This window comes from Streptoalloteichus hindustanus, assembly GCF_900129375.1.
Taxonomy (GTDB): domain Bacteria; phylum Actinomycetota; class Actinomycetes; order Mycobacteriales; family Pseudonocardiaceae; genus Streptoalloteichus; species Streptoalloteichus hindustanus.
In genome coordinates, this window is record NZ_FQVN01000001.1 from 854,300 (window position 1) to 1,187,168 (window position 332,869).

A 332,869-nucleotide genomic window follows, 5' to 3' on the forward strand; every position below is an offset into this window, starting at 1 on the left:
TGGGCGCGACGCTGGTGCTCTTCGACGGCAGCCCCGGCCACCCCGACCTGCGGGCCCTGTGGCGGATGGCGGAGGAGCAGCGGGTCACGTTCTTCGGCACGTCCGCCCCCTACATCCAGTCCTGCCTCAAGCAGGACGTCCACCCGGCCAAGGAGTTCGACCTCTCCGCGCTGCGCGCCGTCGGCTCCACGGGGGCGCCGCTGACCCCGGAGGGGTTCCGCTGGCTGGTCGGCTCGGTCGGCGCCCGCGTGCAGATCTGCTCGGTGTCCGGGGGCACGGACCTGTGTACGGCCTTCGTCGGCTCGTCCCCGGACGTGCCCGTCTGGCTGGGGGAGATCTCCTGCCGGATGCTCGGCGCGGCGGTGGCGGCCTACGACGAGTCCGGCCGGGAGGTGCTGGACGAGGTGGGCGAACTGGTGATCACTAAGCCGATGCCGTCCATGCCGGTGTTCTTCTGGGACGACCGGGACGGCGCGCGGCTGCGGGAGGCCTACTTCGAGACCTACCCGGGCGTGTGGCGGCACGGTGACTGGATCCGGGTGACACCGCGCGGCTCCTGCGTGATCTACGGGCGGAGCGACTCGACCCTGAACCGGGGCGGCGTGCGGATGGGCACGAGCGAGTTCTACCGCGTGGTGGAGGGGTTCGACGCGGTGCTCGACTCGTTGGTGATCGACACCTCGGGAGCCGGGCGGACCGAGGGCGAGCTGCTCTGCTTCCTCGTGCTCGCGCCGGGCTCCTCGTTGGCCGACGTGGAGCCGGAGCTGCGCGCGGCGCTGCGGGCCCAGCTGTCGCCCCGGCACGTGCCCGACCGGTTCGTCGTGGTGGCTGACGTGCCGCGCACGCTCAACGGCAAGAAGTGCGAGGTGCCGGTGAAGAAGATCCTCGCCGGCACGCCCCCGGAGCGGGCGGTCAGCCGGGACGCGCTCGCCAACCCGGACGCGCTGCGCCCGTTCCTGGCCTACGCCGCCGGGGCGTCGGCCGAGGACGGGGACTGACCCGGGAACACTGTGCTTTTGGTCACCGCTTCGTCGGTCCGGGGCGGTCGGCACACCTGTGGGCTGCCGGCCGCCCCGACCGTCGTTGGCCTCCTCCGGGGGCCCCAGAGCGGGCTGCAGCCGGTCTGACCAGCCGTTTTGCCCTTCTGGGCGAGTTGTGTGTAGTCTTTGCGTCCGGTGGCCACGGCGGCCCCGGGAGGCTTCGCCTAGTCTGGTCTATGGCGCCGCACTGCTAATGCGGTTGGGGGCTCAAACCCCCTCCCGGGTTCAAATCCCGGAGCCTCCGCAAGCCCGGTCCCGGCCGGGACAACTGAAGATGCGCTCGTAGCTCAACGGATAGAGCACTTGACTACGGATCAAGAGGTTGCAGGTTCGAGTCCTGCCGAGCGCGCAACGGCCGAAGGCCCCGTCGATATTCGTCGACGGGGCCTTCGGCTTGTGTCGTCCCGGGTGGTCGGTGGAGGCACCCGTCACGATGTGATCGGTTCGCCGGGTCCGGCTGTTCGGCCGCCGGATGATCTTTGTTCGCCTGGCGTCGGCGCAATGGGGCGGGGTGTCCGGCTTCTTGATCGTTTATGTGGCCGGCGCTCCGGAGCGGGCATTCCGCTCCTCGGTGCTCCCGGTGAAAGATTCTGGCGAGATCCTCCTGGAGCGCTTTGTCCGCATCGCACCGTTGGTCGGGTCCTCGCGTCGTTCGCCCGTCTCTCCGATCCCACTATCTGATCTGGTGGGAAACCGGCCCCTCCGGGGTGCCGCATCCCGTTGACGGGGTGTGACGAGCGGGCGGGACGTAGGCTGGGAAATGTTTGTCAGCCCTGTTGACCTGCGGTTTTAGGGTGGTGTCGCACAGCCCTGCCAGGATGGAAGGAGACGGCTGCCAGATCTCTTGGTGGCCGTTTGGCGTATCCGCAGGTTGTGGCACCCGCACAACCTGTGCGCAGCCGTGATCCAGAAGCAGCGGCGCGACTGGCGTTCTCTCTGACTGCCTGAAGGTCTCCTCGTGCGACCGCCAACCGTGCTGACCACCGTGGTCTGCGAGCGGCGAACCGCCTATCGGATGGGACCTCGCGGCGGCAGGATGTCGGAGGTCCGCGCGCCGTGGGACCCGAACTCCTCGGCTCGCTCCCCGCCCTCAGGGTGGTCGTGGGAGTGCCGCAACTCGTGGTAGATCGCCAGGACCGCGTCCGCGGTGGCGGCCTGGAGCAGGTACGACCGCACGTTCTCCTTGCGCTCGTTGTCCGCCGCGCGTCGCGCGTCCTCCGCCCACGCGGCGTACTGCTCGGCGAGCTGGCGGTGGTTCCGGTGGTCGGGCTCGATGGTCACCCCGCAAGCGTGGCCGACGACACCGCGGCGCCGCCTCGCCCGATCCGGTTGTTCCCGCCCCGGCGTGCCACGTGCACCGACCGTTACACAAACGCGGAAAGTCACCCGATAGTGGGTTCTCGTGGCTCCGCTGACATCTCTTCGTTACCGATCCGCCATGGCAAAACCGCAACAAACCGCCATCCCGGGGCGATAGGCATCACCTGTGGACGTTCTTGGCCACCCTCCGGTTGTCCGCGAATGCGAAACGGGACGGCCACGGCGGGGGAAAAGGGACGAAGTCCACCCCCTGGCGACAAGGTATTGCTCGATCGAGTAGTGTTTCGCCGCACTCGCTCGCACCGGGTATGACGGACAACCGGCGTTAGACCGTACGGGCTAACGCGTGGCCCCGGGTCCTGTCCCCGGAGCGGTGAAAGCGTTCAGAGAAGTGCCTTCGTATCCGCTGTTCCTGAACCCGCTGTTCCCCCAGGTGGGAAGGAGAGAAATGGCATCCAGGCTGCACCCCGCGCGTCTCGGCGCCGCGTTCCTCGGCGCCGCCGTCGCCCTGCTCGCGAGCGCGCTGCCGGCCTCCGCGGAGGCGACCGGCGAGGTGGCGCTCGGCAACGGCGTCGCCGGTGACCGGGTCACGATCAACGGTAAGCACGAGGTGACCTCGCTGATCGGTCTGAGACTCAGCGACGGCAAGGTCCTCAAGACGTACTGCGTCGAGCTCGACGTGCCCGCGCGTGACGGCTACCCGATGAAGGAAGCGCGCTGGGAGGACTACCCCGACGGCGGCAAGGGCTTCAAGTCCCAGCGCGACAAGGTGCTGTGGATCCTCAACCACTCCTACCCCACCGTGGACACCGAAGCGCTGGGCAAGGTCGTTGAGGCCAAGGACCTCACCCGCGGGGAGGCGATCGCGGGCACCCAGGCCGCGATCTGGCACTTCAGCAACGGCGCGAAGCTCGACGATCACGGCAACAACGACGACGTCAAGAAGCTCTACTCGTACCTGACCGGCGACAAGAACGTCGGTCAGAAGGAGCAGCCGCCGGTCTCGCTGAAGCTGGACCCGGAGAAGCTCGAGGGCGTCGCCGGCGAGAAGATCGGCCCGTTCACGGTCGACTCCAAGGCCAACGAGGTCAAGCTGTCGCTCAAGGACGGCGCTCCGGAGGGCGTCCAGATCCTCGGCGCCGACGAGAAGCCGGTGAAGACGGTCAAGGGCGGCGACAAGGTGTCGGTCAAGGTGCCGGCCGACGTCAAGGGCGAGGCCGGTGACGTCACGCTGCACGCCGAGGCCGAGGCCACCGTCGAGAAGGGCCGCCTGTTCGTCGGTTCGGACCACGGCAAGCGCACCCAGACGCTGATCGCCGCGGCCAGCTCGCAGACCAAGACCAAGGCCGAGGCCGTGGCGAAGTGGAAGAAGAAGACGACGCCGACGACCTCGTCGTCCTCGGTCGCGCCGTCCACCACTCCGGGGCCGTCGACCACCCCGTCCGCCTCGCAGCAGCCGTCGAGCTCGGTGCCGGTGACCCCGGGCCCGACCTCCAGCACCACGCCGGCCCAGCCGGTTCCGGTCGCCAAGAACGACGACCTCGCCAACACCGGCGCCTCCGTGCTCGGCGCCATCGGCGTGGGCATCGTCCTGGTGGGCGGCGGCGCGACCGCGCTCATCCTGCAGCGGCGCCGCAAGAAGGCGTGACCGGCTGAGACAACAGCCCTAGAACGGTGATCCGAGGAGCCCTTCCCGCGCGCGGGAAGGGCTCCTCGTCGTCGTGACCGTGGGGGAAAGGTGGACGGCCTTGTCGCGCGGCTTTCCCGCCCGCCGGCGGTGCCGGCGGCATGACCCGAACCACGGTCACCGCAACGGCTGAACAGTCAGATGGCGGGCGGGGCGCACAACCCCGTCGGCACCCCCGCCGATGCCTTCTCCGTTCGGGGATGGGGCTTCCGCCGGCCGCTCCGGCCCAGGTCAGCGGTGATTACGGTCTGCTGTGTCGGTTCACGACGACGGGTTAAGTCATCCGGCGGCTGTTGGTGGTTCCGGTACCCTGCGTATTGGCTCGGGGTCGGACGTCGCGGCCTCACCGCGCGCCCCGTCGCCGCCGTGCCGGCCGGCTTGGACGTGGAGGAGCGCCATGAACTTCGACGAGCTGAAGAAGGCCGCCGAGGGTCTGCTGCAGCAGCACGGCGACAAGGTTGAGATGGCGGTGGAGAAGGTCGGCGAGCTGGCCAAGGAGCGCTTCGGCCACGAGGAGCAGATCGACCAGGGCGTCCAGAAGATCAAGGATCTCATCCCCGACGGGAACGACGGTGCCGGGCGCGGCTGAGCGGGTCGCCCACGCCGGAGCCGAGCGGTGAGCGCGGACCGGCGCGCCGTGCTGGCGACCTGGCAGGGGGCGGAGACGCCCCGGCTCGAGTCGGCCCGGCTGGTGCTCAACGGCACCGGCCGGCTGCGGGCCGCCGGCCGCGCGGTGGCGGCCGCCGGCGAGACCGCGGCGTACAGCGCGTATTACGAGCTCCTGGTCGACGAGACGGGAGCGACCCGCCGCCTGTTGGTCGGGACCACCACCGAGGACGACGAGCGGCACCTCTCGTTGAGCCGGGGTGACGACGGTTTCTGGCTCGTCGACCGGAGGAACGGTGATGTCGAGCGCGCCGCGTTCGCCGGGGCTTCCGACGTCGACGTCCGGGACAGCGTCCTGTTCAACACCCTTCCGGTGCGTCGCCTCGACCTGCACCGGGAACCGGGCGAGTTCTCGTTTCCCGTGGTGTGGGTGTCGTTGCCCGACCTGTCCGTCAGCCTGGTGCGCCAGACCTACCGGACTGTCTCGGTGGTCGGGCAGGGCACGACGGGGGCCGTGGTCCACTTCGCGTCGGGTTCGTTCACCTCGGAGATCGTGTTCGACGCCGATGGCGTCGTCGTCGACTATCCCGGCGTCGCCCGTCGCGTCTGATCACCTGGTCACGGGACTTCTTCCCCTGATCCGGCGGTTCCCGGCACGCGGAGCCCCACGATCGGGGTGAGGTCGTTGTCCGTGTCGCGCGTCTCGCCTAGCTTGGTGATGTCCGCCACCAATGATCGCCGGTGTTCCGGTGATCGATCCTCGGCAACCGCGTGATCGCGGTCTCCTGCCGGCCTTGTCGGGATTCTCCTGACGCGAGCCGGTCGGTCGGGTGCCGGTGAGGTCGTCTGGTCAGACCCGAACTGCGATCGCGACGCCCTGTCCGACGCCCACGCAGGCCGTGGCGATGCCCAGGCCACCGCCACGGGCCCGCAGGTGCCGGCACAGGTCGACCACGACGCGCGGAACCGAGGCGCCCAACGGGTGGCCGTAGGCGATGGCTCCCCCGTGCACGTTCACCTTGGCGCTGTCCACCTCCGGCAGGTGACGCAGCACGGACAGCACCATCGCCGCGAACGCCTCGTTGACCTCCCAGAGGTCGACGTCCTCGGCGGACACCCCGAGCCGGGTGAGCAGCTTGCGCACGGCGGGGACCGGGGCGAGCGTGAACCGCTGCGGGTCGTCGGCGGCCACGGCGCTGCCCAGCACCTCGCCGAGAGGCTCGACGCCCAGGTCGGCCGCCACGCGTTCGGTGCCGATGAGCACGGCGACGGCCCCGTCGTTGAGCGGCGAGGAGTTGCCGGCCGTGACCGGTCCCTCGGGCGAGAACGCGGGTTTGAGCTGGGCGAGCTTGTCCGGCGTGGTGTCGGCGCGGACGGACTCGTCGCGACGGACCGTGTTCCCGTCCGGTGTCCGCACGGCGAAGGCGAAGCCGTCGTGAACGCCGGCGTCCCAGGCCGCGGTCGCGCGGCGGTGCGAGCGCAGCGCGTAGGCGTCCATCTCCTCGCGGGAGATGCCGAGTTGGACGGCCACCTGCTCGGCCGCACGTCCGAGCGGCACCGTCCACTCGTCCGGCATGCGGGGGTTGACCATGCGCCAGCCCAACGTGGTGGGCACCAGGTCCACCCGGTCAGGCAGGGCGCGGTCGGGACGGGGCAGCACGAACGGCGCGCGGCTCATGCCTTCCACGCCGCCGGCCAGCACGAGGTCGGCGTCGCCGGCCACGAGCGCGCGGGCGGCCTGCACGACGGCCTCGCCCCCCGAGGCGCAGAGCCGGTTGAGCGTCACACCGGGCACGCTGGTCGGCAGTCCGGCGAGCAGCGCGGCCATCCGCGCCACGTTCCGGTTCTCCTCGCCGGCGCCGTTGGTGTTGCCGTAGAGGACGTCGTCGATCCGGGCGGGGTCGAGCCGGCCGGAGCCGGCCGGCCCGTGTCGGCGGAGCAGCTCGGTGATCGGCAGGGCGGCCAGGTCGTCGACGCGGATGCCGGACAACCCGCCGCGGTAGCGGCCGAACGGCGTTCGGGCGGCGTCCAGGAGCAGTGCGCGCGGCATGACACTCATCTTGCCGATTCGCGCCGACCTGTAACACCTGTCGGCGGGATTCCTTCGGAACGGGAGAGATCCGCCCCGGCGTCAGCCGGGAAGCTCGACGACCGCCTCGTCGTGGTTGAGACCGATCACCCGACCTCCGCGTCGCCCCAGCTCCACCAGGCGCGGCAGATCGGCCGGATCCACGCGCACCCGTGCCCCCGGCCGGCCGGCGAGGAGGTGTTCGAAGGACAGTCGGGCCTCGTGCCCCGTGGTCACGGTGGCCGCCAGCGACCCGGTCGAGGCGAGCGCCCCGCGGGCCGCGCCGAGGCGACCCAACGCGTCGTCCACGGCGTCGAGCAGAGCCGGGCGGTTCCCCTCGCACATGGCCCTGACCAGCTCCGGTCGGGTGCCCATGACCCTGGTCCCGTCCCGGAACGAGCCGGCGCCCAGCGCCAGCGCCAGCGGGCCGCCGTCCGCTCCCACCGCCGCCAGCACGGCGGCCAGGACGTGCGGCAGGTGCGACACCCGCGCGACCGCCGCGTCGTGCTCGGCGGGAGTCGCCGGCACCACGTGCGCGCCGCAGGCGAGCGCGAGCCGGGCGACCTCGGCCCAGAGGTCGGCGTCGGTGCTCGACGTCGCTCCGTCCTCCTCGTCCTCGGTGACCTCTGCCGTGACGACCCACGCCGCGTCGCGGAACAGATCGCCGTCGCTCGCCGCCCACCCCGAGGCCGCCGAGCCGGCCATCGGATGGCCGCCCACGTAGCGAGCTGACGGCAACAGCCGGCGTACCGCGTCCGCGACCGGCTCCTTGACGCTCACCACGTCGGTCAGCCGGCACCGCGGAGCCACCGCGGCGATCTCGCGCAGCACCGGTTCGACGGCGGGCAGCGGCACCGCGAGGACGACCAGGGCGTCCTCCTCCGCCGCCCGGGCGACCGCCTCCGCCGTGGACGTCGTCACGTCGTAGCCGGCGTCCCGCGCGGACCGCGCGTCCGCCGTCGAGGAGGTCGCTCCCCACACCGGTCTGTCGGCCGCGGACACCGCCCGCGCCAACGATCCGCCGATCAAACCCCATCCGAGGACACACACCGGCCGCCGCACGCCGCCCAGTTTGGCAGCGCGCGGCGGCCGGCCGTCGGAAGATGTCGGCCCCGTGGCCTCAGCGCAGCGCGTCCAGGGCGAACGCCGCGTAGAGCGCCACCCCGTGCGCCATGGCGCTCTCGTCGAAGACGACCCGGTTCGAGTGGTTGGCCGCGGCGGTCTGCGGCGTCGAGTCCGGCGGGCACGCGCCCAGGAACGCCATCGCCCCCGGGACCTCCCGCAGCACGTAGGAGAAGTCCTCCGCGCCCATCAACGGGTCGAGCATCGGCTCGGCGTACTGCGGGCCGAGCACGGCGGCGGCGAGGTCGACCACGCCCGGGCCGACCACGTCGTCGTTCACCGTCACCGGGTAGCCGTACTCGAAGGAGACCTCGGCGGTGCACCCGTGCGCGGCGGCGACGTGCTGGCAGACCCGCTGGATCTCCTCGTGCACCTGCGAGCGCGTCGCCTCGGACAGCGTCCGGATCGTGCCCTCCAGGAACGCGGTCTCCGGGATCACGTTGTTGGTGGTCCCGGCCTTGATGTGCGCGATGGTCACGACGGCCGGCGCGAACACGCTGACGCTGCGGGTGACCATGGTCTGGAGCGCCCCGACCATCGCCGCGGCGGCGGGCACCGGGTCGAGGGCGTTGTGGGGGGCGGAGGCGTGACCGCCCCGACCGCTCACCGTCACCCGCAGCACGTCCGCCGAGGCCATGGCGGCTCCCGGCCGGCACTGGACGACGCCGGACCGCAGGGTGGAGGTGATGTGCAGGGCGAACGCCCTGGTCGGGCGCTCGCCGGTCACGTCCAGCAGCCCCTCTTCGAGCATGTACCGGGCGCCGTGGTGCCCCTCCTCGCCGGGCTGGAACATGAACACGACCTTGCCGGCGAGCTGGTCCCGCCGCTCGGCGAGCAGTCTGGCCGACGAGGCGAGCATGGCCACGTGGGTGTCGTGGCCGCACGCGTGCATCGACCCCGGCACCTCGGAGGAGTACTCCAGGCCGGTGTCCTCGTCGAGCGGCAGGGCGTCCATGTCGCCCCGCAACAGCACTGTCGGGCCCGGTCGCGCGCCCTCCAGCACCGCGACCACCGAGCTGACCGACTCGCCGGTGCGCACCTCCAGCGGGAGCCCCTCCAGCGCCTGGAGCACCGCGGCCTGGCTGGCCGGCAGGTGCAGGCCCTGCTCCGGCCGCCGGTGCAGCGCCCGGCGGAGGGCGACGGTCCGGGGCTGCAGCGCGCGGGCCCCGGCGAGCAGCCCGGCGAGGCGGGCGTCGGCGGGGTCCGGGGCGGCGGACGCGGCGGGGGAGGGCGCGGGCGGCGACACGGGGGACGTGGTCATGCGTTGATCCTCGCACTGGGTGACCCCCGACCGGCGATAGTGCTTTCGTGTTACGGCGCGCGGGCCTACGGTTGTCCCATGGCGCTGGAGGACCCCGTCCGGGGCTTCGCCGTGGCGGTGGTGCGCGAGGACGGGCACTGGCGGTGCGACCCGATGGACACAGCCGTCCTCACGAACCTCGACGCCGCGATCACGGACCTGCGACGCATCCGCTCGACCGGCGCCGTGTTCGCCCTGCTCAACGTGGACGACGAGTTCTTCGTCGTCGTGCGTCCGGTGCCGGGCGGGGTGGACCTGATGCTCTCCGACGCGGCCGCCGCGCTGGACTACGACATCGCGGCCGACGTGCTCGACCTGCTGCGGGTGGACCCGCCGGACGAGGACGACGAGGAGGTGTGGCCGGAGGGCGACCTCGCCGTCCTGGCCGACCTGGGGCTGCCCGAGGGCGAGCTGGACGTCATCGTGGCCGAGCCCGACCTGTACCCGGACGAGCAGCTCCGGATGATCGCCCAGCGCTGCGGGTTCGCCGACCAGTTCGGGGAGCTCATGGCGAAGATGGGGGCGTGACCGCGCACCACACCCCCGCCGACGCCGCCCTGGTCCGGGCCGCACTCGCCGCCGCCCGACCCGCCTTCGGGACCGGCGACGTCCCGATCGGCGCGGTGGTCGTCGCGCCGGACGGCCGGGTCCTGGCCGGCGCGTGCAACGCGAGGGAGGCGTTGGCCGACCCGACCGCACACGCGGAGATCCTGGCGCTCCGGGCCGCGGCGGCCGCGTACGGCGACGGGTGGCGACTCGAGGGCTGCACGCTGGCGGTCACCGTCGAGCCCTGCACCATGTGCGCCGGCGCGCTGGTCCTGGCGCGGGTGGCCAGGGTGGTCTTCGGGGCGTGGGAGCCGAAGACCGGCGCGGTCGGGTCCCTGTGGGACGTGGTCCGGGACCGCCGGCTGAACCACCGCCCGGAGGTGGTGGGGGGAGTCCTGGCCGAGGAGTGCGCCGCCCTCCTGGACGAGTTCTTCGCGAATCACCGGTTCGGGTGAAGCGGAACACGGGGGAATGACTGCGGCCGGCTCTGGGCATCCCTCTGGTGACGACGCCACCGGCGCCCGGCCGGTCGCGGCTCGACGGAGGGACCGCCACATGAGCAGCATGTTCGACAAGGCCAAGGACAAGCTGGAGCAGGTCGTCGGTCAGGCCAAGGAGAAGATCGGCGAGATGACCGGCAACGAGGACCTGCGGAACTCCGGCAAGGGGGACCAGCTCTCGGGCGAGGCCAAGGAGACCGGCCACGACCTCAGGGACAAGGCCGCCGGCGCCGCGAAGGACGCCAAGGACAGGCTGACCGGCGACAACCGCTGAGGGCGCGCGGTCACCTCTTGGTGGCGCCCGCCTGTCGTTCCCCGGGAGACGACGACAGGTCTGCCACGATGGGTCCGCCTCCGCGTGAGCGGGGCGGACCCTTTCGTGCGTGGGCGTGTCCGGAGGCCCCTTGTCCGCGCTACGCGAACCGCTGCTCGAACGGCCGGGCCAACCAGGTCGTCCTCTGACGTCGGAGGCGGTCGGGTCGGCTGGCGTGGAGCGCGGGCTGGCGCCCACCGTCGTCGATGACGCCACTCTCGCCACCCGGGCCGCCCACGGTGACATCGTCGCCTTCGAGACGCTCCTGCGCCGGCACTCCGACCGCGTGCTGGGGCTGGCCCTGCGCACGCTGGGCGACCGGGCCGAGAGCGAGGATGTCACCCAGGAGGTCTTCGTCATCGCCTGGCGGCGGCTGGGCGAGCTGGCGGAGCCCGCGGCGGTCCGCACCTGGTTGTTCCGCATCGCGCACCGGCGCTGCCTCGCGGTGCTGCGGCAGCGCCGGGACCGCCGGACGGATCCCGTGGGAACGCTTCCGGAACCCGGAGGAGAGGCCGTGAGTGGCGGCGCGGCCGCCGATCCCGCACGGGTCGCGGAGGCCAGCGCCGGCGTCGCCGCCCTGCGCCGCGCGCTCGCGGGACTGCCTCCGCCGCAACGCGCGGTGTGGTTGCTCGCCGAGGTGGACGGCCTGTCCTACGCCGAGATCGCCAGGGTGGTCGGCGTGAGCGACCAGGCGGTGCGGGGTCGGCTGTCCCGGGCGAGGGCGAGCCTGGCGGAGGCGATGCGGGCGTGGCGTTGAGCTTCCGGGCGGGCCGGCGACGAGCTGGAATGCCGGGTGGACCCGCCCGTCGAGCAGGAGCCGGCGTTCCACCTCTGCCCACGTGCGGTCCTCACGACCACGTGTGAGCTGTGTTCTTCGCCCCACTTGGGCCCCGGGAGGGGGGTGGTGGCACGAGTGCGCTCCGGGGTCCGCTATTCTGGCTCGCGGTAGCGTGTCCGAGCGGCCTAAGGAGCACGCCTCGAAAGCGTGTGAGGGTTCACGCCCTCCGTGGGTTCAAATCCCACCGCTACCGCTCTCGTCAGGAGGGCCGGTCCCATCGGGACCGGCCCTCCTGCTTTCTCCTTCACCGCAGGGGAATCGCCGGGTCGGCGGGGCAGAGTTCGTCACGGCGCGTTGCTCGATCTTCTTCCCTCGTTCACTCGATCAGTGCAGGATGCCCCCACTCATCCACGCACTGGGAGGACGAGGTGCCCTCACCCCGCCATCGCCCCGTCGCCGGCCTCACCCTGGCCGCGGCCACCGTGTTGTCGGCGTTGTCCGTTCCCGTCCTGGCCGCGCCGACCGCGGTCGCGGCGCCGAGCGGCGACGCCGTGATCTCCGAGGTCTACGGGGGCGGCGGCAACAGCGGCGCTCCCCTGGCCGCCGACTTCGTCGAGCTGGCCACGCGCGGCGCCGCCGTCGACCTCGCCGGCTGGAGCGTGCAGTACCTCCCCGCCAGCCCGAAGCCCACCAGCCGGTGGCAGGTCACACCGCTCTCCGGCGGTCTCGCGCCCGGCAAGCGGTACCTGGTCTCCCAGGCGAAGGGCGGTGCGGGCGGCGCCGAGCTCCCCACCCCGGACGCCAGCGGGACCACGAACCTCTCCGCCACCGGCGGCACGGTCGCCCTCGTCGCCGGCATGGAGCCGTTGGGCTGCCTGACGGCCGCGGACTGCGCGGCCGACCAGCGCGTTCGCGACCTCGTCGGCTACGGCGAGGCGGTGGTCAGGGAGGGCAAGCCGGCGCCGGCGACCACCAACGGCACGTCGGTGAGCCGCTCGGCCCAGCTCGCCGACACCGACGACAACTCCGTCGACTTCGTCGCCGGACCGCCCACCCCGACGAACAGCAGGGGCGAGGGCCCTGGTGGGGGCGACCCCGACCCGGGCCAGGGCGGCAAGCGAATCCACGACATCCAGGGCGTCACCCGCCTGTCCCCGTTGCGGGGGCAGAAGGTCAAAGACGTGCCGGGGGTGGTGACGGCGGTGCGCTCCTTCGGGGCGTCCCGCGGGTTCTGGTTCCAGGACCCCGAACCCGACGACGACCCGCGCACCAGCGAGGGCCTGTTCGTCTTCACCGGCAACCAGACGCCGCAGGTCAGGCCGGGCGACTCGGTGCTCGTCAGCGGCACGGTCGCCGAGTTCCGACCGCTGGGCAACGGCGAGAAGCCGGACTCCTCCCCGAACCAGTCGATCACGCAGCTCACCGACGCGCGCTGGACCACGACGGGGTCGGGTCTGCCGTTGCCGGAGGCTGAGCGACTGGGGCCGGACACCGTTCCCACCGCCATGGCACCGGACGCCAAGGGCGGCAGCATCGAGGCGTCGCCCCTGGAGCCGCGGCGCTTCGCGTTGGACTTCCTCGAATCCCGCGAGGGCATGCGGGTGCGCGTCGACGACGCCCGCGTGGTGGGCCCGACGGACTCCCACAACGGCCTGTGGGTGACCACGAAGCCGAAGCAGAACCGCACCCCGCGCGGCGGTTCGGTCTACCTCTCCTACGAGAACGCGAACTCCGGCCGGCTGAAGGTCGAGTCGCTGATCCCGTTCGCGCAGCGCCCGTTCCCGCGGGCCGACGTGGGCGACGTGCTGCGCGGCGCGACCGAGGGGCCGCTGGACTACACCCGGTTCGGCGGCTACGTGCTCCAGGCCAGCGCGCTCGGCGAGCACGTGTCCGGCGGGCTGACCAGGGAGACGACCCGGCCGCAGCACCCGTCCGAGCTGGCGGTGGCCACCTACAACGTCGAGAACCTGTCGGCGGCGGACGAGCAGGCCAAGTTCGACCGGCTGGCCGTCGGCGTCGTCCGGCACCTGGCGTCGCCGGACGTCGTGGCGCTGGAGGAGATCCAGGACAACAGCGGCCCGACCGACGACGGTGTGGTGGCCGCGGACGCCACCCTGCGCCGGTTCGTCGACGCGGTCGTCGCGGCCGGCGGCCCCCGGTACGAGTCGCGGCAGATCGACCCGGTCAACCGGCAGGACGGGGGCCAGCCGGGCGGCAACATCCGCCAGGTCTTCCTGTTCAACCCGAAGCGGGTGTCCTTTGTGGACCGTGCGGGCGGCGACGCGGCGACGCCGGTGCGGGTGCGGTCGGAGCGCGGGCGGGCCGCGCTGAGCGTCTCGCCCGGGCGGATCGACCCGGCCAACCCGGCGTGGCAGGACAGCCGCAAGCCGCTGGTCGGCGAGTTCGTGTTCCACGGCCGCACGGTGTTCGTGATCGCCAACCACTTCAACTCCAAGGGCGGCGACCAGCCGATCCACGGCCGGTTCCAGCCGCCGAACCGGGTCTCCGAGGTCCAGCGGCAGCAGCAGGCCGCGGTCGTCCGCGGTTTCGTCGACCAGATCCAGCGCGTCGACCAGCGCTCGGCCGTGCTGGTGGTCGGCGACCTCAACGACTACGTGTTCTCGCCGGCCGTGCGGACGCTGCTGCGGGACGGTGCGCTGCGGTCTCCGCTGGAGCGCCTGCCCGCCGGTGAGCGCTACAGCTACGTCTACGAGGGCAACTCGCAGGTGCTGGACCACATCCTGGTGAGCGGGAACGTGTGCCGGTACGAGCTCGACGTGGTGCACCTGAACGCGGAGTTCCACGACCAGGCGAGCGACCACGACCCCCAGGTGCTGCGCTTCCGCCCGCCGGCCGGGCCGTGGTGGGAGCTCGGGCGCTCGACCGGGACCACGGGCTGACGCGGACGATGCGGGTCCGGGCGCAGCTCCTGACGGCCGCGGTGGCGGCCCTGACCGGGGTGGGGCTGGTGCTCTCCCCGGTCGGGGACGACACCCGGCTGCTGGAGCTCGCACCCGGACACGGGCCGTCGGCCGGCGACCTGCTGGGCCTGGCCCTGGTCGTGGTCGGGGTGGTCTGGCTGGAGGCGCTGGTCCTGCGGTACCTGCCCGCCGTCCGGCGGCGGCTCGGCGACCGGCCCCTGTTCGCGATCGCCCTGCTCGGGGGGTTCGGGTTCGGGATCGCGGTGGTCTCGGCGGTCCAGGGCGGACCGTGGTGGACGACCGGCCTGTTGCTGGCCTCGCTCTCGTCGGTGGTCCTCGGTGGCGTGCTGGCGAGCGTCACTCCGGGGTAGCGCCGGTCCGTTCCGGGTTGGGACGTGCGGCGCGGTCTGTCCATCGTGGACGCGGGCGGAGCTGGCGCTCTCGGCGGAGGCGCGGCCGGCGTCCCGCTCCTGGCCAGAGCCCTTGTCCGGCCGGCTCGAACGGCTCGCACCGCCCGGATTCGCGTTGTGACGTACGCCATCCCGCGAGTCGAGCGCACGACCGGAAACGGCAGATGCCCCGGACGTGATCACACGTCCGGGGCATCTGTCCTGCGGAGGATGCGGGATTTGAACCCGCGAGGGGCTATCAACCCCAACACGATTTCCAATCGTGCGCCCTAGGCCACTAGGCGAATCCTCCGTCGGCGAGTGTACCGACTGTCCGAGAGCCGGCCAAAATCGGCCCCGGCGCGGTCGGCATCGTGATCAGTAGCCACGGTAGGCGCCGCCGGCGCGCATGGCCTTGACGCCGGGCACCTTGGCCAGCGAGCCGTACCGGGAGATCGAGTAGCGGACGCCGGCGATGATGTTGTGCACCGGGTTCCAGATGTTGCCGTAGCCCGGCAGCGCGTGCGTGCGGAACGTCGGGTCGATCACCTGGAGGACGCCCTTGGACGGGGTGCCCTTGACGGCGTTGGAGTCCCAGTTGTTGATCGCGTTCGGGTTGCCGCTGGACTCGTGCAGCGCCATCGTCCTGACCGCGACCGGGTCGAGGGAGCCGCGCTGGTAGCCGTGGGCGACCAGGACGTCGAACGCCTGGGCGATCCAGCCGTCGAGGGTGTTCGGGTACTGCGGCGGGGCGGGCGGGGGCGGGGGAGCGACCGGGGCCGGGGGAGGCGGGGGAGCGGGCGCCGGCGGCGGGGGGACTACCGGAGCGGGCTGCGGCACGACGGGGGGCTGCGCCGCGGCCTGGGCCAGGGCCGCCGCGGCCTCTGCCGCGTGCGGTCCGTAGTTGGGTCGGGGGTGGGGGAGGCCGGGGGAGGCTTCGGCGGCGAGGGCACTGCCGGCGCTGAGTGACGCCCAGAGGCCGACCGCCGAAATGATCGAGACGATTTTCATGACCCGACAACCGTGCGGGTCCCTGGATGATCGTTCAACAGTGAGTGCCCCATGCCACAATGCGATCACGCAGGTCAGACGGGGTGCTGTGATCCAAATGTGATTAATTTACGAGGCTGGGCAACATCATTAACGGTTTCGGCCCCCGGGTCGAAAGTCCTTGTCTGTCCAGGGAAAACGGGCCCGGGCTGCTGCACTGCCGAGTCTCGTTTTGACGGAGAGTGACCGAGTGGTGCTCACGTCCGCCGGTTGCGCTGAGTCACCCGGAGAAAACATCCCACCATCCCCCCGGGCGGGGGTGGTCCCGGCCACGCTCCCGGCCCGCTACACTGGTCCACGGACCCCGCGCGGCGTCCATCCCGTGAACCTCCCCAGGGCCGGAAGGCAGCAAGGATAAGCGGGCTCTGGCGGGTGCGCGGGGTCCCCTTTCGTTCGAGATGTCCTCCCCACCGCGTAGGGTCGTCCCGTGGCGCTCGCCCTCTACCGCAAGTACCGACCGGCGTCGTTCGCCGAGGTGGTCGGGCAGGAGCACGTCACCGAGCCGTTGCGCACCGCGCTCGCGGCCGGCCGGATCAACCACGCCTACCTCTTCTCCGGGCCCCGTGGCTGCGGCAAGACCTCCAGCGCGCGCATCCTCGCCCGCTCGCTGAACTGCGAGCGCGGGCCGACGCCCGACCCGTGCGGCGAGTGCTCCTCGTGCCACGCGCTGGCCCCGGAGGGGTCGGGCACCGTGGACGTGGTGGAGCTGGACGCGGCCAGCCACGGCGGCGTCGACGACGCCCGCGAGCTGCGCGACCGCGCCTTCTACGCGCCCGCGGAGTCGCGCTACCGGGTGTTCATCATCGACGAGGCCCACATGGTCACCACGCAGGGCTTCAACGCCCTGCTGAAGATCGTGGAGGAGCCCCCGGAGCACCTGATCTTCATCTTCGCCACCACCGAGCCGGACAAGGTGCTGCCGACCATCCGGTCCCGCACGCACCACTACCCCTTCCGGCTGATCCCGCCGGTGGCGATGCGCGCGCTGCTGGAGCGGAACTGCGCCGCCGAGGGCGTCCCGGTCGAACCCGCGGTCTTCCCGTTGGTGATCAGGGCTGGCGGCGGCTCGGCCAGGGACACCCAGTCGGTGATGGACCAGCTCCTGGCCGGCGCCGGCCCCTCCGGGGTCACCTACGACCGGGCGATCGCCCTGCTCGGCGTCACCGACGTCGCGCTGATCGACGACATGGTCGACGCGCTCGCGGCCGGCGACGGCGCCACCGTGTTCGGCACGGTGAACAGCCTGGTCGACGCCGGGCACGACCCGCGGCGGTTCGCCTCGGACCTGCTGGACCGCCTGCGCGATCTGGTGCTGCTCAGGGCGGTGCCCGACGCCGCCCAGCGGGGCCTGGTCGAGGTGCCGGACGACCAGCTCGCCCGGATGACCGCGCAGGCCGAGCGGCTCGGCCCGGCGACCCTGTCCCGCTTCGCCGAGATCCTGCACACTGGCCTCACCGAGATGCGGGGCGCCACGGCTCCTCGGCTGCTGCTCGAACTGCTGTGCGCGCGCATGCTGCTCCCCGGCGCCTCCGACGCCGAGTCGGCCCTGCTCCAGCGCCTCGAACGGCTCGAACGGGACGGCGTCTCCCCGAGCGCCGCCGGCCCTGCTGTCGTGACCGCCCCCGCCGTCTCCGGCGTGGGCGTCCCGGCGGTCGCGCCCGTCGCGTCGCCGGCGGAGGACCGCCCGGGGCGGCGGTTCGAACGGCCCTCCGCGCGGTCCGCGACGCCCCCGCCGGCTCCGGCTCCGGCACCGGTCGAACAGCCGGTTGAGCCGCCGCCAGCGGAGTCGCGTCGTCCCGAGCCGGCCCGGCAGGAGCCCGTGCGGCAGGAGACCCCGGTCGCGCCCGCTCCGCCGCCCGCGCCCGTGGCGCCGCCTGAGCCCCAGGAGCCGGCGACTCCCGCCGCGAGCGAGGGCGGGATGGACGCGGCGGCGGTGCGCCGCGTCTGGCCCGAGGTGCTCAAGGTCGTCGCCACCCGCAACCGGCCGACCCAGGCCCTGCTGCTCAACGCCACGGTGCAGGCGATCGAGGGCAACACGCTCATCCTCGCCATGCCGACCGCCGGGCTGGCCCGTCAGCTCGCCCAGGAACGGCGGCTGGAGGTGTTGCGCGCCGCCCTGCGCGACGTCCTGAACGGCACGTGGGACGTGCAGTGCGTCCACGGTGATCCGGCCCCTGCCGGAGGGGCGACGGGAGGCAACGGCGGTCGTCCCGCCGCGCCGGCGCGTCCCGCGCAGCCGCGCCCGGCGCCCCAGCGGCGCAGCGCCGCCCCGCCACCGCCCGAGCGCCGCCCCGAGCCGCCGCGCGCGGCCGACGAGGACGTCCCCCCGCCCCCGGAGCCGCCGGCGGACGACATCCCGCCGCCTCCGGAGCCGGAGCCCGAGCCGCCGATGGACGAGGAGGCGATGCTCGCCGAGGCGGACCGGTTCGCCAACGACCCCACCGCGGAACGGCAGGACCCGGAGGAAGCGGCCATCGCGCTGCTCCAGCAGCACCTCGGCGCGCAGAAGATCGAGCGCGGCTGACGGCTCACGCGAGGGTGGCTCGGCGCACGCGTCGAACCACCCTCGGGCCGGTCACGGCCGGGTGGAGAGGTACCGGGCCAGGAAGTCGAGGGCCCGGGGGTAGGCGTCGAGCCGGTTCGCCCGCTTCGCCAGTCCGTGTCCCTCGTCGGCGTAGACGCGGAGCTCGCACTCCACGCCCTTGTCCCGGAGCGCGGAGGTGATCTGCTCCGCCTCCGACAACGGCACCCTGGGGTCGTTCGCGCCGTGGATGACGAACAGCGGCGCGCGCATCCGGTCGACGTGCGTGATGGGCGAGGCGTCCACCAGGAAGTCGTGGTCGTGCTGGAGCGAGCCGTACTCGCGCTCGCGGTGCGCCCTGCGGTAGTCGGCGGTGTTGCGCAGGAACGTCACCAGCGACGAGATGCCGACGATGTCCACGCCGGCGGCCCAGCGCTCCGGCTGGAACGCCAGACCGGCGAGGACCATGTAGCCGCCGTACGACCCGCCCCACAACGCGGCCCGCGCGGGGTCGACGCCGATGCTCGGCAGCCAGTCGTGGACGGCCGCGAGGTCGGCCACCGAGTCCAGCCGCTTCCGGACGTCGTCGGCGGAGTACCACCGCTTGCCGTACCCCACCGAGCCGCGGACGTTCGGAACGACGACGGTGTGCCCCCTGGCGACCAGACCCTGGATGACCGGGTTGAAGACCCGGACCGACTGCCCCTCCGGGCCGCCGTGGACGAGCACCACCGCGGAGCCGGCGAGAGCGCCGTCGCCCGTGCCGACGGGCGCGTAGACGGCGCAGGGAACGGACTCGCCGTCCGGCGTGGGGACGCGGTGCGCGGTGGGCTCGACCAGGGGTTCGCCGCCGAGCTGCGCCGCGGAGTCGGTCAACGTCCTGACCTGCCCGGTGTGGGCGTCGAGGAGCAGGACGTCGCCCGGCGTGACCGGGGACGAGTAGGTGAGCGCGACGTAACGCGAGTCCGGCGACCAGATGGGCTCGGGCAGCGGGAAGCTTACCCAGCCGGCTCCGGGGAGGCGCACGTCGTGCCGCTTCGCGCCGGTGTCGGCGTCGTGCAACGACAGCCGGGCCACGCCGTCGTCGTTGGTCTCCACCAGGAGGAGACGCCCGTCCGGCGAGAGCCACCCGGTCAGCTCGTGCTGGTCCGAGGTGACCAGCCAGGACCAGGACTCGTCGGCCAGCTCGTACCGGGCGACGCCGAGCAGGTCGCGCCCGCGGTCGGTGGTCACGACGAGGCCGCGGTCGCCCGGGAGCCAGAAGAGGTGGTCGTGCCGGGCGTGCTCGTCGGCCTCGGTCACCGGGAGGACCTGCTCGTCCTCAATCTCCGGGATGGTGTCCACGAGGAGGAGCCGGTCGGACAGCGCGGGCGCGCCGGGCACGGTGACCGCGAGGTAGTGGCTGTCCGGGGCGATGGCGACCTCGTCGACGTACCCGCCGCGGTCGTAGACCGGCTCCTCCTCGCCGCTGAAGAGGTTGCGGATCAGCACGTCGAAGTCGGTGCCGTTGCGGCGGTTCGTCGCGTAGGCGACCCGGCCGGGCAGCACGTCGAGCAGTCGGTGCACGTGCCTCGGGTCCCGCACCAGGGGCTCCAGGTCGGCCAGCCCGGCGGGCAGCGGCGGCGCCGGGTCGAGCCGGAGCAGGGAGAGCTGGCCCCGTTCGTTGCCGCCGTCGTCGTGCTGGACGACCACGACGCGTTCGCCGGGGAGGTAGCGGCCCCGGCAGGCGCCCGGCAGGGCGGTCAGGGGGGTGACCTCGCCCTCCGGGGACAGCTCCACGAGCTGGGTCGACCCGGTCTCGTCCCACCCGGCGAGCACCCGTCCGTGCTCGTCCACGTCGAACGCGCGCCAGGTCCGCAGTTCCACCAGGTGTTCGATCCCGAGCCCCATGATCACACCCTCGCATACCCGTCCGAGGGATGCGGAAGGCGCTTTCCCTCGGCCACCATGGCGGGTGTCCTCGTGCCCTACCAGGCACTGGGGTCTCCTCCGCCACCACGCATGTCATCCGCGCGCTTCCGTCGCCGCACTCCACGCCGGGGAGGCGCGAGGTTCGGGCGCACGCGCCGGCACTGGCCGTCGGCCACTTCCGTCATCGCGCTGTCTTCCTGCCCTGCGGCAGTGTGCCGCTCGCGCGGAACCGGGACGGGTTCTCCCCGTCGTCTGGTGAGGTGATCAGGCCGGGGCCTGTCGTCCGCTGTTCCAGGCCGGGTCACGACCAGGTCCGACGAGGGGCGCGCGTGGTGGGCGCCGCCGGTGACCGGCTGGTTCGGCTGTCACCGTCCGGCCGCGACTACGCTGGTCAGTGCGCCCACGAACGGCAGCGGAGCCAGGGCGTGTCGATGACGAGAGGAGCCGCGGTGCGACCTGGTGGGCAGCCGAACATGCAGCAGATCGTGCAGCAGGCGCAGAAGATGCAGCAGCAGCTCATGGCCGCGCAGCAGGAGCTGGCCGAGGCCGAGGTGCGGGGCACCGCCGGCGGCGGTCTGGTGACGGCGGTCGTGTCCGGCACCGGCGAGCTGAAGGGGCTGAGCATCGACCCGAAGGCGGTCGACCCCGAGGACACCGAGACCCTGGCCGACCTGGTGGTGGCCGCGGTGCGGGACGCCAACCACAGCGCCCAGGAGCTGGCGGCCAAGAAGATGGGCCCGCTGGCCGGTGGCCTCGGCGGCGGCATGGGCGACCTCGGCGGTCTCGGCCTGCCGGGCTTCTGACGGGACGGCAGACGGGGTGTACGAGGGACCTGTCCAGGACCTGATCGACGAGCTGGGCCGGCTGCCCGGCGTCGGGCCGAAGAGCGCCCAGCGGATCGCGTTCCACCTGCTGGCGGCGGATCCGGCCGACGTCACGCGCCTGCAGGAGGTCCTGCAGCGGGTCAAGGAGGGCGTCCGGTTCTGCGACGTCTGCGGCAACGTCTCCGAGGAGGAGCGGTGCCGGATCTGTCGGGACGCCCGGCGCGACCCGACGGTGGTGTGCGTGGTGGAGGAGCCGAAGGACGTCCTGGCCGTGGAGCGCACGCGGGAGTTCAAGGGTCGCTACCACGTGCTGGGCGGTGCGCTGGACCCGTTGTCCGGCGTCGGCCCCGACCAGCTCCGCATCCGGGAGCTGCTCGCCAGGATCGGGACGGAGGACGTCAGGGAGGTCATCCTGGCCACCGACCCGAACACCGAGGGCGAGGCGACCGCGACCTACCTGGGGCGGATGCTGCGCGACTTCCCCGGGCTGAGCGTGACCCGGCTGGCCTCCGGTCTGCCGATGGGCGGTGACCTGGAGTTCGCCGACGAGCTCACGTTGGGGCGCGCGTTGTCCGGCCGTCGCGCCGTATGACCGGTCCGCGACGTCCCGGGCCCGGCGCCGCCGACGGGCGGCCCCCGGCCCGGGACGTCGCCGACGCGGTGCTGGCCGCGCCGGCCCGGCTGGGCGCCGTGCGCCTGGTGGCGATCGACGGCCCGTCCGGATCGGGCAAGTCCCGCCTGGCCGACGCGCTCGTGGCCGAGCTGGCCGGCCGGGGGAGGTCGGTCGAGCTCGTGCGCACCGACTACTTCGCCACCTGGGACGACCCGGTCGACTGGTGGCCCCACCTGGTGGACGGCGTGCTGACGCCGCTGCGCCGCGGCGAGCGCGGGCGCTACCAGCGGGTCGTGTGGCACGGCGGAGAGCCGGCTCCGGGCCCGTTCGTCGAGGTCGAGGTGCCGGACGTGCTCGTCGTGGAGGGCGTCTCGGCCGCGCGGGCGGCGATCGTCCCGCTGTTGTCCTGCTCGGTCTGGGTGGAGCACCCGGACCCGGCCGAGCGACTCGAACGCGCGGTGCGTCGCGACGGTGAGCTCTCCCGTGCGCACCTGCTCGCCTGGCAGCGCTTCGAACAGGGTTGGTTCGCCACGGACGGGGCGCGGAGCCGGGCGGATCACCGAGTTTTCGTCACGGAGTGAAGTGACAGTGTCACCGAAACGAGTGACGACGTAGTGGGATCGTGACCTCGATCAGTACCCGCGCCTGCCTCGTATCCGACTAGTGTCGTCGACCACATGTGAGACAGACGACACGAGGTGCGTGATGGTCAACACCCGAACTGCCGCTTGGGGGCTGCGCAGGCTGGCGACGGTCGGTCTGGCCGGAGCGGTGGCGCTGAGCATGGCCGCCTGCGCCCAGTCCCAACGCGGTAACACCGACGGAGGCGCCGGCGGGAAGGTCGGCGGCACGCTCACCTTCGGCTCGGAGGGCGCGCCCAAGCTGTTCGACCCGTTCTACGCCACGGACGGACCCACGTTCCGGATCGCGCACCAGATGTTCGAGGGGCTGACCGGGTTCAAGCCCGGCACCGCCGAGATCGCGCCCGCCTTGGCCGAGAAGTGGGAGCACACCCCGGACGGCAGGACGTGGACGTTCCAGCTCCGCAAGGGCGTGCGGTTCCACGACGGCACCGAGTTCGACGCCGACGCGGTGTGCCGGAACTTCAAGCGGATGTCCGGCCAGACCGGCGCCGGCCAGAGCTCGGCGGTCTCGCAGTACTGGGTGGACAACTTCGGCGGTTTCGCCGACGGCGCGAAGCCGTCGCTGTTCAGGTCCTGCACGCCGAAGGACAAGAACACCGCCGTCATCGAGCTGACGCGCTCGACGTCCAAGTTCCCCGGTCTGCTCGGCCTGAAGCCGTTCGTGATGCAGAGCCCGACCGCGTTGGAGAAGTACGACGCGAACAACGTGCGGGCCCAGGGCGACAGCTTCAGCTTCCCGGAGTACGCGCTGCAGCACCCGACGGGCACCGGCGCCTTCAAGTTCGGCAAGTACGACAAGGCGAACAACACGATCGAGCTCGTCCGGTTCGACGACTACTGGGGCGGCAAGACCAAGCTGGACAAGCTCGTCTACAAGATCATCCCGGACGAGACGGCGCGCAAGCAGGAGCTCCAGTCCGGCGCGATCGACGGCTACGACTACCCGGCGCCCGCCGACTGGGCGCAGCTGGAGAAGGACGGCTTCCAGGTCCTGAAGCGGCCGGCCTTCAACATCATGTACCTCGGCTTCACGCAGAAGAACAACGACAAGCTGCGCGACCTGAAGGTGCGGCAGGCCATCGCGCACGCCGTGAACCGCGAGCAGCTGGTGAAGACCCAGCTCCCGGACCGCGCGCAGGTCGCGTCCCAGTTCTTCCCCGACGCCGTCGACGGCTACAACAAGGACCTCAAGGCGATCCCGCACGACCCGGAGAAGGCCAGGCAGCTGCTGGCCGAGGCCGGGGCGACCGGCCTGGCGGTCAACTTCTACTGGCCCAGCGAGGTCACCCGGCCGTACATGCCCAACCCGAAGGACATCTTCGGCGCGATCAAGGCGGACCTGGAGAAGGTCGGCCTGAAGGTCAACGCGGTGACCAAGCCGTGGAACGGCGGCTACCTGGAGGACGTCGACCAGGCCAAGGCCGACCTGTTCCTGCTGGGGTGGACCGGCGACCAGAACACGCCGGACAACTTCATCGGCACCTTCTTCGGCGACCCCACCAACCGGTTCCACACCGGGTCGGCGAGCTGGGGCCAGCAGCTGTCCGGCGAGCTGAAGGCCGCCGACGAGGAGCCGGACGCCGCCAAGCGGACCAGGATGTACCAGGACCTGAACAAGAAGCTGATCAACGAGTACCTGCCGGCGGTCCCGCTGTCGCACTCGCCGCCGGCCGTGGTCTTCCGCAAGGACGTCAAGGGCTTCACGGCGAGCCCGCTGACGTCGACCGGTGAGTCCTTCGCCCCGGTCAGCAAGGGCTGACGGCGGGGACGGCGAGGGGGGACCGCGGTGCTCCGCTACACCCTGCGACGGTTGCTCCAGCTCGTGGGCGTGGTGCTCGTGCTCTCGATGCTGATCTTCGGTTGGCTGCGCGCGCTCCCGGGAGGGCCGGTCTCGGCCCTCCTGGGGGAGCGGGGCACCGAGGAGGCGCGGCGCGAGCTCACCGCCCAGCTCGGGCTCGACCAACCGATCTTCGTGCAGTACGGGAAGTTCCTGGGCCGCGCCCTGTCCGGAGACTTCGGCGCGTCCACCGGCGTGCAGCCGGGCGACAGCGCGATCGAGATCTTCCTCCAGCGGTTCCCGGCCACCGTCGAGCTGAGCGTGGTCGCGATCGTGCTGGCGGTGCTGTTCGGCATCCCGCTCGGCTACCTGGCCGCGCGGCGCCGGGGCGGCTGGCTGGACAACCTCGGCGTCGTCGGCTCGCTGGTCGGCGTCGCCGTGCCGGTGTTCTTCCTGGCGTTCCTGCTCAAGTACCTGTTCGCGGTCCAGCTCGGGTGGCTGCCCGCCTCCGGTCGGCAGACCGGCGGGCTGGACGCCACCCGGGTGACCGGGTTCTTCGTGCTCGACGGGCTGCTCACCAGGGAGTGGGACGCCGCGGCCGACGCGTTGGCGCACCTGGTCCTGCCGGCGATGGCGCTGGCCACGATCCCGTTCGCGGTGATCTTCCGGATCACCAGGGCCGCGGTGTTGGACGTGCTCGACGAGGACTACGTGCGCACCGCCGAGTCGAAGGGGCTGACCACCTCGGTCATCCGGCGGCGGCACGTGCTGCGCAACGCGATGCTCCCGGTGGTCACCACCATCGGCCTGCAGACCGGAGCGCTGCTGGCCGGGGCGGTGCTCACCGAGAAGGTGTTCGCCTTCCCCGGCCTCGGCGAGGCGCTGGCGCTCGGCTTCGAACGCAGGGACTACCCGGTGCTGCAACTGATGATCATCATGGCGGCGATGGTGTACGTGCTGGTCAACCTGGTCGTCGACCTGTCCTACGCGGTGATCGACCCGCGTGTGCGAACGCGGTGAAGGGGGGCGACGTGTCTGGTTCCGTCTCACGCTCCGGGTCCCGCCCGCCCACGCTGGGCGGGCGGAAGGAACGCCTCGACGCGCTCGCCGCGACCGCGGCCGACGGGCCGGGCGACGCCGGCGTCAGCCTGGCCGCGTCCGCGTGGCGGCGGCTGCGGCGCAACCCGGTGTTCCTCCTGGGCGCGGCGATCATCGTCCTGTTCGTCGTGGTCGCGTTGCTGTCGCCGTGGCTGGCGGCGCACGACCCGACCGCGCGGCTGCTGGAAGGCCAGGTGTCGCGGGCGCGCAACGAGATCCCCGCGGCGCAGGAGGGCTTCCCGCTGGGCGGCGACCAGGTCGGAAGGGACCTGCTGTCGCGGTTGCTGGTGGGTTCGCAGCAGACCCTCATGGTCGGCGTGTTCGCCACCGTGATCGGGCTGGCCGGCGGTCTGCTCCTGGGCACCGTGGCCGGCGCGCTCGGCGGGTGGGTCGACTCGCTGGTGATGCGGGTCGTGGACGTCATGCTGTCCATCCCCAGCCTGCTGCTGGCCTTCTCGATCGGCGCGCTGTTCCCGAGCCCGTCGCAGTTCACCGTGATCCTGGCGGTGGCGACCGTGCAGATCCCGATCTTCGCGCGGCTGTTGCGCGGCTCGATGCTCGCCCAGCGCGGCAGCGACCACGTCCTGGCCGCCAGGGCGTTGGGGGTGCGTCCGCGTGCCATCGTGTTCCGGCACATGCTGCCCAACTCGTTGGGGCCGGTGATCGTGCAGGCCACGCTGGTGCTCGCGGTGGCGATCATCGACGCGGCCGCGCTGTCGTTCCTCGGCCTCGGCAACCCGGACGACTCGATCCCGGAGTGGGGCCAGATGCTCGGCGGCGCCCAGAACGTGATCGACAGCCACCCGAACCTCGCGTTCTGGCCGGCCGGCTGCATCATCATCGTCGCGTTGGGGTTCACGCTCGTCGGCGAGTCCCTGCGGGACGCCCTCGACCCGAAGAACCGGCGCTGACCGGCGTCGGCGGGAGAAGACATGGCGCTGCTCGACGTTTCCGACCTCTCCGTCGTCTTCCAACGCAGGGGCGAGCCGCCCTTCACGGCGGTGGACGGGGTGAGTTTCTCGGTGGAGCCCGGCCAGACGGTCGGGCTGGTGGGGGAGTCCGGGTGTGGCAAGTCGGTCACCTCCCTCGCGATCATGGGCCTGCTGCCCCGGCGGGGGGCGGTGGTCACGGGCTCGGTGCGGTTCGAGGGCGCCGAGCTGCTGTCGCTGTCGGCGCGGCAGATGCGGGACCGCCGGGGGCGCGACCTCGGCATGGTGTTCCAGGACCCGCTGTCCTCGCTCAACCCGGTGATCGCCATCGGGCTGCAGGTCACGGAGGTGCTGGAGCGCCACCGCGGGATGCCGCGCAGGCAGGCCATGGTGGAGGCCGCGGACCTGCTGGACAAGGTGGGCATCCCCGACCCGCGACGGCGGTTGGACGAGTACCCGCACCAGCTCTCCGGCGGGATGCGGCAACGCGCGCTCATCGCGATGGCGTTGGCCTGCCGGCCGCGGCTGCTCATCGCCGACGAGCCCACGACCGCGCTGGACGTGACCATCCAGGCCCAGATCCTGGCCCTGCTCGCCGAGCTGGTCCGGGACACCGGAACCGCGCTCATCATGATCACCCACGACCTGGGTGTGGTCGCCGGGCTGTGCGACGAGGTGAACGTGCTCTACGGGGGGCGCGTGGTGGAGCGGGCGCGGCGGCACGAGCTGTTCCGCCGGCCGCGGCACCCGTACACCCACGGGCTGCTGGCCTCGATCCCCCGGCTCGACGCCCCGCGAGGTGAGCGGCTCGTCCCGATCCGCGGCTCGGTTGCCGACAACATCCCGTGGGACCACGGCTGCGCGTTCGCGCCCCGCTGCCCGAACGCGCTGGGGACCTGCGTCGAGGTCACGCCCCAGATGGACGAAGAGGACGGACGGCTGTTGCGGTGCCACAACCCGGTCCAGGAGAATCAGGAGGTACCGGCGTGACCTCCGTATCGCCCGCCACCCAGAAGTCCGCCGCGGACACCGGCGTCCTGGTCGCCGTCGACGATCTCAAAGTTCATTTCCCGATCCGGCGCGGCCTCATCCTGGACCGCACGGTCGGCTACGTCTACGCGGTCGACGGGGTCGATCTCGACATTCGTCGAGGGGAGACCTACGGCCTCGTGGGCGAGTCCGGGTGCGGCAAGTCCACCCTCGGGCGGGCCATGCTCCGGCTGGTCGAGCCGACGGGCGGCCGGGTGGTGTTCGACGGGGTCGACCTGTCCGCGACGCACGGCGAGGCGCTGCGGCGGATGCGCCGCCGGATGCAGATGGTCTTCCAGGACCCGCTGTCCTCGTTGGACCCCCGGCAGTCCGTGGAGTCCATCCTGGTCGAGGGGCTGCGGGCGCACGGTCTCGACCGGGGGCGGGAGGCCACCGGCCGCCGGTTGCGCGAGCTGCTGTCCGCGGTGGGCCTGCCGTCGACCGCGCTGCGGAAGTACCCGCACGAGTTCTCCGGCGGGCAGCGGCAGCGGATCGGCATCGCCCGCGCCCTCACCGTCGACCCGGACCTGGTCGTCGCCGACGAGCCGGTGTCCGCGCTCGACGTGTCGGTGCAGGCGCAGGTGATCAACCTGTTGGCCGACCTGCAGCAGGAGTTCGGGCTGACCTACCTGGTCATCGCGCACGACCTCGCCGTGGTCCGGCACATCTCGGACCGGGTCGGCGTGATGTACCTGGGCGGGATCGTGGAGGAGGCGGGGTCGGACGAGCTGTACGTGCAGCCGCTGCACCCCTACACGCGGGCGTTGCTCTCGGCGGTGCCCGTGCCCGACCCGGTGCTGGAGGACCGGCGGGAACGCATCCTGCTGACCGGCGACCTGCCGTCCCCGGCGGCGCCGCCCGCCGGCTGCCGCTTCCACACTCGGTGTCCGTGGCGGCAGCCGAAGCGGTGCGACACCGAGCGGCCCCGCCTGCGGGAGGTGGCGCCGGGACACCGCGTGGCCTGTCACTGGGCGGAGGACATCAGGGACGGCCGGATCAGCCCGCACGAGGTGCGGCCCGAGCTGGTCGAGGAGGAGAGCGCGCTCGTGCCGGACACCGCGTTGACCGGACCCGCCTCGGTCACCGAGGTCCTCGGGCCCTGACCGTCGCCCGTCGGCGGGTGGCAGCGACGCCCCACGCCGAGGCATGACCGGTGCCGCGTGGTTGCCGGGGCAGGGCCGGACCGGCGTGGTGGGGCTGTGGCCTGCGACGGTTCCACTGGGCGGGTTCGGCGTCGAGGAGGTAGAGAGGGGGAGTGCAGCTCTTCACCGAACGGGAAGCGATCGTGGTGGCCTGCCGCCGTCTGGTGCGGGATCGGCTGGTGGTGGGCACCGCGGGCAACCTCAGCGTCCGGTCGGACGACCTGGTGGCGGTCACGCCGAGCGGGGTCGACTACGACCGGCTCACGCCGGAGCTGATCGGGGTCCACCGGCTCGACGGCGCCCCGGTCGACGCGCCGCTGGAGGCCACCAGCGAGTTGCCGCTGCACCTCGCGCTCTACGGGCGGACCGACGCCACGGCGGTCGTGCACACGCACTCGCCCGCCGCGACCGCGCTGTCCTGCCTGGTCGACGAGGTGCCACCGGTGCACTACTACCTCGCGTTGTTCGGTGGCAGGGTCCGAGTGGCCGAGTACGCGACGTACGGCACCCGGGAACTCGCCGAGTCGGTGCTCGCCGCGCTCGACGGCGCGTCGGCGTGCCTGCTGGCCAACCACGGCGCGCTGGCCGTCGGCGCGACCCTCACCCAGGCCTACGAGCGCGCCTGCTACCTGGAATGGGTGTGCGACGTGGCGTTGCGCGTGCTCTCGGCGGGCGGAGCGCCCCGGTTGCTCAGCGAGGAGCAGTTGGCGGACGCCAGCAAGATCACGCGGTACGGGCAAGAACCGCCCCGCTGACCCCGCGGCGACCGGCCCGTCGCTGGTCGATCAGCTCTGGTCGCGGAGCAGCCGGAGGACCGCCCGCTCCAGTCGGTCCCTGACCTCGGGCCTGGTCAGCTCCGCCGAGCCGAGGCGCGCCACCGTGGGGCGGATCGTCCGCCCCTCCTCGTAGGCCTCCAGCACCCGGGGGTCCACATAGGACTTCCGGCAGACGGCGGGGGTGTTCCCCAGCTCCTCGGCGACGTCGGCGAGGGCGTTGGCCACCGCGCGCCTGCGGCCCCGCTTGGTCTCCGGCCGGTCCTCGACTGCGAGGGCCACGGCGGCCAGCACGGTGGCGTTCCAGGTGCGGACGTCCTTGGCGGTGAACCCGTCGCCGGCCAGCTCGCGCAGGAACTCGTTGATGTCCTCCGCCCGGACGTTGTGCCAGCCCCGGTCCCAGTAGCCCAGCAACTCCGGGTTGGGGTCCGCGCGCCGGAGCAGGGCGCGGACCACGACCCGGAGGTCGGGGTCGTCCAGGACGGTGCGCCGCTCGATCCCGCCCTTGGCGGTGTAGGCGACGTGGATCCGACCCCGGTTCAGCTCCACGTGCTTCCGCAGGAGGGTGGACAGGCCGTAGCTGCCGTGCTCCTGGGCGTACTCGTGCCCGCCGACCCGGAAGACACCCAGCTCCAGCATGCGGACCGCCGCCGCGAGCACCCGCTCCCTGCCCAGTCCCCGGACCCCGACCAGCTCGGCCACCCTCGCCCTGACCCGGGGCATCCGGGCGCCGAGCGCGAGCACCCGCTCGAACTTCTCGGCGTCCCGCTTCGCGACCCAGTCCTCGTGGTAGAGGTACTGCCGCCGCCCGGCGTCGTCCGTCCCGGTCGCCTGGATGTGCCCCCGGGAGTCCGGGCAGATCCAGACGTCCCGCCACGCCGGCGGGATCGCGAGGTGCCCCACGCGCTCCAACTCGTCGGCTTCGGTCACCGGTCGGCCGTCCGCGTGGAGGTAGCTGAAGCCGCGCCCGCGGCGCCGCCGCGTCAGGCCCGGTTCGCTGGGATCACTGCGACGGAGCCGACCCATGGCACGGGAGTACCCACAACGCGTGGTGAGCCCTCCCACCAGCGCGTTGTGGGCACCGGTCCGCCCGACCCGGCAGCGGGTCAGCGGTGCGCGCGGTTGACCGCGGAGACCACGGCCCGCAGCGAGGCGGTGACCGTGGAGCCGCTCACCCCCACCCCCCACAGCACCCGGTCGCTGATGGCGCACTCGACGTACGCCGCGGCCTGGGCGTCGTCGCCCGCGCTCATGGCGTGCTCCACGTAGTCCAGCACCCGCACGTCGTAGCCGACGGTCGCCAGGGCGTCGACGAACGCGGCGATCGGGCCGTTGCCGTTCCCGGTGATCTCGTGCTCCTCGCCGTCCACCCGGACGGTCGCGACGATCTCGTGCCGGCCGTCGCCGAAGTCGGACACGTGGTGCCGCAGCAGCGCCAGCGGCGTGGCGGGCGTGAGGTACTCGGTCGCGAAGACGTCCCACATCTCCTTGGGCGTGACCTCGCCGCCCTCGGAGTCGGTGACCTCCTGCACCACCCGGGAGAAGTCGATCTGCAGCCGCCGCGGCAGGTCCATGTGGTGCTCGGCCTTCATCAGGTAGGCGACGCCGCCCTTGCCGGACTGCGAGTTGACCCGGATGACCGCCTCGTAGCTGCGGCCGACGTCCTTCGGGTCGATCGGCAGGTAGGGGACCTCCCACGGGAAGTCGTCGACGTGCTCGCCGGCCTCCTTGGCCTCCTCCTCCAGCGCCTCCAGGCCCTTCTTGATCGCGTCCTGGTGGCTGCCGGAGAACGCCGTGAACACCAGGTCGCCGCCGTAGGGGTGGCGCTCGGGCACCGGGAGCTGGTTGCAGTACTCGACCGTCCGGCGCACCTCGTCGATGTCGGAGAGGTCCAGCTGCGGGTCCACGCCCTGGCTGAACATGTTCATGGCCAGCGTGACGAGGCAGACGTTGCCGGTGCGCTCGCCGTTGCCGAACAGGCAGCCCTCGATCCGGTCGGCGCCGGCCTGGTACCCCAGCTCCGCGGCGGCGACGCCGGTGCCGCGGTCGTTGTGCGGGTGCAGGCTGAGGATCACCGAGTCCCGCCGCGCCAGGTTGCGGTGCATCCACTCGATCGAGTCGGCGTACACGTTGGGCGTGGCCATCTCGACGGTCGCGGGCAGGTTCAGGATCACCGGCTCGCTCGGCGTGGGCTGCCAGATCTCGGTGACGGCGTCGCACACCTCCAGCGCGTAGGCCAGCTCGGTGCCCGTGTAGGACTCCGGCGAGTACTGCCAGCGGAAGCGCGTCTCCGAATACCGCTCGGCCAGGTCGAGCACCATGCGCGCGGCGTCCGTGGCGATCTTCCTGATCCCGGCCCGGTCCTGGCGGAACACGACCCGCCGCTGCAGGACCGAGGTCGAGTTGTAGATGTGCACGATGGCCCGGGGCGCGCCCTCCAGCGCCGCGAAGGTGCGTTCGATCAGCTCCTCGCGGCACTGGGTGAGCACCTGGATCGTGACGTCCTCCGGGACGGCCCCGTCCTCGATGATCTCGCGCACGAAGTCGAAGTCGGTCTGGCTGGCCGCGGGGAAGCCGACCTCGATCTCCTTGAAGCCCATCCGCACCAGCAGGTCGAACATCTTGCGCTTGCGGGCGGGCGACATCGGCTCGATCAGGGCCTGGTTGCCGTCGCGGAGGTCCACCGCGCACCACAGGGGCGCGCGGCTGATCCGCTGGTCCGGCCAGGTGCGGTCGGGCAGTGCGACCGGCTCGACCAGCTCGGCGAACGGCCGGTACCGGTGGTGGGGCATCGAGCTGCCCCGTTGCGGGTTCCAGGCCGGCTGGTCGGCGGGGGCGGGGCGGGAGGGCGTGCGGATGCGGCTCTTCGCCGGGACGAAGGCGTCGGGGTGGGTGCTCATGCGGAGGGTGCTCCTGGTGGCTGGGGGGAGACCGGCCGCGCCCGCGCTCGAACCCCGCGACGAGGAGCCGGTCTGGTCAGACCCCGTCGCGGCGGCGAAGCAGGAGGCGCCCACGAGCCACGGGCCGAGGGTAACCGGCCGGCTCGACGACGGGGAACCGCTTCCCGTATCGCGAGAAGAGCGACCCGTTGACCAGGAGTTATCACACGCCGTGGTTGCTGGCGCGAGCGGTGGGGGTCGCCACCGGCGGACTGTGACTCGTGCCGTTCCGAGCGTGCTCGGCACCCGTGAGCGGTGTGCGGTGCGGTGGAGACTGACCCGTCCCGGGCAGCTCCACGGCACCGTCCAAGGTGTCGTCCTGCCCCACGGGGTGGGGCCGGAGCGGGGTCAGAAGGCGGACTGGCCCCACTCGCCGGTGAACACCAGCTCGTTCAGCGGATGACGGCTCCGGGGCCGGGTGTCGCGTTCGGCCAGGTCGGCCGGCGCGGTGCCCGGGGCGGCCAGTCGGCCCACCGCGATCACGATGACGGGCTCCACGGTGGCGGGCAGGTCGAGCACGCTCCGGGCGGCCTCCTTGTCGAACCCGCTCATCTGGTGGGCCGCCAGTCCCTCGGCCACGGCCTGGAGGGCGAGGTTCTGCGCGGCCAGGGCCACCCCGTACTCGGCGTACGGCACGAGCTCGCCCTTGTCGTCGCGGGCCACCGCGGCGCCCAGCACCAGCGCCCCGGCCGCGCCCGCCCACCCCTGGTTGCCCCGGGACAGGACGCCCAGCAGGCGCCCGAAGGTGTCGTCGCCCCGCCGGCCGACGAGGAACCGCGCCGGCTGGGAGTTGCCCCACGACGGCGCCCACCGGGCCGCCTCGAACAGCGCGCGCAGCGCGTCGTCGCTGATCGTCGCCGCGGGGTCCAACGCGCGGGGACTCCACCGCTGGGCGATCAGCGGGTGCAGCGGCGCGCTCGACGTGGCCAGGCGGTCGGACTGGGGGACGGCGTCGACGATCACGTCACCGCACGTTACCCGCGACCTAGATCGCGTAGCCCCACGAGGTGATGGAGTACGCGCCGAACCACGCGCTGAACACCGCCACCGCGGTGCACACCGCGACGACCGTGCTCGTGCGCCGCCGAGCCAGACCGATCGCGATCGGCAGCATCAGGGTGAACGCCGGGACCAGCAGCCGGGCCTTGGAGTTCATCAGGCCGTTCGAGCCGATGACCATCAACAGCGCGCAGATCGAGAAGACGAGCACCGGCCACGGCAGCCGCATCCGGAACCCGACCAGCACCAGCACCACGGCGGCCACGAGGAACCCGACGGTGGCCACCTCCAGCACGGAGCGGGCCGAGGCCAGCGCGTCGAGACCGAACTTCCAGGTCGCCGCGCCCCCGTCGAACCGCGACGCCCAGCCCCGCTCCTGCAACCCGAAGTAGCCGTTCCAGTGACCGGTGCGCCAACCGACCCACGCGAGGTAGCCCACCAGGCCGGCCGGCGCGAGCAGCCCGGCCACCCACGGTCGCCAGCCGTCCCGCCGCCGGATCACGGCCACCAGGGCGGCCAGGCCGACGGCGACGACCAGCGCGCCCGCGGTCGGTCGGACCAACCCGGCGAACGCGCAGCACACCCCCGCGAGCAGCCACCGCCGCTCCAGCGTCGCGACCAGCCCCCAGACGGCGAACGCGCAGAACAGGGCCTCCGAGTACGCCATCGACAGCACGATGGCCATCGGGGAGGCGGCGAACAGCACGACCAGGACCAGCCCGGCCCGCCGGCCGCCGCCCGCGAGCTCGCCCAGCCGGGTCAGGCCGTAGGCGGCCGCCACCCCCGCCACCACGCTCACCGCGAAGGCCCCGGACACCAGCCCGAGCCCCGGCAGCGCGGACGCCATGCGGACCAGGGCCGGGTACCCGGGGAAGAAGGCCAGCGGCGTCTCGGCGCTGCGGTGCCCGAAGGCGTCCACCAGCCGGGGCGACACCCCGTCGTAGCCGCCGGCCGCGATGCCGAGGTACCAGAGGCCGTCCCACGACGTGAGCGTCGAGCTGACCGCCACCCGGTTGCGGGCGGCCATCCACTCCAGCACCAGCAGGCCCAGCTCCCGGACCGCGAGGTAGAGCACCGCGGGGGCGACCAGGGTCAGCACCCGGCGCCGGGTCCAGTAGGCGTGCGTCCACCACGCCGGTCGGCGCCGGCCCGCCTCCTCCGCCGGCCCGCCCGCGTCGTCGCCCGGGGTGACCGGCTCGTTGTCCACCTGGGTCGCCGACACACGATCCTCCACACCAGCCGGCCGTTTCTTCCGGTCAGGCTAGTGTCCGCTGACCACGGTGAGCTTGCACACAACGCCACCGATCGGCCTGCGGGTACGCTCCCGGGTCAGCGGGACGACGCTGTCCTCGACGTTTCCAGCCGCCCGCGTGCCCGCGGGAGGTCCGCCCTGCCCGAGGGAGGTTTGATCACGTGGCGCTCGTCGTCCAGAAGTACGGCGGCTCATCGTTGGAGAGCGCGGAACGGATCAAACGAGTCGCCGAGCGCATCGTCGAGACCCGCAAGGCCGGCCACGACGTGGTCGTGGTGTGCTCCGCGATGGGCGACACGACCGACGAGCTGACCGACCTGGCCAAGCGGGTGTGCCCGGTGCCGCCCGAGCGCGAGCTGGACATGCTGCTGACCGCCGGCGAGCGGATCTCCAACGCGCTGGTCGCGATGGCCATCTCCTCGCTCGGCGCCAGGGCGCGGTCCTTCTCCGGCTCCCAGGCCGGCGTGATCACCGACTCGACGCACGGCAAGGCGCGGATCATCGACGTCACGCCCGGCCGCGTCCGGCAGGCCCTCGACGAGGGCAACATCGTGCTGGTCGCCGGCTTCCAGGGCGTCAGCCAGGACACCAAGGACATCACCACGCTCGGTCGCGGCGGGTCGGACACCACCGCCGTCGCGCTCGCCGCAGCGCTCAACGCCGACGTCTGCGAGATCTACACCGACGTGGACGGCGTCTTCACCGCCGACCCGCGCATCGTGCCCAACGCCCAGCGCCTCGACGCCATCACCTACGAGGAGATGCTGGAGATGGCGTCGGCCGGCGCGAAGGTGCTCATGCTGCGGTGCGTGGAGTACGCCCGGCGCTACGAGGTGCCGATCCACGTCCGCTCGTCGTACAGCAACAAGCCCGGAACGACCGTCTCCGGCTCGATGGAGGCCCTCCCCGTGGAACAGGCGATGATCACCGGCGTCGCGCACGACCGGTCCGAGGCCAAGATCACAGTCACCAACGTGCCGGACCACCCTGGCGAGGCGGCGCAGATCTTCCGGGTCGTGGCCGACGCCGAGATCGACATCGACATGGTGGTGCAGAACGTCTCGCACGCCGCCACCGGTCGCACGGACATCACCTTCACGCTGCCCAAGGCCGACGGCCCGCGCGGGGTGGCCGCGCTGGAGCGGCAGCGCGAGAAGATCGGCTTTGACCAGGTGCTCTACGACGACCACGTCGGCAAGGTGTCGCTGATCGGCGCCGGGATGCGCTCGCACCCCGGCGTGACCGCCACCTTCTGCGAGGCACTGGCCAGGGCGGGCGTGAACATCGAGATCATCTCCACCTCGGAGATCCGCATCTCGGTGATCTGCCGGGACACCCAGCTCGACGACGCGGTACGGGCACTGCACGACGCGTTCGACCTCGGCAGCGAGGAGCAGGCCGTGGTCTACGCCGGGACGGGAAGGTGAAGCACGATGTCGCGTAAGCCGGTGTTGGCGCTGGTCGGGGCGACCGGCGCGGTGGGTGGCGTCATGATCGACATCATGAACGCCCGCCAGGACTGGCCCTGGGGGGAGGTGCGACTGGTCGCCTCGCCGCGTTCCGCTGGCAAGAAGATGACAGTGCGCGGCGAGGAGCTGACAGTCCTCGCGTTGGCGCCCGAGGTGTTCGACGGCGTCGACATCGCGATGTTCGACGTGCCCGACGAGGTCTCCGCCCGGTGGGCCCCGATCGCGGCCGAGCGCGGCGCGGTCGCGGTGGACAACTCCGGGGCGTTCCGCATGGACCCGGACGTGCCGCTGGTCGTGCCGGAGGTGAACGCCGACCAGATCGCGAGCCGTCCCCGGGGCATCATCGCGAACCCGAACTGCACGACGCTGTCCATGATGGCCGCGCTCGGCGCGCTGCACCACGAGTACGGGCTGCGCGAGCTGGTCGTGGCCTCCTACCAGGCGGTCTCCGGCGCCGGGCAGGTCGGCATCGACCGGCTGCACGCCGAGCTGGCCGCGGTGGCCGGCAAGCAGGTGGGCGCGCGGGCCGGCGACGTCCGGGAGGCGCTCGCCGCCGCCGGGCTGTCGCAGGAGGACTCGCCGTTCTCCGGGCCCGTGGTGCTGAACGTGGTGCCGTGGGCCGGCTCGCTCAAGGACGACGGCTGGTCCAGCGAGGAGCTGAAGGTCCGCAACGAGTCGCGGAAGATCCTCGGCATCCCGGACCTGAAGGTCTCGGCGACCTGCGTCCGGGTCCCCGTGGTCACCACCCACGCGCTCGCGGTGCACGCGACCTTCGAGCGGCCGGTCACCGTGGCGGAGGCCCACAAGATCTTCGACGCGCAGCCGACCGTCGTGCTCGTCGACGACGCGTCCGACGGCCGGTACCCGATGCCGGCGGACGTGGTCGGCGAGGACCCGACCTACGTCGGCCGCGTCCGCCAGGCGCTGGACTTCCCGAACACGCTGGACTTCTTCGTGTGCGGGGACAACCTGCGCAAGGGCGCGGCCCTGAACACCTACGAGATCGCGGAGAAGCTGGCCGACGAGCTGGCCGGCTGACCGGGCTCGACGACGGGACGGGCGGGGCGGTCCGCGCGGCGAGACGCCGTGCCGGGCCGCCCCGCCCCCCTGTCGGCGGCCCTCTACCGGCCGCCCAGCTCGTCGGCCCGGAGCTCCACGGAGGTCTCCCGCTCGGTCGCCCGCAGGATCTGCGGCGTGGCGCCGCGGAAGCTCGGTGGCACGACCGCGACGACGGTCGCGAGGCCGCTGTCGGGGTCCTCGGGGCCGACGCGCACGACGTTCCCGTCCACCGAGGTCACGAGGCGCCACCGACGCCCGCCGTGCTCCACCGTGTCGTGCGCCTGCCCCGCGTCGGTCCTCGGCTCCCGCAGGTCGCTCCCCATGGGCGCGAGTCTGATGACGAGCAGCGCGGACCTGGCGTGCCCGGAGGACACGTCGAACTCGCTCAGAACCAGGTGACCGGGCCGGCCGTCGCTGGTGGTGACGGAGGTGTCGGCCTGGGTGACCACTCCGTCGAGGGCAGTGAGCAGGAGCGGGAAGCCCCGCACGGTGACCGGGGAGACGCTGGCGGCGGGCAGCAGGGCGCGCACCTGCCGGGACGCCTCCGCCCGGAGCTGGGACGTGCGGGCGGCCTCCCCGCCGACCACACCGACCAGGAGGACCCCGACCAGCCCGACCACGAACGACGATCCCCGCACTTCGTCCACTCCCCTCCGTGTCGCCGCCGCCGACACCGCGCCTGGGAGCGCGTCCACCCGAGAATGGTCCGCCGCAGCGGCCCTGGCCTCGGTCATTGGGGCGGAACCCGGTCAACCGCTCGGCTGGTCTTCCCTCCGGCCGGCCCGGTTCTCGGTAGCGTGCGGCCATGGCCGGTGCGCCCAACGGCGGGGAAGCGGTCGTGCTCGGCGTCGATCTCGGGACGACGGCGGCGAGGGTGGTCGCCACCACGCGAGACGCCCGGGTGCTCGCCAGAGCGGAGCGCGGGTACGCGCTGCGTGCCGAGCGGGTCGGCGAGGTGGTGCACGACCCCGAGCAGGTGCTGATCGCCGGGCTGTCCGCGCTGCGGGACTGCGTCCGGCTGTGCGCGGACCTCGACCGTTCGGTCGTCGGGCTCGCGGTGACCGGCTCCCTGCACACGGTGGTTGGCCTGGACGACGCGCTGCGGCCGCTCACACCGTCGCTGAGCTGGGCTGACAGCCGGGCGTTCGAGCAGGCCGAGCGACTGCGCGGCGGGTCCCGGGGCCGGGCCCTGCACCAGGAGACCGGTACGCCGGTCCATCCGATGGCGCCCAGGGCGAAGCTCGCCTGGTACGCCGAGCGGGAGCCCGAGTTGGCTGGACAGGTGCGGGTCTGGTGCGGCCTCAAGGACCTCGCGGTGCTCCGGCTGACCGGACGGTTGGTCACCGACCACTCGACCGCCTCCTCCACCGGGCTGCTCGACATCCGGAACCTGTCGTGGCACCCCGACGCGCTCGACGTGGCGGGGGTTCGCACCGACCAGCTGCCCGACCTGGTGGAGCCGACCGCTGTGCTGTCGCTGAGCACGCCCGCGGGGCGGGCTGCGGGACTGCCACCGGGACTGCCCGTGGTGGTTGGCGGCGGCAACGGCCCGATGACCAACGTCGGCGTGGGCGCGGTGTCGCCGGGGATGGCGTCACTCAGCCTTGGCGTGGGCGGCGCCTTCCGGGTGTTGTGTGACCGGCCGTGGGTGGGAGAGCGCTGCGAGGTGTTCTGCTACGCGGTCGTCGACGGGTTGTGGGTGGTCGGTGGTGCGACCAGCAACGGCGGCGTGGTCGGCGACTGGGCGGCCGAGATCTTCGGCGAGGAGGAGTTCGCGGACCTGCTCGACGAGGCCGCGCTGGTGCCGGGTGGGGCGAACGGGCTGCTGGCCCTGCCCTACCTCTTCGGTGAGCGCGCGCCCTGGTGGGACCCGGTGCCGCGGGGCACGGTGCTCGGGCTCCGCAGAGAGCACGGACGGGCCGAGCTGACCAGGGCGCTCGTGGAGGGCGCCGCGCAGCAGCTCGCGCTCGTGCGCGATGCCGTGCTCGCCAGCGGGCTGACCGTGGGCGTGGTGCGGGCCTCGGGGGAGCCGTTCCGCGGCCGGCTGTGGGTCGACGTGGTCTCCGCGGCGTTGGGCACGGCACTGGAGATCAGCGAGGAACGCGACCCGGCGGCGCTGGGGGTGGCGCTCGTGGGGTGGCGGGCACTGGGGGAGATCGAATCCCTGAGGGCGGTGGCCGACGAGCTCCGGCCGGATCGGACGGCGGAGCCCGACCCCGCCCTCGCCGGACGACTCGCGGCGGCCCGCCCGCTCGTGCGGCGTGCCTACGACGCTCTCCGGGAACTGTCGGTGGAGCTCGGCCGGCTGGCGGTCGAACAGCAGGCGTGACCTGACCGACTACGACCTGAGAAAGTTCGGCGACAGCGGGTGTCGAGAGGCTGTCCTTTCCGTTCGGCGTGGGCATTGACCTCCTCGGCGGTCCCGGCGCACGATCGGCCGTGCGAGGGGGGCGACGTCAGGGAGGCAGCCATGGCCTTCGTGCAACTCGTCGACTGCCACACCGACCGGCTCGACGAGATGAACGACCTGATGGACAAGTGGTTGGAGCGGACGCAGGGCAAGCGCACCGCCACCCACTCCGTCGTAGGGCAGGACCGCGCCGACCCCCACCACTTCGTGGAGATCGTGGAGTTTCCGTCCTACGACGACGCGTTGCGGAACTCGAACCTGCCGGAGACCCACGAGATCTACCAGCAGATGGCCGCGCTCTGCGACGAACCGCCGCGGTTCGTGGACCTCGACGTGGTCCGGGACGAGCGGTGGTGATCGGGAGGCTTTGACCCCCACCGCTCGACTGTCCTCAGTAGACGGTTTGCTGGGCGGTGGTGGCTACTTCGCGCGGCACAGCGGGTGCGCCGCGGTCTCGGCCGAAGAACCACACCAGTAGTCCGACGAGGCCGATCACCAGTCCGCCGACGCCTGCGGCGACGAATCCCCAACCGGGGTGCGGAGCCCGGTCAACGACGAACCCGACCAGCGGCGCGCCCATGGCGGAACCGATCGTGAGCGCGGAGCCGTGCAACCCCATGGCCTCACCCCGCGCCGACGGGGGCGCCAGGCGGCTCACGTGGTCACTGCTCGCGGCGAGGGTCGGCGCACAGGCCAGGCCCGCGGGAAGGAGCGCGAGCGCCAGCAGCCACCAGTGCTCGGCCATCCCGACCGGGACGGTCGCGACGCAGAGCACAGCGAGAAGCGCGGCCAACGGCAGCGGCCGGCGCACCGCGCCGTGCACGAAGCCGCCAAGCAGTGACCACAGGCACCACATCGCGATGACGAGGCCCGCCCAACTGACCTCGCCCCGGGGTTGCAGCAGGGCGACGATCGCCACGTCCGTTCCGGAGAGGACGACGGTCGCCCCGGTGCTCGCGCACAGAACCACGATGAGCCGCGGAGTGAGCCAGCTTCGCCGGGAGACCACCTCGGGGGCGCCCGCGAGCTCCGCCGCGCTCCGCACCGGAGGGTTCAGCAGGTACAGCAGCAGGCCGGCGAGCAGCATCGCGCCCGCGATGGCGAGCATGGACAGGCGGCTGGAGATCTGCGTGCTCAGGAGCACGCCGAGGGCGGGGCCGACCGCGAACGACAGCTCCACCGACATGGAGTCGAGCGAGTACGCGGCTCGGCGCTGCTCCTCCGGGACCATGGCCGCCAGCGACTGCCGCACGACCCCGAAGACCGGGAGGGCCAGGAGCCCGGCGAAGAGCCCCAGGACCAGGAGCGCGCCGTAGGGCAGCCACGGGGCGACCAGCCAGGTCACGCACTGGGCGGTCGTCGTGAGCGCCAGCACCGGGCGGACGCCGTAGCGGTCGGTGAGCCGGCCCATGAGCGGGTTGCCCAGGGCCGCCCCCACCGTGCTGGCCGCCGCCACCGCACCCGCCGCGCCGTAGCCGCGGTCGAGGGTCAGCGCGACGTGCATGGTCAGCGTGACGCCGACCGCGCTCACCGGGAGCCGGGCGAGGATCGCGACGAGCAGCAACGCCCGCAGGCCGGGCAGGGACAGTACCTCGCGGTAGCGCGCGACGATCACCGGTTCATCCTCGGTCACACCACCAGCGGGTTTCGACCGAGTTCTCTGGTTACCCTCGGCCGACGGCAGTGACAGAAACTTACACGATCGTTTTCTTGACTTACTCCAGATTAGGTGGTGAGCTGGTCTCGTCATGGCCCCCACGACCTCCACACGCGACAACGCCGACCGCAGGCCCGACGCACGGCGTCAGCTGCGGGCGGCCGGACTGCGCGTGACCGCACCCCGGCTGGCCGTCCTGGACTGGCTGGCCGGGCATCCGCACGCCACCGCAGACGAGGTGGCCACCGCCGTCCGGGAACGGCTCGGCACGGTGTCCACCCAGGCCGTCTACGACGTCCTGAATGCCTGCACCCGCGTCGGGCTGCTGCGGCGCATCGAGCCGGCCGGTCACCCGGCCCGGTTCGAGACCCGTGCCGGTGACAACCACCACCACCTGGTGTGCCGGCAGTGCGGACGAACCGAGGACGTCGACTGCGTGGTCGGCGCCCGACCCTGCCTCGACCCGTCGGACACGGCGGGGTTCGAGGTGGAAGAGGCGGAGGTCCTGTTCTGGGGGCTGTGCCCCGACTGCCGGAGCACCGGTGCCGCACCGAGCTCCCACGCCCACCACGAGGAGGAGGGACGAGCGTGACCCCAGCGCCGTACACCACGACCAACGCGGGCATCCCGGTCGCCAGCGACGAGCACTCGCTCACCGTCGGCCCGAACGGGCCGATCCTGCTGCAGGACCACTACCTCATCGAGAAGATGGCGCAGTTCAACCGCGAGCGCGTGCCCGAGCGCGTGGTGCACGCCAAGGGCGGCGGTGCGTTCGGCTTCTTCGAGACGACCGAGGACGTCAGCCAGTACACCAAGGCCGCGCTGTTCCAGCCCGGCGTGCGGTCCGACGTCCTGCTGCGGTTCTCCACCGTGGCCGGTGAGCTGGGCTCGCCGGACACCTGGCGCGACCCGCGCGGGTTCGCGGTGAAGTTCTACACCTCCGAGGGCAACTACGACCTCGTCGGCAACAACACGCCGGTCTTCTTCCTCCGCGACCCGATCAAGTTCCAGGACTTCATCCGGTCCCAGAAGCGTCGTGCCGACAACGGCCGCCGCGACCACAACATGCAGTGGGACTTCTGGACCCTGTCGCCGGAGACGGCGCACCAGGTGACGTGGCTCATGGGTGACCGGGGCATCCCCGCCACCTGGCGGCACATGGACGGCTTCGGCTCGCACACCTACCTGTGGGTCAACGCCTCCGGCGAGCGGTTCTGGGTCAAGTACCACTTCAAGACCGACCAGGGCATCAGGACGCTCACCGCGGACGAGGCCGCCCGGATCGCCGGGGAGGACGCCGACCACCACATCGCCGACCTCTGGAACGCGATCGAGCGCGGCGAGCACCCGAGCTGGACGCTGCACGTGCAGGTGATGCCGTTCGAGGACGCCGCCACCTACCGGTTCAACCCGTTCGACCTGACCAAGGTGTGGCCGCACGCCGACTACCCCCTGATCAAGGTCGGCCGGCTGGTGCTCGACCGCAACCCCGCGAACTACTTCGCGGAGATCGAGCAGGCCGCGTTCGAGCCCTCGAACCTGGTTCCGGGCATCGGGCCCTCCCCGGACAAGATGCTGCTCGGCCGGCTGTTCTCCTATGCGGACGCCCACCGCTACCGCATCGGCACGAACTACGCCCAGCTCCCGGTCAACCGACCGAAGTCCCCGGTGTACACGTACTCCAAGGACGGCGCGATGCGGTACGAGAACGTCGCCGACCCGGTGTACGCGCCGAACTCCTACGGTGGTCCGCACGCCGACACCCAGCGCTACGGCGACGTGGCGGGCTGGCACGCGAGCGGCGAGATGGTGCGCGCCGCCTACGAGAAGCACGCCGAGGACGACGACTTCGTCCAGGCCCGCGCCCTCGTCCGTGAGGTGATGGACGAGACCCAGCGCGAGCAGCTGGTCAAGAACGTCGTCGGGCACCTGTCCAACGGCGTCTCGCAGCCGGTCCTGGAGCGGGCGTTCGAGTACTGGCGGAACATCGACAAGGAGGTCGGCGACCGGATCGCCGAGGCCTTCCAGCGCTGACCGCCCCGGTCGCTCGTCGCTCGCGGCGGCCGACGCGCTCCCACCACACCGCGCCCTCGGGGCTCGGGTCGTGAGGACACCGACGTCCTCGCGCCCCGGCCCCGGGGGCGTTCCCCGTTCCCGGGTTCAGGAAACGCCCCCGGACTCGCCCGCCACCACGGGCGACCGGTTGAGCCGTGGTCGTCGGTTGCTGTCGATCTACCCACCTCCTTTCCGCTGGGCGGCGACGGATGCCGCCTCGTCGCCGAGGGTGTCCCGACCGGTCGGGCAGGGGTTTCCGGGGGCGGCGACCGACGTGTCCACTGTGGACAGCAGGGGAAGAACGTCCAACTCCGCGGCGCTGGAAAGGAAGTGCCTGCCCGGGCAGGGTGCGAATCCCTCGGCATGCGGTGGTCGGCTTCTGCGATGTCCGATACCGTCGACCGATCCGACTGGTGATTCCCCTGACTCCGGGCGCCTGACTCCATCCCCGGCGAACCCTGTGCCCGATGTTGCCAGAGAGTCGAACCCACGTTCGACCTCTCGCCACCGAGTTCATACGGTCAGGCGATCTAGTCGAACGTATGTTCGAACACTGCCCGGAGTGGGGTGCTGTTTCCGTGCGGCAGCCGAGGGCTGGGAAGGATCACGAACTGGCTCTGCGGACAGGCCCGGAACCGCGCGGGGGGTGGCGCCTGTCGCACGGGCTTGACCTCTAGCCAGCTTGAACTCTTAGCGTGCGCTGGTGCTCAACCGCACTCAGCAGCGCCTCGCTGACACCAGGGGGTCGTGCCAGGAAACCGGAAACGGTTGTTGGCGACCCAGCGGTACGCGGCCTCCTGGAGCCGACGCATGCCGGGAAGGCGGTAGACGCGCAGCGGCAGCGATGTCCCCAACGCGGCCGACAACGCGTAGTTCACCGCTTCTGCCGCAGAGGCACGAGGCATCCCGTTCTCGTCGATCCACCACACAGAGGACGCCAGTTGCTCAGTGGTCAGCCCGTAGCGCTCCGCCGTCCCGGGTAGCTGGTACGCGACCGTCTCCACACGCCCGTGGCGGTCCAGGCGCTCCAACCAGTTCCGGCACCGTGTGCAGAACCCGCAGTGGCCGTCGAACAGCAGCTTTCCGTGCATCTTCCCAGCTTCCTCGGTGATGGAAGGATCCTCCATATGAGCTTGACCGTAGTGGGCATCGGCGGCTCGATCCGCTCCGACTCGACGTCCGAGCGGGCCCTGCGGATCGCGCTGGCCGGGGCCGAGGAGGCCGGAGCGCGGACCTCTCTGATCACCGGCGGCGAGCTCGTGTTGCCGTTCTACGACCCCGCGGTGCCCGACCGGACCGAGGCGGCCAGGCACCTGGTGGAGACGCTGCGGGGCGCGGACGGCGTCGTGCTCGTCTCGCCCGGCTACCACGGAACGGTGTCCGGCCTGGTCAAGAACGCGCTCGACTACGTGGAGGACCTGCGGTCGGAGGACCGCCCGTACCTGGACGGCCGGGCGGTGGGCTGCGTCGCGACCGCGCAGGGCTGGCAGGCGGCGGTCACCACGCTCACCGCCTTGCGGTCGATCGTGCACGCCCTGCGCGGTTGGCCCACTCCGTTGGGGGTGGCCCTCAACTCCAACGAGGTGAAGATCGGGCCAGAGGGTGACGCCTCCGACGAGCAGGTAGTGCGCAACCTGCGCACTATTGGCCGTCAGGTGGTGGAGTTCGCGTTGGCCCAACGGGGTGAGAAGGCGCACAACGACGCATAACCGGAGGTAGCGGCCCCTCGACGCGGGTGGAAGGGCCGGCTCGGGCTGCGGGAACGCCGGGAGCGAGCCACGCTCGAACTGGACCTGTCGTGAGTCGCTACCGCCGAGGAGTGACACCGCATGACCACTATGAGTCACCCGATCACCAGCACCCTGGGGCAGTCCGAGCGGGAGGCCACCGGCGCCCTGCTCCAGGCGGCCCTTCTCGACCTCATCGATCTCTCGCTCGTGGCCAAGCAGGCGCACTGGAACGTCGTCGGCCGCCACTTCCGCGACGTCCACTTCCACCTGGACGAACTGGTCGCGCTCGCCAGGAAGTACACCGACGAGGTGGCCGAGCGGTCCTCCGCGATCGGCGTCTCGCCGGACGGGCGGGTGCGCACCGTCGCCGCAGGCTCGCGCGTCCCGGAGTTCCCGGACGGCTGGCAGACGGACAAGAACGTGGTGCGGGCGATCGTCGAGGCGCTCGACGTCGTCGCGCTGCGGATGCGCACCCGGGTCGAGGAGTCGGAGCAGCCCGACCCGGTGACCCAGGACCTGTTCATCGAGATCACGCAGGCGTTGGAGAAGACCCGCTGGATGTGGCAGGCCAAGCTCGTCGAGAGCTGAAGCCCCGTCGGCCCGCGAGTTCCTCCCGGAGGCGGCGGATCGAGACGGAAGAGGGGTTCCGGAGAGCGTGTGGTGCTCTCCGGAACCCCTCTTCGAGTTAATCGCTGGTTGTCTCCCAGCCGACGTCGGGGAGGTCAGGCAGACTCGAGCGCACGGCGGGCGAAGGCCACCTCGGCCACGGTCTGCCGGATCGTCTCCGCCACCACCAGTGAGCCGTGACCCGCGTCGTACCGGTACACCTCGTACCGCGCACCTCGTTCGGCGAGCCTGCCCAGGTAGTTCTCGATCTGCCGGATCGGGCACCGGGGGTCGTTCTCACCAGCCAGCACGAGGACCGGTGCGCGCACCGCGTCGACGTAGGTGATCGGCGAGGACGCCCGGTAGCTCTCCGGAAGGTCGTCGGGCGAACCGCCGAACAACGCGCGGTCGTAGGCCCGCAGGGGCTCCATCTCGTCGGCGTAGGCGGACACGTAGTCGGCCACGGGCACACCGGCCACTCCGGCTGCCCACCGTTCCGGCTGGGTGCCCAAGGCCAGCAGGGTGAGGTAGCCGCCCCAGGAGGCACCGGAGACCACACAGCGCGCGGGGTCGGCCAGGCCCGTGCGCACCGCCCACTCGTGCACGGCGGCGACGTCCTCCAGCTCGGTCAGCCCGGGGCGTCCCTCGATCGCGTCCCGCCACGCCGAGCCGTACCCGGTCGAGCCGCGGTAGTTCACGTGCACGACGGCGAAGCCGGCGTCGAGCCACACGGCGCGGTAGGCGGAGAAGCGGTCCTCGTCGGCGGCGTGCGGCCCACCGTGCAGGCTGAACACCGTCGGCAGCGGGCCGTCGCCGGCGTTGGCCGGCCGGGCCACCAGAGCGTGCACGTCACCGCCGTGCGAGGGCACGAACGCGTCAACGAGCGGCTGCGAGGAGGCGGCTCGGGCCCCCGCGGGTTCCAACAGCACCCGGTCGCTGCCGTCCGTGTGCCGAGCCCGCACGACCGGCGGGTGTTCCCCAGAGGACCACGAGTACTCGATCACGCCGTCCGGCCGGACACTCGCCGAGCCGATCGTGCCCGCGGGGATGTCGAGCGCGGTGAGCTCCCCGCTCGCCAGGTCGTAGTGGTGCAGGGTGGAGCGCGCCCGGTGGGTGTGCACCACCAGCAGGGCGCTGCCGTCCGGGTACCAGTCGGCGGCCACCTCGCCGGGCAGGTCGAGCTCGATCTCGACCTCGGAGTCCCCGGCGACGTCCCAGATCAGGAGCTCCTCGCGGCCACGCCGCTCGTGGAGCGCGAGCAAACGCTGGTCACCCGGGACGGGGCTGAAGGCGAGCGCCTCCAGGCCCTTGCCCGGCCCGTCCCACTTCTCCGCCACAACACCACCGTCGGCCGTACGGAGAACGCGCAGCGCGGGGTGGCGGCTGTCGCCGTGCTCCGAGTGCGAGATCGCCAACAACGACTCGTCGCGGGACAACGCCGACACCCCGGCGTCCTGTTCGTGCTGGTAGACGACTCGGGTGTCGCCACCGTCGCCCGAGACCCAGATCGTGGTGCCGTCGTCGGTCGACGTGCCGACCGCGACGAGGGAGCGGCCGACCTCGACGCCGGCCGGATAGCCCGCGTGGACTCCGGGGACCGAACGCGGCGCGACGCCCTCGGCCGTGACGTCGAAGCTCTCGATCCGCCAGGTGCCGAACTCGTCGCCGTCGGTGTCGTCGAACCACCAGATCGACCTGCCGTCCGGGCTGAGGAGGCCGTGGTAGGTCCCGTTGGGTCGGTTGGTGACCCGGCGGTGGGTGTCGCTGGCCCGGTCCCACGCGTAGATCTCCCACACGCCACTGACGTTGGAGAGGTACAGGGAGTGGTCCGGCTCGTCACGAGCCCAGTCGGGCAGGGACGTTCGGGGTGCGGTGAAGCGGGTCCGCCAGCGGGCCTCGGCCTCGGGGTCGTCGAACAGGCGCTCGGGGACCTCGGCAACGGGGTGGTCGGTCACGGCCCCGATCCTGCCACCGGCGCGCGCGGGTGGGAGGAGTCGCCCAGCCGGCCGCGCGCTCAGGCGGTTCGCTGGGCCACCAGGACGTAGTAGTCGAGCAACCCGAGGCGGTAGGCGGTGAGCCAGTTCCGCGTCCAGTTGGTGGCCGCCTCGGTCTGCGCCAGCCACCGGTCCCAACCCGGCCAGACGTGCTCGCCGATGCTGCGGGAGCTGACCTCGGAGAACCCGGCCGCCGCCAGTTCGCGGGCGACGAGCCCGACGCTCCGGGCGTGGTCGACCCCCGTGTCCATGGTGTGGATCAGGCTCGCGAGTTCCGTCGCGTGGGCCTCTCCGGTGGCGAAGAACGTCGTGACGAGCAGCCGCCCGCCGGGAACGAGCACCCGGTATACCTCACGGGCGAATCCGGGAATGTCGTCGAAGTGTTGGGCCGCCTCCACGGACAGCACGCGTTCGAAGGAGGCGTCCGGGAACGGGAGCGCGTTGGCCGCCCCCTGGTGGTAGGCGAGCCGGCCACCGGACGAGGCGATGGCGGCGGCGTTCGTCCGACGGGCCCTGGCCACCTGGTCGGGGTGGATGTCGACACCGTCGGCAGAGCGGGCGCGGTAGGCGCTGGCGGCCAGCGCGGTGCCCAGCCCCCGCCCGCACCCGACCTCCAGCAACCTGGTGGTCGGGGAGATCCCGAGCGCGTCCAGCGCCACCTCGTAGAGCCGGCGCTGACTGGTGATCCGCTGGCCGACGCTGATCGGACCGTCCAGCGGAATGCTGGCCCAGTAACCGAAGTTGATGAAACCGCCCGCGAACAGGTCCCGGGTGGCGAGGTCCTCCGGCCCGTACATCCGGTCCCGGAGCTCCGTGGGGTCCACGGTGATCTTCCTACCGCAGGCTGACCGCGCCGAACGGGTGAAAAGCAGCAGGGCCGCGGTGCCTTTCGGCTCCGCGGCCCTGCGTCCTGTCGGGGTGGCGGGATTTGAACCCACGACCTCTTCGACCCGAACGAAGCGCGCTCCCAAGCTGCGCCACACCCCGTTGGACGGGACTTAGCTTACAGGTAGTCCGCCCCAGCACCGAATCGGGCCCCCGTAGCCTCCGTCACACCGGCCTGACCAGGATCTTCGGCGCGCGGGGTCAGCGTGAGGAGAGTGGCCTCGGGCGGGCAGGCGAACCGGACGGGGGCGTAGGGCGAGGTGCCCAGCCCCGCCGAGACGTGCAGCCACGTGTGGGCTCCCCAGCGGGACGCCCCGCGGGCCCGGGTCCGGTCGAGCTCGCAGTTGGTCACGATCGCCCCGTAACCCGGCAGTCGGAGCTGACCGCCGTGCGTGTGCCCGGCCAGGACGAGGTCGTAGCCGTCCCCGGCGAACCCGTCCAGCACGCGGGGCTCGGGCGAGTGCGTCACTCCCAGTCGCAGCGCGGCCTTCGGGTCGGGTCGGCCGGCGATCTGCTCGTAGCGGTCCCGCTTGAGGTGCGGGTCGTCGAGTCCTGCGGCGACCACGGCCTGGCCGGCGATGGTGAGCCGCCGCCGCACGTGGGTGAGGTCCAGCCATCCCCGCTCGGCCATGGCCGCGCGGAGGTCCTTCCAGGGCAGCGGGGTGCCGTGCACGCGCTTGGTCTTGCTCGACGGCAGCAGGTAGCGCGCCGGGTTCTTCGGCTTGGGCGCGTAGTAGTCGTTGCTGCCCCAGACGAACACCCCCGGGAACTCCAGCAGGGGGCCCAACGCGCGCAGCACGGCCGGCACGGCCTGCGGGTGCGCCAGGTTGTCGCCGGTGTTCACGACGAGGTCGGGCCGCAGGTCGGCGAGCGCGGCCACCCACCGCTGCTTCGACTCCTGCCCGGGAGTCATGTGCAGGTCGGAGACGTGCAGGACGCGCATGGGCCGCGCGTCGGGCGCGAGCACCGGCAGCGTGGCCTGGCGAAGTGTCCACCGTCGGCGCTCGTAGCCGGCGGAGTAGGCGAGCGTCCCGACGCCGAGTGCGGCGGTGCCGAGCAGGATCCGACCGAAGGTGTTCACGGCTTCGAGACTACGGCGACCGCTGTGACCGCCCGACGTAGGCTGCCGGCCCGGCGTGCTCGGGTGAACTCGGGGGCAGGTCGGTGCCCATGTTCCGTTGCTGCCACACGGATCTGACGCACCTGTGTCACCTGAAAGTGGGCTCTGTGGTGTCACTCGGAGGTGAAGTGATATTGCCTTCGATGTCGGAATTCTTCGTGTGGCCGACGCATGGTGTTCCCGTGATAGGTGATAAGCGTGTTGAGGTGAGATGGAGGAAATTGGGATCGCCATAACTATGGTCAATGGCCATGAGCTGGCGCTGGGTATGTGCGGCGTGGCGTGGTGAGCTGGCGTGGTGAGGTGCTGTCTCGCGCGGAGAGTGGAGATGCCCAGCTCTTCGGGGTGGTGGTTTGCCCTCTGTCCCGTCGTGGCTTTCATGTTCGGTCGCGCAAGGGTGTCGGATTTCGCCAGTCGGTGCGAGAGGGGTCATGTTACCTCTCGCGCGCAATGTGGATTCCACTTCCGTGGCGTCAAAAGAGCGAGCGGACGAGGGGCGGAATCGAGTAGGGTCCGATCATGGCGGAGTTGAAGGCGCGGTTGCAGGCCGATCTGGCCGCGGCGATCAAGGAGCGGAACACCACCGTGGTGGACACGCTGCGGATGGCGCTGGCCGCGATCACGACGGAGGAGGTGGCCGGCTCGGTCGCCCGTGAGCTCTCCGACGACGAGGTGCTCAAGGTGCTCGCCAGGGAGGCCAAGAAGCGGCGGGAGGCCGCTGAGGCGTTCGCCGGAGCGGGTCGGGACGAGCTGGCGGCAAAGGAGCGCGCGGAGGGCGAGGTGCTGGCCCGCTACCTGCCGGCGCAGCTCGACGACGCTGCCCTGGACGAGCTCGTGCGGGAGGCCGTGGACGAGATCGCCCGGATCATCGGCGAACGTCCGGGCCAGCGTCAGATGGGGCAGGTCATGAAGGCTGCCAACGCCAGGGTCGCTGGCCGGGCCGAGGGCTCCCGGGTCGCGGCGGCGGTGCGCTCCCACCTGCAGGGCTGACCGCACGCTCGCATCAATTCGAGACGGAAAGGCGCCACCCCTTGTCTGTCCAACATGGACAGACAAGGGGTGGCGTCGTCCTGGCCGCGCCCGTTTCTCGCCCTGGGGGACGTGCGGGAATCAACCCCTGCGCGGTGACAGCGTGGGGATGCGGTGCGGGGGCGGGTCACCCGGAAGGGGATCGCTGAAACGTGGATTGCTCGGCTGCCCGCCGTCGTTCTGCGTCGTCGGCGCGGGCGCCTGGCTGGAAGGCGGGACGGAACCCTGGTCGGAGGGGGTGCGGCCCGGGTTGTCCGGGCGGCTCGGCGCCGACGAACTCTGGCTGGGCGCCGGCTGCGGGACGAACCCGCTGCTCACCCAGATCGTCACCGTCTCGCCGGGCAGCGCGACACCCCGAGGGCTCTGACTGGCGACCACGCCCTTCGGGAAGGAGCTGTTGATCGAGCGGCGTTCGACCTTGTAGCCGGCCTGTTCCAGGAGCGTGCGGGCGTCGTTCTCCGCCCTGCCCACGACGTCGGGCACCCGGACCTCGTCGCCGCCGTGCAGGTACCGGGGATCGACCGGGGGCAACGGCTCGGCGGGGAGGCCGGCGTGGATCTCCTTCATGGCGGCGAACCAGGTGCGCGCCGGCACCATGCCGCCGAACATGTGCCCCCCGTTCCCGCACAGCTTCGGCGGCCTGCCGTCGCAGATGCCCTGCGGGCGGACGCCGTCGGTGAAGATCAGCGCGGCGCCGGCGAACTGCGGGGTCGAACCGGTGAAGCCGGCCGAGTGGTAGTTCTCCGTCGTGCCGGTCTTGCCGATCATCGGCCGGTTCCAGTCGACCTCCTTGGCCGCCGTGAAGGCGGTGCCGCCCTGCTGGTCGTCCTTGCTCAACCCCACGGCCAGGGTGTTCGCCAGCCCGCCGGCCACGACCTGCTCGCAGGGCGCCTCGGTGAGCGACACCGGGCGGCCGTTGCGGTCGAGCACCTCCTCGATCGGGCTCGGTGGGCACCACATGCCGCCGCTCATCAGCGTCGCGCTGACGTTGGCCAGCTCCAGAACGCTGGTCGGACCGAAGCCGAGGGTGAACGGGCCGATCTTGTTGTCCTTGATGAACTGGGCCTGGGACGGCCCGTTCGACCCGTCCCTGGCCAGCGGGTCGCCGCTCCGGTTGACGCCCTGCATGCCCTCGCGCAGCCCCAACCGGACCGCCATGTCCACCGCGGCGTCCAGCCCCACGCGTTCCTGCAGCTTCACGAACGTGGTGTTCGGCGACTGCGCGAGAGCGTCCTGGAGGGTCAGTGAGCTGCGGTACGTGGCGGTCGGCGCGTTGTGCACCGTGTAGGGGCCGAGGTTGTTCAGGTAGACGCGCGACGTGTAGCTCGACGGCACGTCCACGACGTTGTGGATGCCCATGCCCTTCTCCAGGGCGGCGGCGGCCACGAAGATCTTGTAAATAGAGCCCGCGCCGAACTTGGTGACCCCGCTGGGCAGGTCGTACTGCGTCTGGCCCTTCTCGACGTCCAGCCCGTAGTCGCGGTTGGCGACCAGCGCGCGGACCCGGTGCCGGTCCCTGCCGGGTTGGACGACGGCCACCGTGTTCGCGATGCCCGTGGTCTGCTTGGGGACCTGGGCCTCCGCCGCCTGCTTCGCGGCCTTGGTGACCAGCGGGTCGAGCGTGGTCTTGATGGTGTAGCCACCACGCCTGATCTGGTCGAGGGAGAACCCGGCGCGTTCGAGGTACTGCAGGACGTACGAGCAGAAGAAGCCGTCGGACGGGCCGGCGCCGATGCACCCGTTCTGCAGCATGTTCAGCGGCTGCACCAGACCCAGCGGCTGCTGCTTGGCGTCCTCGCCCATCTCCCGGGTGATGCTGCCGTAGTCGACCATCTTGTCGATCACGGTGTTGCGCCGCCGGATCGCGCCGTCCGGGTTCGTCACCGGGTTGAGGTAGCCCGGCTGGTTCACCAGGCCGGCGAGCGTCGCGGCCTGCGGGATCGTCAACTGGTCCGGGGTGGTGTCGAAGTAGGTCCTGGCGGCGGCGGCCACGCCGTAGGTCTGGTTCCCGAACGGCACGACGTTCAGGTAGCGGCTGAGGATCTCGTCCTTGCCGAGCCGCTTCTCCAGCTGCAGCGCCACCCGGATCTCCCTGAGCTTGCGGGCCGGTGTCTGCTCGGTGGCGCGGGCCCGCTCGGTCGGCGTCTTCGCGACCACGTGGACCAGGTAGTTCTTGATGTACTGCTGGGTCAGCGAGGAGCCGCCCTGGGCGATCTCGCCGTGCAGCTGGTTGGTGACGAAGGCGCGCATCGTGCCGCGCCAGTCGACCCCGTCGTGCTCGTAGAACCGCTTGTCCTCCATGGCGACGATCGCCGCCTTCATCGTGTCGGCGATCCTGTCGGGCGGGGTGAGCACGCGGTACTGGTCGTAGAGGTACGCGATCGCGTTGCCGGTGACGTCGGTGATCGTCGTGACCAGGGGCGGGTCGACGCTGACCAGGTCGGCCGAGATGTTGTCGACGGTGTCGCTGGCGCGGTTCGAGACGACGCCGATCGAGCCCACGACCGGGAACAGCATCCCCGCGACGAGGACGCCGGCCAGGACGCAGAGCCCGAGGAGCTGGAGCAGGCCGTCCCTGACTCGCACGGGAGCCAGGGTAACTGTCACCTCTGTCGGTGACCTCTCGTCTTGCCCAAAGCGGTGACTTCACGTAACGGGTGAGCAACCCGGTGTTGGACGGGGAACCAGATGCCTCTACAGTCCGTCAACGTCTTCACGACCACACGCGTCAGCGCACTCCCCGAAAGTGTGCTGTCGACCCGGTGCCGGGGGGTGCCGGGTTCGTCGCGACGACGACAGGAGCTGGGGGACATGGTGTTCGACCAGGGGGACTGGCGCACCCGCGCCGCTTGCCGAGACGAGGACCCCGACAAGTTGTTCGTCCGCGGCGCCGAGCAGCGCAAGGCGAAGCTCGTCTGCCTCGCGTGCCCGGTGCGGACGGAGTGCCTGGCCGAAGCCCTGGACAACCGGATCGAGTTCGGTGTCTGGGGCGGTATGACCGAGCGTGAACGGCGGGCGTTGTTGCGCCGCCGGCCCGACGTCGCGTCGTGGCACGAGCTGCTCGACGAGGCCCGGCGCAACCACGACGACACGGAGGCCAAGGTCAGCTAGCTGGCGCCCGGCTGTCTCGCGGCTGGCCGGCGCCCCGTCGGGCGCTGGCCGGCCGCGGGTCCAGGCGTGTTCCGCACACGCCACGCTGTCGAGTGATTCGCTCTCTTTCGAGTGCAATCACGCGCCTCGGCTGGCCCGGCGGGTCGGGACACGCCGAACCGTGCTGCCGCTCGGCCGTTCTCCGCTGTCGTCGCGGCGGAGTTGTCCACAGGTGCCCGAGTTGTCCACAGGCTCGGGTTTCGCCGTTGGCGCGGTGGTCGCCGCTGGATAGGCTGGAGCAGGGCTCGCCCCCCAGGGCGGGTGGGGGCTGACCAGGGGTGAGGGCGGTGTGGCGCCCGACGGCCCGGGGTCCGCGGCGAACGTGGCGGTGCGGCTGGCAGCGCCGGGAAGTGGTTGCCCCGCCTCAGGTTCCGGCCAGGCGATGGCCGATCTCGCGCAGACCCTCCATGTCGTGCACGTCGGTCGGCAGCGCGGGAACGCCGATCAACGCCACCTCGGGATGGGCCGCGGCGAACCGCCCGAGGAGCCTCTTCTCCCGTTCCGCCATGGCGACCCGGTCCGCGTGCAGCCGGAGGACGGCCTCGACCACCGGGTCGGTTCCGGCCCGATCGATCTCGTCCGCGGCCGCCGCCGCCCTCGCCGCGTCCAGGTCCGCCAGGACCGGGTGCGTGCGGTTCAGCACCAGGCCGGCCAACGGCATGGTCTCCGCCGCCAGCCGCTCCACGAAGTAGGCGGCCTCCCGCAGGGCGTCCGGCTCGGGCGCGGCGACCACGAGGAACGCCGTGCCGGGTGAGCGCAGGAGCCGGTAGGTGGCCTTGGCCCGTTCCCGGAACCCGCCGAACATGCTGTCGAACGCCTGGACGAACGCGGACGCGTCCGCGAGCAGCTGGCCGCCGACGACGGTCGACACGGCCTTGGCGAACAACCCGAACCCCGCGCCGACCAGCCGGGCGATGCCCCGGCCACCCGCCCTGGCCGGTGCCGACAGCAACCGGATGACCCTGCCGTCGAGCACCGAGGACAGCCGCTGGGGCGCGTCCAGGAAGTCCAGCGCCGACCGGCTGGGCGGGGTGTCCACCACGATCAGGTCCCAGTCGCCGGTCGCGGCGAGCTGCCCCAGCTTCTCCATCGCCATGTACTCCTGCGTGCCGGAGAACGACGTGGAAATGGTCTGGTAGAAGGGATTCGCCAGGATCTGCTCGGCGCGCTCCCGACCGGCGTGCGTCATCACCATCTCGTCGAAGGTGCGCCGCATGTCGAGCATCATCGCGCTGAGCTCGCCGGGTACGTCGCCGTCGAGCGTGACCCGTCGGGGGTGGTTCCCGAGCTGGCGCAGCCCGAGCGACTGGGCGAGCCGCCGCGCCGGGTCGATGGTCAGCACCACGACCCGCCGCCCCCGCTCGGCCGCGCGGAGCGCGAGCGCCGCCGCCGTGGTCGTCTTGCCGACCCCGCCGGAGCCGCAGCAGACGAGGACGCGGGTGCCGGGGTCGTCCAACAACCCGTCGACGTCCAGCATCGGCGGACGTCCCGGTCCGGGCGAGCTCATCTGACCCCCTGCTCGATCAGCAGCTCGGCCAACTCGTGCAGCACGCCGACGTCGACGCCGTCGGGCCGGTCGGGCAGCTCCAGCACCGGCAGGGCGGCCTCGGCGAGCTGCGCCATCGCCGCGCGCTCGGCCCGGACCCGCAACGCGTGTTCGACGGTCTGGTCGACCAGCCCGGTGATGACTGCCCGCGCGGGGTCCAGTCCCGCGGCCCGCAGCCCGGCGGCGACCCGCTCGGCGTCCACCGCCCCGTGGGCGGCCGTCTCCACCGCCGACGCCGGCAACCGCACCGGCCGCACCCGGTTGACCAGCACCGCACCCGGCCGCAGGTCCACGCTGTCCAGCTCCTCCACGGCCTCCAGCGTCTCCTGCACCGGAAGCTCCTCCAGCAGGGCGACGAGGTGCACCGCGGTCTCACCGGAGTGCAGCAACCGCACGACGCCGTCGCTCTGCTCCCGGATCGGGCCGACCTTGGCGAGGTCGGCCATCGCCCGGGTGACGTCCAGGAACTTCGCCACCCGTCCCGTGGGCGGGGCGTCCAGCACCACGGCGTCGTAGGCGTGCCGCCCGCGCGAGTCCGTGCGGGTGACGCACTCCTTGACCTTGCCGGTGAGCAGCACGTCGCGGAGGCCGGGGGCCAGGGTGGTGGCGAACTCGATCGCGCCCATCTTGCGCAGTGTCCGCCCGGCGAAGCCGAGGTTGTAGAACATCGACAGGTATTCGAGCAGCGCGGCCTCGGCGTCCACGGCCAGCGCGCGCACCTCGCCGCCGCCGCGCACCCAGGTGAGGTGCTCCTCGGCGTAGGGCAGCGGAGACCGCCCGAAGAGCTGGGCGATGCCCTGCCGCCCCTCCACCTCGACCAGGAGCACGCGACGACCGCCGTGGGCCAGGGCCAGCGCGAGCGCCGCCGCGCCCGTGGTCTTGCCTGTTCCGCCCTTGCCGGTCACCACGTGCAGCCGGACGCGGGCCAGCTCGTCGGTCCAGCCGGGGGGCGGGGTGGTCACGCGATCAGCGTAGGCGTCCCGTCTCCCGCATGCCTGACGCGGGCGACACCTCGCGGGCGGGGAGCGACCGGATCCTCAGTCGGCGAGGGTGACCACCGCGATGAGGATCCACTCCGCGGCCACGATTCCCCACGCGACGGTGGACGGCAGGACCGTGGCGACCAACGCGTCGGCCACCGCGAGCACGCCGAGCGAGATCAGCGCGGACCGGGCGACGTCGCCCCGCGTGCGGCCCCTGCGGTCGCGGGCCTGGGCCATCGCGACCAGCACCAGCACCAGCCCACCCAGTGTGAGCAGGCAGGTCGCGACGATCCGCCAGGTCTCCACGCCGATCACCGTAGCGTCGTGTCGCGGCGTCCGGGAGACCGCGAACGGGCCGCCGTTCGGCCGGTGGTCCCCCGGACGGTCGCGCGGGCGGCTACGCTCCGCGCCATGAGCAAGTGGGAGTACGCCACCGTCCCGCTGTTGATCCACGCCACCAAGCAGATCCTCGACCAGTGGGGCGAGGACGGCTGGGAGCTGGTCACGGTGTTGCCGAACCCGACCGGCGAGCAGCACGTGGCCTACCTGAAGCGGCCGAAGGGGAACTGACGTGGCCGGCTGGAAGCAGCGCCTGGCCGAGCTGGGCGTCGAACTGCCGAAGGTCGCCGCGCCGGTCGCCGCCTACGTGCCCGCGACGCGCAGCGGTTCACTCGTGTTCACCTCGGGCCAGCTGCCGTTCGTGGACGGGACGCTGGCCGCGACCGGCAAGGTCGGAGCGGAGGTGAGCCCGGAGGAGGCCAAGGAGCACGCGCGGCTGTGCGCGCTCAACGCGCTGGCCGCCGTCGACGCGCTGGTCGGCCTGGACTCGGTGACCAGGGTCGTCAAGGTCGTCGGGTTCGTGGCCTCCGCCGAGGGCTTCACCGGGCAGCCGGCCGTCGTCAACGGCGCCTCCGAGCTGTTCGGCGAGGTGTTCGGGGACGCCGGGCAGCACGCCCGGTCCGCGGTCGGGGTCGCCGAGCTGCCGTTGGGCGCGCCGGTCGAGGTCGAACTCGTGGTCGAGGTCGGCTGAGTCCGTGCGGGCCGCACGGGACTGTCACGAGCTGCTGCTCCGGCTCGCCGGCCGCCTGCCGGACGAGTTGTTGTGGCGGTACCGGGACTGGTTGGCCGGCGGGGCGCTGGACGTGCTCGTCCGCGCCCTGCCGCGCACCCTGTTGCACGACCGGGTCGGTCTGACCGCGCACGAACACCGGTTGCTGACGGCTCTCTCTGGGGAGGGCGCGGACCCGGCGATGCTGGCCGCGGTGCCGGTGGTCGCCGAGGCTCCTGCGCCCGACTGCGTCTTCGGCGCCGAGCCTCCGGACGGGGCCGGGCAGGCCGACCAGACGCTCGTCGTGCTCGCCGCGGCCCTGCGCGGCCGGCCCGCTGTCCGCGAGCTGCGGTGCGGCTGGCGCACCGGGCGGGACGGCGCCGTCCGCAGGGTTCTGCTCGTCACCGCGACCGCGGCCCACGCGGAGCTCGCCGCCGAACTGCAGCGGGTGCTGCGCGCGCTCGGCGAGCACGACCCGTGCGTGGAGGTCCTCCCGACCGACCTGCTCGACCTCCCCGACTACCACCGCGCCGCGTTGGCGACGTCCGAGTTGGTGGGTGTGGGCGCCGCGGTCGTCCACGCCTAGCCGTCGTATTCCCGCCGCCCCTCGATTCCGAGATCGGCTCGTGCGCACGGGCCGGAAGGAGGCCCGCCGTGGACGGACAGGCGTTGACGGACCGGCTGCACCACCTGCTGCTCGCCCTGGCCGGAAGGATCGACGACGACGCGTCGGCCGCGGCGCGCGAGCTGGTCGCGGTGGCCGAACCGGAGCGCGCGGTCGAGCTGCTGGTCGGTTGTCTGCTCGCCGGCCGGATTCCGGTGACGTCCGGTGAGAAGTACCAGCTTCGCCAGCTCCTCGACGCCACGCGGTCCGCCGCGGCGCTCGCCGACCGGCTCACCGTGATCGACGAGCTGCCCGCCGATCCGCACCGGTTCCACGACCGGGACGAGCCGGCGAACGGGCTCCACGAGGCCCTGGCACTCGTCGTCGACCGACTCGCCGGAGTGCGGTCCGTCCGCGCCACCTGGAGGGTGACGCCCGCCGGCGCGACGCCGGGTGCGGTGCCCCGTCGGGTCGTCCTCGTGGAACTGGACCGGAACGCCCACCCGGCGGCGGTGGGTTACCAGGTGGCCAGCGCGTTGCGCGCGGGGGAAACGCGGGCGGCGGTGGAGGTTTACCGCACCGGGGACGAACTGCCCGACTACCACCGCAAGGCGCTCGCCGCCGCGATGCCTGTCCGTCTGGAGACGGCTCCGGCCGAGGAAGCGCCCAAGCCGACGCGGTTCCGTTCGCTGGTTCCGGTGGGGGAGGCTCCGAAGTCCGTCGTCGAGGAGGCCGCCGCGATTGAGGTCTCGCCGGAGCCAGCGGACGACCAGCGGGCTGAGGCGCCGGACGGGCCCCAGGACGAGGCGGTGGAGCCACCGACCGACGACGAAGCCGCCGTCGACGTTTCTCCGGTGGTGGCCGAAGGGGGCTCGGCGACCACCGGGGACAACCCGGTGCGCCTACCCGCGGCGGTCGACGCGAAGCTCACTGACCGGGAACGGAACCTGTTGGCCCGTCTGCACGAGGAGTTGGCCCAGCGGGAGCGGGGCGGCCGGCGGGAGAGCGGGAAGTGGCAGCTGGCGAGACCGGCGGGGGAGGCGCTGACGGCCGCCGACCCAGCGCCGGGGGTGACCACCTGGAGCGCCGGTCCTCCCGTCCCGGCACCCAACGGCTACCCGCACCTGTCCGGTGGGACCTCGGCGTTTCCGCCCAACGGGTGAGGCAGGGCTCGCCGTCCGGCCACGGGGGCCGGGACCACGTCCCGCTCAGGCCGGCAGGGCGCGCAGCGCCTCGGTGAGCGTCACCCGCTGCTCCACGTCGAGCGGGCGGAACAACCGGGAGGCGATGCGTCCGGTCGCCGCGTCGATCCGGCGCCGCACCGGGTCGTCCGGCAGCAACGCTCTGAGCTGGGCCGTCGTGAGACCCTCCGCGACGAGCACGTGCGAGCGCGCGTCGGAGCGGTGGACAGCCAGGGCGCACAACCGGTCGAAGAGCCGACCGGCCACTCCGGTCGCGGGGCTCGCGGCGGTCCAGGCGTCGAAGGCGGGGCCGGGCGAGGTGCCGGTCGCGCAGCACACCAGTTCGTCCAATGTGGACGCCAGATCGACGGGCTCGCCCCAGACGGCTCGCGCCGTGCCGTCCACCAGGTCCAACAGGGCGCGGGACACGACGCGGGCGGCGTCGCTCGCCTCCAGGTGATCACCGCTGGTGCGCAGGAACCCGTCGGCGGCCAACTCGGCGAGCGCGATGTCGAGGCCGTCGTGCTCCTGGAGGAGCGCGGCGACCAGGTCCGTGTGCACCGGTCCCACGAGTAACAACGTCCGCAGGCCGAACAGGACGGCGCTGTGCCGGCGGACTCCGTGTTCCCGGTACAGCGCGTCGCGCTCCGCGTCGAGGCGCGCGTCGATTCCCCGCACCAGTCGGTGGACCTCCCGGTCGACGTCGGCCGCCGTGCCGCAGGAGTCCGCGCTGTCCAGCGCCACCCGGGCCGTCTCGACCTGGTCGTCGGCCGGTTCCCCTGTCGGGTCCGGCGTTCCCCTGTCCGCGAGGTCGAGCCGCATGCGCAGCGCCACGGCCAGCAGCTCGCGCGAGTGGTCCCAGTTCCCCGCCTCGAAGTGGGCCCTGCCGGCCTGGTCGAAGACGAGGGGGAAGTGGTCGGCCAGCTCCGGCAGCCGCCGGACGTCCTCGACGCACCGGTCGAACTCGGTGATCGCCTCGTCCAGCCGGCCCCGCCACTGCAGGGCGCGGGCCAGCCGGCACCGGGCCAGGACTGTGGACGGCTCGGGGCCGTGCCGCTCCGCCAGGCGCATCGCGATGCGCAGGTGCTCCTCGGCGACGTCCAGTCGCCGAAGCACCCGGGCGGCCTCGCCGATTCTCGTGTGGTGGGCTCTGGCCGCGGCCGGCTCGACGGGTTCCGGGCTGCGCAGGGCCTCCTCCAGCCACGCCGCCACGCGGTCCGGGCGCTGCAGTCGCTCCTGGAGGGTCTCCGGATCGAGGGTGTGGGCGAGGAGGTCGGTTTGCTGTGGGGTCACCAGGTGTCCTCGGGCGGTCACGGGCGGATACCCTAGTGATCGACCGAGAAGCGTTCGCGTTAACGCGAATACCTCGGATGTCCTAACCGGCGGCTCGTCGCGCGGCGGCCAGGACGCGCTGGAGGTGCAGCCCGCGGCGGACGTCGCAGGGGTGCTCGGCGGTGCCGCTGTGCACCATGGCGACGAAGTCGTCGAGCAGGTTCGTGTAGCACTCCTGGGGAGGCGTGGACCGCCCGCTGAGCGTCCGGTCGCCCTGGTCCCCGTAGACCGAGAAGTCCACGATGGTGGGTTGCACCGGTAGGTGCAGCGACATGGTCAGGGTGCTCGTCGCGCCACCGTCGTGGCCGAGCATGAGTTGCCAGAGGTCGCCACGGGAACGGTGCGCGGCGAGGACGTCGGTCACCTCGCCGAGCGCGGCGTCCATGAGATCGATCGCGTGCGGGCCGATGTCCGCCAGCGCCCCCTCGGCGTGCCGCCACTCCGAGGTGGCGTGCGTCTCGGACAGCAGGGCGCCCGACAGCCAGCGCGCCGTTCCGCCCACCCAGCCGCCGACCCGGCCGAGCTCGGCCAGCCAGGACTGGGTCTCGGGCGCGAACCGGCGGGTGAGCATGACCAGGGAGGCCACCCCGGTGTCGGCCACCGCGTCCGCCAGCCGCCCCACACTGTCCACTGTGGACCCTACAGGCTTTTCCAGGATCACGTGCTTGCCCTGCTGTGCCGCCGTGAGCGCGAGCTCGGCCTGTACGGACGGCGGAACGGCGAAGGCCACTGCGTCCACAGTGGACAGTAGTTCCGCCGGGTCGTCGCAGACCTGGGCGCCGTAGCCGCCGGCCAACTCCTCGGCGGCGGCCCGCCGACGTGCCCACACGGCCGCCAGCCTGGTTCCCGGGTGGTCCGCGATGCCCGGCGCGTGCACCCGCCTGGCCCACGGCCCGGCTCCCACCAGCCCAACCCGAAGCTGCTCGTCCACGCGCCCATCCTGCCCCGGCGTCGGGAGCCCGTCCCGACGGCCACCACCCTGACCGCGCGAACCGCGACCGCGAACCACGTGTCCGGACGCCGTTCAGGTCAGGCTTTCCGTTCTGTCGCCAACAGGTGGGTGACCTGTCTAGGGTCGGGGCGTGCCCCAGTTGCCCGAGGACCTGACCCTGCCGGAAGGCCTGATCCCGGACGAGCCGCCCGTGCGTCCCGCCCAGCCGAGGGACGCGGCCACGGTGGCGCTGGTCCGCGAGGGTGGCGCCGGCATGGAGGTGTTCCTCCTGCGCCGCGTGGTCGGCATGGCCTTCGCCGGTGGCATGAGCGTGTTCCCCGGCGGTGGCGTCGACCGGCGGGACGCCGACACCTCGGTGGCGTGGGCCGGCCCGGAACCCGCCTGGTGGGCCCGGCGGTTCGGGTGCGCGCCCGAGCTGGCCACGGCGCTGGTGTGCGCCGCGGTCCGGGAGACCTTCGAGGAGGCCGGTGTGTTGCTGGCCGGCCCCGACGCGACGTCGGTGGTGGCCGACACCACCGGGTACGCCGACGCCCGCCAGGCCCTGGTGTCCCGGGACGTGTCGCTGGCCCAGTTCCTGGCCGAGGCCGGCCTCGTGCTGCGCTCGGACCTGCTGCGCCCGTGGGCGAACTGGGTGACGCCAGCGGAGGAGATCCGTCGCTACGACACCCGGTTCTTCCTCGCGGCCCTGCCCGCTGGCCAGCACGCCGACGGGGCGACGACCGAGGCGGTGGACGCCGCGTGGCAACGACCTGTCGAGGCGCTGGAGGACTGGCGTGCGGGTCGCCGGGCACTGCTGCCGCCCACCTGGATGACCCTGGCGGAGCTGGCCGAGTGCGGCTCGGTGGCGGTGGCGTTGTCCACGGCTCTGACGGGCGAGCGGACGATCGAGAAAATCGTGCCACGGGTGGTGCGCCGGGGCGACTCCCTGCGCGTCGTGCTTCCGGGTGATCCGGCGTACGACACGGCCGCCGGCCACCTGGACGCGCGGCCCGGCGACCGGCTGGAGCACCGGTGAGCGGGTTCGTCGAGGGGGTGCGGGCCGAGCACCCGGCGTACGGCGTCCTGCGGCCGGTCACCTCGTGCGCCTCGGTGCTGCTCGCCGAGAACCCGTCCCCCATGACCCTGGACGGGACCAACACCTGGGTGCTGCGGGCCCCCGACGCCGCCGCGTGCGTCGTCGTGGACCCGGGCCCGGACGACGAGGTCCACCTGCGCCGGCTCGCCGAGCACGGCCCGGTGGCGCAGGTGCTGCTCACCCACGGGCACGCCGACCACTCGGCCGGCGCACGTCGGTTCGCCGAGCTGGTCGGCGCTCCGGTCCGGGCGCTCGACCCCGCTCTGCGCCTGGGCTCCGAAGGACTGGCCGACGGGGACGTCGTCGAGGCCGCGGGCGTGGTCGTCCGTGTCCTCGGCACGCCGGGGCACACCTCCGACTCGTTGTGCTTCCTCCTCGAGGGCGAGGGCGACCCGGGCTCCGTCCTGACCGGCGACACGGTGCTGGGCAGGGGAAGCACGATGGTCGCGCACCCGGACGGTCGGCTCGCCGACTACCTGGAGTCCCTGCGCCGGTTGGCCGACCTCCCGCCGGGGACCGCGGTCCTGCCCGGGCACGGCCCGGAGCTGGCCGACGCCGGTCAGGCCGCCCTGGCCTACCTCGCGCACCGGGAACAGCGGCTGGGACAGGTGCGCCAGGCCCTGGCCACCCTCGGCCCGGAAGCCACCGCCCGCCAGGTGGTCGAGCTGGTCTACGCCGAGGTCGACGTCGCGTTGTGGCCGGCGGCGGAGCTGTCCGTCCGAGCCCAGCTGGAGTACCTCCGCGAGCACCGGTGAGCACGCCGGCGAGACGCCGCCCGTCCGCTCAGTCGTGCGCCTTCCGGGCCCGGTAGGCCCTCACCTTGGTGATGCTGCCGCACGCCCTGCCCCCGGGGCCGACTCCGCGTACATCGAGCACCAGGTCCGGCTGGCGTTGCGGGAGTGGTCGTAGAACACCCACTGGCGGTCCTGGGCTGCGCGGGGTTGGCCCTGGTGGTCACCGTGCTGGCCGCGGGCTGGGAGTTGCGCCGGCCCTCGGCGAAGGCGGTCACCGTGGGCGGATCGGCATGACCACGTAGCGCAGGTCCACGCCGTCGGGCGCGGGCTCCACCGCCGTCAGCCGCGTCGACTGGTGGGCGCCGCGGATGCCGAGGCGCACGGTGGTGCCCGCGAACGCTTTGAGCGCCTCGCCCAGGTACTGGGCCCGGTAGACGCGGGTCAGCGGCTCGCCGTCCACCCTGGCCACCAGGGTCTCCTCGGCCTCGCCCGAGGCGGGGTCCGAACCCTGGACGCGCAGCTCGTCCCCGCCGACCGCCAGCCGCACGGAGGAGAACGGGCCCGCGTAGGGCGCGACCCGTCGGACCGCGGCCGCGAGCGCGTCGGCCGCCACCAGGACCTCGCAGTCCACTGTGGACGTCAGATACCTGGCCTCGTCCGGGAACGGGCTGGCGAGGACGCCGCACCCGACCGCGGCGCCGGGCCAGGACAGGGCGGCGCGGTGCGGGTTGGCCGGATCGCAGCGCAGTTCGACCTCGGCGGCCCCGGCGGCCTGGCGCGCCACCTCCGCGAGCAGCGCGGCGGGGAGCAGCACGTCGAGTCCCGCGCACCGGGGTTCCCAGGGCAGCGAGGCGACCGCCATGCGGTAGCGGTCGGTCGCGACGAGGACGAGGCGCTCTCCCTCGGAACGAACGCGCACTCCGGTGAACAGCGGGATGGTGTCGTCCCGGGACGCTGCGCCGGCGACGGGGACCAGGGCCGCGGCGAGGGCGGAGCCCACCAGGCGCCCCGCGACCGTTGGTGGCTCGGGCACACCGGGGTGCGTGTCGACATCGAGCAGGGGCAGGGCGAAACGCGCCGACGGCGTGCGGATCGCGAGCCGGGAACCCTCCACGACGAGCCGCACGTCCGGGGAGTCCAGCGCGCGCAGGGTCTCCGCGAGTGGGCGCGCGGGGACGAGCACCTGGCCCGCCACCCGGGTGGTGGCACCGCGCCGGAGGCGAACCGCGCGGTCCCGGTCCGTCCCCGCCAACTCGACGCCGTCCGGGTCGGCGCGCACCAACAGCCCCGAGAGGACGGGGTCGAGGAGTCGCGCGGGCAGGAGCCGAACCAGGTTTCCCGCCGCTTCCGCCAGGTCAGCGGTTCGCGCGGTGACGTCCATGGCGGCGCCCGTGACGGCGTTCATGGCCCGGACGGTAGGCGTCGGCCCCGACATTCCCCGTTCACCGAATGGAGGTTTCCCCGGTGGGGAGGGGGCCGTAGCTTCGCGGTGAGGGGGCGAGGAGGCGGTCATGTGCGAACGGCACGGCGGCCAACTGAGCCGACGGACGTTCATCGCCGCGGGCGGCGCGGCTCTGGTCGGGACGGCGTTCCCGGCGGCGGCGGACGCCGCGGCCGAGGAGACCCGAACGATCACCGGCAGGTTCGAGCCGGGGGCCGCCGACTGGTACTACCTTCCGGTGAAGGTGCCGGCCGGAGTGCGGGAGATCGAGGTCCGGTACCGCTACGATCGGCCGGACCCGCCACCCGGAGTTCCCGGCAACGCCCTCGACATCGGCTGTTTCGACCCGTCCGGCCACGATCTGGGCGACCGCTACGGTTTTCGCGGTTGGTCCGGCGGTTTCCGCGACGGGTTCGTGATCAGTCCGACCGACGCGACGCCGGGGTACCTGCCGGGGCCGATCGAACCCGGCACCTGGCACGTGATCCTCGGCCCGTACACGGTCGCGCCGCAGGGGCTGAACTACGCGGTCGACATCACGCTCCGGTACGGCACACCGGGTCCGCCGCACATCCCGGTCCCGGCGCCGGAACGGGCGCGGGGCCGTGGGCGGACGTGGTACCGCGGCGACTGCCACCTGCACACCGTGCACTCCGACGGGCACCGAACGCCGGCCGAGCTGGCCGCGGCGGCCAGGGCCGCCCGGTTGGACTTCGTCGTCTCGACGGAGCACAACACCTCGTCGGCCGGGTCGCGGTGGGGCGAGCACGCCGGCGAGGACCTGTTGATCATCAACGGGGAGGAGGTCACGACGCGGTCCGGCCACTGGCTCGCGCTCGGGCTGCCCGCCGGCCACTGGATCGACTGGCGGTACCGGGCCGAGGAGTCCGACCGGTTCCGGCGGTTCCGGGACGAGGTCCACGCCGTCGGCGGACTGGCGGTCGCGGCGCACCCCTACTGCCCGTACGTCGGCTGCTCCTGGGGTTTCGGGTACCGCGAGGTGGACCTGGTCGAGGTGTGGAACGGCCCGTGGACGGCCGACGACGAGCACGCGGTGCGGACCTGGGACGGCCTGCTGCGGGCCGGCGAGTGGGTGCCCGCGATGGGCAACAGCGACGCGCACAGCCACTCCGACGTGGTGGGTCTGCCCCAGACGGTGGTGCTGGCCGACTGCCTGTCCACCCGCGCGGTGCTCGCCGGGCTCCGACGTGGGCAGGCGTGGCTGGCGGAGTCGGCCCAGGTCGAGCTGGCGATGCGGGCCACGAGCCCGCTCGGCCGCGCGGTGGGCATCGGCCGCCGGCTGCGGGTCGCGCCCGGCGTCCCGGTCGAGGTGGCGCTGGACCTGGGCGGGGTCCCGGGCTGTGAGGTCCGGCTGGTCACTCCGGACGGCGTGACGCACGCCGACGTGGTGCCCGCGTCCGGATCGACCTCGGTGCGCTGGACCACGAGGGCGCGGGACACGGCGTGGGTGCGGGCCGAGGTGCGGCGGCCGACCCCGACCGACACGACCCCGGACACGATGGTCGCCCTGACCAACCCGATCTTCCTCGGGGTCTGAGGGGCGCCGAAGAGCTGACGACCGGGGCCGTCTCCGGCCCGAAGACGCTCCAGCGCCGGAGCGCCTCCGCTCGGGAGGGCGGCTCCGGCGCCGGAAACCGGACGCGTTGGGGCTAGTGGGCGGCCAGGGACAGCTCGTCCCGGGACGCGGACGACTCCTCGGTCGCCTGCGCGCTGCGCCGGATGGTGTGGCGGAACAGCCAGACGACCAGCGCCAGCACCAGGCCGGAGCCGGCGGCCGCCAGGAACGCCTCCGCCGGGCCGTAGGCCTCGACGAGCTGCCCGCTCAACGACTGGCCCACCGCCAGGCCCAGGGTCACCGAGGTGACCACCCAGCCGAACGCCTCGGCCGCCATCGACGGCGGCGCCACCTGCTCGATGGTGGCGGAGTGGGCGGTCGACTGCGGCGTGATCAGCACGCCCACGGCCAGCAGCGCCAGGGCGAGGCCGAACAGCGTGGACGGCACCGCGGGCAGCAACAGCAGCAGCGAGAACCCGGCGAGCAGCGCCGGCAGGCGCAGGTGCATCGGTCGCGGCCAGGGGCGCATGCCGTACAGCACCCCGAAGAGCACCGAACTCAGCGACCACAGGCTGAGCAGCAGGCCACCCGCGGTCGGGTGACCGGCGTTGCGGGCGGCCGCCGGCACGGCGACCTCGACGAAGCCGATCGTGACGCCGAACCCGAGGGCCGCCACGGCGAGCGTGCGCATGCCGGGGTTGGTCAGCGGACCCAGCAACCTGCCCTGGGGCCGCTCGTGGCGCTCCGGCCGCCAGGCGCGGACCGTGGCCGTCCTGGCGAACCCGAGACCGCCGAGGGCCATCAGCGAGGCGGCGACGACCAGGCTGGTGCCCGGCCAGGGCGCGGCCATGAGCACACCGGCCAGGCCGGGGCCGAGGATGAAGAACACCTCCATGCTGATCGCCTCGTAGGCGTAGGCCGCGTGCCGCGCCCGCCCCGGCGGGAGCAGCCGGGACCACATCGCCCGGGAGGCCGGGCTGACCATCGGCTCGGTCAGGCCGGTCAGCGCGGCGAGCACCACCAGCAGGGGCACCGGCGCGCGCAGCTCGATGGCGGTCACCTCGACGGCCACCACCAGCGCGAACACCGCGATGGTGAGGGTGAGGGGGCGGGTGGGCCCGAACCGGTCGTACAACCGGCCCTGCGCCACGGAGCCGACCGCGACGCCGACCAGCGCCCCGGCGGCGACCACGCCGGCGGCGGCGAACGACCCGGTGACCTTCTCGACGTAGAGCAGCAGGGAGAGCCCCACCATCGCCACCGGGAGGCGGGCCAGCAGGGACGCGAGGACGGGGCCGCGCGCGCCCGGCGTGGTCAGCGCGGCGCGGTAGTCCGCGAGGGAGGCAGAGTGGGACATGCGTACCAGTCTGCCAAAGAGTGGTACGACCGTACCAGTCTATGGCGGTGGGTTTCGTCACCCCCCTCCACCCGACGACGCCGCAGGTCGCCGAGCTGGGCGGGGTGACTGGTCGGCAGGGGCTGCCCCTGGAGAACGGCAGCCGTCCGCCGCGCTCCGTAGGGCAGAACGGGTGGTTCCGAGCGGACGTTCCGCTGGCCGGCAGATGCTGCGGCGCCCCGCCGCGGTTGGTCCGTCAGGGTGCGAACGTCCTTCGGGTCATCGCGGTACCCCGCTCACAGGACGTGACATTTGTTGCGGCCAGGTCACGCGGTGCGAGTTTCTGGGTGAATCCGGGCAACGAACGTTGGCTTTTTGCCGTCCTGGAGGGTGACAACGCTTGAGTGGGCGGGTCCGGCGCCGCCATGGTGGCGGTGTCGGTCGTGTCTTCAGCGGGTACCCGCACCACAGCGAGCTCGCGGAAACCCAGCCATCGCTTCCTCCGGCGCAACGGGTCGGGGCCGAGAGCGCCGGAGGCGGGGGAGCGTGGTCGGTCGGGGGACGGACCACGCCACACACGGGGGGTCGGTGCGCCGCGTCGGGGGCGGCGCCCGGCCCCCCGTGTCTTCGCCCACCCACCGGTTCCGTACGGACGTGATCCGGCCGGTCCGACAGAGAGATCAGGTCGACGCGTGATCCGAACGGCGAGGGAGGCCCGCCTCCCGGGAACGGCGGCGCCGCCCCTGACGTCCTGTGCCGTCCACCGGTGTCACCCACCCGAGCGAGTGAACGGACTCTCCTGTGCCCGCCACCGAGCCCACAACGCTCGCGGCGGTGGCGAGCCGACACACGTGAAGGCCCCGCGCCAGAAGCACGGGGCCTTCACGTGGCTGGTGATGTGGAGCCGTGGGGCGGCGACGAAGCCGACCCGCACGGCCCGCGCGGGCATCCCCGGCGTGGACCGCCGACGGAACCCGCGTGACGCGCTCGGTGCCTCCCGGTCAGCGGGCCCGGCGGGCCAGCCGCTCCGGATCGAGGATGAGCACGCTCTTGCCCTCCAGCCGGAGCCAACCGCGATGCGCGAAGTCGGCGAGCGCCTTATTCACGGTCTCCCGCGAGGCGCCGACGAACTGCGCGATCTCCTCCTGCGTCAGGTCGTGGGTGACCCGCAGCAGGCCGGCCTCCTGGCTGCCGAACCGCTGCGCGAGCTGGAGCAGCGCCTTCGCTACCCGGCCCGGCACGTCCGTGAAGATCAGGTCAGCCAGCATGTTGTTGGTCCGCCGCAGCCGACGGGCCAGCACCCGCAGCAGCTGCTCGGCGATCTCCGGCCGCTTGCCGATCCACTCCCGCAGGGCGGGACGGTCCATCGTGTAGGCCCGCACCTCGGTGACCGCGGTCGCGGTCGAGGTGCGCGGGCCCGGATCGAAGATCGACAGCTCGCCGAACATGTCGGCCGGCCCGAAGATGCCCAGCAGGTTCTCCCTGCCGTCCGGCGACTTCCGCCCGACCTTCACCTTGCCCGACTGGATGATGTAGAGCCGGTCGCCGGGCTCGCCCTCCGAGAAGATCACGTGGCCCCGCGGGAACTCCACGGGCTCCAGCGACTGCCCGAGAGCCTCCGCGGCTGCCGGCTCCACACCCTGGAAAATGCCCGCCCGGGCCAGGGTCTCGTCCACCTCGTCCCTCCTATGAGACGCGGCGGCCGTCTGTACAGTGCCGGCCCTCTCCTGCGCAGGAGCCGGCGAGGTGCCGCCGATCACTCAGAGCAGTCTATGCCCTGTCCGCGCGATCCACGCCACGGCACCGTCCGGGTCCCGCCCTGGGGCGGGGTCGCCCGGACGGGTGAGCGCTAGCCGCGCGGTCCCCGCGGCTTGCGAGCCGCCCGGCCACCGACGCGGCGCAGGCGGAACAGTTCGAGGGCTCGGCCGATGCCGAACCGGAACAACGCGCGGACCTCGTCCGGGCGGGCGTTGTCCAACAGCTCTCCGACCTCGTCCTCGCGAACCGCGACGTGTCGGAGGCGGGCCTCGACGCGCTCCATGAAGAGCGCGAAGAACATCACCACGAGGGGAACGACGACGACGAGCCAAGCAGTCATGGTGCCGCCGATCCTTGCGCATCCCCGGCGCGGGCGCACCCCCGGGTCGGGTGGGACCCGCGTCACACCTTCGATCACGGGTCCGGGCCCGCGGACCCCTCGTCCGCCGGGTCGTCGCGCTCCGACCGCCCCGTCGTCCCCGACCCGTAGGCTGGTCGTCGTGCCCCCCACGACCCGCGGAGCAGGACAGCGCGGCGGAGACCGCCCGGTCGCGGAGAGCCGCGTGGCGCTCGTCCGCAGGGTGCGCCGGATGGTGCGGGCGCTGGCCGGCGGATATCCGGACGCGCACTGCGAGCTGGACTTCACCAACCCGCTCGAGCTGACCGTCGCCGTGATCCTGTCGGCGCAGTGCACCGACAAGCGGGTGAACGAGGTCACGCCCGCCCTGTTCGCCAGGTACCGCAGCGCCGCCGACTACGCCGGAGCCGACCGGACCGAGCTGGAGGAGATGATCCGGCCGACGGGCTTCTTCCGGAACAAGGCCGCCTCCCTCATGGGGCTCGGCGCGTCGCTCCTGGAGAAGCACGGTGGCGAGGTTCCCCGGCGCCTGGAGGACCTGGTGGCCCTGCCCGGCGTGGGCCGCAAGACCGCCAACGTGGTCCTGGGCAACGCCTTCGACGTGCCCGGGATCACCGTGGACACGCACTTCGGCCGTCTGGTGCGCCGGTGGGGGTGGACCGGGGAGACCGACCCGGTCAAGGTCGAGCACGCCGTCGCGGAGCTGGTCCCCCGCAAGGAGTGGACCCTGCTGTCGCACCGGGTGATCTTCCACGGCCGGCGGGTCTGCCACGCGCGCAAACCGGCCTGCGGCGCCTGCTTCCTCGCCAGGGACTGCCCGTCGTTCGGCACCGGTCCGACCGACCCGGCTGAGGCGGCGAAACTGGTCAGGGGCGCGGAGGCGGAACACCTGCTCGGGCTGGCCGCGACCGTCAACGGCGGGGCGGCCCGGTGAGCGAGCCCTCGGCGCCATCCGGTCGCACCACCCTGCGCTGGGCCCTGGTCGCGTTGGTGCTCGTCGTCGCGGCGGCGGTGGCACTGTGGCCCAGGGACGGCGACACCGCGGCGGCGCCGCGCGACGCCACCGCGAGTGAGCGGCCCGAGCCCGACCTGGCGCCGCTCCGGCAGCGGGCCGCGTTGCCGCCCTGCCCGTCGGGGCAGCCGGGCGCGCCCGCTCCCGCCGAGCTGGCGGGGAAACGGGTCCGGTGCCTCGGCGACGGCGGCTCGGTCGACCTGGGCGCGGCGCTGGCCGGACGGGCCACCCTGGTCAACGTGTGGGCGTCGTGGTGCCAGCCGTGCCGGGCCGAGTTGCCCGCGCTCGCCGCGTACGCCGCCCAGCCGAACGCGGTGCCGGTGCTGGGCCTGCAGGTGCAGAGCCCGGCGGCCGACGGGTTGTCGCTGCTCGCCGACCTCGGTGTGCGCCTGCCCTCGGTCCACGACGCCGACGACGTGGTCAAGGCCGCCCTGAAGTTCACCACCCTGCCCTCGTCGTACCTGGTCACGGTGAAGGGCGAGGTGAAGCGCCTCAGGCCGACGGTGTTCAGGAGCCCTGACGAGGTGCGTCAGGAGGTCGACCGGGTGCTGGGGGAGGGCGGCTGATGCGAGCGGGACCCCTGGTGGACCCCGACGACGTGCCGGAGTGGATGCGGAGGCTGGTCGCGGCGACCGACGGCCTCGACGCGCGGGCGCTGACCAAGGTGACGCCGCCGTCCGGCGGCGGTCGGCTGGCCGCGGTGCTCGTGTTGTTCGGCGAGGACGGGATGGGCCCGGGCACCGGCCCGGACGTGCTGCTGCTGCGGAGAGCCGACCACCTCAACTCGCACCCCGGCCAGGTGGCCTTCCCCGGGGGCGCGCTCGACCCGACCGACGACGGCCCGATCGCCGGCGCGTTGCGCGAGGCCGAGGAGGAGGTCGGCGTGCTGCCGGTCGGTGTGCGGCCGGTGGCGGTGCTGCCCGAGCTCTACGTCACCCCGTCCCGGTTCCTGGTCACCCCGGTGCTCGGCCACTGGCGGGAGCCGTGCCCGGTGCGCCCGGTCGACCCCGCCGAGACCGCGGCGGTCGCCAGGGTGCCGGTCTCGCACCTGGCCGACCCGGCCAACCGGTTCCGCGTCCGGCACTCCTCGGGCTACGTCGGGCCGGCCTTCCACGTGCCGGGGATGCTGGTGTGGGGGTTCACCGGCGGGGTTCTGTCCAGCCTGCTCGCTCTCGGCGGCTGGGAGCGGGAGTGGGACACCGGTGACGTGCGCGACCTGGACGCCGCGTGGCGGGCGGCGCGCAGTCCCGAGGAGGTCCGGTGAACTGGATCGACCTGGTCGTGGTGCTGCTCGCCCTGCTCGCCGCGATCTCCGGGGCCCGGCAGGGCGTGCTCATCGCGTTGCCCGCGTTCGTGGGCGTGATCGGTGGCGTCGTGCTGGGCCTGTGGCTCGCGCCGCAGATCGTGTCGCACTTCGAGAACGTGGTCACCCGGGTCGCCCTCGGCGTCGCGGTGCTGGTGCTGCTGATCGCCCTCGGCGAGACGCTCGGCGTGTGGCTCGGCCGCACGCTGCGGGACCGGATCACGTCCAGGAAGTTGGCCGGCGTCGACAACGTGCTCGGCGCGGTCGTGCAGGGCATGGTCGTGTTCGTGGTGGCGTGGCTGGTCGCGCTGCCGCTCACCAACGCCCCCGGCCTGCCCGGGCTGACCTCGGCGCTGAAGGGCTCGCGGGTGCTGGGCACCGTGGACTCGGCGATGCCCTCCGCCGCCCGCCAGCTCCCCGACGACCTCCGCAAGCTGCTCGACGTCTCCGGCTTCCCCGCCGCGCTCGCGCCGTTCGCGAACACACCGGTGCAGGAGGTCCAGCCGCCCAACCCCGAGCTGCAGCGGAGCCCGACGGTGCAGCGGGTCCGGGCCAGCGTGGTGAAGGTGCGCGGTAAGGCGCCGTCCTGCTCCCGGGCGTTGGAGGGCACCGGGTTCGTGGTCTCGCCGGAGCGCGTGATGACCAACGCGCACGTGGTGGCCGGCACCGACGAGGTCTCGGTCGAGATCGGCCGGGGCAAGCTGCCGGCCAAGGTCGTGCACTACGACGCCGGCAAGGACGTCGCCGTGCTGGCCGTGCCGGACCTGACGGCCCGGCCGATGGAGTGGGCGCCCGGCGAGGCCCGGTCGGGGCAGGACGGCATCGTCCTCGGCTACCCGCTCGACGGCCCCTACACGGCGAGCGAGGCGCGGGTCCGCGAGAAGATCAACCTCAAGGGCCCGGACATCTACGAGGCGCGCACCGTCCAGCGCGAGGTCTACACGGTGCGGGCGACCGTCCGCAGCGGCAACTCCGGCGGGCCGCTGGTGGACGCCGAGGGCCGGGTCCTCGGTGTGGTCTTCGGCGCGGCCGTGGACAACCGGGAGACCGGCTTCGTCCTCACCGCCGCCGAGGTGGCGCAGGAGGTGCGGATGGCGCCGCAGCTCGCCACCCGCCAGTCGACCGGGTCCTGCGCGGCCTGAGCCCGGCCGGGGCGCTCCCCGGTCAGGACGTGGAGGCCGTGAGGAACTCCGCGAGGATGCGGCTCGTGGTGTGCGGCGCCTCCTGGTGCGGGAAGTGCCCGACCTCGGGCAGCACGCGGTAGTCCGAGCGCGGCCCGGTCCAGATCGCCGAGGCGCGCGTCGTGGGTTCGAGCATGGTCGGGTCCAGGGCGCCGTGCAGCCGGAGCACCGGCACGCCCAGGCGGCGGTCCACGACCTCCGCGAACCGGCGACCCTCACCGCGCAGCTGGGCCCGCACCGCCCAGCGGAAGTACTCCAGCGAGCAGTGCGCGACCCCGGGGACGAGCATGGCCTCGCGGTTGCGCCGCACCGCCTCGTCGAACTCGGGCGCGACCGTCCACTTGGGCCCCGACCAGGCGCGCATCATGCGTTCCACCGCCGCGGCCCCGTTCCGGGTGAGCCGGCGTTCGGGCACGATCGGGAACTGGGCGGTGAACACGTGCCGCGCCGCGCGCCCCTGGCTCCGGGGGCCGCGCCAGATCGCGCGACGCAGCGCCAGCGGGTGCGGCGCGGCGAGGACGGCCACGTCGCGCACCAGCCGCGAGTGCATCGCGGCCACCGTCCACGCCAGCAGACCGCCCCAGCCGTGTCCGACCAGCGAGGCGCGTCGTTCGCCGAGCGCGCGGACCAGCCCGGCGACGTCGCCGGCCAGCGTCCAGCCGTCGTAGCCGCGCGGGGGCTTGTCCGAGTCGCCGTAGCCCCGCAGGTCCACGGCCACCGCCCGGAACCCCGCGTCGGCCAGGCCGATCAACTGGTGCCGCCACGACCACCAGAACTCGGGAAAGCCGTGCAGGAGCAGCACCAGCGGGCCGTCACCGGCCTCGGCGACGTGCAGCCGGATGCCGTTGGCGGAGACGTCGCGGTGCGTCCACGGCCCGCTGATCCGAACCGTGGCCGGGTCCGGTGGCGTCGGCACGGCGGGTCGGGCGGGTCAGGCGGTCGGCGCCGACGGGCGTCGCTCCGCCTCGGCGGCGTGCTGGTCGCCGAGGCTGGACAGCCGTTCCGCGGTCTCCCGCACCGTGCTGATCGTGCGCTCCGGCTTGCGGATGCTGCGGACCCGGCGGTAGCCGAGGAAGCCGAGGAAGCCGGCGGTCGCCAGCATGACGGCGAACACGATGCCGAACGACGCCGAGCGGTAGAGGCCGAGGTCGGCCAGCAGCTCGGCGACCGCGAAGAACAGGAAGAACGACGCGAAGACGAGCACCGCGAGCGCGAGGATGAAGTAGACGCTGCCGCGGACACCCTTCTTGACCTCGGCGGCGATCTCCATCTTGGCCAGCTCGACCTCGGACCTGACCAGGGTGGACAGGTGCGCTGTCGCGTCGCGGACCAGGCTGCCGAGGGACTGGTCTCCGGGCGCGTCGCCCACCCGTTCCTCGGTCAGCGGGATGGACGGGACGGGCGGCAGCCCGCCGTCGGCCCGGCTGCCGTTGTGTGGGTACTGGCCGCTGGTCACGTCGGTCATCGTGCCATGTGTCCTCACGTCGCCCCGCCTGACCGCGCCGCACGGTGGCGGGAAAGCGTTTCCCTAGTCGTCCGTGTCGTCGCTGTCGTCGGCGTCAGCACCGTTGTCGCCGTTGTTGCGGTGCACCCGGCTGCGTCGGACCAGCATCGCGGCGGCGAGCAGCGAGGCCACCGCGGAGGCCAGCAGCACGGCGGCCTTGGCGCGTTCCGCCGCGGCGCTGTCCAACGACAGCTCGGCGATGAGCAGGCTCACCGTGAAGCCGACCCCGCCGAGCATCGCGACCGCGGCCATGTCCCGCCAGCCCAGGTCGTCCGGTTTGCTCGCCACCCCGAGCCGGACCGCGACCAGCGACGACCCGAAGATCCCGACCAGCTTGCCGACGACGAGCCCGACGATGACCGCGATCGCGACCCGGTCCGCGGTGAGCTCCCGCAACGCGGCGCCGTTGACCGGCACGCCCGCGGCGAAGAACGCGAACACCGGCACCGCCACCCCGGCGGACCAGGGCTGGAGGCGGTGCTCCAGCCGGACCGCCGGCGCCTCCTTCTCGTACGGGTCGCGCCGGACCCTGGTGAGCAGGCCGAGCGCCACCCCGGCGATCGTGGCGTGGATGCCGGAGAACTCGACGGCCAGCCAGGTGCCCAGCGCGATCGGGACGTACAGCCACGGTGTGGTGACGCGGCGGCGCTGGAGGTAGGCGTACAGCGCGCAGAGGACGATCGCGGCGGCGAAGGCGAGCAGGTTGAACGAGCTGGTGAACAGGATCGCGATCAGCAGGATGGCGCCCAGGTCGTCCACCACGGCGAGGCTCAGCAGGAAGACCCGCGCGCTGCTCGGCATCCCGGACGCGGTGATGGCGAGGACGCCCAGCGCGAACGCGATGTCGGTGGCCACCGGGATGGCCCACGCCTCCGCGCCGCCGGGCGCGCCCCAGGCGATGCTGAGCGCGAGCGCGGCAGGTACCGCCATTCCGCCGACGGCGGCGATCACGGGGAGTAGCGCGGAGCGCAGGTCGGAGAGCTCCCCGACGACCAGCTCGCGCTTGAGCTCCAGCCCGGCGACGAAGAAGAACAGGGCGAGCAGACCGTTCTTGGCCCACTCGGCGAGGCTGAGGTCCATGTGGAGCGCCGCCGGGCCGACGCGCAGGTCCCTGATCGCGTCGTACTCGCCGCCCCACGGGGAGTTCGCCCAGATCAGCGCCAGGGCCGTCGCGGCGAGCAGGACCATGCCGCCGACCGTCTCGGTGCGCAGGTAGCGGGCGAACTCGGCCATGGCCTGGGTGGTGCGGGGCGTGCGCGTCAAGATCCACTCCGGGGGGTCTGCTAGCAGTTGTCCATCACTGCCGACCAGGCTTCCCGGCGCACCTTCACGCAATCCTAACGACTCCATCGAGTGATCAGAAGATGCTTAGACGAGCTAATCATCACGGTTCTGACCACGGCCGGGAGGGAATAGGCTGCTCTCCGTGATCGCACCGCGATGGAAGCTCGCACTGATCGGGTTGGTCGCCGGCGCGATGTCGGGGCTTTTTGGCATCGGCGGCGGCGTGGTGATCGTTCCGGCGCTGGTGGCGTGGTGTCGTCGCGACCAGAGACAGGCGGTGGCGACCTCGTTCCTCGCGCTCGGCCCGCTGGCGCTGTTCGGCGTCGTCGGTTACGCGCTGCACGGACAGGTCGACGTCCTCATCGCCGTTCCGCTCGCCGTGGGCTCGATGGTGGGCGCCTGGATCGGCGCCGCGCTGCTCACCAGGGCGCCGCTGGCGTTCCTGCGCTGGCTGTTCGCGATCGTCGCGCTGGCCACGGCCGGCAAGCTCGCGCTGGACCCCGGCATGCCCCTCGGCGAGATCAGCCACGAGTGGTGGCGGCTGGCCCTCCTGCTGCCGATCGGCACGCTGATCGGCGTGCTCGCGGCGCTGACCGGGATCGGCGGCGGCGCGGTCATGGTCCCGGTGATGCAGCTCGGGTTCCACGTGCCGGCCGCGTTGGCCAAGGGCACGTCACTGCTGGTCATCCTGCCCACGTCGGTGCTGGGCGGCTGGCGGAACCTGCGCAACGGCAACGGGTCGCTGCGGGACGCGGTCTGGATCGGCGGCTCCGGCATCGTGGCCACCGTCGCCACCAGCCAGTGGGCGGTGGTCATGGACCAGTCGCTGTCCGACGTGCTGTTCGGCTGCCTGCTCGTCTTCGTCGCGGTCCGCACCGTGTGGGGCGACCTGCGTCGTCTCCTGGGCCGCCGCAAGGCCGAGGCCGAGGTCGAGGTCGACGAGTCCTGACGTCCGCGGAGCGGAGCGGGGGGCTGGCCGGATCGCTCCGGCCAGCCCCCCGCGTCGTCCGGTCGGTCAGTCCTCGGACGAGGAGGGCCCGCGCAGACCGGCGCTGATCAGGTCCATCACGGCGGAGTCCTGCAACGTGGTCACGTCGCCCAGCGCCCGGTTCTCGGCGACGTCCCGCAGCAGCCGTCGCATGATCTTCCCGGAGCGCGTCTTCGGCAGCTCGGGCACGACCATGATCTGCCGGGGCTTGGCGATCGGGCCGATCTCGTGCGCGACGTGCTCCCGCAGCTCGGCCAGCACGTCGTCGCCGCCCTCGCTGCCGCCGCGCAGGATCACGAAGGCCACGATGCCCTGGCCGGTCGTCGGGTCGGACGCGCCCACGACCGCCGCCTCGGCCACCTTCGGGTGGGAGACCAGCGCGGACTCCACCTCGGTGGTCGAGATGCGGTGGCCGGACACGTTCATCACGTCGTCCACCCGGCCGAGCAGCCAGATGGCGCCGTCGGGGTCGTACTTGGCGCCGTCCCCCGCGAAGTACCGGCCCTCGAACCGGGACCAGTAGGTGTCGCGGTAGCGCTGCTCGTCGCCCCAGACGCCCCGCAGCATCGACGGCCACGGCTGGTCGAGCACGAGGTACCCGCCGCCGCCCCTGCCCACCTCGGCGCCGGTGTCGTCCACGACCCTGGCCGAGATGCCGGGCAGCGGCGCCATCGCCGAGCCCGGCTTGGTCGCGGTGACCCCGGGCAGCGGGGAGATCATGATCGCCCCGGTCTCGGTCTGCCACCAGGTGTCCACGATCGGGCAGCGCTCGCCGCCGACGTGCTCCCGGTACCACATCCACGCCTCGGGGTTGATCGGCTCGCCGACGCTGCCCAGCACCCGCAGCGAGGACAGGTCGTACTTCGCCGGGATCTCCGCGCCCCACTTCATGAAGGTGCGGATGAGCGTGGGGGCCGTGTAGTAGATCGAGACGCCGTACTTCTGGACGATCTCCCAGTGCCGGCCCTCGTGCGGAGTGTTCGGCGTGCCCTCGTAGACGACCTGCGTCGCCCGGTTCGCCAGCGGCCCGTAGACGATGTAGGAGTGGCCGGTCACCCAGCCGATGTCGGCGGTGCACCAGTAGACGTCGCTGTCCGGCTTGAGGTCGAACACCGCGTGGTGCGTGTAGGCGGCCTGGGTGAGGTAGCCGCCCGAGGTGTGCAGGATGCCCTTGGGGTTCCCGGTCGTGCCCGACGTGTAGAGGATGAACAGCGGGTGCTCGCTGTCGAACGCCTCGGGCGTGTGCTCCTCGGACTGGCCGTCCACCAGCTCGTGCCACCACAGGTCGCGGCCCTCGGTCCAGGCCACCTCGCCGCCGGTGCGCCGCACCACGAGCACGTGCTCCACGCTCGGGGTGTGCTGGACGGCCTCGTCCACGGCGGACTTGAGCGGGGCGGCCTTGCCCCGGCGGTACTGCCCGTCGGTGGTGACCACCAGCCGGGCCTCGGCGTCGTCGATCCGGGAGCGCAGCGCCTCGGCGGAGAACCCGCCGAAGACCACGCTGTGCGTCACGCCGAGCCGGGCGCAGGCCAGCATGGTGAAGATCGCCTCGGGGACCATCGGCATGTAGACGGCCACCCGGTCGCCGGCGCGCAGCCCGAGCGAGGCCAGGGCGTTGGCCGCCTTGCTGACCTCGCGCCGCAGGTCGGCGTAGGTGATGGTGCGGGTGTCGCCCGGCTCGCCCTCCCAGTGGATGGCCACCTGTTCGCCGTGGCCGGACTCCACGTGCCGGTCGACGCAGTTGTAGGCGACGTTGAGTCGGCCGCCCACGAACCAGCGGGCGAACGGGGCGTCCGACCAGTCCAGGACCTGGCTCCAGCGGGTGTCCCAGTGCAGCCGGTCGGCCTGCCCCGCCCAGAACGCCTCCCGGTCCTCGGCCGCCTCGTCGTAGAGCGCCGCGCCGGCGTTGGCCTGCGCGGCGAACTCCTCGCTCGGCGGGAACGCGCGGTCCTCGGTGAGCAGGTTGTCCAAGGCTGCGCTCTGCCCGGACCCGTCGGGGCCGGTCGCTCGGGTCATCGCGGAAGACCTCCCTGGGTTCTCGGCCTACAAGCCGGTCGTGCCACGTGCGGCGCGCCGGTGGCGGCCATGTGACCTGCGCCCAACCTAGTGCGATCCACGCCACTCGAACAGGGCAATACCGGAAAAGGTCCAGACCATTTCCGGGCCGTCGGAGCCGGGCGTCACTCGTTCGAGGGGGATCCGGCGAACGCGGGGGTGAGCCGGCCCGTCAGCCGCTCCCGCGCGGCGGGCCACTCGTCGTCGGTCATCGAGTACTGCACGGTGTCCCGGATCGTGCCGTCCGGCCGGACCCGGTGCTTCCGCAGGACTCCCTCGCGGCGCGCGCCCAGCCGTTCGATCGCGCGCTGGGACCGCTCGTTGCGGATGTCGGTCTGCCACCCGACCCGGAGGGCTCCCAGCTCCTCGAAGGCGCGCGTCAGGAGCAGGAGCTTCGCCTCGGTGTTGATCGGCGTGCGCTGCCACCGCCGGCCCAGCCAGGTGTAGCCGATCGAGAGCGACCGGTGCTGGGGGTCGACGCCGTAGTACGAGGTGGTGCCGGCCACGGCCCCGGTCGCCAGGTCGACCTGGACCCACGGCAGGTGGTCGCGCCGCTCGGCGGCGACGAGCTTGTCGGCCACCATGCGCCGGGTCGCGTCGAGGTCCGCCGGCTGGCGCTGGTTCAGCCAGGTCCAGACCTCCGGGTCCGCTCCCGCCGCGTGCAGTCCCTCGGCGTGCTCCGCCGTCAGCGGCTCCAGTCGCACGTGCGGGCCGACGAGCACCGGCCGCTCCCACCACGCGTCGTGGTCAACACCCATGGTCGGAGCCTAGGAGCGTGACCGTCGCCCGGGGAATGTCCACTCCGGACCGATATCGGCGGTCCACCCCGCACCGGGTACTGTCCGCCCCCGTGAGCGCGGTGGCGGAAGACCCGCTGGGACAGCTCCTCGACCTGCCCGGCGTGCGGGAGGCGGTGCGGTCCGCCAGGGACGCCGTGGCCGAGGTGCACCGGCACCCGACGAACCGGCGGGGGTGGCCGACGACGGCCGCCGAGGCGTCGGTGCGCGCGGCTCGGGCCTCGGCCGCGCTGGACGGCGGGAGCGTCGAGATCCCCGCCGACGGCGCCGTGTCCGACCCGGTCCTCGCCGGCGCGCTGCGGGTCGCCGAGGCGATCGGCCCGCTGCTCACCACCTGGGAGCGGGCCCCGCTCCAGGCGCTCGCCCGGATGCACGTGCTGGCCGCGGCGGACCTGGTGCCCGAGGGGCGATCCGAGGAGTCGACCGCGCTGGGCCGGCCGCGCCCGGGCGAGGAGATCGCGGCGCGGCTGAACCTGCTGGCCAGGGTGGTGACCGGCAGCGCCGGCGCGCCCGGCCCGGTGGTCGCGGCGGTCGTGCACGGCGAGCTGCTGACGCTGGCCCCGTTCGGCTCCGGCGACGGGGTCGTGGCCAGGTCCGCCGCCCGCGTGGTGGGCATCGCCTCCGGCCTGGACCCCAAGGGGCTGGCCGTGCCGGAGGTGGCGTACCTGCGGCGGGTCGAGGAGTACCGCGCCGCGGCCGCGGCGTTCGCAACCGGCACCGCCGAGGGCGTCGGCGAGTGGATCCGGTACTGCTGCCGGGCGATGGAGGCGGGAGCGCGCGAGGCGCGGTCCATCGCGGACGCCGCCGCGCAGGGCTGAGCCGCCCCGCCCGCTTCATCCGCTTCATCCGTTTCGTCCGTTCCGGGGCGCGGGCGGAGGGGGCCGGCGCCCGCCGGGACCGGCCGGTCGGGATGCTCGGACGGGTGACGGTGGCGGCGTCGTCCCGGGTGACCGCGACGGTCACCTAGCCGGGTAATTGCTGCTCACTCCGCCCGGGCGGGACGGTTCAGGCATGAGCATCGCGACCAAGGCCGTCCTCGAAGGCGGTCCCGAGGACCTGACCGACCGGGTCGTCCCGATCACCCCGCCCGGTTTCGAGCTGAAGCTGCCCTTCCGCGGCGGCTACGAGCACTTCAAGGTGACACCGCGCTACCAGGAGACGCCCGAGGGTCGGCTCCCGGTCTACGAGTGGATCTCCCGCACGGAGGTCGCCGAGTAGGCCGGGCCCCCGACCGCGGTGACGACCGAGGCGAGCAGGCCGGGGAAGCGGGTGTCCAGGTCCGCGGACCGCAGGGACACGTAGCGGATCCGGCCGTCCTGTCGGGTGCTGGTCACCCCCGCCTCGCGGAGCACCCGGAAGTGGTGTGAGGCCGTCGACGCGGTGATGCCGATGCCCTCGACCACTGCGGTGCAGCTCAGCGGGGCGTCCGTGGCCAGTCGGCGCACCAGCTCCAGTCGGACCGGGTCGGCCAGGGCGTGGAGCACGGACACCAGGTCGATGTGCTCCCGGTCCGGCTGGGGCAGCGTCCTCGCCATGCGTCCCAGGGTGCCACAACACTTCGATTGTTTGACAAGCGTCGAAGTGCCACTCATGATCCTCCCGTGACGCTTCGACAGTCATCAAACCTTTCGTGGGTGCTCGCCGTGCTGGCCCTGGGCACCTTCGCCGTGGGCACCGACGGGTTCGTGCTCGCGGGGCTGCTCCCGGCGATCGCCGCCGACCTGGACGTCCCGGTGGCGGTCGCCGGGCAGTTCGTCACCCTCTTCGCCGTCACCTACGCGATCTCCGCGCCGGTCGTCGCGCTCGTCACCGCGCGCTGGGACCGGCGCGCCGTGCTGTTCGGCGCGCAGGTCCTCTTCACGGTCGGCATGCTGCTGCAGGCCCTCAGCGACACGGTCGCGGTCATGGCGGTCGGCCGGGTGGTCGCCGCGGTCGGCGCCTCGGCCTACACGCCGACGGCGGCGGCGGTGGCGGGCGCGTTGGCCCCACCGGAACGCCGGGGCCGGGCGCTGTCCACCGTCGTCGGCGGCATGACCGTGGCCACCGTCCTCGGCGTGCCGGTGGGGGTCCTGCTCAGCCAGTGGGGGAGCTGGCGGACCGCGTTGCTGATGGTCACCGCGCTGGGGGTCCTCGCCACGGTGGGCACGGCCGTCGTGCCCCCGGTCCGACTGCCCGCCGTCGACCTGCGGACGCGCCTGCTGGTCCTGCGCCGTCCCGGTGTGCCGTCCACGTTGCTGGTCACGATGGCGACGATGGCGGCCGCTTTCTCCGTCTACACCTACATCGCCGAGCTGCTCTCGCCCGTCGCCGCGGGCGGCGTGCTCAGCCTGCTGCTGTTCGTCTACGGCGCGGCCGGCGTCGTGGGCAACGCCGTCGCCGGCCGGCTGACCGACCGGCACGGCTCCCGCCCGGTCCTGCTGGTCGCCCTGGTCAGCCTCACCGTGATGATGGCCCTGTGGCCGGTGGGGCGGGAGCACATCGCCCTCGCCCCGGTGCTGCTCGCGCTGTGGGGCGTCTTCGGCTGGATGTTCACCATCCCCCAGCAGCACCGCCTGATCGAGTCCGCGCCGGAGGCCGCGCCCGTCGCCCTGGGCTGGAACTCCTCGGCGCTCTACGCCGGCACCGCTGCGGGCTCCCTGCTCGGCGGCAGCGTCCTCGACCTGGCCGGGCCGGCCTGGCTCGGACCCTGCGCCGCGCTCGGGAGCGCCCTCGCGCTGGCGGTGGTCCTGCTGGTCCGGCCGCGGCCCGGGCGCGCCGGTCAGCCGGCGCCGGTGGCGAGCGTGGCCAGCGCCTCGCGCACGTGACCACCGGCCTCGGCCAGGGCGGCGGCGGCGCGCTGCACGTCCACCCCGGACAGCAGCCGGACCAGGGCGGTCTTGACGTCGCCGTTCGCCTCGGCCAGGACCGTGGCGCACTCCCGCTCGCCCAGACCGGTGGCCTCCCGCAGGATGCGGACCATCCGGCCGCGCAGCTTGGCGTTGGTCGCGACCAGGCTGACCATCAGGTTCGAGTAGGTGCGGCCCATCCGCACCATCACCGCGGTGGAGAACGCGGTCAGCGCCATCTTCTGCGCGGTGCCGGCCTTCATCCTGGTGGACCCGGCGATCGCCTCGGGCCCGGTGTCGAGCACCACCATCACGTCGACGTCGACCCGCTGGGAGACCGCGGGGTTGCCGGCGATCAGCGCCGACCGGGCGCCCAGCCGGCGGGCCGCGGCGAGCGCGCCGAGCACGAACGGGGTCCGGCCGGAGGCCGCGACGCCCACGACGAAGTCGCCGTCGGTCGCGTGCCGCTCGATCACCGCCGCGCCCGCCGTGTCGTCGTCCTCGACGTTCTCCACCGCCCGCAGCAACGCCGCGGAACCGCCGGCGGGGTGGGCGAGGAACCAGTTCGGCGGCACGTTGTAGGTCGGCACCAGCTCGGCGGCGTCCAGCACCGCCAGCCGGCCGGACGTGCCGGCCCCGGCGTAGTGCACCCGCCCGCCGGCCCGCAGGACCTCGACCGCGATGTCCACGGCGCGGGCCAGGTCCGGCAGGGCCGCCCCGACCGCGTCCGCCACGGTGCGGTCCTCGTCGTTGATCAGGCGCAGCACGTCGAGCGTGGGCAGGCGGTCGATCTCCCGCGTGCGGGGGTTGCGTTGTTCGGTCGGCGAGTTCACCTCGACCGCGGTCCGGCGCCCGGCGGGGATCATTTGCCGACCTCCCGCGGCCGTCGGCGGCCGTCCGGCCGCGGGCCGAGCCGGTGCCCGCTCACCGCCTCGTAGGTCGCGGACAGCGCCGCCCTGGCGGCGTCGAGGTGGTGCCTGGCCACCCCGATGAACAGGCAGTCGATGACGGTGAGCTGGGCGATCCGGCTGGCCATCGCGCCGGAGCGGAAGGTCGTCTCCCTGGCCGCCGTGGTCAGCACGTGGTCGGCCACCTCCGAGATCGGCGAGCGCGGGAAGTTCGTCAACGCGACCGTCGTCGCGCCGCGCTCCCGCGCGACCCGCAGCGCTTCCACCGTCTCGGTGGTGGAGCCGGTGTGCGAGATGCCGACCGCGACGTCCCCGTCCCGCAGCACCGCCGCCGAGGTCAGCGCCACGTGCGTGTCGCTCCACGCGAAGCTGGTCAGCCCGATGCGGTGCAGCTTCTGCTGGAGGTCGAGGGCGACGAACGCGCTGGCGCCGACGCCGTAGACGTCCACCCGGCGGGCGGTCGCGACCAGGTGCACGACCTCCTCCAGCGCCGCGACGTCGAGCTGCTCCGCGGTCTCCTCGACCGCCCTGGCGTCGGCGTAGGCGACCTTCGCCACCACCCGGTTGAGATCGTCCTCGGGCTCGATGTCGCCGCCGAGGTCGCGGTCGGCGCGGGCCGCCGAGCGCGCCGTGTCGGCGGCCAGCGCGATGCGGAGTTCGGGATAGCCGCCGACGCCGATCGCCTTGCAGAACCGGGTCACGGTGGTCTCGCTCGTGCCCGCCGCCTCGGCGACCTCGGTGATGCTGCGGTGCGCGACGGCGGCGGGGTCGTCCAGCACCACCTTCGCGACGCGCTGCTCCGCCCTGGCCAGGCCGGGCAGCAGCGATCGGATCCGGACCAGGGGGCTGGTTTCCGCGGTGTCGGTGTGGGGACCGCTCTGCGTGCTCACGTGGGAAACTTACTAACAAGTAGCTTTGGGGTCAACGCATTGTGGACGATCGGCGCGACGGGCGCACCTGCGGTTGCTGCTGTCAACTAACCTTCCTCTGAAGAGGTAACAAGCAGTGCTGCTTTCCTGTCGGAAGTTTTCCAACGAAACCTGACTCCCGCGTCGTTCCTCCACGCCATCGCGCCGTACCCCTGCATCGGAACCGCGGAGGTTGACATGCAGTGCGTTCGCTGTGGCACATGTCACTCTCTCGGGGGAACCGGGCCGGGGGGCGGGGCGTCACAAGTTGGCCAGAACGGTCGTTGCATCTGCGACTGGTGCGGCATGATGTGCCGGCCGTATGGGTGAACCTCGCCAGGGGGACGGTTATGAGCGGTGGAATGGGCGGCGGCGGGCACTTCCGGATCGACCTCGCGCGCGCGCCGCAGGTCGTGAAGGACCTGGAGGAGGCGCGGAACCAGCTCCAGGTCCTGCGCGGGAAGATCAACAACCTGGCCTACGCCGGCGACCCGGGCAAAGACGAGGTCAGCGTCAACGCCAAGAACCAGCTGCGGCGGCTCGCCACGGACTCCGCCCAGGGCTCCCTGGCCACCGCCACCGCCGCGTACCTGAAGGCGATCGACGACGCGGTCAACGCGATGAACGAGACCATCAGGACCCACATGACCGCCGAGGAGCTCAACACCTACCACGCGCGGCCGTACGAGGGTCCCAAGCCCTGGGTCGACCCCTACACGTGATCCGGCCCCACGGCCACCGGGATCCGAGACGTGAGCTGAAGGCATGAGGCAGAGGACGAGGATCAGCGTCGCCGTCGCCGGGGTGGCCCTCCTGGCCGCGTTGACCGGGTGCGGCGGCGGCCAGGAGGGGCAGGCGCGTCCCGCGGACGGGACCACCAGCGCCACCTCGGCGCCCGGAACGTCGACGCCGTCCGGGGAGCGGTTGGCGCCCCCGGTGGGCGACCCGAGGGACGCGAGCGGCGTCGCGCCGTGTGACCTGCTCAAACCGGACGCGGCCACCCGGCTCGGCTTCACGCCGCCCGGACAGCCGCTGTCCGACCCCTCGTTCAAGCCCTGCCGGTGGCGGGGGCCGAACGGCGCGGGTGTGTCGGTCTTCGCGGACACCGGGCGGCAGGGGCTGTCCGAGGTCTACAAGCAGAAGTCCCGGTTCCGGGACTTCCGGCCGGTCACCCTGGCGGGTGGGCACCCGGCCGTGTTCGCCAACGACGTCGAGTCCGACGTCGAGTGCGCCGTCTACGCCGGGGTGGCGGACACGCAGGCGGTGGTGGTCAGCAACCTGCGCCCGACCAGCGACCGCGCCAACCCGTGTGAGAAGGCCAGGCTCGTGGCGGAAGCAGTGATCGCCGGCCTGCCGGCTGGGAAGTGAGCTGGGAAGTGATTGGGGGCACCGATGGGTGACTTGGGGCTCGACCGGACGAACGTCAACTGGCAGGCCAAGCAGCTCGACGACCTCTACCAGGTCAAGGACGGCGAGACCAGCTTCGGGGACAAGGTCCAGGACTGGAAGGACGTCGCCGCCGAGTTCGAGGCGATCGGCCAGTACATCGACGCGTCGCTGAAGCAGGCGCGGGTCGTGCAGGACGGCGCGGCGGCCGACGCCCAGCAGCAGGCGATGCAGCCGCTGGCCCAGTACGCCGAGGCGTGCAAGGGCTACGCCGACATGACCGCGAACGCGGTGCAGGAGCAGGGCGGCCACCGGGTCACGGCGATGACCAGCCTCCCGGAGAAGATGGACAAGCCCTCGCTCAAGTGGTACGAGGCGGTCACCCTGCCCGGGCTGGTCAACCACGAGCTGGAGAAGGCCCAGTACGACGAGCGGACCGAGCAGGCCCGCAAGGTCATGGAGACCTACGAGAACAGCACCAACGCCAACCTCTCGTCGATGCCGACGTTCGAGCCGCCGCCCCCGATGGCCTTCGCGGTCGACGTCCCGTCGGGCGGCCAGAACCCGACGTGGAACGGCGACTACGAGAGCGGCTCGTCGGTGGGGAGCAGCGGCTCGACCACGTCCCAGCCGCCCGCCACCGTCAACCCGACCTTCACCGCGCCGTCGCAGGTGCCGCCGGGCAACGGCGGGCACTTGCCCCAGCCGCCCTACAACGGCGGGGGTGGTGGGGGCGGCGGAAACCCGCTGCCCACGCCGAAGCCCCCGATGCCGCTGCCGATGCCCCCCACGGGCGGCGGCGGCCCGTACCCGAAGCCGACGCCCGCTCCGCGGCCCAACCCGATGCGCCCCCTGCCGCTGCCGACGGGTCCGACCGGCCCCGGCGCCGGCCGCAACACCCCCGGCCCGGCTGCCGGCCGCGGTCCGGTGCCCAACGGCGGGCGCGGCGGTTTCGGGCCGGGCGGCCCCGGTGGTCGCGCGGGCTTCGGCCCCGGTGGCGTCGGCGGCCGCGGTCCCGGTGGCTTCGGCCCGATGGGCGGCGGCGCCGGTGACCTCGGGGCGCGGGGCGGCATGGGGCCGGGCGGCGCGTCGGGCGTCGGCGGTTTCGGCCCGGAGGACAACGCCCGCAACGGCGCGGCCGGCGGCGGCCGTCCCGGCGCGTCGGGCCCGGCCGGCGGCGCGGGAGGCCACGGCTCCCGCGGCCAGGGCGGGGAGGACAAGGAGCACAAGCGGCCCGACTACCTCGTCGAGATGGAGGACATCTACGACGACGGCACGAAGGTCGCGCCGCCCGTGATCGGTGGCTGAGGGGTCAGGGGTGAACGGGAGGATCACGCTGTCCCTGCTGGCCGCGGACGCGCTCCGCGAGCACCTGCGGATCAGGCTGCCGGCGTTGCTGGAGGTGCCCTCGCACGGCGCGACCCTGGACGAGCGGGCGGAACTGCTCCGGCGCGGCTGGGCGGAGATCCAGGAACGGGGCCTGGGGCGGCCGGGTGCGCTGGACGCGTTCGTCGAGGACGCGCTCCACCTGCTCTCCCGGCCCCCGGTCGGCCTGCACGTGGTCTTCGGGGAGCGCCCGGACGAGGAGCGGGCCGCCGTCGTGGGCATGCACGGCGACCAGGCCGTCCTCGGCGCCGTCCTGGGCGACGAGTTCGTGCTGGAGCGGCTCTACGCGCCGTCGGCCGCGCGGACCCTCGTCGGCCTCGTGCCGGAGGCCCCGGCCGGACGGGGCGTGTCGGTCACGGCGGCCACCGACGCGCTGGAGGACGTCGTTCGACGGTCCGCGGGGTCGGCCAACGCGATGGCGGCCGGTTTCACCTCCGTGGGGCTGCGCCAGGAGGACGCCCAGCACCTCGCGCAGGTGCTGTCGGCCCAGCGGCTGCGCGGGGGTCAGTTCGGGGCGAAGAGCTTCGACTACGTCACCGGCCGCACCACGAGGGTGCCCTTCACCGTCGACTTCATCGACACCACCGAGGGGCGCTACCTCGTCCAGCACAAGCCGGCGGGTGACGGGCGGCGGTGGTTCACTCTCGCGCCCGGCGACCGCAACCGGCTGACCGAGCGGGTCAACGAGCTGATCCGCGCCGCGAGCTCCGGACGCTAACGCCCGGCCGGCCGCCACCCGCCCGCGGTGAGCCGGCCGGGCTCCCGCTCGTCGTCGAACAGGACGCCCCGCTCGTCCTCGACCCGCAGGTCGTCGAGGTAGACGCCGCGGCCGGAGTACCTCTGGTCGGTGGTGTAGCGCCAGCGCAGCAGGAGTTCCCGGCCGGTGGGGTGGAGTTCGGCGCGGACGGTCCACCACCGCCGGTGTCCGGCTCCGGCCAGGCCGGGCCGCTCGTCGGCCGGGGCGCCGGGGCCGCGGGCGCTGACCGGCACCGCCGTCCAGCTCGAACCACCGTCCACACTGGACTCAAGCGTCAGCGTGTCGGTGGGCTCGGTGTCGACGAAGGCGTTGAAGCACACGGAAACGGGGCCGGACCGCACCGGCATGGGCGGCGTGCGCAGCGTCGCGGTCCGCTGGTCGCCCACCCCGGAGAACCACGCCTCGTCGCCCGCGACGGGACGGACGGCCATCGCCTGTGCCAGCCCCCTGGCCACCGCCTGGCGCGCCGGGTTGACGCTCCCCCAGTTCCGGCTCGGGTGGACGCGGTTGGTCAGCAGCACGGCGACCGACCGGGACACCGGGTCGATCACGAGCGACGTGCCGGTGAACCCGGTGTGCCCCGCGGTGCGCGGGCCGGACAGGCCGTCCATGTACCAGCGCTGGTCCAGCTCGAAGCCGAGCCCGTGGGCGTTGTCCGGGAACGGGGAGTTGTAGTTGGCCAGCATGCGGCGGACCGTGTCCGGGCGCAGGACGCGCCGACCCCGGTAGCTGCCGCCGTTGAGGATCGTCTGCCCGAGGACCGCGAGGTCGTCGGCCGTGGCGAAGATCCCCGCGTGCCCGGCGACGCCGCCCAACGACCACGCGTTCTCGTCGTGCACCTCGCCCCGCACGACGCCCCGCGGCGGGGTGGTCGTGAACTCCGTGGCCGCGACGCGGTGCCGCACCGAGGCGGGCGGGTTGTACCCGGTGTCCCGCATCCCCAGCGGCTCGGTGATCCCCCGGCGCACCAGAGAGTCCAGGTCGGAGCCGGAGACGCGCTCCGCGAGCACGCCCAGCGTGATCAGGTTCAGGTCGGAGTAGACGTACTTCTTCCCCGGCTCCGCCTGGGGTTTCGCCTCCAGCACCGCGCGGACGCGGGAGGGCTTGTCCGGCCAGTCGCGCCAGAGCGGCAGGAACGGCTCCAGCCCGGAGGTGTGGGTGAGCAGCTGCCGGACGGTCACCGCGCCCTTGCCGTTGGCGGCGAACTCGGGCAGGTACCGGCTCACCGGGGCCTCGACCCGGATCCGGCCCGCCTCGACCTGCTGCATCACGACGATCGAGGTGAACAGCTTGGAGATCGAGGCCAGGTCGTAGATGGTGTCGACGCCGGTCGGAACCCACTGTTCCCTCGGGAGCTCCTGCCCGCTCCCGTCGGCGCGGAGCCCGGCGTAGCGCACCGCGTACCCCGCCGAGTCGCGACGCACGACCACTCCGTCGTGGGCGAGCAGGGTCACCGCGCCGGAGAACAGCGGGCGCCCCGGCCCCTCCGTCCACGCCCGCACGTCGGCGAGCGCGGCGTCCAGCGGCCCCGCGTCCAGCCCGACCTGCTCCGGCGTCCCGTCCCGCAGGACCGTGCGCGGGGACGCGAAGCCGTGGCGGGGCCGGTCGAACCGGCCGGCGGGACCGCCGGTCTCGGGCGTGGGCTCGGCGGCGGCCGAGCCGGACGCCAGGGCCAGGAGAGCGACCAGGACGGAGACAAGACGACGCATCGCACTCCTCACCGGTAGAGCAGGTGGCGTTCCCGCTGACGGCGGAAGGCCGACAGCTCCGCGTCCCAGGAGCCCACCACCTCGTCGACGTCGGCGCCGGCGTCCACCTGGTGGCGGAGCCGGTCGGAGCCCGACAGCCGGTCGATCCAGTTGTCCGCGCGCCAGGAGAAGAGCTCCGGGTAGCGCCGGCGGGCCGTCACGATCATGGCCACCCCGGTGCGGACGGCGTCGAACGCGCGCCGGTCGGTGAGGTGGAGCTGCACGCCCCCGCAGGTCTGCTTCTCGTGCTTGCCGAAGGTCGGCACGAAGTACGTCTCGCGGAACAGCACACCGGGCAGGCGGAGCGCGTTGAGGTCCTCCGCCCACCGCCAGTCGACCTTCGGCGCGCCCACCGTCTCGAACGGGCGGGTCGTGCCCCGGCCCTCGGAGAACGACGTGCCCTCGAACAGGCAGGTGCCGGGGTAGACGAGCGCCGTGTCGGCCGTGGGCATGTTGGGGCTGGGGGGCACCCAGCTCAACCCGGTCTCGCCGAACCGGGTGTTCCTGCGCCAGCCGCGGACGCGGACGATGTCCAAAGAGGACAGTCGTCCGCCGGCGTCACCGGGGAGGAACTCCGCGTCGAACAGCCGGGCCAGCTCGCCGGTCGTCATCCCGTGTTGTTGCGTGATCGGCTTGCGCCCCACACCGGAAGCGAACTTCGGGTCGAGTTGCGGACCGTGCGCCTCGCCGCCCAACGGGTTCGGCCGGTCCAGCACGACGAAGCGGACCCCGGTCGCCACGGCCGCCCGCATCGCGGCGTACATCGTCCAGACGTAGGTGTAGAACCGCGCGCCGACGTCCGCGATGTCGAAGACGACCACCTCGACGTCGGCCTTCCGGAACATGGCGGCCAACTTGTCCGGGCTGACGCCGTAGGCGTCGTAGACGGGAATCCGCGTGCGCGGGTCCTGGTAGTCGCCCTCGGAGCCGCCGGCCTGGGCGGTGCCCCGGAAGCCGTGCTCGGGGCCGAACACCGCCGTCACCCGCACGTCGCCGCTGTCGTGCATGGCGTCGACGACGTGGCGCAGGTCGCGGAGAACACCGGTCGGGTTGGTCACCACGCCGACCCGCTGGCCGGCCAGGCGCCGCCACCCCTCGGCGGCCAGCACGTCCGCCCCCGTGGAGACCGGCCACGGCCAGCGCGGTTCCGCCGAGGCGCTGGCGGCGCCGCCGGCGAGAACCGGCCCCGCGGCGAGGGACGTGGCGAGGAAGCCCCGTCTGGTCAGGCCGCCCGTCACGGGGTCACCAGCTCAGGCCGTGCCCGAACGGGAACCGGGCGGTGTCCGGCTTCCCGGGGACGGGAACGGTCACCGGCAACTTGCCCCGCGGCGACGTCTCGCCGAACAGCACCTTCGTCAGCGACTCCATCGCGGCCTGGCTGTGGGAGTAGGTCGTCAGCCAGGTGCGCGCCTGCTCGACGTAGGCGGCGTCGTACGGGTCGCGGACCGCGACCGCGACCACGGGCCGGCCCGACTCGGCGAGCCGGCGGACGAGCTCCTGCTGCGGGGCGTCGTCCCAGGCCCGGCTGGTGAGCACGACGGTGAGGTCGTGGTTCCCGGCCGCGGCGACCGCCTCGTCGATCGCCTTCGGGTTCGGCTTCGCGCCCGTCGCCAGGCGGGTGGTCGCCGGGCCGCGCGCGGAGATCTTCTCGGCCAGGGCGGTCGTCGTGGCCTCACCCCACCCGGTCACCAGGACGCGACCGGGCTTGTCGCGCAGGGGCAGCAGGTTGTCGTCGTTGCGCAGGGCGGTCGTCGTCCGGTCCGCGATCTCCTGGGCGGCCGCCAGGTGCTCCCGGGTGCCGACCTTCCGGTCCACCGCGGTCTCGTCGACGAACGGGTGACGCGTGATACCCCGGTTGTACTTCATCGTGAGGACCCGACGCACGCTCTCGTCGATCCGGCGCTCGCTGAGACGGCCGTCGCGCACCGCGGCGAGGACCCCGTCGTAGGCGGCGCGCAGGTTCTGCGGCATCAGCAGCTGGTCAGCGCCGGCCTCCAGGGCGCGCACCGCGAGTTCGGCGTCGGGGTACCGCTTGCGGACCGCGTCCATCTGCAGCGAGTCCGTGATGACGACACCGCGGAAACCCAACTCCTCGCGGAGGATCCCGGTGAGGACCTTCCGCGAGACCGTGGCGGGCTCCTGCGAGTCGTCGAGCTTCGGGACCACGATGTGCGCGCTCATGATCATGTCCGCGCCCTGGTCGATGGCGGCGCGGAACGGCGGCGCGTCCAGCCGGCGCCACTGCTCGCGGTCGTGGTGGATCACCGGCAGCCCGCTGTGGCTGTCGACGTTGGTGTCGCCGTGGCCGGGGAAGTGCTTGACGGTGGCGGAGACGCCGCGCTCCGGGCGCCCCTCGCCCTCGTACCCCCGCACCTGCGCGGCCACCATCCGCGCCGCGAGCTCGGGGTCGGACGAGAACGAGCGCACGCCGATCACCGGGTTGGCGGGGTTCGTGTTGACGTCCGCGACCGGCGCGTAGTTCTGGTTGACGCCGACCGCGCGCAGCTCGGCGCCGGCGATCCTGGCCGCCTTCCGCGCGACGTCGGGGCTCCGGGTCGCGCCCAACGCCATGTTGCCGGGAAACTGGGTCGCCGGCGGACCGAACCGGGCGACGACGCCGTGCTCCTGGTCCGTCGAGATCAGCAGGGGGACGCCGGCGCCCGAGGTGAGCGCGGCGCGCTGGAGGCCGTTGGACAGCCCCGCCACCTGCTTCGGGTCGGCGAGGCTGTCGGTCCACGAGAAGTAGATGACCCCGCCGAGGTGGTAGCGCCGCACCACCTCCGCCGGGGTGTCGACGCCGAACTCCGCCTGGTTCTTGGGGTGCCGGCTGTCGGCCCCGCTGCCGTAGGCGTAGGTGACGAAGAGCTGGCCGACCTTCTCCTCCAGGGACATGCGCCGCAGGACCGCGTTGGCCCACCACGACGCGCCCTGAACTCCCGACGTGGGCGGCTGGGCCTCGGAGGAGGCGGTGAGGCTTCCGGCGAGGGCCATGGCGACCACCGTGGTCAGGACGCGGCGTCTGGTCGGGCTGACCACGGTTGCCTCCCGGGAACTCTTCACCAACTGCCAGGTAACCCCTGGAAGTTACTCACATCGCGGAAGTGGGTCAACGACCGATCAGCGGAGCGTCGCCACTGGCGCGGGAAGTTCCAGGACCACCTTGGCGAGGCCATCGGCATCCGGGCAACCGCCAGTAAGAGGACACGGGGCGAACGGCCCGATGCGGTGGGCGGGAACCGGGAGGAGAAGCGGGGCGCGCACCGGATTCGGCGGCCGGCCCCGGACGCGACGACGGCGCCCACCGGATGGTCCGGGGGCGCCGCCAGTCAGCGCGAGCGTGCGGGTTACCAGGCGTGCACTCGTGTCGTACTTCCAGGGCTCGGCGTCCGGCGTCCCGATACGCAGCCCCTTGTCGACAAGCCTCCCGCGGCGTGCTCGGCGTGGGTGCCCGGCACTCGCGCGCGGAGCCCTTCGGGGGTGGGCGGTGCTTCTCCTCGCATCGCCCCTGGCCTTCAGGTTGTCCGCACCTCCTTTGTAATCCGTGTCGGCCGTCACATCAAGGGCTCGGACGTGTGCACCGGTACAGGAACGCAGGGTGAGCGGTGCGCCGCTCCGTCGACCTCCTGACGTCGACCGTCGGCGGAGTAGCCGAGGCCAGCGGAGGCGGGATGCGCGACGCCGGGTGGCGTGCGGTCAGTCGTCGCCGCGGCGCCGGCGGCGCAGGCCGAACCAGGCCACGCCCGCGGCGGCCACCGCGCCCAGTCCCACCGCGGCGGCGGCCGCGACGGCAGCGCCCGAGGGAGTGGGGATCCGCGCCCGCAACGACACGGGGTGGGAGAAGGCCAGCACGGGCCACCCGCGCTGCACGGCCACCTTGCGGAGCCCCCGGTCGGGGTTGACGGCGGTCGGGTGGCCCACCGCCTCCAGCAGGGGCAGGTCGACGGCGGAGTCGGAGTAGGCGTGACACCCGGCCAGGTCGTACCCCCGCTCGGCGGCCAGCTCGCGGATCGCGTCGGCCTTGCCCTCGCCGTGGCAGTAGAAGTCGACGCCACCGGTGTACCGGCCGTTCTCCACCACCATGCGGGTGCCGACGCTGTGCGTCGCGCCGACCATCTGCGCGATGGGGGCGACGATCTCCTCGCCCGAGGAGGACACGACAACCACGTCGTGACCCTGCTCCCGGTGCTCGGCGACGAGCTGCGCCGCCTCCTTGTAGACCAGCGGGTCGACGATGTCGTGCAGGGTCTCCTCGACGACGGACCGCACCTGCTCGACGTCCCAGCCCGCGCACAGGGAGGTGAGGTGGGCGCGCATCCGGTCCGTCTGGTCGGCGTCGGCGCCGGCGAGCATGAACACGAACTGCGCGTACGCGCTCTTGAGCACGGCCCGCCGGTTGATGAGGCCTTCCTGGAGGAAGGGGCGGCTGAAGGCGAGCGTGCTGGACTTGGCGATGACCGTCTTGTCCAGGTCGAAGAACGCCGCGACCCGACCGCCGGTCGCCGGCGCGGGATCGCTGCTGACGTCGGTCACGCCGCCCAGCATAGGTGTGGGTGACCACCTTTCCGCGCGTCCCTCGAACGGACGGGAGGCGTCACCCGGCAGCGGAGGGATACAGTAGAAGCGTCCGGTGTTCCACCGGACGGGTTCAGCTCGACCCCCCGGGGCTGAACTCCGGCGACCCCCGTCCCTCCCCCCTGGCGGGGGTCGTCCCATGTCCGGGGTGGTTCTCCCGCCCCCTTCCGGGCGAGGACCTGGCCTTTCGGCCACTCGCCGCGAGGCTCCTTCGCCCGGCTCGGCGAGGTCTCCACTCGGCTGGGCGACTCCTGTGCGGGCTGTCGGGTCTGCTTCCTGTTCGCCGCCCTCCCCTCGGATCGGAGCGTCGCGCCGACGAAGGCGAGACCTCCCCGCTCGATCTTGCCGGACCGCACTGACAGAAAGCGGCAAGGCCACTCCAACGGGCGCGGAGTTGTCCACAGGTGCTCCAGTTGTCCACAAGTTGATCTTGTGTGGTTGGCGGCGCGGGACCGGCGGTCCACCGTGATTTCGGCGCACGTGCGGTCCGGCGCGGACGAGGGTTCGCGGCCGTGGTGCGCGGGGACCGATCCGGGGGGATCACATGGACGCGACCAGGCCGCTCGTCCTGACCGACGACGGCGACCTGCTGGACGACCTGCTGCGGCTGGCCGCGGCGGCGGGGTGCGAACTGGAGCGGGCTCCCGACGCCGAGGCGGCCCGACGGCGGTGGGCGGCGGCGCCGCTCGTGGTGTTGGACGAGAACGCCGCCGCGTGCTGCGCGTCCGCCGCGATGCCGCGGCGGGGCGGCGTCCTGGTGGTCTGCCTCGGCGAGCCACCACCCCAGGTGTGGCGGGCCGCGGTCGCGGTGGGCGCGGAGAAGGTGCTCGCCCTGCCCGCGGCGGAGCAGTGGCTGGTCAGCGCCTTCGCCGACGCCCAGGAGTCACCGGGGCCGGTGGCCGGGCGGGTGCTCACCGTGCTCGGCGGACGAGGCGGCGGCGGCGCGTCGGTGCTCGCCTCCGCCGTCGCGCTCGCCTCGGCCCGTCGGGCCCAGCGGACCCTGCTGGTCGACTGCGACCCCCTGGGCGGTGGTCTGGACCTCGTCCTCGGCGTCGAGGACACGGACGGGATGCGGTGGCCCGAGTTGGCGCTCACCGGTGGTCGCGTCGCGGCGTCCTCACTGCACGCGGCACTGCCGACGACCGTCGTCGACGGCACCCCGCTCACCGTCCTGTCCTGCGACCGCGAGGGGGCGGGGCCGGAACCCGACGCCGTCGCCACGGTCGTCGAGGCGGGCCGACGGGCCGGTGAGACCGTCGTCTGCGACCTGCCCCGGCACCTGCCGGAGACCGCGTTGGCGGCCCTCGACCGCGCTGACCTGACGATCCTCGTCGTGCCCGCCGAGGTGCGCGCCTGCGCGGCGGCGGGACCCGTCGCCAGGATGGCGACCGAGCGGGGTGCCCACCTCCGCCTCGTCGTCCGGGGCCCGGCGCCCGGCGGACTCGCGGTGCGGGACGTCGCGAACACGCTCGACGTCCCGCTCCTGAGCGCCATGCGCCCCGAGCCGGGACTCGCCACCGCCCTCGATCGCGGCCGCCTCCCGCACCGACCGCGCGGCCCGTTGGCGCGCACCGCGCACAAGATCCTCTCCGCCCTCGACACGGCGGGCACGGGAGGTGCGCGATGAGCAGTGACCTGGTCGACCGGGTGCGGCACCGCCTCGCGGGGTCAGGAGTCGAGGTCACGCCGGCCACCGTCGCGGACGCCGTGCGCGCCGAAGCAGGTGGCGTGGTCGGCGACACCGACGTGCTCGACGCGCTCCGTCTGCTGCAACAGGAGTTCGTCGGAGCCGGGCCACTCGAACCCCTCCTGCGCGACCCCGCCACGACCGACGTGCTCGTCTGCGGGCCCAACGAGGTCTGGGTGGACCGGGGCGGCGGCCTGTCCCGGGTCCCCGGCGTCCGGTTCGCCGACGAGGACGCCGTCCGCCGGCTGGCCCAACGACTCGCCCTGGCCGCCGGACGACGTCTCGACGACGCCCAGCCCTTCGTCGACGGGTGGTTGCCGGCCACGGCGGGCGCGGGCGCGGCGACGGTCGGCTCGGTCCGGCTCCACGCGGTCCTCCCGCCGATCGCCGCCGACGGAACCTGCCTGTCGCTGCGCGTCCTCCGGCCCACGACCCACGATCTCGACTCACTTCTCCGCCTGGGCACGTTCGAGCCCGCCACGGCCTTCCTGCTGCGCTCGGTGGTTCGAGCTCGGCTGGCCTTCCTCGTGGTCGGGGGCACCGGGTCAGGAAAAACCACGCTGTTGGGAACGCTTCTGGGCTGCGTGTCGCACCAGGAACGTGTGGTGTGCGTCGAGGACGCCGGTGAGCTCAACCCGGACCACCCGCACGTGGTGCGGCTGGTCGCCCGACCACCGAACGTCGAGGGCGTCGGCGAGGTCACGTTGCGCGCACTGGTGCGCCAAGCGCTGCGGATGCGCCCCGACCGCCTGGTGGTGGGCGAGGTGCGCGGCGCGGAAGTGATCGATCTCCTGTCCTGCCTGAACACCGGCCACGACGGGGGTGCCGGCACGTTGCACGCGAACTCGCCCGAGGAGGTGCCAGCCCGGCTCGAAGCCCTGGCCGCTCTCGGCGGTCTGCCGCGTGCCGCTCTGCACAGCCAACTCGCCGCGGCTCTCCAACTCGTCATGCACATGCGCCGCGAACCCGACGGCCGCCGCGTGCTCGGGGCGATCGGGGTGCTGGAACGGGACGGTGACTGGGTTCGCGTGACCCCCGCCTGGACCCGCTCCGCGGGGTGGGGACCTGGCCGAGACCGCCTCGGCGCCCTCCTGGAGGCACGAGGGGTGAGCCCAGGATGCTGACCGCCGCGCTCGTGCTCGTCATGGCCGTTCTCGTGTGGCCCGCCACCCCGGCGCGTCGACGGCTGCGGGTCCTCCGATCAACCCTGCACGGAGGTGTGGAGCAACTCCTTCGCCGCTGTGCGGCGGCTGTCCCTCTTTCCACCCCGTCGCTGACCGTGCTCGGTGGGCTCGCGGGACTGCTCCTCGCCGGTCCGGGCGGCGCGGTCGCCGGTGCGGTGACGGTCGGCACCGTGTGGGCACGATGGCGAGCACGCCGCGCCGAAGCACAACGCGTGTCCGCTGTCGCGAACCTCGCCCGGGCGCTCCGGCTCCTCGTCGCCGAACTGCGCGCCGGAGCCCATCCCGCGACGGCGGCCGAAGGAGCCACGGCGGACGCCGACCCGCAGGTCGCCACCGTGCTGACCACCCTCGCAGCTGCCTCCCGTCTGGGCGGTGACATGAACCTCGCCCTGCGCGCAGCCTCGGGCGAGCACCCTGTCTTCGGCGACGCGTTGGAGGGACTCGCCAACGCCTGGGCGCTGTCCGAACGCTTCGGAGTTCCCCTGGCGGACCTGGTCGACGCGCTCTGCGCGGACCTCGACCACAGGGTCCGGTTCACCCGGCAGGTGCATGCCGGGATGGCGGGCCCTCGGGCCACCGCCGCCGTCCTGGCCGCCCTCCCGTTGCTGGGAGTCCTGCTCGGAGAAGCCGTCGGCGCGAGCCCGTGGAGCGTGCTGACCACGAGCACGGCGGGTCAGGCGCTGCTCGCGATCGGCGCCTGCCTGATCTGCGCCGGCCTGACCTGGAGCGCCCGACTCACCGGAAAGGCGGCACAGCGATGACAGCCCAGTCCGCCGCGGTCGCCACCCTGGCGGCAGCGCTGCTCGCCGCGCCGGGCCCTGCTGTCGCCCGCACCCGGCTCGTGGCCCTCAGACCGGATCATCCTTCCACCGCGCCTCGCCAGCTGAACTGGCTGCCGATGTCGCTCGTCGGAACCTTCGGGCTCCTGGTGGCCGGCCTGGTTCCCGGTGTGCTCGGTACGTTGCTCGGGCTCACCATCCCGGTCGCCGTGCTGCTCGGCTGGCGACACCGCGCCCAGCGCCGCGCCGTCGCCGCCGTCGCCGATCCAGCTCGTCTCGCCGCCGGCTGGGACCTCCTCGCGGCGTCCCTCACCGCCGGTCTTCCCGTGCCCGCCGCGGTTCGGGCCTGCCTCACCGGTCTGCCCGCAGCGCCAGCCGCAGTCCTCCGCAGGGTGGCCGAACTGCTCGCCCTGGGTGCGGACCCCGTGGCGGCATGGGCACCCGCCCTCGACCACCCCGACACCGCCCAACTCGCCAGAGCGGCCCGCCGCACCGCGCGTTCGGGCTCCGCCCTGGCCGACGTCGCCCGGCTCCTGGCCGCCGAACTCCGAGCAGAAGCCAAGGACTCGGCGGAGTCCCACGCCCAACGCGCCGGCGTCCTCATCACCGGCCCGCTCGGACTCTGCTTCCTCCCGGCGTTCCTCTGCCTCGGCGTCGTGCCGGTCGTGCTCGGCCTCGCCCGCCGCCTCGCGGAGTCCTGGTGAGGGGAGAGCCGCTCGACCCCCGCACATCGCGGAGACAACAGCACAGAACACGGCACCACCGGTGCCAGGAAAGGAGTTCCTCATGTTGCAACGAATTCTCGGTCGCGTGCTGGCGACGACCAGGGGTGACGACGGAATGAGCACCGCCGAGTACGCGATCGGCACCATCGCCGCGGCCGCGTTCGCCGCGGTCCTCTACGCGATCGTCAAAGGAGACGGGATCATGTCCGCGCTGACGTCACTCATCAACCGCGCGTTGTCGGTGAACTTCTGATGGGACGGGCTCAGCAGTACCGCGGAACTCCGTCTCATCCTCGGCGCGCGAACGTCGACGATACGGCAGCCTTCGACTGCGAACGTGTGGCAACGCTCGGCTTATGGCATCAGCGCCAGCGCTGGTTCATGAGGCGTGCGAGGCGATGTGGTCGTGGCGATCGCGGAGCTGTCACGGTCGAAGCCGCGATCGGGATCTGCACCGTGGTCGTCGTTCTTGCCCTTGCCCTCGCCGGAATCACCGCCGTGATCACGCAACTGCGATGTACCGACGCGGCCCGCGAAGCAGCCAGGCTCGTCGCGCGCGGGGAAGCCACTCGGGCGACGGAAGCCGCTCGGCACATCGTTCCGCGGGACGCCGACGTCGAGGTCCACGTCGAGGGCGAGACGGTACGGGTCGAGGTCAGTCACCAGCCAACGCATCTGCTTCCAGGAGTACGAGTCCGCGCCGAGGCCTATGCGGTCCTGGAGCCCGGAGCCACCAACGAACGGGAGGCACCCAAATGACTTCTCTTTCCTCTCCGGCGATTCCAGGCCGGAGCGTCCGACGAGTAGTGCGGCGACAACGCCAGTCGAATGATCAAGGCTCGGTGACCTTGCTGGCAGTCGCGGCCATGCTCGCCTTTCTGCTCATCACAGCGGTAGCCGCCCAATTCGGCGCGGCGACGATCACGCGACGACGAGCGGAAAGCGCGGCCGACCTGGCAGCGCTGGCCGCAGCGGCCCACGCGCTGTCCGGTGTCGACGCGGCATGCGACCGTGCGCGGTGGATCGCCGAGAACATGCGTGTCCACGTCACGAACTGCCGTCTGGAGCAGTGGGACGCCCTGGTCGAGATCCGAGCTGCCCCGTCAGGGCCTCTCGGCGGTTTCCCCGCCGCCAACGCGAGAGCACGAGCCGGACCTCGTGCCCCCGCATGAACCGAGCAGGCGCGTGCCGACGGGAACACCCCGTAGGCACAGCGGCTGACCGAGCGCTCCACGTCGGGCGGCGTGCCCCCAACAGCACCGTCGTCCGAGTCCCGGCAGCGACATCACCAACCAACGGTGCCACCCCGTCACAGGACGACGGGAGCTGCCGGGGCAGCGGGGTGAACCCAGGGGACGCGGGGACCGGAACGGCCTCAGGTCGGAGGGGGCTTCGGGGCACGGGGACGCCGTTCCACACCACCCACCAACGCCCGGCCCTTCCGGGCAAGAAAGGAGGCGATGCCCACCACCATGAACAACCAACGAGGGTGCCCCGTGGCCGGCAGGCCCAGCAGAACCCAGCCACCAGCCACGGGGCCACCCCAGCGCGCCCTCATCCCAGTCCGCCGACCACAGCAGAAACGATCAGTCAGCGGGGCTGACGCGCGCACGAACGCGCATCTGTGGCAGGCCAACGTCATGCCGGCCGCCCCCGGTGGATCTTTCGCGAGGCGAGCGGTAGGCGGGCTTGGGTGGGGCTGGGGAGAGGGGAGTGAGGCATGTGGGTGGAGAACGCGATGAGCGGTTGCTTGGTGGCGATGAGCGGTGAGGGTCGGCGCTGGGTGAGGGATGGGGACGGCGGGGGGTGGTGCGGGCTCCTGTCAGTCGACTGGCTGGTGGGGCGGCGTTCGCCGTGCCGGAGCGACCGGTTGCCGACGCGGAGTTATTGATCGGACTCCTGGTGCCGTTGTGTGGGGTGAGGGCGCCGGACGGCACCCCGGAGCAGAGGAGGCGACTGGCAATGGAGTGGTCGGATAGTTGGCGCGGGGCGTTCCGGATCGAGCTGCGCGCCGAGGCCATCGGGATGGCGTGGCGTGGTTGGCCGGTGCTGCCCGGCACCTATCCGGCAGGACTTCGGTGGGAGGGCCGCGACGGCGCGCGGAACGAGGGTCCGGTGCCGGTGCACCAGGACTGGGCCCAGCGCGTCGGCACCGACCCCGAGCAGGTCGCCTCGTGGTGGAGTGGGCGGCCGTACACCCTCCTGGTCGCGACCGGGTTCGTCGTGGATGCGGTGGAAGTGGGCGGCGAACTGGGCAGGGCGACCGCGGCCGCTCTGCGCGCGGCAGGGGTGCCGGTGCCCATCGCCGCCACCCCGACCGGGCGGTGGTTGTTCCTGATCGCGTCGGAACCGGGCTCGGGGCGCGACTCCGGGGCTCTGCGGTCCGGGTTGGGCGAGCACCAGGACATCACCCTGCACGCCAGGGGGAGTTGGATTCCGCTGCCGCCCTCGCCGTTCCAGCACGGCGTGGTGCACTGGCGGGTCAGGCCGCAGGTGTGCGGCTGGCAGTTGCCGGACATCGACGTGGTGCGGGACGCCCTGCTGTCCGCGTTGCACAGCACCGGCGCGGACCGGTCGCTGACGGCCAGCAGGACCTGATGACGATGTTGGAGGTGCGTGTCGACCGGACGCCGGATTCCGTGACCGGCGGGCGGGTCGACCCACCTCAGGCGCTGGTCGCCGCCCCGTCGGCCCGGATGGTCCGGAGCACGACGTCCAGGACGGCCACCGCGCCCGCCTTGTCCAGTGGCTCGTTGCCGTTGCCGCACTTCGGCGACTGAACACAGGACGGGCACCCCGCCGGGCACTCGCAGGACGCGATCGCCTCCCGCGTCGCGGACAACCAGGGGACCAGCGCGGCGAAGCCGCGGTCGGCGAAGCCGGCTCCCCCGGGATGACCGTCGTGCACGAACACCGTCGCCTCCCCGGTGTCAGCGTGCAGGGCAGTGGACACCCCGCCGATGTCCCACCGGTCACAGGTCGCGAACAGCGGTAGCAGGCCGATCGCGGCGTGCTCGGCGGCGTGCAGCGCGCCGGGGACGCGCGCCGGAACCAGACCGGCGCCCCCCGGCGCGCTGCCGCGCAGCAGGTCGGCGTGCACCGTGTACCAGACCGCGCGGGTGCGCAGCGTCCGCGGCGGGAGGTCGAGCGGCACCTGGTCGAGGACCTGCCCCGAGGGCAGGCGTCGGAGGTAGCTGGTGACCTGGGTCGTCACCTCGACCTCGCCGAGGCAGACGGTCACGCCGCGGTGCTTTCGCTCCTGGGCCGTGCGGACGACGGCGATGTCGATGACGTCGCGGGGGACCGTTGTCCATTCCGGATCCTCGGCGTGCACCAGGGCCAGGCCGCCGTCGAGGTCCAGGTCGTCGACCACGTAGGACGAGCCCTGGTGCAGGTACAGCGCGCCGGGGTGCACGGTCGCGCAGGCGGAGGCGGGGTCGACGGTGCCCAGGAGGCGCCCCGTGTCGGCCTCCACCACGGCCACCTGTTCGCCGCCGGAGCCCCGGATGTCCACCTCGGAGTGCGGGCGGTCGCGCGCGACCCAGTACCAACCCGCCGGCCGTCGCCGCACCACCCCGTCGGCGACCAGCGCCTCCAGGGCCTCGAGCGCGGCGTCGCCGCCCAGGGCCGGCAGCTCCTCCGGCGGGATGGGCAGCTCCGCCGCCGCGCAGGCGAGTTGCGGGGCGAGCACGTAGGGGTTGCCCGGGTCGAGCACCGTGGCCTCGACCGGGCGGTCCAGCATCGCGTGGGGGTGGTGCACCAGGTACGTGTCGAGCGGGTCGTCCCTGGCCACGAACACCACCAGCGCGCCGTCCCCCGCCCGGCCGGCGCGGCCGGCCTGTTGCCAGAACGAGGCGAGCGTGCCGGGGTACCCGGCGACCACGACGGCGTCGAGTCCGGCGATGTCGACCCCGAGTTCGAGCGCGTTGGTGGTGGCGACGCCGAGCAGTTCCCCGTCGGCGAGCGCCCGTTCGAGGGCCCGTCGTTCCTCCGGCAGGTACCCGCCCCGGTAGGCGGCGACCCGGTCGGCCAGTGAACTGTCCACTTCGGACAGTTGGCGGCGGGCGCCCAGCGCGGTGAGCTCGGCGCCGTGCCGCGACCGGACGAACGTCAGCGTCCGCGCGCCCTCCACCACGAGGTCGGTCAGGATGCGGGCCGCCTCCGCCCCGGCCGAGCGCCGCACCGGCGCCCCGTTCTCGCCAGCCAGCTCCTCCAGCAGGGGCGGCTCCCACAGGGCGATCGTGCGCGCCCCGCGGGGCGAGTCGTCCTCGGCCACCGCCACGCAGTCCACCCCGGACAGCGCCGAGGCGGAGCGGGCGGGATCGGCGACGGTCGCCGACGCCAACACGAACACCGGTGTGGCCCCGTAGCGCCGAGCGACCCGGTGCAGGCGGCGCAACAGCAGGGCGACGTGCGAGCCGAACACGCCGCGGTAGGCGTGGCATTCGTCGACCACGACGAAGGCGAGGCGGCGGAAGAACGTCGCCCAGCGCCCGTGGGCGGGCAGCACCCCGCGGTGCAGCATGTCGGGATTGGTGAACACCCAGCGGGCATGGGCCCGGACCCAGTCGCGGTCCGCCATCGGGGTGTCCCCGTCGTAGGCCGCCGCGCGCACCCCCGGGAGGTCGAGTTCGGACACCGCGCGGAGCTGGTCGGCGCCGAGGGCCTTGGTGGGCGCGAGGTAGAGCGCGGTGGCCCTGGTGTCGGCGAGGAGCCGCGAGAGCACGGGGAGCTGGTAGGCGAGGGACTTGCCGGAGGCCGTTCCGGTCGCGACCACCACGTGCTGGCCGCTGTGCGCGAACTCGGCGGCCGTCGCCTGGTGCGTCCACGGGAGCGCCACTCCTCGGTCGCGAAACGCCTCGCGCACCTCGGGTGGTGTCCACTTCGGCCACTCGACGGCGCGCGCGTGCCGCTCGGGCACGTGGGCGACGTGGGTCAGCGGGTCCTCGCCGGCGGGAACGCCGGCCAGCACCCGGTTCAGCAGCGCGTGTCCGCGGTCCTGTCCACCCACGACGTCGAGCGTGTCACACGGGACTGACAGGACAGCCCGCGAGTGGCCGAACGCGGAGGAAGGAAAACTTCGCACTGTAAACAACCATATGGGTGATCGAGAAACCACGAGCCCGAGCTCGGGTCTACCGTGGACGGTCCTTTGCTGCTCTCCGCGTCTGCCTCCTTCCGTTCCGTGCAACTTGATCGATACAAAAGCGCGATACTGCGCCGTTCGAGAGCGGTGAGGGTCACACAGTGAACTGAGCCACTAGACGGCGGAATAGACTCCGCGCTCGTGACGCCGCCCACACGGGCGGCGCGCTTCTTCCCCGGCGTCGGAGCCGACGCAACCGCCGGCTCCTGGCGCCCACATAGCAGTCGTCACCAGGAGGACGGATGTCCCGGCTGATCCTCGCGGAGGGCCTGCAGCTCTCCGGTGGTGACCGCGGTGTTGTCGCCGTGGTCGCCGTGGTCGCCCTGGCCGCCCTCGCCGTCGGGTACGTCCTGCTCCGGGAGGTGCTGGCCGCCGGCCAGGGCACCCCGAAGATGCAGGACATCGCCAGGGCGGTGCAGGAGGGCGCGGCGGCCTACCTCAACCGCCAGTTCCGAACGCTCGCCGCGTTCGTCGTGATCGTGTTCCTGCTGCTGTTCCTGTTGCCGGCCGACGACGTCGGCGAGCGGGTCGGGCGGTCGTTGTTCTTCGTCGTCGGCGCCGGTTTCTCCGCGGCCATCGGCTATCTCGGCATGTGGCTGTCCACCCGCGCCAACGTGCGGGTGGCGGCGGCGGCGCGCGAGGACAGCGGCCGGGAGCGGGCGATGCGGGTGGCCTTCCGCACCGGCGGCGTCGTGGGGATGACGACCGTCGGCCTGGGCCTGCTCGGCGCGGCCGTCGTCGTGCTCGTCTACGCCGGACAGGCGCCCAAGGTGTTGGAGGGCTTCGGGTTCGGCGCGGCGTTGCTGGCGATGTTCATGCGGGTCGGCGGCGGCATCTTCACCAAGGCCGCCGACGTCGGCGCGGACCTGGTCGGCAAGGTCGAGCAGAACATCCCCGAGGACGACCCCCGCAACGCCGCCACCATCGCCGACAACGTGGGCGACAACGTGGGCGACTGCGCGGGCATGGCGGCCGACCTGTTCGAGTCCTACGCGGTCACGCTGGTCGCGTCGCTCATCCTCGGCACGGCCGCCTTCGGCGTGCAGGGGCTGTTGTTCCCGCTCATCGTGCCGGCGATCGGTGTGCTCACCGCGGTCATCGGGGTGTACGTCACCAACGCCAAGCCGGGGGAGAGCGGGCTGGCGGCGATCAACCGCTCGTTCTACATCTCGGCGATCATCTCCGCGGTGCTGTGCACGGTCGCCGCGTTCGCCTACCTGCCGGCGAGCTTCTCCGCGCTCAGCGGTGGTGAGCGGACCGAGGGCAACCCGGCGCTGGTCGCGGCCGTCGCCGTGATCATCGGCATCGTGCTCGCGGGGGTCATCCTGTGGCTCACCGGGTACTTCACCGGCACCGAGCACCGTCCGGTGCGCGACGTCGGCAAGACCTCGCTGACCGGTGCGGCCACGGTGATCCTGTCCGGGATCTCGGTGGGCTTCGAGTCGGCGGTCTACACGGCGATCGTCATCGGGGGCGCGGTCTACGGCGCGTTCCTGCTCTCGGGGTCGGTCACGGTCGCCCTGTTCGCCATCGCGCTGGCCGGCTGCGGCCTGCTCACCACGGTCGGCGTGATCGTCGCGATGGACACCTTCGGCCCGGTGAGCGACAACGCCCAGGGCATCGCGGAGATGTCCGGCGACGTGCACGGTCAGGGCGCGCAGATCCTCACCGAGCTGGACGCGGTGGGCAACACCACCAAGGCGATCACCAAGGGCATCGCGATCGCCACCGCGGTGCTCGCCGCGAGCGCGTTGTTCGGCTCGTACAACAACGCGATCAAGGAGGCGCTCGGCAAGGTGAACGGGGTGTTCGACCTGGCCGACTTCGCGGTCTTCAGCCCGAGCACCCTGGTCGGCCTGGCCGTCGGCGCCGCGGTCGTCTTCCTGTTCTCCGGGCTCGCGGTCAACGCGGTCTCCCGGGCCGCGGGGGCCGTGGTGTTCGAGGTGCGGCGCCAGTTCCGGGACAACCCCGGGATCATGGACGGCACCACGCGACCGGAGTACGGCCGGGTGGTGGACATCTGCACGAAGGACTCGTTGCGGGAGCTGGCGACCCCTGGCCTGCTGGCGGTGCTGGCGCCGATCGCGGTGGGCTTCGGGCTCGGTGTCGGGCCGTTGGCCGGCTACCTGGCCGGGGCCATCGCCACCGGCACCCTGATGGCGATCTTCCTCGCCAACTCCGGTGGCGCGTGGGACAACGCCAAGAAGCTGGTGGAGGACGGCTACCACGGCGGCAAGGGCTCCGAGGCGCACGCCGCCACCGTCATCGGGGACACCGTGGGCGACCCGTTCAAGGACACCGCGGGTCCCTCGATCAACCCGTTGATCAAGGTGATGAACCTGGTCTCGGTGCTGATCGCGCCGGCGGTCGTCACCTTCTCGGTGGGGTCGGGCGCGTCCCCGGTCCTGCGGGCCGTCATCGCGCTGCTCGCCCTCGCCGTCATCGTCGGCGCGATCACCGTGTCGAAGCGCAGGAGCACCGCGATCGCGGAGTCATCGCCCGCGCCCGAACCCAACAGCGCGGTGGTGTGAGGCGCTGTTCCACCTGGTGCGCGCGGTCGCCAGGAGGGGTGACCGAGGGGGACGCGTTCGACCGGCACGGGGCCGGCCCGCCCGTCGGGCCGGCCCCGTCCGCGTGCGGGGCGGAACGGGTGGGTGAACCGCTCCGGTCGCCCGGCGACGGCCCCTGACCGGCGGTACGTTCGCGGTGGTCGTCGCGTGTCCCGGCGCCACGTCCCGGGGCCCCGCCCCGGGCGCGCCGACAACCCGAACCAAGCCCACGTGGCCGAGGCTGGCGCGAAGGGGGATCCCGTGCGACGTGAGCTGGTCCCGCTCCTGGCCCTGATGTCGCTCCCGTTCCTGGCGTGCACCGCGCACCAGGGGCCGAGCGACCTGACCACCGCCCCGACCGGACCCAGCACGGCTCCCACCGGGGACGCCCGCGCGCGCTGGGTGAACGCGTTCTGCGGGGTCGACGTCGACCTGCGGGCCGCGCTGGCCAGGACGCTGGGCACGCAGCCGACGGGCGCGGACACCGTGCAGCTCAGGGCCTCCTACAGCCAGTCGCTGGGCGAGGCCGCCACCGCGTTGGAGCGGGCGGTGACCACCGTGGGCGAGTTGCGGCAGTCGCCGCCGGAGCCCGCGGCGGGCGAGGTGGCCCGGCGGACCGGGGAGGCGCTGACCGGTGTGAAGCAGAGCGTCGACGCGGCGAAGCTGCGGGTCGACCAGGCCAACCCGGCGAACCCCCAGCAGTTCCAGCAGGTCGTGCAGGGTGTCAGCCAGGACCTCAAGCAGCGGCTCGACCAGTTCCGGGACCCCACGGACGAGCTGAGGGTCAGCCGGGACCTGGAACGGGCCAGGGAGCACGCGCCGAACTGCCGGCAACTGGATGTGGCCCGTTCGACGGCGCCCACGGCGCCGACCGCCCCGGTGCCACCGGTGCCACCGGCGCCCACCACTCCCGCCACGCCGCCGACCGTGAAGTCCGTTCCGCCCACCTCCTAGACCGGACGGCTCGCGGGCGTCCCGGGGCTGACGCCTCGGAGTGGGTGGAAATGCCCCGGAAGGGGCGGGGGAGTCGGGGGACATGGCCTTCCTGCTATCGAACAAGCGTTCTAAGCTCGCGGGCGTGGGGCAGCTGTCCTTCTTCTCCGCCGACGCCAGGCCACCGCGCCTGGCGGACCTGGCCGGTCCGCTGTGCGGGCCGGGCCAGGCCGTGAGCGTCGGACGGGGCACGGCCGCGCGCGTCTCGGCCGTGGTGCCGGAGACGTGGCGGGCCGACGCGCTGCTCGCCGCGTGCGCCGAGCGCGGGGTGGCGGCGGAGGTCGCCACGTCCGAGGAGGGCTCCCCGCTGGTGCGGACGGCCTTCCACGCCGATCTCGTCCCGCTGGCGGCCGGTTGGCTGAGGGGCGCCGTGAAGGCGGTGCCCGCCGGCTTCGAGGTGGACGGGACGGTGCTCCGGTTGTGGGCTGTGGTGGCCGGACGCGCCGTGCCCGGGGGATACCTGATGGGGTTGGACGCCCACGCCCCCGACACCCACCGGCCGTTGGCCGAGGTGTTGGCCAGGGCTGGCCTGCCGGCCACGCTGGTGGGGGCGCGTGGCGGCGGCCCCGGACTGCGCGTCTCCGGCCGGCGCCGGCTGGCCCGCCTCGCCGAGTTCGTCGGCGGTCCGCCGAGCGGGTGCGGGACCGGGGAGTGGCCGGTGATCTGACGGGACCCGGACAGCGACTTTCGCCCGAACGGAGGAATTTCGGTCCGATCAGGTGAGTGTCCCTCTCACCCGTTCGGCTGGGACGGTCGGTCAGGGGGCGGCCCGGTGGCCGTGGCACTGGGGAGGATGCCGGGAGAGGAGCGGGCGTGAGCGCGGGAGGGCGCCCGCGGCGGCCCGGGCCGGACTCGGAGAGGGGGGCGACAGAGCGGGCGGAGACAGGCAGGTCGAGCGACGGGAGGGGGTGCGGGCGAGCCCCGCGTCTCCCGGCGCGAAAGCGTTGAGAGCTGACCGGTGCGCCGGTCGAAGGACAGGAACGAGGACGGGGAACGAGGACGACACTGGGACGTCCGTGAGGTGGGCGCCTCTTCCGGGGCCCTGGCGACGAGCAAGTGACCGGCGACACCGCGGTGTCGCCCACCGGGCCGCTCGCGCGGCGGACAGCCCGGGGCGTCGCCGCGTCGTCCCGGCACTGACCGCGAGGTGACGAGGCCCACCCCGGACGGGTGGACGGGGCGGGTGGAGGCTGCTCTCCGGGCGTGTCTGTGCGAGCCTCTTCCGTCACCCGGCGCAGCGTGCGGGGCTGCAGTCGGTGCACACTGGCGGGCCGGGACATAGGTAGAGCAGAGAGCAGGGCAGCGTGGCTGGGTCGACACGGACGAGGAGAAGCGGCGGGAGCGGAGCCTCCAGCGGTCGCCGGTTGGTGATCGTGGAGTCGCCCGCGAAGGCCCGCAAGATCGCCTCCTACCTGGGCAAGGACTTCCTCGTGGAGTCCTCGCGCGGCCACATCCGCGACCTGCCCCGGGGCGCGGCCGACGTGCCGACCAAGTTCAAGGGCCAGCCGTGGGCCCGGCTCGGCGTCGACGTCGACCACGACTTCGAGCCGCTCTACGTCGTCACCCCGGACAAGAAGGCCACCGTCAGCGAGCTCAAGGAGGCGCTGAAGGAGGTCGACGAGCTCTACCTCGCGACGGACGGCGACCGCGAGGGCGAGGCGATCGCCTGGCACCTGATGGAGACGCTCAAGCCCAAGGTGCCGGTGCACCGGATGGTCTTCTACGAGATCACCGAGCCGGCGATCCGCGAGGCGGCGGCCAACCCCAGGGAGCTGGACCAGCACCTGGTCGACGCGCAGGAGACCCGGCGCATCCTGGACCGGCTCTACGGCTACGAGGTCAGCCCGGTCCTGTGGAAGAAGGTCATGCCGAAGCTCTCGGCGGGCCGGGTGCAGTCGGTGGCGACCCGCATCGTGGTGGAGCGGGAGCGCGAGCGCATGCGGTTCGTGCCCGCCGCCTACTGGGACATCGCCGCGGTGCTGCGGACCGAGGCCGAGGCCGGAGCCGAGGACCAGCCGCACACCTTCGGCGCGCGGCTGGTCGCCGTGGACGGCGCGCGGGTGGCCACCGGCCGGGACTTCGGCCCGGACGGCCGGCTGCGCTCCGCCGAGGTCCGCCGCCTCGACGAGGCCGACGCGCGGCGACTGGCGGCGGGTCTGGCCGACGCCGAGCTGGCCGTCAGCAGCGTGGAGGAGAAGCCCTACACGCGGAAGCCCTACGCGCCGTTCATGACCTCCACGCTCCAGCAGGAGGCCAGCCGCAAGCTGCGGTTCTCGGCGGAGCGCACGATGCGCACCGCGCAGCGGCTGTACGAGAACGGCTACATCACCTACATGCGTACGGACTCCACGACGCTGTCCGACACGGCGATCACGGCGGCCCGCTCGCAGGCCCGCGAGCTGTACGGCGCGCAGTACGTCGCCGACAAGCCGCGCCAGTACACCCGCAAGGTCAAGAACGCCCAGGAGGCGCACGAGGCGATCCGCCCGGCCGGCGAGGTGTTCCGCACCCCCGGCGAGGTGGCGCGTGAGCTGGAGTCCGACGAGTTCAAGCTCTACGAGCTGATCTGGCAGCGGACCATCGCCTCGCAGATGGCCGACGCGAAGGGCACCACGCTCAGCGTCCGGATCACCGGCACGGCGGCCTCGGGTGAGGAGTGCGCCTTCGCGGCGTCCGGCCGCACGATCACCTTCGCCGGCTTCCTCAAGGCCTACGTGGAGGCGGTCGACGCCGAGGCCGGCGGCGAGGCCGACGACGCCGAGACCCGGCTGCCGAGGCTGCGCCAGGACCAGCCGCTGCACGCAGCCGAGCTGACCCCGGACGGGCACTCGACCAACCCGCCGCCGCGGTACACGGAGGCGAGCCTGGTCAAGGCCCTGGAGGAGCTGGGCATCGGCCGGCCCTCCACGTACGCCTCGATCATCAGCACCATCCAGGACCGCGGCTACGTGTGGCGGAAGGGCTCCGCGCTGGTGCCCTCCTGGGTGGCCTTCGCCGTGGTCGGTCTGCTGGAGCGGCACTTCGGCCGGCTGGTGGACTACGACTTCACCGCCGCGCTGGAGGACGAGCTGGACGCGATCGCGGCCGGCCGCCAGGAGCGCACCACCTGGCTGTCCGGGTTCTACTTCGGCGGCGCCGTCGGCCCGGAGGGATCGGTGGGCCGCTCCGGCGGGCTGAAGAAGCTGGTCGGCTCCAGCGTCGAGCAGATCGACGCGCGGGAGGTCAACTCCATCCCGCTGTTCACCGACGACGCCGGGCACACCGTGGTGGTCCGGGTCGGCCGGTACGGGCCGTACCTGGAGCGCGAGGTCGACGGGGAGTCGCAGCGGGCGAACCTGCCCGACGACCTGCCGCCGGACGAGCTGACCTCGGAGATCGCCGAGAAGCTGTTCGCCACCCCGCAGGAGGGGCGGTCGCTGGGCGCCGACCCGGCCACCGGGCACGAGATCGTGGCGAAGGAGGGCCGGTTCGGCCCGTACGTGACCGAGGTGCTGCCCGAGGGCGCCAAGGAGAAGCCGCGCACCGGCAGCCTGTTCAAGTCCATGGCGCTGGACACGCTGACCCTGGAGGACGCGCTCCGGCTGCTGTCGCTGCCCAGGGTGGTCGGGGTCGACCCGGAGAGCGGTGAGGAGATCACCGCGCAGAACGGGCGGTACGGGCCGTACCTGAAGAAGGGGTCCGACTCCCGCTCGCTGGCCAGCGAGGACGAGATCTTCACCGTCACCGTCGAGGAGGCGCTGAAGATCTACGCCGAGCCGAAGAAGCGGGGCCGGCGGACGGCGGCGGCCGCGCCGCCGTTGAAGGAGCTCGGCGACGACCCGACCTCCGGCAAGCCGGTCGTGGTCAAGGAGGGCCGCTACGGCCCCTACGTCACCGACGGCGAGACCAACGCCTCGCTGCGCAAGGGCGACGACGTCGAGACGCTGACCATGGACCGGGCCGCCGAGCTGCTGGCCGAGAAGCGCGCCAAGGGGCCGGCCCAGAAGAAGACGACGAGCCGGCGGAAGGCCGCCGCCAAGTCCTCCTGAGGCGGGCGGGGGCGTCGTCGGCGCCCCTTCTGGACGGACGACGTGCCCGGTGCACTGCCCCGCGGGGGCGGCGCACCGGGCACGTTCCGTCAGCTCCTCGATTCTTCGAAGCGTTGTTCGGGTGGAGTGGAGGCCACGGGTGTTCCGCTCCCGCTGGGGGTTGGGTATTCACCGCGTTCCGCGGTTGTTGGTCGTTGATCGCGGCAGTACTCCTCCCCGGCGCGTTCTTGTCGTATTCGGCATCGCGGTTGGTTCCTTCCGCTCGCCCGCCGGATGGGGGAAACGGCGGCCTCATTTTGCGATCTTGCATTCGTGCGGGAATCGTGACCGGGCGGTGCGCGCCGCGTGACGTTTCTCGATCTCCGCTCCCGGGAGGCCGGCAGCGGGGCGAGTTCGTCGGTTCGGCCGGTGCCCGGCGGTGCCCACCCGGCTCCGCGACGGCGCCCGGCCGTCAGCCGGCCCCGGCTACGCTGAGCACAGGCGGACGTGGAGTTCGCTGGTCGGATCGGGGGTGAGGACCATCCGGACAGGTCAGGACGTGACTGAGCGGGCCCGTTCCACGCGGCGGGCGGGCTCCGGCGCGTCCACCGCCCACCGAATGCGCAGTGTTCTCGCCATTCCCGCTTTTCGCCGGCTGTGGATGGTCTGCGCGCTGTGCAGCATTGGTGACTGGTTGTCGCTGCTCGCGTTGTCGGCGCTCGTCACCAAGATGACCGACGTCTACCTGGTGAAGAGTTTCGCGCTCAGCGCCGTGGTGGCCACCCAGTTGCTGCCCGCGATGTTGCTCGGCCCGTTGGGCGGGGTGCTCGCGGACCGGTTCGACCGCCGCAAGGTGATGGTGGTCGGCGATCTCCTGCGCTGCGCCCTGTTCCTGTCGATCGCGTTCGTCGGTGAGCTCTGGTGGCTGCTCATCGCGAACTTCCTGATCGGCGTCTGCGCGTTGTTCTGGATTCCGGCGAAGGACTCGTCGATTCCGAACCTGTTGCGCCGGCCGGACCAGGTGGAGACGGCGAACCAGCTCGGCCTGATGATGACCTACGGCATCTCGGTGATCACGGCGGCCGGGCTGTTCTCGGCGATCTCCGCGGTCGGGCCGACCCTGAACCTGCGCAGCGAGCTCGGACTGGCCTACATCATCGTCATCGTCAACGGCCTGCTCTACCTGACCTCGGCCGTGATGGTGGCGACCCGCGTCAAGGAGATCTCCGGGCGGCGCGGCCCGAGGGTCGCCGGGCACGCCCCGGTGGGCACGCCGCGCGAGGGCATCGAGCAGCCCGGCCTCTTCGCGATGCTGCGCGAGGGTGTGCGGTTCATCGGCACCACGCCGCTGATCCGCGGCCTGCTGGTCGGGATCGCCGGCGCCTTCGCCGCCGGCGGGGCGGTGATCGCCTGTGCCAAGCTGTACGCGGCCAGCCTGTCCGGCGGGGACACCGCCTACGGCATGCTCTTCTTCGCGGTGTTCCTCGGGCTCGGGCTGGGGATGGCCGCCGCGCCCCGGCTGGCCCAGCGACTGCCGCACAACCGGTTGTTCGGCATCGCCATCGTGCTCGCCGCGCTCGCGTTGGTCGTGGTCGCGCTGGCGCCGCACCTGTGGGTCGCGCTGGTGGCGGTGGCGCTGGTCGGGTTCTGCGCCGGCGCCGCCTTCCTGACCGGGCAGACGATCATCGGCTCGCAGGTCGAGGACGCGGTGCGCGGGCGGACCAACGCCATGGTCCAGCTCGTCATGAAGATCATTCTGTTCGGGGCGACCGCGGTGGTCCCGCTGCTGGTCGGCCTGGTGCGGCCGCGCACCGTCACGGTCTTCGGCGAGGAGATGCAGATCGACGGCACCCGACCGGTGCTGCTCGGCGCCGGCGTCGTCGCCGCGGTCGTCGGCGTGGTCGCCTACCGGCAGATGGACGACCGCCGCTCCGAGCCGATCCTGTCCGACCTGCTGCACGCCCTCCGGGGCGGCGACGACCGGCGTCGGAGCGGGGGCGGCCTGCTGATCGCCGTCGAGGGCGACACGATCGCCGACACGGCCACCCAGGCCCAGCGGCTGGCCGAGTGGCTGCGCTCCGGCGGCCGCGACGTGGTCCTCGCGGGCGACCCGGCGCTGGACGAGACCCGGCTGCGCGGCGTGCTGGACGGCGCGTCGCTCTCCGGGGCGCGGGCGCACGCGCTGGTCGCGGCGGCCGTGCGCGCGGACGTGGTCGAACGGCGGATCCGGCCGGCGCTGGCCTCCGGCGCGTTGGTGGTCATGGAGCGGTTCGTCGACAGCCCCCTGGCGCACCTGGGCGCGGCCAGCGGCCTCGGCCAGACCGAGCTGGAGGGGCTCGCCGACTGGGCGACCGGCCGGCTGCGGCCCGACGTCACCGTGCTGCTCGACCGCGACCCGGCGGGGTTGCGGGAACCGGAGCGCCCCGCGGAGGACCGTCCCCACGCGAGCGGCCTCGACAGCATGGAGCACCATTGGCGGGTGCAGCGCATCCTCACGGAGATGGCCGCCGCCGACCCGGACCGGTACGTCGTGGTGGACGGCGACGGGCCCGCGGACGAGGTGGCGCGGCGCGTGCGGGACGCCGTGCGGCCGGTCCTGGCCGAGCGCCGGGTGGCGGTGGCGGACGGCCCGTCCTCGCTGGCCCCGGGCGTGGAGACGCGGTGACCGCGGACGTGACCCCGAGCGGAGTGTGGGCCGACGTCGTCGGGCAGCCGGAGGCGGTCGGCGTGCTGGGCGCGGCGGCCAGGGCCGCGCACGACCTGGTGGCGGGCAACCCGGTCGCCCCGGGCGCGATGACCCACGCGTGGCTGTTCACCGGCCCACCCGGCTCCGGTCGGTCGGTGGCCGCGCGGGCCTTCGCCGCCGCCCTCCAGTGCGCGCGACCGCACGGGGCCGAGCCGGGCTGCGGGGAGTGCGGCGCGTGCCGCACCACGATGGCCGGCACGCACGCGGACGTGCGGGTCGTGGTGCCCGAGGGGTTGTCGATCTCGGTCTCGGAGATGCGCTCGCTGGTGCAGCTCGCCGCGCGGCGGCCGACCACCGGTCGGTGGCAGGTGGTGCTGGTCGAGGACGCCGACCGGCTCACCGAGGGCGCGGCCAACGCGTTGCTCAAGGCGGTCGAGGAGCCGCCGGACCGGACCGTGTTCCTGCTCTGCGCGCCCTCGGACCACCCCGAGGACGTGTCGGTGACGATCCGCTCGCGGTGTCGGGTGATCGCGCTGCGCACGCCCTCCGCCGAGGCGATCGCCGACGTCCTGCACCGCAGGGACGGGCTGGACGAGGAGACCGCCCGGTGGGCGGCCAGCGTCTGCGGCGGCCACGTCGGCCGGGCCCGGCGGCTGGCCACCGACCCGTCGGCCCGCAGCCGGCGGGAGGCCGTGCTCGCGGCCCCGCTCGGCCTGCGGCGGCTCTCCGACGTCTTCGACCGCGCCGACGACCTCGTCAAGGCCGCCGAGGCCGAGGCGGCGGCGGTCAGCGGGGCGCTGGACGAGGCCGAGCGCCAGGCGTTGGAGACCGCGATGGGCGCCGGCGGCACCGGCAAGGGCACCGCCTCGGCCACCAGGGGCGCCAAGGGCGCGCTCAAGGACCTGGAGAAGCGGCAGAAGTCCCGGGCCACCCGTACCCAGCGGGACGCGCTCGACCGCGCGCTGGTCGACCTGGCCGGCTTCTACCGGGACGTCCTGGTGACGGCCACGGGTGCCCAGGCCGCGCTGACCCATCCGGACCGCGCCGACGACGTGGTCCGGGCCGCCCGCCACTGGCGACCCGAGACTGTGCTCCGGCGGTTGGAGGCCGTGCTGGCCTGCCGTGAGGCGTTGGAGCGCAACGTCAAGCCGCGGATCGCCATCGAAGCGCTGCTCACAGCCCTTCACACGGGTGGTTAGGGCGTCGCACGCCTTTGCCCGGCGGGCGGGCCTGTCCGCCGGCAGTCGGAGATCAAAAGAGTTGTCCGCGCGCCGCGGGCGTTGTTAGCGTGCCGCTGGCGCGAGGGACGCGTGAACGCCCTGGTCAGGGGAGGTTGATGAATATGGCTGCCAGCAGCCGTGTTCAGCATGCCCTTGTCCGGTCCGCGCGGGGCTAGCGCGGACCGGGTCGTTCGAACGACCAGGAGTGTCGCGTGTTCTCCTTCTTCTCCCTGTCCGGCGCCGATCTCGTCACGAGCCGCCTCGTCCTGCGGACGTGGCCGACCGCCGAGCTCTCCGCCGTGCTGTCCGGCGTCCGCCTTCCGCACTGGGCGTCGGACTTCCCCGCCGAGGGCGACCAGGTGATCGCCGGTTTCGCGAGCGAGCACCCGGAGGCCCTGGGGGAGTACGGCCAACGCCAGATCACCGAGCGCGACAGCGGTCTGGTGGTCGGCTCGATCGGGCTGTTCTGGCCGCCGAGCGACGGTTGCCTGGAGATCGGCTACGGCGTCGTGGCCTCTCGGCGGGGCCGGGGGTACGCCACGGAGGCCACCAGGGCCCTCGTGGAGTTCGCCCTCACCGCGCCGGGCGTCCACACCGTGTGCGCCGACGTGGAGCTGGCTAACCCCGCCTCGGTCCGCGTGCTGGAAAAGGCAGGCCTGCGGCGGCGGAGCACCGGTGAGACGACAGCCAGTTTCCGAACCGTGTCGCCGGGGCTGACCCGACAGTGATCCAGGGCGGGATCGGCGGTGGCCACGCCGTCGCCGATCCCGCTTTGCCCGGGTCCGGGTGCCGGTCACGGCATGTCGGACTGGCGTACGTTCGAACGGCTTCGTTGTCCTGGCCGCAAGGAGCCTGTGGCCACCGAACTCCGCCGCTGGCCCCTTACCTCTCCTGCGACAGCCCCCACCCGCCCTGGGGGGCGAGCCCTGCTCCAGCCTATCGAGACCCAACCACCGAGCCCAGGCTGCGCCGCCGAGCTGTGGACAACCTCGACACCTGGGGATAAGTGCCTTCACCAACGGGTGGACATCACCAAGCCGGTGTCGACATCTGGTACACGCGTTGCCCGTCGTGTCAGCGGGCCAGCCAGCCACCGTCGACGGCCAGGATGTGCCCGTTGACGTAGTCGGACGCCGCCGAGGCCAGGAAGATGGCCGCGCCCACCAGGTCGGCTGGGCGGCCCCAGCGGCCGGCGGGGATCCGGGTCCGGATGGCCGCCTCGCGGTCGCCGTCCGCGCGGATCGGCGCCGTGCTCCTGGTCGCGATGTGCCCCGGGGCGATCGCGTTCACCTGCACGCCGTGCGGCCCCCACTCGTTGGCCAGCGCCTTGGTCAGCCCGGAGACCGCGCTCTTGCTGGCCGTGCAGGCGGGCAGCTGGATGCCGCCCTGGAAGCTGAGCAACGAGGCGATGTTGATGATCTTCCCGTTGCTCGGGCGGTGCGGGTGGTTGTCGGCCGAGTGGCAGCGGGCCAGCATCTGTCGCCCGACCGCCTGGCACAGCAGGAAGACCGAGTCCAGGTTCACCGTCAACACCCGGCGCCAGTCCCGCAGCTCGACCTCGGTGGCCTGTTCCCGGTGCACGATGCCCGCGTTGTTGACCAGAATGTCGATCTGCTGCCGGGCGAGGAGCCGGGACACGGCGGGCTCGACCCTGGCCAGGTCCGCCAGGTCCACGGCGAGCCGCTCGACCCGCCGGCCGGTGGCCGCGACCTCGGCCGCCACCCCGTCGAGGTCCTTGGTGCGGCTGAGCAGGACGATGTCCGCGCCCGCTCGGGCGAGGCCCACCGCGATGGCCCTGCCGATGCCGGTGCGTGCCCCGGTCACCAGCGCGGTGCGGCCCACGAGGGAGAACAGCTCGGTGCTCATTGGCGCTGCCCCGCTTCCGCGGCCGAGAGAGCGCCCGGCGCCGGTCGGCCGCGCCCCAGGTCGGCGGTCCGGGCGGCGCCCGCCCCCGCGAGCGCTCGTTTCCAGGGGATCACATCGCGGTGACGGTGTGTGACGGCTGATCCGGTGATCGTCGTAACGACTCAGCCACCCGTCCGCCCACTTCCGCACCGGGGCCGCCTCGAACCCGGCCCAACCGGCTTCGACCAGAGCGTTGTCGTGACGTCGGAACAATCGGGCGCCGGCCGTTCGGCGGTACCCACCTGCTTCGATCGGTCGTGGACGCCCGTCTTCTGGCTCCGTTCCGACAGCACCGCATGGACTAGACCGAATGGCTGTGGCGCTGGTGCGTTCGGCGGGCGAAACCGACACCGGAGTGAGACTCCCATCACCTCTGGCCCGCTGGAGGGGATACCCGTCGGTGACCCCTCTCCTCGCCCGCTACACTGGGTCCCGCCTCGCCGCCTTAGCTCAGTCGGCCAGAGCGACGCACTCGTAATGCGTAGGTCGTGGGTTCGATTCCCACAGGCGGCTCCAGCACCTGACGAGGGCCTTTCCGGATCACGGAAAGGCCCTCGTCGCGTTCGGGGTCGCAGTTTGGGTTGCGGTTCACTCCTGGCCGTCGCTGTGGTGTCACTCGGTGGCGGACCAGCCGAGCCAGTGGTGGACGTGGATGCGCACGACCGGTCCGGGTGGCGGGTTGTCCTGGTACTGCGGGTACTTCGCGCACAGCAGGAGTAGGGCGTCCTCTGCCTCCGGCCAGCCGCTGACGATCTCGGCTTCGCCGTCGGCGCGCACCCACCACAGCTGGCTCCAGTCCTCCTCGTAGTGGTCCACGAGCAGGCTCACCATGTTGTTCTGTGCGATGTTGCGCAGGCGGCGCGGGTGGGGGGAGTCCTTGGGTTTGGCGTCGATGGCCGTCCAGACGTCGTCCCCGGTGTCGCCGGCGTTGTCGGTGTCGTTCTCGGCGACGGCGAAGACGACCGGCACGAGGTGGGGCGCGCCGTCCGCGCCGACGGTCGCGAGCCGGGCGACGCGGGCGGTGGCGAACCGGGCGCGCGCCAGGGCCGGGTCCATCCGCACGGGTCCAGGGTAGTCGTGATCACACCCGGTCGGCCGCTTCCCCGAGGGGCGGGGGCGGGCGATCCTGACGCGGTGGCCGACGTCATCGCCCCGCTTCTCGACACTCTCCCGGTGCCCCGGCGGCCGGAGGACCGCGCGCGGGTGCGGCAGCTCGCCGGACTGCTCGTCCCCGGCGAGCCGGTTCGCGCCGTGACCACCGGGCGGTCCGGCGACCAGGGCGAGGTGCTGCTCGCGGTGACCGACCGCCGCGTCGTCGGCCTGACCGACGACGAGCGGGTGCTGACGATCCCGCTGTCCGAGGTGGCGTACGTGGCGACCTCGGGTGACTCCCGGGCCGGCGGGGCGGTGGCCGTGCACGGCCCCACGGGCACGCTGCGGGTGGCTGACATGCCGTTCCGGTTGGCCCAGGAGTTCGCCGCCGCGGTGCGGGCGGGTGTGCTGGCTGTCGCCTGAGCGACCCCACCCTCCTCACTGAGGGTCATCGTTGACCGGGGCCGCTGGTCCACTCGGGTGAGCCGTTGGTCGCTGTGCCTCCATTTGGGTGATGGTGATCACGTTCCGGCGGGGGACAGGCTGCCGCCATGCGTCCCGACCTCGAACAACGCCTGGCCGTGATTCCCCGGCGCCTGCGGGCGCGGCACGGCGACGACGCGCGTCGGCTCGACCTGATGCTCGCCCCCGACGAGCGGGTCCGCGCCGTCACCGCCGGTCCGCTGCTGGGGCAGGGGAACGCGCTGGTCGTGGTGACCGACCGGCGCATCCTCGGCGCCGGCCCCGGGTGGACGACCTCCGTGCCGTACGGCCAGCTCAGCGGTGTCGTCGCCGATCGCCGGCTCGTGCTCCTCAGCACCGTCACCATCCACGCCGCGGGGCGCGTGTGGGCGCTGCGCTCGCCCCGGCAGGCGGCCGACGAGTTCGTGGCCGCCGTGCGGCAAGCCGCCGGCCTGGCCAGTCCGGTGTAGCGGACGCGACCGTCGACGCCCCGGGCGGGGATCGGGCACGCTCCGACCGTGCCGGAAACTCCTTCGCCCCGAACGGGCCACGTCTACGTCAGTCGCGCGCTCACCGACGCCGCGATGCGCAGGTTGTCCGAGCTCGACGTGCCGGTCGTGGTCCACCCGGACCCGGACCGCCCGCCCACCCGCGCGGAACTGCTGGCCGGAGTGTCCGGCGCCGCCGGGGTGATCGCCCTGCTGACCGAGCGGGTCGACGAGGAGCTGCTCGTCGCGGCCGGCGACCAGCTCCGCGTGGTGGCCAACGTCGCGGTCGGGTTCGACAACGTGGACGTGGCCGCGGCCGGACGGCGCGGTGTCGTCGTCACCAACACCCCCGACGTGCTCGACGAGGCCACTGCCGACCTGGCGTTCGGCCTCCTGCTGGCGGTCTCCCGGCGGGTCGTCGAGGCGGACCGCTTCCTGCGCTCGGGCGCGCCGTGGAGCTGGGCGCCCACGTTGTTCACCGGCCTGGACGTCTCGGCCGGGGCGACGCTCGGGATCGTCGGGCTGGGGCGGATCGGGATGGCGGTCGCCCGTCGGGCGCGCGCGTTCCGGATGCGGGTTCTCGCGACGGGTCGGCGCGCGCACGGCGCGGAAGCCGCGGCCCTGGGCGTTCAACCGTCCACATTGGATGAACTGTTGGAGCGCGGCGACGTGGTGAGCCTGCACTGCCCGCTCACGCCGCAGACCCGGCACCTGATCGACGAGCGGGCGTTGGCTCGCATGAAGCCGACGGCGATCCTCGTGAACACCGCGCGCGGTCCCGTCGTCGACGAGGCCGCGCTCGTCGCGGCCCTGCGGGACGGGGTGATCGCGGGCGCCGGACTGGACGTGTTCGAGAACGAGCCCGAGGTGCACCCGGGCCTGCTGGGGCTGGACAACGTCGTGCTGGTGCCGCACATCGGCAGCGCCGGACTGGCGACCAGGGACGCCATGGGGCTGCTGGCGATCGACAACGTCGCCGCCGTCCTCGCCGGGCGGCCCCCGCTGACGCCGGTGACCGGCTGAGCTGCCGAGGTCCTCGGGGCGGCGGCGGTGCCCCCACTTGTCCACTGTGGACATATGTCTGGTGGTGGCACCGCCGTCCCCGGGAAAGTCCGTTCAGGTCACGGGAACCTGGAGGCGAGCGACGCCTCCGTGGGGGCGGGGTCAGCGGTGGGGCTTGAGGGTCCAGACGACGGTCAGCTCACCGGTGGTCTCGCCGTCGGCGTTGGTGAGCGTGACGTGGACGGGGAACTCGGGTCGCTGCCCGGCGTCGAGCTCCGCGACGACCTCCTCGACGGTGCGGCCGAGCACCGCGTCGGCGCGCAGCGGGCCGAGCGCGAGCTTGCGGTACCGGATCTCCGCGTGGGCGACCAGCGGGGTCGCCCGGCCGAGCTGCTCGGCGAAGGACGCCATCACCACGGCGCCGGAGGCGGTCTCGCCCGCGCCGAACATCATCGCGGCGTGCGGGCCGCCGACGTGGTTGCGGGTGTTCTCGTGGTCGGGCAACGCCACCACGACCCGGCCCGGCTCGGTGGCCAGGAACTCGATGCCGGCCGTGCGCACCCACGGCACCGCCTGGGCCATCAGGTCGCCGAGCTGCTTGTTGTCGATGTCCACGGCCCGGATGTTACTGGCCGGTAGCTTAATGGGGAAGGCGGGGATTTCCTGGCGGCGGTGGCGCCCGCCCGCGGGGCGCGGGCGCCACCGCCCGTTCGGTCAGTGGACGTGGCTGAGCGCGCGGTCCGCCGGTCCGCCCGTCAGGAGGTGGGTCAGCTCCTTCAGGCGCCGGACGCGCCCGTCGTGGCCGATCTCGCAGAACGTGTAGACCTCCAGCACGACGGCCGCGCCGTCGGTCTTCCGGCCGCGGACCGTGTGGGTCTCGGCGAGGGTGACCCCGTCGAAGAGCACCTCGCGGACCTCGATCTCGCCGCCGCGCAGGGTGTCGCGGACGGTCCGGACGTGTCGCGCGAACTCGGCCCGGTCGAGCCTGTTCCCGTCGACGTACTGCTCGTAGTGTGGTGCGAAGTAGGTGCTGACCGCCTCTTCGACGTCCTCGATGCCGCCGAGCAGCACGTCGCGCAACATCGCCTCGACGAATCTCCGGGGGCTCATCCCCTGGATGGTCCGACTCATCACGCCTCCCCAGTAAAATGCGTGCAGCATGCACGATACGCCCCTGACGGATGCGTGCAAGGCGCACGTATCATGCGGGCATGGTCGAAGACGACGTCGTGGCGCGGGAGCGGGCGCTGAACGCGCTCGACTGCGCCGCCGGGGCGATGGTGCAGCGGGCGAACCGGGTGCACCTGTACGGCGAGATGCTGCGCGCGGCCGGTCTGGCGGTCGAGGACGCGCTCTACCCGGTGATCAACGCGGTCGCCGCGCTCGGCCCGGCCAGGGTGGCCGACGTGTCCGCGACGGCGGGGATCGGGCCGACGACCGGCAGCCGCCACCTCAGCCAGCTCGAACGACTCGGCGTCGTGCGGCGCACCGCCGACCCGGCCGACGCCCGGGTCGCCCTGGTCGAGCTCACCCCGCACGGCCGGCGGATCGCCGAGCGGCTGCGCGACTCCCGGCGGCGGATCTTCGCGGAGCTGGTCTCGGACTGGTCCGACGCCGAGGTGGAGCGGTTCTCCCGGCAGCTCCAGCGGTTCGTGGACCGCATCGCGGAGCGGCGCGCCCGCTGACCGCGTCCGCAGGCGGGCGTCGGGCGTCGGGCGCTGGGCGGAGGTCCACCGGCGCGTGGCCTCCCGGGGGAGCGGGCCACCCCGCCCGCACCTGGTCACCGGCCACCTCCCCTACCATCGACGCGTCGCGACTGGCGTGATCGGGTGGAAACAACCACCGGGGAGCGAGCGGCGGGACCAGGGGCCGGGCGACCGCGCTCCCGCGCCCGCCGACGACAGGACCGGGAGCGGGGCGACCCGCGGAACGGGGCACCGTACGCCTGGGTGCTCCGCCCGGACGACGACGCGTCCCAGGAGACAGCCGTGCACCAGCCGCCCATCCCGCACCTCGCCAGCGCTGACCCCGAGCTCGGTCGGCTCGTGGAGGCCGAGGCCGAGCGCCAGCACCAGAAGATCCGGCTGATCCCGTCGGAGAACTACGTCTCCGCCGCGGTGCTGGAGGCGACCGGCACCGTCCTCACCAACAAGTACTCCGAGGGCTACCCCGGCCGGCGGTACTACGAGGGCCAGCAGGTCATCGACCCCGTCGAGCGGCTGGCCGTGCGGCGCGCGAAGGAGCTGTTCGGCGTCGACCACGCCAACGTGCAGCCCTACTCCGGCTCGCCGGCGAACCTGGCCGTCTACCTCGCCTTCTGCCAGCCGGGCGACACCGTGATGGGCATGGCGCTGCCGATGGGCGGCCACCTGACCCACGGTTGGAGCGTCTCGGCCACCGGCAGGTGGTTCCGGTCGGTGCAGTACGGCGTGCGCCAGGACACCGGCCGCGTCGACATGGACGAGGTGCGCGACCTGGCGCTGGCCGAGCGGCCGAAGGTCATCTTCTGCGGCGGCACCGCGATCCCGCGCACCATCGACTTCCCCGCCTACGCGGAGATCGCGCGCGAGGTCGGCGCCGTGCTGGTGGCCGACATCGCGCACATCGCCGGCCTGATCGCGGGTGGCGCGCACCCGTCGCCGGTCGGGCACGCCCAGGTCATCTCGACCACCACGCACAAGACGCTGCGCGGTCCGCGCGGCGCCATGCTGATGTCGGACGCGGAGCACGCGTCGGCGCTGGACAAGGCGGTGTTCCCCGGCCTGCAGGGCGGTCCGCACAACCACACCACCGCCGCCATCGCGGTGGCGCTCAGGGAGGCCGCCACCGAGGAATTCCGGGCCTACGCCCATGCCGTGGTGGCCAACGCGAGGGCTCTCGCCGAGGCGCTGGTCGAGCGGGGCTACGACCTGGTGTCCGGCGGCACGGACAACCACCTGATCCTGGTCGACCTGACCAACCGGGGCATCGGTGGCAAGCCGGCCGCCCGGGCGCTGGACCGGGCGGGTATCGAGCTGAACTACAACACCGTCCCGTTCGACACGCGGAAGCCGTTCGACCCCTCCGGCATCCGGCTGGGCACGCCGGCGATCACCACGCGTGGCCTGGGCGTCGAGCAGATGCCGCGCCTCGCGGGGTGGATCGACGAGGCGATCCGGGCCGCCGACCGGGGCGAGGACGCCGTCCTCGACCGGATCGCCGGGGAGGTCCGCGAACTGCTCGCCGGGTACCCGATGCCCGGCTGGGCCTGACCGCTCCTTCGGTTCGGGCTCCGGTCCACCCCCGGTCTGACCACGTCGTTCGCTCCGTCCAGGCGCCGCGCACGCCCGTGCGCGGCGCCTGGACGTTCTTCGGGCTCGAACGGGAAGAAGATCGAGGGCGCGGTGGTTACCCCTCCCCGGGAAGAGTCACCTGCCCGGGGGTCGTGAGCTCGGGGGAAAACCAGTTGGACTGCCCCTCGAACGGGGCAACAATGCTCACTTGCGGTGATCACTGCTGCGCAGCGTTAGTTCCTTCGGGGACATAGCTCACAAAGAAAGAACTTGCGGAGGTCAACCATCAACTCGCATGCTTGTATCGACCAAGTACTTGGATGATGCAAGCAACGAGGTGTGACGTGGGCCACGCGGAACCGGCGGAGACAGGGGACCCGTCGGGCCCCGAGGAGGCGGCCCCGAAGGCGTGCGGCGAGGTGGCGGAGGCGGAGCTCCAGGTGGGCGACGAGATCGGCCGCCACCTCATCCGGCTCATGCGGGTCATGGGCAACGCGCACGCCCAGGTGGTCAAGGCGAACCCGGAGGGGATGGAGAAGGCGGCGTTCATCCTGCTGTGCGCCGTCGTGGAGCACGGGCCGCTCCGCTCCGGGGAACTCGCGGAGAAGGTGCACGCCGACCCGTCGACGATCAGTCGACAGGTCGCCCAGCTCGTCAAGGCCGGCCTGGTCGAGCGGCAGGCCGACCCGGCGGACGGGCGGGCCAGCGTGCTGGTGGTCACCGACGCCGGCCTGCGGCTGCTGGAACGCAACCGGCGGCTGCGCGGCCGGCACATCGCACTGATCGTCTCGGACTGGCCGGAACCCGACCGGCGGCGGTTCGCCGAGCTGCTCGGCCGGTACGCCACCTCCTACGAGAACTACCTACCGACTTTGATCGCCGAGCTGGTGGCGGAAGCCCGCTCGGGAGGGGAGAACTGATGTCGGACACCGACGCGCGCGCCGTACCGGCGCCCGCGGGGGGCTCCGGTGCGCTCTCGCACCGGCAGATCGTGACGATCCTGTCCGGGCTGATGCTCGGCATGCTGCTCGCCGCGCTCGACCAGACCATCGTCAGCGCGGCCATGCGCACCATCGCCGACCAGCTCCACGGGCAGAGCGCGCAGGCGTGGGCCACCACCGCCTACCTGATCACGTCCACGATCTCGACGCCGCTGTACGGCAAGCTGTCCGACATCTACGGTCGCCGGCCGTTCTACCTCGCGTCGATCTCGATCTTCCTGATCGGCTCGGCGCTGTGCGGCGTCGCGGGCTCGATGTACGAGCTGGCCGCGTTCCGCGCCGTGCAGGGCCTGGGCGCCGGTGGCCTGTTCTCGCTGGCCATCGCGATCATGGGTGACATCATCCCGCCGCGGGAGCGGGGTCGCTACCAGGGCTACTTCATGGCCGTCTTCGGCTCGGCCTCGGTGCTCGGCCCGGTGGTCGGCGGCTTCTTCGCCGGCCTGGACACCTTCGTCGGCGTCACCGGGTGGCGCTGGGTGTTCCTGATCAACCTGCCGATCGGCGTCGTCGCGCTGATCGTGGTGAGCAAGGTGCTGAAGCTGCCGCACAACCGGGTGAACCACCGGGTGGACTACCTGGGCGCGATCGCCCTCACCGTGGGGCTGGTGCCGCTGCTGCTCGTCGCCGAGCAGGGCAGGGAGTGGGGCTGGACCTCCGGCAACTCGATCGCGATGTACGCGATCGGCGTGGTCGGCCTGGTGCTGTTCGTGCTCGCCGAGCGGCGGATGGGCGACGAGGCGGTGCTGCCGCTGCGGCTGTTCCGCAGCCCGGTGTTCAGCCTCGGCAACATCCTCAACTTCATCGTCGGCATCGGCATGTTCGGCGGCCTGCTCTCGCTGCCGCTGTACCTGCAGATCGTCAAGGGCACCAGCCCGACCGCGTCCGGCCTGCTGATGGTGCCGCTGACCCTGGGCATCATCCTCGCCACCGGCGTCAGCGGTTCGATGATCTCCCGCACCGGCCGCTACCGGATCTTCCCGATCATCGGCTCCGGGGCGATGGCCGTCTCGCTGCTGCTGTTCTCCCGGATCGGCGTCGACACGCCGCTGTGGGAGCCCTGCCTGACCATGGTGCTGATGGGCGCCGGCCTGGGCCTGTGCATGCAGACCCTGGTCATGGCGGTGCAGAACGACGTCGAGCCGAAGGACATGGGCGTGGCCACCGCCTCGGCCACGTTCTTCCGGCAGACCGGCGGCACCGTCGGCGCGGCGGTGTTCATGTCGATCCTGTTCGGCGTGGTCGGCGACCGGATCGCCAACGCGTTCCGCGACGCCGCCCAGACCGCGTCGTTCCAGTCCGCGCTGTCCGACCCGGCCGTGCTGGCCAACCCGGGCAACCAGCCGGTGCTCCAGATGCTCAAGGGCGGGCAGCAGGGCGGCGCGGCGCCGTCCCTGGACGACACGTCGTTCCTCGCCAACCTCGACCCGCGGCTGGCGCGGCCGTTCCTGGAGGGCTTCTCCAGCTCGATGGACACGGTGTTCCTGGCCGGCGCGGCCGTGATGGTGGTGGCCTTCGTGCTCAACTTCTTCCTGAAGGAGGTCCCGCTGCCCACCAAGTCCAACCTGGAGCGGGTCGAGGACGAGCGCGAGGCGCTGCCCACGATCGGGCACTGAACGTCGGGCACTGAGCTCCTGGGAGCGCTGACCCCGTACACGAGTCCGCCCCGTCACCTGACCAGGTGACGGGGCGGACTCGTCTGTTCGGGTGGAACCGGCCGCTCCGCCCCCGCGCCGCGGGGGCGGAGCGGCCGGGCGGCTCAGTGGCCGCCGTGCTCCTTCAGCCGCTCGTACGAGCGACGGATCTCGGCCTCGGCCTCGGAGCGGCCGACCCAGGTCGCGCCCTCCACGCTCTTGCCCGGCTCGAGGTCCTTGTAGACCTCGAAGAAGTGCTGGATCTCCAGCTTGTGGAACTCGGGCAGGTGGTGGATGTCCCGCAGGTGCTCGGTGCGCGGGTCCTCGGCCGGGACGCACAGCACCTTGTCGTCGCCGCCCTTCTCGTCCGTCATCCGGAACATGCCGATCGCGCGGCAGCGGATGAGGCAGCCGGGAAAGGTGGGCTCCTGGACCAGCACGAGCGCGTCCAGCGGGTCGCCGTCCTCGCCGAGGGTGTCCTCCACGAAGCCGTAGTCGGCCGGGTACTGGGTCGCGGTGAACAGCGTCCGGTCGAGACGGATGCGGCCCGTCTCGTGGTCCATCTCGTACTTGTTCCGCTCCCCCTTGGGGATCTCGATCGTGACGTCGAACTCCACCGGATTTCCTCGCTTCAGGTCCTCGACGCGCGGCGACACCCGCCCGCCACGTTGTCACTAGTGTGGACTAAGCGTCCGGATCCGCCCGCACCCGCGCGGCATCCCCCCGTCCGGACCGTGCCGTACGTCACTTCGGGGGCGTGAGCTCCGAACGTCGTCGGGGGCCCCGACGTCCGTGAGGACGGGGTGGCTCCCCCGCCGGGGGCCGCCGGCGCGGCGGCCGGAGAGCGCCCGACAGCCGAGCGAGGAGGACCGCGTGCCCGGACCGGAGCAGCCGCGCGAGCACGACGCGCCGCAGGGCGGGTGGCCGCCCGCCGGCGGCGGCCCGCAGGGGAGTCCCGGCCCGGCGGGCGCGGAACCCCCGACCGTGCGCGTCCCGGTCGCCCAGCCAGCCGAGACCGAACGGGTGGAGTGGCCGCCAGCCCCGCCGCCACCGGGCGGGGAACCGACCGTCCAGGTCAGCCGGGCCAGCCAGGCGGACCCGGTCGAGTCCGAGCGCCCTACCGACCAGCACACCGTGCGGGACCGGCAGTGGCCGGACCCGATCGACAACGCCACGGCGCGCCTGGACCCCGAGACGTTGCGCATGCGGCGGTCGGAGCCGACGTGGCCGCCGGCGGAACCGCCCAGGGCCACGCCGACGCGGGTGGGGCCGGCAGCCGCCGACCAACCCCCCGCCCAGCCCGCCGCGCCGCCGGCAGCGGTGCCGGTGTGGCCCCAGGCGGGAGACCAGCCGCAGCAGCCGCCCCGACCGGGGGACACCGGCCCCCAGCCGCCGGTGCCGGCGCAGCCGACAGCGCCCGTTCAATCGACAGCGCCCGTTCAACCATCGGCGCCGGCGCAACAGACAGGGCCAGCTCAACAGACAGCGCCGAGCCAGCCGAACGACCAGCCGCCGACGCCGCCCGGAGCGGGCGGGCCGGTCGCGGACACCCCGCCGGAGGGGCAACGCCCGCCGCGCCGCCGGCGGCGGCGCGTGTGGGCGGCTGTGGCCCTCGTGGTGGTCGCCGGGCTCGGCGTGGGCGCCGCCGTGTGGGGCGCGCCCGTCGCGCGCCGGTTCGGCCTGCTCGGCGCGGACGCCACCACCGCGGCCCCGCCGGCTCCGGTCGAGGCGCGGCCCGCCCTCCGGGCCGTCGCCGGGGACGCTCCCGCGCCCACCAGAGCCGGGGTGGCCAAGGCGCTCCAGCAGCCGCTGGCGAACCCGGACCTGGCCCGGCTCACCGGCGTCGTCGTCGACCCCGCCACCGGGGAGACGCTGTGGGAGCAGGGTCCGACCGAGCAGATCGTGCCCGCCTCCACCAACAAGGTCCTCACCGCGGCCGCGGCGCTGCTCACGCTGGACGCCCAGTCGCGGTTCAGCACGAAGGTCGTGGCCGGGCCGGACCCGGAGACCGTCGTGCTGGTCGGCGGCGGCGACCCCACGCTCTCCCTCGGCAAGGGCTCCCTCTACCCGGGGTCCGCGCGGCTCGCCGACCTCGCCGCGCAGGTGAGGGGCCAGCTCGGCGGTCCCGTGCGCCGGGTCCTCGTCGACACCAGCCGGTACGGGGAGACCTGGCCCGGCGGCGCCATCTGGGACGCCAGGGACATCGCGGGCGGCTCGATCACCTACATCACGCCGGTCATGCTCGACGGGGGCCGGGTGTCCCCGCTGGTCTGGAGCGGCACCCGGCACCAGGACCCGGCGGGGCAGGCCGGGACCGAGCTGGCGAAGGCGATCGGAGCGACCGGCGCCGCCGTCTCGGTCGGGAGCGCCCCGGCGAACGCCAGGGTGCTGGGCGAGGTCGCCTCGCCCACCGTGCAGCAGCTCGTCGAGACCACCCTGCTGATCTCGGACAACGTGGTCGCCGAGACGCTGGCCAAGGAGGTCGCCAGGGCCAGGGGCAAGGAGCCGACCTTCGCCAACTCCGCGGCCGCGGTGCGCGAGACGTTGACGCAGAACGGCTTCGACCTCAGCGGCGTGACGACCGTCGACGGCAGCGGTCTGGCGCTGACCAACCACCTGTCCGCCCGGGTGCTGGCCGACGTGCTGGCCGTGGCGGCGGCCCCGGACGGCTCGCCGAAGGCCGACGCGCGGACGGCGAAGCTGCGCCCGCTCCTGCGCGGCCTGCCGGTGGCCGGCTCGCCCAGCGGCACGCTGGACGACCGCTACGACGCCGAGGACGGCACGGCCGGGGGCCGGGGGTGGGTGCGCGCCAAGACCGGCAGCCTCAGCGAGGGCAAGCTGGTGAACGGCCTGTCGGGCGTCGTGCTCGACCGGGACAACCGGCTGCTCGTCTTCGCCCTGGTCTCGAACGGCTCCCAGCAGGACCCGGGACGCCGGGCCCTGGACTCCGTCGCCAGCGCGCTGCGCGGATGCGGGTGCCGGGGCTGACGCGCCGGCATCGACGCCTGTGTTGACAGGGCGTGACAACCGCCGGCGCGGATCATCCCTCGAACGGGGGCGCGGTGGCTGGGACGAGTGGGGATGTCCGGTTCGTCGCGCTGTGCGCCGTTGCCGGGTAGCGTCGCCGGTGTGAACGCGGGGTCCACTGCCCGAGCGCTTCCCGTGGCCGACGGTCCGGCCTCGGTGGACTGGAACGTCGCCGCCCTGACCGCGAGCCGGCTCGTCCGGCCGGGTCCGGCCGTGCCGCTGGCGGAGGCCGAGACCACCGTCAACCAGCTCCGCGCGCTGGCCGGCCGGGCCGAGGGGCACGTCAGGGAGCTGACCGGCATGGGGGACGGCCTGCCCCTGCTGCCCGCCGAGGTGGTGGACCGCCCCGGCTGGGTCCGGGGCGCCGCCGAGGGCCTGGCCGTCCTGACCGGCGGCGGGTTCCCCCCGCTCGGGCCCGGTCGGCTGCCGGCCCTGCTCTCCGGCACCGCGGGCGTCCAGGCCGGCGTGGTGCTCGCCTACCTCGCCAGCCGCGTCCTGGGCCAGTACGACCCGTTCGGCGGGCCGGACGGGGGCGGTCGGCTGCTGCTCGTCGCGCCGAACGTCGTCTCGGCCCAACGCGCCCTCGACGTGCCGCCGGAGGACTTCCGCATGTGGGTGTGCCTGCACGAGGCCACCCACCGGCTCCAGTTCACCGCCGTGCCCTGGCTGCGCGCCCACTTCGCCGCCGAGGTCGGCCGGCTGCTGGAGCACCTCGACGACACCGCCGCGGGCGTCGTGTCCCGGCTCCCGGACGCGCTGCGCGAGATGCTGCGCCGCGACCGCGCCGGCGGGCCGCCGGTGGCCCTGGTGGAGCTCCTCCAGGGGCCGGACCAGCGCGCCGTGCTCGACCGGCTCATCGCGCTGTCGACGCTCCTCGAAGGGCACGCCGACCACGTCATGGACGCGGTCGGCCCGACCGTCGTGCCCACCGTCGCGACGATCCGCGCCCGGTTCACCGCGCGCCGCCGGGGTGGCGGCCTCGCCGACCGGGTGCTGCGCGCCCTGCTCGGCGTGGACGCCAAGGTGCGCCAGTACGCCCAGGGCGCGGAGTTCACCCGCCAGGTCGTCGACGCGGTGGGCATGACCGGCTTCAACGCGGTGTGGCACAGCCGGGAGACGCTGCCGACCAGGGCGGAGATCGCCGAGCCCCGGGCGTGGGTGCGGCGGGTGCACGGATAGGCCGTGGGACCCCACCCCGCCGTCGCCGCGACCAGGACGGCGGTGCGCCACCTGCTCGACGGCGCGGGCGAGCACCTGGGCTCCGGTGCGCTCGCGGTCGCGTGCTCCGGGGGCGCGGACTCGCTCGCCCTGGCCGCCGCGGCGACGCACGTCGCGTCGCACCGGGGGCTTCGGGTCCACGGGCTGGTCGTGGACCACGGCCTGCAGGCCGGGTCGGACCGGGTCGCGCGCACCGCCGTCGAGCAGCTCAGCGCGCTCGGCTGCGCCGAGGCGAGGGTGCTGACCGTGCGGGTGGACGGCCCCGGCGGGCCGGAGGCCGCCGCGCGTCGCGCCCGGTACGCCGCGCTGGACGGCGCCCGACCGCCGGGCGCGCTCGTGCTCCTCGGGCACACCCGGGACGACCAGGCGGAGACCGTCCTGCTCGGCCTCGGCCGGGGGTCCGGGCCGCGATCCATCGCCGGGATGCGCCCGCTGGACCCGCCGTGGGCCCGCCCGCTGCTCGACGTGTCGAGGGCCACGACGGCCGCGGCGTGCGCGGCGCTCGGCCTGCGTCCGTGGGTCGACCCGCACAACGCCGACCCGCGCTACACGAGGGTGCGGTTGCGTGCCGAGGTCCTGCCCCTGCTGGAGGACGTGCTCCGGGGAGGCGTCGCCGAGGCGTTGGCGCGGACCGCGGCGCAGCTCCGGGAGGACGGGGACGCGTTGGACGAGCTCGCGGCGGAGCTGCTCGCCAGGGCCCGGACCAGGGTCGACGACGGCCCCGACGAAGGCCCGGCCGACGGAGCCGGAACGGACCCGGGGATCGCCGCGCCGGCGCTGGCCGCCGCGCCCGTCGCGCTGCGCCGCCGCGCGCTCCGTGCTTGGCTGCTCTCGGGCGGGGTGAGCGGGCTCACCGACCAGCACCTGCGCCGGGTGGACGCGCTGGTCGGCGCGTGGCGGGGGCAGGGCGGGGTGGCGTTGCCCGGCGGCTTGGTGGTGCGGCGGGCGCATGGCAGGCTGCACCTCGACCGTCCGCGGCAGGGGGGCTGAGCCAGGCGGAACCGTGGTCAGCCCCGGCCCGGGTGCCCCGCACGATCCGGATGCGGGCCCGAAGCAGTTTCGGCGGCGAGGGAGAGGGGAAGCCGGCCGTGTACGAGGGCGACATCGCCTCCGTGCTGATCTCCGAGCAGCAGATCCGCGACAAGATCGACGAACTGGCCAAGCAGGTGGCGGCCGACTACCCGGCCGAGGGCCGGCCGTCGGACCTGCTGCTGGTCGGCGTGCTCAAGGGCGCCGTGATGTTCATGACCGACTTCGCCAGGGCCCTGCCGGTGCCCGCGCAGCTGGAGTTCATGGCGGTCAGCTCCTACGGCTCGGCCACGTCCTCGTCGGGCGTGGTGCGGATCCTGAAGGACCTCGACCGGGACATCGCCGGCCGGGACGTGCTGATCGTCGAGGACATCATCGACTCCGGTCTGACGCTGTCCTGGCTGTTGAAGAACCTGGCCTCGCGGCGGCCCGCCTCGCTGGAGGTGTGCACCCTCCTGCGCAAGCCGGACGCGGTGAAGGTCGACGTGCCGGTGCGGTACGTGGGCTTCGACATCCCCAACGAGTTCGTCGTCGGCTACGGGCTGGACTACGCCGAGCGGTACCGCGACCTGCCCTACATCGGCACGCTGGACCCCAGGGTCTACAGCTGAGGCGCGGGGGCGCCGGCCCGCCCGGCGCCCCACCAGGCCGGCGTCGCCTGCCCCGGTCGGGCGACGGCGCCGGCCCTCCCGTGAGCTGAGTCACCTCCTTGGGGGGTGTGAGGGTCGCGGAGCGTCACGTTTCCCGGTTCGGGGCGTCGACACCCGAGTGCGTCTGCTCACTGCGGGAACACCAGCCGTGTCGCGCCCGTTGCGTGGGGGGACGGACGCCAGCCGTACAGCCCAGTGCCCTCGGCGCCCCTTGTCGGGGAGAGCTCCCGGTGAGCAGAGCGGTACGCTGGTCAGATCGGAGGTCCCGTCCAGCCCGTGGGCGGTGGGGCCCCGTCGCCCGACATGCAAGTCAGGGAGGGTCGAGGCCGCACCGCGGCCGCAGTTGGATGGACCGCAAGCGCCTGCTCCGCAACCCACTGCTCTGGATCCTGGCGGTGGTGCTGCTCTACATGTCCTTCAGTTACCTGCTCGACGACACTCGTGCGTACAAGCAGGTGGTCACCTCGAAGGCCATCGAGCAGCTTGCGAACAACAACGTCCAGGAAGCCACGCTGGAGGACAAGGAGCAGCGGCTCAGGCTCACCCTGAAGTCACCTGTCGACGGCACCGACCGGCTGATCACTCAGTACCCGGCCGGCGCCGTCAACCACGTCGTCCAGTCGCTGGCCAACGCCAAGAACATGGACAAGGGCTGGAACACCAAGGTGACCCAGGAGTCGCTGCTGTTCCAGATCCTCATCTACGTCATCCCGCTCGGCCTGCTGTTGCTGCTGCTGATGTGGATGATGAACAACGTCCAGGGCGGCGGGAACCGCGTCCTGAACTTCGGCAAGTCCCGGGCCAAGCAGCTCTCCAAGGACATGCCGAAGACCACCTTCGCCGACGTCGCCGGGGCCGACGAGGCCGTCGAGGAGCTGCAGGAGATCAAGGACTTCCTGCAGAACCCCGGCCGGTACCAGGCGCTCGGCGCCAAGATCCCCAAGGGCGTGCTGCTCTACGGCCCGCCGGGCACCGGCAAGACGCTGCTGGCCCGCGCCGTGGCCGGCGAGGCCGGGGTGCCGTTCTACTCGATCTCCGGCTCCGACTTCGTCGAGATGTTCGTCGGCGTCGGCGCCTCCCGGGTCCGCGACCTGTTCGAGCAGGCCAAGCAGAACGCGCCCTGCATCATCTTCGTCGACGAGATCGACGCGGTCGGCCGGCACCGCGGCGCCGGCCTGGGCGGCGGCCACGACGAGCGTGAGCAGACGCTGAACCAGCTCCTCGTCGAGATGGACGGCTTCGACTCGCGGGGCGGCATCATCCTGATCGCCGCGACCAACCGGCCGGACATCCTGGACCCGGCGCTGCTGCGCCCCGGCCGGTTCGACCGGCAGATCCCGGTGTCCTCGCCCGACCTGCGCGGCCGCCAGGCGATCCTGCGCGTGCACGCCAAGGGCAAGCCGTTGGCCCAGGACGTGGACCTGGACGGGCTGGCCAAGCGCACCGTCGGCATGTCCGGCGCCGACCTGGCCAACGTGATCAACGAGGCGGCCCTGCTCACCGCCCGGCAGCACGGCACCGTCATCACCGGCCCCGCGCTGGAGGAGGCGGTCGACCGGGTGATCGGCGGCCCCGCCCGCAAGAGCCGGGTGATCTCCGAGCACGAGAAGAAGATCACCGCCTACCACGAGGCCGGGCACACGCTGGCCGCGTGGGCCATGCCGGACCTGGAGCCGGTCTACAAGGTCACGATCCTGCCGCGCGGCCGCACCGGCGGCCACGCCCTGGTCGTCCCCGAGGACGACAAGCAGGTCATGACCCGCTCGGAGATGATCGGCCGGCTGGTGTTCGCGCTCGGCGGCCGCGCCGCCGAGGAGCTGGTCTTCCACGAGCCCACCACCGGCGCGTCCTCCGACATCGAGCAGGCGACCAAGATCGCCCGCGCGATGGTCATGGAGTACGGCATGAGCGGTCGGCTGGGCGCGGTGAAGTACGGCGAGCAGGAGGGCGAGCCCTTCCTCGGCCGGGCCATGGCGCACGCGCCGAACTACTCGCTCGAGGTCGCCCACGAGATCGACGAGGAGGTGCGCAAGCTGATCGAGGCGGCGCACACCGAGGCGTGGGAGATCCTCAACACCTACCGGCCGCAGCTCGACGCGCTCACCCTGGAGCTGATCGAGAAGGAGACGCTCCAGCGCAAGGATCTGGAGCGGATCTTCTCCGACGTCGTGAAGCGGCCGCGGATCACCCTGTTCAACGACTTCGGCGGGCGCACGCCCTCCGACCAGCCGCCGATCAAGACCCCGGCCGAGCTGGCCAAGGAGCGCGGCGAGCCGTGGCCTCCGGTGGAGGAGCGGACGCCGACCCCGGTCGGCACCGCGCCGGGCGCCGGCGAGCTGCCGACGCCGCAGCCGACGTCCCCCGGCCCGAACGGGGTCGGCGCGTTCCCGCCGGCGCAGCAGCAGCCGCCGCAGGGCGGACCGGCTCCGGTGCCGCCGGGGCAGGGTGCTCCCACCCCGTACCCGCCGACCTCGCAGCTCCCCGCGCAGCCGGTGGCCCAGGGCAACCAGCAGCAGCCCAACCCGCAGGGCCCGCCGTACTACGGCGCGCCCCCCGGGTGGACCCCGGCGACGACCCCGGCCGGCCGCGACTGGCCGCCGGCCTCGTGGGGCACCGGCGAGTGGCAGCCCGGCGCCGGTCAGCAACCGGTCCAGGGCCAGCCGCCCCAGGGACAGTCGATGCAGGGTCAGTCGATGCAGGGTCAGTCGGTGCAGGGCCAGCCGGCGCCCGGGCAGGGGCAGCCCGAGCAGGGCCGTCCCCCCGCGCGGCCGGAGGGCGACCAGACGAGGCGGATCGACACCGACTCGTGGGAGGGTGGCCGCTGACCAGCGGTCCTACCTGCGGAGGACATGTGACCAGCACGGTCGACGACGTGACCGACGCCGCCGGCGGGGTTCTGCCCCGCCGGCGGGCGTTCGACCAGGCCCGGGCCGAGGCCGCGGTGCGGGAACTGCTGCTCGCCTGCGGCGAGGACCCGGACCGGGAGGGCCTGCGGGACACCCCGGCCCGGGTGGCCAGGGCCTACCGGGAGCTGTTCGCCGGCCTGCACACCGACCCGGACGCGGTGCTGAACCGGACCTTCGACGAGAGTCACGAGGAACTGGTCCTGGTCACCGACATCCCGATGTACAGCACCTGCGAGCACCACCTGCTGCCGTTCCACGGCGTCGCCCACGTCGGCTACATCCCGAACGAGCACGGCCGGGTGACCGGGCTGTCCAAGCTCGCCCGCCTGGTCGACCTCTACGCGAAGCGACCGCAGGTGCAGGAGCGGCTGACCTCGCAGGTCGCCGACGCGCTCGTGCGCAAGCTGGACCCGCGCGGCGTGATCGTCGTGGTCGAGGCCGAGCACCTGTGCATGGGCATGCGGGGCATCCGCAAGGCGGGGTCGAAGACGACGACGTCGGCGGTGCGCGGGCTGCTGCGCACTTCGGCGTCCTCCAGGGCCGAGGCCCTCGCGTTGATCAACCAGCGGCGGTGAGCGTGCACCGCCTGTTGCCCCGGCCGGGGCGGTGCGCGGTGGTCGGCGTGCTCAACGTCACCCCCGACTCGTTCTCCGACGGCGGCCGGTACCTCGACCGGGACGACGCCGTGCGGCACGGCGTCGAGATGTTCCGCCGTGGAGCGGACATGGTGGACGTGGGCGGCGAGTCGACGCGGCCCGGCGCCGACCGGGTGGCCCCCGCGATCGAGGCGGCCAGGGTGGTGCCGGTGATCCGCGAGCTGGTCGCCGAGGGCGTGCCGGTCAGCGTGGACACCATGCGGGCCGAGGTGGCCGAGGCCGCGTTGGCGGCCGGCGCCACGGTCGTCAACGACGTCTCCGGCGGGCTGGCCGACGAGCGGATGGCGTCCCTGGTCGCCGAGGCCGGGGTGCCGTGGATCCTTATGCACTGGCGGGGGCACAGCCGGCGGATGAACGACCTGGCCCGGTACGCCGACGTCGTCACCGAGGTGCGGGACGAGCTGCGGGCCAGGGCGGACGCGGCGCTGGCCGCCGGGGTGGACGCGGCGGCGCTGGTGCTGGACCCCGGGCTCGGCTTCGCCAAGAACGCCGAGCACAACTGGGCGTTGCTGAACCGGCTGGACGTGCTCCTCGACCTGGGCCTGCCGGTGCTGGTCGGCGCCTCCCGCAAGCGCTTCCTGGGCGCGTTGCTCGCCGACGCCGACGGCCGCCCCCGCCCGCCGGACGGTCGGGAGCTGGCGACGGCGGTGGTGTCGGCGCTGTCGGCGGCGGCGGGCGCGTGGGGCGTGCGGGTGCACGACGTGGACTCGTCGCTGGACGCGGTGGCCGTGGCGCACGCGTGGGGCGGACGACTGGTCGCGTCATGATCGGTGGCCGGGCGGGTGTCCCACCGGAGCGCCCCGACGCCGTGGGCGATCATGGGTGTCGGGTGGCCCTCGGCGCGCGCGAGTCGCGGGCGACCCGCGTGGTGGTGGCCCGGCCGACGGCCGAGGCGCGCGGACTGGGCGTGGAGGCGATGGCATGACCGACCGGATCACCCTGACCGGGCTGCGCGTGCGCGGCCACCACGGGGTCTTCGAGCACGAGAAGCGGGACGGCCAGGACTTCCTGGTCGACATCGTGGTGTGGATCGACCTGGACCGGGCCGCGGCCACCGACGACCTCGCGCACACCCTGCACTACGGCGAGCTGGCCGAGCGGGCCGCCGCGATCGTGGGCGGCGAGCCGTGCGACCTGATCGAGACCGTGGCGGGCCGGGTGGCCGACGAGGTGATGGGCGACGAGCGCGCGCACGCCGTGGAGGTGACCATCCACAAGCCCGCCGCGCCGATCCCGCTGGACTTCGCCGACGTGGCGGTCACCATCCGCCGGTCCCGCAAGGGCGGGCGGGGACGGGCGGTGCCGGCGTGAGCCGCGCGGTGCTGTCGATCGGCTCCAACCTGGGGGACCGGATGGCCCACCTCGGGTTGGTGCTGGACTCGTTGGGGCCGGCCGTGGTGGCGGTCTCGCCGGTGTACGAGACGGCTCCGTGGGGTCCGGTGCCGCAGGGCGACTACCTCAACGCGGTCGTCGTCGTGGACGATCCCGGGGTGGACGCGCGCGGCTGGCTGGAGCGGGCGTGGGCCTGCGAGCGGGCGGCCGGGCGGACCAGGGACGTGCGGTGGGGACCCCGCACGCTGGACGTCGACGTCGTGCACGTGGAGGGTGTCGTCTCGGACGACCCCGAGCTGGTGCTGCCGCACCCGAGAGCACACGAACGGGCGTTCGTGCTGCGGCCGTGGCTGGACGTGGAGCCGGCGGCGGAGCTGCCCGGCCGGGGCCCGATGGCCGCGGCGCTGGCCGCGCTGCCGGAGGAGGAGCGCGCGGGCGTGCGCCGGCGTGACGACCTCGTGCTGGCGGTCGGACACTGATCCGGTCGGGCACTGTTCCGGTCGGACACTGATCCGGACGGACACTGGGACCAACTGACCCGGTCGGGCACTGACCAGGGGCGGGCGGGACCGACCCGCCGGAGCGGGACGGACGTCGGCCGAGGCGGGAGGGAGCTGCCGTGAGGTTCACCAGAGTGCGTGATCTTGTCTGGGTGGTCCTCGTCGCCGGTGTGGTGGCGCACCTGGCGGTGCGGCAGTCCTACGGCGTCCTGCCCGCGTTCCCGACGTTCGCGGGCGTCACGCTGTTCCTGCTGGCAGTCGTGGAGGCGGTGCTCGGTTTCGCGCTGCGCGCCCGCATCCACCGCCGGCCGGGAACCCGCCCGGTGCAGCCGCTGACGGCGGCGAGGTCGGTCGCGCTGGCCAAGGCGTCCTCCCTCGTGGGGGCGCTGATGGTGGGTGTGTGGGCCGGCGTGCTGGGCTATGTTCTGCCGCGCCGGGGTGACCTGGCATCCGCCGCCGGGGACAGCACGACCGCGATCATCGGTGTGGTCTGCGCGTTGTTGCTGGTGGGTGCGGCGTTGTGGTTGGAGTACTGCTGCAAGACGCCCGAAGGGCCGGAGGACCGTGATGCGCCGAACGGACGCGAGTAGGTCTCGGACTGATAACCCCCGGGTACCGTAATGGGCATGAGCGGCCCCGGTGGTGCGAACCGTGAGCGCGCGAGTGGCCGTGGTTCCCCGTGGATCTGGCTCGTCGTGCTGGTCCTGGCCGCGGGCGCCACGGCGGTTCTCGTCCTCAGCAACGACGCCCGGTGGTTGCGGCTGGGCATGGTCGCCGCGCTGTGGGCGGCCCTGGTCGGCGCGTTCGTCGCGGCCAGGTACCGGCGCGAGGCGCTCGAGCGGGACGACGACGCGGCCGAGCTGCGCACCGTCTACGAGCTCGAGCTGGAGCGCGAGGTGGCGGCCCGCCGCGAGTACGAGCTGGAGGTCGAGGCCGAGACCCGGCGCCGGCTGGAGGAGGAGGCCAGGGAGGACCTGACGGCGCTGCGCTCGGAGCTGCGCACGCTGCGGGAGAACCTGGAGGCCCTGCTCGGCGGCGAGGTCCTGGTCGAGCGGGTCGCGTTGCGCGCCGAGTCGACCAGGATGCGCTCGCTGTCCGACCAGGCGCGGCTGCTCGCGGTGGGTGAGGACCGGATCGTCGAGGGCGGGGAGCGGCGGGGCCTGCCGGTCGGGAAGTCCGTCGACACCGTCGACGTGGACCCCGAGGAGGTCACGCAGCTCCTCGGGCCGATCCGGGTGGAGTCGGCCGGGCGCAAGGAGCCGCGCCAGCCGGTGCGGGCCGAGGCGAAGCGCCCCCAACCGAAGCAGCCCGAACCGAAGCAGCCCCAGCCGAAGCAGCCGGTGGGCAAGCAGCCGGGGCCGAAGCGCCCGGAGCCGGAGCGGCTCGACCGGCAGCGCCAGCCCGTCCGGCGGGAGCCGGTGCGCCCCGGCCCCACCGTGCGCCGGGAGCCGGCGCAGCCTCCGAAGGGCCAGCCCGGCAAGCCCCAGCCGGTGAAGCCGCCGACGCCCAAGGCGCAGCCGGTCAAGGCGCAGGCGGCGAAGCCGCAGATGCCGAAGCCGAAGCCGGCGGTCAAGGCCACCGAGCCGCGGACCCAGATGCTCAAGGCGGAGGCGGCGCGCACCGAGGTCATCCGGCACGACGCGATCCCGCCCGTGGGCCGCCCCGAGCCCCGGCGCGAGGCCGCGCGGCCGGCCGCCGAGCCGCCCCGCCGGCCGGAGCCGCCGACGCCGGAGGTCGCCAGGGCGGTGGAGCCGGAGGTTCCCGCCCGTCAGGAGGCGCCAGCGGCGCGGCGGCACCGCGAGAGCGCGCCGGTGGAGCAGCGCACCGAGCTGGTGAGCCCGCCGATGCCGCCCAGGGCGGAGCCGGCCCGGCCGGTCGTCGAGCCGCACCCGCCGCAGCCGCCGCGTCCGGCCGCTGCCGCCGCCGACGAGCGCACCCGCGTGGTGCCCACGCCGCCGCCCTCCGGCGGGCGGCGGCACCGCGACGACGACTCCGACGCCGCCGCGCCCACCTGGGGCGTGGTCGGCGGGTGGTCGGAGGAGGACGGCGGCGGCCGCTCCGACGCGTCGGCCGGAGCGCACGGCGCGCGGTCCGAGGAGCCCGAGCAGGCGGGCGCGCACGCGTCGGGTCGTTCGGTCACCGAGTTGCTCGCCGCGCACGGCGGGGCGGGGGAGACCCCGCGCCGGCGGCGTCGGCGGGGCGACGACTGAACCCGACGACGGCCGACGCCCAGCCGTCGGGGCCGGGGAACTGACGAAAGGGGCCGCTGTCACCTGCGGGTGGCAGCGGCCCCTTCTCGTCGGATCTGCTCGTCGGGTCTACTTGGCGGGTCTACTTGTCGATGTCGCCGACGACGAGGGCGAACGACCCGAGCACGGCCGGCAGGTCGGCCACCGGCGTTCCTGGCAGCAGCCGGGCCAGCGCCTGGACGTTGTTGAACGACGGGGTCCGCAGCTTCAGCCGCCACGGCGTCTTCTCGCCCCGCGAGGACAGGTGCACGCCGGAGATGCCCAGCGGAGCCTCGACCCACGTGTAGACCGAGCCCTCGGGTGCCTTGACCGCCTTGGGCAGCCGGACGTTGACCGGGCCGGCCGGCAGGCGGTCGAGGCACTCCCGCGCCAGCCGGACCGACTGCTCGACCTCGCCGATCAGGCAGCGGACCCTGGCCAGGGCGTCGCCGGCGGTGTCGAGAACCGGGCGCACGGGCAGTTCGCCGTAGGCCAGGCCGGGGTCGTCGCGCCGCAGGTCCAGGTCGAGCCCGCTCGCCCTGGCGGCCGGGCCGGTCACCCCGAGGTCGAGCGCGTCCTCCCGGCTCAGCACGCCCACCCCCGCGTGCCGGGCCCGGAAGGACTCGTCGGCCACGGTCGCCGCCACGACCGCGGCCAGCGCATCCTCCACAGTGGACAGCGCGCGGCGCGTGTCGTCCGTCCAGCCGGCGGGCACGTCCTCGCGGAGCCCGCCGATCCGGCTGGCCATGAAGTGGATCCGCCCACCGGAGGCCGCCTCCAGCACGCCCTGCACGGCCTCGCGGCCGCGCTGGGCGGCCACCGTGCCGGCGGTCGGCTCGCCCACCAGCGCCCTGGTGAGCGGGGCCAGGAAGACCAGGTGCGCCAACACCCGGTTCAGCTCGCAGAGCAGGGTGCGCAGCCACACGGCGCGGGGCGGCACGTCCATGCCGGTCATCCGCTCGACGGCGGTCGCCACGGCCACCTCGTTGCAGAACGCGGCCAGCCAGTCGTGCCGGTTGGCCAGCGTGAGGACCTGGCGGTAGTCCCGCACCTCGAACAGCTTCTCCGCGCCCCGGTGCAGGTGGCCGACGAGGGGTTCGGCGGTGGCCACCAGCGGCCGCTCGTCCGGTCCGTCCAGGGTCAGCCGCAGCCGGTAGGCGCCGTGGGCCGAGGGGTGCAGCGGCCCGAGGTCGATCACCCGGTCCACCCCGAGGTACGCGGCTCCCGCGCCGACGCCGACGGTCTCCTGCCTGGTCACGGTGGCCATGCTCGCACGCGTCGCGCGCGGGCCGCCGACCACGGGGGCGCCTGTCGGGGTCCTACCGTGCCGGCCGCTTCGCCCGGTCGCCGTCTCGTCCGGTCGCCGTCTCGTCCGGCGACGTGGATCAGGGATGCCAGGGTGGGAGGCCGGGCAGCAGCTCCTCGGCCCCGGCTCCGGCCGTGGTCTGGAGCAGCCAGCCGAACCGGCCCAGTCCGGTGGCGTCCCGCAGCTCCGCGACGCGGCCGGCGCGCGCGGTCGCGGAGAGCCACGCGGTGGGGTTCGACACCGCCAGCGCCGCCGGCGGCGGTGTCTCGTCGAGCCCCAGGGCGGCGAGCGCGTCGCGTTGGCCGACCAGCGCGCTGCTCGTCGCGCCGGCCGCCGCGCCCGCGGCGGCGCAGGCGTCCATGGCGACGTGGGCGGTGATGTCGCAGGTTCCGTCGGGAACGGGGCGGACGAGCTGGCCGCCGCGGTAGGCCGCGAGCGTTCCGGCGCGGTGTCGGCCGGCCAGGCGGTCCGCCTTCCGGTGTCCGTAGTCGACGGCCAGGGCCGCCCCTGCCCGGACCCGGCGGACCGTGTCCGCCCACGCGAGGTCGCGCTCGACCCCGGCCTCGGCGCGCTCGCCCTCGGCGCGCGTCGGCCACCAGCGCTCCAGCCACGCGCGGTGCCGCTCGGACACCGGTTCGCCGATTCCTTCCCCGCCAAGGGAATCCACGGCGACGTGCACAATTTGTCCACAGTGGACGGTGGTGACCGGGCACGGCACGGCGTCCAGCCACTCGTGGCCAACCAGGAGGCCAGTCACCTCTTCAGGTGGTTCCCCGCGCCACGTGACCGCCGGGTTCCCCTTGTCGGGCGGGCGGATTTCCACGGCGACGACCCGCAACCGCCGGCGGAGGGCGGCCGGCGCGCGTTCGGCGACCGCGGTCGCGAGCTCCCCACCGCCGGCGCCGACGTCCACGAAATCCAGCCGGGACGGGCGGTCCAGACCGGCGTCGACCCGGTCGAGCAGGGCTAGCACGGCCTCGGCGAACTCGGGCCCGACCAGCGGCGCGGTGCGGAAGTGCGCCGCCGGGCGCTCCCCGCGACCGAAGAACCCGTCCGGGCCGTAGAGCGCGTCCTGCCACGCGTCCCGCCAGTTCCGTCTCACCCGACGACGGTACGGAACCGCGCCCCCGCGCGGCGCCCGCCCGCGCCCGTCGCGCCGGTTCCGGGTGGTGGCCAGGGAATCCGGGCCGCCCACCGGGCCACGTAGGGTGCTTGTCCGTGATCAACGCAGCCCCGTCGAACCCGCCCGACAGGTTGGTCCGCCGATCCCGGCGGCGGACAGTCGTGCTGCTCCCCGTCGCCGGCCTGATCGCCCTGGGCGTGTGCGGACTGGTGCTGCTCGGCGTAGCCACCGACCGGGTCGGACTGGCGGCGGTGCTCGTGGGCGCCGCGGCGGCGGCGCTGCCGGTGGGGCCGGTGGTGGGCACGTTCCTGTGGATCGACCGGTGGGAGCCGGAGCCGCCCAGGCTGATGCTCCTGGCCTTCCTGTGGGGCGCCTGCGTCGCCACGATCACCTCGTTGCTGCTCAACGACAGCGCCCAGGTGCTCGCCGACGCCGTGCTCGGCGCGGACGGGGGCGACACGGTCAAGGCGGTGATCGCCGCGCCGTTCGTCGAGGAGGCCACGAAGGGCGTCTTCGTGGTCGCGTTGCTGTGGAAGTGGCGCCAGGAGTTCGACGGCCTGGTGGACGGCGTCGTCTACGCGGGGCTGACCGCGGCCGGGTTCGCCTTCACCGAGAACATCTTCTACTTCGGGCGCGCCTTCTCCGAGGGCGGGTTCGGCGGCATGAGCCAGGGCGTGGTCGCGGTGTTCGTCCTGCGCGGCGTGCTCGCCCCGTTCGCCCACCCGTTGTTCACGGTGATGACCGGCCTGGGGGTCGGGGTGGCCGCCGCCGCGCGGAGCCGGAGCGCGCGCTGGCTCGCGCCGCTGGTCGGCTACCTCGTCGCCGTGGTGCTGCACGCGTTGTGGAACGGCTCGGCCACGCTCGGCAGCGGCGCGGTGTTCATCAACTTCTACTTCCTGGTCATGGTGCCGATCTTCGGCGGCACCGCCGCGCTGGTGGTCTGGCAGCGCCGGCGCGAGCAGCGGATCCTGGCCGCGCAGTTGCCGGGCTTCGCGGAACTGGGCTGGATTCCCGGCAGCGAGGTCGAGCTGCTCGGCAGCCTGCCCGGCCGTCGGGCCTGGCGTCGCGCGGTGCGGCGACGCGGCGGGGACGTCGCGGCCAAGGCGGTCGCCACTTACCAGGCCACGGCGACGGAACTCGCGTTTTTGCGACATCGCGTCTCCCGGGGCACCACCGGAGTGGAGGCCGACCAGCGGCAGGAGGAGCTGCTCGCCGCGCTGCGCGAGGCGAGGGCGGTCGTGGTCGCCAGCACACCGGCCAGCCGTGGCCGGGCGACCGCCTAGCGCGTCGCGCCCGGCCAGTCCGGTCGCCCGTCGCGCACCGCTCCGCACCGCACCGCACCGCACCGCACCGCTCCGCACCGCTCCGCTCCGCACCGCTCCGCTCCGCACCGCTCGGCGGCGATCGACCGCCCGACCGTGTGCCCTGGTCGGCGGCCCGTTCGCACCCGGTCGGACGGTGGGGCGCCGAGTGGTCGCACCGGGCCGCCCCACCGGGTGAAGCTCATCACCAGAAGACGTGTGCGCCCACCCGCGCCGGTTACTCTCGCGCCGCCGTCCGGTACCCGCGGCAGGCGCGGGACTGGAACTGCACGGAGGAGCGAACGCATGACCAGGCCGGCCCGCCTCGCGGTGGGCGTCGTCTCGGCGGGCCGCGTCGGCGCGGTGCTGGGCGCCGCTCTCGCCCGCGTCGGGCACGTCGTGGTCGCCGCCTCCGGGGTCTCCCGGGACTCCGTGCGCCGCGCCGAGGACCTGCTGCCGGACGTGCCGCTGCTGCCGCCGGACGAGGTCGTCGCGCGTTCCGACCTGGTGCTGCTCGCCATCCCCGACGACGTGCTGCCCGGCACGGTGCGCGGCCTGGCCGCCGCCGGCGCCTTCAGGGCCGGCCAGATCGTCGTGCACACCTCCGGCTCCCACGGCGTCGACGTGCTCGCGCCCGCCGCCGAGCAGGGCGCGCTCGCGTTGGCCCTGCACCCCGTGATGACCTTCACCGGGCGCTCCGAGGACCTCGACCGGCTGGCCGCCTGCTGCTTCGGGGTCACCGCGTCGCCGGACGACGACGTCGCGTGGAACGTCGGCGAGGCGCTGGTCGTGGAGATGGGCGCGGAGCCGGTGCGCGTGCCGGAGGCGGCCCGCCCGCTCTACCACGCGGCCCTGGCGCACGGCGCCAACCACCTGATCACGCTGGTGGCCGACGCCGCCGACCTGCTCCGCCGCGCCGGGGTGGACAATGCCGAACGGCTGCTCGGCCCGCTGCTGTCCGCGGCGCTCGACAACGTGTTGCGGCACGCGGACCGCGCGTTGACCGGGCCCGTCGCCCGTGGCGACGTCGGCACCCTGCGCAGGCACCTGGCCGTCCTGGGCTCCGCCGCGCCCGACTCCGTGCCCGCCTACCGGGCGCTGGCCCGGCGCACCGCGGAGCGCGCCGAGGCCGCCGGGGTGCTCCGCGCCGACGCCGCCCCCGAGGTCAGGGCGGCGTTGCGAGACGAACACGGCGAACAGGGATAGGACAGCGAGATGACGCCGAACAGGCCCGGCACCGGTTACACCCCGGGTGAGCTGACGGTGCACCACGACCCGGCCGAGCTGGGTCGGGTCACCCGGGCGCTGCGCACGGTCGGCCGGCGGATCGTGCTGGTGCCGACCATGGGCGCGCTGCACGAGGGGCACCGCGAGCTGGTCCGGCGGGCGCGGCGCATCCCGAACGCCGTCGTCGTGGTCTCGGTCTTCGTCAACCCGCTGCAGTTCGGCCCGAGCGAGGACTTCGACCGGTACCCGCGCACGCTGGACGCCGACGTCGAGGCCTGCCGGGCCGAGGGCGCCGAGCTGGTGTTCGCGCCGTCCGCCGCCGCCATGTACCCGGAGGGCATGCGGACCACCGTGCGGCCCGGCCCGGTGGGTGAGGAGCTGGAGGGCGCGTCCCGGCCCGGGTTCTTCACCGGGGTGCTCACCGTGGTGGCCAAGCTGTTCAACGTCGTCCGACCGGACATGGCGTTCTTCGGCGAGAAGGACTACCAGCAGCTCGTGGTGGTCCGCCAGATGGTCCGCGACCTGGACATGGACGTGCGGGTCGTCGGCATCCCGACCGTGCGGGACGCGGACGGCCTCGCGCTGTCCTCCCGCAACGCCTACCTCTCGGACCGGGAGCGGGCCAGCGCGCTGGCGCTGTCCGCCGCGCTGTCGGCCGGCGCCCACGCCGGCGCCGGTGGCGGCGAGGCCGTGCTCGCGGCCGCGCGCGCGGTGCTCGCGGCCGACCCGGCCGTGGCGGTCGACTACCTGGAGCTGCGCGACCTCGACCTCGGCCCCGCGCCGGCGTCGGGAGAGGCGCGGCTGCTCGTCGCCGCCAGGGTGGGCGCCACCCGGCTGATCGACAACTGCTCGGTGCTGCTCGGCGCCGACGTCGCCGGGACGCCGGGTGCGACCGACCCGACCGAAACCACGTCGCCGACGGGACTGGCGGGGGACCCCGCGGCGTCGCGCCAGGCGCCGGGCGCCGGCTGCTGAGACAGGGGGCTGCGATGTTCCGCACCATGTTGAAGTCCAAGATCCACCGGGCCACGGTGACCCAGGCCGACCTGCACTACGTCGGCTCGCTCACCGTGGACGAGGACCTGATGGACGCCGCCGACCTGCTGCCGGGCGAGCAGGTCGCCATCGTCGACGTGACCAACGGCGCCCGCCTGGAGACCTACGTCATCCCCGGCGAGCGGGGCAGCGGCGTGCTGGGCATCAACGGCGCCGCCGCGCACCTGGTGCACCCCGGCGACCTGGTGATCGTCATCAGCTACGGCGTCATGGACGAGCTGGAGGCCCGCGCCTACCGGCCGAAGGTCGTCTTCGTCGACGCCGACAACCGCGTGGTCGAGCGGGGCAGCGACCCGGGGCACGCCCCGGAGGGCTCGGGGCTGACCAGCGGCGCCGTCGTGGCCGCCGAGCCGGAGGCGCCGCCGGCCGAGACGGTCGACGCCGCCCGGCTGGACGCCCTGCTGCAGCCGGAGAGCTGACCGCGGGCCGCCGCCCGCCAGCGGGCGGTGGCCCCGCGCTGTCCTCCGCCGGCCGACCGGTCGGTGTGAACCGTTGACGAGTAAGGGGTTTCGGGGTGCTGCTCGCCATCGACGTCGGCAACACCAACATCGTCCTCGGCCTGTACTCCGGGCGGGGCGCGGACGCCATCCTGATCAGGGACTGGCGGATGCGCACCGACCCCAGGATGACCGCGGACGAGCTGGCGTTGACCGTGCGCGGCCTGCTCGGGGCGCACGCCGACGAGATCACCGGCATCGCCGCGCTGTCCACCGTGCCCGCCGTGCTGCGCGAGCTGCGGGTGATGCTCGGCCGGTACTACGCGACCGTGCCCAGGGTGATCGTCGAGCCCGGGGTGCGCACCGGTGTCCCCCTGCTGGTGGACAACCCCAAGGAGGTGGGCGGCGACCGCGTGATCAACACGCTGGCCGCGCACCACCTGCACAGCACCAACTGCGTCGTGGTGGACTTCGGCACCTCGACCAACATCGACGTGATCTCGCAGAAGGGCGAGTTCCTCGGCGGGGTGTTCGCCCCCGGCATCGAGATCTCGGTCGACGCGCTCGCCTCGCGGGCGGCCCAGCTCCGCAAGGTCGAGCTGGTCCGACCCCGCTCGGTGATCGGCAAGAACACGGTGGAGTGCCTGCAGTCGGGCATCGTCTACGGCTTCGCCGGGCAGGTCGACGGGCTGGTGCGGCGGATCGTGGCCGAGCTGGAGACGCAGTACGACGGGCCGACGACGGTGATCGCCACCGGTGGTCTGGCGCCGCTCGTGGTGGCGGAGTCGACGATGATCCAGCACCACGTGCCGGACCTGACCCTGCTCGGGCTGCGCCTGGTGTTCGAGCGCAACGTCCGCTGAGTCACGGGGACGCTGAGTCACGGGGACACCGAGTCACGGAGACCCTGGCTGGGTGACTGGTGGGCCACCCGTGCGTGGCCTACCAGACCGGCGGGGCCGGGGTCCGTCGTTCACTCTCCCGGGGACGGAGTTGTCCACAGGCGCCGAGTTCGTCCACAGGTTGATCTCGTGTGCTGGGGCGGCGGGTGCTGGGCCGATAGGCTGGAGCAGGGCTCGCCCCCCAGGGCGGGTGGGGGCTGTCCCCGGGGGAAAGAAAGACGCGAAAAGTTTTCTATTTCTGTGTGACTTCCTGCGAAGGGGCGGGTAGGCCGGAATTGTTCCGGCGCATTGCCGCGTGATCGGCTTCACCGCCGCTGCCGGCGCGCCGCGCGCACCGCGATCGTCACCAGGGGGAGCGCGAACTCGCCCTCCCCGCCGTCCGGTCGTGCCCGCAGGTACGCGAGCACGCGGTCCAGCAACGCCGCCCGGTCCGCCGGGGTCCGGACCAGGGCCAGCGAGTGGGTGCCGATCATCGCGGTCACCGACTCCGCCGTCCGCCGCCACACGTGGCCGAACTCCGCCCGGTCCGGCGGCGTGAAGCACTCGTGGATCGGCAGGCCCCGCCCCGCGAACCGGCTGCGGCACACGCCGGTCTCGGCCACGTCCACCAGCCCGGCCACCCAGCCCACCCGGTCGTCCAGGACGTCCCACAACACCGCCAGCACGCCGCCGGCGGAGAGCACCCGCGCCGCCTCCCGCAGCGCCGGCTGCGGGTCGAACCAGTGGAACGCCTGGCCCACCAGGACCGCGTCCACCGCCGCGTCCGGCAGGGGAAGGTCCTCGGCCGTCCCGGCCAGCACCGGCACGCCCGGCGCCCGCCGCGCGAACTCGGCCCGCATCGCGGGGTCCGGCTCGACGGCGACGACCTCCCGCCCCGGCCCGACCAGCGCCGAGGTCAGCTTCCCGGTGCCGGCGGCCAGGTCCAGGAGCCGGGGCTGCCGGCGGTCGCGCACCGGCTCCAGGCACCAGCGCACCGCGCCGGCGGGGTAGTCGGGGCGGTGGACGGCGTACTCGGCCGCCCGTTCCCCGAACGACCTCGCCCGCCGCGCGCGCAGCTCCGGCTCGGGGAGCTCGGCGAGCGGGTCCACCACCCCACGGTAGCCAACGGGCGCGGTTCCGTACCCTTGTGCACCGTGACTGAGCAGCCCCAGCAGCAGCCCGTGACCAGCGGCGACGACGTCCCGGAGCAGATGCGGGTGCGCCGGCAGAAGCGGGAGCGACTGCTGGCTGCCGGCGTCGACCCGTACCCCGTCGAGCTGCCCCGCACCCACACCCTGCGCGAGGTGCGGGAGACCCACACCGACCTGCCCCCGGACACCGCCACCGGCGACCTGGTCGGCGTGACCGGCCGGGTGATGTTCGTGCGCAACACCGGCAAGCTCTGCTTCGCCACCCTCCGCGAGGGCGACGGTACCGAGCTCCAGGCGATGCTCAGCCTGGACAAGGTCGGCCAGGAGCGGCTGGCGGACTGGAAGTCCGACGTCGACCTGGGCGACCACGTGTTCGTGCACGGCGAGGTCATCACCTCCCGCCGCGGCGAGCTGTCGGTGCTGGTCGACGACTGGCGGATGGCGGCGAAGGCGGTCCGCCCGCTGCCCGTCGCGCACAAGGACCTCGCCGAGGAGACCCGGGTCCGGCAGCGGTACGTCGACCTCATCCTCCGCGAGCAGGCCCGCGACACGGTGCGCGCCCGCGCGGGCGTGCTGCGCTCGCTGCGCGACTCGTTCCACCGCAGGGGCTTCCTGGAGGTGGAGACGCCGATGCTGCAGACGCTGCACGGCGGCGCCGCCGCCCGGCCCTTCGTCACGCGCTCCAACGCGTTCGACATCGACCTCTTCCTGCGGATCGCGCCGGAGCTGTACCTGAAGCGCTGCGTGGTCGGCGGCATCGAGAAGGTCTTCGAGATCAACCGGAACTTCCGCAACGAGGGCAGCGACTCCTCGCACTCGCCGGAGTTCGCGATGCTGGAGTTCTACGCGGCGTACGAGACGTACGACTCGATGGCGGTGATCACCCGGCAGCTCGTCCAGGAGGCCGCCGACGCGGTCTTCGGCACGCAGGTCGTGACCCTGGCCGACGGCACCGAGTACGACCTGTCCGGCGACTGGACGAGCCTGACGATGTACGGCTCGCTGTCCGAGGCGCTGGGCGAGGAGGTCACCCCGGGCACGTCGGTCGAGCTGCTGCGCAAGTTCGCCGAGCGGCACGAGCTGGACGTCGACCCGAAGCTGGGCCACGGCAAGCTCGTCGAGGAGCTGTGGGAGCACCTGGTCGGCCGGCACCTGGTCGCCCCGACCTTCGTGCGCGACTTCCCGCTGGAGACCTCCCCGCTGACCCGGCAGCACCGCAGCGAGCCGGGCGTCGCGGAGAAGTGGGACCTCTACGTCCGGGGCTTCGAGCTGGCCACCGGCTACTCCGAGCTGGTCGACCCGGTCGTCGAGCGGGAGCGGCTGGAGGCGCAGTCCCGGCTGGCCGCCGCCGGCGACGAGGAGGCCATGCGGCTGGACGAGGACTTCCTGCGCGCACTTGAGTACGGAATGCCGCCGAGCGGTGGCGTGGGAATGGGTATCGACCGGCTGCTGATGGCGCTGACCGGGCTCGGGATCCGCGAGACGATCCTGTTCCCCCTCGTCCGCCCGGAATGACGCGTGGGGAGTGTTGCATTATTCTTCCCGAGGCGCTAGAACTGCCGCAGGTTTGGCTGCCGTAGTCTTTGTGGCGCCACCGGCGGTCGGGGCTTTCCGCGCCGCCATTCCATTGCAGGGAGGATGACGCGTATGGCGCAGAAGGTCACCGTTCAGCTCGTGGACGACCTGGACGGGTCCGAGGCCAACGAGACGGTTGAGTTCGCGCTGGACGGCGTGACCTACCAGATCGATCTTTCTGAGGCGAACGCGGAGAAGCTGCGCAAGAGCCTCGCCGACTTCGTGGGCGCGGCCCGGCGCGCCGCCGGTGGTCGTCGCCGGAGCGCCGGACGGGGTCCGGCCCGGCCGGCGCCGGCCCGCCCGGCCGCCGCCGACCGGGAGCAGAACCAGGCGATTCGCGAGTGGGCGCGCAAGCGGGGCATGAAGGTGTCCGACCGCGGCCGCATCCCGGCCGACGTGCTCGAGGCGTACCACAACGAGAACTGAGTTCACGGCTTCGGCCGCGAGGAGGGGGCTTTCGCTCGACGAGCGAAAGCCCCCTCCTCGTCTTGTCGTCAGCCCCGCCGTATTCCCGGACTTAACATGGTCCACACCTAACGGTGTATGACGCGGCGGAAACTGTCAGTCACAAGCGTTTGGCCCCGCCCGCGAGCGTCGCGGACGGGGCCAAACGCGGATGATCGCATGGCGGGAACAGCCGGTCGAGGGAAATGACTGACGCTTCTCGCCGCTCTTGACGGGAACGGCGTCGGTCGTCCTGGCCGGAGCGCTGTTCCTCCCTTCGGCTCCGCCGTGCCCGCCGCTGTCAGCCGGGGCCGGACCCCGGGATGACGGCGCCGCGCATTCCTGCCAGCGTCTCTGCCTGTCAGGGCCCGCCAGGGCCCCGGCTCGGCTTGTCCGTGCGGCGCGGTGCCGAGGCCGCGGAATTCCTGTCAGCCTTCTCGGGTGGGAAGGAAGGCTCCGGCCGCCCCCGTGTTCTCCGCGCTCACTCGGCTGTGTGGCGAACCCCACTGCGGCGGGGGCGCTGCCCGGAGCGGTGCTGGAACCCGCTTTCGGGTGATCACCCGGTGGGTGGCTGACCGGCCGGCTCCGCGGTGCCGTCGGACCCCCCGGATGGGGCCACCGGGAGGACCGAGTGTGGTGAAGCGGGGGTCCGGGCTGACCACTGTGCGCCGATCCCACCGGGGAGATCGGGCTCTCATTCGGGCGACCACGCTGTTCCGTTAGGCTGAGCGCGCCAGAGATTAGGTGCGCCTAACCTAATAAGGTGGTCTGATCGCGGGGAGGAGCGCGGCGTGAGCCAGAGCGTGACCAAACCGGCCCCGCCCCCTGCTGACCGGGTGAGCGTGGCGCGGAACGGCGGCCCCGGCGGCGAGGTCATCGCCGCCCGGCGCCGGCGGCGCGTGCTGGGGCTGCTGGCGGTGCTGGTCGGCCTGGTGGTCGCCTGCCTGCTGAGCGTCGCCTTCGGCGCGAAGGAGATGTCCCTCGACACCGTGTGGCACGCGCTGGTCAGCCCGACCGGCGGTGAGAACGACATCGTGGTCCGGTCCCAGCGGCTGCCCAGGACCTTCCTCGGCCTGGTCGTGGGCATCGCGCTCGGCATCGGCGGCGCCCTCATGCAGGGCCACACCCGCAACCCGCTGGCCGACCCGGGCCTGCTCGGCGTCACCCAGGGCGCGGCCTTCACCGTCGTGCTCGGCATCTACACGCTGGGCGTCACCAACATCTACGGCTACGTCTGGTTCGGCTTCGGCGGCGCGCTGCTGGCCAGCGCGGGCGTGTTCCTGCTCGGCTCGGTCGGCAGGGGCGGCCCCACGCCGATCACGCTGGCCCTCGCCGGCGCGGCCATGAGCGCCCTGCTGCACTCGCTGACCTCGGCGGTGGTCCTGCTCGACGCGCAGGCGCTGGACGTCTACCGGTTCTGGAAGGTCGGCGCGATCGCCGGCCGCGACGTCAACCTGGCCCTCCAGGTGCTGCCGTTCGTGGTGCTCGGCCTGCTGCTGGCGTTCGCCAACGCGCCCGGCATGAACGCGCTCGCGCTGGGCGAGGACGTCGCCCGCTCCCTGGGGCAGCGGGTCCGGCTCACCCGCACGCTCGGCATCGTCGCGATCACCCTGCTCACCGGGTCGGCGGTGGCGGTGTGCGGGCCGATCTCGTTCGTGGGGCTGGTCGTGCCGCACATCGCGCGCGCCGTGGTGGGCTCCGACTACCGGTGGATCCTGCCGTACTCGGGGCTGCTCGGCGCGATGATGCTGCTGCTCGCCGACGTCGCGGGCCGGGTCGTGGCGCGGCCCGGCGAACTCCAGGTCGGGATCATGCTCGCCGTCGTGGGCGCGCCCTTCTTCATCGCACTGGTCCGGCGCAGGAAGTTGGTGCGGCTGTGACGCGCGGAGCACCGGGAACGCTCGGACTGGGGACCGGCGCGGCCGAGGGCCGGGAGCGGGTGCCCGGCCGCCCGCCGCTGCGCGTGGGACCCGCCTCCTGGGTGCTGCGGGCGCGGGCGCTGGCCGTCCCGCTGGTCGGGCTGGCCGCCGTGGTCCTGCTGATGGCGGTGAGCATCGGCCGGGGCGAGTTCCCGCTCAGCGTCGGCGACGTGCTGGAGGTGCTCGCCGGCGGCGGCGACCGCCCGCAGCGGTACATCGTGCTCGACCTGCGGCTGCCGCGCTCGCTGACCGGCGCGCTGGTCGGCGCGGCGCTGGGCCTGTCCGGCGCGCTCACCCAGACCATCACCCGCAACCCGCTGGCCACCCCGGACATCACCGGCATCACCGCCGGCGCCGGCGCGGCCGCGGTCGGCGTGATCGTGGTCGGCGGCAGCTACGGCGCGATCACCGGCCCGCTCGCCGAGATCGGCGTGCCGCTCGCCGGCCTGCTGGGCGGCCTGCTCAGCGCGCTCGCGGTCTACCTGCTGGCGTGGCAGCGCGGCGTCGAGGGGTACCGGCTGGTGCTGGTCGGCCTGGGCGCGCACGCGCTGCTCATCAGCGTCACCTACTGGCTGCTGACCCTGGGCGACGTCACCGACGCCGGGCGCGCGGTGGTGTGGCTGACCGGCAGCCTCAACGGGCGCGGCTGGGAGCACGTGCAGCCGGTCGGCTGGGCGCTGGCGGTCCTGGTGCCGCTGACGCTGCTCGGGGCGCACGCGCTCGGCGCGCTCCAGATGGGCGACGACACGGCGCGGGGCCTCGGCGTCCGGGTGAACCTCACCAGGGCGGCGCTGCTGCTCGCGGCGGTCGCGCTGGCCGCGGTGGCCACCGCCTCCGCCGGGCCGGTCGCCTTCGTCGCCCTGGCCACCCCGCAGATCGCCATGCGGCTGTCCCGCACGGCCCAGCCGCCGCTCATCGCCTCGGCGGTGGTCGGCGCGGTGCTGACCGTGGGCTCCGACCTCGTGGCCCGCACCGCCTTCGGCGGCGTCGAACTGCCGGTGGGGATCATCACCGCCGTCCTCGGCGCCCCGTACCTGATGTACCTGCTCGTCCGGCGTTACCGGGAGGTCCGCGCATGACCGCGCTACCCGCAGCCGAGCCCGTCGGGCCGGAGACGACCGCGCGGCGGGGCGGCCCGCCGGGCGCCCGCCTGCACGCGGAGGGCCTGCGGCTGGGCTACGGCGAGAACGTCATCGTCGACGGGCTCGACATCGAGGTGCTCGACAACACCGTCACCGCGGTGATCGGCCCGAACGGGTGCGGCAAGTCCACCCTGCTGCGCGCGCTCGGCCGCCTGCTCAACCCGCAGCGGGGGCACGTGCTCCTGGACGGCAGGCGCGTCGACCGCATGCCCACCAAGGAGGTGGCCAGGGTCATCGGCGTGCTGCCGCAGACCCCGCAGGCGCCCGAGGGGCTGACCGTGGCCGACCTGGTCGCCAGGGGCCGTCACCCGCACCAGACCTGGTACCGGCAGTGGTCCTCGGACGACGAGTCGGCGGTGTCCGAGGCGCTGCGGCTCACCGGCATGCTGGAGTTCGCCGAGCGGACGCTGGACCAGCTCTCCGGCGGCCAGCGGCAGCGCGCGTGGATCTCGATGGCGCTGGCGCAGGGCACCGACCTGCTGCTGCTCGACGAGCCGACCACCTACCTCGACCTGGCGCACCAGGTCGACGTGCTGGACCTGGTGCACCGGCTGCACACCGAGGCGGGCCGGACCGTGGTGATGGTGCTGCACGACCTGAACCTCGCCGCGCGGTACGCCGACCGGTTGGTCGCCATGCGCGCCGGGCGGATCATCGCCCAGGGCGAGCCCGGCGAGGTCCTCACCGAGGAGCTGCTGCGCGAGGTGTTCGAGCTGGAGGCCAGGGTCATCCCCGACCCGGTCTCCGGCACGCCGCTGGTCGTGCCGATCGGCTCCCGGCACCGCGACCGCTGACCGGGCGCGGAACACGGCTGGACGAGCGCGCCCCGTCGGGCCCGCCGTGCCGCTCCAGGGCGGCCGGCGCCGACGGGGCGCGCGGCCGTGGGCCGGGCACGGGCGGGAGACGGTGGCGCGCTCCGGGGTGGCCGGGGACGGCAGAAGAGGGCGGCAGAAGAGAACGCCGCGGACAGGCCGCAGACCGGCCACGGACAGGGCCGGGCGGAGGATCGTCGAGCGGGCGATCGCAGCGGGCGATAGCCGAGCGGAAGAGCTCAGACCTCGAGCGCGCGTCGCGCGCGCTCCTCGTCGCTGACCCGAGGGCAGGTCACGCACGCCTCGGCGTTGGGCAGGACGTAGTGGAAGCAGCAGCTCTCCCGCCGCCGCGTCCACGCGGTGCGGCCGGTGGCGTCGGTGACGGCGCACAGGGTCGAGCCCGAGGTCAGCGGGTCCCCGCTGGTGACGTCGCGGGCGTCGGGGAGCAGCAGCGCGGCGTTGGCGACTCCGCCGCCCTCGTCGTGCAGGGCCCTGCCGGCCAGCCACGCGGCGCCGTCCAACGCGTCCGTCGCCGCCGCCCACAACATGCGCCGGCCGAAGCGCGCGGTCGGCCCGAAGGCGGCGACGAAGCGGGCGGCGTGGCCCACGTACCGCGCCCGCAGCAGCGCCGCGAGCGCCTGCTCGTCGGCCACGACGGTGCTGTCGGGAAGGCCGGCGGCGGGGTCGTCGGGCAGGCAGGCGAAGCCGCCGGCCAGCAGCGCGACGCCGTCGGGGTGGGCCCGGCCGTCGGCGACCCGGAACGCCAGGTCCTCGGGCCGCAGCGAGGGGACGCGCCGCGCGGTGTGGAAGAGCGTCGCGCCGAGCACGGCGGGGACGTGGAGGTACCAGGACAGGACGTAGCCCGCGGTGGTGCGCTCCGGGACCTCGGTCAGGTCGTAGGTGGCGGCGAGCCAGGAGCCGAGCCGCTCCCGCCAGGTCAGGAAGCCGGCCGGGTTGGCGAGCAGGTCCGCGCAGCGCACCCACTGGTCGCTCCCGGCGCCGTCCCCCGCGGACGCGGGCAGGCCCAGGCGCAGCTCCATGCTCGCCGCCAGCGGCGCGAGCCGGGCGAACGTGCCGACCAGGGGGTGTTCGTCCGTGGGCGCCGGCGACCGGAGATCGGGGGCGAGGGTCATCGGTCGACCTCCCCGTGTGGGGCTTCACGACGGGATACCCGCAGGGGGCCGCGGTCCTCGGGGAGAACGGGCCGAAAACGCGTGGAGGGGGGAAGAAGGACGTGGGCGTGCGCCAACCCCGCGGGGGTGGTGGCCCTGGTGCCTGGCACGGCGGTCCTCGCCTCCGGGAACGGGAAACCTGTCCGGGAACGAGCTCGCTCGAACCCGGTCGAGCCCGGCCGAGTTTGGTCAGGCTTGCCTAACCTTACAACTCGACGTCCGCTCCGCGCGCGGTGACCGCCGTCACCCGTATGGCGCAACCGTTCCCCTATCGAGTGACGTGTTCGCGCTGAGCGGACAACACCCCCCGACGCGGAATCACGCAGGCTGGTGGTGCGTTGGGCAGGACGTCCGAGAAGACCCGCGTGGAGTGAGCAGCGAGCGGGAACTGAGCGCGACGGTCCCGGCGACTACAGTGGTCGTACGGTGCCGACCCCGACCGATTGATTGCACCTGAGCCCTGCGGGATACCCGCACCCGAGGTGCATCGGCCGGGGCGGGGCGAGGACCGCCGGCGCAGCTGTCAGGGAGTGCGAATGTTCGAGAGGTTCACCGACCGCGCGAGGCGGGTGGTCGTCCTGGCCCAGGAGGAGGCCAGGATGCTCAACCACAACTACATTGGCACCGAGCACATCCTCCTGGGTCTGATCCACGAGGGTGAGGGTGTCGCCGCCAAGGCGCTGGAGTCGCTGGGAATCGCGCTGGAGGGCGTGCGCCAGCAGGTCGAGGAGATCATCGGCCAGGGTCAGCAGGCCCCCAGCGGTCACATCCCGTTCACCCCGCGGGCGAAGAAGGTGCTGGAGCTGTCGCTGCGCGAGGCGCTGCAGCTCGGCCACAACTACATCGGCACCGAGCACATCCTGCTCGGGCTGATCCGCGAGGGTGAGGGCGTCGCGGCCCAGGTGCTGGTCAAGCTGGGCGCCGACCTGAACCGGGTGCGGCAGCAGGTGCTGCAGCTGCTGTCCGGCTACCAGGGCAAGGAGCCGGCCGAGACCGGTGGCCGCGGCGAGGGCACGCCGTCCTCCTCGCTGGTGCTGGACCAGTTCGGCCGCAACCTCACCGCGTCCGCCCGCGAGGGCAAGCTGGACCCGGTCATCGGCCGGGAGAAGGAAATCGAGCGGGTCATGCAGGTGCTGTCCCGCCGCACCAAGAACAACCCGGTCCTCATCGGCGAGCCCGGCGTCGGCAAGACCGCCGTGGTCGAGGGCCTGGCGCAGAAGATCGTCAAGGGCGAGGTCCCGGAGACGCTGAAGGACAAGCAGCTCTACACCCTGGACCTGGGCTCGCTGGTCGCCGGCTCGCGGTACCGCGGTGACTTCGAGGAGCGCCTGAAGAAGGTGCTCAAGGAGATCCGCACCCGCGGCGACATCATCCTGTTCATCGACGAGATCCACACCCTCGTCGGGGCGGGCGCCGCCGAGGGCGCGATCGACGCCGCCAGCATCCTCAAGCCGATGCTGGCCCGCGGCGAGCTGCAGACCATCGGCGCCACCACGCTGGACGAGTACCGCAAGCACGTGGAGAAGGACCCGGCCCTGGAGCGCCGGTTCCAGCCGATCCAGGTGGGCGAGCCGTCGCTGGAGCACACCATCGAGATCCTCAAGGGGCTGCGCGACCGGTACGAGGCGCACCACCGGGTCTCGATCACCGACGGGGCGCTGGTGGCCGCGGCCACGCTGGCCGACCGCTACATCAACGACCGGTTCCTGCCGGACAAGGCCATCGACCTGATCGACGAGGCCGGCGCCCGGATGCGGATCCGCCGGATGACCGCGCCGCCGGACCTGCGCGAGTTCGACGAGAAGATCGCCGAGGTGCGCAGGGACAAGGAGTCCGCGATCGACGCGCAGGACTTCGAGCGCGCCGCGAAGCTGCGGGACCAGGAGAAGCAGCTGCTGGCCCAGAAGGCCGAGCGCGAGAAGCAGTGGAAGTCCGGCGACCTCGACGTCGTGGCCGAGGTCGACGACGAGCAGATCGCCGAGGTCCTGGCGAACTGGACGGGCATCCCGGTCTTCAAGCTCACCGAGGAGGAGACCACCCGTCTGCTCCGCATGGAGGACGAGCTGCACAAGCGGATCATCGGCCAGGAGCAGGCGGTCAAGGCCGTCTCCCAGGCGATCCGCCGCACCCGCGCCGGCCTGAAGGACCCCAAGCGGCCGTCCGGCTCGTTCATCTTCGCCGGCCCGTCGGGCGTCGGTAAGACCGAGCTGTCCAAGGCGCTGGCGGAGTTCCTGTTCGGCGACGACGACGCGCTGATCCAGATCGACATGGGCGAGTTCCACGACCGGTACACCGCCTCGCGGCTGTTCGGCGCTCCCCCCGGCTACGTCGGGTACGAGGAGGGCGGGCAGCTCACGGAGAAGGTGCGCCGCAAGCCGTTCTCGGTGGTGCTGTTCGACGAGATCGAGAAGGCGCACCAGGAGGTGTACAACACGCTGCTCCAGGTGCTGGAGGACGGCCGGCTGACCGACGGTCAGGGCCGGACGGTGGACTTCAAGAACACCGTCATCATCTTCACCTCCAACCTGGGCACGCAGGACATCTCCAAGGCGGTGGGCTTCGGCTTCTCCGGCGGTGGCGACACCGGCTCGAACTACGAGCGGATGAAGACCAAGGTCAACGACGAGCTGAAGAAGCACTTCCGGCCGGAGTTCCTGAACCGGATCGACGACGTGATCGTGTTCCACCAGCTCACCGAGGACCAGATCATTCAGATGGTGGATCTGATGATCTCCCGGGTGGAGACCCAGCTCCGGAACAAGGACATGGCGCTGGAGCTGACCCCGCTGGCCAAGCGGCTGCTGGCCAAGCGCGGCTTCGACCCGGTGCTGGGCGCCCGGCCGCTGCGCAGGACGATCCAGCGGGAGATCGAGGACCAGCTGTCGGAGAAGATCCTGTTCGGCGAGATCCAGCCGGGCCAGATCATCATCGGCGACGTCGAGGGCTGGGACGGCGAGGGCGCCGACGACCAGGCCCGGTTCACCTTCCGCGGTGAGCCGAAGCCGGCCGTGCGGGTGCCGGACGCCCCTCCGGTCAACCTCTCCGCTGGCGGCGCGACCGACGCCGAGTGACCCTCGGCCGGGGCGTGGTGAACACCGGTCCCCGGTGAGACGACGAGAAGTGGCCCCCGCGTTCGCGGGGGCCACTTCTCGCATTCCGGCCCTGATCGGCCGCTCCGCTTGATAGTTTCCCGCCGCTCGTGTCGACGTGGTGGGAAGGGCGTGCCGGTGAAGATCCAGACCTCGACGAGGGGCGGGAAGATCGTCTTCGGCGTCCTCTGCTCCATCGTGGGGACGTTCCTGCTCATCGGCGCCGTCTCGACGTTGTCGGACGACGAGGTCACCTGCGGTGGCCGGGTGATGCAGCCCGGGGACGTCTGCAAGACGACCAGGAAGGGGCGCACCACCTCCCGCGGCTACGAGGAGCAGAAGGAGAGCGACCAGACGGGCGGGTACGTCATGCTCGGCTTCGTCGTGGTCGGGTACGGCGTCGCCGCGTACCAGTTCGTCAGCGCCGCCCGCATGGGGAGGAAGGCCGCCCCGGCGGCCGACCCCGGGATGGCGGGCAGCTTCCCGCCGCCCGGGCAGCAGCCGGCGCCCCAGGGCTGGGGACAGCCCGCGCCCGTCGGCGCTCCCGCCCCGTGGGGCGCTCAGCCGGGCGTTCCGGCCCCTGGCGCGCCCGCTCCGGGCCAGCCGGTCGCCGGCGTCCCACCCATGGCGGCCCCCGCGCCCGGAGCCGGCGTCGGCCCGATGGGCGCTCCGGCGCCCGCCGGGTACCCGCCGGCCGCTCCGGCGCCGGGCGCTCCGCTGCCCGGTGGTTTCCCGCCGCCTCCGCCCGGCAACTACCCGCCGCAGCAGGGGCAGTGGGGGAACCAGCCGCCGCAGTGGGGCGCCGGCCCGCGCTGACCGAGCCCGGCCCCGGCGCGCAGCCCAGGCGCACGCGGTCTGACCGGCCACGGGCGTCGTCACGTGCGGGACAGCTTGTGGTCCGTGACACTCGGGGGTGAGGCGCGCAGGGGCGCCAGCGGTGACGACACCGCCCTACCGGGCCCCGCCCGTGGTCGTTCGGGCATTGTGGTGGGGTGACCGACGGGGTGGGGGCGGCCGCGGCGGAGCGGCGGGACGAGCACCGGGACGAGGACGGCGTGCGGGCGCGGCGGCGACCGGGGGGCCGGGTCGCGGGACTGCTGTTGGCGATCGTGGTCGCCGGCTTCCTGGCGGCGGCCGTGGTCCGCCTGCTCGACCTGGACCTGAGCGGCCCGGCGGTCGCGCTCATCGCGCTCACGCCCTACGTGCTGGCGTTGGGCATGCTGCTCCTCGTCGTCGCGGCCCTGCTGCGCCGGTGGATCACGGCGGCGCTGGTCTTCGCGGTGTGCGCCGCGCTGGCCACCGGCGTCATCGGTCGGGTGCTGCCGGACGACCGGCCGTTCGGGCGCGGGCAGCAGCTCCGGGTGCTGACCTCCAACACGCACGTCGGCAAGGCGGACGCGGTCGCCCTGGTCGACCTCGTCCGGAGGCACCGCGTGGACGTGCTCAGCCTGCAGGAGCTGACGCCCGAGATGGTCGCCGACCTCGACGCGGCCGGGTTGGGCGCCGAACTGCCGCACCGCCGGTTCGTCGCGGCCCCCGGGGCCAGCGGGTCCGGGGTGGCGGCGCGCTACCCCGTCGAGGAGCGGGGCGACGTTGGGCGCACCACGTTCGCCGAGCCCACGGCCCTGGTCGACCTGCCGGGCGCGCACGACATCGAGATCACGGCGGTCCACTCGGTGCCCCCGGTGGGCACGATGGGGATCGAGGGCGCGGATCTCTGGCGGCGTGAGCTGGCCAGCCTGCCCGAGCCCACCACCAGCGGGCCGCTGCGGGTGCTCGCCGGGGACTTCAACGCCACCCTCGACCACGGGCCCATGCGGAGGCTGGTCAACCGCGGCTACCGGGACGCCGCGGAGCAGGTGGGCCAGGGGCTCGTCCCCACGTGGCCGGCCAGGGACACGCTGGCGCCCCCGGTGACCCTGGACCACGTGCTCGTCGACCGGCGGTGCCCGATCGACGACGTTCTCGTGCTCGACGTGCCCGGGAGCGACCACCGGGCCGTCCTCGCGACGTTCACGCTGCCGGAGTGAGCGGACGCGCCTGGGAACCGGGCCGGAGCGGACGGGAACGGCGGGAACGGGCGCGGTAGGCGGCGCCGGGCCCGGAAGACGCCATGTCCGAGCCGCGGTCGGCTCGGACATGGTCATCGGACCGCCGGTCGGGCGGGGTTACCCCTCGACGGCGGGGGACACGGACTGCACGACCTCGAACTCCAGCAGGTTCGCGCCGGTGGCGACGGGCTTGGCGCGCTCACCGGCGTGGGCCTGCCGGCCCGAGCCGTCCCGCCACGCCTGGTACGCCTCCTCGTTCTCCCACCGGGTGTAGACGAAGTAGCGGTTCTCCCCGGCGACCGGGCGCAGCAGCTCGAAGCCCAGGAAGCCGGGGGCGTTCTCCACCGCGCCCGCGCGCGCGGCGAAGCGCTTCTCCAGCTCGGGGCCGGCGCCCTCGGGAACGTCGATCGCGTTGATCTTCACAACGGCCATGCCCCCAGCGTATTCGCCGGGGGCATGGCCGCGGGGTGTGCCGTCCGCCGCGTCAGGGACGCAGCGTCCTCGGCCACAGGTACTGGTCGGTGGGGATGGACGTGCCCCGGAACCAGGCCTGGAAGAAGCCGTCCAGCCGCTGCCCGGAGATCCGCTCGACGTACCGCTCGAACTCCGGCCAGGTCGCGTTGCCGTAGCGGTGCTGGTTGGTCCAGCCCTTCAGCACCGCGTCGAACGCCCAGTCGCCGATCTGCCGGCGCAGGGCGTGCAGCGCGAGCTTGCCCTTGCTGTAGACAGCGGTGAACTCGTTGCCGCGGCCCATGTCGTACAGGGCGCGGCCCCACCACTCGGGCTTGTCGCGGTACTTCGCGACGGTGTCCCGGTAGAGCTGGTCGAGGTTGACGCCCTCCTTGGCCTCCGACCACAGCCACGTCGCGTAGCTGGCGAAGCACTCGTTCAGGCAGATGTCACGCCACCGGTCCAGCGAGACCGAGTCGCCGAACCACTGGTGGGCGTTCTCGTGCACCACCGTGGCCAGGTCGGTCCACTGCGCGTAGACCGGACGGGACTGGGTCTCCAGCGAGAAGCCGATGGGGTCGGCCAGGAAGATCCCGCCCGCGGCGCGGAACGGGTACGGGCCGAACTTCGACGACAGGAAGTCGAGGACCTCGGGCAGGCGCGACTCGGCGGCCTTCTTGCCCTCGGCGCCCGGCGCGTAGGCGTCGACGACCGGGGTGCCGTCGGCCAGCCGCGAGCGCACGATCGTCCACTTGTCGATGGCCACCGTGGTCAGGTACGGGACGGTCGGCGTCTCCTCGGCCCACCGGTAGGTGGTCCAGCCGCCGGAGCTCTGCGTGCCCCGCTCGACGCCGTTGGAGACCACGCTCCAGCCGTCGGGCACCCGCGCGGACAGGTGGAAGGTGGCCTTGTCGCGCGGCGTGTCGTTGGCCGGGTACCAGCTGGTCGCCCCGTGCGGCTGCCCGGCGGCGAAGGCGCCGCCGGAGGCGGAGATCTGCCAGCCGCCGTCGCCCAGGGCGCCGTCCTTGATCACCTCGGGGACGCCGTCGTAGCGGACCCGGACGGTGAAGCGCTTGCCGGTGGGCAGCACGCCGCGCGGCCGGACCACCAGCTCGTGGTCACCGGACCGGCTGAACTCCGCCGGCCTGCCGTTGACCTCGACCGACCGCACGTCGAGCCGGTACAGGTCCAGGTTGAACCCGCGCAGGTGCTGGGTCGCCTTCGCGGTGATCGTCGTGTCGCCCTCAAGCCGGTGGCTCACCGGGTCGTAGCTGATGGCGACGTTGTAGTCGGCGACGTCGTAGCCGCCGTTGCCGTCGGTCGGGTAGTAGCTGTCGCCCGCGCCGTCACTGCCGAACACCGGTGGGTTCGCCACGGCGGTCCCGGCGCTGAGAACGGCGGTCGCGAGCGCGGTGGCGGCCAACACGGCAGGCCGCCACCCGGTGGTTCTGGTAGCCATCGAGCTCCCCTCGTCTTGCGGTGACGCGTTGGTACTCGGGGGCTCCGTTCGGCGGCAACGGGCTGCTCCGCATAGGTCCGTTCTGCCGGAAAGATCCCGACGAACGGCGGGGAACGCGTTCCGCGCGCGTCCCACGACGCGGGACGTGCGGACCGCGCCTACCTGGTCAGAAGGAGATCAACATCACCCGTGCGGGTGTCGGTGACCCCGACCCCGGTGATCGCCGCGCGGACCGGGCGCACGGGCAGCAGCGCCGCGAACCCGGCGGCCACCTGCGCCACCGCGAGGTCCTGGGCGAGGGTGCAGTGCGGCACCCAGGCCCCGGGCAGGTACTGCCCCGCGGGTCCGCGGACCCGGCCGGCCAGCACGTCGTGGACCGCGGAGTGGACGGCCAGCAACTCGGTGTCGGCGACCGCGCCGAGGAACAGGGTGTGCTGGCCGTCGGGGAAGGTGCCCAGCGTGTACAGCCACAGGTCCGGCAGGGACAGCAGGGTCAGGTCCCGCCGCAGGTCCGCCCTGGCCCTGGCCGGGATCGCCAGGCCGAGGGCGAGGGAGAGGTGCGGCCGGTGCCGGCGGTGGGTGCGGGTGGCCAGGCTGGGCACCCCGGCGTCGTCCAGCAGCTCCCACCGGGCGCGCACCTCGGCATCGGCCCGGTCGTCGAAGAAGAGCTGGAGCGCGTCGGCCACGCCGCGCATCCTGCCGGACAGGGGTCCCCGGGTGATCGACGCCGGGGGTCGCGTCCGGTCGGGGTCGAGCGTCCGGTCGGGGGCTGAGCGGTCGGAGGGCTGAGCGGACTCGTGGCCGGGTCAGTGGTCGCCGGGCAGGGCGAACCGGCCGTCGTCGGTCTGCTCCACCAACCCGTCCACCAACAACGAGTCCAGGCACCGGTCCCGCTGACCGGCATCGGCCCAGACGGCGTCCAGCCGCGCGCGCACGACCGGACCCGAGGAGTCCCGCAGCACGTCGAGCAGCAGACCCCGGACCTGCCGGTCGGTGCCGGCGAACTTCTGGACCGGCTTCGCGGGGCCGTTGTAGGCCGGGCGGCCGTTGCGGTGCCAGGCGCAGCCGTCGAGCACAGGGCAGTCGACGCAGCGCGGCGACCGGGCCGTGCACACGACCTGACCGAGTTCCATCACGGCGGCCGAGTAGCGGGCGGCGTCGGCCTCGTCGGCGGGCAACAGGGCCTCGACGTCGGCCAGGTCGCGGGTGGTCGACGGCGGTCCCGCGTCGCCGGCCCCGTGCACGGCGCGCGCGACGACGCGACGGACGTTCGTGTCCACCACGGGGCAACGGCGGCCGTAGGCGAAGGCGGCGACAGCCCGCGCGGTGTAGGCGCCGATGCCCGGCAGCGCGAGCAGGGTGTCGACGTCCGAGGGCACCGCGTCGCCGTGGTGCTCCGCGATCGCGGTCGCCGCCGCGTGCAGCCGCAGGGCGCGGCGCGGGTAGCCGAGCTTGCCCCACGCCCGCAGCACCTCGGCCTGGCTGGCGGCGGCGAGCGCCGAGGGGGTCGGCCACCGCCGCAGCCACTCGTGCCACACCGGTTCCACCCTGGCCACCGGGGTCTGCTGGAGCATGATCTCGCTGACCAGCACGCCCCAGGGTGTGCACTCGGGGCGGCGCCAGGGCAGGTCGCGCGCGGTCGCGTCGAACCAGGAGATCAGGACGTCGGGGTCGAGGGCTGCGCTCGTCATGACGTCGTCGATCCTGCCACCCCACCGGGTGGCCGCGCGTCCTCGCCCCCACGCGCCGGCACGCGCCCGGACGGGGCGATGACGTCGGGAGCCGTCAGAGCACCTCGGTCAGGGAGCCCGTGGTGACGTCCAGGACGAAGCCGCGCACGTTGTCGGTGTGCGGCAGGAACGGGCTGCGGCGGGATGGTGTGGAAATCTGGCCGGGTCGGAGCCGGTGGCTTCTGCCGGTTGGTTCTGACACTGAGTAGTCGTTGGACGTCAGCGTTCAGCTCGACAGAACCCAATTCGTGGGGCGTCATGGCAAGGGGAGCACGGGCAATGCACCACTCGGGCGGAAAACCCTCGGGAGGATGACCCAACCCGCACCCCTGAAAGGGTTAACGGGAGGACCTCCGACCGTCGGGGGGCGTGTTGACCGCAGTCGGTGGCCGAGCCACCGTCACCCCGGGTGTCCGGCCCTGGATGACCCGCGCTGACGAGCCCGCCGGAGGCCCCGCAGGGGAGAGAGCCGGGCACTGCCGACCCGCGTCCCGCTCAGATGATGGATGAAGGGCCAGCAACGACGTTCCCACGCCTGCGGCGTCCGCCTCGACACCCCTCCACCGGGGACAGCCCCCACCCGCCCTGGGGGGGCGAGCCCTGCTCCAGCCTATCCGCCCCAGGCAGCGCGCCCCAGGCGACAACGCTCTCCTGTGGACAACTCGCGATCTGTGGACAACTCGCGGCTCCAGCCAGGACACCCGGGAGGATCAGTCCCAGCGGCACGGGGAGCACGGTGGATCTCGGATGAAGTCGCGGGAGAACCGACCGGCGCGAGCCCCGGGCCGGTCACCCGTACCGGTCGACGATCGACGTCTCGGCCATCCGGGACAGACCCTCGCGGACGATCCGCGCCCGAGTGTCGCCCACACCCTCCACCGTCCGGAGGTCGTCCGCGGTCGCCGCCAGCAACGCCTGCAGCGAGCCGAAGTGCTCCACCAACCGGTGCTGGACCGGCCCCGGCAGTCGGGGAACCCTGGCCAGCAGCCGGTAGCCGCGCGGGCTGACCTGCTCGTCCAGCGACTCCGGCGTCCCGGGGAACCCGAACGCCTTCGCCACCGAGGCCACGTCGAGCAGCTGCGTGCTGTCCAGCTCGTCCAACGCCACCACCACGTCGCCGACCGAGCCGCCGTCCGGGAGGTAGTCCTGGACCAGCAGCTCGCGGTCCAGCTCCACCCCGCCCACCAGCTCGTCGAGCTGCAGCTCGATCAACCGGCCGTCGGTGCCCAGCTCCACCACGTGCCCGTCGATCTCGTCGGCGATCCGCCGCACCATCTCCAGCCGCTGGCTGACCGTCACCGCGTCCTTGAGCGTGACGAAGTCCTCGATCTCCAGGGCGGACAGCGCCTGGGTGACCTCGTCCAGGCGCGCCTTGTACCGCTCCAGCGTCGCCAGCGCCTGGTTCGCCCTGGACAGGATCGTGGCCGAGTCGGTGAGCACGTGCCGGCGGCCGTCCACGTACACGCTGATGATGCTCATCGACTGGCTCACCGAGATCACCGGGTGACCGGTCTGGATGGCGGTGCGCTCCGCCGTGCGGTGTCGCGTGCCCGACTCCTCGGTCGGGATCGTGGGGTCCGGCACGAGCTGCACGTTCGCCCGCAGGATGCGGGTGGCGTCCGTGGACAGCACCACGGCTCCGTCCATCTTGGACAGCTCCCGCAGCCGGGTGGCGCTGAACTCCACGTCGAGCCGGAACCCGCCGTCGCAGATGGACTCCACCGCGTTGTCGTGGCCGAGCACGATGAGCCCGCCGGTCCGTCCCCGCAGGATCCGCTCCAACCCGTCCCGCAACGTCGTGCCCGGCGCCAACCGGGCCAACGTGGTCCGCAGCAGCTCGGACTGCGCGCGCTCAGTCAACCTGGGCCCTCCCCGTCGTGCGCCTCCCGAGGGGGAGTCTACGAAGCGCTCCCGGCACGGCGGTGGTTCGGCGCGGTGGCGGGCGCGTGAACGCGACGCGCCGGTGCGGGCAAGAGAGAGCGTGACGACGATGACCGACCACGCCGGCGGGGCCCGGTCGAGTGACGAGGACACCGCGGGCGAGGACCGCCCCGCCCTGTCCGGCCACGACCCCGCCGAGACGTTCGGCCGGCTCTTCGACCAGCACGCCAAGCCGCTGCACCGGTACCTGGCGCGGCGGGCCGGCGAGGACGTCGCCGACGACCTGGTCGCCGAGACGTTCCTGGCCGCGTTGCAGCGGCGCGACGACTACGACCCCGCCCGCGCTCCGGTGCGGGCCTGGTTGTTCGGCATCGCCACGAACCTGTTGCGGCGGCACGTCCGCCAGGAGGTGCGGGGCTACCAGGCCACGGCCAGGGCGTACGGCAGGGCGGAGGCGGAGCGGCCGGAGCCGCCCGAGGCGCGGGTGGTCGACCAGGTCGACGCCGAGGCCAGGACCAGGCAGCTAGCGGGGGCGCTGGGGCAGATGGCCCAGGGCGACCGGGACGTGCTGCTGCTGACCTCCTGGGCGGAGATGGACTCCACCGAGGTGGCCGCCGCGCTCGGCATCCCGGTGGGAACGGTGCGCTCCCGCCTGCACCGGGTGCGGCGCTGGCTGCGGGCGGGTGCCCGGGGCAGGGGAGGACGGACGGAGGACGGCGATGAGTGAGGACGAGCCGCGTCGGTTGTGGAGCGACGAGGAGCTGGACCAGGCCCTCGCCGCGCTGCACGCCGACGTCCCGACGAACGACGCGGCGCTGGCCGGCGCCCGCGCACGGTTGATGGCGGCCGCGGTCGCCGAGGGGGATCACGAGGTGAGGGCGTTGACTGAGGAGAGGACGCGGCCGGTGGAGCCGCGGCCGTCGTTGTGGCGCCGGTCCCGGAGCGTGCGGTGGCTCTCGGGCGTCGCCGCGGTGTCGGCGCTGGTGGTGGGTGGGCTGGTCGCGCAGACGGCGTTCATGGGGGAGAACTCGCCGGGTTCGGTGGCGAACGCCGCCGAACTGCTCAACCGGGCCGCGGACGCCGCGATCAGGACCAAGGACCAGGAGGTGAAGCCAGGGCAGTTCCGCTACCTGCGCACCACGGCGTGGCACTCCACGGAGATCCCGCTCACGAAGAAGGACGCGCCGAGCGGCGAGCGGCAGTCCGTCGAGGGCCTGGAGACGTTGACCTACCTGGTGAAGGGTGTCACCGAGTACTGGATCCCCGCCAACTTCCAGGACGAGTGGATGCAGCGGCGGACCTGGAACGCCGAGCGGAAGTACCCTGAGGGGGTCGAGGCCAAGCTCCGGGAGCGGTACGGGAACCCGTCGCCGCCCAAGACCGAGGTGCGTCGCGCCAAGGCCGGCGTCTTCTACCGGGGCGAGCCCGCCTTCGAGGAGAAGCCGGACGGCTCGCTCGTGCCGGTGAACCAGTCGACGGAGTCGAAGGAGGAGGGCCGCCTGGGGGACGGCGGCTGGGCGGACCCGACGCCGGAGTTCTTCGCGAAGCTCCCGCGTGACCCGCAGCAGCTGCTGGACCGGATCTACCAGGACTCCAGGGGGCAGGGGCCGGGGCCGGACGAGGAGGCCTTCGTCTTCGTCCGGGACGTGATGCGCACCGGTCGGGTCCCTGCCGACGTGCGGGCCGCGCTGTTCCGCGCCGCCGCCAAGATCCCCGGCATGCGGATCACCGACGACGCGGCGAACCTGGACGGCAGGAAGGGTGTCGCGATCAGCCGCAGCGACGCGAACGACCGAACGGACCTGATCTTCGCCCCGGACACGGGCGAGGTGATCGGTGAGCGCGTGGTCACCACGAAGGGCCGCGAGGGCGTGCCGGCCGGAACGGTGATGAGCTGGACCGCCATCAGCTCGGCCGTCGTGAGCAAGGCGGGGGAGAGGACCGGCTCCTGACGAGCTGGTCCACCGGGAGTGGCCCGCACGCTTTCGGGGGGCGTGCGGGCCACTCCTGTGCCCGGGGGCGCGTCGAGACGGTCGTGCGTTCGGGTGTCGTCGACGGGATGGGCGGCGGCCCACCTCCTGACGAGGGCGGAGCTCGGTCGGTTCGGCCCGGTGGCAAGGCTGCCCGGCCCGTTGACCAAGTCTCGATGGTGTCGCGTCAATTGCCCGAAGGGGTATTTGTTTCGGGGAATTGATGACGATGGGGTGATGGGGAATCCGACCGACGGATGATTTGGTTGCGCCCACACTCATGATCACCCGATTGGGGGTTCCGCGTCATATTCGTCCATCCAGGGGACGCGCGAAACCCCGGAAATGTCAGACCGACATGCGATGTTTGAAGTGGGGGTTCCCCCCTACTTCAGGCCAGTAGGCGGTGGCGAACAGTGCGCGAACCGGGCTCGGGACGTCGTGCGTCAGCCGTCGGCTCGGAACGACGAGGGGGACGCCGGCGCTCTCCGCTGGGGAGCCGCCCCAAGTCTGGGCAGCGCCGTGACCAGGTGAAATCGGGCGCCTGCCCGGTGCGAATCCCGAGCCACCGCCGACCCCTCCCACCGCCGGTTCACTGGTCCGGCGACTCCCCGGCGTTGTCCCGCAGGAACCGGAGCGCGGCGCCGATGTTGGGCACGACGACGGCTCGCAGGTCCGGCGGCAGCGGCCCCGAGTCCGGGGGGACGAGCGCGCGCGTGTAGCCCAGCCGGACCGCCTCGGCGAGGCGCCGGCCGGCGCCGCCGACCCGCCGGACCTCGCCGGCGAGGCCCACCTCGCCGATGGCCACGACGTCGGGCGGGAGCGGCAGGTCGCGGGCGGCGGAGGCGACCGCCAGGGCCACCGCCAGGTCCGCAGCCGGCTCCGCGACGCGCATGCCGCCGACGGTCGCCGTGAAGACGTCGGCGTCGCCGAGGCGCACCCGCCCGCGGCGCTCCAGGACCGCGAGCACCATGGCCATCCGCGCCGAGTCCAGGCCGCTGACCGCGCGGCGCGGGGTGGCCAGGCCGGAGCCGGCGACCAGCGCCTGCACCTCGGCCAGCAGCGGGCGCTTCCCCTCGACGACGACGGTCACGGCGGTGCCGGGCACGCCCGTGTCCCGCCGGGTGAGGAAGAGCCCGGACGGGTCGGGGACCCCGACGATGCCGTCGTCCCGCAGCTCGAAGCAGCCCACCTCGTCGGCCGGCCCGAACCGGTTTTTCACCCCCCGCACCAGCCGCAACGTGGAGTGCCGGTCGCCCTCGAAGTGCAGCACCACGTCCACCAGGTGCTCCAGGACGCGGGGGCCGGCCACGGAGCCGTCCTTGGTGACGTGTCCCACGAGCACCACGGGCAGGCCGCGCTCCTTCGCCAACGCCACCAGCGCGGTCGTGACCGCCCTGACCTGGGTGACGCCGCCGGGCGCGCCGTCGGCGTACGGGGACTGCATCGTCTGCACCGAGTCGACCACGAGCAGCCCGGGGCGGACTGCGTCGACGTGCCCGAGCAGCGCGCCGAGGTCGCTCTCCGCCGCGATGTAGAGCTCGTCGTGCAGCGCGTCGGTGCGTTCCGCCCGGAGCCGGACCTGTCCCGCCGACTCCTCGCCGGTCACGTACAGGGCGGGGGAGCCGCCGAGCGCCCACCGGTGGGTGACCTCCAGCAGGAGGGTGGACTTGCCCACGCCCGGCTCGCCGGCGAGCAGCACCACCGCGCCCGGGACCAGCCCGCCGCCCAGCACCCGGTCCAGCTCGGGGACACCGGTGGTGCGGGCGCGCGCCGACTCGACGTCCACCTGCGCGATGGGGCGGGCCGGGGTGGCCGGGGCGCCGGCGGCGACCAGGGCGCGCTCGGTCCGGCTCGGCGCGGCGAGCTCCTCGACGCTGCCCCACGCCTGGCACTCCGGGCAGCGGCCGACCCACTTGGCCACCTCGTGGCCGCACTCGGCGCAGCGGTAGGCGGGGCGGGCGGCGCGGGTGTTCTTCGGCGGCACGGGGGTGACGTTAGGCGGTGCCGCCGACACGGCCCTGTCGGGTGCGCGTCAGCGGCGGGATCGGCCGGGGAACGTCCGGAGGGACCGCCGGCCTGCGCGTTCTCCCCAGGAACACCACCTCCCGCCGGCGCGGCGCGCGACTTCTGAGGCAGAGACGGAAAGGCGCCCCTCACCAGACGGCGAGGGGCGCCTCTCGACGCATTCGGGCGATCAGTGGCCGCCGCCGTGGCCAGAGCCCTTGCCCGGGGCGGGCTGGCCGGAGTGGCCGACGTCACCGGTGCGCGGCGCGGCCGGCGCGCCGATCGGCAGGTCGAGGGTGACCTCGCCGGCCTTCTCGAACACGAAGGTCACCTTGACCGTCTGGCCGGGGCCCACCTCGCGCTTGAGGCCGGTCAGGGTGATCTTCACCTTGCCGGGCTCGGTCCGGCCGACACCGGTGGCGCCGGTCGCACCGGTCGGGGCGCCGGCGGTCGGCGTGCCGGTGGTCGGGGCACCGGTTCCGCCGGTCTGCTGGCCGGGGACGCCGGTGGCGGTCGCCTTCGGCGGGGTGCTCTGGGCCTGCCCGCCCTGGCCGTCGCTGTCGCGCAGCTCGGTGGCCAGCGCGAAGTGGCCGGGCAGGTCCGTGCTGCCCTCGACCTTGCCGGCGGCTGCGTCCGGGCTGCTCACCGACAGGAGCTTGTCGGGGTTGTCGCCGGTGTTGACGATGTTGATGATCAGCGGGGCGTCCGAGCCCTCGGCGTAGAGGCCCTTGCCGGTCGGGTAGGCGAGCTGCGCGCCGCGGACGGTGATCGAGCCGCGCACTGCCTCGGCGCCGTTCACCGCGGCGACCTGGGTGTCGGTCTGGGTGATCTGACCGGAACTGCACCCGGCCAGGGCGAGGGCGGCGCCCAACCCCAACGCGACGGGGACGAGGCGCAGGCGGTTGGCCTTGGGCCGCTGCTGCGCCGCGTCAACCTGAAGCTCGCCTCCGGCGACGTTGCGGCTCACGATGCAGGTCCTTCCTGGAGCACGGGTGACCTCGGCCGTCCCGCACGGCCAGCGGGAAGCCTAGCCCGGCGTCGGGCGGGCGGCGCACCCGACCATGGTCGCCGATCGCGCGATCACTGTCCATTGTGGAGGAATTACTGATCTCGGAGTCGGGCCATGGCATGCGAACGGGTTGTTTGTCAACCCCCCGCTCCCCCGTTGACCTGCGGTTACGCATCGTTAGACAGGCGAACGGGGATTGCCGGACGTGTTAGGATGGCATCAGCGAAAGGGGCAGAGGACACATGGTTTTCAAGGTCGGAGAGACCGTCGTCTACCCGCACCACGGTGCCGCTCTCATCGAAGCAATCGAGACCCGCGTGATCAAGGGCGAGGAGAAGAAGTACCTCGTCCTGAAGGTTGCCCAGGGCGACCTCACGGTCCGAGTCCCCGCCGACAACGCCGAGATCGTCGGTGTGCGGGACGTGGTGGGCCAGGAGGGGCTGAACCGGGTCTTCGAGGTGTTGCGCGCTCCGCACACCGAGGAGCCGACGAACTGGTCCCGGCGGTACAAGGCCAACCTGGAGAAGCTCGCCTCCGGCGACGTGAACAAGGTGGCCGAGGTGGTGCGCGACCTGTGGCGGCGCGAGAAGGACCGCGGCCTGTCGGCGGGTGAGAAGCGCATGCTCGCCAAGGCCCGGCAGATCCTCGTGAGCGAGCTCGCGCTGGCGGAGGGCACCGACGAGGACAAGGCCGAGACGCTGCTCGACGAGGTGCTGGCCACCGCCTCCTGACGTTGCGCCGAGCGCGCCGGGGTGACCGGCGCCCGGCGGCTGACACGGGCGTGTCCGGGGTGATGCATGATTCACCCCGGACACGCCCGTGTTCGTCTTCCACCCGCCGGTCGAGCGGGTTCTCCTGCCCGGGGGTTCTGCTGTGGTGACCGTCGTCGCACTCGTCCCCGCCGCCGGTCGGGGCGAGCGGCTCGGCGCGGGGCGGCCCAAGGCGCTGGTCCCGGTGCGGGGCGAGCCCCTGTTGACGCACGCGGTGCGCGGCCTGCTCGCGTCGGGCCGGGTCGACCACGTGGTCGTGGCCGCGCCCCCCGCCGAGGTGGACCAGGTGGCCGACCTGCTCCGCCCCCTAGGCCCGGCCGTGCACGTGGTCGCCGGCGGCGGCGAGCGCACCGACTCGGTGCGGCTCGCGTTGGACGCCGCGCTGACCTTCGCGCCGGCCGCGGACGTCGTCCTGGTGCACGACGCCGCGCGGGCCTTCACCCCACCCGAGGTCGTGCGCGCGGTCGTGGACGCCGTGGTGGGCGGAGCGCCCGCCGTCGTCCCGGTCCTGCCGGTCGCCGACACCGTGAAGCAGGTCGACGCGGACGGCCGTGTCGTGGGCACTCCCGACCGCTCCGCGCTGCGGGCGGTGCAGACCCCCCAGGGCTTCGCCGTCGACCTGTTGCGGCGCGCGCACGCCGCGGCGGAGGGGGCGGCCACCGACGACGCGGGACTGGTCGAACGGCTGGGCGAGCCGGTGGCCACCGTGCCGGGGCACCCGTGGGCGATGAAGGTCACGACCCCGTTCGATCTGGCCGTGGCCGAGGCCGTGCTGGCCGGGGAGGAAGGACGATGAGCGAGATGCTGGTCCCCAGGGTCGGGGTGGGCACCGACGTGCACCCGGTCGAGCCGGGCCGGGAGTGCTGGATGGCCGGTCTGCGCTGGGAGGGCGTGGACGGCTGCGCCGGGCACTCCGACGGCGACGTGGTCGCCCACGCGCTGTGCGACGCGATGCTGTCCGCGGCCGGGCTCGGCGACCTCGGCGCGGTCTTCGGCACGGGCGACCCGCGCTGGTCCGGCGCGCACGGCGCGGAGCTGCTCGCCGAGGTGCGGCGGCGGGTCGAGGCGGCGGGGTTCCGCCTCGGCAACGCAGCGGTGCAGCTCGTCGGCAACGCGCCCAGGGTCGGGCGACGGCGCGACGAGGCGCAGGCGGCGCTCTCCGCGGCCGCTGGCGGGCCGGTCGCGGTCTCCGGGACCACGACGGACGGGCTGGGGCTCACCGGCAGGGGCGAGGGCGTGGCCGCCGTGGCCACCGCGTTGCTGCTCCCGGTCGGCTGATTCGCCGCCCGCCCGCTGTCGTCGGCCCCGGCCCGGTCCCTACCCTGCCCGCATGTCGATCGCGCTCGTGGACGCCGCCGGCCGTGCCGCCACCGCGGGGGAGGCCGGCGGGCTGGGGAGCGCGGTGGTCGGGACGCCCTTCCGGTTCGGGCGGGATCGGGCGCGTGCCCTCGTCCGGGCGACTGGTCCCTGACGGGAGTGAAGTGCCTGTGGCCTGCGTGTTCTGCGGGATCGTCGACGGACTGGAGCCCGCATGGGTGGTGTGGCGGGATGAGGAGCACGTCGCCTTCCTGGACCGCAGCCCGTTGGACGAGGGCCACGTGTTGGTGGTGCCGCGTCGGCACGCCGTGACGCTGCTCGACCTGGCGCGGGAGGAGGCGGCCGCCCTGGGCGCGGCCAGCCACCGCGTCGCCCGGCTGCTGCACGAGCGGCTGCACCCGCACGGGCTGAAGGTCCAGCAGTGCAACGGCCGGGCCGCGGGCCAGGTGGTGATGCACCTGCACGTCCACGTCATCCCGCGCTGGGCGGCCCGGCGGTCCCCGATGGGACGGCGGTGGACGGGGCGCCGGGCGCCGGAGGGCGTGCTCGCGGAGGTGCACGCCCGGCTCACCGGGCCGTGACGACCCCGGCTCTGTGGTCTGGACCACGCGTGGCGGACTGCCCGCCGTTCGGCGGATAGCGTGGCCGGCGTGACGATCCGCGGGGTGCTCTTCGACTTCTCCGGCACGCTGTACCGGCTGGAGAACGACGGTCCGTGGCTCGCCGGCCTCGTCGACGAGTCGGCGGGGCTGACCGGGGAGCGGGAGGCCGAGCTCCTCCGGCGGCTCTCCGCGCCGACCGGCCCGCTCGACGGCCTGCCCGACCACCTCCAGGAGGCGTGGGCCCGCCGCGACCTGGACCCCGCAGTGCACCGCGACGTCCACGTCGCGCTGTTCCACCGCCTCGGCCTGGCCGAGGCGCTCGCCACGCGGTTCTACGAGCGGCTGATCAACCCGGTCCAGTGGCGCCCCTACCCGGACACCGCCGAGGTCCTGCACCGCCTGCGGGACTCCGGCGTGCGCGTGGCCGTGGTCAGCAACATCGCGTGGGACATCCGGGAGGTGCTGCGCCGGCACGGGGTGCTCGACCTGGTCGACGCGGTCGTCATGTCCTACGTGGAGGGGCGGATCAAGCCCGACCCCGAGCTGTTCCGGGTCGCGTGCGCGCGCATCGGGGTGGACCCCGCCGAGGCGCTGATGGTGGGGGACAGCGAGGAGGCCGACGGCGGCGCCGCCGCGGTCGGGTGCCGGGTCTCGATCGTCGAGCCGCTGCCCACCGCCGAGCGGCCCTCCGCCCTGCTCGACGCGCTGGCCGCGCACCGTCTGGGCTGAGAGCGGCTCCGCCGGGGGCAGGAGCCCCGGTTGCCCGGACCCGTACCATCGCGGGGGTGAGCCTGCGCCTTTACGACACCGCCACGAGGAGCGTGCGGGACTTCGTCCCGCTGCGGAGCGGAACGGTGTCGATCTACCTGTGTGGCGCCACGGTGCAGGGCGTGCCTCACATCGGGCACGTGCGCAGCGCGCTCAGCTTCGACGTGATGCGTCGGTGGCTGCGGCACCGGGGCGCCGAGGTCGTCTTCGTCCGGAACGTGACCGACGTCGACGACAAGATCCTGAACAAGGCCAACGCCGCCGGCCGCCCCTGGTGGGAGTGGGCGGCCACGCACGAGCGGGCCTTCCTGTCCGCCTACGAGACCCTCGGCTGCCTGCCGGCGTCGATCGAGCCCAGGGCGACCGGCCACGTCACGCAGATGGTCGACCTCATGGCGCGCCTGATCGACCGGGGCCACGCGTACGCGGCCGGGGGCGACGTCTACTTCTCGGTCGCGAGCTTCCCGGAGTACGGCGCGCTGTCCGGGCAGCGGATGGACGAGGTCCAGCAGGGTGAGACCGCGGCCACCGGCAAGCGGGACCCGCGCGACTTCACGCTGTGGAAGGCGGCCAAGCCGGGCGAGCCGGCCTGGCCGACCCCGTGGGGGCCCGGCCGGCCCGGCTGGCACCTGGAGTGCTCGGCGATGGCCACCGCCTACCTCGGCCCCGAGTTCGACATCCACGGCGGCGGCCTGGACCTGGTCTTCCCGCACCACGAGAACGAGCAGGCGCAGTCCAGGGCCGCCGGCGACGGGTTCGCCCGCTACTGGGTGCACAACGCCTGGGTGACCATGGGCGGCGAGAAGATGTCCAAGTCGCTGGGCAACGTGGTGTCGATCCCGGCGATGCTGGAGCTGGCCCGCGCCCAGGAGCTGCGGTACTACCTGGTCTCGGCGCACCACCGCTCGACGATCGAGTACTCCGAGGCCGCGCTGCGGGAGGCGGTGGCCGCCTACCGGCGGATCGAGTCGTTCGTGCGCCGGGTGGTGGAGCGGGTCGGCGTGCCGCGGCCCGGCGAGCTGGCCGCCGACTTCGCCGCGGCGCTGGACGACGACCTCGGCACGGCCGGCGCGCTGGCCGCCGTGCACAACACGGTCCGCGAGGGCAACACGGCGCTGGACGAGTGCGACCGGGAGACGGCCCTGAACCTGGCCGGTTCCGTGCGGGCGATGATGGACGTGCTCGGACTGGACCCGCTGTCGGCGACGTGGGCCGAATCGTCCACTGTGGACGACTCCTCGCACCGCGCGCTCGGCGCGCTGGTCGAGGAGATGCTGGAGGAGCGGCAGCGCGCCCGGAAGAACCGGGACTACGCGGCGGCCGACGCCATCCGCAACCGCCTGCTGGTAGCGGGCATTGCCGTCGAGGACACCCCCGACGGTCCGATGTGGACAATCAAGGAAGCCTGATGCCCGGTAACTCCAAGCGCAGGGGCGCGATGCGCAAGCCCGGCACCAAGAAGGGCGCTGTCGTCGGCTCCGGCGGGCAGCGACGGCGCGGGCTGCGCGGCAAGGGACCGACCCCGCCGGCCGAGATGCGGCCGGGCCACCCCGCACAGCGCAGGGCGGCCGCCGCCGAGAAGAAGGCGCAGATCCAGGACAAGCGGCGCAGGGCGGAGGCCGACACCCCCGACTACGTCGCCGGGCGCAACCCGGTGGTGGAGTGCCTGCGGGCCGACGTGCCGGCCACCGCGCTCTACGTGGCGTCGGGGATCGACATCGACGACCGCGTCAACGACGCGGTGCGCAACGCGGCGGACCGGGGTATCTCGGTCCTGGAGGTCTCCCGGCACGAGCTGGACCGGCTCACCGGTGGCGCGATGCACCAGGGCGTCGCGCTCCAGGTGCCGCCGTTCGAGTACGCCCACCCGGACGACCTGCTGGAGGGCGCGATCGGCTCCGGCGAGCCGCCGCTGCTCGTCGCGCTCGACGGGGTCACCGACCCGCGCAACCTGGGCGCCGTGGTGCGGTCCGCCGCGGCGTTCGGCGCGCACGGGGTCGCGGTGCCGCAGCGCCGCAGCGCCGGGATGACCGCCGTCGCGTGGCGCACCAGCGCCGGCACGGCGGCCAAGCTGCCGGTCGCCAGGGCCACCAACCTCACCCGCACCCTCAAGGACTGGGCGGCCAGGGGCGTGATGGTCGTCGGCCTGGACGCCGACTCCACCGCCACCGTGGACGACCTGGACCTGGCCACCGGCCCGCTGGCGGTCGTCGTGGGCTCGGAGGGGCGCGGGCTGTCCCGGCTCGTCCGCGAGACCTGTGACCTGGTCATCTCGATCCCGATGGCCTCCGGCGTGGAGTCGCTCAACGCCTCGGTGGCCGCCGGCGTCGTGCTGGCCGAGGTCGCCCGCCGCCGCCGGCAGTCCGGACGCGTCTGAGACCGGTTCCGGAGCGAACGCGCCGTCCCCGCCGATCACGCGGGGGCGGCGCGTTCGCCCGAAGCGGGGACGGCGCCGTCACCCGCTCGGTTAGGCTCCCCCGGGGTTCCTGATCGTGAGGCCGTAGCCGATGTCGTTCGCCAGTCCGCTGTTCCTGTGGTTCTTCATGCCGGCGGTGCTCGTCGCGGTGCTCGCCGCGCCGCGCGGCTGGCGGAACGGCGTCGTCGCCGTCGCGAGCCTGCTCTTCTACGCCACGGGCGCCGGCGGCACCACCCTGTTGCTGCTGGCCTGCATGGTGGTCAACTACCTGGCGGGACCCGCGCTCGAACCCGACGAGTGGGACGTCGGCGGCCGGAGCCGGAAGCGGAAGCTGCTGATCGGCGTGGTGGCGTTCGACCTCGCCGTGCTCGCGGTCTGGAAGTACGCGGGGTTCGCCACCGAACAACTCGACACCATCGCCGGGTGGCTGGGTGGGGACTTCCCCGTCGTGCACCTGGCCCTGCCGATCGGCATCTCGTTCTACACCTTCCACCACATCTCGTACGTGGTGGACATCTACCGGGGCGAGCGCCCCGCGCTGCGCAACCCGGTCTCGTTCATCACCTACATCGCGATGTTCCCGCAGCTCGTGGCCGGGCCGATCGTGCGGTGGCGGGAGATCGCCGACCAGTTGCCGCAGGACCGCACGCACCGGCTGGACGACGTCGCCTCCGGCTTCCCCCGGTTCGCCTTCGGCCTGACCAAGAAGGTCGTGGTCGCCGACTCGCTGGCCCCGGTGGTGCAGGCGTGCTACGCCACCCCGGCCGACCAGATGACCGCCGCCGTGGCCTGGCTCGGGGCGCTCGCCTTCACGCTCCAGCTCTACTTCGACTTCTCCGGCTACTCGGACATGGCCATCGGCCTCGGCCGGATGCTCGGGTTCCGCCTGCCGGAGAACTTCGCCCGCCCCTACTCGTCGGTGACCGTGACCGAGTTCTGGCGGCGCTGGCACATGTCCCTGTCGCGGTGGTTCCGCGACTACGTGTACATCCCGTTGGGTGGCAACCGCGGCGGGGTCGGGAAGACCTACCGCAACCTCGCGGTCGTCTTCGTGCTGACCGGCTTCTGGCACGGCGCCAACTGGACCTTCCTCGTCTGGGGCGTCTTCCACGGCGCGTTGCTCGTGGTGGAGCGGGCCTTCGGCTGGTCGGCGGCCCCGGAGGGGAAGGTTGCCCGGGTGGCGAGGCGAGCCCTGACGATGCTGCTGGTCGTCGTCGGCTGGGTGTTCTTCCGCGCGCCCGACATGGGCACGGCGTTCACCGTGCTGGCGCACATGTTCGTGCCCGACCTCGGCGGGCTGACCGACGTGGTGGACTCCGCGCTGACCAACCAGCGCGCGTTGATCCTGCTGGCCGCGGTGGTCGCCCTGCTCCTGCCCGCGCAGCCGGTCCTCGGCCCCTACCTGGAGTCGATGCGCACCCGCACCGCGACGGCGCTCCGCGTCGGCTTCATGACCGTCGGCGTGACCTACTCGTCGATCCTCCTCGCCGCCGGCACCTTCAGCCCGTTCCTCTATTACCAGTTCTGACAGCTCCGGTCGGCAACGGAGGTATGACCAGGCGGAGGACCGACTGTCGGTACCCCTGGGTTTATGCGAATGCCTGACTGACGCCTCCCCTCGGCCGCCGCCGGTGGTAGGAAGAGTGACCATGAAGGCACGGAAAGTAGCCGGTTGTCACAAGGACGAATGTCCCGCCGTGTACATCACCGATCAGGGGACAGCTCTCGCGCAGGGCACTCCGGTTCAGGGAGTGGAGGGGGTCTCCTCGGGACCCGGAGAACTCGTCGTCGAGTTGCCGCTCGACGTTCTCCGCGAGGCCGTTCGGGCCCTGGAGGAAGAGGGGGCGACCGCGTGACGGCCCCTCCTGGACGGGAACACCTGAAGCACTGGATGCGGGCGTACGAGCGAACCGCGTGGCGTTACGAGGCGAAGCCCCTGTACACCGTCGACGGGGACATGTTGGCCCAGTACCTCGCGGGCGAGCCGGAGCCCGAGGACCACAACCGGGACTGGCATGACAAGATCCGCGCCGATCGCGTCGCCGGCAAGTCCATGCAACGCGTCAAGGTGGTTCGTCGGCCGTTCAACGACTACACGCGATACCTGATGGACTGGGCGATACCCGGAAACGTGGCGGCCGGCGAGGACTACCGAATTCTCGATGTGACTGAGGGCGGGCCCGACCTGCCGGACCAGGACTTCTGGCTTTTCGACGACGAGGTGGTCGTTCATCTCGACTACCACTTCGACGGCACGGTCAGCGGAATCGAGCTGGTCCAGGACCCGGACCTCAGCTGGTATCGAGGACTGAGGGAGACAGTGGTGAAGCTCGCGGTACCGTTCCGCGAGTATGTGGGAGCCTGACGGAAAACCGCCCAGGGAACTCGCCGACGCGCTGAGGGACATTCGCAGGCCAGCCGGGCTCTCCGGCGATCGGCTCGCCGCCCGGTGCGCGATGTCGCAATGCAAGATCAGTCGTATCGAGACTGGTCGGGTCCTGCCCAGCGTCGACGAGGTGGAACGCATTCTCGCGGCACTCGAGGTTCCGGGAGAGGTGGCGCGCGAGATCACCGCTCTCGCGCGCCGTGCGAACGTCCAGTACCAGTCGTGGCGCACGTACGCCCAGAAGGGATTGTGGCGGCGGCAGGCCGAACTGAAGATGCTCGCGGACTCGTCCAGGGTCGTGCGCCAGTTTCTTCCCGCCATTCCGTCGGGCCTTCTCCAGACCGAGCGATACGCCAGAGCCGCACTCCAGCCCTCGGTCCCGAGCGACTCCGTCTGGGACGTCGAGAAGGCCGTCCGGGCCCGCACGGAGCGCCAGGAGACGTTGTGGGATGAGGAGCGCAGCTTCTCGTTCGTCCTCACCGAGCAAGCCGTGCGGTGGCGATACGCCAGTGCCGAGATCATGGCGGAGCAGTGCCGCCACATGGCCGAACTCGCCCAGCGCCCCAACGTCGACCTCGCGGTGATCCCGCTGTCGGCCGAGGTCGTCGCTGCGCCCCTGCACGTGTTCGTCATCTACGACGAAAGGTTGGTCACGGTCGAGATGCTGTCCGGCGGGGTCGCTCTCCGGGAGCCGCAGGACATCTCGTACTACCTTGACCTGTTCGCCAAGTTCCGGCAGTCCGCCCTGGCCGGCTCCGATGCGGTGCACCTCCTGGAGCTCGTCGCGCACGGGTTTATGCGAGAACGCGACTAGAGCTTGCCTGGTGCCCGGAGGGCCGGTAGATCACGAGAGGGCGCTCGTCCGACGACCGGGAGGCGTGCAGTGCTCTTGGACCCCGTGCAGTTCCGACGGCACCTGACCGGGTTCGACCGGTCCGCGTGGCGGTTCGAGACACAGCCGACGTACACCATGCCCAACGAGCAGGAGAGCCTCGCCGGATTCCTGGCAGGACGCCCCAAGCCGGAGGGGCACAACTCGGGATGGCACACGACCGTTCGTGCGCTGGTCGCCGACGGCAAGTCGATCGGTCGCGTCATGACTGTGCGCGAACCCTTGACGGATTACCAGCGGTACCAACTCGCCTGGGGCATCCCCGGAAACGTGGCGGCCGGAGAGGACATCCGCATCCTGGATCTGACCGATCTGGACCTCGACCTGCCGCCCCAGGACTTCTGGCTGTTCGACGAGTCGGTCGTGGTCGACCTGAACTTCCGGCAGGACGGCACTCTGGTCAACATCGAACGGCGGCAGGATCCGGACCTCGCCCGGTACCTGGAGTGGCGGGACGTCGCACTGGCGCACGCGGTGCCGGTGGGCGAGTGGAGGCCCCGCCTCTGACGCGAGGGACAGCGTGCGTCGGAGGTCGATGCCCGAGGGGCCGTGGTCGGCCGACCTGGCGGTGTGGAGCGGTCAGGCGGCGGCTTCGGGGCGCTGTTCGTAGCGGTCGACGTAGTCCTGGCCGGACAGCTCCAGGATCGAGTACATGATCTGGTCGGTGACCGCGCGCAGCATGGGCATGTTGTTGCCGACGCCCTCGTAGCGGGAGAAGTCCAGCGGCTTGCCGAACCGGATGGTGACCGGGCGGACGCGGGGCACCTTCTTGCCGACCGGCTGGAGCTGGTCGGTGCCGATCAGGCCGACCGGCACCACCGGGGCGCCGGAGGTCACCGCGAGCCGGGCGACGCCCACGCGCCCCCGGTGCAGGTTCCCGTCCTGCGAGCGGGTGCCCTCGGGGTAGATGCCGAAGGCCCTGCCCTCCGCCAGGATCTCCAGCGCGGCGTCCAGCGAGTCCCTGGCGGCCCGGCCGTTGCCGCGCTCGACCGGGACCATGCCGACGCTGGTGAAGAACCACCGGGTCAGCCAGCCCCTCGGGCCGCGGCCGGTGAAGTACTCGGCCTTGGCCAGGAAGGCCACCTGCCGGGGCACGACGAGCGGGATGACGAGGCTGTCGGCGAACGACAGGTGGTTCGGGGCGAGGATCACCGGCCCCTCGGCGGGCACGTTCTCCAGTCCCTCGATGGTGGGCCGGTACACCCAACGCACGATGGCCCCGAGCAGCCGCCTGAGAACCCAGTAGAACACCCAGCCTCCTCGACTCGTCCCCACGAGCCTAACCGCTGGCCGTCACCGGTCCGGGTGGCCTGCGTTACAGCTGTGCCCGCACCGCCATGAGCGCGAACCCGAGCAGGTTGGGCCCGCGCCACGCCTCCGGCCGGTTCGCCCGCTCGTCGTCGGCCGCCAGCCCGATGCCCCACACCCGGTCCAGCGGGCTGGCCTCGACGAGCACGCGGTCGCCGGTGCCGAGCAGGTACGCACGGAGCTCGGGGTTCTGCCCGAACTTGGCGAGGTTGCCGTCGACGACGATCCCGAACCGGTGCGCCGCCCACAGCTCCTCGTCGAACCCGCGCACCAGCCGGCCGATCTCCTTCGCCTGGGCGGGGTGCTCGGCGGCCACGATCCGCTCGGCGGCCCGCTCGTCGCCGAACAGGGCGGCCTTGCGGGCCATCATGTAGTGCTCGGCCGTCCGGTACCGCACGCCGTCCACCTCGAACGGGGCCGGCCACCACTGGCTCAGGCAACTCGGCCCCACACCGCCGGAGCGCGGCGGCTGGTGCCCCCAGAAGAAGAGGTACCTGACCCGGCCGCCGCCGCGCAGGACCTCGCCCAGCTCCTCGACGCTGCGCACGTCGACCGCTTCCACTTCCGTTCCCCCTGTCGTCAGGTCCGCTCGTCCAGCAACCAGCGGGTGTACTCGGCGGCCAGGGCCTGCGCCTTCGGTCGTCCCCGCCCCGTGGCCAGGCACCATCCGACCACGACCAACGCCCTGGCCCGCACCATGAGGTCCAGCAGCGGGTCGTCCGGGTCGGCCCCGTAGCTCCGGATCACCAGCGCCGTCTCGTCGCGGGTGAGCCCCCGTTCCCCGACACCGCTGACCCGGGCGATCGTGACCGCGCAGGCGAGGTCCCACTCCACCGGCCCCCGGAAGGAGTCCTCGAAGTCCGTCCACAGCGGACCCCGCGCCGTGACCAGCACGTTGCCGGAGTGGGCGTCGCCGTGGAGCGCCCGGGTCGGGGGAGCCAGCTCGCCGAGCCGGTCCACGACGTCCGCGTGCACCGCCCGCAGCCCGGCGAGGTCCCGGGCCGGCGCCGCCACGTCCGGCCGGTCCAACCACGCGCGCGCCTCGTCGATCAGCCCCCGCTCGGGCAGCGCGCCCCGGTAGTCCGCCAGCGCCTCGTGCAGCCGGCGCAGGGACCGCCCCAGCCCTTCCGGGTCCACTGTGGACCCGGTGTCGTGCTCCACATAGGACACGAAAACCAACTGCCGCCCGTCGCGTTCGTGGGGGCCAGCCGGCAGGAGGTCGGTCGGGGGCACCGCGTGCCGGCCGGCGAGGTGCGCGAGGAGCTCCGCCTCCCTGCGCAGCCACGCCCTGCCCCCGTCGGGGCGCACCGAGGCCGTGCGGGCCGCCACCCGCGCGACGACCGGATGCGGGCGGAGGTGGACGAGCACGTTCGCCCCGTCACGGAGCACGACCGGGTCGGTGACCCGCAGACCGTGCTCCGCCGCCACCTCGACGGCCGCCAGGACCTCCCCGCGCATCCGCCCATCCTGAAGGCGCGCCCCCGGCCCCCGCACCTCGTTTCCCCGGAGACGGACCCGGGCCGGCAGCTGGCGGGATACCGTTTCCGACGTGGTTGTGCAGGACCGGGAGTCGTCGTTCTCCCCACTCCCCTGGATGCACGAGTCCAGGCTTCCGCAGGAGCACCCGCTGCACCGCCCCCGGCACGGCGGGCGACAGCTCACCGCGTTGGTGTGCGCCCTCGTGTTCTTCGCCGCGCCCACCCTGGGGTGGGTCTTCGGCGCGCGACCCGCCGAGATCGAGAACCGCCCGCTGGCCCCGTTCCCCAGCCTCGGCGACGGCTGGGGCTTCTTCACGAACATGAGCCAGTGGGCGACGGACCACCTGACGTTCCGGGAGGGCGCGGTGAGCGCCGCCGACGGCGTCAGCCGGGGGCTCTTCGGGGAGCCGGCTCCCCTGGGGCAGGGGAAGAACCCGCAGGGGCCTGTCGGGCCGGCCGCTCCCGACCAGGAACCCGCCACCGACCAGAGCAGCGGGTTCCGGAAGGTGTTGGAGGGCCGCGGCGGCTGGCTGTACTTCGGCTACGACATCGAGGGCAAGTGCGTGCCGGCACGGCCGCTCGACGCCACCATCGCGCAGCTGAACAAGCTCCGCTCGGTCGTGGAGGCGACGGGCCGCCGGTTCGTGCTGGTCGTGGAGCCGGACAAGTCGACCATGGTGCCCGAGCACCTGCCGTCCCACTACGCGGGCAAGGACTGCTCAACGCAGGCCCGGGAGGAGTTCTGGCGGCGGATGCCGGCGGAGGCGGGCGCCGTCGACCTGCGGCCCGCCCTGCGGAAGGCGGCCGAGGCGGCCGGCCGGCCGATCTACCCGAAGCTCGACACCCACTGGGACGGCGAGGGCGGCGTCGTGATGGCCAGGGCGGTGGCCGAGGCGGCCCGGCCGGGCGTCACCGAGCGCTGGACGACCGAGCGGCGCGGCGAGGCCCGCTCGGACGCGGACCTGCCACCCCTGATGGGCCGTGGCAAGGCGGAGAAGACCACCCAGCTCTACGCGCTCCGGCCGGACGGCGAGCACGACCGGGCCCGGCCGGTGGACACCGACTTCCGCAAGCCGGTGCGCGTGACCTCCGAGCAGGGGCCGGGGGTGGTGCCGGAGCGGACGATCCTGCTCGGCGACTCGTTCAGCATCATCACCTCCCGCTACCTCGCCGCCGGGTTCGCCGACCTCACCCTGATGAACTACGTCGACTTCGCCCAGAAGATAGACGCGCACGCCTCCCTGCTGGCGGACCGGCAGGTCGTCGTCTTCTCGATGGTCGAGCGGAACCTGGTGGCGGGGCGGTCCCCGTTGACCGAGGACCGGGTGGTCGAGCGGATCGGGCAGGTGTTGCGGGCCAACCCGATCCGCTGACCCCGATCCGCTGACTCAGGTGCGGGGGCGACGCGCGCGGGCGGCGGCGATGCCGCGGCAGACCAGGTAGATCAGGAACGAGATGCCGGTGACGAAGGCGCTCACCGGCACGCCGGGCGCCAGGGAGAGCAGGATGCCGCCGACCGCCGCGACCTCCGCGAACACCACGGCGAGCACGGTGGCCAGCGCGGGGTTCGCGGTCACCCGCACGGCCGCCGCTCCCGGCGTGACCATCAGCGCGAGGACCAGCAGCGCGCCCACGGTCTGCACGCCGAGGGCGGTCGCCACGCCGACGAGCACGGCGAACAGCGGCGAGAGGAACCGCGTCGGCACACCCCTGGCCACGGCCACGGCCGGGTCGACGCTGGAGAACAGCAGCGGCCGGTAGATGACCGCCAGCACCACCAGCACCACGAGCGCGGAGCCGGCGAGCAGCGCCAGGTCGGTGCTGTCCACGCCGACGATCTGGCCCACGAGCAGGCTGAACTTGTTCGCCGCCCGGCCGGGGTAGAGCCACAGCAGCAGCACGCCGAGGCCGAGGCCGGAGGACAGGACGACGCCGATCACCGAGTCGCGCTCGCCGTCCCGCTGGCCGAGCAGCCCGAGCAGCAACGCCGCGACCACCGCGCCGGCGAGGGCGCCGGCGCCCACGCTCCAGCCGAGCAGCAGGGCGGCGGCGCCGCCGGTGAAGGCCAGCTCCGCGGTGCCGTGCACGGCGAAGGACATCTGCCGCGCCACGACCAGGGGCGCCAGCGCGCCGGAGACCAGGCCGAGCACGGCCGCGGCGAGCAGCGCGTGCTGGACGAAGTCGTAGCCGAGCAGGTCGAGCGTGGTGGAGAGGTCGAGGAACCGGCTCACGGGGTCTCCTCCACGTGGTGCTGGCCGCCGCCGTTCTCCGCGCCGGCCACGACGACCCGGTCGCCGACCCGGACCACCTGGACGGGCGTGCCGTACAGCTCGGACAGCGTCGCCGAGGTCATCACCTCGTCCGGCGGGCCGATCCGGAACCGCCCGTTGACCAGGTACAGCACCCGGTCCACCAGCGGCAGCACCGGGTTGATCTCGTGGGTCACGAACAGCACGGCGGTGCCGTGCTCCCGCGCCCGGCGGGCCACCAGCTCGCTGACCATCCGCTGGTGGGCGAGGTCGAGCGAGAGCAGCGGCTCGTCGCACAGGAGCACGTCGGGGTCGGCGACCAGCGCCTGGGCCACCCGGAGCCGCTGCTGCTCGCCGCCGGAGAGCAGGCCGACGGGCCGGTCGGCGTAGCGCGTGGCGCCCACGGCCGCCAGGGCCGCGTCGACCCGCCGCCGCCGCTCGGCGCGGCCCCGCAGGCCGAGCCCCCAGTGGTGGCCGTCCCAGCCGAGGCCGACCAGGTCCCGGCCGCGCACGGCGAGGGTGGGGTCCACGGCGCGCTGCTGGGGCACGTAGCCGATCCGCCGGCTGCCCCGGTGCGCGGCCTCGCCACCGATCTCCACCGTGCCCGAGCTGAGCGGTCGGAGCCCGAGCAGCACCCGCATCAGGCTGGTCTTGCCGGAGCCGTTCGGGCCGAGCACGGCCAGGAACTCACCGGGGGCGACGTCGAGGTCCAGCCCGTCCCACAGCACCCGGGGGCCGTAGGCGAGGCGGGCCGAGCGCAGCCGCACGAGCGGGCGCCCGTCCCGGGTCTCCGTGCTCACCGCCGCAGCGCCTTGGCCAGGTTCGCCACCTGCTCGTCCATCCACGCAAGATAGTCCTTGCCCTGCGGCAGGGTCTCGGTCATCTCCACGACCGGGAGCTTGGCGGCCTGGGCCTTCTCCCGCACCTGCCTGGTCACCGGCGACTCGGTCTGCGGGTTGTGCACCAGCGCCCGGAGCTGGCCGCCGGCCAGGAGCTGCTCCACCTCGGCGACGGCCGCGGCCGGCGGGTCGTTGCCCTCCTCGACGGCCCGGACGAAGGCGCTCGGGGAGACGTCGGTGAGCTTGGCCTGCGCCAGCAGGTAGTGGGCGATGGGCTCGGTGGCCAGCACCTTGGCGCCCTGGTTCGCCGCGGCGATCTCGTCGACCTTGCCGTCGAGCGCCTTCAGCCGGTCCTTGAACTGCTGGGCGTTGCGGGCGAACTGGTCCTTCCGGTCCGCCTTGAGCTCGCCGAGCTGCTTGGCGACCTCGTCGGCCACGTGGCCCACCGCGTGCAGGTCGTACCAGACGTGCTCGTTCACGCCGTGGTCGTGGCTGTGGCCCTCGTGGCCGTGCCCGTGGTCGTGGTCGCCGGCCTTCTCGGCTGTCGCGGGGGCGCCGCTGGACGTGGGTGTCGCGGGGGCGCCGTGCCCGTGGTCGGCGGCCTTGACCGCCTCGACCCGGCGCCGGTCGCCACCGGCCGAGGACAGGATCTTCTCGACGAACCGGTCGTAGCCGCCGCCGTTGAACACCACCAGCCGCGCCTTGCTGACCTCGGCGGCGTCGGCCGGCGTGCTCTCGTAGGAGTGCGGGTCGGTCGCCGGGTCGCTGACGATCGGCTTCACCTCGACCGCGTCCCCGCCGACGGCCTGCACGACGCTGCCCCACACGTTGGTGGAGGCGACCACCCGGACCCGGTCCCCGTCGGAGGCCGCCGAGCCGGCGCCACCGCACGCGGAGAGCGCGAGCGCGGTGGCGGCGAGGCCGGCCACCAGGCCAGCGGCACGCGGAAAGCGCACAGTCATCGGCATTACTCCTCGTGGGGGACGGGCACCAGCCCGTAATGGAAACCGTTGTCGAGTTCAGCTTAGCAAGCCGGGCGGGTCGACCGCTGTGGTTCAGACAACAGCGGCCCCCGTCACCAGGACGGGGGCCGCTGCGGGTCGGGGCGGGACCGGGTCAGGCGGTGAGCCGGAGGCCGGTGCCCGGGTGGAACAGGTGCACCTCGTCGGCGTCGCGCACGGTGACCTCCACCTGCTGGCCGAGCGCGGGCGGAGTACGGCCGTCCACCCGGACGATGAACCGCTCGGACTGCTCGCCGATCCGCACGCTGCCGTAGACGTACGCGTCCGCGCCGAGCTCCTCGACCAGCTCGACGGTCATCGTCATGCCGGCCTCGTCGGCGGCGGCCAGCCGCAGCGACTCCGGCCGGATGCCGAAGGTGACCTCGGACAGGCCCTCGGCGGCCGCGCCGTCCAGCGCGCTGCGGGACAGCGGCACCACCAGGCCGTCGAGCCGGGCGCCCTCGGGGGTCAGCGGCACCGTCTTGAGGTTCATCGCCGGCGAGCCGATGAACGAGGCCACGAACGCGTTCGCCGGCCGGTCGTAGAGCTCGCGCGGCGAGGCGCACTGCTGCAGGATGCCGTCCTTGAGCACCGCGACCCGGTGCCCCATCGTCATGGCCTCGACCTGGTCGTGGGTGACGTAGATCGTGGTGGTGCCCAGCCGCTGCTGCAGCGCGGCGATGTTGGCCCTGGTCTCGACCCGCAGCTTCGCGTCCAGGTTGGACAGCGGCTCGTCCATCAGGAAGACGCTGGGCTCGCGCACGATCGCCCGGCCCATGGCCACCCGCTGCCGCTGGCCGCCGGACAGCGCCTTGGGCTTGCGGTCCAGGTACCGGGTCAGGTCGAGCATCCTGGCGGCCTCGGCCACCTTCTCCCGGATCTCGGCCTTGGGCACGCCGCGCAGCTTCAGCGCGAAGCCCATGTTCTCCGCCACGGTCATGTGCGGGTACAGCGCGTAGGACTGGAACACCATCGCGATGTCCCTGCCCTTGGGCGGCGTGTTGGTGACGTCCTTGCCGCCGATGGTGATCGCGCCCTCGTCCACGTCCTCCAGCCCCGCGAGCATCCGCAGCGCCGTGGACTTGCCGGAGCCGGACGGGCCGACCAGGACCAGGAACTCCCCGTCGGCGACGGACAGCTCCAGGTTGTCCACGGCCCGCACGGGCGGCGTGCCGGGGAACACCCGGGAGGCGTTGACGTAGGCGACCTCGGCCATGTGACGTCCCTTTCACTGTGATCCTGGTCTAGACAACCTAGCCGGTGCGGGCGGCGGAGGTAAGTCCGCGCGGGTCACGGTGTGGACATCGCCAACCACGCGCCACCGCCTGGTGACCCCGTGTCGTCAGCCTTTCACCGCACCGCCGGTCAGCCCGCCGACCAGGAACCGCTGCACCAGGTAGAACACGACCACGGCGGGCAGCGCGACCAGGACCGAGGCCGCCGCGAGGTGGCCCCACTCCGCGCGGTTCTGCTGCACGAAGACCTGGAGGCCGACCGAGAGCGTCTTGGAGTCGTCGGCGACGGAGAGGAAGGCCGACGCGAACGCGACCTCGCCCCAGGCCGTGAGGAACGAGTAGAACGCGGTCACCGCGAGGCCGGGCCTGGCCAGCGGGAGCACCAGCCGCCAGAACACGCCGAACGGCGACAGGCCGTCGACCCGGCCGGCCTCGTCGATGTCCGTGGGCACGGCGTCGAAGTGCTCCCTGAGCATCAGGGTGCAGAAGGGCACGGTCGTGGTGCAGTAGACCAGCACCAGGCCCAGCGGCTGGCCGAGGAGTCCCAGCGCCAGCAGGATGTTGTGGAGGGGCACGATCAGCACCGCGAACGGGAACATCTGCGTCACGAGGAAGGTGAGCATCAGGCCGCGTCGACCGGGGAACCGGAACCGGCTGACCGCGTAGCCGGTCGTCGCCGAGACGAAGACGCCGACCAGCGTGCTCAACCCGGCGATGGTGACGGAGTTCCCGAACCAGGCGAGGAAGTCGCCCCTGGCTCCGGAGAGCACGTCGACGTAGTTGTCCACAGTGGATTCATCGAGCAGTCTCGGGGTCGGGCTCACCGCCCTGGTGTCCGGCTTGAACGACGTGACGAGCACCCAGAGGATCGGGAACACCGCGACGGCCGACGCGGTCACGAGCGCGCCGTGCAGGCCGATGCTGGCCAGGCGGGACCGTTGCCCTCGGCGCGCGGCCGTCGGCGCGGCGCGGGTCTCCCCGCGTGCGGACCGGAGCGCGGCGGCGTCGACGCTCATCGTCACCAGACCTCCCCCTGCCGGCGCGTCGCGCGGCGGTAGATCGTCACGAACACCAGCAACAGCGAGAGGATCAGGGCCCCGTAGGTCGACGCGACGGCGTAGTCCCTCGTGCCGCCGGAGAAGAACCGCTCGAACGCGTAGGTCACCAGGATGCGCGTGTGCGGGTTCTGGCCCGTGGTCAGGAAGATGACGTGGAACAGGTTGAACGTCCAGATGACGCCGAGCAGGACCAGCGTGCTGGACACCGACCGCAGACCGGGCAGCGTGACGTCGCGGAACCGCTGCCACGCCGTGGCCCCGTCCATCTCGGCGGCCTCGTAGAGCTCGCCAGGAATGGACTGCAGCCCGCCCAACAGGGTCACCATCATGAACGGCACGCCCAGCCAGATGTTGATGACCATGACGGAGAGCAGCGCCAGGTCGGACTGGCCCAGCCAGACCGGCGTGGGCAGGCCGAGCCCGTCCAGCGCCTGGTTGACGACCCCGAACTGCGAGTTGAACAGGTACCGCCAGGCGAAGACGCTGATGAACGGCGGCACCGCCCACGGCAGGATGAGCAGCACCCGGTACAGCCCCCGGAACCGCATCGGGCGGTTGAGCAGCAGCGCCAGCCCCAAACCGAGGCAGTAGTGGGCGAGGACGCAGCCGGAGGTCCAGATCAACGTGCGGGCGAGGGTGGACCAGAACGCCCCGTAGGACTCGCCCCGGGTGAGCACCTTGACGTAGTTGTCCAGGCCGACGAACTCGTAGCTGGCCCGGCGTTCCAGCGCCGGGTTGGCGATGTTCGCCTCGTTGATGTCGGTGAAGGTGAAGTAGAGGCCCTGCGCCAGCGGCAGCAGCACGAGGACGCCGACCACGACCACGACCGGCAGCGCCATCGCGTAGGCGTACCAGTGTCTCGCCAAGAACGTTCGCATGTCGTTCCTCCCCCTCGGGCGACGCGCCGGCTCGGGAGCCGACGCCGGTCCCTCGTCCGGCCCGTCGGTCAGCCCTGGTCGTAGTTCGGGACGATCTGCTCCTTGTAGGCCCTGGCGACGTTGTCGGCTGCGGCCCTGGCGTCCTTCTTGCCGGCCAGCAGGTCGGCGTAGGAGACGCTCAGCGGGTCGAAGAGCTGGCCGCCCTCCGGGATCCACGGTCGCGCGTGCGCCTGGCGCAGCACGGGGACGAAGGCGGAGACCGTCGGTTGGGCGTGCACGTCGGCGTTGTCGTAGGCCGACCTCCGGGTCGGCAGCAGCCCGAGCTCCCTGGCCACGGTCACCTGCGACTCAGTGCCGCTCATGCACTGGACGAACCGCACGGCCGCGTCCCTGGCCTTCGAGCCCTGCCGGACGACGTAGTTGTGGCCCCCCACCGGGGAACTGCCCGCCCCCGCGGTCGGGCCGGGCACGGGCGCGATGCCGAGGTTGCCGGGGTCGGCCCGGAAGGCGTCGCCCCGGAGGTAGTCCGGGACCGCCCACGAGCCGTTGATCACCATGGCGGTCTCGCCGGAGGTGAAGGCGGCCTGCATGTTGGCGTAGGAGTTGGTGCGGTCCAACGCGGTCGTGGCGGCGCCGGCTTCGATCAGCTCCTTGGCGGTGCGCAGGCCCCGCACCGCCTTCTCGCCGTTCACCGTGATCTTCCTGGCCCGGGTGTCCAGCAGGTCGCCGCCCTCGCCGTAGACGAACGGCAGCGAGTAGTAGCCGTCGTTGTTGAGGAACAGCGCCTTGGCGCCGCCCAGCTTCGGGGCGATCGCCCTGACCTCGTCCCAGGTCCTGGGCGGCTCCACGCCGGCGTCGGCGAGCTTCTTCCTGTTGTAGAACAACGCGAGCGCGTCGGAGACCTGGGGGACCGCGTACGTCCTGCCGTCGTGCCTGGTCGACTCCGCCGCGACCTGGAGGTGCTCGCCGGCGTCACCGGCCAGGTCGGTGCCGGAGAGGTCGGCGATGAGCCCGTTCCTGGCCAGCTCGGCCACCCACGCCACCTCGGCGCGGAACACGTCCGGGCCCCGGCCGGCCTGGGCGGCGTTCTTGTAGTTGTTCCTGGCCTGGTCGAACGCGACCTGCTCGACGGCCACCTGGTACCCGCCGGCGCTCGCGCACCGCTCCGCCAACCTCCGGAACACCGGGTGCTCGTTGGGGCCGCTGGTGTCCCAGTAGACGACCCGGCCGGGGTTCCCGTCGGCGGAGGAGCCGCACGAGGTGAGCACCAGGGCGCCGGCGATACCGGCCGCTATGGCAGCGGTGAGGGCTGTCCGTCGCATCGTCGCAGTCGTTCCCTCCCGGGCGACGGGCGCCCCACTGTGTTGCAAGGTTTTGCAAATCAGTTGGCGGGGATTTCATACCTGTCCGCCGTGGTGGGTCAAGACCCACACTGGTAACCAACCGATAACATCGCGGACATGATGGGTGATGGTCATCGCCACACCGGTCATGACTTTGCAAACTCTTGCGGCCGACTGGCACGCTGCGCGGGAAGATGGCGGGGCGAGGAGGAGGTCCCGCCTCGGGAGGGAGGAACGGCGTGGCCGGACTGGCCGAGATCGCCAGGGCCGCGGGGGTCAGCGTGTCGACGGTGAGCCGCGTGCTCAACCGCCGGGCCGGTGTGAACGACGAGACCCGGCAGCGGGTCCTCACCGTGCTCGCCGAGATGCCCTACACCCCCCGCGGGCTCGGCGCCCTGCAGCGCACCGGGGTGATCGGGCTGCTGGTGCCCGAGCTGTCCAACCCGGTCTTCCCCGCCTTCGCCGAGGCGCTGGAGACCAGGGCCTCCCGACTCGGGTACGCCTCGCTGCTGTGCAACACCCGGTCGGCGAGCATGCGCGAGGAGGAGTACGTGCGCATGCTCCTGGCCAGGGGGGTCGAGGGGATGGTCTTCGTCTCTCCGGAGATCGCCAACACCGGCGGCGAGGACGTGCACGGCTACTACGCCAAACTGCTCTCCGACGGTGTGCGGATGGTCTTCGTCAACGGCGGAGCGCCGGCGTTGGACGTCCCGGACATCGCGGTGGACGAGCAGCTCGCGGGCTACCTGGCCACCCGCCACCTCATCGAGCTGGGGCACACGCGCGTCGGCTTCGTCTCCGGTCCCGCGCGCTCGCTGCCCTCGCGGCTCAAGCGGGCCGGCTGGGCCGCCGCCCTGGAGGAGGCGGGGGTGCGGGTCGACCCGGCGTGGGTCGCGCACGCGCCGTTCGGGGCGGAGGGCGGCGCCGAGGCGGCGGCCCGCCTGCTCGACGCGCCGCGGGCCCGGCCCACCGCCGTGATCTGCTCCTCCGACCACATGGCGCTCGGCGTGCTCAGGGAGGCGCACCGGCGGGGCGTCTCGGTGCCGCGCGACCTGTCCGTGGTGGGGTTCGACGACATCCCCGTGGCGTCGTACTGCGCGCCGGCGTTGACGACGCTCGCCCAGCCGATCGACGAGATGGCGCGGGCGGCCCTGGACGAGTTGTCGCTGCGGCTCGACCCGGACGGCCGGGACGCGCCGACCGGCAACTACAGCCGGGTCTTCCGGCCCCGGCTGGTCGTCAGGGAGTCCACCGCGCCGCCGTCCTGACCCGGGGTCGCCGTCGGCCCGCTCCCGGCGCGCGGCTCGTCGCACACTCCGCGCGCGTGGGTGAGCGCGCGTACGTGATGCCGGTGAGCAACTCGGATGCGCAAATTGGACTGGACCACAGTTCTGTCAGAGGCGACGCGCTGACCAGCGAGAACGACTGTTCTGGGGGACGAAAATCACCTGGGCTTCACGTATTGGTTCTGAAACGTTACGGTCCATCCATGGCGCGGTCTACGAACGCGAGGCGCCCGGCCACCCTGGCTTCGCTGGCCGCGGAGCTCGGCGTCTCCCGGACAACGGTGTCCAACGCGTACAACCGCCCCGACCAGCTCTCCCCTGAGCTGAGGCGTCGGGTGCTGGAGACGGCACGCCGGCTCGGCTATCCCGGGCCGGACCCCGTCGCGCGCTCGTTGCGCACGCGGAAGGCGGGCGCGGTGGGGCTGCTGCTCACCGAGAACCTGTCCTACGCCTTCCGGGACCCGGCCGCCGTCGGCTTCCTGGAGGGACTGGCCCTGGCCTGCGAGGACGCCGGCCAGGGGCTGCTGCTCGTGCCGGCGAGCCCGGAGCGGGAGGACGTCGCCGCGGTGCACCGCGCCGGCGTGGACGGGTTCGTCGTCTACTCGGTGCCCGACGACGACCCGCACCTGGCCGCCGTGCTGGAGCGCCCGGTGCCGACGGTCGTGTGCGACCAGCCCGAGATCGAGAACGTGGACGGCGTCGGGATCGACGACCGGGCGGCCACCACCGCGCTGGCCCGGCACCTGATCGAGCTGGGCCACCGCCGGATCGGGGTGGTCTGCATGCGGCTGGGTCGGGACCGCAACGACGACTTCGTCCCGCTGGACCGGCAGCGCAGCGCGCACTTCCACGTCCAGCGCACGCGGCTGACCGCGCTCGCCGACGCGTTCGCGACCGTCGGCGTGGACTGGGCGACGGTGCCCGTGGTGGAGCGGTTCGACCACACCACCGCCTCCGGCGAGTCCGCGGCGGCGCAGGTGCTCGACCGCGACCCGGAGATCACCGCGCTGATCTGCACCTCGGACATCCTGGCCCTCGGGGCGATGGCGGAGGCCGGCCGGCGGGGGCTGCGCGTGCCGCAGGACCTCACGGTCACCGGGTTCGACGGCATCCCGGAGGCCGAGCGCGTCGGCCTCACGACGGTCCGGCAGCCGGTGCTGGAGAAGGGGCGGGCGGCCGGTCGGCTGCTGCTGGACAGCGCCGAGCACGGCCGGCCCCGCCGGGTCACCCTCGACACCGAGCTGATCGTCGGCCGGACCTCGGGACAGCCGCGCGCGGCGGCGCAGATCTGGTACGGCCCCTGACCTCACTCCCACCGCGTCCCGTGGGCGCACACCTCCGCGCCTGGCGGAAGGCGTGCGCCCACGGTCCTATCCGGGCTCGGTCGTGTCCTGGCGCGGCCGGCCTTGCGGTTCACCCGGGATTTCGCACGCCGTGCGCAGAAAACGTCACCGGTGGTGTGCGAAAACGCAGGGTGTGGTGTCGGATTCGCTGGACACGCGCGCAGAAGTCCTTGCTTGGCGGACGGGAGCCGGCCTGCTCCCTACCGTCCCTCCCATGGCGACGAACATCGAGTACTCCGACGAAACGCACTTCAACGGCGGTCTCTGCACCGTGCAGGTCCGCGGCCGTGGCGACTCGGCCGAACCCCGGCTGGACATCGAGGTGTTCACGGCGGACACGGAGGGCGAGCTGACCGGGGAGGGGCACCTGCTCCTGCCGGTCGGCGCGCTCGCCGCCGCGGGTCAGCTCATCCAACGCGTGTTGGCCGGCCTCGCCCAGCTGCACGGCGCGGGTGCCGGACGCGGCCGGTTCCGCGCGTCCCGTCCCGGCAACTCCTTCCAACCCTGGACAGCGGAACTCGACGAGGAACTGCGTGCCGCGTGGCTGTCCGAACCGACCGCCAGCCCGGCGGCCGAGGTGACCGGCCGGCTGGCCGAGCGGATGGGGCGCTCGCGGAACGCGATCCGGTCCCGACTGGCGCGCGTCGGGTGCGACCCGGACCTGCCGGGGCGGGAGCTGGCGGCGGACGCCGCCCCTGACGGCCCACCGGAACACCCGGAGGACCGACGCCCGCGGCGGGAACGCCCACGGCACGGCACGTCGCTGCCCCCGTGACCCGCTGACGAGGTGGGCGGAGAAGTCCGGTGAGCCCCGGAACGAGCGGAGGGGCTCGTCGCGCGGTCGGCACGACGAGCCCCTCCGGAACCCAGCCCGTGCGGAGGCCCGAGATCAGGCGGTGGCCTCCAGCAGTTGGGCACACCGGATCAGACCCAGGTGGGAGTACGCCTGCGGGTGGTTGCCCAGCGACCGCTCGGCGATCGGGTCGTACTCCTCCGGCAACAGGCCGGTGGGGCCGGCCGCGTCGACGAGCTGCTGGAACAGCTCCTCGGCCTCGGTCCGCCGGCCGGTGAGGAGGTACGCCTCGATCATCCACGCCGCGCACAGGTGGAAGCCGCCCTCGTCACCGGGCAGGCCGTCGTCCCGCCGGTAGCGGTAGACGGTCGAACCGCTGCGCAGCTCGGCCTCGATCGCGGTCACGGTCGCCTGGAACCGCTCGTCGGTCGGGTCGATCAGCCGGGTCAGGCCGACGTGCAGCGAGGCGGCGTCCAGGTCGGTGCCGTCGTAGGCGGTGGTGAACGACTGCACCTCGTCGTTCCAGCCGTTCTTCAGCACGTCGGCGGCGATCGCGTCGCGCAGCTCCGGCCAGCTCGGGTCGAGCGGCCGGCCGTAGGTCTCGGCGAGCCGCACCGCGCGGTCCAGGGTCACCCAGCACATGACCTTGGAGTAGACGTGGTGCCGGGGGGCGTGCCGCTCCTCCCAGATGCCGTGGTCCGGCTCGTGCCAGCGCCGGGCCACCGCCTCGGCCATGGCGCGCACCAGGCCCCAGTCGTCGTCGGTGAGCTTGCCCCTGGCCTCGGTCAGCCGGACGACCAGCTCGACCACCGGGCCGAACACGTCCAGCTGCACCTGCTGGTTGGCCAGGTTGCCCACGCGCACCGGCCGCGAGCCGGCGTAGCCGGGCAGCGTGTCGATCACGGCCTCCGGGCCGAGGTTGGTGCCGTGGATCGTGTACAGCGGGTGCAGCCGCTCCGGGCCGGGCAGGGTGGCCAGCACCCGGTGCACCCAGTCCAGGAACGCCTCGGCCTCGCCCAGCGAGCCCAGCGACACCAGGGTCTGCGCGGTGAGCGCGGCGTCGCGCAGCCAGCAGTACCGGTAGTCCCAGTTCCGGACGCCGCCGATCTCCTCGGGCAACGAGGTGGTGGCGGCGGCCAGGATCGCGCCGGTGTCGACGTGGCACAGGCCGCGCAGGGTCAGCGCGGAGCGGGCGACCAGGTCCCGCTCGACGTCGGGCAGGCGCAGCCCGGCCAGCCACTCCGACCAGTAGGCGCCACTGCGCCGGCGACGCTCCTCCTCCGTCACGTGGGACGGGCTGAGGTCGTCGCTGCCGCACCGCAGTTCCAGGACCACGGGAGCGTCCGGGGTGGGCCGGACGACGGCTCTGGCGCTCTCGTGCATGCCATCGGAGGTGATCTGCCATTCGACCCCCGGCGCGCGCAGCACCATCGGCTCCGAGGTCCCCACCACGCGCAGCCCGTCCGCCTCGGCGAGCAGCCGCACGGGCACCTGGCCGAACTCCGGCCGGGGCGCGAACTCGACCACGGCCGAGGTGCTGCCCGAGACCACCCGCACCAGGTCGGTGCGGTGCGGCGCGGCGTAGTGGTCCAGGTAGTCGGTGACCAGCAGCCGCGACCACCGCGTCTCCACGGTCATCGTGCCCGGCAGGTACCGCTGGCCCAACGGCAGGCCGTTGCGCTCCGGCTTCACCCAGAAGTGGCCGGCGCCGGCGCCGCCGAGCAGGTCGGCGAACACCGCGGCCGAGTCCGGCTCCGGGTGGCACATCCAGGTGACCTTGGCGTCCGGCGTGAGCAGCGCGACCGAGCGCTCGTTGGCCAGCATGGTCAGCCGCTCGATCGGCGGCGCCTGCTCGCCGTACAGCCAGGTGCGGCGCTCCTCCAGCAGGAAGGCGAGCACGCAGGCGACGTCGACGGTGTCGTCGATGCGGTAGCCGGCCAGCGTCTCACCGGGGCCGACCTTCAGACCCAGGTCCGGGCCGTGCAGCCGGGCGAACGCCTTCTCGTCGGTGACGTCGTCGCCGAGGAAGATCGCGGCGGTGGCGCCGACCTGGTGCCGCAGCACGTCGAGCGCGTGGCCCTTGTCGGTCTGGACCACGGCCAGCTCGACCACGGCCTTGCCCTCGGTGACCTGGACACCGTCCCAGGTGCACGGGCCGCGGCGCACCTCGGCGAGCACGCGCTCGGCCACCTCGGCCGGGGCGCGTCGCACGTGCACGGCCAGGCTCGCGGGCTTGACCTCCAGCGACACGCCCTCGGCGTCGGCGATGACCTGCTCCAGCTCGGTCTGCAGCCGGCGGTGCAGGTCGCGCGCGGCGTGGTCGAGCGCGTGCACGAAGCCCACGTCGAACTCCGAGCCGTGGCTGCCGACGAGGTGGACCTCCGCCGGCAGTCGGGACAGGGTCGCCAGGTCGCGCAGCGCTCGGCCGGAGATCACGGCGGCGGTCGTGGCCGGCAGCCCGGCCAGCGAGCGCAGCGCGTTCACTGACTCCGGCAGCGGCCGGGCGCGTTCCGGGTCTTCCACGATCGGCGCGAGCGTTCCGTCGTAGTCGCAGGCGACGAGCAGCCGCGGCGTTCGCGCCAGTTGCACGATCGCCCGGCGCAGCTCGGCGGGGAGGGCCTCGGCGGTCAACGCCTCTCTCCTCACGGCGTCGGGGTGTGGTGGGCGGTACCTACTCAGTGTGCGGCTGCGAGCCCAGAGCTTCGAGGAACGACCGTGCCCAGCGGTCGACGTCGTGGGTCAGAACCTGGCGGCGCAGCGCGCGCATCCTACGGCGACCCTCGGCCGGGTCGACGGTGAGGGCGGCGTGCAGCGCGTTCTTGACCCCGTCCAGGTCGTGCGGGTTCACCAGGAAAGCGCTGGTCAGTTCGGCGGCCGCGCCGGCGAACTCGCTGAGCACGAGCGCTCCGCCGAGGTCGTACCGGCAGGCGACGTACTCCTTGCAGACCAGGTTCATACCATCCCGGACCGGGGTCACCACCATCACGTCCGCCGCTGTGTAGAAGGCGACGAGCTCCTCGCGGTTCACCGACGTGTGCAGGTAGTGCACCGGAGGGCGGCCGACGCGGCTGAACTCGCCGTTGATCCGGCCGACCTCGCGCTCGATGTCCTCCCGCATCTGCCGGTAGTGCTCGACCCGCTCCCGGCTGGGCGTGGCGAGCTGCACCATCACCACGTCGTCCGGGTCGACCCGGCCGTCCTCCAGCAGCTCCCGCAGGGCGAACAGCCGGACGTCGATGCCCTTGGTGTAGTCCAGCCGGTCGACCCCGAGCAGGATCTTCCTCGGGTTGCCCAGCTCGGCCCGGATCTCCCTGGCCCGCTGCTGGATGTCCCTGCGCCGGGCCAGCGCGTCCAGCCCGGCCGAGTCGATCGAGATGGGGAAGGCGCCCACCCGCACCACCCGGTCGCCGAAGGGCACCACGCCCGGCTTGGTGCGCACCCCGACCGCGGCCCGGCTGGGCTCCAACCCCGCCAGGCGTCGGGACAGCCAGAGGAAGTTCTGCGCCCCGCCGGGCCGGTGGAACCCGACCAGGTCGGCGCCGAGCAGGCCGCGGATGATCTCGGTGCGCCACGGCAGCTGCATGAACAGCTCGATCGGGGGAAACGGGATGTGCAGGAAGAACCCGATCCGCAGGTCCGGCCGCCGCTCGCGCAACATCGCCGGCACGAGCTGGAGCTGGTAGTCCTGCACCCACACGGTCGCGCCGGGCGCGGCCACCTCGGCGGCGGCCTCGGCGAACCGCTGGTTGACCCGGACGTAGGCGTTCCACCAGCTCCGGTGGAACGCCGGGGGCACCACGACGTCGTGGTAGAGCGGCCACAGGGTCCCGTTGGAGAAACCCTCGTAGTAGTCCCGCATCTCGGTCGCGCTCAGCCGCACGGGGTGGAGCCGCAACCCCTCCTCGGTGAACGGCGACACGTCGGCGTCGGCGACTCCCGGCCAGCCCACCCACGCTCCGCTGCGGGCGCGCAGGAACGGTTCGAGCGCGCTGACCAGTCCGCCGGGACTGCGTCGCCAGCGCTCGGTGCCGTCATCCAGGCGTTCGAGGTCGACGGGAAGGCGGTTGGCCACGACGACGAAGTCCGCGCGTTGTACCCCTTCACCGTTGGTCACGTAGTGCGCCTCCTCGGGAACGCGGTCGGTCGCGGCGGCGACCCTGCTCCTGGCGGGTCCCACCGGGCGCGAGCGCCCGCCGAGCGCGTCGCCGGTCGTGGCGCGGAGGGGCCGCGCCAGGCCGGAACGCGCCCCGGGCGACCACCCGGGCACGCGGTGCGGACCGCGTCGTCGCAAGATCCGCGGGACCCGGCACAGAGGTTATCCGGGTTGCCCCCCGGTCGCGTGTTGGCGTCGGACCGATCACACTCGAACGGCCGCGTCGGTACCCACCGGCTGTGCCGAACGGCCGGGTGCCGCCGTCACTCCAGGGGACGCCTCGCCGGGCGCAACGGGCCGGACAGCCGCGGCCCGGCCAGGCGGCGCTCCAGCCGGCCGAGCCCGGTGCGCACCGGCTGGGCCAGGTACTCGCCGAGCACGACGCCCGCGGCCAGCGCCAGCGCGATGCCCAGCGCGACCAGCAGGGTGGACAGGCCGGCGCCGGCGTCGTTGCCCACCACGAGCTGGGACAGGCCGCGGTAGGTGGTCAGACCGGGCAGCAGCGGCGTGATCCCGGAGACGGCGACCACCAGCGGCGGCACCCGCAGCCGGCGGGCGACCAGCCCGCCGCAGAAGCCGACCAGGGTGGCGGCGGCAGCGGAGGCGATCACCACGTCCGCGCCGAGCACCGTCAGCGCGCCGTAGGTGGCCAGACCGGCCGCCCCCGCCGCGCCCGCGACGAGCAGGGCGCGCGGCGTGGCGTAGCTGGCCAGCGCGAAGCACGCCGAGGTCGCCGCGCCGGCCGCCACCATCAGCGGCAGGTCGGAGGGCATGGCCGGCAGCGGGTCGGTGATGGAGACCCGCGCGCCCAGCGCCACCCCGGCGCGCAGGGCCAGCACCACGCCGGTGACCAGGCCGGCGGACATCAGGGTCAGCTCCATGGCCCGGCCGGCGGCGGTCACGTTGAAGCCGGTGATCGCGTCCTGGACCGCGCCGACCAGCGACAGCCCGGACAGCAGCACCACGATGCCGGCCGCGACCACCAGCGACGGCCGCACGTGGGCGGGCAGCAGCCCGGTGGCGTGCAGCCCGAGCGCGATGCCCGTCGCGAGCGCGCCGCCGACGGCCTGCTGGAAGAAGAACGGCAGGGCGCGGCGGTTGAGGATCCGGCCGACCCGGTCGATGAGGGCGGTGACCGCGGCGGCGATCAGGGCCAGCACCGGGCCCCCGCCCAGCAGGGCCGCGACGCCGGCGGCCATCCCGGCCCACGCGGTGGTGGCGACCCACCTCGGGTAGGGGTGGGCCGCGGTGGTGAGCCGGTCGAGCTCGACGTGTGCCTCGGCCGCGGTCACGTGCCCGGCGGTGATCTGCCGGACCAGCCGTTCGACGCTGGCGAGGCGGGTGTAGTCGTGGCTGCGCGACCGGACCACGCGGACGCTGGTGACCGGCGCGGCCTCGGTGCCGCGGTGGCAGCAGACGGTGATGGACGTGAAGATCACGTCGACCTCGCAGCGCGGCAGCCCGTAGGCGTTGGTGACGGCGAGCATCGTGGCCGTCACGTCGGCCGCGCCCGCGCCGCTGGCGAGCTGGACCTCCCCGATGCGCAGGGCGAGGTCGAGCACGGAGTGCACGGTGGTGTCGTCGGGGAGCCGGGGGCCGTACACGGCCTGCCCGGTCGGCGCGGCGGCGACCCTCGCGTGGTGCGCGGCGGCTCGCCACCACAACGCGTTGCGGGCCCGCTGTGCCAGCCGCACGGCGGTCACCTCCCAGGTCGAAGCACGGTTGCGTCCCGGGAGGGATCGGCCGGTCCGGCCCGGCCGTTGCAGTACCAGGCCGTGGCCTGCGCCACGTCGCTCATCCGGACGAACCGAGTACGCGAAGTAGTCGAATCGGTTCCGATGTGTGATTGGCGTCGGCAGGCGTGCGCGACGCTTACGATGTGCGCGGCGAGGCGCCGCGCGCGTCCAGCCGGCGTAGCTCAACTGGCAGAGCACCCGCCTTGTAAGCGGGCGGTTACGGGTTCGAGTCCCGTCGCCGGCTCCACGGTACTGACCAGCCGGAACGGGTGGGGTTCGGTGCGAACCGGGCCCCGCCCGCCGGGGTCGGGCTCCGAGTGGCGGAGCGCGGAGCGGAGCGCGGCGCGGGTGTCGCGGCGGCCGCCGCTCCGCCGGTCGGCCCAGCGGCGCTGACGCGTTCCTGTCCGAACCCCTTCGCCGAGCGAACGGTCGGCGAAGCCCGTACCACTTCCCGCACCAAGATCGACAAAAATCACCCGTTCGTGGAGCCAGTTGTCCACAGGCGTCGGAGTTGTCCCCAGCCCCGCTGTGACCCCTGGGATCGTGGGCGGTGCCTGGATAGGCTGGAGCAGGGCTCGCCCCCCAGGGCGGGTGGGGGCTGTCCTCGTGGGGTGGGAGGGCGGCGCCGAGTGGGCCGTGAGGTCGCGCGGCCCCGGCTCCCTGGCCGCCGAAGCGCCATCTGCCCCGCAGGGGCCAGGAATGTGGCCCGAAGTGCGGCGGTCGTCCGGTTGATGTCCCGCGACGTCGCCGTCACCAAGGCGGTCCTGTCGTCGAGCCGGGTCCTGGGTCGTCCCGATGTCGTTGAACGTGAACAAAGCTAGAGTCTCACATCGATGTGAAGGTCGACGTCGTGTGCTGGAGGGCACCATGCGCATCGGTGAGCTCGCTCGGCGGACGGGCGTGAGCGAACGCCTCCTGCGGTACTACGAGGAGCAGGGCCTGCTGCGGCCCGAGCGGAGGAGCAGCGGGTACCGGCAGTACCGGGAGAGCGACGTCGTTGTCGTGCGGCGCATCCGCACCCTGTTGGCGGCGGGGCTGTCGACGGCGACCATCGCACGCGTGCTGCCCTGCATGTGCGACGTGAACGACCGGCTCATCCCCTGTTCGGACCTGGTGCAGGAGCTGCGTGCCGAGCGGGCTCGGATGGACCGGCAGATCGACGACCTCGTCCGGTCGCGCGGCCTGCTGGACGAGGTGATCGGGGCGGCTCCGCTGTCCGAGGGCGCCGCGGGGACCAAGGTGTCGGCCGCCGGGTAGTTGTCCGCTTTACCCCGGATGGTGCTGCGCCGAACGGGTGAAAACGAAACGAAACCACGCCGTAATGTTGTGACCATGGCCTCATTGGGTGAAGCTCGTCACCCCGATCGGCGGTCGCCGCCCCCGGCGAAGGGGTGAGTGACGGGCCACGCCGCCGCGGACGCAGAAGGCAGCGGAGGCAAGGAGGAACGGCATGGTGGAGTCGGGCGCCCGGGGCAGGACCCGGTGGGGTCGGTTCGCGATGGCGCTGGCCGCCGGTGGTCTCGGTGTCGGCGTGCTGATGTTCGGCATGTCCAGCGGCGCGCTGGCCGCCTCGTTCACCGTCGCTGGCACCAGTTTCAAGGCGTCGGCCGACGGGCTGGAGGGCACCGGTTTCGTCCAGTACGGCAGCGTGGACCGCAGCGCCGACAAGGCGCACCCGGTGGCGGTCAACGGGATGCGCACCGCGAAGCTCGACAACTTCTGCCAGTCGATGGTCGTCCCCGGCCTGCCCGGGGTCGGCGAGGTCACGGTGAAGATCACGGCTGGCGGCGAGGGCGGCATGACCGCGGAGAACCTCGTGATCAACCTGGAGGAGCTCAACGCCGACCTCACCCTGGGCAACGCGCAGATCGGCGTGGACGCCGGCCAGCTCAGCAAGGGCCCGGAGGGCGCGGTGGGCACCGCCGGCACCCTGGGCCTGCAGGCCGACACCATCCGGCTCGGCGCCCTGCGGCAGACGGCGTGGAGCACGACCGCGTCCACCCTGCGGTTCAAGGGCATGAAGCTCGACGTGTTCTCCGGCCGCAACGAGTGCTTCTGATGGTCGGGCGCGACCGGAAACGGCGGGGGGCGGCCGGCTGGGCCGCCTTCCGCCGGTGGCGGCGGGGGCGCCCGTTCGGGGCGGGCCTGCTCGTGGGCCTGGGCGGGGTGGTGGTGCTGGCGCCGCCCTACGCGACCTTCCGGTTCGGCGACGTGATGATCGCGATCAACACCATCGGGGGCGTGTCCTCGCTGCTGATCGGGGTCCTGCTGCTCGTCGCCGCGGGCTCGCTCTGGCTGCGGCCCCAGTTCCGGCTCGCCGCCGGCCTGGCCGCGATGGTGTTGTCGCTGGTCGCGGTGGTCGCCGCGAACCTCGGCGGCTTCCTGGTCGGCACCCTGCTCGGCGTGCTCGGCGCGGCCCTGGCGCTCGCGTGGACGGACGCGCCGAGAGGGGCGAGGTCGGCTCGGTCGACGCCGTCGGCCGAGCCCCGAACGACCCCGGTGGCCGCGCTGGAGGCCGGCGGCTCCACTCCGGGCGCGCCGTCGGCGTCCGTCACGCCGACGGTCGAGGAAGCACTCGCCGCGACGGTGGTCAGGACCGCCGAGCAGTCGGCCTCGCCTCCCGCGCGACCCACGCCCTACCCCCGGCACGCCCGTCGGGACCAGCGCGTTCCGCCGGCGCTCCTGCTGGTCGGCGTGGTGTCCGCCGCCACCGCGCTCCTGCTCGCCGGCGGCGCCCCGGCCACCCCCGCGACCGCGGAGGCGCTGCCCTGGCCGCCCTGGCCGACGAAGACGCGCAGCACCGCTCCCACCCCCGCGCCGACCGCCAGCGTCTCGCCCACGGCGACGAGCGGCGGCCGAGGCACGTCCACGGCGTCCACGGCGACCGCGGTGCCGCCCCCGCCGGGATCGCCGACGACTCCGCCGGCTCCGACGCCCCCGGGAAGCGCGACCGGCACGAGCGCGCCGACGCCGTCCTCGACTCCGAGCCAGCCACCGGCCGACCAGCCGCCGCTGGAGCCCAGGGGCCGGGCGTGGACCCTGCGCTCCGCGAAGCTGGTCCTGCGCTCCCTGCGGTACGAGGGCGTGACGGAGGTGCCGGTCAACGGGGCCAACACCAAGGTCATGAAGTTCACCACGAGCGGCATCGAGATCGCCGACCTCGTGCAGACCGGCGACTTCGGCTCCGGCCGCCGGGTCGTGGTCTCCGCCGCGCCGGGCAGCGTGTCCACGATCCGCCCCGGCCCGATCACGCTCTACACCGAGCGCCTGGTCGGCACCGCCCACCTGCCGTTGCTCGGCCCGACCCCGATGGACGTCAGCGGCGAGAACCCGGGCGCGACGCAGCTCCTCGGGGTCGTGCCGCTCGACATGACGTTCACCGACGTCACGGCGCTCAACGCGCTGCTCGCCGGAGGCACCCTGCACATCCCCGGCGCCAGGGTCGCCGTGCGCTAGCCGGGCGGGGAACCCGTACGGGAGCCCGCACGGAAGCCGCACCGTCTGTCCTCTGTGGACGATTCGTGCCGACGGGCGGCTCCCGCGCGCGAACCCGCCTACTTCCCTTCCAGCGACAGGCGCATGCCGCTGAGGATCAGGTTCAGGCCGTGCTCGAACCGGTCGTCGGCGGTGTCCGTCCCGAAGGCGTCCTCGACGGACTGGAAGAGCAGGGGATGGCGCTGGCGGTCGAACTGCGTCCGCAGCAGGTCGGGTGAGTACTGCTCGTTGTGCTCGCCCGGAGCCGGTGTCACCGCCTGTTCCTCGATCGTGAAGCCGACCACGTAGGCGTAGACGGTGGCGGCGTCGCGCGTGGCGTCCCTGAGCGAGAAGCCGGCCTCGGTCAGGGCGCGCAACATCATCTCGGTGGAGGTGAAGAGGGTCTCCTCCCGCAGGTAGGTGCCCGCGCACATCCGGGCCCCGTCCCGGTGGGAGAGCAGGACCCGGCGCAGGTTCCTGGCGAACTCGGCCATCCACTCCCACCAGGGCTGGCCCGGGCGGGGGGGTTGGACGTCGCCGAAGGCCCCGGCCAGCAGGAGCGAGGCCATGTGGTCCAGCAGCTCCTGCTTGTTCCGGACGTGCCAGTAGAGGGCGGGTGGCCGCACGCCCAGCTCGTCGGCGATCAGGCGGAGGGTCAGTCCCTCCAGCCCGACCTCGTTGACGAGCTTGAGCGCCGCCCGCACCACCGTCTCCCGCCGCAGTCCCATGCCGGCTCCGTCCGTTCTCCCCGCTCGGAAAGGTCTTGACAGCTTAATGATGTTCAGGAGTACCTTAACGGCGTTAAATTTAACGACGTTAAGGAGGTCTCGTGGCGACCACGCAGGTCATCGTGGCGGGCGCGGGTCCGGTCGGGCTCACGCTCGCCGCGGAGCTCCGGCTGGCCGGGGCTGAGGTCGTCGTGCTGGAGCGGCTGGCCGAGCCCACCGGGCAGTCGCGGGCGCTGGGCATGCACACCAGGACGCTGGAGGTGCTGGACCAGCGCGGCGTGTTCGACCGCCTCGGCGGTCAGCTCGGCACCTGGGGGCACTTCGGGGCGATCTCGCTGGACTTCGGGGTGCTGGACAGCCACGTCGCGGGCCAGATGTTGATCCCACAGGTCAGGACCGAGCGGGTGCTCGGCGAGTGGGCCGAGGAGCTGGGCGTGCCGGTCCGGCGCGGGCACGAGGTCGTCGGCATGACCCAGGACGCCGACGGGGTCGAGGTGGAGGTGGCGGGACCGGAGGGGAGCTACCGCCTGCGCGCGGCCTACCTCGTGGGCTGCGACGGCGGCCGGAGCACCGTCCGCAAGCTGGCCGGGTTCGACTTCCCCGGCACGGACGCCACGACCGAGTACCTCATGGCCGACGTCGAGGGGATCGACCTCCCCGCGCGGTTCAGCCAGCCGCTGGAGCGGGGCGGGATCAGCTCGTTCCCGCTCGGGGACGGCGTCGTCCGGGTGCTGCTCGCGGAGTGGGGGGCGCCGCCCCGCCGGCGGACGGAGCCGCCGGCCTTCGCCGAGGTGGTCGAGCGGGCCGCCCGGATCAGCGGGGAGGACATCAGCGCCGGCACGCCGCGCTGGGTCACCGCCTTCGGTGACGCCTGCCGCCAGGCCAGCGAGTACCGCAGGGGGCGGGTGCTGCTGGCCGGCGACGCGGCGCACATCCACCTGCCGGCCGGGGGTCAGGGGCTCAACCTCGGCGTCCAGGACGCCGTGAACCTCGGGTGGAAGCTCGGCGCGGTCGTGACCGGGCGCGCGCCCGAGGAGCTGTTGGACACCTACCACTCGGAGCGGCACCCGGTGGGCGCGGAGGTGCTGTTCAACACCAGGGCCCAGTCGTTGCTGCTGAACACCGGCCCCGAGGCGGACCCGCTCCGGTCGATGCTGGCGCGGATCTTCCAGATGGCGGAGGTCAACCGGTACCTCACCGGCCTGATCAGCGCCGTGGACATCCGGTACGAGGTGGGTGCGGGGGAACACTCGTTGCTGGGGCGGCGGATGCCGCACCGCGTTCTGTCCACAGAGGACGGAGAGACGACCACGACCCGGTTGCTGCGCACCGCCAGGGGCGTGCTGCTGGACCTGGCCGACGACGCCGGGCTGCGCGCGGCGGCGGCCGGCTGGTCCGACCGGGTCGACGTCGTCCGCGCGTCCTCGGCCGAGCTGGCCGGCGTCGACGCCGTGCTGCTGCGGCCCGACGGCTACGTCGCCTGGGTCGCGCCGGACACCGGCGAGGCGCTCGACGCCGCCCTCCGGCGGTGGTTCGGGGCGCCGCGCGCCCACTGACGCCCCACCCCCGGGCGATCCACGCGGCGCGCCGCGCGAATGGCGGTCGTGCCGCGTGGCGCCCGGGGTAGGGAGAGGTGTGGACACTCAGGTCGTCGTGGTGGGCGCGGGGCCCGTCGGCCTCATGCTCGCCGCCGAGCTGCGCCTCGGCGGGGCCGACGTGGTGGTGCTGGAGCGCCTTCCCCGCCCCTGCGGGGAGTCCCGGGCCATCGGGGTCACCGCCCGCACGCTGGAGGTGCTGGAACAGCGCGGCGTGCTCGGCCGCTTCGGCGAGCTCTCGCGCCGCCGGCTCGGGCACTTCGGCGCCCTCCCGGTGCCGCTGGACTTCGGGCTCGTGGACGGGGCCCACCCGGTGATGGCGCTGCACCCGCAGGCCCGGACCGAGCGGGTTCTGGAGGAGTGGGCCGTCGAGCTGGGCGCCCGGATCCTGCGGGACCACGAGGTCGTCGGCCTCATGCGGGACCAGGACGGGGTGGACCTGGTGGCGCGCGGCTCCGGCGGCGAGCGCCACCTCCGCGCCGAGTACGTGGTGGGGTGCGACGGCGGGCACAGCACGGTGCGCGCGGCCGCCGGGTTCGCCTTCCCCGGAACGGGCGGGGACCGGCACTTCGTCATGGCCGACGTCGTCGGAGTCCGGCTCCGCCCCCGGCTGTTCCAGCGCAACGCGCGGGGCGCGTTCGCCGTGATCCCGCTGGACGGCGGGGTGACCAGGATCTGGGCGCACGCGCACGGGCGGGGGAAGGCCGCGCCGACCTACGACGACCTGTGCTCGATGCTGCTGCACGTCGCCGGGGAGGACATCGGTGGGGCCACCGCGCGGTGGGTCACCACCTTCGGCGACGCGGCCCGGCAGGCGACCGAGTACCGCAGGGGTCGGGTGCTGCTGGCCGGCGACGCCGCGCACGTCCACTTCCCGGCCGGCGGGCAGGGGCTGAACCTGGGCGTGCAGGACGCGGTCAACCTGGGCTGGAAACTGGCGGCCGAGGTCGGCGGGCGGGCGCCGGCCGGATTGTTGGACAGTTACCACGACGAGCGGCACCCGGTGGGCGAACGCGTTGTCTGGAACACGCGCGCGCAGACGCTGCTCATGGTCGGCGGCCCCGAGGTCGATCCGCTCCGCGAGCTGTTCGCCGAACTCCTGGAGTTCGACGTCGTCAATCGGCGGCTGGCCCGGATGGTGGCCGGGGTCGACGCCCGTTATCCGGTTCCGGGCGGGGACCACCCATTGCTCGGAATGCGGCTCCCGCGCGTCGAATTGTCCACGGGGGGCGGTGTCACGACCACGAGTCGGTTGTTGTGCCCGGCCAGGGGAGTGCTGCTGGACCTGGCCGACGACGCCGGGCTGCGGGCGGCGGCGGCCGGCTGGGCCGATCGGGTCGACGTGGTGACGGCGTCCTGCTCGGCGGCGGAGTTGGCCGGTGTGACCGCGTTGTTGCTGCGGCCGGACGGGCATGTCGCCTGGTTGGCGCCGTCGGGCGGGGGTGGTGTCGCGCCGGAGCTGCGCCGCTGGTTCGGGGTGCCGGCCGCGCGGTCGGATATCATCATCGTCCCGAATCACGGAACTGTTACGTGAGCCTTGTCACGTAGCATTCCGTGAATGCGCAGGTCGTCGCCGTGTCGCTGATACGGCGGACTGACGCCGCCGGAAAACCCTGTTACGTTCCCTGGCCAGGACCAAAAGCGACAGGGGACGCGCGGAGAACGACGGAGGACCTGGCCGGCCACGCTCGGGGCGCCGGCCGGCGCCATTGTCGGGAAAAGGGAATCCCGACCCGTATTTCTTTCGCGCGCCCCCGGTTCGCGGCGAGCGGCGGCGGATATGACGTTTTCCGCCGGCGTCGCCTGGTCGCGACGTTGGCCGCGCGGGCTCGGGTCGGTGTGTAGGGAAGCTCGGGGTGACGGCCCCGGCCCGCGCGGTCGACCACCGCGGAACCGTCGTCCGCCGCTCCCCTCCCCCCGGAGCGGGGGGCGGCGGTTCCGCTCCCGGTGGCCGCGCTCCTCGCTGATCGGACGCGACCAGGCGCGGTCGAGCGCGGCCAGACGTGGCCAGACATGGCCAAGCTCGGTCAGGCCGTCAGGCGGTACCGCTCCGGCTCGAAGTCCAGGCCGGCGCAGGCCGCGCCGAGGTCCCTGCCGAGCTGGGCGATCACCTCGGCCAGCTCCAGCCGGTGGAGCCAGGACCGGGGCAGGACCTCGGCCCCGTGGGTCGCCCCGAGCAGGTTCCCGGTGATCGCCGCCGTGGTGTCGCTGTCCCCGGAGTGGTTGGCCGCCAACAGGAGCGCGTCCCGGAAGCCGGTCGGCTTGTAGCGGACCAGCGCGGCGTAGACCGCGATCGCCAGGGCCTCGGCGGCCAGCCAGCCCGCGCCGAGCCGCTCCACCGACGTCGCCGAGGGGCCGCCCTCGCCCCTGGACTCCGCCCGCAGGTCGAGCACGGCCTGTCGCCGCGCCTCGGCCAGCGCCAGGCCGGTCTCCTCGTCGTCGGCGAGCACCCGTCCGGTGGCCTGGTCGACGGCCTCCCACAGCGGGCGTTCCTGCACCGCGACCAGGTGCACGATGAGCGCGAGCGCGCCGCCCGGCGCCCACCCGCCCGGGTGGCCGTGCGTCAGGGCCGCGGCCTCGCACCCGTGGCGGTAGGCCAGTTCCGCGTGCGCCGCGAAGCCGAGCGGAGCGCTGCGCGCGAGCCCGCCACAGCCCCGGGAGTCGTTGCACGGCTGCTCGATCGAGCCCATCTCGTCGTGCTGCAACGCCCGCAGGCAGGTCAGCCCGGGGGCGCGGGAGGCGTAGACGCGGGGATCGGCGAGCAGTCCCCGAGCGTCCTGGTCGGGCTCCTGCTGTTGCTGGGTCCGCAGCCAGCGGCGGCACCCGTCCCACACCGCCGTCGTGGGCCAGGAGAACCCGTGCTGGTCGACCCGGTTGTGCAGCAACCCCTCGACGGTGAACAGGATGAGCTGGGTGTCGTCGGTGAGCAGGGCGGGGGAGGGCGGCTCGGTGATCCCGTCCGGCCCGTGCTGGCGGTGGATCTCGGCGAGCCGGAGGAACTCCACCGGGGCGCCGAGGGCGTCCCCGAGCGCCCCGCCGAGGAGGCAGCCGGCCGCGCGGTCCATCAGCGCCGTGGGATCAACGTGCACGGCGCACCAGGCTACGGGCGTGATCATCCGAATGCCGAGCGCGGTGCTGGTCACACCACGCGACCAGCGGGAACGCCGGAACGCGCGACCGCGCCGGCGCTCCCGGGCGCCGGCGCGGTCGTGGTCGCGGTTGTGATGGGGACGTGGTCGCGATGTCAGGCGACCGGCGTGAGCTTCGGGCGCTTGGCCCGCACCCCGTCGCCCGAGGACTCGCCGCGCAGCCGGCGGCCGATCCACGGCACGAAGTGCTCCTTCGCCCAGCGCAGGTCCTCCCGGCGCAGCGACACCCAGTCGACGGGCGGGGCGGGCGGCCACGGGTCGTCCCACCGGCTCTCGACCTCGACGCCCAGGGCGTCGCAGGCCCGCAGCGCCACCCGCTCGTGCCCCTCGGGGGACAGGTGCAGCCGGTCGTCGCCCCACGCGCGCGGGTCGTGGAGCACGGTCATCGACCACAGGTCCACCACGCGGCAGCCGTGGCGGTCGGCGGTGGCCCACAGGTGCGTGTTGTAGGTGGCGACCTTGCCCCGCAGGTGCTTCATCACCGGGATCTGCTTGGTGTCGAACCCGGTGCAGATCACCACGTCCGAGCCGGCCGCGCGCATGCGGGCGACCGCGTCGTCGAACAGCGCGGCCAACGCGTCCGGGTCGCTGCCCGGCCGCAGGATGTCGTTGCCGCCGGCGCAGAACGTGACCAGGTCCGGCCGCAGCGCGATCGCCTCCGGCACCTGCTCGTCGACGATCTGCTGGAGCAGCTTGCCGCGCACGGCGAGGTTGGCGTAGCGGAACTCCGGGCGGCCCACGGCCAGCCGCTCGGCGAGGCGGTCCGCCCAGCCGCGGAAACCGTCGCCGTCGAGCGCGGGGTCGTCCAGGCCCTCAGTGAAGCTGTCCCCGATCGCGACCAGGGCGTTCCACCGGTGCACGGCTTTTCTCCCTCCAGAGGTGTCCCGACCGGACAGCATGACCCGTGGGTCTCGACCTACGCGACCGTAACTGACGGTCGCGTCAGTTACGGCGCCGTAGGTTTCGGGTGGCGATGCCGGTGTCAACAGGACAAAAAGGACAGCTCGGCGCCGGGATTCCCCTTTCTGGTGAGCAAAGTCATGCCCGGCGTCGGATGACTGGTCCGACGCCGAACTGTCTGTCCACTGTGGACTATTCGGAGGTGGTCACCGCGCTGGCGCCGCCGGCGCGCCCACCCCGACGAGCCCCGCTCCAGTCGCCCGGAGCCGGCGCTCCGCCTCCTCGTCCGCGCCGACGGCGTCCAGACCGAGCAGCGCCGCGCCCACGACGGGCGGCACCTCCACCACCCGCACCTCGCTGCGCGGGGCCAGCACCGCACAGCTCCGCGCGATGCGGTCGATCAACGCGGGCCCGGCGCCCACCGCGACCCCGCCGCCCAGCACCACCCGGACCGGCTCCGCGAGCAGGTCCAGCCGGCGCAGGGTGACCGTGACCATCAGGGTCACCTCCTCGACCAGCCGGTCCACCAGCCGGCCGGCCACCGGGTCGCCGGCGGCGGCGACCCGGAACAGCAGCGGGCACAGGGCGTGCAGCTCGGTCGGCGGGATCTCGCCGAAGTGCAGGCGCTCGACGAGGACGTCGACCGAGGAGAGCGCGAAGTGCTCCAGCACCGCGGGCAGCAACGCGCTCTCCGGGCCCCGGCCGTCCGCGGCGCGGACCGCCCACCACAACGCCTCGGACGCCAGGAACGAACCGCCGCCCCAGTCACCGGAAATCCGCCCCACGGAAGGGAACCGGGACGTCCGGCCGTCCGGGGCGACGCCGGCGCAGTTGATCCCGGCCCCCAGCACGACCGCCACCCCGACCCCGTCCGGCGTTCCCGCGCGGAGCACGGCGAACGTGTCGTTGCCGACCACCGTCGACCGCGACCAGCCCAGGTCGGTCAGCGCCCGCGACAGCTCGGCCTCCTCCCGGGGGAAGTCGGCTCCCGCCAGGTAGGCCGCGGTGTGCTGGGCCAGGGGCCGCGCGTCGTCGAGGCCAGCGCGGCGCGCCGCGTCCCGGACCAGCTCGTCCAGGGTGGCCATGCTCCTGGCCAGCCCGACGTTCTGCGCCGACGCGCCCGGCCCGCGCACGCTGGCCAGCACGTCACCGTGCGCGTCGACCAGCAGCACGTCGGTCTTGCTGTTCCCACCGTCCAGGGCGAGCACGGCCGCCTTCGGCATGGTGCTCAGCCCTTCGCCCACGGCAGGAACGCGGCGTTGGCCGCCAGCAGCTCGTCGGTCAGCCGGTCCGCGGTCTCGTGCTGGCCGACCAGCGGGTGCGCCAGCAGGGCGTCCGCCACCCGGTCCCGTCCACCGTGGACGGCCGCCTCCAACGCCAGCGCCTCGTAGGCGTAGACGTGCGCGATGAGCCCGGCCATCACCGGAGGCACCGGCCGGACCGGGGCGGGAACCGCGCCGCCGGTGTCGATGGTGCACGGGATCTCCACGACGGCGTCCTCGGGCAGGAAGGGCAAAGCCCTGCCGTTGCGGACGTTCACGACGTGTGCCGCGCCACCCCCGTTCACCAGTGCCTCCACGAGCTGGACCGCGGCCTCGGAGTAGTAGGCGCCGCCCCGTTTGCCCAGCAGCTCGGGCTTGGTCGAGACCGCGGGGTCGGCGTAGATCCGCAGCAGCTCGCGCTCCACGTCGGCCACCACCTCGGCGCGGGGCCGCTCCGCGCGCTGCTCGGCGACGACCCTGTCGTGCTCGTAGAAGTACCGCAGGTAGTAGGAGGGCACGGCGCCCAGGCGGTGCAGCAGCGACACGGGCAGGCCCACCCGCTCGGCGATCTCCCCGGCGCGCTCCTGGAGCAACGCCGGCAGCACGTCCATGCTCGCGTTGGGCCCCTTGATGAGCACGCCCCGTTCCCACGTCAGGTGGTTGAGCCCGACGTGTTCGAGGTAGACGTTCTCCGGCGCCACGCCGAGGATCTCGGCGAACCACCGCTCGAAGCCGATCGCCACGTTGCACAGCCCCAGCGCGCGGTGCCCGGCCTCCAGCAGGGCTCGGGTCACGATGCCGACCGGGTTGGTGAAGTTGACCAGCCAGGTGTTCTCGCCGGCCACCGCCCGCACCCGCTCGGCGATGTCCAGCACCACCGGCACCGTGCGCAGCGCCTTGGCCAGTCCGCCGGCTCCGGTCGTCTCCTGCCCCACGCAGTCGCACGTCAGCGGGAAGGTCTCGTCGGACCGCCGGGCGGCCTGGCCGCCGACCCTGAGCTGGAGCAGCACCGCCGAGGCGCCGTCCGCGCCCCGCTCCAGGTCGCTGGTCGTGCTCACGACCGCCGGGTGCCCCGCCGCGGCCAGGAGGCGTTGGCAGAACGCGCCGACCACGGCCAGCCGCTGCTCGTCCGGGTCGACCAGCGCGATCTCGTCGACGTCCAGGCCGCCCCGCCGGTGGGCGATCCCGTCCACCAGCTCCGGCGTGTAGGTGGAACCGCCTCCGACGACGGTGAGTTTCATCCGAACTCCTATCGGGGGAGACCCCCGGCTGGCGCCGGGGGGACAGAACCGATCACCAACTGTGCTGGCACGGCGGTGGACGGCTTCGTCCGGGCCGGTGGCCGCGCGGGGAGCCCGCCAGCCGGGGAGCGGGGCGTCGAACCGCGAACCTCACCCCGTGCCTCCCCTGCTGGCGGTCGGGTGCGGGCGGGAGTCCCGCGCCCCCGGTCGCGGGGAGGACCTCACCCCTTGACCCCGGTGAACGTGATGCCCTTGACGAAGGACTTCTGGGCGAACAGGAACAGCACGATGGCGGGCAGCATCACGAGCAACGTCGCCGCCATCGTGAGGTTCCACTCGACATTGTGGAGGCCCCGGAAGGACGCCAGGGCCAACGACAGGGTCCAACTCTCCGGGCGTTCCCCCGCGTAGAGCAGTGGGCCGAAGTAGTCGTTCCACGTGTAGAGGAAGCAGAACAGCGCGGCGGCGGCGATGCCGGGGCGGGCCATCGGCAGGATCACCCGCAGCAGCACCCGGAACTCGGAGCAGCCGTCGACGCGGGCGGCGTCGGCGTAGTCCTGCGGGATGGTCAGGAAGAACTGCCGCAGCAGGAAGATGCTGAAGAAGTCGCCGAGCAGGTAGGGGATGACCAGCGGCCACAACGTGCCGGTCAGGCCGAGGCGGGCCCACAGGATGTACAGGGGCACCGCGACGACCTGCGGCGGCAGCAACATGGCCGCCACGACGGCGAAGAAGGCGAGGTTCCTGCCGCGCCACCGCAGGCGGGACAGCGCGTAGGCGGCCGGGATGCTCGTCAGCAGCATGCCCGCGGTGGCCAGTCCCGAGTACAGCAGGGAGTTCCCGAGGTAGGACAGCATCGGGGCCTTGGCGAAGACCTCGGCGAAGTTCTCCCAGCGCCACTCTCCCGGCCAGAGCTGGGTGGTCAGCGTCTGCTGGTCGGACATGACCGCGGTCAGGGCCATGAACAGCAACGGCAGCAGGAACATCAGGCCGAGGGCGATGGCGATGCTGTGCACCGCGATCCAGTGCAGCACCGACCCGCCGCCGGGCCGTGCCGTCCGTCGGGCGGCTGGTGCGCCCAGCGCCGTCGTCATCGCGCCTCCCCCGTTCCCGCGGCGGACCGCATGCGCCGGATCAGCACCACCGTGCAGGCGAAGGAGACGAGGAACAGCAGGGTGCACATCGCGGCGGCGTAACCCATGTTGAAGTAGCGGAACCCCTGTTGGTAGAGCCATGCGGGGAAGGTGAGCGTCGAGTTGCCCGGCCACCCCACGTTCTTGCTGTGGCCGGCGACCTCCGCCGCCCCGGAGGCGACCGACCCGCCGACCACGGCCTGGGTGAAGAACTGCAGCGACAGGATCACCGAGTTCACCACGCCGAACAGCAGCACCGGCGCGATCGAGGGCAGCGTGACGTGCCGGAACCGGCTCCACGGGCCGGCGCCGTCGAGCGCGGCGGCCTCGTACAGCTCGGTCGGCACGTCCAGCAGCGCCGCCAGGATGATGATCATCAGTTCGCCGGAGCACCAGAGCATCAACAACGTCAGCGAGGGCTTGGCCCACGCCGGGTCGGTGAACCAGCCGGGCGGCGAGTCGATCCCGATCGCCCGCAGCCCGGCGTTGACCGGTCCGGTCCCCGGGTTGAACAGGAAGACGAACGCGAGGGTCGCGGCCACCGGCGGGGCCAGCGCCGGGAGGTAGAACACCGTGCGGAAGAACCCGACGCCGCTGCGCAGCCTGGCCAGCACCGAGGCCGTGCCCAACGCGAACACCACCCGCAGGGTCGTCAGGACCACGACCATCCACAGGGTGTTGTACGCGGCCGTCCGCGCGACAGGGTCGCCGGTGAGCAGGTGGACGTAGTTCCGCAGGCCCACCCACTCCGGCGGGTTCAGCCCGTCGGAGCGCGTGAACGAGAAGAACACCGTCGCGACGAGCGGGTAGCAGAAGAACAGCCCGAAGCCGAGGAGTGCCGGGGCGAGGAAGCCCAGGACCACCAGGCGGTGGCGGCCCCGCCGGCGGCGGCGGGGGAGCGGGGGCGGGGCGGCGGACGCGGCGGGCGCCCGTTCGACTGTCGCGGTCATGGCGGGCCTACTTGCCGCCGAGCGCGGCGTTGTCGTCGATCTGCTTGGCCAGCGCGGCCAGCCCCTCGTCCAGGTTGGCCACCTCGCCGTTGAGCCACCGGGTGGCGAAGTCCTCGGTGAACTTCACCGCCGAGGCCAGGGTGGGGCTGCTCGGCGAGCTGGCCAGGTTCGGGCTCTCGGAGATCTTCGTGAAGGTCTGGAAGTTCTCGTCGGCCTGGAGCTTCGGGCTGCGCAGCGCGTCCCTGGTGGTGGGCACGTTCTTCAGGCCGTTGGACAGCTCCACCAGCGCGTCGGTGTCGGTCGTGAGGTGCTTGACCAGTTCCCACGCCGCGCCGGCGTTCTTGGCGCCGCGCGGGATGCCGATGATGGTGCCGGTGGCGTAGCCGGTGCCGTGCAGGTTCTGCCGCGAGTCGGCGACGGGGAACGGCGCGGTGCCGTAGGCGAGGTTCGGCGAGTACTGGGAGACGAACGCGGTGCGGTACTCACCGTCGATCATCATCGCCACCCTGCCCTGCTGGAAGGCGTTGTCGGCGGAGTACTGCTGGCCGGCCGAGGCGGTGAACTTGGCGAGCCGGTCCCTGCCGTAGAAGTCCACGAGCTCCTTGAGCCAGGTGAACATCTCCTTCCACCCGGGGTCGCTGGCCAGGGCGGAGGAGCCGTCCGGCTTCTGCCACCGCGCGTTCCAGTGCGGCGCGAGCATCTGCGGCCGGTGGTTGTAGAAGTTGATGGTGGGCACGAACCCGGCGACCTGGATGGAGCCGTCCGGGTTGAACACCGTCAGCCTCTTGGCGATGTCGGTCAGCTCGGACAGCGTCCTGGGCGGGCTGGTGATCCCGGCCTTCGCGAAGAGCTCCTTGTTGTAGTACAGGCCGTAGACGTCGGCGAGCAGGGGCATCGCGCACCGCGTTCCCCGGTACTCGGTGTAGTCGCGGACCGCCTTGGGGATCTGGTCGAGGTCGACCTTGTCGCGCTCCAGGTAGGGGCCCAGGTTCTGCCACGCGCCCGTGGAGCAGTACTGGCCGAGTTGGTCGGTGGAGAACGAGATCGCCACGTCCGGCGCGGTGCCGCCCCTGATCGACTGGAGGATCTTGTCGTCGTCCTGGCTGCCCTCGCTGCGGACGGTGATGTTGGGGTGCTTGGCGTGGAAGCCGTCGAGCACCCGGTTGAGGGCGGCCAGCTCCCGGTCGGCGAAGTTGCTCCAGACCGAGACGGTCACCTGCTCGTCCGACCTCGGCGCGGGGGCGGCGCCACCGCCGCCGGCGCCGCCGGTCGTGCAGGCCGCGACGAGCAGGCCGGCGGCCACGGCGAGTAACGCGGGGCGTCGTGAGGTGCCCATGTGCCCTCCAGAGGTGGTCAGCGGGGGGTGGACGGGGGGACGGCCGGGAGCCCGAAGACCTGCTCGCGGGCCACGGCCAGCGCCGAGCGCAGCGCGCCCGAGCGGACCGCGCCGGGGCCGGCGAGCGCGGGCTCCACGGGGGTTCGGGGGACGACCAGCCGGTGCAACTCGGCGGCCACCAGGTCGCACAGCTCCCGGACGCCGGGCTCACCGACGCCCACGGACAGCAGCACGAGCTCGGGGTCGACCACGCTGACCACGCCGGCGACGCCGGTGGCGACGCGGCGCGCGACGTCGGCGAGGAACGGCCGGCCGGCGGGGCCCGCGGCCAGCGCCCGGCGCAGCGCGCCCCACCCGCCGCGGGCCGGCAGGCCGTGCGCCTGCCCGAGCCGGGTGATCGCGGCGGAGCTGAGCAGGGAGCCGAACCGGGCGCCGTGCCGGTCGACGCCGGTGTCGTGCTCGGCCCGGTCGGGCACCCGCATCCAGTCGATCTCGCCGGCGCCCCCGGTGGCGCCGCGCAGCAGCGTCCGGTTGATCACGACGGCGGAGCCCACGCCGGGGTTGATGGCCAGCAGCACGAAGTCCCGCACGTCGCGGGCCCGGCCGCTGGCCATCTCCTCGACGGCCACCAGGTTCACGTCGTTCTCCACGACGACCTCGGCGCCGGTCAGCTCGCCCAGCCGGCCGGGCACGTCGAAGCCCTCCCAGCCGGGCAGGTGCGGCGCGAAGCCGAGCCGCCCGGTGCGCGGGTCGACCGCGCCCGGCGAGCCGACGACGACCTGGCTCAGGTCGGCGAGGGTCAGCGCGGCCTGGGCCGCGGCCTTGTCCAGCGCCTCGACGAACGCGGTGAGCACGTCCGCGTCGCGGCCGCTGGGCATCGGGGCGTGGTGCTTGGCCAGCACGGCCCCGGTGATGTCGGCGACCGTGATGTCCACCGCTCTCGGGGTGAGGTCGACCGCGGCCACGTGGGCCAGCGACCCGTTGACCTGCCAGAGCTGGGCGCGCGGACCGCGCCCGCCGCCCCGCAGGCCGCAGCGGCGCACCGTGCCCGCGCTCTCCAGCCGGGCGAGGAGCTGGGCGGTGGCGGGCTTGGACAGCCCGATCAGGGTCTCCAGCTCGGCGCGGGTGAGCGGGCCGCCGCCCACCAGGGCCTCGATCGCGGCGCGGTCGTTGATCTCCCGCAGCAACCGGGGGCTTCCCGCGCGCACCGGGCCTCCCTTGGTCCGGACCACTTCTGGGAACTTCCCAGACGGTAGGGACCGTAGTGACGCGCGCCACGTCGGGTCAATGGGCCGTTCGGCCGCGTCGCGGTGCGAGCGAACTAACGCCGGGGGCCCATGCCGTCAGCGGAGGCGTTCGGGCAGGCTGAGTGCGTGGACCGGGAAGCGACCGAGCGCAGGGACGAGCAGCGACCGACGTCGGCGGCCGGTTCGGGGGAGTCGCTGGCCCGGCTCCTCGGCGGTCGCAGCGCGGCGGTGGACGCCACCCTGCCGCCGGTGGCCTTCGTGGCGGGCTGGCTGCTCGCCAACCAGTCGGTGCCGGTGGGCGCGGCGGCGGCGCTCGTGGTGGGCGCCCTGGTCGCGGTGTGGCGGCTGGCGCGGGGAGACCGGCCGCGCGCGGTCGTGCTCGGGATGCTGGGTGTCGCGGTGGCGGCGCTGATCGCGTTGCGCACCGGGCGGGCGGTGGACTTCTTCCTGGTCCAGGTCGCCTCGAACGCGGCCAGCGCGCTGGCCTGGACGGTCAGCATCGTCATCCGCTGGCCGTTGCTGGGCGTCGTCGTGGGCACGGCGCTGCGGCAGCGCACGCAGTGGCGGAGGGACCCGGCGTTGCTGCGCGCCTACTCGCTGGCGAGCTGGGTGTGGGTGGGGCAGTACGTCCTGCGCCTCGCGGTCTTCGTGCCGCTGTGGTGGGCGGGCGCGGCGGTCGCGCTCGCCGTGGCCAGGGTCGCCCTCACCTGGCCGCTGATCGCGGCGTGTCTCGCGGTGAGCTGGTGGGTCCTGCGGCGGGTCCTGCCCGCGGACCACCCCGGGCTGCGGCACCCGCGCGTCTGAGGAGGGCCGGTCAGGGGCCGACGAGCGCGTGGTGCAGCGCGCGGGCCTCGACGGGGTCCTCGACGAGGTCCAGTGCCGCGAGCCAGGCCGCGCCGGCCGCGCCGTCGGTGGCGGTGCGGACGTCGAGGCGGTCGGCGGCCAGCTGGACGCGGAGCGCGTCGCCGACGGGGTTGCCGGGCTCGGTGAGGCCGCCGATCAGGACGACGGGGCCGGTGTCGTCCGGCGCGCGGGTGGCGGAGACGAGGTCTGCGAGGTGCCGGGCCGCGCTGGCGACGATCTCGCGGGCCGTCGGGTCGCCCCCGGTCGCCGCCGCCGTCACCAGCGGCGCGAACCGCGCCAGCTCCACCGGCCGGGCCCGGTTCGCGGCGGTGATCAGGAGGTCGCGAGGGTTGCCGGGCACGGACCCGACGGCCTCGGCGAGCACCGCCGTGGCCAGTGCGGTTTCGGGGAGGTGGCCGTCCACCACGCGGAGGGTGGCGCGCACCGCCTCCCTGCCGATCCAGAACGCGGAACCCTCGTCGCCGAGCAGCCAGCCGTGACCGCCGACCACGCGCTCGACGCGGTGGTCCCGGACGCGGCAGGCGACCGATCCGGTTCCGGCGACCAGCGCCGTGCCGTCGGGTTCGGCGGCGCCGGCGGCGAACCCGGCCTCCACGTCGGGGACGACCCGCGGGGCGCGGCGCAGACCGGCGGACCGCCACTCCCGCTCGAACAACGCCGCGATCGCCGGGTCGCTCAGCTTGCTGGCGCCGGCCATCGCGAGCACCGCGGCGCGGACGTCGCCCGGGGCCACGTCGGCGAGCGCGTCCCGCACGGCCGCGCCGATCCGCGCGGCCGCCTCCTCCGGCGGGTGTGCGTTGGGGTTGCCCCCCGGGCAGCGCGCCGTGCCCAGCCGGCGGCCGGCGAGGTCGCCGACCACCGCCCTGGTCGTGGTGCCGCCCACGTCGAGTCCGAGAACCACCGCGCCGCCCATCGGGGCAGTATCCCGGCGCGCGCAAGGCGAACCGGCCACCGGGAAACGGACCTGGAAGGAACTGGCCGGGGAGCACGGAGTCAGGCGGAACGGAGTCAGGCGGAACGGGTTCCGGGGGGAAAGAGAAGACGGGGCCGGTGCGCCCCTCTCGCCGCACCGGCCCCGTCGACCCCCACGCCAGTTGGTCAGTGGGGCTGCCTGGCGCCCCGCCCGCCGGCGGTCGCGCCCTTGGCCTGGACCACCTGGGCCCGGTCACCCGAGGCGTTGTGGTGGTTCAGGACCAGCAGCTTGTCCGTCCCGTCCTTGGCGAGCGCGTCGGCGTCGCGGTTGACGACGAGCGCGGTGCCCGGCTTGGCCACGTAGGACAGCGCGGCGTCGCCGCCGCCCTGCGCCCACAGGCCCGGCTTGAGCGGGTCGAACGACATCGGCTTGGCGATCTGGTCGATCAGCCCGTCCTTGTCGCCAGGGCCGACGTACACGCCCGAGACGCCGACGGTGTAGCTGATCCGCCTGCTCGCGGCGTTCGGGTCGATGCCCAGCGCCTTGAGCGACACCGGCAGCACGATCACGTTGCTGTCGAAGACGTTCGTGTCGACGTCGCCGAAGAACCCGTTGACCGGCTGGAGTTCCACCGTGGCGAAGCCGCCGTCGGGCTGCGGCTTGTTCAGGTCGACCGTCTTCACCAGCAGGACGTCGGTGCCCGACGGGCGGGTCACGAACGACTCGAAGTCCGCCTTGCCGTCGCCGTTCACGTCGATGTCCACGTACGGGATCGTGTTGGCGCCGACGTTGTACCAGTTGCCCCACGTGGCGATGCCGAAGGCGACCTGCGCCTGGTCGGCCTTGCCCTGGGCCCTGGCCAGCGGCGCGGTCGAGGTGGCGCCGACGTAGCGCAGGTCGCCGCCCTTGGCCGTCTCGTTGGGCGTGCAGTCGCTGGTGACCTTCTTGCCGCACTGCGGGAGCTGCGGGGAGGTGGCCTGCAGCTCGAAGACGCTCACCAGCGAGCGGTACGCCGAGGCGCCCTCGCCCTGGTCGAGGCCGCGGCCCTTGAGGTTGAGCACGGCCTGGGCGTCGCCCCGGCCGAACCGCACGTCACCGGCGCTGATCTTGGCCACCGGCTTGGGGGCCGCGTAGACGGAGACGCGCAGCGGCGTGCTGGAGCCGTTCTTCGGCGTCAGCACCAGCCGGCCCGAGGCGTCGGCCAGGAACTGCCGGGCCACGTTGAGCTGCGTGGTCTGCATCGTGGGGTCGATCGTCTTGCGCAGCGCCGCCGGGTCGTCGATCTTCAGCGACACCTTGAGCTTGGCGACACCACGTGGGCCCACCTTGACCGAGTTGCCCGACACCTCGTAGCGGACACCGGGAATCTCGGTGGCGGCCTGGTAACCCACGCCGTACTCGACGCTCTGGACGCCCTTGTTGACGACCTTGAGGGTCTTGCTGATCTGGGTCTTCCCCGAGACCTCGACGGTGCCGAACGAGACGCTCACCGCGCCCGGGTCGTCCTCGACCATCGCCAGCACCTGGTTGTCCAGCGCGGACTTCGCGTCGATCCGGCCGGTGCCGACCCGGTTCGGGCCGTACACCTTGCCGTTCGGGCCGGTGCGGATGTCGGCGCCGGCCGTGTTCATCACCGCGGCCTTGACCTCCTCCGGCGTCCAGTCCGGGTGGGTCTGGCGCACCAGGGCGGCGATGCCGGAGGTGTGCGGGGCGGCCATCGAGGTGCCGCTGATCACCAGCGTCCCGTTGCCGCTGCCGGACAACGCGGAGGCGATGGTGTCGCCGGGCGCGGACACGTCCGGCTTCACGATCTTGTGGTGCACGCCGCGCGAGGTGAAGCCGCTCGGCGTGTCGGTGATCGACGGGTCCGAGGTCTTCACGCTGGTGCGGAGGTCGCCGGCCATGCGGACGCGGAGCGAGCCGGCGGTCAGCGCCGGGCGCAGCGCCTTGGTGGCGGAGGCGGTGAACTGGAACACCGGGATGCCCTGGTTGCCGCCGATGCTGGAGCCGAACTGCTCGACCGACGACGAGAAGATCGCGGCGGCCGCGCCGGCGGCCTGCGCGTTGTCCGCGCGCACAGCGGAACCGCAGCGGCGGCTGGCGTCGTTGTCGTCCCACTCCAGCCACACGGCCTTGCCGGCGACGGCAGCCTTGTCGGCGGCGGAGAACGGACGGCAACCGTCCTTGTTGGACTCCTCGCTCACGGCGACGACCGGCAGCGTGGTGTTCAGCGTGTCGTAGCCGCCGAACGCGCTGCTGTACTGGCCGGGCTTCACGCCGGTGACGTCACCGGGCGCGACGACCTCGGCGCCGTCCCGCAGGACGGAGGCGTCCCGCGAGCTGGCCACCGTCAGCGCCTCCGGCGTGCTGCCGGGAGCGCCACCGGTGTCGTGCCGGTCGCCGTCGTTGCCCGCGGAGATGACCGGGAGCACGCCGTTCTTGACCAGCTTGCGCACGAAGAGGCTCTGCGGGTCGTCAGGAGCGCCGTAGTTGCTCCCCAGCGACAGGTTCACGACGTCCAGGCGGTCGCTGAAGTCGCCGTCGCCGTCCGGGTCGAGCGCCCAGTCCAGCGCCTGCGTGGTCAGGTTGGTCGAGCCCTCGCAGCCGAAGACCTTGATCGAGTAGAGCAGCGCCTTGGGCGCGGTGCCCGGGCCGATCCGCATCTCCTCGAGCTGCTTGTCGTCGAGCTTGCCGTAGTCGCCCCGGAAGGTGCTGCCGTCGGCGTTGACGCCGAAACCGGCGGTGGTGCCGGCCACGTGCGTGCCGTGGTGGCCGCAGGAGATCGGGTTGGGGTCCGGCGAGGGGGTCGTGGAGCCGTTCTTGCCGCGCGCGTCGTAGTTGTCGCCGGCGAGGTCGGTGCCGCCGACCACCTTCGCGGTGGGGAAGAACGACGGGTCGACCTTGGTGTGGTCGATCGCGTCGTAGGCGGCCTTGGTGCCCGGGCCGCCGAACGTGGCGTGCGTGTAGTCGATGCCGTCGTCGATGATGCCGACCCGGACGCCGTCGCCGAGCTTGCCCGCGTCCTGCCACGCCTTGACGGCGCGGGTCAGCCGCGCCGCGCTGGAGTTCGTGCGCTCCACCGGGGAGATCGGCTGGACCGCCTTCACCTCGGGGAGGGCGGCCAGCTCCTTGACCTTGTCGGCGTCGGCGGTGACGACGACACCGGGCACCGCGTTGCTGGTGCGGTGCGAGACCTTGGTGTCGGAGTCCTTGGCGCGCAACGCGTCGACCACCTTGTCGGCGGCGCGCTGGGTGTCCTGCCTCGCCTGCTGGGCGGCCTGCTTGGCCTGGTCCTTGCCGGCGCCCTGGCCCTGCTTCTCGGCGAACGCGTCGACCGCCGGCTTCTTCTCCAGCTCGACGAACGCGGTCACCTCGCCGTGGGCGTCGGCCAGCCGGGGCGCGATCTTGCCCTCGACCGGGTCCGGCGGCAGCGGACGCGCGCCGGGGGCGGACGGGGCGAGCCGCGAGCCGTCCGGCGCGGTGGGCGCGGCGCTCGCGGTGGCGGCGCCGACGACGCTGGTCGCGAGCAGGGCGCTCAGCACGGCGGCGGCCGAGCGCGCTGCCACGCGGCCGGCGGCGCCGGACACGCGGGTTCTTCTCATGGTTTCCTCGCTGACGGGCCGTGCTTCGACCCCGCGGCCGCCAGGAGGCGGGCCGCCGGGACGCCATGCCCTCACCGGCGTCCGGGTCCGACCTCGTCGCGCGGACCGTAGGCAGCGGAGGGGAACACCCACATCCGACGAAGGTCGGCTGCGCGCCCCACCAACGAGGGGTGGCGCATTGCTCCGATCTGTGCAGCTCGGGCGGGCCGTTGGTCGGAGTCGTGGCGCGGGGTCACCGCTGTGCGTTGGGGGCGGACAGGAGCCCATCCGATGATTGCGAGATCAACAGGGGGTGATTTCTGGTATCCGCGCGGTGACGGTCCGAAGCATCCGACGTCTGATCACTGTCGGTGCGGAGGGGCGGTGGAGGATTTCGCGTTTCCGAGCGCGGTCCGGCGAACCGCCGGTTGTCGGTCTCTCGGGCGGGACGTTCTGGTGCCGGGCGGTGTCCCGCAGTGCTCGCCCGCGTCTGGAGGTGTTTGTCTCGCGTTCGTCGGAGCAGGTGCGCGTTTGTCGGTGCCAGCCGCTGTTGGTCGTGCTCCGCGCTACTTGTCAACCCTCCATCCACAGTCACCCGAATTCCTCCACAGGCTGGCGCTCGGGCCTTGGGCGCGTGGTCGGGGGCGGATAGGCTGGAGCAGGGCTCGCCCCCCAGGGCGGGTGGGGGCTGTCCTGAGTGGACAGTGCGGGCGGGACGCCCTGGCCGGCGGGCCGGAGCGCTCAGGAGACCGGTTCGGAGCCCCTGGCCAGCCACCGCTGCACGGACGCCAGGTGCACGGTCGCCCAGGAGCGGGCCAGGTCGGGCTGGCGGGCGGCGAGCGCGTCGACGATCGCCCGGTGTTCGGCGACCACGTCGGCGACCCCGCCGCAGCGCACGGTCTCGCCCCACATCTCGGCGCGGAGCGCGGCGCTGGTCAACGTCTCCAGCAGTCGGGTCATCGCGGCGTTGCCGGCCGCGGCGACGACCCGGCGGTGGAACTCGGCGTCGAGCTCCACGAGCCGGTCGACGGAGGTCGTGTCCTCCGCCTCCGCGCACAACGCGCGGAGCGCCGTGATCTCCTGGGCGTCGACGCGCGTGGCGGCCCGCATGGTCGCCACCGGCTCCAGCACCCGGCGCACCTCGTGCACCTCCAGCGCGGACCGCTCGTCCCGGTGCAGGTCCAGGACCAGGGACAACGCGCCGAGCAGGTCGTGGGCCTCAAGGCTGGCCACGTAGGTCCCGTCGCCCTGCCGCACGTCAAGGACCCGGACCAGGGACAACGCGCGGACCGCCTCCCGCAGCGAGCTGCGGGACAGCCCCAGCCGCTCGGCGAGGTCGGCCTCCCGGGGGAGGCGGTCGCCCGGGCGGAGCTCTCCGGCGAGGATCATCCTCTTGACCCGCAGGATCGCGTCGTCCGTGACCGCCACGGCACCCCCCAGACTCGAACCAGGCGCACCAGTATGCGCGGTGGTCCTCGGCCGTCCGGCTCCGGCCGGCGGCGAGCGGGGGGCGGCCGGGGGACGGCGGGGGAAGGTGCCCGCGATCGGGTGCCACCCGCTCGGGCGCACCGCGTGGCACGCGTTGCTCCGTTCGGCGTAACCTAGCGAGTGCCCGCCTCATCCCGCCCCCTCGGTGAGGCGGGCCTTCTTCTGTCCGGGCTTCTCCCGCCCGACCTCTGCCCGCCGCGGCGGCCGGCTGGGCTCGCGCCCTCTCACTCGTTCGGGGAAGCCGGGGTCGGCCGTGGGCCGCGCCGCCTCCGCCGCCGGCCTGTTCGGGCTGGTCCCGGGGGTGGAACTCCGGTGGGGTGAGACGGCCAGGCGCGTGGTCGTCTCACCCCACCGGATGATGGGCGGCGCGGATGACGGGTCAGCCAACCCGACCGACGTTGGCGGCGGGTTGGCTCCCGCACCGGTCAGCGGGTGCGGGTGACCTTGGCCAGGCCGCGCGGCCGGTCGGGGTCGCCGCCCCGGGCGAGCGCGAGCCCGAGGGCCAGCCGCTGGACGGGCAGCACCTCCAGCACCGGGGCGAGCTCCTCGGCGCAGGCCGGCACCTCCACCCGCAGCGCGGCCGGGACCTGGGCGGCGGCGGAGCCGACCGCGCACACGTCGGCGCCGCGCCCGCGCACGACGTCGAGCACCTCGCGCATGGCGGCGCCACCGCGGCCCTCGCTGCAGATCGCCAGGACGCCGGTCTGCTCGTCGACCGCGGCCACCGGGCCGTGCAGCAGGTCGGCGCCGCTGTAGGCGCGGGCGGCGAGGTAGCTGGTCTCGGCCAGCTTCAGCGCGGCCTCGGCGGCGGTGGCCGACGAGTAGCCGCGCCCGGTGGTCACCATGCGGGCGACGAACCGGTAGCGCCGCACCGCCTCCTCGACGGCCTCGGCGCTGCCGTCGAGGGTCGCCCGCGCCAGCTCCGGCAGCCCGGCCGCCGCCTCGCCGGTGCCGCCGCGCACGGCGTCGACCAGCAGGTAGAGCGCGAGCAGCGAGGCGCTGTAGGTCTTGGTCGCGGCCACCGCCAGCTCCTTGCCGGCGGTGATGTCGACGTCCAGCTCGGCGGCCCGGTTGAGCGGGGAGTCCGCGGTGTTGGTGACCGCGACGGTCAGCGCGCCGCGGCGGCGGGCGGCCTCGGTGACCTCCAGCAGGTCCGGGGACCCGCCGCTCTGGCTCACCGAGACCAGCAGCACGTCGGTGAGGTCGGGCTCGGCCCCGTACAGGGTGGTGGTGGACGGCGAGACCAGGCCGCACGGCAGCTGGAGCAGCACCTCGATGAGGTACTTGGCGTACAGCGCGGCGTGGTCGGAGGAGCCGCGGGCGGCCAGCAGCGCGAAGCGCGGGCGCCGCTCGGCCACCTGCCGCGCCACCTCGGCGATCTCGGTGCGCCGGTCGAGCAGCCGGGCGAACACCTCGGGCTGCTCGGCGATCTCGGCGCTCATGTGCCGGCCGGGCTCGCCGGTCGGCTCGTTCTGCGTCATCCCTGGCCTCCTGGAGCCGCGATCGACGCGGCGAGCAGTTCGGCGGCGGCCCGCAGCGACACCAGCGATCCGCCGTGCGTGTCGACTCGGGTTGGCCGGTGGTCGGCCGTGCCCTGGTCCGGCCCCGGCACGCCCGTCTCGACATGCACGAGGTCTAGACCAATCTTAGCCAGTCGGGTCAGCAGGTCCCTGGTTCCAGGGTGCCGGTGAGCCTCCCGGGTGACAACCACCACAGGCCGGCCGGCGGCCGTCGCGCGGATCTCGTCCGGGTGAACCTCGGGGCCGACCCGCAGCTCGGCCGTGCCCGGCGCGAGCTCGGCCAGGTGCGGGCCGACGCCCCACGGCACGTCGCCGACGGCGATCGAGCCGGGCACGACGACGTCGACGACCAGCGGCGCGGCCCGCAGGGCCAGCTCGCCCCTGACCACCACGGCCCGGCGCGCCGCCCGCAACCCCAGCTCGGTCAGCGCGTCGAGGTCCGCCGGCCCGGTCCGGGGCGTCCCGCCCAGCTCCGCGACCCGCGCCGCGGCCTCGGCCAGCCGCTCCTCCGGCAGCAGGCCGGCGCGCACCGCCGCCACCAGGGCGTCCACCACCCCGGCGACGACGGCCTCGTCCGCCAGCTCCCCGCCCAGGCACAGCCCGTCGGCGCCGGCGAGCAACGCCCGCACGGCGGCCGAGGTCAGCCCGTCGAGGTCGCCGAGCCGGCCGGCCACCGCGCCCATCTCCAGCGCGTCGGTGACGACCGCGCCGGTGAAGCCCAGCTCGGTCCGCAGCAGCTCGCCGATCGCCCTGCGGTTCAGCGTCGCCGGCGCGTCGCCCCAGGCGGGCACCACGAGGTGCCCGGTCATCACCGACCGGGCGCCCGCGGCGACCGCCGTCTGGAACGGCACCAGCTCCGCGGCCCGCAGTTCGGCCTCGGTCCGGTTCAGGGTGGGCAGCTCGTGGTGCGAGTCGGCGGCCGCCGCCCCGTGGCCGGGGAAGTGCTTGACGCAGGCCGCGACGCCGGCCGACTGGAGGCCGGTGACGAACGCGGCCACCTGGCGGGCCACGGCGTGCGGGTCGGAGCCGAACGCCCGGACACCGATCACCGGGTCGTCCGGGGTGAGCGTCAGGTCGGCGCACGGCGCGAGGTCGAGCGTGACCCCGCAGGCCGCCAGGCGCGCGCCGAGCGCGCCGGCGACCTCCTCGGTCAGCGCGACGTCGTTGACCGCGCCGAGCGCGTGGTTGCCGGGCACCAGCGAGCCGCGGAGGGCGTCGAGCCGGGTGACGTCGCCGCCCTCCTCGTCGATGCCCACCACGAGGTCCGGCCGCTCCGCGCGCAGCGCGGCGGTGAGCGCGGCGACCTGGTCGTCGTCGACCACGTTGCGGCCGAACAGCACCACGCCGCCCAGCCCGGCCCCGATCCGGCGGCGCACCCAGTCGGGCGCGCCGGTGCCGACGAAGCCGGGCAGCAGGACGGCGTGCGCCAGCCGGGACAGGTCGCCAGCGGACGAGGCCGGGGCAGGGGACGAAGCCGGGGACGTGGACGGGGCGGTGCCCGGCGCGGGCCGGGAGCTGGGGTCGGACACGTTCATCCCTTCACCGCGCCGGCGGTCACGCCGGCGACCATGTTCCGCTGCACGATCAGGAAGAAGACGACCACCGGCAACGTGAAGAGCGTGGACGCGGCCATCGTTCCGCCCCAGTCCGTGCCGAAGGCGGTCTGGAAGGTGGACAGCCACACCGGCAGCGTCCGCTTGGACTGGTCCTGGAACAGCACCAGCGCGAACAGGAACTCGTTCCACGCCGTGATGAAGCCGAACACCGAGGTGGCGACCAGGCCGGGGCCGAGCAGCGGCAGCGTGACCCGGCGGAACGCGCCCCACCGGTTGCAGCCGTCGACCATGGCGGCCTCCTCCAGCTCCGCCGGGATGCCCTGCACGAACCCGCGCAGGGTCCACGCGGTGAACGGCAGCGTGGCGGCGAAGTAGACCAGCACCAGGGCGGGCATCTTGTCGAGCAGGTCGGCGTCCCGCATCATCAGGTACATCGGGATCAGCAGCGCCTCGAACGGCGCCATCTGCGCCACCAGCACCAGCAGCAGGAACCCCTTGCGACCGCGGAACCGCAGCCGCGCCAGCGGGATCGCCGCCAGCAGCCCGGCGACCAGGGAGAACAGCACCGCCACCAGCGTCACGACCAGGCTGTTGACCAGCGCGTCGCCGAAGCCGGGCTTGTCGACCGCGGAGAGGAAGTGCTGCCCGGTGAGGCTGGTCGGCACCAGGTCGAACCCGGTGGACTGCATCTGGTTCGTCGGCTTCAGCGCGGAGCTGACCATCCAGTAGACGGGGAAGGCGAAGAACGCCGCCGCCACCAGCCCGACGGCCGACAGCACCACCCGGCGGGGGGTCATGGCCCGATCGGCCCTCACAGGTCCACCTCCTGGGAGCGCACCAGCATCCGCAGGTACTGCACGGTCAGGACGAGCAGGACGACCACCATCAGCACGCTGACCGCCGCCGCGACGCCGAAGTGGCTGCCGGCGATGCCCTTGAGGTACTGCAGCACCGGCAACGTGGTGCTCTCCCCGTTGGGGCCGCCCTGCCGGAACGCCCAGACCTGCGCGAAGATCTTGAAGTCCCACAGGAGCTGGAGGAAGGTCATCATCATCACGATCGGCCGCAGCGTGGGCCAGGTGACCGACCGGAAGGTCTGCCAGGGGTTGGCGCCGTCCATGCCCGCCGCCTCGTACAGCTCGCGCGGGATGCCGATCAGGCCGGCGTAGAGCGAGAACGCCACGAACGGGATCGCCTGCCAGCAGACGAGAACCCCGATGACGAACAGGGTGGACGCGCCCGAGGCGAACCAGTTGTGGCCCTCGAAGGTGCTCAGGCCCACCAGCACGAGGGTCTTGTTGAGGATGCCGTAGTGCTGGTCGAACACCCACTGGAAGACGGTCGTCGCCGACAGGATCGGCATCGCCCACGCCAGGACCATGCAGATCTGCAGCGCGGTGCGCACGACGCGGCCGAGCTGGCGCATCAGCAACGAGATCAGCAGCCCGCCCAGCAGCGTGGTCAGCACGCACGCCGCGGTGAACAGCACGGTCCGCAGCGTGATCTTCCAGAACTCGGGGTCGCCGAGCACGGTGGCGTAGTTGTCGAAGCCGGTCCACACGACCTGCCCGCGGACCAGCTCGCCGAGGTCCATCTTGCGGAGGCTGGTGAGCACCACCAGCACCGCCGGCCACCCGACCAGGGCCAGCACCGCGACCACGGCCGGCGCCAGCAGCAGGTACGGCGTCAGGACCTGGCCCAGCGGCCGCCGCCGCCCGCCCGTCCGACGCCCGTCAGCACGCGGCGGTGCCGGCGGGGGGTTCCCCGCCGGCACCGCGGTGTCGATCGTCGAAGTCATGTCGGGGTCAGCCGCCCAGCGCCTGGCCGATCTTGGCATTGGCGTCGCGCACCGCGTCGGCCGGCGTCTTCTGCCCGGTCAGCGCCGCGGTCAACATGTCCTTCAGCGGGTTCTGCCCGGCCTCGACCGGCCCCCACTTCGGGGTGGTGGGGGTGACCCGGCCGTGCTGCGCGGCCAGCGCCATCGGGCCGGCCACCGGGTCCGAGGCCAGGGCGCTGACGTCCTTGGACGTGCCCGGCACGGCCCCGCCGTCCTTGGCGATCTTGTTCTGGTACTTCACGCTGGACAGCAGCTTCAGGTAGTCCTTCGCCAGGTCCTGCCGCTTGCTGCCGGCCGGGATGGCCACGTTCGAGCCGCCCAGGAACACCGGCGCGGTCCTGCCGGCCTCCTTGCTCGGGATCGGGAAGGCCGCGGTGACCTCCTTGAGCTGGGGGTTGGCCTTCACGGCGTTGGCGTGCTCCCAGGGCAGCGCGACCATCATCGCCGTCTTGCCCTTGGCGAAGACCTCGTACTGCTGCGGGGTGGCCTCGTCCTGGTCCTTGGCGGCCTTGGTGCCCGCGGTGTCGACGAGCTGCTTGTAGTACTCGACGGCGGCCTTGGCCTCGGGGCTGTCCACCGCGGCCTTGAAGTTCTTGCCGTCCTGCCTGGTGACCTCGCCGCCCTCGTCCCACAGGAACGACAGCCAGACGTACCAGGACTGGCCGGGCAGGTAGAGCGCCTCGAACTCGGGGTCGCCGGCGTTGGCCGCCTTCACCTTGCGGATGGCGTCCAGCCACTCCTCGCGGCTGGTCGGGGTCTTGGTGACGCCGGCCTTCTCGAACAGGTCCTTGCGGTAGATCACCGTGCGGTTGGCCGCGTAGAACGGCATCGCGTACTGCTTGCCGTCCCAGGTGGCCGACTCCTTGAGGCCGGACAGCCACTGGTCACCGGCGAGGTCCTTGGCCGACCCGGTCAGGTCGGTCAGGGTGTTCTCGGCGGAGAACCGCGCGGTCTGGGTGTTGCCCAGCTCGATGACGTCCGGCGGGTTGTTGCTGGCCAGCGCGGTGACGAGCTTGTCCTGGATGCCCTTCCACAGCTGGACCTCGTACTTGACCTTGACGCCGGGGTGCTGGCCCTCGAACTCCTTGTGGAGCTCGTCGGTGAAGCCCTTGGGCGCCGAGCCGTCCATCAGCCAGACGGTGAGCGTCTTGTCGCCGCCCTGGTCGCCGCCGGAGCCGCTGCTCCCGCCCATCCCGCAGCCGCTCGTCGCGACCGCCAGCGCCGCGGCGCCGACGGCCAGTCTCTTCCAGCGCTTCACTCTGCCGCCCTCCCGGCCTGGCCCCACTGCCAGGCGTCGAAGTGGTGTAGACCAATGTGAGCAGAGTGTGTGCCGTCACAGAGGCTGTCAAGGGGGTTGCGAAGCTGTGACAAAGAGGTCGGATGACTGTCGTGTGTGATCTGATCACACGCCGCCGGGGTTTCGCGGCATGCTGAACGGCACCGGTGGGGCGAGCCCGGGGACCGGGTGAAAGGAGACGGCCATGCTGGAGACCACGCCGTCCGCGGGTGACGGAGCCCGGACGCGCGCGCAGCGCGAGCCCAAGTACTGGGGGCTCAAGCGGCACCTGCTCGACCTGCTCCGGTCGCTGCCCCCCGGCTCACCGATCCCCACCGAGCGGTCGCTCGCCGCGGAGTTCGACGTCTCCCGCACGACCGTCCGGCAGGCGTTGGCGGAGCTGACGGTGGAGGGCCGGCTGCTCCGCGTGCAGGGCAAGGGCACCTTCGCCGCCGAGCCCAAGGTGGCGCAGCGGCTCCAGCTCTCCTCCTACACCGAGGACATGCGCGCGGTCGGCCGGCAGCCCACCTCCCGGCTGCTGGAGGCCATCGAGCAGGTCGCCGACCCGGACCTGGCCCAGCTGCTCGGCGTGCGCCCCGGCTCCAAGGTGCTGCGGCTGCGGCGGCTCCGGCTGGCCGACGGCGAGCCGATGGCCATCGAGACCACCCACCTCGCCCTCGGCCGGTTCCGGGGCCTGCGGCGCTACATCGGCGCGGGCGGGTCGCTGTACCAGGTGCTGCGCGAGCGGTTCGGGGTCGAGCTCGGCCACGCCGAGGAGACCATCGAGACCGCGCTGGCCAGCCCGGAGGAGGCCGAGCTGCTCGGCGCCGAGGTCGGCCTGCCCATGCTGCTGCTGTCCCGGCACTCCTTCGACACCGAGGGCAACCCGGTGGAGTGGGTGCGCTCGCTCTACCGCGGCGACCGCTACAAGTTCGTCGCCACCCTCAACCCGCCCACCCGGTAGCCGCTCAGGCGTCGTCGCTGACGCACAGCAGCCACAGGTTGCGGGCCGCGCGGTCCAGGACCACGAACGTCGCGTCGCCGATGGTGCCGAAGAACCAGTCGCTCCACGGCCGGTCGCTGTAGGCCACGACCAGGTCGGTCAGCCGCATGCCGAACAGCGCGGCGCAGACGGAGGTCGCCAGCTCCAGGGACGCGATCGCGTCCTCGGTGCGCCGGTCGGGGTCGGTCGGCGGGTAGTGGTAGGCGCCCCCGTGGTGCACGTACGAGGCGATCCGGCCGGGTAGCGTGAACGGGTCGACGGGGCTGAACGCCACGTCGCGGATGGACGGCCGGAAGCCCGGCGAGGACAGCGCCTCGACCACGGCCGGGTGGTGCAGGAGACGGGCGGGGAAGCCGATCTCGGGCAGCCGGTTCCGGGACGCGTGCCACGCCAGCACCGGGTGGTCGCCCAACGCGAACCCGGTGAACGCGGTGTCGCCGCTGGGGTAGCGGTCGTGCAGCAGGTCGAGCAGCTCGTCGACCACCAGCGGGTGGGCTGGCAGGGGGCGCACGACGAGGTCGCGCCACATCCGCTCGACGTCGGCCTCGGTCGGTCGAGGTTGTCTCCAGTCCGGTTCCCGCACGGCTACCGATGATCGCCGAAAACCGCGCCGCGCGGGTTCCATCCCGACAAGGGCGTGTTCGGTCGGTTGGCACCGGCCAGCGGCGGAGAGCAGCCTGGCGGGCATGACCGAAGAACCCCGGGTGAGCTGGGGCACGTCCCGGGCGAGGGGAGTGCTGGCGGCCACGATCCTCGGCTCCGGCATGGCCATGCTCGACGGCACCGTCGTCAACGTCGCCCTGCCCGCGATCGGCGCCGAGCTGGGCGCCTCGATGGCGGGGTTGCAGTGGATCCTCGACGGCTACCTGCTGACCCTGGCGGCGTTGATCCTGGTCGGCGGGGCGCTGGGCGACCGCTACGGCCGGCGGCGGGTCTTCCTGGTCGGCGTCGCCTGGTTCGGGGTGGCCTCCGCGCTGTGCGGGGCGGCCCCGACCACCGAGGTGCTCGTCGTGGCCAGGGCGGCGCAGGGCGTGGGCGGGGCGTTGCTCACGCCCGGCTCGCTGGCCATCCTCCAGTCGGTCTTCGCCAGGGGCGAGCGGGCCACCGCGATCGGCGCGTGGTCCGGGCTGTCCGGCGTCGCGACCGCGGTCGGCCCGCTGGTGGGCGGTCTGCTGGTGCAGGCGTGGTCCTGGCGGCTGGCGTTCCTGGTCAACCTGCCGGTGGCGGCGGTGACCTGGTGGTTGACCGCGCGGCACGTCCCGGAGACCAGGGACGAGTCGGCCGCGGGCCGGCCGGACGTGCTGGCGGCGGCGCTGGGGGCGCTGGGCCTGGCCGGGCTGACCGGGGCGCTGGTGGAGGCGCCGGTCCGCGGCGCCGGCGACCCGCTCGTCCTGGCCGCCGGCGTGGTCGGCGTGCTCGCGCTGCTGTGGTTCGGCGCGCGGCAGGCGCGGTCCGCCAACCCGACCGTGCCGCCGGCCCTGTTCGCCGACCGCACGTTCCTGCTGTCGAACCTGACGACCTTCCTCGTCTACGCCGCGCTCGGCTCGATCATGGTCCTGCTCGTGGTGCAGCTCCAGATCTCGCTGGGGTACGCGCCCACCGCCGCCGGCCTGGCCGGGCTGCCGATCACGGTGCTCATGCTGCTGCTCTCGGCGCGCTCCGGGCGGCTGGCCGAACGGGTCGGCCCCCGGTGGCAGCTCGTCGTCGGCCCGCTCGTCATCGCGGCCGGCCTGCTGCTCCTGCGGTTCGTCGAGCCGGGCGCCAGTTACCTGACCGGTGTGCTGCCCGGGGTGCTCGTCTTCGGCCTCGGGCTGGCGACGGTGGTCGCCCCGGTGACCGCGACGGTGCTGGCGGCCGCCCCTGACCGCTACGCGGGCGTGGCGTCCGGGGTGAACAACGCGGTCGCCAGGACGGGGACCCTGCTGGCGGTGGCCGTCCTGCCCGCGGTCGCGGGGCTCTCCGGCGCGGCCTACACGGATCCGGCCGCGCTGACCGCGGGCTGGCGGACGGCGCTGCTGGTGTGCGCCGGGATGTGCGCCCTCGCCGGGCTGGTGGCGTGGGGCGTGGACAACCGCGTGCTGGCGGAGGCGGCGGTCAGACCGGAGCCCGCCGAGCACGAGGCGGCGCATCCCGGCGAGTGCCTGTGCTGCGGTGTGGAGGGACCGCCGACCCACCTGAGCCCCAGGGGCGTCGGCCCTGGCAACGCCTGACCAGCCCTGACGAACCGGTCAACACCGACGGGCGACGCCCGGTTCGGCGACACGGGGAACCGGATCGGCCCCGCGTGCGTCTATGGGGCCACCCGCCCGCCGTCGACGTGCCCTGGTGCGTGCCGCCATGCGCGCCGAACCCGCGCGCGGGCTCGTCGACGCCCGTGGGAGGAGCCATGGACATTCGCGACCAGCTCGCCAGCGCCGCCAGGGATCTGGCCCGTGAGGTGGCGCAGTCCCCCACCGCGCGGGCGGTCGGCAGGAAGGCCGGCGCCGCGATCGACACGGCGATCGACAAGGCGGTCGACACCGCGCGTGACGCGGGGATTCCGGCGTTCCTGCACGTCGCCGCCGGGTCCAGGGTGGTCGACGGGGTCGCCCCGGCCGCCGTGGGCAGCTTCCGCGTCAGCCCCGACCAGGCCCCCGCCCTGCTGGAGCGGCTGCGCGCTGCGCTGGACGTGCTCGACGAGGTGGCGGCGGACGCCCAGCGGCTGGCCGAGGTCGACCCGCCGGGGCACGACCCGGTGAGCCAGCAGGCGATCAGGGACATCACCCGCCGCGTGACCAGCGGGGACGGCGCGCTGGTCCGGGCGGTGGAGGAGTACCGCAGGGCGTTGACGGACACGGCGCACAACCTGGAGGCCGCGCTGCGGGAGTACTCCGAGGTCGAGTCCGCCAGCACGGAGACCTTCCGGGGCGGCGCGCGATGAGCTACGACAGCACCTTCAACGGGGTCGACCACCGCACCATCCACGCCTGGCTGCACAGCGGCCCGGGCTCGGCCCCGACGACCACCGCGATGGCCGACCAGTGGCGGGCGGTGGGCGTGAAGTTCATGGCGGTCGCCGGCCTGGTCGACCAGGCGGTGCGGGCCGCCGGCGGCGAGTGGTCCGGCGCGGCGGCCGAGGCCGCGGTGGACGGGATGAGCCCGCTGGCCGGCTACGGGCGGTCGGCGGCCGACGTCACCGAGCAGATCGCCGACCGGGTGGCCCAGCAGTCGGCCTACTTCGACGAGGCCAAGTACGGCGTGCCCGACGCGGTGGCGACGCCGGGCGAGCCGCTGCACCGCACGGCCACGCCGTGGAGCGTCGACGTCGCGGCGGCCGAGGCGGCGGAACGGGCCGCCGACGAGGAGGCCCGGCGGCGGATGCGCGTCTACCAGGCCAACACCGCGAGCAACGTCGCCGACCTGCCCGTGTACCAGCCCCCGCCGGGGCGCTCGGTGGCGGTGGGCGGCGGTGGCTACGACGGGACGGCGATCGGCGAGGTCGGGAGCGACGTGCCGACGGGTGGCGCGGCGACGCCTGGCGGGTGGGACCAGGGAGGACAGGGCCGAGCGCCCTCGGAGGCCGTCGGCCCGGTGCCCGAGGTCCGCGAGCCCGGACGGAGCGGTGGCGGGGACGCGGGTACCGGCGCGGGCGGTGGCGGCGGCGCTGTCGACCCCGTGCGGCCGGCGCCGGGCGGGCACGTGCCGACCAGCCCGTCCGGGCAGCCACCAGCCCCGCCGGCGCCCACCAGTCCGAGCCAGCTCCCGTCGTCCGGGGCCGACCCGGCGGAGCCCGCTGGTCGCCAGGGCGGCGGCGATCCGGGTCGGGGGTCGCTCCCCGATCCGGCCGGGGGTGGGCGGTCCGGGGGACCTGTTCCGGTCAGCGGCGGGCCGCTGCCCGGGCCGGCGGGGCGTGGCACCACGGGTGCCGGTGAGCGCGGCGCCGGGCCGCTGGCCGGTGGCGCGGGCCGGGAGGGTGCGCCCCGCGTGCGGAGCGGGTTCGGCGGCGTGCCGGGGGGCCAGGGCTTCCTGTCCGAGAACGCGGCGCTCCGCCGGGGCGCTGGTTCCCCCGGGGCGCGGGGGATGGGAATGATGCCGATGACGCCCGTGGGCGGCCGGCGCGAGGAGGACCGGGAGCACCGGTCGCCCGACTACCTGGTGGAGACCAACAACATCTACGGCGAGCCGGACATGATCGCGCCGCCGGTGGTGGGCGCGCCGCGCGAGGAACGGGCGCGATGAGCTACTGGGCGCTCTCGCACGCCGCGTACGACGTCTGCTGGTCGGACCTGGGGCTCGGGCAACGCCCGCTCGTGATCGACGTGCCCGCGGTCGGCGCGACCGAGGCGGAGCGCGCGGACCTCGCCGAGGACGTGCGAGCCGACCTGGTCGCCCGCCGCCTGCACGACGGCCGCGAGCTGGACGAGGGGCTGGAGTGGGCGTTGTGCCTGCTCGCCCGCCCGGTCGCCGCCGTGGCCGTCCGGGTCGTCTCCGACGCCGGCGAGCTGCGGGCCATGACGGCGACCGGACGCGGCGAGACCGGTGTGTGCGCGGTGCTCGACGCCGACGCCCTCCACCTGCGGCGGGTGCCCGCGGCCGAGCTCGCCGCGTCCGCCCTGGCGCTGCTGCCCGACGTGCCGCCGGCCGTCGGGACCTCGGTGGCCATGCCGGCGGAGTTGCTCGACGACGTCGTGCGGCGGGAGTCCACGCTGGGCGGGGTGACGGCGGCGCTGATGGACACCGGCCTGCGCGCTGACCTGGCCCGACTGGTCGGGGAGGCGGTCACGGCGCCGCGCTCGGGCGCGGCCCGGTTCGAGGCGGCCGGGGACGTCGAGCCGGGGCGGCCGCACCGCGCCGCCGCGGGGCTGGGCGCGCCGACTGCGCCGACTGCGCCAACGGCGCTGACCACGCCGACAGCGCTGACCACGCTGACCGTGCTGGACACCGAGCGCGGGCGGTTCCTCTGCCAGCGCGCGCCCGGCTCGGACGGGCGCCCGTGGCTGACGATCTCGCCGGGCCCGCTGCCGCTGCTGCTGGAGCGGGTCGCCGAGCTGGGGGCGTCCGCCGGCTGACCCCCGCCCGAGCATGATCGTCCACTGTGGACTAGCTCTGAAGTGGGACGGGGTTGCGTCGCAGTGGTTGTTGTCACGGCAACCCAACCGTGGGGCACTCCCCACACGTCCATTCCGTTGGGGAGGACGGGAGAACCGGGCGGCGCCGGCGCGATCCGCGCGCCGGGGGAACCGCCCGGGGAGTCGCGACACAAACGGAACTGATGGCGGAACCGGAGAAGCGGGAAGAAACCGACGAGGTGGACGGGAAGCGCAAGCCCCGTCTGGAGATCAAGCCGACCCAGGTGGCCGGCGGCGCGTTGGCCGCCGTCACCGCCGCCGTGCTGGGCGCCCGGCTCGGCATGGCGGGAACGGTGCTCGGCGCGGGCGTCGCCAGCGTCGTGACCACCGTGGGCGGCGCGCTCTACCAGCACTCGCTGGAGCGCACGCGGGACACGGTGAAGGTGGTCGCCACGAAGCTCCCGCTCGGATCGCACGGCGCGGAGCGGACGGCGGTCGACACCACTCTCGCGACGAGGACCTGGGAGGGGGACCGCGGTGACCAGAACACGATGTGGGCGGGGCGGCCAATGGGCGAGGACGCGGCGACGGAGATCGTCCACCCGGTGGGGTCGGGTGGGCCGGCGCGGGGGTTGCCGGACCAGACCACGATGATCATCCGTCGACCGGCGTCCGTGTCGACGGCGGTGACGGCGGTGTCGGCGGCGGAGGAGCCGGACCGGGCCGAGCCCGCGCCGGCCGCCCGGCAGACCTGGCGGGAGTGGCTGGGTCAGCGCTGGGCCAGGGTCGCCGCGGTCAGCACGCTGGGCTTCGTGCTCGGCATGCTGGTCGTGACCGGCGTGGAGTGGGTGCGCGGCGAGCCGCTGTCCGGCGCCGGCCAGGGCAGCACGGTGGGGACGATCCTGCGGGGCGGCCCCTCGCCGCAGATGCGGCCGGAGCCGGAGCGGGACGCCTCGGTCCCGGTCGGCGACGACCGGCCGACCGGGGACGGCAGGGGTTCCCGGACGTCCGAGACGCAGCGGTCGGAGGCCCCGGTCCCGAGCGGACCGTCGCGCCAGCCCGACCCGAGCGCCTCGGAGCGGCCGCCCACGTCCTCGGCGCCCAAGCCCACCACGAGCCAGCAGCCGCAGCCGACGCAGCAGCCGTCGAAGACGCAGCAGCCCACCGGGACGCCCGCGCCGGGGCCCGGCCCCGGGACCGGGACCGGACAGGGGCCGGGGACGGGCGCCGACGCGGGGGCGGGGCAGCCGAAGCAGACGCCGGTCCCGGGCCAGGACCGGCAGGGCTGACACCCGGCCTGACCGCCGGTCGCACGCTTCGGGGGAGGCGGTGCGACCGGCGGTCCTCCTCTCCGCGGCCCCACCGCCGCGGGTTGTCGTTTCCGCGGCGACGGCGGGCACGTGTCGTTTCTCGCCGAAAATGCCGACGGTCCTCCGGTTCCGGTGCCGGTTGATCACGGGATGATCTCCCGTCCGCCGCTCGTCGAATTTCGTGTACGACCGCCCGCTTGCCGCCCTGGCACCCCACGGGGCTCGCAAACCTTTCTGGTTTCTTTCGGGGGCGAGGGCCGCGGGAAAGACGGCGAACAGTTTTCGCCGGGATTCCCGGTTCGCGGGTTCACTGGTCAGCGAGGAGCGACCTGGGAGATCCCGATCGTCCTACGTCTCGGAGTGCTCCGCGTTGGCAGTTCCTGTGTCACCGGATGTGGCCCGCTTGACCAGGCGATACCCCCGGGCGGGGGTACGTGTCGGGTCAGCCCCGGCGCCCTTCCACGGTGACGCCGTGGTGACGCGGCCGGTCGGCGGGCGGGGCTGCCTCGGTCGGGTTCGTCCCCTTGGTGCCGGCCGATGGCGGTGGGGGTTCCCGCCATTCGGGTGAGCTGTCACCGACGAGTGGCCGTCTACTCATTACATGACGTCATAACATTGCCACATAGGTGACATTCTGCAACCAACTCGCGGTGATCTGTGACACGCTTTGCCCCGATTGGCGGCTTTCCGTAATAGTCACGCCTCCATAACGTCGCCCAGCAGGAGGACCCGTCACCGAACGGGTGAGTCGGTCCCACACGAGGGGAGGGGTGCCATGTCGAGCCACCACCAGTCGGCCGCCGGCGCTCCGCTCCGGCGCCGCTCGACCTCCTCCCGCGGGTTGTCCCCTGTGCACCTCACCTCCCTGCCCGCGGGCCACCCTGCAGCACGAAGCGAGGGAGACAAGTCATGAAGCCGATGAACGCGGCTCGGATCGTCGGGGCGGCCCTGCTCGTGGCCGGCGCGACCGCCTCGTTCACCCTGCCCGCCGGCGCCGCGCCGGACGCGGGTGACACGGCATCGCCCGAGATGTTCGCCGCGATGCAGCGGGACCTCGGCCTGTCCGCGGACCAGGCGAAGGACCTGCTGGCCAAGGAGAACGCGGCCACCGACACGGAGGAGTCCCTGCGGGGCTCGCTCGGCGCGGCGTTCGGCGGCGCGCACTACGACGCGGCCCGGGGGAAGTTGGTCGTCGGGGTGACCGACCTGTTGGCCGTGGAGCGGGTTCGCTCCGCTGGCGCCGAGCCGACGCTGGTCAGCCGGAGTGAGGCCCGGCTGAACGAGGTCAAGGCGGCGCTGGACGCGCGGGGCGACAACGCCCCGCAGTCGGTGACGAGCTGGTACGTCGACCCGACCAGCAACAGCGTTGTGGTGACGGTCAGCCCCGGCGCGGTCGAGCAGGCCAAGGGCTTCGTGGCCGGTGTCGACGCGGACGCCGTCCGCGTCGTGGAGTCCACCGAGTCCCCGCGCCCGCTCTACGACCTGATCGGCGGGGACGCCTACTACATCGGCAGCGGCTCGCGCTGTTCGATCGGCTTCTCGGTGCGGGGCGGGTTCGTGACCGCCGGGCACTGCGGGCGGACCGGCGCCTCCACCACCGGGTCCAACCGCCAGGCCCAGGGCACCTTCCAGGGGTCGGTCTTCCCGGGCAGCGACTACGCCTGGGTCAAGACCAACTCGAACTGGACGCCCCGCGGGCTCGTGAAGAGCGGTGGCAGCACCATCAAGGTCCGCGGCTCGCGCGAGGCGGCGGTCGGCGCCTCGATCTGCCGCTCCGGCTCCACCACGGGTTGGCACTGCGGCAAGGTCCAGGCCAAGAACCAGACCGTCCGCTACTCGCAGGGCGCGGTCCGGGGCCTGACCAAGACCAGCGCCTGCGCCGAGCCGGGTGACTCCGGCGGCTCGTTCATCAGCGGCGACCAGGCCCAGGGCGTGACCTCCGGCGGCTCCGGCAACTGCCGGTCCGGCGGCACGACCTACTTCCAGCCGGTGAACCCGATCCTCAGCCGGTACAGCCTGCAGCTCGTCACCGGCTGATCGGTCCACACCCAGCCGGTGCGCGGCCGCCCCCTGCCTGCCGCGCACCCGGCCACCAGGCGCCCCCCGGACCCGTCCGGGGGGCGCCTTCCGCCGTCCGTCCGTCGGGCGCGGAGCTCCAGCTCGGCTCGGCTCAGGTGTCGGGGTCAGGCGTCGGGGGCCGGCGGAGCCGACGCCCGCTCGTCCCGCCGGCCAAGGTCGGCCAGGCCGCCCGAGGCCAGCAACGCGAAGTGCGTGTCGAACAGTCGGACCTGGTCGGCCCGGACCTCCGCGACGGGATCACCGGCGGCGAGTCGGCGCAGGGCCTCGGTCTGGGCGGTCCAGGACACGGCGCAGACGGCCGCCGCCGCCAGCCGCGCCGTCGGGTCGTGCGCCGGCCGGCCGGTCTCCCGGGCGATGGCCTCGGCGAGGACGGTCTCCATCTCCTCCCGTCGCTCCCGGACCCGGGCGCGCAGCGCCTCGCTCTCCGTCACCACCGCCCAGAACTCGTGCACGCCCTCGAAGACCGCCGACAGCGGATCACCGCGCTCGGTCAGGTCGACCAGCATCCGGTGGACCGCGTCGAACACCGACTCGCCCTGGCCCCTGCGCCTGATCGCGTCCAGGTACCGGTCCCAGATCTCCTCGTACCGGTCCAGGTAGAGGTCCTCCTTGCGCGGGAAGTAGTTGAAGACCGTCATCCGCGACACGTTCGCCGCCTCCGCGACCTCGGCGACGGTGACCTGGTCGAACCCGCGCTCGTGGAACAACCTCGTCGCCACGCCCGAGATGTGCTCCCGGGTGCGCCGCTTCTTCCGCTCTCGCAGGCCCTCCGACATGAGAAAAAAGATACCAAGCACAAACTTGGACCGGGTATAAGTTAGGGTCGGACGGGCAGGAGCGAACACGGAGGAGACGCAGTGGACGTCGACGTGGTGGTGGTCGGGGCCGGGCCGACCGGGCTGTTGCTGGCCAGCGAGCTGGTGCTGGGCGGGGTCTCGGTCCTCGTGCTGGAACGACGTGCCGAACCGGACCAGACGATCAGGGCGGGGGCCTTCGGCCCGCTCGGGGCCGAGGCGTTGCGCCGCCGGGGCCTGGGCGACGAGCTCGCCGAGGTGGAACGGGAGGCGGCGCGGCGGTTCGTCGCGATGCGCCGGGAGACCGATCCGGACCTCGACGCGAAGCTCCGCGCCGCCGAGGAGGCGGGGCGCGGGGACGCGGCGCTGACCGGGCAGATCCCGTTCCGCCGGGTGGGCGGGCACTTCGGCGGGCTGTTCCTGATCGACCAGGAGCGGCAGGAGGACCCGGAGCGCCGGTACGTGGCGGTGGGGCAGCAGGACCTGGAGCGCATCCTCGCCGGGCATCTCGACCGGCTCGGGGGGGAGGTGCGGCGGGAGCACGTCGTCACCGGGTTCGCCGAGGAGGGCGACGGGGTCACCGTGCACGTGACGACGCCGGCCGGGGAGCAGAAGCTCCGCGCCCGGTACCTCGTCGGCTGCGACGGGGGCCGCAGCACGGTGCGCAAGCTCGCCGGGTTCGACTTCCCCGGGACGCCGCCCTCGATCACCGGTCACCAGGCGATGGTCGAGCTGGACGAGCCGGACAAGCTGCTGCCCCTGGGCTGGCGGCGCACCCCGACCGGGGTGATGTCCTACGGTCCGGTGCCCGGGCGGGTGCTCGTCGTGGAGTTCGACGGGCCACCGGAGGACAGGAACGCCCCCGTGACCAGGGAGGAGATCCAGGCCAGCCTGCGCAGGGTCAGCGGAACCGACGTCACCGTCACGGCGGTGCGCACGGCGACCCGGTACACCGACAACGCTCGCCAGGTCACCACCTACCGGCTCGGTCGCGTCCTGCTCGCCGGCGACGCCGCGCACGTGCACTCGCCGTTCGGCGGTCAGGGCATCAACCTCGGCCTGATGGACGCGGTCAACCTGGGCTGGAAGCTCGCCGCGGTGGTGCGCGGCGACGCGGCGGAGGACCTGCTCGACAGCTACACGACCGAGCGGCACCCCGTCGGCGCCCGGGTGCTCCAGAACACCCGCGCGCAGGTCGCGATCATGCGGCCGGACGACCAGTCCGGCGCGATGCGGGAGCTCCTGGCCGAGATGTTGGGCCTCGACGAGGTCAACCGGTTCATCGGGGCGATGATGCGGGGAGTCGAGGTCCGCTACGAGTTCCCGTACCCGACCGACGGGCATCCGCTGATCGGCCGGAGCTGTCCGGAGTTGTCCTTCGAGACCAACGCTTCCGACGGCGCTCCGGGTCAGGTCGGTCTGGCCGACCTGATGCTCGACGGCCGGCCGCTGCTGCTCGACCTCGGGGCGGGGGTGGCCGACGCGGCGGCGGGCTGGGGCGATCGCGTGCGGGTGGTCACCGCGAGGTGCGTCGACCGCGACGACCTGTCGGCGCTGCTGCTCCGCCCGGACGGGCACGTCGCCTGGGCGGCGGCGCCGGGGGAGGATCCGGACCGGAAGGTCCTCGACGTCGCGTTGCGCACCTGGTTCGGCGAGCCCTCCGACCGCGCGGGGTCCCGCTCCCCTGATGCCCCCTGATCTCCTCTGATGTCCACCCGCACGCGTGATCCGAACCCGCCCGTTTTTGTCAGTCCTCCATGAGACGTTGGAAATGGGGGGTTCCCCAATACTCAAGTCTGTAGTGGACAAAAGACTGTGCCGGCCCGCGCGGTCAGACCACAGTGGACGGTGATGGTCACTCCGAGGCCGGCTGCTCTTGGGCTGGCTGTTCCTGGGCTGGCCGGCCCTGGACGACCACCTCGGCGATCAGCCGCTTCTCCCTGCCCGACAGGCTCCACGCCCTGGCGACGACCCGGTCCTTGGCCGAGATCCCGTACAGGGAGCCGTATTCCTCGCGCCAGTAGACGGTGAGTGCCACCAGGTACTCCAGCGCCGTGGTCCCGGCCTGGCGGTACTCGGTCCGGCCGACGTAGAAGCCCTGGTCGTCGATCTCCTCGTGGAAGGCCAGAACCCGTTGCCCGCGAACGACCTTGTAGTACTGGACGAGGTGCGGGTAGCTCCACATCACGGCCACCTGGTGTCTGTGCTCGGCACGCGCGACGTGTTGGCCCGCCTGGTACGCGCCTCGCTCACCGAGAGGGGCCGTGCCGGGCGGGCCATGACGCCGATGAGGCCGCTGAGAAGAACGAGCAGAACGCCGCTGCCGGCGATGTGGATCATGCGGATGATCTCCGATCCATCAGTGCTGGTTCGGGGGATGCGTTCGGTGGGAGCGCTGCTTCCACTGCTGCATCTGCTGCGGAAAAACGGAAGCAGGTGCGGCAGGATGTGCACAATTAACCGATCAGGTGATCGTGTCATTGCCGTGTGATCTGCATAGGGTGTGCTGCGTGGGTGGAAGCAACGGGCGTACGCCCAAAGCGAGGGCGCTCGGCCGAGCGCTGGCCGAGGCGCGCAACGAGCGTGGACTGACACAACGACAGCTCGCCGAAAGGATTGGCGCCAGCCACGGAACGCTCGCGAGGTGGGAAACAGGCGACCGCACACCTGATCCCACAAATGTGGCGCAGATACTGACGGCACTGGAAGTCAACGGGCGGCGCTACGAGGAACTTCTCTCGATGGCGCGTGGTGCCGGTGACCGCCGTTGGTTGGCGGTGTCGATGCCGGAGCTACGTACGCAGCTTTCCGCGCTGGTGGACGCTGAGGCGAGCGCGGTGGCGATCACTGACGTGGCACCACTGTTGATCCCAGGTCTTCTCCAGTCTTCTTCCTACACTCGCGAGATCATGGTTGCCGCATCCGTACCAGCGGACGAGGTCAACACTCGGGTCGCGCTTCGGATGGGACGGAAAGACGTCATCATGCGCCGGGATGAACCAGTGCGCTACCTGGCACTGATCGGAGAGGCGGCCCTGCGAAACGTGCTGGGCGTGCCTGCGCTCATGGTGGACCAACTTCGCCTCGTGCTCGAACTTTCAAACCGACCGAACATCGATGTGAGGGTGGTGCCGCTTCGGAGCGGGTGGAACCCGGCGTTGGAAGGTCCCTTCCTGCTCATCGAATCTGAGGGTGAGCAGTGCATCGTGCACTTGGAGAACCGGCGCTCGGCTCTCGTCTTCCACGAGGAGGAGGACGTTGAAGCGTACCGACAGGCGGTTGGCTACGTGGCTGCGGTGGCGATGGCTCGGGAAGAGACTCGCGAGTTCATATCTGGGGTGATCGAAGAATTGGGGAGGATGGCATGACCGCGTCGCTGGTCACCGGCCGATGGCGGAAGTCGAGTCACAGCTCCCAGACGAACGCCTGTGTCGAGGTGGCCGGGAATCTTCCGGGTGTGACCGCTGTGCGGGACTCCAAGAACCCGGGTGGTCCCGTGCTGCTGTTCGGGAACCCTACATTCGGGGCGTTCGCCAAGGCTGTTGCGTGTGGCCGCCTTGACTTGCCTTGATCGGGGATCGGCGACCAGCCGGGCTGGCTTTCGGATTTCTCAATGCGTGAGTCCGGCTGATCGCGAGGATTTCGGAAGAGGCGACCGCGCTGATCCTCTCGGGGATCGATCGATTGGAGGCAGCGTGACGGCCGTGGCGAAGTGGCGTAAGTCCAGTTACAGCGGCACCGAGACGGACTGCGTCGAGGTGGCTGCTGTTCCTCAGAGCATCGCTGTGCGGGACAGCAAGAATCCGGGCGGACCGGTGCTCGTGTTCGGGCGCGAGGGGTTCGCGGCTTTCGTGGGTCGGGTGAAGGCCGGTCGGGTCACTTCGGCCTGACCGGATGGGGTGCCCGGCCGTGGGCGCGGCCGGGCACCGTTCGGTGGTCAGAAGTGTTCAGTTGCTTCCGGCGCGGAGGCGGCGGCTGAGGTGTTCGGCCGCCGCGCGCGGGTCGTCGGCCTCGGTGATCGCCCGCACGACGACCACGCGGTCCGCGCCGGCCGCGATCACCTCGTCCAGGCGCGCGGCGTCGATCCCGCCGATCGCGAACCACGGGCGGTCGTGACCGGTGCGGTCGGCGTGCGCGCTCGTGTGCCGCACCAGGTCGAGGCCGGGGGCGGGGCGGCCGGGCTTGGTCGGGGTCGGCCAGCACGGGCCGGTGCAGAAGTAGTCGACGCCGGGTTCGGCGGCGGCGGCCTCGGCCTGGGCCGCGTCGTGGGTGGACCGGCCGATCACCACGTCCTCGCCCAGCACCTTCCTGGCCCACGGCACCGGGAGGTCGTCCTGGCCCAGGTGCAGCACGTCGGCTCCGGCGGCGAGCGCGACGTCGGCGCGGTCGTTCACCGCCAGCAGCGCGCCGTGCCGGGCGCACGCCTCGGCGAGCACCTCCAGCGCCGCGAGCTCTTCCGCCGCCTCCAGCGGACCGTCGGCCTTGTCGCGGAGCTGCACGATGTCGACCCCGCCCGCCAACGCCGCGTCCGCGAACGCGGCCAGGTCACCCCGGTCCCGGCGGGCGTCGGTGCACAGGTACAACCGCGCGTCGGCCAACCGCTTCCGGATCTGCTCACCGCTCAACCCAGGCACGACTCGACCCTAGGCCCTCCGGCCGGCTACGGTGGGGGCGGTCCGCACGGGAGCCCGGAGGGACCGGGCTGAGAGGGGGGCTGGACGCCCCCGACCGTCGAACCTGATCCGGGTCATGCCGGCGCAGGGAGCGTGATGGGGTGTCTTCTGACGTGGTCGTGGGTTCGCGCGTCGCCGTCGTCGGCGGGGGTGTGGTCGGCCTGTCGGTGGCCTGGCTGGCCGCCGCGTCGGGTCTCGCCGTGGTCGTGGTCGACCCGTCGCCCGCGCGGGGCGGCGCGTCCTGGGTGGCCGGCGGGATGCTGGCCCCGGTGACCGAGGCGTGGCCGGGGGAGGAGGCGGTCCTCGGCCTGGGGCTGGACTCGCTGGCCCGCTGGCCGGACTTCGCCGCGCGCCTGCGCGCCGACTCCGGGGTCGATCCCGGGCTGGACCTGGCCGGCACGCTGGTGGTCGCGGCCGACGGGGCCGACGCCGAGGTGTTGCGGGTGCTCGCCGACTACCTCGCCGGGCTGGGACGGGAGGTCCGGGCGCTCACCGGCCGGGAACTCCGTCGGTTGGAGCCGGGGATCGGGCCGTCTGTCCGAAGTGGACTGGAGGTTCCCGGCGACCTCGCCGTCGACAACCGGGCGCTGCTGACCGCGTTGCTCGCCGCGTGCGAGCGGCGGGGCGTCCGGTTCGACCGCCGCTCGGCCGCCGAGGTCGGCCCCGGTCGCGTCTCCACGACCGACGGGTCCACAGTGGACTGTGACGCCGTGGTGGTGAGCGCGGGCGCGTGGAGCGGGAGCCTGCATCCCGCGCTGGCCGACGCGATCCGCCCGGTGAAGGGTGAGATCCTGCGTTTGCGGGCCCGGCGCGGCGCGTTGCCGCCGCCCACGCGCACTGTCCGGGCGCTGGTGGAGAGCCGCCCGGTCTACCTCGTGCCCCGGCCCGGGGGACTGGTGCTCGGCGCGACCCAGTACGAGGCCGGCTTCGACGGGGACGTCACCGTGGGCGGGGTGCGTGACCTGCTGCGGGACGCCGAGCGGGTGTTGCCCGGCGTCGCCGAGTACGCCCTGGACGAGGTCGTGGCCGGCTTCCGCGCCGGGAGCCCGGACAACCTGCCGTTGGTCGGGGAGGTGGAGCCGGGCGTGCTCGTCGCGGCCGGACACCACCGCAACGGTCTGCTGCTCGCGCCGGTCACCGCCGAGGCGGTGCTGGCGGCGCTGCGCGGTGACGCGCCGCCGGAGTCGGCCCGGGTCGCCGACCCCGCGCGGTTGTCCGCCGTGGCGCGCTGAACCGCTCGCCACGACGAGGGTCGAGGTGTCCGCTCGGGACCGAACTGTCCACTGTGGAGGATGAAGATGAGGGTGCGGGTCAACGGGGAGGACCGGGAGTTCGCCGAGGCGGCCACCGTGGCGGACGTGCTCGTCGCGTTCGGCACGCCGGCGGCGGGTGTCGCCGTCGCGATGGACGGCGACGTGGTGCCGCGCGGCGTGTGGCAGAGCACGCCACTGCGGGACGGCGCGACCGTCGAGGTGCTCACCGCGGTTCAGGGGGGTTGAGGTGAGCGAGACCGTCGTGCGGGAGTCGACCGCGACCGAGGTCGACCCCCTGGTGATCGCCGGCCGGTCGTTCGGCTCACGGCTGATCACGGGCACCGGCGGCGCGGCCAACCTGGCCGTGCTGGAGCGCGCCCTCGTCGCGTCCGGCACCGAGCTGACCACGGTGGCGATGCGGCGGATGGACGCCGAGGGCGGCACCGGGGTGCTGGACCTGTTGCGGCGACTGGGAATCGAGGCGCTGCCCAACACCGCCGGCTGTCGCACCGCCGCGGAGGCGGTGCTCACCGCCCGGTTGGCCAGGGAGGCGCTGGAGACCGACTGGGTCAAGCTGGAGGTCGTCGCCGACGAGCGCACCCTGCTGCCCGACCCGGTCGAGCTGCTCGACGCCGCCGAGCGGCTGGTCGCCGACGGCTTCACCGTCCTGCCCTACACGAACGACGATCCGGTGCTCGCCCGGCGGTTGGAGGACGTGGGCTGTGCGGCGGTGATGCCGCTCGGCTCGCCCATCGGCACCGGGCTGGGCATCCGCAACCCGCACAACATCGAGATGATCGTCGCGGCGGCTGGGGTGCCGGTGGTGCTGGACGCGGGCATCGGCACCGCCTCCGACGCCGCGCAGGCCATGGAGCTGGGGTGCGCGGCCGTGCTGCTGGCCACCGCCGTGACCAGGGCCCAGGACCCGGAGCGGATGGCGGCGGCGATGCGGGCGGCGGTGTCCGCCGGCCGGCTGGCCCGGCTGGCCGGCCGCATCCCGCGCCGGTACTGGGCACAGGCGTCCAGCCCCACGCCCTGACCACCCCGGACGCGAGCCTTTCCGGTGCGGCGCAAGGAGAACAAGCCTTGCGCCGCACCGGAGAACACGAGGTCGGGTCAGGCCGCTGGTGGTGCTGTCGCGAGTTGGGCGAGGTGGTGGGAGGTGCTCATCGCGATCCACCGCCACGCCGAGCCCACGTTGTCGATGCGGCGGCGGGCGCAGGCGTCGAGTTGCTCGTCCCCCCAGGAGAAACCGGGGCCGGCGAACTCGCTGCGCTCGGCGAGCTCGATGGCCAGGTCCAGGAAGTGGCGGGCGGCGGCGCCCTTGGGGACGCGGCGGTCGGCGTTCCTGGGCAGCTCGCGGCGCAGGAACACCGCGCCGTCGGCCACCGTGTAGTACAGGTACGGGTAGACGGTGACCGGCCTGTTGGGCTCCCGGGGCGCGATCGGGTGGACCACGCCGTAGTCGCCGTAGCCGGTGCGGCGGCCCGAGTACTCGCCGCGCACCGCCTGCCAGACGTCCAGCTCGGCGCGGGCCATCCGCAGCGTGTCGAAACCGGCGCGGTTCGGCGGGACCGAACCGGACACCAACGTGGTGGAGCGCAGCCCGTGGTGGGAGCCGATCTGGTCCAACGCCGTCATCGCGAGGTCGAGGTACCTGGTCCGGCCGCCCGCGAGGTAGCCGAGGTCCAGCACCAGGTCGACGGTGTCGGCGGGCAGCCGCATGAGGTCCAGCGCGCGGTCGACCCAGCGGCGGGCCGCGCCGGCCCTGGCCGGGTCGGAGATGGTGACCCGCAACGCCGCGCCGCAGCCCAGGTCCTCGTCCAGCAGCTTGACCGCGCGCAACGCCGCGACCGGGTCGTCGGCCCGCAGCACCGGGACGAACGGGACCACGTCGGCGGCGGCCTCGCCGTGCTCCCGGGTCACCCGCTGTCGGATCTGGTGCGCCAGCAGGTCGAGCGGCCCGCGCGGCCACTGCGCCAACGGGTTCGTCGGGGGCAGCAGGGAACAGTCGACCATCATCGGCCGACCCCTCGGGGCAAGCGCCGCGGCCGCCGCCACGAGCTTGGGCAGCAGCCGCCCGGTGAGTGTGACCGTCGGCAGCACCTCCACCAGCGGCTGGACCACCGCGGCGTCGGCCGACGACATGCGCGCGGCGGCGTCCAGCTCACCCATCTTGCTCTTCATGACGACCATCGCCCGGAATCTCGGTCGCCCGCCGGATAAGTGGTTCATCCCCGCCTCCTGTCGGTCACACGGCCGTTCTCCCGCGGGACGCCGGTGGCGGGGCGGTGGTCGTGGGCGGGGAGGGAACCCGAGCGCCCGTTGCCACCTCCCGTCCACGGCTCCGCGGGGCATGCCCAGTGGTGCGAGGGGGTGCGGGCGGTCCGCCGGGTCGGGCCGCGCGACTCGGGCCGGGCCCCCGCGCGCGGCGGCCGGTTCTCCCGGCGCACCAGGAGAACGCGCTGTCGACGCGCGGGAGCCCGGCCCGTCGCACGAGGTCGACGACCAGGTGGTGGATCGCCTGGACGAACTCCTCGCTCGTGGGGCGGCATCGTCCGGACCGGTCGGGAGGACGGGCGGGCCGGCCCACGCCGTTCCGCGGCGGCGGACAGGGGCGAGCGGGACGGAGGGCGTGCTTTTGTCCGAAGTGGACAGACGGCCGGGTGGTCAGCCGGGGGTCGAGTCGGCCGGCCCGCGTCAGCGGGGCCAGCGCCGCCGCGCCCGGTCCGACGAGCGCGGTGAGCTCATCCCGCCGCACCTTCGGCGGCGCGATCGGCGCCCGGTCGGCCCCCGCCCCCAACGCGCGTCACCCCCGGATGCACAGCGTCAGTGGTACGCCCAGCGTCCGTGGCGCGCACGGCGTCGCCCACCCGCGCGCCCTGCCTCAGAAGGTAAGGATCGCCGCAGGTCAGCGCGTCTGCCGCGTGGGTGATCAGTCGTGCTCCAGGCGGAGGGCGGCGTGATGGACGGTCAGCGCCTCCGCCACCACGACCTGCGCCGCCAGCACGGCGGGCCACGGGCCGGCCTCCGGAAGGTGGAACTCCGTCCGCACCGGACGCCCGTCCGGCGGGGCGAGCAACGTGCGCGCGTACCGCAGGGCGGGCAGCACGCCCGCGCGGTCGTCCGAGCGCAGCTCGGCCAGCTCCCGCAACGCGATCCGCACCGCGTCCAACGCGGCCGCCGCCTCCTTCGCGACCTTGCGCTGCTCCTCGGCCTCGTCCTCCACGCGGTCGATGAACGCCGCCAGGTCGCGGGTGCGGCGGATGGCCATCGCGTGCGCGGCCCGCACCGCGTCCGGCGCGCCGCCCTCGATCAGCACGCCGGCCAGCCCGCGCACCACCTCCATGGTGCCCCGAACCCGGTCCACCAGGTTGCTCCTCGGGCGCGGCAGGGTCAGGTAGCCCATGGCCAGCGCCAGGGTCGCGCCGATCGCCGCGCTGGTCAGGAAACCGATCACCAGGTCGGGGACGGCGGCGGTGCGCGTCACGTCCCGCAGCACGACCACCAACGCGGTCAGCAGACCGGTGAGCGCGGTGTGACTCCGTTGCAGCAGCGGGAAACCCACCACGCCGAGCACCACGAACGCCGCCACCAGCAGCGGGGCTGGGGTGAACGAGCCGATCACCGCCGCGACGCCGACCACGAGCATCATCCCCGCCGCCCGCTGCAACGCCACCGACGCGCTGTCGCGGTGCATCGGCCGCAGCACGGCGAAGATCGACATCACCAGGATCGACGCGTACGGGCTGTGCCACCAGGTCGAGATCAACGCGCCGACCAGGACGGCGAGCGTGCAGCGCGCCGCGTGGCGGGACAACGCCGACCTCGGCGTGACCAGCGCGCGCAGCTCCTCCCCGAGCAACTGCGCGGCCCTCGGCCGCGGCACCGGCTCCGCCGTGCCGCGCTCCCGGTCCGCAAGCCCCCGTCGCACCTGGCCCAACCCGGCCGCGAGGCCGTCGATCAGCCGCAGCACGTCGGAGGAGACGCCCACCGCGCGCAGCGCGTCCACGTGCTGCGTGAACAGGTCCACCATCGGCAACGCGCGCGACGACCGGGCGCGCACCGCGACGGCGAGCTGCGCGGCCACCCGGTCCGCCTCCGCCAGCACCACCCGCATCCGCTCGGCCAGCGGCAACGCCAGCCCGCCCAGCCGGTCCTCCAGCTCGCTCCTGGCCACCCGCATCGCCGCCGCGCCGGCCAGCGCCTCGCCGAGCCACGCCGGCGCCCCGTCCGACCGCCACACCACGACCGCGTCGGCCAGCACCCTGGGCTCCCGGTCGGTCAGCGCCGCCGCCACCGCCCGCCGCGTCGTCGCCGACGGGTCCCGCCCCCCGAAGACGACCCGCAGCACGACGGCGAACGCCACCCCGAGCGCCGCGACCGCCAACCGCAGCGCGACGCTCAGCCCGGCGCCGATCCCGGTCGCGCTGGACAACACCACCGCGGCGAGCACCGCCCCGCCGGCCAGCTCCAGCCGCCACCCCAGCAACGGCACCACGGTGGCGGTGAGCACGGCCAGGGTCGGGACCGCCACCGCCAGCGCCGGCACCTGGTTGACCACCGGGCCGGCCGCCAGCGCGACCACGAGCAGCGGCCCGCACCAGCTCATCAGCCGCAGGTCGGACCGCAGCGGCCCGCCCACGCCGGCCGTCAGGCCGAACAGGGCGCCGAGGCCGGCGATCGCGGTCGCCTCCGCCAGGCCGAACGCCGCCGCGGTCGCCGTGGCGGCGGCCGTCACGGCCAGCACGACGAGCAGCAGCCGACCCGGCGGTGTCGGTGGCACGCCCGAGGCCGGTTCCGGCCCCGGGCGCGCTCCGGACAGACCGCCGGAACGGGACGAAGGACGCATCATGGTTCCTGGTAGCGCACGCAGACTCCCCACCTCTCCACGCATACCAACACCGGGCCGCGAAGACCGGGTCGCCCTGTCGCACGGAGGGGTGTGCTCGCCGTGACCTTCGCCGGATCGAGCTACACGGGAGCGTCGCCGAGGCGCCAGAAACCGGACACCGGGCCGATTCCGGACCCGAGGGGGTACGACTCGCGCACGGCCCGCACCACGTACCGCTTGCCGAAGCGCACCGCGTCGACGACGTCGGCGCCGCGCGCCAGCGCGGAGGTGATCGCGGAGGCGAGCGTGTCGCCGCCGCCGTGCGTGTGCGGGGTGGCGAACCGCGGACCGGGCAGCTCGACCAGCCGGGGCTCGCCGTCCGCGTCCACGCCGCGCAGCACGTCGACGCAGTCGGGGTCGTCCACCAGGTGGCCCGCCTTGATCAGCACCCACTCCGGGCCGAGCGCGTGCACCGCCTTGGCCGCGTCCACGAGCCCCGCCCGGTCGCGCGCCACGATCCCGGTCAGCAACCGCACCTCGTCGAGGTTCGGCGTCACCAGCGTGGCCCGCGCGAACAGCTCGCGGAGCGCGTCCAGGGCGTTGTCCCGCAGCAGCGGGTCGCCGTGCATGGACGCCGCGACCGGGTCGACCACCAGCGGAACCCGCCCGCCCCGGCCCACCCCCAGCCGCCGGCAGGTGTCGTCCACCGCGCGGATGATCTCCGCCGAGGCCAGCATGCCGGTCTTGGCCGCGTCCACCCCGATGTCGGTGACCACGGCCTCGATCTGCCCGACCACCGTGTCCACCGGGATCTCGTGGAACCCGCTGACCCCGACCGAGTTCTGCACGGTCACCGCGGTGAGCGCGGACATCCCGTGCACCCCGCAGGACTGGAAGGTCCGCAGGTCGGCCTGGACGCCCGCGCCGCCCCCGGAGTCCGAGCCGGCGATGGTGAGGGCCCGCGCCGGGGTGGTCCCCGGCGCGGGCCGCAACGAACCGGTGAGCAAGCCGCTCACCCCTCCACCACGGGCAGGTAGACCTTGCCGCCCTGGTCGGCGAACTCCGAGGACTTCTCCCGCATGCCAGCCTCGATCGCCTCGACCGAGTCCAGCCCGCGCTCCTCGGCGTACCGCCGCACGTCCTGCGTGATCTTCATGGAGCAGAACTTCGGGCCGCACATGGAACAGAAGTGCGCCGTCTTGGCCGGCTCCGCCGGCAGCGTCTCGTCGTGGAAGGACCGCGCGGTGTCCGGGTCCAGCGACAGGTTGAACTGGTCGACCCAGCGGAACTCGAACCGCGCCTTCGACAGCGCGTCGTCCCGCTCCTGCGCCCTCGGGTGCCCCTTGGCCAGGTCCGCCGAGTGCGCCGCGATCTTGTACGTGATCACGCCGGTCTTGACGTCGTCCCGGTTCGGCAGGCCCAGGTGCTCCTTGGGCGTGACGTAGCAGAGCATCGCCGTGCCGGCCGCCGCGATCTGCGCCGCGCCGATGGCCGAGGTGATGTGGTCGTAGGCCGGCGCGATGTCGGTCGCCAGCGGGCCGAGGGTGTAGAACGGCGCCTCGCCGCACCACTCCTCCTCCAGCCGCACGTTCTCGGCGATCTTGTGCATCGGCACGTGGCCGGGGCCCTCGATCATCACCTGCACGTCGTGCGCGCGGGCGACGTGCGTCAGCTCGCCCAGCGTGCGCAGCTCGGCGAACTGCGCCTCGTCGTTGGCGTCGGCGATGGAGCCCGGCCGCAGGCCGTCGCCGAGCGAGAACGTCACGTCGTAGGTCCGCAGGATCTCGCAGAGCTCCTCGAAGTGCGTGTAGAGGAAGCTCTCCCTGTGGTGCGCCAGGCACCACGCGGCCATGATCGAGCCGCCGCGCGAGACGATGCCGGTGACGCGGCGCGCCGTGAGCGGGACGTACCGGAGCAGCACGCCGGCGTGCACGGTCATGTAGTCCACGCCCTGCTCGCACTGCTCGATCACGGTGTCCCGGTAGACCTCCCACGACAGCTTCGCCGGGTCGCCGTCGACCTTCTCCAGCGCCTGGTAGATCGGCACCGTGCCGATCGGCACCGGCGAGTTGCGGATGATCCACTCGCGGGTCTCGTGGATGCGCTTGCCCGTGGACAGGTCCATGACGGTGTCGGCGCCCCAGCGGGTCGCCCACACCATCTTGTCCACCTCCTCCTCGATGGAGGACCACACGGCGGAGTTGCCGATGTTGGCGTTGATCTTCACGAGGAACTTCTTGCCGATGACCATCGGCTCGCTCTCGGGGTGCCGCCGGTTGGCCGGGATCACTGCCCTGCCGGCGGCCACCTCGGCCCGCACCAGCTCGGGGTCCACGCCCTCCCTGGCGGCGATGTAGGCCATCTCCCTGGTGACGGTCCCCGCCTTGGCATAGGCGAGCTGGGTGACCGCGCCGTTGACCGGCTCCCGGTCGGCGATCCAGCCCTCCCGCAGCCTGGGCAGTCCACTGTGGACGTCGATGCTGGCTTCGGTGTCGGTGTACGGACCAGAGGTGTCGTAGAGGTCGACGTGCTCCCCGTTGGTCAGCTCCACCCGCCGGAACGGCACCCGCAGGCCGTCGGGGGTCTCCCGGTAGGCCTTGCGGGAACCGGTGATCGGTCCCGTGGTGACGGTGGGGCTGACGGAACGGTCTTCCAGAGCCGTCATCTCTTCCTCCCTACGCCGGCATTACCCGGTCAGGTTCGAGCGGTCGGCGGCACCGGGTCGCGATCGACACCAGCCGCCCTCTCAGCCCGCTACGGCGCGAGCTCCCGCGTGTGCAGTTGTCAGTTCGGGGCGAACCCCGCAGGGGAGGCTAGTGAGCGACTCACCGGGAGTCCAGCGCGAGCCGGACGCCCAGCCCGACCAGCACCGCCCCGGACACCTGCTCCAGGCGACGGCGCACGGCCGCCCGCCGCAGCCACCCGCCCAGCCGGCCGAGCGCCGCGCCGATCCCGAGGTACCAGCTCAGGTCCACCGCCACCCACAGCGCCGCGCACAGCAGGAGCCCGGCCGTCGGCGGCAGCTCCCTCGGCGCGAACTGGGGCAGGAACGAGATCGCGAACACGCCGGCCTTCGGGTTGGTCACGTTGGTCAGCAACGCCATGTGGAAGGCCCGCCACGGGCGGTCCGGCGTCGGCGCGGGCTCAACGACCTCGTCCCCCGCGCGCTGCCGGCGGGCGGCGCGCAGGGCCTGGACGCCGAACCAGACCAACACGAAGGCGCCCACGACGCGCAGCACGTCGTAGGCGACCTGGGAAGCCACCAGCACCGCGGACAGGCCGAAGACGGCGGCCAGGGACCAGAACAGCACACCGGCCTCGATCCCGGCGATCGTGGCCAGCACCGTGCGCCAGTTCCCGCGCGCGGACTGCCGGATCAACAACAGGGTCGCGGGGCCGGGGCTGATCGCCACGACGAACGCGGCGGCGACGAAGGCGAGGAGTCCGGAAACCATCGACCAAGGCTGCCGGCCAGAAGCGCGTCGCCGCAGCGACTTCTCCCAACTCGTGGCCGACAGCTCCGGCGCTCACACGGTCCTCGGCCGGCGGTCACTCGCCGTCGAACGGGTCACTCCCCGTCGAACGGGTCGCCCTCCGACGCGGGGTCCCAGGACAGCCCCGGCACACCCCAGCCGTTGCGCTTGAGCATCCGCTTGGACTCCTTGCGGTACCGGCCCACCAGCCGGTCCAGGAAGATGTAGCCGTCCAGGTGGTCGGTCTCGTGCTGCAGGCAACGGGCGAAGTAGCCGGTGCCCTCGACCTCGATCGGCGCGCCGTCCAGGTCGAACCCGGTGACCTTGGCCCAGTCGGCCCTGCCGGTCGGGAACGGCTCGCCGGGCGCCGACAGGCAGCCCTCCCAGTCCTGCTCCGGGTCCGGCATCGTCTCCGGGATCGCCGACGTCTCCAGGACCGGGTTCACCACGACGCCCCGGTGCTGGACGCCCTCGTCGTCCGGGCAGTCGTAGACGAACACCCGCAGGTCCACGCCGATCTGGTTGGCGGCCAGCCCGACGCCCTCGGCCGCGGCCATGGTCTCGAACATGTCCTCGACGAGCTGGCGCAGCTCGTCGTCGAACCGCTCGACGGGGCGCGTCGGCTGGTGCAGCACGGGCTCGCCCGCGATCACGATAGGGTGCACGGCCATGGGGCGAACTCTATCGTTCGCCGCTGGTCGAAGCTTTCTCGCGTGTCGCGCGGACGCGCCGGTCGCAGCGCCGGCGGGCCGAACGCGCGCGTGGTGTAATGGGCGCTCGGGAATGACAGTCCTGTAGTTCCCCACAGGCACACGGATCCCGGACCGCAAGGCGAGGAGCCAGATGGACGCCGCAGAGGCCCTGGTCCCGGCGCACGAGCCGGAGGACGGCCTGACCCGCAGGGAACACGAGATCCTGGCCTTCGAGCGCCAGTGGTGGAAGTACGCGGGTGCCAAGGAACAGGCCATCCGCGAGCTGTTCGACATGTCCGCCACGCGGTACTACCAGCTGCTCAACCACCTCATCGACAAGCCGGAAGCCGTGCGCGCGGACCCGATGCTGGTCAAGCGGCTGCGGCGGATGCGAACGGCCAGGCAACGCGCCCGCGTCGCCCGTCGCCTCGGCGTGGACCTCCACTGATCGCCATGAGCTCCCTCGAACCCCCCACCCCGTCCCGGCCGCTGCGCCTCGCCGCGTTCGTCCTGCTCGGCATCTCGGCGGTCGCGATGACCTTCGGCATCGTGTCGCTCACGACAGGCGACAACACCACCGGCGGGCAGGCCGTCTCCAGCGGCTCCGCGACCCCGGGCCCCTCCGGCGGCGCCTCGCCGGCGCCCCCGTCCCGGACCGGCGGCGGCACGTCGGGCACGCCCGGCGTCCCCGGCGGCACCGGTGGCACCGACCCCGGTGGCGGTGGCACCGGCTCCGGCTCCGGTCAGCCCAGCGGCACCACCCAGGGCGGTGGCAACGGCCAGACCCCGGGCGGCGACTCCGGTCAGCAGCCGGGCAACGGCGGCCAGACGTCCTCCGGCGGGAATCCCGGGCAACAGCAGGGCCAGCAGCCGGGCGGCGGGGAGAACGTGCACCAGGGCGGCGCCAACCGCAGCACGTCCCGCCCCACGCTGCGCGTCTACAACAACAGCACCATCGAGAAGCTGGCGGCGCGGGCCGCCGCGGACTTCCGCGCGGCGGGCTGGCAGGTCGACGAGGTGGGGAACTACCCGGGCGGCCTCATCCCGACCACCACGGTCTACTACCGGCCGGGCACGGACGAGCAGGCCGCGGCCGAGGAGTTCGCCCGGCAGTTCGGGGTCCGCGTGGAGCCGCGCTTCGACGGGATCTCGGACGCCAGCCCGGGTCTGATCGTGATCGTCACCAACGACTACCGCGGCGGAAACGCCCACGGCGTCAAGTAGTTCGCGGCCGGGGCGCACAGCGTCCCGGCCGGTGCACGTCGATTGGTGATCGCTCCCGGCGTGGTCTCCGGGCGCGCGATCGCCGCCGCTTCGGCCAGTGTCCCGCTGTCGGCCGGTAATCCGCTGTCGGTTGGTGCCTCCACGTGCCCGAGGGACGCGTTCACCCGCCCGGTGCCTTCTGCGGATTACCGCCCACCCGGGCGATCCCGGACCCCGCGTTTCTGTCAGTCCCCTGTGGAATGTTGGAAACCGGGGGTCCCCCATACGTAAGTCTGTTGATATCAAAAGAGATGGCGTGCGAGCGCCAGCGCCACGCGGTGGTCACGCGACCAGACCGTGCGGCGGCGTATATCGCCCGCGGCTCACGATCTCGTTGCCGCGCAACGAAATCCGGAGCCCGGTGTCATACCAGGACGGTTCAGGACTGCCGGGTCTCGGCATAGGCCGCCAGGGCCGCGAGTTGCGCCGGATCGAGTGAGGGGCGGACGCGTTCCCGCGCCGTCGCCAGGTGGGCCGAGGTGACCTCGGTCGCCGCCAGTGACTCCCGCATTGCGGTGAGCGCCGCCTCCCGCACCAGCGCGGCGCAGTCGGCCGCCGAGTAGCCGTCCAGCTCCGCCGCGAGGGCGTCCAGGTCGACGTCCTCGGCCAGCGGGGTGTTCCTGGCCGACGACCGCAGGATCGCGGCGCGCGCGTCGGCGTCGGGCGGCGGGACGTAGACGAGGCGTTCCAGCCGGCCCGGTCGGAGCAGTGCGGGGTCGACCAGCTCCGGCCGGTTGGTCGCGCCGAGCACGACCACGTCCCGCATCGGCTGCACGCCGTCCAACTCGGTGAGCAGCGCGGCCACCACCCGGTCGGCGACCCCGGAGTCCGAGGACTGGCCCCTGCGCGGCGCGAGGGCGTCCACCTCGTCCAGAAAGACCAGGGTCGGCGCGGCCTGCGCCGCCCGGCGGAACAGCTCCCGCACGGCGCGCTCGGACTCGCCGACCCACTTGTCCAGCAGCTCCGCGCCCTTCACGGAGAGCACGTTGAGCCGGCCGCTGCCCGCCAGCGCGCGGACCAGGAACGTCTTGCCGCAGCCGGGCGGGCCGTAGAGGAGCACGCCGCGCGGCGGCTGGACGCCCAGCCGGGCGAAGGAGTCGGGGTACTGCAAGGGCCACAGGACGGCCTCGGTGAGCGACTGCTTCACCTCGCCCAGGTCGCCGACGTCGTCCAGGGTGAGTCCGCCGACCCGCAGAGTGTCCGAAGTGGACATCGAGATGGGGCGGACGGTGTCCAGCGCACCGAGCAGGTCCTCCTGCGCGATCCGGGGCTCGTCCTCGCGGTTACCGCCGTGGTGCCGCAGCGCGGCGCGCACCGCCGCCTCCCTGCGGAGCGCGACGAGGTCGGCAGCGACGAACCCGGGCGTCCGCTCCGCGACCGCCGTCAAGTCCACAGTGGACTTAACGGGGACGTCCCGCAGCAGGACGCGGAGGAGGTCGGCCCGCGTCGCGGTGTCCGGCAGCGCCAGCGTCAGCTCCCGGTCGACGAGGTCGGGGTCCCGCAGGCGGGAGTCGACCGCCTCGGGGTGCGCCGAGGTCGCGACCAGCGCCAACCCCGGCGTCGGCACCGCGGCCCGCAACGCGTCCAACGCGACGGTGGCCAGGGGAGGCGGCGACGACGCGGGCAGGAGGGCGTCCACATCGGACACCAGCAGCACGCAGGGCGTTCCCCGCCGGGCCGTGCCCACGGCCAGCTCGACGGCCTCGTGAACGCGTCGCGCCGCCGCGCCCGCCTCCAACGCCGCCACGCTGGGCGCGACCAGCTCCACGACCTCCGCGGCCACGCTGTGCGCCACCGACCGCGTCAGCGTGGCCTTGCCGACGCCGGACGGGCCGGTCACCAGCACGCCGAGCCGGGAGGCCGCGCCGAGCCGGGACAGCAGGTCGGGGTGGCGGAAGGCCAGGTCCAGCCACTCGCCCAGCCGCCGGGCCGCGTCCCGCGCGCCGACCAGGTCGGCGACCGCGGGCGGCTCCCCGGCCGGCGGGGGAGCTGGGGCCTCGGCCGGCGCGGGGACGGCGCCGCCCGGAGCGGTCGGCCCCGACGCCAACGCCGCCGTCGGCTCGCCGGTGCGGGCGCCGCCACGCCACTGCACCACCGTTGACGGCTGCACGGCCACCGGCCCCGCCGGGTCGGTCCCGGTCACCGTGATCAGCTCGTTGGTCCAGGTCAGGCCGATCGCGGCGGAGAGCCCGCGCCGGGCGGCCGACACGTCCGCGCCGGGTGGCGGCGCGAGGTCCTGGGGCAGCAGCGACACGGCGTCGCCGAGCGTGAGCACCTTGCCCGTCAGGGCCAGGCGCAGGGTCTCCGGCGGGACCGCCGTCATCGCCAGCCGGGAGCCGGAGACGGTGACCGTCCTGGCCGGCGCGACCGGCACGGGCGCGACGACGACCTCGGCGCCCTCCCGCAGCCCGAGGTTCGACAGCGTGACGTCGTCCAGGAGCACCACCCCGGGCTGGGCCGCCCGGTCGGCCGCCGCGGCCAGCGCCGCCGTCACCCGGCCGCCGGTCAGCCGGACCGCGTCCCACGCCCGCAGGCCGAGCGCGTCCAGCACCTCCGGGTGCAGCCGGACCACCCCGCGCCGGGTGTCCACTGCGGACGGTGAGAGCCGAGCGGTGAGCGTGATCTCCGGTTCCGCCACGCCGTGCAGCCTACGGAAGCCGACGGGGCGGGTCGCGCCGTGCGGTCCACGGCGCGACCCGCCCCGGGTCGGTGTCGAACGTCGGTGCCGAGCGGTGCCGAGCGGTGCTACTTCGAGGAGTCGTCCTTGCGCGCACCGCGGCCGCCGCCACGCGACAGGCGCACCCTGCGGAACGCCCCGGCCGCGACCCGGCCGCGCAACGCCGGCCGCACCGCGAGCCGCCGGCCGTGCTGCCGCCGGATGGCGCGCCGCTCCTTCGGCGGCACGTCCCACGCCTCCGGGTGCCGGGCCAACCAGCGGTGCCGGTAGATCGCGTAGGGCACGTGCCCCAGGTAGACCGCCATGGCGAGGATCAACGCGCCGAGCGGGTAGACGATCACCGCGGCGGCCAGCACGCCCACCAGCACGAGCAGCGGGGCCACCGCGCGCGGCGACACCTTGATCGTCTTGAGCGACAGCGTGGGCACCCGGCTGATCGCGAGCCCGGCGCAGGCGAGCATCCAGGCGGCCACCGCCGGCTCGGAGCTCCACCAGCCGTCACCGAACTGCAGCGCCGCCATCAACGGCATCAACGCCAGCAGGGCGGCGGCCGGCGCCGGCACCCCGACGAAGAACTCCTTGGCGAACGGCGGCTGGTCGGGGTCCACCAGCAGCGTGTTGAACCGCGCCAGGCGCAGGGTCATGCACACCGCGAAGACCAGGGCGACGACCCACCCGTAGTTGGGGGTGTCGTGCAGCCCCCACACGTAGAGCGTCAGCGCCGGCGCGACGCCGAAGGAGACGTTGTCCGACAGCGAGTCCAGCTCCGCGCCGATCTTGCTGGTGGCGTCCAGCAGCCGGGCGAGCCGGCCGTCGAGGCCGTCCAGCAGCGCGGCCACCGCCGTGGCGGCGATGGCCGCGTTGGGCTGCCCGCGCAGCGCGAACATGACGGCGGACAGGCCGGAGCACAACGCCAGGACGGTGATGGCGTTGGGCAGCAGCCGCACCCCGGGCGCGGTCCGCGCCATGGCTCAGCCCTCCGCCCGCGCCACGCCGTTCGACGGAAGCGCTGACGGGAGCTCGGCGAGCACGGTCTCGCCGCCGATCGTGCGCTGGCCGGCCTCGACCAGGACCCGGCTGCCGCGCGGGACGTAGAGGTCGACGCGCGAGCCGAACCGGATGAGGCCGTAGGTCGTGCCGGCCGTCACCTTGTCGCCGTCCTGGATGTGGCACACGATGCGGCGCGCCACCAGACCGGCGATCTGGACCACGGCGAGCTGGTGCGCGCCGTCGGCGGTGCGTAGCGCCACGGCGTTGCGCTCGTTGTCGTCGCTGGCCTTGTCCAGGTCGGCGGACAGGAACTTGCCGGGGCGGTAGGCGACGCGCTCGACGACCCCGTCCACCGGCACCCGCTGCACGTGCACGTCGAAGATCGACAGGAACACGCTGACCCTGGTCATCGGCTCGTCGCCCATGCCCAGCTCGGCGGGCGGCACGGCTTCGGCGACGTGCGACACGGTGCCGTCGGCGGGCGCCACCGCCACCCCGGGACGGGTGGGGGTCACCCGGCGCGGCTCGCGGAAGAACCACGCGCACCACGCGGTGACGAGGGCGCCGAGCACGCCCGCGGGGCGGGAGAACCGGCGCAGCAGCAGCGTGAGCACCGCCCCGGCGAGCACGAACGGCCGACCGGCCGGGTTCATCGGCGGGATCGTGGTGCGGGCGAGGTCGACCAGGTGGGCGAACGTGCCGGTCTTGCCGGCGCCGTGCTGGTGATCGGAGGTCATCGTCGTCGGCGTTCCTGGGGTCGGCGGAGCCCGGTCACGTAGCGGCCGGGCACGGCCACCCACGGTACGCCAATCGTGGAACGGGCCGGGAGTGGTGCCCCGAACACCGCTCCCGGCCCGTCGGCGGACCGTGCGCCCCCCGACGGCGGACGGTCCTTTTCCCCGACTGGTCCGTGTGTCCCCCGACGACGCACGGACCCGAACGCCCCTCCCGGTGCCCGGGTCACCCCGATCGGCCCTTGACACTGGACGAGGCGGACCTGCGTGAACCAGTTTCCGGCATTCGCGCCGACATGGGAAGAGATGACGGAACCGGGTTCGCCCGCTCGCGGGAATCAGTGTAATCCACGTCACACTCGGCTGGCGGCGGTTCCGGGCGGGGCGTCCGCGCCCGTCAACGGGTGGGGTGCCGACGCCCCGTCAGCAGCCGGAGCAGGGCCAACAGCACCACGGACCCGAGCACGGCGACCCCGAAGCTGGACAGGCTCCAGTCGAAGGACATCTCCCTGCCGGTGACCAGGGCGTACAGCAGACCGCCCAGCGCGGCCCCGACCACTCCCACCAGCACGCTGACCAGGCAGCCCTGGGGTCGGCGGTCCCGCCCGCCGACCACCACGTTGGCCGCCCAGCCCGCGAGCGCCCCGAACACGATCCACGAGAACAGCCCCATGCGACCCACGCTACGGGCCGGCGGCGACGGCGGTCGGCGCGCGCCGGGCGTCGCCGCCCCGCCCCGACCGGTCCCTCAGCGGTGCACCGGCTCCCGGCGGCGTTGCCGCACGTCCTCGACCTCCAGCCGGTCGCCCAGCAGCCGGGCCATGCCCTCCTGCGGGTCGCCGTCGTGCGCGGTGTCGGAGGCGCTGGTCAGCTCCAGCTCGTCGCCGCCGCGGAGCTGGAGCCAGACGTCCCACCCGGACTGGCGGTGGACCAGCCGGGCCCACTCGACGTCGTGCCCGCACACCCACCGCGCCCCCGGCCGGCGCCGCAGCTCCGGCAGCGGCTTCCTGGCGGGGGAGCCGGCCGGCAGGACCAGTAGTCCGCTGTCGTACACGCGCACGTCGTGCGGGTCGCCGTCGCACCGCACGCCGTTGGCGCTGGCCACCAGCTCCGGCTCGGGGGGCTCGGCCGGCCGGGCGGCGAAGTCCAGCGGGACGCCGATCCGCACCAGGTGCCGGTGCAGCTGCGGCACCAGTCCCGGGGTGCGCACCGCGGGACCGACCAGGCGCTCCACGTCCACCACCTGCCCGCTGGCCAGGCGCAGCCAGCACGGCCCGTCCCAGTTCAGCTCCGGCCGCGCCCGCCCCGTGCGGCACAGCGCGGCGGTCACCGCGCCGCCGAGCAGCTCGACGAGCAGCGCGTCGGAGGCCGCCGACACCTCGCCGGGGGCGAGGCCGGGGTCCAGCGCCGGCTTCACCAGCTCGCAGCCCAGACCGCGGTGCACGGCCAGCAGGACACCGGCGACCGTGGTCTGCGCCGCCCGGCCGTCCACCCGCACACCGCTGTCCAGCACCGCGCGGCTCAGCCGCCGCGCGGCGTCCTCCGCCTTCCGCACGACCGCCGCGCGCACGAGCTCCGGCCACGGCGCGCGGGGGCCCAGGTCGACCAGCAGTGCGTCCTCCAGCTCGGGAACGCTGCGGCCGGGCGAGGTGAGCAGCGACCACGCGGGCCGGTCGTCGGCCTCGGGCTCCTCGCCGCCGGCCGCCCGCATCGCCTCGATCCGCTCCCGCAGCGGGGCGTGCCGGTCGTGCGGGCCGGACGGCCCGGCGTCGAGCGCCTCGTCCTCCAGCTCGGCCCACTCCCGCTGCCGGCGGGGAGCCGACAGGTAGGACCGGAAACCGAGCAGCACGTCCGGGGTCCGCCGCGCGATCGGGGCCATGGCCAGGTACTGCTGGCCGTAGTCCGACCAGGCCCGCTCCAGCGCGGCCATCCGCCGGAAGGCGGCGCAGGCCGCCTCCACGCCGGCGGCCGCCACCGCGGCCTCGTCCGCCACCTGCTCCTGCCGCTGGTTCACCGGCGCGGCGACGGACAGGACGAGGTTGCCCCACGCCCGGAGCACCGGGCGCCGCCAGTCGCCCTCGCTGTCCGCGACGACCTGCTCCACGAGCGCGGTCGCCCGGTAGGCGACGGCGTGCGGCCGGCCCTCCCGGTCGCCGAGGTGGGCCAGCTCGTGGGCGAGCACGGCCCGCAGCTCGGCCACGGTCAGCCCGCCGAGCAGGGGCAGCCCCACCTCCAGGCACCGGTGCCCGGGGACCAGGCCCAGCACGGGGGCGTCCTCCCAGAACGCGATCCGCACCCCCGGCACCACCCGGAGCTCGTCCGGCGGACGCGAGCGCGCGATCCCGGCCAGCTCGTCGATCACCTCCCACAGCTCCGGCTGGGCGGCGCGGTCGACCACGTGCCCCCGCGCGCGGTGCCGCACGCGCAGCACCGGTGGGAGGAACAGGCCCACCGCCGTGCCCAGCAGCGCGGAGCACAGGAGCAGTTCGATCGCGGTCATGCCGATGTCGCCATCGGCCATCGCGTAGAGCGCCGCGCCGGCCAACCCGGCCGCGAGCACCGCCGCGCACGCGAAGAACCCGACGAGCACTGTGAGCGCGAGGACGGCGCGCCAGGGGGAGCGCAACGCCGCAGACCTCCGGTCCGGACTGTGACGAGGGGGAGTCGAGCACGGTCAGTCGATCAGACCGCCTGCCGAGTGTGCTTCCTGGGTGTTACCGACAGCAAGTCCCCAGATCAGCACAGTGAGCGCCGGCGGTCGGCCGCCGGCCGAACGGCCCCGGAGCGGCGTCGGACGCCCCGGGAGCACCGGATGTCGGCGCCGCGGCGGGCCGTGCCGGTTGTCAGAGGAGCAGGACGGTCACCTCGGAGCCGGCCGGCAGCTCGCTGACCTCCTCCGGGATCTCCAGCAGGCAGTTCGCCGTCGCCAGGGCGGACAGCAGGTGCGAGCCGGGGCCGCCGACCGGCGCGACCGTGACGGCGCCCGCGTCGTACCGGCCGCGGCGGTACTGCCGGCGCGCCGACGGCGACCGCAGCGACTCCACGAGTGTCGCCGTGCGGCGCGGCCGGTCCGGCTCCGCGAAGCCCATCGCCGCGCGCAGGGCGGGGCGCACGAAGACCTCGAACGACACCAGCGCGCTGACCGGGTTGCCCGGCAGCGCCACGACCGGCACGCCGGCGTAGCGGCCCAGGCCCTGCGGGCCGCCCGGCTGCACCGCCACCTTGTAGAACTCCACGCCGCGCCCGGACAGCGCGTCCTTGACCACCTCGTAGGCCCCGGCGCTCACCCCGCCCGAGGTCAGCACCAGGTCGACGGCGCCCAGCCGGGGGGCCAGCGCGGCGTGCAGCGCGGCGACGTCGTCGGGCACGAACCGGAGCAGCTCGGCCTCGCCGCCGGCGGCCCGCACCGCGCTGGCCAGCATCACGCCGTTGGACTCGTAGATCTGCCCGCCGAGCAGGGGGCGGCCCGGCTCGACCAGCTCCGACCCGGTGGACAGCACCAGCACCCTGGGCGGGCGGCGCACGGGCAGCTCCGCCGCGCCCACCGCCGAGGCCAGCCCGAGCTGGGCCGGCCCCAGCTCGACCCCGGCGGGCAGGACCACCGCGCCGGCCACGACGTCCTCCCCGGCCCGCCGGACGTGCGCGCCGGGCGACGGCGCGACGTCGACGCGGACGGTCGCGGTGCCCCGGTCGGTGTCCTCCACGGGCACGACCGCGTCCGCGCCCGGCGGCACCGGCGCGCCGGTCATGATCCGGTGCGCCGTGCCGGGACGCAGCGGCGGCGAGTCCGTGCGGCCCGCCGGCACGTCCTCGGCGACCGGCAGCGACACCGGGGTGTCCGGTGTGGCCGACGCCACGTCGGCCGCCCGGACCGCGTAGCCGTCCATCGCCGAGTTGTCGAAGGGCGGCAACGGGATCGGGGAGACCAGGTCCTCGGCCAGGGCCAGGCCCAGGCAGTCCGCGACCGGTCGACGCTCGACAGGGGGAGCGCCCAGCACCCCCGCCACCCGCGCCCGGTGTTCCGCCACGCTCACCGCTGGTCCGTGTGTCCGCTGCACGGGTGCATCCTGCCGCGCCCTGGGAACCGGCGGGCGGCCGTGCCAGACTGCGGACCCGGCGAGACCCGACACCCGTGAGAGGGAGGACGACGTGCAGGTCCGCACCCGCCACACCCCGTCGTTCGGCGTGGCCAGGCTGATGCTGGCGCCCGGCGAGCCGGTCCGTGTGGAGTCCGGCGCGATGATGGCCACCAGTTACGGGGTCGCGGTCGAGGCCCGCGCCCAGGGCGGTCTGTTCAAGTCGTTGGCGCGCGCCGCGCTCGGCGGCGAGTCGCTGTTCGTGTCCACCTACACCGCGCCGCCGCAGGGCGGCTGGGTCGACGTGGCCGCCAACCTGCCCGGCGACCTGCACGTGCTGGAGCTGGACGGGCGGGTCGGCTGGTGCCTCACCAGGGGATCGTGGCTGGCCTCCTCGGCGACGATCCAGCTCGAGACCCAGTGGGGTGGTTTCCGCAACCTCTTCGGGGGCGAGGGCGGGTTCCTCATGCACGCCGGGGGGCAGGGCACCGTCGTGGTCTCCTGCTACGGCGCGCTGGACGTCGTGGACCTGCAACCGGGCGAGTTCGTGACCATCGACACCGGGCACGTGGTGGCCTACGCGGAGACCGTCCAGTCGCGGCTGCGCACCATCAGCCAGGGCCTCACGCAGTCGCTGAAGAGCGGCGAGGGGCTGGTGTTCGACTTCGCCGGACCGGGGCAGGTGCTGACCCAGACGCGCAACCCGCGGGGGCTCGTCACCTGGTTGCAGGCCAACGGACTCGGCGCCCGCGGCTGACAGAAACCCGGCCCTTTCGGGCGCGCCCCGCGGAGTGGATCTCCGGTAGCGTGATCTCCGCTTGATGCGGCGCCCGGCGAGCGCCGTTGCACGATACCCAAGGAGGACGCCGTGGCTCAGGGCACGGTCAAGTGGTTCAACTCGGAGAAGGGCTACGGCTTCATCGCCCAGGACGATGGGCCGGACGTCTTCGTCCACTACTCGGCCATCGACATGCAGGGCTTCCGCACTCTCGCCGAGGGTGACCGGGTGGAGTACGAGGTGCAGTCCGGCCGCGACGGCCGTAGCCAGGCCTCCGCGGTCAAGCGGGTCTGAGCTCGCGCGGCGCCGCCTCCCGGCGGTCGTGCTCCGCGTGGTCCACGTTGTTCCCTGGTGGCCCGGTTCCCGGTGGCGGGACCGGGCCACCGGCGTGTCCGGGGCCCGACATGGCGTTTGCGGCGAACCGGCGACGGCGGCACCGGTCCGGACGTTAGGCTGCCGTCCGTGTCGGAGGACCTCACCGGGCGTCGTCTCGGCCACTACCGCATCGACGGCGTGCTCGGCCGCGGCGGCATGAGCGTGATGTACAAGGCCACCGACGTCCGACTGGGGCGCAAGGTCGCGCTGAAGGTCATCGGGGAGCACCTGACCGAGGACCCGGAGTTCCGCGAGCGGTTCGTGGACGAGGCCCGCAACACCTCGGCGATCGACCACTCGCACGTCGTCCCGCTGTACGACTTCGGCGAGATCGACGGGCTGCTCTACATCGCGATGCGGCTGGTCGACGGCTCCGACCTGGCCAGCCTGATCAAGGACGGCCCGCTGGTGCCGTCGCGCTCGCTGATCCTGCTCGGCCAGGTCGCCGACGCCCTGGACATGCTGCACGGGCGCGGCCTCGTGCACCTGGACGTCAAGCCGGCCAACGTGCTGGTGACCAGCCAGGAGGCCTCGGGCGAGCACGTCTACCTCGCCGACTTCGGCCTGACCCGGCGCGGCGCGACCGGCCACCGCACCCGCACCGGCGACTTCCTCGGCTCGCCGACCTACGCCGCGCCCGAGCACCTGCGGGGCGACCCCGTCGACGGCCGCACCGACCTGTACGCCCTGGCGTGCATGCTGTTCGCCTGCCTGACCGGGCGCCCGCCGTACCAGGGGCAGGTCCCCGAGGTGATCCAGGGACACCTGGGCAAGGACGTCCCCGTCGTCACCGGGCTGGTCGAGCTGCCCTCGGCCATCGACGACGTGCTGCGCCGCGGCATGGCCAAGGACCCGAACCAGCGCTACTCCACGTGCAGCGAGCTGGTCGCGGCGGCGAGGACCGCGCTGGCCCCGGTCGCGCGGTCCACCGCGCCGCCCGCGCGGCGCCAGCCGGGTGTCGCGGCGCAGCAGCACCCCTCGCAGCCCGTGCCGCGTCCCGCCCAGCCCACCGCGTACCCGGCGGCGCCGCCGGTGCCGTCCTACGGACCGCCCACGCCGCCCCCCGCCCCGGTCATGGCCCCGCAGCTCGGGCCGGCGCCGTCGGCAGAGCCGATGCGCCTGCGCCCGCCGATGCCGGTGCAGTCCGACGCGTTCCGGTCCAGGAACAGCGGGGGGAACCGCTGGCTGCTGCCGGTGCTGCTGGGTGTCGCCGCGCTGTCGGTCGTGGTGGTGCTGATCGTGGTCTTCACCGGTGGGGACGGGGACACCGGCGGTGGCGCCGGGGGGACCACGACCACCACCTCGCACGCGCCGACGTCGACCAAGAAGCCGTTGCCGACCAACGTCAAGACCGTCACCCAGACGCACTGAGCGCGTCGCTTGCACTCCCCGGCGGTGAGTGCTAAACACGGTTCTGGCACTCGGACCCACTGAGTGCCAGAGGTCGGGACGGTGAGGCCGAACCCCACGGGTCGGTCGTCCGTCGCGGGCACCGAGCCTGGCCGAGCACGTGTCATCCACCATCGGAGGACCACACCGCAATGGCCAAGATGATCGCGTTCGACGAGGACGCCCGCCGCGGTCTTGAGCGCGGCATGAACACCCTCGCCGACGCCGTCAAGGTGACGCTCGGCCCGAAGGGCCGCAACGTCGTGCTCGAGAAGAAGTGGGGCGCGCCGACCATCACCAACGACGGCGTCTCCATCGCCAAGGAGATCGAGCTCGAGGACCCGTGGGAGAAGATCGGGGCCGAGCTGGTCAAGGAGGTCGCGAAGAAGACCGACGACGTCGCCGGTGACGGCACCACCACCGCCACCGTGCTCGCCCAGGCGCTGGTGCGCGAGGGCCTGCGCAACGTGGCCGCCGGTGCCAACCCGATCGCCCTCAAGCGGGGCATCGAGAAGGCCGTCGAGGCCGTGGCGGAGCAGCTCCTGAAGACGGCCAAGGAGGTCGAGACCAAGGAGCAGATCGCCGCCACCGCGTCGATCTCCGCCGCCGACACCACCATCGGCGAGCTGATCGCCGAGGCGATGGACAAGGTCGGCAAGGAAGGTGTCATCACCGTCGAGGAGAGCAACGCCTTCGGCCTCGAGCTCGAGCTCACCGAGGGCATGCGCTTCGACAAGGGCTACATCTCGGGTTACTTCGTGACCGACGCCGAGCGCATGGAGGCGGTCCTGGAGGACCCGTACGTCCTGCTGCTCAGCTCGAAGATCTCCTCGGTCAAGGACCTGCTCCCGCTGCTGGAGAAGGTCATGCAGACCGGCAAGCCGCTGGCGATCATCGCCGAGGACGTCGAGGGCGAGGCCCTGGCCACCCTGGTCGTCAACAAGATCCGCGGCACCTTCAAGTCCGTCGCGGTGAAGGCCCCCGGCTTCGGCGACCGCCGCAAGGCGATGCTGCAGGACATGGCCATCCTGACCGGTGGCCAGGTCATCAGCGAGGAGGTCGGCCTCAAGCTGGAGAACGCCGACCTGTCGCTGCTGGGCAAGGCCCGCAAGGTCGTCGTCACCAAGGACGAGACCACCATCGTCGAGGGCGCGGGCGACACCGAGCAGATCGCCGGCCGGGTCAACGAGATCCGCGCCGAGATCGAGCGCTCGGACTCCGACTACGACCGCGAGAAGCTGCAGGAGCGGCTGGCCAAGCTGGCCGGCGGCGTCGCGGTGATCAAGGTCGGCGCGGCCACCGAGGTCGAGCTCAAGGAGCGCAAGCACCGCATCGAGGACGCGGTGCGCAACGCCAAGGCCGCCGTGGAGGAGGGCATCGTCGCCGGTGGCGGCGTGGCCCTGCTGCAGGCCGCCGAGAAGGCGTTCGCCGACCTGAAGCTGGACGGCGACGAGGCGACCGGCGCGAGCATCGTCAAGGTCGCCGTGGAGGCCCCGCTCAAGCAGATCGCCGTGAACGCCGGCCTCGAGGGCGGCGTCGTGGCCGAGAAGGTGAAGAACCTGCCCGCGGGCCAGGGTCTGGACGCCGCCACCGGCGAGTACAAGGACCTGGTCGGCGCCGGCATCATCGACCCGGCCAAGGTGACCCGCTCGGCGCTGCAGAACGCCGCGTCGATCGCGGCGCTGTTCCTCACCACCGAGGCCGTCGTCGCCGACAAGCCGGAGAAGGAGAAGGCCCCGGCCGCCCCGGGCGCCGGCGAGATGGACTTCTGATCCACTCTCGGACCTGATCCACTCAGTGGGGCCCCGACCGTCGAGGTCGGGGCCCCACTGTTTTCCCGGTTTCGCTCGGTTCCGGTCGGTTCCGGTCGGTCGCCGCCTGATCGGGGGAACCGCGGGGGCGCCGGCCGTCGACGGGCGTTTTCTGTCGGTGCCCCACGGCACGCTGGCGGGCGAGCCGTGGAGATCGGAAGACAACTACCCGGGGCTGTCCCGGGAACGCGTGCGTACTGGTCCAGGTTGTGTGGCGGAACCGCTGCGCTCACCCGTGCTGGCTGCGGGCGGCACGCTGGTCGGCGGGGGTCAGGCGCCGGCGCCCAGGCACAGGAAGGGGCGACGGAGCGGGTCCTCCGCGGTGGCCTCGGCCAGCGCGACCGCCGGCGGGGTGCCCCGCGCGAGCCGGCCGTGGTACGAGGCCATCGTGCTCGCGGCGGCGAGGTCGCCGACCTTGCTGACGGCCGCGACGACCGTGTGCGCGCCGCTGGCGAGCAGGGCGCCCGCGAAGCCGAGCGCCTCGTCGCCGGGGCGGATGCGGTTGAGCGCCAGCTCGCACGCGGCGAGCACGACGTGGGCCGGGGGTCGGCGCAGCCGCGCGGTCTCGTAGGCGAACAGCGGGCCGTCGATGAGCTCCAGGCGGGAGAACAACGCGTTCGCCGGCTCGTGCGCGCCGTGGGCGGCCAGGTGCGCCATGCGCGCCCCGTCCAGGGCGGAGAGCACCGCGCCCACCGTGGCCCGGCCGGCGTCGAACATCGCCGCGTTCGGGTAGGTGCCGCGCAGCTGGCCGACCTCGGCGACGCCGGCCGGCAGGCCGGGGCCGCCGACCAGCACCACGTCGTGACCCTGCTGGTCGAGGGTCTGGCCGGCGCACCGGGTCGCGTCGGGCTCCGGTGGGCACGCGGCGCGTCCGGCGTCCCGGGCGTCCTCCTGCTCGACCGGCGCGGGCTGTCCACCGCAGGCCGCCAGCCAGGCGGTCGCCGAGGGCACGACCGACAGCGGCCGCCCGCGCAGGGAGGGCAGCGCCGCCCAGGGCACGGCGTAGAACACCCCGGTCGGCACCAGCACGACCTCGCGGTCGCCCACCACCCCTTCGAGGGGGCGCAGCAACTGCTCGTCGAGCAGCTGCGCGCGGTGCCGGGCCGAGCCGGTGATCGTGCGCGCCAGCAGGTCGGGCAGCTTGTCCGGGGCCAGTGCGTTGAGGTCGGCGTGCAGCTCGCGGGCGAGTTCCGCGGCGGCCCGCGCGCTGCCCAGCCGCACCAGCCGGGCCCGCCCGGCCACCACGACCACCGCGACCAGGGAGTCGCCGGAGGCGGCCAGGCTGACCATCGCGCGCTCGCCCAGCCGCTCGGCCACGTCGCGGAACCGCGCGACCGGCCGCGGGCGGCCCCACTGGCCGCTGCGCCCACCCCGCCGCAACACCTCGCGGGCCACCGCGTTGTACCGGACCTCCAGCTCGTCGGTGGGCCGGCCCTCCAGCCGCGCCTGCTGGGTGGCGCGCCGCAGGTGCCGGGCCTCGGCCACCCGTTCGGCCAGCTCGGGGTCGTCGATCCTGGGCAGCGGCTCGTACCGGTACACCTGGGCGCGGGTCCGCTCCAGCCAGCCGAACAACCGGCGGGCGTCCACCCGCTCGCCGCCCTCCAGCAGCAGCCGGACCGCCAGCGCGGCCAGCTCCTTGCCGTGCACGGCGGTCCCGGACAGCAGCTCCAGCCCGCCCATCCGGTCCCGGAGCCGGTTCAGCTCGGCCAGCCCGCTGCCGGCCTCGGCCAGCGCCCGCCGGCTGTCGCCCCGGGCCACCGCCACCTCGGCCCGGCACAACCGCAACAACATGCGGTTGTCGACCGGGGTGATGCGGCGGGGCGAGGGCACCTCGCGCAGCACCTTCACCGCGCCGGAGACCGAGCCCCGCACCAGCCGGACCCGCACCGCGAGCATCCGCGCGACGGCGGACTCGTCGGTGAGCCCGAGCTCCGCCAGCCGGTCGGCGAGCTGCAACGCCCTGCCCGGCAGCCGCACCGGCGCGCGGAACCCGTCCAGCGCCTCCACGGTCTCCGCGCGCAGCCTGGTGAGCGCGGCGATCGCGGCCCACCGGCGGTTGCCGCGCCGGACCAGCCGGCGGTAGGCGGAGCCGGCGTACCGCCGGGCCTCCTCGGTGTCGCCCTCCAGCAGCGCCGAGGCGGCCCGGGTGATCTCGGCGTCGGCCAGGTCGATGCCCGCGGTGCCCTGGGCGCGCAGCCGGGGCAGCGCCTCGTCGAGGTGCCGGGCGGCCTCCTCGCCCAGGCCGGCGGTGAGCAGGGCGCGCGCCTGGTCGATGCGCAGCCTGGCGAGCATGCCGGAGTGCTCGGCCTGGTAGATGCGCTCGGTCTCCTCGTAGTGCCGCAGCGCCTGCGGCACGTCGCCGATCATGTGGGCGATGTCGCCGAGGTTGTGCTCGATCTTGGCCCGCACCACCCGCTCGCCCAGCTCCTCGGCCAGCGCGGAGGAGCGGCGCAGGTCGCGCCGGGCCGGGCCGATCCGGCTGGCGGTGAGGTGCATCCAGCCGCGGTTCATCAGCGTCCTGACCAGCACCACCGGCTCGCCCTCGCCGCCGGCCAGGCCGCGCTCCAGCAGCGGGATCGCCTCGTCGGCGGCCTCCACGGCCTGTTCGAGGCGGCCGGCCCTGGACAGGATCAGGGCCTCCTGCTGGCGCACCAACCCGTCGAGGGCGTCCCGGCGCGGCCCCGGCTCCAGCTCGGTGAGCAGCTTGTGCGCCCGCTCGGCGGCGGCCAGGCCGTTGGCGAGGGTGCTGGCCTCCGCCTCCGCGTAGGCCAGCGTGACCAGCACCCGCGCCCGGCTGGTGATGAGCTCCAGCCGCTCCTCGGCCGAACGCGGCGGGGCCACCTCGTCCAGCAGCCGCAGCGCCTGCCGGATGAGCTGCACGGCCTCCGTCGCCCGCAACTCCGACGCCCGGTCCCTGGCCTTCCGCCGGAGGATCGCGACGCGCCGCAGCACGTCGACCGGCTCAGCCGGGCGCCGGGGCCTGGGCATGCCGCCAGTCCGGAGCCTCGGGCTTGCCACGACCGCCATCCGAACACACCGAACGCCCGCTCGGCAGCCCTCCAATGGGGTAAACACGCGTCCGAACGGGTGGCACGCGAGCGACCGGGCGGCGTCGGTCGGAGTGTCCGAACGGCGACGCTTGCCCGGTCGTGTCCTGTCTCACCGGTTCGAGGCTAGAGCACCAGGGTCGGGGTGACGACCGTCCTGGCCGACCTCCCGTTGCCCGACAGGTGCACCAGGATCTGCGTGACCCCCCTGGGCACGTCCGGCAGCGCGAAGCGGCCGTTGGTGTCCGCGGTGGTCGTGCTCGACCCGTGCCCGTCGATGCGCACCTCCACGGTGTGCGGTCCCGGCGGGGCGAGCCAGCCGTCGATCCGGTACCCGCGTTGGGTGCGCAGGAAGCTCACCATCACCGTGAGGTCGTCGACCGTGAAGGTGACCGAACCCGGCTCGGCGCTGCTGCGGACCCCCGCCAGCGCCGAGCCGTGCTCCCAGCGGGCCACCTCCACGTCGAGGTACGACTCCAGGTCGATGGCGAACCGCACCCGGTCGAGCAGGCCGTCCGGCATCGGGTCGGCCCGTTCCAGCACCTGGGCGAGCTGGTCGAGCAGCTCGTCGTCGCTGGTCGAGTTCACCGCGATCCTCCTTCCGCGTCGAGCAGGGCGCGCAGCGAGTCCAGGCACCGACCCCTGGTCGGCCCGATGCTGCCCCTGGGCATACCCATCGCCTCGGCCACCGCCTCGTACCGGGCCCTGCCGGCGAGGACGGTGAGCCGGAGCAGGTCCTGGCACCGCTGCGGCAGGCGGCGGAACGCCGACCAGAGCCGGCGGTCGCGGTCGTCCCGGACGGCCTCCGCCTCCGGTTGGCCGTCGGCCGTCGGCACCTGGTCGAGCATCTCGGCGGGCGCCGCGCTGGCCCCGCTCCGCTCAGCGGAGCGGACCCGCACCGCCTCCCGCCGCGCGGTCGTGATCAACCACGCGGCGAGGGCGCGCGGCTCGGTGAGACGGTTGAGGTGACGCAGGAACGCCAGCCACACGGTCTGGACCACGTCCTCGGCGGCGGGACGGTTCAGTCCCTGGCCGCGGACCACGTGCCACACCAGCGGTGTCAGCTCGGAGACCAGCACGTGCAACGCCGCGCGGTCCCCCTCGCGGGCCGCGGTCAGACACACCGCGTGCCGCTCGGCGCCGTCCAGGCCTTCCCATGGCGGGTCGTCCGTGGTGGACAGGCTCATCTCCCTCATCTCCGCGACTCTGGTCACTGTGGCTCACTGGACCGGTCGATCGGACCGTCGGCCGGCCGTGCCCCGGAGGTGCTGGCCCCTCCCGTCGGGTCGGCGTAACGGTACGGCGGGAGGCCGCCGGCGGTCACCCACGGCACCGCGACGGACACGTTCACGGACAGGTTCACCAGTCCGCTGCCGGGCGCCCCGGCCTCGGCCGCGACGTGCTGCGGCGCCGGGCCGGACGGGTCCGTGGCGCCGATCCCGCCGCCCTGCCGGGCCGCGAAGCCGTTCGGCGACACGGCCTCGCGCTCGTTCTCCGGGAACGAGAGGGGCGGCGGCGACGGGTCGGTCGCCCCCTCCGGCCTGGCCAGGCCGGACGTCGGCTCGGAGTCGAGCGGCGCGACCAGCCCCTGGGTTGCGGCCATCGGCGTGGCGGTCGACGGGTCGGTCGCCCCGGTGGGCGTCAGGTGCTGCGGCGGCGGGCTGGACGGGTCGGTCGCGCCCGTGGGGCGGAGGCGGCCGGGGCCCGGGGGCAGCTGCGTCGGGTCGGGCTCCTCGCCGCGCACCGGAGGTGTGATCCGGGGTGTCGATGTTGTTGTCCCCGGTGGTGTCGTGAGGGTGTCGACGGCCGACGCGCCGAGCTCCTCCCGCGTGAACCCCTGCTGCCGGTTCTCCGGCGACGTGGGGTCCTCGCGGAGCGCGCGGTGCCCGCTGGTGCCTTCTCGATCCACGGTGTGCTCCTATCGGAGTACCGGGCCCCGGGGCAGGGCCCGTTTGCCAAACATGAGCCGTTATGACGCGAACGGATACCCTCGCTCACCTCAATGGGTGAGACGGATCACACAGTTACACAGTTTTCCTACTCTGCGCAGTCGATTCCGAAGATCTCTCCGGTTGTTGCGACGTTCGGAGTGGTCCTCTTGGTGACTGTCGGTACGCAGAGCACGCCCCGCGGCTCCGTGTCGTCGACGAAGGCGGTCGCGAGGTGCCCGCTGGCCCCTGGAGGCGGCGCCGACGTGGTAGCCGCGCGCGTCGGCGTGCGCGAAGTACAGGTGGCCTTCGGGTGGGTCGAGGTCGTCCCGCAGGTCGCCTCGGCGGTGCGGTGCGGTGCGGGGTGGCCGGCGGCGCGACGCCGGCGGACGCGCCGGCCATGAGAACGTCCGCGGCGGCGGCCGCGCGTGACGGGCTCGCGAGCCGGGCGAGTGCGGCCCGGAACGGTTCGGCGGCCCGGAATTCTGGTCGTCGGGCACGGTGTGTCCTCCCCCAGCGCGCTGGTGTCGCGTGGAGGTCGGGACGGTCCCCGTTCCCCACGCGGCACAGCTCCCCCAGTGCCCTGTTCGGAGTGGCGAACGGCCCACCAGATACGTCCGGGCGCGAAATCTCCGGGGAACGCGGGGCGCGGTGTCATGCCCGCGGGTGACGTGGGGGACGAGGGCTGGGCCGCCGGCCGGTTCGCACCGTATGGTCTAGACCATGTCAGGAACTGCGGGTGCGCCGCTGCTGGAGGTCATCGCGCTGGACGCGGCGGACGCCGTGGCCGCCCAGGAGGGCGGCGCGGACCGGTTGGAGCTGGTCGCCGAGATGGCGTCCGACGGGCTCACCCCCACCACCGGCACCGTGCGGGAGGTGCTGTCCAGCACGGACCTGCCGGTCCGGGTGATGCTGCGGGACGCGGCCGGGTTCCTCCCCGCCGACCTCGACGGCCTGCGGCGCACGGCGGCCGAGCTGCGGGACGCGGGCGCGGAGGAGTTCGTGCTCGGGTTCCTGGACGGGGGCGGCGCGGTCGACGTCGCCGCCTGCGCCGCGGTGCTGGCCGAGCTGGCGGGCTGCCGCTGGACCTTCCACCGGGCGCTGGACCACGCCAGCGACCCGGACGCCGCCTGGACCGCCGCCGTCGACCTCGGCTGCGACGCCGTGCTGACGGCCGGCAGCCCGAGGGGGGTCGAGGCCGGGATCGACGCCCTCCTCGACCGGGCGGCCCGGCCGAGGAACGGGGTGGAGCTGCTGGTCGGCGGGGGGCTGCGGACCGAGCACGTGGCCCCGCTGCGCCTGGCCGGCGTGCGGGGCTTCCACGTGGGCGGGATGGTGCGCGTCGGGGGCTGGGACACCCCGGTCGACGTGGCCAAGGTTGCGTCGCTTCGGGCGATGATCAAGCCGGCGGTTCCCGCGTAGCCTCCGGGAATGAGCAAGTTTTCCCCGGGAATCAGCCCTGAGTTGCACGAGTACCTGCGCGCCCACAGCACGCAGCCGGACGCGTTGCTGCGGGACCTCGCCGAGGAGACCGCGCGGCGGCTGCCCGAGCGGTTCGAGATGCAGATCGCGCCGGAGCAGGGCACCTTCCTCACCCTGCTGACGCGGTTGCTCGACGTCCGCTTCGCCGTCGAGGTCGGCACGTTCACCGGCTACTCGTCGATCTGCATCGCCCGCGGGCTGGCTCCCGGTGGGCGGTTGCTCTGCTGCGACGTCAGCGAGGAGTTCACCGACGTCGCCCGGCGCTTCTGGAGCAAGGACGGGCTGGACGACCGGGTGGAGCTGCGGCTGGCGCCGGCCGTGGAGACGCTGCGCGCGCTCCCGGCCGAGCCGGCGATCGACCTGTCGTTCATCGACGCCGACAAGACCGGCTACGTCGCCTACTGGGAGGAGATCGTGCCCCGCACGCGGCAGGGCGGCGTGATCCTGGTGGACAACGTGTTCTCCGCCGGCCGGGTCCTGCAGGCCGAGCCCGAGGACGAGGTGGTCCGGGCCATCCAGGAGTTCAACGAGCACGCCCTCGCCGACAGCCGGGTCGAGCTGGTCGTGCTCCCGATCGCGGACGGGCTGACGGTGGCCCGCAAGCTCTGAGCGACCGCTGACCCACCCCGCACGAACGATGCCCCGGGCACCTACCGCCCGGGGCATCGCGCGTTTCCGGCCCACCCGTGCGGCCACTGCCCCGACGTCGGGGCGCGGGAACCGGGCGGACGGGTCGAGAACCCAGTAGTTCGGAAACGGCAGTAGTTCGGAAACGAGGTGGATCGGAAACGCGGTGGTTCAGACCTTGTGGTGGCGGCCACACGACACCTACGATCGCCATCCGTTGCCTAGAACGAAACATGCGTTGCACATCATGCAACGGAGGTGAAGATGCGGATCGGACGAGGGCTGGCCGCCGCCACGGCGGCCGTGATAGGCGCGGTCGTCGCGGTCGGGTGCGCTCCGGTGCAGGCGAGGCCGGACGCGGACGCCGGCGACAGCACCACGGGAACGCTGCGGGTCTGGCTGTTCGACGAGGCCACCCGCGCTCCCAAGGAGGCCGTGGTGCGGGAGGCGGCCGCCGAGTTCGAGGCCGCCCACTCCGGCGTCCGGGTCGAGGTGCAGTACGTGCAGGTCGACAGCCGGGCCGAGCGGTTCAAGGCCGCGTTCAACGACCCGAAGAGCGCGCCGGACGTCGCCGAGTTCGGCAACACCGACCTCGCCGGCTACGTCGCCGCCGGCGGGTTCGCCGACCTGGGCGCCGACCTCCGCTCGTGGGCGGACGCCAGGGACATCACCCCGTCGGTCCTGGACACGGCGAAGGTGGACGGCAGGACCTACGGCGTGCCGTGGTTCGTGGGCATCAGGGCGCTCTACTACCGCACCGACCTCTTCGAGGAGCTCGGGCTGCGCCCGCCGCGCACCACCGCGGAGCTGGTGACCACCGCGCGGCGGATCAGGGAGCTCCGCCCGGAGCTCTACGGGATCTCCGTCGGCGGCAAGTACACCTACGCGATGCTGCCGTTCCTCTGGGCGGCCGGCGGCGACCTGGCCCGCAGGGACGGCGCCGCCTGGGTGTCCACTGTGGACGACGAGCGGGCGCGGGCCGGCATGTCCCGCTACGCCGAGCTCCTGCGGGACGACGTGTGCCCGCCCGCGCAGTGCGCGCAGATGACCGGCTCCTCCTCCGTGCAGGCGTTCGCCGCCGGCAAGTCCGCGATGACGATCGGCGGCGACTTCAACCGCAGGGCCGTCGACGCGGGCGTCGCGGCCGGCAGGTACGCCGTGGTCCCGCTGCCCGGCGAGCAGGAGGGTTCGATCGCGCCCGCGTTCGCCGGCGGCAACCTGCTCGGCGTCCTGCGCTCGACCCAGCACCGGACGCTGGCCGTGCGGTTCACGGAACTGCTGGCGGGCAAGAAGTACCAGCGGAAGATGTTCGACGCCATGGGGAACCTGCCCACCTTCACCGACCTCCAGCGCGCGGTCGCCGAGGGGCAGGAGTTCCAGCGCCCGTTCGTGACGACGTTGACGGCCGGCACGCGGTTCGTCCCCGCCACCCCGACCTGGGCCAAGATCGACGCGCAGAACGTGCTGCCCACGGCGGTGCAGGAGATCGCGACCGGCGCGAAGCCGGCGCCCGAGGCGACCAGGGCGGCGGCGGAACGCATGAACGCCGCCTTCCGGTCCTGACCAGGGCGGAGTGGAGATGACCACGCGTCGCGGCGACGCGCTCGCCGCCATCCGTTACCTCGCCCCCGCCGCGCTGGTGCTGGCGGGGCTGCTGGGCTACCCGATCTACCAGCTCGTCCTGATCTCCTTCTACGACTACGGCCAGGAACAGGCCAGCGGCGGCGCACCGCTGACGTTCATCGGGACGGAGAACTACCGGCGCCTGTTCTCCGACGGCCAGTTCTGGGCGGTGCTCGGGCAGACCACGGCCTTCGCCGCGGTGTGCGTGGTGGGCACGCTGCTCGTCGGCGGCGCGCTCGCGGTGCTGGCCACCCGGGTGCGGGCGGTGCCCCGCTCGCTGCTGTTCCTCGCCGCGCTCGGCGCGTGGGCCACGCCCGCCGTCGCCGGGTCGACGATCTGGCTGTTCCTGTTCGACGCCGACCTCGGCCTGGTCAACGAGGTCCTCTCCGGCCTCGGTATCCACGGCATGTCCGGGTACTCCTGGACCTACGACAGGTACATGGCGTTCGCGCTGGTCGCCGCCGAGGTGATCTGGTGCTCGTTCCCGTTCGTCATGGTCACCCTCTACGCCGGCATCCGGGCGATCCCGGCCGAGGTGCTGGAGGCGGCGCGGCTGGACGGGGCGTCGACGTGGCGGACCGTGCGCAGCGTGATCCTGCCGCTGCTGCGGCCGCTGCTGGCCGTGGCCACGATCCAGTCGATCATCTGGGACTTCAAGCTGTTCACCCAGATCTACGTGATGACCGGCGGCGGGGGCGTGGCCGGGCAGAACCTGGTGCTCAACGTGTACGCCTACCAACAGGCGTTCGCCGCGTCGGACTACGGGCTGGGCTCGGCGATCGGCGTGGTGATGACCGTGCTGCTGCTCGTCGTCACCCTGTTCTACCTCCGAGCCCTGCGCCGCGGTGGGGAGGAGCTGGCATGAGGTGGTTGCGTCGTCCCGGCCGCGCGGTGGCCGAGGTGCTGACGGTGGTGATCGCCGGCGTCGTCGCGTTCCCGCTGTACTGGATGCTGCTGACCGCCCTCAAACCCGAGGGCGAGGTGCTGGCGGCGAACCCGCGCCCGTGGACCCTCGCGCCCACGTGGGAGAACTTCCACCGGGTGCTCACCGTCTCCGGGTTCGGGCGGTTCTTCCTCAACAGCGTGATCGTGGCGGTCGTGGTGGTCGCGCTGTCGCTGGCGCTGTCGTTCCTCGCCGCGGTGGCGCTGACCAGGTTCCGGTTCCGCGGTCGGACGGTCCTGCTCGTGATGCTGCTCGTGGCGCAGATGGTCCCGGTCGAGGCGTTGACCATCCCGCTGTTCTTCGTGATGCGCGTCGTGGGCCAGACCGTTCCGGTGCTGGGCCTGAACCACCTGGGCTCCCTGGTGCTGGTGCACCTGGCCTTCAGCCTGCCGTTCGCGATCTGGATGCTGCGCGGGTTCGTGGCCGCGGTGCCCGTCGAGCTGGAGGAGGCGGCGGCGCTGGACGGCGCCAGCCGCTTCCGCTTCACCTGGCAGGTGCTGTTCCCGGTGGTCGCCCCCGGCCTGGTGGCGACCAGCGTGCTGTCCTTCATGCACGCGTGGAACGACTTCCTGTTCGCCAAGACCTTCGTCACCGTGGAGGAGGTCCAGACGCTGCCGCTGGCCATCCTCGTGTTCTTCAAGCCGGACCAGAACGACTGGGGCGCGATCATGGCCGGATCCACCCTGATGACCGTCCCGGTGCTGGTGTTCTTCGTCCTCGTCCAACGCCGCCTGGTGTCCGGGCTGGCCGGAGCCGTGAAGGGTTGACATGACCTCGTTCGACTGCCTGGTTCCCCAACCGGTGACCGTGACGCCCGCCGAGGGCGCGTTCGTCCTGGACTCCCGGACGACACTCGTGGCCGACCCCGGAGCCGAGGCCGCCGCGCGGTGGCTGCGCCGGGTCCTCGGCGCGGCCGCCGGACTCGCCCTTCCTCCGTCCACTGTGGACACCGCCGCCGCGGGGATCGAGCTGCGGATCGACCCGGACGCCGCCCCCGGGCCGGAGGGCTACCGCCTGGAGATCACGCCGGCGGCGGTCCGCGTGGTCGCCGCCGACGCCTCCGGCGCGTTCTACGCGGCGCAGACACTGCGCCAGCTCCTGGGCGCCGACGCCTTCCGCGCCGCGAACGTCCACAGCGGGGAGTGGAGCCTGCCCTGTGGCGTGGTCGTCGACCGGCCGCGGTTCGGGTGGCGCGGCTGCCTGCTCGACGTGGCGCGCCACTTCATGCCCAAGGACGCCCTGCTGCGGTTCGTCGACCTGCTGGCCGCGCACAAGCTCAACGTCCTGCACCTGCACCTCACCGACGACCAGGGCTGGCGCATGGAAATCAAGCGCTACCCGAGGTTGACCGAGGTCGGCGCGTGGCGGCACGGGTCGCGGGTCGGCTGGCGGCTCGACGACAGCCACGACGGGCGACCGCACGGCGGCTACTACACGCAGGCGGACCTGCGCGAGGTCGTCGCCTACGCGGCGGAGCGCGGTATCACCGTGGTGCCTGAGGTCGACGTGCCCGGCCACGTGCAGGCGGCGCTGGCCGCCTACCCCGAGCTGGGCAACACCGGCGAGCGGCTGGACGTGTGGCCGTTGTGGGGCGTCAACGAGAACATCCTCAGCCCCTCGGACGCCGCGGTGAAGTTCTTCCAGAACGTCTTCGACGAGGTCGTCGACGTCTTCCCGTCGCCGGTCGTGTGCGTCGGCGGCGACGAGGTGCCCATGGTCCAGTGGGAGCGCAGCCCCGACGTCCGGCGGCGCATGGGCGAGCTGGGCCTGAGCGAGGTGGCCGAGCTGCACAGCTGGTTCCTGCGGCAGATGGCCGAGCGGCTGGCCGACCACGGCCGGCGCGCCCTCGGCTGGGACGAGATGGCCGAGGGCGAGATGCCCGAGGGCGTCATCGTCGCGTCCTGGCGTGGCGAGGAGGCCGGCGTGCTGGCCGCCGCCCGGGGCCACGACGTGGTGATGTGCCCCGAGCAGCACGTCTACCTCGACCACCGGCAGGCCGAGCACCCGGACGAGCCCGTCCCGGTGGGCTTCCTGAGCACCCTGCAGGACTTCTACCGCTACGACCCGCTGCCGGCGGACCTCGACCCGGCCACCGAGCACCGGGTCCTCGGCGCCCAGACCCAGGTGTGGACCGAGCACCTCGACTCGCCCCGCCGGGTCGACTACGCGGCCTTCCCCCGACTGGTCGCGTTCGCCGAGGTGGTGTGGAGCCCGCGGCAGGCCAGGGACCTCGCCGACTTCGAGCGCCGGCTGGCCGAGCACCACCTGCCCCGGCTGGACGCGCTGGGCGTGGAGTACCGGCCGCTGACCGGGCCGCGCCCGTGGCAGACCCGCCCCGGCGTGCCGGGACGCCCCAGGGCCCGGGTTCAGCCCTCCTCGGGGACCAGCAGCCAGCAGACGAGGTAGAGCAGCGCCCCGGCGCCGAACCCGAACAGGGTCGCGGCCACGAGCAGGACCCGCAGCAGCGCGGCGTCCACCCCCAGCATCGTGGCCGCGCCCCCGCACACGCCGCCGAGCATCCGGTTCGCGCGGCTGCGCCGGAAGCGGCGCACGGTGTCGCCCGCCCGGTTCATCTCCTCGCGGACCGTCTCGCCGTACTCGCCGACCTTGCCGCTGACCCGCCGGGCCGTGTTCTCGAAAGCCGTGTTCTGGAACATGGCCCCAGCCTGGCCCGCCGGCGCCCCGCGCGGCATCGGGGAGGACCCGGGTCCCGACCCGGACCCCACCCCGAAGCCGTTCGGGCCGCCGGCGGCCGGCCGCCGGTCAGGTGGCCGCCGGTCAGGTGGCCGGCCGGCGCCGTCAGCCCACCTCGGGCAGCGCGGGGCCGAGCAGGTCGTCGGCGTCCATGATCCGGTAGGCGTAGCCCTGCTCGGCCAGGAACCGCTGGCGGTGCGCGGCGTAGTCGGTGTCGAGGGTGTCGCGCGAGACCACCGAGTAGAAGTGCGCCTGCCGCCCGTCGCCCTTCGGCCGCAGCAGCCGGCCCAGGCGTTGCGCCTCCTCCTGCCGGGAGCCGAACGTGCCGGAGACCTGGACCGCGACCGACGCCTCCGGCAGGTCGATGGAGAAGTTGGCGACCTTGGAGACCACCAGGGTGCGCAGCTCGCCCCTGCGGAACGCGTCGAACAGCGCCTCCCGCTCCTTGTTCCTGGTCGACCCCTGCACGATCGGGGCGTCCAGCGCCGCGCCCAGCTCCTCCAACTGCTCCAGGTACGCGCCGATGACCAGCGTCGGCTCGTCGGGGTGCCGGTCCAGGATCGCCTTCACCACCGGCAGCTTCGTCCTGGCCGTGGCGCAGACCTTGTACCGCTCCTCCGGGTCGGAGGTGGCGTAGGTGAGCCGCTCGGCGTCGGTCAGCGTCACCCGCACCTCGACGCAGTCCGCCGGGGCGATCCAGCCCTGCGCCTCGATGTCCCGCCACGGCGCGTCGTAGCGCTTCGGCCCGATGAGGGAGAACACGTCGCCCTCCCTGCCGTCCTCCCGCACCAGCGTGGCGGTCAGGCCGAGCCGGCGCCGCGACTGCAGGTCCGCCGTCATCCGGAACACCGGCGCCGGCAGCAGGTGCACCTCGTCGTAGATGACCAGGCCCCAGTCCCGGGAGTCGAACAGCTCCAGGTGCCGGTACTCGCCCTTCGTCTTCCGGGTGATCACCTGGTAGGTGGCGATGGTGACCGGGCGGATCTCCTTCCGCTCCCCGGAGTACTCGCCCACCTCGTCCTCGGTCAGCGACGTGCGGGCCACCAGCTCCCGCTTCCACTGCCGCCCGGCCACCGTGTTGGTCACCAGGATCAGCGTGGTGGCCTGCGCCCGCGCCATCGCCGCCGCGCCGACCAGCGTCTTGCCGGCGCCGCAGGGCAGCACGACCACCCCGGAGCCGCCGGCCCAGAACGCCTCGGCGGCCTGCCGCTGGTAGTCGCGCAGCTGCCAGCCCTCCTCGGCCAGCGCGACGGGGTGGTGCTCGCCGTCGACGTAGCCGGCCAGGTCCTCGGCCGGCCAGCCGACCTTGAGCAACGCCTGCTTGAGCCGGCCCCGCTCGCTCGGGTGCACCAGGACGGTGTCGTCGTCCAGCCGGCCGCCCAGCATCGGGCTGATCTTCTTGTTGCGCAGCACCTCCTCCAGCACCGCGCGGTCCAGCGAGGACATGACCAGGCCGTGCGCGGGGTGGTTGACCAGCTGCAACCGGCCGAACCGGCCCATCGTGTCCACGACGTCCACCAGCAGCGGCTGGGGGACCGGGTAGCGGGAGAACCTGACCAGCGCGTCGACCACCTGCTCGGCGTCGTGCCCGGCCGCCCGCGCGTTCCACAGCGCCAGCGGCGTCACCCGGTACATGTGCACGTGCTCGGGCGCCCGCTCCAGCTCGGCGAACGGCGCGATCGCCGTGCGGGCCTCGTCGGCCAGCGCGTGGTCGACCTCCAACAGCAGGGTCTTGTCACTCTGGACGATCAGTGGTCCGTCGGTCACGGGTTCTCGACTCCCTCGACGCACTCGGCGGCACCCTCCAGTCTTCCATCCGGAGCAAAGTGATCACCGATGGTGACCGGCCGGTCGCGCGGAGCGGGCGGTGGATCACGGTCGGGATTCGAATGCCGGGCGGCCGGCGGGGCGGTGCGGCCGCGAAATTAGGCTGTTCCCTCATCGCGCGCGGCCCGGCCGAGACCGCCGCGCGCCATGTGCTCTGGAAGGTGACCAATGTCTGCCCGTGTCACCCGACTCGCCGTCCTGCTGGGGCTGGTCCTCGCGCTGACGGGCGTCGGAGCCGTGCTCGTCCTCCACTTCCGCGCGGAGGGCGCGCCCAGGCTCGCCGTCGGGGACTGCGTGAACCTGACCAACCGCGCCGTGGTGGCCGTGGACTGCGCGGCGACCGACTCCCGGTACCGCGTCGCCAAGGTCGTGGGCTCCGCCGACGCGCGCTGCCCGAACGGCGACTACGACTGGATCAGCGAGGAGCACAGCCGGCTGTCGGACCAGACGCTGTGCCTGATGCCCAACGCGCGCGAGGGCGACTGCTTCGCCGGCGGCAACGGCAGCAAGTACGCCGAACTGAGCCGGATCGGCTGCGACGGCGAGTGGACGGTCCGGGTCGGCCGGGTCATCGAGGGCCGGTCCGACCGCGCGCTGTGCACCGCGCCCCAGGGATTCGCCCGGGTGTTCGCCGAACCGGCCGCCACGCTCTGCTTCCTGAAACCGTGACTGTTCACGCGTCGTTTCCGGAACGGGAGCCGAGTGGGAACACGAATACGGGCGTTTTACGTCGGATGGGTGATCTACGCTGGCCGCCTGATGTCGCGCCGCCCCCCAACGGCGCGTCTCCCCCGGAAAGGACACGATGAGCACCACCCCGACGCAGCCGGGCCAGGGTGAGCCGCAGGGCGCCCCGGAGGCTGCCGCCGAGCCCGCCCCGGTCGCCGCCCAGCCCGCGCCCCCGGCCCCCGCGCCGCCGGCCAGGAAGAAGACGAACCCGCTGAAGATCGTCGTGCCGGTGCTGGTGGCCCTGCTGGCCATCGGCGGCATCGCGTACACGTACTTCAACGACGGCGCCAGCGCCAAGGTCGGCGACTGCGCCAGCGTCTCCGGCAACGCCAAGGACGCCAAGTACCAGGCCCTGGACTGCGGCAACGACAAGGCGACCTACAAGGTGGCCAAGGTGCTGGAGAACCCGTCGGACTCGTGCCCGTCCGGCGACTACGACACCTACACGCAGACCGCGCGGCGCGGCAAGGACTTCAAGCTCTGCCTGATGCCGAACCTGCAGGAGGGCAGCTGCTACAAGGTCGGCGAGGACGGCAAGGACATCACGAAGGTGGCCTGCGGCGCCGAGGCGACCATCAAGATCTCCAAGGTGGTCAGGGACAAGGCCGACGAGGCGGCGTGCGGCGACGACAAGGCGTTCGCCTACCCCGAGCCGGCCACCACGTTCTGCCTCACCCAGCCCTGAGGCCGACCCGCGTCGACCCGCTCCACACCGCGCCCGCCCGGACCTGACCGGGCGGGCGTTGGTGTTCCCGGGCCACCCGGACGGGTCCCGCCTCCGCCCCCGGGGAGCCGGCCGGGCTGACAGAACCTCGCTGACCCCGACGCCGTGGGGCAGGCTGGGGCCGTGCGAGGAGATCGACTGGAGCGGGACCTGCTGGCGGCGGTGCGGGGCGCGGTGGACTTCTCCACCCGACGACGCGCCGAGTACGCCGCGGACGCCTCCAACTACCGCCGGGTGCCCCGCGGGGTCGTCCTCCCCTCGGACGTCGACGACGTGGTCGCCGCGGTGGCGGTGTGCCGGGACCACGGCGTCCCCCTCACCCCGCGCGGCGGCGGCACCAGCGTCGCCGGCAACGCCATCGGCGACGGCGTCGTGCTCGACCTGTCCCGGCACGTCAACCGGGTGCTGTCGGTCGACCCGGAGACCCGCCTCGCGGTGGTCGAGCCCGGCGCGGTCCTGGACGAGGTGAACCGGGCGGCCGCCCGGCACGGCCTGCGCGTCGGCCCGGACCCCTCCACGCACGCCCGGTGCACGGTCGGCGGGATGATCGGCAACGACGCGTGCGGCTCGCACTCCGTCGCCTGGGGGCGCACCTCCGACGCGGTCGTCGAGCTGGACGTCCTGCGGTACGACGGCGACCGCCGGACCGTCGGCAGGGGCGAGCTGCCCGCCGAGCTGGAGGCCCTGGTCCGGACCCACCTCGCGGAGATCCGCACGGAGCTGGGGCGGTTCGGCCGCCAGGTGTCCGGCTACGCCCTCGACCGGCTGCTGCCGGAGAACGGCCGCGACCTGGCCGGGGCGCTGGTCGGCGCCGAGGGCACCTGCGGCCTGGTGCTCGGCGCGACCCTCCGCCTGGTCGAGGCCCCGACCACGCCCGTGCTGGCGGTGGCCGGCTACCCCGACGCGGTGGCGGCCGCCGCCGCCACCCCCGCCCTGCTCGACCTGCGGCCGCTGACCTGCGAGGGGATGGACCACCGGCTGGCCGAGGCGCTGCGCGCCCTGCGGCCGGGCGCCGTGCCCGACGGGGTGCTGCCGGCCGGCCGGGCCTGGCTGCTGCTGGAGGCCCCCGACCGCCCCGCCGCCGAGGCGCTCGCGACCGCCGCCAGGGACGGCGGAGCGCTCGACGCGGTCGTCGTCACCGACCCGGCCGCCCAGCGCGCCGTGTGGCGCATCCGGGAGGAGGGCGCCGGCCTGGCCACCCGCCTGCCCGACGACAGCGAGGCGTGGCCCGGCTGGGAGGACGCCGCCGTGCCCCCGCACGCCCTGGCCGACTACCTGCGCGACCTGGACGAGCTGATGGCCGGGCACGGCCGGAGCGGCCTGGTGTACGGGCACTTCGGCGAGGGCTGCCTGCACACCCGCATCGACTTCGACCTGCTGTCCGCGCCCGGCCGCCGCGACTTCCGCGCGTTCATGGAGCGGGCGGCCGACCTGGTGGTGGCGCACGGCGGCTCGCTGTCCGGCGAGCACGGCGACGGCCAGGCCCGGTCCGAACTGCTGCCCAGGCTGTACGGCGAGCGGACCCTCGCCGCGTTCGCCGCGTTCAAGGGGTACTGGGACCCCGACGACCGGATGAACCCCGGCGTCGTCGTCCGCCCTCGCCCCCTCGACGCCGACCTCCGGGTCGTCCCGACCCGGCCGGTCCCGGTCACGCTGGCGCTCCGGCACGACCACGGCGACCTGCGCCGCGCGGTCCGGCGCTGCGTCGGGGTGGGGAAGTGCCGCACCGACCACGGCGGCGTGATGTGCCCGAGCTACCGCGCCACCCGCGACGAGAAGGACTCGACGCGGGGACGGGCCCGGGTCCTCGGCGAGATGCTGCGGGGCGAGCTCGTCACGACGGGCTGGCGGTCGCCGGAGGCGCGCGAGGCGCTGGACCTGTGCCTGTCCTGCAAGGGCTGTCTGGTCGACTGCCCGGTCGGGGTCGACATGGCCAGCTACAAGTCGGAGTTCCTGCACCAGCACTACCGGTGGCGGCCGCGCCCGCTCGCCCACTACTCGATGGGCTGGCTGCCGCTGTGGGCCCACCTGGCCGGCGCGGCGCCCCTGGCGGTCAACGCCGTGACGGCCTCCCCGCTGGCGCCCCTGGTCAAGCGGGCCGGCGGCATCGCGCCGGAACGGCCGCTGCCCCGGTTCGCGGCCGAGTCGTTCCGGCGCTGGTGGCGCCGGCGGCCCGCCGCGCGACCGACCGGGCGGCGGGTGGTGTTGTGGGTGGACACCTTCACCAACGCGTTCGTGCCCCAGGTCGGCCGGGCGGCGGTCGAGGTCATGGAGGCGGCCGGCTTCGAGGTCGTGCTGCCGGACCGGGCGCTGTGCTGCGGTCTGACCTGGGTCAGCACCGGGCAGCTCGGTGTCGCGCGTCGGGTCGCCCGGCGCACGGTGAGCACGCTCGCTCCGCTGCTGGCCGACGGTGTGCCGCTGGTCGGCCTGGAGCCGAGCTGCACCACGCTCCTGCGCACCGACCTGCTCGACCTGCTGCCCGGCGACGACCGGGCTGAGCGGGTCGCGGCGGCCACCCGGGGCTTCGCCGAGGTGGTGGGCGCGGAGGACATCGGGCCGGACCCGCGCCCAGCCGGGGCGGACACGACCGTGCTGGTCCAGCAGCACTGCCACGAGCGCGCCACCACCGGCGCCGCCGTGGACGTGAACCTGTTGCGGCGAGCCGGCTTCTCCGCCGAGCCGCTGGCCACCGGGTGCTGCGGCCTGGCCGGCAACTTCGGTTTCGAGCGCGGCCACTACGAGGTCTCGGCGAAGGTCGCCGCCCACGAGCTGCTGCCCGCGCTCGACGCGGCCCCCGGGGCGACCGTCGTGGCGGACGGCTTCAGCTGCCGCACCCAGATCGAACAACTCGCCGGCCGCCGCGTCCGCCACACCGCCGAGATCCTCCACGCCGCGCTGACCGGAAACCGGGACGCCGCCCCACCCAGCACCCGGTGACCCTTCCCGGCCTTTCCCTTGCGTTTCCCTTGCGCGCCAGTGGTTCGCCGTCCCCCGACGGCCAAATCTCGCGCCCTCCCCCTGGGTAGTGGGGAAGAAGAAACCCCCCACTCCCAACGTCGCACGGCGGTCCGACAGAAACGGACGCGTCGTGATCGCCCAAGCGGGTGGGAAGTCTGAGCGCTACCCGAACGGGGTAACTGTCCACAAAGGACAGATGGGTCGTGGGCTCGTCGCTCCAGACAGGACAGAGACAGTCGCGCGGCAGCATGCCGGAACGCGGACGGCGGAGGCGCTCCGGAAGCGCCTCCGCCGTCGGGAACCACGGGCCAGCCGGCCCGGGGATCAGCGCCGGGGCTCCCAGCGGAACCACCGCCACGCCGCGAGGACCGCGACCGCCGCCCACGCCGCCGACACCCCGATCGCCGGCAACGCCGAGGCGAACTGCTCCCCGAAGCCCACCCGCGTGCCGTCCCACCGCGCGCCCACCCATCCGGTGCGGACCAGCTCGGTGACCCCGCCGCCGGGAACGGCCAGCGTGATCCACCGGAGCGTCTCGTGCTTCGAGACCATCGACAGGAACACCGCGGCCATCGCGCCCAGGAACACCGGCATCGTGGTGATCTGCGCCGTCTCCGGGTTCGGGGTGAACACGGTGGTGGCCATGCCCGCCGCCGCGAACATCACCGCGCCGAGCACCACGGCCAGCCCCACGAGCAACGGGTTGCGCGGGGGAGCGGCGTCGGCCGCCGTGGTGGCCCCCAGCAGCAGCACCACCTGGACGAGGGCCAGCAGCACCGAGGGGCCGACCAGGCCGACCAGGACCGTCGCGTCCGACATCTCGCCGCTGCGCAGCCGCTTGAGGAACAGGTCCTGGCGCCGCGCGGTGAGCGCGGTCGTGATGGTCAGGTAGACCGTCATCAGCAGGATCTGGAGCACCTGGACGGCCGCGGTCAGCCCCCAGCCCTGCTCGCCGAAGCTGCCGCCGTTCGTCGCCAGCACCACGCCGACCAGTAGCGGCATGACCACCGCGATGCTGGCGACCAGCTTGTTCCGCCACAGCAACCGGAACTCGGTGCGCCCCAGCGCGATCGCGTGCTTCGCGTTCACCCCGCCACCCCCGCCCGCTCGACGGCGCCGCGCACGCCGTGGAAGACGTCCTCCAGGGACGCGTGGCTGGCCCGCAGCCGCGACAGCCGGACGCCCCGCTCGTTCGCCCACCCGACCAGCACGCCCAGGTCGTGCTGCAGGTCGGCGGTGCTCAGCTCCACCCGCTGGTCGAGCACGTGGCTGGTCAGCACGGCCGGCAGCGGGGGCAACTCGGCCGCCGTGAGCCCGGCCGGCAGCGCGAAGGAGATCCGGGAGGGCTCGGTGGCCAGCACGTCGGCCAGCGTCCCCTCGACCGCCACCACCCCCCGGTGCATGATCGCGAGCCGGTCGGCCAGCTCCTCGGCCTCCTCCAGGTAGTGCGTGGTGAGCAGCACGGTGGTGCCCTCGGCCAGCAGCGTCCGGACCAGGTCCCAGGTGCGCCGGCGGGACTCCGGGTCCAGCCCGGTCGTCGGCTCGTCCAGGAACAGCAGCTCCGGCCGGGCCAGCACGGCCAGCGCGAGGTCCAGCCGACGGCGCTCGCCGCCGGAGAGCTGCTTGACCATCACCCGGGCGCGGTGGCCCAGGTCGAGCAGCTCCAGCACGTCCAGCCGGCGCCCGCCGGTGGTGACCGACGCCCACAGCTCGACGGTCTCCGCCACGGTGAGCTCCCCGGCGAAGCCGCTCTCCTGCAGCATGATCCCGATCCGGGGCCGCAACCGGGCCTTGTCCGCCACCGGGTCCATCCCGAGCACGCGCACGGTGCCCGCGCTGGCCGCGCGGTGCCCCTCCAGCGTCTCCACCGTGGTCGTCTTGCCAGCGCCGTTGGTGCCCAGCAGCGCGAACAGCTCGCCCCGCCGCACCGAGAGGTCGATGCCCCGCACCGCCTCGAACGAGCCGTACCGGCAGCGCAGCCCGGTCGCCTCGATCACCAACTCCGTCACGCGGACCATGCTGGTCGGCGGACGCGGCCGCCCCCAGTGCGCGACCGCACCGACTCCCCGTGGGAATCGCCTGGTCGGGCCCATGACAAATGTCATGGTCATCGACGCGGGTCGCGGGTTTCCGCTGGGTAGCGTGCTGGGGCGTGGGTGGGAAGAGGGAGAGCGGGTCCGGCGCGCCGGACCGCCTGCGGGGGCTGCGCGCGTTCACCAAGTGGTCGCTGCTGGCGTACGGCGTCGTCATGCCCCTGATGCCGGCGTTGGTGATGTTCAGCGCACCGCGTGTCTCCGCCGGCTGGCCGGCCGACTGGCCGGTCGGTGTCGCGGCGCTGGTGGTCTTCGGCGCGCTGCACGGCCGGCTGCTGATGCGGGGGATGGAGGGTTACGGCCACGCGCACTGGCGGGACCGCGGCATCCTGGTCGCCCAGGCGTACTCGCTCGCGGTCTGGGCCGCCGCCCTCGCCCTCGACGCCTCGGGCGGACTGTGGTGCACCCTGCCCCTGGCGGCGGCGGGCGCCGCCGCCGCGTTGCTGCCCCGGAACCAGCGGTGGACGCAGGTCGTGGTGATGGTGGCCCTCACCGCCGGGTTGGCCGTGGTCGGCGGCTACGACCTCGCCGGCTTGCTCAGCGTGTTGTTCCTCGCCGCCGCGCTGATCTGGCCGGCGCCCATGCAGGTGTGGCTGTGGGACGTCGGCCTCCAGCTCGACCGCGCCCGGGCCACCGAGGCCGAGCTGGCCGTGGTCAAGGAGCGGCTGCGGTTCGCGGCCGACCTGCACGACATCCTCGGCCACAGCCTGGAGGTCATCGCGCTCCGGGCCGAACTCGCGACCCGGCTGCCGGACGTCGACGCGGCGCGGGAGACGATGACGGAGGTCCGGCGGACGGCGCGGGACGCGTTGCGGGAGGTGCGCGAGGTGGTTCGGGGGTACCGGCACGCCGACCTGGCCACCGAGCTGACCGCCGTCCGGTCGCTGCTCGGCTCCGCCGGCATCCACTGCCGGGTCACCGGGGAGCCGCGCGGCCTGGCCGCCGAGCACCAGGCCGTGCTCGGCCTGGTGCTGCGGGAGGCGATCACCAACGTGCTGCGGCACGCCCAGGCCACCGAGTGCTCGATCAGCTTCGAGACCGGCGGGGAGGAGACCCGGTTGACCGTCGTGAACGACGGGGTGAGCGCCCGAGCGGACGGCGGCGCCGACAGCGGGGGCGACGGCGGGCCGGCCGACGGGGCCGCGGACGGCACCGGGCTGGACGGGCTGGCCGCCCGGCTGGCGGCGGTGGGCGGCCGGCTCCGGGGCGGCCCGGAGCCGGGCGGCCGGTTCCGCGTGTGCGCGGCCGTGCCGAGGACCGGGGAGGTGGCGGCGTGATCCGGGTTCTGCTGGTCGACGACGAGCACCTGATCCGGGGCGCGGTCGCCGCGCTGCTCGCGCTGGAGCCGGACATCGACGTCGTGGCGCAGGAGGCCGACGGGCCGGCCGCGCTGGCGGCGGCGCGGGCGCTCCGCCCGGACGTGGCCGTGCTCGACCTGGAGATGCCCGGCATGGACGGGGTCGCGCTGGCCGAGGCGCTGGCGAAGGAGCTGCCGGAGACCCGCACCGTGATCGTCACCCGGCACGCCCGGCCCGGCGTGCTCCGCCGCGCGTTGTCGGTGGGCGTGCTGGGGTTCGTGCCGAAGACGGCGGAGGCGCAGTCCCTGGCGGACGTGGTGCGGCAGGCGCACGCCGGTCGCCGCTACGTCGACCCGGGGCTGGCCACGGAGGCGTTGCTCGTCGGGGAGTGCCCGCTGACGCCACGGGAGCTGGACGTCCTCCGCGCGTCCCTGGCCGGCGCCGCCGTTCCGGCGATCGCCAGGGAGCTGCACCTGTCCGCCGGGACGGTGCGCAACTACCTGTCTTCGGCCATGGCCAAGCTGGACGCCGGGACCCGGCACGAGGCGGCGCGGCGGGCCTGGGAGCTCGGCTGGCTCTGACGCGGCGCGCGGCGCGCGCCGTGCGACCGCCGGCGGACGGCGGCCGGAACGCCGCACGCCCGCGGGTCGGACGCTGGCCCGCTGCCAGCGTCGCCCCACGGGCGTGCGGTGTGGACGACCGGGAGCCGGTCAGCGGCGAGCCCGGCCGCGGCCGCCCGACTTGTTCCGGTTCTTCGCGCCGTTCCGGTTGCCGCCCTGCCCGTTGCGGTGGGGCTTGGCCTTCGGCGCGGCGGCGGCCTCGGCCTTGACCGGGGTCGCCGCCTCGTCAGCGCCCTGGTCCGTTCCCCTGTCCGCGTCCTTGGCCGGGCCCCGGTCGGCGGCCTGGTCAGCGTCCTGCTCGCTGGCCTGCTCGCTGGCCTGGTCGGTGGCCCGCGCGGACGACTGCTTGGCGGTCGCCGGCTTGGCCGCCACCCGGTGGCCGTTGGTCGACGCGCCGGCCGAGCTGTTCGCGCTGTCCGTGCCGGCCGCGTCGCTCTCGGCCGGCCGGTCGTGCAGCAGGCGCGCCACCTCCGAGCGCAGGGCCACGAAGGCCTCCGACTCGCGGGTGGTGATCTGGTCCCGCTGCGCGGGCAGGTCGACGTCGAGCGTCCGCACGACCCTGGCCGGGGACTTCGACAGCACCACGACCCGGTCGCCCAGGTACACGCTCTCGTCGATGTCGTGCGTGACCAGCAGGATCGTCGTGTCGTGCTCGCGGCGGACCCGCAGCAGCAGGTCCTCCAGCTCGAACCGGGTCTGCGCGTCCACCGAGGCGAACGGCTCGTCCATCAGCAGCAACGCCGGCCGGTAGGCCAGCGCCCTGGCGATGGCGACCCGCTGCTGCATGCCGCCGGAGAGCTGCCACGGGTACTTGCCGGCGGCGCCGGCCAACCCCACCTGCTCCAGCGCCTGCCGCGCCCGCTCCGCGCGCTCGGCCCTGCCCAGCGCCTTCTTCAGCGGGAACTCCACGTTCCGCTGCACCGACAGCCAGGGGAACAGGGACCGGCTGTAGTCCTGGAACACCACGGCCAGGTCCGACGGCACGCCGTCGACGACGTCGCCGTGCAGCCGCACCTGCCCCTCGGTCGGCCGGATGAGCCCGGAGATCGAGCGCAGCAGGGTCGACTTGCCACAGCCGGACGGACCCACGATGCACACCAGCTCGCCCGCGTTCACGGTGAACGTCAGGCCGTCGACAGCGACGTGCTCACCGTCCTTCGAGTGGTAGCGGTGGCCGAGGCCGGTCACGTCGAGCATGGTCGGCACGTCATCCCCTCCCAGCCGGCTGCCAGGCCAACGCCCGGCGCTCCCCGGCGAGCAACAGCGTGTTGAACAGGTAGCCGAGCACACCGAGCAGCACGATGCCCGCCCACATGGCGGGCAGCTCGAACTGCCGCTGCGCGTAGAGGAGCTGGTAGCCGATGCCGTTGGTGGCGCCGACCAGCTCGGAGATCACCATCAGGATCAGCGCCAGGGACAGGCTCACCCGCAGCCCGGCGAAGATCTTCGGCAGCGCCGACGGCAGCACGACGCCGAGCAGCCACTGGTGCCGGGGCAGCCGGAAGGCCCGGGCGGTCTCGACCTTGACCGAGTCCACCGCCCGCGCGCCGTCCACGCTGTTGAGCACGACCGGCCACAGCGTGCCGAAGATGATCGTGGCGAGCTGCATCGGCGTGCCGATCTTGAACAGCACCAGGAAGACCGGCACCAGCGTGGGCGGCGGGATCGCCCTGGCGAAGGCCAGCAGCGGGCCGACGTAGTCCATCGCGACCCGCGACCGGCCCAGGGCCACGCCCAGCGCCACGCCGACGACGGAGGCCAGCGCCCAGCCACCCAGCGTGCGCAGGATGCTGGGCAGCACGTCGTCGAAGACCTCGTCGCTCAGCAGGAGCTGGGAGGCGGGGCCGGACAGCCACCGGTCCCTGATCGTGCCGAGGATGGTTTTCGGGGTGGGGAAGAACGGGCTGGCCGCCGCGCGGGTGGCCAGCTCCCAGGCGACCACCAGCGCGGCGAACACGCCCCAGCGCTGCAGGAACTGCTTCAGCCTGGCGTTCACGACGCCTCCCCGACCGCGGCGCTCCACGCGAACAGCCGGCGCTGCGCCCACTCCAGCCCGGCGTTGACGAGGTAGCCCACCAGGCCGGCGACCACCGTGCCGGCGAACACCAGGTCCATCCGGCCGCTGCCGCTGCCGGACTCCAGGATGAACCGGCCGAGGCCGCCGCTGGCGCCGGCCAGGAACTCCACGCTGACCACGACGATCAGCGCGACCGCCGCCGACAGCCGGATGCCGGTCGCCACGAACGGCGCCGCGCTGGGCAGCGACACCCTGGCCAGCACCGGCCACCGGCCGAGGCCGAAGGAACGGGCGGTGTCGACCAACTTCGGATCCACCTCGTCCATGGCGTAGATGGTGTTGAACAGGATCGGCCACACCGCCGCGTACACCGCGAGGGAGATCTTGGTGTCCGGGCCGATGCCGAACACCATGATCGCCAGCGGGATCAACGCCACGGACGGGATGGGCCGCAGGAACTCGACGACGGCCTTGGCTCCGTGCCGCAGCGCCGGCACCGTGCCGAGCAGCAGGCCGGCGGGGACGGCGACGGCCACCGCGATGCCGAGCGCGATCGCCCACGCCAGCACCGTGGCGATCAGGTCGAGGACGAACGCCCGGTCGGCCAGCAACTCGACCAGCCGGGTCAGGACGACCGAGGACGGGGGAAGGTACCCCGGGGGCGCGATGCCGGACCGGCCGACGACCTCGCCCACGGCGAGGAACCCGACCAGTCCGACCAGCCCGCGAACCGTTCTCCGCATGGCTCCCACGCTCAGTTCGTCGCGTCGTCCAGGATCAGCGGCTTCACGTCGAGCTGCTCGGTGAGCACGCCGTACGTCCGCATCAGCTCGGCGACCCGCTGCAGCCGGCTGTGCTCCATCGTGGTCGGGAAGCTGCCCAGGTTGACCAGCTTCGCGTCCTCCTCCTCCATCTTGAGCTGCTCGACCAGCTGGGCCTCGACCTTCTTGCGGTCGGCCTGGGCCGCGGCCTGGGCCTTCTTCATCGCCCGCTGGAACGCCTTGACCGTCTTCGGGTTCTCCTGCGCGAACTTGGCGCCGGTGACGTAGCCGGCGATGGGCAGCTCGGAGGTCGGGCCGGTCATCGAGTCCATGACGACGGTGGCGCCGGTCTTGCGCTGGGCCTGGGTGGCGAACGGCTCGATCACCGAGGCCGCGTCGATCCTGCCCTGGGCCAGTGCCGCGGGCATGTCCGGGAACGGCATCTCGACGATGCTGATCTTGTCCTTGTCGGACTTGATGTCGTTGGCCTCGAGCACCGAGCGCAGGGTCAGCTCGTTGACGTTGTTCCTGGTGTTCACGGCGACGGTCTTGCCGGCGAGCTGCTTCGGCCCGTCGATGCCGCTGCCGGGCCGGGTCAGCACCATGAACATGCCGGGCCGGGCCTGGTAGGCGTCGGAGACGATCCGCATGTCGAAGGTCTTCTTCGCGTGCGCCTGGAAGAACGAGATCCAGTTGCCGAAGGAGATGTCCAGGGCCCCGGCGGTCAGCAGCGGCACCGCGTCGGAGCCGCCGTTCACGGTCTTGAGGTCGACCTCGAGGCCCTCCTCCTTGAAGTAGCCCTCCTTGATGGCGATGTGCACGGGGGCGACGTCAATGGCCTTCATGACGCCCAGGGTGATCTTGGCTTTCTCGACCTTGTCGTTGCCGCCCGAGGGCGCGGAGGAGCCGCCGAGCAGGCTGCAACCGGAGAGCGTGACGGTGAGCAGGGCAGCGGCGGCCGTGCTCAGGAACCTGCGCAGCTGGGGAGACCGGCTGGGGGAGCCGGAGCGTCGCACCATTTCTTCAGCACTCCCTGGGGGATGGGTTGTGCACCCTTTATTCAGCGGACGACCAAAATTACTAAAAGTTACTAGTTGTGACTTCAAGTAACTAGGTCGGGGAACATCCTATAGGGCAAGTTCGTATACCTTCCGTATGTGCGATCTCAAGATCTCGTTGCTTCCTCGCAGGTCAGCGTGACCAACTCGGGACCCGATCCGGTGAGTGCGACGAAGGTCGCGGTGATCGGCGCCGGGCCGGCCGGACTGATCGTGGCCAACTTGTTGCGAAAAGCGGGTGTCGACTGTGTTGTTGTCGAGCGACACACGCGCGCGTACGTGGAACAACGTCCACGGGCCGGGATGATCGAGCACCGGGTCGTGGAAATGCTGCGCCGGCACGGCTTGGCGGATCGCCTCGACCAAATGGCTGACGCGCATACGTCGTGTGAATTCCGCATTGACGGTCGCCGTCACGAGATCGACTACTCCGCGCTGTACGGCGGCCGGCGGCACTACGTCTATCCCCAGCAGGAGCTGGTGACCGACCTCGTGGCGGCGTTTCTCGGCACTGGTGGTGATCTTCGTTTTCAGGCGGAGGGCGTCCGGTTGCACGACCTGGACACCGAACGGCCCTCGGTCACCTACACCGACGCGGCCACCGGCCGGGCCGCCCGGATCGACTGCGACTTCGTGGCCGGCTGCGACGGCTTCCACGGCGTGAGCCGGGCCAGCGTCCCCGCCGGCGCGCTGACCGAGTACAGCCACCACCACGGCATCAACTGGTTGAGCGTCCTCGCGGCCGCCCCGCCCTCGACCAGGTCGGTCATCTACGCGATCCACCCCGACGGCTTCGCCGGGCACATGCTGCGCAGCAGCACGGTGAGCCGGTTCTACCTCCAGTGCCCGGTGGGCGACAGCGTCGACAACTGGCCCGACGAGCGGGTCTGGGCTGAGCTGCGCAAGCGGCTCGCCCTGCGGGACGAGCGGTGGACCCTCACCGAGGGGCCGATCACCGAGAAGCGCATGCTCGACATGCGCAGCTTCGTCGTCGAGCCGATGGGCCACGGCCGGCTCCACCTCGCCGGCGACGCCGCGCACGTCATCACCCCCGTCGGCGGCAAGGGGATGAACCTGGCCCTGCACGACGGGGAGCGGCTCGCCGAGGCGCTGGCGGCCCACTACGCGGGCTCGGACGCGCTGCTGGGCGCCTACTCGGAGACCTGCCTGCGCCGCGTCTGGCGCTGTCAGGAGTTCTCGCGGTGGATGACCGAGATGCTCCACGCGCCGGCCGGCGAGGGCGGCGCGTTCCAGCGCCGACTGGCGGTGGCTCGCCTGGAGCACATCCTCTCCTCCCCCGTCGCGGCGGCGGCCTTCGCCGAGGACTACCTGGGCCAGGACTGAGCCGGACCCGCCCGACCCGCCCGGCTCCCCGGTGGACGCGGGCGGGGCGCCCGGCCAGCGGCGCGGCCGGTCGGTCGCCCCGCGGTCGCGACCCCGCGGGTGGCGGCGATTCTCACCGAGGCCGCGCGCGACGGCCAGGGTCGAACGTCCACCCGCCGGCGGCGCGCCGGTCCGCCTCACCCCGGCGGAGGCGGCTCCCGACGCCACCGCGGCTCACCGCGGCTGCACGATCAGGTCCTTGGCCTCGACCTGCTGCTTGAGCACGCCGAACTCGAACAGCAGGTTCGGCACCCGCTGGAGCCGGCTGGGCTCCAGGCTCGTCGGGTAGCTGCCCAGCTTCATCAGGCGCGCGGTCTCGCCGTCGATGCCGGCGAACTTCTGCAGCTGCGCCTCGACCAGCGACCGGTCCGCCTCGGCCTCGGCCTGCGCCCTGGCCAGCGCGCGCTGGAAGGCCGCGACCACCTTCGGGTTCCGGTCCACGAAGTCGGCCCGCGCCCCGTAGCCGGACAGCGGCAGGCCCGCCGTCGGCCCGGTCGCGGTGTCGAACACCTCACGGGCGCCGATGTTCTTCGACGCCTTGGTCACGAACGGCTCGGCCAGCAGCGCCGCGTCCACGCTGCCCTGCTGCATCGCGGTCTCCATGTTCGGGAACGGCATCGGGACGAACGAGATGCTGGCGGGGTCCACCCCGTGCATCCGGGCGGCGGCCATCACGCTGACGTCGGAGATGCTGCCCGTGCTCGTCACCGCGACCTTGCGGCCGGTCAGGTCGCCCGGCTGCCGGACCGGGGAGTTCGGGGCGGCCATGAGCACCGCGGTGCCCGCCTTGGCGGCCAGCGCCTCGGCCACGATCCTGAGCTTGCCGGTGCCCTTCGCGGTCGCCGTGTAGAAGGGCGGGTACGTGCTGAAGGCGATGTCGATCCCGCCGCCCAGCAGCAGGGTGACCGCCTCCGGGCCGCTGGGCACGGGGCGGATCTCCACCTCCAGGCCCGCGGCCGAGAAGTAGCCGCGTTCCCGCGCCAGGTGCAGCGGGGCCACGTCGGCGACCGGCAACGCGCCGACCACGACCTTGTCCCGCTCCAGCCCCCGGTCGCCGGCGGCGCCGGGGCCGGTGTTCGTCGACCCGCCGAGCAAGCCGCAACCACTGAGAGTGACCGCAAGGGTCGCGGTGGTGAGCAATGTCGCGATTCGGCGGAGTCGACGTAACGCCGGACCCGTGCCGGCCGGCCCGAGTAAGGGCAAACCCGTCATGTGTTCACTCCACGTAGTGTCTCGTACGCCCAGAGTGGCGAAGCCACCCTAAACGCCGGTGGGGTCTTCACGACAGATGGATTTGGGTCGACAACGGCCCACTCTCGGTACCGGCTATTCGGCGGCCAGTCACCCGAAGGTGTTGCCCGATGTGAGTACACTCCGCCGCACTGGGGTGTCGGGCGCCACGTGGAACAGACCAGGGAGTGGAATGACTGATCCGAGGGCTGTGGCCGTGGCCGCCCCGCCCACCCCAGGATCGGGCGGGTCGACGCGGCCGGCAACCGGACGCGCCCCCGCGTCCGTGGCCGCCGCGCGCGTGCCCGTCCGGGATCCCCGCGGCTCCCTGTCGTTCCGGGTGACGACGCCCGGCTGTGCCGGCTCCGCTCAGGACCCGGCCCTTTTCAACCGCACCGCCGTGCTCGGCGGCGGTGCGACGTGGAGGACCTGTTAACCGTGGCCCGTCAGGACACCACCCCTTCGGGCAGCGCCGGTCAGGGCCCGGCGCGGCCGCCCGAGGACCACGAGGAGGCGCTCGCCGTCTCCGACACCGGCGCAGCCGAACCCCCCGCCGACGCCGCCGGCGACGAGCCCTCGCCCGAGGAGGCGGCGAGCGAGAAGCGTCCGCCCAAACGCGTGCGGTGGCGGCTGCGCAACTGGCACCTGCGCACGAAGATGGTCGCCGTCCTCCTGGTGCCGACCATCACCGCGTTGGTGCTCGGCGCCATCCACGTGAACGAGGACCTCGACGGCGCCGACCAGTTCGGCAAGTACGTCAAGCACGTCGAGCTGGCGGAGAAGGCCGCCGAGCTGGTCCAGGAACTGCAGCGCGAGCGCACGCTGGTCGCCACCTTCGTCGCCAGGCAGAACGGCAACCAGGGCGCCAAGGACCGGCCCCAGATGGACGCGCAGATCTCCAAGGTCGACGCCGCCGTCGGCAGCGTCAGCCGGGTCGCGGTGACCCTCGACGAGACGCACAGCGCCGTCAAGGAGCCGTTCCAGCGCGCCATGGACGGGCTGGGCACCCTCAAGGCGCTGCGGCAGGCCGCGGTGAGCAGCAAGTACCCGGACTCCGCGATCGTCACCCGCTACACCGACATCATCAACGGCCTCCTGGAGGCCAACCACGCCGCGGCCAACGCGACCTCCGGCACCGCCATCGCGCAGGTCGCCAGGGCCGCCGACGCCATCGGCCGCGCCAAGGAGCAGGTGTCCCAGCAGCACGCCCTGCTCCTCGTCGCCTCCGTCCGCGACAAGTTCCAGCCGGCCGAGCTGACCCTGGTCCGGGGCGCGGACGCCCGGTTCGAGGCCGCGCTGGCCGAGTTCAACAACGCCGCCACGCCGCAGCAGCGGATCCGCTACAACGACACCGTCAGCGGCCAGGACGTCGACCAGCGGCAGCGCATCAAGCAGACCGCCCTGGTCCGCGCCGAGCAGAACACGAAGCTGGAGGTCCAGGCCGAGGCCTGGGAGGCGGCCTCCTCCACCACCACCGCCTTCATCCGCGACGTGGAGCGGGCGCTGGCCACCGAGCTGCGGGAGACCGCCCAGGCCCTCGCCGACGACGCCCAGGCCCGCGCGCTGCGCAACTCCGCCCTGATCCTCTTCGTCCTGGCGCTCGCGGTCCTGCTGACCCTGGTCATCGCCCGGTCGCTGCTGCACCCGCTGAAGGTGCTGCGGGTCTCCGCCCTCGACGTGGCGCGCAAGCGCCTGCCCGAGGTCATCCAGACCATGCGGGACAGCGACAAGGAGGTCCCGGAGGTCAAGGTCGAGCCGGTCGCCGTGCACAGCACGGAGGAGATCGGCCAGGTCGCCCGCGCGTTCGACGACGTGCACAACACCGCCGTCCGCCTCGCCGCCGAGCAGGCCCTGCTGCGGGCGAACGTCAACGCGATGTTCGTCAACCTCTCCCGGCGCAGCCAGGCGCTGGTCGAGCGGCAGCTCAACCTCATCGACCGGCTGGAGCAGGACGAGCAGGACCCCGACCAGCTCGGCCACCTGTTCGAACTGGACCACCTCGCCACCCGGATGCGGCGCAACTCCGAGAACCTCCTGGTGCTCGCCGGCACCGACCTGACCCGCCGGCTCAGCCGGCCGGTCCCGGTCAGCGACGTCATCGGCGCCGCGGTGTCCGAGGTCGAGCAGTACGCGCGGATCGACGTCGCGCCCACCCCGGACCTGGCCGTCCAGGGCCGCGCCGTCAACGACCTCGTCCACCTCGTCGCCGAGCTGCTGGACAACGCCACCGCGTTCTCCGACCCCAACTCGCGGGTCAGCGTGCGCACCGCCCGCAGCCGGGGCGGCGAGCTGGTCGTCGAGATCACCGACCGCGGCGTGGGCATGCCCAACCAGGACCTGTCCGAGGCCAACGAGCGACTGGCCAACCCGCCCCGCGTCGACGTCGGCGTCTCCCGCCGCATGGGCCTGTACGTGGTCGCGCGGCTGGCCAAGCGGCACGAGATCAAGGTCCGGCTCCGCTCGGAGGAGCTGGAGGGCGGCCTCATCGCGCTGGTCGTCGTGCCGCGTGAGCTGATCGTGGAGCTGCGGCCCGAACCCGGTCCCGGCTCGATGCCCTCCGGCTCCGGCTCGACGTTCCCGCCGATCGGGACCACGACCGGCACCCTGCCGCCGACCCCGGTCCCGGCCGCCACGCCCGCGCCGCCGGCGCCCCCGCCCCCGGCCCCCCCGGCTCCGCCGAAGCCGGCCACCGCGACGGCCACGGGCTTCGCCCCGGTGAACGGGCTGCCCCCGGCGCCCGTCCAGGACGAGGAGCCGGTGCCGGCCGCCCCCGCGCGCCCGGCCGAGCCGGCCCAGCAGCCCCAGTTCGACCTGTCGGTGCGCGTCACCTCGGGCGACGGCGCCGACGACCCGGCGGCCGTGCCCCAGGTGAGCCCGGCGGCCCCCGCCGAGCGGCGGCCGGTGGCGCCGACCCCGGACACCCGCCCCGAACTGGAGCTCGAACTCGCCGACGGCGGCGCGGAGCCGCCGGTCGGGGAGGGCGGGCGGTGCGGTCCGCCGCCGGCCCCGCCCGGGCGGCCCGAGCCGGGCAGCCTGTTCTGGGCCGCCGAGACCACCACGCTCGACCCCGTGGATCTGGCCGCCCCGTCCGGTCAGGCAGAGCGGCCGACCGCGAACGCCGGGCCCGGCGTCGTGGCGGGCGGGACCGCCGAGACCGACGAGACCGCCAAGGAGGTCGAGCAGGACGTGGACGCGCCGACCGAGCGGCTGCCCATCTACGAGGCGGTGCTCACCCAGTGGTTCCAGAGCGTCGCCGACGAGCTGCCGACCGAGGGGGAGCCGCCCCGTCCGCAGGACACGCTGCGGTCCGACCCGCTCGGCCCGATCACCCGGACCACCCCGGCCCCGGCCCCGGCGGCGGAGCCGCCCGCGCCGGCCGCCGACCCGCTGCCCAAGCGCACCCCGCGCAAGCTGGGGGAGCCCGCGGGCGACCCGGCGGCGCCGGCCCGACCCAGCACCCGGCTGGGCCGGCCGCGCCCCGGCCAGCAGCTGCCCACCACGGCCCACGCCGACGCCGACGCCGGCCAGCCCGCCACCCCGGCGAGCTGGGGCTCCGGCGACGAGGGCTGGGCGGCCGCCAAGGCGCTGCTCAACCAGAGCACGGACGAGGTCACCTCGGCCGGCCTGCCCAAGCGGGTGCCCAAGGCCCACCTGGTGCCCGGCTCCGCCGCCCCCAAGCAGCAACAGCAGCCCAGCACGCCGTTGCTGCCGACGCCGCCCCGCTCCGCCGACGCGGTGCGCGGCCGGTTGTCCAGCTTCCAGCATGGTCTGCGTCGAGGCCGCCACCGGCTCGACGACCCGTCCGCGCCCGCGGGCGGGGAGACCCCCAGCCCGTCCCAGAGCCGTCATGACGAGGAGCAGGAGTGACCGCGTCCGTCCAGCAGCCTGGCAGCTTCGGTTGGTTGATCACGGACTTCGTCCGCAGGGTCCCCGGCGTCGCGCACGCCGTCGTGGTGTCCGCGGACGGGCTGCTGCTCGCCGGCTCCCAGGGCCTGCCGCTCGACCGGGCCGAGCAGCTTTCCGCCGTGGCCTCCGGCCTGGTGAGCCTCACCCAGGGCGCCGCCCGGTGCTTCGAGGCGGGGAACGTCGCGCAGACGGTGGTCGAGATGGAACGGGGCTACCTGTTCCTGATGTCCATCAGCGACGGCTCCTGCCTGGCCGTGCTCGCCGCGCCCAACTGCGACATCGGCCTGGTGGCCTACGAGATGACGTTGTTGGTGGAGCGTGTCGGCCAACAGCTGACACCGGAGCTTCGTGCCCAGCTGCAGGGCGGGGTGCGTCGATGACGTGGGGTTGGTGGGGGTGACGGTGGGATGAACACCGGTCCGGACTTCAGCGAGGGTCGTTTCGACTACCGCGACTGGGCGGCGAGCGGCTTCCGCTTCGACGGCTACGGCGAGCACGCCGACGGCGCCGACGACGCGGGGCACGAGACCGAGCTCGCGCGCGGGGACGGCCTGCCGTCCGCTCCGTCCACGCTGGACGGGTACGGCGGGGGGCTGTTCGGCGGCCCCGGCGCCGACCTGTTCGGCACCAGCGTGCCCGACTACCCGCCCACGGAGTCCGGCGAGCAGCCGGTCAACGAGTGGTCGGCGGTGGGGCCGTCCATCGACCCGGTCGAGGAGTCCGGATCCCTGGTCCGGCCCTACGCCCGGACCAGGGGCCGTACCCGGCCCGACTACGACCTCGCGATCGAGGCCCTGGTGTCGACCAGCGACCGTGGCCTGGACCGCGAGGCCGCGGTGCTCTCCGAGCACCGGTCCATCTGCGGGTTGTGCGTGGAGACCCGTTCGGTGGCCGAGATCGCCGCGCACCTGAGGCTCCCGCTCGGGGTGGTGCGGGTGCTGATCGGTGACATGGCTGGTCTCGGCTTGGTCATGATCCACGAGGGCGGCGTCGTGAGTGGGGACCGGCCGTCCCTCGCGTTCCTGGAGAGGGTGCTCAGTGGGCTCCGCAGGCTCTAACCGGCCGGACACCCGGCAAGCGACCACCTCGGCCAAGATCGTGGTGGCCGGTGGCTTCGGCGTCGGCAAGACGACCTTCGTCGGCTCGGTCTCCGAGATCGTCCCGCTGACCACCGAGGCGGTGATGACCGAGGCCAGCGTGGGCGTGGACGACCTGTCCGCCACGCCGGGCAAGGTCACCACCACGGTGGCCATGGACTTCGGTCGCGTCTCGCTCGACAGCGACCTCATCCTGTACCTGTTCGGCACCCCGGGCCAGCACCGCTTCTGGTTCATGTGGGACGACCTGGTCAAGGGCGCGATCGGCGCGGTGGTCCTCGTGGACACCCGCCGGCTCGCCGACGCGTTCGCCTCCATCGACTTCTTCGACGACCGCGGCCTGCCCTACATCGTCGGCGTGAACTGCTTCGACGGGCTGCTGCACCACCGGATCGAGGACGTCCGCGAGGCGCTCACGATCGACGAGTCGGTCCCGATCGTGACCTGCGACGCCCGGAGCCGCGAGTCCACCAAGCAGACGCTGATCACGCTGGTGGAGCACGCCATGCGGCGGTGGATGACCGCGAAGGCGGGCTGACCGCGCGAGTGACACCGTCCCCGGAACGCCCCTGACCGTCGGCGTTCCGGGGCTCCGGTCCGCCCGCCCGCCCACCCTCGTCTCGGCCGCGCCGCCCGCCCGGGTGCGGGCGGCTGCCCGGGCGTCGCTTCTCGTGGTGCTCCGGACGTCACGGCGACCCGTTTTCCTTGCCCAGCGGGCATTGTCAGGGCTCCCGGCCGCCCTGTGCCGGAAACGCGTCATGCCGAAGCCCCGGGCATGACTCCCGGCGCACACCTTCCGGCCGACACAGTCTTTTGCCCACTTCAGGCTTGAGTAATGGGGGAACCCCCACTTCCAACATCTCATGCGGGTCTGACAGGAACGGCCGACTCGCGATCACTCGGATGGGTGGAAAAGGAGCCGGGAAACCCGATGAGCGGATGTCGGGTTCGGTGGGCGCGCGGCCGCGGGAACGATCTGCGGGCGAAGCGCTCAACGCTTCGGCAGCCAAGAGCGAGGCCGAAAAAACATCGGTGTGCGGCGAGACGGGGCCGTCAGTTTTCGGAAAAGCGCCCTTTCGGCTGACGGTTATTCGGTCTCGTCGAGGAGTGCCGCCGTCATGATCCGGTGCAGCGGGTAACGCCGCAGGGCGCCCTGGGCGTCGTCGAACCCCTCCAGAACACCCCCGGCGACGTTGACCGGCTGGACGATCCGGTGCGAGGCGACACCGTGGGAGTCCACGAAACCCAGCCAGACCTTCCGCCCCTCCCGGGCCGCGCCCTGGAGGAGCGCGAGGGTCGCCGAGGTGCTCGCCGGCGTCCCGGTGCCGCGGATCGCGGCGCCCCGGGGGGCGCTGGCCGCGCGGTCCCCGGCCCGCATCTGCCGGACGAGCACCGACAACTGCTCGTCGCTGGGCCGGGCGGGCCGCGCCGGCCGGGCCGGGCGACCCCGGGCCGGGACGCGCCGACCGCTGGGGCGCAGGTCCAGGACCCGCCCGTCCGGCCCCTCGGCGGCCGGGGCGAACCCGGCGTCGCGGAGACCGTCGATCACCTCGACGAGGGCCAGCGGGCTGACCACCACGGTGGGCGCGATCCGCCGGAGCTCCAGCTGGGCCGCCACGGGGTGGGCCAGCACCTCGGCCAGGAGCACCGGGTCGTCGCAGCGCAGGAACGAGCCGGCCGCCCCGCCCCGGAGCCGACCGTGCCGGCGGGCCACGTCGTCGACCAGGTAGCTCAGCGACTGCGGCACCGGCGTGCGCGACCGGGTGCGGAACAGCTCGTGCAACTCGGCGGCGGTGCGCCCGGCGTCCAGCGCCCGGCGCACGCTCGCCTCGCCGACGCGGTACACGGTCGCGCCGCCGGTCGACTCCACGTCGGCGACCAGGGCGATCTCACCGGCCAACTCGGGCTCCAACGGGCCGGGCGCGACCACGGTCAGGTCGGGTTGCACGAGCACGTGGTCGACCGGAGCCGGCAACGCCTCGGCCATCCGGCGCGCCGCCTCGACCGCGCCGCCCTGCCCGTCGCCCTCGTCCGCCAGCAACGCGCGGCCGGCGGTGGTCAGCGCGCCGAACGCCAGCACCCCGACCGCCGCGCCCTCGTCCAGGGTCCAGCGGACCAGGTCGTCCCGGAGCCGACCGCCCCGGCGGGGCGCGCGCCAGGCCAGCACGGCGGCCAGCCCCTCGGGATCGCCGGCGGCCTCGCCCGGGGGCAGGTCGGCGAGCACGTCGAGCACCCGGCGCCGCTCCCGGGGGGCCACCGGGCGGCGCAGCTCGTCCGACAGGGGGTTGATCAGCCGCTCGCGCTCGTCGCGCAGCCCCACCAGGCCGGGCAGGCGCGGCAGGTCGAGCCAGGCCGAGGCGAGGGTCGCCCACCGCTGCTCCGGCACGGCCACGCACCAGGTGTCGGCCAGCGTGGTCGGGGTCCACTGGGGATCGACGCCGTCGCTGTCGGCCACCAGACCCGCGCCCACCGCCAGCTCGACCAGCAGCGCGGCCCTGCGCTCCTCGACGTCCAGGTCCTTGGCCAGCCGCCGCAGGTCGCGGACGCCGAGCCCGCCGGAGCGCAGCACCGGTGGGGGCTCATCGGACCACAGCCGGATCAGGGTTTCGGTGTTCCGCAACAGGTCCAGCGCCTCGTGCGCCGCCGTCGAGTCCACCGTGGACACCTTGTGCGACGAGGTGCGCAGCGCCGGCTGGTCCACCTCGACCGTCCCCAGTGGACGGTCGCCGCGCAGCGCGACGGCCACCTGTCTGGGCAGCTCGACGGTCTCGCCGTCCCGCCGGACCAACAACCCCCTGGCCAGCAGGCGCTGCACCGGCGTGGTGGCGCGCTCCAGCGGCACGACCTGCCCGGCGTCCCTGGTCCGACCGACCGGCGGGCCGGCGGCGAGCTTGTCCAGCAGCCGGCGCTCGGCGTCGTCCAGGCCGGCCAGCGCCGCGTCGAGGTCCACCTCGTCCAGTTGCGGGACCGGCCGGCCGAGACCGGCGGGGAACGGGCCGAGGGCCTCCCTGGCCGCCGGCACCACCGACAGCTCCGAGTCCGAGCCCCACACCAGCGCCTGCTCCCGCAGCGTGCTCAGCGCCTGACGCGTCCGGGCGGCGGGCACACCGCGCCCGAGGAGACGACCCACTGAGAGCAGCGCGGCGGGCTCCTGGTCGGCGTCGAGCACGAGCAGCGCGTCGAGCACCGCGAGGGTGAAGGCGTCGAGCCCCTCGCAGGCGCGCGCGACCGACGTCCGGATGCCGGCGCGGGTGGCCAGGACCGTGGTGTCGGCGGGGGGAGGGGTGGCCAAATCGGGGCGTGCGCGCAACAGGGCCGCGAGCGCGGAGTCGTCCTGCGCGCGCAGCCAGTCGGCGAGTGAGAGGCCGGGCATATCCCCACCACGGTATCCGCCGTCACGTCCCGTCGGGTCCACGGTCGGCGTCAGGCACACTGGACGGGGCGCGAGCGGCGGTGTTCGCCGAGGTCGCGTCGAGTAGGAGGGGCCCGTGCACGACGTGGCCCGAACGCTTCGAGGAGGAACGCGTGGCGAAGGCCCGGCGCACCGAGCGCACCGACCCGTCCTGGCCGGACCTGCCCAACGGCGAGCACCCGGTCACCGAGCTGGCCAGCCCGTTGCAGGGCGCGCTGTCCCCGTTCGGGGAGGTCACCTTCCCGCTGCCCAGCGACGAGGTGCCCTACCGGCACCCGGTCACCAAGATCAACCGCTGAATCCGCTTCGCGGAAGAACTCTTCCGTTCCGTAACGGGTTCCGCGGACTCGGGTGCGATCGCCCTCGGGCCGGGGACTAGGCTCTTCCCACGCTGAGCAGCACGAACGCGTAGGAGGGTGCGATGCCGGTCCCCGGCCCCGGGTACTCCATCACCATTCGACTGGAGGCAGCCCCGTCCGCGAGCGCGGCGGGCGAGCTGGCCAGCGCGGTGGGTCGGGTGGGCGGCGTCCTCACCGCCTTCGACGTCGTGGAGTCGCACAGCGACCGGATCGTCGTCGACATCACCTGCAACGCGCTGTCCGCCAACCACGCGCAGGACATCCAGGACGCGCTGGTCGCCCTGCCCGACGTGCGGGTGCGCAAGGTCTCCGACCGCACCTTCCTCATGCACCTCGGTGGCAAGATCGAGGTCAACTCCAAGGTCGCGCTGCGCAACCGGGACGACCTCTCCCGCGCCTACACCCCGGGTGTCGCCCGCGTCTGCCAGGCCATCGCGGCCAACCCCGAGGACGCCCGCCGGCTCACCATCAAGCGCAACACCGTGGCCGTGGTCACCGACGGCTCCGCCGTCCTCGGCCTGGGCAACATCGGCCCGGCCGCCGCCCTGCCCGTGATGGAGGGCAAGGCCGCGCTGTTCAAGAAGTTCGCCGGCGTCGACGCCTGGCCGGTGTGCCTGGACACCCAGGACACCGACGAGATCATCCGCGCGGTCGAGCTGATCGCCCCCGGCTACGGCGGCATCAACCTGGAGGACATCGCCGCCCCCCGGTGCTTCGAGATCGAGGCCCGGCTCCGGGAGAAGCTCGACATCCCGGTCTTCCACGACGACCAGCACGGCACCGCCATCGTCGTGGTCGCCGCCCTCCGCAACGCGCTGCGCGTGGTGGGCAAGGAGATCGGCGACTGCCGCATCGTGGTCTGCGGCGTGGGTGCCGCCGGCTCGGCCATCATCCGGCTGCTGCTCAAGCAGCAGCCCGGCGACGTCGTCGCGGTCGACATCGGCGGTGTCGTGCACGGCGGGCGCGACGACCTGGACCCCAACCGCCAGTGGATCGCGGCCAACACCAACAAGCAGGGCCTGACCGGTGACCTGCACAAGGCGCTCGTCGGCGCGGACGTGTTCATCGGCGTCTCCGCGCCCAACCTGTTCGGCGCCGACCAGGTCGCGACCATGGCCGAGCGCTCGATCGTGTTCGCGCTGGCCAACCCGGACCCGGAGATCGACCCGCTGGAGGCGCAGAAGCACGCCGCGGTCGTCGCCACCGGGCGCAGCGACTACCCGAACCAGATCAACAACGTGCTGGCCTTCCCCGGCGTCTTCCGCGGCCTGCTCGACGCGCACGCCCACCGGATCACCGACGACATGCTCGTCGCCGCGGCCAACGCCGTCGCCGACGTCGTCGACGCCGAGAAGCTCAACGCCTCGTTCATCGTGCCCAGCGTCTTCGACCCGCACGTGGCCAGCGCGGTCGCGGAAGCGGTGCGCGCCGTGGCGGTCCGCGAGAGCTGACCGGAGGAGAACGGCCACCGGGACCCGGTGGCCGTTCTCACAGCCCTTAAAGATGCATCAGAGATTCAGCTTTTCATAGGCTGCGCGCGTGCACCTGGCCCGCTTCACCGACCTGGCGCTCCGCGCGATCGTCCTGCTCGGCGCACGCCAGGACGGCCCCCGGCTCACCGTCGACGACGTCGCCAAGGCCGTGCACGCGCCCCGACACCACGTCGCCAAGGCCGTGCACCGCCTCGGCCAACTCGGCGTCCTGGAGACGGTGCGGGGCCGCGCCGGCGGCCTGGCACTGGCCGCGGGCGCCGCCAGCACCACGGTCGGCTGGCTCGTCCGCGAACTCGAAGGCACGGGTGAACTCGTCGACTGCGAGCAACCCCCGTGCCCGTTCCGCGGTGACTGCCGCCTCCGCCGAGCGCTCCGCACCGCCCAGCACGCGTTCCTCGCGGCCCTCGACGAGGTGACGATCGCCGACCTCATCGCCGGCACGAGCGTCCCCCTCCCACTCGCGCCCCCACCCCCACGATGAAGCGCCCGCACCCAGCCCCTGGGCGCTCTCGCCCAACCCCGCAGGCGGCCCACAACCCCGAGCCCCGCCTCACCTCTCGCGCACGGGCTGCACCGTCGCTCCTCCCGCCTCGCCCCTTTCCTTCCCCCCCCCGGGGGGGCTCCCCCCCGCCCCCTCCCCCCACCCCCGCCCCGCCCCTGAGTTGCGCCCTGGCTGTGTTTGCTGACGCGAACGTCAGGTTGTTCGTCCACGTCGAGATGTGAGGAGTTCCGTTGCTGTCGGAGGAGTCCGCCCGCGTCGTGCGGGCCACGGCCGAGGTCGTCGCGGCCCACGGCGAGCAGATCACCGCCCGGTTCTACGAGCGCATGTTCGCCGCGCGGCCCGAGATGCTCGACCTGTTCAACCGCGGGAGCCAGGCCAACGGTGAGCAGCGGCAGGCGCTGGCCGCCGCGGTGGTGGCCTTCGCCGGGCACGCGGCCGGACTGCGGCCGGTGCCGCTGGGCACCCTGTTGTCCCGGATCGCGCACAAGCACGCCTCCGTCGGCATCGCCCCCAATCAGTACGTCATCGTCGGCCGGCACCTGATGGCCGCGGTCGCCGAGGTCCTCGGTGACGCGGTCACCCCGGAGGTCGCCGCCGCCTGGGACGAGGTGTACTGGGCGTTCGCCTGCATGCTGGTCGCCGAGGAGGCCCGGCTGTACCAGCGGGCCGGCACCGGTTTCGAACGCCCGTTCCACCCGCACCGGGTGGTGCGGCGCGAGACGGAGACCGCCGACGTCGAGTCGTTCTGGCTGGAGCCCGAGTCCGGGCAGCCGGTCCAGCACCAGACGGGCCAGTACGTGAGCGTCGCCGTGCGGCTGCCGGACAACAGCCGGCAGATCCGGCAGTACACGATCAGCTCCGCGCCCGGCCGCGACCTGCTGCGGATCACGGTCAAGCGGCACCGCGAGGACGGGCAGCGCCCCGCCGGTCTCGTCTCGACCCAGCTGCACGACCACGTGCGCGCCGGTGACCGGCTCCTGGTCTCACCTCCCTTCGGAGACGTCGTCCTTCCCCCGGGCGACAGCCCGCTCCTGCTCGTGACCGCCGGCATCGGGATCACTCCCGCCGCCGCCGTCCTCGACGATCTGACCGCCCGCGCCAGCGACCGCGAGGTGGTCGTGGCCCACGCCGACCGCTCCCCGGCCAGCCACGCGCTCTCGGCCGAGCTGCTCGCCGCCGCCTCCCGGCTGCCCCGGCACACCGTCCAGCTCTGGTACGAGGCCGACCACGTCGCGGCTGACGTCCCGGCCGGCACGGAGGTCCGGTCGGGCCGCATCGACCCCGCAGAGCTGCGGGTGCCGGACGGGGCTCGCGCCGTGCTCTGCGGTCCACTGCCCTTCATGCGTCAGGTGCGCCGTGGCCTGCTCGACCGGGGCGTGCCCGCCGACCGCATCCACTACGAGGTCTTCGGCGCGGACGCCTGGCTGCCCCGGGCCACCTCGACCGCACCAGTCGGGTGACCGCCGTCAGCCGGCCCTCTAGCATCGCGGCATGGGTGAAGGGCTGACCCACGTCGACGAGGGCGGCGCGGCGCGGATGGTGGATGTCACCGGTAAGGCGCCGACCGCCAGGACCGCCGTGGCCACCGGGGTGCTGCGGACCACCACCGAGGTGGTCGAGTTGCTCCGCCGGGACGGCCTGCCCAAGGGCGACGCCCTGGCCACCGCCAGGATCGCCGGGATCATGGCGGCCAAGCGCACGCCCGACCTGGTGCCGCTGTGCCACCCCATCGCGCTGTCCGGGGTGGCCGTCGAGCTGGTCGCGGCGGACGCCGAGGTGCGGATCACCGCGACGGTGCGGACCACCGACCGCACCGGGGTCGAGATGGAGGCGCTCACCGCGGTGGCGGTGGCCGGGTTGACCCTGCACGACATGGTCAAGGCGGTCGACCCGGCGGCCGTCCTGGACGCCGTGCGGGTCGAGCGCAAGGACGGTGGGAAGGCGGGCACGTGGACCAGACCGCAGGACCGGTGAGCCGGGAGCGCCTCGCCCGGGTCGTGGTGGCCTCCCACCGGGCCAGCGCGGGGGTGTACGCGGACCGCACGGGGCCGATCATCGCTGCCTGGCTGCGGGAGCGCGGGTACCAGGTCGACGAGCCGGTCGTCGTGCCCGACGGCGATCCGGTGGGCGTCGCGCTGCGGGCCGCCGTCGCGGCGGGCGTGGACGTGGTGGTCACGACCGGCGGCACCGGCGTCAGCCCCACGGACCGCACCCCGGAGGTCACCAGGGCGGTGCTCGACTACGAGGTGCCGGGGCTCGCCGACGCCGTCCGCGCGGCCGGTCTGCCCGCGGTCCCCACCGCCGTGCTCTCCCGAGGGGTCGCGGGCGTGGCCGGCCGGACCCTGGTGGTCAACCTGCCCGGCTCCACCGGCGGGGTGAAGGACGGGCTCGGGGTCCTGGCCGGCGTGCTGGACCACGTGGTGGACCAGCTCCGGGGCGGTGACCACGACCGGTCGGGTCCCGCGGCGCCGGCGGGCCGGGAGCCCGCCGCCGTCCTGCGGGCCGAGGTCGTGGACGTGCCGCTCGACGTCGACGAGCACGCCCGGCTGGTGGCGAACCGGGCCGCCGGCGCGGTGGTGACCTTCGCCGGCGTCGTCCGCGACCACGACCACGGGCGGGGCGTGCGCGAGCTGGAGTACAGCGGCCACCCCACCGCCTCGGAGGTCATCACCGAGGTCGCGGCCGACGTCGCGGCCCGCCACCCCGGTCTGCGGGCCGTCGCGGTCAGCCACCGCGTGGGGATGTTGGCGATCGGCGACGTGGCCCTGGCCTGCGCCGTGGCGGCGGAGCACCGCAGGGAGGCGTTCCTCGCCTGCGCCGAGCTGGTCGACGAGGTCAAGGCCCGGCTGCCGATCTGGAAGCGGCAGCTGTTCGACGACGGCGCGGAGGAATGGGTCAACTGCCCCTGAGTCAACTGTCCCCGGGTCGCGGGCCGGCCGGGAGGCGGGTTGGACGTCGGGCTGGCGTGCCGTGGTGATGTTCATGCCAGTGACGGTAGGGACTCGGGGCGTGGGCGCACGGCGAAAACCGGTGGTCGCCGGCGTGTCCAGCGAATCTGACGGCTGGGGGAGCGCTGCCGGACACCTGCGGTGCGGTTTTCTGCGCACGGTGTGCGAAATCCCGGGCCGGTGGACGGCCCAGGCGTGGACGTGACAGGACCCCGGTCGGGTCCGGGGGACGACCCGACCGGGGTCCTGCTCAGCTCCTCCCGCCCCTGACCGGGGCGGGACGGGTCAGCGCACGTCGAGCTGCTGGCCCGGGAAGATCAGGTTCGCGTTGGGCACGACGTCCTTGTTGCGCTCGTACAGGGCGTGCCACCCGCCCTGGACGCCGAGCTTCTCGGCGATGCCGGACAGGGTGTCGCCGGCGACCACGGTGTAGTCGGCGCCGTTCTTCTGGACAGGCGCGGCCGGAGCGGCGGGCTTGGGCGCCGCCTTCTGCGGAGCGACCGGCTTCGAAGCGGCCTTCTGCGGCGTCGCCGCCTTCGGCGCGGACTTGGGCGCGGCCTTCTGCGGGGCCGCCTTCGGCGCGGCGGCCGCCTGGCCACCACGCAGGCCCAGCTTGTTGGTGCACGCGGGCCACGCGCCCCAGCCCTGGCCCTGCAGGACCCGCTCCGCCACGGCGATCTGCTGCTGGCGGCTGGCCTGGTGGGCGTTCGGCGCGTACTGGCCGCCGCCGTAGGCCTTCCAGGTGCTCGGGGTGAACTGCAGGCCGCCGGAGAAGCCGTTGCCGGTGTTGGTGTTCCAGTTGCCACCGGCCTCGCACTGCGCCAGGGCGTCCCAGGTGGACTCCGGCGCGGCGTTGGCGGTGCCCGCCAGGGCGACCGGGGTGCCGATCACGACGCCGGCGAGGGCCAGACGCGCGATGTGCTTGCCAGCGGCCGACGGTTTGCGGTGCTTGCCTCGATAGGAAGCCATGTCCCTCTCTCCGTACCTGCACCTGCGAGGTGAGCTGTCGGGTTCGGGCTGGAGGGCAGCCCGGCCGGCTGGTGCCGGCTTCACCCCAAGGGCGCTGGGTTGCGCCCGGAGGTGGTTCCCCCGCCCCTGTCCGGTTGTTCCGCTCGGGGTTCGGAGCCCGCTGGACAGGGTTCGGTGCACGGGCTCCAGCTCCTTGCTTGGTCGGTCGGGGCCGACCGGAATGCGACGCTAAGTGACCGAGAGCGGTTTTGCGAACCCTCTGAGCCGTGACGCTCGTCACAGTAACGTTCCGACTTCCGAAAACGATCATCGGTGTTTTCGCAGGTCAGATGGCCGTTATCGGGTCGTTTCCAACCTGAGATCGATCACTGAGAGTGATGTTTGGGTTCTGGTGACTACGACGTCCGGCGGGGCGGCGAGTACGCACCGTGCTCGTGAGCGTGATCACACGGAGTGGGCGGAAGATCCCGAATTGGGGGAATTGTCCGAAAGGAGCAAGTCCCGGATCCGTGGACTGGACATCCGGGTGGCCCCGCCCCGCCTCGCCAGATCATGGCCTTCGCCGGTCACCGGGTGGTTCCGCCCCCGGGGCGGATCGCCTGAACGGGTGGGGTGGACTCGGCGGGTCGTGGGAGGGTGGCGCCACCCTGCGTCGTTGCGGGGCCTAACGCGAACCGGCGAGGGCGCTGGGCCGAACGGACGGGGAGAGGAACCCGGCGAGCCCGGCGAGGTCATCGCTACCCAGATGGTCGACGCCGGCGGCCCGCAGTTCGCGCCACACCGCCTCCCGCGCGGCGCCCGGCGCGTCCGGCGTCGCCCAGAACCGCACCCGCCGGCCCTCCGCGTGCGCCGTCCGCACGTGCTCGCGCAGCGCCGCCCGCTCCTCCGCCGGCATCGCGCCCTCGCCGCGCCAGTCGAACAGGCTGGTCCAGTCGGCGCTGACCAGCGGGACGAGCGTGGCCGGGAGGCCGGAGCCGAGGTCGGCCGGCCGGCCGTCGAGGAAGGCGAACCGGTCCGCCTGGCCCGCGACCGCCTCCCGGGACTGACGCCCGCTGAGCACGATCGTGACCGGCCCCCGCCGCACCACTCCGTTGGCGTAGTGCGTGAACAGACCGGCGTAGCGCGGGTCGCGCACGGCGCTGTCCAGCCACCGGTAGCCGTCGCGCTCGTTGAACTTGATGTCGACGAGCAGCTGGAACTCGCCGTCCCAGCCGGGCAGCACCCGGCCGCCGTTGGCCGCGACCCGCTGCCGCAACGGCTCCAGGTAGAGGGACTGGAGCGTGCGCTCCGGCCGGACGTCCCACGGGTAGTGCCCGATGTAGAGGTGGCCGAACGCCGGGTAGATGTCCGCCTCGACGCTGGTGAAACCGCGGTCGAGCGCGTCGAACAACGGGCGCGCGTGCTGGTAGTCGTTGTGCGCGTGCGCGTTCGGCAGGACCGGCGCGGCCGCGTGCGCGGGCGTCGGCCCGGTCAGCAGGACCGTCGCCACCAGGGCGAGCAGGGCGCCGAAGAGCGACTTCCGGCCGGCCACGGCTCACCTCCAGTGATCAACAACACCGCGCAGGGGCCACACGTTAGCGGCACGCAGTCAGCGAGTGATCACCGGGGGTGAACAAGGAGGGGAAGGGTGGGTGAAGGCCCGGTGCGGTCGTCACCGCCGGGCGGGCGTGGTCGATCGGCCCCGGAGCGGGCGGGGCTGGGGGAGGGAGAGCGGGCTCAGCCGCCGGCGAAGGGGGGCAGCACGTCGAGCTCCACGCCGTCGGGCACGGGAGTCCCGCGGTCGCGTACCGCCGTGCCGTCCAGCAGGAAGCTGCACGCGGCCAGCACGCGCGCGATCTGGTCGCCCCGCCGGCGCGTGAGGTCGGCGAGGACGTCGTCCACCGTGCTGCCCGCGGGCAGCACCACGACCTCCTCCGGGGTCCCGGCGGCCGCGCGGGCACCGGCGAAGTAGCGGACGGTCACCCGGGTCGACGTCGGCTGCTCCGCCAACTCTCAACCTCCGATTGCGCTCATGGGCCGGTCCGGTTGGGTGAACCCGGCCTCGGTGATCCCGTGGCCGGCGGCCTTGCCCCACATCGCGCCCCGCCACAGCTCGGCCAGCTCCTCGTCGGACGCGCCCGCGCGCAGCGCGCCGCGCAGGTCGGTCTCGGAGCGGGCGAACAGGCAGGTGCGGAGCTGACCGTCCGCGGTCAGCCGGGTCCGGTCGCAGGTGGCGCAGAACGGCCGGGTGACGGAGGCGATCACACCCACCACGCCGGGGCCGTCGTCGACCACCCACCGCTCGGCCGGCGCGGAGCCCCGTTCCGAGGGGTCCGGCGTCAGCCGGTGCGTGGTCCGCAGGGCGGCGAGGATCTCCTCGGCGGTGATCATCGCTGTCCGGTCCCACCCGTGCTGGGGGTCCAGCGGCATCTGCTCGATGAAGCGGAGCTGGTAGCCGTGGGCGAGGCAGAAGTCCAGCAGTGCGCCCACCTCGTCGTCGTTGACGCCGCGCAGCAGCACCGCGTTGACCTTCACCGGCTCCAGGCCGGCCGTCCGCGCCGCCGCCAGCCCGGCGAGGACGTCGTCCAGCCGGTCCCGGCGGGAGATCGTCCGGAAGCGGTCGGGGCGCAGCGTGTCCAGGGAGACGTTGATCCGGTCCAGCCCGGCGGCGACCAGCCCGTCGACCCGCCTGGTCAGCCCGAGCCCGTTCGTGGTCAGCGAGACGGACGGCCGGGGCAGGAGCCCGGCCGTGGCGGCCACGATCTGCTCCAGGTCGCGGCGCAGCAGCGGCTCGCCGCCGGTGAACCGGACCTCGGTGATCCCCAGCAGCTCCACGGCGACGCGGATCAGCCGGCTCAGCTCGCCCGCGGTGAGCAGCGCCGAGGTCGGCAACCAGTCCATCCCCTCGGCCGGCATGCAGTAGGTGCACCGCAGGTTGCACCGGTCGGTCAGGGAGACCCGGAGATCGGTGGCCGTCCGGCCGAACCGGTCCACCAGGGTGGGACTGTCCGGGCGTCCGCCCGGCCCCGGGGCGCGGCTCGTGCTGCGCAGGGCCGGCCACCCGAGGTGCACCGCGGTCACACGGTCGAGGGTAGCCCTCGTGGCCAGTCCTTCCTCCCTCCCGACGGCTGGGGAACAGATGGTGTCCGCGTGGGTTGCGTCACCCGGTCGGCTGGGCGGTGGGACGCCCTTCTCGGCGGTCACCGCGGGCGTCCGCGCGCGGATACGCTGATTTCTTTCCCGCAAGTGACTCGGCCTTCGAGCCTCTTGGGAACCGAGATGACGGAGGTGGGCCTGGTGGCCGGTGGTGGTTCGACGGAGGGCACACGCACGGCCGAGGCCGTGCGCCGGGTGTCGGAGCTCGGGCGGTCCATGGGATCGGCGACGGTCATGTTCCACACCCAGGTCGCCGAGCGGCTGGGTGTCTCGCCCACCGACCACAAGTGTCTCGACCTCGTCGTCCAGGCCCGCGTGCCGATCACCGCCGGCCGGCTGGCCGAGCTGTCCGGGCTGTCCACCGGTGCGGTGACCGGCGTGGTCGACCGGCTGGAGCGGGCCGGGTTCGTGCGGCGGGTGCGCGACCCCCAGGACCGGCGCAAGGTTCTGGTGGAGCCGACCGGCACGCACGTCCGGATCGCGACCGGCCTGTTCGACGGCGTGCGCCGGGGCGTGGCCGAGCTCGTCGCGCAGTACGACGAGCGCCAGCTCGCCGCGGTGGAGGGCTTCCTGGAGACGATGACCGAGGTCCTGCGGCGCGAGACGGCGCGGCTGGGGGAGCTTCCGCCGGCCACCCGGCGCTGACCCGGGGGCCATCAGGAGAGGGTCTCCCGGAGCCTTCCGCAGGAGCGGAGATACACGCGGTGCCTGTTCCGCGTCTGCGGTCCTAGACTCCCGGACATGCCGCAGTACCGGATCGCCGAAGCCGCTGGGCTGCTCGGGGTCAGTGACGACACGGTGCGCCGATGGGTGGACGGCGGCCAGCTCGGCGCGAGTCGCGACGGCGCGGGCCGCATGGTCCTCGACGGCGCCGAGCTGGCCGCGTTCGCCAGGGTGCAGGCACGGGCGACCCCGGACCCCTCCGGCGTGGGCCGCTCGGCCCGCAACCGGTTCGTCGGGCTGGTCACCGACGTCGTGGCGGACCGGGTGATGGCCCAGGTCGAGCTCCAGTGCGGCCCGCACCGCGTGGTCTCCCTGATGAGCACGGAGGCGGTCGAGGAACTGGGCCTGCGCCCCGGAGTGCTCGCGGTCGCGGTGGTCAAGTCGACCCAGGTGGTCGTGGAGACGCCGGGCGGCGCGTCGTGAGGGCCCGCGCGCTGCTCCCGACGCTCGTCGCGCTCGTCGTGGCCGTCGCGGCCTGCGGGTCGGACGCCGGCCGCGCCGCGCCCCGCCGGACCGTCACCGTCCTCGCCGCGGCGTCGCTGACCGAGGTCTTCGGGCGGTTGGAGCAGCGGTTCGAGGCCGACCACCCCGGCGTCGACGTCCGGCTCAGCTACGGCGGCTCCTCCGACCTGGCCCAGCAGATCGTCAACGGCGCGCCGGCCGACGTGTTCGCCGCGGCCAACACGGCCACGATGGACACCGTCGCGAAGGCGGGCCTGGCCGGGAAGCCCCAGGTGTTCGCCACCAACGAGCTGCGGATCGCGGTGCGGGAGGACAACCCGGGGAAGGTCGGCTCGCTCGCCGATCTGGCCAGGGACGGCCTCGTCCTCGTGGTGTGCGCGCCGCAGGTGCCCTGCGGGGCGGCCACGGCGAAGGTCACGCGCGACGCGGGTGTGCGGCTGCGGCCGTCGAGCGAGGAACCCGACGTCAAGTCGGTGCTGGGCAAGGTCGTGGCCGGCGAGGCCGACGCCGGTCTGGTCTACGTCACCGACGTCCACGCGCGGAAGGACAAGGTGCGGGGGATCGCCTTCCCGGAGGCGGCCAACGCCCGCAACGACTACCCGATCACGGTGCTGGACCGGGCGCCCGAGGCCGACCTCGCCCGCCAGTTCGTCGAGCTGGTGCGCGGGCAGGCCGGCCGCGAGGCGTTGACCGCCGCCGGGTTCCAGGTGCCCTAGCGATGGCGAGCGCGGCGTCGTCGACCCCGGACCCGTCCCCCACCGGCGGGGTGTCCGGGCGCGGCGGCGCGGACCGGCACCGGGCCCGGACGGCGTTGCCCGCGGTGCTGTGGCTCCCGGCCGCCCTCGGGTTCGCCCTGGTCATCCTCCCGGTGCTCGGCCTGGTCCTGCGCGCCGACTGGGTCCGGCTGCCCGAGCTGGTCACCAGCGACGCGGCGCTCACCGCACTCGGGCTCTCGCTGCGCACCGCCGCCGCGTCCACCCTGCTCAGCCTGCTCCTGGGCGGCCCGCTGGCGGTGGTGCTCGCCAGGGGGCGCCCACCCGGCCTGCGGGTGCTCCGCTCGCTGGTGCTGCTGCCGCTGGTCCTGCCGCCCGTCGTCGGCGGGCTGGCGCTCCTCTACCTCCTGGGGCGCGCCGGGCTGGTCGGGCAGTACCTCGACCTGCTGTTCGGGGTGCGGATCCCCTTCACCACCACCGCCGTCGTGCTGGCCCAGACGTTCGTGGCCATGCCGTTCCTCGTGGTGAGCCTCGAAGGCGCGCTCCGCACCGCCGGCGAGCGCTACGAGGCGGTCGCCGCGACCCTCGGCGCCCGGCCGTGGACGGTCTTCTGGCGGGTCACCGTCCCGCTGCTGCTGCCGGGGCTCGGCTCCGGCGTCGTGCTGGCCTTCGCCCGCGCGCTCGGCGAGTTCGGGGCCACCATCGCCTTCGCCGGCAGCCTCGCCGGGCGCACGCGCACGCTGCCGCTGGAGATCTACCTCCAGCGGGAGTCCGACGTGGACGGCGCGGTGGCGTTGTCCTTGTTGCTCGTGGCCGTCGCGGCGGCCGTGGTCGTCCTGGCCCGGCCCCGGGCCGTGGAGGGAGCGCGGTGACCCCGGCGGTGGCTCCGGCGGTGGGTTTGGAGGTCGACGTCGAACTGACGCGGCCCGGCTTCGCGCTGGCCCTGGGCCTACGGGTCGAGCCGGGCAAGGTGCTGGCGGTGCTCGGTCCCAACGGCTCCGGCAAGTCGACCCTGCTCGGGGTGGTGGCTGGCCTGGTCCGCCCCGACCGAGGGCGGGTCCGGCTGGGCGGGCGGCTGCTCACCGACGGCGGGACCGGCACGCACGTGCCCCCGCACCGGCGCGGGGTGGGCCTGCTCGCCCAGCAGCCGCTGCTCTTCCCGCACCTCACGGCGGAGGCCAACGTCGCCTTCGGCCCGAGGGCGCGGGGCGTCGGCCGACGGGCGGCCCAGCGGATCGCCCGGCGCTGGCTGTCCGAGGTGGACGCCGAGGGGCTCGCGGACCGCCGGCCGGCGGAGCTGTCCGGCGGCCAGGCGCAACGCGTCGCGCTCGCCCGCGCCCTCGCGGCCGAACCGACGCTGGTGCTGCTGGACGAGCCGTTCGCGGCGCTCGACGTCGACGCGGCCCCGGCCCTGCGCGCCCTGCTGGGCCGGGTGCTCCGCGCCGGCGGGCGCACCGCCGTGATCGTCACGCACGACCCGCTCGACGCCCTCGTGCTGTCCGACCACGTGGTCGTGCTCGGCGCCGGAGCGGTGGTCGAGGAGGGGCCGACCCGGCAGGTGCTCGCCCGGCCCCGCACCGCCTTCACCGCGCGGATCGCCGGGCTGGAGCTGGTCGCGGGCACGGCGGGGCCCGCGGGGCTGCGCACGCCGGACGGCGCGGTGCTGGCCGGACAGCGCGGGCCCGGGCTCGTGGACGGCGCCCCGGCGGTGGCGGTCTTCCCGCCCAGGGCCGTGGCCGTGCACCGGGAACGGCCGGGTGGCAGCCCCCGCAACGTGTTCCCGGTGGTCGTGGCCGGGCTGGAACCCCGCGCCGACGTCGTGCGCCTGCGCGCCGCGGCGGCGCCGGGCGGCCCGGGCTGGGCCGAGGGCCTGGCCGCGGACCTCACCCCGGCCGCCGTGGCCGACCTCGGCCTGGAGCCGGGCGTCCCCGCGTGGTTCGCGGTCAAGGCGACGGAGGTCGCGCTGCATCCCGCCCCCGGGGCGTGAGCGCGACGTGATGTCGACGCGCTGACGGCGGTGCGATGATGGCGGCGTGACGCGTGCGGAGGACACCAACGCCGAGCCCCGTTCCGACTCGACCCCGCGGTCGACGACCTGGAACTACCTGATGGACATGGACGGGGTGCTGGTGCACGAGGAGCACCTCGTGCCCGGCGCCGACGAGCTCCTCGCCGAGCTGCGCTCCCACGGGGTGCCGTTCCTGGTCCTCACCAACAACTCGATCTACACGCCGAGGGACCTGCGGGCCCGGCTCCAGCGCACCGGGCTGGACGTGCCGGAGTCGGCCATCTGGACCTCGGCGCTGGCCACCGCCCGGTTCCTGGACACCCAGCGCCCCGGCGGCAGCGCCTACGTGATCGGCGAGGCCGGGCTGACCACCGCGCTGCACTCCATCGGCTACGTGCTCACCGACCGCGACCCCGACTACGTCGTGCTCGGCGAGACCCGCACCTACAGCTTCGAGGCGATCACCAAGGCGATCCGGCTGGTCGAGTCGGGCGCCCGGTTCATCGCCACCAACCCGGACGAGACCGGGCCCAGCCGCGAGGGCGTGCTGCCGGCCACCGGCTCGGTGGCGGCCCTGATCGAGCGGGCCACCGGCCGCGCGCCGTACTTCGTCGGCAAGCCGAACCCGCTGATGATGCGGTCGGCGCTGCGCGCCCTGGGCGCGCACTCGGAGAACACGCTGATGATCGGCGACCGGATGGACACCGACGTCCGCACCGGGCTGGAGGCGGGTCTGCAGACCATCCTCGTGCTCTCCGGGATCTCCGCCGCCGACACCGCCGAGCGGTTCCCGTACCGGCCGACCAGGGTGATCGGCTCGATCGCCGACCTGATCGGCCGGGTGACCGACCCGTTCGGGGACTGACCGGCGGGTCAGCCGCGCGGCGCGAACGCGCGCCGGTCGTCGGTGTCCACGATCTCCTTGCCCAGCGGCAGGAGCGACACCGGCACCAGCTTGAAGTTGCCGACGCCGAGCGGGATGCCGACGACCGTCACGCACTGGGCGATCCCGGTGACGATGTGCCCGAGCGCCAGCCACCAGCCCGCGACGACGAGCCAGACGATGTTGCCCAGCGCGGAGCCGACACCGGAGCCGGGCCGGTCGACCACCGTCCGGCCGAACGGCCACAACGTGTAGGCGGCCATGCGGAACGAGGCGATCCCGAACGGGATCGTCACGACCAGCACGCAGCAGATGACGCCGGCCAGCAGGTAGCCGAGCGCCATGAGCAGGCCGCCGAAGACCAACCAGATGACGTTGAGGAGGAACCGCACCACCCCGATTGTGCCGGTTCCCGCGCTCAGTCGGGGTCGGTCGCGTGGGCGGCGGCCGCGGCCCACCGGGACCCGGTCCCCGGCCACCCCTGCTCCGGCAGGGGGCCGGGGTCGGGGACCACGCCGGTGAGGTGGTCGGCGAGCCGTTCGGCGTTGTCCCTGACCAGCTCGGCCCTGCGGGACAGCGAGCCGTGCCCCGAGCGCTGCGCGGCGGCCAGCCGGTCCAGCAGGTCGGCCTTGAGCCGCAGCCACTCGACGTGCTCCCAGCGGGCGCGGGGACGGGCGGCCGGTGCGTCGCGCATCGCGTCGTCGATCGCGGCCGCGACGCGTTCCAGGTCGCGATCAGTGGTCATCGGGCCCCTCCAGTGAGTTCCGCCGTGGCCTCCGGCGCGGAGACGGGGTGAGGAGGACGGAGGCAGAAGTGTCGCGCGGGCGACGGCATCGGTGACTACGTGACGCGTCAAGCGTCCGGCTGTTGACGCGACCAGGCGAGGTTTTCACCCGGTCGGGGATCAACCACCCAACGTCAACACGATGAGCGCCCCGTTCAGGGCGATCACCGCGCCGGCCACCAGCCAGGCGGCCACCGCGGTGCCCCGCCGGTTGACCTCCTCGCCCATCACCCGGCGGCTCCCGGTCAGCAGCACCAGCGGGACCAGGGCGAACGGGATGCCGAAGGACAACACGACCTGGGACAGCACCAGCGCCCACGTGGGGTCGACGTCCAGGGACAGCACGAGCAGGGCCGGCGCCAGCGTGACCAGCCGGCGGACCAGCAGCGGGACCCGGCGGCGCAGCAGGCCGCCCATCACGACGGCGCCGGCGTAGCAGCCGACCGCGGTCGAGGCGAACCCCGACGCCAGCAGACCCACCGCGAACAGGGCGGCGACCACCGCGCCGAGCGCGTCGCCCAGCGCGGCGTGCACCCCGTCCAGCGACTCGACGTCGGGCGCGCCCGGCAACGCGCTCGCGGCCAGCAGCAGCATCGCCAGGTTCACCGCGCCGGCCAGGAGCATGGCCGCCGCCACGTCCGCCCTGGTCGCCGCGAGCACCCGCCGACGGGCCGGGCCGGGCGCGGGCCGGCCGTGCCGGTCCCTGGCCAGGGCGCTGTGCAGGTACACGGCGTGCGGCATCACGGTCGCGCCGAGCATGCCCGCCGCCAGCAGGACGCTGTCGACGCCGTCGAACCGCGGCAGCAGGCCGCCCAGCGCGCCGGTCCCGGACGGCGGCGACACCAGCAGGCCGGCGGCGAAGCCGACCGCTATCACCACCAGCATCCCGGTGACGATTCGCTCGAACGGCTGCTGGCCGCGCCGGTCCTGCACCGCGAGCAGCGCGGTGGAGACCACGCCGGTGATCACCCCGCCGAGGAGGAGGGGCAGGTCGAACAGCAGGCGCAGCGCGATCGCGCCGCCGAGCACCTCCGCCAGGTCCGTCGCCATCGCGACCAGCTCGGCCTGGCCCCAGTAGGCCAGCCGGGCCGGGCGGGGGAGGTGGTCGCGCACCGCCTCCGGCAGCGACCGGCCGGTGACCAGCCCGAGCTTCGCGGAGAGGTACTGCACCAGCCCGGCCATCGCGTTGGCGGCGACCAGGACCCAGACGAGCAGGTACCCGTAGCGCGCGCCGGCGGTGGTGTTGGTGGCGACGTTGCCGGGGTCGACGTAGGCGATGGCCGCGACGAAGGCCGGGCCGAGCAGGGCGGCGCGGGAGCGGACGCGGGGCAACGCCGTGCGCAGCGCGTCCCCCAGCGAGACCACGTGCCCCTCCCGTCCCGTCCCGTCGCGCCGCGAGCGGGACAGGACCGCCCCCGACCGCGCCTCCCGATCGCTTGTTGCAAACCCTATGCAACAAAGCGCTGGTGGGGGAGGGTGGGTGCGACCACACCGCGCCGACGGCCGAGCGCCGTCATCCACCCGTCGTCCGGACATCGCCCGGTCGTGCCGCCGGGCGCCGACCGGCCGGAGTGGATCGCCATGAGTGACGAGGACAACTACCCAGCGGAGTCGGAGGTTCCTTCCTCCGGCGTAGGGTGCGAACGTGCCGCTGACCGTCGGTTTCGACCTGGACATGACGTTGATCGATCCGCGGCCGGGCATGGTCCGCGCGTTCGACGTGCTCGCCGAGGAGACGGGGATCCCGTTGGACGGCGAGGCCTTCGCCGCCCACCTCGGCCCGCCCCTCGACGCGGTCTTCGCCGGCTACGGCCTGGACCAGCCGACCGTGGACGCCCTGGTCGCCCGCTTCCGGGCGATCTACCCCGAGGTCGTGGTGCCGATCACCGTCGCGCTGCCCGGCGCCGCCGAGGCGCTCGCCGCGGTGCGGGCGGTCGGCGGCCGGACCGTCGTGGTCACCGGCAAGTACGGGCTGAACGCCGCCCGGCACCTGCGCGCCCTCGACTGGGAGGTCGACCACCTCGTGGGCGAGCTGTGGTCGTCAGGGAAGGGCGCCGCCCTGCGGGAGCACGGCGCGTCCGTGTACGTGGGCGACCACGTCGGCGACGTGCGCGGCGCCCAGGCCGCCGGCGCCGTGTCGATCGGCGTCACGACCGGGCCGTGCTCCGCCGAGGAGCTGGCGACCGCGGGCGCCGACGTCGTGCTGGCCGACCTCACCGCGTTCCCCGCGTGGCTGGCCGGGCACCTGGCCGGCGCCGGCGACCTCGCGGCCGACGCCGGCTGAGGCCGACCGGGGCGATCCGCGCCGCCGGTGGCCAGTGGGCGCCGATCGGCGATTGGCGATCGGCGGTCGGTGGACAGTGGTTGGTGGTCCGTCCTGGATGTCGGTCAGCGGCGGCTCCGCCGAGCGTTCCTGATCACGCCGGCCACGCCGAGGGCCAGCCCCACCGGGAGGCCCAACCCCGCGGTCACGTTCAGCCAGACGGGGAGTTCGGTCCGCCCGGTCGCGAACAACACGAAGATCGCGACCACGGCCAGCAGCCCGATCCCGAACAGCGTTACCCCGACGGGGACCAACTTGGTATCACCAGCTCGCGCCTGCACGTCGTCCGAGCCTAGGCCGGTCGGGTGGATCTTGGTTTTCGGGCGGCCGGGGCAGATGTTGCTTCGCACGACAGGTGGTGTTCTCGCTACGCTGGGGACGCGCGTCCCGGGCACGCCCGGGACGCGTTCGTCGTGCCGGGGCACGGCGTGTGGCAGCGGACTGAGGGAACGGTGAGAACAGTGCCGACCGGCAGGGTCAAGTGGTACGACGCGGAGAAGGGCTTCGGCTTCGTGACCCAGGACGGCGGGGAGGACGTGTACGTGCGCGCCTCCGCGTTGCCGCCCGGGGTGCCGGGGCTGAAGACCGGCCAGCGCGTCGAGTTCGGCGTCGCCGAGGGTCGGCGCGGACCGCAGGCGCTGTCGGTGCGGCTGGTCGACCCGCTGCCGTCGGTGGTCGAGGCCCGGCGCCGGCCGGCGGAGGAGCTGCACGGCCTCATCGAGGACATGATCAAGCTGCTGGAGGCGAAGGTCCAGCCGGAGCTGCGGCGCGGGCGCTACCCCGACCGCAAGATGACCAAGCGGATCGCCGAGGTCGTCCGCGCCGTGGCGCGCGAGCTGGAGCCGTAGTCCGCACGCGGGACGTCGACAGCGCCGCACGTCGGGCCGAGGGGCCGGACGTGCGGCGCTCGTCGTTCCCGGGGCCGGTCGCGGACCGGGGCCCGGCCGCCAGTTCTGGTCGCCAGCCGGTCGGTCGGTTCCGGTCGTCAGCTCCGGTCGTCGACCGAGAGGACCCAGGTCGCGCGGGTCGGGAAGTCGACCCCGCCGTCCACGCGCTGGAACAGCACCGCGCCGAACTGGTGCACCTCGGCGGTCTCCAGCTGCGCGCCCCGCTCGGGCAGGCGCAGCGTGTACGCGAACTGCTTGTCGGGCGGGAAGACCTCGCTGCGGCCGTCCACCCGGTCGCCGTTGGGCAGCCGGTAGCGGAACACCACCTGCCACGGGGTGGCGGCGACGCTGTCGTCGACCGAGATCTGCAGCGGCCGGTCGGCGGGCACCCGCAGCGCGGCCACCGCGTCCGGGTCGGCGGTGCAGTTCTCCACCCGCTCGTCGCAGTGCTGGGAGGGGCCGGTGGCCACCGAGCGGCCGGCCGAGAAGAAGGTCACCTCGGGCTTGGGCGGGGCCGAGCAGCCCGCCACCGCCAGGCCCACCGCCGCCATCAGCACGAAGGTCACGCTCCGCTGACGCACTCCTTGACGACGCACGGGGCGACCCTACGTGGTGCGCTCCGCGGACGCCGGCCCAGGTCCGTCCCCAGGTCCGTCCCCAGGTCCGCCGACCGGGGCTCAGGACCGGGTGCCGGCGTCCGGGAAGGGCCGGGTCGACCAGCTCCCGGGCTCGGCGGGCGGGCCGTCGGCGACCGGGGCCGGCCGGAGCGGGCGGTCGCCGCCGAGCCCGGGGACCAGCGAGCCGCCGCGCCGCGACACGGCGGTCTGGGCCAAGCCCACCGCGAGCACCGCGCCCACCACCGTGAAGCCGATCCACCACGTCGCCGGCAGCAGCAGGCCGAGCGCGCCGCCGAAGACCCAGGTGAGCTGGAGGATCGTCTCGGAGCGCCCGAAGGCCGACGCCCGCGACTGCTCCGGCAGGTCGTCCTGGATCACCGCGTCCAGGCTGACCTTGGCCATGGCGCTGCCGGTCGCGCCGACCAGGCCGAGCACCGCCGCCGTGGCCACGCCCGGCAGCAGCGCCGCGACCGCCGTCGCGGCCAGCACCCCGGACAGCGCGCCCAGCACCACCTGGTCCGGCCGGCCGACGTGCAGCCGGGCGCCCAGGGCGTTACCGAGGAAGTTGCCGGCCCCGGCCGCCGCCCCGATCACTCCCAACAGCACCAGCTGCATGCCGGGGGACTGCTCGGTCTCCGCCTTGATCACGAATGCGGCGAACAGGGTGAGGAAGCCGGTCAGCACCCGGATCGTGCCGTTGCCCCACAGCGCCACGACCACGTGCCGGCCCATCGGCTGGCGGCGGGGCCGGTGCGGGTGCCGGCTCAGCGACGCCGGGACCTCGCCCTCGGTCACCTCGACCCACGCCGGGATGCGCAGGCACAGCCAGGCGCCGACGCCGCACAGCGCGGCGGTGAACCACAACGCGCCGGGCGAGCCGAACAGGGCGGCGAAGCCCGCCGCGAGCGCGCCGAGGACGCCGCCCGCGGCGAGGCCGAAGGCCGTGAGCCGGGAGTTCGTCTTGACCAGCGTGATCTCCGGGGGCAGCACGCGGGGCGTCACCGCCGCCTTCAGCACGCCGAACGACTTCGACAGCACCATGCTGCCCAGCGCGGCCGGGTAGAGCAGCCAGTCGTCGAAGTGCAGCGCCATGACCGCGGCCAGGACGACCCGCCCCGCGAAGGACGCGGCGAGCGCGATGCGCCGCCCCCGCTGCAACCGGTCGAGCGCGGGGCCGACCAGCGGCGCGACCACCGCGAACGGCGCCACCGTGATCAACAGGTAGAGCGCGACCTTGCCCCGGCTCTCCGCCGTCGCGGCGGAGAAGAAGAGCGTGTTCGCCAGCGCCACCGCGATGGCGGCGTCCACCGCGTAGTTGGCCATCACGGTGTAGGTGAGCTTCGCCAGCCCCGACCGGTCCGCGCCGTCGGCGTGCGCGGCGCGCCGGAACGCGTGCACGGCCTGCTGGGTGAGCTGGCGTCCCCGCCAGACCGCCACCCGCGTGACGGTCAGCTTCCTCGGGAGCTGGGGAGCTCCCGGCGCGGGCGTCTCGTCGGCCTCCCCGACCCGCACGCGCCGGGTGCCCTGCGGGCCGCGGAGCGCCGTGCGGGGTGGCAGCGGACGCCGCCGCACCGGCTCGGTCGGCGCGTGCTCGACCGGGAAGGGCCGGGTGACCCGGCTGGGGCGGGTCGGCGCCGCCGAGCCCTGGTAGTCGGGGTCGTCCTGCCACGGGTAGCGGCGCTCCGCCGGTGGCCCGGGGTGGCCGTCGCCGCCCGGACGGCCGCGTGGCGTGCCGTCGGGTCGGTCAACGGGCCCGGACCTCGTCACGCCCCAATCCTGCCCCAACCGGGTCACGCGGCGCGCGGTTCCGGCGGGGATGCGCCGCTCACCCCGCGGGCACGAACCGGACCCGGAACATGCTGGGCCAGTTCTTCCCGGTGACCAGGAACTGGTCCCCGCCGGGCACGGCGGCGACGCCGTTGAGCACCTGGTCGCCCGTCCGGTCGCGGGCGGGCAGCAGCCCCGAGGCGTCGACGACCGCGGTCACCCGGCCCGAGCCCGGGTCCACGCGCACGATCTCGTCGCTGCCCCACACGTTCGCCCACACCGCCCCGTCGGCGCACTCCAGCTCGTTGAGCCGGGTCTGCTCCTCGCCGGCGCGGCGCACCACGACCTGGCCGGTCGGCTGGAAGGTCGCGGGGTCGCGGAAGGTCAGCCGCGCGCTCCCGTCGCTCATCACCAGCCGGCCGCCGTCGTGGCACAGCCCCCAGCCCTCGCCGGTGTAGCCGACCCGGCGGACCTCGGTCAGCGTGGCCCGGTCCCACTGCACGGCCACGCCCTCGCGCCAGGTGAGCTGCCAGACCCGGTCGCCCACGACGGTGACGCCCTCGCCGAACAACGGCGGCGCGAGCTCCGCCCTGCGCCGGACCTCGCCGGTGGCCGGGTCCACCTCGCGCAGCGACGAGGCCCCGACCCGGCCGGTCCCCTCGTAGAGCACCCCGTCGACCAGCTCCAGTCCCTGGGTGAACGCCGTGCGGTCGTGCGGCAGCGTGTCGAGCACCTCGACGCGCAGCCGGCGCGGCGCGTCGGCGCCGGCGACGCCGCCGCACGCGGTGAGCGCGAGCAACCCGGTCAGCAGGACAACGCGGGTCCGCATGGCCACCAGACTGGCACGTCCGCTCCCCTGACGCTCACAGTCGCCCACGAGCAGCGCCGGGCGGCCGGGCTGGCGCCGGGCGGCGCCGGCGCACGTCGTCGCGGGTCCGCGCGTCGGGGGGAACCAGGGGCGGGCGGGGTGACGGGGCGGCAGACCTGGTGGGGCACAATCGAGGGCGTGACGCCAACGCCCACTTCGAGCGAGACCGGCTCGCCGCGTCGAGCCACGGTTGCCGGGGACGTCGGCGGCACGGGGACCCACCGCGATCCGGATCCCGTGCTGGCCGGCGCGGTGGAGCTCGCCCGCGCGGCGGCCCTGGAGGAGGCCGGCGCGGACGGCGTGGGCGCGCACGTCGACGCGCAGGCCGAGGACGACCCGGCCGCCGCGGCCGTCACCCACCTGTTCGAGGCCGTGCACCCCGGCTACGCCGGCTGGCGGTGGGCGGTCACCGTGGCGTGGGCCGGCCCCGACACCCCGGTGACGGTCAGCGAGGTCGTGCTGCTGCCCGGCCCCGACGCGCTGGTGGCCCCCGACTGGGTGCCCTGGCAGCAGCGGGTGCGGGCCGGCGACCTCGGCGTCGGCGACCTGCTGCCGACCGCCCCGGACGACCCCCGGCTGGCGCCGGCCTACCTGGCCAGCGACGACCCGGCGGTGGAGGAGGTCGCGCGCGAGGTCGGCCTCGGCCGGGTGCGGGTGCTGTCCCGGCACGGCCGGACTCTGGCCGCCGACCGCTGGCACCGCGGCGACTTCGGGCCGCGCAGCGAGATGGCGCGCAGCGCGCCGGCCACGTGCGGCACCTGCGCCTTCTACCTGCCGCTCGCCGGGTCGCTGCGGGCCGGGTTCGGCGCGTGCGGCAACGAGTACGCGCCCGCCGACGGCCGCGTGGTGCACACCGAGTACGGCTGCGGCGCGCACTCCGAGGCCGAGATCGACACGTCGCTGTCGGTGCCGGTGGCCGAGGTGGTCTACGACGACGCGGTGCTCGACGTCGAGCCGCTGGCGGCCGTCGCCACCTCGGTGAACGGGTCCGCCCCGGAGAGCGTGTGACGCCATGACCGCCGACCCGTTCGGCACGGCCGTCCTGCGGCGCGCGGTGCTGGACGCCTGGCGTGGCTCCCCGACCCGGTTCCGGGAGGACGCCAACGCCGAGGAGGACCTGCACTTCGGCGGGTACCGCGACCGCCTGCTGGTCGAGCTCGCGCAGAACGCCGCCGACGCCGCCGCGCACGCCGGTGTGCCCGGCCGGGTCCGGCTCGCGGTCGTGGACGGCGAGCTGCGGGTGGCCAACACCGGCGCGCCGCTGGACGCGGCCGGGGTGGCGGCGTTGGCGTCGCTGCGGGCCTCCGCGAAACGCGAGTCGGGCACCGTGGGCCGGTTCGGCGTCGGCTTCGCCGCCGTGCTCGCGGCCACCGACGCGCCCAGGATCGTCTCGACCACCGGCGGGGTGGCGTTCTCCGCCGAGCGCACCAGGGCCGAGGTGGCCGACGTCCCGGAGCTGGCCGACGCGCTGGCGGAGCGGGGCGGCGGTGTGCCGGTGCTGCGGCTGGTGTGGCCGGTGGAGCCGGGCGAGCCCGCGCCGCCCGAGGGGTTCGCCACCGAGGTGCGGCTGCCGCTGCGACCAGACGTCGACGTGCCCGCCCTGCTCGCCGAGTGCGCCGAGCAGGCGGCTGACCTGCTGCTCGCCCTGCCGTCGCTGGCCAGGATCGAGATCGGCGACCGGGCCTGGTGGCGGGCGGGCGAGCTCGCCGACGGGCGCGTGACCGTCCACGGTGACGGCGCGGCCACCCGCTGGCTCGTCCGGCGCCGGCACGGCCGGCTGGCCGAGCCGGCCTTGAGCGGCCTGGCGACCGAGGCCCGCGAACGTCCCGAGTGGACGGTCTGCTGGGCGGTGCCGACCGGCGGCGACGAGGCGCCGACGCCCCTGGCCGAGGACGTGCTGCACGCCCCGACCCCCACCGACGAGCGCCTCTCGCTGCCGGCCCGCCTGCTGGCCACGCTGCCGGTGGAGCCGTCGCGCCGCCGGCTGCTGCCCGGCCCGGCCACCGACGCCGTGCTCGCCGCCGCCGCGGCCGCCTACCCCGACCTCGTGCTCGCGTTGCCGGCGGAGCAGCGGACCTCGGTCGTGCCGTTGCCCGACTTCCCGCTGTCCGAGGTGGACGGCGTGCTGCGGGAGCGGGTGCTGGCGGAGCTGCGCCGGACCGAGTGGCTGCCCTCCGCCGACGGCGGGCCGCCGCTCGCCCCGTCGGCCGCGCGCGTGCTGGACGCCCCGCTCGACGACCTCGCGGCGGTGCTGGCCGAGGTCGTTCCCGGCCTGGTCGCCGCCGAGTTCTCCGCGCCGCGGCACGCGCGGCCGCTGACGGCGCTCGGCGTCGCCCGGCTGACCGCGGGCGAGGTGGCGGCGGCCCTGACCGGGCTGGACCGGGAGCCCGAGTGGTGGGCCCGCGTCTACGCGGCCCTGCAGCCCTGGGTCGAGGCCGACCCGTCGGCGCGGGAGGAGCTGGGCGGGCTGCCCGTCCCGCTGGTCGACGGGCGGGTGGTGACCGGGCCGAGGGACGTGCTGCTGCCGGAGACGGACCGGGCCGCCCTCGACGTCCTCGCCGGGCAGCTCGACGCGGACGGGCCGGACGCGGGGGTGCCGGACCTCGGCGGCCTCCGGATCGCGCACCCCGCCGCGGCGCACCCGCTGTTGGAGCGGCTCGGCGCGCGGCGGGCGGGCCCGGCCGAGCTGCTGGAGGCGTTGCGGGAGCCGGTGGAGCGCTCGGTCGACGACGCCGAGGCGGGCGCCGACGTCACGCCGCTGGCCGAGACCGTGCTCCTGCTGGCCGACCGGGCCGGCGTGCGCCCCGGCGAGCTGCCCTGGCTGGCCGCGTTGGCGCTGCCCGACGTCGACGGCGACCCCTGCCGCGCCGACGAGCTGGTCCTGCCGGGCTCGGCGCTGCTGGGCGTGCTGGCCGAGGACGCCCCGCTCCGGGAGCTGGCCGGGGACGTCGCCCGGCGCTGGCCGGAGAGCCTGCTCACCGCGATCGGCGTGCTGGACCGGTTCCCGCTGCTGGTCGACGACACCCCCGCCGGCCCCGAGCACGACCTGGCCGACGAGGAGGAGTGGTGGGCGAGCCGGCCCACCCCGCCGGAGCGGCTCGTCGCCGTGCGCGACCTGGACCTGGTGGCCGAGGACGCGTGGCCGGCCGCGTTGCGGCTGCTGGCCGCCGATCCCGACGCCCGGCGCGCGCTGCGCGAGCCCGGCTACACGACCTGGTGGTTGGCGCGGCACGCCCGCCTGGCGGGACGCCCGCTCCGGCACTGGCGGCTGCCGGACGCCGACGAGCTGACCGGGCTGTACGACGTGGTCCCGCCGGAGGCGGCCGGCGGCCTGGACCCGGCGCTGCTGGCGGCGGCCGGGGTGCGCGCCCGGCTGGCGGTGCGGGACGTCGAGGACGCCGAGGACCTGGTGGCCCGGCTGGGCGACCCGGAGCGCCCGGTCGCGCCGGGCGTCGCCCTCCGCGTCCACACCGCCCTGGCCACCGCGGTGGCCGACCACGTGCTCGACCCGGCCGAGATCGACCCCCCGGAGCGGGTGCGCGCGCTCACCGGCGCCGCCGTGCCCGCGGCCGACGCGCTGGTGCTCGACGTGCCCTGGGCGCTGGGCGTGCTCGACCCCGGCCGGGTGGTGGCCGGAGGCCACGCCGAGTCGCTCGCCGAGCTGTTGGACCTGCCGCTGGCCGGCGACGAGGTGGCCGGCGAGGTGCGCGTGGCCGGCCGGGAGCTGGACTGGGCCGACCTCGACGGCGTGCCGGAGGCGTGCGGCCTGACCGGGCACGCCCTGCCCGAGGACCCGCTGGTCGTGCACGAGCGCCTGGTGGTGCGAGTCGCCGGCCGTGCTGGTGCCGACGCTGGTGCCGACGTCGCCGTGCCGTGGTGGGTGGACGACGACGGCGTGCTGCACGCCGTGGAGGACCCGACGGGGCTGTCCCGGGCGTTGGCGTGGGCCCTGGGGCGCTGGGCGGACCGGCACCTGCTCGCCGCGTTGCTGGCCGACCCGCACGGGCCGTCCCCGACCACCTACCTGGGCTGACTGCCTGAGCTGAGGCGGCTGCCCCTGCTCGCCCTGGACGTGAGCAGTGGTTCGCCGCGAACAGCCGCATGGCCTGATGTGACCAGCGGTAACGCGGGCGCGGCTGGCGGTTGTGGCCGGGCTGGCCGGGCGGGTACGGGAACACGTTGGGCATCCGGGTGGGCAGCAACCGCGGCCACCGGACCTGGGAGAGGTGGACCCGAGCAGCGCCTGGGTCACCCGTGAGGGGGCCAGCTCAGGGTCTGTCAGATCCAGTGCACTGCCGATACGGGCCTGGCCGCCAAGTGGACGTCGGTCGTGACGTGGAGTGCGGTGAGAAGGGTGTTCGGGCCGGTCGTCCCCAGCGGATCTCGGGCACCCTTCGCCCCGTCCCCGTCCCCGTCCCCGTCCCCGTCCCCGTCCCCGTCCCCGTCCCCGTCCCCGTC

The 332,869-nt window shown here is 73.5% G+C and carries 300 protein-coding genes, 7 tRNA genes, 1 other RNA gene, 1 pseudogene and 3 riboswitches (1 of these 312 only partly in view); of the genes and pseudogenes, 179 read left to right on the forward strand and 130 right to left on the reverse strand.

Going from position 1 to position 332,869, the window contains the following annotated elements:
• From BUE43_RS04040 to BUE43_RS04050, 3 genes are all read left to right on the forward strand, one after another.
• Window positions 1-998 carry the 3' portion of an acetoacetate--CoA ligase gene (locus BUE43_RS04040; RefSeq protein WP_073479902.1) on the forward strand. 1,027 nt of this gene lie to the left of the window's left edge, so the window shows 998 of its 2,025 coding nt (coding positions 1,028-2,025); the start codon falls outside the window, past its left edge; its stop codon occupies window positions 996-998.
• Window positions 999-1,193: 195 nt separating this feature from the next.
• Window positions 1,194-1,284: transfer RNA gene (locus BUE43_RS04045), tRNA-Ser, on the forward strand.
• Window positions 1,285-1,316: 32 nt separating this feature from the next.
• A tRNA-Arg gene (locus BUE43_RS04050) sits at window positions 1,317-1,389 on the forward strand.
• Window positions 1,390-2,048: 659 nt separating this feature from the next.
• Here the strand turns inward: BUE43_RS04050 and BUE43_RS04055 are convergent.
• Window positions 2,049-2,321, reverse strand: coding sequence for a hypothetical protein (locus BUE43_RS04055; RefSeq protein WP_073479903.1), 273 nt, complete (start codon window positions 2,319-2,321; stop codon window positions 2,049-2,051).
• Between the two features lie 487 nt (window positions 2,322-2,808).
• Between BUE43_RS04055 and BUE43_RS04060 the strand changes: the two genes are divergently transcribed.
• The 3 genes from BUE43_RS04060 to BUE43_RS04070 all read left to right on the forward strand — a co-directional run bounded on the left by BUE43_RS04060 (window position 2,809) and on the right by BUE43_RS04070 (window position 5,263).
• The gene (locus tag BUE43_RS04060) at window positions 2,809-4,008 is read left to right on the forward strand and encodes a thioester domain-containing protein (RefSeq protein WP_073479904.1); all 1,200 of its coding nucleotides are present in this window, start codon (window positions 2,809-2,811) and stop codon (window positions 4,006-4,008) included.
• A 436-nt stretch (window positions 4,009-4,444) separates the two neighbouring features.
• The gene (locus BUE43_RS04065; RefSeq protein WP_073479905.1) at window positions 4,445-4,636 is read left to right on the forward strand and encodes an antitoxin; all 192 of its coding nucleotides are present in this window, start codon (window positions 4,445-4,447) and stop codon (window positions 4,634-4,636) included.
• 27 nt (window positions 4,637-4,663) lie between these two features.
• Window positions 4,664-5,263, forward strand: a complete 600-nt coding sequence (locus BUE43_RS04070) for a putative glycolipid-binding domain-containing protein (protein WP_073479906.1) — start codon at window positions 4,664-4,666, stop codon at window positions 5,261-5,263.
• 240 nt (window positions 5,264-5,503) lie between these two features.
• Here the strand turns inward: BUE43_RS04070 and BUE43_RS04075 are convergent, their stop codons facing one another.
• From BUE43_RS04075 to BUE43_RS04085, 3 genes are all read right to left on the reverse strand, one after another.
• Window positions 5,504-6,703: a thiolase family protein gene (locus BUE43_RS04075; protein WP_073479907.1), complete on the reverse strand. Its 1,200-nt coding sequence runs from the start codon at window positions 6,701-6,703 to the stop codon at window positions 5,504-5,506.
• Window positions 6,704-6,784: 81 nt separating this feature from the next.
• The gene (locus tag BUE43_RS04080) at window positions 6,785-7,783 is read right to left on the reverse strand and encodes a prephenate dehydrogenase (RefSeq protein ID WP_073479908.1); all 999 of its coding nucleotides are present in this window, start codon (window positions 7,781-7,783) and stop codon (window positions 6,785-6,787) included.
• Window positions 7,784-7,841: 58 nt separating this feature from the next.
• Window positions 7,842-9,104, reverse strand: a complete 1,263-nt coding sequence (locus BUE43_RS04085) for a M20 metallopeptidase family protein (protein WP_083959281.1) — start codon at window positions 9,102-9,104, stop codon at window positions 7,842-7,844.
• Window positions 9,105-9,182: 78 nt separating this feature from the next.
• On the opposite strand from BUE43_RS04085, the gene BUE43_RS04090 reads away from it, so the two are divergent.
• From BUE43_RS04090 to BUE43_RS04120, 7 genes are all read left to right on the forward strand, one after another.
• On the forward strand, window positions 9,183-9,671 hold the full coding sequence (locus tag BUE43_RS04090) for a tRNA adenosine deaminase-associated protein (RefSeq protein WP_073479909.1): 489 nt from the start codon (window positions 9,183-9,185) through the stop codon (window positions 9,669-9,671).
• The gene (locus BUE43_RS04095; protein WP_073479910.1) at window positions 9,668-10,144 is read left to right on the forward strand and encodes a nucleoside deaminase; all 477 of its coding nucleotides are present in this window, start codon (window positions 9,668-9,670) and stop codon (window positions 10,142-10,144) included. The genes BUE43_RS04090 and BUE43_RS04095 overlap by 4 nt, the downstream gene beginning before the upstream one ends.
• A 100-nt stretch (window positions 10,145-10,244) precedes the next feature.
• Window positions 10,245-10,463, forward strand: a complete 219-nt coding sequence (locus BUE43_RS04100) for a CsbD family protein (protein ID WP_073479911.1) — start codon at window positions 10,245-10,247, stop codon at window positions 10,461-10,463.
• Window positions 10,464-10,677: 214 nt separating this feature from the next.
• Window positions 10,678-11,259 carry an RNA polymerase sigma factor gene (locus tag BUE43_RS04105; protein WP_234995516.1) on the forward strand — a complete coding sequence of 194 codons (582 nt, stop codon included), beginning with the start codon at window positions 10,678-10,680 and terminating at the stop codon, window positions 11,257-11,259.
• Window positions 11,260-11,446: 187 nt separating this feature from the next.
• Window positions 11,447-11,533, forward strand: a tRNA-Ser gene (locus BUE43_RS04110).
• Window positions 11,534-11,708: 175 nt separating this feature from the next.
• Window positions 11,709-14,180, forward strand: a complete 2,472-nt coding sequence (locus BUE43_RS04115; RefSeq protein ID WP_083959282.1) for an endonuclease/exonuclease/phosphatase family protein — start codon at window positions 11,709-11,711, stop codon at window positions 14,178-14,180.
• An 8-nt stretch (window positions 14,181-14,188) separates the two neighbouring features.
• Window positions 14,189-14,572, forward strand: a complete 384-nt coding sequence (locus BUE43_RS04120; protein ID WP_143173926.1) for an alanine:cation symporter family protein — start codon at window positions 14,189-14,191, stop codon at window positions 14,570-14,572.
• Window positions 14,573-14,815: 243 nt separating this feature from the next.
• Here the strand turns inward: BUE43_RS04120 and BUE43_RS04125 are convergent.
• Both BUE43_RS04125 and BUE43_RS34950 read right to left on the reverse strand, forming a co-directional pair.
• Window positions 14,816-14,903, reverse strand: a tRNA-Ser gene (locus tag BUE43_RS04125).
• A 65-nt stretch (window positions 14,904-14,968) separates the two neighbouring features.
• On the reverse strand, window positions 14,969-15,601 hold the full coding sequence (locus BUE43_RS34950; RefSeq protein ID WP_083959283.1) for a lytic transglycosylase domain-containing protein: 633 nt from the start codon (window positions 15,599-15,601) through the stop codon (window positions 14,969-14,971).
• Between the two features lie 335 nt (window positions 15,602-15,936).
• On the opposite strand from BUE43_RS34950, the gene ffs reads away from it, so the two are divergent.
• Both ffs and BUE43_RS04145 read left to right on the forward strand, forming a co-directional pair.
• An RNA gene (ffs, locus tag BUE43_RS04140) (signal recognition particle sRNA small type) lies at window positions 15,937-16,031 on the forward strand.
• Between the two features lie 36 nt (window positions 16,032-16,067).
• A complete protein-coding gene (locus BUE43_RS04145; RefSeq protein WP_073479914.1) occupies window positions 16,068-18,164 on the forward strand; it encodes a DNA polymerase III subunit gamma and tau in 2,097 nt (698 codons plus the stop codon).
• 51 nt (window positions 18,165-18,215) lie between these two features.
• Here the strand turns inward: BUE43_RS04145 and BUE43_RS04150 are convergent, their stop codons facing one another.
• A complete protein-coding gene (locus BUE43_RS04150) occupies window positions 18,216-20,051 on the reverse strand; it encodes a S9 family peptidase (protein WP_073479915.1) in 1,836 nt (611 codons plus the stop codon).
• Between the two features lie 452 nt (window positions 20,052-20,503).
• Here BUE43_RS04150 and BUE43_RS04155 point away from each other — a divergent pair, with 452 nt between their 5' ends.
• From BUE43_RS04155 to BUE43_RS04195, 9 genes are all read left to right on the forward strand, one after another.
• Complete coding sequence (locus BUE43_RS04155) at window positions 20,504-20,875, forward strand: YbaB/EbfC family nucleoid-associated protein (RefSeq protein WP_073480267.1); 372 nt, start codon at window positions 20,504-20,506, stop codon at window positions 20,873-20,875.
• A 16-nt stretch (window positions 20,876-20,891) separates the two neighbouring features.
• Window positions 20,892-21,488, forward strand: a complete 597-nt coding sequence (recR, locus tag BUE43_RS04160) for a recombination mediator RecR (protein ID WP_073479916.1) — start codon at window positions 20,892-20,894, stop codon at window positions 21,486-21,488.
• On the forward strand, window positions 21,485-22,090 hold the full coding sequence (locus BUE43_RS04165; RefSeq protein WP_234995517.1) for a uridine kinase family protein: 606 nt from the start codon (window positions 21,485-21,487) through the stop codon (window positions 22,088-22,090). Before recR ends, BUE43_RS04165 begins: the two co-directional genes overlap by 4 nt.
• Window positions 22,091-22,214: 124 nt before the next feature.
• Window positions 22,215-23,912, forward strand: coding sequence for an ABC transporter substrate-binding protein (locus BUE43_RS04170; RefSeq protein ID WP_073479917.1), 1,698 nt, complete (start codon window positions 22,215-22,217; stop codon window positions 23,910-23,912).
• 27 nt (window positions 23,913-23,939) lie between these two features.
• The gene (locus BUE43_RS04175; protein ID WP_073479918.1) at window positions 23,940-24,950 is read left to right on the forward strand and encodes an ABC transporter permease; all 1,011 of its coding nucleotides are present in this window, start codon (window positions 23,940-23,942) and stop codon (window positions 24,948-24,950) included.
• A 53-nt stretch (window positions 24,951-25,003) separates the two neighbouring features.
• Window positions 25,004-25,939 carry an ABC transporter permease gene (locus BUE43_RS04180; protein ID WP_073480269.1) on the forward strand — a complete coding sequence of 312 codons (936 nt, stop codon included), beginning with the start codon at window positions 25,004-25,006 and terminating at the stop codon, window positions 25,937-25,939.
• Between the two features lie 21 nt (window positions 25,940-25,960).
• The gene (locus BUE43_RS04185) at window positions 25,961-26,947 is read left to right on the forward strand and encodes an ABC transporter ATP-binding protein (RefSeq protein ID WP_073479919.1); all 987 of its coding nucleotides are present in this window, start codon (window positions 25,961-25,963) and stop codon (window positions 26,945-26,947) included.
• Window positions 26,944-28,089, forward strand: a complete 1,146-nt coding sequence (locus tag BUE43_RS04190) for an ABC transporter ATP-binding protein (RefSeq protein ID WP_073479920.1) — start codon at window positions 26,944-26,946, stop codon at window positions 28,087-28,089. Before BUE43_RS04185 ends, BUE43_RS04190 begins: the two co-directional genes overlap by 4 nt.
• A 152-nt stretch (window positions 28,090-28,241) precedes the next feature.
• Window positions 28,242-28,883: a class II aldolase/adducin family protein gene (locus tag BUE43_RS04195; RefSeq protein WP_073479921.1), complete on the forward strand. Its 642-nt coding sequence runs from the start codon at window positions 28,242-28,244 to the stop codon at window positions 28,881-28,883.
• Between the two features lie 30 nt (window positions 28,884-28,913).
• On the opposite strand, the gene BUE43_RS04200 is transcribed toward BUE43_RS04195, so the two are convergent.
• From BUE43_RS04200 to BUE43_RS04215, 4 genes are all read right to left on the reverse strand, one after another.
• Window positions 28,914-29,927: a DNA topoisomerase IB gene (locus tag BUE43_RS04200; protein WP_073479922.1), complete on the reverse strand. Its 1,014-nt coding sequence runs from the start codon at window positions 29,925-29,927 to the stop codon at window positions 28,914-28,916.
• 80 nt (window positions 29,928-30,007) lie between these two features.
• Window positions 30,008-31,801, reverse strand: a complete 1,794-nt coding sequence (gene leuA / locus BUE43_RS04205; protein WP_073479923.1) for a 2-isopropylmalate synthase — start codon at window positions 31,799-31,801, stop codon at window positions 30,008-30,010.
• A 387-nt stretch (window positions 31,802-32,188) separates the two neighbouring features.
• On the reverse strand, window positions 32,189-32,803 hold the full coding sequence (locus tag BUE43_RS04210) for a nitroreductase family protein (protein ID WP_234995518.1): 615 nt from the start codon (window positions 32,801-32,803) through the stop codon (window positions 32,189-32,191).
• Between the two features lie 22 nt (window positions 32,804-32,825).
• Window positions 32,826-34,061 carry a hypothetical protein gene (locus BUE43_RS04215; RefSeq protein ID WP_143173927.1) on the reverse strand — a complete coding sequence of 412 codons (1,236 nt, stop codon included), beginning with the start codon at window positions 34,059-34,061 and terminating at the stop codon, window positions 32,826-32,828.
• 191 nt (window positions 34,062-34,252) lie between these two features.
• Between BUE43_RS04215 and BUE43_RS04220 the strand changes: the two genes are divergently transcribed.
• Entirely contained in the window at window positions 34,253-35,518 is a 1,266-nt protein-coding gene (locus BUE43_RS04220; RefSeq protein ID WP_073479924.1) for an aspartate kinase, read from the forward strand.
• Between the two features lie 6 nt (window positions 35,519-35,524).
• On the forward strand, window positions 35,525-36,598 hold the full coding sequence (locus BUE43_RS04225; protein WP_073479925.1) for an aspartate-semialdehyde dehydrogenase: 1,074 nt from the start codon (window positions 35,525-35,527) through the stop codon (window positions 36,596-36,598).
• An 83-nt stretch (window positions 36,599-36,681) separates the two neighbouring features.
• On the opposite strand, the gene BUE43_RS04230 is transcribed toward BUE43_RS04225, so the two are convergent.
• Window positions 36,682-37,314, reverse strand: a complete 633-nt coding sequence (locus BUE43_RS04230) for a hypothetical protein (RefSeq protein ID WP_143173928.1) — start codon at window positions 37,312-37,314, stop codon at window positions 36,682-36,684.
• Window positions 37,315-37,424: 110 nt separating this feature from the next.
• Here BUE43_RS04230 and BUE43_RS04235 point away from each other — a divergent pair, with 110 nt between their 5' ends.
• Both BUE43_RS04235 and BUE43_RS04240 read left to right on the forward strand, forming a co-directional pair.
• The gene (locus BUE43_RS04235) at window positions 37,425-38,948 is read left to right on the forward strand and encodes a gluconokinase (RefSeq protein WP_073479927.1); all 1,524 of its coding nucleotides are present in this window, start codon (window positions 37,425-37,427) and stop codon (window positions 38,946-38,948) included.
• Between the two features lie 141 nt (window positions 38,949-39,089).
• Window positions 39,090-39,386 (forward strand): hypothetical protein, encoded by a 297-nt coding sequence (locus tag BUE43_RS04240; protein WP_200797350.1) that lies wholly within the window; start codon window positions 39,090-39,092, stop codon window positions 39,384-39,386.
• 34 nt (window positions 39,387-39,420) lie between these two features.
• Here the strand turns inward: BUE43_RS04240 and BUE43_RS04245 are convergent, their stop codons facing one another.
• Window positions 39,421-40,662: an MFS transporter gene (locus BUE43_RS04245; protein WP_234995519.1), complete on the reverse strand. Its 1,242-nt coding sequence runs from the start codon at window positions 40,660-40,662 to the stop codon at window positions 39,421-39,423.
• Window positions 40,663-40,777: 115 nt separating this feature from the next.
• Here BUE43_RS04245 and BUE43_RS04250 point away from each other — a divergent pair, with 115 nt between their 5' ends.
• On the forward strand, window positions 40,778-41,278 hold the full coding sequence (locus BUE43_RS04250) for a Fur family transcriptional regulator (protein WP_073479928.1): 501 nt from the start codon (window positions 40,778-40,780) through the stop codon (window positions 41,276-41,278).
• Window positions 41,275-42,720, forward strand: coding sequence for a catalase (locus BUE43_RS04255; RefSeq protein WP_073479929.1), 1,446 nt, complete (start codon window positions 41,275-41,277; stop codon window positions 42,718-42,720). The genes BUE43_RS04250 and BUE43_RS04255 overlap by 4 nt, the downstream gene beginning before the upstream one ends.
• 728 nt (window positions 42,721-43,448) lie before the next feature.
• Here BUE43_RS04255 and BUE43_RS04260 read toward each other — a convergent pair.
• A complete protein-coding gene (locus BUE43_RS04260; protein WP_073480273.1) occupies window positions 43,449-43,832 on the reverse strand; it encodes a thiol-disulfide oxidoreductase DCC family protein in 384 nt (127 codons plus the stop codon).
• A 36-nt stretch (window positions 43,833-43,868) separates the two neighbouring features.
• Here BUE43_RS04260 and BUE43_RS04265 point away from each other — a divergent pair, with 36 nt between their 5' ends.
• Complete coding sequence (locus tag BUE43_RS04265; protein WP_073479930.1) at window positions 43,869-44,450, forward strand: NADPH-dependent FMN reductase; 582 nt, start codon at window positions 43,869-43,871, stop codon at window positions 44,448-44,450.
• 120 nt (window positions 44,451-44,570) lie between these two features.
• A complete protein-coding gene (locus tag BUE43_RS04270) occupies window positions 44,571-45,059 on the forward strand; it encodes a Dps family protein (RefSeq protein ID WP_083959285.1) in 489 nt (162 codons plus the stop codon).
• 134 nt (window positions 45,060-45,193) lie between these two features.
• Here BUE43_RS04270 and BUE43_RS04275 read toward each other — a convergent pair whose 3' ends face one another.
• The 4 genes from BUE43_RS04275 to BUE43_RS04290 all read right to left on the reverse strand — a co-directional run bounded on the left by BUE43_RS04275 (window position 45,194) and on the right by BUE43_RS04290 (window position 49,037).
• A complete protein-coding gene (locus BUE43_RS04275; RefSeq protein ID WP_073479932.1) occupies window positions 45,194-47,032 on the reverse strand; it encodes a S9 family peptidase in 1,839 nt (612 codons plus the stop codon).
• Window positions 47,033-47,091: 59 nt separating this feature from the next.
• Entirely contained in the window at window positions 47,092-47,895 is an 804-nt protein-coding gene (locus BUE43_RS04280; RefSeq protein WP_234995520.1) for a class I SAM-dependent methyltransferase, read from the reverse strand.
• A gap of 89 nt (window positions 47,896-47,984) precedes the next feature.
• A tRNA-Pro gene (locus tag BUE43_RS04285) sits at window positions 47,985-48,058 on the reverse strand.
• A gap of 16 nt (window positions 48,059-48,074) precedes the next feature.
• Window positions 48,075-49,037: a metallophosphoesterase gene (locus BUE43_RS04290; RefSeq protein WP_073479933.1), complete on the reverse strand. Its 963-nt coding sequence runs from the start codon at window positions 49,035-49,037 to the stop codon at window positions 48,075-48,077.
• Between the two features lie 558 nt (window positions 49,038-49,595).
• Between BUE43_RS04290 and BUE43_RS04295 the strand changes: the two genes are divergently transcribed.
• On the forward strand, window positions 49,596-50,066 hold the full coding sequence (locus tag BUE43_RS04295; RefSeq protein ID WP_073479934.1) for a GatB/YqeY domain-containing protein: 471 nt from the start codon (window positions 49,596-49,598) through the stop codon (window positions 50,064-50,066).
• A gap of 120 nt (window positions 50,067-50,186) precedes the next feature.
• Here BUE43_RS04295 and BUE43_RS04300 read toward each other — a convergent pair whose 3' ends face one another.
• Entirely contained in the window at window positions 50,187-52,691 is a 2,505-nt protein-coding gene (locus BUE43_RS04300) for a penicillin-binding protein (protein WP_073479935.1), read from the reverse strand.
• Window positions 52,692-52,916: 225 nt separating this feature from the next.
• On the opposite strand from BUE43_RS04300, the gene BUE43_RS04305 reads away from it, so the two are divergent.
• Window positions 52,917-53,216, forward strand: coding sequence for a WhiB family transcriptional regulator (locus BUE43_RS04305; RefSeq protein WP_073479936.1), 300 nt, complete (start codon window positions 52,917-52,919; stop codon window positions 53,214-53,216).
• A gap of 403 nt (window positions 53,217-53,619) precedes the next feature.
• Here BUE43_RS04305 and BUE43_RS04310 read toward each other — a convergent pair whose 3' ends face one another.
• The 3 genes from BUE43_RS04310 to BUE43_RS04320 all read right to left on the reverse strand — a co-directional run bounded on the left by BUE43_RS04310 (window position 53,620) and on the right by BUE43_RS04320 (window position 56,090).
• On the reverse strand, window positions 53,620-54,762 hold the full coding sequence (locus BUE43_RS04310; RefSeq protein ID WP_073479937.1) for an ATPase BagB: 1,143 nt from the start codon (window positions 54,760-54,762) through the stop codon (window positions 53,620-53,622).
• On the reverse strand, window positions 54,759-55,763 hold the full coding sequence (locus BUE43_RS04315; protein ID WP_073479938.1) for an ATPase BagA: 1,005 nt from the start codon (window positions 55,761-55,763) through the stop codon (window positions 54,759-54,761). Before BUE43_RS04315 ends, BUE43_RS04310 begins: the two co-directional genes overlap by 4 nt.
• A gap of 75 nt (window positions 55,764-55,838) precedes the next feature.
• Window positions 55,839-56,090: a hypothetical protein gene (locus BUE43_RS04320; RefSeq protein ID WP_073480275.1), complete on the reverse strand. Its 252-nt coding sequence runs from the start codon at window positions 56,088-56,090 to the stop codon at window positions 55,839-55,841.
• A 105-nt stretch (window positions 56,091-56,195) separates the two neighbouring features.
• Between BUE43_RS04320 and BUE43_RS33250 the strand changes: the two genes are divergently transcribed.
• The 4 genes from BUE43_RS33250 to BUE43_RS04335 all read left to right on the forward strand — a co-directional run bounded on the left by BUE43_RS33250 (window position 56,196) and on the right by BUE43_RS04335 (window position 58,599).
• Window positions 56,196-56,354, forward strand: coding sequence for a Sp36 family protein (locus tag BUE43_RS33250; protein WP_143173929.1), 159 nt, complete (start codon window positions 56,196-56,198; stop codon window positions 56,352-56,354).
• Between the two features lies 1 nt (window position 56,355).
• Window positions 56,356-56,814, forward strand: coding sequence for a RidA family protein (locus tag BUE43_RS04325; RefSeq protein WP_073479939.1), 459 nt, complete (start codon window positions 56,356-56,358; stop codon window positions 56,812-56,814).
• A gap of 4 nt (window positions 56,815-56,818) precedes the next feature.
• The gene (locus BUE43_RS04330) at window positions 56,819-57,418 is read left to right on the forward strand and encodes a hypothetical protein (protein WP_073479940.1); all 600 of its coding nucleotides are present in this window, start codon (window positions 56,819-56,821) and stop codon (window positions 57,416-57,418) included.
• Between the two features lie 68 nt (window positions 57,419-57,486).
• Window positions 57,487-58,599, forward strand: coding sequence for a hypothetical protein (locus BUE43_RS04335; protein ID WP_073479941.1), 1,113 nt, complete (start codon window positions 57,487-57,489; stop codon window positions 58,597-58,599).
• Window positions 58,600-58,644: 45 nt separating this feature from the next.
• On the opposite strand, the gene BUE43_RS04340 is transcribed toward BUE43_RS04335, so the two are convergent.
• Window positions 58,645-59,910 carry a tetratricopeptide repeat protein gene (locus BUE43_RS04340; protein WP_073479942.1) on the reverse strand — a complete coding sequence of 422 codons (1,266 nt, stop codon included), beginning with the start codon at window positions 59,908-59,910 and terminating at the stop codon, window positions 58,645-58,647.
• An 82-nt stretch (window positions 59,911-59,992) separates the two neighbouring features.
• A complete protein-coding gene (locus BUE43_RS04345) occupies window positions 59,993-60,880 on the reverse strand; it encodes a Gfo/Idh/MocA family protein (protein WP_073479943.1) in 888 nt (295 codons plus the stop codon).
• A gap of 160 nt (window positions 60,881-61,040) precedes the next feature.
• Here BUE43_RS04345 and BUE43_RS04350 point away from each other — a divergent pair, with 160 nt between their 5' ends.
• Both BUE43_RS04350 and BUE43_RS04355 read left to right on the forward strand, forming a co-directional pair.
• The gene (locus tag BUE43_RS04350; RefSeq protein ID WP_407697091.1) at window positions 61,041-61,916 is read left to right on the forward strand and encodes an NUDIX hydrolase; all 876 of its coding nucleotides are present in this window, start codon (window positions 61,041-61,043) and stop codon (window positions 61,914-61,916) included.
• Complete coding sequence (locus tag BUE43_RS04355; protein ID WP_234995521.1) at window positions 61,913-62,731, forward strand: MBL fold metallo-hydrolase; 819 nt, start codon at window positions 61,913-61,915, stop codon at window positions 62,729-62,731. Before BUE43_RS04350 ends, BUE43_RS04355 begins: the two co-directional genes overlap by 4 nt.
• A gap of 60 nt (window positions 62,732-62,791) precedes the next feature.
• Here the strand turns inward: BUE43_RS04355 and BUE43_RS32555 are convergent, their stop codons facing one another.
• Window positions 62,792-62,890 (reverse strand): CGNR zinc finger domain-containing protein, encoded by a 99-nt coding sequence (locus tag BUE43_RS32555; RefSeq protein WP_234995522.1) that lies wholly within the window; start codon window positions 62,888-62,890, stop codon window positions 62,792-62,794.
• Between BUE43_RS32555 and BUE43_RS35570 the strand changes: the two genes are divergently transcribed.
• Window positions 62,876-63,004, forward strand: a complete 129-nt coding sequence (locus BUE43_RS35570) for a hypothetical protein (RefSeq protein WP_268844410.1) — start codon at window positions 62,876-62,878, stop codon at window positions 63,002-63,004. The two genes, BUE43_RS32555 and BUE43_RS35570, sit on opposite strands and share 15 nt — an antisense overlap.
• Here BUE43_RS35570 and dnaN read toward each other — a convergent pair.
• Window positions 62,982-64,115, reverse strand: coding sequence for a DNA polymerase III subunit beta (gene dnaN / locus BUE43_RS04365; protein WP_234995523.1), 1,134 nt, complete (start codon window positions 64,113-64,115; stop codon window positions 62,982-62,984). The two genes, BUE43_RS35570 and dnaN, sit on opposite strands and share 23 nt — an antisense overlap.
• A gap of 106 nt (window positions 64,116-64,221) precedes the next feature.
• Between dnaN and BUE43_RS04370 the strand changes: the two genes are divergently transcribed.
• Window positions 64,222-65,709, forward strand: a complete 1,488-nt coding sequence (locus BUE43_RS04370; protein WP_073479945.1) for a CehA/McbA family metallohydrolase — start codon at window positions 64,222-64,224, stop codon at window positions 65,707-65,709.
• A gap of 112 nt (window positions 65,710-65,821) precedes the next feature.
• Here BUE43_RS04370 and BUE43_RS04375 read toward each other — a convergent pair whose 3' ends face one another.
• The 3 genes from BUE43_RS04375 to BUE43_RS04385 form a co-directional block, all read right to left on the reverse strand.
• A complete protein-coding gene (locus BUE43_RS04375; protein ID WP_073479946.1) occupies window positions 65,822-67,084 on the reverse strand; it encodes an MFS transporter in 1,263 nt (420 codons plus the stop codon).
• A gap of 980 nt (window positions 67,085-68,064) precedes the next feature.
• Complete coding sequence (locus tag BUE43_RS04380; RefSeq protein WP_073479947.1) at window positions 68,065-68,739, reverse strand: Crp/Fnr family transcriptional regulator; 675 nt, start codon at window positions 68,737-68,739, stop codon at window positions 68,065-68,067.
• Window positions 68,740-68,912: 173 nt separating this feature from the next.
• A complete protein-coding gene (locus BUE43_RS04385; RefSeq protein ID WP_073479948.1) occupies window positions 68,913-69,161 on the reverse strand; it encodes a hypothetical protein in 249 nt (82 codons plus the stop codon).
• 250 nt (window positions 69,162-69,411) lie between these two features.
• On the opposite strand from BUE43_RS04385, the gene nth reads away from it, so the two are divergent.
• The 4 genes from nth to BUE43_RS04405 are packed head-to-tail and all read left to right on the forward strand — an operon-like array spanning window position 69,412 to window position 72,636.
• A complete protein-coding gene (gene nth, locus BUE43_RS04390) occupies window positions 69,412-70,113 on the forward strand; it encodes an endonuclease III (protein ID WP_083959369.1) in 702 nt (233 codons plus the stop codon).
• Window positions 70,110-70,757 carry a TlpA family protein disulfide reductase gene (locus BUE43_RS04395; protein ID WP_073479950.1) on the forward strand — a complete coding sequence of 216 codons (648 nt, stop codon included), beginning with the start codon at window positions 70,110-70,112 and terminating at the stop codon, window positions 70,755-70,757. The genes nth and BUE43_RS04395 overlap by 4 nt, the downstream gene beginning before the upstream one ends.
• Window positions 70,757-71,455, forward strand: a complete 699-nt coding sequence (locus BUE43_RS04400; protein WP_073479951.1) for an NUDIX hydrolase — start codon at window positions 70,757-70,759, stop codon at window positions 71,453-71,455. The genes BUE43_RS04395 and BUE43_RS04400 overlap by 1 nt, the downstream gene beginning before the upstream one ends.
• On the forward strand, window positions 71,452-72,636 hold the full coding sequence (locus BUE43_RS04405; RefSeq protein WP_073479952.1) for a MarP family serine protease: 1,185 nt from the start codon (window positions 71,452-71,454) through the stop codon (window positions 72,634-72,636). The genes BUE43_RS04400 and BUE43_RS04405 overlap by 4 nt, the downstream gene beginning before the upstream one ends.
• Before the next feature lie 22 nt (window positions 72,637-72,658).
• Here BUE43_RS04405 and BUE43_RS04410 read toward each other — a convergent pair whose 3' ends face one another.
• The 3 genes from BUE43_RS04410 to nhaA form a co-directional block, all read right to left on the reverse strand.
• Window positions 72,659-73,591, reverse strand: coding sequence for an alpha/beta fold hydrolase (locus BUE43_RS04410; protein WP_073479953.1), 933 nt, complete (start codon window positions 73,589-73,591; stop codon window positions 72,659-72,661).
• Window positions 73,592-73,606: 15 nt separating this feature from the next.
• A complete protein-coding gene (locus BUE43_RS04415) occupies window positions 73,607-74,140 on the reverse strand; it encodes a phage holin family protein (protein WP_083959286.1) in 534 nt (177 codons plus the stop codon).
• Between the two features lie 63 nt (window positions 74,141-74,203).
• Complete coding sequence (gene nhaA, locus BUE43_RS04420; RefSeq protein WP_073479954.1) at window positions 74,204-75,412, reverse strand: Na+/H+ antiporter NhaA; 1,209 nt, start codon at window positions 75,410-75,412, stop codon at window positions 74,204-74,206.
• Window positions 75,413-75,605: 193 nt separating this feature from the next.
• Between nhaA and BUE43_RS04425 the strand changes: the two genes are divergently transcribed.
• Window positions 75,606-76,412 carry a sulfite exporter TauE/SafE family protein gene (locus BUE43_RS04425; RefSeq protein WP_083959287.1) on the forward strand — a complete coding sequence of 269 codons (807 nt, stop codon included), beginning with the start codon at window positions 75,606-75,608 and terminating at the stop codon, window positions 76,410-76,412.
• A gap of 66 nt (window positions 76,413-76,478) precedes the next feature.
• On the opposite strand, the gene acs is transcribed toward BUE43_RS04425, so the two are convergent.
• Both acs and BUE43_RS04435 read right to left on the reverse strand, forming a co-directional pair.
• Entirely contained in the window at window positions 76,479-78,467 is a 1,989-nt protein-coding gene (gene acs, locus BUE43_RS04430) for an acetate--CoA ligase (RefSeq protein WP_073479956.1), read from the reverse strand.
• Between the two features lie 164 nt (window positions 78,468-78,631).
• Window positions 78,632-79,264: a GNAT family N-acetyltransferase gene (locus BUE43_RS04435; protein ID WP_073479957.1), complete on the reverse strand. Its 633-nt coding sequence runs from the start codon at window positions 79,262-79,264 to the stop codon at window positions 78,632-78,634.
• 92 nt (window positions 79,265-79,356) lie between these two features.
• On the opposite strand from BUE43_RS04435, the gene BUE43_RS04440 reads away from it, so the two are divergent.
• Together BUE43_RS04440 and BUE43_RS04445 are read left to right on the forward strand one after the other, a co-directional pair.
• Complete coding sequence (locus tag BUE43_RS04440; RefSeq protein ID WP_200797351.1) at window positions 79,357-80,121, forward strand: Fic family protein; 765 nt, start codon at window positions 79,357-79,359, stop codon at window positions 80,119-80,121.
• A gap of 193 nt (window positions 80,122-80,314) precedes the next feature.
• On the forward strand, window positions 80,315-80,521 hold the full coding sequence (locus BUE43_RS04445) for a DUF5988 family protein (RefSeq protein ID WP_200797352.1): 207 nt from the start codon (window positions 80,315-80,317) through the stop codon (window positions 80,519-80,521).
• Here BUE43_RS04445 and BUE43_RS04450 read toward each other — a convergent pair.
• Entirely contained in the window at window positions 80,485-80,838 is a 354-nt protein-coding gene (locus BUE43_RS04450) for an ArsR/SmtB family transcription factor (RefSeq protein WP_073479958.1), read from the reverse strand. The two genes, BUE43_RS04445 and BUE43_RS04450, sit on opposite strands and share 37 nt — an antisense overlap.
• A 99-nt stretch (window positions 80,839-80,937) precedes the next feature.
• Between BUE43_RS04450 and BUE43_RS04455 the strand changes: the two genes are divergently transcribed.
• Complete coding sequence (locus tag BUE43_RS04455) at window positions 80,938-82,107, forward strand: MFS transporter (RefSeq protein WP_073479959.1); 1,170 nt, start codon at window positions 80,938-80,940, stop codon at window positions 82,105-82,107.
• Here BUE43_RS04455 and murQ read toward each other — a convergent pair.
• Both murQ and BUE43_RS04465 read right to left on the reverse strand, forming a co-directional pair.
• On the reverse strand, window positions 82,062-82,994 hold the full coding sequence (murQ, locus tag BUE43_RS04460) for an N-acetylmuramic acid 6-phosphate etherase (protein ID WP_073479960.1): 933 nt from the start codon (window positions 82,992-82,994) through the stop codon (window positions 82,062-82,064). The genes BUE43_RS04455 and murQ overlap by 46 nt on opposite strands.
• On the reverse strand, window positions 82,991-83,926 hold the full coding sequence (locus BUE43_RS04465; RefSeq protein WP_073479961.1) for a MurR/RpiR family transcriptional regulator: 936 nt from the start codon (window positions 83,924-83,926) through the stop codon (window positions 82,991-82,993). Before BUE43_RS04465 ends, murQ begins: the two co-directional genes overlap by 4 nt.
• A 368-nt stretch (window positions 83,927-84,294) precedes the next feature.
• Between BUE43_RS04465 and BUE43_RS04470 the strand changes: the two genes are divergently transcribed.
• Genes BUE43_RS04470 through BUE43_RS04485 form a run of 4 tightly spaced genes read left to right on the forward strand, consistent with a single transcriptional unit; the run spans window position 84,295 to window position 87,434 of the window.
• Window positions 84,295-84,666, forward strand: a complete 372-nt coding sequence (locus BUE43_RS04470) for a hypothetical protein (RefSeq protein WP_143173930.1) — start codon at window positions 84,295-84,297, stop codon at window positions 84,664-84,666.
• Window positions 84,667-84,709: 43 nt separating this feature from the next.
• A complete protein-coding gene (locus BUE43_RS04475) occupies window positions 84,710-85,312 on the forward strand; it encodes a DUF3558 domain-containing protein (protein WP_073479963.1) in 603 nt (200 codons plus the stop codon).
• A gap of 24 nt (window positions 85,313-85,336) precedes the next feature.
• The gene (locus tag BUE43_RS04480; RefSeq protein ID WP_073479964.1) at window positions 85,337-86,638 is read left to right on the forward strand and encodes a hypothetical protein; all 1,302 of its coding nucleotides are present in this window, start codon (window positions 85,337-85,339) and stop codon (window positions 86,636-86,638) included.
• A gap of 10 nt (window positions 86,639-86,648) precedes the next feature.
• Window positions 86,649-87,434 (forward strand): ESX secretion-associated protein EspG, encoded by a 786-nt coding sequence (locus BUE43_RS04485; protein ID WP_073479965.1) that lies wholly within the window; start codon window positions 86,649-86,651, stop codon window positions 87,432-87,434.
• Here the strand turns inward: BUE43_RS04485 and BUE43_RS04490 are convergent.
• From BUE43_RS04490 to BUE43_RS04505, 4 genes are all read right to left on the reverse strand, one after another.
• Window positions 87,431-89,182 carry a serine hydrolase domain-containing protein gene (locus tag BUE43_RS04490; RefSeq protein WP_073479966.1) on the reverse strand — a complete coding sequence of 584 codons (1,752 nt, stop codon included), beginning with the start codon at window positions 89,180-89,182 and terminating at the stop codon, window positions 87,431-87,433. The genes BUE43_RS04485 and BUE43_RS04490 overlap by 4 nt on opposite strands.
• Window positions 89,183-89,190: 8 nt before the next feature.
• Window positions 89,191-90,459 carry an exo-beta-N-acetylmuramidase NamZ family protein gene (locus BUE43_RS04495; protein WP_234995524.1) on the reverse strand — a complete coding sequence of 423 codons (1,269 nt, stop codon included), beginning with the start codon at window positions 90,457-90,459 and terminating at the stop codon, window positions 89,191-89,193.
• Window positions 90,460-90,463: 4 nt separating this feature from the next.
• Window positions 90,464-92,212, reverse strand: coding sequence for a glycoside hydrolase family 3 protein (locus tag BUE43_RS04500; protein WP_073480282.1), 1,749 nt, complete (start codon window positions 92,210-92,212; stop codon window positions 90,464-90,466).
• A gap of 702 nt (window positions 92,213-92,914) precedes the next feature.
• Entirely contained in the window at window positions 92,915-93,763 is an 849-nt protein-coding gene (locus BUE43_RS04505; protein WP_073479967.1) for an HAD family hydrolase, read from the reverse strand.
• 574 nt (window positions 93,764-94,337) lie between these two features.
• Between BUE43_RS04505 and ssd the strand changes: the two genes are divergently transcribed.
• The 8 genes from ssd (at window position 94,338) to BUE43_RS04545 (ending at window position 100,766) form a co-directional block, all read left to right on the forward strand.
• Window positions 94,338-95,420: a septum site-determining protein Ssd gene (ssd, locus tag BUE43_RS04510; protein ID WP_073479968.1), complete on the forward strand. Its 1,083-nt coding sequence runs from the start codon at window positions 94,338-94,340 to the stop codon at window positions 95,418-95,420.
• On the forward strand, window positions 95,417-96,604 hold the full coding sequence (locus tag BUE43_RS04515; protein WP_073479969.1) for a TadA family conjugal transfer-associated ATPase: 1,188 nt from the start codon (window positions 95,417-95,419) through the stop codon (window positions 96,602-96,604). Before ssd ends, BUE43_RS04515 begins: the two co-directional genes overlap by 4 nt.
• The gene (locus BUE43_RS04520; RefSeq protein ID WP_073479970.1) at window positions 96,598-97,425 is read left to right on the forward strand and encodes a type II secretion system F family protein; all 828 of its coding nucleotides are present in this window, start codon (window positions 96,598-96,600) and stop codon (window positions 97,423-97,425) included. The genes BUE43_RS04515 and BUE43_RS04520 overlap by 7 nt, the downstream gene beginning before the upstream one ends.
• Window positions 97,422-98,147 carry a type II secretion system F family protein gene (locus BUE43_RS04525; RefSeq protein ID WP_073479971.1) on the forward strand — a complete coding sequence of 242 codons (726 nt, stop codon included), beginning with the start codon at window positions 97,422-97,424 and terminating at the stop codon, window positions 98,145-98,147. Before BUE43_RS04520 ends, BUE43_RS04525 begins: the two co-directional genes overlap by 4 nt.
• A gap of 82 nt (window positions 98,148-98,229) precedes the next feature.
• Window positions 98,230-98,421, forward strand: coding sequence for a DUF4244 domain-containing protein (locus tag BUE43_RS04530; RefSeq protein ID WP_073479972.1), 192 nt, complete (start codon window positions 98,230-98,232; stop codon window positions 98,419-98,421).
• A 128-nt stretch (window positions 98,422-98,549) separates the two neighbouring features.
• Window positions 98,550-98,927, forward strand: a complete 378-nt coding sequence (locus BUE43_RS34955) for a TadE family type IV pilus minor pilin (RefSeq protein ID WP_073480283.1) — start codon at window positions 98,550-98,552, stop codon at window positions 98,925-98,927.
• Window positions 98,928-99,010: 83 nt separating this feature from the next.
• Window positions 99,011-99,340, forward strand: a complete 330-nt coding sequence (locus tag BUE43_RS04540; protein WP_234995526.1) for an Rv3654c family TadE-like protein — start codon at window positions 99,011-99,013, stop codon at window positions 99,338-99,340.
• Window positions 99,341-100,130: 790 nt separating this feature from the next.
• Entirely contained in the window at window positions 100,131-100,766 is a 636-nt protein-coding gene (locus BUE43_RS04545; RefSeq protein ID WP_073479974.1) for a bifunctional DNA primase/polymerase, read from the forward strand.
• A gap of 67 nt (window positions 100,767-100,833) precedes the next feature.
• Here the strand turns inward: BUE43_RS04545 and BUE43_RS04550 are convergent, their stop codons facing one another.
• Window positions 100,834-103,179, reverse strand: a complete 2,346-nt coding sequence (locus BUE43_RS04550) for a DEAD/DEAH box helicase (RefSeq protein ID WP_073479975.1) — start codon at window positions 103,177-103,179, stop codon at window positions 100,834-100,836.
• A gap of 377 nt (window positions 103,180-103,556) precedes the next feature.
• Here BUE43_RS04550 and BUE43_RS04555 point away from each other — a divergent pair, with 377 nt between their 5' ends.
• The 7 genes from BUE43_RS04555 (at window position 103,557) to BUE43_RS04585 (ending at window position 115,497) form a co-directional block, all read left to right on the forward strand.
• Complete coding sequence (locus tag BUE43_RS04555) at window positions 103,557-105,845, forward strand: sodium-translocating pyrophosphatase (RefSeq protein ID WP_073479976.1); 2,289 nt, start codon at window positions 103,557-103,559, stop codon at window positions 105,843-105,845.
• A 279-nt stretch (window positions 105,846-106,124) separates the two neighbouring features.
• A complete protein-coding gene (locus BUE43_RS04560) occupies window positions 106,125-106,817 on the forward strand; it encodes a hypothetical protein (protein ID WP_073479977.1) in 693 nt (230 codons plus the stop codon).
• A 124-nt stretch (window positions 106,818-106,941) separates the two neighbouring features.
• Window positions 106,942-107,523: a hypothetical protein gene (locus tag BUE43_RS04565; protein ID WP_073479978.1), complete on the forward strand. Its 582-nt coding sequence runs from the start codon at window positions 106,942-106,944 to the stop codon at window positions 107,521-107,523.
• Window positions 107,524-108,160: 637 nt separating this feature from the next.
• Window positions 108,161-110,884: a type I DNA topoisomerase gene (topA, locus tag BUE43_RS04570; protein WP_073479979.1), complete on the forward strand. Its 2,724-nt coding sequence runs from the start codon at window positions 108,161-108,163 to the stop codon at window positions 110,882-110,884.
• Between the two features lie 598 nt (window positions 110,885-111,482).
• Complete coding sequence (locus tag BUE43_RS04575) at window positions 111,483-113,528, forward strand: bifunctional MFS transporter/dTMP kinase (protein ID WP_083959371.1); 2,046 nt, start codon at window positions 111,483-111,485, stop codon at window positions 113,526-113,528.
• Window positions 113,525-114,748: a DNA polymerase III subunit delta' gene (locus BUE43_RS04580; protein WP_073479980.1), complete on the forward strand. Its 1,224-nt coding sequence runs from the start codon at window positions 113,525-113,527 to the stop codon at window positions 114,746-114,748. Before BUE43_RS04575 ends, BUE43_RS04580 begins: the two co-directional genes overlap by 4 nt.
• A 233-nt stretch (window positions 114,749-114,981) precedes the next feature.
• A complete protein-coding gene (locus BUE43_RS04585) occupies window positions 114,982-115,497 on the forward strand; it encodes a GNAT family N-acetyltransferase (RefSeq protein ID WP_073479981.1) in 516 nt (171 codons plus the stop codon).
• Between the two features lie 346 nt (window positions 115,498-115,843).
• Here BUE43_RS04585 and BUE43_RS04590 read toward each other — a convergent pair whose 3' ends face one another.
• Window positions 115,844-116,635, reverse strand: a complete 792-nt coding sequence (locus BUE43_RS04590; RefSeq protein WP_073479982.1) for an SDR family oxidoreductase — start codon at window positions 116,633-116,635, stop codon at window positions 115,844-115,846.
• Between the two features lie 478 nt (window positions 116,636-117,113).
• On the opposite strand from BUE43_RS04590, the gene BUE43_RS04595 reads away from it, so the two are divergent.
• Window positions 117,114-117,190 (forward strand) — tRNA-Thr (locus tag BUE43_RS04595).
• A 96-nt stretch (window positions 117,191-117,286) separates the two neighbouring features.
• Here BUE43_RS04595 and BUE43_RS04600 read toward each other — a convergent pair.
• A complete protein-coding gene (locus tag BUE43_RS04600; RefSeq protein WP_073479983.1) occupies window positions 117,287-117,736 on the reverse strand; it encodes a TIGR03668 family PPOX class F420-dependent oxidoreductase in 450 nt (149 codons plus the stop codon).
• Between the two features lie 72 nt (window positions 117,737-117,808).
• Here BUE43_RS04600 and BUE43_RS04605 point away from each other — a divergent pair, with 72 nt between their 5' ends.
• From BUE43_RS04605 to BUE43_RS04615, 3 genes are all read left to right on the forward strand, one after another.
• On the forward strand, window positions 117,809-118,189 hold the full coding sequence (locus BUE43_RS04605) for a hypothetical protein (RefSeq protein WP_073479984.1): 381 nt from the start codon (window positions 117,809-117,811) through the stop codon (window positions 118,187-118,189).
• Window positions 118,190-118,317: 128 nt separating this feature from the next.
• Window positions 118,318-118,698 (forward strand): PH domain-containing protein, encoded by a 381-nt coding sequence (locus BUE43_RS04610; protein ID WP_073479985.1) that lies wholly within the window; start codon window positions 118,318-118,320, stop codon window positions 118,696-118,698.
• Window positions 118,699-118,746: 48 nt separating this feature from the next.
• Window positions 118,747-119,739: a 2-hydroxyacid dehydrogenase gene (locus BUE43_RS04615; RefSeq protein ID WP_073479986.1), complete on the forward strand. Its 993-nt coding sequence runs from the start codon at window positions 118,747-118,749 to the stop codon at window positions 119,737-119,739.
• A 141-nt stretch (window positions 119,740-119,880) separates the two neighbouring features.
• Here the strand turns inward: BUE43_RS04615 and BUE43_RS04620 are convergent, their stop codons facing one another.
• Both BUE43_RS04620 and BUE43_RS04625 read right to left on the reverse strand, forming a co-directional pair.
• Complete coding sequence (locus BUE43_RS04620) at window positions 119,881-120,333, reverse strand: DUF4442 domain-containing protein (RefSeq protein ID WP_234995527.1); 453 nt, start codon at window positions 120,331-120,333, stop codon at window positions 119,881-119,883.
• 99 nt (window positions 120,334-120,432) lie between these two features.
• On the reverse strand, window positions 120,433-120,828 hold the full coding sequence (locus BUE43_RS04625) for a nuclear transport factor 2 family protein (RefSeq protein WP_073479987.1): 396 nt from the start codon (window positions 120,826-120,828) through the stop codon (window positions 120,433-120,435).
• A gap of 101 nt (window positions 120,829-120,929) precedes the next feature.
• Here BUE43_RS04625 and BUE43_RS04630 point away from each other — a divergent pair, with 101 nt between their 5' ends.
• The 4 genes from BUE43_RS04630 to BUE43_RS04645 all read left to right on the forward strand — a co-directional run bounded on the left by BUE43_RS04630 (window position 120,930) and on the right by BUE43_RS04645 (window position 125,604).
• The gene (locus BUE43_RS04630; RefSeq protein ID WP_073479988.1) at window positions 120,930-121,403 is read left to right on the forward strand and encodes a MarR family winged helix-turn-helix transcriptional regulator; all 474 of its coding nucleotides are present in this window, start codon (window positions 120,930-120,932) and stop codon (window positions 121,401-121,403) included.
• A 303-nt stretch (window positions 121,404-121,706) separates the two neighbouring features.
• On the forward strand, window positions 121,707-122,969 hold the full coding sequence (locus BUE43_RS04635; protein ID WP_073480286.1) for a serine hydroxymethyltransferase: 1,263 nt from the start codon (window positions 121,707-121,709) through the stop codon (window positions 122,967-122,969).
• Between the two features lie 365 nt (window positions 122,970-123,334).
• Entirely contained in the window at window positions 123,335-123,910 is a 576-nt protein-coding gene (locus BUE43_RS04640) for a MarR family winged helix-turn-helix transcriptional regulator (protein WP_234995528.1), read from the forward strand.
• Window positions 123,910-125,604: an MDR family MFS transporter gene (locus BUE43_RS04645; protein ID WP_073479989.1), complete on the forward strand. Its 1,695-nt coding sequence runs from the start codon at window positions 123,910-123,912 to the stop codon at window positions 125,602-125,604. The genes BUE43_RS04640 and BUE43_RS04645 overlap by 1 nt, the downstream gene beginning before the upstream one ends.
• A gap of 143 nt (window positions 125,605-125,747) precedes the next feature.
• On the opposite strand, the gene BUE43_RS04650 is transcribed toward BUE43_RS04645, so the two are convergent.
• Entirely contained in the window at window positions 125,748-126,239 is a 492-nt protein-coding gene (locus tag BUE43_RS04650; protein WP_073479990.1) for an inorganic diphosphatase, read from the reverse strand.
• A 256-nt stretch (window positions 126,240-126,495) separates the two neighbouring features.
• Between BUE43_RS04650 and BUE43_RS04655 the strand changes: the two genes are divergently transcribed.
• The 11 genes from BUE43_RS04655 (at window position 126,496) to BUE43_RS04705 (ending at window position 139,150) form a co-directional block, all read left to right on the forward strand.
• The gene (locus tag BUE43_RS04655; protein ID WP_073479991.1) at window positions 126,496-128,610 is read left to right on the forward strand and encodes a D-alanyl-D-alanine carboxypeptidase/D-alanyl-D-alanine-endopeptidase; all 2,115 of its coding nucleotides are present in this window, start codon (window positions 126,496-126,498) and stop codon (window positions 128,608-128,610) included.
• Window positions 128,611-128,751: 141 nt separating this feature from the next.
• Window positions 128,752-129,828: a zinc-dependent metalloprotease gene (locus BUE43_RS04660; protein ID WP_234995529.1), complete on the forward strand. Its 1,077-nt coding sequence runs from the start codon at window positions 128,752-128,754 to the stop codon at window positions 129,826-129,828.
• A gap of 3 nt (window positions 129,829-129,831) precedes the next feature.
• The gene (gene tilS / locus BUE43_RS04665; RefSeq protein WP_073479993.1) at window positions 129,832-130,857 is read left to right on the forward strand and encodes a tRNA lysidine(34) synthetase TilS; all 1,026 of its coding nucleotides are present in this window, start codon (window positions 129,832-129,834) and stop codon (window positions 130,855-130,857) included.
• Between the two features lie 98 nt (window positions 130,858-130,955).
• Window positions 130,956-131,507 (forward strand): hypoxanthine phosphoribosyltransferase, encoded by a 552-nt coding sequence (gene hpt / locus BUE43_RS04670; protein WP_073479994.1) that lies wholly within the window; start codon window positions 130,956-130,958, stop codon window positions 131,505-131,507.
• Window positions 131,508-131,893: 386 nt separating this feature from the next.
• On the forward strand, window positions 131,894-134,371 hold the full coding sequence (gene ftsH, locus BUE43_RS04675) for an ATP-dependent zinc metalloprotease FtsH (RefSeq protein ID WP_083959295.1): 2,478 nt from the start codon (window positions 131,894-131,896) through the stop codon (window positions 134,369-134,371).
• Window positions 134,372-134,397: 26 nt separating this feature from the next.
• Window positions 134,398-135,027: a GTP cyclohydrolase I FolE gene (gene folE / locus BUE43_RS04680; protein WP_073479995.1), complete on the forward strand. Its 630-nt coding sequence runs from the start codon at window positions 134,398-134,400 to the stop codon at window positions 135,025-135,027.
• Between the two features lie 2 nt (window positions 135,028-135,029).
• Entirely contained in the window at window positions 135,030-135,875 is an 846-nt protein-coding gene (gene folP, locus BUE43_RS04685) for a dihydropteroate synthase (protein WP_073479996.1), read from the forward strand.
• Between the two features lie 154 nt (window positions 135,876-136,029).
• Entirely contained in the window at window positions 136,030-136,419 is a 390-nt protein-coding gene (gene folB / locus BUE43_RS04690; protein WP_073479997.1) for a dihydroneopterin aldolase, read from the forward strand.
• Complete coding sequence (folK, locus tag BUE43_RS04695) at window positions 136,416-136,919, forward strand: 2-amino-4-hydroxy-6-hydroxymethyldihydropteridine diphosphokinase (protein ID WP_073479998.1); 504 nt, start codon at window positions 136,416-136,418, stop codon at window positions 136,917-136,919. The genes folB and folK overlap by 4 nt, the downstream gene beginning before the upstream one ends.
• A gap of 140 nt (window positions 136,920-137,059) precedes the next feature.
• Entirely contained in the window at window positions 137,060-137,530 is a 471-nt protein-coding gene (locus tag BUE43_RS04700; RefSeq protein ID WP_073479999.1) for a DUF3180 domain-containing protein, read from the forward strand.
• Between the two features lie 36 nt (window positions 137,531-137,566).
• A complete protein-coding gene (locus BUE43_RS04705; RefSeq protein ID WP_143173931.1) occupies window positions 137,567-139,150 on the forward strand; it encodes a DUF6779 domain-containing protein in 1,584 nt (527 codons plus the stop codon).
• A gap of 121 nt (window positions 139,151-139,271) precedes the next feature.
• On the opposite strand, the gene BUE43_RS04710 is transcribed toward BUE43_RS04705, so the two are convergent.
• Entirely contained in the window at window positions 139,272-140,426 is a 1,155-nt protein-coding gene (locus BUE43_RS04710) for an NADH-quinone oxidoreductase subunit D (protein WP_234995530.1), read from the reverse strand.
• A 127-nt stretch (window positions 140,427-140,553) separates the two neighbouring features.
• Window positions 140,554-141,576 carry an SAM-dependent methyltransferase gene (locus BUE43_RS04715; RefSeq protein ID WP_073480288.1) on the reverse strand — a complete coding sequence of 341 codons (1,023 nt, stop codon included), beginning with the start codon at window positions 141,574-141,576 and terminating at the stop codon, window positions 140,554-140,556.
• A 119-nt stretch (window positions 141,577-141,695) separates the two neighbouring features.
• On the opposite strand from BUE43_RS04715, the gene BUE43_RS04720 reads away from it, so the two are divergent.
• From BUE43_RS04720 to BUE43_RS04740, 5 genes are all read left to right on the forward strand, one after another.
• On the forward strand, window positions 141,696-142,880 hold the full coding sequence (locus tag BUE43_RS04720) for a PrsW family intramembrane metalloprotease (RefSeq protein WP_073480289.1): 1,185 nt from the start codon (window positions 141,696-141,698) through the stop codon (window positions 142,878-142,880).
• A gap of 324 nt (window positions 142,881-143,204) precedes the next feature.
• On the forward strand, window positions 143,205-144,104 hold the full coding sequence (locus BUE43_RS04725) for a Rossmann-like and DUF2520 domain-containing protein (protein WP_073480002.1): 900 nt from the start codon (window positions 143,205-143,207) through the stop codon (window positions 144,102-144,104).
• Window positions 144,105-144,113: 9 nt separating this feature from the next.
• Window positions 144,114-145,100 (forward strand): pantoate--beta-alanine ligase, encoded by a 987-nt coding sequence (gene panC, locus BUE43_RS04730; RefSeq protein ID WP_083959297.1) that lies wholly within the window; start codon window positions 144,114-144,116, stop codon window positions 145,098-145,100.
• A gap of 14 nt (window positions 145,101-145,114) precedes the next feature.
• Window positions 145,115-145,600 (forward strand): aspartate 1-decarboxylase, encoded by a 486-nt coding sequence (panD, locus tag BUE43_RS04735; protein WP_073480003.1) that lies wholly within the window; start codon window positions 145,115-145,117, stop codon window positions 145,598-145,600.
• Window positions 145,601-145,695: 95 nt separating this feature from the next.
• Window positions 145,696-146,481: a type III pantothenate kinase gene (locus BUE43_RS04740; protein ID WP_073480004.1), complete on the forward strand. Its 786-nt coding sequence runs from the start codon at window positions 145,696-145,698 to the stop codon at window positions 146,479-146,481.
• A 344-nt stretch (window positions 146,482-146,825) separates the two neighbouring features.
• Here the strand turns inward: BUE43_RS04740 and BUE43_RS04745 are convergent, their stop codons facing one another.
• Entirely contained in the window at window positions 146,826-147,608 is a 783-nt protein-coding gene (locus tag BUE43_RS04745) for a class I SAM-dependent methyltransferase (RefSeq protein WP_073480005.1), read from the reverse strand.
• 102 nt (window positions 147,609-147,710) lie between these two features.
• Between BUE43_RS04745 and lysS the strand changes: the two genes are divergently transcribed.
• The 5 genes from lysS to BUE43_RS04770 all read left to right on the forward strand — a co-directional run bounded on the left by lysS (window position 147,711) and on the right by BUE43_RS04770 (window position 153,524).
• On the forward strand, window positions 147,711-149,165 hold the full coding sequence (gene lysS / locus BUE43_RS04750; RefSeq protein WP_073480290.1) for a lysine--tRNA ligase: 1,455 nt from the start codon (window positions 147,711-147,713) through the stop codon (window positions 149,163-149,165).
• A 132-nt stretch (window positions 149,166-149,297) separates the two neighbouring features.
• The gene (locus tag BUE43_RS04755) at window positions 149,298-149,651 is read left to right on the forward strand and encodes a histone-like nucleoid-structuring protein Lsr2 (protein WP_073480006.1); all 354 of its coding nucleotides are present in this window, start codon (window positions 149,298-149,300) and stop codon (window positions 149,649-149,651) included.
• An 809-nt stretch (window positions 149,652-150,460) separates the two neighbouring features.
• Window positions 150,461-151,549 (forward strand): FecCD family ABC transporter permease, encoded by a 1,089-nt coding sequence (locus tag BUE43_RS04760; RefSeq protein ID WP_083959299.1) that lies wholly within the window; start codon window positions 150,461-150,463, stop codon window positions 151,547-151,549.
• Window positions 151,546-152,667: a FecCD family ABC transporter permease gene (locus BUE43_RS04765; protein WP_234995532.1), complete on the forward strand. Its 1,122-nt coding sequence runs from the start codon at window positions 151,546-151,548 to the stop codon at window positions 152,665-152,667. The genes BUE43_RS04760 and BUE43_RS04765 overlap by 4 nt, the downstream gene beginning before the upstream one ends.
• A complete protein-coding gene (locus BUE43_RS04770; protein WP_083959300.1) occupies window positions 152,664-153,524 on the forward strand; it encodes an ABC transporter ATP-binding protein in 861 nt (286 codons plus the stop codon). The genes BUE43_RS04765 and BUE43_RS04770 overlap by 4 nt, the downstream gene beginning before the upstream one ends.
• A gap of 257 nt (window positions 153,525-153,781) precedes the next feature.
• On the opposite strand, the gene BUE43_RS04775 is transcribed toward BUE43_RS04770, so the two are convergent.
• Window positions 153,782-154,675, reverse strand: a complete 894-nt coding sequence (locus BUE43_RS04775; RefSeq protein WP_083959301.1) for a (2Fe-2S)-binding protein — start codon at window positions 154,673-154,675, stop codon at window positions 153,782-153,784.
• Window positions 154,676-155,250: 575 nt separating this feature from the next.
• On the opposite strand from BUE43_RS04775, the gene BUE43_RS04780 reads away from it, so the two are divergent.
• The 3 genes from BUE43_RS04780 (at window position 155,251) to BUE43_RS04790 (ending at window position 159,833) form a co-directional block, all read left to right on the forward strand.
• Window positions 155,251-157,785 (forward strand): ATP-dependent Clp protease ATP-binding subunit, encoded by a 2,535-nt coding sequence (locus BUE43_RS04780; protein ID WP_073480007.1) that lies wholly within the window; start codon window positions 155,251-155,253, stop codon window positions 157,783-157,785.
• 150 nt (window positions 157,786-157,935) lie between these two features.
• Window positions 157,936-158,619: a hypothetical protein gene (locus BUE43_RS04785; RefSeq protein WP_073480008.1), complete on the forward strand. Its 684-nt coding sequence runs from the start codon at window positions 157,936-157,938 to the stop codon at window positions 158,617-158,619.
• Between the two features lie 176 nt (window positions 158,620-158,795).
• Entirely contained in the window at window positions 158,796-159,833 is a 1,038-nt protein-coding gene (locus BUE43_RS04790) for an endonuclease/exonuclease/phosphatase family protein (protein ID WP_234995533.1), read from the forward strand.
• Window positions 159,834-159,971: 138 nt separating this feature from the next.
• Here the strand turns inward: BUE43_RS04790 and BUE43_RS04795 are convergent, their stop codons facing one another.
• From BUE43_RS04795 to disA, 6 genes are all read right to left on the reverse strand, one after another.
• Window positions 159,972-160,286, reverse strand: a complete 315-nt coding sequence (locus BUE43_RS04795) for an antibiotic biosynthesis monooxygenase family protein (protein WP_073480009.1) — start codon at window positions 160,284-160,286, stop codon at window positions 159,972-159,974.
• Window positions 160,287-160,338: 52 nt separating this feature from the next.
• On the reverse strand, window positions 160,339-161,763 hold the full coding sequence (locus BUE43_RS04800) for a M1 family metallopeptidase (RefSeq protein ID WP_073480010.1): 1,425 nt from the start codon (window positions 161,761-161,763) through the stop codon (window positions 160,339-160,341).
• A gap of 158 nt (window positions 161,764-161,921) precedes the next feature.
• Window positions 161,922-162,449, reverse strand: a complete 528-nt coding sequence (locus tag BUE43_RS04805) for a 2'-5' RNA ligase family protein (protein WP_073480296.1) — start codon at window positions 162,447-162,449, stop codon at window positions 161,922-161,924.
• Window positions 162,450-162,569: 120 nt separating this feature from the next.
• The gene (locus tag BUE43_RS04810) at window positions 162,570-163,454 is read right to left on the reverse strand and encodes an HhH-GPD family protein (protein ID WP_073480011.1); all 885 of its coding nucleotides are present in this window, start codon (window positions 163,452-163,454) and stop codon (window positions 162,570-162,572) included.
• Window positions 163,455-163,548: 94 nt separating this feature from the next.
• Window positions 163,549-163,695, reverse strand: a complete 147-nt coding sequence (locus tag BUE43_RS35890) for a hypothetical protein (protein WP_407697076.1) — start codon at window positions 163,693-163,695, stop codon at window positions 163,549-163,551.
• Between the two features lie 587 nt (window positions 163,696-164,282).
• Window positions 164,283-165,353 (reverse strand): DNA integrity scanning diadenylate cyclase DisA, encoded by a 1,071-nt coding sequence (gene disA / locus BUE43_RS04815; protein ID WP_073480012.1) that lies wholly within the window; start codon window positions 165,351-165,353, stop codon window positions 164,283-164,285.
• Window positions 165,354-165,483: 130 nt separating this feature from the next.
• Here disA and BUE43_RS04820 point away from each other — a divergent pair, with 130 nt between their 5' ends.
• Both BUE43_RS04820 and BUE43_RS04825 read left to right on the forward strand, forming a co-directional pair.
• A complete protein-coding gene (locus tag BUE43_RS04820; RefSeq protein ID WP_073480013.1) occupies window positions 165,484-166,101 on the forward strand; it encodes an RNA polymerase sigma factor in 618 nt (205 codons plus the stop codon).
• The gene (locus tag BUE43_RS04825; RefSeq protein ID WP_073480014.1) at window positions 166,094-167,326 is read left to right on the forward strand and encodes a CU044_5270 family protein; all 1,233 of its coding nucleotides are present in this window, start codon (window positions 166,094-166,096) and stop codon (window positions 167,324-167,326) included. Before BUE43_RS04820 ends, BUE43_RS04825 begins: the two co-directional genes overlap by 8 nt.
• 610 nt (window positions 167,327-167,936) lie before the next feature.
• Here BUE43_RS04825 and radA read toward each other — a convergent pair.
• Together radA and BUE43_RS04835 are read right to left on the reverse strand one after the other, a co-directional pair.
• Window positions 167,937-169,331 carry a DNA repair protein RadA gene (radA, locus tag BUE43_RS04830; RefSeq protein ID WP_073480015.1) on the reverse strand — a complete coding sequence of 465 codons (1,395 nt, stop codon included), beginning with the start codon at window positions 169,329-169,331 and terminating at the stop codon, window positions 167,937-167,939.
• Window positions 169,332-169,541: 210 nt separating this feature from the next.
• Entirely contained in the window at window positions 169,542-170,318 is a 777-nt protein-coding gene (locus BUE43_RS04835; protein ID WP_083959302.1) for a copper chaperone PCu(A)C domain-containing protein, read from the reverse strand.
• A gap of 284 nt (window positions 170,319-170,602) precedes the next feature.
• Between BUE43_RS04835 and BUE43_RS04840 the strand changes: the two genes are divergently transcribed.
• The 13 genes from BUE43_RS04840 to BUE43_RS04895 all read left to right on the forward strand — a co-directional run bounded on the left by BUE43_RS04840 (window position 170,603) and on the right by BUE43_RS04895 (window position 180,018).
• Window positions 170,603-171,091 carry a CarD family transcriptional regulator gene (locus BUE43_RS04840; protein WP_073480016.1) on the forward strand — a complete coding sequence of 163 codons (489 nt, stop codon included), beginning with the start codon at window positions 170,603-170,605 and terminating at the stop codon, window positions 171,089-171,091.
• 145 nt (window positions 171,092-171,236) lie between these two features.
• Entirely contained in the window at window positions 171,237-171,926 is a 690-nt protein-coding gene (gene ispD / locus BUE43_RS04845) for a 2-C-methyl-D-erythritol 4-phosphate cytidylyltransferase (RefSeq protein ID WP_073480298.1), read from the forward strand.
• Window positions 171,923-172,408 carry a 2-C-methyl-D-erythritol 2,4-cyclodiphosphate synthase gene (gene ispF, locus BUE43_RS04850; protein WP_083959303.1) on the forward strand — a complete coding sequence of 162 codons (486 nt, stop codon included), beginning with the start codon at window positions 171,923-171,925 and terminating at the stop codon, window positions 172,406-172,408. The genes ispD and ispF overlap by 4 nt, the downstream gene beginning before the upstream one ends.
• Window positions 172,409-172,460: 52 nt before the next feature.
• Window positions 172,461-172,601 carry a hypothetical protein gene (locus BUE43_RS34045; protein WP_159447683.1) on the forward strand — a complete coding sequence of 47 codons (141 nt, stop codon included), beginning with the start codon at window positions 172,461-172,463 and terminating at the stop codon, window positions 172,599-172,601.
• Window positions 172,602-172,611: 10 nt separating this feature from the next.
• Entirely contained in the window at window positions 172,612-173,028 is a 417-nt protein-coding gene (locus tag BUE43_RS34050) for an HIT family protein (protein ID WP_159447684.1), read from the forward strand.
• A gap of 69 nt (window positions 173,029-173,097) precedes the next feature.
• Window positions 173,098-173,778, forward strand: coding sequence for an HAD family hydrolase (locus BUE43_RS04860; protein WP_083959375.1), 681 nt, complete (start codon window positions 173,098-173,100; stop codon window positions 173,776-173,778).
• Window positions 173,779-173,834: 56 nt separating this feature from the next.
• Window positions 173,835-175,226 carry a cysteine--tRNA ligase gene (gene cysS / locus BUE43_RS04865; RefSeq protein WP_073480018.1) on the forward strand — a complete coding sequence of 464 codons (1,392 nt, stop codon included), beginning with the start codon at window positions 173,835-173,837 and terminating at the stop codon, window positions 175,224-175,226.
• Complete coding sequence (gene rlmB / locus BUE43_RS04870) at window positions 175,226-176,194, forward strand: 23S rRNA (guanosine(2251)-2'-O)-methyltransferase RlmB (RefSeq protein ID WP_073480019.1); 969 nt, start codon at window positions 175,226-175,228, stop codon at window positions 176,192-176,194. Before cysS ends, rlmB begins: the two co-directional genes overlap by 1 nt.
• A gap of 130 nt (window positions 176,195-176,324) precedes the next feature.
• Window positions 176,325-177,761: an MBOAT family O-acyltransferase gene (locus BUE43_RS04875; RefSeq protein ID WP_073480020.1), complete on the forward strand. Its 1,437-nt coding sequence runs from the start codon at window positions 176,325-176,327 to the stop codon at window positions 177,759-177,761.
• A 169-nt stretch (window positions 177,762-177,930) separates the two neighbouring features.
• A complete protein-coding gene (locus BUE43_RS04880; RefSeq protein ID WP_234995534.1) occupies window positions 177,931-178,089 on the forward strand; it encodes a hypothetical protein in 159 nt (52 codons plus the stop codon).
• Window positions 178,090-178,124: 35 nt separating this feature from the next.
• The gene (locus BUE43_RS04885; RefSeq protein WP_073480302.1) at window positions 178,125-178,598 is read left to right on the forward strand and encodes a DUF6879 family protein; all 474 of its coding nucleotides are present in this window, start codon (window positions 178,125-178,127) and stop codon (window positions 178,596-178,598) included.
• Window positions 178,585-179,433, forward strand: coding sequence for a helix-turn-helix domain-containing protein (locus BUE43_RS04890; RefSeq protein ID WP_073480021.1), 849 nt, complete (start codon window positions 178,585-178,587; stop codon window positions 179,431-179,433). The genes BUE43_RS04885 and BUE43_RS04890 overlap by 14 nt, the downstream gene beginning before the upstream one ends.
• A gap of 69 nt (window positions 179,434-179,502) precedes the next feature.
• Window positions 179,503-180,018 (forward strand): DUF6879 family protein, encoded by a 516-nt coding sequence (locus BUE43_RS04895; protein WP_073480022.1) that lies wholly within the window; start codon window positions 179,503-179,505, stop codon window positions 180,016-180,018.
• Window positions 180,019-180,090: 72 nt separating this feature from the next.
• Here the strand turns inward: BUE43_RS04895 and BUE43_RS04900 are convergent, their stop codons facing one another.
• The 3 genes from BUE43_RS04900 to BUE43_RS04910 all read right to left on the reverse strand — a co-directional run bounded on the left by BUE43_RS04900 (window position 180,091) and on the right by BUE43_RS04910 (window position 182,277).
• Window positions 180,091-180,762 (reverse strand): lysophospholipid acyltransferase family protein, encoded by a 672-nt coding sequence (locus BUE43_RS04900; protein WP_073480023.1) that lies wholly within the window; start codon window positions 180,760-180,762, stop codon window positions 180,091-180,093.
• Between the two features lie 64 nt (window positions 180,763-180,826).
• On the reverse strand, window positions 180,827-181,381 hold the full coding sequence (locus tag BUE43_RS04905; RefSeq protein ID WP_073480024.1) for an NADAR family protein: 555 nt from the start codon (window positions 181,379-181,381) through the stop codon (window positions 180,827-180,829).
• A gap of 17 nt (window positions 181,382-181,398) precedes the next feature.
• Window positions 181,399-182,277, reverse strand: coding sequence for a phosphotransferase enzyme family protein (locus tag BUE43_RS04910; protein WP_073480025.1), 879 nt, complete (start codon window positions 182,275-182,277; stop codon window positions 181,399-181,401).
• Between the two features lie 91 nt (window positions 182,278-182,368).
• On the opposite strand from BUE43_RS04910, the gene BUE43_RS04915 reads away from it, so the two are divergent.
• The gene (locus BUE43_RS04915) at window positions 182,369-183,670 is read left to right on the forward strand and encodes an alginate O-acetyltransferase AlgX-related protein (protein ID WP_234995535.1); all 1,302 of its coding nucleotides are present in this window, start codon (window positions 182,369-182,371) and stop codon (window positions 183,668-183,670) included.
• A 15-nt stretch (window positions 183,671-183,685) separates the two neighbouring features.
• Here BUE43_RS04915 and BUE43_RS04920 read toward each other — a convergent pair whose 3' ends face one another.
• From BUE43_RS04920 to BUE43_RS04950, 7 genes are all read right to left on the reverse strand, one after another.
• Window positions 183,686-184,528 carry a metal ABC transporter permease gene (locus BUE43_RS04920; protein WP_073480026.1) on the reverse strand — a complete coding sequence of 281 codons (843 nt, stop codon included), beginning with the start codon at window positions 184,526-184,528 and terminating at the stop codon, window positions 183,686-183,688.
• Window positions 184,525-185,346: a metal ABC transporter ATP-binding protein gene (locus tag BUE43_RS04925; protein ID WP_073480027.1), complete on the reverse strand. Its 822-nt coding sequence runs from the start codon at window positions 185,344-185,346 to the stop codon at window positions 184,525-184,527. Before BUE43_RS04925 ends, BUE43_RS04920 begins: the two co-directional genes overlap by 4 nt.
• Window positions 185,343-186,347, reverse strand: a complete 1,005-nt coding sequence (locus tag BUE43_RS04930; protein WP_083959306.1) for a metal ABC transporter solute-binding protein, Zn/Mn family — start codon at window positions 186,345-186,347, stop codon at window positions 185,343-185,345. The genes BUE43_RS04925 and BUE43_RS04930 overlap by 4 nt, the downstream gene beginning before the upstream one ends.
• 154 nt (window positions 186,348-186,501) lie before the next feature.
• On the reverse strand, window positions 186,502-187,602 hold the full coding sequence (locus tag BUE43_RS04935) for an ABC transporter ATP-binding protein (RefSeq protein ID WP_073480029.1): 1,101 nt from the start codon (window positions 187,600-187,602) through the stop codon (window positions 186,502-186,504).
• A gap of 126 nt (window positions 187,603-187,728) precedes the next feature.
• Complete coding sequence (locus BUE43_RS04940; protein WP_073480030.1) at window positions 187,729-188,637, reverse strand: sugar ABC transporter permease; 909 nt, start codon at window positions 188,635-188,637, stop codon at window positions 187,729-187,731.
• 2 nt (window positions 188,638-188,639) lie between these two features.
• Window positions 188,640-189,557: a carbohydrate ABC transporter permease gene (locus BUE43_RS04945; RefSeq protein ID WP_073480031.1), complete on the reverse strand. Its 918-nt coding sequence runs from the start codon at window positions 189,555-189,557 to the stop codon at window positions 188,640-188,642.
• A gap of 68 nt (window positions 189,558-189,625) precedes the next feature.
• A complete protein-coding gene (locus BUE43_RS04950) occupies window positions 189,626-190,879 on the reverse strand; it encodes an extracellular solute-binding protein (protein ID WP_073480032.1) in 1,254 nt (417 codons plus the stop codon).
• Between the two features lie 260 nt (window positions 190,880-191,139).
• Here BUE43_RS04950 and BUE43_RS04955 point away from each other — a divergent pair, with 260 nt between their 5' ends.
• The 3 genes from BUE43_RS04955 to BUE43_RS04965 all read left to right on the forward strand — a co-directional run bounded on the left by BUE43_RS04955 (window position 191,140) and on the right by BUE43_RS04965 (window position 194,304).
• Window positions 191,140-192,168 (forward strand): LacI family DNA-binding transcriptional regulator, encoded by a 1,029-nt coding sequence (locus tag BUE43_RS04955; RefSeq protein WP_083959307.1) that lies wholly within the window; start codon window positions 191,140-191,142, stop codon window positions 192,166-192,168.
• Window positions 192,169-192,389: 221 nt separating this feature from the next.
• Window positions 192,390-193,490 carry a LacI family DNA-binding transcriptional regulator gene (locus tag BUE43_RS04960; RefSeq protein ID WP_073480034.1) on the forward strand — a complete coding sequence of 367 codons (1,101 nt, stop codon included), beginning with the start codon at window positions 192,390-192,392 and terminating at the stop codon, window positions 193,488-193,490.
• A gap of 253 nt (window positions 193,491-193,743) precedes the next feature.
• On the forward strand, window positions 193,744-194,304 hold the full coding sequence (locus tag BUE43_RS04965; RefSeq protein WP_073480035.1) for a hypothetical protein: 561 nt from the start codon (window positions 193,744-193,746) through the stop codon (window positions 194,302-194,304).
• 114 nt (window positions 194,305-194,418) lie between these two features.
• Here BUE43_RS04965 and otsB read toward each other — a convergent pair whose 3' ends face one another.
• From otsB to BUE43_RS04980, 3 genes are all read right to left on the reverse strand, one after another.
• Window positions 194,419-196,953, reverse strand: a complete 2,535-nt coding sequence (otsB, locus tag BUE43_RS04970) for a trehalose-phosphatase (protein WP_073480036.1) — start codon at window positions 196,951-196,953, stop codon at window positions 194,419-194,421.
• A 40-nt stretch (window positions 196,954-196,993) separates the two neighbouring features.
• Window positions 196,994-198,436, reverse strand: coding sequence for an alpha,alpha-trehalose-phosphate synthase (UDP-forming) (locus BUE43_RS04975; RefSeq protein ID WP_073480304.1), 1,443 nt, complete (start codon window positions 198,434-198,436; stop codon window positions 196,994-196,996).
• A 302-nt stretch (window positions 198,437-198,738) separates the two neighbouring features.
• The gene (locus tag BUE43_RS04980) at window positions 198,739-200,169 is read right to left on the reverse strand and encodes a threonine/serine exporter family protein (protein WP_159447685.1); all 1,431 of its coding nucleotides are present in this window, start codon (window positions 200,167-200,169) and stop codon (window positions 198,739-198,741) included.
• A gap of 213 nt (window positions 200,170-200,382) precedes the next feature.
• On the opposite strand from BUE43_RS04980, the gene BUE43_RS04985 reads away from it, so the two are divergent.
• The 4 genes from BUE43_RS04985 (at window position 200,383) to BUE43_RS05000 (ending at window position 203,667) form a co-directional block, all read left to right on the forward strand.
• A tRNA-Thr gene (locus BUE43_RS04985) sits at window positions 200,383-200,458 on the forward strand.
• 605 nt (window positions 200,459-201,063) lie between these two features.
• Window positions 201,064-201,468, forward strand: coding sequence for a MerR family transcriptional regulator (locus tag BUE43_RS04990; protein WP_407697077.1), 405 nt, complete (start codon window positions 201,064-201,066; stop codon window positions 201,466-201,468).
• Between the two features lie 193 nt (window positions 201,469-201,661).
• Window positions 201,662-202,270 carry a DUF6230 family protein gene (locus BUE43_RS04995; RefSeq protein WP_073480038.1) on the forward strand — a complete coding sequence of 203 codons (609 nt, stop codon included), beginning with the start codon at window positions 201,662-201,664 and terminating at the stop codon, window positions 202,268-202,270.
• On the forward strand, window positions 202,270-203,667 hold the full coding sequence (locus tag BUE43_RS05000; RefSeq protein WP_073480039.1) for a DUF6114 domain-containing protein: 1,398 nt from the start codon (window positions 202,270-202,272) through the stop codon (window positions 203,665-203,667). The genes BUE43_RS04995 and BUE43_RS05000 overlap by 1 nt, the downstream gene beginning before the upstream one ends.
• Window positions 203,668-203,765: 98 nt before the next feature.
• Here the strand turns inward: BUE43_RS05000 and BUE43_RS05005 are convergent, their stop codons facing one another.
• The gene (locus BUE43_RS05005) at window positions 203,766-204,413 is read right to left on the reverse strand and encodes a TetR/AcrR family transcriptional regulator C-terminal domain-containing protein (RefSeq protein WP_073480040.1); all 648 of its coding nucleotides are present in this window, start codon (window positions 204,411-204,413) and stop codon (window positions 203,766-203,768) included.
• A gap of 101 nt (window positions 204,414-204,514) precedes the next feature.
• Here BUE43_RS05005 and BUE43_RS05010 point away from each other — a divergent pair, with 101 nt between their 5' ends.
• The gene (locus BUE43_RS05010) at window positions 204,515-205,969 is read left to right on the forward strand and encodes an FAD-dependent monooxygenase (RefSeq protein WP_073480041.1); all 1,455 of its coding nucleotides are present in this window, start codon (window positions 204,515-204,517) and stop codon (window positions 205,967-205,969) included.
• 79 nt (window positions 205,970-206,048) lie between these two features.
• Window positions 206,049-207,542, forward strand: coding sequence for an FAD-dependent monooxygenase (locus BUE43_RS05015; protein WP_073480042.1), 1,494 nt, complete (start codon window positions 206,049-206,051; stop codon window positions 207,540-207,542).
• 493 nt (window positions 207,543-208,035) lie between these two features.
• On the opposite strand, the gene BUE43_RS05020 is transcribed toward BUE43_RS05015, so the two are convergent.
• From BUE43_RS05020 to BUE43_RS05055, 8 genes are all read right to left on the reverse strand, one after another.
• A complete protein-coding gene (locus BUE43_RS05020; protein WP_234995536.1) occupies window positions 208,036-209,097 on the reverse strand; it encodes an ADP-ribosylglycohydrolase family protein in 1,062 nt (353 codons plus the stop codon).
• Window positions 209,098-209,252: 155 nt separating this feature from the next.
• Window positions 209,253-210,017, reverse strand: a complete 765-nt coding sequence (locus BUE43_RS05025; RefSeq protein ID WP_200797353.1) for an SGNH/GDSL hydrolase family protein — start codon at window positions 210,015-210,017, stop codon at window positions 209,253-209,255.
• Window positions 210,018-210,263: 246 nt separating this feature from the next.
• Window positions 210,264-211,301 (reverse strand): N-acetylglucosamine kinase, encoded by a 1,038-nt coding sequence (locus tag BUE43_RS05030; RefSeq protein WP_407697078.1) that lies wholly within the window; start codon window positions 211,299-211,301, stop codon window positions 210,264-210,266.
• Window positions 211,286-212,560 carry a family 4 glycosyl hydrolase gene (locus BUE43_RS05035; protein WP_073480043.1) on the reverse strand — a complete coding sequence of 425 codons (1,275 nt, stop codon included), beginning with the start codon at window positions 212,558-212,560 and terminating at the stop codon, window positions 211,286-211,288. Before BUE43_RS05035 ends, BUE43_RS05030 begins: the two co-directional genes overlap by 16 nt.
• Before the next feature lie 221 nt (window positions 212,561-212,781).
• The gene (locus tag BUE43_RS05040; RefSeq protein ID WP_083959310.1) at window positions 212,782-213,654 is read right to left on the reverse strand and encodes a carbohydrate ABC transporter permease; all 873 of its coding nucleotides are present in this window, start codon (window positions 213,652-213,654) and stop codon (window positions 212,782-212,784) included.
• Window positions 213,651-214,643: a carbohydrate ABC transporter permease gene (locus tag BUE43_RS05045; RefSeq protein ID WP_083959311.1), complete on the reverse strand. Its 993-nt coding sequence runs from the start codon at window positions 214,641-214,643 to the stop codon at window positions 213,651-213,653. The genes BUE43_RS05040 and BUE43_RS05045 overlap by 4 nt, the downstream gene beginning before the upstream one ends.
• 7 nt (window positions 214,644-214,650) lie before the next feature.
• Complete coding sequence (locus tag BUE43_RS05050) at window positions 214,651-215,979, reverse strand: ABC transporter substrate-binding protein (RefSeq protein WP_073480044.1); 1,329 nt, start codon at window positions 215,977-215,979, stop codon at window positions 214,651-214,653.
• A 17-nt stretch (window positions 215,980-215,996) separates the two neighbouring features.
• Window positions 215,997-217,187 (reverse strand): ROK family transcriptional regulator, encoded by a 1,191-nt coding sequence (locus tag BUE43_RS05055; protein ID WP_143173934.1) that lies wholly within the window; start codon window positions 217,185-217,187, stop codon window positions 215,997-215,999.
• A gap of 234 nt (window positions 217,188-217,421) precedes the next feature.
• On the opposite strand from BUE43_RS05055, the gene BUE43_RS05060 reads away from it, so the two are divergent.
• Window positions 217,422-218,030, forward strand: a complete 609-nt coding sequence (locus BUE43_RS05060; RefSeq protein ID WP_234995567.1) for a DUF3159 domain-containing protein — start codon at window positions 217,422-217,424, stop codon at window positions 218,028-218,030.
• 10 nt (window positions 218,031-218,040) lie between these two features.
• On the opposite strand, the gene BUE43_RS05065 is transcribed toward BUE43_RS05060, so the two are convergent.
• From BUE43_RS05065 to BUE43_RS05105, 8 genes are all read right to left on the reverse strand, one after another.
• Window positions 218,041-219,003 (reverse strand): N-acetylglucosamine kinase, encoded by a 963-nt coding sequence (locus BUE43_RS05065; RefSeq protein ID WP_073480046.1) that lies wholly within the window; start codon window positions 219,001-219,003, stop codon window positions 218,041-218,043.
• Window positions 219,004-219,188: 185 nt separating this feature from the next.
• Complete coding sequence (locus BUE43_RS05070) at window positions 219,189-222,605, reverse strand: S8 family peptidase (RefSeq protein ID WP_073480047.1); 3,417 nt, start codon at window positions 222,603-222,605, stop codon at window positions 219,189-219,191.
• A 720-nt stretch (window positions 222,606-223,325) separates the two neighbouring features.
• Complete coding sequence (locus BUE43_RS05075; protein ID WP_073480048.1) at window positions 223,326-224,012, reverse strand: FadR/GntR family transcriptional regulator; 687 nt, start codon at window positions 224,010-224,012, stop codon at window positions 223,326-223,328.
• A gap of 485 nt (window positions 224,013-224,497) precedes the next feature.
• Window positions 224,498-225,553 (reverse strand): SIS domain-containing protein, encoded by a 1,056-nt coding sequence (locus tag BUE43_RS05085; protein WP_073480050.1) that lies wholly within the window; start codon window positions 225,551-225,553, stop codon window positions 224,498-224,500.
• A complete protein-coding gene (locus BUE43_RS05090) occupies window positions 225,550-227,127 on the reverse strand; it encodes a glycoside hydrolase family 3 N-terminal domain-containing protein (protein ID WP_083959313.1) in 1,578 nt (525 codons plus the stop codon). The genes BUE43_RS05085 and BUE43_RS05090 overlap by 4 nt, the downstream gene beginning before the upstream one ends.
• Window positions 227,124-227,945: a carbohydrate ABC transporter permease gene (locus tag BUE43_RS05095; RefSeq protein WP_073480051.1), complete on the reverse strand. Its 822-nt coding sequence runs from the start codon at window positions 227,943-227,945 to the stop codon at window positions 227,124-227,126. Before BUE43_RS05095 ends, BUE43_RS05090 begins: the two co-directional genes overlap by 4 nt.
• 14 nt (window positions 227,946-227,959) lie before the next feature.
• On the reverse strand, window positions 227,960-228,946 hold the full coding sequence (locus BUE43_RS05100; RefSeq protein ID WP_073480052.1) for a carbohydrate ABC transporter permease: 987 nt from the start codon (window positions 228,944-228,946) through the stop codon (window positions 227,960-227,962).
• 7 nt (window positions 228,947-228,953) lie between these two features.
• Complete coding sequence (locus tag BUE43_RS05105; RefSeq protein ID WP_073480053.1) at window positions 228,954-230,243, reverse strand: sugar ABC transporter substrate-binding protein; 1,290 nt, start codon at window positions 230,241-230,243, stop codon at window positions 228,954-228,956.
• Window positions 230,244-230,466: 223 nt separating this feature from the next.
• On the opposite strand from BUE43_RS05105, the gene BUE43_RS05110 reads away from it, so the two are divergent.
• On the forward strand, window positions 230,467-231,225 hold the full coding sequence (locus BUE43_RS05110; protein ID WP_073480054.1) for a GntR family transcriptional regulator: 759 nt from the start codon (window positions 230,467-230,469) through the stop codon (window positions 231,223-231,225).
• A 4-nt stretch (window positions 231,226-231,229) separates the two neighbouring features.
• Here BUE43_RS05110 and BUE43_RS05115 read toward each other — a convergent pair whose 3' ends face one another.
• Complete coding sequence (locus tag BUE43_RS05115) at window positions 231,230-231,847, reverse strand: hypothetical protein (RefSeq protein WP_143173935.1); 618 nt, start codon at window positions 231,845-231,847, stop codon at window positions 231,230-231,232.
• 103 nt (window positions 231,848-231,950) lie between these two features.
• Here BUE43_RS05115 and BUE43_RS05120 point away from each other — a divergent pair, with 103 nt between their 5' ends.
• The 6 genes from BUE43_RS05120 (at window position 231,951) to BUE43_RS05145 (ending at window position 239,659) form a co-directional block, all read left to right on the forward strand.
• Entirely contained in the window at window positions 231,951-233,474 is a 1,524-nt protein-coding gene (locus BUE43_RS05120; protein ID WP_073480056.1) for an MFS transporter, read from the forward strand.
• A gap of 176 nt (window positions 233,475-233,650) precedes the next feature.
• Window positions 233,651-234,184: a hypothetical protein gene (locus tag BUE43_RS05125; RefSeq protein ID WP_073480057.1), complete on the forward strand. Its 534-nt coding sequence runs from the start codon at window positions 233,651-233,653 to the stop codon at window positions 234,182-234,184.
• Window positions 234,181-235,482, forward strand: coding sequence for a hypothetical protein (locus tag BUE43_RS05130; RefSeq protein ID WP_073480058.1), 1,302 nt, complete (start codon window positions 234,181-234,183; stop codon window positions 235,480-235,482). Before BUE43_RS05125 ends, BUE43_RS05130 begins: the two co-directional genes overlap by 4 nt.
• Window positions 235,479-236,312, forward strand: coding sequence for an ESX secretion-associated protein EspG (locus BUE43_RS05135; protein ID WP_073480059.1), 834 nt, complete (start codon window positions 235,479-235,481; stop codon window positions 236,310-236,312). The genes BUE43_RS05130 and BUE43_RS05135 overlap by 4 nt, the downstream gene beginning before the upstream one ends.
• Before the next feature lie 203 nt (window positions 236,313-236,515).
• The gene (locus BUE43_RS05140) at window positions 236,516-237,601 is read left to right on the forward strand and encodes a hypothetical protein (RefSeq protein WP_073480060.1); all 1,086 of its coding nucleotides are present in this window, start codon (window positions 236,516-236,518) and stop codon (window positions 237,599-237,601) included.
• A 930-nt stretch (window positions 237,602-238,531) separates the two neighbouring features.
• A complete protein-coding gene (locus tag BUE43_RS05145) occupies window positions 238,532-239,659 on the forward strand; it encodes a S1 family peptidase (protein ID WP_073480061.1) in 1,128 nt (375 codons plus the stop codon).
• Between the two features lie 146 nt (window positions 239,660-239,805).
• Here the strand turns inward: BUE43_RS05145 and BUE43_RS05150 are convergent, their stop codons facing one another.
• Window positions 239,806-240,477: a TetR/AcrR family transcriptional regulator gene (locus tag BUE43_RS05150; RefSeq protein WP_073480062.1), complete on the reverse strand. Its 672-nt coding sequence runs from the start codon at window positions 240,475-240,477 to the stop codon at window positions 239,806-239,808.
• An 81-nt stretch (window positions 240,478-240,558) separates the two neighbouring features.
• On the opposite strand from BUE43_RS05150, the gene BUE43_RS05155 reads away from it, so the two are divergent.
• Window positions 240,559-242,193 (forward strand): FAD-dependent oxidoreductase, encoded by a 1,635-nt coding sequence (locus tag BUE43_RS05155; RefSeq protein WP_073480063.1) that lies wholly within the window; start codon window positions 240,559-240,561, stop codon window positions 242,191-242,193.
• A 157-nt stretch (window positions 242,194-242,350) separates the two neighbouring features.
• On the opposite strand, the gene BUE43_RS05160 is transcribed toward BUE43_RS05155, so the two are convergent.
• Entirely contained in the window at window positions 242,351-242,680 is a 330-nt protein-coding gene (locus BUE43_RS05160) for a hypothetical protein (RefSeq protein WP_143173936.1), read from the reverse strand.
• 325 nt (window positions 242,681-243,005) lie between these two features.
• On the opposite strand from BUE43_RS05160, the gene BUE43_RS05165 reads away from it, so the two are divergent.
• The 3 genes from BUE43_RS05165 (at window position 243,006) to BUE43_RS05175 (ending at window position 244,385) form a co-directional block, all read left to right on the forward strand.
• Window positions 243,006-243,863, forward strand: a complete 858-nt coding sequence (locus BUE43_RS05165) for a helix-turn-helix domain-containing protein (protein WP_083959379.1) — start codon at window positions 243,006-243,008, stop codon at window positions 243,861-243,863.
• Complete coding sequence (locus BUE43_RS05170) at window positions 243,860-244,066, forward strand: DUF397 domain-containing protein (RefSeq protein ID WP_073480065.1); 207 nt, start codon at window positions 243,860-243,862, stop codon at window positions 244,064-244,066. The genes BUE43_RS05165 and BUE43_RS05170 overlap by 4 nt, the downstream gene beginning before the upstream one ends.
• Window positions 244,067-244,190: 124 nt before the next feature.
• Entirely contained in the window at window positions 244,191-244,385 is a 195-nt protein-coding gene (locus tag BUE43_RS05175; RefSeq protein ID WP_407697080.1) for a DUF397 domain-containing protein, read from the forward strand.
• 57 nt (window positions 244,386-244,442) lie between these two features.
• Here the strand turns inward: BUE43_RS05175 and thiE are convergent, their stop codons facing one another.
• Entirely contained in the window at window positions 244,443-245,129 is a 687-nt protein-coding gene (gene thiE / locus BUE43_RS05180) for a thiamine phosphate synthase (RefSeq protein ID WP_073480066.1), read from the reverse strand.
• 36 nt (window positions 245,130-245,165) lie between these two features.
• Window positions 245,166-245,276, forward strand: a riboswitch (TPP riboswitch).
• Between thiE and thiO the strand changes: the two genes are divergently transcribed.
• The 3 genes from thiO to thiG all read left to right on the forward strand — a co-directional run bounded on the left by thiO (window position 245,270) and on the right by thiG (window position 247,460).
• The gene (gene thiO / locus BUE43_RS05185) at window positions 245,270-246,400 is read left to right on the forward strand and encodes a glycine oxidase ThiO (RefSeq protein ID WP_234995537.1); all 1,131 of its coding nucleotides are present in this window, start codon (window positions 245,270-245,272) and stop codon (window positions 246,398-246,400) included. (Overlaps the previous riboswitch by 7 nt.)
• Before the next feature lie 60 nt (window positions 246,401-246,460).
• Window positions 246,461-246,667, forward strand: coding sequence for a sulfur carrier protein ThiS (gene thiS / locus BUE43_RS05190; RefSeq protein ID WP_407697081.1), 207 nt, complete (start codon window positions 246,461-246,463; stop codon window positions 246,665-246,667).
• A gap of 1 nt (window position 246,668) precedes the next feature.
• Complete coding sequence (gene thiG, locus BUE43_RS05195) at window positions 246,669-247,460, forward strand: thiazole synthase (RefSeq protein ID WP_407697082.1); 792 nt, start codon at window positions 246,669-246,671, stop codon at window positions 247,458-247,460.
• 77 nt (window positions 247,461-247,537) lie between these two features.
• Here thiG and BUE43_RS05200 read toward each other — a convergent pair whose 3' ends face one another.
• The 6 genes from BUE43_RS05200 to BUE43_RS05225 all read right to left on the reverse strand — a co-directional run bounded on the left by BUE43_RS05200 (window position 247,538) and on the right by BUE43_RS05225 (window position 255,399).
• Window positions 247,538-248,656, reverse strand: a complete 1,119-nt coding sequence (locus BUE43_RS05200) for a beta family protein (RefSeq protein WP_159447686.1) — start codon at window positions 248,654-248,656, stop codon at window positions 247,538-247,540.
• Window positions 248,657-249,356: 700 nt separating this feature from the next.
• Entirely contained in the window at window positions 249,357-251,273 is a 1,917-nt protein-coding gene (locus tag BUE43_RS34055; RefSeq protein WP_159447687.1) for an FUSC family protein, read from the reverse strand.
• A gap of 122 nt (window positions 251,274-251,395) precedes the next feature.
• Window positions 251,396-252,271, reverse strand: a complete 876-nt coding sequence (gene thiD / locus BUE43_RS05210) for a bifunctional hydroxymethylpyrimidine kinase/phosphomethylpyrimidine kinase (RefSeq protein ID WP_073480070.1) — start codon at window positions 252,269-252,271, stop codon at window positions 251,396-251,398.
• Window positions 252,268-253,920, reverse strand: coding sequence for a phosphomethylpyrimidine synthase ThiC (thiC, locus tag BUE43_RS05215; RefSeq protein WP_073480071.1), 1,653 nt, complete (start codon window positions 253,918-253,920; stop codon window positions 252,268-252,270). The genes thiD and thiC overlap by 4 nt, the downstream gene beginning before the upstream one ends.
• Window positions 253,911-254,038: riboswitch (TPP riboswitch) on the reverse strand. (Overlaps the previous gene by 10 nt.)
• Before the next feature lie 42 nt (window positions 254,039-254,080).
• Window positions 254,081-254,710 (reverse strand): LysE family translocator, encoded by a 630-nt coding sequence (locus tag BUE43_RS05220; RefSeq protein WP_073480072.1) that lies wholly within the window; start codon window positions 254,708-254,710, stop codon window positions 254,081-254,083.
• A 113-nt stretch (window positions 254,711-254,823) separates the two neighbouring features.
• Window positions 254,824-255,399 (reverse strand): peptide deformylase, encoded by a 576-nt coding sequence (locus tag BUE43_RS05225; protein ID WP_073480073.1) that lies wholly within the window; start codon window positions 255,397-255,399, stop codon window positions 254,824-254,826.
• Between the two features lie 172 nt (window positions 255,400-255,571).
• Here BUE43_RS05225 and BUE43_RS05230 point away from each other — a divergent pair, with 172 nt between their 5' ends.
• Entirely contained in the window at window positions 255,572-255,868 is a 297-nt protein-coding gene (locus BUE43_RS05230; RefSeq protein WP_073480074.1) for a DUF3263 domain-containing protein, read from the forward strand.
• Between the two features lie 5 nt (window positions 255,869-255,873).
• Window positions 255,874-256,644, forward strand: coding sequence for a LytR C-terminal domain-containing protein (locus tag BUE43_RS05235; protein WP_073480075.1), 771 nt, complete (start codon window positions 255,874-255,876; stop codon window positions 256,642-256,644).
• A 418-nt stretch (window positions 256,645-257,062) separates the two neighbouring features.
• Here BUE43_RS05235 and BUE43_RS05240 read toward each other — a convergent pair whose 3' ends face one another.
• The 6 genes from BUE43_RS05240 to moeA form a co-directional block, all read right to left on the reverse strand.
• Window positions 257,063-259,321 (reverse strand): AAA family ATPase, encoded by a 2,259-nt coding sequence (locus tag BUE43_RS05240; protein WP_073480076.1) that lies wholly within the window; start codon window positions 259,319-259,321, stop codon window positions 257,063-257,065.
• 107 nt (window positions 259,322-259,428) lie between these two features.
• Entirely contained in the window at window positions 259,429-260,328 is a 900-nt protein-coding gene (locus BUE43_RS05245; protein WP_073480077.1) for a CDP-alcohol phosphatidyltransferase family protein, read from the reverse strand.
• A gap of 3 nt (window positions 260,329-260,331) precedes the next feature.
• Window positions 260,332-261,087, reverse strand: coding sequence for a phosphatidylserine decarboxylase (locus tag BUE43_RS05250; RefSeq protein ID WP_073480078.1), 756 nt, complete (start codon window positions 261,085-261,087; stop codon window positions 260,332-260,334).
• A 394-nt stretch (window positions 261,088-261,481) separates the two neighbouring features.
• The gene (locus BUE43_RS05255; protein ID WP_073480079.1) at window positions 261,482-261,757 is read right to left on the reverse strand and encodes a GlsB/YeaQ/YmgE family stress response membrane protein; all 276 of its coding nucleotides are present in this window, start codon (window positions 261,755-261,757) and stop codon (window positions 261,482-261,484) included.
• A gap of 75 nt (window positions 261,758-261,832) precedes the next feature.
• Window positions 261,833-263,710, reverse strand: coding sequence for a M48 family metallopeptidase (locus tag BUE43_RS05260; protein WP_073480080.1), 1,878 nt, complete (start codon window positions 263,708-263,710; stop codon window positions 261,833-261,835).
• Window positions 263,711-263,927: 217 nt separating this feature from the next.
• Window positions 263,928-265,118 (reverse strand): molybdopterin molybdotransferase MoeA, encoded by a 1,191-nt coding sequence (gene moeA / locus BUE43_RS05265; protein WP_073480081.1) that lies wholly within the window; start codon window positions 265,116-265,118, stop codon window positions 263,928-263,930.
• Window positions 265,119-265,233: 115 nt separating this feature from the next.
• On the opposite strand from moeA, the gene BUE43_RS05270 reads away from it, so the two are divergent.
• The 4 genes from BUE43_RS05270 (at window position 265,234) to groL (ending at window position 269,474) form a co-directional block, all read left to right on the forward strand.
• Window positions 265,234-265,917, forward strand: a complete 684-nt coding sequence (locus BUE43_RS05270; RefSeq protein ID WP_073480082.1) for a TIGR00266 family protein — start codon at window positions 265,234-265,236, stop codon at window positions 265,915-265,917.
• A gap of 111 nt (window positions 265,918-266,028) precedes the next feature.
• Window positions 266,029-266,232 carry a cold-shock protein gene (locus tag BUE43_RS05275; RefSeq protein ID WP_073480083.1) on the forward strand — a complete coding sequence of 68 codons (204 nt, stop codon included), beginning with the start codon at window positions 266,029-266,031 and terminating at the stop codon, window positions 266,230-266,232.
• A gap of 168 nt (window positions 266,233-266,400) precedes the next feature.
• Window positions 266,401-267,684: a serine/threonine-protein kinase gene (locus BUE43_RS05280; RefSeq protein WP_073480317.1), complete on the forward strand. Its 1,284-nt coding sequence runs from the start codon at window positions 266,401-266,403 to the stop codon at window positions 267,682-267,684.
• Window positions 267,685-267,854: 170 nt separating this feature from the next.
• Window positions 267,855-269,474 carry a chaperonin GroEL gene (gene groL / locus BUE43_RS05285; RefSeq protein ID WP_073480084.1) on the forward strand — a complete coding sequence of 540 codons (1,620 nt, stop codon included), beginning with the start codon at window positions 267,855-267,857 and terminating at the stop codon, window positions 269,472-269,474.
• 309 nt (window positions 269,475-269,783) lie between these two features.
• Here groL and BUE43_RS05290 read toward each other — a convergent pair whose 3' ends face one another.
• From BUE43_RS05290 to BUE43_RS05305, 4 genes are all read right to left on the reverse strand, one after another.
• Window positions 269,784-272,501: a CHAT domain-containing protein gene (locus BUE43_RS05290; RefSeq protein ID WP_073480085.1), complete on the reverse strand. Its 2,718-nt coding sequence runs from the start codon at window positions 272,499-272,501 to the stop codon at window positions 269,784-269,786.
• 185 nt (window positions 272,502-272,686) lie between these two features.
• A complete protein-coding gene (locus BUE43_RS05295; RefSeq protein WP_234995538.1) occupies window positions 272,687-273,148 on the reverse strand; it encodes a carboxypeptidase regulatory-like domain-containing protein in 462 nt (153 codons plus the stop codon).
• Window positions 273,145-273,756 (reverse strand): RNA polymerase sigma factor, encoded by a 612-nt coding sequence (locus BUE43_RS05300; protein ID WP_234995539.1) that lies wholly within the window; start codon window positions 273,754-273,756, stop codon window positions 273,145-273,147. The genes BUE43_RS05295 and BUE43_RS05300 overlap by 4 nt, the downstream gene beginning before the upstream one ends.
• A 14-nt stretch (window positions 273,757-273,770) precedes the next feature.
• Window positions 273,771-274,469, reverse strand: coding sequence for a hypothetical protein (locus BUE43_RS05305; RefSeq protein WP_143173938.1), 699 nt, complete (start codon window positions 274,467-274,469; stop codon window positions 273,771-273,773).
• A gap of 742 nt (window positions 274,470-275,211) precedes the next feature.
• Here BUE43_RS05305 and BUE43_RS05310 point away from each other — a divergent pair.
• From BUE43_RS05310 to BUE43_RS05335, 6 genes are all read left to right on the forward strand, one after another.
• Window positions 275,212-275,910, forward strand: a complete 699-nt coding sequence (locus BUE43_RS05310) for a copper homeostasis protein CutC (protein ID WP_073480088.1) — start codon at window positions 275,212-275,214, stop codon at window positions 275,908-275,910.
• A 9-nt stretch (window positions 275,911-275,919) separates the two neighbouring features.
• Window positions 275,920-276,579, forward strand: a complete 660-nt coding sequence (locus tag BUE43_RS05315) for an O-methyltransferase (protein WP_073480089.1) — start codon at window positions 275,920-275,922, stop codon at window positions 276,577-276,579.
• A gap of 282 nt (window positions 276,580-276,861) precedes the next feature.
• A complete protein-coding gene (locus BUE43_RS05320; protein WP_073480319.1) occupies window positions 276,862-278,160 on the forward strand; it encodes an extracellular solute-binding protein in 1,299 nt (432 codons plus the stop codon).
• A 16-nt stretch (window positions 278,161-278,176) separates the two neighbouring features.
• A complete protein-coding gene (locus BUE43_RS05325; protein ID WP_073480090.1) occupies window positions 278,177-279,085 on the forward strand; it encodes a carbohydrate ABC transporter permease in 909 nt (302 codons plus the stop codon).
• Entirely contained in the window at window positions 279,082-279,930 is an 849-nt protein-coding gene (locus BUE43_RS05330) for a carbohydrate ABC transporter permease (protein WP_143173939.1), read from the forward strand. The genes BUE43_RS05325 and BUE43_RS05330 overlap by 4 nt, the downstream gene beginning before the upstream one ends.
• 1 nt (window position 279,931) lies before the next feature.
• Window positions 279,932-281,569: a beta-N-acetylhexosaminidase gene (locus tag BUE43_RS05335; protein WP_073480091.1), complete on the forward strand. Its 1,638-nt coding sequence runs from the start codon at window positions 279,932-279,934 to the stop codon at window positions 281,567-281,569.
• On the opposite strand, the gene BUE43_RS05340 is transcribed toward BUE43_RS05335, so the two are convergent.
• Both BUE43_RS05340 and BUE43_RS05345 read right to left on the reverse strand, forming a co-directional pair.
• A complete protein-coding gene (locus tag BUE43_RS05340) occupies window positions 281,530-281,820 on the reverse strand; it encodes a PspC domain-containing protein (protein ID WP_327083416.1) in 291 nt (96 codons plus the stop codon). The two genes, BUE43_RS05335 and BUE43_RS05340, sit on opposite strands and share 40 nt — an antisense overlap.
• A gap of 142 nt (window positions 281,821-281,962) precedes the next feature.
• Window positions 281,963-283,624: a DNA repair helicase XPB gene (locus tag BUE43_RS05345; RefSeq protein WP_073480092.1), complete on the reverse strand. Its 1,662-nt coding sequence runs from the start codon at window positions 283,622-283,624 to the stop codon at window positions 281,963-281,965.
• Window positions 283,625-283,852: 228 nt separating this feature from the next.
• On the opposite strand from BUE43_RS05345, the gene BUE43_RS05350 reads away from it, so the two are divergent.
• The 3 genes from BUE43_RS05350 to BUE43_RS05360 all read left to right on the forward strand — a co-directional run bounded on the left by BUE43_RS05350 (window position 283,853) and on the right by BUE43_RS05360 (window position 288,074).
• Entirely contained in the window at window positions 283,853-284,353 is a 501-nt protein-coding gene (locus BUE43_RS05350; RefSeq protein WP_073480093.1) for an LppU/SCO3897 family protein, read from the forward strand.
• A gap of 136 nt (window positions 284,354-284,489) precedes the next feature.
• A complete protein-coding gene (locus BUE43_RS05355) occupies window positions 284,490-285,098 on the forward strand; it encodes an LppU/SCO3897 family protein (protein WP_073480094.1) in 609 nt (202 codons plus the stop codon).
• Between the two features lie 177 nt (window positions 285,099-285,275).
• Window positions 285,276-288,074 (forward strand): FAD-binding and (Fe-S)-binding domain-containing protein, encoded by a 2,799-nt coding sequence (locus tag BUE43_RS05360; RefSeq protein WP_407697092.1) that lies wholly within the window; start codon window positions 285,276-285,278, stop codon window positions 288,072-288,074.
• 345 nt (window positions 288,075-288,419) lie between these two features.
• Here BUE43_RS05360 and BUE43_RS05365 read toward each other — a convergent pair whose 3' ends face one another.
• Window positions 288,420-289,184 (reverse strand): ABC transporter permease, encoded by a 765-nt coding sequence (locus BUE43_RS05365; protein ID WP_159447688.1) that lies wholly within the window; start codon window positions 289,182-289,184, stop codon window positions 288,420-288,422.
• Window positions 289,181-290,104, reverse strand: a complete 924-nt coding sequence (locus BUE43_RS05370; protein WP_234995540.1) for an ABC transporter ATP-binding protein — start codon at window positions 290,102-290,104, stop codon at window positions 289,181-289,183. The genes BUE43_RS05365 and BUE43_RS05370 overlap by 4 nt, the downstream gene beginning before the upstream one ends.
• Window positions 290,105-290,247: 143 nt before the next feature.
• Here BUE43_RS05370 and BUE43_RS05375 point away from each other — a divergent pair, with 143 nt between their 5' ends.
• Both BUE43_RS05375 and BUE43_RS05380 read left to right on the forward strand, forming a co-directional pair.
• Complete coding sequence (locus BUE43_RS05375; RefSeq protein ID WP_073480097.1) at window positions 290,248-291,465, forward strand: sensor histidine kinase; 1,218 nt, start codon at window positions 290,248-290,250, stop codon at window positions 291,463-291,465.
• Window positions 291,462-292,067: a response regulator transcription factor gene (locus BUE43_RS05380; RefSeq protein WP_073480323.1), complete on the forward strand. Its 606-nt coding sequence runs from the start codon at window positions 291,462-291,464 to the stop codon at window positions 292,065-292,067. Before BUE43_RS05375 ends, BUE43_RS05380 begins: the two co-directional genes overlap by 4 nt.
• Before the next feature lie 486 nt (window positions 292,068-292,553).
• On the opposite strand, the pseudogene BUE43_RS05385 reads toward BUE43_RS05380, so the two are convergent.
• The 4 genes and pseudogenes from BUE43_RS05385 to BUE43_RS05400 all read right to left on the reverse strand — a co-directional run.
• Window positions 292,554-293,303 (reverse strand): annotated as a pseudogene (locus BUE43_RS05385) (ABC transporter ATP-binding protein); the annotation flags it as partial.
• A 10-nt stretch (window positions 293,304-293,313) separates the two neighbouring features.
• Window positions 293,314-294,102: an ABC transporter permease gene (locus tag BUE43_RS05390; protein ID WP_073480325.1), complete on the reverse strand. Its 789-nt coding sequence runs from the start codon at window positions 294,100-294,102 to the stop codon at window positions 293,314-293,316.
• Window positions 294,099-294,866: an ABC transporter permease gene (locus BUE43_RS05395; protein WP_073480324.1), complete on the reverse strand. Its 768-nt coding sequence runs from the start codon at window positions 294,864-294,866 to the stop codon at window positions 294,099-294,101. The genes BUE43_RS05390 and BUE43_RS05395 overlap by 4 nt, the downstream gene beginning before the upstream one ends.
• Window positions 294,867-294,877: 11 nt before the next feature.
• Window positions 294,878-295,903: an ABC transporter substrate-binding protein gene (locus tag BUE43_RS05400; protein WP_073480098.1), complete on the reverse strand. Its 1,026-nt coding sequence runs from the start codon at window positions 295,901-295,903 to the stop codon at window positions 294,878-294,880.
• Window positions 295,904-296,104: 201 nt separating this feature from the next.
• Here BUE43_RS05400 and BUE43_RS05405 point away from each other — a divergent pair, with 201 nt between their 5' ends.
• The gene (locus BUE43_RS05405) at window positions 296,105-297,286 is read left to right on the forward strand and encodes a 4-hydroxybenzoate 3-monooxygenase (protein WP_200797354.1); all 1,182 of its coding nucleotides are present in this window, start codon (window positions 296,105-296,107) and stop codon (window positions 297,284-297,286) included.
• A 213-nt stretch (window positions 297,287-297,499) separates the two neighbouring features.
• On the opposite strand, the gene BUE43_RS05410 is transcribed toward BUE43_RS05405, so the two are convergent.
• On the reverse strand, window positions 297,500-298,420 hold the full coding sequence (locus BUE43_RS05410) for an ABC transporter substrate-binding protein (RefSeq protein ID WP_159447689.1): 921 nt from the start codon (window positions 298,418-298,420) through the stop codon (window positions 297,500-297,502).
• Between the two features lie 555 nt (window positions 298,421-298,975).
• Here BUE43_RS05410 and BUE43_RS05415 point away from each other — a divergent pair.
• The 4 genes from BUE43_RS05415 to BUE43_RS05430 are packed head-to-tail and all read left to right on the forward strand — an operon-like array spanning window position 298,976 to window position 304,096.
• Entirely contained in the window at window positions 298,976-302,422 is a 3,447-nt protein-coding gene (locus BUE43_RS05415; RefSeq protein WP_143173941.1) for a sensor histidine kinase, read from the forward strand.
• Window positions 302,419-302,841, forward strand: coding sequence for a roadblock/LC7 domain-containing protein (locus BUE43_RS05420; protein ID WP_073480102.1), 423 nt, complete (start codon window positions 302,419-302,421; stop codon window positions 302,839-302,841). The genes BUE43_RS05415 and BUE43_RS05420 overlap by 4 nt, the downstream gene beginning before the upstream one ends.
• A gap of 27 nt (window positions 302,842-302,868) precedes the next feature.
• A complete protein-coding gene (locus tag BUE43_RS05425) occupies window positions 302,869-303,519 on the forward strand; it encodes a DUF742 domain-containing protein (protein ID WP_073480103.1) in 651 nt (216 codons plus the stop codon).
• Window positions 303,500-304,096 (forward strand): GTP-binding protein, encoded by a 597-nt coding sequence (locus tag BUE43_RS05430; protein ID WP_073480104.1) that lies wholly within the window; start codon window positions 303,500-303,502, stop codon window positions 304,094-304,096. The genes BUE43_RS05425 and BUE43_RS05430 overlap by 20 nt, the downstream gene beginning before the upstream one ends.
• A 549-nt stretch (window positions 304,097-304,645) precedes the next feature.
• Here BUE43_RS05430 and BUE43_RS05435 read toward each other — a convergent pair.
• Window positions 304,646-306,931 carry a helicase-associated domain-containing protein gene (locus tag BUE43_RS05435; RefSeq protein WP_073480105.1) on the reverse strand — a complete coding sequence of 762 codons (2,286 nt, stop codon included), beginning with the start codon at window positions 306,929-306,931 and terminating at the stop codon, window positions 304,646-304,648.
• Window positions 306,932-307,083: 152 nt separating this feature from the next.
• Here BUE43_RS05435 and BUE43_RS05440 point away from each other — a divergent pair, with 152 nt between their 5' ends.
• The 6 genes from BUE43_RS05440 (at window position 307,084) to BUE43_RS05465 (ending at window position 312,233) form a co-directional block, all read left to right on the forward strand.
• Complete coding sequence (locus tag BUE43_RS05440) at window positions 307,084-307,269, forward strand: hypothetical protein (protein ID WP_073480106.1); 186 nt, start codon at window positions 307,084-307,086, stop codon at window positions 307,267-307,269.
• A gap of 122 nt (window positions 307,270-307,391) precedes the next feature.
• On the forward strand, window positions 307,392-308,780 hold the full coding sequence (locus tag BUE43_RS05445; protein ID WP_073480107.1) for an NAD-dependent malic enzyme: 1,389 nt from the start codon (window positions 307,392-307,394) through the stop codon (window positions 308,778-308,780).
• Between the two features lie 88 nt (window positions 308,781-308,868).
• The gene (locus tag BUE43_RS05450; RefSeq protein ID WP_073480108.1) at window positions 308,869-309,303 is read left to right on the forward strand and encodes an RrF2 family transcriptional regulator; all 435 of its coding nucleotides are present in this window, start codon (window positions 308,869-308,871) and stop codon (window positions 309,301-309,303) included.
• Window positions 309,304-309,554: 251 nt separating this feature from the next.
• Window positions 309,555-310,784 (forward strand): globin domain-containing protein, encoded by a 1,230-nt coding sequence (locus tag BUE43_RS05455; RefSeq protein WP_073480109.1) that lies wholly within the window; start codon window positions 309,555-309,557, stop codon window positions 310,782-310,784.
• Between the two features lie 31 nt (window positions 310,785-310,815).
• Window positions 310,816-311,298 carry a cyclic pyranopterin monophosphate synthase MoaC gene (moaC, locus tag BUE43_RS05460; protein ID WP_073480110.1) on the forward strand — a complete coding sequence of 161 codons (483 nt, stop codon included), beginning with the start codon at window positions 310,816-310,818 and terminating at the stop codon, window positions 311,296-311,298.
• Window positions 311,274-312,233 carry a molybdenum cofactor biosynthesis protein MoaE gene (locus tag BUE43_RS05465; protein ID WP_234995541.1) on the forward strand — a complete coding sequence of 320 codons (960 nt, stop codon included), beginning with the start codon at window positions 311,274-311,276 and terminating at the stop codon, window positions 312,231-312,233. The genes moaC and BUE43_RS05465 overlap by 25 nt, the downstream gene beginning before the upstream one ends.
• A 324-nt stretch (window positions 312,234-312,557) precedes the next feature.
• On the opposite strand, the gene BUE43_RS05470 is transcribed toward BUE43_RS05465, so the two are convergent.
• The 4 genes from BUE43_RS05470 to moaA form a co-directional block, all read right to left on the reverse strand.
• On the reverse strand, window positions 312,558-313,241 hold the full coding sequence (locus tag BUE43_RS05470) for a LysM peptidoglycan-binding domain-containing protein (RefSeq protein ID WP_073480111.1): 684 nt from the start codon (window positions 313,239-313,241) through the stop codon (window positions 312,558-312,560).
• A gap of 4 nt (window positions 313,242-313,245) precedes the next feature.
• Window positions 313,246-313,407: riboswitch (cyclic di-AMP (ydaO/yuaA leader) on the reverse strand.
• A gap of 498 nt (window positions 313,408-313,905) precedes the next feature.
• Window positions 313,906-314,772, reverse strand: coding sequence for a phosphatidylinositol-specific phospholipase C/glycerophosphodiester phosphodiesterase family protein (locus BUE43_RS05475; RefSeq protein WP_234995542.1), 867 nt, complete (start codon window positions 314,770-314,772; stop codon window positions 313,906-313,908).
• Between the two features lie 185 nt (window positions 314,773-314,957).
• Window positions 314,958-315,230 carry a MoaD/ThiS family protein gene (locus tag BUE43_RS05480; RefSeq protein WP_073480112.1) on the reverse strand — a complete coding sequence of 91 codons (273 nt, stop codon included), beginning with the start codon at window positions 315,228-315,230 and terminating at the stop codon, window positions 314,958-314,960.
• A gap of 3 nt (window positions 315,231-315,233) precedes the next feature.
• Entirely contained in the window at window positions 315,234-316,292 is a 1,059-nt protein-coding gene (gene moaA, locus BUE43_RS05485; protein ID WP_234995568.1) for a GTP 3',8-cyclase MoaA, read from the reverse strand.
• 207 nt (window positions 316,293-316,499) lie between these two features.
• On the opposite strand from moaA, the gene BUE43_RS05490 reads away from it, so the two are divergent.
• The 6 genes from BUE43_RS05490 to BUE43_RS05515 all read left to right on the forward strand — a co-directional run bounded on the left by BUE43_RS05490 (window position 316,500) and on the right by BUE43_RS05515 (window position 321,147).
• Window positions 316,500-317,021 (forward strand): MarR family winged helix-turn-helix transcriptional regulator, encoded by a 522-nt coding sequence (locus BUE43_RS05490; RefSeq protein ID WP_083959318.1) that lies wholly within the window; start codon window positions 316,500-316,502, stop codon window positions 317,019-317,021.
• Between the two features lie 96 nt (window positions 317,022-317,117).
• Entirely contained in the window at window positions 317,118-317,522 is a 405-nt protein-coding gene (locus BUE43_RS05495) for a TOBE domain-containing protein (RefSeq protein WP_073480114.1), read from the forward strand.
• Entirely contained in the window at window positions 317,519-318,277 is a 759-nt protein-coding gene (gene modA / locus BUE43_RS33270; RefSeq protein ID WP_073480115.1) for a molybdate ABC transporter substrate-binding protein, read from the forward strand. Before BUE43_RS05495 ends, modA begins: the two co-directional genes overlap by 4 nt.
• 2 nt (window positions 318,278-318,279) lie before the next feature.
• Window positions 318,280-319,146, forward strand: coding sequence for an ABC transporter permease (locus tag BUE43_RS05505; protein ID WP_083959320.1), 867 nt, complete (start codon window positions 318,280-318,282; stop codon window positions 319,144-319,146).
• A 20-nt stretch (window positions 319,147-319,166) separates the two neighbouring features.
• Entirely contained in the window at window positions 319,167-320,261 is a 1,095-nt protein-coding gene (locus tag BUE43_RS05510) for a sulfate/molybdate ABC transporter ATP-binding protein (RefSeq protein ID WP_073480330.1), read from the forward strand.
• A gap of 121 nt (window positions 320,262-320,382) precedes the next feature.
• Window positions 320,383-321,147, forward strand: a complete 765-nt coding sequence (locus BUE43_RS05515; protein ID WP_073480331.1) for an HAD-IIA family hydrolase — start codon at window positions 320,383-320,385, stop codon at window positions 321,145-321,147.
• An 8-nt stretch (window positions 321,148-321,155) separates the two neighbouring features.
• On the opposite strand, the gene BUE43_RS05520 is transcribed toward BUE43_RS05515, so the two are convergent.
• The 3 genes from BUE43_RS05520 to BUE43_RS05530 form a co-directional block, all read right to left on the reverse strand.
• Entirely contained in the window at window positions 321,156-321,557 is a 402-nt protein-coding gene (locus BUE43_RS05520) for a YccF domain-containing protein (RefSeq protein ID WP_073480332.1), read from the reverse strand.
• A 26-nt stretch (window positions 321,558-321,583) separates the two neighbouring features.
• Window positions 321,584-321,910, reverse strand: a complete 327-nt coding sequence (locus BUE43_RS05525; RefSeq protein WP_073480116.1) for a hypothetical protein — start codon at window positions 321,908-321,910, stop codon at window positions 321,584-321,586.
• Window positions 321,911-322,069: 159 nt separating this feature from the next.
• Window positions 322,070-323,314 carry an Nramp family divalent metal transporter gene (locus tag BUE43_RS05530; RefSeq protein ID WP_407697085.1) on the reverse strand — a complete coding sequence of 415 codons (1,245 nt, stop codon included), beginning with the start codon at window positions 323,312-323,314 and terminating at the stop codon, window positions 322,070-322,072.
• A gap of 280 nt (window positions 323,315-323,594) precedes the next feature.
• Between BUE43_RS05530 and BUE43_RS05535 the strand changes: the two genes are divergently transcribed.
• Window positions 323,595-324,233, forward strand: a complete 639-nt coding sequence (locus BUE43_RS05535; protein ID WP_073480117.1) for an HAD family hydrolase — start codon at window positions 323,595-323,597, stop codon at window positions 324,231-324,233.
• Window positions 324,234-324,337: 104 nt separating this feature from the next.
• On the opposite strand, the gene BUE43_RS05540 is transcribed toward BUE43_RS05535, so the two are convergent.
• Window positions 324,338-324,553 carry a hypothetical protein gene (locus tag BUE43_RS05540; protein ID WP_200797355.1) on the reverse strand — a complete coding sequence of 72 codons (216 nt, stop codon included), beginning with the start codon at window positions 324,551-324,553 and terminating at the stop codon, window positions 324,338-324,340.
• 180 nt (window positions 324,554-324,733) lie between these two features.
• On the opposite strand from BUE43_RS05540, the gene BUE43_RS05545 reads away from it, so the two are divergent.
• Window positions 324,734-325,120 (forward strand): cold-shock protein, encoded by a 387-nt coding sequence (locus tag BUE43_RS05545; RefSeq protein ID WP_073480119.1) that lies wholly within the window; start codon window positions 324,734-324,736, stop codon window positions 325,118-325,120.
• A gap of 137 nt (window positions 325,121-325,257) precedes the next feature.
• On the opposite strand, the gene BUE43_RS05550 is transcribed toward BUE43_RS05545, so the two are convergent.
• The 3 genes from BUE43_RS05550 to BUE43_RS05560 all read right to left on the reverse strand — a co-directional run bounded on the left by BUE43_RS05550 (window position 325,258) and on the right by BUE43_RS05560 (window position 328,372).
• Entirely contained in the window at window positions 325,258-325,725 is a 468-nt protein-coding gene (locus tag BUE43_RS05550) for a DUF2771 family protein (RefSeq protein ID WP_234995543.1), read from the reverse strand.
• Between the two features lie 111 nt (window positions 325,726-325,836).
• Window positions 325,837-327,543, reverse strand: a complete 1,707-nt coding sequence (locus tag BUE43_RS05555) for an MFS transporter (RefSeq protein WP_073480120.1) — start codon at window positions 327,541-327,543, stop codon at window positions 325,837-325,839.
• 58 nt (window positions 327,544-327,601) lie between these two features.
• Window positions 327,602-328,372 (reverse strand): glutaminyl-peptide cyclotransferase, encoded by a 771-nt coding sequence (locus BUE43_RS05560; protein WP_073480335.1) that lies wholly within the window; start codon window positions 328,370-328,372, stop codon window positions 327,602-327,604.
• Window positions 328,373-328,648: 276 nt separating this feature from the next.
• On the opposite strand from BUE43_RS05560, the gene BUE43_RS05565 reads away from it, so the two are divergent.
• On the forward strand, window positions 328,649-329,419 hold the full coding sequence (locus tag BUE43_RS05565; RefSeq protein WP_073480121.1) for a DUF3027 domain-containing protein: 771 nt from the start codon (window positions 328,649-328,651) through the stop codon (window positions 329,417-329,419).
• Between the two features lie 4 nt (window positions 329,420-329,423).
• The gene (locus BUE43_RS05570) at window positions 329,424-332,444 is read left to right on the forward strand and encodes a sacsin N-terminal ATP-binding-like domain-containing protein (RefSeq protein WP_073480122.1); all 3,021 of its coding nucleotides are present in this window, start codon (window positions 329,424-329,426) and stop codon (window positions 332,442-332,444) included.
• Window positions 332,445-332,869: the final 425 nt, after the last annotated feature.

Bases quoted from the DNA above. Each gene is read 5' to 3' on its own strand.
- BUE43_RS05255 (WP_073480079.1), bottom strand. From the start codon at position 261,757: ATGGGGCTGTTCTCGTGGATCGTGTTCGGGGCGCTCGCGGGCTGGGCG.
- BUE43_RS04630 (WP_073479988.1), top strand. From the start codon at position 120,930: ATGGTCGAAGACGACGTCGTGGCGCGGGAGCGGGCGCTGAACGCGCTC.
- BUE43_RS34055 (WP_159447687.1), bottom strand. From the start codon at position 251,273: ATGCGTCCTTCGTCCCGTTCCGGCGGTCTGTCCGGAGCGCGCCCGGGG.
- BUE43_RS05300 (WP_234995539.1), bottom strand. From the start codon at position 273,756: ATGAGGGAGATGAGCCTGTCCACCACGGACGACCCGCCATGGGAAGGC.
- BUE43_RS04090 (WP_073479909.1), top strand. From the start codon at position 9,183: ATGGCGCTGGAGGACCCCGTCCGGGGCTTCGCCGTGGCGGTGGTGCGC.
- BUE43_RS05435 (WP_073480105.1), bottom strand. From the start codon at position 306,931: ATGCCCGGCCTCTCACTCGCCGACTGGCTGCGCGCGCAGGACGACTCC.
- BUE43_RS04450 (WP_073479958.1), bottom strand. From the start codon at position 80,838: ATGGCGAGGACGCTGCCCCAGCCGGACCGGGAGCACATCGACCTGGTG.
- BUE43_RS04185 (WP_073479919.1), top strand. From the start codon at position 25,961: ATGGCGCTGCTCGACGTTTCCGACCTCTCCGTCGTCTTCCAACGCAGG.
- BUE43_RS04265 (WP_073479930.1), top strand. From the start codon at position 43,869: ATGAGCTTGACCGTAGTGGGCATCGGCGGCTCGATCCGCTCCGACTCG.
- BUE43_RS04060 (WP_073479904.1), top strand. From the start codon at position 2,809: ATGGCATCCAGGCTGCACCCCGCGCGTCTCGGCGCCGCGTTCCTCGGC.
- BUE43_RS04500 (WP_073480282.1), bottom strand. From the start codon at position 92,212: ATGGCCCTCGCCGGAAGCCTCACCGCCTCCTCCGAGGCCCAGCCGCCC.
- BUE43_RS05395 (WP_073480324.1), bottom strand. From the start codon at position 294,866: ATGCGGAGAACGGTTCGCGGGCTGGTCGGACTGGTCGGGTTCCTCGCC.
- BUE43_RS04780 (WP_073480007.1), top strand. From the start codon at position 155,251: ATGTTCGAGAGGTTCACCGACCGCGCGAGGCGGGTGGTCGTCCTGGCC.
- BUE43_RS05400 (WP_073480098.1), bottom strand. From the start codon at position 295,903: ATGGTGCGACGCTCCGGCTCCCCCAGCCGGTCTCCCCAGCTGCGCAGG.
- BUE43_RS04590 (WP_073479982.1), bottom strand. From the start codon at position 116,635: ATGAGCACCGAGCTGTTCTCCCTCGTGGGCCGCACCGCGCTGGTGACC.
- BUE43_RS04995 (WP_073480038.1), top strand. From the start codon at position 201,662: ATGGTGGAGTCGGGCGCCCGGGGCAGGACCCGGTGGGGTCGGTTCGCG.
- BUE43_RS05525 (WP_073480116.1), bottom strand. From the start codon at position 321,910: ATGACCACTGATCGCGACCTGGAACGCGTCGCGGCCGCGATCGACGAC.
- BUE43_RS05000 (WP_073480039.1), top strand. From the start codon at position 202,270: ATGGTCGGGCGCGACCGGAAACGGCGGGGGGCGGCCGGCTGGGCCGCC.
- BUE43_RS04480 (WP_073479964.1), top strand. From the start codon at position 85,337: ATGGGTGACTTGGGGCTCGACCGGACGAACGTCAACTGGCAGGCCAAG.
- BUE43_RS05330 (WP_143173939.1), top strand. From the start codon at position 279,082: ATGAGGTGGTTGCGTCGTCCCGGCCGCGCGGTGGCCGAGGTGCTGACG.
- BUE43_RS04555 (WP_073479976.1), top strand. From the start codon at position 103,557: ATGTCCCGGCTGATCCTCGCGGAGGGCCTGCAGCTCTCCGGTGGTGAC.
- BUE43_RS04250 (WP_073479928.1), top strand. From the start codon at position 40,778: ATGGCCCCCACGACCTCCACACGCGACAACGCCGACCGCAGGCCCGAC.
- thiC (WP_073480071.1), bottom strand. From the start codon at position 253,920: ATGACGGCTCTGGAAGACCGTTCCGTCAGCCCCACCGTCACCACGGGA.
- BUE43_RS05225 (WP_073480073.1), bottom strand. From the start codon at position 255,399: ATGGCCGTGCACCCTATCGTGATCGCGGGCGAGCCCGTGCTGCACCAG.
- BUE43_RS05515 (WP_073480331.1), top strand. From the start codon at position 320,383: ATGGACATGGACGGGGTGCTGGTGCACGAGGAGCACCTCGTGCCCGGC.
- BUE43_RS05200 (WP_159447686.1), bottom strand. From the start codon at position 248,656: ATGAACCACTTATCCGGCGGGCGACCGAGATTCCGGGCGATGGTCGTC.
- BUE43_RS04305 (WP_073479936.1), top strand. From the start codon at position 52,917: ATGGTGTTCGACCAGGGGGACTGGCGCACCCGCGCCGCTTGCCGAGAC.
- BUE43_RS05425 (WP_073480103.1), top strand. From the start codon at position 302,869: ATGAACACCGGTCCGGACTTCAGCGAGGGTCGTTTCGACTACCGCGAC.
- BUE43_RS05145 (WP_073480061.1), top strand. From the start codon at position 238,532: ATGAAGCCGATGAACGCGGCTCGGATCGTCGGGGCGGCCCTGCTCGTG.
- BUE43_RS04200 (WP_073479922.1), bottom strand. From the start codon at position 29,927: ATGGGTCGGCTCCGTCGCAGTGATCCCAGCGAACCGGGCCTGACGCGG.
- BUE43_RS04885 (WP_073480302.1), top strand. From the start codon at position 178,125: ATGCGGGCGTACGAGCGAACCGCGTGGCGTTACGAGGCGAAGCCCCTG.
- panC (WP_083959297.1), top strand. From the start codon at position 144,114: ATGACGCCGAACAGGCCCGGCACCGGTTACACCCCGGGTGAGCTGACG.
- murQ (WP_073479960.1), bottom strand. From the start codon at position 82,994: ATGATCCCCGCCGGGCGCCGGACCGCGGTCGAGGTGAACTCGCCGACC.
- BUE43_RS04295 (WP_073479934.1), top strand. From the start codon at position 49,596: ATGGCGGAGTTGAAGGCGCGGTTGCAGGCCGATCTGGCCGCGGCGATC.
- rlmB (WP_073480019.1), top strand. From the start codon at position 175,226: ATGCCCGGTAACTCCAAGCGCAGGGGCGCGATGCGCAAGCCCGGCACC.
- BUE43_RS04945 (WP_073480031.1), bottom strand. From the start codon at position 189,557: ATGCGAACGTTCTTGGCGAGACACTGGTACGCCTACGCGATGGCGCTG.
- BUE43_RS05310 (WP_073480088.1), top strand. From the start codon at position 275,212: ATGTCAGGAACTGCGGGTGCGCCGCTGCTGGAGGTCATCGCGCTGGAC.
- BUE43_RS04445 (WP_200797352.1), top strand. From the start codon at position 80,315: ATGAGCATCGCGACCAAGGCCGTCCTCGAAGGCGGTCCCGAGGACCTG.
- BUE43_RS04645 (WP_073479989.1), top strand. From the start codon at position 123,910: ATGTCGGACACCGACGCGCGCGCCGTACCGGCGCCCGCGGGGGGCTCC.
- BUE43_RS04960 (WP_073480034.1), top strand. From the start codon at position 192,390: ATGGCGCGGTCTACGAACGCGAGGCGCCCGGCCACCCTGGCTTCGCTG.
- BUE43_RS04235 (WP_073479927.1), top strand. From the start codon at position 37,425: ATGGCCGGTGCGCCCAACGGCGGGGAAGCGGTCGTGCTCGGCGTCGAT.
- BUE43_RS04800 (WP_073480010.1), bottom strand. From the start codon at position 161,763: ATGGCTACCAGAACCACCGGGTGGCGGCCTGCCGTGTTGGCCGCCACC.
- BUE43_RS04935 (WP_073480029.1), bottom strand. From the start codon at position 187,602: ATGGCCGAGGTCGCCTACGTCAACGCCTCCCGGGTGTTCCCCGGCACG.
- BUE43_RS05445 (WP_073480107.1), top strand. From the start codon at position 307,392: ATGCCGGTCCCCGGCCCCGGGTACTCCATCACCATTCGACTGGAGGCA.
- BUE43_RS05050 (WP_073480044.1), bottom strand. From the start codon at position 215,979: ATGGGCACCTCACGACGCCCCGCGTTACTCGCCGTGGCCGCCGGCCTG.
- BUE43_RS05325 (WP_073480090.1), top strand. From the start codon at position 278,177: ATGACCACGCGTCGCGGCGACGCGCTCGCCGCCATCCGTTACCTCGCC.
- BUE43_RS04075 (WP_073479907.1), bottom strand. From the start codon at position 6,703: ATGCCGCGCGCACTGCTCCTGGACGCCGCCCGAACGCCGTTCGGCCGC.
- BUE43_RS04240 (WP_200797350.1), top strand. From the start codon at position 39,090: ATGGCCTTCGTGCAACTCGTCGACTGCCACACCGACCGGCTCGACGAG.
- BUE43_RS04775 (WP_083959301.1), bottom strand. From the start codon at position 154,675: ATGACCCTCGCCCCCGATCTCCGGTCGCCGGCGCCCACGGACGAACAC.
- BUE43_RS04755 (WP_073480006.1), top strand. From the start codon at position 149,298: ATGGCGCAGAAGGTCACCGTTCAGCTCGTGGACGACCTGGACGGGTCC.
- BUE43_RS04490 (WP_073479966.1), bottom strand. From the start codon at position 89,182: ATGCGTCGTCTTGTCTCCGTCCTGGTCGCTCTCCTGGCCCTGGCGTCC.
- BUE43_RS04545 (WP_073479974.1), top strand. From the start codon at position 100,131: ATGGAGTGGTCGGATAGTTGGCGCGGGGCGTTCCGGATCGAGCTGCGC.
- folB (WP_073479997.1), top strand. From the start codon at position 136,030: ATGACCGACCGGATCACCCTGACCGGGCTGCGCGTGCGCGGCCACCAC.
- BUE43_RS05110 (WP_073480054.1), top strand. From the start codon at position 230,467: ATGCTGGAGACCACGCCGTCCGCGGGTGACGGAGCCCGGACGCGCGCG.
- BUE43_RS04165 (WP_234995517.1), top strand. From the start codon at position 21,485: ATGACCGGTCCGCGACGTCCCGGGCCCGGCGCCGCCGACGGGCGGCCC.
- BUE43_RS05135 (WP_073480059.1), top strand. From the start codon at position 235,479: ATGAGCTACTGGGCGCTCTCGCACGCCGCGTACGACGTCTGCTGGTCG.
- BUE43_RS04505 (WP_073479967.1), bottom strand. From the start codon at position 93,763: ATGCTGGGCGGCGTGACCGACGTCAGCAGCGATCCCGCGCCGGCGACC.
- BUE43_RS04810 (WP_073480011.1), bottom strand. From the start codon at position 163,454: ATGACGAGCGCAGCCCTCGACCCCGACGTCCTGATCTCCTGGTTCGAC.
- dnaN (WP_234995523.1), bottom strand. From the start codon at position 64,115: ATGAACGCCGTCACGGGCGCCGCCATGGACGTCACCGCGCGAACCGCT.
- BUE43_RS05040 (WP_083959310.1), bottom strand. From the start codon at position 213,654: ATGACGACGGCGCTGGGCGCACCAGCCGCCCGACGGACGGCACGGCCC.
- BUE43_RS04525 (WP_073479971.1), top strand. From the start codon at position 97,422: ATGACAGCCCAGTCCGCCGCGGTCGCCACCCTGGCGGCAGCGCTGCTC.
- BUE43_RS05095 (WP_073480051.1), bottom strand. From the start codon at position 227,945: ATGACCCCCCGCCGGGTGGTGCTGTCGGCCGTCGGGCTGGTGGCGGCG.
- BUE43_RS04705 (WP_143173931.1), top strand. From the start codon at position 137,567: ATGAGCGGCCCCGGTGGTGCGAACCGTGAGCGCGCGAGTGGCCGTGGT.
- BUE43_RS05170 (WP_073480065.1), top strand. From the start codon at position 243,860: ATGACCGCGTCGCTGGTCACCGGCCGATGGCGGAAGTCGAGTCACAGC.
- BUE43_RS05335 (WP_073480091.1), top strand. From the start codon at position 279,932: ATGACCTCGTTCGACTGCCTGGTTCCCCAACCGGTGACCGTGACGCCC.
- BUE43_RS05340 (WP_327083416.1), bottom strand. From the start codon at position 281,820: ATGTTCCAGAACACGGCTTTCGAGAACACGGCCCGGCGGGTCAGCGGC.
- BUE43_RS04260 (WP_073480273.1), bottom strand. From the start codon at position 43,832: ATGCACGGAAAGCTGCTGTTCGACGGCCACTGCGGGTTCTGCACACGG.
- BUE43_RS04515 (WP_073479969.1), top strand. From the start codon at position 95,417: ATGAGCAGTGACCTGGTCGACCGGGTGCGGCACCGCCTCGCGGGGTCA.
- BUE43_RS04725 (WP_073480002.1), top strand. From the start codon at position 143,205: ATGACCAGGCCGGCCCGCCTCGCGGTGGGCGTCGTCTCGGCGGGCCGC.
- BUE43_RS04415 (WP_083959286.1), bottom strand. From the start codon at position 74,140: ATGACCGACGTGACCAGCGGCCAGTACCCACACAACGGCAGCCGGGCC.
- BUE43_RS04370 (WP_073479945.1), top strand. From the start codon at position 64,222: ATGTGCGAACGGCACGGCGGCCAACTGAGCCGACGGACGTTCATCGCC.
- BUE43_RS05570 (WP_073480122.1), top strand. From the start codon at position 329,424: ATGACCGCCGACCCGTTCGGCACGGCCGTCCTGCGGCGCGCGGTGCTG.
- BUE43_RS04530 (WP_073479972.1), top strand. From the start codon at position 98,230: ATGTTGCAACGAATTCTCGGTCGCGTGCTGGCGACGACCAGGGGTGAC.
- BUE43_RS04840 (WP_073480016.1), top strand. From the start codon at position 170,603: ATGGTTTTCAAGGTCGGAGAGACCGTCGTCTACCCGCACCACGGTGCC.
- BUE43_RS33250 (WP_143173929.1), top strand. From the start codon at position 56,196: ATGAGCAAGTGGGAGTACGCCACCGTCCCGCTGTTGATCCACGCCACC.
- BUE43_RS04100 (WP_073479911.1), top strand. From the start codon at position 10,245: ATGAGCAGCATGTTCGACAAGGCCAAGGACAAGCTGGAGCAGGTCGTC.
- BUE43_RS34045 (WP_159447683.1), top strand. From the start codon at position 172,461: ATGTCGATCGCGCTCGTGGACGCCGCCGGCCGTGCCGCCACCGCGGGG.
- ispF (WP_083959303.1), top strand. From the start codon at position 171,923: ATGAGCGAGATGCTGGTCCCCAGGGTCGGGGTGGGCACCGACGTGCAC.
- lysS (WP_073480290.1), top strand. From the start codon at position 147,711: ATGCGGGTGCGCCGGCAGAAGCGGGAGCGACTGCTGGCTGCCGGCGTC.
- BUE43_RS05560 (WP_073480335.1), bottom strand. From the start codon at position 328,372: ATGCGGACCCGCGTTGTCCTGCTGACCGGGTTGCTCGCGCTCACCGCG.
- BUE43_RS05230 (WP_073480074.1), top strand. From the start codon at position 255,572: ATGGACGCCGCAGAGGCCCTGGTCCCGGCGCACGAGCCGGAGGACGGC.
- acs (WP_073479956.1), bottom strand. From the start codon at position 78,467: ATGACCCGAGCGACCGGCCCCGACGGGTCCGGGCAGAGCGCAGCCTTG.
- BUE43_RS04820 (WP_073480013.1), top strand. From the start codon at position 165,484: ATGACCGACCACGCCGGCGGGGCCCGGTCGAGTGACGAGGACACCGCG.
- groL (WP_073480084.1), top strand. From the start codon at position 267,855: ATGGCCAAGATGATCGCGTTCGACGAGGACGCCCGCCGCGGTCTTGAG.
- BUE43_RS04120 (WP_143173926.1), top strand. From the start codon at position 14,189: ATGCGGGTCCGGGCGCAGCTCCTGACGGCCGCGGTGGCGGCCCTGACC.
- BUE43_RS04610 (WP_073479985.1), top strand. From the start codon at position 118,318: ATGCGTCCCGACCTCGAACAACGCCTGGCCGTGATTCCCCGGCGCCTG.
- BUE43_RS05005 (WP_073480040.1), bottom strand. From the start codon at position 204,413: ATGGGACTGCGGCGGGAGACGGTGGTGCGGGCGGCGCTCAAGCTCGTC.
- BUE43_RS05235 (WP_073480075.1), top strand. From the start codon at position 255,874: ATGAGCTCCCTCGAACCCCCCACCCCGTCCCGGCCGCTGCGCCTCGCC.
- nhaA (WP_073479954.1), bottom strand. From the start codon at position 75,412: ATGGCCGAGTTCGCCCGCTACCTGCGCACCGAGACGGTCGGCGGCATG.
- BUE43_RS05505 (WP_083959320.1), top strand. From the start codon at position 318,280: ATGGCGAGCGCGGCGTCGTCGACCCCGGACCCGTCCCCCACCGGCGGG.
- BUE43_RS05140 (WP_073480060.1), top strand. From the start codon at position 236,516: ATGGCGGAACCGGAGAAGCGGGAAGAAACCGACGAGGTGGACGGGAAG.
- BUE43_RS04795 (WP_073480009.1), bottom strand. From the start codon at position 160,286: ATGGCCGTTGTGAAGATCAACGCGATCGACGTTCCCGAGGGCGCCGGC.
- thiS (WP_407697081.1), top strand. From the start codon at position 246,461: ATGAAGATGAGGGTGCGGGTCAACGGGGAGGACCGGGAGTTCGCCGAG.
- BUE43_RS04150 (WP_073479915.1), bottom strand. From the start codon at position 20,051: ATGGGGCTCGGGATCGAACACCTGGTGGAACTGCGGACCTGGCGCGCG.
- BUE43_RS04270 (WP_083959285.1), top strand. From the start codon at position 44,571: ATGACCACTATGAGTCACCCGATCACCAGCACCCTGGGGCAGTCCGAG.
- BUE43_RS04400 (WP_073479951.1), top strand. From the start codon at position 70,757: ATGCGAGCGGGACCCCTGGTGGACCCCGACGACGTGCCGGAGTGGATG.
- BUE43_RS05290 (WP_073480085.1), bottom strand. From the start codon at position 272,501: ATGCCCAGGCCCCGGCGCCCGGCTGAGCCGGTCGACGTGCTGCGGCGC.
- BUE43_RS04770 (WP_083959300.1), top strand. From the start codon at position 152,664: ATGACCGCGCTACCCGCAGCCGAGCCCGTCGGGCCGGAGACGACCGCG.
- BUE43_RS04875 (WP_073480020.1), top strand. From the start codon at position 176,325: ATGTCGTTCGCCAGTCCGCTGTTCCTGTGGTTCTTCATGCCGGCGGTG.
- BUE43_RS05120 (WP_073480056.1), top strand. From the start codon at position 231,951: ATGACCGAAGAACCCCGGGTGAGCTGGGGCACGTCCCGGGCGAGGGGA.
- ssd (WP_073479968.1), top strand. From the start codon at position 94,338: ATGGACGCGACCAGGCCGCTCGTCCTGACCGACGACGGCGACCTGCTG.
- BUE43_RS05070 (WP_073480047.1), bottom strand. From the start codon at position 222,605: ATGAGAAGAACCCGCGTGTCCGGCGCCGCCGGCCGCGTGGCAGCGCGC.
- BUE43_RS04910 (WP_073480025.1), bottom strand. From the start codon at position 182,277: ATGCGCGGGGAGGTCCTGGCGGCCGTCGAGGTGGCGGCGGAGCACGGT.
- BUE43_RS04940 (WP_073480030.1), bottom strand. From the start codon at position 188,637: ATGAGCGTCGACGCCGCCGCGCTCCGGTCCGCACGCGGGGAGACCCGC.
- BUE43_RS04470 (WP_143173930.1), top strand. From the start codon at position 84,295: ATGAGCGGTGGAATGGGCGGCGGCGGGCACTTCCGGATCGACCTCGCG.
- BUE43_RS04520 (WP_073479970.1), top strand. From the start codon at position 96,598: ATGCTGACCGCCGCGCTCGTGCTCGTCATGGCCGTTCTCGTGTGGCCC.
- BUE43_RS05250 (WP_073480078.1), bottom strand. From the start codon at position 261,087: ATGACCTCCGATCACCAGCACGGCGCCGGCAAGACCGGCACGTTCGCC.
- BUE43_RS05495 (WP_073480114.1), top strand. From the start codon at position 317,118: ATGCCGCAGTACCGGATCGCCGAAGCCGCTGGGCTGCTCGGGGTCAGT.
- BUE43_RS04965 (WP_073480035.1), top strand. From the start codon at position 193,744: ATGGCGACGAACATCGAGTACTCCGACGAAACGCACTTCAACGGCGGT.
- BUE43_RS05470 (WP_073480111.1), bottom strand. From the start codon at position 313,241: ATGGCTTCCTATCGAGGCAAGCACCGCAAACCGTCGGCCGCTGGCAAG.
- BUE43_RS04930 (WP_083959306.1), bottom strand. From the start codon at position 186,347: ATGACTGTGCGCTTTCCGCGTGCCGCTGGCCTGGTGGCCGGCCTCGCC.
- BUE43_RS05085 (WP_073480050.1), bottom strand. From the start codon at position 225,553: ATGACGCAGAACGAGCCGACCGGCGAGCCCGGCCGGCACATGAGCGCC.
- BUE43_RS05125 (WP_073480057.1), top strand. From the start codon at position 233,651: ATGGACATTCGCGACCAGCTCGCCAGCGCCGCCAGGGATCTGGCCCGT.
- BUE43_RS05490 (WP_083959318.1), top strand. From the start codon at position 316,500: ATGACGGAGGTGGGCCTGGTGGCCGGTGGTGGTTCGACGGAGGGCACA.
- moaC (WP_073480110.1), top strand. From the start codon at position 310,816: ATGGGTGAAGGGCTGACCCACGTCGACGAGGGCGGCGCGGCGCGGATG.
- BUE43_RS04085 (WP_083959281.1), bottom strand. From the start codon at position 9,104: ATGACCACGTCCCCCGTGTCGCCGCCCGCGCCCTCCCCCGCCGCGTCC.
- BUE43_RS04375 (WP_073479946.1), bottom strand. From the start codon at position 67,084: ATGTCCCACTCTGCCTCCCTCGCGGACTACCGCGCCGCGCTGACCACG.
- ftsH (WP_083959295.1), top strand. From the start codon at position 131,894: ATGGACCGCAAGCGCCTGCTCCGCAACCCACTGCTCTGGATCCTGGCG.
- BUE43_RS04575 (WP_083959371.1), top strand. From the start codon at position 111,483: ATGCGCAGTGTTCTCGCCATTCCCGCTTTTCGCCGGCTGTGGATGGTC.
- BUE43_RS05065 (WP_073480046.1), bottom strand. From the start codon at position 219,003: ATGGGCGGCGCGGTGGTTCTCGGACTCGACGTGGGCGGCACCACGACC.
- BUE43_RS34955 (WP_073480283.1), top strand. From the start codon at position 98,550: ATGAGGCGTGCGAGGCGATGTGGTCGTGGCGATCGCGGAGCTGTCACG.
- BUE43_RS04170 (WP_073479917.1), top strand. From the start codon at position 22,215: ATGGTCAACACCCGAACTGCCGCTTGGGGGCTGCGCAGGCTGGCGACG.
- panD (WP_073480003.1), top strand. From the start codon at position 145,115: ATGTTCCGCACCATGTTGAAGTCCAAGATCCACCGGGCCACGGTGACC.
- BUE43_RS04890 (WP_073480021.1), top strand. From the start codon at position 178,585: ATGTGGGAGCCTGACGGAAAACCGCCCAGGGAACTCGCCGACGCGCTG.
- BUE43_RS04225 (WP_073479925.1), top strand. From the start codon at position 35,525: ATGTCGCGTAAGCCGGTGTTGGCGCTGGTCGGGGCGACCGGCGCGGTG.
- BUE43_RS05315 (WP_073480089.1), top strand. From the start codon at position 275,920: ATGAGCAAGTTTTCCCCGGGAATCAGCCCTGAGTTGCACGAGTACCTG.
- BUE43_RS05150 (WP_073480062.1), bottom strand. From the start codon at position 240,477: ATGTCGGAGGGCCTGCGAGAGCGGAAGAAGCGGCGCACCCGGGAGCAC.
- BUE43_RS05320 (WP_073480319.1), top strand. From the start codon at position 276,862: ATGCGGATCGGACGAGGGCTGGCCGCCGCCACGGCGGCCGTGATAGGC.
- BUE43_RS05045 (WP_083959311.1), bottom strand. From the start codon at position 214,643: ATGACCGCGACAGTCGAACGGGCGCCCGCCGCGTCCGCCGCCCCGCCC.
- BUE43_RS05245 (WP_073480077.1), bottom strand. From the start codon at position 260,328: ATGGCGCGGACCGCGCCCGGGGTGCGGCTGCTGCCCAACGCCATCACC.
- BUE43_RS04435 (WP_073479957.1), bottom strand. From the start codon at position 79,264: ATGGGTGTTGACCACGACGCGTGGTGGGAGCGGCCGGTGCTCGTCGGC.
- BUE43_RS04155 (WP_073480267.1), top strand. From the start codon at position 20,504: ATGACGAGAGGAGCCGCGGTGCGACCTGGTGGGCAGCCGAACATGCAG.
- BUE43_RS05350 (WP_073480093.1), top strand. From the start codon at position 283,853: ATGTCTGCCCGTGTCACCCGACTCGCCGTCCTGCTGGGGCTGGTCCTC.
- BUE43_RS05220 (WP_073480072.1), bottom strand. From the start codon at position 254,710: ATGGTTTCCGGACTCCTCGCCTTCGTCGCCGCCGCGTTCGTCGTGGCG.
- BUE43_RS05090 (WP_083959313.1), bottom strand. From the start codon at position 227,127: ATGAACGTGTCCGACCCCAGCTCCCGGCCCGCGCCGGGCACCGCCCCG.
- BUE43_RS05035 (WP_073480043.1), bottom strand. From the start codon at position 212,560: ATGAAACTCACCGTCGTCGGAGGCGGTTCCACCTACACGCCGGAGCTG.
- BUE43_RS04310 (WP_073479937.1), bottom strand. From the start codon at position 54,762: ATGAGCTCGCCCGGACCGGGACGTCCGCCGATGCTGGACGTCGACGGG.
- leuA (WP_073479923.1), bottom strand. From the start codon at position 31,801: ATGAGCACCCACCCCGACGCCTTCGTCCCGGCGAAGAGCCGCATCCGC.
- nth (WP_083959369.1), top strand. From the start codon at position 69,412: ATGGTGCGGGCGCTGGCCGGCGGATATCCGGACGCGCACTGCGAGCTG.
- BUE43_RS05160 (WP_143173936.1), bottom strand. From the start codon at position 242,680: ATGTGGAGCTACCCGCACCTCGTCCAGTACTACAAGGTCGTTCGCGGG.
- BUE43_RS04625 (WP_073479987.1), bottom strand. From the start codon at position 120,828: ATGAGCCCCCGGAGATTCGTCGAGGCGATGTTGCGCGACGTGCTGCTC.
- BUE43_RS04950 (WP_073480032.1), bottom strand. From the start codon at position 190,879: ATGCGACGGACAGCCCTCACCGCTGCCATAGCGGCCGGTATCGCCGGC.
- BUE43_RS34950 (WP_083959283.1), bottom strand. From the start codon at position 15,601: ATGAAAATCGTCTCGATCATTTCGGCGGTCGGCCTCTGGGCGTCACTC.
- BUE43_RS04475 (WP_073479963.1), top strand. From the start codon at position 84,710: ATGAGGCAGAGGACGAGGATCAGCGTCGCCGTCGCCGGGGTGGCCCTC.
- BUE43_RS04065 (WP_073479905.1), top strand. From the start codon at position 4,445: ATGAACTTCGACGAGCTGAAGAAGGCCGCCGAGGGTCTGCTGCAGCAG.
- BUE43_RS04385 (WP_073479948.1), bottom strand. From the start codon at position 69,161: ATGACTGCTTGGCTCGTCGTCGTCGTTCCCCTCGTGGTGATGTTCTTC.
- BUE43_RS05355 (WP_073480094.1), top strand. From the start codon at position 284,490: ATGAGCACCACCCCGACGCAGCCGGGCCAGGGTGAGCCGCAGGGCGCC.
- BUE43_RS04825 (WP_073480014.1), top strand. From the start codon at position 166,094: ATGAGTGAGGACGAGCCGCGTCGGTTGTGGAGCGACGAGGAGCTGGAC.
- BUE43_RS05130 (WP_073480058.1), top strand. From the start codon at position 234,181: ATGAGCTACGACAGCACCTTCAACGGGGTCGACCACCGCACCATCCAC.
- BUE43_RS05100 (WP_073480052.1), bottom strand. From the start codon at position 228,946: ATGACTTCGACGATCGACACCGCGGTGCCGGCGGGGAACCCCCCGCCG.